This is a genomic window from Paraburkholderia sp. J69-1 (genome assembly GCF_905220255.1).
Lineage (GTDB): Bacteria > Pseudomonadota > Gammaproteobacteria > Burkholderiales > Burkholderiaceae > Paraburkholderia.
Window position 1 is genome coordinate 1 of the sequence record NZ_CAJMZG010000005.1, and the last position, 447610, is coordinate 447610.

General features: G+C 61.4%; 367 protein-coding genes, 1 tRNA gene and 13 pseudogenes. 192 read left to right on the forward strand and 189 right to left on the reverse strand.

Going from position 1 to position 447610, the window contains the following annotated elements:
* Positions 1-664, forward strand: a 664-nt coding sequence (locus tag U5A67_RS10285; RefSeq protein ID WP_321813889.1) for a hypothetical protein, incomplete at its 5' end; no start/stop codon positions are given.
* A gap of 41 nt (positions 665-705) precedes the next feature.
* On the opposite strand, the gene U5A67_RS10290 is transcribed toward U5A67_RS10285, so the two are convergent.
* Together U5A67_RS10290 and U5A67_RS10295 are read right to left on the reverse strand one after the other, a co-directional pair.
* Positions 706-1500: a hypothetical protein gene (locus U5A67_RS10290; protein ID WP_321813890.1), complete on the reverse strand. Its 795-nt coding sequence runs from the start codon at positions 1498-1500 to the stop codon at positions 706-708.
* 847 nt (positions 1501-2347) lie between these two features.
* A pseudogene (locus U5A67_RS10295) lies at positions 2348-2779 on the reverse strand (hypothetical protein); the annotation flags it as partial.
* 27 nt (positions 2780-2806) lie between these two features.
* Between U5A67_RS10295 and U5A67_RS40695 the strand changes: the two are divergent.
* The 3 genes and pseudogenes from U5A67_RS40695 to U5A67_RS10305 all read left to right on the forward strand — a co-directional run bounded on the left by U5A67_RS40695 (position 2807) and on the right by U5A67_RS10305 (position 4882).
* Complete coding sequence (locus U5A67_RS40695) at positions 2807-2908, forward strand: PAAR domain-containing protein (protein WP_415767816.1); 102 nt, start codon at positions 2807-2809, stop codon at positions 2906-2908.
* Positions 2881-4125: pseudogene (locus U5A67_RS10300) on the forward strand (RHS repeat domain-containing protein); the annotation flags it as partial. The gene U5A67_RS40695 and the pseudogene U5A67_RS10300, both read left to right, overlap by 28 nt.
* 493 nt (positions 4126-4618) lie before the next feature.
* The gene (locus tag U5A67_RS10305) at positions 4619-4882 is read left to right on the forward strand and encodes a hypothetical protein (protein ID WP_321813891.1); all 264 of its coding nucleotides are present in this window, start codon (positions 4619-4621) and stop codon (positions 4880-4882) included.
* 432 nt (positions 4883-5314) lie between these two features.
* Here U5A67_RS10305 and istB read toward each other — a convergent pair whose 3' ends face one another.
* Both istB and U5A67_RS10315 read right to left on the reverse strand, forming a co-directional pair.
* A complete protein-coding gene (gene istB, locus U5A67_RS10310) occupies positions 5315-6073 on the reverse strand; it encodes an IS21-like element helper ATPase IstB (protein ID WP_321813892.1) in 759 nt (252 codons plus the stop codon).
* Between the two features lie 9 nt (positions 6074-6082).
* Positions 6083-6343: pseudogene (locus U5A67_RS10315) on the reverse strand (IS21 family transposase); the annotation flags it as partial.
* Positions 6344-6522: 179 nt separating this feature from the next.
* Here U5A67_RS10315 and U5A67_RS10320 point away from each other — a divergent pair.
* The gene (locus tag U5A67_RS10320; protein ID WP_321813893.1) at positions 6523-6855 is read left to right on the forward strand and encodes a sigma factor-like helix-turn-helix DNA-binding protein; all 333 of its coding nucleotides are present in this window, start codon (positions 6523-6525) and stop codon (positions 6853-6855) included.
* Here the strand turns inward: U5A67_RS10320 and U5A67_RS10325 are convergent.
* Both U5A67_RS10325 and U5A67_RS10330 read right to left on the reverse strand, forming a co-directional pair.
* A pseudogene (locus U5A67_RS10325) lies at positions 6839-7330 on the reverse strand (IS3 family transposase); the annotation flags it as partial. The gene U5A67_RS10320 and the pseudogene U5A67_RS10325 sit on opposite strands and share 17 nt — an antisense overlap.
* A gap of 152 nt (positions 7331-7482) precedes the next feature.
* Entirely contained in the window at positions 7483-7902 is a 420-nt protein-coding gene (locus tag U5A67_RS10330; protein WP_321813894.1) for a hypothetical protein, read from the reverse strand.
* Between the two features lie 188 nt (positions 7903-8090).
* Between U5A67_RS10330 and U5A67_RS10335 the strand changes: the two genes are divergently transcribed.
* Positions 8091-8366 (forward strand): hypothetical protein, encoded by a 276-nt coding sequence (locus U5A67_RS10335; protein WP_321959689.1) that lies wholly within the window; start codon positions 8091-8093, stop codon positions 8364-8366.
* 881 nt (positions 8367-9247) lie between these two features.
* On the opposite strand, the gene U5A67_RS10340 is transcribed toward U5A67_RS10335, so the two are convergent.
* From U5A67_RS10340 to U5A67_RS10370, 7 genes are all read right to left on the reverse strand, one after another.
* Positions 9248-9514 (reverse strand): Txe/YoeB family addiction module toxin, encoded by a 267-nt coding sequence (locus U5A67_RS10340; protein ID WP_321813896.1) that lies wholly within the window; start codon positions 9512-9514, stop codon positions 9248-9250.
* Entirely contained in the window at positions 9511-9771 is a 261-nt protein-coding gene (locus U5A67_RS10345; RefSeq protein WP_321813897.1) for a type II toxin-antitoxin system prevent-host-death family antitoxin, read from the reverse strand. The genes U5A67_RS10340 and U5A67_RS10345 overlap by 4 nt, the downstream gene beginning before the upstream one ends.
* 982 nt (positions 9772-10753) lie before the next feature.
* Positions 10754-11467 carry an immunity 52 family protein gene (locus tag U5A67_RS10350; RefSeq protein WP_321813898.1) on the reverse strand — a complete coding sequence of 238 codons (714 nt, stop codon included), beginning with the start codon at positions 11465-11467 and terminating at the stop codon, positions 10754-10756.
* A 171-nt stretch (positions 11468-11638) separates the two neighbouring features.
* A complete protein-coding gene (locus U5A67_RS10355) occupies positions 11639-12103 on the reverse strand; it encodes a Tox-REase-5 domain-containing protein (RefSeq protein WP_321813899.1) in 465 nt (154 codons plus the stop codon).
* Complete coding sequence (locus tag U5A67_RS10360; protein WP_321813900.1) at positions 12103-12408, reverse strand: hypothetical protein; 306 nt, start codon at positions 12406-12408, stop codon at positions 12103-12105. The genes U5A67_RS10355 and U5A67_RS10360 overlap by 1 nt, the downstream gene beginning before the upstream one ends.
* Before the next feature lie 136 nt (positions 12409-12544).
* Complete coding sequence (locus tag U5A67_RS10365) at positions 12545-12922, reverse strand: DUF4123 domain-containing protein (protein ID WP_321813901.1); 378 nt, start codon at positions 12920-12922, stop codon at positions 12545-12547.
* A 133-nt stretch (positions 12923-13055) separates the two neighbouring features.
* A complete protein-coding gene (locus U5A67_RS10370; protein WP_321813902.1) occupies positions 13056-13763 on the reverse strand; it encodes a putative type VI secretion system effector in 708 nt (235 codons plus the stop codon).
* Positions 13764-13807: 44 nt separating this feature from the next.
* Here U5A67_RS10370 and U5A67_RS10375 point away from each other — a divergent pair, with 44 nt between their 5' ends.
* The gene (locus tag U5A67_RS10375; protein WP_321813903.1) at positions 13808-14053 is read left to right on the forward strand and encodes a hypothetical protein; all 246 of its coding nucleotides are present in this window, start codon (positions 13808-13810) and stop codon (positions 14051-14053) included.
* A gap of 240 nt (positions 14054-14293) precedes the next feature.
* On the opposite strand, the gene U5A67_RS10380 is transcribed toward U5A67_RS10375, so the two are convergent.
* From U5A67_RS10380 to U5A67_RS10395, 4 genes are read right to left on the reverse strand one after another with little or no spacing between them, the layout of a single operon-like run.
* Positions 14294-15049 carry a type VI secretion system Vgr family protein gene (locus U5A67_RS10380; protein ID WP_321813904.1) on the reverse strand — a complete coding sequence of 252 codons (756 nt, stop codon included), beginning with the start codon at positions 15047-15049 and terminating at the stop codon, positions 14294-14296.
* A 43-nt stretch (positions 15050-15092) separates the two neighbouring features.
* Entirely contained in the window at positions 15093-16106 is a 1014-nt protein-coding gene (locus U5A67_RS10385) for a hypothetical protein (RefSeq protein WP_321813905.1), read from the reverse strand.
* A gap of 22 nt (positions 16107-16128) precedes the next feature.
* Positions 16129-16464, reverse strand: coding sequence for a hypothetical protein (locus U5A67_RS10390; protein ID WP_321813906.1), 336 nt, complete (start codon positions 16462-16464; stop codon positions 16129-16131).
* 25 nt (positions 16465-16489) lie between these two features.
* On the reverse strand, positions 16490-17443 hold the full coding sequence (locus tag U5A67_RS10395) for a T6SS immunity protein Tli4 family protein (RefSeq protein WP_321813907.1): 954 nt from the start codon (positions 17441-17443) through the stop codon (positions 16490-16492).
* An 874-nt stretch (positions 17444-18317) separates the two neighbouring features.
* Between U5A67_RS10395 and U5A67_RS10400 the strand changes: the two genes are divergently transcribed.
* Positions 18318-19688, forward strand: coding sequence for a DKNYY domain-containing protein (locus U5A67_RS10400; protein ID WP_321813908.1), 1371 nt, complete (start codon positions 18318-18320; stop codon positions 19686-19688).
* Positions 19689-19880: 192 nt separating this feature from the next.
* Here U5A67_RS10400 and U5A67_RS10405 read toward each other — a convergent pair whose 3' ends face one another.
* The 3 genes from U5A67_RS10405 to U5A67_RS10415 all read right to left on the reverse strand — a co-directional run bounded on the left by U5A67_RS10405 (position 19881) and on the right by U5A67_RS10415 (position 23672).
* Complete coding sequence (locus U5A67_RS10405; protein WP_321959690.1) at positions 19881-20399, reverse strand: DUF3304 domain-containing protein; 519 nt, start codon at positions 20397-20399, stop codon at positions 19881-19883.
* Between the two features lie 107 nt (positions 20400-20506).
* Positions 20507-21031, reverse strand: a complete 525-nt coding sequence (locus U5A67_RS10410) for a DUF3304 domain-containing protein (protein WP_321813910.1) — start codon at positions 21029-21031, stop codon at positions 20507-20509.
* Between the two features lie 118 nt (positions 21032-21149).
* Entirely contained in the window at positions 21150-23672 is a 2523-nt protein-coding gene (locus tag U5A67_RS10415; protein WP_321813911.1) for a type VI secretion system Vgr family protein, read from the reverse strand.
* Positions 23673-24077: 405 nt separating this feature from the next.
* On the opposite strand from U5A67_RS10415, the pseudogene U5A67_RS10420 reads away from it, so the two are divergent.
* A pseudogene (locus tag U5A67_RS10420) lies at positions 24078-24412 on the forward strand (transposase); the annotation flags it as partial.
* A gap of 188 nt (positions 24413-24600) precedes the next feature.
* On the opposite strand, the gene U5A67_RS10425 reads toward U5A67_RS10420, so the two are convergent.
* The 6 genes from U5A67_RS10425 to U5A67_RS10450 form a co-directional block, all read right to left on the reverse strand.
* On the reverse strand, positions 24601-25230 hold the full coding sequence (locus U5A67_RS10425) for a hypothetical protein (protein ID WP_321813912.1): 630 nt from the start codon (positions 25228-25230) through the stop codon (positions 24601-24603).
* A gap of 279 nt (positions 25231-25509) precedes the next feature.
* Positions 25510-26598, reverse strand: a complete 1089-nt coding sequence (gene tssA, locus U5A67_RS10430; protein ID WP_321813913.1) for a type VI secretion system protein TssA — start codon at positions 26596-26598, stop codon at positions 25510-25512.
* Positions 26595-30485 (reverse strand): type VI secretion system protein, encoded by a 3891-nt coding sequence (locus U5A67_RS10435; RefSeq protein WP_321813914.1) that lies wholly within the window; start codon positions 30483-30485, stop codon positions 26595-26597. Before U5A67_RS10435 ends, tssA begins: the two co-directional genes overlap by 4 nt.
* Positions 30482-31618 carry a DotU family type IV/VI secretion system protein gene (locus tag U5A67_RS10440; RefSeq protein WP_321813915.1) on the reverse strand — a complete coding sequence of 379 codons (1137 nt, stop codon included), beginning with the start codon at positions 31616-31618 and terminating at the stop codon, positions 30482-30484. The genes U5A67_RS10435 and U5A67_RS10440 overlap by 4 nt, the downstream gene beginning before the upstream one ends.
* A complete protein-coding gene (gene tssK / locus U5A67_RS10445) occupies positions 31611-32972 on the reverse strand; it encodes a type VI secretion system baseplate subunit TssK (RefSeq protein ID WP_205981940.1) in 1362 nt (453 codons plus the stop codon). The genes U5A67_RS10440 and tssK overlap by 8 nt, the downstream gene beginning before the upstream one ends.
* A 39-nt stretch (positions 32973-33011) precedes the next feature.
* Entirely contained in the window at positions 33012-33476 is a 465-nt protein-coding gene (locus U5A67_RS10450) for a hypothetical protein (protein ID WP_321813916.1), read from the reverse strand.
* Between the two features lie 527 nt (positions 33477-34003).
* Between U5A67_RS10450 and tssB the strand changes: the two genes are divergently transcribed.
* The 19 genes from tssB to U5A67_RS10545 all read left to right on the forward strand — a co-directional run bounded on the left by tssB (position 34004) and on the right by U5A67_RS10545 (position 59783).
* Positions 34004-34597 carry a type VI secretion system contractile sheath small subunit gene (tssB, locus tag U5A67_RS10455; RefSeq protein WP_321813917.1) on the forward strand — a complete coding sequence of 198 codons (594 nt, stop codon included), beginning with the start codon at positions 34004-34006 and terminating at the stop codon, positions 34595-34597.
* A gap of 23 nt (positions 34598-34620) precedes the next feature.
* Entirely contained in the window at positions 34621-36099 is a 1479-nt protein-coding gene (gene tssC / locus U5A67_RS10460) for a type VI secretion system contractile sheath large subunit (RefSeq protein WP_321813918.1), read from the forward strand.
* A gap of 100 nt (positions 36100-36199) precedes the next feature.
* Entirely contained in the window at positions 36200-36697 is a 498-nt protein-coding gene (locus U5A67_RS10465) for an Hcp family type VI secretion system effector (protein ID WP_205981944.1), read from the forward strand.
* Between the two features lie 23 nt (positions 36698-36720).
* On the forward strand, positions 36721-37203 hold the full coding sequence (gene tssE / locus U5A67_RS10470; protein WP_321813919.1) for a type VI secretion system baseplate subunit TssE: 483 nt from the start codon (positions 36721-36723) through the stop codon (positions 37201-37203).
* On the forward strand, positions 37196-38992 hold the full coding sequence (tssF, locus tag U5A67_RS10475) for a type VI secretion system baseplate subunit TssF (protein WP_321813920.1): 1797 nt from the start codon (positions 37196-37198) through the stop codon (positions 38990-38992). The genes tssE and tssF overlap by 8 nt, the downstream gene beginning before the upstream one ends.
* A complete protein-coding gene (tssG, locus tag U5A67_RS10480; protein ID WP_321813921.1) occupies positions 38956-40113 on the forward strand; it encodes a type VI secretion system baseplate subunit TssG in 1158 nt (385 codons plus the stop codon). The genes tssF and tssG overlap by 37 nt, the downstream gene beginning before the upstream one ends.
* A 2-nt stretch (positions 40114-40115) precedes the next feature.
* Positions 40116-42707: a type VI secretion system ATPase TssH gene (tssH, locus tag U5A67_RS10485; RefSeq protein ID WP_321813922.1), complete on the forward strand. Its 2592-nt coding sequence runs from the start codon at positions 40116-40118 to the stop codon at positions 42705-42707.
* Positions 42708-42753: 46 nt separating this feature from the next.
* Entirely contained in the window at positions 42754-44751 is a 1998-nt protein-coding gene (locus tag U5A67_RS10490) for a type VI secretion system Vgr family protein (protein ID WP_321813923.1), read from the forward strand.
* Between the two features lie 9 nt (positions 44752-44760).
* A complete protein-coding gene (locus U5A67_RS10495; RefSeq protein ID WP_321813924.1) occupies positions 44761-45324 on the forward strand; it encodes a hypothetical protein in 564 nt (187 codons plus the stop codon).
* Between the two features lie 28 nt (positions 45325-45352).
* Positions 45353-45748: a DUF4280 domain-containing protein gene (locus tag U5A67_RS10500; RefSeq protein WP_321813925.1), complete on the forward strand. Its 396-nt coding sequence runs from the start codon at positions 45353-45355 to the stop codon at positions 45746-45748.
* A 140-nt stretch (positions 45749-45888) separates the two neighbouring features.
* Positions 45889-46143, forward strand: a complete 255-nt coding sequence (locus tag U5A67_RS10505; RefSeq protein WP_321813926.1) for a hypothetical protein — start codon at positions 45889-45891, stop codon at positions 46141-46143.
* Between the two features lie 174 nt (positions 46144-46317).
* Entirely contained in the window at positions 46318-47214 is an 897-nt protein-coding gene (locus U5A67_RS10510; protein ID WP_321813927.1) for a hypothetical protein, read from the forward strand.
* 799 nt (positions 47215-48013) lie between these two features.
* Complete coding sequence (locus U5A67_RS10515; protein WP_321813928.1) at positions 48014-49057, forward strand: type IV toxin-antitoxin system AbiEi family antitoxin; 1044 nt, start codon at positions 48014-48016, stop codon at positions 49055-49057.
* Entirely contained in the window at positions 49035-49919 is an 885-nt protein-coding gene (locus tag U5A67_RS10520; protein WP_321813929.1) for a nucleotidyl transferase AbiEii/AbiGii toxin family protein, read from the forward strand. Before U5A67_RS10515 ends, U5A67_RS10520 begins: the two co-directional genes overlap by 23 nt.
* Before the next feature lie 913 nt (positions 49920-50832).
* Positions 50833-52053, forward strand: coding sequence for an MFS transporter (locus U5A67_RS10525; RefSeq protein WP_321813930.1), 1221 nt, complete (start codon positions 50833-50835; stop codon positions 52051-52053).
* Between the two features lie 748 nt (positions 52054-52801).
* A complete protein-coding gene (locus U5A67_RS10530) occupies positions 52802-54439 on the forward strand; it encodes a tyrosinase family protein (RefSeq protein WP_321813931.1) in 1638 nt (545 codons plus the stop codon).
* 11 nt (positions 54440-54450) lie between these two features.
* Positions 54451-55248 carry a DUF2182 domain-containing protein gene (locus U5A67_RS10535; protein WP_321813932.1) on the forward strand — a complete coding sequence of 266 codons (798 nt, stop codon included), beginning with the start codon at positions 54451-54453 and terminating at the stop codon, positions 55246-55248.
* Entirely contained in the window at positions 55245-55745 is a 501-nt protein-coding gene (locus U5A67_RS10540) for a hypothetical protein (protein ID WP_321813933.1), read from the forward strand. Before U5A67_RS10535 ends, U5A67_RS10540 begins: the two co-directional genes overlap by 4 nt.
* A gap of 57 nt (positions 55746-55802) precedes the next feature.
* Positions 55803-59783 (forward strand): FAD-dependent oxidoreductase, encoded by a 3981-nt coding sequence (locus U5A67_RS10545; RefSeq protein WP_321813934.1) that lies wholly within the window; start codon positions 55803-55805, stop codon positions 59781-59783.
* 113 nt (positions 59784-59896) lie between these two features.
* On the opposite strand, the gene U5A67_RS10550 is transcribed toward U5A67_RS10545, so the two are convergent.
* The 4 genes from U5A67_RS10550 to U5A67_RS10565 form a co-directional block, all read right to left on the reverse strand.
* Positions 59897-60301, reverse strand: a complete 405-nt coding sequence (locus U5A67_RS10550; RefSeq protein ID WP_321813935.1) for a hypothetical protein — start codon at positions 60299-60301, stop codon at positions 59897-59899.
* A 200-nt stretch (positions 60302-60501) separates the two neighbouring features.
* Positions 60502-62124, reverse strand: a complete 1623-nt coding sequence (locus tag U5A67_RS10555; RefSeq protein WP_321813936.1) for an amidohydrolase — start codon at positions 62122-62124, stop codon at positions 60502-60504.
* A 13-nt stretch (positions 62125-62137) separates the two neighbouring features.
* Positions 62138-63712, reverse strand: coding sequence for a DUF3138 family protein (locus U5A67_RS10560; protein ID WP_321813937.1), 1575 nt, complete (start codon positions 63710-63712; stop codon positions 62138-62140).
* 101 nt (positions 63713-63813) lie between these two features.
* Complete coding sequence (locus tag U5A67_RS10565; RefSeq protein WP_415767806.1) at positions 63814-64950, reverse strand: polyamine ABC transporter substrate-binding protein; 1137 nt, start codon at positions 64948-64950, stop codon at positions 63814-63816.
* A 185-nt stretch (positions 64951-65135) separates the two neighbouring features.
* Here U5A67_RS10565 and U5A67_RS10570 point away from each other — a divergent pair, with 185 nt between their 5' ends.
* Entirely contained in the window at positions 65136-66065 is a 930-nt protein-coding gene (locus tag U5A67_RS10570) for a helix-turn-helix transcriptional regulator (protein WP_321959691.1), read from the forward strand.
* A 109-nt stretch (positions 66066-66174) separates the two neighbouring features.
* A complete protein-coding gene (locus tag U5A67_RS10575; protein ID WP_321813940.1) occupies positions 66175-66720 on the forward strand; it encodes a TIGR00645 family protein in 546 nt (181 codons plus the stop codon).
* A 10-nt stretch (positions 66721-66730) separates the two neighbouring features.
* On the opposite strand, the gene U5A67_RS10580 is transcribed toward U5A67_RS10575, so the two are convergent.
* From U5A67_RS10580 to U5A67_RS10595, 4 genes are all read right to left on the reverse strand, one after another.
* Entirely contained in the window at positions 66731-67201 is a 471-nt protein-coding gene (locus U5A67_RS10580; RefSeq protein ID WP_205981965.1) for a Fur family transcriptional regulator, read from the reverse strand.
* A gap of 136 nt (positions 67202-67337) precedes the next feature.
* Positions 67338-68414, reverse strand: a complete 1077-nt coding sequence (locus U5A67_RS10585) for a hemin-degrading factor (RefSeq protein WP_321813941.1) — start codon at positions 68412-68414, stop codon at positions 67338-67340.
* 31 nt (positions 68415-68445) lie between these two features.
* The gene (locus U5A67_RS10590; protein WP_321813942.1) at positions 68446-70788 is read right to left on the reverse strand and encodes a TonB-dependent hemoglobin/transferrin/lactoferrin family receptor; all 2343 of its coding nucleotides are present in this window, start codon (positions 70786-70788) and stop codon (positions 68446-68448) included.
* A gap of 251 nt (positions 70789-71039) precedes the next feature.
* Positions 71040-72062 (reverse strand): LysR substrate-binding domain-containing protein, encoded by a 1023-nt coding sequence (locus tag U5A67_RS10595; RefSeq protein WP_321813943.1) that lies wholly within the window; start codon positions 72060-72062, stop codon positions 71040-71042.
* Positions 72063-72171: 109 nt separating this feature from the next.
* On the opposite strand from U5A67_RS10595, the gene U5A67_RS10600 reads away from it, so the two are divergent.
* Positions 72172-73470, forward strand: coding sequence for a gallate dioxygenase (locus U5A67_RS10600; protein WP_321813944.1), 1299 nt, complete (start codon positions 72172-72174; stop codon positions 73468-73470).
* 176 nt (positions 73471-73646) lie between these two features.
* Here the strand turns inward: U5A67_RS10600 and U5A67_RS10605 are convergent, their stop codons facing one another.
* Positions 73647-75734, reverse strand: a complete 2088-nt coding sequence (locus tag U5A67_RS10605; RefSeq protein ID WP_321813945.1) for a putative bifunctional diguanylate cyclase/phosphodiesterase — start codon at positions 75732-75734, stop codon at positions 73647-73649.
* Between the two features lie 340 nt (positions 75735-76074).
* Between U5A67_RS10605 and U5A67_RS10610 the strand changes: the two genes are divergently transcribed.
* Together U5A67_RS10610 and U5A67_RS10615 are read left to right on the forward strand one after the other, a co-directional pair.
* A tRNA-Gln gene (locus U5A67_RS10610) sits at positions 76075-76152 on the forward strand.
* A gap of 360 nt (positions 76153-76512) precedes the next feature.
* On the forward strand, positions 76513-76743 hold the full coding sequence (locus tag U5A67_RS10615; protein WP_321813946.1) for a hypothetical protein: 231 nt from the start codon (positions 76513-76515) through the stop codon (positions 76741-76743).
* Here U5A67_RS10615 and U5A67_RS10620 read toward each other — a convergent pair.
* From U5A67_RS10620 to U5A67_RS10660, 9 genes are all read right to left on the reverse strand, one after another.
* A complete protein-coding gene (locus U5A67_RS10620) occupies positions 76740-77009 on the reverse strand; it encodes a hypothetical protein (protein ID WP_321813947.1) in 270 nt (89 codons plus the stop codon). The two genes, U5A67_RS10615 and U5A67_RS10620, sit on opposite strands and share 4 nt — an antisense overlap.
* A 26-nt stretch (positions 77010-77035) precedes the next feature.
* Positions 77036-77779, reverse strand: coding sequence for an outer membrane lipoprotein-sorting protein (locus tag U5A67_RS10625; RefSeq protein ID WP_321813948.1), 744 nt, complete (start codon positions 77777-77779; stop codon positions 77036-77038).
* Between the two features lie 41 nt (positions 77780-77820).
* Positions 77821-79071 carry an ABC transporter permease gene (locus tag U5A67_RS10630; RefSeq protein ID WP_321813949.1) on the reverse strand — a complete coding sequence of 417 codons (1251 nt, stop codon included), beginning with the start codon at positions 79069-79071 and terminating at the stop codon, positions 77821-77823.
* Positions 79071-79844, reverse strand: coding sequence for an ABC transporter ATP-binding protein (locus U5A67_RS10635; RefSeq protein ID WP_241023257.1), 774 nt, complete (start codon positions 79842-79844; stop codon positions 79071-79073). Before U5A67_RS10635 ends, U5A67_RS10630 begins: the two co-directional genes overlap by 1 nt.
* Positions 79841-81637 carry a 4'-phosphopantetheinyl transferase superfamily protein gene (locus tag U5A67_RS10640; protein ID WP_321813950.1) on the reverse strand — a complete coding sequence of 599 codons (1797 nt, stop codon included), beginning with the start codon at positions 81635-81637 and terminating at the stop codon, positions 79841-79843. The genes U5A67_RS10635 and U5A67_RS10640 overlap by 4 nt, the downstream gene beginning before the upstream one ends.
* Positions 81637-82866, reverse strand: coding sequence for a 3-oxoacyl-[acyl-carrier-protein] synthase III C-terminal domain-containing protein (locus U5A67_RS10645; protein WP_321813951.1), 1230 nt, complete (start codon positions 82864-82866; stop codon positions 81637-81639). The genes U5A67_RS10640 and U5A67_RS10645 overlap by 1 nt, the downstream gene beginning before the upstream one ends.
* The gene (locus U5A67_RS10650; RefSeq protein ID WP_321813952.1) at positions 82863-90629 is read right to left on the reverse strand and encodes an SDR family NAD(P)-dependent oxidoreductase; all 7767 of its coding nucleotides are present in this window, start codon (positions 90627-90629) and stop codon (positions 82863-82865) included. Before U5A67_RS10650 ends, U5A67_RS10645 begins: the two co-directional genes overlap by 4 nt.
* A gap of 9 nt (positions 90630-90638) precedes the next feature.
* The gene (locus U5A67_RS10655; protein ID WP_321813953.1) at positions 90639-91568 is read right to left on the reverse strand and encodes an AMP-binding protein; all 930 of its coding nucleotides are present in this window, start codon (positions 91566-91568) and stop codon (positions 90639-90641) included.
* A gap of 62 nt (positions 91569-91630) precedes the next feature.
* Positions 91631-92329 (reverse strand): hypothetical protein, encoded by a 699-nt coding sequence (locus U5A67_RS10660; RefSeq protein WP_321813954.1) that lies wholly within the window; start codon positions 92327-92329, stop codon positions 91631-91633.
* Between the two features lie 412 nt (positions 92330-92741).
* On the opposite strand from U5A67_RS10660, the gene U5A67_RS10665 reads away from it, so the two are divergent.
* From U5A67_RS10665 to U5A67_RS10680, 4 genes are all read left to right on the forward strand, one after another.
* A complete protein-coding gene (locus U5A67_RS10665; protein ID WP_321813955.1) occupies positions 92742-93731 on the forward strand; it encodes a helix-turn-helix domain-containing protein in 990 nt (329 codons plus the stop codon).
* Positions 93732-93783: 52 nt separating this feature from the next.
* Entirely contained in the window at positions 93784-95070 is a 1287-nt protein-coding gene (locus tag U5A67_RS10670; protein ID WP_321813956.1) for an autotransporter strand-loop-strand O-heptosyltransferase, read from the forward strand.
* Between the two features lie 192 nt (positions 95071-95262).
* Positions 95263-98952 carry an autotransporter domain-containing protein gene (locus U5A67_RS10675; protein WP_321813957.1) on the forward strand — a complete coding sequence of 1230 codons (3690 nt, stop codon included), beginning with the start codon at positions 95263-95265 and terminating at the stop codon, positions 98950-98952.
* 53 nt (positions 98953-99005) lie between these two features.
* Entirely contained in the window at positions 99006-100571 is a 1566-nt protein-coding gene (locus U5A67_RS10680; protein ID WP_321813958.1) for a hypothetical protein, read from the forward strand.
* A gap of 51 nt (positions 100572-100622) precedes the next feature.
* Here the strand turns inward: U5A67_RS10680 and U5A67_RS10685 are convergent, their stop codons facing one another.
* Entirely contained in the window at positions 100623-101741 is a 1119-nt protein-coding gene (locus U5A67_RS10685) for a helix-turn-helix domain-containing protein (protein WP_321813959.1), read from the reverse strand.
* 114 nt (positions 101742-101855) lie between these two features.
* Positions 101856-102131 carry a hypothetical protein gene (locus U5A67_RS10690; protein WP_205981981.1) on the reverse strand — a complete coding sequence of 92 codons (276 nt, stop codon included), beginning with the start codon at positions 102129-102131 and terminating at the stop codon, positions 101856-101858.
* A 945-nt stretch (positions 102132-103076) separates the two neighbouring features.
* Between U5A67_RS10690 and U5A67_RS10695 the strand changes: the two genes are divergently transcribed.
* Both U5A67_RS10695 and U5A67_RS10700 read left to right on the forward strand, forming a co-directional pair.
* On the forward strand, positions 103077-104096 hold the full coding sequence (locus U5A67_RS10695; protein ID WP_321814209.1) for an ABC transporter substrate-binding protein: 1020 nt from the start codon (positions 103077-103079) through the stop codon (positions 104094-104096).
* Positions 104097-104207: 111 nt separating this feature from the next.
* The gene (locus tag U5A67_RS10700) at positions 104208-105890 is read left to right on the forward strand and encodes a GMC family oxidoreductase (RefSeq protein ID WP_321813960.1); all 1683 of its coding nucleotides are present in this window, start codon (positions 104208-104210) and stop codon (positions 105888-105890) included.
* Between the two features lie 60 nt (positions 105891-105950).
* On the opposite strand, the gene U5A67_RS10705 is transcribed toward U5A67_RS10700, so the two are convergent.
* The 6 genes from U5A67_RS10705 to U5A67_RS10730 form a co-directional block, all read right to left on the reverse strand.
* Positions 105951-107381: an aldehyde dehydrogenase family protein gene (locus U5A67_RS10705; protein WP_321813961.1), complete on the reverse strand. Its 1431-nt coding sequence runs from the start codon at positions 107379-107381 to the stop codon at positions 105951-105953.
* 38 nt (positions 107382-107419) lie between these two features.
* Positions 107420-108229 carry an ABC transporter permease gene (locus U5A67_RS10710; protein ID WP_321813962.1) on the reverse strand — a complete coding sequence of 270 codons (810 nt, stop codon included), beginning with the start codon at positions 108227-108229 and terminating at the stop codon, positions 107420-107422.
* Entirely contained in the window at positions 108226-109095 is an 870-nt protein-coding gene (locus U5A67_RS10715; protein ID WP_321813963.1) for an ABC transporter permease, read from the reverse strand. Before U5A67_RS10715 ends, U5A67_RS10710 begins: the two co-directional genes overlap by 4 nt.
* A 44-nt stretch (positions 109096-109139) precedes the next feature.
* A complete protein-coding gene (locus tag U5A67_RS10720) occupies positions 109140-110474 on the reverse strand; it encodes an FAD-dependent oxidoreductase (protein ID WP_321813964.1) in 1335 nt (444 codons plus the stop codon).
* A 2-nt stretch (positions 110475-110476) separates the two neighbouring features.
* On the reverse strand, positions 110477-111187 hold the full coding sequence (locus U5A67_RS10725) for an HAD-IA family hydrolase (RefSeq protein WP_321813965.1): 711 nt from the start codon (positions 111185-111187) through the stop codon (positions 110477-110479).
* Between the two features lie 63 nt (positions 111188-111250).
* A complete protein-coding gene (locus tag U5A67_RS10730) occupies positions 111251-112327 on the reverse strand; it encodes an ABC transporter ATP-binding protein (RefSeq protein ID WP_321813966.1) in 1077 nt (358 codons plus the stop codon).
* 98 nt (positions 112328-112425) lie between these two features.
* Between U5A67_RS10730 and U5A67_RS10735 the strand changes: the two genes are divergently transcribed.
* From U5A67_RS10735 to U5A67_RS10750, 4 genes are all read left to right on the forward strand, one after another.
* On the forward strand, positions 112426-113385 hold the full coding sequence (locus U5A67_RS10735; protein WP_321813967.1) for a LysR family transcriptional regulator: 960 nt from the start codon (positions 112426-112428) through the stop codon (positions 113383-113385).
* 218 nt (positions 113386-113603) lie between these two features.
* Positions 113604-114059 carry a helix-turn-helix domain-containing protein gene (locus U5A67_RS10740; RefSeq protein ID WP_205981990.1) on the forward strand — a complete coding sequence of 152 codons (456 nt, stop codon included), beginning with the start codon at positions 113604-113606 and terminating at the stop codon, positions 114057-114059.
* On the forward strand, positions 114056-114754 hold the full coding sequence (locus U5A67_RS10745; protein WP_321813968.1) for an HAD-IA family hydrolase: 699 nt from the start codon (positions 114056-114058) through the stop codon (positions 114752-114754). Before U5A67_RS10740 ends, U5A67_RS10745 begins: the two co-directional genes overlap by 4 nt.
* Positions 114755-114774: 20 nt before the next feature.
* Positions 114775-115131 carry a cupin domain-containing protein gene (locus tag U5A67_RS10750; protein ID WP_321813969.1) on the forward strand — a complete coding sequence of 119 codons (357 nt, stop codon included), beginning with the start codon at positions 114775-114777 and terminating at the stop codon, positions 115129-115131.
* An 86-nt stretch (positions 115132-115217) separates the two neighbouring features.
* On the opposite strand, the gene U5A67_RS10755 is transcribed toward U5A67_RS10750, so the two are convergent.
* Both U5A67_RS10755 and U5A67_RS10760 read right to left on the reverse strand, forming a co-directional pair.
* Positions 115218-115712 carry an Lrp/AsnC family transcriptional regulator gene (locus U5A67_RS10755; RefSeq protein ID WP_205981993.1) on the reverse strand — a complete coding sequence of 165 codons (495 nt, stop codon included), beginning with the start codon at positions 115710-115712 and terminating at the stop codon, positions 115218-115220.
* Positions 115713-115745: 33 nt separating this feature from the next.
* Complete coding sequence (locus tag U5A67_RS10760) at positions 115746-116639, reverse strand: N-acetyltransferase (protein ID WP_321813970.1); 894 nt, start codon at positions 116637-116639, stop codon at positions 115746-115748.
* 347 nt (positions 116640-116986) lie between these two features.
* Here U5A67_RS10760 and U5A67_RS10765 point away from each other — a divergent pair, with 347 nt between their 5' ends.
* The 10 genes from U5A67_RS10765 to U5A67_RS10810 all read left to right on the forward strand — a co-directional run bounded on the left by U5A67_RS10765 (position 116987) and on the right by U5A67_RS10810 (position 132409).
* Entirely contained in the window at positions 116987-118282 is a 1296-nt protein-coding gene (locus tag U5A67_RS10765) for an FAD-binding oxidoreductase (RefSeq protein ID WP_321813971.1), read from the forward strand.
* A gap of 59 nt (positions 118283-118341) precedes the next feature.
* On the forward strand, positions 118342-119961 hold the full coding sequence (locus U5A67_RS10770; protein WP_321813972.1) for an ABC transporter substrate-binding protein: 1620 nt from the start codon (positions 118342-118344) through the stop codon (positions 119959-119961).
* An 85-nt stretch (positions 119962-120046) separates the two neighbouring features.
* Positions 120047-121003: an ABC transporter permease gene (locus tag U5A67_RS10775; protein WP_205981997.1), complete on the forward strand. Its 957-nt coding sequence runs from the start codon at positions 120047-120049 to the stop codon at positions 121001-121003.
* A gap of 36 nt (positions 121004-121039) precedes the next feature.
* Entirely contained in the window at positions 121040-122035 is a 996-nt protein-coding gene (locus U5A67_RS10780) for an ABC transporter permease (RefSeq protein ID WP_321813973.1), read from the forward strand.
* Complete coding sequence (locus tag U5A67_RS10785; RefSeq protein WP_321813974.1) at positions 122036-123739, forward strand: ABC transporter ATP-binding protein; 1704 nt, start codon at positions 122036-122038, stop codon at positions 123737-123739.
* Positions 123740-123802: 63 nt separating this feature from the next.
* The gene (locus tag U5A67_RS10790; protein ID WP_321813975.1) at positions 123803-125284 is read left to right on the forward strand and encodes an NAD-dependent succinate-semialdehyde dehydrogenase; all 1482 of its coding nucleotides are present in this window, start codon (positions 123803-123805) and stop codon (positions 125282-125284) included.
* A gap of 206 nt (positions 125285-125490) precedes the next feature.
* On the forward strand, positions 125491-128484 hold the full coding sequence (locus tag U5A67_RS10795) for an FAD-binding and (Fe-S)-binding domain-containing protein (RefSeq protein WP_321813976.1): 2994 nt from the start codon (positions 125491-125493) through the stop codon (positions 128482-128484).
* Between the two features lie 90 nt (positions 128485-128574).
* Positions 128575-129867, forward strand: a complete 1293-nt coding sequence (gene gabT / locus U5A67_RS10800) for a 4-aminobutyrate--2-oxoglutarate transaminase (protein WP_321813977.1) — start codon at positions 128575-128577, stop codon at positions 129865-129867.
* Positions 129868-129954: 87 nt separating this feature from the next.
* Positions 129955-130893, forward strand: a complete 939-nt coding sequence (locus U5A67_RS10805) for a glyoxylate/hydroxypyruvate reductase A (protein ID WP_321813978.1) — start codon at positions 129955-129957, stop codon at positions 130891-130893.
* A 352-nt stretch (positions 130894-131245) separates the two neighbouring features.
* Positions 131246-132409 carry a porin gene (locus U5A67_RS10810; protein WP_321813979.1) on the forward strand — a complete coding sequence of 388 codons (1164 nt, stop codon included), beginning with the start codon at positions 131246-131248 and terminating at the stop codon, positions 132407-132409.
* Positions 132410-132480: 71 nt separating this feature from the next.
* Here the strand turns inward: U5A67_RS10810 and U5A67_RS10815 are convergent, their stop codons facing one another.
* The 4 genes from U5A67_RS10815 to U5A67_RS10830 form a co-directional block, all read right to left on the reverse strand.
* Positions 132481-133320 carry an ABC transporter permease gene (locus tag U5A67_RS10815; RefSeq protein WP_321813980.1) on the reverse strand — a complete coding sequence of 280 codons (840 nt, stop codon included), beginning with the start codon at positions 133318-133320 and terminating at the stop codon, positions 132481-132483.
* Positions 133321-133333: 13 nt separating this feature from the next.
* Positions 133334-134605, reverse strand: a complete 1272-nt coding sequence (locus U5A67_RS10820; RefSeq protein ID WP_321814210.1) for an ABC transporter permease — start codon at positions 134603-134605, stop codon at positions 133334-133336.
* A 114-nt stretch (positions 134606-134719) separates the two neighbouring features.
* Entirely contained in the window at positions 134720-135745 is a 1026-nt protein-coding gene (locus U5A67_RS10825; RefSeq protein ID WP_321814211.1) for an ABC transporter substrate-binding protein, read from the reverse strand.
* A gap of 87 nt (positions 135746-135832) precedes the next feature.
* A complete protein-coding gene (locus U5A67_RS10830; RefSeq protein WP_321813981.1) occupies positions 135833-136924 on the reverse strand; it encodes an ABC transporter ATP-binding protein in 1092 nt (363 codons plus the stop codon).
* Positions 136925-137102: 178 nt separating this feature from the next.
* Between U5A67_RS10830 and U5A67_RS10835 the strand changes: the two genes are divergently transcribed.
* Entirely contained in the window at positions 137103-138647 is a 1545-nt protein-coding gene (locus U5A67_RS10835) for a PLP-dependent aminotransferase family protein (RefSeq protein ID WP_321813982.1), read from the forward strand.
* A 42-nt stretch (positions 138648-138689) separates the two neighbouring features.
* Here U5A67_RS10835 and U5A67_RS10840 read toward each other — a convergent pair whose 3' ends face one another.
* The 5 genes from U5A67_RS10840 to U5A67_RS10865 all read right to left on the reverse strand — a co-directional run bounded on the left by U5A67_RS10840 (position 138690) and on the right by U5A67_RS10865 (position 145773).
* Entirely contained in the window at positions 138690-139607 is a 918-nt protein-coding gene (locus U5A67_RS10840) for an ABC transporter permease (protein WP_321813983.1), read from the reverse strand.
* Positions 139604-140521: an ABC transporter ATP-binding protein gene (locus tag U5A67_RS10845; RefSeq protein WP_415767807.1), complete on the reverse strand. Its 918-nt coding sequence runs from the start codon at positions 140519-140521 to the stop codon at positions 139604-139606. Before U5A67_RS10845 ends, U5A67_RS10840 begins: the two co-directional genes overlap by 4 nt.
* Before the next feature lie 124 nt (positions 140522-140645).
* Positions 140646-141713, reverse strand: a complete 1068-nt coding sequence (locus U5A67_RS10850) for an ABC transporter substrate-binding protein (protein WP_321813985.1) — start codon at positions 141711-141713, stop codon at positions 140646-140648.
* Between the two features lie 46 nt (positions 141714-141759).
* Positions 141760-142659 (reverse strand): TauD/TfdA family dioxygenase, encoded by a 900-nt coding sequence (locus U5A67_RS10855; protein ID WP_321813986.1) that lies wholly within the window; start codon positions 142657-142659, stop codon positions 141760-141762.
* Between the two features lie 900 nt (positions 142660-143559).
* On the reverse strand, positions 143560-145773 hold the full coding sequence (locus U5A67_RS10865; RefSeq protein WP_321813987.1) for a TonB-dependent siderophore receptor: 2214 nt from the start codon (positions 145771-145773) through the stop codon (positions 143560-143562).
* 517 nt (positions 145774-146290) lie between these two features.
* On the opposite strand from U5A67_RS10865, the pseudogene U5A67_RS40700 reads away from it, so the two are divergent.
* Together U5A67_RS40700 and U5A67_RS10870 are read left to right on the forward strand one after the other, a co-directional pair.
* Positions 146291-146452 (forward strand): annotated as a pseudogene (locus U5A67_RS40700) (hypothetical protein); the annotation flags it as partial.
* 27 nt (positions 146453-146479) lie between these two features.
* Positions 146480-147238 carry a hypothetical protein gene (locus U5A67_RS10870; protein ID WP_321813988.1) on the forward strand — a complete coding sequence of 253 codons (759 nt, stop codon included), beginning with the start codon at positions 146480-146482 and terminating at the stop codon, positions 147236-147238.
* On the opposite strand, the pseudogene U5A67_RS10875 reads toward U5A67_RS10870, so the two are convergent.
* Positions 147235-147594, reverse strand: a pseudogene (locus tag U5A67_RS10875) (glycine betaine ABC transporter substrate-binding protein); the annotation flags it as partial. The gene U5A67_RS10870 and the pseudogene U5A67_RS10875 overlap by 4 nt on opposite strands.
* A gap of 4 nt (positions 147595-147598) precedes the next feature.
* On the opposite strand from U5A67_RS10875, the pseudogene U5A67_RS10880 reads away from it, so the two are divergent.
* A pseudogene (locus U5A67_RS10880) lies at positions 147599-148015 on the forward strand (LysR substrate-binding domain-containing protein); the annotation flags it as partial.
* Here U5A67_RS10880 and U5A67_RS10885 read toward each other — a convergent pair.
* From U5A67_RS10885 to U5A67_RS10900, 4 genes are all read right to left on the reverse strand, one after another.
* On the reverse strand, positions 147981-150383 hold the full coding sequence (locus U5A67_RS10885) for a TonB-dependent siderophore receptor (RefSeq protein ID WP_321813989.1): 2403 nt from the start codon (positions 150381-150383) through the stop codon (positions 147981-147983). The pseudogene U5A67_RS10880 and the gene U5A67_RS10885 sit on opposite strands and share 35 nt — an antisense overlap.
* Positions 150384-150496: 113 nt before the next feature.
* Positions 150497-151537 (reverse strand): FecR family protein, encoded by a 1041-nt coding sequence (locus tag U5A67_RS10890; protein WP_321813990.1) that lies wholly within the window; start codon positions 151535-151537, stop codon positions 150497-150499.
* 79 nt (positions 151538-151616) lie between these two features.
* Complete coding sequence (locus U5A67_RS10895) at positions 151617-152174, reverse strand: sigma-70 family RNA polymerase sigma factor (protein ID WP_321813991.1); 558 nt, start codon at positions 152172-152174, stop codon at positions 151617-151619.
* A gap of 219 nt (positions 152175-152393) precedes the next feature.
* Positions 152394-153227, reverse strand: coding sequence for an aldo/keto reductase (locus U5A67_RS10900; protein WP_321813992.1), 834 nt, complete (start codon positions 153225-153227; stop codon positions 152394-152396).
* Between the two features lie 139 nt (positions 153228-153366).
* Here U5A67_RS10900 and U5A67_RS10905 point away from each other — a divergent pair, with 139 nt between their 5' ends.
* Positions 153367-153984: a TetR/AcrR family transcriptional regulator gene (locus tag U5A67_RS10905; RefSeq protein ID WP_321813993.1), complete on the forward strand. Its 618-nt coding sequence runs from the start codon at positions 153367-153369 to the stop codon at positions 153982-153984.
* Between the two features lie 18 nt (positions 153985-154002).
* Here U5A67_RS10905 and U5A67_RS10910 read toward each other — a convergent pair whose 3' ends face one another.
* Entirely contained in the window at positions 154003-154734 is a 732-nt protein-coding gene (locus U5A67_RS10910) for an SDR family oxidoreductase (RefSeq protein WP_321813994.1), read from the reverse strand.
* 103 nt (positions 154735-154837) lie between these two features.
* Positions 154838-155740 (reverse strand): LysR family transcriptional regulator, encoded by a 903-nt coding sequence (locus U5A67_RS10915; RefSeq protein WP_321813995.1) that lies wholly within the window; start codon positions 155738-155740, stop codon positions 154838-154840.
* Between the two features lie 163 nt (positions 155741-155903).
* Here U5A67_RS10915 and U5A67_RS10920 point away from each other — a divergent pair, with 163 nt between their 5' ends.
* From U5A67_RS10920 to U5A67_RS10930, 3 genes are all read left to right on the forward strand, one after another.
* A complete protein-coding gene (locus tag U5A67_RS10920; RefSeq protein ID WP_321813996.1) occupies positions 155904-157403 on the forward strand; it encodes a UbiD family decarboxylase in 1500 nt (499 codons plus the stop codon).
* Between the two features lie 170 nt (positions 157404-157573).
* On the forward strand, positions 157574-159487 hold the full coding sequence (locus U5A67_RS10925; RefSeq protein WP_321813997.1) for an FUSC family protein: 1914 nt from the start codon (positions 157574-157576) through the stop codon (positions 159485-159487).
* Between the two features lie 600 nt (positions 159488-160087).
* Positions 160088-160369: a hypothetical protein gene (locus tag U5A67_RS10930; protein ID WP_205982026.1), complete on the forward strand. Its 282-nt coding sequence runs from the start codon at positions 160088-160090 to the stop codon at positions 160367-160369.
* Between the two features lie 205 nt (positions 160370-160574).
* On the opposite strand, the gene U5A67_RS10935 is transcribed toward U5A67_RS10930, so the two are convergent.
* From U5A67_RS10935 to U5A67_RS10940, 3 genes are all read right to left on the reverse strand, one after another.
* Positions 160575-161303 carry an OmpW/AlkL family protein gene (locus tag U5A67_RS10935; protein WP_321813998.1) on the reverse strand — a complete coding sequence of 243 codons (729 nt, stop codon included), beginning with the start codon at positions 161301-161303 and terminating at the stop codon, positions 160575-160577.
* Between the two features lie 214 nt (positions 161304-161517).
* Positions 161518-161823 carry a DUF2878 family protein gene (locus U5A67_RS40705; protein ID WP_415767808.1) on the reverse strand — a complete coding sequence of 102 codons (306 nt, stop codon included), beginning with the start codon at positions 161821-161823 and terminating at the stop codon, positions 161518-161520.
* Complete coding sequence (locus tag U5A67_RS10940) at positions 161706-162122, reverse strand: DUF2878 domain-containing protein (RefSeq protein WP_321813999.1); 417 nt, start codon at positions 162120-162122, stop codon at positions 161706-161708. The genes U5A67_RS40705 and U5A67_RS10940 overlap by 118 nt, the downstream gene beginning before the upstream one ends.
* A gap of 332 nt (positions 162123-162454) precedes the next feature.
* On the opposite strand from U5A67_RS10940, the gene U5A67_RS10945 reads away from it, so the two are divergent.
* The 5 genes from U5A67_RS10945 (at position 162455) to U5A67_RS10965 (ending at position 165781) form a co-directional block, all read left to right on the forward strand.
* A complete protein-coding gene (locus tag U5A67_RS10945; RefSeq protein WP_321814212.1) occupies positions 162455-162946 on the forward strand; it encodes a chalcone isomerase family protein in 492 nt (163 codons plus the stop codon).
* Between the two features lie 68 nt (positions 162947-163014).
* Positions 163015-163920 carry an alpha/beta hydrolase gene (locus tag U5A67_RS10950; protein ID WP_321814000.1) on the forward strand — a complete coding sequence of 302 codons (906 nt, stop codon included), beginning with the start codon at positions 163015-163017 and terminating at the stop codon, positions 163918-163920.
* Positions 163921-164028: 108 nt separating this feature from the next.
* Complete coding sequence (locus U5A67_RS10955; RefSeq protein ID WP_321814001.1) at positions 164029-164283, forward strand: hypothetical protein; 255 nt, start codon at positions 164029-164031, stop codon at positions 164281-164283.
* Between the two features lie 122 nt (positions 164284-164405).
* On the forward strand, positions 164406-165098 hold the full coding sequence (locus tag U5A67_RS10960) for a hypothetical protein (protein ID WP_321814002.1): 693 nt from the start codon (positions 164406-164408) through the stop codon (positions 165096-165098).
* 50 nt (positions 165099-165148) lie between these two features.
* The gene (locus tag U5A67_RS10965) at positions 165149-165781 is read left to right on the forward strand and encodes a hypothetical protein (RefSeq protein ID WP_321814003.1); all 633 of its coding nucleotides are present in this window, start codon (positions 165149-165151) and stop codon (positions 165779-165781) included.
* 140 nt (positions 165782-165921) lie between these two features.
* Here the strand turns inward: U5A67_RS10965 and U5A67_RS10970 are convergent, their stop codons facing one another.
* Positions 165922-166155, reverse strand: coding sequence for a pentapeptide MXKDX repeat protein (locus U5A67_RS10970; RefSeq protein WP_321814004.1), 234 nt, complete (start codon positions 166153-166155; stop codon positions 165922-165924).
* Positions 166156-166392: 237 nt separating this feature from the next.
* Here U5A67_RS10970 and U5A67_RS10975 point away from each other — a divergent pair, with 237 nt between their 5' ends.
* Positions 166393-167106 carry a DUF1223 domain-containing protein gene (locus U5A67_RS10975; RefSeq protein ID WP_321814005.1) on the forward strand — a complete coding sequence of 238 codons (714 nt, stop codon included), beginning with the start codon at positions 166393-166395 and terminating at the stop codon, positions 167104-167106.
* A 187-nt stretch (positions 167107-167293) separates the two neighbouring features.
* On the opposite strand, the gene U5A67_RS10980 is transcribed toward U5A67_RS10975, so the two are convergent.
* Positions 167294-168319 carry a pentapeptide repeat-containing protein gene (locus tag U5A67_RS10980; protein WP_321814006.1) on the reverse strand — a complete coding sequence of 342 codons (1026 nt, stop codon included), beginning with the start codon at positions 168317-168319 and terminating at the stop codon, positions 167294-167296.
* Positions 168320-168836: 517 nt separating this feature from the next.
* On the opposite strand from U5A67_RS10980, the gene U5A67_RS10985 reads away from it, so the two are divergent.
* On the forward strand, positions 168837-169439 hold the full coding sequence (locus U5A67_RS10985; RefSeq protein WP_205982044.1) for a UbiX family flavin prenyltransferase: 603 nt from the start codon (positions 168837-168839) through the stop codon (positions 169437-169439).
* 33 nt (positions 169440-169472) lie between these two features.
* Positions 169473-169961, forward strand: coding sequence for a pyridoxamine 5'-phosphate oxidase family protein (locus U5A67_RS10990; RefSeq protein ID WP_321814007.1), 489 nt, complete (start codon positions 169473-169475; stop codon positions 169959-169961).
* On the opposite strand, the gene U5A67_RS10995 is transcribed toward U5A67_RS10990, so the two are convergent.
* Entirely contained in the window at positions 169953-170774 is an 822-nt protein-coding gene (locus tag U5A67_RS10995) for an IclR family transcriptional regulator (RefSeq protein WP_321814008.1), read from the reverse strand. The two genes, U5A67_RS10990 and U5A67_RS10995, sit on opposite strands and share 9 nt — an antisense overlap.
* Before the next feature lie 172 nt (positions 170775-170946).
* Here U5A67_RS10995 and U5A67_RS11000 point away from each other — a divergent pair, with 172 nt between their 5' ends.
* From U5A67_RS11000 to U5A67_RS11010, 3 genes are read left to right on the forward strand one after another with little or no spacing between them, the layout of a single operon-like run.
* Positions 170947-172449 carry an MFS transporter gene (locus U5A67_RS11000; RefSeq protein ID WP_321959692.1) on the forward strand — a complete coding sequence of 501 codons (1503 nt, stop codon included), beginning with the start codon at positions 170947-170949 and terminating at the stop codon, positions 172447-172449.
* A 30-nt stretch (positions 172450-172479) separates the two neighbouring features.
* Entirely contained in the window at positions 172480-173679 is a 1200-nt protein-coding gene (locus U5A67_RS11005; protein WP_321814010.1) for an HlyD family secretion protein, read from the forward strand.
* A gap of 2 nt (positions 173680-173681) precedes the next feature.
* Positions 173682-175157 carry an efflux transporter outer membrane subunit gene (locus tag U5A67_RS11010; RefSeq protein ID WP_321814011.1) on the forward strand — a complete coding sequence of 492 codons (1476 nt, stop codon included), beginning with the start codon at positions 173682-173684 and terminating at the stop codon, positions 175155-175157.
* Between the two features lie 126 nt (positions 175158-175283).
* Here the strand turns inward: U5A67_RS11010 and U5A67_RS11015 are convergent, their stop codons facing one another.
* Positions 175284-176453 carry a porin gene (locus tag U5A67_RS11015; protein WP_205982050.1) on the reverse strand — a complete coding sequence of 390 codons (1170 nt, stop codon included), beginning with the start codon at positions 176451-176453 and terminating at the stop codon, positions 175284-175286.
* A 577-nt stretch (positions 176454-177030) separates the two neighbouring features.
* Here U5A67_RS11015 and U5A67_RS11020 point away from each other — a divergent pair.
* Positions 177031-178119: an FUSC family protein gene (locus U5A67_RS11020; protein WP_321814012.1), complete on the forward strand. Its 1089-nt coding sequence runs from the start codon at positions 177031-177033 to the stop codon at positions 178117-178119.
* Between the two features lie 15 nt (positions 178120-178134).
* Here the strand turns inward: U5A67_RS11020 and U5A67_RS11025 are convergent, their stop codons facing one another.
* The 8 genes from U5A67_RS11025 to U5A67_RS11060 all read right to left on the reverse strand — a co-directional run bounded on the left by U5A67_RS11025 (position 178135) and on the right by U5A67_RS11060 (position 185954).
* Positions 178135-178770, reverse strand: coding sequence for a glutathione S-transferase family protein (locus U5A67_RS11025; protein ID WP_321814013.1), 636 nt, complete (start codon positions 178768-178770; stop codon positions 178135-178137).
* Between the two features lie 8 nt (positions 178771-178778).
* On the reverse strand, positions 178779-179945 hold the full coding sequence (locus tag U5A67_RS11030; protein WP_321814014.1) for a Rieske 2Fe-2S domain-containing protein: 1167 nt from the start codon (positions 179943-179945) through the stop codon (positions 178779-178781).
* Positions 179938-180831, reverse strand: coding sequence for an aromatic ring-hydroxylating dioxygenase subunit alpha (locus U5A67_RS11035; RefSeq protein ID WP_321814015.1), 894 nt, complete (start codon positions 180829-180831; stop codon positions 179938-179940). Before U5A67_RS11035 ends, U5A67_RS11030 begins: the two co-directional genes overlap by 8 nt.
* Positions 180832-180860: 29 nt before the next feature.
* Positions 180861-181934, reverse strand: coding sequence for a BMP family ABC transporter substrate-binding protein (locus U5A67_RS11040; RefSeq protein ID WP_415767817.1), 1074 nt, complete (start codon positions 181932-181934; stop codon positions 180861-180863).
* A 113-nt stretch (positions 181935-182047) separates the two neighbouring features.
* Positions 182048-182860: an alpha/beta hydrolase gene (locus U5A67_RS11045; RefSeq protein ID WP_321814017.1), complete on the reverse strand. Its 813-nt coding sequence runs from the start codon at positions 182858-182860 to the stop codon at positions 182048-182050.
* The gene (locus U5A67_RS11050) at positions 182857-183843 is read right to left on the reverse strand and encodes an isopenicillin N synthase family dioxygenase (protein ID WP_321814018.1); all 987 of its coding nucleotides are present in this window, start codon (positions 183841-183843) and stop codon (positions 182857-182859) included. The genes U5A67_RS11045 and U5A67_RS11050 overlap by 4 nt, the downstream gene beginning before the upstream one ends.
* 156 nt (positions 183844-183999) lie before the next feature.
* Complete coding sequence (locus U5A67_RS11055; RefSeq protein ID WP_321814019.1) at positions 184000-184953, reverse strand: LysR family transcriptional regulator; 954 nt, start codon at positions 184951-184953, stop codon at positions 184000-184002.
* Between the two features lie 602 nt (positions 184954-185555).
* Complete coding sequence (locus U5A67_RS11060) at positions 185556-185954, reverse strand: GFA family protein (protein WP_321814020.1); 399 nt, start codon at positions 185952-185954, stop codon at positions 185556-185558.
* Between the two features lie 145 nt (positions 185955-186099).
* Between U5A67_RS11060 and U5A67_RS11065 the strand changes: the two genes are divergently transcribed.
* Entirely contained in the window at positions 186100-186939 is an 840-nt protein-coding gene (locus U5A67_RS11065; protein WP_321814021.1) for a PhzF family phenazine biosynthesis protein, read from the forward strand.
* Between the two features lie 37 nt (positions 186940-186976).
* Here the strand turns inward: U5A67_RS11065 and U5A67_RS11070 are convergent, their stop codons facing one another.
* Genes U5A67_RS11070 through U5A67_RS11090 form a run of 5 tightly spaced genes read right to left on the reverse strand, consistent with a single transcriptional unit; the run spans position 186977 to position 191571 of the window.
* Positions 186977-187642: a glutathione S-transferase family protein gene (locus U5A67_RS11070; RefSeq protein ID WP_321814022.1), complete on the reverse strand. Its 666-nt coding sequence runs from the start codon at positions 187640-187642 to the stop codon at positions 186977-186979.
* 45 nt (positions 187643-187687) lie between these two features.
* A complete protein-coding gene (locus U5A67_RS11075) occupies positions 187688-188614 on the reverse strand; it encodes an amidohydrolase family protein (protein ID WP_321814023.1) in 927 nt (308 codons plus the stop codon).
* Positions 188615-188629: 15 nt separating this feature from the next.
* Positions 188630-189463, reverse strand: coding sequence for a sugar phosphate isomerase/epimerase (locus U5A67_RS11080; RefSeq protein ID WP_321814024.1), 834 nt, complete (start codon positions 189461-189463; stop codon positions 188630-188632).
* On the reverse strand, positions 189460-190200 hold the full coding sequence (locus U5A67_RS11085) for an SDR family NAD(P)-dependent oxidoreductase (protein WP_321814025.1): 741 nt from the start codon (positions 190198-190200) through the stop codon (positions 189460-189462). Before U5A67_RS11085 ends, U5A67_RS11080 begins: the two co-directional genes overlap by 4 nt.
* A gap of 21 nt (positions 190201-190221) precedes the next feature.
* Entirely contained in the window at positions 190222-191571 is a 1350-nt protein-coding gene (locus tag U5A67_RS11090; RefSeq protein ID WP_415767809.1) for an MFS transporter, read from the reverse strand.
* A 172-nt stretch (positions 191572-191743) separates the two neighbouring features.
* On the opposite strand from U5A67_RS11090, the gene U5A67_RS11095 reads away from it, so the two are divergent.
* Positions 191744-192658, forward strand: a complete 915-nt coding sequence (locus U5A67_RS11095) for a LysR family transcriptional regulator (RefSeq protein ID WP_321814026.1) — start codon at positions 191744-191746, stop codon at positions 192656-192658.
* Positions 192659-192754: 96 nt separating this feature from the next.
* Positions 192755-193267 carry an SRPBCC domain-containing protein gene (locus U5A67_RS11100; RefSeq protein ID WP_415767810.1) on the forward strand — a complete coding sequence of 171 codons (513 nt, stop codon included), beginning with the start codon at positions 192755-192757 and terminating at the stop codon, positions 193265-193267.
* A 58-nt stretch (positions 193268-193325) separates the two neighbouring features.
* On the opposite strand, the gene U5A67_RS11105 is transcribed toward U5A67_RS11100, so the two are convergent.
* Positions 193326-196157 carry an EAL domain-containing protein gene (locus tag U5A67_RS11105; protein ID WP_321814027.1) on the reverse strand — a complete coding sequence of 944 codons (2832 nt, stop codon included), beginning with the start codon at positions 196155-196157 and terminating at the stop codon, positions 193326-193328.
* A gap of 15 nt (positions 196158-196172) precedes the next feature.
* On the opposite strand from U5A67_RS11105, the gene U5A67_RS11110 reads away from it, so the two are divergent.
* Entirely contained in the window at positions 196173-196442 is a 270-nt protein-coding gene (locus U5A67_RS11110; RefSeq protein WP_321814028.1) for a hypothetical protein, read from the forward strand.
* Here the strand turns inward: U5A67_RS11110 and U5A67_RS11115 are convergent.
* On the reverse strand, positions 196436-197797 hold the full coding sequence (locus U5A67_RS11115) for an MFS transporter (protein WP_321814029.1): 1362 nt from the start codon (positions 197795-197797) through the stop codon (positions 196436-196438). The two genes, U5A67_RS11110 and U5A67_RS11115, sit on opposite strands and share 7 nt — an antisense overlap.
* Before the next feature lie 89 nt (positions 197798-197886).
* On the reverse strand, positions 197887-198537 hold the full coding sequence (locus tag U5A67_RS11120; protein WP_321814030.1) for a 4-carboxy-4-hydroxy-2-oxoadipate aldolase/oxaloacetate decarboxylase: 651 nt from the start codon (positions 198535-198537) through the stop codon (positions 197887-197889).
* 90 nt (positions 198538-198627) lie between these two features.
* Between U5A67_RS11120 and U5A67_RS11125 the strand changes: the two genes are divergently transcribed.
* The 11 genes from U5A67_RS11125 to U5A67_RS11175 all read left to right on the forward strand — a co-directional run bounded on the left by U5A67_RS11125 (position 198628) and on the right by U5A67_RS11175 (position 209592).
* Positions 198628-199521 carry a LysR family transcriptional regulator gene (locus tag U5A67_RS11125; protein WP_321814031.1) on the forward strand — a complete coding sequence of 298 codons (894 nt, stop codon included), beginning with the start codon at positions 198628-198630 and terminating at the stop codon, positions 199519-199521.
* A 227-nt stretch (positions 199522-199748) separates the two neighbouring features.
* Positions 199749-200252 carry a MaoC family dehydratase gene (locus U5A67_RS11130; RefSeq protein WP_205982261.1) on the forward strand — a complete coding sequence of 168 codons (504 nt, stop codon included), beginning with the start codon at positions 199749-199751 and terminating at the stop codon, positions 200250-200252.
* 171 nt (positions 200253-200423) lie between these two features.
* Positions 200424-201770: an MFS transporter gene (locus U5A67_RS11135; protein ID WP_415767818.1), complete on the forward strand. Its 1347-nt coding sequence runs from the start codon at positions 200424-200426 to the stop codon at positions 201768-201770.
* Positions 201767-203185 (forward strand): MmgE/PrpD family protein, encoded by a 1419-nt coding sequence (locus U5A67_RS11140; protein ID WP_321814033.1) that lies wholly within the window; start codon positions 201767-201769, stop codon positions 203183-203185. Before U5A67_RS11135 ends, U5A67_RS11140 begins: the two co-directional genes overlap by 4 nt.
* Positions 203186-203254: 69 nt before the next feature.
* A complete protein-coding gene (locus tag U5A67_RS11145; RefSeq protein ID WP_321814034.1) occupies positions 203255-204439 on the forward strand; it encodes an acyl-CoA dehydrogenase family protein in 1185 nt (394 codons plus the stop codon).
* Positions 204436-205626, forward strand: a complete 1191-nt coding sequence (locus U5A67_RS11150) for a CoA transferase (protein WP_321814035.1) — start codon at positions 204436-204438, stop codon at positions 205624-205626. The genes U5A67_RS11145 and U5A67_RS11150 overlap by 4 nt, the downstream gene beginning before the upstream one ends.
* A gap of 71 nt (positions 205627-205697) precedes the next feature.
* Entirely contained in the window at positions 205698-206447 is a 750-nt protein-coding gene (locus U5A67_RS11155; RefSeq protein WP_321814215.1) for a GntR family transcriptional regulator, read from the forward strand.
* Positions 206448-206469: 22 nt separating this feature from the next.
* On the forward strand, positions 206470-207279 hold the full coding sequence (locus U5A67_RS11160) for a CoA ester lyase (RefSeq protein ID WP_321814036.1): 810 nt from the start codon (positions 206470-206472) through the stop codon (positions 207277-207279).
* Positions 207280-207334: 55 nt separating this feature from the next.
* Positions 207335-208084: an electron transfer flavoprotein subunit beta/FixA family protein gene (locus tag U5A67_RS11165; RefSeq protein ID WP_321814037.1), complete on the forward strand. Its 750-nt coding sequence runs from the start codon at positions 207335-207337 to the stop codon at positions 208082-208084.
* Positions 208085-208099: 15 nt separating this feature from the next.
* Entirely contained in the window at positions 208100-209032 is a 933-nt protein-coding gene (locus U5A67_RS11170) for an electron transfer flavoprotein subunit alpha/FixB family protein (protein ID WP_321814038.1), read from the forward strand.
* Positions 209029-209592, forward strand: a complete 564-nt coding sequence (locus tag U5A67_RS11175; protein ID WP_321814039.1) for a DUF2889 domain-containing protein — start codon at positions 209029-209031, stop codon at positions 209590-209592. Before U5A67_RS11170 ends, U5A67_RS11175 begins: the two co-directional genes overlap by 4 nt.
* Before the next feature lie 294 nt (positions 209593-209886).
* Here U5A67_RS11175 and U5A67_RS11180 read toward each other — a convergent pair.
* The 8 genes and pseudogenes from U5A67_RS11180 to yfcF form a co-directional block, all read right to left on the reverse strand.
* Positions 209887-210021: pseudogene (locus U5A67_RS11180) on the reverse strand (phosphotransferase-like protein); the annotation flags it as partial.
* A 121-nt stretch (positions 210022-210142) separates the two neighbouring features.
* A complete protein-coding gene (locus U5A67_RS11185) occupies positions 210143-210430 on the reverse strand; it encodes a PAAR domain-containing protein (RefSeq protein WP_321814040.1) in 288 nt (95 codons plus the stop codon).
* Between the two features lie 170 nt (positions 210431-210600).
* Positions 210601-210785, reverse strand: a pseudogene (locus U5A67_RS11190) (sel1 repeat family protein); the annotation flags it as partial.
* A 223-nt stretch (positions 210786-211008) separates the two neighbouring features.
* Positions 211009-212244: a sel1 repeat family protein gene (locus U5A67_RS11195; RefSeq protein WP_321814041.1), complete on the reverse strand. Its 1236-nt coding sequence runs from the start codon at positions 212242-212244 to the stop codon at positions 211009-211011.
* A 3-nt stretch (positions 212245-212247) separates the two neighbouring features.
* Positions 212248-212859 carry a phospholipase D-like domain-containing protein gene (locus U5A67_RS11200; RefSeq protein WP_321814042.1) on the reverse strand — a complete coding sequence of 204 codons (612 nt, stop codon included), beginning with the start codon at positions 212857-212859 and terminating at the stop codon, positions 212248-212250.
* 834 nt (positions 212860-213693) lie between these two features.
* Complete coding sequence (locus U5A67_RS11205; protein ID WP_321814043.1) at positions 213694-213972, reverse strand: cupin domain-containing protein; 279 nt, start codon at positions 213970-213972, stop codon at positions 213694-213696.
* A 129-nt stretch (positions 213973-214101) separates the two neighbouring features.
* Positions 214102-214305 (reverse strand): annotated as a pseudogene (locus tag U5A67_RS40710) (helix-turn-helix domain-containing protein); the annotation flags it as partial.
* A gap of 219 nt (positions 214306-214524) precedes the next feature.
* The gene (gene yfcF / locus U5A67_RS11210) at positions 214525-215178 is read right to left on the reverse strand and encodes a glutathione transferase (protein ID WP_321814044.1); all 654 of its coding nucleotides are present in this window, start codon (positions 215176-215178) and stop codon (positions 214525-214527) included.
* A 159-nt stretch (positions 215179-215337) separates the two neighbouring features.
* Between yfcF and U5A67_RS11215 the strand changes: the two genes are divergently transcribed.
* Both U5A67_RS11215 and U5A67_RS11220 read left to right on the forward strand, forming a co-directional pair.
* Positions 215338-216258: a LysR substrate-binding domain-containing protein gene (locus U5A67_RS11215; protein ID WP_321814045.1), complete on the forward strand. Its 921-nt coding sequence runs from the start codon at positions 215338-215340 to the stop codon at positions 216256-216258.
* Between the two features lie 145 nt (positions 216259-216403).
* On the forward strand, positions 216404-216772 hold the full coding sequence (locus U5A67_RS11220; protein ID WP_321814046.1) for a hypothetical protein: 369 nt from the start codon (positions 216404-216406) through the stop codon (positions 216770-216772).
* Positions 216773-217336: 564 nt separating this feature from the next.
* Here U5A67_RS11220 and U5A67_RS11225 read toward each other — a convergent pair.
* From U5A67_RS11225 to U5A67_RS11275, 11 genes are all read right to left on the reverse strand, one after another.
* Positions 217337-218449, reverse strand: a complete 1113-nt coding sequence (locus U5A67_RS11225) for a Gfo/Idh/MocA family oxidoreductase (protein ID WP_321814047.1) — start codon at positions 218447-218449, stop codon at positions 217337-217339.
* 26 nt (positions 218450-218475) lie between these two features.
* On the reverse strand, positions 218476-219588 hold the full coding sequence (locus U5A67_RS11230) for a porin (RefSeq protein ID WP_321814048.1): 1113 nt from the start codon (positions 219586-219588) through the stop codon (positions 218476-218478).
* Positions 219589-219658: 70 nt separating this feature from the next.
* Positions 219659-220453, reverse strand: a complete 795-nt coding sequence (locus tag U5A67_RS11235; RefSeq protein WP_321814049.1) for an SDR family oxidoreductase — start codon at positions 220451-220453, stop codon at positions 219659-219661.
* Positions 220450-221343 (reverse strand): aldose 1-epimerase, encoded by an 894-nt coding sequence (locus U5A67_RS11240; RefSeq protein ID WP_321814050.1) that lies wholly within the window; start codon positions 221341-221343, stop codon positions 220450-220452. Before U5A67_RS11240 ends, U5A67_RS11235 begins: the two co-directional genes overlap by 4 nt.
* A 2-nt stretch (positions 221344-221345) precedes the next feature.
* Positions 221346-222167 carry an HpcH/HpaI aldolase family protein gene (locus tag U5A67_RS11245; protein ID WP_321959693.1) on the reverse strand — a complete coding sequence of 274 codons (822 nt, stop codon included), beginning with the start codon at positions 222165-222167 and terminating at the stop codon, positions 221346-221348.
* 29 nt (positions 222168-222196) lie between these two features.
* Positions 222197-223939, reverse strand: coding sequence for an IlvD/Edd family dehydratase (locus U5A67_RS11250; RefSeq protein ID WP_321814052.1), 1743 nt, complete (start codon positions 223937-223939; stop codon positions 222197-222199).
* A 5-nt stretch (positions 223940-223944) separates the two neighbouring features.
* Positions 223945-224778 (reverse strand): sulfite exporter TauE/SafE family protein, encoded by an 834-nt coding sequence (locus tag U5A67_RS11255; protein ID WP_321814053.1) that lies wholly within the window; start codon positions 224776-224778, stop codon positions 223945-223947.
* Complete coding sequence (locus tag U5A67_RS11260; protein WP_321814054.1) at positions 224775-226814, reverse strand: alpha-glucosidase; 2040 nt, start codon at positions 226812-226814, stop codon at positions 224775-224777. Before U5A67_RS11260 ends, U5A67_RS11255 begins: the two co-directional genes overlap by 4 nt.
* Positions 226815-226865: 51 nt before the next feature.
* Entirely contained in the window at positions 226866-228614 is a 1749-nt protein-coding gene (locus tag U5A67_RS11265; protein WP_321814055.1) for a solute:sodium symporter family transporter, read from the reverse strand.
* Positions 228615-228766: 152 nt separating this feature from the next.
* Positions 228767-230260 carry an NAD-dependent succinate-semialdehyde dehydrogenase gene (locus U5A67_RS11270; protein WP_415767811.1) on the reverse strand — a complete coding sequence of 498 codons (1494 nt, stop codon included), beginning with the start codon at positions 230258-230260 and terminating at the stop codon, positions 228767-228769.
* Complete coding sequence (locus U5A67_RS11275; RefSeq protein ID WP_321814057.1) at positions 230257-231147, reverse strand: SMP-30/gluconolactonase/LRE family protein; 891 nt, start codon at positions 231145-231147, stop codon at positions 230257-230259. Before U5A67_RS11275 ends, U5A67_RS11270 begins: the two co-directional genes overlap by 4 nt.
* A gap of 179 nt (positions 231148-231326) precedes the next feature.
* Here U5A67_RS11275 and U5A67_RS11280 point away from each other — a divergent pair, with 179 nt between their 5' ends.
* On the forward strand, positions 231327-232397 hold the full coding sequence (locus U5A67_RS11280; protein ID WP_321814058.1) for a LacI family DNA-binding transcriptional regulator: 1071 nt from the start codon (positions 231327-231329) through the stop codon (positions 232395-232397).
* On the opposite strand, the gene U5A67_RS11285 is transcribed toward U5A67_RS11280, so the two are convergent.
* Complete coding sequence (locus U5A67_RS11285; RefSeq protein WP_321814059.1) at positions 232394-232639, reverse strand: hypothetical protein; 246 nt, start codon at positions 232637-232639, stop codon at positions 232394-232396. The two genes, U5A67_RS11280 and U5A67_RS11285, sit on opposite strands and share 4 nt — an antisense overlap.
* A gap of 268 nt (positions 232640-232907) precedes the next feature.
* Here U5A67_RS11285 and U5A67_RS11290 point away from each other — a divergent pair, with 268 nt between their 5' ends.
* The 5 genes from U5A67_RS11290 to U5A67_RS11310 all read left to right on the forward strand — a co-directional run bounded on the left by U5A67_RS11290 (position 232908) and on the right by U5A67_RS11310 (position 238311).
* Positions 232908-234023 (forward strand): alkene reductase, encoded by a 1116-nt coding sequence (locus tag U5A67_RS11290; RefSeq protein ID WP_321814060.1) that lies wholly within the window; start codon positions 232908-232910, stop codon positions 234021-234023.
* Between the two features lie 43 nt (positions 234024-234066).
* On the forward strand, positions 234067-235146 hold the full coding sequence (locus tag U5A67_RS11295; protein WP_321814061.1) for an alpha/beta hydrolase: 1080 nt from the start codon (positions 234067-234069) through the stop codon (positions 235144-235146).
* Between the two features lie 24 nt (positions 235147-235170).
* Positions 235171-235542, forward strand: coding sequence for a hypothetical protein (locus U5A67_RS11300; protein ID WP_321814062.1), 372 nt, complete (start codon positions 235171-235173; stop codon positions 235540-235542).
* Positions 235543-235613: 71 nt separating this feature from the next.
* Entirely contained in the window at positions 235614-236420 is an 807-nt protein-coding gene (locus U5A67_RS11305; protein WP_321959694.1) for a transporter substrate-binding domain-containing protein, read from the forward strand.
* 631 nt (positions 236421-237051) lie between these two features.
* Positions 237052-238311 (forward strand): hybrid sensor histidine kinase/response regulator, encoded by a 1260-nt coding sequence (locus U5A67_RS11310; protein WP_321814064.1) that lies wholly within the window; start codon positions 237052-237054, stop codon positions 238309-238311.
* Here the strand turns inward: U5A67_RS11310 and U5A67_RS11315 are convergent.
* Both U5A67_RS11315 and U5A67_RS11320 read right to left on the reverse strand, forming a co-directional pair.
* On the reverse strand, positions 238254-240875 hold the full coding sequence (locus U5A67_RS11315) for a response regulator (RefSeq protein ID WP_321814065.1): 2622 nt from the start codon (positions 240873-240875) through the stop codon (positions 238254-238256). The two genes, U5A67_RS11310 and U5A67_RS11315, sit on opposite strands and share 58 nt — an antisense overlap.
* Positions 240876-240900: 25 nt before the next feature.
* Entirely contained in the window at positions 240901-241734 is an 834-nt protein-coding gene (locus U5A67_RS11320; RefSeq protein ID WP_321814066.1) for a 3-oxoacyl-ACP synthase III family protein, read from the reverse strand.
* A 3116-nt stretch (positions 241735-244850) separates the two neighbouring features.
* Between U5A67_RS11320 and U5A67_RS11325 the strand changes: the two genes are divergently transcribed.
* From U5A67_RS11325 to U5A67_RS11335, 3 genes are read left to right on the forward strand one after another with little or no spacing between them, the layout of a single operon-like run.
* Positions 244851-245528: a ParA family protein gene (locus U5A67_RS11325; RefSeq protein ID WP_205982098.1), complete on the forward strand. Its 678-nt coding sequence runs from the start codon at positions 244851-244853 to the stop codon at positions 245526-245528.
* Between the two features lie 11 nt (positions 245529-245539).
* Positions 245540-246670, forward strand: a complete 1131-nt coding sequence (locus tag U5A67_RS11330; RefSeq protein WP_321814068.1) for a ParB/RepB/Spo0J family partition protein — start codon at positions 245540-245542, stop codon at positions 246668-246670.
* Positions 246667-247800 carry a hypothetical protein gene (locus U5A67_RS11335; protein WP_321814069.1) on the forward strand — a complete coding sequence of 378 codons (1134 nt, stop codon included), beginning with the start codon at positions 246667-246669 and terminating at the stop codon, positions 247798-247800. Before U5A67_RS11330 ends, U5A67_RS11335 begins: the two co-directional genes overlap by 4 nt.
* Positions 247801-247883: 83 nt before the next feature.
* On the opposite strand, the gene U5A67_RS11340 is transcribed toward U5A67_RS11335, so the two are convergent.
* Both U5A67_RS11340 and U5A67_RS11345 read right to left on the reverse strand, forming a co-directional pair.
* Positions 247884-249188: a replication initiation protein gene (locus U5A67_RS11340; RefSeq protein ID WP_321814070.1), complete on the reverse strand. Its 1305-nt coding sequence runs from the start codon at positions 249186-249188 to the stop codon at positions 247884-247886.
* 1065 nt (positions 249189-250253) lie between these two features.
* Entirely contained in the window at positions 250254-251054 is an 801-nt protein-coding gene (locus tag U5A67_RS11345) for a phosphodiesterase (RefSeq protein ID WP_321814071.1), read from the reverse strand.
* 250 nt (positions 251055-251304) lie between these two features.
* Between U5A67_RS11345 and U5A67_RS11350 the strand changes: the two genes are divergently transcribed.
* The gene (locus U5A67_RS11350) at positions 251305-251649 is read left to right on the forward strand and encodes a hypothetical protein (RefSeq protein WP_321814072.1); all 345 of its coding nucleotides are present in this window, start codon (positions 251305-251307) and stop codon (positions 251647-251649) included.
* Between the two features lie 109 nt (positions 251650-251758).
* Positions 251759-252043, forward strand: coding sequence for a hypothetical protein (locus U5A67_RS11355; RefSeq protein ID WP_321814073.1), 285 nt, complete (start codon positions 251759-251761; stop codon positions 252041-252043).
* 63 nt (positions 252044-252106) lie between these two features.
* Here the strand turns inward: U5A67_RS11355 and U5A67_RS11360 are convergent, their stop codons facing one another.
* The gene (locus U5A67_RS11360; RefSeq protein ID WP_321814074.1) at positions 252107-252679 is read right to left on the reverse strand and encodes a TetR/AcrR family transcriptional regulator; all 573 of its coding nucleotides are present in this window, start codon (positions 252677-252679) and stop codon (positions 252107-252109) included.
* 136 nt (positions 252680-252815) lie between these two features.
* Positions 252816-253307, reverse strand: coding sequence for a TetR-like C-terminal domain-containing protein (locus U5A67_RS11365; RefSeq protein WP_321814075.1), 492 nt, complete (start codon positions 253305-253307; stop codon positions 252816-252818).
* 279 nt (positions 253308-253586) lie between these two features.
* On the opposite strand from U5A67_RS11365, the gene U5A67_RS11370 reads away from it, so the two are divergent.
* Positions 253587-254801: an MFS transporter gene (locus U5A67_RS11370; protein ID WP_321814076.1), complete on the forward strand. Its 1215-nt coding sequence runs from the start codon at positions 253587-253589 to the stop codon at positions 254799-254801.
* Between the two features lie 16 nt (positions 254802-254817).
* On the opposite strand, the gene U5A67_RS11375 is transcribed toward U5A67_RS11370, so the two are convergent.
* Complete coding sequence (locus U5A67_RS11375) at positions 254818-255081, reverse strand: DUF1272 domain-containing protein (RefSeq protein ID WP_321814077.1); 264 nt, start codon at positions 255079-255081, stop codon at positions 254818-254820.
* Positions 255082-255117: 36 nt separating this feature from the next.
* On the reverse strand, positions 255118-255936 hold the full coding sequence (locus U5A67_RS11380) for an isocitrate lyase/phosphoenolpyruvate mutase family protein (RefSeq protein ID WP_321814078.1): 819 nt from the start codon (positions 255934-255936) through the stop codon (positions 255118-255120).
* A 305-nt stretch (positions 255937-256241) separates the two neighbouring features.
* Between U5A67_RS11380 and U5A67_RS11385 the strand changes: the two genes are divergently transcribed.
* A complete protein-coding gene (locus U5A67_RS11385) occupies positions 256242-256601 on the forward strand; it encodes a hypothetical protein (protein WP_321959695.1) in 360 nt (119 codons plus the stop codon).
* 54 nt (positions 256602-256655) lie between these two features.
* Here U5A67_RS11385 and U5A67_RS11390 read toward each other — a convergent pair whose 3' ends face one another.
* The 3 genes from U5A67_RS11390 to U5A67_RS11400 are packed head-to-tail and all read right to left on the reverse strand — an operon-like array spanning position 256656 to position 262455.
* On the reverse strand, positions 256656-258167 hold the full coding sequence (locus tag U5A67_RS11390; protein ID WP_321814080.1) for an efflux transporter outer membrane subunit: 1512 nt from the start codon (positions 258165-258167) through the stop codon (positions 256656-256658).
* Positions 258164-261343, reverse strand: a complete 3180-nt coding sequence (locus tag U5A67_RS11395) for a multidrug efflux RND transporter permease subunit (RefSeq protein ID WP_321814081.1) — start codon at positions 261341-261343, stop codon at positions 258164-258166. Before U5A67_RS11395 ends, U5A67_RS11390 begins: the two co-directional genes overlap by 4 nt.
* Entirely contained in the window at positions 261340-262455 is a 1116-nt protein-coding gene (locus U5A67_RS11400) for an efflux RND transporter periplasmic adaptor subunit (RefSeq protein WP_321814082.1), read from the reverse strand. Before U5A67_RS11400 ends, U5A67_RS11395 begins: the two co-directional genes overlap by 4 nt.
* 366 nt (positions 262456-262821) lie before the next feature.
* On the opposite strand from U5A67_RS11400, the gene U5A67_RS11405 reads away from it, so the two are divergent.
* Positions 262822-263421 (forward strand): TetR/AcrR family transcriptional regulator, encoded by a 600-nt coding sequence (locus U5A67_RS11405; protein ID WP_321814083.1) that lies wholly within the window; start codon positions 262822-262824, stop codon positions 263419-263421.
* Positions 263422-263479: 58 nt separating this feature from the next.
* Here the strand turns inward: U5A67_RS11405 and U5A67_RS11410 are convergent, their stop codons facing one another.
* On the reverse strand, positions 263480-264652 hold the full coding sequence (locus U5A67_RS11410; RefSeq protein ID WP_321814084.1) for an MFS transporter: 1173 nt from the start codon (positions 264650-264652) through the stop codon (positions 263480-263482).
* Positions 264653-264824: 172 nt separating this feature from the next.
* Here U5A67_RS11410 and U5A67_RS11415 point away from each other — a divergent pair, with 172 nt between their 5' ends.
* Entirely contained in the window at positions 264825-265313 is a 489-nt protein-coding gene (locus U5A67_RS11415) for a helix-turn-helix domain-containing protein (protein WP_321814085.1), read from the forward strand.
* Positions 265314-265320: 7 nt separating this feature from the next.
* Here U5A67_RS11415 and U5A67_RS11420 read toward each other — a convergent pair whose 3' ends face one another.
* The 6 genes from U5A67_RS11420 to U5A67_RS11445 form a co-directional block, all read right to left on the reverse strand.
* The gene (locus tag U5A67_RS11420) at positions 265321-266241 is read right to left on the reverse strand and encodes a LysR family transcriptional regulator (RefSeq protein WP_321814086.1); all 921 of its coding nucleotides are present in this window, start codon (positions 266239-266241) and stop codon (positions 265321-265323) included.
* 43 nt (positions 266242-266284) lie between these two features.
* The gene (locus tag U5A67_RS11425) at positions 266285-266809 is read right to left on the reverse strand and encodes a methylated-DNA--[protein]-cysteine S-methyltransferase (RefSeq protein ID WP_205982116.1); all 525 of its coding nucleotides are present in this window, start codon (positions 266807-266809) and stop codon (positions 266285-266287) included.
* Positions 266810-266858: 49 nt separating this feature from the next.
* Positions 266859-267401, reverse strand: coding sequence for a DNA-3-methyladenine glycosylase I (locus U5A67_RS11430; protein ID WP_321814216.1), 543 nt, complete (start codon positions 267399-267401; stop codon positions 266859-266861).
* A gap of 374 nt (positions 267402-267775) precedes the next feature.
* Positions 267776-268213 (reverse strand): DUF3331 domain-containing protein, encoded by a 438-nt coding sequence (locus tag U5A67_RS11435; RefSeq protein ID WP_321814087.1) that lies wholly within the window; start codon positions 268211-268213, stop codon positions 267776-267778.
* A gap of 351 nt (positions 268214-268564) precedes the next feature.
* A complete protein-coding gene (locus tag U5A67_RS11440) occupies positions 268565-269137 on the reverse strand; it encodes a cupin domain-containing protein (protein ID WP_321814088.1) in 573 nt (190 codons plus the stop codon).
* A gap of 262 nt (positions 269138-269399) precedes the next feature.
* The gene (locus U5A67_RS11445) at positions 269400-270269 is read right to left on the reverse strand and encodes a LysR family transcriptional regulator (protein ID WP_321814217.1); all 870 of its coding nucleotides are present in this window, start codon (positions 270267-270269) and stop codon (positions 269400-269402) included.
* A gap of 127 nt (positions 270270-270396) precedes the next feature.
* On the opposite strand from U5A67_RS11445, the gene U5A67_RS11450 reads away from it, so the two are divergent.
* A complete protein-coding gene (locus U5A67_RS11450) occupies positions 270397-271050 on the forward strand; it encodes an ureidoglycolate lyase (protein WP_321814089.1) in 654 nt (217 codons plus the stop codon).
* A gap of 30 nt (positions 271051-271080) precedes the next feature.
* On the opposite strand, the gene U5A67_RS11455 is transcribed toward U5A67_RS11450, so the two are convergent.
* Positions 271081-271404, reverse strand: coding sequence for a hypothetical protein (locus U5A67_RS11455; RefSeq protein ID WP_321814090.1), 324 nt, complete (start codon positions 271402-271404; stop codon positions 271081-271083).
* 553 nt (positions 271405-271957) lie between these two features.
* On the opposite strand from U5A67_RS11455, the gene U5A67_RS11460 reads away from it, so the two are divergent.
* The 7 genes from U5A67_RS11460 to U5A67_RS11490 all read left to right on the forward strand — a co-directional run bounded on the left by U5A67_RS11460 (position 271958) and on the right by U5A67_RS11490 (position 281455).
* Positions 271958-272791, forward strand: coding sequence for an ABC transporter substrate-binding protein (locus U5A67_RS11460; protein WP_321814091.1), 834 nt, complete (start codon positions 271958-271960; stop codon positions 272789-272791).
* A gap of 74 nt (positions 272792-272865) precedes the next feature.
* Positions 272866-273597: an amino acid ABC transporter permease gene (locus U5A67_RS11465; protein ID WP_321814092.1), complete on the forward strand. Its 732-nt coding sequence runs from the start codon at positions 272866-272868 to the stop codon at positions 273595-273597.
* On the forward strand, positions 273594-274280 hold the full coding sequence (locus tag U5A67_RS11470) for an amino acid ABC transporter permease (protein WP_321814093.1): 687 nt from the start codon (positions 273594-273596) through the stop codon (positions 274278-274280). Before U5A67_RS11465 ends, U5A67_RS11470 begins: the two co-directional genes overlap by 4 nt.
* Positions 274281-274495: 215 nt before the next feature.
* Positions 274496-275281 (forward strand): N-acyl amino acid synthase FeeM domain-containing protein, encoded by a 786-nt coding sequence (locus U5A67_RS11475; RefSeq protein ID WP_321814094.1) that lies wholly within the window; start codon positions 274496-274498, stop codon positions 275279-275281.
* Positions 275282-275432: 151 nt separating this feature from the next.
* Complete coding sequence (locus U5A67_RS11480; RefSeq protein ID WP_415767812.1) at positions 275433-278390, forward strand: putative bifunctional diguanylate cyclase/phosphodiesterase; 2958 nt, start codon at positions 275433-275435, stop codon at positions 278388-278390.
* Positions 278391-278573: 183 nt separating this feature from the next.
* On the forward strand, positions 278574-279704 hold the full coding sequence (locus U5A67_RS11485; RefSeq protein WP_415767813.1) for an extracellular solute-binding protein: 1131 nt from the start codon (positions 278574-278576) through the stop codon (positions 279702-279704).
* Positions 279701-281455: a diguanylate cyclase domain-containing protein gene (locus U5A67_RS11490; protein WP_321814097.1), complete on the forward strand. Its 1755-nt coding sequence runs from the start codon at positions 279701-279703 to the stop codon at positions 281453-281455. The genes U5A67_RS11485 and U5A67_RS11490 overlap by 4 nt, the downstream gene beginning before the upstream one ends.
* Positions 281456-281494: 39 nt before the next feature.
* Here U5A67_RS11490 and U5A67_RS11495 read toward each other — a convergent pair whose 3' ends face one another.
* A complete protein-coding gene (locus U5A67_RS11495; RefSeq protein ID WP_321814098.1) occupies positions 281495-282127 on the reverse strand; it encodes a LysE/ArgO family amino acid transporter in 633 nt (210 codons plus the stop codon).
* Positions 282128-282221: 94 nt separating this feature from the next.
* Here U5A67_RS11495 and U5A67_RS11500 point away from each other — a divergent pair, with 94 nt between their 5' ends.
* Complete coding sequence (locus U5A67_RS11500; RefSeq protein WP_205982129.1) at positions 282222-282686, forward strand: Lrp/AsnC family transcriptional regulator; 465 nt, start codon at positions 282222-282224, stop codon at positions 282684-282686.
* Between the two features lie 43 nt (positions 282687-282729).
* On the opposite strand, the gene U5A67_RS11505 is transcribed toward U5A67_RS11500, so the two are convergent.
* The gene (locus U5A67_RS11505; protein WP_321814099.1) at positions 282730-283218 is read right to left on the reverse strand and encodes a lysozyme inhibitor LprI family protein; all 489 of its coding nucleotides are present in this window, start codon (positions 283216-283218) and stop codon (positions 282730-282732) included.
* 85 nt (positions 283219-283303) lie between these two features.
* Between U5A67_RS11505 and U5A67_RS11510 the strand changes: the two genes are divergently transcribed.
* From U5A67_RS11510 to U5A67_RS11520, 3 genes are all read left to right on the forward strand, one after another.
* Positions 283304-283834 carry a hypothetical protein gene (locus tag U5A67_RS11510; protein ID WP_321814100.1) on the forward strand — a complete coding sequence of 177 codons (531 nt, stop codon included), beginning with the start codon at positions 283304-283306 and terminating at the stop codon, positions 283832-283834.
* A gap of 136 nt (positions 283835-283970) precedes the next feature.
* Positions 283971-284789: a hypothetical protein gene (locus tag U5A67_RS11515; RefSeq protein WP_321814101.1), complete on the forward strand. Its 819-nt coding sequence runs from the start codon at positions 283971-283973 to the stop codon at positions 284787-284789.
* A 116-nt stretch (positions 284790-284905) separates the two neighbouring features.
* The gene (locus tag U5A67_RS11520; protein WP_321814102.1) at positions 284906-285430 is read left to right on the forward strand and encodes a hypothetical protein; all 525 of its coding nucleotides are present in this window, start codon (positions 284906-284908) and stop codon (positions 285428-285430) included.
* A 33-nt stretch (positions 285431-285463) separates the two neighbouring features.
* On the opposite strand, the gene U5A67_RS11525 is transcribed toward U5A67_RS11520, so the two are convergent.
* The 3 genes from U5A67_RS11525 to U5A67_RS11535 form a co-directional block, all read right to left on the reverse strand.
* A complete protein-coding gene (locus tag U5A67_RS11525; protein WP_321814103.1) occupies positions 285464-286681 on the reverse strand; it encodes a glycosyltransferase family 87 protein in 1218 nt (405 codons plus the stop codon).
* A gap of 149 nt (positions 286682-286830) precedes the next feature.
* Positions 286831-287178, reverse strand: coding sequence for a hypothetical protein (locus U5A67_RS11530; RefSeq protein WP_321814104.1), 348 nt, complete (start codon positions 287176-287178; stop codon positions 286831-286833).
* A gap of 105 nt (positions 287179-287283) precedes the next feature.
* Positions 287284-288072 (reverse strand): substrate-binding domain-containing protein, encoded by a 789-nt coding sequence (locus U5A67_RS11535; RefSeq protein WP_321814105.1) that lies wholly within the window; start codon positions 288070-288072, stop codon positions 287284-287286.
* A 431-nt stretch (positions 288073-288503) separates the two neighbouring features.
* On the opposite strand from U5A67_RS11535, the gene U5A67_RS11540 reads away from it, so the two are divergent.
* Positions 288504-288794 (forward strand): hypothetical protein, encoded by a 291-nt coding sequence (locus U5A67_RS11540; RefSeq protein ID WP_321814106.1) that lies wholly within the window; start codon positions 288504-288506, stop codon positions 288792-288794.
* Positions 288795-289043: 249 nt separating this feature from the next.
* On the opposite strand, the gene U5A67_RS11545 is transcribed toward U5A67_RS11540, so the two are convergent.
* The 6 genes from U5A67_RS11545 to U5A67_RS11570 form a co-directional block, all read right to left on the reverse strand.
* A complete protein-coding gene (locus tag U5A67_RS11545) occupies positions 289044-290498 on the reverse strand; it encodes a DEAD/DEAH box helicase (RefSeq protein WP_321814107.1) in 1455 nt (484 codons plus the stop codon).
* 179 nt (positions 290499-290677) lie between these two features.
* The gene (locus U5A67_RS11550) at positions 290678-291064 is read right to left on the reverse strand and encodes an ATP-dependent protease (protein WP_321814108.1); all 387 of its coding nucleotides are present in this window, start codon (positions 291062-291064) and stop codon (positions 290678-290680) included.
* A gap of 29 nt (positions 291065-291093) precedes the next feature.
* Positions 291094-291930 (reverse strand): cytochrome c, encoded by an 837-nt coding sequence (locus U5A67_RS11555; protein ID WP_321814109.1) that lies wholly within the window; start codon positions 291928-291930, stop codon positions 291094-291096.
* Between the two features lie 88 nt (positions 291931-292018).
* Positions 292019-292948 (reverse strand): DMT family transporter, encoded by a 930-nt coding sequence (locus U5A67_RS11560; RefSeq protein WP_321814110.1) that lies wholly within the window; start codon positions 292946-292948, stop codon positions 292019-292021.
* Positions 292949-293045: 97 nt separating this feature from the next.
* The gene (locus U5A67_RS11565; protein WP_321814111.1) at positions 293046-293831 is read right to left on the reverse strand and encodes a helix-turn-helix transcriptional regulator; all 786 of its coding nucleotides are present in this window, start codon (positions 293829-293831) and stop codon (positions 293046-293048) included.
* Positions 293832-294039: 208 nt separating this feature from the next.
* Positions 294040-295179 carry a porin gene (locus U5A67_RS11570; RefSeq protein WP_205982143.1) on the reverse strand — a complete coding sequence of 380 codons (1140 nt, stop codon included), beginning with the start codon at positions 295177-295179 and terminating at the stop codon, positions 294040-294042.
* Between the two features lie 425 nt (positions 295180-295604).
* On the opposite strand from U5A67_RS11570, the gene U5A67_RS11575 reads away from it, so the two are divergent.
* Entirely contained in the window at positions 295605-297188 is a 1584-nt protein-coding gene (locus tag U5A67_RS11575) for a tetratricopeptide repeat-containing glycosyltransferase family protein (RefSeq protein WP_321814112.1), read from the forward strand.
* 37 nt (positions 297189-297225) lie between these two features.
* On the opposite strand, the gene U5A67_RS11580 is transcribed toward U5A67_RS11575, so the two are convergent.
* Positions 297226-297846 carry a LysE family translocator gene (locus tag U5A67_RS11580; protein WP_321814113.1) on the reverse strand — a complete coding sequence of 207 codons (621 nt, stop codon included), beginning with the start codon at positions 297844-297846 and terminating at the stop codon, positions 297226-297228.
* Between the two features lie 187 nt (positions 297847-298033).
* On the opposite strand from U5A67_RS11580, the gene U5A67_RS11585 reads away from it, so the two are divergent.
* Positions 298034-298918 carry a LysR family transcriptional regulator gene (locus U5A67_RS11585; protein WP_321814114.1) on the forward strand — a complete coding sequence of 295 codons (885 nt, stop codon included), beginning with the start codon at positions 298034-298036 and terminating at the stop codon, positions 298916-298918.
* 23 nt (positions 298919-298941) lie between these two features.
* On the opposite strand, the gene U5A67_RS11590 is transcribed toward U5A67_RS11585, so the two are convergent.
* The 10 genes from U5A67_RS11590 to U5A67_RS11635 all read right to left on the reverse strand — a co-directional run bounded on the left by U5A67_RS11590 (position 298942) and on the right by U5A67_RS11635 (position 309744).
* Positions 298942-300120, reverse strand: coding sequence for a porin (locus U5A67_RS11590; RefSeq protein WP_321814115.1), 1179 nt, complete (start codon positions 300118-300120; stop codon positions 298942-298944).
* Positions 300117-301433, reverse strand: coding sequence for a c-type cytochrome (locus U5A67_RS11595; RefSeq protein ID WP_321814116.1), 1317 nt, complete (start codon positions 301431-301433; stop codon positions 300117-300119). The genes U5A67_RS11590 and U5A67_RS11595 overlap by 4 nt, the downstream gene beginning before the upstream one ends.
* 60 nt (positions 301434-301493) lie before the next feature.
* On the reverse strand, positions 301494-303266 hold the full coding sequence (locus U5A67_RS11600) for a GMC family oxidoreductase (RefSeq protein WP_321814117.1): 1773 nt from the start codon (positions 303264-303266) through the stop codon (positions 301494-301496).
* 39 nt (positions 303267-303305) lie between these two features.
* Positions 303306-304013 carry a gluconate 2-dehydrogenase subunit 3 family protein gene (locus U5A67_RS11605; protein WP_321814118.1) on the reverse strand — a complete coding sequence of 236 codons (708 nt, stop codon included), beginning with the start codon at positions 304011-304013 and terminating at the stop codon, positions 303306-303308.
* Between the two features lie 186 nt (positions 304014-304199).
* On the reverse strand, positions 304200-305390 hold the full coding sequence (locus tag U5A67_RS11610; protein WP_321814119.1) for a porin: 1191 nt from the start codon (positions 305388-305390) through the stop codon (positions 304200-304202).
* Positions 305391-305498: 108 nt separating this feature from the next.
* A complete protein-coding gene (gene aroD / locus U5A67_RS11615) occupies positions 305499-306392 on the reverse strand; it encodes a type I 3-dehydroquinate dehydratase (protein WP_321814120.1) in 894 nt (297 codons plus the stop codon).
* A 217-nt stretch (positions 306393-306609) separates the two neighbouring features.
* Positions 306610-306900 carry a hypothetical protein gene (locus U5A67_RS11620; RefSeq protein ID WP_321814121.1) on the reverse strand — a complete coding sequence of 97 codons (291 nt, stop codon included), beginning with the start codon at positions 306898-306900 and terminating at the stop codon, positions 306610-306612.
* Between the two features lie 98 nt (positions 306901-306998).
* Positions 306999-307682, reverse strand: coding sequence for a response regulator transcription factor (locus U5A67_RS11625; RefSeq protein WP_321814122.1), 684 nt, complete (start codon positions 307680-307682; stop codon positions 306999-307001).
* A gap of 11 nt (positions 307683-307693) precedes the next feature.
* A complete protein-coding gene (locus U5A67_RS11630; protein WP_321814123.1) occupies positions 307694-309061 on the reverse strand; it encodes a HAMP domain-containing sensor histidine kinase in 1368 nt (455 codons plus the stop codon).
* Positions 309062-309066: 5 nt separating this feature from the next.
* Complete coding sequence (locus U5A67_RS11635) at positions 309067-309744, reverse strand: response regulator transcription factor (RefSeq protein WP_321814218.1); 678 nt, start codon at positions 309742-309744, stop codon at positions 309067-309069.
* Positions 309745-310284: 540 nt separating this feature from the next.
* On the opposite strand from U5A67_RS11635, the gene U5A67_RS11640 reads away from it, so the two are divergent.
* Complete coding sequence (locus U5A67_RS11640; RefSeq protein WP_321814124.1) at positions 310285-310893, forward strand: putative quinol monooxygenase; 609 nt, start codon at positions 310285-310287, stop codon at positions 310891-310893.
* A gap of 22 nt (positions 310894-310915) precedes the next feature.
* Here U5A67_RS11640 and U5A67_RS11645 read toward each other — a convergent pair whose 3' ends face one another.
* The gene (locus U5A67_RS11645; protein WP_321814219.1) at positions 310916-311500 is read right to left on the reverse strand and encodes a lipocalin family protein; all 585 of its coding nucleotides are present in this window, start codon (positions 311498-311500) and stop codon (positions 310916-310918) included.
* 252 nt (positions 311501-311752) lie between these two features.
* On the opposite strand from U5A67_RS11645, the gene U5A67_RS11650 reads away from it, so the two are divergent.
* Positions 311753-312394, forward strand: a complete 642-nt coding sequence (locus U5A67_RS11650; RefSeq protein ID WP_321814125.1) for an MAPEG family protein — start codon at positions 311753-311755, stop codon at positions 312392-312394.
* An 11-nt stretch (positions 312395-312405) separates the two neighbouring features.
* Here the strand turns inward: U5A67_RS11650 and U5A67_RS11655 are convergent, their stop codons facing one another.
* Complete coding sequence (locus U5A67_RS11655; protein ID WP_321814126.1) at positions 312406-313182, reverse strand: IclR family transcriptional regulator; 777 nt, start codon at positions 313180-313182, stop codon at positions 312406-312408.
* A 30-nt stretch (positions 313183-313212) separates the two neighbouring features.
* Positions 313213-314334 carry an FAD-dependent monooxygenase gene (locus U5A67_RS11660; RefSeq protein WP_321814127.1) on the reverse strand — a complete coding sequence of 374 codons (1122 nt, stop codon included), beginning with the start codon at positions 314332-314334 and terminating at the stop codon, positions 313213-313215.
* A 282-nt stretch (positions 314335-314616) separates the two neighbouring features.
* Here U5A67_RS11660 and U5A67_RS11665 point away from each other — a divergent pair, with 282 nt between their 5' ends.
* Both U5A67_RS11665 and U5A67_RS11670 read left to right on the forward strand, forming a co-directional pair.
* A complete protein-coding gene (locus U5A67_RS11665) occupies positions 314617-315942 on the forward strand; it encodes an aromatic ring-hydroxylating dioxygenase subunit alpha (protein WP_321814128.1) in 1326 nt (441 codons plus the stop codon).
* 21 nt (positions 315943-315963) lie between these two features.
* On the forward strand, positions 315964-316959 hold the full coding sequence (locus U5A67_RS11670) for a PDR/VanB family oxidoreductase (RefSeq protein ID WP_321814220.1): 996 nt from the start codon (positions 315964-315966) through the stop codon (positions 316957-316959).
* A gap of 17 nt (positions 316960-316976) precedes the next feature.
* Here U5A67_RS11670 and U5A67_RS11675 read toward each other — a convergent pair whose 3' ends face one another.
* On the reverse strand, positions 316977-317447 hold the full coding sequence (locus tag U5A67_RS11675) for a MaoC family dehydratase (RefSeq protein ID WP_205982161.1): 471 nt from the start codon (positions 317445-317447) through the stop codon (positions 316977-316979).
* Between the two features lie 69 nt (positions 317448-317516).
* On the reverse strand, positions 317517-318542 hold the full coding sequence (locus U5A67_RS11680; protein WP_321814129.1) for a carboxymuconolactone decarboxylase family protein: 1026 nt from the start codon (positions 318540-318542) through the stop codon (positions 317517-317519).
* A gap of 26 nt (positions 318543-318568) precedes the next feature.
* Here U5A67_RS11680 and U5A67_RS11685 point away from each other — a divergent pair, with 26 nt between their 5' ends.
* The 5 genes from U5A67_RS11685 (at position 318569) to U5A67_RS11705 (ending at position 326162) form a co-directional block, all read left to right on the forward strand.
* Positions 318569-319537, forward strand: a complete 969-nt coding sequence (locus U5A67_RS11685) for a glucose 1-dehydrogenase (RefSeq protein ID WP_321814130.1) — start codon at positions 318569-318571, stop codon at positions 319535-319537.
* Between the two features lie 74 nt (positions 319538-319611).
* Positions 319612-320889 carry a crotonyl-CoA carboxylase/reductase gene (gene ccrA, locus U5A67_RS11690; protein ID WP_321814131.1) on the forward strand — a complete coding sequence of 426 codons (1278 nt, stop codon included), beginning with the start codon at positions 319612-319614 and terminating at the stop codon, positions 320887-320889.
* A gap of 32 nt (positions 320890-320921) precedes the next feature.
* Positions 320922-324740, forward strand: coding sequence for a type I polyketide synthase (locus U5A67_RS11695; RefSeq protein WP_321814132.1), 3819 nt, complete (start codon positions 320922-320924; stop codon positions 324738-324740).
* An 18-nt stretch (positions 324741-324758) separates the two neighbouring features.
* Complete coding sequence (locus U5A67_RS11700) at positions 324759-325085, forward strand: acyl carrier protein (RefSeq protein WP_205982165.1); 327 nt, start codon at positions 324759-324761, stop codon at positions 325083-325085.
* Between the two features lie 84 nt (positions 325086-325169).
* The gene (locus tag U5A67_RS11705; RefSeq protein WP_415767814.1) at positions 325170-326162 is read left to right on the forward strand and encodes a beta-ketoacyl-ACP synthase III; all 993 of its coding nucleotides are present in this window, start codon (positions 325170-325172) and stop codon (positions 326160-326162) included.
* 34 nt (positions 326163-326196) lie between these two features.
* Here the strand turns inward: U5A67_RS11705 and U5A67_RS11710 are convergent, their stop codons facing one another.
* Positions 326197-326991 (reverse strand): EAL domain-containing protein, encoded by a 795-nt coding sequence (locus tag U5A67_RS11710; protein WP_321814133.1) that lies wholly within the window; start codon positions 326989-326991, stop codon positions 326197-326199.
* 682 nt (positions 326992-327673) lie between these two features.
* On the opposite strand from U5A67_RS11710, the gene U5A67_RS11715 reads away from it, so the two are divergent.
* Both U5A67_RS11715 and U5A67_RS11720 read left to right on the forward strand, forming a co-directional pair.
* Complete coding sequence (locus tag U5A67_RS11715) at positions 327674-329986, forward strand: CHASE2 domain-containing protein (RefSeq protein WP_321814134.1); 2313 nt, start codon at positions 327674-327676, stop codon at positions 329984-329986.
* Between the two features lie 39 nt (positions 329987-330025).
* Complete coding sequence (locus U5A67_RS11720; protein WP_321814135.1) at positions 330026-330727, forward strand: response regulator transcription factor; 702 nt, start codon at positions 330026-330028, stop codon at positions 330725-330727.
* Positions 330728-330871: 144 nt separating this feature from the next.
* Here U5A67_RS11720 and U5A67_RS11725 read toward each other — a convergent pair whose 3' ends face one another.
* Complete coding sequence (locus U5A67_RS11725; protein ID WP_205982170.1) at positions 330872-331603, reverse strand: response regulator transcription factor; 732 nt, start codon at positions 331601-331603, stop codon at positions 330872-330874.
* A gap of 852 nt (positions 331604-332455) precedes the next feature.
* On the opposite strand from U5A67_RS11725, the gene U5A67_RS11730 reads away from it, so the two are divergent.
* Both U5A67_RS11730 and U5A67_RS11735 read left to right on the forward strand, forming a co-directional pair.
* Positions 332456-335866: a YadA family autotransporter adhesin gene (locus tag U5A67_RS11730; protein ID WP_321814136.1), complete on the forward strand. Its 3411-nt coding sequence runs from the start codon at positions 332456-332458 to the stop codon at positions 335864-335866.
* Positions 335867-335982: 116 nt separating this feature from the next.
* Positions 335983-336786, forward strand: coding sequence for an OmpA family protein (locus U5A67_RS11735; RefSeq protein WP_321814137.1), 804 nt, complete (start codon positions 335983-335985; stop codon positions 336784-336786).
* Between the two features lie 69 nt (positions 336787-336855).
* Here the strand turns inward: U5A67_RS11735 and U5A67_RS11740 are convergent, their stop codons facing one another.
* A complete protein-coding gene (locus tag U5A67_RS11740) occupies positions 336856-338520 on the reverse strand; it encodes an FAD-dependent oxidoreductase (RefSeq protein ID WP_321814138.1) in 1665 nt (554 codons plus the stop codon).
* Positions 338521-338728: 208 nt separating this feature from the next.
* Between U5A67_RS11740 and U5A67_RS11745 the strand changes: the two genes are divergently transcribed.
* Positions 338729-339991 carry a leucine-rich repeat domain-containing protein gene (locus U5A67_RS11745; RefSeq protein WP_321814139.1) on the forward strand — a complete coding sequence of 421 codons (1263 nt, stop codon included), beginning with the start codon at positions 338729-338731 and terminating at the stop codon, positions 339989-339991.
* A 48-nt stretch (positions 339992-340039) separates the two neighbouring features.
* On the opposite strand, the gene U5A67_RS11750 is transcribed toward U5A67_RS11745, so the two are convergent.
* Positions 340040-341515: a serine hydrolase domain-containing protein gene (locus tag U5A67_RS11750; protein ID WP_321814140.1), complete on the reverse strand. Its 1476-nt coding sequence runs from the start codon at positions 341513-341515 to the stop codon at positions 340040-340042.
* 212 nt (positions 341516-341727) lie between these two features.
* Here U5A67_RS11750 and U5A67_RS11755 point away from each other — a divergent pair, with 212 nt between their 5' ends.
* The 13 genes from U5A67_RS11755 to U5A67_RS11815 all read left to right on the forward strand — a co-directional run bounded on the left by U5A67_RS11755 (position 341728) and on the right by U5A67_RS11815 (position 355677).
* A complete protein-coding gene (locus U5A67_RS11755) occupies positions 341728-342450 on the forward strand; it encodes an IclR family transcriptional regulator (RefSeq protein ID WP_321814141.1) in 723 nt (240 codons plus the stop codon).
* Positions 342447-344171, forward strand: a complete 1725-nt coding sequence (locus U5A67_RS11760; protein WP_321814142.1) for a hypothetical protein — start codon at positions 342447-342449, stop codon at positions 344169-344171. The genes U5A67_RS11755 and U5A67_RS11760 overlap by 4 nt, the downstream gene beginning before the upstream one ends.
* Positions 344172-344206: 35 nt before the next feature.
* Positions 344207-344914: a hypothetical protein gene (locus tag U5A67_RS11765; protein WP_321814143.1), complete on the forward strand. Its 708-nt coding sequence runs from the start codon at positions 344207-344209 to the stop codon at positions 344912-344914.
* Positions 344908-345873, forward strand: a complete 966-nt coding sequence (locus U5A67_RS11770; RefSeq protein ID WP_321814144.1) for a dipeptidase — start codon at positions 344908-344910, stop codon at positions 345871-345873. The genes U5A67_RS11765 and U5A67_RS11770 overlap by 7 nt, the downstream gene beginning before the upstream one ends.
* 50 nt (positions 345874-345923) lie before the next feature.
* Positions 345924-347042 (forward strand): extracellular solute-binding protein, encoded by a 1119-nt coding sequence (locus U5A67_RS11775; RefSeq protein ID WP_321814145.1) that lies wholly within the window; start codon positions 345924-345926, stop codon positions 347040-347042.
* A gap of 83 nt (positions 347043-347125) precedes the next feature.
* Positions 347126-348028, forward strand: coding sequence for an ABC transporter permease (locus U5A67_RS11780; protein ID WP_321814146.1), 903 nt, complete (start codon positions 347126-347128; stop codon positions 348026-348028).
* A gap of 4 nt (positions 348029-348032) precedes the next feature.
* Positions 348033-348842: an ABC transporter permease gene (locus U5A67_RS11785; RefSeq protein WP_205982182.1), complete on the forward strand. Its 810-nt coding sequence runs from the start codon at positions 348033-348035 to the stop codon at positions 348840-348842.
* Positions 348843-348875: 33 nt separating this feature from the next.
* On the forward strand, positions 348876-349940 hold the full coding sequence (locus U5A67_RS11790) for an ABC transporter ATP-binding protein (protein WP_205982183.1): 1065 nt from the start codon (positions 348876-348878) through the stop codon (positions 349938-349940).
* Between the two features lie 68 nt (positions 349941-350008).
* Positions 350009-351412, forward strand: a complete 1404-nt coding sequence (locus tag U5A67_RS11795; RefSeq protein ID WP_321814147.1) for an aspartate aminotransferase family protein — start codon at positions 350009-350011, stop codon at positions 351410-351412.
* Positions 351399-352868 carry an NAD-dependent succinate-semialdehyde dehydrogenase gene (locus U5A67_RS11800; RefSeq protein ID WP_321814148.1) on the forward strand — a complete coding sequence of 490 codons (1470 nt, stop codon included), beginning with the start codon at positions 351399-351401 and terminating at the stop codon, positions 352866-352868. Before U5A67_RS11795 ends, U5A67_RS11800 begins: the two co-directional genes overlap by 14 nt.
* A 35-nt stretch (positions 352869-352903) precedes the next feature.
* A complete protein-coding gene (locus U5A67_RS11805) occupies positions 352904-353926 on the forward strand; it encodes a histone deacetylase family protein (RefSeq protein ID WP_321814149.1) in 1023 nt (340 codons plus the stop codon).
* Between the two features lie 37 nt (positions 353927-353963).
* Positions 353964-355067, forward strand: a complete 1104-nt coding sequence (locus tag U5A67_RS11810; protein ID WP_205982187.1) for a porin — start codon at positions 353964-353966, stop codon at positions 355065-355067.
* Between the two features lie 295 nt (positions 355068-355362).
* Complete coding sequence (locus U5A67_RS11815) at positions 355363-355677, forward strand: helicase (protein ID WP_205982188.1); 315 nt, start codon at positions 355363-355365, stop codon at positions 355675-355677.
* 21 nt (positions 355678-355698) lie between these two features.
* Here U5A67_RS11815 and U5A67_RS11820 read toward each other — a convergent pair whose 3' ends face one another.
* Together U5A67_RS11820 and U5A67_RS11825 are read right to left on the reverse strand one after the other, a co-directional pair.
* On the reverse strand, positions 355699-356370 hold the full coding sequence (locus U5A67_RS11820; protein WP_321814150.1) for a hypothetical protein: 672 nt from the start codon (positions 356368-356370) through the stop codon (positions 355699-355701).
* Positions 356371-356572: 202 nt separating this feature from the next.
* Positions 356573-356935, reverse strand: coding sequence for a translation initiation factor Sui1 (locus tag U5A67_RS11825; RefSeq protein ID WP_321814151.1), 363 nt, complete (start codon positions 356933-356935; stop codon positions 356573-356575).
* Between the two features lie 349 nt (positions 356936-357284).
* On the opposite strand from U5A67_RS11825, the gene U5A67_RS11830 reads away from it, so the two are divergent.
* The 10 genes from U5A67_RS11830 (at position 357285) to U5A67_RS11875 (ending at position 369360) form a co-directional block, all read left to right on the forward strand.
* A complete protein-coding gene (locus tag U5A67_RS11830; protein ID WP_321814152.1) occupies positions 357285-358229 on the forward strand; it encodes a dihydrodipicolinate synthase family protein in 945 nt (314 codons plus the stop codon).
* Positions 358230-358578: 349 nt separating this feature from the next.
* Complete coding sequence (locus U5A67_RS11835; RefSeq protein ID WP_205982192.1) at positions 358579-359727, forward strand: branched-chain amino acid ABC transporter substrate-binding protein; 1149 nt, start codon at positions 358579-358581, stop codon at positions 359725-359727.
* A gap of 239 nt (positions 359728-359966) precedes the next feature.
* The gene (locus U5A67_RS11840; protein WP_415767815.1) at positions 359967-360935 is read left to right on the forward strand and encodes a 4-hydroxyproline epimerase; all 969 of its coding nucleotides are present in this window, start codon (positions 359967-359969) and stop codon (positions 360933-360935) included.
* Positions 360917-362107 carry an FAD-dependent oxidoreductase gene (locus tag U5A67_RS11845; RefSeq protein WP_321814153.1) on the forward strand — a complete coding sequence of 397 codons (1191 nt, stop codon included), beginning with the start codon at positions 360917-360919 and terminating at the stop codon, positions 362105-362107. Before U5A67_RS11840 ends, U5A67_RS11845 begins: the two co-directional genes overlap by 19 nt.
* On the forward strand, positions 362100-362366 hold the full coding sequence (locus U5A67_RS11850; RefSeq protein WP_321814154.1) for a (2Fe-2S)-binding protein: 267 nt from the start codon (positions 362100-362102) through the stop codon (positions 362364-362366). Before U5A67_RS11845 ends, U5A67_RS11850 begins: the two co-directional genes overlap by 8 nt.
* Positions 362363-363655, forward strand: a complete 1293-nt coding sequence (locus tag U5A67_RS11855) for an FAD/NAD(P)-binding oxidoreductase (RefSeq protein WP_321814155.1) — start codon at positions 362363-362365, stop codon at positions 363653-363655. Before U5A67_RS11850 ends, U5A67_RS11855 begins: the two co-directional genes overlap by 4 nt.
* Before the next feature lie 107 nt (positions 363656-363762).
* Positions 363763-364551 carry a helix-turn-helix transcriptional regulator gene (locus tag U5A67_RS11860; protein WP_241023283.1) on the forward strand — a complete coding sequence of 263 codons (789 nt, stop codon included), beginning with the start codon at positions 363763-363765 and terminating at the stop codon, positions 364549-364551.
* A 505-nt stretch (positions 364552-365056) separates the two neighbouring features.
* Entirely contained in the window at positions 365057-366694 is a 1638-nt protein-coding gene (locus U5A67_RS11865) for an APC family permease (RefSeq protein ID WP_321814156.1), read from the forward strand.
* 46 nt (positions 366695-366740) lie between these two features.
* Entirely contained in the window at positions 366741-368342 is a 1602-nt protein-coding gene (locus tag U5A67_RS11870) for an aldehyde dehydrogenase (NADP(+)) (protein ID WP_321814157.1), read from the forward strand.
* Positions 368335-369360, forward strand: coding sequence for an Ldh family oxidoreductase (locus U5A67_RS11875; protein ID WP_321814158.1), 1026 nt, complete (start codon positions 368335-368337; stop codon positions 369358-369360). Before U5A67_RS11870 ends, U5A67_RS11875 begins: the two co-directional genes overlap by 8 nt.
* Before the next feature lie 123 nt (positions 369361-369483).
* Here U5A67_RS11875 and U5A67_RS11880 read toward each other — a convergent pair whose 3' ends face one another.
* The 4 genes from U5A67_RS11880 to U5A67_RS11895 form a co-directional block, all read right to left on the reverse strand.
* Complete coding sequence (locus U5A67_RS11880; protein WP_321814159.1) at positions 369484-370926, reverse strand: amino acid permease; 1443 nt, start codon at positions 370924-370926, stop codon at positions 369484-369486.
* 105 nt (positions 370927-371031) lie between these two features.
* Positions 371032-372114, reverse strand: a complete 1083-nt coding sequence (locus tag U5A67_RS11885) for a porin (protein WP_321814160.1) — start codon at positions 372112-372114, stop codon at positions 371032-371034.
* Positions 372115-372175: 61 nt separating this feature from the next.
* Positions 372176-372571 carry a RidA family protein gene (locus U5A67_RS11890; RefSeq protein ID WP_321814161.1) on the reverse strand — a complete coding sequence of 132 codons (396 nt, stop codon included), beginning with the start codon at positions 372569-372571 and terminating at the stop codon, positions 372176-372178.
* Between the two features lie 42 nt (positions 372572-372613).
* A complete protein-coding gene (locus U5A67_RS11895; protein WP_321814162.1) occupies positions 372614-373813 on the reverse strand; it encodes an amino acid aminotransferase in 1200 nt (399 codons plus the stop codon).
* A 150-nt stretch (positions 373814-373963) separates the two neighbouring features.
* On the opposite strand from U5A67_RS11895, the gene U5A67_RS11900 reads away from it, so the two are divergent.
* From U5A67_RS11900 to U5A67_RS11935, 8 genes are all read left to right on the forward strand, one after another.
* Complete coding sequence (locus U5A67_RS11900; RefSeq protein WP_205982202.1) at positions 373964-374434, forward strand: Lrp/AsnC family transcriptional regulator; 471 nt, start codon at positions 373964-373966, stop codon at positions 374432-374434.
* A 104-nt stretch (positions 374435-374538) separates the two neighbouring features.
* Positions 374539-374721 (forward strand): helix-turn-helix domain-containing protein, encoded by a 183-nt coding sequence (locus U5A67_RS11905; protein WP_205982203.1) that lies wholly within the window; start codon positions 374539-374541, stop codon positions 374719-374721.
* A gap of 197 nt (positions 374722-374918) precedes the next feature.
* Positions 374919-375854, forward strand: coding sequence for a hypothetical protein (locus tag U5A67_RS11910; RefSeq protein WP_321814163.1), 936 nt, complete (start codon positions 374919-374921; stop codon positions 375852-375854).
* 39 nt (positions 375855-375893) lie between these two features.
* Positions 375894-376427 carry a hypothetical protein gene (locus U5A67_RS11915; protein ID WP_321814164.1) on the forward strand — a complete coding sequence of 178 codons (534 nt, stop codon included), beginning with the start codon at positions 375894-375896 and terminating at the stop codon, positions 376425-376427.
* 176 nt (positions 376428-376603) lie between these two features.
* On the forward strand, positions 376604-377038 hold the full coding sequence (locus tag U5A67_RS11920) for a hypothetical protein (RefSeq protein WP_321814165.1): 435 nt from the start codon (positions 376604-376606) through the stop codon (positions 377036-377038).
* 281 nt (positions 377039-377319) lie between these two features.
* Complete coding sequence (locus tag U5A67_RS11925; protein ID WP_321814166.1) at positions 377320-378333, forward strand: sugar phosphate isomerase/epimerase family protein; 1014 nt, start codon at positions 377320-377322, stop codon at positions 378331-378333.
* Between the two features lie 45 nt (positions 378334-378378).
* Positions 378379-378786 (forward strand): C-glycoside deglycosidase beta subunit domain-containing protein, encoded by a 408-nt coding sequence (locus U5A67_RS11930; protein ID WP_321814167.1) that lies wholly within the window; start codon positions 378379-378381, stop codon positions 378784-378786.
* A gap of 192 nt (positions 378787-378978) precedes the next feature.
* Positions 378979-380181 (forward strand): MFS transporter, encoded by a 1203-nt coding sequence (locus tag U5A67_RS11935; RefSeq protein ID WP_321814168.1) that lies wholly within the window; start codon positions 378979-378981, stop codon positions 380179-380181.
* Between the two features lie 84 nt (positions 380182-380265).
* Here U5A67_RS11935 and U5A67_RS11940 read toward each other — a convergent pair whose 3' ends face one another.
* Both U5A67_RS11940 and U5A67_RS11945 read right to left on the reverse strand, forming a co-directional pair.
* On the reverse strand, positions 380266-381228 hold the full coding sequence (locus U5A67_RS11940; RefSeq protein ID WP_321814169.1) for a LysR family transcriptional regulator: 963 nt from the start codon (positions 381226-381228) through the stop codon (positions 380266-380268).
* A 13-nt stretch (positions 381229-381241) separates the two neighbouring features.
* Entirely contained in the window at positions 381242-382168 is a 927-nt protein-coding gene (locus tag U5A67_RS11945) for a LysR family transcriptional regulator (RefSeq protein WP_321814170.1), read from the reverse strand.
* Between the two features lie 377 nt (positions 382169-382545).
* Between U5A67_RS11945 and U5A67_RS11950 the strand changes: the two genes are divergently transcribed.
* From U5A67_RS11950 to U5A67_RS11970, 5 genes are read left to right on the forward strand one after another with little or no spacing between them, the layout of a single operon-like run.
* Positions 382546-383601 (forward strand): porin, encoded by a 1056-nt coding sequence (locus U5A67_RS11950; protein ID WP_321814171.1) that lies wholly within the window; start codon positions 382546-382548, stop codon positions 383599-383601.
* 45 nt (positions 383602-383646) lie between these two features.
* Positions 383647-383940: a hypothetical protein gene (locus U5A67_RS11955; protein WP_321814172.1), complete on the forward strand. Its 294-nt coding sequence runs from the start codon at positions 383647-383649 to the stop codon at positions 383938-383940.
* A gap of 23 nt (positions 383941-383963) precedes the next feature.
* Positions 383964-385019, forward strand: coding sequence for a sugar phosphate isomerase/epimerase family protein (locus tag U5A67_RS11960; protein ID WP_321814173.1), 1056 nt, complete (start codon positions 383964-383966; stop codon positions 385017-385019).
* Positions 385020-385041: 22 nt separating this feature from the next.
* Positions 385042-386211, forward strand: coding sequence for a Gfo/Idh/MocA family oxidoreductase (locus U5A67_RS11965; protein WP_321814174.1), 1170 nt, complete (start codon positions 385042-385044; stop codon positions 386209-386211).
* Positions 386212-386257: 46 nt separating this feature from the next.
* The gene (locus U5A67_RS11970; RefSeq protein ID WP_321814175.1) at positions 386258-387946 is read left to right on the forward strand and encodes a GMC family oxidoreductase; all 1689 of its coding nucleotides are present in this window, start codon (positions 386258-386260) and stop codon (positions 387944-387946) included.
* 36 nt (positions 387947-387982) lie between these two features.
* Here the strand turns inward: U5A67_RS11970 and U5A67_RS11975 are convergent, their stop codons facing one another.
* Complete coding sequence (locus U5A67_RS11975) at positions 387983-388873, reverse strand: TetR/AcrR family transcriptional regulator (protein WP_321814176.1); 891 nt, start codon at positions 388871-388873, stop codon at positions 387983-387985.
* 76 nt (positions 388874-388949) lie between these two features.
* On the opposite strand from U5A67_RS11975, the gene U5A67_RS11980 reads away from it, so the two are divergent.
* The 3 genes from U5A67_RS11980 to U5A67_RS11990 all read left to right on the forward strand — a co-directional run bounded on the left by U5A67_RS11980 (position 388950) and on the right by U5A67_RS11990 (position 393151).
* Complete coding sequence (locus tag U5A67_RS11980) at positions 388950-390260, forward strand: MFS transporter (protein WP_321814177.1); 1311 nt, start codon at positions 388950-388952, stop codon at positions 390258-390260.
* A gap of 161 nt (positions 390261-390421) precedes the next feature.
* The gene (locus U5A67_RS11985) at positions 390422-391954 is read left to right on the forward strand and encodes a carboxylesterase/lipase family protein (protein ID WP_321814178.1); all 1533 of its coding nucleotides are present in this window, start codon (positions 390422-390424) and stop codon (positions 391952-391954) included.
* 111 nt (positions 391955-392065) lie between these two features.
* Entirely contained in the window at positions 392066-393151 is a 1086-nt protein-coding gene (locus U5A67_RS11990; protein ID WP_321814179.1) for a porin, read from the forward strand.
* A gap of 97 nt (positions 393152-393248) precedes the next feature.
* Here U5A67_RS11990 and U5A67_RS11995 read toward each other — a convergent pair whose 3' ends face one another.
* Both U5A67_RS11995 and U5A67_RS12000 read right to left on the reverse strand, forming a co-directional pair.
* Positions 393249-395261 (reverse strand): glycoside hydrolase family 3 protein, encoded by a 2013-nt coding sequence (locus tag U5A67_RS11995; protein ID WP_321814180.1) that lies wholly within the window; start codon positions 395259-395261, stop codon positions 393249-393251.
* A gap of 209 nt (positions 395262-395470) precedes the next feature.
* On the reverse strand, positions 395471-395674 hold the full coding sequence (locus tag U5A67_RS12000; protein ID WP_321814224.1) for a hypothetical protein: 204 nt from the start codon (positions 395672-395674) through the stop codon (positions 395471-395473).
* Here U5A67_RS12000 and U5A67_RS12005 point away from each other — a divergent pair.
* The 3 genes from U5A67_RS12005 to pbpC all read left to right on the forward strand — a co-directional run bounded on the left by U5A67_RS12005 (position 395645) and on the right by pbpC (position 405636).
* Entirely contained in the window at positions 395645-396577 is a 933-nt protein-coding gene (locus tag U5A67_RS12005; RefSeq protein ID WP_321814223.1) for a helix-turn-helix transcriptional regulator, read from the forward strand. The genes U5A67_RS12000 and U5A67_RS12005 overlap by 30 nt on opposite strands.
* A 506-nt stretch (positions 396578-397083) precedes the next feature.
* Positions 397084-403146 carry an alpha-2-macroglobulin gene (locus U5A67_RS12010; RefSeq protein ID WP_321814181.1) on the forward strand — a complete coding sequence of 2021 codons (6063 nt, stop codon included), beginning with the start codon at positions 397084-397086 and terminating at the stop codon, positions 403144-403146.
* Between the two features lie 87 nt (positions 403147-403233).
* Positions 403234-405636, forward strand: a complete 2403-nt coding sequence (gene pbpC, locus U5A67_RS12015; RefSeq protein WP_321814182.1) for a penicillin-binding protein 1C — start codon at positions 403234-403236, stop codon at positions 405634-405636.
* Positions 405637-405727: 91 nt separating this feature from the next.
* On the opposite strand, the gene U5A67_RS12020 is transcribed toward pbpC, so the two are convergent.
* Positions 405728-407587: a WG repeat-containing protein gene (locus U5A67_RS12020; RefSeq protein WP_321814183.1), complete on the reverse strand. Its 1860-nt coding sequence runs from the start codon at positions 407585-407587 to the stop codon at positions 405728-405730.
* Positions 407588-407750: 163 nt separating this feature from the next.
* On the opposite strand from U5A67_RS12020, the gene U5A67_RS12025 reads away from it, so the two are divergent.
* From U5A67_RS12025 to U5A67_RS12040, 4 genes and pseudogenes are all read left to right on the forward strand, one after another.
* Positions 407751-407906, forward strand: coding sequence for a hypothetical protein (locus tag U5A67_RS12025; RefSeq protein WP_321814184.1), 156 nt, complete (start codon positions 407751-407753; stop codon positions 407904-407906).
* A gap of 474 nt (positions 407907-408380) precedes the next feature.
* Positions 408381-411032 (forward strand): annotated as a pseudogene (locus tag U5A67_RS12030) (type VI secretion system Vgr family protein).
* Positions 411033-411034: 2 nt separating this feature from the next.
* Positions 411035-412480, forward strand: coding sequence for a hypothetical protein (locus tag U5A67_RS12035; RefSeq protein WP_321814185.1), 1446 nt, complete (start codon positions 411035-411037; stop codon positions 412478-412480).
* Positions 412477-413274 carry a hypothetical protein gene (locus U5A67_RS12040; protein WP_321814186.1) on the forward strand — a complete coding sequence of 266 codons (798 nt, stop codon included), beginning with the start codon at positions 412477-412479 and terminating at the stop codon, positions 413272-413274. Before U5A67_RS12035 ends, U5A67_RS12040 begins: the two co-directional genes overlap by 4 nt.
* A 142-nt stretch (positions 413275-413416) precedes the next feature.
* Here U5A67_RS12040 and U5A67_RS12045 read toward each other — a convergent pair whose 3' ends face one another.
* The 5 genes from U5A67_RS12045 to U5A67_RS12065 form a co-directional block, all read right to left on the reverse strand.
* Positions 413417-414055, reverse strand: coding sequence for a hypothetical protein (locus U5A67_RS12045; RefSeq protein WP_321959697.1), 639 nt, complete (start codon positions 414053-414055; stop codon positions 413417-413419).
* A gap of 312 nt (positions 414056-414367) precedes the next feature.
* Positions 414368-415714 carry a hypothetical protein gene (locus U5A67_RS12050; protein ID WP_321814188.1) on the reverse strand — a complete coding sequence of 449 codons (1347 nt, stop codon included), beginning with the start codon at positions 415712-415714 and terminating at the stop codon, positions 414368-414370.
* Positions 415711-422022 carry an AAA domain-containing protein gene (locus U5A67_RS12055; RefSeq protein WP_321814189.1) on the reverse strand — a complete coding sequence of 2104 codons (6312 nt, stop codon included), beginning with the start codon at positions 422020-422022 and terminating at the stop codon, positions 415711-415713. The genes U5A67_RS12050 and U5A67_RS12055 overlap by 4 nt, the downstream gene beginning before the upstream one ends.
* A gap of 17 nt (positions 422023-422039) precedes the next feature.
* Complete coding sequence (locus U5A67_RS12060) at positions 422040-422684, reverse strand: 4Fe-4S single cluster domain-containing protein (protein ID WP_321814190.1); 645 nt, start codon at positions 422682-422684, stop codon at positions 422040-422042.
* A gap of 3 nt (positions 422685-422687) precedes the next feature.
* The gene (locus U5A67_RS12065; RefSeq protein ID WP_321814191.1) at positions 422688-424511 is read right to left on the reverse strand and encodes an AAA family ATPase; all 1824 of its coding nucleotides are present in this window, start codon (positions 424509-424511) and stop codon (positions 422688-422690) included.
* Positions 424512-425180: 669 nt separating this feature from the next.
* Between U5A67_RS12065 and U5A67_RS12070 the strand changes: the two genes are divergently transcribed.
* From U5A67_RS12070 to U5A67_RS12105, 8 genes and pseudogenes are all read left to right on the forward strand, one after another.
* Positions 425181-425780 (forward strand): lysozyme inhibitor LprI family protein, encoded by a 600-nt coding sequence (locus U5A67_RS12070; RefSeq protein ID WP_321814192.1) that lies wholly within the window; start codon positions 425181-425183, stop codon positions 425778-425780.
* 40 nt (positions 425781-425820) lie between these two features.
* Positions 425821-426353, forward strand: a pseudogene (locus U5A67_RS12075) (SDR family oxidoreductase); the annotation flags it as partial.
* Positions 426354-426939: 586 nt separating this feature from the next.
* The gene (locus U5A67_RS12080) at positions 426940-428427 is read left to right on the forward strand and encodes a hypothetical protein (protein ID WP_321814193.1); all 1488 of its coding nucleotides are present in this window, start codon (positions 426940-426942) and stop codon (positions 428425-428427) included.
* A complete protein-coding gene (locus U5A67_RS12085; RefSeq protein ID WP_321814194.1) occupies positions 428424-429902 on the forward strand; it encodes a hypothetical protein in 1479 nt (492 codons plus the stop codon). The genes U5A67_RS12080 and U5A67_RS12085 overlap by 4 nt, the downstream gene beginning before the upstream one ends.
* Before the next feature lie 46 nt (positions 429903-429948).
* Positions 429949-430383, forward strand: a complete 435-nt coding sequence (locus tag U5A67_RS12090; RefSeq protein ID WP_321814195.1) for a hypothetical protein — start codon at positions 429949-429951, stop codon at positions 430381-430383.
* Between the two features lie 69 nt (positions 430384-430452).
* Positions 430453-434235 carry a tubulin-like doman-containing protein gene (locus U5A67_RS12095; protein ID WP_321814196.1) on the forward strand — a complete coding sequence of 1261 codons (3783 nt, stop codon included), beginning with the start codon at positions 430453-430455 and terminating at the stop codon, positions 434233-434235.
* 156 nt (positions 434236-434391) lie between these two features.
* Entirely contained in the window at positions 434392-435549 is a 1158-nt protein-coding gene (locus U5A67_RS12100) for a hypothetical protein (RefSeq protein ID WP_321814197.1), read from the forward strand.
* Between the two features lie 14 nt (positions 435550-435563).
* Positions 435564-436277, forward strand: a complete 714-nt coding sequence (locus U5A67_RS12105; protein WP_321959698.1) for a hypothetical protein — start codon at positions 435564-435566, stop codon at positions 436275-436277.
* 136 nt (positions 436278-436413) lie between these two features.
* Here the strand turns inward: U5A67_RS12105 and U5A67_RS12110 are convergent, their stop codons facing one another.
* Positions 436414-437040, reverse strand: a complete 627-nt coding sequence (locus U5A67_RS12110; protein WP_321814199.1) for a helix-turn-helix domain-containing protein — start codon at positions 437038-437040, stop codon at positions 436414-436416.
* A gap of 183 nt (positions 437041-437223) precedes the next feature.
* Here U5A67_RS12110 and U5A67_RS12115 point away from each other — a divergent pair, with 183 nt between their 5' ends.
* Positions 437224-437583, forward strand: a complete 360-nt coding sequence (locus tag U5A67_RS12115) for an H-NS histone family protein (RefSeq protein WP_321814200.1) — start codon at positions 437224-437226, stop codon at positions 437581-437583.
* A gap of 17 nt (positions 437584-437600) precedes the next feature.
* Here the strand turns inward: U5A67_RS12115 and U5A67_RS12120 are convergent, their stop codons facing one another.
* The 5 genes from U5A67_RS12120 to rpsU all read right to left on the reverse strand — a co-directional run bounded on the left by U5A67_RS12120 (position 437601) and on the right by rpsU (position 441145).
* Positions 437601-439265, reverse strand: coding sequence for an ABC-F family ATP-binding cassette domain-containing protein (locus U5A67_RS12120; RefSeq protein ID WP_321814201.1), 1665 nt, complete (start codon positions 439263-439265; stop codon positions 437601-437603).
* Positions 439266-439425: 160 nt separating this feature from the next.
* Complete coding sequence (locus U5A67_RS12125) at positions 439426-439758, reverse strand: hypothetical protein (protein ID WP_321814202.1); 333 nt, start codon at positions 439756-439758, stop codon at positions 439426-439428.
* A gap of 146 nt (positions 439759-439904) precedes the next feature.
* On the reverse strand, positions 439905-440129 hold the full coding sequence (locus U5A67_RS12130) for a hypothetical protein (protein ID WP_205982237.1): 225 nt from the start codon (positions 440127-440129) through the stop codon (positions 439905-439907).
* Positions 440130-440404: 275 nt separating this feature from the next.
* A complete protein-coding gene (locus U5A67_RS12135) occupies positions 440405-440608 on the reverse strand; it encodes a cold-shock protein (protein WP_065065051.1) in 204 nt (67 codons plus the stop codon).
* Positions 440609-440932: 324 nt separating this feature from the next.
* Positions 440933-441145: a 30S ribosomal protein S21 gene (gene rpsU / locus U5A67_RS12140; protein ID WP_205982238.1), complete on the reverse strand. Its 213-nt coding sequence runs from the start codon at positions 441143-441145 to the stop codon at positions 440933-440935.
* 315 nt (positions 441146-441460) lie between these two features.
* On the opposite strand from rpsU, the gene U5A67_RS12145 reads away from it, so the two are divergent.
* Positions 441461-441865, forward strand: coding sequence for a CBS domain-containing protein (locus U5A67_RS12145; protein WP_321814203.1), 405 nt, complete (start codon positions 441461-441463; stop codon positions 441863-441865).
* Between the two features lie 718 nt (positions 441866-442583).
* On the opposite strand, the gene U5A67_RS12150 is transcribed toward U5A67_RS12145, so the two are convergent.
* The gene (locus U5A67_RS12150; protein WP_321959699.1) at positions 442584-443684 is read right to left on the reverse strand and encodes a DUF3443 family protein; all 1101 of its coding nucleotides are present in this window, start codon (positions 443682-443684) and stop codon (positions 442584-442586) included.
* Here U5A67_RS12150 and U5A67_RS12155 point away from each other — a divergent pair.
* Positions 443665-444075 carry a hypothetical protein gene (locus U5A67_RS12155; protein ID WP_321814205.1) on the forward strand — a complete coding sequence of 137 codons (411 nt, stop codon included), beginning with the start codon at positions 443665-443667 and terminating at the stop codon, positions 444073-444075. The two genes, U5A67_RS12150 and U5A67_RS12155, sit on opposite strands and share 20 nt — an antisense overlap.
* Here U5A67_RS12155 and U5A67_RS12160 read toward each other — a convergent pair.
* Complete coding sequence (locus tag U5A67_RS12160; protein WP_321814206.1) at positions 444065-444625, reverse strand: DUF2844 domain-containing protein; 561 nt, start codon at positions 444623-444625, stop codon at positions 444065-444067. The two genes, U5A67_RS12155 and U5A67_RS12160, sit on opposite strands and share 11 nt — an antisense overlap.
* 452 nt (positions 444626-445077) lie before the next feature.
* Positions 445078-445566, reverse strand: a complete 489-nt coding sequence (locus U5A67_RS12165) for a GNAT family N-acetyltransferase (RefSeq protein ID WP_321814207.1) — start codon at positions 445564-445566, stop codon at positions 445078-445080.
* Positions 445567-446337: 771 nt separating this feature from the next.
* Here U5A67_RS12165 and U5A67_RS12170 point away from each other — a divergent pair.
* Positions 446338-447504: a porin gene (locus tag U5A67_RS12170; RefSeq protein ID WP_205982244.1), complete on the forward strand. Its 1167-nt coding sequence runs from the start codon at positions 446338-446340 to the stop codon at positions 447502-447504.
* Positions 447505-447610 lie beyond the last annotated feature (106 nt).

A 447610-nucleotide genomic window follows, 5' to 3' on the forward strand; every position in this document is an offset into this window, starting at 1 on the left:
CTCCCGTCGCGACAGTCAAACGAAAGCATGGAGCCCACATCTGCAGATGCGCGGCCGTTTTCCCCTATCTTTTGTGATGCTGGTCCTGGTGACCTTGTCCGGTATGTCATGCGGTCACGCACCAACATCTCAAGACATCGAATCGCCCGCTTCGTCGAAGTCGGCCTACGCCGCCCCGCGGGATCACGAGCAGGCGGGGCGTCGTCAGTTAAGAAATACGCCAGACGGCGAAGCAAGCGATGGGTTACTCGATTCGCTCGCAACTGACTATTTCGACACTGAAGCGCTTAACTACGCCAACGAACTGCGCTGGGACGCCGACCACCGGCCAGATCTGAAGCCGACTCCCGTGCAGAGTGCGGAAGTGGATATGGGACGGGCGCTCGCGCTGTCGTCGAACGACGACTACGACAGCGCGCTCACGGCAATCGACGCAGCGATCGACGCAGCGATCGACGCAGCGATCGACAGCTTCCAGAAAGCGCACGTCGAAATGTACTGGATCACGTACGCGTGGGCGCTGCGCTATCGCCTGACGATCGCGCTCGCGCTGGGGCGCATCGGCGACTACCGGGCAGATGGGGCTGCGCTCGAATCCGCGGCGATCGTCAATCCGGTCGTCGCACGCGCTACCAGCTCCGACGAACGCAGGGCAATAGAGTGACGAAACGGCACGACTCTCCCGGCCGGCGCAAGCGTTGACGGTCAAACCGGAGTCCGCAACCGCGAGTTGAGCAAACGCGCAAAAAAGTTTCGCCGGCGTGCTTGCTGGAGCGCATCCGCGTTGTCGAGTTCCAGACGTACCGCGCGATCACGCTCAACTTTCATCACCTCGCGAATGCCTACGCTATAGGGGACAAGAAAGCGTAACAGGAGGAATGGCGTCACCATGAAGGCAGCCACGACCACCCAAAGCAAAAGCTCTTTCCCCCGCGCACCAGCCACGGCGCCGACCACGCTTGTCGTCGCCATGCCAAGGCCCGCACCGAAGTTCGCCGCCAGTCCGGAACGCCCCACGCGCCGCTCGCCTTTTGTCTGCCGTCCAAAGCGCTTGACCTTTCCATTTTCAATCGCGAGCGTCGGACTTTTGAACGTCTGTTTGAAATCGTGCCAGTTGGTCTGTCGTTCAGTCTGGTAGCGAACACCATAAATCACGGCGAGAATCACGAAGTAAATGCCCGCGACAAGCACAGGCCCAGGCGCTGGAATCCACGACTCAAGCGCAGTTTGCGTCGTCATCAGGATAAAAAAAACAAAGAACAGCGCCAGGAGAGCCTGAACGGTTCCCTGATAGCAGGAATATCGCACTGTAAAAAATGCAGCCATGATGCTCAAGCCAAGCGCGGCAAACAGCACCGGCACAAGCACCCAGGTGAGGATCGGGAAACAGCCGGAAGTCAACCCTCCCGTCACAAGGCAGAGAAAGTACAGCAATAACGGCAAGCGGATCAATTCGCGTTCCATATGTCTTTTACCAATGATGTTTAGCAGCGAACTCATCCCAGGCGTCGCCAACTTGCTTGCCATACAGATGTGAAAAAACAATCTGGGCGCTAATACCCACGCCATACCCAATGGCAAGAACAGCAATAACGGGAAGCTCGACAGGCGCACCGACGATCATAACCGCCACCGCCGGTGCCACCGCACCTGCTGCCCAACCCGCCAGCCACCCGGCTGCGTTGGCAGGCTGGCTATGCGCCTCCAGACTTGCGAACTGATGCATATTGTCCGCATCAATGGCGTCCAGAATGGCTTGAGGTCCAAATGCGAGCAACCCGCCGACACCTACCCCGGTGATTTGACCGCCCATGGACTTTCCAAAACCGTCGAGGTTCAGTTTGTTACGAGCTTCGAGTGCGTCCAGCGTCGCCTGGCGATAGGCCGGTATTCGCATGACATTTTGTGCGCTACGCCCCTTGATGACGTAGCCTGCCGCTTTTTTGTTGACTGGGATCTCGACAACCCACTGCCCTTCAACACGAAGCAACTGAAGTGTTTTCCCAAATCGCTTCTGGAATGACTTGATGCCCTGATTGCCACCTTTGTTCGCCCAGGCTAAAAGCTTGGCGCGTACATCGTCGGGTAGTTCAAGCAATTCGGATGTCGAAGCCTTTTGAACTTGCGACATCACCGCCCCGGCTCCGGATGCGATTGTGGCGCTGACGTTCGATGGAGAATAAATGGCGTTCAGGATGTCGCCGCTCAGGCCTGGAACGCTCTGCGCCTCCTTGTACAATTTACCAAACTCTGTCTTGTTCAAACTTTTTTCGGCATCACGCAACGCGAGCCGAAGTTGCAGCAGAACATTCACTCGATCAGCGGGCGCCAGATCGCTGTCGTACTTTACCTTTGTCAGCCGTGTAGCGTGGTCGTATTCGAAGCGTGTCGTCAAACCTGCGGCATCGGTGGATGCAATCAATAGATCGAAGGGCCCGTAGCTGCGTTTGGTAGATCGCCCTAACTGGTCGATCCATTCAACCGGCAGACCTTCCTCGTTGTATCGCGAGCGTGAAATCGAGCCGTCCGCGTTCGTGACAGCGCGCAGCGAACCTCGAGGATTGTCGGCATCGGCTGTGTAGTCGAAAGACGTGACGTGACCGTCAGGCGCAGTTTGCTTGAGCACGCGTCCGAATACATCGACGTTGCGTTTGAAGCGAGCGCCTCCCGGCAAGCCGATCCCGGTAAGACGCAGGCGCTCATCGTAGTCAAGGCGCGTCTCGCGCTCGCCCTTAATGACGCGGAGCAGCTCGCCCCTCGCGCCGTATCGGTACGCCGTTAGATGGGCAGCAACTGCGGCCAGATCATGACGGGCTCCGGCAACGTCTTCTTTGGAGGCAAGCCGGTCGCGCGCGTCACCGACCTCGTCAAGTGCGATCTGGTGAAGACCAGCACGGCGAATTGCTGAGGCACATTTACGACGCAAATGGACTACGCCGACTGCGGATCACGCCACACCGCGAAACAGCCTACGCTTACGATGGAGTCGGTGCATTGACGCAAATTGGCGATCTTTCCATCGAACGTGACATGCTCGGGCGGGAAGTTTGCCGTCAATCTGGCGACTTCATCGCGAAGCAGCATTACGATGCGTTTGAGAGAATACAGCGTCAAATTGCTGGCCCCAGATCGGCGTTGGAAACGATGCAGGAGGCGCCAGCCTGCGCCTTTGCACAACTGACCCGCAATCTCTATCAGTTTGACGCTGCGGGTCAGCTTGAACGATGCGAAACTGAGGCTGATACATTCCTCTATCAGCGCGATGAGCGTGGTCAGGTTGTCAAAGTAGAAAGCCTGCTCCAGTCGCCCGAACACTTTGCGTATGACGCCGCAATGAACATATCGGCTCACGGTCAAAGTGGAGCTGTCGACACTCATTACTACCGTCGGGGAGGTCTTCCAGAGCGCATCGGCTACACACGCTATCAATACGACGCGCGCGGCCGTACAGTCGCGAAGACGGTTGAACTCCCGGGATTCCGGCCAAAAACATGGCAATACAAATGGGATGGCCTTAATCGCCTGGTAAAGGTCACAACGCCGGCACGCGGCGTCTGGATCTATCGCTACGACGCCCTTCACCGACGTATTTCGAAACAACAGTTGGGATGCAAAGAAGCAACCCGCTTTATGTGGGAAGGCTTCGCACTGGCGGAGCGGTGGATCGAAAAACACGACGGCACGACGACCCAAGCGGTAACCTGGCACATTGAGGCAAATAGTTTCAAGCCGTTGGCGCAGGAAACGGACAGCGGCATGTTCCCGCTCATTGCAGATCAGAATGGGTTGCCGAAAGCGATTTTCGGGACAGACGGAACCGCAGTCTGGAAACCGTCATACTCTCTCTGGGGCAGATTGCTTCGCTTCCGACCCACGTCATCTACCGGGTCCCTCACGACAGAGATAGACACCACATTACGCTTCCCCGGCCAATGGAGCGACGAAGAATCCGGGCTTAACTACAACGTCAATCGATACTATGACCCTGAGTCCGGGCAATATCTAAGCCCAGATCCCATAGCCCTGACAGGGGGCATTCGTACTCAGGGCTATGTGTGCGACCCTCTAAAATCAACGGACCCGTTGGGATTAGCTTCGTGTAGTTCCGATGAAAAGTATCTGGCAGGCTACACGGAGAGAGACATCCTGGCGACGCCTAAGGGCGAGCGCCCGGCTGCCAAGGATTACCTCGATCCTTCTTACGTCGAACAACATCTATCGCAATTCGATGACGGCGCAGCACGGTATATGACGAAGGCGAATCTTGACAAGTACGGAATTGCGCAAAGAGACGGAACGTCCTTTGTCATGACCAAGACTGAGGCTGACGCCTTACTCAACTCGACGCGAGGCAATCCAGCAGCGATGGAAGAGGCACTAGGTCTTCCTAAAGATTTTCTTTCCAGCAACCAGTTATATCGTATCGATATAGCCAATCCACGAGAATTGAATCTTCGGATACCGTCGGGCAATGAGGCGGGAGCAAACGAATTCTGGATTCCTGGCGGTAAGCTTCCGACAGGCAATCTTGAGGCGGTGATCGATGCCGGCGGGTTACCCGACACGCGCTATACTTCAACTCTTGTCGATTTTTGACGTCAGATTTATGGATTTCCGTATGAGATTCGAAGACAACTATTTTTCGCGTGAGCATCGCTACTCTTTAGGTCAGGAACTGGATTCTGGAAAATTCTATCTCTCGATCCCAGTTAGCAACCGACTCGTTGACTATGAGGAATATTACGAGATCACGGAATCACAAGCTGATGCCTTTACCCTCAATCCACAACTAGCTATCGAATTCGCTGATCAATGCAGGAATCGGCTCATGGATAATCGACTGCTTATTCAACCTGGTAAAGATCGAGGCATGCCTAGCTAAAAAAGGCTGCACCCTTGGTACGATTTCAGAAAGGGAGACGTTTTTCCCACCATGCGAACCACGTGGTGGTGGTGGCACTCCGCAACGTTTGTCACCGGCCAAGCACCTCGTCGGGCCCATTTGCCGTTAATGCCGTTGCTACCCCGAGAGCAGCCGTTCAGCAGGCAATGCAACGAACGTCTCTGAAGGGGCGCACACCGTCACTGACGGTCAACGGCTCTGAGATGTGCGAGGCTCAGTGCGTGGACATCCCGGAAGAGTGCCGAGCGGTAATCCAGGAACCAGCCGCCGTCAAGATCGAAAAGCTTCAGCAGGCCGGCTTCGTCACGATGCGTAATTCGCGGAAGCTGGACACGCGATTCGCGTGAAGGTGGACGGTTGTTTCGCGCGAAGCTGGGCAGTCGGAGCGCAGCGACGCGGGGTTTTCGATTTTTACTCTGACTGTGGATTGGCGGTCAAACTCTTTTTGCGTTTGCGCATCGATTCGCCACTGAGATTGATGCGGTAAGTGTTGTGCACGAGCCGATCGAGAATGGCGTCGGCGAGCGTCGGATCGCCAAGTGCGGCGTGCCAGTTCTCAACCGGAATCTGGCTTGTCACGAGCGTTGAACGATGCCCGTGACGGTCATCAAGTATCTCGAGCAGGTCGCGCCCGGCACCGTCGCTCATCGGTGCCATTGCGAAGTCGTCCATCAGCAGCACGTCTGTCTTTGCCCACTGCGCCAGCAGCCGCGCATATCGGCCGCTGGCGTGGGCGATGGCGAGGTCCTCATTAAGCCGTGGCATCTTCAGATACAGCGCCGAGAAGCCCTGACGACATGCCTGGTTGGCCAGCGCACAGGTCAGCCAGGTCTTGCCAAGGCCGGTGGCACCGATGATCACGGTGCTGTTGCGTTCGCGAATCCAGTTGCCGCTCAGCAGTTGCCCGATGAGGCTGCGGTCGAGTCCGCGAGCCGAGCGGTAGTCGATGTCCTCGGGCACGGCATCAGGGAACTTCAGTTTCGCGCGGCGCAGCCGCGCCGTAGTCTGTCGTGATTCGCGTACGCTGGATTCGCGCTCAACGAGCAGGCCGAGTCGTTCCTCGAAGCTCATCGCTTCGAGGTCGGCGAGTCCCTGCTGCTCGGTGAGCGCGGCGGCCATGCCGCTCAGGCGCAACTCGTGAAGCTTCTCGATGGTCGGATGTCTGAGCATACTTCTCCTTCAATGGTAGTAGTTTGGCCCGCGCACGTTGGCGTGCGTGAGAGGCAGGTCGGCCTGGGCAACTGGCGAAGGTTGCTGATCCAGACCGTTCTTCAGCGTCGATGCGATGAACTTGTAGCTCGGTGCTTTCAGATCGACGGCGCGACTGCAGGCGGCTTCGAGCCGCTCATTGCCATAGTCCTTGGCGAGACGTAGCACACCCAGGCATGTACGATAGGCCTGCTGCGGATGCTGGCGAGCGCCAAGCAGATGCGCGACTGCGTATTTCACACCAAGCTGGACAGCGATTTCGCGGCAAGCTGGACAGACATTTCACGCGAAGCTGGACACGGATTTCACGGCAAGCTGGACAGCGATTTCACACGAAGCTGGACAGTAACCTCGTGAGCTAGCGACGCGGGTCAACCGTGGCACGCTCGACGATTTCGTCGAGAGACCACATGGCATATCCAACGTTGACCATGCGTAAAATTCGTGAAGTGCTGCGCCTGCATTTCGACTGCGGGTTCAAGCAGCGGGAGATTGCCCGGGCGGTCGGCGCGTCGCCGACCACTGTCGGACAGTATGTGCGGCGCATGCAGCGTGCCGGCCTGAGCTGGCCGCAGGCGGCGACGTTGTCCGACGACGAACTCGAAACACAGCTCTACCCGCCGCCGCAGCAGGTAGAAGGACTGCGCCCCGAACCCGACTGGCCCAGAGGTGGCGCCGCTTCTTCGGACAGGGTCCCGAGATTTTTAAGTGGAACGTCCGGGGCGATCATGCTGCCGATTTGATCGCTGGCAGCGTCGCGAAGTATGCCTCATCGGGCGTCTGATCCGCCAGGCTCGAATGAGGACGTTTGCGGTTGTACAGCTCAATGTATTGGCCAATGGAGCGCCGGGCGTGGCTGACCTACTCGTAGGCTCTCAAATAAATCTCTTCGTACTTGATGCTGCGCCACACGCGCTCGACGAACACGTTGTCGCGCCAGGCGCCTTTGCCGTCCATCGACAGCTGGATGCCTCGGCCCAGCACCGCCTCGGTGAAGGCTCCCGCCGTGAACTGGCTACCCTGATCCGTGTTCACGATGTCGGGGTGCCCATAGCGGGCGTACGCTTCTTCCAGTGCGTCAACGGCATGCACGGCCTCCAGCGTGATCGCCACGCGGTGCGCGAGGATCTTGCGGCTGACCCAGTCCACCACCGCCGTCAGATACACAAAGCCGCGCGCCATCGGGATATAGGTCGTGTCGAGCGCCCAGGCCTGGTTGTCCTGGATGTCTACACTGGCGGCTGTGCGGAAAGTTCGCATGATGACTGGAACCCGGAATGTTGTTCTCGATCAGCCACACCGTTTCGATGATGGCGAACCGGCGTCTGTCGGCCAGGAACCGCATCTGCCGTGTTTGTGGCAATAGGAAATCAAGCTAGACGCGCAGGTTCATTCTCACCCAATATGTGTAGTTCGAATTCCCGCGCCTCGACCACAATACTTACGGATGAGGAAAACCCCAAGAGACTCCCCTCCAACTCATGCCTGAAAGTTTTTTCTTGTGTTGCTCCTGAATAAATAAAATTAATAGGATCACGCCAAACCATCTCGCCCTTTTCCCGCACATAAGGATTGACGATGAAACGAAAGTGCTCAACACCAAGGAAAACCAATAGACAATGCCCAACGAATCCGTCGGAATTTCTGCGCCAAAAAAATTGATCGAGGCTGCCGAATGCGGCGAGCCAATGATTTACATAAATCGTCGCATTCGAGCCATCAAATAAATGGGCACCGTATTGGCACTCTGATGCGCCAAGCATTGCCCAGCAGTCTTTTATGATCTTCATCTCGCACCTCACTTCTTGATAAAAACAACAGAACGCATCGTGCTATTCGGAATCGGCGAGCCATCTGTGCGCGCGAAACTGAGACCCTGGTACTCAGGCAGAAGAGTGCCTTGATATTGGATCTTCAATCCCAATTGGTCAAGCTGAGCGGCAGTCGGCATATTTGAAAAATATGGATTGGCACCGTTATGGGCGCAGACGTGGCTTCGACGTCGGTCTTAAGAGCGGCAGAGGTTGGCGATCTCCTCTACCTTTACCAGTGTGCCTACCGTGGCCTGTCGCGCTGGGGCGTCCACGCCGGGATCGCCACTGCGTCGTTCAGCGTGTTGGACGGTCAGCTGGCGTGCGCGCCCGCAGATGTTTTCATCGCGCAAGTCCTTGAAGCCGTCGAACAGGGCGTGGGGGCCGAAGGCCTCCCACGCTTTGCCGAATTTGCCAACGGCCTGGCAAGGTCCGAGGCGTGAACAGAGCAAGTGCTGGTTGCCGTTCGCCGAGTCTTTTCCGAACTGCACCGTAATTATGAAGGTCCGCAGTTGCGACGATCGGACGAAGAACCGGTCGCCCTGAGGCAACTGCTCTTGGTCGTTCCAACCAACAAGCATCGATTCAAATTCACATACCGAACAACTTCGCTAAAGACGCGGATATTGCACTGAGGCATAGCCCTGCTTTGCTCACGTGCCTGGAAAAATTCGAAGCGACGAATCTCTGCGCTCCATCGACGCTCACTCATCCTGCGGCCTCCCTCAGCGTTGCAGTTTCGAAAGTCCGATACAGTTTGCCGATCTACAGAATCTTCACCTCCTGTTTACCTGCCTTTGGATTGCAGCCGCAGCGCTACTTTGGGCGTCGGTGATTCGAGATGCCAAACAGGAGTAATAGGCCAAGCTCGAATCCCGATCAGGAATCTGCGAGAAGTTTCGTGAGCACGTTTGCCGCATCATCGTACTGAGATTGCGCTCGAAGTTTGATTGCGGATCGTTTTCTCAGCCGCGGTGCAGAACTCGTACGCGGTTCGGTCGTGTGGATCGCCTCACTGCACCTTGCGCGATTCTGCCGAGCCGCGAAGCATGTTGATCGCGGACCGCAAAGCGAGTGCAGCGGTCAATGTGGACATATCCGTTCCCAGTACTGGCCCAGCCGGTGTAGTTTCCGAGCAGCAGGGCCAAAAATCACCTACTACAGGATGCAGCTTGCAATGAAGGAAATCTTCATTCGTTCAGGTGTCGGAGCCGCCACAATCGCGGTGTCGCCTTTTCATTTTTTCGCACGACGCATTGCGTCGATGCTGTCGTCTCGGCCCGGAAAATAACGCGACATGGGGCGGCACCGGTTTGCCCGTCTATCAGTAGTGGTAGCGGCACGAAACGATATTGATTTGCGTACTCGCGACTTCGTAGACCAAGCGATTCGTTTCGTCAATGCGTCGCGACCAAAAACCCGTAAGGTTTTCCTTCAGAGACTCGGGTTTGCCGATGCCTTCGAATGGGGATCGCTGCATATCCTTGATAAGTTGATTGATGCGCCTCAACGTCTTTTTGTCCTGCCCCTTCCAGTAGACGTAATCGTCCCAAGCCTCGGCAGTCCACATGATGTTCAAAGCGTCGCTCATTCGCTGTCATCAACCAACTTGCGGGGCTTCACCTTGCCAGCGCGTGCCTGCGCGATAGAGCGTTCCAGATGGGCGACATTTGCAGGGGAGCGCAGGAGATGGACCGTTTCCATCAAGCTATCGTAATGATCCTGGGACATGACAACGGCATTGGGTGCGTCGCGGCGCGTAATGAGCGTTACGTCCACATCATCAACGACCTGGTCAATGACGCGCTTCAAATTGGCGCGAGCGTCGGTGAATGGGATGGTACGCATATGTCCTCCTTCATGGCTAACCTGTACCGATACAGGTACAACTGTAGCACACTGGCTCAACCTGTACAAATAGTTGTACATGTTTATTTGACCCTAATTGTAGATCGTTCTCATAACACGTCGCAAAACATCTGCCGGAGCTTTTTCGCGGACGGTCAGATAGGCCCGCACGTGCTCCATATGTGTGGACTAGAAGCTGCTGCACAGTCTCGATACATACCCTTGCTCAATGAAATTGCTGGCGAACGAACGTCGTCCAGAATGGGACGATGCACCGCGCATCCCCGGATCCTGGTAGAGCTTTGTGACGTGGGCCTGAAGGCTGTCACACGCAGAGTAATCAACCGTAAGCAGTCATTTATCAACGCCCTAGCATCAAGGACGTGACTCACAGATGCTACGTGTCCACGTGGACACATGACATTAGAGTCAATGCTGGTGATTGGCCGAAAACGCGCCGCTTCCGTATTAAAGGAAAGAACGTAAATGAGGCAAACCACATTCGTCTACAAGAACGCAGCAGGCAAATGGGTGCCCGGTTTTGCATCCCGGCAGTCGGCAATCGACGCTGCGCTCGACGCTGGACTGACTCAGTTTGAGACGGCGAGTGTCACGACGGAACCGCCCGCCTACTTCGTCCGCTTCTTGGCACCTGTAGCCCTGCAAAAAATGATTGATGGACTGCGCGACGGTGAGCAGAGTGGGCACGTAGTTGACAGTTGGACTTGCCCCTGCATGAACGGACTCGCGGTCACGCTTAGGTTCCATTGCCGAGCCGGCGCATGGTATGTTCATATGCGCCCCGTGCCGCGTCCTGATCGCCTTCGCGCTCATAGGCGGCAGCGAAGGATGAACAGAATGCCGGCTGCAATGACGTTGCGAAGGCGGCCTGTTGAGCACGAGTTTGGGACGTTCAGGCATTGGATGGGCTACACGCGCTTTCTGACCCGCCAGTTCGCCAATGATCAATCTGCGATACCAATCAAAGATCACTGTATCGCGGCAACAAGTCCTGATCGGCAAGGCGGATTTCGATATCGTTTGCAGTCTTGACGTGCTCGCGATTGCTCACGTCGAACACCTCATCCTTCACGCTGACGATAATCGTGCCTTGCTGCTGCCCATCGCGTATAACGGGCACCAAGGCATGAGCTTCGGGCACTTGTGCCGGTGTGAGGGCGCGCGGCAAATAGAGCATCCAGCCGACGCCGGGACGGTCGGGAAAAACCTTCTCGCGTGTGGAATACGCATAGGGGCCAACTTGCACCACCAAGCCCGGCCAGATCCTTAGCGCTCCGTCAACGAGATTGATGACACTCTCATAAGAACGTAAGCAATCAAAGCCATCTGCTCTGAAATCAAACTTTGATAGCCATTTCAAATCATAGGTTGCGCCGAACCCAGCGCCACCTTTCCCCTCCCTTCCATTCCATATATAGGTACGACTGGAGGACAAATCTGGTTCGCCAGACAGGGAATCAACAAGAAAATCAGACGGCCCAGCGTTGGTAAACGCAGTGGCATTCGGATCGCCCATTACAAACCATTGATTCATTTCTAATCCGACGCGTTCCAGCGACTGCGCAAATCGCCAAACGTCTTCGCATTGTTGATCGCGAGTCGGCATCGGAGAATTTTTCATTCGAAACGTAAGCTTCAATTCAATGTCGAGAATATCTTCATCTTGATTATTCATGATTCTCATTTTCCTATGCCGGCATTGGCATAAATTCAGTAGTTATTGGCAAACCCTTCCCGCCAAATTCTTCGGTAGCCCATGCATAAAAGTTTTCTTGCATCATATGCTAATATAAACTGGACGGCTGATAGGCAGAAATAACGTTGCTTTGCTCATTGTCATGATTCATTATTCCGTCATAAGCGAGCTTGGATTTTTCCCTGAATTGTTTGGACCCTTCCCATAAAAGAAAAAGAATTTCGGCTTGCCATTTTTATCGAAGAAAAGTTCGTATTTTGCCTTGGGTTCCTGCAACCGACATCTTGGCTCCACGAAGCCATCGAAGTCCTTATTGCTGAATTTCCACTCCATTTTTGGCGGAAAACCAGTTACAAAATGTTGGTACTGCGCTGAAAGATCGGACATTACATAAGGTACGGGGGCCATATTGCCTTTAGCCGCTAGGCACTTGCATTGCCGGTCGCGGGACCGGTCGCGAGCTGGCGCCCCCGATCCTGCATTAATATCTGCATCCGCATCCGCGCCACCGGTTGGACCGGCAATAAGTGGAGGCGGCACGGTCATGCCTTCAGGCATTGTCTGCGCGAGTGCGTTGCCTGCAGTTGCGAGTCCAGGCGGAAAGATACCGACCATCAGTGTTTCTCCTTCATGTCCCGTTGTTTCCTGTGCATGACCTGCAGCAATGTTTCGAATCGCTGCTTACCCGGAACGCCGGGTTCGTCGAGCCATGCTGCAACCGCAGGAATCTTGTAGAACCCCGGCGTGTTTGCTTCCACATAGAGAAAATCGACTATCGGACCGTCATGCGTAAAGCCCAATGCATTCGCCTGTGCATAGGCTTCGTTCAGCCTGTCCCGCAAAGTGGGGTCGCCAGCCAGTGCGTGGTATTGGCGCACGATATCGCGGCGCACTCCAGCTACATAGTTCTTGGTCTTCATGGACTTTTAGCAGCGCCCATTGCTCGTCAGTAAGTTCCATTTTCGTCGATAGTGAATCGATGTCCTTCGTGAAGGTAGTGCCATGCTTCGGCGATCCTGAACAGATCGCGCCCGTTCTTGTCGCGGCAGACTTCATTCAGTGCATGCAACACTCTGGGGTCCCAGAATCGCAACAGGGCAGATCGCCCGTTGAAGTTTTGATATTCAGATGCGATTGCAACTTTTCTGCGATTCGCTCGATATGCTCCGAAGCAATCAGCCATATCACACCAGGGCTGGCAAGTTCCAGATCGCCCAGATCGGCCAAATGGGTGGTCACCCTCTTCGGATCAACCAGCCAGGGCCCCGCATGCGCAAGCGCAACGTCTTCCGTGCCCGCAAACAGCGAAACCATCACGTTGTCTTCTGGAGCAAGTTGTTGGCCGGTATGCTGCTCGTACTGGACGCCGTCTACTAACGCCAGCACATGGCCAACGTAGTAACGGGTTCGGTACTTGCGAAGTCCTTCATTCACAGAAGCAGGAATCGTGAGTGCTCCAGGATAACCGCGCTATTGAAAGCGGCACCAACTTTCGCTGCCCTCGCCACAAGGGAATCGATACGGCAAGTTCCCCCAGGACCAGGATCGTCACACGGGTTCATCAGCTTCAATGGCGGAAAATCCATAGTCCGTAACCCGAGCCATCGTTCGGTCGCCGCTTGCCCTTCGATGTCCTCTTCAAGTTGATTCCCGGTGGATCATCCCAGCCGAAAGTCGCGAAAATCTGCTCCGACAGTGCGATGAACAAGCGATCCTTCCGATAACCTGAGACAGCAAAAAAGAGCAGAAATAACGCGGGAATCAACGCTGCAACGCCAAGATAGAAAAATTTCTGTGGCAGCGTCAGCAACAGGGCCTTCACAAAGAACAGATAAGCACTTACGGCTATCCAGGGCAGCAGGAAAGACAGGCACACCTTGAGTACCGTCTTCAGATAAGCCCGGCGGCCGCTCGTGCAATGCGGATAGACCGCGATCAGTCCATCCTCCACGCGCCGCACTGCGAAGCAGGTTACGCCGGCTCCAGACTGCTCGACCACGACTTCCACCTCATCGTTTTCACGGAAAGGGCATCGCCAGAGCCATCCTTCCACATGCACGCCGTCGATGTCGAATTCGACCTTGTCGACCTCCTCGGCGCTCTGACCGGCCGAAACCGCGAGGCCAACGGACAGCGCCGTCATACCTGACAGCCCAAGCGCCACGGTGCCAATCTCTGTCGCAATGCGCTGGTTCTCGGTGCGCATGAAATCGCGCGTGACCTTGGTTCGCCGCAGTTTGCTGATGCGCCCGCGCAAAATTCTGTTTCGTTCCATCTGATCTGGTTGTTCCTGTCTGTTCCTGTCAAATGGTCAACATCATGTCGACCCGTGCCGGACGGCGCACACGCGTACTGCGCACGGCTCGTCCGGCGGCCCGTTTCAGCAAGTCACTGTACCGCCGCAAGCGATGTCGAATATTCGGTGACCTGCAACTTGATGTCCTTGTCGGTGTAGCGTTGAACGTCGTGATCGACAAAAAATCCTTTTCGCGCCCGGTTCCGAACGCGCATCGCGCGCATCAGCTCTCGAGCGCGTTTGGTGTGAAATACCATATCAATCCCTGAACGACGAGCAGCCCAACTGTCGCTTCCCACCCCAACAGCATGCCGATGCCGCGCAATGCAGCGAAGGCCAGCGCGCGCTCGGTCGCCGCTTCGACGAGACCAACGATCGCCCAGGGCGGTCGTCTGGTACGCGTACGGCGCCGCGACATCGCGGTCCTCGCCGGGCACGACGGCGCCTTGCACGCGCGCCTCGGTGGGCCGCGCGGACAGGCTGCGATAGTCCCAGCTCGTGCGCGCGACCTAGCCGGTCCGCCAGCGCCGCTTGGGCATCAGGTGCGTGATCACTCCGGCCGGATCGCTTTCGCCGGTCTGGTGAAATGGAATTGCTTCGGGTGTCGAGGGCGTGAAGCCCTGATTCGCGTCACACAGCACGAGCGTATGGGCGCCGAAACTCGTCGATCCGGTATCTGACTTATGTTCGAACCAATAGAACAAGCCTTCTTCCGACCACAATCGGGCAAGAAAATCGAAGTCTGATTCGCCTGCCTGCACAGTCAGGCTGCGCTTCGCGTATATCGTTCGATCGGCAAGAGCCCAGCGCCACGCGGGCGCGACCACGCCGCGCGAATAGTAGCGAAAGATCTGTTCGCTGATATCGATGGCGCTGGCATTCTGATAGTGATAGCTATCGACGTGCTGGTGCAGCACCGACAACCACGGCTCGATCACGAACTGTTCGCGTGCAAGTCCGCCGTTATGCCCAGTGCGCTCTACAACGACGATATGACCATGTAACGGATGCCAGTTGTCATCCGCATCCGATTGCCGCCATTCGAGCAACACCGGCGCGCCAATAGTTGTCTCGACAGGCAGCGCGATATTCGTCGTCAGCGCGCTGACGTGCAGGCGAAAGCCGCCGTGATCGATCGACTCCCACCCTTCGACCTTCTCGGCCATCAGCACGTCGCTGCCGAGCGTCGTGTTGATGTGCAGAAACCGGTTGTTCTGGGTCCAGCCGCCTTGCAGCGCCTCGATGATGTCAGCGGTCGCGGTCATCGCTCTAGTGCTCCTGGGGTTTCAATGCGATCCATCAAGGCATTCAGCGCACAAACGTGTGCGGTGGCGGCACGCCCAGCCATTCGAAGATCAAGGTCCACGGCGCGGTGGCGTTCACGGGTACATGCAGCGCGGCGCCGCGGCGTTGAACGTCCGCTACGACGTCGATCGCAGTCTGGCGCTTGTCTTGGTCGAAGCGGCTGTAGTTCGACGCGGCATATGCGGCATAGGTAATAGCGCCTAGGCGGTTCGCGTCCGTCGTCGATTCGATTTCGGAGCGGATAACCGGAACTAGCAATTCACGGATAGCCGCGTCCGATTCCATCAGACACGCGTAGACGAATACTCCGAGCCTGCGCGCATCCGAATCGCGCAGCAAAGCGGGCATGCGTGCGACCAGCGCTTGAGGGCTGTCGCTGTGCAGCAGCGTGCGCAGGGCGATGGTGGCTGTGAGTCCGTTGGGCGATCCCAGCAGTACATCGGCCTGCGCCGAAGCCGGCCCTGCCTTTTCAAGAGCTGCTATCGCGGCGTCGCTGGTCGCGGCGGATTGCAGCAGTTGAGCCGCGTCACGCGCCCACTCCGGGTAGATCATGCGTACGGCACCAAACTGCTGCTCGCCTTGAGCTGTTGGCTCCCATTCGAATACGGCTGCTCCGCCTGCCGTGAACAGCGGATAGTAGTTCTCGGGCTGCTTTACGCGGACGCGATGTAGCAATGGCTTTGACCAGTCATAAGGCGTCGATGCCGGCAGCGACCCATCGGCGGCCTCGATAACGCGCCACGCGCCTTTCATCCGGACCATTGTCTGGCTGCCGGCAGGCTGGACCACTTTGCCGGTCTCGGCCTGAACGTACTCTCCCGGCACGTTCGACACGCCGCTGTCCGATGCTGGCTCGAACGCGGCAATAACCCAGCCGTCGCCCACAGTCGGGCCGTAATCAGCCAGTCGGAAGACTGCGGTGTCATGGACTGTTCGCATCTGCCGGGCGATGACGACCTCGACCCGATTGTCGATCGGTAATGCGTCAACGGAAACCGAAACTCTCCGTAAAAACAATTCGTATTATCGACACACAACGTCAACTAATGAAGCTGCGCGTGAAAGTGACGGTCCCGCTACCCAATGCACCAGAGCGTTGATTTGCCGGATCGTTCACAACCGCGTTGGCCACCCGCTGCAAGAACGGAAGCCGCGTCACAGGTGCATCGCCCGGATCAACTGTGGCTCGCTGCGGTGGGTCGGTGATTGCCGAATCTGCATGGATGCACCATCCACGCTGCCGAAGCGGACAAACCACTTTGGTTTTTGTATTGAAAACCACGCACCACACCATGAGCACGCCATTGACGCGATAGTGAGTTACCGGATACACAAGCGTACCGACCGTCGTGCCGGATGACGTTTTCGCCGGCATGGTTCGCGCAGGCTCTACTGGCGATTCACACCGCACCAGGGCGTAGCCGCAAACTGTTCAACAACGTGTCCCATGTCTGAAGCGCACCAGCCTCGTCAACTGGCGAAGTCGCCTGATCCGGCGTCGAGTCTGCGGCCGGCGCACCCAGCAGCAGTTGAATTGCAGTGTGCGGCTTGGCCAAAGTATGTTCATCACCCGGCGCGAGCAGATAGAATCGATAAGATGTGATTCCGCCTTCCTTCAGCTCGAAGAGCACTTCCTCGGCATCCATCCCCGCGACGACACGCTTCCCCTCTCGCAAGATACGATACTGAACCGGCGCACGATCCATCTGCGCTCGCAATTGGGGCAACGTCTTGCTAAGGGGCTCGTTCTGATCTGAGTCCACAGCATCACGCATCTGGATCACAAGAAGAGCGGGCCGTCCTGGCATCAGTGCGAAGACCTGACTTACTTCTTCCGTGTAACGCGAAGAGCCGGTGATGATTCCGCCATCGAAGCAGAAACCAGACTCGGCCGGCACCGACCAGTTATCACGCGTCTTGATCCGGCGGTACGTGTCGTTGTAGATATCCTCGACCCGCCCTAACGCGGGCGCACCAATCCGCCCCGACGTATGAAACAGATTCCCATTGTCGAAGAAGTAACCTTCAGTCTTGTAGTTGAGATCCGACGACGAAGCATCGAATTCACGGTAGACGAACACCTTCGAATCACGTCGGGGGGAAAATGCCTTCTCCAGCCACGCATGCCCTGTTTTCGAATTTGTTCCAGGGTTCACCCTCTCACTGGTGCGAAGTTTTTTATCGAGGTCATTCACCTGGCTTTGATAGTAGGAATCCGAAGAACTGTACTTCGTCTCCAGCTTCTCGCCGCGAAACGCGTAGCGCTGGTTCGAGATCTCACTCGTCGCTGGCCGGTCGAACACGAAGCGGCCGATACACCAAGGACGCGACTTGGACAGCAAGGGACTATTCATGGTTGCTTCCACGGAAAACACCATGGAACAGGCGCACGTACCTACAAGGAATACGATAAATTTTCCGAAACTTTTCAACATGAGGACTCCGGCACATCCTGCGCGATCTGCACAACGCTACAAAGCATTGCTCAACTTGTCCACAGGTGGTTGTAGATACACCGGTGATCGTAGACAGGACAGCCAGAGCAAAATCGATATCCCGGCCAATCCGCGACCGGTCTGCCATCCGTTGCGGTAGCAACACGTTATCCCCGATCGGGGTATCCAGCTTGAGGAGTCGATCCTGCTAGAGCAATTCACCTCGCACGCGCTCACGATGTTCAGCGTACTCACCCCCATCCCCTTTCTGAATTATGCGATATGAGTTTTTAAATTTCTTTACTTCAATCTTGAAAAGAGCGAGATAGAGTAATATATTATAAATATCTATTCAAGGCACTATGTCCCATAGAAATTCGACTCAAAATACATAGTCGGTAATATACCCTCAATCCGAGTTGTCGTTCGTGAAGCACCGGAAACCCCTCCCATGATCGACATCCGGCTAGACCGTCCCAAGGGTCTGTGCAATCAGTTTAAATTAAAACCAAATGTAGGAATCACCTGAAGCGACGTCAATTGAAATCCAAACAGCTATTTTTATTCGGCCTAAAAGGCTAGAGAATTCTGCGCTTACTGCGTTCCACAGGAATTCGAACCGACTGTCCGGCTATTAACGGGATATGAACTATTGATAGGAAATTCCTTCGGCCGTTTCGTGATCGCTGATGACCTCAACCTTTCGCTGGAAGAGGACTTCGTCGAAGCACCTGGAAACTGTACCAGCATCGACTCCAACACAGATTAGAAGAAAATGGTGAAAGGCGCATCCATGGACCAATCTCTCCGGATCTTTGCTTACGTGTCGAAGGCGTTAACACAGAGTCTGCTTTTTCTTGCCGGTTTCGCAATTGTGTGTTCCGCGCACGCGTACACAACGTCGACCTGTCAGGAGACATGGTACGGACCAGCCAAAGGCAAGGAGTTTACGGGCTCGATCCACTCATGGACGAAGGTGAAAGAGCAGCCTTGCAAGTCACAGTCCGTGAAAGTATTGAAATTTGCAGGGCAAACTCAGGACGACTATAGCGACATATCCGGCGCGACAGACGCAGAAGGGTTCGCGACAGTGAATGGCGGCGGATACCTTGTGCATTTCCGCAATGTGAGCCAAGGTCCTTATTGTGGCGGGGGCGATGTTCCCGGGTTCGATCCGGAATGCCTTCTGCCGCAGTGGTTGAGGCACTATGAAATACATCGAGAGCGCGATTATTACCAGATTACACCGGATCGAGAATTGAGTCTGATGGACAACGAAAAGCCGGGTTTATGCGGGGGCCGGTATGCAACAGACGGCCAACACGCTTACCTGATATCGCACGCGTTTGATGACGAATCGGGGAACTTCCCCTATACGCCCGTCCGGATCGAAAACGCTGACATCGCGACATTTAGGTGCTTCGTCCCCGAGGGAGATAGAGATAGCGTTGCATACGAATGGTCTCTCGACAAGAACCACATTTTCCTCTTCGGACGCGCCATCAAACAGATGTCTCCGGAATTCCCCGTCCATCTGTTCGTCGATCAGCTAGCGTCGATAGACCGCCTGGCGATCAATGGACAGCGAGTCTTCAGAATTGATTTTGATCGCGCGGAATTGATGTCTGGAATTGGTCCGAACATCCGAATCCTGTCGAAAGCGTTCGTCACCGATGGGAAAACCGTCTTTGATCGAAACTTCCGAAAATTAGATGGCGTCAGCGGAGATAAATTTCGCGTGGTGATGCCTGTTTGCCCTGTTCCCGGAAACCCGGAACTCGCTTGCGAGACGTACTCAAGACACGAAACGGATGCAACCATAGAGGTTACAGGCGGCGGGATTGGAGTGCAAAGTGGAACGATCGTACTTCCGGCAAATGACTCTCCAAGCAGAGTCGTTATAAACGGAGCAAACAGTGAAAACATCAACTACTTTATCGTTTCAAATTATCCGGGAGCCGTTTACCGTACTGCACCGTTTATGCTATTTAACGGCAAGCTGTACAATCTGTTGGCCCTCGCCAGCAAGGATATCAGCGACGGAGTATCAATTCACGGATCACTAAAAAGTGCGAAGTGTGGCTACGTCATCGATGATACTGGAGCGATAAACCTCCTAGATCTGAGGCGAGTTGCGCGGGAGAAGGTTCCTGACTTTTGCTGATACTTCGCTGGCTCGTCCAATGGCGAGCCATCAGTTTCTGAAAAGCTCTGTTGAATACAAGTACCGGATCCGCGGACGTGGAGAGTGAATATCAGCGCCAAATCGGTGCGCGTGAGGCGCGGTGGTTCGCCCCGCGATCAGCGGCATAGCTCGCCATCGCGTTGAGCATCCGTCGCCCTGTTATTCTGAAGCTCATTGTGCAATTGCTCCATCGCTGTACAACCGGTTCCATTCCTGATCGACATTTCCTTGAGCGATGTAGGGATCGTCGTCAGCGGGGCGTACGCCAGGGTCGTTCGCATCACCCTTCTGGCCATCGGCCACCATGATGCGGACGCGGTCACCCGGCAGGAAGACGGCCCATAGGTTACCCATTACCTCCCCATACTTTGGTATCCGGACGTTTTCTGCCTTGTACCAATTCGTTGTTTTATCCTCGCTCCGATACACCAGCCAACGCACTGTTATCTTTAGATCTGGCTGCCAGGCAGAAGGCACGTCACTACAGCACATATCCCCCCCACCGCCAGACGGCTTGCCATCTGCCTCGACTGGAAAGACGTTTGCCCCCCCGCCGGTCACTCCTGACCCTTCTGGACCTTCAATCGCCCATTGGTGAATGTAGAAAGGGGAATAGTTCAATGTCGAAGCGCCGACACTAAGCGTGTCGTAGCGCTTGGGCAGATTTAACAGGTCAAGCGATTGCGCCATCGGGCCGGGATGCTTGTCACAGGCGCCGAGGCCAAGTGCGGCAACGAATGCCACCACACGGATTGCATGTCGCGCTTGACACGAAATTCGGCCTATCAATCTGAGGCTCATTCTTTGCTTGCTCCGATCCGGTATAACCGGTTCCATTCCTGATCTGCTATGCCTTGAGCAATATACCGATCGCTATTTTCGGGACGTAATCCCGGGTCGTTTGCGCCACCTTTCTGGCCATCTGCCACCATGATGCGAACACGGTCGCCGGGCAGAAAAACTGCCCAGAGCCCTCCCATGTTCCCTCTATATTTTGGTATACGAACATTTTCCGCTTTGTACCAGTAACCAGGCGTTTTACCATCCTGCTTCTTGTCCACCAGCCAGCGCACCGTCAGCGTCAGGTCTGGTTGCCACGCAGACGGAATATCGCTGCAGCATGTTTGCGCTCCACCACCAGAAGGCTTGTTGTCCGCCTTTACCGGCATGACATTCGGACCGCCTCCCTGCACACCTGATCCTTCTGGACCCTCGATACTCCACTCGTGGATGTACCAGGGGGAATAGTTCAATGTCTGGGAACTTGCCCCGAGGGTGTCATAGTGCTTCGGCAGGTACGACAGGTCGAGCGGTTGCACCATCGGGCCGGGGTGCTTTTCGCACGCGCAAACGCCTGACAAGGCAGCGAAAGCAGCCAGATGGGTAGCAAGACGCTGGTATCGCGAGAGTCGATCGGTCATAACGAGCGCGCGCTGCGGATCAACGAAGCACCAAGGCGGACCCGCTGCGCGCCGCCTTAAGAATGCACTCGATACAGACCTTCTTCGGAGAAAGATCGACCATCTGGTCTTTCGGCCCTGGCAATTCGTGCGCCGCCGCATACGCTGTAAATTTTCCTGTGGTCCCGCTCATCACCCCACTCGCATCCAGGTTGAAGAAACTTCCGTTAACTTCGACGCGAAATTTGTGTGCGCGCAGCAGGATCTCTTCACTCTCCAGCAGGATCTGCTTCTGCGCACGGGGCACAATTGACTTCGTCATCGCATTCATTACGATATCGCCTGCGGCAGATACAAGGTGCATCGGTCCTGTCTGCGCGAAAAGGCGAAGCGTGTCACGCACCGTCGCGAAGAAGCCGCGTCCGCTCGCAATGCCGATATGACCTTCCGTTGTGATCGCGGCCTGCTGGGACGCGACATGAACGGTCGCGGGCGTCGTGATTTCGACACCCGACTTGCCATCGATCACCAGATGGGGCTGCGACAATTCCGGAAATGCGTCGCTGCTACTCGCGCCCGAGCCCTTGATCTGTTCGTTCTGCGCCGCAATCGTGCTGACGATGTCGGCCTGATGGCCATCAGCATCCTGCGCCTCGCTCTGCTGGGCAACCTTCGTCAGCGCGTCGTGCAGCTGCTGCGCCTTCGCGAGGCGATCGACCGTCTCGGACATATCTTTTGCGGCAGCGGCAGCACCGGAGCGCCCCTTCGTCGTCACCAGCATCCCGCTGTTCGCACGCAGGACGCCCCGTGAATTGGTCGCGAGTTCCCATCCGGTTCCACGCGCCTCAGCACGGCCAGCATTGCCGTCAATACGTGTGTCGTACCCGACGACGAGTCGCGACTCCTCATGGTCGCTCGATACCTGCGCCTGAAGTTTTCCTGGCGTGTCGTCAGGCACAAAATGGTTTGCCTGCGCCCCAGCCAGATCACGGGAACGCATTCCGGAGAGTGCCTGGTTATCCGGCAATTTCCACTGGACGAAGTTGGTGCCGTTTGCCACGCGCCCGGTGATCAATGGCCGGTCAGCCGATCCATTGAGAAACGACACGACGACTTCATCCCCGATCCGGGGTACATGGATCATCCCGAAGCCCTGACCCGCCCACGGGTGACTCACCCGGACCCAGCACGAACTGCTCTCGGTACGCTGCCCGATCCGATCCCAGTGGAACTGTACCTTCACGCGCCCGAGCTCGTCGGTGTAGACGGGTTGTCCCTGCGGCCCTACGACCGTCGCCGTCTGCATCTGCATGACTGGCTTCTGGTGTTCGAAGGGGCTGTGAAAAGGCACCGATTTACGTTGGGCCTCGATTTCAATCAGAAACAGCCCCTGGGATCCATCGAAGTGCGTAGTACCCGCAACTGACTGGCCCGAGAGCGCCACTTTGGCTTCTGCTAGCCGTGCTTTCAAACTATGTGGAAGATCCCCGTGATGTTCGGAACCCGGCAGGTTGTTTTCAATCAGCCATACAGTCTCAATGACCGCGAATTCATTGCGCTCGTCAGACTCCCGATCGTGTTCCGGGTGCCCTACAAGTTGAAACCATCGACCCGCATCGACATCGCGCAGACCGCCAGTCTCATAGAACCGCTTTGCGCGCGACTCCCATTCCTCCATCCGGAGTTTGTTAAGGTGATCCCCACGATCCTGCTCAAGATAGGTATAAGGACCCGTGTACTCGTAGATCTCCAACTCGTCTGGCAACTCATGCGACAGCGTCGGAATACTGGTGGCCTTGGGATTGGCAAGAGGCGAAGGGTTCTTGTAGTCGAATGTTCGGGTCGTGAGGGTCGCACTGTGAAGCGATCTCAGTCCGGACCAATGAACCAGCCCATCGACCTCGCTATTTGTGCTGTTGCGGGAAAATTGGACCGTTCGCGTATCGAGCGGCTCACAGGCGGCCAGACGATCCACGATCATCAGCGAATGGGATTTACCGTCGTCGGCCTGTTTCCAGATGCCGAACAGACCTTCCTCTTCCATCAACCGATGAACGAAGTTCCAGTCGTCTTCGTATTGCACGCAATATGATCGTGGCGGTAGCGGTTTGGATAGCGAGAAGCTGAATCGAGCTTGCGCCTGCGGATGTGCACTGAATACATCCGCCAGAATCTGGTCGACGGCCTTGTCCTGCCAGACTCGTTGGTCGCGACGAAATTTCAGGAAGTGCATCCACGACGCGAATTGGATCTGGTAGCTGCTGAGTCCACCTTCTGCACCCAGCCTGCGCACGGTGTAGACGTAACCGTTTCGTGGAAGATAAGATCGGTCTGCCTGTTGAATCCAAAGGGTGACGGATTGTCCGATCAGTTTCTTGAGCTTAAGGTCGCCGCGCGTTGTCAGGACATCAAGAGCGAAGTCAAAATGGCGGCCAATCCGCGAGCAGCCCGCTGCCCGTTGCGGTAGCAGTACATCGTCGCCGAGAGGCGTATCCAGTCTGAGGAGTCGATCCTGCTGAAGCAATCCACCCTGCATCGCGCTCACGATATCCAGCGCACTCATCCCCCATCCCCTTTCTGCTTTATGCGATATGAATTATTGAAGTTTGAAATTTTCTCTTCAAAATCAGTGTGACAGATTAATGTAATACTGAAGACGATTCAAGCAATTCAATCCAGTAGGAAAACACTTCCAATCCCATTCCGGTAAAACGTAATTCGCGCGCCGTTTATCCAATTACGATTTCGGAAAATATTTCCTTTAATCTTAACTCGCGGACAATTCCAGCCTTATGGCCAACTGGAACATGGAAGGTCGCAGCTCCGGGGAGAACATGATGTAACGAGTGGAACAACATCAACACCCGATACGATTCGCATAAGGAATTAATATACCGAGACTCACGTGAAATCACTCGGATGTGCTGAAGGGCGTCCGGCTGCTGTTGGCTGATTCGTCCAATTATGATTGCTCGATTGCGTGCGAGGCACACATACGAAGACAGTCGGTGCCGACAAGGCGTATGACACCCGCGACTTCGTGAACGATTGCCGCGCCCGCAACGTGACACCACATGTCGCGCGCAATGATGAGCGTTGGGGCGGCAGCGCAATCGAAGGTCGCACTTCGCGCATGCGGGCTACCGGATTAGCCAGATCATCCGCAAACGAATCGAAGAGCATTTCGGCTGGGGCAAAACGGTCGGTCGTATCCGGCAGTCGGTCTATCACGGCATCCGGCGCGTCGACCAGCACTTCAAGCTGACGATGGTTGCGAGCAATCTGAACCGCATGGCCCGAATGCCAGGTGGTGCAGCAAGGAGCAGCGCGATGAGCCGCCACGGCGTGAAGACTGCGCGCCAGAAGGGCTGCATGCGTGCGCATGCCCCGCGCAGATTTCGCGGCGAACCGGCAATTCAGCAGGAAATCGCACGCGCAAATGTCCTGAACATAGGTTCGATCATCATGATGGCGCGCTTTTCAAAAACCTGCTAAGGCTCGTTATGGATTTCCACGCTGAACTGAATACCTCCGGCTCCGACCACCCAGTTGACAATATTCACACTTGGCGCGAACGTCGGCCTTACCACGGCCTGAAGATCGATCAGGCGTGGATCGGCCGGTCCTAGCGAAATTGGAGTGCTGATGTTCGGCGGTGCTGGCGCATCGTACGGATAAGGCCCCACCGGACCCGCTACCGGAAATTTCGGAAGTTTGACAAAACGGTAATCCAAAGTGAGGTGCGAATATGCGTAGCTATGCATATCGATGGCTGCCGGGGCAACGGCATATTGAAGCGGCGATACCGTGACAACGTAGAGAACGCCATACCAATCGTCATAGTCCTGATAGGCCCGATCAATCTGATTGCAAAGCAGCAGCATGCGCTTGATATGCCCTTCGAACACCCGGTGTGCGTTATTGGCAGCAGTGGTCAATGGCGTCAGGTTCTCATCATCGATGCCGCTGCCGCCGAATTCGGCGTTGAGAAGATGTCCAGCCTTCCATCGCTTGACGCTGTTCGCATTGAGCAAGCCCATCAACGGCTGCAGGCTGGTCGCATTGGTTGGCGAACCTCGCCTTTGCCCGTCTCCAAGATCTGGGCCAAGTAAAGCCGTCATGGATGTACCTCCGGTACATATCACCTGCCCGGGCGGCATAGTGTGAGGGCACGGTCCGTATGTTCGTACCGGCGTATAAGCATGTGTGATCAGTTCTCTCCTGATGCTCTGCTTTCGGGTTCGCCCGCCCGCTGCCGGGTTCGCCGGGATTTTACGGGTTGCCATCAGCTCTTTTCTCGCGAATATGTGTAGGCTTACTGCTGTTTTTTGCGTAGCGGCTTTTAAAACTTTTCGCCTATCGTGCACGACGCAGATGGGCAGGCAGATGCGGCTCGCCGCTCAACCCTCCTGAGGCAGCAGCCCCAATGCGACACCCAGTGCACGTCCTCGGCCCTCTTCGGTCAGTTGACGCAATAGCTCAGGTAAAGGCATTGCCCCCCATTCGAGCGCACGCTGAATCATGTATGGAACGGGGCTATGCGGCTCATACTGCAGTAGAAATTCGCCGATGATCGCAAGCTGCTGATAAGCGAGTTCGCGTGACTGCAGGCGAGTCGCCATCTGTGGAATTCGCCCCTCCACCGTACCGGAGGTCGTCAGATCAGCCGCAGATGTGCTGTCGATAGCATTATTCGGGCGATTCATGTCCTGCCATCCTGGATGCATCTGCAACCACTCCATGATCTGATGTCGTGCACGACCTGATACGTCCACAAGCGCATGAAACGAAGGCGCATCGCATTCGAGACTCGACGTAAGCCACGCGTCAAAGCGAAGGGAAATCTCCAATGCCGTGTCGATCGCACGCAGCCGCACCTGCAGCGCCTCAGGCGAGGCCTTGCAGACGGCGGCGGTCATCGCGTCGGCCTCGCGTTTGGCTTCCTCGCGCCGCGCAGCAGGTACGTCTTTGCGTTCAGCAAGCGCGATCGCCGCACGTTGAGCGCTTTCGTACTGCGCGAGTGTGATCGCGCCAATGTCCCCGCCCTCACACAAGCCGATACGGCCCGCTAGCAAGCCGGGAAACTGCCCGGCGATCCACGCGATTGGCGCGGCCCGATATTCCCAGTCTCCGTCGCTGGGCAAAGGATGCAACGTGTCCCAATACCGCTCGCACAACGACGTTATCAAGCCGACGCCCGCAGGCAGCGCGTCCCATCCGCACTGACGCAGCCAAGCCTCGGCCAGCCATGCGGCCACCATCAGATCCTTGCTCTTGCGGGTCAACAGATCAACGCAACGTGCCTCCACGGCAGCCCAGTCCGCGATCTTGAGTTCAGTCTGCCACACGCCCTGCGGAAGGGACGGATCGTCCTCCCGCCGCGCGGCCTTGATCGCCTCGAGAGCCGGATCATGCAGCAACGACACGCCGCAAGGCTCGTCGCCCGGGATCGGCTGCAACAAGGTTTCGATATCGAAGAAGAAACTCATTCCTGCCCCGCTGCGAGATTGAATTGTCGCGCCGGGTAGCCCGTCATGCGCGTCGTCATCATCGCGCGTGGCTGCATGCCGGGCGCCGTATACGGCAGATCGGGAAAATCGAGTGGCGTCTTGCCGTTGGCGAGGAAGGTCACGCGCATATACATGCGCGCCGTCTGATTCGCGCCATGGCCGTCGTGCACCGGTACGCTCAACTGCATGCGCGACGCAGAACCGTCCGCGCCCGACACCCCGCCTGCATGCAGGCGCATCAGCCGCAGCAACGCCCAGCTGTCGCCCACGCTCCAGGTTGCCGCCCGCCCGTCAGTCGTCAAGGTCGGCTGCGCGCCGTCCTGCATCGGCTGCCAAGAAGAATTCTTCGCCCAGCGCAGCGTGAGCGCGGCAGGCGTGCCAGGCGACCAGCGCAACGGCGTAGCGTCCGTCGACGGATAACCCAGCGTCTGCGCACCGCTCGCAAGCGACCATTCGATCACCTGATCCGCGCCCGACTCTTCGCCGCGATCTACACGCCAGTCCACCGCGACCTGCAAACCCGTATAACGCCCATCCGGCCCACGCGCGACCAGCGCATCGAGCCACGGTTTCGCGTGCGCGAGCGTGTCGAGGAACTGCTGCGCGTCCATCGGCGCGCGCCCCGTGGAGACGGCCGCGCTCATGCCGCGTTGCGCATCGGCGAGACTGGCGTCGAGCATCGCCACGAATGCAGCCGTCTGGCGCAGATCGGCGGCGGGCGCATCGGCATCTGCGGAAAACGGGAAGCGGCCCGCCAAATTGCGCGCGAAGAACGTGCGCAACTGGTCATACGCCGTCATACCCGTGCCGATCTGCAGATGGAAGCAGCGCTCGCGTGCCGACGCCACCAGTCTCTCGCCCGCGCCCGAGACAATGTCCGCGCCATCGGGCACATCCACATGCGCAAGCATTGCACCACACGTGTTGAGGTCCATCTTGTCGAGCTGATTCGCGACAATGGCCGGCACCGCCACCAGCGCGCTCGCCGGGCTTTTAGCGCGGTATTGCGCGAGATCGGCGTACAGCGCTTTCCAGCGCGCGACGAGCCGCGCGTCGGCCGCGTCGAGCGGCGGATTCTGGCTCGCGAGCCAGTCGAGCGCGCCGGCCGCCGTGCCCGCTGCATCCGCGATCGCGCCTGACTGCGCGTTCAGATACGCACGCAACTCGTCGGGCGAAGCCGCGCCATAGGCCCGCGTCGCGCCGCCCGTGTTGCCGTTCCAGTCGGAGAAGTCGCCACGCACCGGGCGAAATGGCGCGAGCGTCTGCAGTTGCGCGTCGCCGCTTTTCAGCACGCCGATTGCGGCGTCGCTCACGCGCAGTGCCACGCTCTGCGCGAGATCCGGGCGGCCCAGCGAATCGAAGGCTTCGATCAGGTCGAGCGCGCTCTTGCGCAGCGCGTCGAAACCCGGCGCCTGGTTGCCGACCGTGAACGACACATCACGCGGCGCTCCGGACTGCGTCTGCGCCGAGAGCGCCATCACCATGCTGCGTACAGCGGCATTACCGGCCGCCGAAAGCAGCGCGCCGCGCCAGGTTTCGGGCGCCTGCGCAAGCGGCCCGGCAACATACTGGCGATACGCGGGCAGCACAGCGAGCGAACGCTGCAGCGCGGCGTTATCGACGTTGCGAATTTCCGCCGCACCGCCTGCCTCAGCCACGAAAGACTGTCCCAGCAACGTGCGCAGCGCGTCGCGCAGCGGCAGCAGATCGGCGGCCAGTTGCAGACCGTTCGCCGAATTCGAACTCAACACGCCAGGCAGGTTGCCGCTCGCGAGCCAGCGCGCCGCGAACGCGCTCTGCTCCTGCTGCTCGTGGCCGAGCACCGCCGCAACCGGGGCCGCGCCAATCAGGTTCAGTTGCTTCGCCGTATCGAACATGGCGCTCATGCCCGGCACCAGTTCCTGTCCGCGTGCGCCGGCCCAACCGTGATCGGCGGTATCGACCTGAGCCGCGAGCACGTCGATGTTCGCCGCTAGACCCGACAACACTTCGGGCGTGGGCGTCGCGCCCGGCGCCTTCATGTCGTTGAGCGTCGTCTGGATCTGTGCGGCGTTGGTCGTCAGCGCCGAATCCAGATAGATCTGATCGAACCAGCGGTCGAACGTGTCTTCGAAACACACGCTCGCGCGCTGACGCGCCGCCAGCGCAAGCGGCGCATCGAACGGCAGCTCGCCGCCTTCGCCGCCGGTCTCGCGCACGGCTTCGTCGAGCCCCGCGCGATCGGCCACATGCTCGGGCGAAAACTTTACGCCCACTGCCTCGTGCACGAGTTGCGCGAGCATGATCGCGTTGCCGGAGCCCGCATCGACGAGCGTGTTGTAACGCGCGACGAGCCGCTCGATCTGCGCCGTGTTCGTCACAAGCTGCGTGCCGGCGGCGTAGAGCGGCAGATCCTGCGGACGCCGTACGCCCGCCGATGCCGTATCGGCCGCCGTCGTGCAGCCAAGCTGACCGAGCCGCGCCACGAGCCGTTCGCGCAGCGGCGTGAAGACGAGGCCGCGCAACACGTGACGCTGGGCATCTTCGAGTCGGCGATGCATCGTGAAGTACGAGAGCGGCATGAAGGGCGTCGAGAGATGCCAGTGCGGCACGCGCACGAAGGTATCGGCGACACTCGCTAACGTGCGCGACGCCGCCGCATCGCCGTGATCCGATTCCCGCCACGCTGCGCGGGCGGTCGTGAGCGTGTCATACCCGTTGGCCAGCGCACGTGCATCGCCGCGCACCTGCCAACCCGCCACCGCCACGCCGATAAGCCAGCAGCAGCCCAGCACAAGCGCGCCCCAGGTGGCGAAACGATGGCGGCGCATGCGCAGCGCCAGCACGCGCGGAATCGCCTGCACGAGTCCCTGACCGGGCATCAGCACGTCATGCCAGAGGCACGCAGCGAACGCCGGCACGCCGCGCGTGACGCTGGGCGCGGATTGCGCCATATCGAGCGTGAAAACCGGCGCACTGTCCGCCTGCGGCACCGCGCCCACGCACCAGATGCCACGCAGCGACGGCGCAGTGCCGTCGGCGGCCCCGCGCAAGGCCGGTTCGATCCATTCGCGCAGCGGCTCGCGCAATGCGTTGAGCCGCTGCGGCAAGAGAAATTGATCGGGATCGAGCGCGCCATCGAGCGTGCCGAGTTCCGTAATCGTTGTGGCCAGCGCACGGCGCATCGCGACAAACGCATCGTCGATCCAGCTACGTTCGAAGCTGCGCTTCGGTCCATAGGGCGAGGCCCAGCCAAGCGCCGCGTCGATGCGCGCGCGCTTGAGGCGCTCGCCCAACGCTTCGAAACCCGGCAGCGCGTCGCACCCCGTCACGACGATATAAACCGGCAGCAACTGGCCAAACTGACGCTGCAGGGCGACCAGCGTGCGTGACGCGTCGAGCGCGGCATTGCTGTCGGCGTGCGGGTTGCCGCTTTCGTCGAGCAGCGCGTCATAGGGAATCGCCCAGAGTAGCGCATCGAGCGGACGCCCCGCTCGCGCGCGCAGCAGCGCACGGGCAAGACGCGCCCAGTTGCCGCGCTGGCGTTGCGCCGCCGCGCCAAGTGTGTTGCCGGGCTCGGTAATCAGAATGCCTTCGGCGTCGTGCCAGATACGCCCGAACCAGCCGGGCTCGCCGGAACCCGAGAGCCGCCAGCCGCGTGCCAGCGCATCGAGCGCAGCCGGCGAGCCGGTCGCGAGCACACGCGGAATCGAATAGATATCGCGCACGCCCATAGCCGCGTGTGCGGCCCGCATCGCCGCGCTGAAGGTTCGTAGCGGCTTGCGCTCGTCACGCGTGCGCCGCCAACGCAGGATCCCCGCCACCACGAGGCCGACAACCAGCAGCGCGATCAGCGCAAGCAATACGGCGATCAATGTCGTGGTCACGGTCGCGCTCCCGTGTCTGTGGCAAGCGCCTGCGGGCCTAACGGCGTTTCAACGGACACGCGCAACGGCATCACTGCGCCGCTGAATACCGTATTGAGCGGCTGTGCCGGATTTCCACCGGGCGAGATCGGAGAAACGGGCGTTGCCGTGCCTCGTGCTGCGCCGCTGCCATTACCGATATTGCCGCTGTTTCCATTGTTTCCGGCGGGCGGCGCAACGCCTGGCGCGACTGAGCCGGAAGCGCGGGAGTCCGTCGATTGCGCTTCCGCCACCGATACCCCCTCGAACTGCGCAAGCGCCACGCGCACGGGCGCAGTCTCATACCACCAGATCGCATGAGAGGCACCGAGCAGCGCCGCGCATCCGCCCAGCACCAGCAGCACAAACCGCGCACGGTCGGGAAACATCTGCGTGAGCATGCGTGGTTCGCGCGGCGGCAGCGCCGCTTCGTCAAGCGGCGTTGCAATGCGCGCGGGATCGGGATCGCGCTGCATCGCGAAACCGAACAGCGCATGACGAAGCTGATCGAGGCGCATCGCGCCCGTCTCGCCGCGCAGCTTGCCCTTGAAGCCGAGTTCGAGACACGCGAGATAGACATTCGCGAGATCGCGGCGGCCGGGATCGCGTTGGGCGAGCAGCGTCTCGATGGCGTCGGGCACGCGCTCGCCCGCGGAACGCGTTCCGAAGATGCGGGCTTCGAGCGGCTGCGCTTCCCACGCGCTCGCGCCGGGCCAGTCGGAGAACACCAGTAGTTCGTCGAGCAGCGCCACGAACGCGAACTGTGCGGCGGCGATGTCGGCTTCGCCCGCCGCGCCTGTCCATGCCATCGCATCGCGCGCGAGCTTGCGCGTCACAGTCTGGAGTTGCGTGGCCAGCAAATCAGCGATATCGCCGCCCTGCGCGCTGGCGGGCAGCGCATTCGCGATATCGGCCTGCGCATCGTCATGCATGGCTACGGCGTCATCTGCGCTTTCATTCGCTGCATCGAAGGCCGCAATTTCGTCGACATCAAGCTTCGCGACGGCGAACTGCGCCGCGATGCGCGAGCGCGCGGTCTGCGCCTGCATGAACGCGCCCACGAACGCGCGCGAAAGCGGCGAGCGCTGGATGTTGCTGTCGGCGGCTTCAGACAATCCCTGCTCCCGTTTCGGCGCCGTCGGCGGCTTCTTCGACGCGCATGAACAACTGCACAGCCCACGGCGCACGCCCCACTACTGCGCGCAATTCAATACATAAAGGCTGCGTGCGATCGAACCAGTCGTCGTCGAGCGAGACAGCGTAGAGCACGGTATCGTCGCCGGTCGCGTAGGCCGCGCGCTCCTCGCGCGCGAGACGGCGGCGCGCAAGTCCGCGCATGCGCTGGCGCGCGAGCGTGTGCACATACGGACGCGACGCCACGACCGCCTGATCGAGCCACAGATTGGCGTCGTGCTCGGTGGCGTCGCGCGGCATACGCAGACCGATCACGACTTCGCGTACCGTCGTGCCCGCGCCATCGAACGGCGGATCGGCCCAGAAGCTGCCGCCCTGTTCGCTGAACGCGCGCACCCGATAGCCCTGGCGTATCGTCGACAGCGCCTCGTCGATCCATTCGAGCAGCGGATCGAACGTCACCAGCAGATCCCGATAGTCGAACGGCGCGAACGCGGGCACGCCGCGCGCGGGCCGCAATGCGGCGAGTGCGCCACTCATGCCCGCGATCGTCCGATAGAGTTCGAGCGGATGGGCGATGTCCGACGCGGCCATCGCCTCGACTTCCGGCAAACGGCTCCAGATCGCCGCGAGTTGCCGCTCGATCTGCGCGACATCGTCGTGATCTTCGGCGCGTTGCGCGGCCTGCAAACGGCCCGCAAGGAACACGCACTTGTCGCGCGCGCGGCGCAGCATGCGCATCACACGCTGCCCGAGCAGCGAGCCCGCGAGGACGAACGGCCCCGGCGGCATATAGTCGGCGAGCACGACGCCGCCGCCCTGCTGCTTCACGCGCATGAGCGGCAGACGATCGACTTCGTGGCGGCCCAGATCAGTCATCAAATGCAGGCGCGGAAACCACGTCGTAATCGACGCAGGCTCGCCCTTCGACGACAGATCCGGCACATCGTCCGCCTCGCGCTGTGCGAAACGCGCGGCGCCCGCATCGAGCTTGCCACCGCGATACAGCGGCGGCACCGCCAGATAGATCGTCACGATTTCATCGGGCGCCTTGAACACCTCGCGCACGTCGATTTCCAGCACCGGGTCGTTGCGCGTGTGACGAATCGCGAGTCCGTCCGCGAGAATCGCCTCCAGCGCACTGATGCGCACCTTGCCCTGCGCGAGTCCGGCCGCTTCGTGGGCGATCGCCAGCACGCCCCAGTAATACGGACGGGCCGCACTCGCGAGTAAGGCGGCATGACCAGCCGCGTGCAGGGCCTGCATCTGGAAATGTTGCGGCAAAAGCGGCATGCCGTCGGACCAGCAAACCGCATCGGGAAACGTAGTGTGCATGTGGAGAATAGGCAGCGGGTGGTCGGCGGGCCAGGGCCGTCAATGCGCGGGCTGGACGCTCAGGTCCTGATCGCCGAGCACGAGCAGCGCGTTCGACGGTCCGGCGTCGAGCCGCACACGATGCGCGCCCGGCGTCTGGTAGCCGGCGAAGATCACGACGCCGGCTGCGCGTTTGCCGCCGAAAGCGAATGGCGCGGGCGCAATCTGCTGCCCCGGCACGACTTCATAGGAAATCACACTGAGATCTTTTGGATGATCGCGCAGCCATTGTTCGCGCTGATCGAACCATTTGGCCGACGGCAAGGCGAGCAAGGCATCGAGGAGCTGAGGGCTACGAACGAGTACAGCATCGACGGCGATCGGCGTATCGATGTTGGCTTCGCTCGTCACGGCGATGGCGAGCGTATCGACATCGACTTTCGGCAAGGCGCCGCATCCCGCCAGCCATGCGCAAAGCGCCAGAACGAGCGACCAGAAGGCGCTACGAACCCGGCTTGAATCCATGCGCAAGGAAAACGTGAAATTCACTCGGCGAACCCCATCGATGAGCGAAAAAATGCTTTCGGCCCTATGCCCGACCAGGCCGGGATCTTTGAATCGTTTGTATTTCTAATCGTTATGCATCGCACAGACACGCGTTTCGGTTCGTGCGCCGCGCGTAGTCTACAAGCGCCAATACGCCTCGCGCAATAGCGAATTTTTTATGTGCATTTGCAATAAAGCGTGTTTAAAAAATATGAAACGCTTTCAATTTATGCGCGGTAAATACTGTTTGAGTTTTTTTGTTTACTCGCCTAAATTCCTGTCCGTCTGTCTACCGCGTCCCGCTCAACCGCCCTCAATCAGTCAGCATAACGAAAGGCTTTGCGCGCGCCCCGGAGAATCGCGTCAAGAAAATGCAGCCTGAATAACGCAATCAGGCTACTGGATTCACGTGCGATGTGCTCTTTTTGATTTATTTGGCATGACAGAACGATTCGAATCCATTGCGTCCATTTACGCACCATAACGAAAGAGCCGCCGAGGTGACCATGTCAGACAGCACTCAACACTGGTTCGAACGCAACCGTCCGCCGCGTGTGCAGATCACGTACGACGTCGAAACCGGCAATGCAATCGAAAAGAAGGAACTGCCGCTCGTGGTTGGCGTAATGGCCGATCTTTCGGGCAACAAGACCTTGCCGAAAATGACGGAGCGCCGCTTCGTCGATATCGATCGTGACAATTTCAACGACGTCATGAAATCGATCTCGCCGCGTCTTGCGCTGCAGGTCGACAATACGCTAGCCACGGACGGCAGCAAGATGAACGTCGAGCTCAATTTCAAGAACATCGACGATTTCGATCCGGTCGCCCTCGTGCAGCAGATCGCACCGCTCAAGCAGCTGTACGACGCCCGCTTGCGCCTGCGCGACCTGCTCACCAAGCTCGACGGCAACGACGAACTCGACAAACTGCTGCAGGACGTCGTGCACAACACGCAGGGGCTCGCTGAGATCCGCGCCGCCCATCCGGGCGAAGCACCTGTGGCGCAATTGCCCTCGCCCGAGGCGAAGCCCGACGCCGCCCCCGGCGCGAATTCCGAGAGCAATCCGGAGCCGTCCGGCGACCAGCCGGCCGCCTGAGCCACCGTCCCAAGGAAAACATCATGTCCGATATCCAGGCTGCCGCTCCTGCGGCGCAGGCGGCACCGCTCACCCTGCTCGACCAGATCGTGCACGAAGGCCGCATGGCCCACGACGAAGAACAGCAGAAACACGCGCGCGAACTTCTGGCCGAGTTCGCGCTGCAGGTGCTCGACAAGGAAATGACGGTCAGCCGCGACACCGTCGCGGCGATCAACCATCAAATCAAGCTGATCGACGAGCTGATCAGCAAGCAGCTCAACAAGGTCTTGCATCACCCCGAGTTCCAGGCGCTCGAATCGTCGTGGCGCGGCCTGCATTATCTGGTGAAGAATTCGGAAACCAGCTCGCGCCTGAAGCTTCGCCTGCTCGACGCATCGAAAAAAGACCTGCAGAACGATCTGGAAAAAGCGGTCGATGTCGATACGAGCGCGCTCTTCAAGAAGATCTACGAAGAGGAATACGGCACGTTCGGCGGCCATCCGTTCAGCGTGCTGATCGGCGATTACTATTTCACGCGCCAGACGCCTGACATCAGCCTGCTCGAAAAGCTGGCGGCGGTGGCCGCAGCCGCGCACGCGCCGTTCATTTCGGCCGCGCACGCACAGTTGTTCGACATGGCCAGCTTCACGGAACTGGGCGTGCCGCGCGATCTCTCGAAGGTGTTCGAAACCATCGACATGGCACGCTGGCGTGAATTCCGCAAGAGCGAGGATTCGCGTTATGTAGCGCTCACGCTGCCGCATATCCTGATGCGCCGCCCCTATCATCCGATCAGCAATCCCGTCGAAGGCATGGACTTCGTCGAAGACGTGGACGGCACCGATCACGCGAGATACCTCTGGGGCAATGCGGCCTACGCTCTGGGCCAGCGCGTCACCAACGCGTTCGCGCAGCATAGCTGGTGCGCTGCGATTCGCGGCGTGGAAGGCGGCGGCGCAGTGGAGAAACTGCCCGACCACATCTTCCAGACCGCCGCGGGCGACAAGGCCATGAAGTGCCCGACCGAAGTGGCGATCACCGATCGCCGCGAAAAGGAACTGGACGCGCTCGGTTTCATCGCGCTCGTGCACAAGAAGAACGAAGGGCTTGCCGTGTTCTTCGGCGGCCAGACGGCGAACCGCCCGACCACCTACAATACGGCGGAGGCCAACGCCAACGCGCGCATTTCGGCCATGCTGCCGTACGTGCTCGCGGCTTCGCGTTTCGCGCACTACATCAAGGTGATCATGCGCGACAAGGTCGGCAGCTTCATGACGCGCGACAACGTGCGCGCGTACCTGAATACCTGGATCGCCGATTACGTGCTCGTGAACGATAACGCGCCGCAGGAAATCAAGGCGCAATATCCGCTGCGTGAAGCGCGCATCGACGTGACGGAAGTGCCGGGCAAACCCGGCGCGTATCGCGCGACGGTGTTCCTGCGCCCGCACTTCCAGCTCGAGGAACTGACCGCTTCGATCCGGCTCGTTGCGAGCCTGCCGCCGCCGGCTGCGGCGTAATCCGCGGGCGGCGCATCCGCCGCCTTGCGCACTCCCCATTGACGACGACGCGCGCCTCATACGGCGCGCGCGCTCACACACGCTTCAGGAGCCCTGAAACATGGATTCGATCATTCTCGATCTCGGCAGCGACATCAAAGGCGAAAGCACGATCGAAGGCTATACCGACAAGATCGAGCTGATGTCGTACAGCCACAATGTCGCGATGCAGGTCACCAACGACGTAAGCAACTCCGAGCGCACCTCGGGCAAGCCGCACGTCGGTGAATTCACCGTGACGAAGTTTATCGACGTGGCCACGCCCACGCTCAACGAATACTGCTGCGGCGGCAAGGCGATCGCCACGGCAACGGTCATCGTGGGCCGCAACGCGGCGGAGAGCGACGGCAAGATCATGCCGTTCATCACCTACACGCTGACCAACGTGATCATCAGCAACGTGAGCGTGTCGGGCGGCGCGGGAGGCAAGCCGGTCGAAACGCTCTCGCTGAATTTCACGAAAATCAAGTGGGAAATGACCACGCAGAAGGACGACGGCTCGAAGGAAGGCACCGCCGCCTCCACGTGGGACATGGCCGCCAACAAGCTCGCGAAGTAAGCGCGCAATAAGCACGCCACCCGATGCCGCCACTGCGCCTGCCCGCTTTTGTCGCGCCGATGCCGCTGTTCGAGCGTCTCGCCGACGATGCGCCGTTCGACGCGCACGAGCGCACGGACCCCATGGCGGCGCGCCTGCTCGACGCCCAGGGCCTGCGCGATTCGGTGCGCGCCGAACTGCTGCGTCTGCTCAACACGCGGCGCGGCCGCAGCAAGCCCGGCGCCGCAGACGTCCTGCACTACGGCCTGCCCGACTGGAGCGCGCTGAGCGCGGCGCGCGCGGGCGACCGCAGCACGCTCGAACGTGAAGTGGCGCAGGCCATCCGCGCGTTCGAGCCGCGCCTCGCCGCACCGCGCGTGACCATCGAGCCCGACGCCGACGCCCCCTGGCGCCTGTGTCTGCGCATCGGCGGGTTGCTGCGCGGGCATGACGGCGCGCAGCAACCCGCCCGCTTTATCGTGCGTTTCGACGCCGACAGCCACACGCCCGGAATCGTCGATGAATGACTCCATCGATCCGCTGCTGCTCGATTACTACCAGCGCGAATTGACGTATTTGCGGCGCGCGAGCGAAGGTTTCGCCGCGCGTTATCCCAAGATCGCGCGCCGGCTCGAACTCGGTCCGGGCGAATGCGCCGATCCGCACGTCGAACGCCTCATAGAGAGTTTCGCGGTCCTGACCGCGCGTATCCAGCGCACGCTCGACGACGAATACTCGACGCTCACCGACGGGCTGCTCGAACAGCTTTACCCCTATGCATCGCGGCCCGTGCCGTCGATGACTATCGTGCAGTTCGAACCGGATGCGACACAGGGCAGTCTCGCGAGCGGTTATGCCGTGCCGCGCGCGACGCCGCTCACGCATATCGATGCGAACGGTTACACGATCCACTGGCGCACGGCCATGGACGTCACGCTGTGGCCACTCGCCATCGCCGATGCACAAGTGCTCGACGCCGAGGAAAGCCAGGCGCTGACCGGCGACGCGCGGCTGCAATCCGCGCTGCGCCTGAGCGTGCGCTCAACCGGCGCGGTTGCGCCAGGCGCTCTGCCCATCGAGCGCCTGCGCGTGCGCCTGGCCGGCTCGCCCGTGAACGTCGCCGCGCTCTACGATCTGCTCGCGGCCCACACCGAGGCGCTGTGGCTGATGGACCCCGACGGCCGCATGCAGCGCCAACACGGCCGCCCGCAGCCGCTAGGTTTCGAAGAAGAACACGCGCTGCTGCCGCGCGAAGACGGTGCGCATCCGGCCTGCCGTCTGCTGGTCGAATATTTCGCCTTTCCCGAGAAATTCGCATTTTTCGATCTGCCGTTCGCCCCGCAAAAACTGGAGGGCAGCCAGAGCGGCGCGATCGATCTGCTGATCGGCTTCACGGTCGCGCCCGAGGGTCGGCTCACCGTGCAGGCGGAAGATTTCGCACTCGGCTGCGCGCCGGCGATCAATCTGTTCGCCCGCACCTCCGAGCCGGTGCGTCCCGACGCCACGCAACGCGAGCATCGCATCAGCCCAGACGCGCACCGCGAAGCGAGCACGGAAATCTACGCGGTGCGCGCGCTGCGCAGCGTAAACGGACGCGAAGTCGCGGAGGTGGCGCCCTGGTACGGCGCGCATCACGGCGACGCGTCGAGCGTCTACTGGCACGCGCGCCGCGTGAGCGGCCTGCACGCAAGCCGCCCGGGCAGCGACATGATGCTGACCTTCGTCGATACGCGTTTCGATCCATCCGATGCGCCCGCGCGCACGCTGACCGCCGATCTGCTCTGCACCAACCGCGAACTGGCTCAGGCGTTAGAGCCGGGCGCGCTGCTGTCGTTCGAAGTGCCGGGTCCGGTGGCCGCCGTGCGCATCGCCCATCGGCCCACGCGGCAGATTAATGCAACACTCGACGGCAGCTCGCGCTGGCGTTTGATCTCGCAGTTGATGCTCAACCATGTGTCGCTGGTCGAAGGCCCGCACGCCGTACAGACGCTGCGCGAGATGCTGGTGCTGCACAACCTCGGCGCGAGCGCGGCGGCGCAGCGGCAGATCGCGGGCATCCACGCGCTTGCGGGAGAGCCGGTGGTCGCTCATGTCGGGGAGGACCGTTGGCGCGGCTGGCGCAACGGGCTGGGCGTGCGGCTCGAACTGGGACGCGAAGGTTTCGTCGGAGCGAGTCCTGTGCTGTTTTCCGGCGTACTCGCCCACTTCTTCTCGCTCTACGCGAGCGTCAACCGTTTTGTCCAGACCGCGCTCGTGCGCGACGGCAAGGAGATCCATCTATGGCGGCCGATGACGGGCAGCCCGCTCGTACTCTAGCGCAGCAGCTTTACGCGCAGCCGCACGCGTTCGAGTTCGCACAGGCCATACGTCTGCTCGAACTGCTGAGCCCGGATGCGACGCCGCTCGGCACCGGGCTCGATCCGCGCCGCGAAGCGCTGATGCTCAGCGGCACGCTCTCGCCCGTGTTCCCGGCCAGTGCGATCGGACCGCTGCGCGCACGCGCGCCGCGCTCGCTGGCGCTCGACGACGATGCTCGCGAGCCTCATTGCTCGCCTGATGCCGATTCCCTGCCACAACTCCAGGTGAACGCGTTCGCGCTGGGCGGCCCGAACGGCCCGCTGCCGGGCGCCTGGCAGGAGTGGATACAGGACCGCCTGCGCCGCAAGGACACCTCGGCGCTCGCCTTCCTCGATCTGTTCCAGCACCGTCTGCTCGCCTTGCTCTATCGCGCCCAGCGCAAGTACCGCAGCGCCGATCCGTATCCGCTTCACTCGCAGCGCGCCGCCGATCCCGTGCTGCGCGCGATCACCGGACTCGCCTGGCATCGCGACGACGAAACGCCGACAGTCGAGGCTCAAACCGCTGATAACGACAGCGACTCTGGCAATCGCTCCGAGCGTGGCACCCTCCTGCGCGCTGTCCTTGCGCGCGCCGGCATGTTTGCCAACCAGCGCCGCTCGCTCGCGGGCTTCGACGCCATGCTGCGCCATCACTTCGATATCGATGCGCGCTCGACGCCGTTTGTCGGCGGCTGGCGCGCCCTGCCGGCTGCGAGCCGCACGACGGTCGGCCATGCGGGCCGCAACCGCACGCTGGGCGCGGGGGCGATTGTGGGCACGCGCGTGTGGGACGAACATCGCGGCATCCGCGTGACGATCGGGCCGCTTGCGCGCGCGCAGTATGAAGCGTTCCTGCCAGGCGGCGACTCGCACGGCGCATTCCAGGCGCTAGCCGATGCCTGGTTCGGCGCCGAGCTTTACGTGCACGTCGAATTGCGACTCGCTGCGGGACAACTCGCGACAGCCCACCTGTCACGCGCGGCGCCGCCGCGGCTCGGCTGGACCGCCTGGGCGGGTGCGGGAGACACCGCGCCTGCGCGACTCACGCGCCTTGCTCCCGCAGCGGCAGTGCGTTCCGCCAATGCAGCGCCGGGCTGACGATGGATCTCAAGACGCTGATGGCGCGCCTCGAGCGCGAGCCACGCGACGCACTCGAACGGGCAACGCACCACTGCCTGCGCGAGACGCATTTTATCGTCGAGATCGAGCACTGGCTCGCCGCGCTGCTGGAAACACCGAACGGCGAACTGGCCGCCGTACTGCCGCATTTCGGGCTTGAACGCACTGCGCCGATTGCCGAGCTGCACAGCGCACTCGCCCGCCAGCCGCGCGGCAATCAAGGCACGCCCACGCTCTCGCCCGATCTTCTGGTGTGGCTGCAAGACGCGCTCGTGCAAGCCAATGTGGTCCTGCAACGCCCGAATGTCAGTGCCGCCGTGCTGCTGATCGCCCTGCTCGATAATGAACACCTGCGCGCACGCACGACGCTAGGCGCGCCTTCGCTATTGCGTGTGGCCAGCGCATCGTTGCGCAGCAATCTCGCCGCATGGATACCGTCGAATGCTGCCAATGTGCCCGCCTCGCCCGCGAGCGCCGCTCCGTTGCCGGACACGTCCACAGGCGGAACTCCGCGCGCGCAGGAGTCGCCCGCCCGCTCCGTGCTCGATCAGTACACCATCGACCTGACCAGCGAAGCACGCGCGGGACGCATCGACCCGATTGTCGGACGCACCGCCGAAATCCGCCTGGCCGTCGATATCCTGCTGCGGCGGCGACAGAACAATCCGCTGCTGGTGGGCGCGCCAGGCGTGGGCAAGACGGCGATCGTCGAGGGTCTCGCGCTGCGCATCGCGGCGGGCGACGTGCCGCCACCGCTCGCGGGCGTCACGCTGCGCGTGCTCGATCTCGCGCTGCTGCAGGCGGGTGCGAGCGTCAAGGGCGAGTTCGAGCACCGCCTGCGCGCCGTGATCGACGAAGTACGACGCGCGCCCGCGCCGGTGATTCTCTTTATCGACGAAGCGCACACGATGATCGGCGCCGGCGGTGCGGAAGGCGGCAGCGACGCGGCAAACCTGCTCAAACCCGCGCTCGCACGCGGCGAATTGCGCACGATCGCCGCGACTACATGGCTCGAATACAAGAAGTATTTCGAACGCGATCCGGCGCTCGCACGGCGCTTCCAGCTCGTGCAGATCGAAGCGCCTGACGAAGCCACTGCCATCGGCATGCTGCGTGCGCTGGCGCCGCGCTTCGAGGCCCATCACGGCGTGACGCTGCTCGACGCTGCGATCGTCGATGCGGTGAAGCTCTCGCATCGATATATTTCGGATCGCCAACTACCTGACAAAGCGATCGCCGTGCTCGACACAGCCTGTGCACGCGTCGCGCTCGCGCAGCACGACGTCCCGGTGCAACTCGAAAGCGCGCGCCAGCGCGAGCGCGCATTGCGCGACGAGCTATTGCGTCTGCGGGCTGAAATGGTGCTGGGCGCGCACCACACGCAGCGTGTCGCCGCGCTCGAAGCGGAACACACGCGCAACGCGGCGCGGGTGCGCGAGCTGGAAACCCGCTGGCATGACGAAGCGGCTGCGGTGCGCGAGATTCTCGCGGTGCGCGCGCGGCTGGCCGCGCATGATTTGAACGAGTCACGTCGCCCAACGCCCCAACCCGCCGCCGATGAGAGCGCCGATGCGCTCGAAGATCTCGCCGCCGAACTCGCACGCCTCGAAAGCGGGCTCGACGCAATCCGCGACGACGATCCCATGGTACCGGTGTGCGTCGATTCGAAGACTGTGGCTGCGGTCATCGCCGGCTGGACCGGCATCCCGGTAGGCAAAATGCTCGCCGATGAAATGCACGCCGTTCGCACGCTGGAAACGCGGCTTGCGCAGCGCATCGTCGGGCAGGACGCGGCGCTCGAGCGCATAGCGCGACGCATACGCGCGTGGCGCGCGGGCCTGGCCGACCCGCAGCGCCCGGTTGGCGTGTTCCTGCTGGTCGGCCCGACTGGCGTGGGCAAAACCGAAACGGCCTATGCGCTCGCCGACGCGCTCTATGGCGGCGAGCGCAATCTCATCGTGATCGATCTCGCGGCCTATCAGGAAGCGCACACAGTTTCGCAGTTGCGCGGCGCACCGCCCGGTTATGTGGGGCACGCGGCGGGCGGCGTCCTGACCGAAGCCGTGCGGCGCCGACCGTACAGCGTCGTGCTGCTCGACGAAATCGAAAAAGCCCACACCGACGTGCTCGAAGCGTTCTACAACGTATTCGACAAAGGCGTGATGGAAGATGGCACGGGTCTTGTGGTCGATTTCCGCAATACCGTGATTCTGGCAACCAGCAACGTCGGCGCCGAATTGATGCTGAAGACGCCCGCCAGCGCGCTCGCCAGCGAAACTTTCAACCGCGAGTTGCGCGAAACGTTGCTGCACGCGTTTCGTCCGGCGTTTCTCGCACGCATGACCGCCGTACCCTACGTCGCGCTCGACGATTCGGCCGTGCGCATCATCATCGAAAAGAAGCTTGAGCAGTTGCGCGTACGTTATCGCGATGCAACCGGCAAGCAGTTTGCGTTCGATGCCGGAATCATCGACGCCGTGCTCGCGCGTTGCCGTGGCTCGGGCGCACGCGAAATCGACAATGTGCTGATGAACGAGCTTGTCGGCACGCTGGCCCAATGGGCGCTCGAATGACCTACGCACACTCGACGATCTCCTCAACACGCTCTCTTTCTTGCTCATGGACCGACCGACCCTGACCGACACCGATACGCGCATCGAACTGGGCGGCAGTGCCTTCACCGGCCTGTTCGCCGCACAGGCCACGGTGGACGAGTGCATCGGCGCGCCCGCAGAAATAAGCGTACGTGCGCTGGGCGCGATGCCGCCGCCCGCGCCTGGCGGCATGCCCGGTCAGCACGCGACGTTGAAGTTTGCGTGGGGCGAGAACGCGCGTCTTGTCGATGCAGTCTGCACGCGCGCCGCGCAACTGCCCTCCACTGTGGACGCGAGCCATTTTGCATTGACGCTGCGCTCGTGGCTCTGGCTGCTCACACTGGCGCAGAACAACCGCGTGTTCCAGAACAAGACAGCCTCGCAGATCATCGAGGCGGTGTTCGCAGGCCACAGCATGACGGACTACACGTTGTCGCTCACCGGCACGCCCATCGCGCGCGAATGGTGTGTGCAATACGGTGAAAGCGACTTCGCGTTTGTGAGTCGCCTGTGCGAAGAAGAGGGCTGGTTCTACTTTTTTCGCCATCAGGACGGCGTGCACACGCTCGTGATTGCCGATAACAACGACGCTTTTGCGACGCTGCCGGGCGCAGCCACACTGAGTTGCGCCCCGCTCGCGGGTCACGCTGGCAACTGGCGTGAAAGCGGCCAGATTCTCTATTGCGAAATCGTCGAACAAACCGCAGCCGGGACTTTTTCCCACGGCGATTACGCATGGCAAACGCCATCCGCACAACTGTATTCGCAGGCGCAGTCCGTGCAGAACGACCTTGCCGTGTACGAATATCCGGGCCGCTTCGCGACCAGCGACGATGCTTCGTCGCTCGCCAAACAACGCGTGGACGCCTTGCGCACGAGCACGCGCCTGCTCACCGGCGAAAGCGACTGCCGCGTACTCACGCCGGGCTATCGATTTACGTTGTCGGGCCATGAATCGTCGGACGCGAATATCGAATGGGTTGTGGCCAGCGTCGTGCATGAAGCCGACCACACTAGCTATCGCAACCGGTTTGAAGCCTTTCCAGCTTCGGTCAATTACCGCGCGCCACGCACCACGCGCCGCCCGTTCATGCCGACACAGACGGCCACTGTCGTCGGCAAAAGCGGCGAGGAACTGTGGACCGACCAGTACGGACGGGTAAAAGTGCAGTTCCATTGGGACCGCGAAGGCAAGCTCGACGAGCAGAGTTCATGCTGGATTCGCGTCGCGCAACCGTGGGCGAGCAAGGGCTTTGGCATGCAGTTCATGCCGCGCATCGGCGACGAAGTGGTTGTGAGCTTTATCGACGGCGACGCCGACCGGCCGCTGATCACCAGCAGCGTCTATAACGGTGCGAATCTGCCGCCCTATGCGCTGCCGGATAATCAGACGCAATCTGGCCTGAAAAGCAATAGCTCGCCGGGCGGCGCAGGTTTCAATGAGTTGCGTTTCGAGGACAAGAAAGATAGCGAAGAAGTCTTCTTGCAAGCGCAAAAAAATCTCAACGTCAATGTACTGAACGATGCGATCGCAACGATTGGACACGACGAAACCCGCACCGTGAAAAATGCGCGCAGCCATACGATCCAGGAAAGCGACGACACGCTCACGATCGAAAAGGGTAATCGCAGCATGACGGTGCAGACCGGCGGCGAAACCATCGACGTAAAAGGCACGCGCACGGTCAAAGCTGGCGGCGATGAAACACGCACGGTAGGCGGCGCGCTCAAGCAAACTGTGACGGGCGATATGACACTGACGATCGACGGCAATCTCACCATCAAGGTGGGCGGCTCGTTGTCCATTCAAAGCACCGGTTCATATGCGGCGAAAAGCGATGCGTCGATGACGCACCACGCCGCGACTTCACTGACTAACGAAGCCGGCACGGCACTCACCAACAAGTCGAGCGGCACCCTGTCGAACGAGGCACAAAGCCTGACGAACAAAGGCAGCGTCGAGCAGACCGTTGACGGCGGCGCGATGCTCACCGTCAAGGGCGGCATCGTCAAGCTCAATTGAGGACACGCGATGGAAAAACTCCAGCCGATTACCATTGAACGCGACGATGCACGCGTCGCGGGCACGACGCTTGGAGGCGCATTGCATGGCACCGTGCGCGTGGAGACAGAAGGCCATATCACGGCGATCATGCGTTACGAACGCGGAGTGCTGCACGGCGCAGCGACGTACTTCAATACGGAAGGCACGCCATCGGCGGAAGTTCATCACCACACGGGCAAGATGGAAGGAAAGGCACGCTTTTACTTTCCCGATGGCCGTCTTCAGCGCGAAGCACACTACGCCCAAGGTCAGTTGCACGGCACGTGCCGGACGTGGCTCGTGGACGGCACCCTGCTTGAAGAGGCTCACTATCGGCACGGCAAATTGCAGGGTCTGATGCAACGCTTTCATCCGAACGGGCAGCTTGCGCTGAGGCAGCCGTATGCGAGCGGAAAACCACTCGAACGCGCGGAGCGATATAGCGACGATGGCCGCGTGATTGGCGCAAACGGCAAACCGGTGTCGCGCTGGAAGCAATGGTGGGACGGCCAGGCTACGGGCACTGGCCAGCCATCGAATCGGACTGCTTGATGCAGGCGAAATTCAACGGGAGGAATTCATGAGTTGTCCGCAGGTTTGCTCGGGCGCGATGCTTCAATGCTCGTTCGGTGCGGCGCCTGGCGTGCTCAATGTCCTGCCAGTGAATCGCGTGATGGCAGGTGGCATGCCGGCAGCCACGATCATGGACAATGCGCCGATTCTGAACATCGCGCCCTTCGCGATGTGCATGAGTCCGTCAAATCCAGCGGTGATCGCGGCGACTGCCGCAGCGCTTGGGGTTTTAACGCCCATGCCATGCGTGCCCGCCACCTCCGCGCCATGGATTCCAGGCGGAGCGCCCACGGTTTTGATCGGCTCGATGCCCGCGCTCGATGCGAACGCTACGCTTGTCTGCATGTGGGCGGGCATGATCAAGGTCGTACAGCCGAGCCAGATGACCGTCCTCGTGCCCTAGCCCTTCGTGACGTCCGCACAATATTCCTTTGGAACTTCCATGCCACTGCTTCGTACATCACCGTTGAATCTGCTGCGTAACGGCAGCATTGCGACAACGCACGCGTGTGGGTAGCGTCCAGTGCGAGCAACCGGGTGGTCATGGCCAATACCTGGCTAATTCCCAACAGGCTCGATGGCAAGGTGGTGGTTTCGCCCATGGTCTGCACCGAAGTCAGTGACATGATCAGCCAACTGGCGCGTGAATACACGCCACCAGCATTGACCGCAATACCAGACTTCACCGGTACGCCGTCGGGCTATCGACCGACACCTTTAAGCGATGCAATCCTGATGATGCTGGCCATAGCACCCATTCTGGAGAAGCCGGCGGCCACGATATTGGCTGCGTCATGATCGACGGAACGGGAAACATCTTTGGTTGGGGACGCAACATGACGGTGGTGAGGCCGAGCCTTCACGGCGAAACGATGGCAACTCTTACCCACCTGTGGACCAACGGCGGCCCATTGCGAGAATCGCACGCGAATTTATTCCACGTTGAAATCTTGCTGCTTGGGAGATAAACGCATGGCACTTCTATTCAACCTACCTCGTACGGCAACCAGCAACAATTTTATCCAGAAAGGTCCGACATGCTGGTATTACGCGGCGAAAATGCTGGTGACCTTGCACAACCTGCGCAGCACTGCCGCCTTCGAGCAGCAATGGAAAGGGCTGCATGAGATGCGCAAGGTCATCAGTGAACTCAGTGCCGACTCGCAATTGGGAGGTGATCCCAGCGAAGACCTTGATTGGCTACGTGGCCGACTGGGCGCGACGTTGAGCCAGCATAGCCAGCTGATTACCAACGTAGAACGGGCCTACGCCATGCCCCCCGGAGTGTTCAGCGATCACGAGCGGCGCAAAAGCATCACTATCCTGGAGCGTGCGCTAGGCATCGATCTGGCCAAGGCCCGGCGTGAGCAACAGGCAATCATTCGAGCCCGCGATCATATGTCGGCAGCCAACAGCATGAGCCGCCATTATCTGCTGGACACCTTCATGCCCGGCGTCTTTGTCAGCGGCACACTTGCACTGGCCGACTGCACGCTGGCGAGCGTTGAAGCCAAGCTACGAGCCACTGGCCCCTTCTATGCGTCGGGCGATGTCTGGTCAAGCCGGGAAAACCGCAGAGTACGGAGTGGTCCGTCAACCATGATTCCTCTCGACAACCGTGTTGAGGTGTCCACTATGGCGGTGGACTCGGCGCATGCCGTGGTCGTGGCCGGTATTGTCGGCGACAATCTGTACTACAAGGACCCCAACAACTCTGCGGAGGTACGCTTTGCCAGTTTTGAAACCTTCAAAACCGGTTGGGGACGTTCTGGAAGCTGTGACTTCATTGATGTGCAGTGCCCCAACAGGGCCGTTGGTCAGATAGGGGGGTGCGTTCACACTGCGGCGCTTGTCCTGCATGATCGCTGAGCCGGGTCACTCCCACGCCAGCCGGAGCAACATCATGAAGACAGTCACCCTCGGGCTGGCTTCGCACGACGCCCTTAACGCACGCTCTGTCGCCGCGATGAACGGCGAAGCCGTGGGGCGAACACATCACATTTGACTCGCCGGAGCTGTTGTTCCAGACGGGGAGGGAAACGTTTATGGCGCCCCTGCGAACCGCTCTAACAGGTTTGGCAAATTTTGCCAAAATCGGGGCGAGTTGTGCCGGCGCGCCCTACTTTGATCACATACCGGGTTATGTGCGAAACGGCCGCCGTGCCAAGCTTCTACTATAGTGGGCAAGACTCCCCGGTCAGGTTTCAGGCGCAGTTCGATGGTTAGATCAGGCTGCGCGGGTGCCCCTCGATCGCCCTCCACGCGTTCCAACCCGTTTTAAAGGGCAAGACAATGAATGACGCCATAGCGTTGCATGGCATCGCGCCTGAAACTGCCGAGAGGCGAGCGTACCGATTCGTGCTTGAGACACAATTGTGCGCCCCCGAGTATTTGCCGGCGCCAACACAGGCGTAGACAGCCTCCACCGCCCGTCCCCGATGACGAAGACTGCGCGCGCCGCAGCAATTCATGGACGTCATCAGCCCTTCCCTGTACGCCAAGAATCAGATGTACGCTTAACACGTACCTTATTGATACAGCGTACAAAACATTTTCAAATTTCGACGTATCCCAGTCCAGAAGCTTCTTATCGCTACTTCTGTACGCCCATTGAATCATGTACGTTTTTGACATACACTCGCCTTAAAACGTACTGAAGGACTCCCTCATGGCAACTTCCGACCGCCTGTCCGCGTCCGATATGGCGGCGCTCAACCTCGCGTGCGAAGCCTTTTCGGAGGTCACGCAGCGTTTCAGTGCCGAGCCGTTGCCGGACACTGAAACGAAGGCGGGGTCAGCCGACCCGGTGATCCGCTTCTTCGTGCGAGACAAACAGTTCGACATGCCCGCCGTCATTTCCCGGGGAACGGAATCAAGCGGTTACCCCCACCTTTATCGGAGGCCCTCTCCCGACGGGCGGCCCGTCATCCTGGTCAAACACCACATTAACCGGGCCCTTGCCGAAAAGCTCATCGAGGCGGATATCCCCTTCCTCGATACCGCTGGAAACGTATTCCTCAACGAGCCCGAGGCGACGATCCTGATCACGGGTCGGGACCGGCCCAAAATCAGGCACACCGACACGACATCGCGCTCAACCACGCCGAAAGGCCTCCAGGTGTCCTTTGCGCTTGCTTCGCAGCCCGATCTCGTGGAGAAGCCCTACCGCACGATCGCTGAAGTTTCCGCCGTCGCATTGAACACCGTCAATCTCGCGGTCGACGACCTTATCGCGCGCAGGCTCGTGGCCATGCGAAAAGGCAAACGGACGATCCCTGACAGGAAGCAGTTCATCATCGACTGGGCAAAGCTTTACCCGACGGGCCTACGCACCAGGCTCGGCGCACGCCGCTTCAAGAGCGAACGTGAGCTCGCGTGGTGGCAAAGCGCGAATCTGTCCGAATTCAAGGCCCGGTTGGGCGGCGAGAGTGGCGCCGAAGTCCTCACCCACGAAAACAAGGCGGCATCGGTGACGATCTATGCGCACGGCGGCGCGAGCAACGGCCTGAAGCGCCATGCCCTGCTGCGCCCAGACCCGTCCGGCGACATCGAAATCCTCGATTCCTTCTGGCCTGAATATGCGGAACACCTCTGGGCAACGCCGCCTGGCGTCGTTCATCCCCTGCTGATTTTTGCGGACCTGAGCGCCTCGACCGACAGCCGAAACCACTACGTTGCCGAGAAGATCTATGAGCGATACCTCCATCGCTAGCATTCCGGCCGAACGGCCGATGCCACCGCTCACGATCGCGCTGCTGGCGGCGGTCAAGGCGGCCTGCGCTCAACTGGCGACACGATTCGTGCTGGCGGGCGCCACCGCGCGGGACATCCAGTTTGAACACCTCCACGGCGTGCGCGCGTTCACGGCCACACGCGACGTTGATGTGGCAGTGTGCGCGGTCAGTTGGGACTTCCATGAGCGGCTGATCGAGCACCTGCTTGCGAGCGGCCAGTTCACGCGCGATGCGAAGGCACAGCAGAAGCTGATCTTCAGGCGCACCGGCGACACCTTCGGCGTCCAGTTGGACCTCGTACCATTTGGACCGATTGAAGCCCCACCCGGTGCGATCGCATGGCCGCCCGACGGCGACTTCATCATGAACGTACTCGGGTTCCAAGAAGCGGTCGACACCGCGCAGCCGGTTAATATCGGCGAGGGCGTCGTGGTGCCGGTTGTCACCGTCCCTGCGTATGTCCTGCTGAAGCTGATGGCCTGGCAGGATCGCCGTGCGACCAAAAACACCGATGCGTCCGATCTGCTGTTCGTGCTACTGCGATACTCTCACGCGGGCAACACCAGGCGCGTCTTTGACGTGGCCCACGATCTGCTGGAATCCAACGATCACAATATCGAAATCGCGTGCGCCGGCATGCTCGCGCGCGAGGCGCGGGCCATCGCGCTGCCGGAAACGCTCGCTGCTGTACGCGCCATACTACAGACACCCAAAACCCTCGCGTTGTTGAAAGACGATCTGTTCGCGAGAGCCGCGCAATTTTTTATCGGCGCGGCAAACAGTGACCCGGACGCCCTGCTCGACGCCTTCGCATCGCAGTTTTGCGATCCCCGCCCGTGAATAGTCGGTGGCACTCAGCGAATGCACGACAATAAGGCAATCTGGGCGCCGCCGAGGCGAGTCACCGCATAAGCCAGGTCAGCCGACCTCATGGATTGCTCAAAATGTCGCATATGAGCTCGATCATTCGGGACATTTTGTCATTCCCAACAAAAATAGATGATTGCGTGTCGCAATGCGCCAACCAGTTCGGTTCGGTGCGGTTGAAACAGATGTCTCAAGCGGGAAACCGTACCGCCAGCGCTTTCAGACACGACAAGAAGGCAACGTGACCATTGATAATTGCCTTTCCGCTGCCCAAAGCAAGCCGCTTTTGCCACGATCGCAGCCGCTGAACTCAAATTGCTGCTGATCGCACCGCGAGGCAGCGCAAACCATGCCGACACCCGCGAAGAACGCGGGGTCTAGCGGGGATCGGTCAGTACAAGTCGATTGAGTTGGCTCGTGAAGTCGCCAATCAATGCAGGAATCGACTCACGAATGAATCGGGCAGCGCGTATTCTGCCGAAAACGATCGGAATTCGCCTCACTGCAATTTCAATAGGATTGCGAATTAACTTATCGCGAGTGGAACGCGTACTGCGATGCCCGGGGCTTCGTCAGCCTATGATGTCATGCCAGGCAACCGCGACACTCGGGATACGCTTTGCCTGCCCTAAAGCGTCCAGCATCCGCCAGGTATCGACCGTCCTAGCGCCGCTATAAAACCTAAGCGATTAAACCTTGCTACGACAGCCATAGTCTCATTGCGCATATCTGCTATGCGCCAAACGCAAGGGTCGCTACGAGGCATCGCCGCATAATTCCAGTCACAAGCCGTTCACGATCGGAGTTTTCTCCGACCATCGATATAGAACAAAGCAGGCGACAAGCCTGCACTGGAGATCAACCTATGCAGACGTGGTATAGCACCATGGCCCCCTCCCAGAAACGCACGTTCTGGGCTTGTTTTCTCGGATGGGTTCTCGACGCCATGGATGTGCAGTTTTTCGCGTTCGTGATTCCAACCTTGCTGACGGCGTGGCACATGAGCAAGGCCCAGGCGGGCGTGATCGGTACGTCCGCACTCGTCGCCTCGGCCATCGGCGGCGTGATTGCCGGTGTCCTGGCGGATCGCATCGGTCGCGTCCGGGTGCTCAAACTGGCCATTCTGTGGTTTTCGCTATTCACCGGCCTGTCGGCGTTCACGAATGGCTTTCATCAATTGCTTTTCACCCGGAGCCTGCAGGGGCTCGGATTCGGCGGCGAATGGGCCGCAGGCGCAATCCTGATCGGCGAAGTCGTCGACAAGCGCATTCGTGGCCGCGCAGTCGGATGCGTGCAAAGCGGCTGGCCAGTCGGTTATGCGCTTGCCGCGCTGATGTACTGGGGACTCTTCAGCGCGCTCCCCGAGCAATACGCATGGCGTATTCTGTTTCTCGTGGGCATCCTGCCGGGCCTGCTGGTCCTGTGGATGCGTCGCAATGTCGATGAATCTTCGGCATTCGAATCGGCCGCGGAATTTCGCGCACAAAGTGGTCTCTTCGATACGTTCGCGCAGGTTTTCGCCCCCAACGTCCTGCCACGCACCTTGCTCGCTTCAGCGATGGCGGCCGGAGCGCTCGGTGGGAACTACACGATCCTCACCTGGCTCGTAACGTATCTGCGGGAGACACAGAGCCTGACCGTCAATCTCACGACGATGTATCTCGCCGTGAACATCTTCGGTTCGTTCTGCGGTTATGTGGGCATGGCGTATTTGAGCGATGCCATCGGTCGTCGCTGGACCTTCTCGATATCAGCCGCCGGCGCGACGCTCACGGTTCTCGCGTACACACAGCTTCACCTGCCTCTGCCCGTATTGCTGGTACTGGGCTTTCCGGTCGGCCTGTTCCAGTCCGGCATTGTCTCCGGCATGGGCGCCTGCTTCACCGAGTTGTTTCCGGTGCAGATTCGCGCTTCTGCGGGCGGCTTCTCGTACAACTTCGGTCGCGGCATGGGTTCGCTTGTGCCGGCGGCAGTCGGTATCACCAGTGCGTCAGTCGGTCTGGCGAAGTCTATCGGCGTATGGGCAGCGGCGTCCTATGTCGTCGTCTTTGTCGTCGCCATCTTTTTGCCGGAAACGCGTAACAAGCAACTCGAGGGTCAAGCATAAACGCGCCATGCGCCTAAATTGCGGGCTCTTCGCACGCGTCGCGAACCGCAATAGATCTGGGCAAAAATCAGTCAACCTGATCGAGACTGAACTGGGCGCGCGGCTTTCTCGCCGCAGCGCCCACGATATCGCACAGATGATTCGCGATCCCGCCGTCGATCTCCTGACGACAAGTGAACGGCCACGCGCCACATTGGCACTGCCTACACTGCCGCTCGCCAACTGAGCGCTTCAATCCTCTTCCGCCTACGGTCGCCGCGAAACCATCGCGGCGACCCAGCAAGCATGACGTCGGAAACGATGCGGCAGGGCAACGTAAGCGAAAGCGCCCGCCGCCGCATTGAAATACGTCCGCTCGGTGACATTCTCCCTCACCTATCAACCTGGATAGGAACTCGACGCAGCCATCTGCGGGACGCCCGGCATCGGCTATATTTTCGTCATAAGAAACGCAAGAAAAGACTCAGAGACCCAAAGTTATCGTTCCGTCGGCAGATTCCAGAGATTCATCACGCAGGACTATCGGGGAAGTCCAGATCGCGCAGTTACTCTCCGAACCCCAGCTTTCCTGATGCCCAACGCATTGCAAATCGCGCTGCGCCCGACTCATGGCGTCATCGACTTGCAAGGCGACGTGCACCCTCGTCAAGCGATCAGTCGATCGCACGGGCGCGCGTCAGCCGTTGATTTCCACCTCGCAGTTGCATTGCTACAGCGCCTCAAAACGCTCTCAAGGAGATGCTTCAACATGGTCAGCTATGTTCGCAACGATGCCTGGAATGAAGGCGGCACGCTAAGCAATCCTGATCTTCTCTGGTATGCGAAGGGAGTCGGGAAGATGATGTCGCGCAGCCTCGACGACCCCGCCAGCTGGTGGTTCTTCGCCGCCATGCACGGCGAATACGTCAACACATCCAATCCGTGGTATCCGTCCCCGCCTTCGTTTCCTGGCTGGGGCTATATCTCCAGCCCGCCTCAGGTGCCCACGCAACCGCTGCCGCTCGCGGCCACCCAAGACAAATTTTGGAATCAATGCCAGCACGGCAGCTGGTACTTTCTGCCCTGGCATCGCGGCTATCTGATGGCACTTGAAGCCCAGTTGCGCGCCGACATCGTGAGCCTCGGCGGCCCGTCGAGCTGGGCGCTGCCTTACTGGAATTACTTCGGCGGCGAGCAAGGCGCCGACGCCGAAATGCCACCGGCTTTCGCGCAGCAGAAACTGCCCGACGGATCGGCCAATCCGCTTTTCGTGACGATGCGCTATGGTCCCGACGGTGACGGCGATATCTACGTTCCGACCGATCTCTGGGCCGAAAATCACGGCCCCGACGACAACTGGACGCGCGGCGAAGTCACGGCCGCCTGCATGAACAACACCGTCTACACCGGATCGAATCAGGCCACGCCGCTGCCGGGATACGGCGGCCCGGAAAGCGGGTTTTCCCATGATGGCGGCCCGCACGGGAATATGGAAAGCAATCCTCACGATCTGGTGCACGTGTATACGGGCGGCACGATCACCGATACCAACTACGGGCTGATGGCCGATCCCGGCACCGCCGCACTCGACCCCATCTTCTATCTGCACCACTGCAACATCGATCGCATGTGGGCTTCCTGGAATGAGGCCGGCAACACGAATCCCAGCTCGCCGGAATGGCTCAAAGGCCCGGTGCGCCAGTTCGTGATGCCGATGCCCAATAGCGAAAGCTGGGTTTATACCCCCGCTGACATGACCAGCCTTGCCGCGCTGGACTACTCGTATCAAGACCTGTCCGTTCCGGCCAAACCCGTCACGGCGCCGCTCCTGATGCGCCTGAATCGCCTCGGCGTAACCGTTGCGCCCGAAGCTCACGCCGCCCTGGCTGCGACGAGCCGCGCGCCGACGCACGCAAGCGCCGAATTGCTGGGCGCCAGCACGAGCGCAATCGACGTGCAAGGTACGGGTACGGCGGTGCCTGTCACCGTGCATCTGGACGCCGCCGTCGAAAAGCGCGTGACCCAGAGCCTCGCGGCGGCCTCGCTTTCTGCGCCGCCGGATCGCGTCTATCTGAAGCTCGAGAACGTGCGCGGCACGCTGGATTCGACCGTGCTATGCGTCTACGTCAATCTGCCAGCAGGCGCCGATACCCCGGATCAGTTGCGCGCGCACCATGTCGGCGATGTCGCGCTGTTCGGCCTGCGGCGCGCGAGCGCGCGAAACGGCGCACACGGTGGCAGCGGCCTGACCTTCGTGCTCGATATCACGCCCTCGCTGGATCAGCAGTATCTGGCCGGCACACTGTCGAATTCGAACCTCGAAGTGAGCCTGCTGCCCGACCGCAAGCTGCCGGAGAAGTCCACGATCGAAGTGGGCCGCGTGAGCGTCTATCGCCAGCCCAATTGACCGGGCGGCCCATGATCCACAACAGACACGCCTTCGCTCCCGTGCGATTCAGCGTCCTGGGCGCCAGCGTCGCGGCGTGGATCACGCTCGCAGTCCTGTCGTGGCGGTCCGCACAGGGCCTGCCTGACTTTCTGTGCAGCGTGACGCCCTTGCCGTGGCTGACGCCTGGCTGGTTCGTATCGGCCAGCCTCGGCTGGCTGTTGATGATCGTGGCCATGATGGCGCCGATGACCTTGCCCGCCATCGCCCATATTCAGGTGAGCGTGTTCGCGCAACGGCGCGGGCGCGCGATCCTGATCTTTCTGGTGGGCTTCACGGCGATCTGGCTGATTCCTGGCCTGGCGATCAGTGCGCTGGCGCAGGCGTTTGCCGCCATGACCGTGGGCGGGTACGGTCCGGCAGCGCTTGCCTTGCTGATCGCGGGCGTCTGGCAATGCTCGCCGTTACGGCAAGGCTTTCTCAACCGCTGCCATACGCACCGGCCGCTGGCCGCATTCGGGCTGCGCGCAGACGTGGATGCACTGCGCCTCGGGCTTGCGCATGGCTTGTGGTGCATCGGCACCTGCTGGGCGTGGATGCTGCTGACCGCCATGCTGCCGGCCTGGCATCTGCTGCTCATGCCGATCGTTGCCCTGCTGGCGTTCTGCGAGCGTCTCGATGCACCGAGGACGCCCGCGTGGCGAGTCAGAGGGCTGCGAGTGGCGGGTCAGTTGCTCCAGCGTGAAATCGCGCACGCGCGCAGGCATCGAGTCGTCGGCGAGACTGCGCCACACGCCGATCGGCCCATGCAGGAAGGAGCCTTGTCATGAGCGATCCAGGCGACACGGCAGGCTGGTCGCGCGCTCTGCGCGCCCTTGCAGCGAGCAAGGCGGCCATCGTCGTGCACTCCGCAGGCGTGGAAGTGCCAGTGCGCATCGACGACGATGCCGCCGCGCTGCTGGCCACCACCGACGCGGCGGCGAGCACGCACTTCTATCTGTTGCTGGAACAGGTGCGCGGCACGCTCGACGCCACAGTCCTGCAGGTCTACCTGCGCGATCCCGATCCCGCAACATCCGGCCAGCATGGCGCGCTATTCATGGGCAGCGTCGCGCTCTACGGATTGCGTCGTGCAACGTCGACAGCCCCCGATCGGGGCATGGTCTGCATTCTCGATATCGGTGCACACGAGAGCGCGCTGCGGCAGGCCATCGCGCGCGGCGCGACGCAATTCGAACTCTATGTACGTCCACATCCCGCGCTACAGACTGGCACGAGTATCGACATCGGCCGGATAGGAATTTGCATCGAACCCCGTCAGCCATGAATTTCGGCCAGGCGAACACAACGATCCCCTGAACATCCCGGAGAAGGAGCAGCCATCATGAGCTTTCTGCAATTCAATGCCGCGACCGTGACGCCGCCGCGCCAGGTCCAGCATCGCGGTTCGCTGGGCGCGGCATTTTCGCGCTGGATTCTGGCCAATCATGGCGCGCATTACCGCGCCGTGGTCGAGGCGCAGCGCAGCCGCGCCGCCACCCTGCGCGCCACGCGCGGCCCCGCTGCTCACCTGCTGGGCGCAACAACGCAGACGCCGCAGGTCGGGATCGTTGGTGCGGGCTTCGCTGGCATGTTCGCGGGCTTGATCCTGCAGTCGCTGGGTATCGAATTCGAAGTGTTCGAAGCCAGCGATCGCGTCGGCGGCCGCATTCATACGTGGTATTCGCGCGACTACCATGCGGACGACGTGCAACGCGCCGGCCTCTATGGCGAAGTGGGCGGCATGCGTCTGCCGCAATTCTCGGAGGACATGCTGCCGGTCCAGCAACTGGCGCTGGCGGTCAACGCCGTGCTGGCACGCAACGGCCTGCACGATCAGCAGGTTTTCTGGCGCAAGTTCTATTACAGTTCGCCCGAGCAGCGGCTGCGCTACAACAATATGGCCACGCCGACCACGCTGGCCCAATCCAGCCTAGATAGTTTCAATTTCGGCGTCGATCACGGCGGCGACGTGCCCGCGGTCTGGGTCACGCCAAAACATGACCACGGTGTTGATCCTTACCTGCCGATCAACATCGTGCTCGACAAGGTCAACGATCCCTTTCTGAAGGCGATCAACCGCTCCTTCGCCGAAGGTTTCGATCTGCTGATGCAGTTCGATCAGTATTCGATGTGGGATTACCTGACGACGCAATTCCGCCTCGGCGATCTGGGTGAATACTACGATCCGGCCATGGGCGCGAAGTCCGATCTGCTGCCCTGGTCCGTAGCCAATTATCTCGAGACCACCAATGTGGGCAGCGGCATGTATTCGGTTTCCTTCGTCGAAATGGTAATCGCTGTGTACGACTGGGGCGGCAGCAAGGACCCATACCGCCCGCAGGACCCCAACATCTACATGCTAACCGTCGATCAGGGCATGCAGCGCTTCCCCGACGCATGCCGCGCCGTGCTCGACCTGCAGGACGCCGTGACGATGGAGGAAGGCATCGCCGCGCAGATCCAGGTGGGTATGCTGCCCGCGCAGCCTGGCGGCCCGTATAGCTACAATCCGCCCAATCTCACGGACGATGCGCAACCGCCGCATGCATCGGCGCATTACGCTGAAACGACGGGTCACGACACTGGCATGCGCAATCCCGCCAGGGTGCGCGTTCATTTGCGCCATGAAGTGACCGCGCTGCGCCACGACCCGGATCTGAACGACGGCCAGGGCGGCATGAAAGTCACGGTGCGCAACGCCGACGACGGCACGCAAACCGAACGCTCGTATCCGTATGTCGTGACGACCCTGCCCAATGGCGCATACCTCAACGGGCAACCGGAACTGAACCTGCTGGAAGGGATTTCCTTCGACAAAGCGCAGGCGATCCGCGAATGCAATTACATGGCATCGTTCAAGGCCTTTCTGACCTTCAAACGCCAGTTCTGGACCGAATTCGGCGAACGTCAGCAACGCACGCAAGGCTACGGCGCGGCCGCGACCGACCGCGCCAACCGGCAGATCATCTATCCGTCTTACGGTTATGCAGCGGATCAAGGCGTGCTGCAGGTCTATTGCTGGGCGCTGGACGCACGCAAGCTCGGCGCGCTCGACGACAAGGAGCGTATCGAAGAATGTCTGAAAGGCATCCAGTATCTCTATCCGGATGTCGACGTTTACGCCTGTTTTGCCGGCTATAACGACGGCGTCACGACCAAAACCTGGTTCTGGGACGAACACGCGGGCGGTGGCGCGTTTGCCCTGTTCAAACCCGGCCAGTTCAATGAGCTCTATCCTTCGCTGCTGATGCCGGAATTCGACGGCCGCCTGAATTTCGCCGGCGAATGTTGCTCGGTTCACCACGGCTGGATCGTCGGCGCGCTGGATTCAGCTTATAACGCCGTACTGAATATTCTTCAGCATGCCGGCGCGATCGACAAAATCAAACAGATGCAGCGGACGTGGGGTTCGTTCGAGGTGCCCGATGTCGAGGGTGACCCGGCCAGCGCCACCGTCATGACCTACGCTTACGCATACAACGAAGTCGATCGCAATGCCGCATCGAACCCGGCGCAAGGCACGCCGAGCATCTATGGCGACCAGCAATACGTTTTCAACGGTCAGGTGCCTGCATTCGTGGCGAACTACGACACGGTGCCCCAATCGATGAAAGCAACGGCGGTGGACAAGCAGGTGCTGGCGATGCTCAATGCCGCGTGGGACGACAATGTCGCCTGGCGCGCGAAGCAGCCGCCGAAGTCCGTGAATACGGAAAGCGCCGTACAGATGCTGGAAGACATCTATTACGGCAACAATTTCCAGACCATTCCCGCGCCGAAATTCTGGCTGAAAGACGACGATGAATTTGCACGCCAGCAATTGGCGGGTTTCATGCCCAATCTGCTCGAAAAAGTCTCGGCTGCCGATCTCGACCGGCTGATTTCGGACTCAGGAATCGTGGACGCCGCCGCACTGCAACGCCACGGAGCGGTCCAATACGTGGCCAATTACCGGCGTTATCTCGAGGCCTGCACGGTGATCCCGGTCGGCTTCTATCTTGCGAAACCGATCGTTTTCTTCACCGTGAACGACCGCAAGGAGCTGATGCCTGTCGGCATTCAACTCGATGTGCACGGCGAACTGTTCACGCCCGATATGAGCAACGCGGACAACGCGTGGCTGCTGGCGAAGATGCAGACCAACTGTGCGGGACAGTCACTGCATGACGTGGGCTTTCATCAATTGCTGACACACCAGATCTGCGCGATGGTGTCGATTGCGCTGTTCTCGGATGAAGTCTTCAATCCCGACACCGCGCCCCAGTCCGCCGAGCCATTTCAGCAACATCCGGTATTCAAGCTGTTGCGCCCGCACGTCGTCAAAACGGTGGAGTTCCAGCAGACCATCTACAACCGCGGCTACAACCCATATGCCGAAGGATTCCCCGCCACGCGCACCGCGAATGGCGCGCCGGGCGTCTACAACATCGGCTATATCTACGATCTGATTTTCTCGTGCGGGCGGATCGGCAATTATCAGTTGCAGGACAAGATGTATTACGACGACGACCGCTTCCGCTTTCTCGATCTGGCGCTGCCTGCCGATATCAAGCGCCGTGGCGTCGAAGACACGCCGTTCTCCTATGCCTATGTCCATGATGCGGGATGCTGGTACGAAGCCATTGCGCGCTTCGTCGAGCGCTTCGTTTCGATCCAGTATCCGGGCGGCGATCAGGCCATTGCAGCGGATATCCAGTTGCAGCGCTTCTTCGACAAACTGATTCCGGCGTTCAATCACGTCGACGGCAAGCCGGTCGCGCATCGCTTCCCGGCGGAGGTCAAAGCCGCTGCCGTATTGCAGGACGTGCTCACGCTGTTCATCTGGCAGTTCTCGGTGCAGCACACGGTCGTCAACGACGGCGCGTATAACCACGCCGCGTTCGTTCCGAATGCTTCGACGCTGATGTATCCACTGCCTTCGCATAAGTCGTCATCGCAGTGGACGCCGGCCGACGTGCTCGCCTGCCTGCCTTCGCAGACGCTCACGTATCCGGCCATCGGCAATATGACGTTCATGGATGTGCAGATCAACGCATCCGTGACGGGTCAAGGGCCCTACCCCGAAACCGCGCTGGGACGTGGCGTGCTGGAGCCTTCGATCGATGTTCTTCAGGATAGCTACGGTTTCGTTGAGCCGCAGTTGCGGGAGGCGGTATTCAGTCATTACCAGGACGTCGTGAAGGTGGGCGAAGCGATCGCTGCGCGGCAGGCACGCGATACGGCGACGTATCTGGCGGCGCATCAGGGTGCATCGGCCATCCCCGCCACGGTGCTGTTTGACCTCATCACGCCAGCCAACGTGATGGATACGATCCAGACCTGACTGGAAAGCAGACGCCGTTCGCTGGCCGCCGGTTGCGGGGCCAGCGAACGGGCGAACGTACGTGCAGGAACGCACGCACTGAGCAACGCGCAGGGGCGATTGCGATGCCGTTCCTACCAGGCGCAAACCCGCGCCGTGTCGTTCACCCAGCACGCGCCATCGCGTCTCAGGAGACCGAGTTCCGAGTGTGCATGGGTCGCGCCAGGTTCTTCATTCCAGTAGCCATGCGCGCCGTCATCGTCCATCAGCACATAGGCGAAATACTTCGACGGATGCTTATCTGAAACGCCAATCGTGAACGTACCGCCTTTCTCAATCTTAACTTCGCAAGGTCCGTCGAGATAAGTCTTGTTGTTCACTTCAAGGAGACACCGCCCGGTTTTGGCATAAGCCGAGGCCGGCGCTGCGATAAACGCGCATGCAAGCAGAATCAACGACGTCGTTTTCACGTTATTTTGATCTCTCAGATTAGGCGGGAATGAAGATATACCATAACGCCGCTGCGAGACTTCAAGCATTGAATTCAATCGATCATTGCGGGCTACCAAATAAGTGCAGCCTGCGTGCCAAAGCGCTGCCAAAGCGCCGAACGTTTCGTGATGTTGACCGTCGCTTCCGGCGACGTACGCGTGAGCTCGCCGTAGACCTCGCGTAGGGTTGCAGATGAGAGTGCACCCATTCGCCCGCGCGTAGCACACGCCGAATAGCCTTCACACCCTCAATCAAGCGCCCCATACACCGCCTCCCCCTCAAACACCGTCAGTTGGTTTTCCACCGCACCGGTTTCATGCGCTTCGCACGCTCGCAGATCGCGCTCAAGCACTGCGAACGACGCCGCGCGCCCCGGCGCGAGCATCCCAGCGCATTCGTCCATGCGTAGGCTGTACGCCGAATTATGCGTATAGGCACGCAACATCGTCGCGAGATCGACGCATTGCTCCGGCAGAAAAGGCGTCGCCTGCGCATCGCCAGTGCGGGCGCGGCGCATGGCGTGCTCGATTGCCACGAGCGGGTTCTGCGTCGAGACCGGCCAGTCCGAGCCGCCTGACACCATCGCGCCCGCGCCCACCAGATCGCCGAACGCGTACTGGCGCGCCATGCGTTCCGTCCCGAGCAAACGCTCGTAGAGCGAAGCGAGATCCGGCGCCACATCGGCCCACAAAGCCTGGATCGACGCAATCGCGCCGGTCTGCGCAAATCGCGGCGCATCGGCGGGATCGATCATCTGCACATGCGCGAGTTGCGCGCGGCGATCGCGTCGTCCGCGTTCGCGGTTCAGCGCCTCCAGTACATCGAGCGCCATTCGCACAGCGCGATCGCCAATCGTATGAAAATGCAGATCGAAGCCTGCTGCATCTGCGGCAAATGCCGCTTCGCGCAATTGCTGCGGATTCCAGTGCGCTTCGCCGTTATGGGCGGCGTCGCGATAAGGGTCGAGCAGCGCGGCGGTGCGGCTCTCGATCACGCCATCGATAAAGATCTTCGCCGTATGCAGGCGCAAGCGGCCGCCGTCGTGCGCGACGCGCCACGCGCTGAGTTTTTCGATTTGCGGGGCAATCGGCATGTTCGGTGAAACCAGCAGCCCCAGGCTCACGTTCGCTTTCAACACACCTGAATCGCGCGCACGTGCGTAAGCATCGACAAGCCGTTGCCCCACCATCGCCTCAAACCATCCCGCGATGCCGAAGCGATGCGCCTGCGCGAGCGCCTTGTCGAGCGCGCGCGCGGACTCTTCCGCGCCCATCTGCGGCAGATGTCGAAAAAGGCCGTATAGCGCGGCTTCGTGCACGACGCCGGTAGGTTCGCCGTGCACATCGCGCTCGTAGATGCCGCCTTCCGGGTCCGGCGTCCCTGCACCTACGCCGAGCACTTCCAGCGCGCAACTATTCAGACATCCTGAATGCACATCATGACCGATCAGCAGAAGCGGCCGGTCGTCGACCATCGTATCGAGCGTGTGGCGGTTCAGTTGCGCGCCCATCGATTCGAGCGAGACGTTGCCCGCCATCACCCAGGAACGCTGCGGATGCGCCGCTGCGCAAGCGCGCACGCTTTCGACGATCGATTCGACGCTGTGCGCGTCGCCGAGATCGGCATCGCATGTCAACTGGAAGCCTTCGACCGGATGCGCATGCGAATCCGTAAAAGCCGGCACGATCATGCGTCCGCGCAGATCATGGTGATCGCCGCCACGCAGTTCGCGCGGCAGGTCCGCGTGCGCGCCGATCCACGCCACGCGAGCGTCGCGCAGCACGAGACAATCGGCGTAATGCGGCGTGGCGCCGCCCGTGTAGACGCTGCCGTTGTAGAACGTGGCGTCGCTGAAATTTGTTTCTGCCATGATTGAACCGCTATCAGAAGGTGTAAATGAATTGCCCGGCGACGATATCGTTCGAGCGCGAATACGTACCGTCGTGCGTGAGGAATACCGGATGATTCGCGGCGTCGTGACGGTATTCGAACTTCACGGTGATCTGTTGCGTGGGGAAGAACAGCAGGTCGGCGGTGAGGTCGTAGTGCTGTACGCCGCGGCATTCCGTGCCGTTGCGCGACGACGCCGCAAAGCAGGCCGGATCGATGCCAAAGCCGCTCGTTGCATTCACCGAAGGATTGCTGCCGCTCAGACCGTAGAGAATGTTCGGCGCGCCGCCGCCATTGGCCGTATTGTTCAGATAATCGAAGCGCAGCGTCGCGCCCATATGACCGAACCACGCGCTCGTCCACTTCTGATGCCCCTGCAACGAGAAGCCGTACCAGCGCGCCGTGCCGCCGTCCCACGCGCCCTTCTGCTGCTCACCGTAGTCGACTTGTGCGTTGAACTGCGTCTTGTCGCGGATATACGTGAGATCGCTTTCGATGTAACGCATCATGCCGAATGGCGACGACGCATTGCACTGATAGCCATAGCCGCCTGGATTTGAGCATGGCGAGTACAGCGTGCTGCGTCCGTACATGGCCGCAATGCCGATATCGAGCGCAGTAGAAAGCGCATTGTCGAAGCGAGCCGAAATCGACGGTACCCAGTTGCTGCGCGAGGTATTGTTCGGGCCATCGACCACGGCGGATGCCGTACGTAACTGCTCGTTGGCGATATAAACCTGCCAGAAGTGCGTGAAGGTCGCGTTATTGCCTTTCAAACCCATGCCGACCATGCCCGCCGGCTCGCTGAAGTCGTACAGCAGATTGTGCGTGAGCGTGAGCATCTGGTTCGACGGCAACGGCTCATAGCCAATCGGGCTTTGCAGCAGACCCGCTGTGAACGTCGTGAGCGAGTTGAGCGGCACCGTCACGTCGGCTTGCGAAAGAATATTGTTGCCGACATAGCCGCGCCCGCTGCTCAGCGTCGAGCCCACGCCGCGATTGGGCTGGATCACGATCTCTGCCACCGGTGCGAGCGGACCTACGCCGAAGGTCTTTTTGATGTCGAGATAGACATCGCCAATCTGGCTTTCGTAATAGTCGTAGACGCCCGGATCATGATTGAGGAACTGGAAGCCGCCCGTGCCTTGCGCACGGTTGTACAGATAGAGCGGATCGATATAGCCCGTCACGCTCAGGCCCGCGAGCGGCCCGGTGGTCGCCGCGTCTTCAAACGCATCGGTCTTTAACGTGAGGCTGTTGAGCTGCTCGCGCATTGCACGCGCGTCTTCTTCGGAGAGGGTGCTTGTGCTGGCGATTGTGTTTGTCCCAGCGCTTGCATTCGTGCTTGCGGCCAGCACAATCTGCGCGCCGGTCGCGGCTTTCGCATGCTGCTCCGCTTTGAGCGTCTTGACCTGCTGCTCCAGTTCGGCAATCTGCGTACGCAGCGAATCGAGCTGTACGTCGATATCGCGCTCGCCGGTTTTACTACGGGTCTTGCCATCGTCGCTGGCATGCGCGCTTGCGGCAAACACCAATACGCACAGCGAAACGGAGGTCTTTATTTTCATGTGAAGGTCGTCGTATGGACGAATCAAGCCACGCCACAGCGCCTCGCGGCGTGGCCACGCATTACCAAGAATTCACTGGAATGACCAGAAACGGAGCAGCGTCAGTTGGCTTTATATTGCTGCCATAAGCGCGTGACGAGACGCGTCACCTCGGCAGGTACGGGCTTGACCGTAAAAAGCTTTTTGAACTGGTCGGGCTGCGGAAACACCGCCGGGTCGGCCAGCACATCGGCGGCCAGCAGCTTCGACGCGCCCGGGACCGCCGACGGATACGACGTGTCGTTGGTCAGGTTCGCGCTTTCCTCGGTGGAAATCGCAAAGTTGATCCACTTGAGCGCGACTTCGGGATGCGGAGCGTCTTTCGGCACCGCCATCACATCGAACCAGATCGGGCTGCCTTCCTTCGGCAGGATGTAACGGATGTGGAACGAGCGATGACCGTCGAGCGCCGCGCGCCGCGCCGTGTTCACATCGCCCGACCAGCCCAGCGCGATGCAGATATCGCCACCCGCAAGATCGCCGATATAGCTGCCCGTGCTGAACTGCGCGACATAAGGCCGGATGGTTTTGAGCAGCGCGAGCGCATCCTGGTAGTCCTGTGGATTTGTGGTATTCGGATTGCGCTTCATATAGAGCAGCACCGTGCCGAACACATCGCGCGGCGAGTCGATCATCGAAATGCCGCAGCTTTTGAGCTTTTCGGCGTTCTTCGGATCGAACAGCAGATCGAGGCTGTCCAGTTTCACGTCCTTGCCGAGCGCGGCCTGCACGCGCTCCACATTGATGCCGAGACCATCGGTGCCCCACGTCCACGGTATGCCGTAGCGGTTGCCCGGATCATCGGCCTGCAGTAGCGCCATCAGCTTCGGATCGAGCAGGCTGTAGTTCGGCAGCTTCGACTTGTCGAGCGGCTGGTAGATGCCCGCCTGCAATTGCTTGGCCCAGAACGCGTCGGACGGGACGACGACGTCGTAGCCCGCGCTGCCCGAAAGCAGCTTCGCCTGCAGCGTTTCGTTGCTGTCGAATTCCTGATAGACGACCTTCACGCCGGTCGCTTTCTCGAAGTTCGCAACCGTGGCCTTGCCGATCGAATTGCCCCAATTGTAGACGTTGACGCTCGGCTGATCGGCCTGCGCCAGGTTCGATGCGCATGCCAGCGCCACCGCTGCTGCCAGTGTGCCCAGTGCCGCTACGCGGCTGAAATAGCGGCTTGCTGTGTGCCGCGTTCTGCCTGTCACCCCTTCCATCGTCACTCCCCCGAATCGATTGTGTGAAGTACGGGGATAGTCTAGGCAGCGCTATTTCTGGCGTCTGTCCTGCCTGGGGGGGACAAGGACGACGCGAAAGGCGCGCCGGCAAGGGCTTTCCGGTGTAGGCAGCCGTTTTTTTTTGTGCTATTTCATTTGTCTCGAAGGCTGCGCGATTGCGGCCACGAGTCCATTTCAACGCCGCGCGCACGACGCGCCGCCTGTGCACCATGCCCGCCCATCACGCCTCCACTGCCGATCCGGCCCCTTCGATTCCGCTTGGGCAACTCGCGCTGATCGCCGAAGCGATCGGCCCGGTTGCTGACGCTATCGGTACGCCGCACTTTCTGCGCGAGCTGTACCAGTGCGTCGTGCGATTCGCCGACTGTGATGCGCTGCATCTGCAGTGCACGCATGGTACCGGCGAACAGCGTCGCGTCGAATGGATCGGCAGTCATGGACTCGATATCGAACGGCTCGAGCGCACGATGCAACTCTATTTCGGCCAGTTCGCGCATTGCGATCCCACCTACGCGCGTTCGAGCGGCAGCGACGACGTGGAAGTGATTCAAGTTTCGGCACAAGGCATTGAGGATGCCGAACTACGTCGACTGGTGTACGACGCAGGCGACATTCACGACGAGTGCATGGTGCTGCGCCCCGCGCACGGCGCCACCTACTCGCTCTCGATCTGCCGCTCACGGCGTCTGCCGCCGTTTTCGCTCAAGGAACTCAGCCTCGTCAAACATCTCGGGCAGATCGTCTTGCCGATCGCAGCGGCGCATGCCCGGCTTGCCGGCGTGGCGCACGATACAGGCCATGGCGGCGATGGCGAAGGCGACGTTGCATGCGATGCACGGCGCGCTGTCGATCCGCTCGCGGCCTGCATCACGCAGCGGCGCGTCGAGTTGTCCGCACGCGAGGCGGCCGTTTGTTCGGCGTTCGTGCAAGGCATGACGGCGGAAGCAGCCGCGCGTGCGCTTGGCGTCAAGCCGTCGACGGTCGAGACTTACGCAAAGCGCGCGTTCACCAAACTGGGCGTGGGCTCGCGCCGCGAACTGCTTTCGCTCGTGCATGGTGAAGCGCGCATGGCGCTTGCTACCTAACTCACAGCCGACAGCCGCCGCGCACCGCGCTGATGCGCTTGCGCCCGGTCGCGCACGCTTGTTTGCCGCCGTTTAGATCAACGTCGTGTATATGGAACAAGGGAAAGCCATGCGTCCAACGGAGAAAACGGAAGGACACGCTTCGAATCTCGCCGAAAGACTGGTCGAGCACGGCATCTTCGCGAGCCGGTGGGTACTCGCGCCCATCTACGTCGGCCTGGCGCTGGGATTGATCATGTTGCTGGTCAAGTTCTGCCAGGAGTTCTGGCACATGGCCACGGGTTTGCTGGGCAGCAGCGTGGAAGACGTGATTCTGGGCGTGCTGTCGCTCATCGACCTTTCGCTGATGGCCAATCTTCTGCTGATGATCATTTTTGGCGGCTATCAGAACTTCGTCTCCAGGCTCGAACTGGGCGGCCACGAAGACACGCCGGAATGGATCAGCCACGTGGGTTTCTCAGATATCAAACTGAAACTCATGGCGTCGATTGTGGCGATTTCGGCAATCGAAGTTCTGCGTGGCTATCTGTCGATCGAAAAGGTGGGACTTTCAACCATCATATGGGGAATCGCCGTGCATATGACCTTCGTGCTGTCCGCCGTTCTGCTGGCGGGAATGGACTGGATAACGGCGAAAACCCGCGCAATCAGTTAAGCCTGCCGCGTCACTCACAATCCGCGCAGACGATACTGATATTGATCGGTTGCTCCGACGATCCGAACATGGAAACCTGCGTGGCGGATTTCATCAGATCGACAAATTGCGGGCTTTCGAATTTTGTTCGACGTCCGCATTTCCGGCACGAGACCACGTGCATTTTTTCAGGCTGACGCGGGCATTGCAGGAAGAACGTCGCTCTTGCGCCCACATCGCCCGGCGTCCATTGACGGGACACAATCCGTACCCGTTCGAAATCCACCAGATTCCGGTAGATCGAAGCCTGGCTCAGGCCAATCCCTTTTCGATTCGCGAAAGTATAGATTTCATCGGCCTTGACGCCCTGTTTCATTTCGAATAACGAAACAAGAACGGCAATTCGCGTAGGCGTCGCGCGAATGCCAATCTCATTCATGTGCCTGACAACAAAGTCACGCCAGGCTGCGTCCTTAGGGCTATGCGGTTCAACTTTTTTCATATGGTAATGACCGGGAAAATCGCATCTTCGACACGATGAACAGACATCGTGCAAGTCACAACTTCCCCGGTTTCTCAAACTCAGACTGATGGTCCAGAAAGCGCTTGCATCACACCATTCTCAGCATGCCGCGATATCAGGCGGTGGCGAGTTCGTCGTGCACCCGCAGCGCCTGCGCCAGTTCGCGCCATTCGGCCAACTCGGGCTTGCCGGGTTTGCGCGCGCCAAACAGCATCGCGATGTTTTCACCTTGCGCATCGAACAGTTCGACCGATGTGACAATGCCGTCGACCGTGGGCTTGCGCACGAGCCACGCGCTCGCAACCAGATCGGCACGCAGATGCAGGTTGAAACGCTCGTCCAACACGTTGACCCACGGTCCCATGGTGCGAATGTTCGTCACTTCGCCCGTGTGAATCTGGATCATGCCGGCATTGCCGACAAACACCATGATGGGCACCTGAGCACGCGCGGCGTCGACCAGCAGCGTCTCGATCACGTTGTCGGCCAGGCGCGTCACATAACGCGGTTCGGCCAGACGCAGCGATTGCGTCCGCGTGAGCCCGAACTTGCGCAGCAGCGGGAAGAAGTCGTGCGTATCCTTCATCTCGTGCCAGGCGGCATGAAAGCCCGTGACGTCGATATCCGCATCCTCGCGCACCGGCTGCGCAGGCGCTGCCGGCTTCAGTGCCAGCACCGCCGATTGCCCGGGATCGCGCCACTCCGCCTGCAGTTCGTCAAACGCCGCGTGGTGGCTATGGTCGCGCAGAAAGACCTTGAAAACCGCCTCGCCTTGCGCGTCGTAGAACTGGAAGCTCTTCATTTCGCCGTTGGCAGACACATCGCGCACGGCGAATGCGAACGCCCAACTGCGATGAAACACGCGCAGATCGATGTCCGCGCCAAGCACGAGACCCACGTGCCCTTCTGCGCTCACTTGTTCGAATACGCCATCCTTCTCGTGCACGGCCGCCTCGTTGCGCGTGAGCGTCATCACGGCGCCAAGACGCGGCATTTGCGCGATCAGGCCCATGAAATCAGGCTTCAAGCGCACGACATTGACGCCGACAAAAGCGGCCACGGCCTGCGCTTCGCTCACCTGCATCGCCGCGGCGGCTTCACGCTGCCGCAGCTTTTGCGTGCTCTTGCGCGCGATATACTCGTCGCGCCATTGCGCAACGGCCTGGGGATCGGAAAAATCGACTGGATTCATTGTTTTCCTTTGTGGGTGTTGGAAACGTATTTCAGAAGTCGACTTTCATGCCGACATTGAAATTGCGTCCCGGTGCGGTATAGGCATTGAGGGTCGCGTAGCTCGAGCTACCCGAGAGATCGCGCACATCGCTCCAGCGCCAGTATTTGCGGTTGAACAGGTTGTTGATGCCGGCTGTCACGCTCACGTGCTGCGTGATCTTGTAGCCCGCATGCAGATCGACGATCGTGTACGAAGGCGTCGAGAAATATTTGGTTGACGAAGTATTCACGTCGCTCGTATTGCGGCGCGAGTTGTAGGTCACGTCGGCGCCCACGAACCAGCGATCGTCGCCACGGTATTTGATGCCCAGCACCGCAGCAAGCGGCGGAATCGACATGATTCCGCTGGTCGTGCCGTCCGTGTTCTGTTCGGTGCCGTCGGTATAGGCCACGCCGCCCTTGATTTCCAGCCTTTCGCCCGCGAACCAGTCGAATTTCGCTTCGACGCCCTTGATCGTGGCGTTGCTGAAGTTGATGTACTGATACTTCTCGGGATCGGTGGCCGAAGTCAGGCTGCCGCCCACGACTTCCGAATCGATAAAGTTCTTGTAGCGGCCATAGAATGCCGACGCGCTATACGACACGCGATTCGTGCCGAACGCGAGCTTGCCGCGCATACCGGCTTCGAATGAATTGCTGGTTTCCGGCTTCAGGTTGGGATTGCCGACCTGCTCGTAATACGTGTGATACATCGAGGCCGCAACACCGCCGCCATAGTAACTATTGACCTGATTGGCCGAAGGCGCGCGGAAGCCCCGTGCGTACTGCACGTACGGCACCATCGCCGGGCTGATTTCATAGAGGAATGCCAGGCGTGGCGACAATGCGTTGCCGCTGGAGTTGGAAAGCGGCTGTGTCGATGCGCTCGCGGCCGACGTATACGTGCTGTCCGCGTCGGGCGTCATATGGTAATAGTCGAAACGCAGACCCGGCACGAAGGTCAGCTTGTTCCAGCTGATGCTGTCCTGCATATAAGCGCCCAGATTGAGCGTTTGCGTCTTCGGGAAGTTCTCCAGATAACCCGACGTCGCATCGGCGGTATTGCCGTTGGAATCGGTATTGAACTGCGAAACGCTCACATCCAGACCGTAGACCAGCTTGTGCGAAAACGGGCCGGTTTTAAACGAGCTTTCCGCCACGGTATTGCCGCCGACAATGCTCTCGCCGTAGTGGTTGTAGCGCGTCACGTCGCTCGTCGTTTCGCCGATCAACAACGATTGATCGGTCGCCGCATTGCGGTAGAAAACCGAACTCTTGACGTGCTGGACATAGCGATTGGTTTCGTCGTCGTGATCCCATTCGAGTTTCACGCGATTGCTGGTCACGTCGTTGGTCGTGTTGTACGACGTGGTATTGGCCGTGTAATTGCCGATTTCGTACAGGCTGTCGACCGAGCTGGTGTTGTTCAGCGTTTCGGCGGTCAGCTTGAGCTTGTCGGTGCTGGACAATCTGAAAACGAGCTTTGCCAGCGCGGAGCGGTTGTTGTAGGTTGCCGGGTCGGCTTCGTCACGGCTTGCGCCCGTGCCACCGGTGCTGCCGTGATTGTCCAGTTCGTGCCCGTGACGGCCCGACAGCATCAGCATGCCCTGCACCGCGCCGTTCGCGGTGCTGAATGCCGTCGTGGCCACGCCGCCCCAGCTACGGTCGCTCGAGTCATAGTCCGAGCGCACCGAGAAGTAGGTGTTTTTGCCGTAGATACCGAGCAGATCGGCAGGATCTTTGGTCACGAAATTGACCGCGCCGGTCAGGCCATCGCTGCCGTAAAGCACCGATGCCGGTCCGCGCAGCACTTCGACGCGCTCGTACAGATCGGTATTCAGATAATCGCCGCGACCCGCCGCGCCCGAACCGAACGAAAAGGTCTGCGGCAGCGGAATGCCGTCTTCGAGCAACAGCACCTGATTGCCTTCGAGACCGCGAATATTGATGCCGTCGTTACCGGCGCGGCCCGTCGAGCTGCCGATACCGCTCGGGCGATACGCCTGGCGATTCACGGCCACGCCGGGTTCGTATTTCAACGCATCCTTGATGTCCCTGGCGTTGTCCTCTTCCATGTCGTCGGAGGTGATGACGGACACCGTTGCCGCGGATTTGGTGGGATCGGTCGTGCCGATGCGGCTTGCCGTTACCGACACCACGTTCAACTGGTTCTCGACGCGCGACGCCGCGCTGGCCGCGCTTTTAGCCGCGGGAACCGTGCTCGCCGCAACACCGGAAGCCGCCGCGGCCGACGTAGCCGACTGCACCGACGATTGTGCCCATGCGCCCTGCGAACCGCACAACTCGGCGAACGCAAGCGGAATCAGGATTGCCAGAATTCTTCGTTGAAACACGTCTTCCCCTATCAGTACGCGCGTCGACCCCACGAAGGGCGACAGATTTGTTAAGGGGGCTGAATATACATGAGAAGCATTCTCATTTACAGTTTTTTGAAATTACGATTTGTTGCCATATAGCTTTCAGGCGGCAAGGCGCCGCGAAGCCAGATTCTGCTGTTTCGGAGTATTTATTTCAGATTCCTTACGCCGATTGCGCGTAAGCGGTGTAAGCGACGCAGGCGGCGCAGGCGGCGTAAGCGGATTCGCTAACGGGCCGGTATGGGGGCAACCGCGCGCCGCAGTTGTTCGGCGAAGGCTTCGACTGCGCCGGAGAACGGCCCGGCGCTGCGCCGCAGGATGCCGATCTGTTCGACGTCGCGCGGCACCGGCACATCCAGCGCCGCCAGTCGCCCAGCGTCCAGATCGCCCTGCACCACTCGCTGCGGCACGATCCAGACCGCCAGCGAATTCATCACCACGCCGCGCGCGACCGAAGCCGATTGCGTCTCCACGCAACCCGCTGGCACGGGCAACCCGCTGGACTCGAAAAACGCTTCGATGTGATGGCGCGGCGCGGTGTGCTCGCCCGCGATCACGAGCGGATACGCCAGCGCCTCGTCCAGCGTGAGCGCCGCGCCCGCGAGCGGATGCCCCGTGCGCGCGACCATCGCCAGCGACTCGGTATAAAGATATTCGAACGAAATGCCGGGCATATTCGATGGCTCGGCCATGCGCCCCACCATCAGATCAAGCGCGCCGGACTTGAGCGCGCCGAGCAAACCCGCGTTCGACTCCACGCGCACTTTGATGCCCACGCCGGGCAACACGGTCTGCATCGATACGATCGCGGCGGGTAGCACGGCCGCCTTCACGGTCGGCAGCGCGCCCACCCGCACCGCCGCCGCATGCGTGGCGTTTTCGCGCGTGAGCGCAGCCGCCGAAGCGTCCACCGCGCGCCGCACGTCCAGCGCGTAACGCAGGAAATGCTCGCCTTCGGCCGTGAGCGTGGCGCCGTTGCGGCCGCGCTCGACCAGCCGCCGCCCCGCCCATTGCTCCAGTTCGCTCAAGGTTTTCGAAAGCGCTGGCTGGCTCAGATGCAGACGCTGCGCCGCCAGCGCCATCGTCGGCGCCTGGGCGATCGCGACGATGCAGTTCAGGTGGCGCAAGCGCAACCGCGCCAGCACATGCGAGCGCGCGCTGCTTTCGTGCGGGCTTTCGTCTGCACTTTCGGCCGGGCTTGCGTTGAGATCGGCGGCCGCTTTTTCGGTGTGGAGCGGAGTCTTTTTCATAACCTAACGTTATTGAATCACTACTCAAAAGTCAATTTACTTAACCGTCGATTAAGTCAAAAATCCCCATCCAGAGAAATCCCAGATACCCCCAACAAGGAGGAGACGCATGGCCACGCTCGTCGGCGGCATCGCCGTTTCGCATACGCCCACCATCGGATTCGCGCTCGACGCTCACAAACAGGACGACCCCGCGTGGGCGCCCATCTTCGCCACTTTCGAGCCGGTCAAGAACTGGTTGCGCGAGCAACGACCCGACGTCATCGTCTACGTCTACAACGACCACGTCACGTCGTTTTTCTTCGATCATTACTCGGCGTTCGCGCTCGGTATCGGCGAACAGTACGCGGTTGCCGATGAAGGCGGCGGCGCGCGCGATCTGCCCGCTATCGGCGGCGATCCTCGCTTCGCGCAGCATCTGGGCATGAGCCTCATGGCCGACGAATTCGACATGGCGTTCTTCCAGGACAAGCCGCTCGATCACGGCTTTTTCTCGCCGATGTCGGCCCTGCTCGATCACGACGCCGAAGGCTGGCCCGTGCGCGTCGTGCCGCTGCAGGTGGGCGTGCTGCAATTCCCGATTCCCAGTGCGCGCCGCTGCTATCGGCTTGGCCAGGCGCTGCGCCGCGCAATAGAAAGTTATCCTGACGATCTGCGCGTGGTCGTGATGGCAACCGGCGGCCTGTCGCATCAGGTGCATGGCGAACGCGCGGGCTTCAACAACGTCGATTGGGATCGCCAGTTCATGGACGCGATCACCAACGACCCCGAAGCGCTCGCGCAGATGACGCACGCCGAACTGGCCGAACTCGGCGGCTTGGAAGGCGCGGAAGTCATCATGTGGCTGATCATGCGCGGCGCGCTCGCAGGCAACGTCAAGAAGGTGCATAGCGGCTACTATCTGCCGTCGATGACGGGCATCGGCACTCTTGTGCTCGAAAACACCGCCACGCCGCTGCCGGGCGCGGCGCAAGCGCGTCACCGCGCGCATATGGCGCAGCAACTCGAAGGCGCAGCGCGGCTCACCGGCACGTATCCGTTCGATCTGGCATCGAGCGTCAAGGCGTACCGGCTCAACAAGTATCTGCACGCAATGATCGACGCGGAGCATCGCCGCGCGTTTCTCGATGATCCCGAGCGCTCGTTCGAAGCGGCCAACCTGAGCGATGAGGAAAAAGATCTCATCCGCCGACGCGACTGGCGCGGCCTGATTCACTACGGCGTGATCTTTTTCATGCTGGAGAAACTGGGCGCGGTCGTGGGCGTGTCGAACCTTCACATCTACGCGGCCATGCGTGGAGAGTCGCTCGATGCCTTCCTGCAAACGCGCAACACCAAGGTGCTCTATTCCGTCACGAGCAACACCAGCGAGGCGACGGGCTGGAGCGGCAACGACCCCGCAAAATAAGGCTTGGTAGCGGCGCTCCACACAGCGCCGCTATGCCGATGCACGTGTTTGCGGCTCGCCGCGCCGCAGACGCACAAAGCCAGCCTGCAGCCCGCACAGCTTGCCAGGCACGATGCCCTCTATCTGCAGGGCGTATTCCACCGTTCAATCTCCAACTGAACGAACTGCTCACCCCACTAGTTCCTGAGTGCTGGCGAAGCCGTCATGGCGCGCCGGAAATCGTCGCCCGCGAGCGGCGATCCGCACAGAAAGCCCTGCATCTGATCGCAGTCGAGCGCGAGCAGCTTGAGCGACTGCGCGACAGTCTCGACGCCCTCGGCGACCACCTCGATACCGAGCACGCGCGCGAGCGCCATCACCGCCGACAGCAGCGCTGAACTGCGCGACGACGTATCGTCGAGGCCGCTAATGAAGGCGCGATCGATCTTGATCTGATCAACACGAAAATCCTGCAAATGCCCCAGGCTCGACAGCGCCGTACCGAAATCGTCCAGCGCCACCGCATAGCCGCGGTCGCGCAGTGCCTGCACGATCTCGCGTGTGCGATCGACGTCCTGCATCGCGGTGGCCTCGCTGATCTCGAACATCAGCCGCTCCGGCGGAACGCCCGCCGCCGTCACCACGCCGTCGATACGCTCGACGATACGCGGCAGATTGAACTGCATCGTCGAGAGATTGATCGCGATGGACATCGGCCCGAGCCCTTCGCGTTCCCATTCGACCAGATGCGTGCAGATCCGGCTCAGCACCCAGTCGCCGATGGCGATCATCAGGCCCGCACGTTCGGCGATCGGAATGAATTCGAGCGGCGGCACGTTGCCCAGCACTGGATGGGTCCAGCGCAGCAGCGCTTCGGCGCCGGTCATGGCGCGGCCGTCGACGGTGTATTTCGGCTGGAACACGAGGTCGAACTGCGCGTTGGCCAGCGCCACGTGCAGATCGCGCTGGATATGCAGCGAGCGCAGCGTGGAGCGGCTCATGCTGTCTTCGAAGCGGCGAAACGTGTTGCGGCCGCTGCGTTTGGCGGCGTACATCGCGCAATCTGCGTGGCTCAGCAAGGTGTCGAGCGACACGGCCTCGTCGTGCGCGAGCGCAATGCCGATACTCGCGCCAATGCGCACCGGCAATGCCTCCGCCAGCACGAACTCATTGGCGAGGCTGGCGAGAATGCGCCGCGCGATGGTGTCGGCGGTGTCGCCCATATCGCCGCCGGGCGCGCCGGATGCGCCCGCCGCCACGACCACGAATTCGTCGCCGCCAAGCCGCGCCACCAGATCGTCCTGACGCGCACAATCCTCAATGCGCTTCGCCGCCTGGCGCAGCAGATCGTCGCCAATCCTGTGCCCCAGCGTATCGTTGATCACCTTGAAGCCGTCGAGGTCGATGAACAGCACGGCAAGCGGCTCGCCGGCGCGGGCGCTGCGTTGCGCGAGTTCCTTCGCGCGCGTCATCAGATAAGCGCGATTAGGTAGATCGGTGAGCGCGTCGTGGGTGCCGAGATGACGGATCGTGTTCGCCGCGCGATCCAGCGAAACGGACAGGCGATTCGCCTGCGTGCCGAAAATCCATAAGGTGCCGATCAGCACGACCGTCGAAGCCACGCCGACAATCAGTGCGAGCGCATTCGCATCGACCTTGTGCGCGCTCAGGCAGCGGCTGCCCTCGGCGAAGGTGGCGGCGCTCATGCCCGTGTAGTGCATGCCGCTGATGGCGAACGCCATCAACGCAGCGGCGGCCAGACGTTTCCAGACGATGTTTTCGCGGCGCGAGTCGCGCAGATGAAAAGCGAGCCACAGCGCGGCAATGGAAGCGCCAATCGCCACGGCCACCGATAGCGTCACGCGCGTGGCGTCGTAATTGATGGACGGCGACATGCGCATGGCGATCATGCCGGTGTAGTGCATGGCCGCCACGCCCAGCCCCATGACGGTTCCCGCCGCCGGCAGCCGGCGCGCCGAGAGACAGCCCCGGCTCACGGTGGCGAGCGCGACCAATGCGGCGAGTACCGCCAGCGCCAGCGAAGCCGTCGTCATGTCGAGGTCGTAACCCACCGCAATCGGCAAGGTCAGCGCAATCATGCCGATAAAGTGCATCGACCAGATGCCGATGCCCATTGCGCTGGCGCTGCCCGCGAGCCAGACGTGGCGCCAGCGGCTGCTGGTCACTGCACTGAGCATGGCGGCGCCTTCGAGTGCCGTAAACGAAGCAAGGAAGGCGACCAGCACCGACAGACACGTCAACAGCGGGTTATAGACACCGTTCATTCGTGGCCCTTTGCGCGCTTATTGCTTTTGCGCGTCATTATGATCAAGTCTCTTTTCCGAACCTGCTAGCCAGCGCGCGTTATCGCAGCCGACGGCAAGCACGCGCCGCGTCTCTCCGCGCGGCGTGGATTCTTTATTGCTTCGGACGCATCGATGCGTAACGACTACCGTTATAACGGTCGATGCGGACAGATCTGAAGGGCATACAAAGGCGGTTTCTCTTTCACGGCGTTACAGGGCCGCCGAACCGGCACGTTACGGGTGCTCGCCTGGCGATAGCGAAATCGTGCGTTTTTTATTTGCATATTTCCGATACTCTGTTATTATTTCGCCCCTACGTAGGGGAGTCGCCAAGCTGGCCTAAGGCACCGGATTTTGATTCCGGCATTCGAAGGTTCGAATCCTTCTTCCCCTGCCACTTCTTTTTTGTCTGCGCTTCTTTATCTGCGTTCAGGCATTCATCAGCGATACGATCGAGTTCGTTGCGTACGACGTGCATGCCACCGTCGCGAATGTCACTCAGCTGATCGGCGCTATCCAGCAGTAAATTCCGTATATCCGTGTCGAATGTGCCGCCTAGCGCGATTGAGCGCAGGTAACGCGCGTCGTTGTGCGCGCTGGCGATATCGTCCAGCATCAAATCCGCAGCGGCAACGAGGCGAATATCCTCATACAGCCTACGCGATGATCCCGCGTAAATCGTGCGACTCCCGAAACGCTGCGCAAACCGTCTGAACGCTGCGCTACGCAGCCCCCATAAGCTGCCGTGCAGCACGAAATGCACGGACGGAATCTGCGCAAGCCGCTCCATATCGGCAAGTCGCGACATATCGTTTTCGTTCGCCAGTCTCTCGAGACCCGACATCACGAGCACGGCGTCGCGCCCGCGCCCCAACGCGTCCCGCACCCGCTCGCGCTGCGCGCACGCGAAGTGGCCGCGCCACGGCTCGCGCGACTCGTGCAGCTTGCGCGGATCATTCGCCGCACGCTCCTGCTCCGCGCCATCTAGACGATATGATTGGCAATCCATACGATCTGCAGAATGAGTTTTCGATCGTCGAGATCGAGTGCGTCGTCTTCGCAGATCGCCAGTTGCTCGAGCGACAACGACAGGCTGTGAAAATTGGGCGTAGACGGCGAGACGATCGGCCAGTTGCGCATTAAAAACGTGAGTGGAATGACGCTGCGCCGTTCGCACCAGCGCTCGAACAGCGCAGCGCACAACTGCTCGAGTTCCGCTGCCAGGCGCATATGCCGCCTCATGTACTCGTCCATGAACGGCTCCTTCGGGCAGCGGGCGATCAGCGCATGAACAGATTCAGATCGAAAACATAATCCGGCAGCGACGAAATCTGCGGATTGCTCAGATTCAGATACGTGATGTCGCCGTTCATGAGCGTGCTGTGAAAGGTGATTTTTGAAATAAACGGGCGCACCTGGCCATCTACCCTCACCTGGTTTTGGTAGTCCATCGTCGACGACTTGAACTTCTTGCCCGATACCGTGTAGTACTCGGCCATGACGCCCAGCAGGCGCTTTTTCGACACCCAGTACTTGATGCGGTCGTACGTGGTCTTGTCGCTTTTCGCCTTGAGGTCGAAGACATAGCAGTCTTCGCCATCGACGGCTTCATCGGCCAGTTGCGTGGCTTCGTAGTCTTCCGCGTAATTGGTCGACGCAATATCGCCATACGCCGCATCGCCCAACAGTTTCTGCCGTTGCGAAATCGGCACCGGTTTCGACAAGCCAGGTTTGTAGAACCACATGCTCGAACTCAGCATCAACAGTTTCTGACCGCGATACTTCGGCGGCGCGAGCGACAAACCCGACACATCGAAGCCGCGCGCCTTGATTTCGTACGACATGTTGTCGAGCACTTCATTGTTTTCCATCGACTGCACGTTCACCTGCCACGACACGCCCGCGACGTTGCCTCGTGCCTCATCGGCGGCCTTGAGGATTTCGTGCGGCGTAAGCGACGCGTGCACCGCGGCCGCCATCACGAGACCGGCCAAAAGCCCGGCGACACGGAAGATGCGCTTCATGATCGTTCTCCTCGTTAAAACGACTCCACATGACGCGTGGCTCACGCATAACCCAGCGCGCTCACGATCACCATGCGCGCGGCCTTGCGCGCCGGCATCAGCGAGGCCACCAACGAGAGCGCCAATAACGCCAGCACGCTGTAAATCCAGTAGTGCGGTACGAAATAGATCTGCAGCGGCACTTCGCGGCTGATCTGCGGTGGCACCCACGTGGGTTGCAATGCCGCGACGGCCCATAGCACGCCGAGATTCAGCAAGGCGCCGAGCAGCGCGCCGAACACGCCCAGCATCAGGCTCTCCAGTGCAAACAGCCCGACGATCCCGCGCCGCCGCACGCCCAGCGCGCGCAGCGTGCCGATTTCGCGCGTGCGCTCCATGATCGCCATCGTCACGGTGTTGACGATGCTCATCACGACAATCGTGAAAACGATCAGGAAGGTGATGAGAAAAATCACGTCGAACATTTTCTTCACCTTCGTATAGAACGGCGAAAGCTCGTTCCACGTCTTCACATCGACCGCGAGACCCGCGGCCTCGAACTCGCGCGCAAGTTCCGACTGCATGGCGACGGTCTGCGCGTCGTCGCGCAACAGGATGGTGAGACGGTCGACGTTGGTGGTGTCGTAGAGGCTCTGGGCGAACTTGAGTGGCACGGCCGCAAAGGAGTTTTCCAGCGCTTCATCAGGCGCGTCGATCAATTGCACGATCTGCGCATCGAGCGCGTTGATCTGGCCGGAAACCGTCGGCGACATCGCCACTGCGCCGGAACCCAGCTTCAGGTTCAACTGCTGCGCCAGGCCATGCGTAATGCCGATGCCGTAATCCAGTCGATCGGACAGCGGTTGACCGTCATAGAGTTTCGCGCGCCCCATAATGCCTACCGCGTGACTCGCAATGGCTTGAATATCGCCGGGCACGCGTCCTGGCGCGAAGAAGATCGTCGATACCTTGCCATTGCTCAGTAGTCCGGATATCTGCAACTGTGGCGTGACGACCAGCACTTCGGGATGACGCGCAAGAATCTCGCGCATCTTCCTTACATCGGATTCCGAAAGCAGATAGCGCGTGGGCTCCAGCTTGCCGTGCAACAGAAAGCCTTGCTTGAACACCGTGAGATGGCCGTTCGCTTCGGCGTAGATATAGCTGTCCTTGAGGCTCTGGAAAATATATTGCGTAAAACCGCCCAGGGTGTTCACCGCCAGAAAACCCATGCCGATCGCAAGGATCGTGAACAGCGAGCGGCGGCCGTTGCGCCACAGATTGCGCAGCGCGAGCTTGAGCCAGGTCGTCATCACACTCTCCCGGTCATCGAATAGTTGAGCGTGCCGTAATGGCGGCTTTGAACCTGCGGCGTATGGCTGCAGTCCTCGATCAACGCGCCGTCGCGCATCATGATGCGGCGATCGACGCGTTCGAGCAGGCGCTCGTCGTGGGTGGAGAAGACGAATGTCGTGCCTTCGCGCGCGCTGATACTGCGCATCAGATCGATGATTCGGTGCGCATTATGCGAGTCGAGATTCGCGGTGGGTTCGTCGGCCACCACGAGGCGCGGGTTCGCAATCAACGCCCGCGCAATCGCCACCCGCTGCTGCTGGCCGCCAGAGAGTTTCGATGGCCGATGGGCGGCGAACTCGGCCAGCCCCACATCGGCCAGCCGTTTTTCGGCGGCTTCCACGCACGCGCGCGAAGCGCGGCGGCCCACCTGTAGCGGCAGCATCACGTTTTCCAGCGCGGAAAGCACCGGCAGCAAATTGAAGCCCTGAAAGACGAAGCCGATCTTGCGATTGCGCGCCTGACTGCGGGCGTCGTCGCTGAGCATGGCGGCGTCCTGCCCTTCGAACAGGACCATGCCCGAGCTAGGCGTGTCGAGCAGGCCGATCAGATTGCACAGCGTCGACTTGCCCGAGCCCGAGGGCCCCCAGGCGGCGACGAATTCGCCGGGCTGAATCGAGACATCGACGCCCTTGAGCGCGGTGATCTGCGACTCGCCAAGCTGATAGCGCTTGACGACCTGACGCATTTCCACCAGCGGTTCGCTGGCGTGAGTCATGGCGAGTACAGTCATGTGAGGCTCCTTGTGTCATCGCCGCTCTGGCGGCAAACGGCGACGATCATCGCGTTGACTGACCAGGTGCTGACCTGCGCCTCGCGCCCGCTGCCGGCATCGCGCATCCGCAGCGTGCCGCCCGCTTCGAGCACCACCGCTTCGAAGCGATGCGGCCCGGACGCCACGCCCGTACCCAGACATTTGCCGAGCGCTTCTTTCGCGCACCATAGCCGCGTGATCCAGACATCGCGCTGCGTCAACCCGTCCAGCAAGGCACGTTCGGAAGCCGTCGCCATCGCGCGCACAAAGCCGTCGTCGCGGCGCGCAACCGGTTCGATATCGACACCAATGGGTTCGCCCTGAACGATCGCCACGGCTTCGCCGCCGCTATGCGCGATGGAAAGCGAAGGCGCGACCGGCTCAGGCCAGTGCGTGACGAGCGGCTTTCCGCGCGCATCGTTGCCAATGGCGAACGCCGCCGGATGCAGCGCGCCGCTGCTGCTGCCCGCCACCTGCGCGCGCCAGGCACGCAACGCGTCCTTTGCCGCAATACGTCCGAGCAGCCAGGTCTTTTGCCGTCCCGGTTCCGCGTGCTGGCCCGCCTGCTGCGGAAGGCGGCTGAACACGGCCATTTCATTCGCTGTCAGGTAATGACGGGCGAGCAGTTCCACATCGAAGCCCGCAAGACACGCTTTCGTCACTCGCCGCGCGACGGCATCGGCATCAGCCGCGCCTGGCGGTAATTCAAGGTCGTCGCTGAGCAGATAGCGCGCCGGTTCGCGACGGAACGCCACGAGTTTGCGATCCCACTGGAAACGCCACGAGCGCCATTCCTTGACGCGCAACCAGACTCCGCCCTGGCCGTCCTCGATCTCCACGTCGGCGGCCAGCATCTTGCCCGTGCCGCTCGTCACCTTGATGCGCATAGGCACACACGTGCCGGGCGCGGGCGTCGGGCGATAGAACTCCATCTTGCCGAGGCCGATCGGAAACACGACGCCGCCCTGCTGCGAAGTCCACACCGCCATCGCCTGCCCGACGGCATCGAGCAATGCGGGGTCGGTCAGCAATTGCGGCTGCGTAGTCGAACGAAGCAGATTCGCTGGCGAATTCACCAGTAGATCGGCATGAACACCGTGTTCGCCCACGCTCATCTCACCGGTCAGACGCTGGAATAGCGGACCATGAAATAACTCGCGCTCTTCGTAAATACGTCCCGCAGATAGCTTCGTATTGGCGCGCGGCATGTCGAACTGCATGCCCAGATCGAGCTGATAGCGCGAACTGAACAGCACCGTCGAACTGATCGACGGCTTCGTTTCGCCGCTCGCATAGACTTCCACGTCGATGCGGCAGATCGCACGCGCGGGATCGACGCTGCGAATCCGCCCTTCCACGCGCAGCGCCAGCGCATCAGTATCGGCCAGCGCGATCCAGCGCGCGGCGCATACCTGTTCGAAGCCGATCAGGCCGTAGCCAGGCGCGAGACACGCGGCGGCCTCGGCCATGATCTCCAGGCTCACCGTCATCGGCACCACGGGGAAACAGGCCGAAAGCGGTTTGACGTCGTTCGCATGCACGAAATGATGATCGGCGAGATACAGGTCTTCATCGAGCGAAAGCCGATGCTCGACCGTCACCGCAACGCCCGGCTCGTAGCGCGCCACATCGCCGACAAAAGGCAGCACGCGCGCCCGTGCCTGCGTCTGTTTCTGCGTGCTCGCGATGGTTTCATCGTCGGCGAACTCCGCAGCCGCGCGTACTTCGTGTAGACGTGCAACGATCGGCATGCCGTGGTGGTGGTTATGCATCAGACTTTCTCCATCACGAGGCCCGTCACCGTCATGCCGGGTCCGAAGCCCAGTGAAACCACGCGGGTGCCCGGCGTGATCGCCTTCTCTTCGACAATGCGCTTGAGAATGTAGGGAATCGTTGCCGAGGTCATATTGCCGTTATCGCGGAACACTTCCTTGCTGATGCCGACGTAGTCGTCGCGCAGGCCTAGTTCGTCCTGCACATGCTCGACGATGCGGGGCCCGCCCGGATGAATCGCAAACACAATGCTGTGCTTTTCGCGCTCGAAATCGATGCCGACGCTTTGCAGCAGCGAGGTCACGAAACGCCGTACATGCTGCTTGATCACGATGGGCACGCGGATCGTCAGCGTCATCTGGAACTGATGCGGGGCCGGTATTTCGGTCATTTCATCGGCGGAATCGGGCAGCAAATGTTCGTCGAAAGCCAGCACGCGCAAGCCGCGCAGACCGTGCGAGCGCACGTATTCATCCGAACACACCGAGTATTTGATAAAGCCGTCGCCGAACAAGGTCATGGCGACGATGTTCTGCGCGCTGCCGTCTTCGAGGTTGTGATGCGCCGAGAGCAATTCCGTATGCACGATATCGACGCGCTGCTTGGGCGGCGTCACGCCGAAATGCGACGACGAAAGAAAACCGTGCGCCATGCGGATCGCCGGAAACGCGCCATAACAGCCCATGTGATAGCTGTGCGTGACAGTGGTGTCGAACCATTCCTTGTGCGCCACCATGCGCTCCACAGGGCTCGGCGAAAGATAACCGGTGCTGGTCACATGGATCATGTCGTCGGGCGCATCGGCAATGCCGTCGTACATTTCGGCGAGGCAATCGCCCACGACCTTGGCATAACTCTCATGACGCTCGCGGATATTCGCGCCTTTCGGGTCTTTCAGATCGGGCGAATGCAGACGCAAATGACGGTGCTCGGGCGCAGGGTCGGCCAGCACGAGTTCGCCATCGACAAAGCGGATATCGCGCAGGCGCGGAAAGAACACGAGCTGACGACGGCGGATCTGGTCGGGCGTCACAGCGTAGCGCGAGAATTTCTCCCTGAAATCACGCACGGTCTGGCGGATATGGTCGCGCGCCTGGATATCGTGCATGCGGCAAAAGCCCATGGCGAGCGCATAAGAACTCACTTCCAGCGTAATGCGCTGCGCGACCGGCTTGGCGACCTGGGCGGGCCAGAAGTTCGCGAGAACGGGCTTGGCGAAAGTATTCATTTGAGCGTGCTCCCCTGATGAGTCTGGCGATGATCGTGACGTTCCTGACCGAGCCGCAGCGAGGCAATCTGCTGGATGCTCGACGAAATGACGAGTTCGGGCGTGCCGCTCGCGCCGCGCTCCAGTGCGGCCATGAAGTGCCGGCGTCCCTGCTCGACGGGAATCGGCCGTATCGAGCGGGACGCGTAGAGACGGCGCAATGTGTCGCTCACCATGCCCGCGTCCCACGGCCCCCAGTTGATCGAGAGCGCGTGCACCTGCGGCCACAGATGGCACAGGCGGTCGGCGAGCTTGTTGAGCACTTCATTGGCCGCGCTGTAATCCGACTGGCCCACATTGCCGAAGCGCCCCGTCACGGAAGAGAAAAACACGATGAACTTCAGGTGTTCCGGGCGCAGCCGCCGTTCGAGCACGAGTGCGGGCGTGACCTTCGTGTCGAACACCGTGTCGAAGGCTTCGAGCGGTTTGTCGGCGATCAGCTTGTCGCTGATCACGCCCGCGCCGTGCAGTACGCCGTCGATTCGCCCATAGCGCGCGTAGAGATGATCGATAAGCTGTTCGAATGATTTTTCGTCGCGCACGTCCAAGCTGTGATATTCGATGGTGGCGCCCGCCGCGCGCATCGCCGCGAGATTCGCGCGTATCTCTCGGTTGCGCAGAATACGGGTGTAAACACGGTCTATTTCCGCTGGCGTGACCTTGTCGTTACTTGCCCGCAACGCGCGGATCAGCGCCTGCTTGAGCGCGCGAGGATCGTCGATATTCGCGGTCGTGGCGTCTTCGGTGGCGGGCAGCGGGCTGCGCCCCACCAGAATGAGCTTCGGACGATAGCGTTCGGCCAGCGCGCGGGTCACGTCCGCCGTGATGCCGCATGCGCCGCCCGTGACCAGCACGACCGCATCGGCTTCGAGCGTGAGCCGCGAGAGGTCCTGTCGCGCCACGCCGTTATGGCGCAGATCGAGCAGCCAGCGGCCTTGCTGCGTATACCCCACTTCCACGCCGGGCCGGCCGCTGCGAATCTCGTCGACCACCTGCGAGGCCTGAGTGGCGACATCGAGTGCGGGATCGACATCCACGCATTTGACTTTCACGTCCGACCATTCGCGCGCCGCCGATTTCGCCACGCCCAGCACGCCCGCGCGCCCGGCTTCGAAGGCCCGCGATCGGCTCAGACCGAACTGGCCGTCGAACGCCGTCACGTTGACGATCCACGCGCCGTCGTTCGCGCGCGCCTTCAGGTCCGGCTCGAAGGCCTTGAGCAGCAGGAACAGCGCGCGGGCATCGTGGCGATCTTCATAGGACGGATCGGCAGTTGCGCCCATGACATTGATGAGCGCGACCGGCGGTGCAGTGCATTCGTTGATCACCAGATCGCGCAATGGCTTCACGCTCTCCAGCGATGACAAATCCACTTCGTAATGCTTATCATCTATTACACGCGTATGCGCGCCTGGCGCGAGACGGTGCACACTCGCGCCGTATCCGCCAAGCGCTGTCGCGAAGGCGTCGGCCAGCGGCCCGGCGCCCACGATCAGCACGTCCGCGTGGGCGAACGGATTGCCGAACTCGCCATCTCCGTCGAGTCCGGCCGCCACGGCCTGCACCGCATAGCATTGCACCGGATCGACGTGCGCGAGTTCGCCATCGGGCTCCACCGCTTCATTGAACGAAGTCGGTGGAGCCGAGGCTTTTTTTGGCGCGTGCCCTCCCGCGATCACGCTCGCGCTTTCTTCAGGCGCGTGCGTAGTGACCGCCGCCGTGCCCGTCATGCTCGCGTACCACGCGACGATCTCGTTGAGCGATTTCAGGCCGGAAAGCGCTTCGATCACAGCTTCCTCGTCGCGATCGCCGAGCAGGTTGAACTTCGTCGTCAGGTTGCTGAAGATCTCCACGCGCTTGATCGAGTCGATGCCGAGGTCAGCTTCCATATGCGCGTCGGGGTCGAGCATATCGAGCGGATAGCCCGTGCGTTCGGACACGGCTTGCAACAGGTGTGCCCTGAAAGCTTCCGTCGATGCAGGATTGGCGGCACCGGCAACACCAGGCAAGACGGCGATCACATCCGGGGCTTCGATCAGCGCGCTGGACGCGGCTGGCGCTACGCGCTGAGGTGCAGGTGTAGGTGCTGGCGTTAGCGCGGGCGAGGTCGCCGCCATCACCACCGCCGTGATCTGCTGCGGCAGAACCGGCGTGGGCGGCGCGGCGTCGAGTGTCGTCGATACGGCCGCGGGTTGCGGCGTCGCGACGGCGACCGCCACCGAGGCAGTCAACGGCGCATTTGCAGGCGCCGCGACCATCGGCGTGGCGACCATGGGCACCGCATACGGGGAAGCCGGCGGCAACGAATCGGCAATCGCTACGCGTTGGCGCGGCGTCGCCACGAGTTGCGCCTGAAAGTCGAGGAAATGCCGCAGGCTGCGTTGCTGCTCGAATTGGAGTTCGAGCAGCCGGCTTACGCCGAACTGGATCTGCGCGAACTCGGTCTCCGAGCAGCGCTCGGTGACGGGCGGCGCGGTGCGCGCCATGCCGGCAGTCACTTCGCCGGGTAGATTCTCCATTTTCATCGTGGTTCTCCTGTCGCTGAGGGTGGAGGTCGAAACAGGCAGCGCGGGCATCGCGGCTGGCACTGAAGGGACGATGGCCGGCGCCGGATCGGCAGCGGCAGGCGTTGCTAGTGGCGGAGGTGCAAGCGGCGCGGCCATGCTCGCCGCTGCCCCAGCCGGCGGTTCGGCCGATGGCGCTTGTACCGGCGCGGGCGCACTGACGTTGATCGACATGGCCGGGCGCCGCGTAGCAACGCGCGGCTGCGGAGCATGCCAGGGCTTCGCGCGCGCCGCGTTCACGCGCCAGATCAGCGGCCCCGGCGCATCGCGTTTCACGGCATCGGCGAACACGTCATCGACGCTCAGGTCTTTCAGGCCGCGATGCGCAAACCACGCATCGAGCCGCACCAGCAGGCCGAGCGTCTGCGCCTGCGCGAGCAGTTGCGCCAGTTGCAGCCCGCCGGGACGGCCAGGCGCGTCGAGGCCGAGCGTGGCATGCTTGCGCTCGCCCAGAATGCGATCGACCAGCCCGCCCAGCACGAGACCCGGCCCGCACTCGATAAACACGCGCACACCCGCTTGATAGAGCGCTTCGATTTCATCGGCGAAACGCACGGGTTCGGCGATATGGCGCGCAAGCAGCGCACGCACCGCCTCGCCGGTTGGCGGATAAGGCTCGCCGGTCGTGTTGCTGTACACCGGCACGCGCGGCGCGTTGAATTCGATGTCCGCCAGGGCGGCCGCGAGCGCATCGCGCGGGCCCGCCATGATGTCGCAATGGAACGCGGCGCTCACCGGCAGCTTTTTCACGCGCATACCGGCATCGGAAAATGTGCTTATTGCGACGTCGATGGCGTCGACGGTGCCGGAAACAATGGTCTGATCCGGCGCATTGACATTCGCAATGCTCACAGCGAGCGCATGTTCGGCGATCATCTGCGCAACGCGCGCGCCATCGGCTTCGAGCGCGGCCATCGCGCCCGTGGGCGCATTCGCGGACAGCTTGCCGCGCAGCTTCGACAGGCGGATCAGCGCTTCGAACGGCAGCGCACCGGCGGCACACAGCGCAACGTACTCGCCATAGCTGTGTCCCGCGACGTGGTCGGGATGCAGGCCGAAACGCGTCAGCACATCGAACGCCGCCATGCCCGTCATGCCCAGCGCGGGCTGCGCGATTGCCGTGTCGTTGAGCGCTTCCTGCTGCGCGTCGCGCTCGGCGTCGCTGAATACGGGCACCGGAAAGATGTGCGAGGCAATGCGCCGCGATGGCGTTTCGTTCGCCTCCGCCAGCGCGGGCGCTTCGTCGAACCAGTGCTGCAATTCCGGCATCGCCGTCACGAGGTCGCGCAGCATATTCACGCGCTGCGAACCTTGCCCCGGGAACAGAAAACACACGCCGCCGGGCGCTTCCTTGCGCTCGCTATAGAAGAGCGAAGGCGGCGCGCTGATATCCGCATGATCGGGCAGCAGTTCGAGCGCGCGCCGCAGCTTCTGGCGCAACTCCGCCACAGAAGCGGCCAGCACCACCAGCCGGCAGGCGTGCGAGCCGTTCACGCGCTTGACCGCCGCTTGCTCGCGATAAAGCGACCACGCCAGTTGCGCCAGATCGAGCGACTGGCTGCGCTCGAGCGCGAGCATCATCTGGCTGACGGCTTGCTCGATCACGGCGCGCGTCGGCCCGGCAAAGGCGAAAATTTCCACATCGCGCGGATTGAGATCGAGCGCATCCGATGCGCGGAAACTGCCTGTATATTCGGCCAGCACCGTATGAAAGTTGGTCCCGCCAAAGCCGAACGCACTCACGCCGCAGTAACGCGTTTGCGCAGGCTGGCGACGCAGCCAAGGACGCGTCTGCGTATTCACATAGAACGGCGAGGTGGCGAAATCGATGCCGCTCGCGGGCTTTTCCACGCCGATGGTCGGCGGCAGGACGCGATGGCGCAGCGCGAGCGCCGCCTTGATGAGCCCCGCCATCCCCGCCGCCACTTTCGTATGGCCAATCATCGACTTGACCGAACCGACCGCGCATTCCTGGGTGCCCATCGCCGCTTCGCCAAACGCCAGGTTCAGCGCGGCGATCTCCGATTTGTCGCCAAGCGCGGTGCCCGTGCCGTGCGCCTCGATCAAGGTCACGGCGGCGGGGTCGACACCCGCTTCCGCGTAGGCTCGCTTGAGCGCCTGCACCTGCGCGGGCGGATGCGGCGCGGTCAGGCTGCGATTGCGCCCATCGCTCGAACTGCCCATGCCCTTGATCACCGCATAGATGCGGTCGCCGTCGCGCTCCGCATCGGCGACACGCTTGAGCACGACTGCGCCCACGCCTTCGCTGATGGCGATACCGTCGGCGCTATCGTCGAACGGACGCGAGCGACCGCGCGGCGAAAGCGCGTAGGTCTGCGCGAAACACATGAAACCCAGCGGGCCGTTCGTGCCGTCGACGCCGCCCACCAGCGCGACATCGGCGTCATGACTGCGCAACTGTCGAATGCCCGCATCGAGCGCGGCGAGCGACGACGCGCAGGCGGCATCGACGGTGAAATTCGCGCCGCCCAGATCGAGCCGGTTCGCCACGCGCCCCGCAATCACATTGCCGAGGATGCCGGGGAATGTGTCCTCGGTCCATTTGGGCAGCACATCCTCGTAAATCTCCTTGAGAAGCTGCTCGCGCGCTTCGTCGGAAAGACCAGGCACGTTGCGCAGATAATGCGGCAGCAGCGCGCGGAAATTGAAAATCGTGCCGAGATCGTTCATGCCGCCCACGGCGAAGATCGTCGCGGTGCGCTCGCGCGGAAAGCCGCGCCGCTCGAAACCCGCGTCTTCGAGCGCAAGACGCGAGACTTCGAGCGCGAGCAGTTGCACCGGCTCGATCGATGCGACGCTCGCGGGCGCAATGCCGTAGCGCTGCGGATCGAAGGCAATATCGTCGAGAAAACCGCCCCATTTCGAATAGATCTTATCCGGCGTGCCGCGCTTCGGATCGAACAGATCGGCCACGCGCCAGCGATCGTCGCTCACTTCGCGGATCGCATCGACGCCGCGCAGAATGTTCTGCCAGTACTCGCGCATGCTCTGCGCGCCGGGAAACAGACAGGCCATGCCCACAATCGCGATATCTTCGCGACGCGTGCGGCCCGGCAGCGAGACCGGCCGCGCACGCTTGCGCAGCAGCGCCTCGCTGCCCGCCGAAACGTTCTCGTGCAACTCCGCTACGCTGCACGTGCTCGTGCGCAGCCGCGCCACTTCGCCGAGCATATAGATGCCTTCGTTGCGCTGCGTGGTTTCATTGACTTCGACATAACCGTCTTCGCCGCGCGCGAGTTCCGCTTCGCTGCGATGCGCGATGCCTTTCGCCGCAATGCGCAGCCGCCCGATATTCATCATTTCGAGCTTCATCAGCGTGTCTTCGTCGGAGCTGGACGCGAGAATGAGATCACGGCGCACCTTGTCGAATTCGTCGCAAAACGGCGTTTGCGCGCAACGCGTATACACGCCGACGCCCGACTGCAGCAACGCCGTCTTCTCGCACGCCACGGCCTGACGCTGAAACTCTTCGACGATCGCGCCCTGCGCGACGATTTCGTGCGTAAACAGATACGCGGTACCCATCAACACGCCGATCTTCATGCCACGCGCGACCAGCGGTGCGGCTACGGCGCTGACCATCGCCGCCGAAAGCGCATCGTGCACGCCGCCCGCGAACAGCACCTGAATGGATTCGGGATACTTAATATCTGCGTTCAAAAGGATCTCGACCGCCGATTCCCACAGGATAAAGCTGGTTCGCGGGCCGGTATGACCACCGCACTCGCTGCCTTCGAACACGAAACGGCGCGCGCCATCGGCGAGAAAACCGCGCAATAAGCCCGGCGACGGCACATGCAGATAGGTTACCGTGCCCGCTTCGTCCAGCTCGCGCGCCTGGCTCGGGCGGCCGCCTGCAATGATCGCAAAAGGCGGCTTGAACTCGCGCACGACTTCGAGTTGCGCCTGGCGCATCTCCAGCGGCAAAAAGCCCAGAATGCCGACACCCCAGGGCCGCGCACCGATGTGCTCCGCCGTGCGTTCGAGCACCGCTCGCACCTGCTTGCCGCGCAGCACCGCGAGCGCGAGAAACGGCAGCGCGCCGCCTTCCGCCACCGCAGCCGCGAACGCGCCGACATCGCTCACGCGCGTCATCGGCCCCTGCGCAATGGGGTAACGCGTGCCGTGCCGTTGCGCAAGCGCCGAGTCCGGCGCGAGCGGCACCTGCGCGGCCGCCTGTTCTATCGCTGATGTCGCGTGTTCGCGCAATGCCGTAATCATGCGGCCCACCGTGCCGTAACGCTCGGCGAAAACCGGCGCGAAAGCAATGTCCTGACCGAGCGCGATCAGTTGATCGTCGCCCAGCATGCGCGAAGCGAGCGACGCCTGCCAGCTTTCGCCTTTGGCGACGCTCACTTCGAGTTCGCGTAACTGGGCACGCCCCGAACGCGCGAAGAAGCGATAGAGCGTCTCGCCGCTGCCGATCAGCACCGTCTCGCTGCCGTCGAGCTTCGACCACTGCATGCGCTGCGCAGGCGTGTGAAACGGCCCTTCATCGGCCAGCCAGAGCGGCTCGCCCATCACCACGCCGGCGGCGCCCGCAAGCGCCGCGGCGGCCACCGTATGCCGGCCGATGCCGCCTTGAATCCACCACGGCATCTCCAACTGGCCGCTGAATTCCTGCAGTAGCATGAACGACGCATGCGCGCTAACACGTCCGCCCGCCTCGTGACCTTTGACGATCACGCCGTCGAAACCCGCGTCCTGCGCCACTTTTGCGCCCTGCAAATTCTGTACTTCCAGCATGACGACGGCGGCCAGTTCGCGCGTGCTGTGAACGATGCGCGCCGCGGCGTCTGCGTCCAGTCCGCCGAGCACGAGCAGCGGCACTGGCTGCGCATCGCCGAGTAGTGCCGACAAAGCTATGCACCCGCCCGATGCATCCGTGGCCGCGTTTATGCCTGCGCTTATGCCTCCATTGATCCCCGCATCCCATCGTACGCCCCACGACGCCGATGGCGCGACGCTACTCTTCAGGCGCGCAAGCGCGGTCTCGACAGCCGCGCGCGTCTGCCCAATACCCAGATCGAGTACGCCCGTCGCGCCCGCACGGCAAGCTGCGATAGCGATTTCCGGCGTGAGCCAGCAGGACGGCGTGAGCGCCATTACCTCGATCGATTTTTGTCGGGATGTTCTCATCGAAGTCACCTATCCGCGAAAGTTGACGTGCATCACCGTGATATGCTCGCGCTCGATGAGCTGGCGCATGCGCTCGAAATCCATCCGCTCGCGTGGCGGCACGATCACCAGCCGCGCACCTTGCGTAAGCGGCCATAACGATTGCCAGATGGCTTCGTCGGGTGCGTGTTCGGCGCCTTGCAGCAGGGAGTCGCCTTGCCCGATGGGCGCTTTCGCCTGCATCGATTCCAGACGGTCCAGCACGTCGCTGTGCTGCTGGAACACAACGGTCGGCGCATCGCCTTCGGCGCCGCGGCAGACCGCGCACACCGGCGATACGCCGTCGGTCATGCAATCGTTTGGCCAATACGCGTGGCAACCGTCCGCATCGTCGTCGCAACACACGACCGTGGCGCCGGTTTCCGCCAGGCACGCCAGATAGGCGCGTTGAGCGATGACCATTTTGGCCCCTGCGGCGCGCAGCGTTGCGCCCAGTTGCAAACCGTCGCGGCCGGGATCGAGCATCAGGCACACCCCGCCCGCCTTGAGCACGGCAAGAATCGCGCGCACCATCGCCAGCGACTCGGGCATGAGTACCGCACAGACTTCGCGCGGCGCCAACCCCTGCTCTTGCAGAATGACGGCGAGGCTGTCGGCCTGACTGTCGAGTTCGCCGTAGGTCAATTCGTCGTCGCCGAATTTCACGGCGCGCGCGCCCGGATTGAGTTGCGCGCGAACTTCGAAACGACGATGGATCGGCTCGGGAACGACCTGCGAAAGCGCAGGTGCATGACGCGCTGCGTAGGCCATAGCTTCGTCATTCTCAACGGGATGCCGAATTATTTCTTCGAACATCGTCCAGTCGAGCGCGGTGTGCGGCGCGCGGCACACCAGCGCATCGCCGTCCATCACAACATGATGCTCCGTGAGCCATCGGCCCACGTCTGGTCTCTCGTTCATGGTCGTTCCCCTTACGTGTGACGGTGCCGCGCCTGTTTTACGTGCCTGCTGGCGTCCCGCCGTCAAATCGCGTCGATCTGCCCCACTGGTCCAACGCTTCCCTCAAGCTCCGGCCCACTCATCTTGCCGACGCGACGCCGGTATGCGCTCTTGTGTTTGCGCATGTTGTCGGTCAACTCGGAGATCACCTCGGTCGCGGCAAACACAATCTGATTGAAACTGAATCCCGCACTAATCATTTCGCGGTAAAACGACTTTGCGAGAATGCGCGCCATCTGGTTGGGCGATTGCGCCGATTCCGCCACGATTTCGCCGATGGTCTTCTGGGTGCTGCGCGTTAGCGCCAGTTGCGCGAAACGCGACTTCAGAATGTGCTGCATCTGGATCACCTGGATCGAACGCGTGATGACCAGCGACAGCAGGCCGAACAGTTGCAGATCGTCGGCGCCAAAGCAGCGTGCAGGCTGCCGTTGATGTGCGCGAATCACGCCGATCACCTTGCCCTGCATTTCGATCGCGGAAAACATGCGCGGATTCTCGCCATCGACACTCGCTTCCAGCACATCGCCGAACCCCGTACCGGGCCGCAACCCCATCTCTTGCACCTGCGCTTCGCTCAGCATCACGATGGCACAGGCCGCATCGAGCACTTCACCGGCCTTGAAGGCCAGTTCGTTGAGACAGTCTTCGATACTGCCCGCGTATTCGATCTGGTTAAAGGTATCGCGCATTCTCGTGATGACAATCTGGCTCTCGTTCATCGCTCAGCCATCCTTATTAATTTACGGTCATCCTCAACTACGTTCGCCACCCTGTTCTACCCGTCGCCCGATTCGATGCGTGTTTGTGTCGAACCGGTTTAATGGATGTTATTGGATAAATTCCTTCGTATCCGCCATATTCCCTAAAGTTTCAGACACGATTTCCGCATTGCACATCGAACGTTCCAAACATCCCAGTAGCCAGCGCGTTTTACCGTTTTGTTTCATGAATGCAGCATTTTTAGCGCGAATGCTTCATGGCCTGTCGATCGCTCGAATGGGCCTGAAACGACGCTGCCCGATTCCGCCAAAAAAACCTCCCTTTCCGACGAATTACGCCCTGCGAAAAACGTGGCCAGTATGATGCAACGCAGCGGATAACTAGATTCGCCAGTCTGAACGGGAGACCGCGATGAGCCTGAGAGACTACGGCAAGACGGGGAATGAAGGCCCAACGGATGCGAATGCCGTGTCCGGCGCCTGCACAACGAGTCGCATCGCGATCCTCATTCTGGAAGCGTGTCCGCTCAGCGAAGCGGCATCGGTTGCGGAAACCTGGCAACTGGTCAACGACGCGCTTTCGTGGACCGATGAAGCTGCGCATCGCTACGACGTGTATGTGCTGTCGACCGAAAAAGACAACGTCGCCTGCGCGTCGTCGATCCGGCTGCTCGCGGAGAACATCGGCGAACACGATCCCCGCCTGTTCAAAGCGATTTTCGTGGGCGGCGGGCACTCGACGTTCGAGCCCGAAGTGATCGACTGGCTGCTGCAGGCCGGTTCCGAAGTGGAACTGATCGCCATATCGAGCGACGTCGAACACCTGCTGAATCAACTCCGGCCCTGCGCCGAACCGGCAGCGAACCGGAGCAACGTGAGAAACCCACGCATGGTGCCCGCGATTGAGCGCGTGCTGGCGATGGCGGAACGCGACTTCGGCACGTTGGTGCGAATTCGCACCGAGATGCTGCGTGCGAAGCTGCCGTCGCCGCGCGGCGGCAGCAGAACGCCGAACATGCGCGGCACGCTCGCACTGAGCGAGCGCATCGAAGCCTCGCTGCTATGGATCAAAAGCAATCACGCGGGCTCGGTGTCGATTTCCGAACTGGCGCGGCGCGCCTCCATGAGCGAACGCAATTTCCTGCGGCGCTTCAAGGCCGAAGTCGGCCAGACGCCACGCGAATATCTCGCGCGTGTGCGGCTGGAAAATGCACAGTTGCTACTGGTGCAAACCGATCTTCCGGTCGACAAGATCGCGCGGCGCTGCGGTCTGTTCAACGGCGATCATCTGCGCCGCTATTTTCTGAAGTATCTCTCCGTTTCGCCGCTGGAATATCGCTCGCTGGCGCGCGAGCGGCCCATGGCCAGCGCTTCGACCGAAGTGCTCAATAGCGGCATTTGATACACACAGCCGGGAAGACCTTGAAACAAGTCCAATCAAAACGGGAATAATAATGAATAGTCCTTATCAACTTGAAGCGCTTGACCAGCACGCTTTCTCAAGCCGCGAAGTCAAGATTCCCGCGCCCCCGCTCAAGGCCGCAGCGCCCTTTCCGCCACCTGCAGCGCAGCCAACGCAGCACACCGCCAACGGCATACGCTTCGACTTCAATCTGGGTTGCCGTATCACGCTGCCAGCCGGCGACTGGCGCGTGAAGCTGACCGATCTCGACACCGGCAATGTGCTTTACGAAACTCACATCGGCGCCGGTACGGTCGCGAGCGCGAAGAAGTATTACGTGCGCTTTGGCGTGGAAATTCACGACCGCTCGCGAACGCACGCACAGCCCGTTCTGAGTCACCACTACGATGCTGCGAGTCAGCCTGTACTGATCCAGTTTCCCGTTGGCACGCTCGGCGATATCGTCGGCTGGTTTCCGTATGCCGTGAAATTTCAACGCCAGCATCATTGCCGACTGACTTGCGCGATGTCGGCGAAATTGATTCCGCTTTTCGAGGACGCCTATCCCGAGATCGAATTCATCGATCCCAGTGCCGTTCGACCGGAGCGCTATTACGCGACGTACAGCATTGGCCTGTTTTTCGACGATCAGGCTAACGACTGGCAGCCCTGCGACTTCCGGCAAACCGGCCTGCACCGAACAGCGGCGTTCATCCTGGGCGTCGATCCGGCGGAAGCGCCTCCGCTGCTTGCGCTCGACGATGAACGACGCCCGATGGACGACCGTTATGTCTGCATCGCGACGCAGAGCACGACGCAGTGCAAGTACTGGAATAACCCGGAAGGCTGGCGCGAGATCGTCGCGTTTCTGAAGGCGCGTGGTTATCGCGTGATCTGCATCGACCAAAAGGCCGTGCACGGCCACGGCATCGTCTGGAATCACATTCCGCACGGTGCCGAAGACGAGACCGGCGAACGCCCAATCACGGAACGCGCACGCTGGCTCAGGCATGCGGAATTCTTCGTGGGATTGTCGAGCGGCCTGTCGTGGCTCGCATGGGCCGCGGGTACGCCAGTCGTGCTGATCAGCGGTTTTTCCAACGTCGGCAATGAGTTCTCCACGCCTGCACGCGTGATCAACTATCACGCGTGCAATAGCTGCTGGAACGACCCGCGCGTACGCTTCGACCACGCCGACTTTCTTTGGTGCCCACGGCACGCGGGCACGCCGCGTCAGTTCGAGTGCACACGGCTCATCACCGCTACGCAGGTGAAGCAGGCCATCCAGCGTCTGCCGGTATTCGCTGCGCAGACGGAAACGTCACCCGCCTCCGAATAGAAACCATAGATGTCGCTTCATTCCATTTTTTTTCATACATCCATTATTTTGGCATGCATATCAATCAGGAAAAACAAGCTGTAAAGGTGTTTCAAAAAGCGCCGCTGGGCCGCGGCAAAGGGGTATTCAAAGACCCGGCGACATCACTCCATTTAAAGACTTATCCGTGCGGGATCACGCAGGGAGACCACCATGAAATCGATCACTTATCGCCGTAGATTCTGCGTGCACCTGTTCGGGCGGCGCACGCGGCGTATTTCGCGGCTGACCGCGCTGCTGCTTTCGAGCGTCATGGCGAACGGCTGGTCGCCGGGCGTCAGCGCGCAATACGTCGTCAGCGCGGGGCAAACCACATCGGGCGTGATAGTGCCCGCAGGCGTCGATCAAACCCAGTGGGTATTCAGCGGCGGAACGGCCATTGCCACCGTGGTCAACAGCGCAGGCACACAGGTGGTCTCGGGCGGCACGGCCATCGGCACGCTGGTCAGCGACGGCGGCACGCAAACGGTGGTCGACAGCGGCACGGCGAGCAGCACCACGATACTGACCGGCCTGCAGTACATCGCCGATGGCGGCACTGCCACCGATACCGTCGTCAACGGCCTGAGCGCCGTGCCGGTGGCAGCGCAGATCGCCGGTTTCACGCTTGCGGCCATCGCCGGGGCCGGGCCGTTCACGATATCAGCGACGCCTTCCGCGCCCGATGGCGTGACGATCGTGGTGAGTTCGGGCGGCACCGTGCAGAGCGCGACGCTGGACTCTGCGCTGCAGTTCGTCGATAGCGGCGGGACGGCAACGAGCAACATCATCATTGCGGGCGTGCAACTCGTCAACAGCGGCGGCACCGCGCTCGACACTGTGCTGCTTGGCGGCGTGCAACTCGTGAACGGCAGCGGCAGCACGGCTACCAGCAACTTGCTTGTGGGCAGTGTGCAGGTGGTGGGCAATGGCGGCTCCACCATGAACAATGTGCTTGTGGGCAGCGTGCAGGCGCTCGAACTGGGGGGATCGGCCACAAGCAATTCGCTCACGGGAAGCTATCAGTTAATCGGCTACGACAGCATTGCCACGAGTAACACGCTCGAGCTGAGCGCCCAGGATATCGGCTACGGCGGCAATGCGGTCGATACCACGCTTGATCGCAGCGTGCAGACGGTGGGCTCGGGCGGCACGGCGACCAGCACCAGCGTCGATTACGCCAGCGTCCAGTACGTGCTCGGCGGCCATGCGCTGGACACCGAGGTCAATAGCAGCGGCACGCAGATGATCGCACACGGCGGAATCGCGAGCAGCAATAACATCAACGACGGCGGCACGCAGTATGTCGCGAGCGCGGGCAGCGCGGTCGACACGGTGGTTTCCAGCGGTGGCTATCAGTACGTGGTGGGCGGCACGGCGACCGGCAATGTCGTCGATGGCGGCACACAGAGCATTGCGAGCGGCGGCGTCGCCACGAGCAATCGTATCGAAGACGGCGGCGCGCAATACGTCGCCAGCGCTGGCAGTGCGTTCGACACGGTCGTTTCCAGCGGTGGCTATCAATACGTGGTGGGCGGTTCCGCCACCGGCAACAGCATCGAAGACGGCGGCACGCAATACGTCGCCAGCGCCGGCACCGCCCGCTATACGACCGTCAACAGCGGCGGCAAGGAATATGTGCTCGGTGGCCTCGCGAGCAGCAGCACGCTGCTATCGGGTGGCATGCAGTACGTGGCAAGCGGCGGCGTGGCTGACGTCACGATGGTCGGCAACGGTGCAACGCAATACGTGGCGATGTCCGGCACCGCCAATGCTTCGCTGCTCTCGGGCGGCACGCAGATCGTCGGCGCGGGCGGCGTAGCAACCAGCACGAGCGTCAACAGCGGCGGGCTGCAATATGTCGCATCCGCAGGCGTCGCCAGCGCCACGCTGATCAACAGTGGCGGCGCGCAGAACGTCGTCAGCGGCGGCACCGCCATCGGCACGACGGTCAATACAGGCGGCGTCCAATACCTGACGAATGGCGCCGTCGTGACCGACACGACGCTCGATGGCGGCACCCAAAGCGTCAATGCAGGCAGTCTCGCCAACACGACGACGGTCAATACCGGCGGCTTGCAGGCCGTCAATAGCGGCGCGCTCACAAGCGGCACCGTCATCAACAATGGCGGCTCGCAGATCGTGATGGGCGGCGGCGTCACAAGCAGTTCCGTGGTCAACAGCGGCGGAAGGCAAAACGTGCTGGGAACCGTTGTGAGCGCAACGGTAAATAGCGGCGGCACGCTGATGATCGGCCAGGGCGGCACATCCGGTAGGCTCGCAGGCGACACGCAAGATAACGGCACACTCGTGTTCGATCTGGCGGGCACCTATACCTACGGCGGCACGCTCACGGGCAGCGGCACGCTCGTGAATGCCCATAGCGGCACCGTCGTGCTGAACGGCGCGAGTTCGGCCTATAGCGGCACCACGCGGGTGCTCGCGGGTACGCTTGAAGTGGGCGACAGCACCCATAGTTCGGCGACGCTCGGCGGCGATGTCGTGGTCGGCGAGGCGGGCACCTTGCGCGGGCACGGCACGATCGGCGGCAACGTGGTCAACGACGGCGTCGTGAGCCCCGGCGGTTCGATCGGCACGACGACGATCGCCGGCAACTATCAGCAATCGTCTGGCGCCACGTTGCAGGTGGAAATCAGCCCGACTTCGGCATCGCAACTCGATGTCATGGGCAACGCCACCCTCGCCGGCACGCTCGCAATCGTCTATGACGCAGGCAGCAGCGTCGCGTCGAGCACCTATGCGCCTGGCACGGTGACGCTGCTCAAGGCGGCGTCGATTACCGGCACGTTTGCGGGCGAGCCGGCCGCCATCGTCGAAAGCGGCGCGAATCTGAGCTATGTGGTGCCGAGCGTCGCCTACAAGGCGAACGAAGTCGATCTCATCCTCACGCCTGTCGACACGAGTATTTACACGGCGATGGGCTCCGCGATCTCGCAGGTCGCGCAGGCCACCAATGCCGCCATTCTCGATCGTGCCAGCCGCCTGTGCCGCACGAGCAACGCCAGCGACTGCATCGCGGGCACCGATCACGTGTGGATCAAGGCCATCGGCGATTACGCGCGCACCGACAATAACGGCGGTATTTCCGGCTATTCCGCGCGCCAGTATGGCTTTATCGCGGGCTACGACCATCGCATCGGTCGCTACGACGTAGGCGGTACGCTGGCCTACAGCCACGTCGATGTGAGCGAAGCGCAAACGCCCGACACCGGCACGGCGGACAGCCTGCGCTGGTCCGCGTATGGCGGCATGTGGACCGGCCCGGTCAATCTGGCCGCGACAGTGGGCCTGGGCTACGACTTCATCGACCAGAAACGGCCGTTCGACACCGCAACGGGCACGGCAACCGGCAGCCACAACGGCCTCGAAGCGACAGCCGCCGCGCAGGCGAGCATGCCGCTGCCCTCGCTCGGCGGCTTCGTGCTGATTCCGCGCGCCGGACTGCGCTTCGCGTATTTCCACGGCGATGCCTTCAGCGAATCGGGCGCGGGCGCACAGAACCTGATCGTCGGCACCGACAACATCCAGAGCGTGCAACCATACGCGCAACTTGCGTTGCGCTACGCCTTCGGCAGCACAGAGATGCCCTCGCATCTGGAAGCGTATGTGGGCTACGCACGCGAAGTGGGCACGACGAATCGCGCCGTATCGGTAAGCGCGCAGGACGGCACGCTGTTTACCGCGAGCGGCGTGCCGTTGCCGCGCAACCTCGTGACGGCGGGCGTCTCGCTGAATATGCGGATGACGCGCTCGCTATGGGTGTCGGCGGCTTTCGACACCCTGCTTCACACCTCGAACGCGTCGATCAAGGCCGGCAGCATCAAGGTGGACTACCGGTTCTGAAGCGCTGTTCGTACCGATTCTGGAGATCGCTTGAAGATGCCTGGGAGACCGTAATGACTGTACCGTTCCTCATTGCTTCGGGGCTCGCGCTTGGCGTGAGTCTCGCCGCGCCCGGCGTGGCGCTGGCCGATGCTGCCGATACCGCCGATCCGCCCGCTGCATCGGCGGCCGCCGCGCCGGACATGCCCCCACCGCGTGCGCAAGCACGCGAATCGCGCTACGACAGCGACAATCCCGACGACGATAAGGTTGCGCGCACATCGACCTTGCCGCCCGATCTTGCGGACGCCCACAGCGAGGCGCCGCCCATCGACGGCGAACCAATCGCGCTCACGCTTGCGCCGCTCCCCGAAGACGTGGTCGCGGCGGATGCAGCCAGCACCGTGCTACCGAAACCCGTCGCGCTGGTGAGCGGCACGGACCTACCCGCGCCCACGACAACCAGCGCAGCAAATATAGCAGTCAGCGCCCCGTCAAACTCACTCGACGAACCAACGCTCAGCTCGCCGCTCGCGCAGGAACTGATTTCGGGTTTCTATTCCCGTATCAACGTGCTGGGTTACGGCGTTGTGCAAGACCCGGTCAATTCGACGCTGAATCCGAATAACGCGCTCGCGGTGCATCGCTACGAAACGCAATTACTCCTACGCCCGGACTTCAACCTGACTTTCCGGCAGCTGGAGCTGGGCATCAAACCGCGTTTCGAAGCGGACTGGAGCCGTGTGCAAAACGGCGTCCAGGGCGGTACGGACATCACGACCGCCACCGCCTATATCAACGAATGGATTGCCCGTTACCACGTGACCGATCAATTGCTCGTGAGCTATGGCCGCGAAAATCTGCAATGGGGCCCGTCGCAACTGCTTTCGCCGTCCAATCCGTTCAACCAGAATAACGGCAAGAACAATCCGGCCATCGAGCAACCGGGCTTGGACTACGGGCGAATGGTCGTCATCCCGAATTCGTCATTCACCGGTTCGTTCATCGCGAATACCGGCTCGGGCCGTCTCAACGAAAGCGGCGACGCAAGCGGGCCATTCCACAAGGCGTATGCCGGTAAATTCGACTACACGGGCGAGAAAGCCTACGCCTCGCTGATCGTTTCCAAACGCGATACCACGCCCTGGAGAATCGGCTATTTCGGCGGCTGGAACATCTCCGATGCACTGCTGCTCTACAGCGAAGGCAGCGCCGCGCTCTCCACCAATGCCGCGCTCCCGCATCCCGATTACGATCTGCTGGCAGGCGCCACATACACGCTGCTCAACGGCGCCATGATTACAGGCGAATACTTCCACCATAACGCGGGCTGCACGCAAAACGACGTCGCCCAATGCGTGTCGCCGCTGGCGCTCGATCCGACCAATCCGTATCCGCGCCGCGATTATCTGCTGCTCCAGTACGTGGATACGAAACTCGTGCGCAACGTTGGCCTCACCGTGCGGCTGATTCAGGATCTCAACGATCATTCGACCCAATTGCTTTCCGATGTCGAATATGAAGTGGGACAAAACTGGCTGCTGTATTTCGTGCCTTCCGTAACGTTCGGGCCGAGCCGCAGCGAATTCGGCAGTCTCGTACGCTATTCGATTTTTGCAGGGGTGTCGTTCACCTTCTAGGTTTCGCCGACGGGCGTGAGACACCCGTCGGCGCATCTGGCCGCATCGATATCAGACCAACGGTTCGAGGCCGGGCGACCTAAGCGGCTCTGCAACGCGGGCGGCCGCCGCTGGCGGCGCTGGTGACACCGTTGGCGCTTGCATCGCCTGCGCACCAAGCAACGCGATCGGTGCGCCCGCCATCCGCCGGGCATCGGCGCGATAGGCAGTGGCCGTGGTGGAGAGATGCTTGCGCAGCAACTTCGACAGCCGCCCGCCGCAACCAATGCCACAACGCTCCGCGATCTTGTCCACGGAGAGATTGGTTTCGACCAGCAACCGGCAACACATATCGAGCCGCGCATACATCAGATAGTCGGAAGGCGTCACGCCGATTTCAATCTTGAAGCGCCTGAGGAAATTACGCTCGCTCATGGCCGCCACGCGCGCCGCCTCGCGCATGACCACCTGCGTATTCGCATTCGCCAGCAGCCAGCGCGCCGAAGCCTGAATGCGCTCGCTGACGAAGTGCTCGGCGTTCTTGCGCACGATGGCTGTAAATTGCGTCTCGGCTGGCGGCGCTACGGCCACGGCGATCTGGTTGACGATATCCGCGTCCAGATCCGCCTGAATGACATCGAGCGCCATCCGCAGCGGTCCGACGAAATTCGCGTAAGCGCCCGCATCGGCAGAACGGGACACGCCATGATGCGGCGCTTCGCCTGGCGCGCGCGCGTGACGCGCAGGCGATCCGCCGGACGCATCGAGCAGCAGGCGTCCCTCGGCAATCGGCAGAGTCACCCGGCAACGCGGCACCGCCTGACGCAACCAGCCGACCAGGCGTCCATCGCTGAGCGCATGATGCGCACCGGCGCCGCCCATGATAAAAAGCGCATCGAAGCCTTCGCCCTGATGACAGGCATCGATACTCTCGGTCCAGACCAGCATCGTCGATGAACTCGCGATCATCCCGCCGGCGACCGAAAGCAGCCTCAAATGATAGATCGCGCTGTCGCTGCGCGATGACCGCGACAAGGCATTGGCCAGTTGAAACGCCCGCGCGACGGTAATGGCCTCCTGTTGCGCAAAGCCGTTGAACAATGTGATGCCGATCTGTCTGACCGTGCGGGCGTTGCGTGGTCCGCTGGCCCGATTGGGCACCACGCCCAATCCATTGGAAAGGTGCTCCATCTGATTTCCCCTGTTGTGCCGGCCACTGGCGCGCGATGCGCAGCCAGGCCGAAATACCACTCGCGTTGTCCTGCCGCGCAGGCAAACCGGCGAGACGTGGCATGCCGCCCAGGCTCAGTTGCGCGGCGGTCGTTCGGCGTGCGCAATCGCATCTTCGATCAGGCGGCAATCGTCGGCGCCCAGCATTTCGCCGTGCGCGCGAACCAGATCGTCGAGCGACCTTGAAAGCCGCTTCATATAGATGGGTGACGGCGTGGCGAGCGGCCACACCGACATCAGATAGGCGAGCGGTATCACGAGCCTGCTCTCGCACCACCGCTCGAACAGGGTGACGCAGCAGGCCTCTATTCTCGCTGCGGGGTCGGGCTGCGCCTGGCGTTCTCTGATCATGGTAGTCCCCTCATACCTCAAACTCCGCTTCAAGGATCGACGAGCGGCCTGCTTCGCGAGCGCGTCGGCGAGACGCACGGCGATGCCCTACACAGGCACTCGACCAGCACTGCACGAGGAACTTGAAAAACCGCTTCCGATTTCCCCCGCCTCCCTTTAGGCGCAAGCTTTTTTTTGATCAGCTTTTTGTCTGATGTTTGTGATAGTGTTACGTTGTCCGAATGTTTATTTTTATTTGTTCGCTGGCCGATATTGCGTCGTTTTCTTATTCGATTTGCATATGCAACAAACTTGGAATTGCGAAGCTAAAGCAAAGCCAAATGAGTGAAAGCCGCATCGAATCCGGCGTTTGCGCGAACACCCTGCCAGCGTTGGAAGAGGTCGCGACAATGCACCAAAAAATACCCATGCAGATTCGAAAGCTTCATCCCATTTTATGCACTGCTGCGCCGCAGCATAGTGGGGAATAGCGCATCCGGTGTGAGTATTGTCGGAAAAATATGTATTCTTGGCGGAAGGAAACCAGGCCAGATTTACCGATGCGCTTTATGCCTCTTTTACGCCAGGGTTATGCCTGCTTGTGGGGCAATGCAATGCACGAATATCGACCGTTTTCGCCATGATGGATCACTTGATGGTGTAAGCGTGTAGCGCACACGCGCACCGGTCGATCGCTGAACACGTTTGCACTACCCCGCCTTCATTGCCCGCGCGCCACCACGCCTCGCCGCCCTCCGCGCCATTACATCAAGTCATAGCGACTCCAACAATTTCGGCGTTGTAGCGTCAAAATTGGCTCACTATAGTCGAATCAGCCTCATGTCCGAATCCGCCGGAAAACCGTGCTGCCGAAGCGGCGCGCCTTGCCGGGCAAGCTTTCCCCTTCAACAACGTAGAGGAAGAGTCGTGATCAAACTGCAGAGCTGGCGCCCGGTCGCCATAACAATGACGTCGATGGCCGCCCTGGTGGCCGCAGCGAGCGCCCCCGCCCAGGCCGCCGGCAAGATAACTTTCGTGTCGCAAGGCGGTGCGTATCAGGAAGCGCAGACGAAAGCGATCCTCGACCCGGCAGCAAAGCAGCTTGGCATCACCATCGCGCAGGACAGCATCCCGGACGCCTGGCCGCAGGTGAAAGCGCAAGGCGCGACCGGCAAGCCGATCTGGGACGTGATCGACACGCCCACTTCGAACTGTCTGCGCGGCGGCCGCGAAGGGCTGATCGAGAAGCTCGATTTTTCGAAGATGCCGAACGCCGCATCGATCCCGGAGAAATACCGCACACCGTATTCAGTCGCCTACGAGTTCTATTCCACGGTCATCGGCTACAACAAGAAGACGCTGAAGAAAGTCCCGCAAAACTGGGCCGATTTCTGGAACGTCAAGGGTTTCCCCGGCACGCGCGCGCTGCGCAACGATCCGCAGACCGTGCTCGAAGCCGCCCTGCTCGCCGATGGCGTGCCGCGCGACAAGCTCTACCCGCTCGACGTCGATCGGGCCTTCAAGAAGCTCGCGCAGATCAAGCCGGATATCGCGGTCTGGTGGACGTCGGGCGGCCAGTCAGCGCAGTTGCTGCACGACGGCGAAGTCGATATGGAAATGATCTGGAACGGCCGCGCGAGCGCCGTGCGCAAGGACAACCCGGACATCGCCTTCACCTATAACGACGGCATCCTGCAAAACACGCAGTTGTGCATCCTGAAGAACGCGCCGAATCTGCAGAACGCCGTGCGTTTCGTCGATGTCGCGGTGTCGCCGGATCTGCAGGCGAATCTGCCGACCTATATCGATTACGGCCCGGGCAACCCGGCCGCGTACAAGACCGGCAAGATCTCCGCGGCGCGCGCCGCCGAATTGCCGAGCGCACCGGAAAACGCCGCAAAACAGGCGCTGATGTCCGAAGAATGGTGGGCCTCCGACGCCGGCATCCAGGCCAAGGCGCGCTGGCTGAAGTTCATGCAGCAATAAACGCCAGCCAATACACCGTGCAACAGCGCCCCCGCCAGCAAGCGTCACGCTGTTGCACGGCTGTCTCATTTGCCCTCCTGAACCGGCCTCTCTTACTGCGTTCGACTCCCTGTGTTCGACTACCTGATTCTCGGCGGCGGTTCGGCCGGCTGCGTGCTTGCCGCGCGGCTGTCCGAGGACGCCCGCAACACGGTCTGTCTCGTCGAGGCCGGCCGCAATCTCACCCACGCTACGCTGCCGCCCGACATCCGCAGCCGCTATCCGGGCCGCGCCTATCTCGACACGCGCAATCTATGGCAAACGCTGCAGGCTCGCATGAGCGCCCCTGCCGCGCCGCGCCGCTATGAACAGGCGCGGCTACTCGGCGGCGGCTCCGCGATCAATGCGCTGATGGCCAATCGCGGCGCGCCCGCCGATTACGACGAATGGGAAACGCTCGGCGCGAGCGGCTGGAACTGGGCGAGTTGCCTGCCATATTTTCTGAAGCTCGAACACGATGTCGACTTCGACGGGCCGCTGCACGGCAAAAGCGGCCCGCTGCGCGTCACGCGCGCGCCGCGCGAGCGGCTTTCGCCGTTCGTGCGCGGGGTGATCGACGCGCTGGGCCGCCGTGGCTACCCGCTGCGCGCCGACCAGAACGGCGCATGGGAAGATGGCACCTTCGTCGGCACGCTCGGCGTTAGCGCCAATGGCGAGCGGATTCCCACCTCGGTCTGCTATCTCGACGATTCCGTGCGCGCGCGCCGCAACCTGAGCATCGTGACCGAAGCCCAGGCCGAGCGCGTGCTGTTCGAAGGCCGGCGCGTGAGCGGCGCGGAACTCGCGTACCACGACGGCACGCGCGACACGATCAGCGCGGCACGCGTGATCGTCAGCGCGGGCGCGATCCACAGTCCGGCCTTGCTGATGCGCAGCGGCATCGGCCCAGCGGCCGACCTGGCGGCGCACGGCATTGCCGTCGTCGCCGCGCGTGACGGCGTGGGCCGCAATCTGATGGAGCATCCCTCGATTGCCGTCTCGGCGTTCCTGCCGCACGAGGCGCGCACACCCTTTCCCGACGAGCATCACGAGCAGGCGATCGTCCGCTATTCGTCGGGGCTGGCGGGCACGCCGGGCGGCGACATGCACGGCGCGATCCTGTCGCGCTCGGGCTGGCATTCGGTTGGTTACCGGCTCGGCACGATGTTCTTCTGGGTCAACAAATCGTATTCGCGCGGGCGCGTGACGCTCGCCTGTGCGCACGCCCAGGTGGAGCCGAGCGTCGAGTTCTCGATGCTTTCTGATCCGCGCGATCTCGAACGCCTGAAAGGCGCGGTGCGCTTCGGCGCACACACGCTTGCCGACCCGACTCTAGCGGCCACGCTCGGCCCGCGCTTTCCGTCGAGCTATTCGCCGCGCGTGGCCTCGGTCGCGCGCCCCGGCAGCTGGAACGCGCTGCAGCGCGGCATGCTCAGCGGGCTGCTCGATGTCGCCGGGCCGTTGCGGCCGGCGCTGATCGAACGCGTGATCACCCAGGGCGTGACGCTCGACACACTGCTCGCCGACGATGCGGCGCTGAGCGGATTCGTCACGCAATCGGTGGGCGGCACCTGGCATCCTTCGGGTACGTGCAAGATGGGTGCGCATAGCGACCCGCTCGCGGTGACCGGGACCAACGGCGCGGTTCACGATGTCGATGGCCTGAGCGTGTGCGACGCGTCCGTGATGCCGTCGATTCCCTGCGCGAACACGAACGTGCCGACGATCATGATCGCCGAGCGGATCGCCGACATGCTGAAGCAAGCAAAGACCTGAATACAGGTCGAAACGCGCGCGCCTGACCGGAGCACCCCGCCCTCGCCAAGCGCGCGCGTTTCACTCGCCGTAGCCCACCACGCCCTTCACTTCCAGAAACGATTCGATACCCCATTCGCCATACTCGCGGCCGTTGCCCGACTGCTTGTAACCGCCGAACGGCGCGCCCGCATCCCACGCCGGATAGTTCAGATACACGCTGCCCGCGCGCAGGCGGTACGCCACTCGGCGCCCGCGCTCCACATCCGCCGACTGCACATACGCGGCCAGCCCATACGGGCTGTCGTTGGCGATCGCAATCGCGTCTTCGTCGTCGCGATACGGAATGATCGTCAGGACCGGCCCGAAGATCTCCTCGCGGGCGATCCGCATGTCCGGAGTGACATCGGCGAACACGGTCGGCTGCACGTAGTAGCCCAGTTCGAGCCCGACCGGCCGTCCCACGCCGCCCGCCACGAGCGTCGCACCTTCGGCAATGCCCGCGCCGATCAGTTCCTGCACGCGGCCGAACTGCACCTCGCTGACCACCGGCCCCAGCGTCGTGCCGGGCGCATCGGCCGGGCCGACGCGATGCGCCAGCGCCGCGCGTCGCGCGATCTCGACCGCTTGCGCGTGACGCGCGGCGGGCACCAGCATGCGCGTGGGCGCATTGCACGATTGCCCGCTGTTGCCGAAACAGGCGTACACGCCCTTCGTCACGGCATCCTCGAAATCGACATCGTCGAGCAGCAGATTCGCCGACTTGCCGCCCAGTTCCTGATGCACACGCTTGACCGTGGGCGCGGCGAGTTGCGCGATCTGGATGCCGGCGCGCGTCGAGCCCGTGAACGACACCATGTCGATGTCAGGATGCGCCGCCAGCGGCGCGCCCACCGAAGGTCCGTCGCCCTGCACGAGATTGAACACGCCAGGCGGCACGCCCGCGGAATCGAGCACTTCGGCGAACAGCACCGCGTTCAGCGGCGAGATCTCGCTTGGCTTGAGCACCATCGTGCAACCCGCGACCAGCGCGGGCGCTACCTTGCAGACGATCTGGTTGATCGGCCAGTTCCAGGGCGTAATCAGCGCGACGACGCCAACTGGTTCGTAACGCACGCGCGTGCTGCCCTTGTTGCGCTCCCAGACGAAGTGCTCGCAGGTCTTCAGCAGTTCTTCCAGATGGCGGCGGCCGATACCGGCCTGCCATTCGTGCGCAAGCGCCTGCGGCGCGCCGATCTCGCGCGAGATGGCCGCGGCGATGTCGTCGTAGCGCACCAGGTACATGTCCAGAATGCGGCGCACGAGGGCGACGCGTTCGGCCGGGGTGGTCTGCGCAAACGATTCGAAGGCGCGTTTAGCCGCACCCACCGCCCGATCGACATCGCGCGCGTCACCGATGGCGACTTCGGCGAAGGGCTGTTCGGTGCAAGGATCGATGACCGGCAGGCGCGCGTTGCCAGCGGGCGCAACCCACGCGCCATCGATATAGAACTTCAGGGCATGCTCTGTCATGGGGGATTCCAGTCACGGGAAAGAGGCTCGGCCCAGACTCAGGCGCGCGCCGGCTGCACATTACCCTGGCCGCTGCGCCGGCTGACCACCACGAGCAGTACGAGCGCAAGCGTCAGCGCAGTCAGCATCGTGCTGATCGCGGCGATGGTCGGATCGATTTCGTCGCGCAGCGTGACGAACATCCGGCGCGTGAGCGTCTGGTTGTCGCCGCCGGAAACGAACAGCGCCACTACCGTTTCGTCGAGCGCTTGAATGAACACGAACACCGCGCCCGAGATCACACTCGAACGGATCTGCGGCAGCGTCACCGTCAGAAAGCTGCGCAGCCTGTTCATACCGAGGCTGCGCGCCGCCATTTCCTGGGCGTGATCGAACGAGCGCAGATCGGTGCCGACCGAAATCAGCACGTAGGGCAGCCCAAGCATCGCATCGGCGACAATCAGCCCGCCCAGCGTATTCACATAGCCAAACTTCGAATAGACGAAGAACACGCCCACCGCGACGATGATGATCGGCACGATCATCGGCAGCATCAGCACGGTCTTGAGCGGGCGGATCAGCGGATGCTCGCCGTGCTCGATGGCGTAGGCCGCCGCCACGCCGACCGGCGTGGCGATACAGGCCGCGGACAGCGAAGCAATCAGCGTGATGCGCGCCGCCGCCAGCCATTCGGGATTGCCGAAGAACGACTCGTACCAGCGCAGCGACAACGCGGGCGGCGGGAAAGTCATGAAGCGCGTATCCGAGAACGACAGCGGCACGACGATCAGCACCGGAATCATCAGGAACGCGAGAATCAGCACCACCAGCGCGATCAGCGCGCCGCGCACGAACGGGTTCGGTCTCATTTCGCCCCCAGGGTCTTGTCGAGCGGAATCACGCGGCTAGCCAGATAGAAGATCGCGAATACGCACAGCAGCAGCACCACGCACACGGAACTCGCCGCGCCCCAGCTGTTGTAGATTTCGACGTTGCGGCTGACCACCATCGACACCATGATCGATTTGCCGCCGCCCATCAGTTCAGGCGTGATGTAGAAGCCCAGGCACAGCACGAACACGAGCGTCACGCCCGCGACCACGCCGCCCAGCGAAAGCGGCAGGAACACGCGCAGGAACGCCTGCATCGGCGTCGCGCCGAGACTCGCGGCGGCCTGCGAGAGATTGGTCGGGATTTTCTGCATCGCCGAATAGAGCGGCAGCACCATGAACGGCAGCAGGATATGCACCATCGCCACGATCGTTCCGAACTCGTTGTAGGCAAGCTGGACCGGGCGATCGACCAGGCCCGAAGCCAGCAGCAGCTTGTTCACGACGCCGGTGCGCTGCAGCAGCACGAGCCAGGCATAGGTGCGCACCAGCACGCTGGTCCAGAACGGCAGGATCACCATGCCAAGAATCAGCGCGGTGATTCTTGGCCGCACGGAAGCCGCGAGAAACGCCACCGGATAGCCAAGCAGGAGCGTCGCGCCGGTCACGATCAGGCTCAGCTTGAAGGTGAGCAGGAAGGTGTCGAGATAAGTGCCGCTGAACACGCGATAGTAGTTCGCGAGCGCGAAGCCGCCGTCCTGCCGCACCGACTGCCACGACAGCCAGGCCAGCGGCACGACCAGCAGGACCACGATCACGGCCAGCGCGGGCGCCATCAGCAGCAGCATCGTGCGGTTTTCGCGGCGTTGATGGTGCCGCGCGGCGGCGGTCTCGTCGGGTTGCATCGGTGCGGTTCCGGCCTCTGAAACAAGTGCTCTGGCAGTAGTCATCATGCCCCCATGGCATCGAGGAACTGATACCACGCGGCCACGATTCTGACACCTGGCGCGCGCAGCGAGTGAAACGGCACGGGGCGCAGCCCGTTCTGCGCGAGCAGCGCAAGATCGGGCGTGTCGCCAAGAGCCAGCGCGGCAGCATGCTTGCCGATCAGGCTCGCCATGGCCACGCCCGCGCCGTTATAGCCGACGCAGAACACCGTCGCGTCGTCCGCGCGGCCCACATGCGGCAGCGCATTGAAAGTCATGCCGACATAGCCGGACCAACGGAACTCGACGCGAATATCGGCAAGATCCGGGAACAGCCCGACCATGGCCCGGCGCAGCGCCTCGAAACCGGTGTCCTGCCCTTCCTTGCCGAAAGCATCGCGCCCGCCGAACAGCATGCGGCCGTCCGCGCGGCGGAACCACTTCATCATGCGGCGCGTTTCGGTGTAGCTGCGCCGCTGCGTCATCAGCTTCGCGTCCAGCGCGGCGGGCAGGCGTTCAGTCGCGATCATCGCGCTGCGAAACGGCACCAGCTCGCGGCGCATGGCATCGGTTGCGGGCGTGAGGTCCGAATAGGCGTTTGTCGCGACGATCACCTGGCGCGCGCGCACGTTCGCACCGGGCGTGCGCAAGGTGACTCCATCAACGCCCGGCGTGCGATCGATTGCGAGCACGGGCGTGGAGGTGTGGATCGGCACGCCGCGTGACGCGACCACACGCGCAATGCCCAGCACGTATTCGAGCGGCAGGATCGTCCCGGCGTCGGCGCTGAGCACGCCGCCGACAAAACCGGTCGAGCCGGTTTCGGCGCTGACTTCGTCGCGCGACAGCACCGTCATCGAGCGGTCGCCCAGTTGCGCGCGCACCCATTCGGCTTCCGCGACAATCGACGCGAGCGCACGCGCGGTATGCGCGCAGCGCAGGCTGCCGGTGCGTTCGAACTGCGCGCGCGCAATCCCGCATTCGTCGACCAGCGCCTCGACCGTACGCACGCCCTCGTGCGCGAGACGGTGCATGCGCCTCGCCACGTCGACCCCATGCGTGCTCGCGATCGCCGAAAACGACGGGCGAAACTTCGACGACACCACGCCGCCATTGCGCCCGCTCGCGCCCCACCCGACCGGATTCGCGTCGAGCACCGCGCACGACACGCCGCGCTGCTGCAACGCGTAGGCGGCGCACAGGCCGGAGTAGCCGGCGCCGATCACGGCGATCTCGACCTGCAGATCGCGCGTGAGCGGCCCCGCGCCAACCGGCGCGTCCAGCGAGGCGGCCTGGCCAGCCAGATGTCGCCAAAGCGATTCCGGCTGCGGCGAGGTCGAAACCGGCGGCGCGAGCATCGTCAGGCCGCGCAGAGTTCGGCTTCGACGGCGTCGGCGAGTGCCGCGAGCGTCGGGAAGCAGAAAGTCGGCGTCGTCACTTTTTCGGGCACCGGCGTGCCGCCGAAACCCACCTGGCCGCGTCGGCGCTCGATCCAGCAGGTCGAATAGCCCAGCTCCGTCGCGATGCCGATGTCGTGATACTGGCTTTGCGCCGTGTGCAGGATTTCGCCGAACTTGTAGCCGAACGCCGCCTGACGACCACGGTTATAGGCAAAGAATTGCGGATCGGGCTTCGCTACGCCGGTTTCGTCGCAGCAGACCGTATCGTCGAACGGGTCGCCCAGCGTGTGTGCGTACGCGGAAAGCGCAACGCGGTCGGCGTTCGTCATCGCAACCAGCCGGAAGTGCTTGCGCAGCCGCTTGAGCGCCGCCACCGAATCCTCGAATGCCGGCCAGTCGAGCACGTCGCGCTGGAAGGCGGCGGCCGTGGTCTCATCAGCGGGCAGGTCGAGTTCGGCGGCCAGCGACAGCCACACATTGGCCATCTCGTGGCTGGAGCGGCCATAGAATTTCGCGCGGCCGCGCAGATAGGGCTCGAAAATCTGCTCGTCGGTCAGATCCTTAGCGGCCGGACCGCCGAGGCGGCGAACCGAGGTCAACACGCCTTGTTCGAAGTTGATCAGCGTGCCGACGACGTCGAACGTCAGCACCTTGAAATCGGTGAGCTTCATGGAGGGGTCCTTGATTGCGTTACGGTTGGCTGGAAAGACGGCATGCGCGGCACCCGCGCGCGCTCACGCGGGTACGACGATCGTGTCGCGCGGACTAAGTGCAACGGAAACGGGGGAACCGGGCGCCGGAATGCGATGCCGCGCATCGTGATTGCCCGGCTGGCGCAGGCTGAGCGCGGTGCCGTCCGCGAGCTTCGCGAACACGCGCAGGCTCTCGCCCTGATACAGCACTTCGGTCACGCGGGCCGACAGGCGATTGGCGTCGGGCGGCGCATCGCCGCTGTCGATCACCAGCTTTTCGGTCTGCACCGCGAGCAGCAGCTTGTCGCCGTTCGGCAGCGGTTCGGCGGATCGCAGCACGGCGTCGCCCAGCCGCACCGCGTCGTCGCCCGCGCGCGTGACAGGCAGCAAGGTCGCCTCGCCGATAAAGCTCGCCACGAACGCATTGCAGGGCCGGTCGTACAAACGCTCGGGCGTATCGATCTGCACCAGCTTGCCGTTCTTCAGTACTGCCACGCGATCGCTCATGGTCAGCGCCTCGCGCTGGTCGTGCGTCACATAGACGATCGTCGCGCCAAGCCGGCGATGCAAGCGGCGCAGTTCGATCTGCATCGTCTCGCGCAATTGCTTGTCGAGCGCGGACAGCGGTTCGTCCATCAGGATCAGTTGCGGTTCGAACACCATCGCGCGAGCCAGCGCGACTCGCTGGCGCTGGCCGCCCGAAAGCTCGCTGATACGCCGGCTTTCGTAGCCGCGCAACTCGACCATCGAAAGCGCATCGGCCACCTTGCGGGCCCAGCCCGATTTCGGCTCGCGGCGGGCGCGCAGCGGGAACGCCACGTTCTCGCCCACCGTCATGTGCGGAAACAACGCGTAGTTCTGGAACACGATACCGATTTCGCGCTTGTGCGGCGGCGCAAATGTAATGTCACGCTCGCCAACCCAGACACTGCCGCTGGACGGCTGCACGAAACCGCCGAGAATCCCGAGCAGCGTGGTCTTGCCCGAACCCGACGGGCCGAGCAGCGAAACGAATTCCCCTTGCGCGACCTCGAGCGACACATCGTCGAGCGCAACGACCTGGCCATAACGTTTGACCGCCGATCGAATCGATACGCCTGCCTTTACTCGTGCGTCCATCGTCGCGCTCCGCCTTTCAGTCAGTGTTGAACCAAGAATAGGCGGCGATTTTTTTGACGGCAATTCCCGAATTGTTGGATCAGGCATAACATCAGGTCATGCCAAACCTTCGCCGAAAACTCCCGAGCGCCAACGCGCTGTTCGTCTTCGAGGCCGCCGCGCGCTGCGGTAACTTCACGCGCGCCGCGCAGGAGCTTTATGTCAGCCAGCCCGCCGTAAGCCGCATGCTGGCGCGCATGGAAGACCATATTGGCGTGCGCCTGTTCGAGCGCGTGCATGGCGGCATCGAATTGACCGAGAACGGCCGCATTCTGTACCGCAAAATTTCAGAGGGACTGAACGGTATCGAGGAAGCGATTCTAGAGATCGAGGCCCGCGCCACGGGCGTCGAGCCGGTCACGCTCTCGGTTTCCACCGCCTTCACCACGCACTGGCTGATGCCGCGCATGAGCCGTCTGAACGAGGCGTTTCCTTCGGTCGATCTGCGCTTTCAGCTGATTTCGGGTCGGATCGGCGGACCGCTCGGCGATGTCGATCTGGGCATGCGTTTTCTGCACGAAGCGGAGATGGGGGAAAACAGCATCAGGGTTATGCCTGAGGTGCTGCTGCCGGTGTGCAATCAACGCTATCAGGAACTCGCGCTGGGCGAGGACTGGCTGGCGCACGGCGACACCGTCATCGTCATGGACGACGAAGAGCGCGGCTGGCACGCACGCTTTGCTGCATTCGCGAACGAGACGCGGCGCGCGGCTGGCGTGCTGAGCTTCAACGATTACGCAATCGTCGTGCAGGCCGCGCTGCTCGGCCAGGGTCTCGCGCTCGGCTGGGTCAACGTCGTCATGCACTGGCTCGCGCAGCGGGCGCTGGTGCCCGCCGTGGACGAACTGCTGGTGACGAACCGTCTGTGCTGTCTGTCCTGGGCGCCGGGACGCCCGCTCAGGCCGATCGTCGCCGAAGTGCGCGACTGGCTGCTTGCGGAGATGCGCGCCGATCTGGCCGCGGTCGATAGCGCGTATCCGTCGCTCGGGCTAGCGGCGGCGCTCTCTTCTGGCGAATGAATCGACGATTCACAGAGGGCGAATAACGGTCCGTGTTATTCGCAGCGCTATTCGCCACATTCTTCGCCGCGTTATTCCCTGGCCTACGCACAAGCCATCCAACATCCCCGCATTTTCTACGGAGCCACCCTCCGTGATCGCGATTTGATACTGCCTGACGCGGGCAAATGAGTTTTTTCGGTGGCCGGAGCAATCGTAAGCTCTCCACTATGAAATTCATGTCCGACCTTGCCCACGCAACGAACGCAGCCGCAGTCCACGCGCCTTGCGCGCCCAGTGGCGGCATCCGTGCTCTGAACGGGCTGCGCACGCGTGCGGGCGTCGAACTCGCGATCGCGCAGATTCACGCGAGCCCCGCCAGCGATCTGAGCGTCGCGGCGCTGGCCGCGCGCGCCTGCCTGAGCATGTGGCGCTTCACCGTTCTCTTCAAAGGACTGACCGGCGAATCGCCGCATCGCTATGTGACGCGAGTTCGGGTCGGGCATGCGCAAAACCTGCTGCGCCAGGGCTGCACGCCCGTGGATGCAGCGCAGGCGTCGGGCTTCTACGATCAGAGTCATCTGTCGCGCAGCATGAAAGCGAGCTGCGGCATGAGCCCTAAACAGTTTCAGCAACAGCAAACCGGCGACACGTCGGCTCTCTTCTCTTCCCTTTCATCCGCGAGCACCCCATGAGTCTGAAACGCTTCAAAGTCTTGACGTTCGACGTCGTCGGTACCCTGATCGATTTCGAGCGCGGCATGCTGAACTACCTGCACAAGGTAGCGGGCGACGCCAAAGTCTCGGACGAAGATTTCCTTGGCGCCTATCGCCAAGCGCGCAAGCGTGCCGATACGATCTGGTATCCCGACGATCTCGAACTGTGCTGGAAGCTAATCGCGCCGCGCCTGGGTCTGCCCGACAGCGACGAAGTCGCCAAAGGCTTTCGTGATTCGGTCTCCGAATGGCCTGCGTTCCCGGACTCCGTGGAAGCGCTCAAGCGCCTGCGCAAGCACTTCAAACTGGTGACGATGACCAATGCGCAGACATGGGCGCTCGCGCATTTCTCGAAGACCCTGGGCGAGCCGTTCGATATGCTGCTCGCCTGCGACGACGCGCTGTGCGAAAAGCCGGATGCGCGTTATTTCGCCTACGCCCGCGGCCGTTTCGAACAGGCCTGGGGTTTGCGTCAGGAAGACAATCTGCACGTTGCGCAGAGCCAGTATCACGACATCGGCATCGCACGGGAACTTGGCATTACGAGTTGCTGGATCGAGCGCCGTCATGGCATGCCCAGCTCCGGCGGCACGATCGAGTCCGCTCACACGGTTCCCGACTACCACTTCCACACGCTCGCGCAACTCGCCGACGCCGTGGAAGCCGGTCATTAAGCGCAACGACCGGACAAATCATGCCGATCACCATTCTTACGCAAAGCGCGCAATGCCAGGACCTCAAGCCTTCGGGCCCAGTAGGAGCACCGATCACCGAACCGGTCTGCGTGACGCAGACGCTGGAAGTGCCGCTCGAAGGGTCGGGCGGCAATCGCTCGGGGCTGTGGGAAGTGTCAGCGGGACGCTTCGCGCGTCACTTGGCCAATGCCGAAGTCATGCACATTCTCTCTGGCGAATGCACGTTCACGCCAACCGGTGGCGAAGCGCAGTCCATTAAGGCCGGCGACACGCTGTTTTTCCCGGCCAATACCACGGGCGTCTGGGATATCAAGACGCCGCTGCGCAAGGTCTATGTGGTAATGGCCGCCGCCTGAAATTGATTCGGATGCCGTACCATTAATCGAACGATGCGCTCTCGCCACGAAAGCGCATCGTCTATTAAAAACTCAGAGGAAAGCGGTCAAACCTTGCCGCCAAACACTTTCTCGATCGGATAATGCGTCTTGATGAAAGGCGATTTGATCACGATATAGCTGAAGTATTTCTCGATCCCCACATTGCGCTCCAGCAGCCCTTCCATCAGTTCCTGATAATGGTTGACGCCGCGCGCCACGACCTTCAGCAGATAATCGTAGCCGCCGCTCACCAGATGGCATTCGATCACTTCGTCCAGTTCCTTCACCGCTTTTTCGAAGCGGATGAAATCCTCGCGATGATGGTCGGATAAAGTCACTTCCGTGAACACCGTCAGGATGTCACCGATCTTCTCCATGCAAATCTGCGCGCTGTAGCCGCTAATGAAGCCTGCCTGCTCCAGACGCTTGACGCGGTTCAGGCACGGACTCGCCGAGAGCCCAACCGCTTCGGCGAGATCCACATTGGTCATCCGTCCATTCTTTTGAAGCTGGCTCAGAATCCGCAGATCCAGTCGATCCAGCTGCATATTTGTACTCATACTGCGCTTCCCCAATGTTCCGATACGGATCGTCTAACCCAGAGCCTGAGCAGCAACGGCAAAGGTGTGCAGGTCGGCGGCGCCAGGCGTAGCGTCGCCGAGTGTCATTTTGGGGACACGATTCACGCAGGTCAACCCAAGGCTTTCGAACCACGCACCGATCGGCACCGCATATTGTTCGACCGCGTCCAGACGCAGGAACTTGCCGGCAGCCATGCCGCAGAGATGGGCGATCAAGGCCTGAGCCAGTTGCGGCTCGGACGCCACCACCGGGCCAATCAAGGTACCGCGCCCGAAGCGGCGCAGAAATGCGAAGCCCAGCATGCCGTCTTCCGAGGCTTCGCTATCCAGCACGATGGCCTGTACGTGCTGATCGAGCCACGCGGCGATCAGCCGGTCGCGCCGCATGCCGTTGGCGCGGGCGTCGAGTTCGCATAACGCGGCTTCGTCCGCGCGGCTTGCCGGGCGCAGACGCGTGCCCGCCGGAATGGCGATCAGCGGCGCCGAACGCGGGCGGCCCTGATACTGCAGCACCGCGCCGCTCTCGCGAAAGCCAAAGCGTTCGACCGCCTGCCGCCAGTGGCCAAACGCATGCACTGTGACGCTGCGCGTTCCCGCACGTTCGATGAGATCGCGCAGCAGCACGGCTTCGGCTTCGCCCGCGCGGTGCGCCGCATCCGAAACCAGCAGGCTGATCGAAGCCGCGTGCTCGTCCCACACGAAAATCTGCCCGAGTGAAGAGATCTGGCCGTCGCACATCACGACCCGGCCCGTACCGAGCGCACTCAGCGACTGCCAGTCGCTCAGCCGATGCGGCCAACCCGCTTCTTCGGAAAAGCGCTGCGCGGCGGGCAAGTCCGCCTCGCACAGATCGCGCAGCGAAAAGCGCGCCGCGTCTACCCGCTCATGTCTGTTTGAATCGTTCATGAAGGTCGAATGGTTTTATCAGCCCCATGATCGCCCGCCGGAATTTGCGCGCGATAGGAAAAACGCCACATGTTTTTCACGCGAAAACAACGTCCATCAGCACAAACCTCAATAGCATCCCCGCGTATTTTTTTGCGCCGTTGCTCAATCAAACAGCATCCAGCATGTCATTTCCGCTGCACGGCAAACAATGCTGTCGAGCCCCCCATAAACCGTAGTTCCCGCTGTGTGAACCGGCCAATACGATGCGAAGCCTCCGTTTTGGCGTGATTCAATTTCATCACTGTTCTTCACCCGGGCGGTCATTACCGCCTCACCCTGGTTGAACCTGGAGATCGCATCTGTCGATGAAACTCGATTCGTATTGGAAGGAAGGTGTCGAGGTAACGGAGCACACCACCGCGCCGCTGCCGTCCAGCGCAGACGTGGTGGTGATCGGAGCCGGATTTTGCGGGCTCTCCGCGGCGCTGACGCTGGCTCACGCCGGCGCGCGCGTGGTGGTGCTCGAAGCCAACGATACCGTGGTCGCCGAAGCCTCCGGCCGCAACGGCGGCCATGTGAACAACGGTCTCGCGGTCGATTACGCGGCGCTGGCCGCGCAAATCGGTGCTGAAAAAGCGCGCTCGTTCTATCAGCTTTACGACGCCGCCGTCGATACCGTCGAGCGCATCGTGCGCGAAGAAGCGATCGACTGCGATTTCATACGTCACGGCAAGCTCAAACTGGCCTCGCGACCGGCGCACTACGACGCGCTCGCGCGCAGCTACGAACGCCTGATCACCGACGGCGTAGACACCGACATCGAGCTGCTCGATCGCCATACCGTGCGCGCCGAAGTGGACAGCGACAGCTACCACGGCGGTCTGCTTTATAAAAAGAGCGCCCAGATGCATATGGGCCGCTTCGGCAAGGGTCTCGCCGAAGCCGCACAACGCGCGGGTGCGCAGATTCATACGCGCACGGCCGCCCTGCGTCTGGAGCGCATCGCGAACACGGCGCACGGCTATCGCGTGCAGACCGCGCGCGGCACCGTGCAGGCCGGCAAGGTGCTGCTCGCCACCGGCGCGACGCGCCACGGCAACTACGGCAGCTTCGGCTGGATTCGCCGCCGCGTGGTGCCGATCGGCAGCTTTATCGTAGCGAGCGCACCGCTGGGCGAGGCCCGCGCACGCGCGTTGCTGCGTGAGCGCCGCACCTATGTCACGACCTCGAATCTGCATCACTACTTCCGCGTGTCGCCCGATCATCGGCTGATCTTCGGCGGCCGCGCGCGTTTCGCGGTGTCCAATCCGCAGTCGGATGCCACCAGCGGAAAGATCCTGCGCGAAGGCCTGCTGGCCACTTTCCCGCAACTCGCCGACGTGCCGCTCACGCATTGCTGGGGTGGCATCGTCGATATGACGCAGGACCGCCTGCCCCATGCGGGCGAGCGCGACGGCCTCTTCTATGCGCTGGGTTTCAGCGGCCACGGCACGCAGATGTCCACGCATACGGGCCGCTGCATCGCCCGCACGATGCTCGGCGAGCGCGCGGCCAATCCGTGGTCAGGGCGCGACTGGCCAGCGGTGCCGGGCCATTTCGGGCCGCCGTGGTTCCTGCCTTTGATCGGCCTCTACTACAAGATGAAAGACGCCATTGCCTGACGACCCGCGCAAGCGCATTCCGTTTTCAACCATGATTTTGCCTCCAGGAACGTGTAGCCATGTCTGAAAGTAAAAAACTCGAAACTCTCGTTGGCGCACCGGAATCGGATCGTCTGATCGGCGCTCTCCAACACGGCGCAACCCGTCGCGACGTGCTGCGCATGCTCGCGGCAGGCGGCATGCAACTCGCGATGGCCGGCACGCTCGCCGGCGTGGCAGGCACTGCGTATGCACAGACGCCGCGCAAAGGCGGCAAGATTCGCGTCGCGGGTGACAACGGCTCGGCGAACGACACACTGGACCCGGCCAAACAGTCGAACAAGACCGACTATTGCCGCGGCACGATGCTCTACAACAATCTGGTCGAACTCGACGCCACGCTCGCGCCGCGCCCGGCACTGGCCGAATCGTTCACCACCACCGATGCGCGCGTCTGGGTGTTCACGCTGCGCAAGGGCGTGACCTTCCACGACGGCAAGGCGCTCTCGCCCGCCGACGTGGTGTTCTCGATCATGCGCCACAAAGACCCGGCCGTCGCCTCGAAAGCAAAGACGCTGGTCGACCAGATCGACAGCGTGAAGGCCAGCGGTCCGAACGAAGTCACGGTGACGCTCTCCGCGCCCAATGCGGATCTGCCGGTGATTCTCGGCACGTTCTATTTCCATATCGTCAAGGACGGCACGAACGATTTTTCGAAAGGCATCGGCACGGGTCCGTTCAAGCTGCAAACCTTCCAGCCGGGCGTACGTTCGATCATGGTTCGCAATCCGAACTACTGGAAACCGGGCCTGCCCTATCTCGACGAAATCGAATTCGTGGGGATCGGCGACGAAAGCGCGCGCGTCAATGCGCTGCTCTCCGGCGACATGGATCTGGTCGCGTCGATCAACCCGCGCTCGGTGGCGCGCGTGAAAGGTTCGTCGAATGCCAGCGTGTTCGTCACGCAGTCGGGCCAGTACACCGATCTGATCATGCATCGCGACAGCGGTCCCGGCGCCAACCCGAACTTCGTGCAAGCCATGAAGCTGCTGCTCGACCGTAACCTGATGAAGCAGTCGATCGCGCTCGGTTATGCGGTCACCGGAAACGATCAGCCGATCGATCCGACCAACCGCTTCTACACGCCGGGCCTGCCGCAAACGCAGATGGATCTGGACAAAGCGAAGTTCTACCTCGCCAAGGCCAATCTGGGCAACACGCCGATTCCCGTGGTCGCCTCGCCCGCCGCGATGTATTCGGTCGACATGGCGCTGATCCTGCAACAGACGGCGCGCAAGGTCGGCCTGAATCTGGACGTCAAGCGCATGCCCGCCGACGGCTTTTGGTCGAACTACTGGCTGAGCGCGCCGGTGGGTTTCGGCACGGTCAATCCGCGCCCGAACGCCGACACGCTGTTCACGCAGTTCTTCAAGTCGGATGCGCCCTGGAACGAGTCGCGCTGGAAGAATCCGAAGTTCGACCAATTGCTGCTCACGGCGCGCGCCGAAATGGACGTGGCCAAACGCAAGCAAATTTACGCCGATATGCAGACGATGATCCGCAGCGACTCCGGCATCGGCATTCCGCTGTTCCTCGCGACCATCGACGGTCACAGCAAGAAACTGCAAGGCCTTTCGCCGATTCCGCTGGGCGGCATGATGGGGTATTCGTTCGGCGAGCACGTATGGCTGTCGGCCTGATCGCGCATCGAGGCAAACAGCGAAGCAAAAAGCGCCGTGCATCGCAGGGATGCGCGGCGAGCGGTCCATTTGAGGGGTGTCCGACATGAACACTGTGATTGTTCGCCTGCTGGCGCGCCGCGTGGGCGCTGCCGTTCTATCGCTACTCGCGATCTCCGCCATCGTGTTCGCGATTACCGCGGTATTGCCCGGCGACGCCGCCCAATCGCAGCTAGGCCAGGACGCCACGCCCGAAGCCGTGGCGGCGTTGCGCGCGCAGATGGGTCTCGACGTGCCAGCGCCCGTGCGCTACTGGCACTGGCTCACCGGTATGCTCACGGGCCACGCGGGCGAATCGATGCTCACGCATCTGAGCGTGTCGAGCCTCGTTGGCGATCGCCTGTCGCATTCGCTCCTGCTCGCGGGCATCACCACGCTGGTTTCCGTGCCGATCGCGCTGGCGCTCGGCATTCTGTGCGCCGTGCTGCGCGGGCGCGCGTTCGACCGCACGGTTAGCGTCGGCGTGCTGGCGGTGGTTTCGGTGCCGGAATTCCTGGTCGCCTCGCTCGCCGTGCTGCTGTTCGCAGTCAAGCTGCAATGGCTGCCCGCGCTCGCCTATCTCGACGATGGCGCGCCGTTCGGCCGCGTGCTGCGCGCGCTCGCCATGCCGGTGATGTGCCTGTGCTGCGTGATCGTCGCGCAGATGGTGCGCATGACGCGCGCCGCGCTGATCGACCAGTTGAAGGCGCCGTACATCGAAATGGTGCGACTCAAGGGCGCGACGTCGTTCCGCATGGTGATGTTCCATGCGCTGCCCAACGCGATCGGCCCGATCGCCAATGCGGTGGCGCTGAGCCTTTCGTATCTGCTGGGCGGCGTGATCATCATCGAGACGGTCTTCAACTACCCGGGCATCGCCAAGCTGATGGTCGATAGCGTCAGCCAGCGCGACATGCCGGTCGTGCAGGCCTGCGCGATGATTTTCTGCTTCGCCTATCTCGTGCTCGTCACGCTCGCGGACGTCTGCGGGATTCTCGGCAATCCGCGCCTGCGCCATCGCTAACGCGTCATCACCCTTTCGCTTGTGGAGTTCAAGAAGATGACCCAATCGACCTCTGAGGGCAAACTCGCGCCACCTGCGGCCGACGCCGTGGCCGACCTGAGTGCGCACCCGCGCTTCATTCACCTGCGCCGCACGCTGGGCGGCCTGGGCGTGCCCGGCTGGATCGGTCTCGCGATCGTGCTGGTGTGGATCGCCGCCGCCATCGCCGGGCCGCTGGCCGGTGACGGCAGCAGCACGTCGCCCGACAACGTGCAGATTTTCGCGAGCGCGAGCGCCCAGCATCCGCTCGGCACCGACTACCTCGGCCGCGACATGCTCGACCGCGTGATGATGGGCGCGCGCTATACCGTGGGACTCGCGCTGATCGCAACGCTGCTGGCCAGCGGCATTGGCACTGCGCTGGCGTTGCTGGCGATTGTCGGCGGTCCGAAGCTCGACGCCGCCATGAGCCGAACGCTCGATACGCTCACGGCGATTCCGAGCAAGATGTTCGCGCTCATCATGGTGGCGGCGTTCGGCTCCTCCACCGTCATGCTGACCGCGACGGCGGCGATCATCTATCTGCCCGGCGCCTACCGCATCGCCCGCTCGCTCGCCATCAACATCCACGCGATGGATTACATCGCAGTCGCCCGCACACGCGGCGAAGGCACGGCCTACATCATGCTGCAGGAAATCCTGCCCAACATCCTGAGCCCGATGCTCGCCGATCTGGGGCTGCGTTTCGTCTACGTCGTGCTGCTGCTCGCGAGCCTGAGCTTCCTGGGTCTCGGCATCCAGCCGCCCGACGCCGACTGGGGCTCGCTCGTGCGCGAAAACCTCGACGGTCTCGCCGAAGGCGCGCTCGCCGTGATCGCGCCTGCGCTGGCCATCGCCAGCCTGACGATCGCCGTGAATCTGGTGATCGACAACCTGCCGGGCGGCGCGCGCAAGGCGAGCCGCGATGCCCGCCGTCAGGCCCGGTTCAACGAAAAATTCAACGCTACGCGTCGCGCGCAGATCGCGAGCGCAGCCGACGAGGAGGCACGCTAAATGGGCGCGGCAATTCATGTCAAAGACCTGACCATCATGGCGGGCGAATCGGTGCTGGTGGATCGTCTCGCCTTCGATATCGCGCCGGGCCAAGTGCTCGCGCTAATTGGCGAATCCGGCTCCGGCAAGACCACGACAGCGCTCGCCCTGATGGGCTATGCGCGCGACGGCTGCGCGATTGCGCCGGACAGTTTCGTCGATGTCGGCGGGCGTAACGTCGTCGCGCTCGATGCCGCCGCGCAGCGCGCGCTGCGCGGTCGCGTGGTCACGTATATCGCGCAGAGTGCGTCGGCGTCGTTCAATCCTTCGCGCACGATCATGGATCAGGTGGTCGAACCGGCCCGCATTCACGGCACGATGCCGCGCGCGGAAGCCGAAAAGCGCGCCGTCGAACTGTTCCGCGAACTCGCCTTGCCGAACCCGGAAACCATCGGCGCGCGTTATCCGCATCAGGTGTCGGGCGGACAGTTGCAACGGCTGATGGCCGCGATGGCGCTGATCACCGACCCCGATCTCGTGATCCTCGACGAACCCACCACGGCGCTCGACGTGACCACTCAGGTCGAAGTGCTGCGCGCCTTCCGCCGCGTGGTGCAGCAGCGCAAGACCAGCGCCGTGTATGTCAGCCACGATCTGGCCGTGGTCGCGCAGGTCGCCGATCACATCCTCGTGCTGCGCCACGGCAAGATGCGCGAGTACGGCGAGTCGGACCAGATCCTGCACGCGCCCGAAGACGACTACACGCGCAGTCTGCTGGCCGCCGCGCGCCCGAAGGAGCGTCACGCGGCTACGCCGGATGACGACACTCGCGTTCAGACGGCTGCGCGCGCCGACGCCCCGCTGCTGCACGCGGACCCCAACGGCACGCGCATGCCCCCGCAACCTTTGCTGCAGATCGACGCGCTGTGTGCGGGCTACGGTCCGCTCGACGCGCAGGGCCGCCCGCAAAACCGCATCCTCGATAAAGTCGATCTCAAGCTCTATCGTGGTCAAGCCATTGGCGTGATCGGCGAATCGGGTTCGGGCAAGACCACGCTCGCGCGCGCCGTGGCCGGTCTGATCGCACCGTTCGAAGGGCGCATTGCGTTTGACGGCAAGCCTATGTCGCCGCAACTCGACAAGCGCAGTCGCGACGAGCTTCGCCGCATCCAGATCGTGTTCCAGATCGCCGACACCGCGCTGAACCCCGCGCATAGCATCGAGCGCATTCTTGCCAGGCCGCTGCAGTTCTATCACGGCCTGCAGGGCAAGCCTCTGCGCACGCGCATCGCGCAACTGCTCGACATGGTGCGCCTGCCCCGCACGCTGATGGAGCGTGCGCCGGCCGCGCTCTCGGGCGGCCAGAAGCAGCGTGTCAACCTCGCCCGCGCGCTGGCCGCCGAGCCTGATCTGCTGCTGTGCGACGAAGTCACGTCGGCGCTCGACACCGTGGTGGGCGCGGCCGTGCTCGATCTGATGGCCGATCTGCGCAAGGATCTGGGCGTGTCGTATCTCTTCATCAGCCATGACCTGCATACGGTGCGTGCGATCTGCGATGAAATCGTCGTCATGCAGCACGGCCGCAAGGTCACCCAGGTCGCGCGCGAAGACTACGAGCGTGGCCCGCATCATCCGTACTACGAACTGCTTTCGCGCTCCGTGCCCGAACTGCGACGCGGCTGGATCGACGAAGTCCAGTTGCCGAAAACCGAAATCGCCGCGTGACTGCTAAAGCGCATCGACACGCGACTGAAACCCCTCACTCTTCACGAGATCAAGGAAAGCACCATGTCTCTGAGCATCAGCAACGACTCCCTGCTGCCGGGCCGCAACTATATCGATGGCGCGTGGGTGAACGCCATCGACGGCACCACCTTCCCGGTCAGCGATCCGGCCACCGACGCCGTGTTCACGCAAGTGCCCAACAGCGGCGCTGAAGACGCAAAACGCGCCGTCGATGCCGCACAGAAAGCGTTCGCGTCCTGGCGCAAGGTGCCGGCAAAGCAGCGCGCCGCCATCATCAAGCGCTGGAACGATCTGATCGTCGCGCATACCGAAGACCTCGGCAAGCTGATCTCGCGCGAACAGGGCAAGCCGCTCGCCGAAGGCAAGGGTGAAGTGCTGTACGCCGCCAGCTACGTCGAATGGTTCGCCGAAGAAGCCACCCGCACGAACGGCGAGATCATTCCGGCGCCAGTGCCGGGCCGACGCATGTATGCGCTCCGCGAACCGGTGGGCGTGATCGCCGCCGTCACGCCGTGGAATTTCCCGGCCGCGATGATCGCGCGCAAGATCGCCCCGGCGCTGGCCGCCGGCTGCACGGTCGTGTGCAAGCCCGCCGAAGACACGCCGCTCACGTCGCTCGCGCTGGTCAAGCTCGCCGAAGAAGCCGGCGTGCCCGCGGGCGTGCTGAACATCGTCACCGCCTCGCGCGAGAACACACCCGCCGTGGTCGACGTCTGGCTCGACGATGCGCGCGTGCGCAAGATTACCTTCACGGGATCAACGCCGGTGGGCAAGCATCTCGCGCGCCGCAGCGCCGACACGCTCAAGAAGCTCTCGCTCGAACTGGGCGGCAACGCACCGTTTATCGTGTTCGACGATGCCGATCTCGACGCCGCCGTCGAAGGCCTGATGATCTCGAAGTTCCGCAACGGCGGGCAGACCTGCGTGTGCCCGAACCGCGTCTACGTGCAGGCGGGCGTGCATGACGCCTTCGTCGAAAAGCTGGCCGCGCGGGTCGGCGCACTGGTGGTCGGTCCGGCCACCAGCGCGAGCTCGCAGATCGGCCCGATGATCAATGCACGCGCGGTCGAAAAGATCGAGCGTCACGTGCGCAATGCCGTGGAAAACGGTGCAAAAGTGGTAGTGGGCGGAACGCGCGTGCAGTCGGAACAGTGCACCTCGGCGAACTATTTCGCGCCGACCGTCCTGACCCACGCCACGCCTTCGATGGATTGCTCGTGCGAGGAAACCTTCGGCCCGGTCGTGCCGATCACGCGCTTCGAAACCGAAGCCGATGTAATCGCCCAGGCCAATGCCACGCCGTTCGGTCTCGCCGCCTACTTCTACTCGACCGACGTGCGCCGCATCTGGCGTCTCGCGGACGCGCTGGAAAGCGGCATCGTCGGCGTCAACGAAGGCGCGCTCGCCGCCGAAGCCGCTCCGTTCGGCGGCGTGAAGGATTCCGGTTACGGCCGCGAAGGCTCGACGCACGGCCTCGAGGAATACATGCACATCAAGTACGTCTGCCAGGGCCAGCTGGACTGAACCTGCACACGACGGGCGGTCAGATCCAGCGCTGTGCATTCTGCTGTTTCGACCGCCCATTTCGATATGTGGTGCTGTGGCCAGGGGCGTTTTCAATTATTTGTGCACGGGCTGCATTTCTATACTGCTTCACGTGCTGCTTCAGTTGCAGCAACGCTGCTTCGTAGTGGAAAACGCCGCACTGGCCACCCATCGCATACCGCTCCATGACACGACTCAAAACCGCCGGCGCGCCGGATCTCAACCAGATGCTGATGCTGCGTCAGCAACTCGAAACGCAGACCACGGCAGAGATCCGCTTCGATCCGGCCACACGCGCGATGTATGCGTCGGAGGCGTCGAACTACCGCCAGCCGCCGATCGGCGTCGTGATTCCGCGCACCATCGACGACTTCAAAACCATCGTCGAACTGTGCGCGAAACTCGGCGTGGCGATCCTGCCGCGCGGCGCGGGCACGTCGATGTGCGGCCAGGCCGTCAACGCCGCCATCTGTATCGATCATTCGAAGTATCTGCACGCGATCGAAGCCATCGATGCCGCAAGCGGTCACGCTATCGTGCAACCGGGCGTGATCTGCGATCAGCTGAAAAAAGCCGCGGCCACGCACGGTCTGACTTTTGGCCCCGATCCCGCCACGCATAGCCGCTGCACGCTGGGCGGCATGATCGGCAACAACTCGTGCGGCGCGCATTCGGTGATGGCGGGCAAGACCGTCGAGAACATCGAACGCCTCGACGTGCTGACGGCAACCGGCGCACGCTTCTGGGTCGGCCCAACCGACGCCGCCGCTTACGCCGACCATCTCGCCGCAGGCGGCGAGCGCGCACGCATCGTCAAGGGTCTGCGCGAACTGGCCGAACGCTATGCGGACGATATCCGCGCCGGTTTTCCGAAGCTCAAGCGCCGCGTTTCGGGTTACAACCTCGATCAACTGCTGCCGGAGAACGGCTTCAATATCGCGCGTGCGCTGGTCGGCAGCGAAGGCACGCTGGCCACCACGATGCGTGCGCAGGTCACGCTGGTCGAAGGTCGGCCTGAGCGCGTGCTGGTCGTACTCGGCTTCGAGACGATTTTCGACGCGGCCGATAGCGTGCCGCATCTGCTGCCGCTGGGCGCGATTGCGATGGAAGGGCTGGACCAGGGCATCGTCGGCGGCCTCAAGGCTTTGGGGCTCAAGCTCGACGACATCGCCGAACTGCCGGCGGGCGACGCCTGGCTGCTGGTCGAATTCGGCGCGAGCACGCGCGAAGCCGCTATCGCACAGGCGCGCGCGATGGCCGAGGCCGCGCAGCAATTTCCGCAACGCCCGAGCGTGCGTTTCGTCGAAGACGCGGCCTTGATGAACCGGCTGTGGACGATACGCGAAACTGGCGCATCCGCGACTTCACTGTCGCGCGATCCTTCAGCGCCCGACCCGGTGGTCGGCTGGGAAGACGCCGCCGTCGAGCCCGCGCTGCTCGGTGCGTATCTGCGCGAATTCACCGCGCTGGTGGCACGCTACGGCTACAAGACCAATCTGTACGGCCATTTCGGCGATGGCTGCATTCATTCGCGCATTACCTTCGATCTGCGCTCGGCCACTGGCGTTCGCGACTGGCGCGCGTTTCTCGATGAAGCCGCGCGCCTCGTGGTCAAGTACCAGGGCTCGCTCTCCGGCGAACACGGCGACGGTCAGGCCAAGGGCGAATTCCTGCACCTGATGTACACGCCGCGCCTCATGCAGGCGTTCCGCGAATTCAAGGCGCTGTGGGACCCGCAAGGGCTGATGAACCCCGGCAAGCTGATCGACGCCATGCCGGTGGACGAAAACCTGCGTATGGGTCCGCAGTACCGCCAGGGCAACGTGAAAGGCATGTTCACGTATCCGATGGCCGCGCGCTCGGTCAACGATGACCAGCCCGCCGATGCGCACGCAGAACGCGGCTACGGACGCGAAACCGAACGCTGTATCGGCATGGGCAAGTGCCGCTCGATGGACGGCGGGACGATGTGCCCGAGTTTCAAGGCCACGCGCGAGGAGCGCAATTCCACGCGTGGCCGCGCCCGCCTCTTCTTCGAGATGCTCAACGGCGAGGTTATCGACGAAACGTCCAACGCCGAAGCCGTCAAGGAATCGATGGATCTGTGTCTGTCGTGCAAGGGCTGCAAGAACGATTGCCCCACGCACGTGGATATCCCGAAGTACCGCGCGGAGTTTCTGCACCGCTATTACAAGACGCGCCGCCGTCCGCTGATGGAGGCGGCGGTGGGCCGCATCGGCGCGTGGCTGCCGGTTGCCACGCGCGTGAGCGGGCTCTTTAACGGTGCAATGCGCCAGCCGTTCGTCAGGAACGCATCGCAGCGCTTTGGTCTCGCGCCGGGCGCCGCGTTTCCGCCTGTCGCGCGGCAGGCCTTTCGCGACACGCCAGCGGCGAAAAAGCTGATCGCGCCGTGGCCGCGCCAGTTTGGCGCGCAGGATGTGGTGATCTGGACCGACACGTTCAACAACGGCTTCTCGCCCGCCGTGCTCGACGCCGCCTTGCGCGTGGTCGAAGCCGCAGGCGGCACGCCGCGCCTCACGCCGCGTCATGTCTGCTGCGGGCGTCCGCTCTACGACGTCGGCCTGCTCGACGCGGCGAAGAAGAACCTGCTCGACATCGTCGAGATGATGCGCGCGCCGGTTGCCGCAGGCGTGCCCGTGCTGATTCTCGAACCTAGCTGCCTTTCCGTGTTCCGCGACGAAATGCTGGCCTTGATCGGCCACGATGCCGAAGCCGGTCAACTCGCGCGCGATCTGTCCGCCGCGTGCATCACCGTGGCGGAATATGCGCAGAAACGCGGGCTAAAACTGCCCAAAGACTTGCCCGGCGAGCGCCAGGGCGCGGAGCCTGTGCATGTCCACACGCACTGCCATCAGCGTGCATGCGGCGGCGCGGGGGCGGAGAAAAGCCTCGGCGCGAAAGTGCTCGATACCGGTTGTTGCGGTATGGCCGGCGCGTTCGGCTATCACCACAAGACCGCGGAAGTGGCGAAAGCCGTCGGCGAAAAGGAACTGGTGCCGAAGCTCGCGGCGCTCCCCGCCAACGCCATCGTGGTCGCCGACGGTTTCAGTTGTCGCACGCAAATCGGCAAGCTCACCGGCCGCACGGCGCAGCATCTCGCGCAAGCGATCGCCAAAGCGAACCCTCCCGTGCGTAGCGGTCCGGACGATCCCGCGTAGCGGGCAGCAGCCAGCCCGTGCGACATGACTCATTCACCTTTGCTCAACACCGCCTGAATGCGGTAACGCACCCTCAAGAGAGAACCTGACATGACCCGCGACAACCCAACCCTCATCGAACATCGCCAGCATCACGTGCCGCGCGGCGTCGTCACCGCTCATCCGCTGTTCGTCGACAAGGCGCAAGGCGCGGAACTATGGGACGTCGAAGGCCGCCGCTTTATCGATTTCGTCGGCGGGATTGGCGTCCAGAACATCGGCCATAGTCATCCGCGCGTGATCGAAGCCGTGCAGAAGCAGATGGCGAAAGTCACGCACGCCGCCTTCCAGGTGGTGGGCTACGAGGTCTACACGCAACTGGCCGAACGCCTGAACACGCTTGTGGGCAACGGCGAACACTACAAGTCGTTCTTTTCGACCACCGGCGCGGAAGCCGTCGAAAACGCGATCAAGGTCGCGCGCGCCTGGCGCAAGGTGCCGGGCGTGATCGCCTTCCGTGGCGGCTTTCACGGCCGTACGCTGCTGGGCTCGACGTTGACGGGCATGAGCGCGCCGTACAAGCAGAATTTCGGTCCGATGGCGGGCGAGGTCTATCACACGCCCTATCCCGACGCGTACCGCAACTTCAGCGCCGCCGATGCGATTCGCTCGCTCGAAGACCTGTTCGCCACGCAGATCGCGCCGGACCGCGTCGCCGCGATCATTCTGGAGCCGGTGCAAGGCGACGGCGGTTTCCTCCCGGCGGGCAAGGAATTCATGCAGGCGCTGCGCGAACTGACGACGCGCCACGGCATCGTGCTGATCTGCGATGAAATTCAGGCAGGCTTCGGGCGCACCGGCGAGATGTTCGGCTTCCAGCACTTCGGCATCCAGCCCGATGTCATCACGGTTGCCAAGAGCCTCGCGGGCGGCCTGCCGATTTCCGGTATCGTCGGCCGTGCGGAGATCATGGACGCGCCGCTGCCCGGCGGCCTGGGCGGCACTTATGGCGGCAACCCGCTGGGCTGCGCGGCGGCGCTCGCGGTGCTCGACGTGTTCGAAGAAGAACAGCTGCTGGCGAAGGGCCGCGCACTCGGCACGAAGATGCACTCGGGTCTTGACCAGATCGCGCGCGACCACGCGGCGATCGGCACGGTGCGCGGCCTCGGCCCGATGGCGGCGCTGGAATTCGTGCGCGGCGGCGATCCGTTCCAGCCAGACGCCGATTTCGCTCAGGCCGTCATCGATCAATGCCGTGAGGACGGCCTGCTCGTGATTAAATGCGGCGTGCACCGCAACACGGTGCGTCTGCTGGCGCCGTTGACCGTGAGCGACGCGATCCTCGACGAAGCACTGACGATCCTGCGCAACTCGGTAACGAAGGTATCGGCCAAGACGCGCTAAAGTCCACCAAGGCCACGCTTGGGTTCGGGAGCGCGTTCAAGAATGCATTCGCGGCCGAACCCACGCGCATTTCATTTGGACCTATCCATGCTAATGGTCGTCAAATCGGGTGGACCGGAAGCGCTGCCGCAATGGCGGTCGCTCTACCGCGAACTGTTGCCCGAACTGGAAATCGTCGGTTGGGACGATCCGGCGCTCGATCCCGCGAAAGTCGAATACGTCATGGTCTGGGAACCGACGCCCGGACGCCTCGCCCAGTTTCCCGCCCTGCGCGTGATCCTGAGCAGCGCCGCGGGCGTGGACCACATTACCCGCGATCCTTCCGTGCCCGCGCATTTGCCGATCGTGCGGATGGTGACGCCCGAAACCGGCGAGCGCATGGCTGACTTCGTCACCGCCTGCGCCTATGCCATCGCGCGCGACTTTCCGCTGCTGCGCGAAGCGCAAATGGCGCGGCGCTGGGACGAAGGCCTCGTTGGCCGTCGCGCGAGCGAAACCACCGTGGCGATTCTCGGGCTGGGCAATCTGGGCGTGGCGTGCGCCCAGCGGCTTGCCATCAATGGCTTTCGCGTCAAAGGCTGGGCGCGCACGCCCAAGCAGATCGCGCAGTGCGAGAGCTTTGCCGGCGACGACGGGCTGCACGCCTGCGTTGCGGGCGCGGATATAGTTGTCAATCTGCTTCCCGATACGCCCGCCACGCGCGGTCTGATCGACAGCGGTTTTCTGGCTGCGCTGCCGCGCGGTGCATCGCTGATCAACGTGGGCCGCGCGCCGCAAGTCGATCTGCAGGCCGTGGTGACGAGCCTCGATGCCGGGCATCTGCACAGCGCGTTTCTCGACGTATTCGATACCGAACCGCTCGCGCCGAATGATCCGCTGTGGCAACACCCCAGACTGTGGGTGAGTTCGCATATTGCTTCGGCGGTGTCGCGCGAAAGCAAAGCCCGGCAAGTCGTCAAAACGATTCTCGCCGACCGCGCGGGACAGGCTCTGGAACACGTGTACACCGCCGATTTCGGTTATTGATCGCCTGAGTAGCACCTCGAATCCCCTCAATCCCCAGCGGGCAACTGCCGGGGATTTTTATTTATTCGTATTCCAAACTTTCTTACATCGCGAATAAACCGTGGTGCGCCCCGCCCTCTTATGGCGAAAACGGCAGCATATGCCGAATCGCGGCTTGAAAGCACAGTAATCGCGTGTCTGGCGATTTTATACAGAACGAATCCGCAGTTTTAGCGTGCTCCAATTGAGCCTCTGAATCGAATCGCCCCGACGAGGCGATGGCAGTCTGCGATGGCGTTACTTGCTTCAAATGACTGGCCAATCAATCTGGACTACGAATTTCCAACCACACTCTACAGCTTGGAGTACACAAATGAAGAAGACCGCCCGAAACACGTTAGGCGCCGGTGTATCCGTCGCACTTTTTGCAGGTGCCAGCCTCGCTCACGCGCAGAACAGCGTGACTCTGTACGGCGTTGCCGACACCGGTATTGCGTACGTCAACCACGCAAGCGGCAGCAAGAATGCCGTGACGATGTCCAGCGGCAACCTGAGCGGCAGCCGTTGGGGCCTCAAAGGTTCGGAGGATCTGGGCGGCGGTCTGAAATCCGTGTTCCAGCTGGAAAGCGGTTTCAATATCAATACCGGCGCAGCGGGCCAGGGTTCGCGCCTGTTCGGCCGTCGTGCCTTTGTGGGTTTGAGCAGCGCGGACTGGGGCACGCTCACGGCGGGTCGTCAGTATGAAGCGTCGGTCGACATGATTCAGGCCATCACCGGCGACAACTACTTCAGCACGATGTTTACGACGCCGGGCGATATCGACAACAACGATAACGACATGCGCGTCAACAATTCGATCAAGTACCTCAGCCCGAACTGGAAGGGTCTGCAGGTCGAAGTCGTCTACGGTTTCAGTGGTCTCGCGGGCCAGACCGGCCAGGGCTACACCTACTCGGGCGGCGTGTCGTATGCGAACGGCCCGCTGAATCTGGCGGCCATGTATATGCGTTTGACCAACGAACCGTCTTCGGGCGTCAAGCGATCGACGTGGGCCAGCAGTGCGGATTCGCTATTCGTCAGCCCGATCAACCAGGGTTACCAGAGCGCGAAGTCGATGGGCGTGGCGGAAGCGGCCGCGCAATACGCACTGGGTTCGCTGCTGATCGGCGCGTCGTATAGCAACGTGCAATACCAGAGCGATGCGGCTTCGAGTTTTTCGGGCGAGCAGCACTACAACGTCGGCAAGACGTTTCTCGCGTATCGCTTTACGCCGGCGTTTCTTGGCGGGATTGGCTATGAGTTCGTGAAGGCTTCGGGCGATACGTCCGCGACCTATAACGAAATCAGTATCGGCGCGGACTATAACCTGTCGAAGCTCACCGATGTCTATGCGCTCGCCGCTTATCAGCATGCCAGCGGCACGCAGCGCAAGGCCGACGGCACGCTACAGGCTGCGGTCGCCTCGATCGGATCGTACGGACGTAGCGGCACAAGCAGCCAGTCGATGGTGATTGTCGGCATTCGCCACAAGTTCTGATGTAATTGAAGATCGATGCCTGCCTGTACGTTTTCAGGCAGGCATCGATTTCGCCGCTTGTTTAATGGCCGTTATGCCTTGACGGCACGCGCGGCATTGCGTCCGCGCAGCCATTCGAGCGCGAGCAGCAGGCAGGTGGAAAACACAATCAGGATGGTCGCCAGCGCGGCAATGGTCGGGCTGATGTTTTCGCGGATGCCGGTGAACATCTGGCGCGGCAGCGTCGTTTGATCGGCGCCTGCGAGGAACAGCGTGACCACCACTTCGTCGAACGATGTTGCGAAGGCGAACAGCGCGCCGGAAATCACGCCCGGCGCGATCACGGGCAGCGTGATGCGGAAGAACGTCGTGACCGGATTCGCGCCCAGCGACGAGCTCGCGCGCACGAGGTTGTGATTGAAGCCCGCGAGCGTGGCTGACACCGTCGTCACCACAAACGGCACACCCAGCGAAGCGTGCGCGAGAATCAGGCCGATATACGTGTTGGCCAGCCCGAGCGGCGCGAAGAACAGATACATGCCCACGCCCACCACCACCACGGGCACGATCATCGGTGAAATGAGGATCGCCATCAGCAGCGACTTGCCGCGGAAGTCGGCCTTGTTCAGCCCGATGGCCGCCAACGTGCCGAGCACGGTTGCCACCACCGTCGCCAGCGGCCCGACGATAAAGCTGTTCTTCGCCGCCATGCGCCATTCGTCGGACATGACGAGATTTTCGTACCAACGCAGCGACCAACCCGGGATCGGATAAACGAGGAACGTGCTCGACGAAAACGACAGCGGCACTATCGCCAGCACGGGCAGGATCAGATACAGCAGCGTGAGCACGGCGAGGCCGCGCAGCGTGAAATACCAGACGCGTTCGATGCCCGAGGTATGCGGCGCAAAAAGCGGTTTCGCGAATTTCATGTCGTTGCCCCCGTTAGCCGAGGCTCAGGTTCGTGCGCGTGAAACGCACGTAGACGAAATACAGCACGGTCGTGGCTGCAAGCAGAAGCGCGCCGAGCGAGCACGCCATGCCCCAGTTGATCGACACGTTCGTGAAGTAGGCCACGTAGTAGCTCACCATCTGGTCGGCCGGGCCGCCGAGCAGCGCGGGCGTGATGTAGTAGCCGATCGAAAGGATGAACACCAGCAGCACGCCCGCGCCGATGCCCGGATAGGTCTGCGGCACATACACGCGCCAGAAGGCCGCGAACGGATGGCTGCCGAGCGACACGGCGGCGCGCTGGTACGTCGGCGGAATCGACTTCATCACGCTGTAGAGCGGGAGCACCATGAACGGCAGCAGAATGTGCGTCATCGAGATATAGACGCCCACGCGGTTGAACAGTAGTGCGAGCGGCGCAGAGATGATGCCGGTGCCAAGCAGCGCCTTGTTCACGAGCCCCTCGCTTTGCAGGATCACGATCCACGCGGCCACGCGCACAAGAATCGAAGTCCAGAACGGAATCAGCACGAGGATCATCACGAGATTCGCGCGGCGCTCGGACAACGTGGAGATCCAGTAAGCAAGCGGATAGCCGAGCGCGAGCGCGAACAGAGTGACGAACACGCTGATCACAAAAGTGCGGCCGAATACGGAAAGGTAGATCTGCTGCTCGGGGTCGGCGGGCACGATGCTGCCGAACGCGTCCTGCTTGTGGTCGAGCGAGGCGAGCAGATAGAACGGCGAATAACGGCCGCTGTTCTTCGCGATGGCCTGCCAGTACGTCACGTCGTTCCAGCGGTCGTCGAGTTCGACGATCTTGGCGTGCGTCTGCGCGGGCGTGAGCGGTTTGCCATCGTCGTCGGCGAGCGGCATGGCGCGGGCGGTCTTCGCCACCAGCGAACGATAGCCGGCGATTTCCACGTTCAGGCGGCGGGCCAGCGCGCCCATGGCGTCGCCGTCCTGCACGGCTTGCAAATCCTGCGCGAGTGCGACATAGGCTGCATCGGGCGGCGTGCTCTTGCGGTCCCAGCCATGCAGCGCCGCAACCGTGTGCGGCAGCGCGGTGGCCACTTCGGGATTCTGCACGGCACGCGTGAGCAGCGCCGCAATCGGCACGACGAAAATCAGCAACAGAAAAATCGCCAGCGGCGCGACCAGCAGCAGCGCCATCGTGCGCTTCTTCGCCTGCGCGAGACGCAGTTCGCGCTTGAGGCGCGCGCTCGATTCGCTGGCGTCATCGGCTACATGGGTTGCGCTTGTCATCGTTGTCACATCAGGTCTCCTGCACTGCCGCCGTTGTGCGGCACGCGCCGCACAACGGGTACGTCAACGGTTCACGCGTCGATCATGCTTTGATCGACGCTTTGATCCACACGCTTACTTCGCTGCCCACGAAGCGAAACGCTGCTCCAGTTCGTCGCCGTGGTCGGTCCAGAACGTGAGGTTCTGCTGCACCGCGTTCTTGCCGTTGGCGGGCGAATTCGGCAGGTTGGCCAGCGTCTTCGCGTCGAGCGCCTTGATCGCGTTTTCGTTCACCGGACCGTAGGCGATGTGCTTCGCGTATTCCTGCTGCGGCTTCGGCGAGAGCGTGTAGGCGATGTACTTGAGTGCCGCGTCCTTGTTCGGCGTGCCCTTCGGAATTGCCCAGTAGTCCAGATCGTAAATGCTGCCGTTCCACACTACCTTGAGATTCTTGCCTTCGCGCTGCGCGGCGTCGATACGGCCGTTGAACGCCGTGGACATCACCACGTCGCCGGCGACGAGGAACTGCGGCGGCTGCGCGCCCGCTTCCCACCACTGGATATTCGGCTTGAGTTCGTCGAGCTTCTTGAACGCGCGGTCCTGACCCGCCTTCGTCGAGAGCACCTTGTAGACGTCCTGCGGCGCCACGCCGTCGGCCATCAGCGCGAATTCGAGGTTGTACTGCGCGCCCTTGCGCATGCCGCGCTTGCCCGGGAATTTCTTGGTGTCCCAGAAGTCGGCCCAGCTCGCGGGCGCGGTCTTGAGCTTGTCGGCGTTATAGGCCAGCGCCGTGGACCACACGAAGAAGCCCGCGCCGCACGGCTGCTGCGCCGCCTTCATGAAGTCGCTCTTGTTGCCGAGCTTCGACCAGTCGAGCTTCTCGTACAGGCCTTCGTCGCAGCCGCGCGCGATATCGCCAGTTTCGACTTCGACCACGTCCCAGTTGACGTGCTTCGCTTCGACCATCGCCTTAACCTTGGCCTGCTCGCCGTTGTATTCGACGGTGGTGATCTTCGTGCCCGACTGCGCCTGGTACGGCTCGTTGAAGGCCGCCTTCTGCGCGTTGCCATTCGCGCCGCCAAAGTTCACGACCGTGAGTTCCGCCGCGTGCGCCGCGCCGAACGAGAGTGCGAGCGTGGCCGCGACCGCCGCAACGCGCATGTTGCCGATCTTCTTCATGGTGAGTCCCTTCTCCTTGGTGGTTTGTCTTGCCGGGCCTTCAGCACGAATGGCGTGGCCCGGTCGTCTTCACGCGAACACGCGCAGATGTTCGGGCGCAAACTCGAGCGCGACCGGTTGGCCGGGCGCAAAACCAGCGAGCGCCGCGGTGCCGAGCGGCACCTTCACGAAGCACTCGTCCTGCTGGGGCAGACCGCAGCGCATGCGCACGTGGTCGCCGTAATAGATCAGACTGCGCGCCTCGCCCGCAATCGAGTTGGCGCTGTTCACCGCGCCCTGTGCGGCAAGCTTCATGCGCTCGGGGCGAATACACGCGATGGCGTCGGCGCCCGCCTGGGCGCCCCCGACGTTGCGGCCTTTGAGGCGCGTGCCGTCGGCCAGATGGATTTCGCAGAACTCGCCTTCGACCGCGGCGATCTTGCCGCGCAGGCGATTACTGTCGCCGATAAAGTTCGCGACGAACTCATTGCACGGCGATTCATACAGACGGTCCACGCTGTCGATCTGCTGCACGATGCCCTTGTCGAACACCGCCACGCGGTCCGACATCGTCAGCGCTTCACCCTGATCGTGCGTGACGTAGACGAACGTAACGCCCAGCTTCTCGTGCAGCGATTTCAGTTCGTACTGCATATGTTCGCGCAGCTGTTTATCGAGCGCGCCCAGCGGTTCGTCCATCAGCACGAGTTTTGGCTGGAACACCAGCGCGCGCGCCAGCGCAATACGTTGCTGCTGGCCGCCCGAAAGCTGCGCGGGATAGCGCTTCGCGAAGCTTTCCATGCGCACCATCTTGAGCGCATCGTTGACGCGTGCAGCGCGCTCGCCGGCCGGCACCTTGCGCACGCCCAGCGGATAGCCCACGTTCTGCTCGACCGTCATATGCGGGAACAGCGCGTAGTTCTGGAACACCATGCCGATATCGCGCTTGTGCGGCGGTACGTTGTTGAGCAGTTTGCCTTCGAGGCGGATCTCGCCGCCGGTGGGGAATTCGAAACCCGCCAGCATCATCAGACAAGTGGTCTTACCCGAGCCGGACGGTCCGAGCAGCGTCAGGAACTCGCCCTGATAGATGTCCAGATCGAGTTGCTTCACCACCAGGGTTTCGCCGTCATAAGTCTTGCGCACACCGCGAAAGCTGACGATCACGTCCGATTGCTTCATCGCCCAGTCTCCTGTCCTTGTTCCCGTATTGCCGCGCGCTGTCGATCCGGCGCGATTAAATAAATGCTGTCGCAGGTGTGAAGCGAACCTGACGTGCGGATTACTATAGTCGGTTCCGGTTCCATTCAATGGAGCCATTTCATTATTCTTGATAGAACCACTTTGGCGGGGCGACGCGATGGTAATTTTGTCCGACTGGCTGGCCGCGCAGCTCGATAAAAGCGGCGTGGAGCCGGTCTATCGCCAGTTGCTGCGCCTGATGCAGCAAGCCATTCTGACCGGTAAACTAGTGCCCGGCACCAAGCTGCCCAGTTCGCGCACGCTCGCAGGCGATCTTGGCATCGCGCGCAATACGGTCGTGCACGTCTACGACCAGTTGAGCGCCGAAGGCTATGTGCTTTCGACCACCGGCAGCGGCACCTATGTTGCCGACACACGGCCCGACACGGCCGCCGTCGGCCCACGCTCCGTGACGCGCGCGGAGGAAGACGGCGAGGGGCCCGCCGGCTCGGGCGACGAACCCGCCACTCAAGAAGCCAAAGCCGCCTGCCCGCGCGGCGACATGTCCGTGCGCGGCCAGCGTCTGATCGACCAGGCGGGCGTGTCGGCGAAGCAATGGGGCGCCTTCATGCCCGGCGTGCCGGATGTCGCCGAGTTTCCCGCGCGCACCTGGAGCCGCCTGCAATCGCGCCTGTGGAAGTCCGTGAGCCACGACCTGCTCACCTACGCGCCGGGCGGCGGCTATCGTCCGCTGCGGCGCGCCTTGTCGGACTATCTGCGGGTGGCGCGCTCGGTGCGCTGCACGCCCGATCAGATCATCATCACGACCGGCATTCATCAGTCGATCGACCTGGCCGTGCGCCTGCTCGCCGATCACGGCGACCGCGCGTGGGTGGAAGAACCGTGCTATTGGGGCGCGCGCAGCGTTTTGCAGGCTTCGGGCATCGAACTCTCGCCAATTCCGGTGGACGCCGAAGGCCTCAATCCCGGCGACGCCGATCTACGCCATCCGCCGCGTATAGCGCTTGTCACGCCTTCGCACCAGTATCCGCTCGGGATGGTGATGAGTCTGGCGCGGCGGCGCACCTTGCTCGAATACGCGCGCCAGCACAAGGTCTGGATCATCGAGGACGATTACGACAGCGAATTCCGCTATGGCAGCCGCCCGCTTGCATCGCTGCAAGGGCTCGACGAATCGGATCGCGTGATCTATGTGGGGAGCCTGGGCAAGATGCTGTTTCCGGGCTTGCGGATCGGCTATATGGTGGTGCCGGAACGGCTGGCCGCCACCTTCCGCACCGCCGTGGCGGAGTTGTATCGCGAAGGTCAGTTGATGCAGCAGGCCGTGCTGGCCGAGTTCATCATGGACGGCTATCTGACCTCGCACGTGCGCCGCATGCGCACGCTGTACGGCGAGCGGCGCCAATTGCTGATCGACGCGGTCACGCGGCATTTCGGCGATGCGTTGCCGGTGATGGGCGACGAAGCCGGGCTGCATTTCGTGCTCGGCCTGCCCGAACATTGCGACGACCGCCAGATCACGGCCGCCGCCTACGACGCCGGTGTGATCGTGCGGCCGCTCGCTTCGTACTACCTGGGAAAGCAGCAGCGCAAAGGTCTGCTGACCGGCTACGCGTGCGTGCCGCACGAAAACATCGAGCCGGCTTTTTCTACGCTTGCGCGGGTGATCGAAGCGCACGCTTTTGGCAAGCGTGCGGCTTAACGAGCCACGAAAGGAGCGCCATCGAGCGCATCGGCAATGGGATTACTGTTGCACGCCCCAACGCTTCACGGTCAAACGTTCGAGCATATCGAACACCAGATGCTCCACCAGCAACCCGATGATGATCACCGCCGCGAGCCCCGCAAAAACGCGGTCGGTGTAAAGCTCGTTGCGATTCTGGAAGATGTACCAGCCGAGGCCGCCCTGCCCCGCGCTCGCGCCGAACACTAGTTCCGCGGCGATCAGCGTGCGCCATGCAAAAGCCCAGCCCACCCGCAGCCCCGCGATAATCGACGGCAGCGCCGCCGGCACGAGAATGAGCGCGACATGACGCAGGCCCGTGAGCCCATAGTTGCGCCCCGCCATTCTGAGCGTAGCCGGCACGCCGAGAAAACCCGTGTACATGTTCAGCGCAAGCGGCCAAAGCACGGCATGCACGAGCACGAACAGCAGACTGCCGGTGCCCAGCCCGAACCAAAGCAAGGCGATCGGCAACAGTGCAATCGACGGCAAGGGATTGAACATCGCGGTCAGCATGGAAAGCAGATCGCGGCCAATGCGTGTGGACACGGCGAGTGCAGTCAACGCGAACGCCAGCACCACGCCAATCGCATAACCGCGCAGCAGCACGGACAGCGAAATCGCCGTCTTTTCGAGCAGTTCGCCGCTCAAAATGCCTTGTACGAAGGCCTCGAATGTAGCGCCGAAGGTGGGCACCAGTAAATCGTTGTTCACGAAGCGCGCCGTGATCTCCCACGCGGCAATCAACAGCAGCGCGATAAAACTGCGGCGCAGCCAGCTTGCATCGGCCAGTCTGCGTACAAGCGGCATCGTGATGGAATCGCCGCCTGGCGGCACCGGTTGCAGGGCGACTTCGTATTCGGCGCGCACGGGCGGCAAGGCACGACGCTTCGCGCTACTAATCGACGAAATAGCCGATGAATTAACAGGCGTACTCATGCGTTTGCCTCCACGTCCGTTCCGGTCTCAAACAGCAGATGATGAATGCGAGCGACGCTTGCGCGAAAGGCGTCGTCGTCGGTGCTGGCGTGCGACCAGGCGTGGCTGTTGAGTTCCGCGCGCACGCGGCCCGGATGCGGCGAGAGCAGCAGAATGCGATTGCCCACCACCAGCGCTTCCTCGATCGAATGCGTGACGAACAGCAGCGTGAAGCGCTCGCCTTCCCACAAGCGCAGCAGTTCCTCCTGCATCTTGCGGCGCGTCAGCGCGTCGAGTGCCGCGAACGGTTCGTCCATCAGCAGCACGCGCGGCTGCATGGCTAGCGCGCGCGCAATCGCCACGCGCTGCTTCATGCCGCCCGAAAGCGTGTGCGGATAGGCATCGGCGAAAGCAGCCAAACCCACTTTATCGAGGTAATGCAAGGCACGCGCTTTCGCTTCGCTGCGCGAGAGCTTGCGCGCAACCCGCAGCGGAAACGCAATGTTCTCCACCACGGTTTTCCACGGCGGCAACTGGTCGAATTCCTGAAACACCAAGACGCGATCGGGACCGGGTCCACGCACGGTCTGACCGTCGAGCGTGATGGCGCCAGCCACCGGCTCGATAAAGCCGCCAATCGCCTTGAGCAAAGTGGATTTGCCGCAACCGGAAGGCCCGAGCAGCACGAAGCGGTCGCCGCCATAGACGTCGAAACTCACTTCATGCGTCGCCCGTACGATGCGCTCGCGATTGCGATATTCGAGGCTGACGCCGTCGATAGCGAGCAGACGTTCGCCCGGCGCCGCTTCTGCATCTGCATCGTCTTTCAGCGGCGCACTCGGCTGACGTTCGAGGCTTGCGGATTGCCCGCCCGTCCCCAGGGCACGGCGCGCCAGCGGCGCGTAGGCTAAAGATTGGGTCGTATTGGCATTCACGATTGGAAATCCAGCAGAGAAAACGTCAACATACGGGCAGCCGCCGTGCATCCCAACCAATGAATTCCCATATTCATTACACGGCGGCGTATAAACAGCGATTACGCCGTTCCAGCAGGCAGATTCAGCTACCGCCCGCCGTCGCCGGATCATCGAAGAAATAATCGCGCCACGATTTGGGCTCGTTGCGAATCGCGCCCGTGCGATACATCGATTGCGCGAGACTCAGCGTATTCTGCGGCGCCGTCTTGAACTGCACCTGCGGATCGCGCAGGATCTTCAGCAGCAGATTGCGATCGATCTTCGAATCGTTCACGCGGATATAAATATCGGCCGCTTTCGCGGGATCGTTGGAAATCAGTTGCGCCGCGTCGGCGAGCGCGGCAACGAAAGCGTGGTACGTCTTGGGATTGGCGTTGCGAAACTTCTCCGTCGTGTAGAGCACGGTCGCCGAACTCGGGCCGCCCAGCACATCATAGGAATTCAGCACGATATGCGCTTTCGGATTGGCAGCCAGTTCCTGCTGCTGGAACGGCGGATTGCCGAAGTGCGCCGTAATCACGCTGCTATTGGCGATCAGCGCGGCGGCAGCATCGGGATGCGGAATGGCCTGCGTGAATTTGTCCAGGCGGTCGAACTGCTTGTCGCCCCATTGTTTCGCCGATGCATATTGCAGCACGCGCGACTGCACGGAAACGCCCACGGCCGGCACCGCAATGCGATCCTTTGCCGTGAAGTCGGCGATTGATTTCACGTTTGGATCGGTGCTCACGAGGTAATACGGCAGGTTGCCGAGCGAAGCTACGCCCTTGACGTTCTGGCGCCCGTACGTGCGGTCCCAGACGGTCAGCAGCGGCCCGACGCCCGCGCCCGCAATATCCACCGCGCCCGAAAGCAGCGCATCGTTGACCGCCGCGCCGCCCGAGAGCCGCACCCAGTCCACCTTGATATCGAGCCCGGCCTTTCGGCCTTCCTGCTCGACAAAATGCTGATCTCGCGCGACATTGAGCATCAGATAAACCACGCCGAACTGCTCGGCGACACGGATCGTACCTTCGGCCTGCGCCGGTTGCGTGACGGCCAGCGTGGTCACGGCCAGCACGGCGCAAAGGGAAGGTGCAGCGGCGCGGCGCAATGGCTGTATGGCGCGGGCGAGCGCGCTACGAAGCGCAGGCGGAAACGAAAGCGGCATGGATGAGCCCTGTCATTGTTGCGTAGTTGTCGTATCGGAAGTGCGCTCAGAACGGCGCATCGCCTTCGATCGTCGTGCGATAGAGTTTGCGGCGCAGATGGTCAGGCGTGCCCGCCGCCAGATGCATCAACGAGCGGTTGTCCCAGAACACCATGTCGTGTTCGCGCCAGACGTGCCGATAAAGAAAGTCCTCGCGCACGCTATGCGCAAACAGTTCCTCCAGCAGCGCGCGGCTTTCGTCCTCGGGCAAACCGACGATACGCGTCGTGAAATGCTCGCTGACGAACAGCGCCTTGCGCCCCGTTTCAGGATGCGTACGTACCACCGGATGCACGACCGGCTTGACCTGCGCAATCTGCCCGGCAGAAAGATTCGGTCGCCACGGGCTGCGCGCCTGCAACTCGGCATAGCGTGCGAGATAGGTGTGCTCGGCGCTGCGGCCTTCGACGGCGCGGCGTAGAAGATCGGGCAACGCGTCCCACGCGAGATGCATGTTGGCGAACAGCGTATCTCCGCCTTCCGCCGGGAGTTCCTGCGCGTGCAGCATCGAACCGAGGCTCGGCTTTTCCTTGTACGAGAGGTCCGAGTGCCAGAAGTGCCCCGCATCGCCCAGTCCCACGGGTTTGCCGTTCTCGACGATATTCGAGACGATCAGCACTTCGGGATGTCCGGGCAGCGCGAACTGATGCAGCACGTGAATCTGCAGCGGGCCAAAGCGCCGCGAGAAGGCGATCTGCTGCTCGGGCGTGATGCGCTGGTCGCGAAAGACCAGCACGTGATGATCGAGGTGAGCGCGATGCAGGCGCGCGAAATCAGCTGCGCCCAGCGGCTGCGCGAGATCGAGGCCGATGACTTCCGCACCGAGCGGCGCGTCCAGCGCGCGAATGTCGAAGTGCTGCTGCGCGTCCTGAGCACGGGGTTCAGCCAGAGAAACGGAGGTAGTCACGCTGATTGCCTTGAGAGTTCCAAAGCACTCAATCTACGTGCGAGCGCAGTGGCTGACAACGAAGCAAATCCGATACGTTTATCCAATAGCGTGATAAAGACGCTGCTAATGCAGACGCCGCATGGGAACGGTTTTCTGCTGCAATCGGCATAGGGGGCAGCCAACTGGCTGCGCCCCTGCCACACCACCCGGCATGCGGGTCCGCACCGGGCGGTTCGGGGAGTTGAGGTTATGAGAGTGCTTCAGGTTCTCTCTCGTCAGCGCCGCCATCAGCAGCGATGACCCTGTGTCCCCGGATTCATGGCGCGGGCAACAAGCTTCGTCGCTCACGGGCATAGACGCAGCTTCACCGCGTGTGCCTCCCGCTCGCCCCGCTTGCACGGGCATCTGACGCATTACCTGCCGCATCGACATGACGCTGGACACTCCTTCCCGTTTGGCCCTTCGTCACCAGCTTCGGTCTCATCGACCTGTCCTGTGACTACTACGGCCTCTGCTGACTTCTCGCTCCGGCTCGACGCCGTCGCCCTTTCAGGCATGAGGCGAGATCTCCCCAGGTAAGAACGCACTCCTTCATCGCACAACCGCCGCATCTACGCTACTTCGACTTGGTCACAAGAGCTTCGCGGTTCATCGCCCGCTCGCCCTGCTCCATAGCGCCTCATATGCGGTTCTTGTTCATCGGCTCGCGATTTACGCTCCACGCTTCCTCTCCACACTCGGTCGCCCTCATGCAGTTGCGCTTCACTTCATTCGCTATGACCAGCTTATGGCGGGACTTGCGCCCGCAGGAGTGCGCCCATGCTGGGCGCACGATGCAAAAAGGCCCTGCATTTGCAGGGCCTCTTTACGCTAAAGCTCGCGCTCAAACTCAAGCTCGGGCGCTCGCGCCATTCAGACTCAGAAGTCCGTCGTCACCGAGAACCATGCCGTGCGCGGTTCAGCCTGCGTTAGATAACCGCCGAGCGCCGACGACCAGTACGAGCGATTCGCCACGTTCGTCACCATCACGTTGAAGCTGGTGTCGTGCCGGAGAATCTGCGTCTTGTAACGCGCACCCACGTCAAAGCGCGTCCACGAAGGGACTTTCTGCGTGTTCGCCGTATCGAGATATTGCGAGCTGGTCCAGATCGCGCGACCCATCAGTGTGAGACCGTTCAGTTGCGGGACGTCGTATTCGAGGTTCGCGTTGACCGTCCAGGTCGGCACGCCAATCGGACGATTACCGTCTTCCGTGCCGCCACTCGTATCGAGCAATTGCGCGTTGATATACGACGCGCCGCCAATCAGGCGCAGGCCCTTGACCGGCTCGCCGTACATCGAGAACTCCACGCCACGGTGACGTTGAATACCATCCGCGCCATATATGTTCGTCACGCTGTTGGTGTAGGCCACCTGCTGCTTGATCTGATAGACCGCGAGCGCTGCGCCATAGTGATTCGCGTCGTACTTGATGCCCGCTTCGTACTGCTTCGCCTTGAACGGTGCGATCGCCTGACCGACGTTCGCCGAGCCGCTCGGCGCGGTGCCGCCTTCCACGAGGCTTTCCGCGCGGTTCGCGTAGATCGACAGATTCGGCTGAAGCTTGTAGACGATGCCGAGAATCGGCGTGGTCGCCGACTGGTTATACGCCGCGCTGTTGTCTTCGACTTCCGTGCCGTAAGCGTAGGAGTTCTCGACGATATTCTGATGGCGCGCGCCCAGCGTGAACAAAAGGCGATCGTGGAAGAAGCCGAGCGTGTCCGACACCACGAAACTGCGCATCAGGATCGAGGTCGTCAGACCAGGATCGGCGAAGTTCCCGCCGCTGTAGCTGGCCGAAGGAAATGCCACCGCCGACGTGTTGTACAGGCTCGTCGCGAAGTAGCCGCTCATGTCATAAGCGGCGTATTCGGCGATGCGATTGATCTGCCATCCCGCATTGACCTGGTTCGAGACCGGGCCGAGATTGAACTTGCCGCGCACGCCGACCTGCGCCGAAACCGCATTTTCTTTGAGCGCGTCGCCCATGCGATAGGCCTGCGCCGAACCAGCGTCATAGGTGATCGTCGAGTATTCGCCGAGTTCGGTCGTATGGCGCGAGCCAACGCCTGCATACGCCGTCCAGTTCGGCGCGATATCGTATTCGCCGCGCAGCATGCCCACCGTGTCTTCCTGCTTGGAATACGTCCACGGCTGCGCGTAGTTGTAGCTCGCCGAAGGCGTCGTGGGCATCTCGTCGCCCGTCACGAATACGCCTGCACGGCCGCCAGTAATGTTGTTCTTCTGATAAAGAAAATCTGCGTACAGACGCAGTTTGTCGCCACGATAGTCGAGCGAAATCGCCGTCTGCTGCGAGTGGCTATCCTGATTCTGCACCGCCGTGCTGCCGCCCACCACGGTCTGGTTCACGCGAATACCGAACTGGTCGTTCGCGCCAAAACGGCGGCCCACATCGACATGCGTGCCGAGTTCGCCCGAGGCACTGCCTTCCACCGTCACGCGCGTGAGCGGCTTGTCGTCGGCGACCTTGGTCTGCACGTTGATCGTGCCGCCCACGCCCGAACCGCCCGGCGACGCGCCGTTCACGAACGCGCTGGCACCCTTGAAGATATCGACGCGTTCGATCGCGCCGGTATCGACCATCTGGCGCGGCGTCAGCCCGTAGAAGCCATCCAGGCCGATGTCGTCCGAATAGACCTGGAAACCGCGAATGATGAAGGTCTGGGAGAAGTTGCCGTAGCCCAGCGCAGTACGCACGGCCGGATCGTTGGCCACGACATCGGCGATGGTCTGCGCCTGCTGGTCCTGAATCAGTTTCGACGTGTAGCTCGTGACCGAGAACGGCACGTCGAGCATCTTCTGCTTGCCAAGCACGCCGATCGACGCACCGCTCGCCACCTGCCCGCCTGCGTATGCCGGCGCGAGATCGCTGGGCGACGTGTCACGGGCCGCCTTCACGCTCACGGTGGGCAGCACCGACGACTGCGCGCCGGACGCGGTGCTGGCGTCGCTCCCGGCACTTCCGGCATCGGCGGCAAAGGCCTGCACGGACAGGCTCGCCAGAGCAAAGGCCGCAGCGGCAAGCGGTGCCAGGCGAAACGCCTGCGCGGGTGAGTGTGTGGTTCGGTTCATCTGTTGGTATCCGCAGCGTGGTGGCGGGTCTTGTGACCCAATGTGCATCAAAGGCCGCGATGATATCCGTAAATGCGAATGATTCCCTTTACCATTCAATATATTTTTAGAGAAAAACGTAACGTGCAGTAAGGATTGGGGCGGGCTGCGATGGCTACGCAAAGATGAAGCGTGGCTCAGCGCCTTGCGTAGCGGGATGTCAAGCTATTCGTTAGCTACCGATTTTTGTAAACAGCCGTAAAAATCGATGTAAGACGCACGTGTGAGTGTTGTGTAATGGTCACAACAAAGGCTCTAGCGGCGACTCTTTTCTTTCATTTTCATTTCTTGTTTCCAACCAGGTCGTTGGATAGATTTTTCGCCTCTACCCTCGTTCTGGCATCGCTATTTTTACGATTCATTTCAATTTATTAATAAACAATTCGTAACGAAAACAGCGATGTATTGAATAGCGTTACCCCATATAGCGCGTGCCACAATGACCCAAACTCATTCGATGCAAGTTTCAGGAAAAGGAATGCAGGAAGAAAGTGGCATTGATGGATATTCCGTTGTTCTTATCCCTTCGAGCGCCAAATCCATCATTGGCAGACGCGCGCGCGAGAAGCGCCTGGCGTTGAATCAAACGCCCACCGAAACGGCGCGTTTGCTGGGCGTCACGCCTCAAACACTCAGGCGTTGGGAGAATGGCGGCATATCAGACAGAATGTGGCAATACAAACTCAATGCCTGGGCGGACGTTTTAAAATCCTCATGCGGATATCTTCTGGAAAACGTCGAAACGGTAATCGAAAAGGAAACGCGTAAAAGCCCGCGTTACGCCGCCGAGCGCGCACCCGATAGTTTCGTACTCACGCCTTTACAGCGCATCCAGATTGGCGAGCATGCCGCCGCGCGCCGGCGTTGCCTTGGCTTGTCTTTCGCGCAGATTGCCGCTTCGCTCGCGACACCGTGGCAAACCGTACAGAACTGGGAAGCGGGCAAGATGCCGCGCTTCGCGAACGCGTCGTCTTTTTCTGCGTGGGAAAAAGCGCTTGCCGTACCCGATGGCTGGTTATTGCATTGCCTGCAAACGCCTAATGCACCGCCTCAAAACACCACGACCGAAGTTCAGCTTTGCGCGGACGATTTTAGCGACGCCGTGCGCAAGATGGGCATCGTTCTCGCGAAGCCGGCCTTCGACCCGTTCTGGCAATCCACGCCGCTCGACACGAAGCAAAGCCGGAGCGCTTCCCTATTCGCCAGCCGCTTCGGTCACGCGCCAGACACGCTCGCTGACCTGAGCGTAGCCGCCGCCAGTTTCCAGATTTCGCCGCGTCGCGCGGTGCAACTGGTCGATGTGATGTGCGTGCGGGCCCGGCGTTATGTTTTCCTTATGTCGACAAGCGCCGATCGCGATCCCGTTGCAACGCGTTTCACGGTTTATGCCGAAGGCGGTATCTCGGCCAATGCCGCGCGCAGCTAACGCGGTCGGAGTGCCGCGTTGACGGCGTGCAGGGCGTCGCTGCCGCTCGCCGTCGTCACACCTGCGAGCCAGTGCGCGAGCAGATCGTTGTGTGCCTTGAGTGCATCGCGCGAAGCCGTGTTCACGTCCTGCCCGTTACTAAGCACATTCGTCATGATCTGGTTTTCCAGATCGACATTGAATGTCATCTGACGAAAGAGTTTCGCGAGATTCGCGCACTGATTGTCAAAGCCCGCGCGCGTTACTGTATTGACCGTTGCAGCGCCATAATTGGGCTCGAAATACGCATCGCCGCCTGCGAGATAGGTAAGCTGAAAACGCGTATTCATCTTATGCGGCTCCCACGCGAGAAACACAGCCGCCGATCTTGCTGCGCTGCCGCTGCTGCATGTCCAGCCGACCGAACCGGCCCGATGGTTATCGTGGGCCGAATGGTTCGCGGCGCACGAATTATCCGCGCCTGTCGACGAACAGGGCATGACGTTCAACAGTTACGCGCTGGTCATCAATATGGCGCTGATGGGCCAGGGCGTGGCGCTCGGCTGGACGCCGCTGATCGATGTGCTGATAGCGGACGGCCAGCTCGTGTGCCTGATCGACGAGCCCGTTGTCACCGAACGTGGCTATTTTCTCGTGCGCCCGCCGGTGCGCCTCGAAGCGCCCACAGTTCCGGTCTTTCGCCGCTGGTTGTTTGCCGAAAGCGGCACCGCCGCGACACTGTCCATCGAAAGCGCCTGGCGTCTCAATAACGCCACGTCAGATTCACGCTGCCATTGAGCCGCGCTGCGTAAATTCCAGTGTCGTATTCCATCGTCGCCCAGTGTTTCTTGTTGAGCGCATTATTCAACGTGCCGGTAATGGTGAAGTGTTTATTCACGTCGAAGCGCGCCATGAAATCGACATCCGCATACGCGCCCTGGGTGGCCGTGCCCACGCCCTCTTCCACATAGCTCGTCGCGCTTTGCCAGCGAATGCTGCTGCCGATCGTCAGCTTGTGATCGAAATAGGGAACGCGATACGTCGTGGTCAGATGCACCGATTTGCGCGGCACGAATAATTGCGCCGATTGCCCGTTGTCGCCAGTCACGCGCAGAATCGTCGCGCCAGCACTAACGTTCCAGTCATGTGTGATCTGCCCGGCAATGTCGGCTTCGATGCCTTGCGAGGTGGCGCTTTCTGGATTGTAGTAATACTGATCGGTAGAAAGATTCACGCCGCCGTAAGTGGCGATATTGGTCTGGCGCACACGAAACACGCTGAGCGCCACATTCAGGCGGTTGTCGAGAAACGCGCCTTTGATACCCGCTTCCAGATTATTGCCGCGCGCCGGTCCCAGCAGTTGATTGCCGAGATTCAACTCATATTGCGGATTGAAGATCTTCGTGTAGCTCGCATAGGCCGTGATGTTGCGCGTCAGATCATAGGTCAGGCCGATATAAGGCGCGGTGCCGACCGATTGCTGGTTGTATCCGGTGCCGTTCGAATCGCCGCTACTCGAAGCCTGCGTGTAGTTGATACCCAGCAGCAGATGCGCACGGTCCGTCAAGGTCCAGCGCGACGATGCGTAGAGCGAGCGCCGCACGTCCAGATAGTGCACATGCGAAGTCGCTTCGCCGAATGACGGCTTGGCGTAAGTGCCCGCAAGCAGATCGGCGTAGCTAACGGGCACGCCGTCGCCATCGCCTTCCGCCGATGGATTCGTGAATTCCGATCGCGAGAAGTTCGCACCGAAAACAATATCGTGCGTGCGCCCGAACAGATCGAGCTTCCCGGTCACGCTCGTATCCAGCACCAGTTGCCGATTCGACGATTGATACCAGGACGTATAGGAATTCACGCCGGAGCCATCCGGTTCGAGCGTCCCATACGGATAAAAAATATTCGCGTAACTATAAATATCGTTGTAATTGACCGTCGTTTTCCAGTTCCAGCGCTCGCCAAGCTGTTGCGAAACTTCCGCAAAAGCGCGCTGTTCTTCGGTATTGAAGAAGGCCCAAACGGGCGCCATGCTGGCGCCGATGTTGTAGCTCAACTGCTTGCCCGTCGAATCGAAAAAGGGCAAACCGCCCCAGCCCGCTCCCTCCTGGCGATTGTGTTCGTAGCTGAAGCCCACCGTCGCCAGCGTGCTGGGTGTTAGATTGGCTTCGACGATGCCGTAGACGATATCCTTGCTCGGCTTGAGGCGGTCGGTATATGAATCGCCATCCTGATGCACGGCCACAAGCCGCCCCGCCACCGTTCCCGCTTTATTCAGCGGCCCCGAAATATCGACATCGACGCGTTTGGTGTTCCATGAACCAAACGACACGTTGCCCGAAGCCTGAAAATCATAGGTCGGACGCTTGCGAATAAAATTGACCGTCGCCGATGGATTGCCTGTTTCCGCATTCAGTCCGTCCGCCCCGCGCAGCACTTCGACGCGGTCGTATAAGGCCATGTCGATATCGCCGTATTGCGAGGTGTAAATCAGCGGCGTGCCCACACCGTCGAACTGGAAATTCGTGATATTGAAACCGCGCGATGTGTAGTCGGTCGCGAACGATTCGTACTGATCGACCGTCACGCCCGTGACGTGTTTCAACGCGTCGTTCACACTATTGAGCTGGAAATCGTCCATTTCCTGACGCGTCAGCACGGAAACCGATTGCGGCGTTTCCTTGGGCGAAAGCGCAATCTTGCTGCCCGCCGTGGTCGACTGAATTGTGTAGGACTGCGTCTTTTCCGTGGGCGGCTGCACGTCGCCGCTGCTGGCCGTCACGCTCACTGTCGGCAAGGTCGCATCCGCCTGCGTGGCGGGCGCGGCCGGTGCGGGCGCAATCGTCACCGTGCCGCCTGCGAAATCGGCGGCAAGACCGCTGCCTTGCAGCAGACGATCGAGCGCCTGTGCCGCTGTCATGCGCCCGGCCACAGCCGGAGCCGTTTTGGCCGCAACCAGCGAAGGCTTCACGAGCAATTGCAGATTGGCCTGGCGCGCAAATTCATTGAGCGCGCTACCCAGCGGTTGAGCCGCAATCGAATAACTTCTGGACGCGCCGGGCACGACGGCCGACGAAGTTTGCGCCAGGGCGCTGGGCGCTTCGAACGTCATGACGGCACAAATGACGGCGGCCGTCATGGTGGCCAGCGAAAGGCGAGGATGCAGCATTGACGACATCTCCAACAAGTAACGAATCAAGAACCATTACCGATGAAGACGCAGCACCGCCGCTAACCCTGACATCGTTCGTTAAAAAAATTTGGAAAGCGTATTCGGGCGCATTAAGCCGCGTGCACGATTTCGATCAGATCGCCGCGCGCACGCAAACGCACCGGCAAAACACGCGGCAATGCGTGTGCGAAGCGGTTCAACTGATGGACATCGAAGCTGCCGGTGAGACGCATCGCCGCCACCGCTGGATCGTCGACGACGATATTCGTCGGGCCGTAGCGCGCGAATTCCTGCAGCGCGCGCAACAGCGTCGTGTTGTCGAAACTCACGCGGCCCTCGCGCCAACCGGCGACTTCTCCCGGCGAAATAGGGGCGATCTGCTCGAGCACGCCGGTTTCGTCGGTGGCCACGCTTTGCCCCGCCGTCAGTTCAACCATGCGCGGCGCGGACGCCACGCGCACGCGTCCTTCTTCGACTTCGACGCGCACGTTGCCGTGTACCAGACCGGTTTCCGTGCAACGCACGGAGAAGCGCGTGCCCACCACCGTCACGGTCACGGCGCGCGCCAGCACATCGAAACGGCAATCGGGATTGGATTGCACAGTGAACATCGCCTGCCCGCGTACCAGGCGCACTTCACGTCGATGGCGGTATAGCCGCACTTCGGCGTGCGTATCGGTGTCCAGTTCCATCGTGCTGCCGTCGGGTAGCCCTACAGTCTGGAGTTCGCCACGGCGCGTCTCGTAGACCGCGCTGAACGTGGGCATCTTCTGCCAGTAATTCCAGCCGATCAAACCTGCGCCCGCAGCGGCGAATGCCGTCCCAGCCACCGCGAAGCGCGGCATGAATGCACGACGCGCGGGCGAGGCCAGAGCAGCGGTTCGCGCGCGCTTAGGCTTCGCATCGTGCTGGACTTCGGCGCGCAGGCGCGCAACCTCGCGCTGCGGCATCTCATCGAGCGCTTGCCAGATATCCGCGAGTTGTTCGAATGCGCGCCGGTGCGCCGCGCTGTGCGCGAGCCATGTCTGCAACGCTGCTTCGTCTCGCGCATTCAGGCCGCTCTGGCGACGCACGAGCCACGCGGCGGCCTGCTCTTCCACGGCGGGATCGGTCGTCGTGGAGACTTCGGATTCGGGTTGAGGTCGTTCCATCGTCATATCGTCAGCGCGTATACCCATGAAGACGCGCGACAGGGCAAAAACCTGACATCGGGGAAACTTGCATTGTGGTTTATTCGGCGCTGCCGGTGTGCGCTTCTGCTTGCGCTTCGGTCCGCGTTTGAGTCTGCTGATCAGTCGCGCCGTCGAACGCCGTTAGCCCCTGCTTGCAGGCGAGCAGGCCGCGAATGACGTGCTTTTCGACCATATTGCGCGAGATGCCCATGCGAGCGGCCACGTCGTTATGGCTCAGGCCGTCGAACTTGTGCAGCACGAAGGCCTCGCGGCAACGCGGCGGCAGCGCGTCGATCGCGGCCACGAGCGCACGCGTGCGCTGCGACGATTCCCACACGTGCTCGGGCTGGCTCGACACGTGCGCGGCGGGCTCGTCGATATCGTCGAGTTCTTCGACGACCGATTGAGCGCGGACTGTAGCACGCCGGTGCGTATCGATGACGAGATTGCGCGCGGTACGGTAAAGCAAGCCGCGCGGATCGAGAATGGTCGCGCCGGAATCGCGTAGCGAGAGGACGCGAACGTAGCTTTCCTGGGCGATATCCGACGCCGTATCGCGGTCTTTCACCAGCCGGCCAAGGAAGTGCAACAGTTCGCGGTAGTAGCGTTCGACCACTGAATCAGTATGAAAGCGTCCTGACCAGCCCGTCCGGCGGATGCCGCGCTAGCCGGAGGATAGGTTGTAAATAACAATCATTATCGTTTAAGGCGGCATTAGCTGGCAAGCGGAATGATGCGGGCGGCATCGCTCCGCTATGGCATGTTCGAGAGAAAACTGTGCATGTGCAAAGTTTTCTCGATAACCCATTGAATTTTATGGATTTGCAATCTCAAATTAATGGCCAAAGATATCGGCGTCGAGAATTTCGGCGTCGGTACGCTTGAGCGCGTTGATGGCGGCCATTTCCTCATCGGTTAGACGGAAATCGAAAATGTCGAGGTTCTGCGCCTGACGTTGCGGGTCCGCCGACTTCGGCACCGCCACGAAGCCGCGTTGCGTCTGCCAGCGCAGCACGATCTGCGCGGGCGTGCGGCCGTAGCGCTGCGCAACCGAAACAATCGCGTCTTCCACCAGCAACTCGCCGCCGCGACCTATCGGGCTCCAGGTTTCGGTGACAATGCCGCGCTCGGCGTGAATCGCGACGATATCGTCGCGCGTGTGCCAGGGATCGAGCTGGATCTGGTTGACGTGCGGCACGAAGCCCGCGTCGAACAGGCGTTGCAGATGCGCGGGCTTGAAATTCGACGTGCCGATCGCACGCACCTTGCCCGCCTCCATCACTCGCACGAGCCCTTCGAAAGCCTCCACATAGCGGTCCTGATCAGGGTTCGGCCAGTGCACCAGCAGCAGATCGAGGTAATCGAGCCCGAGACGTTTGAGGCTGGCTTCGCACGCTTCGCCTACACCGTCCACGCCATGCCATTGCCGGTTGAACTTGCTGGTGACGAACACGTCTTCACGCGCGATACCCGAACGGCGGATGCCCTCGCCCACACCAGCCTCGTTACCGTAATTCTCCGCCGTATCGACCAGCCGGTAGCCAATCTCCAACGCACTGGCAACGGCCTGCGCCGCCGCGGCGGCGTCGAGCGGCCAAGTGCCGAGGCCGAGCTGCGGCATCGCCACGCCATTGGCCAGTTTGATAAGCGGTGCGGGATTGATTGTCATGAAAAGATCCTCGAAACATCTTTGGTAAAATTTGCGCTGGCTGCACGTTCTGCTTGCAGTCAGCGCCACTTGGACTGTCTTCGGATACCTGCTGGTATCCACATACCGAAACCGGTGTACCCACGCGAAGGAAGCCAACATGCCCCGCATGACCCGCGAAGAAAGCCAGGCGCAGACGCGCACGAAGCTTATCGGCGTTGCGCAGACGCTTTTCACACGCGACGGCTACGCGGCCACGTCGCTCGAACGCATCGCCGACGAAGCCGGTTTCAGCAAAGGCGCCGTCTATTCGAATTTCGACGGCAAGGAAAGCCTGTTCCTGGAAGTGCTCGATGCGTACGGCAAGGACAGTCTCGCGTCGATCCTTGCGGCCACCCAGAACGCAGAATCGATCGACGAAGCAATCGACGCGCTCGCACGCTGGTCGGACAAGCAATCGCGCACCGGCAACTGGCCCGCGCTGATTGTCGAATACGCGCGCCACGCCAAACCCACAAGCGCTTTTCGCAAAGCCCAGGAAAGAGTGTTGCGACTCCAATGGCGTGCGCTTGGCGAACGCCTGCTCGCGCTCGCGCCGGCGCGGGCCGATGCGCTCGCGCCCGAGACCGTGGGCGCGCTCGTATTCGAGTTGACTCATGCGCCCGCCATGAGTTTCGTCACGAAGCCGACTTCCGGCGATCTGCTGCGCGTCGCACTGCAAGGTGTCTTCGGCGCAAGTAGCGCGCCCGCCTCGACACGCGGGCGCACAAAGCGCTGATACCAGCCTGGCATGGATTCAGGAAACGAGCGTCACGCCACCGTCGACGGCAATCGTCTGCCCCGTGACGAAACCGTTGCTCATAAGAAATACATAAGCCGAGGCCACTTCTTCCACTTTAGCCGTGCGGCCAAGCGGAATCAGCGCATTGAACCGCTGCTCGATCGCATCGACATCGCCTGCTGGCAAACCCCGCCAGAGGGGCGTGCGCGTCCACGTGGGCGCGACGGCGTTCACCCGCGCACGCGGCGCGAGTTCGACGGCAAGCCCGGCCACCAGCGTACGAATCGCATCGTTGCCGACAATGGCGCCCGACGCGCTATGCGCGCGCCCGCCCGAACCCGCCGTGAAAACGAGACTTCCGCCTGCTCGCACGAGCGGCGCGGCATGCCGCGCGAGCTGCAGATTGGCGAAAAACTTCTCTTCCACCGCATTGCGAATGGTGTCGAGCGGCGCTTCGAGAAAGCCGCCGCCCATCGCGCCGCCCGCCATCGAAACAAGATGATCGATCGGACCGATCTGCGCGAAAAACGGCTCCAGCGACGCTTCGTCTGCGATATCGAGTGCGAGTGCGCTCACGGAATGGTCGGTCGTAGCGAGTTCGGCAAGCGCGGCTTCACGCCGCTGCGCACAGCGGCCCGTAATCACGACCTGCGCGCCCGCGTCGCGCGCCATGCGGGCGACTTCGAAGCCAAAGCCCGATGTACCGCCGACGATCACCACGCGCCGGCCCTTGAGTTCTTCTGACATTGTTTCGCTCCAGAGACTTCTTGCTGCATTCAGATTCCGTTTGGTATCTGAATACTACAACGAATTCCGAAACGACATCGGTGGCCTCAAACGCGTTGCGGCATCATTTGAGCACGCTAATCGCCAGAAAACGCTTGAGCGCGGGCGTTTCCTTTTCCTCGTGCCAGACGAGCCAGAGCTCCGCACGCGCGGGCCGCCCCGCCAGCGGACGCACGACGATTTCCGGCCCGGCAAGCTGCGCAAAATTCTGCGGCACGATGCCATAGCCCAGCCCCGCGGCCACCAGACCCAGAATGCTGCCCACATCGGCAACACGCCACTTTTGCTCCAGCGTCACGCCCGCGTTCGCGGCCAGATTCGCGACGACATTCATGATGCCCACGTGTTCAGGATCGGGAAAACCGATCATGGGCTCCGCCACCAGCCGCGCCACCGGAATCTTTTCGAGCGAGGCGAGCGCATGCCCGGTCGGCAGGATCACTACCAGCTCCTGGGTCGAATGGACGCGATGCTTGAGCGGCAACCCTCCGGGCACCGGCGCGCGCACCAGCGCCACGTCGATCTCGCCCGCCACCAGCGCCTTGCATAGCTCACCCAAGCTGTCGTCGCGCAACGTCAGTTCGACGTGGGGATGCTGCTCGCGCATGGCGCGCAATTGCAGCGGAAAACTGCGCTCGAACATCGCCGAAGGCACATAGCCGACCGAAAGCCGCCCCATCTCGCCGCGCGCGGTACGCCGCACCGAATCGATCGCCTGGCCATGCAGCGCGAGGAGTTTTTGCGCCTCGGCCCGAAATGCCTCGCCCGCCGTGGTGAGGTCGATGCCGCGTTTGCGGCGATTGAAGAGGCGCACGCCCAGCGCCTCTTCGAGCCCTTTGATCTGCTGGCTGAGCGCGGGCTGCGCCACGCCGAGTTGATCGGCGGCACGCGCCATATGCAGGGTTTCGCACACGGCCAGGAACACCTGGAGGCGGCGCAGGGAAGCGGAAGTGAGCAAGGAATCCATAAGCTCAAGCTTATCAATATCGCCGGTCCATGTATATCGATCTTTTGCCACGCAAATTGCATACTTTTTCTCACGCAGCGACGCCGCCTCATCGCCAGCAGACCAACAGTCAAGCAGCTTGACGCGGCGTCCGATTCCCCTTGCCAACCTGGAGATTCCGACCATGAGCGAACCGATTCTCACCGCCGCCGACGTAACCGATCTGCGTTCCGCCATCGCCCTGCTCAAGCAGCACGAAGGCGAATATGTGGAAACCAGCGAACCTGTCGATCCCGAAGCGGAACTGTCGGGCGTCTATCGTTACGTAGGAGCGGGCGGCACCACCGCGCGCCCCACGAAGAAAGGCGGCCCGGCGATGGTGTTCAACACCGTGAAGGGCTTCCCGGCGTTCCGGGTGGCGATTGGCATGCTCGGCTCGCGCCAGCGCGTCGCACGGCTGCTGGGCGCCGCGCCCGAAAAACTCGGCTTTCTGCTGAAGGATTCGGTGCAACGCCCGATCGACCCGGTGGTCGTCGATGCCGCGCGCGCCCAGTGCCAGGAAGTCGTGCATCGCGCCGACGATCCCAGCTTCGATCTGCGCACGCTGCTGCCCGCGCCCACCAATACGCCCGAAGATGCGGGCCCGTATCTGACGATGGGTCTGTGCTATGCGGCCGACCCGGAAACCGGCGAACACGACGTAACGATCCACCGTCTGTGCGTGCAAAGCAAGGACGAGTTGACGATGTGGCTCACGCCGGGCCGCCATATCGACGCCTTCCGCATGAAGGCCGAAGCCGCAGGCAAGCCGCTGCCGATCTCGATCAGCATCGGCGTCGATCCGGCGATCTACGTGGCCGCCTGTTTCGAGCCGCCGACCACGCCTTTGGGTTTCGACGAACTGAAGATCGCCGGCGCCTTGCGCGGCCGCCCGGTCGAACTCTCGAAGTGTCTGACGATCGATGCGCGCGCCATCGCCCACGCTGAGATCGTGATTGAAGGCGAATTGCTGCCGAACGTGCGCATTCGCGAAGACCAGAACACCGACACGCGCAAGGCCATGCCCGAATTCCCCGGCTATACCGGCGAAGCGAAGGACGCACTGCCGGTCATCAAGGTGAAGGCCGTCACGCACCGCCTGAACCCGATCCTGCAGACCACCATGGGCCCCGGCGAAGAGCACGTCAACATGGCGGGCATTCCCACCGAAGCCAGCATTCTGCAGATGGTCGAACGCGCCATGCCGGGCAAGCTGCTCAATGTGTTCGCGCACACCTCGGGCGGCGGCAAGCTGCTGGCGGTCATGCAATTCAAGAAGAGCGCGCCGGTCGACGAAGGGCGTCACCGCCAGGCGGCACTGCTCGCGTTCGCGGCGTTCCCGGAACTCAAGCACGTGATGCTCGTCGATGAAGACGTCGACATCTTCGATACCGACGATGTGCTCTGGGCCATGCAGACGCGTTATCAGGGGGACGTGAGCACGATCTTCATTCCGGGCGTGCGCTGCCATCCGCTCGATCCGTCGCAGACGCCCGCGTACAGCCCGAGCATTCTCGAAGTGGGCAACTCGTGCAAAACGATCTTCGACTGCACCGTGCCATTCAAGCTCAAGCACGAATTCGAGCGCTCGAAGTTCCTCGACGTCGATGTGAACCGCTTCCTGCCGGGTTTCAACGCGCGCTAAGCCGCCGCACCAGGCTTCTCCCTGTCGTATCCTGACCATCGCCGCCGCCTTTGTACCCAAGCGGCGGCGCGACCGGATGCGACGATCCGATCGAACGACGCATCGAACAGCGGCTGCTGTATCGAGCCGCTATCATCGTGTCCGGCGCACGACTGAACAAGGTCGATCCTATGAATACTCCCTCGCCGTCTGGCATCGCCGCCCTGCTTCGCCAGCCGTTTGCCGTTTTTCGCGCGCTCTGCGCGCTTGCCTCCCTGCTCGCCTCGCCTGCCGCGAAGCGACGCTTCCCCTTCGCCGTGCGCGCCGGTCTGTGCTGCGGCATCCCCGTGATGATCGGCTGGTTCGCCGGCGACATCCAGGCGGGCCTGCTCGCCACCATCGGCTCCTTTACCGCGCTGTACGGCAGCGATCGTCCCTATCGCAATCGCGCGCTGCATCTCGCCGTCATTGCGGTGGCGCTGGCCGCGGTGGTGTCGCTGGGCATCTGCGTGGCGCCTCACAAGGCGTTGGCGGTGTTCGTCGTCGCGCTGATCGCCGCGCTGGCGACCTTCGTCTCCAATTCGCTGCGCATCGGTCCGCCCGGCGCGTATATGTTCGCGCTGGCCTGCGCGAGCGGCACCGGCATGGCCGCGAGCGGCGCCGATCCCGTGCGCAGCGGCCTTTACGTGCTGTGCGGCGGGATCGTTTCGTGGCTCGCGCATATGGCGGGCGCGCTGATCAATCGCCGCGGCCCCGAACGCGCGGCCACAGCCACCGCCGCCGATGCGGTCGCCGCCTTCGCCGAAGCGAGCGGCGCGCCGCAACGCATCGCGGCACGCCACCGAGCTGCACGCGCGCTCGACGATGCGTGGACCACGCTCGTGACCTGGCAGTCTCCGCACAGCACGCAGGCGGGCCGCGACCCGGTGCTCGATGCTTTGCGACGCCAGGCGCGCCGCCTGCACACGATCTTCTCGCAACTGCTCACCGATTCCGCCGTGCACGATCAGCAGCAAGCCCATCGCGATGAATTCGTCCGGCTCGCGAGCGAAGCGCGTTACCTGGGCGGCGAAGCGCGTCACGCGGCGCAACCCTTCGCGCCCGCCGGCGCGTTGAGCGATCCGCGCCATCATCGCAGCGCGTGGGCCGAGTTGAAGGACCATATCGTGCCGTGGTCCAACCCGCTGCTGCTCGCGGGGCGCGTGGGCGTCGCCACGCTGATCGCGGGCGGCATCGGCGTGGCGCTCGGGCTCGATCGCGCCTATTGGGGCATGGCGGCCGTGGTCGTCGTGCTCAATCAGGCGTATGGCTGGCCGGGCACGTTTCGGCGCGCGTGTTATCGCGTGCTTGGCACGCTCGCCGGACTGGGGCTGGCGTGGGCGGTGCTCGCGTTGCATCCGCAGGGTTTGTGGATCGCCGCAGCGGTGGGTCTGCTGCAATTCGCCATCGAGATCTGGGTGGTGCTGCAATACGCCATCGCGGCCATCTTCATCACCTCGAATGCGCTGACGATCGCTGCAGGCGGACACGGTTTTCCCGCCATCACGCATCTATTCAGCGCGCGTGCGCTCGATACGGCGATCGGCTGTGCGGTCGCGCTGGCCGTGTTCCTCTTCACGGTGCGCCGCTCGGCGCATCATCAGCTTCGCAGCGAAATGACGCGCACGCTGGCCGCCGCGCAGCGCGTGTTGCGCTGCCTCTCGCACGGCGATGCCGCCACGCCCGATGCCATCGAAGCGCGGCGCGATCTGCAACATCAGACCATCACGCTGCAACAGGTGTTCGAAGCCGATGGCCCCGCCCTGCAACGGCAACCGCAACTCGCACGCACCTTGGGCCGCACGGCCGCCGCCACGCAGCGGCTCGTGTATCGCTTGATGAATGCATGCTGGGAACTGGAAGCCGCTCGCGAACACGATGGCATTGAGCCGCGGCCCGCCACTACCGCTACGGGTTTCGCCGACTGCGTGCTCGTGCAGGAGTGGCTCGAAGTCGTGAAAATCAACGTTAGCGGTCATGCAGCGCAGCCCTGGCCGGATCGCTATCCGGTGTTCCTCAACGAAGAAATCGTCGAATTGAGCAGCGCGGCGCGCGAAACGACGTAATCGTTGCTGCGGCATGGCGTGGCAATGCATGCCATGCCGCAAATCTTATCGGCGCGAGGGAAAACCAGCATGCGCCTGGTCGCTATACCGTAGGGCAGGCGCGCTTGTGGATCAATGGCCCAGCTCTACACAGCTTCTGCGTCATCCACATGAACGGCCGTGGGACGCGACGCTTCAGCAGACCGGATCATTACTAAATATTCAGCTCTACAAAAAATGATGCGGTTTCAACGCACTCTAGCTCTGCGCGCCGCGCTGCTTATCGCGTGACGAATTGAATGAGATTGAGGCGAATGAAAAAGCCGATGCAATTCGAATCAAAAACTCGACGAAAACGTTTGGCAGTTCTTGCACGCGCACGCCCCTATCCATACGAATAGGATGCAAAGTCCCCTCCATGGAAGTACTTTAGCTACGCGTCTGGATCAAGACGTGTCGTCAGGATAATTCAACATCGATGTTCTATAGCTATCCTGATGTTATGAATTCTCCTGAAATGCTTCTTTAGATATTCGAAAAATAATGAAGGTGTCCCCGCCTGATTCGGCTGCGACAGAGACGGGGAAATTTCAATGCAGCCACACGCAAAGGTGAAAAATAATGTCGACGTCATTGGTTGGCGGCTGGTCTGCTTTTAACTTCGAAATCACGTCTTCCGCACGAGAAGTGTTTCAGGAAGCGATCGGGCATCTGGTGGGCGTGAGCTATACGCCGTTTGCTTTCGCGACTCAGGTGGTGGCAGGGACGAACTATTCTTTCCTCTCGCAAGCCAAAACCGTCGTGCCGGAAGCCGGGCTGCGCGTGGTGCGCGTGCACATCTATCAACCGCTTCCGGGCAAGGGCGAACCGCATGTGACGCAGATCATCGCGATCGAGCCGTAATCGCCAGATCGAGTCTGTGACTTGATCCTGGATCGCAAAGATCATTCAGCGCGTGAAATAGCCGTACGATCTCTCGCTGCGTGATTCGTGTAGATCAGTCAATGCAACACACACGCTGCCCAGGCAGCGCGAGTGTTGCATTGTCCGTTTACGTTTTAGATTAAAAGGCATCACGACGCGCATTGAAAACGCCGCTAAATCAGGCTTAGAAGTGGTAGCCCACGGAGAGGTAGGTGATCAACGGGTCGACATGGATCTTCGAACGGCTGGTCACTGTGCCAACACTCGAGTGCGTTGTCAGTGTGGCGCGCGTCGAGAGCCACATGTACGAGACCGAAGCATTCAAAGACCAGTGTTCGTTGATGTTGTAGACGAGACCCGCATTAATCACTGGAGCAAATGAGCTACTAAGCTTCGCGGTCGTTGGGCCTTCGAGCGCCGACTGGTAGGTGGATGAGTAGAGGAAAGTGCCACTGGACATCGCTCCGCTCAGCTTCACACCGCTATACCAGACGTACGCGCCGCCCGCGCCTACATACGGCCGGAAACGACTCTTCGCATTAAAGAAATAATATTTCGCGAGTAGCGTCGGGCTCCATTCATACGCCTTGCCCAATTGGCCGATCCCCGACAGCGTACCGGTGCCCGTCAACTTCATGCGCGGCGGAATGCCAAATACACCCTCGACGGCAATGTGATCGGTGAAAAAGTACGTCGCTGTCAGGCCGAGGGTATCCGCGTCGCTTACATCCGCACTCGACCCGCTTGCCGTCGATGTTGTACCCAGTGCGCTGATGGAAAACGGCTGACTCGAAACCTGGGGTGCGAGATGAAACCACCCGACGTTTGCGACGAAATCGCCCGCGCTCTGCGCGAAAGTCGACGTACTTGAAATAAGCGCAGCGGTGGCTGCAAAGATGTGGCGCTTCAACATATGTCTCTCTTCTTTTGTAGTTAGTGCGCTGGCGATTTTATGCGCTAAGTTTTTCATGCAAAAGAAGTTCATCTGGTGGAGACACTCTGGAAATTTGAAAGGAATTTGACCGGGCTATACGCGAAATGCGCCAGTGATCGAGAGTCAGCTCGAGCTGGAATCGAAGCGCATCGAGCGGTTGCCGGCCGCAACCGCTCACTCGATAAGCCGCGTTCTACTGCTGGCGATCCAATGGGCTGGCCGGACCCGACATACCGTCCCAGCGCTCTGCCAGCCAAAGCGAGGCAGGCAATATGACCGACCACCCCAGCGCCAGCGCACAGAACGCGGCCATGGGTTGTGCGAAGTGCACAGCGCCCAGCGCCGCCCCCGCACGAAACGACAGCGGGCCGCCTGCAGCGCCTAGCAAGGCGGCGAGCCAGCGGCGCCTAGCAAGGCGGCGAGCCAGCGGCGCTCGCGCAGCCAGATAAAGACGATGTTCAGTTGCACGGCGAATAACATCCACAGTGCGGCTATCCATAAAGGCGCATGTACGAGGATCGACGGGCGGGCAGGATACACGAGCCAGCCCGTGCTGGCCAGCAGGCTATCCCACATCCATCCAGCCAACGTCACTACGACAACGACCCTGGCCTCGCTCCACGGGCGCGTCGCACGCAGCAGGTGCCAACCCGCGATTGCTGCGGCGCAGATCAGCCCCGGTAAAGCATTGGCGCGCGCGCCAGCCAACACGGTCACGAACCATGCGCCCTGGCACACCACGAAATACCAGATGGCAAGTCCCGTCGATGACCGGTTCTGCGACGGCAATGGTGGCATCGGCAAAGCCTCCTCTTCAAACGCACGTGCATGGCGTACAGCACTGACGAACACATCAAGCCTACCTCTGTTTGTCCAGCAGAATGGCCGCGCTCAAACGGCCTCGGCATCTGGCTGAATTTGTCTGCATCCATCTGTGCGTGTCGCACGTAAATAGCGAACACCCCTGCCTGGCCAAGAGGAGATGAGCCGCCATGTTCCCCGGAACCCGTTCAGCATTCGCAGCGGCACGAATCACCACGATGGACGGCGCGATATTTGCTGCTCGTACCGTTGCCGTCCACCGCGCAGGCACCCTGCGACTCCTATTCGCCCGGGCGGCCTTCGCCGCAATGATTGCCTGCATTACCGCCGCCGCGAGCGCGGGCTGTCGCGAAGATGTGCCGCAGGCGCATCTGATCGGGCAAGGTCCGTTCTGCATCTTCGGCTTTTGTCTTTATGACGCGCAACTCTGGGCGGCGCACCCGCCGCAGGCATTCGACGAGCCCTTCGCGCTGCTTTTGACCTATCGTCGGACGATAACAGCGCAAAGGCTGGTCGACGCGGGAATGGGCGAGATCGAGCGTCTCGCGCCGTCACCTTTGCCCGCGGCCACACTCGTCGGGTGGCGCAAGGAGATGGCACGCGCCTTCAAGAATGTCGCGCCAGGCGACGAGTTATGTGGCGTCTTCCTGCCTGGTCGCGGCGCACGCTTCTACGCCAATGGCCTGCTCACCACTGAAGTGGACGATCCGTCCTTTGCGCAGGCGTTCTTTCGCATCTGGCTCGACCCCGACACGCGCGCTGTCCGCTTGCGGAAAAACCTTCTGGGCCTGAGCCAATAGGGCGCATGCCATGGTCCTTACGGTCCACTTCAACAACTTCCAACAGCTTCACGCGAGGGGTTGCAGGTATGAAGATTTGTCTCGCGAGTCTGACTGCCTGTGCAGCCGTCGCCGCATCGTCGGTCATGTGGGCCGCCCTTCATCCGGTCGTGCTACTCAACGCCATGGTGCCGCGTGCCGACTACAACAGGTTTATCGGCATGCCGTACGGACAAGACGCGCGTCAGCGCATCGACGTCTACCAACCCCGTGCGGATCGACCAGGGTCAATTCAAAACGCCCATCGCGCAATCGTTGTGTTTTTCTATGGCGGTAGCTGGCAAGGCGGCAACCGCAAGGATTACCGCTTCGTCGGCGAAGCCCTTGCATCGCGGGGTTTTGTGGTGGCGATTCCCGATTACCGGGTCTATCCGCAGGTCGTGTTTCCCGGCTTTATGCACGACGCCGCCGAGGCTGTCCGCTGGGCAAGCGATCACGCCGCGATGTACGGCGCCGATCCCGCGCGAATTTTCTTGATGGGGCATTCCGCCGGTGCGCAAATCGCCCTGCTTCTGGCCACCGACCGGTCGTGGCTCGCGCAAGCAGGTGTTTCACCCCACGCTTTAGCGGGGGCAATCGGGCTGGCTGGCCCCTATGATTTCCTGCCACTGACCGACCCAACGCTCATGCGCGTTTTCCCGCTCACAGTGCGCGCCGCCAGTCAGCCGATCCGTTTCATCGAGGGCGGCGAGCCGCCTGTCTTTCTCGCCGCTGGCTTACGAGACACCTCGGTCGATCCCGTGAATACCGCGCGTATGGCCAAAAAACTGCGCGAACAGGGTGACCTAGTGGAAGTGCACGAATATGCGACGCTATCGCACGAAATGACGATAGGCATGCTCGCCGCGCCCTTGCGGGCACTCGCGCCTGTTATCCCAATCGCACCGATACTCGACGACATCACCGCATTTATTCACCGTCATCCGTATCGATAGTGGCTCAATTCGCGCCGGCACTTAAAAAACATGCATCCGGCAAACCGTCTCTAACGTAACTCCGGTATTGCGCCGCCATTCAGGTGGAGCCTCACTAGGAGCCAGTCGATGAAAACGCTGATGACGATGGTTGCAGCCCTCGTAGCCATGACGTGCGGCTTACTTCCTCATGCCGGACACGCCGCAGGCAACGCCCATAGTGCAGCAACGGCAGGCATGACCTGGCACGGCGACCCGATATCCGGTCCAACGAGCCCGCTACCCCAAACGCAGCAAGCCCAGCTTGAAGCGAAAAATCAGACAACTGGCATGCCTGCCGATCCGTCGACGATGCAAACGGCACCGGCCAAAAACGGTCAATAAACGCCCGCGATGCTCGCATCCAATTTAGTTCGGATTACGTATAAACGTTTGCCATCCCGCTGAGGTCTTTATCGCCCCGCGTCGGGAAACAGCGTTGCGATGGCCTTGTCAGGAGACAGTTCATGAAACGTTCTATTGGCATCGCGATTGCTGTGGCAACGCTCGCCTCGCTCAGTGCCTGTGGCGGCGGTAATGACGTGACGGCGACGCGAGTGGTCCAACACCCGGAAAATCAGGCGATATGGTCCGCGCTTGGTGGAGATTCGGCGGCTCCGGCAGCCGTGTCTGGCATCGTCAGCGCCGCGGCCACCGGGCTTCTGGCCGATCCTGTCGAGGCCCCTTACTTCGCGGCGGTCTCCGGCAACACCACTCACAGCAGTGCTGCCCATGACACGCCCGCCAGACTCGAAGCCTGTCTGACGTTGCAGTTCGAATCGCTGCTCGGCGGCCCTTACACCTATCCCGGCCCGGTCAAGGTTGCCGGCGATACCGACACCCAACCCGAGATGTGCCAGGACATGACGACCGCTCATAACGATGTCGGCGCGCCTGGCTGCGTATTCGATCAGTTCATGGTGGATCTGGTGGCAACGCTGCAAAGCAAACTTCCAGCAGCGGACTTTGCCGCATTGACCTCGACGACCAATGGAACGTACGCGCTCACCGAGAAAAATTCGGCCGGCATCCCGGTGGGCACCCAATTCCAGTACAGCGCGGTGCCGATCTTGTTCAACCTGCGTAGCACCATCATCAATGCGACGCCAGGCGGCCCGGTCTATCTGTCTCCGACGGTTGCAACGTCATGTTCCAGCTAGGCACTGCGCGCACGAAGCGCCTCATTACCGGGATCGCTGCAGCGACTTGCATGAGCGTCGCTGCCATTGGCTGGATGCACACGTCACAGGGTCGCGAGGTTCTGGCGAAGCTGGGTATCGCATGTCCGGTCAATAGCATCGATCCTCATTTTGTGCTCGCGATTCAGCAGACTGCCATCTCGCGTGAACGAGGTGCAATTGTGGCGCCCGAGCGACCGGCATTTGGATTGCTGCTTGACCGCAGTACTGAGGCCCAAGTAGCCGACAAGATGGCCCACGAAAACGTCCGTTGCGATGAACTTTCACGTGGGCTGCGCTACCTGCGATGCCGTGGCGTGCCTGCGCAACTCCTCGGCACGAACGGGCCGCCCGTGAGCGAAATATGGTTTAGCTTTGGACCGGCGCACACACTGATGGCGATCAATCTGTACCGCCGTGACATGACCGAAACCGAGGCTCGGCAGAGCTGGAATATCGCCGTGGAAAACCTCAGGCATGCACTCGGATTTCCAACATCGACGTCTGGCGACACAACCCTGACGTCGTTGATGGAAAAACCCGTTGCGGTCGCGCGGGTGAACTATGCCTATTCGGACTACGTGGCGACAGTGACTGCGTCTCACATGCCCTACGGCGGGCTGGCAGTGCGTGAGCAATACATGTCGGCCAGGACGGCAGAATAAAACCCACACTGAATTCTGCGGTTCCTGTTCCTCCGTGAGGAAGCGACGGACGCTATGCCCGCTCCGTCGCTTTCGCCCTCTTTCGCTCCACTGGTGGATGGCAGCTTGCCCGCCCTCAGCGCTCGCCTCGTATGCGCTGGCTATTGCGACATCGAGCCAGACGCCGCGTGATCCATACCCATCGCATCGTGCTTCTTCATCTTGCTGCTTTTCTTCATCGAATCGTGCGACATGCTCTTCTTGCTCATCGTGTCGTGCGACATGGCATCCTTGCCCATCGTGTCGTTGGACATCGTGCCGCTTGCCTGCGCAAACGCTGCCGATGCGCCCATTGCCAGTGCCGCTGCGAGTACGGTCGTGATGATGCGCTTCATTGCTGATCTCCTTGGTGGGTGAAACGGGCATCCGTGCTAGCCCTGATGAACCGATGAACCCAATCGCCGCCCGAGTAGTGATTGGTCGACATGACGATCGGATAAACCTAGTTCGCTGTGGCGAGCGCAAGGGTTACAGTGTTTTGAAATTTTTTTCGGCGTAACGCGGGGCATTGGGTGTAACCGTTTCAGTCGGGCGAGCGAATTAGCTATACCGACGTTTTCTGGAGTCACTCCATGCTGGCCCGCTTTCTCATTGCGCTCTGTGCTGCAAACGTCCTCGTATCGCCGGCGTTCGCCGCCGCTCCGCGGCCGGTTGTCGTCGAGCTGTTCACATCGCAGGGCTGTTCATCGTGTCCGCCCGCCGATCTCTTTCTATCGGATCTGAGCAACACGCGCCCGGACGTTCTGCCGCTGGCCTTCCATGTCACTTACTGGAATCAGCTCGGCTGGAAAGACCCCTTTTCTTTCGGCGATGCGGATGCACGTCAGGCCCGGTACGCGCAACATTTTCGTGACTTTGAATACACGCCGGAAATGGTCATCGATGGCAAGGTCGAGGTCGTGGGCTCGAATCGCGTCGCGGCCAGTTCGGCCATTGATCAGGCAACGCGCAACGTCGAATCAGCCGCTGCAGTGAACGCAAAGCGTGCAGGCGGACGCGTGTCGGTAACCATCGGAGCGGGCAACGGACGTGCGCGTGTCGTGCTGGTGGGTTATGACACGCGACGCGTCACCCCGGTCGGACGCGGAGAAAATGCCGGGCGCACGCTCACCGAGTCAAACATCGTCCGTGAATTCACATCGATTGGCCAGTGGACAGGCGCGGCGCAAACGTTGAACGCGACCAGTGTCGCGGGTGAGCATCTGGCCGTGCTGCTCGAAGCGAGCGACGGTGCGATTGTAGGCGCCACGCGTGTGGCGGATGTGCCCGATGCGCCCTCCAGATAGACGTTCGTTCGCTTAGAGAGCCGATCGCTCGGTGCAGAACCTGCTGCGACAGGATGCGCTCCAGCGGAGCGTTGCCCGTCATCAACGTATAGCCCGCGCCGAACGACAACCGGTTAGCAGTCGAGACGGTTAGACAGTAAACTTGCCGTACGTGGCCGCCGTACTTGCGACGGGCCGCCCGTCGGAATCAGCCCTGATCGGCAGAGTTGTAACTCCAGATCACAAGCCCCCAGTTAGTCGACTTGATGTCGGGAAACGTCTCCCCCGCCTTAAAATAGCGCCGCCCCTGTTCGCTCCCGAGTGCCGGGCTAACCCACCATCCGCTCTGCGGTACCACGTCGCCGGGCTTGCCCTTCAATTTCAACGAGGCGACCGGCTGGGCGGGCGCGCTCGAACCGAGCACAACGGGACACCATTCGACGGCATGCTGGTTCCCCGTACTGCACGCGGCTACTGCTCGGCGGGCCTCCGGCGTATCGTCGAACCGCGTCCGGTATGTCGTCTCACCCTGCAGCACATCACCGAATGTCCCGCCGAGAAAGCGCACCCCCGTCAAATCCGCGCCCCTGAAGTCGACTCCGCTCAAATCGCAATTCTCGAAGGTGGCATCGATCAGCCGGGCGCCATCGAACCGGGTTGCCCTCAGTTGGCACTCGACAAAACGGGCCGCCACGAAGTCACAGCGCACCATCGTGTTCCATCTCCAGTCGCTCCGCTCGGTCAGCACACCCGAAAAATTGCACGCTGCTATTTCCGACGAATTCAGGCTTCCGTCGGACAGCGTTGCACCGGAAAAATCGACGTTGTTCAGCTTGGCATAATCGATGAACGATTTTCGGAACCGCGCGTGGCGAAAATCGGTGCCGTCTCCGTAGACTGGAAGCATCTGTGCCAGATAGAACTCGCATCCCCTGAAAGATGCGCCATCAAGGATTGCGTACTGAAACCCGACCTCATCGAACTGCGTTGCGTCGAACACCCCAAAACCGAGATGGCTGCCGGCCAGTTCCAGGGTTTTGAGCTTTCCGCCTCGCAGCTCCGCGCCGCGTAGGTCGAGCGTCGGTGATCCATTCACAGGATGGGTCAGGGAGTCGCACAAGGGCACCCATGCGTCGTCAGGCGACGCGTCTTTGATCGCGTCGAGCATGTTCTTATACTTCCCGGCCCTCCATCGATCGCGCAATTCCCACACGTCGGCGTCGTTCATCTGCATGCGATTTCTCCGAACATATCTGTGATTACCTCGGCAGCTCACGCGCCCTCAATTTCCCTCTGATCATCACCACTTCGTACACTGGCGTTCAGGGAGCGTACGAGCGTTCCGTTGGAACGGCTGCACCGATCCTCTAACCGCCGTTTCTCATCTCAGTTATCGGCTCGCTTTTCTCCGCCGACCTGTATGAGCGTAATCCGCGCATTCTCCACCTGATTTGACCACCAGTTCCCCCTACCGAGCGCGGTCGCGTCGGCGACTATAAGCAAGGAACCTCCCGGCGATCCTACCGGGCAGCAAACACGAAAAAACCTCCGCTCCCTCCCCAACAACACCCCCACCCACCAGCTCAATCCCTGCCAATACATAAGATAAAACTTATCAAAATTACACGTTCAAGTGTATCGATCTTCTTCAACCCGACGCGCATACTCTCCATATCGTCGAACGCCTTCCCGCCTCGCTTGCGGACCGGAACGCGCTGCGCACATTCAACCGCACACTGGAGTCACACATCATGCAAAAGCCACGAGTCGTAGTCGGAATCAGCGGCGCCACGGGATTCATGTACGGCGTCAAGGTGCTGCAGCTTCTGCGCGAACTGGGCGCGGAATCGCACCTCGTCATGTCGAAGGCAGCTGGCCTCACGCGCGAACACGAAACCACGCTTGCGCGCCAGGACGTAATCGATATGGCCGATGTGTTCTATCCCACCGGCGCCGTCGGCGCGGCGATTTCGAGCGGTTCGTTCCGCACCGCCGGCATGATCGTCGCGCCCTGCTCGATGAACACTCTCGCCTGCATTGCGAACGGCGTGACCGAAAATCTCGTCACGCGCGCCGCCGACGTCACGCTCAAGGAGCGTCGCCGTCTCGTGCTGATGGTGCGCGAAACACCGCTGCATCTGGGGCAGATCCGCAATATGGCGGCCGTGACGGAATATGGCGCGATCGTATTTCCGCCGGTGCCGGCGCTCTACGCGGGCCCGCAGACTGTCGACGCCATCATCACCCACAGCGCGGCGCGCGCGGTCGGCATGCTCGGCTTCGAATCGCAGGCGCAGCCGCGTTGGGGCGAGACGGTGGCGGCGCTGTCGGCTGAAGAAGAATTGCAGTGGTAATCGGCGCTTTCAAGCGCATCGGGAATTGAATCCATGAACACCTTGCCCGCCGATATCGCCGATTTCCTGCACACGCATCACGTGCTCTCGCTCGCCGTCTGCAGCCAGGACGTGCCGTGGGCGGCCAACGCCTTCTTCGCCTTCGACAAGGCCACGGCGAGCCTCGCGATCCTCGGTCATCTGGAGACGCAGCACGCGCGCATGCTGCTGGCGAATTGCCATGTGGCCGGCACGATCGCGGGCCAGCCGTCCACGCTCAGCGAGATCACCGGCATGCAGTTTTACGGCCTCGCACGCGTGGTCGATGACGAAGCCGAACGGCGCACGGGCCTGAAGCTCTACCACACGCGCTTTCCGTTTGCGACCGGCATGCCCGCACCGCTCTGGCGCATTCATCTGCTGCGCCTGAAGCTCACCGACAACCGCACGACCTTCGGCAGCAAGACCACGTGGGAGCGCCACAGCAAGACCACGTGGGAGCGCCACACGGAGAACGCCGGCGCCACTTCTGTCTCAGGCTGACGCGCCCGAGATACGCCGCGTCAGCAGTCGCGCACTGTCCGCCAGCGCAAGCGCGATCGCCGCGCACTCAGAAGCAAATCGCGCTGATGGCAACGTCACCACGATCGAGTACGGCTTGCCGCCCATTTCCAGCGCGATAGCCAGCGCCGAAATCCCGTCGAACGGTTCGTCCTCTTCGATCGCGTAGCCGTCGAGACGCGCCTGCGCGAGTTCTGCGTCCAGCGCCCCACGATCGACGCTCGGATTCGATCCCCCGCACGCACACGCGGCGGCGATCTGCGCTTCACGCGCGCTGTCGGCCAAGATCGCGAGCATCGCCTTGCCGGGCGCGCTGGTGAACAGATCGACTTCGAGCACTTTCGGCAGCACGACGCGCAGCGGGCGCGGCGAACTGAGCGTTTCGAGCACAATCACGCGGCCGTCGGCGAGCGTGGTGAGCACGACCGATTCGTCGAGTTCGGCGAGCAGGCGGCTCATTTCGCTGCGGAACGCTTCGACCGGATCGGCGTCGAGACCGCGCGCGAGCACGCCCATTGTCGGGCCGAGGCAGAAGCCGCCCGAAGCCGCGGGCGCGACCATGCCTTCGTCTTCGAGCGCGCCGACGATGCGCTGCACCGTCGAGCGCGGCAACGCCACGCGCGCGGCGATGGCGCCCAGGCTCAGGCCGTTGTGGCCTTGTTCGGCCAGCACGCGCAGCACGCCCACGGCGCGCCGGATGACCTGAATGCCCGAGCGCGCGTCGTCGCCGCGCTCATCGTGGGATGCGTTCGCGGGATCTGCGGGAGGGACTACCGCTGCGTTTTTCTTGACCATGTTTCCACCGGGGTGTCAGCGCACCCAGTAACCATATTGTGATACATTGCACCGCATTGCGGTTATATGCATTATCAACGCGAGGCGTTGCAGCGCCAACGCGTGTTGTTAGAAGGAAATGATTTTGGACAAAAAACCCTTGATTGGGCTTGGCGGCGTCATCGTGGCAGCAATGTCCGCCGAATTCAATGATCAGGTGGGCTCGGCAGCGATGATCGATGTGCGCGGTGCGCTCGGCATCGGCCACGATCCGGGGATCTGGATCGAGAGCCTGTACCTCTCGGGCATGGTGATCGGCATGGCGCTTTCGCCGTGCTGGTCGGCGGCGGTCTCGCTCAAGCGCATGGTGCTGTTCGCCATCGCTCTGAACTGCGTGGCAACCGCCCTACTGCCACTCGCGCCCAACGAAACCTGCTTCTTCGCGCTGCGCGCCGTAGAAGGTTTCGCCCACGGCCTCACCATCCCGTTGCTGATGACGACGGCGCTCAAGTACCTCACGCCAAACATCCGCCTTTGGGGGCTCGCGTGCTACGCGCTCACGGCGACGTTCTTTCCGAACCTGAGCGCGGCGGTTTCCGCGTTGTGGACGGACGTGGTCGGCTGGCAGTTCGTGTTCTTCGAGGCAATTCCGCTGTGCACGATCGCCGCGCTGTGCGTGTGGTACGGCATGCCGCAAGACCCGCCGCATTACGAGCGCCTGCGCCACTATGACTGGCCCGGGACGCTGCTCGCGGTGGTGGGATTGTGTGCGCTCACAACGATGCTCCAGCACGGCAGCCGCCTTGACTGGTTCCAGTCGAAGTTCATCTGCACGCTCGCGCTCATCAGTGTAATTGCGCTGCCGCTGCTAATCGTCAACGAGTGCCGCCAGACGATTCCGCTGTTCCGCCCACAGCTGCTCAAGCGCCGCAACTTCGCCTATGGCGTGTTCACGCTCTTTTGCTTCGTGATGGTGGCGATGTCGAGTTCGACCGTACCGTCCGAATATCTCGCCGATGTGCAGGGCTTTCGCCCGCTGCAGATCTGGACCGTGATGGCGTTGGTGGCCGCGCTGCAACTGGTCTTCCTGCCACTTGCCGTCAAGCTGCTCGACACCGAATGGATCGACGCACGCTGGGTCAATGGCATGGGCCTGATCTGCCTGATTGCTGCGTGCATCGGTTCGAGCCAGCTAGATTCCACCTGGAGCCGCGAACAGTTCTATCTGTGGCAGGCAGTGTCCGGCTTCGGCCAGGCGTGCGTGGTGCTTTCGCTGCTGATGATGGCGACCAACGCGCTCGCGCCGCAGGACGGCCCGATCGCCTCGTCGCTGGTCAACATGCCGCGCGGTTTGAGCGAGGTGATCGGCGCCTGCCTGCTTGAGTTGATGGCGCGTTTTCGCGGCCAGTTGCATGACACGCGTCTGCTGGAAAGCGCGGGCACGCACCGCTTTTCGACCTTGCAGGCCGCAGGCGGACTGGATGCGCAGCATCTGCCGCCGCTGCTCGCCGATGGTGCGCAACGCAGCGCGGGCAGTCTCGCGAGCTTTGCACACGCCATCGACGTTCAACGCGCCGTGATGGTCATCAGCGACGACTATCTGCTGCTCGCGGGTGTGGCCACGATCATCTTCGTGGTGCTGCTGGTGTTGCCGCAACGCACGTGGCCACCGCGCATCGCGCTTCAGAAAAAGTAACGAAAGAATCAAACGGCATCGGATTTACCCATGAACAACATGACCCAACCTCCCGCAGCCGCGGCCAAGCCCGCCGCCCCCCTGGACACGCCGCCGAAGAAAAGCCGCGTGCCGCTCGTGATCGGCATCGCCGTCGTGGCGCTCTTTGCCGGTGTGGCCGGCTGGAAGATCTACGCGCCCAGCGCCGACGTCTGGACCGACGATGCGCGCATCACCGCGCACTACACCACGATCGCGCCGCGCGTGGCGGGCCAGATCGCCAGCGTGAACGTCGAGGATAACCAGACCGTGCATGCGGGCCAGTTGCTCGCGACGCTGGACGACCGCGACTATCGCACCGCCGTGGAGCGCGCGCAGTCCCAACTCGATCGCGACCGGGCGCAGGTGGATGACGCGTCGGCGTCGGTGGCACGTCAGCCCGATGTGATCGCGCAGAACAGCGCGCAGGTCCAGCAGATCGAGGCGCGACTCGCGCTCGCGCAGTCCAACGCCACGCGTTACCGCAATCTCGCAGCCTTCGGCTCTGGCTCGAAACAGGACACCGAAGCCGCCGATGCCACTTTGCGCGAACAGACCGCGCAACTCGCGCAGGCACGCGCTGCCGTGAGCGCGGCGCAGCATCAACTGGATCTGCTCAAAGCGCAGCACGAGGCGGCCATCGACACCGTACATGCCGACGAAGCCGCGCTCGCACAGGCGCAGTTGAACCTCAGCTACACGCGCATCGTCGCGCCAATGGACGGCGTAGTGGGCGAACGCGCCGTCGAGCCCGGCAATTACGTGAGTCCGGGCGCCGCGCTGATGGCGCTCGTGCCCGCGAAGGGCATGTATGTGGAAGCGCAGTATCGCGAAGTGGCGCTCAAGCATATGCAGCCAGGCCAGCATGTACGCGTGCATGTGGATGCCTACGATATCGACCTGAATGGCGTGGTGGACAGCGTGCCGCCTTCGACGGGCGCGGAATTCGCACCGATCGCCCCCGATAACGCCACCGGCAACTTCACGAAGATCGTGCAGCGCCTGCCGGTGAAGATCGTGTTCGCGCCGGATCAGCCGAAGGCCGCGCTGCTGCGCCTGGGGATGTCGGTAGAGACGACGGTGGAAACGGATTACGCCAACGTAGTGGGCACGGTGCATGACACCTATCATGCCGACTCACACGCCGATTCGCACGATGCCAATGGCGAACAGATGACTTCGCGCGCCTCGCATCCCACGGACGGAGCGTGAACATGGCTATTCGCAATCCTAAGTATAAGCGACATCAAGCCGCTACGGTTGCGCGCACGCTGGGCACGCTCAGTGTGGTCGGCGCGCTGCTGGCGGGCTGCACGGTTGGGCCGCGCTTCGAGCGCCCGAACCCGCCCACGCCGTCGGTCTGGCACGTCACGCCGGGCGATGGCACGAGCGACGTGACCACCGCCGCCATCGACGAAACCTGGTGGACGCATTTCCAGGACCCCGAACTCGACAGCCTCGTGCAGCGTCTCGTGCGCCAGAATCTCGATCTGGCCAGCGCAAGCGAGCGCGTGATCGAAGCGCAGGCGGCGCGCAAGGTGACGGCTTCGGCGGGCATGCCTAATGTGGGCGCATCTGCTTCGCAGTCGCACGAGCGCATCAGTGCGACGGGCACGTCGACCCTGGTGACGCATCCGGCGGGCGCGCCGCTCGAATACAACGACTGGAGCGGTGGGCTTTCCGCGTCGTGGGAACTCGATCTGTTCGGCCGCGTGCGCCGCGCCGTCGAAGCCGCGGACGCCGGCAGCGCCGCCGCCGACGAAGCGCGCCGCGGCGTGGCGCTGGACGCGCTAGCCGAACTCGCCGACAACTATATGACACTGCGCGGCGCCCAGGCGCGCGAGGCCATCGTGCAGCACAATCTGGACACCGCCACGCACTCGCTCGCGCTGGTTGAAAACCAGTACGCTAACGGCATCGGCAATACGCTCGACGTGGCCCGCGCCAAAGCCACGCGCGAATCGATCGCCGCGCTCCTGCCCGATCTCCAGACCACCGAGCAGCAGAGCATCAACGCAATCAGCTTGTTGCTCGCGCAACCACCGCGCGCGCTGCAAGGCGAGCTTGCGCCGGTGAAGGATATGCCGCTACTACCCCCGAGCGTGCCCGCAGGACTGCCATCCGCGCTGTTGCGCCGACGCCCCGATATCCGCGAAGCCGAAGCGCGCCTGCATCAGGCAACGGCGCAAACCGGCGTGGCAGTGGCCTCGTTCTATCCCGATGTGAGTCTCACGGGCAGCGTCGGCACCGAAGGCCTGAGCTTCGGCAATCTGTTCGCGCTGCCCAGCCGCGCGTTTTCAATCGGGCCGTCCGTCGACATTCCGATCTTCGAAGGCGGCCGTCTCCACGGCATGCTCAAGCTGCGCCGCGCCCAGCAGCGCGAAGCCGCGATTGCGTATCAGAAGACCGTATTGCAGGCCTGGCGCGACGTGGATAACGCGATGACCGCCTATGGCAACACCCAGCGCCGTCGCAACGACCTCGCGCAGGCGGTCGATCACGATCGCACGGCGCTCGCCGCTGCCACGCAGCGTTATCAGCAAGGTAGTTCGAGTTATCTGGAAGTGGATAGCGCGCAGAGTGCGCTGCTCACGGGCGAAGACCATCTGGTCCAGGCCGATATGGCGCTGCGCCAGCAGCTTGTTGCGCTCTATAAGGCGCTGGGTGGCGGCTGGTCCGTCGTGGGTTAACGCCGCATGATAGCTTTCACAGTTTCACACCCCCAGGTGTGATGGCCGAGGCACATGCCTCGTTGGATGGCCCTGGCGCTGGAACCCGCCAGGGCCTTTTTTTGCCTGAAGCCTTGCGTTACGCCATCAGAAGCGATGCATGATGCCGACGCGATACACCATCTGGTTCACGCCCGACGACGCCCCTGCCGAAGCATCGACGATCTGCGCTTCGTCGAAGTCCGTGCCCGTGTGCGCACTGACGACATGCTGCCATGCGCCCTGAACATAGAGCGAAGTGCGCTTGCTCAGATCGTAGTCGAGCATCATGCTGATCTGGTGCCACTTGGGCACGTAGCTGCCCGCCGTCGACGAAAGGTGCGCCATCGTGAAGGTGTAGGTCGATCCCAGCCAGAGCGTCGGCGTGAAGAAGTACTGCGCGTTCACTTCGAAGTTGTCGAACTTCCACGAGTTCCAGCTTGCGCCGTTTGCGAGGCTGGTGTTTTCGAGCCACACGTTGCTGGTCGGATCATAGACATCGACATGCGACCACGCGGCGGCCACCGCCACCTTCGGGAAGCGATAGCTCGCGGAAAGGCCGATGGTCTGCTGCGAAGCGCCGTCGAACAGATCGCCGGAGGTGATCGCGCCGCTCGTCGTCAAGCCCGGGTTGTTCATCTTCAGGTACGAAGCCGCCGCCGCGAAGTTGCCGTTCTGATAGTTCAGCGTCGCGCCCCACATACGATTGTTGGCGAAGCCGCCCGCCTCGTTGCTGAAGCCGTACATGGCTTCGCCGGTGAGGCCGCGATACGTCGGCGTGACGTATTTGATCGCGTTGTTGACGCGGAAATCCCAGTCCGCGTTATCGCTGTCGAACGGGTGCGTGGCGATATCGCCGGCCCAGTTGCCGGCTGCGGTCAGGCTCGCGAAGCCGTAATCGTCGACGCTCGTGTCGTACTGGCGGCCCAGCGTGATCGTGCCGTAGCGGTCCGACGACAGGCCCACATATGCCTGGCGTCCGAACATGCTGGAGTCCTGGCCAAGCTTGCCGGTGTTGATATTGAAGCCGTTTTCCAGTTTGAAGATCGCCTTGTAGCCGCCACCCAGATCTTCGCTGCCCTTGAGGCCCCAACGGCTGCCCGCCGTGTCGCCGCTGGCCATCGTCCACGCCGAATGGCCACCGGCATTGCTGGTGAAATTCAGGCCTTCATCGATCAAGCCATACAGCGTGACGCTGCTTTGCGCGTGTGCGGCGACGGAGAGGAGGAAAAGCGGCGTCATGGCCGCTACCGACATTGCGGTCTTTTTGATCTTCATCGATACCCTTCAGATACGTTCTGGATTAATTAGAGCGTTTCACCGCTGCGCCGTCGTCGCGGCCTTGCACGGTTCTGCCGGCCGTTCACGCCGAAGCAGAGAGGGCAGTCTAGGTTTAATCAAAAGTCGCTAGAAATCAGGGGCTGAAATTCTCAATTCAAGAAATCGAAACTGACGCGCTCGCAGCGGCGCAGCGCGCGTGTATGGGCGCGTATGGGCATTTCGCGTTGTTTTTCCGGCGATGAGCGGCATGCCGACTGTTGGCGATTCGCCGAAGGCGTCCTTGACCGCAGGACGGTGATATGCATACCCAGCGTGCATCGGGCGCGCAGTCGGCAGCCGCCTCGCGCGAATTTTGGCCGGTTATCATGCGCCAATCCGCTGAACCGGCGGCTTCGCATCGCTACCCTTCGATCGAGCCGCCGCAGCGGGCCACTGTCCGTCCTGCCGGCTGTCGTGGGAAATCCCCGCGAGACCGCGTAACGGGACCGGGCGCTCTCTTAACGCCGGCCATCCTGGCGGCACACCGGTTTGCAGTCACAAGCTGCATCGCCGGTAACACCGGAGATCATCGAACATGATTGCCGTGTATGCGCGCGTACGCGAATGGGCGCGAACCAGCGACCCGGAATTCTCGCGTCTTCATATGGCGACGCGCTCGACGCTCGCTTCCCTGTTGACGGCAACCTTGTGCATGACGTGGCTGATGGTGCGTGATTCGGCCATCACACTGGCCGCGCTCGCCACCTTGTTCGCGATGATCGCGCCGCTTTTCCTGCGGGAGCGGCGCATGTCGGACTGGCTGGTGTCGCTGGCGCTGCTGTTTGTCTGCACTTGCGCGTGCTTTACGCTTTCCGCGCTTACCGCGTCCCATCCCTTCCTGAGCGGCGCGTTGTTATTGTCGATGGTGTTCCTCGGCATGCTCTGCCATGCGCTGGGACCGCGCGCCACCGGTTGCGCCCTGCTCGCGCTCGTGGCGTTTTATCTGGGGCTTTATCTTCATCCTGCGCCGCATGCGCTCGATGCGATGCTTGCGCTCTCTCTGCTCACGCTGCCCGTGATTGTCTGCGTCGGGCGCGTGTTATTGCCGCCGAAGGGCGCAGCACAACCCCTATCGGCACCGGTTTCGATGCGCGCCCTTCTGCAAACCGATCTCGCGATGCTTGCGCGGCATCGCCATCATCTTGCGTGGCGGCCTGCCGCGCTGGCTACGATCGCGGCGCTATTGGCGCTGCTGGCCGGCGACGAAATGTCCACCGAGCGTTCGATGTGGGCGGTCATCAGCACGTTCGTCGTGTTCCTCGGCACGCATTCGCGCGAAGGCACGCTAGCGCGCGTCGGCAAGCGGCTGGTGGGCACGATGCTGGGCGCGGCCGCCAGCGTGCTGCTGGTGTCGCTCTTCAAAGGCACGCCGGGCATGCTGGTGGCGCTGATGGTCCTGTCCGTGTTCGGCTGGGCCTACTTCATCCTGCACGCCTACGCGCGCGGCGTTTTCTTTATCACGCTGCTCGTGGGTCTGGTGTATGGCGAGCTTGGGTTCGCCATCGTCGCGCTCGCGGTTCTGCGCATCGAGGAAGTGGTGCTCGGTTGCCTGATTGCCTTTGCACTGGCCGCCGTGCTGATGCCTTCCTCCGCGACGCGGCGCGATACGGCGTTGCTGACCTGAAGCGCTCACCTCGAATCACGAATACGCCGCATAAACGCCTGCCATCGTCACAAAGCCTTGCAGACGTTTGATGCGCGCGCACCATGTAGCCAGCGACGGATAGTCGATCGTATCGATCTGCGCTTCGTCGAGCAACGCGACCGGCACAAAGCAGGCGATATCGGCGATAGTCGGCATGCGGGTGGCGCACAGGAACGGCGTGCCCATCGCCTCGTTGAACCAGCAGGTTTCGTCGAGCAGACGCAGCAAGGGCCGCGCTTCGCGATCCGCCGCCGGCAACGGCGCGCCGATGTCGTGCAGCACCTGCTCGCGGCGCGCGAACACGCTTTGCGAAAGCGACGTCGCCACGCCCAGCCAGCGCTGCACTTGTGCGCTGACGCGAGCGTCGTTCGCAGACAGCCATGTGCCGCCTGCGTCATAGCGCTGGGCGAGCCACACGAGGATCGCGTGCGCATCGGCGAGCGTGGTCGTGTCGTCCTGCAACACGGGCAGCGCGCCGAGCGGGCTGAGTTCGCGAAACGCCGGCGTATCGTGCTGGCGCGACGGATAACGCTCGACGCGTATGCGTTCGGCTTCCAGCCCGAGCAGGCCCATCAGCAGGCGCGCCTTGTAGCTGTCGCCGCATAGTTCGTCATCGTAGAGTTTGAGCATGGGCGGCCTCACAGGTCGAGCGTCAGCGTGGGCGTGCGTGCGCGCGAAACGCACACCAGCATGCAGTCGTTGGCGGCGCGTTCGCGATTGTCGAGCCATGCGTCGCGATGCAGCGGCTCGCCGTCGAGCACGGGCGTCAGGCAGGTGCCGCAAACGCCTTGCTCGCAGGATGTCGGCACATCGACGCCCTGTGCGCGCAGCGCGTCGAGCAGGCTCGTGTGCGCGGGCACCTCGACGCTGCCGCCGCTACGGGCGAGATGCACGGTGAAGGCGCGCTCTTCGTCGTCGCCGGGCTGTGTTGTCTGCGGCGTGCTTTGCACAGGCGTGCGCGGCGCGATATCCATGCGCACGAGAGGCTGTGCGATCGGCGTGATGCGCGCCGATGCAGGCGCTTCGGCAAATCTGAATACGGCCTCACTTTCCGCCGATTTTTCAGCCACCGCCGCTGCCATCGCTTCTAGCGCATCGCGCAGCGCGTTGAGCCGCGTCTGATGCGCGCGTTGAAGCGCCAGCCGTTGCGCCGCGTCGAAATCGCCGGGCACAATGCCGTGCACGCGCGTCTTGCCCGACTGCACAGGCTGCAGCACGAAGATCGCCGACGCTGCCGCGCCGTCGAGCGATTCGACCGTCAAGGTCTCGCACGCGCCTTCGAAGGCTGCGCATTCGGCGGCATCGGCGTTCGGCAATACGTAGGCCAGCAACGCGCACTGCACGCTGGCGCGATCGGCGTCGATGGTCGTGCTGCGCAGCGGCGCGAATGCGTTTGCCGTCACGCCTTCGAATGAATCGATTTCCGGCAACGCCGGTGTTTCGCCGTGCGCAGTCCGGCAAGTCCACACGAAGCCGTGGCGCTCGATCGCCGGCCAGGTGCTCACGCGAATCGGCGGCGCGCTCGCCTGCGGATGCGCGGGCACCATGCGGCACGCGCCCTCGCCGCTTGCGAACTGCCAGCCGTGATACTGGCATTGCAGCGTATCGCCGCGATGATGGCCGAGCGACAAACGCACGCCGCGATGCGGGCAACGGTCTTCCCAGACATTGACGCGCCCATCGTCGGCACGCCAGACCACGAGCCCGACGCCTGCCAGTTCGGTGCGATGAATCGCCGCGTTATCGAGCGCGCCCGCCGCACACAGCGCATACCAGCGCAACGGCTCCTGCTTCGCCTCATTCATGTTGCGCTCCTTGTGTCGATGTCGTTCCATAGATCACGCCGCGCGCGCGCAGCCAGCGCCGGTACGCCACCGACATCGCATCGGCCAGCACCGGATGCTCGCTGCCCGCTTCGAGCGGCAGACGTTTGGGCACCTGGTTCACGAGAATCTTGATGTCCTGCGCGAAGATGGTTTGCTGAAAGCCGCGCAATTCTTCGTCGCGGCTCGCATCGTCGAGATAGCTCATGACCGTGTGCGCGACACACCACGCTTCATCGAGCGGCTGCACGAACAGCGCGATCACATCGAAGCGCGACGGCTGTGGCGGACAGGTCTTGTAGAGCACGGCGATAAAAGGCCGCGCCACACGATACACGTACTGCACGTCGAGCCCCGCATCCGCCGTCATCGCCGCGCGTGGCTGATAGAAACGGCAATCGCGCGCGTAGAGTTCATCGTTTACTTCGTCGTGCTCGATGCGATACGGCGCGACTTCGGTATGCGGTTCGACGCCCAGATAACCCGTGTGCACGAACGGAAAATGCCCCATGTCGAGAAAATTCTCGACCGCGCGCAGCCCGCTCACATGCACGCGAAACGCGCCTGCGTGCAGCAGACGGCGATCCGGTTCGGCCGTTTCGGGAATCTCCACAATCGCCGCACGCGGCTCGCCCAGGCACGCCCACAGCACGCCATGCTGCGCATGAGCGCGACAGCGCGCGCCGGTATCGCGGCGCGTAACACTCGCTGCGCGCACGATACCATCACGCGGGTCGACATCCAGATCGAAATCCAGATCCACACCGAGCAGGCGTGTGCGCCCCGCACGCGCGCCGTCGAGCGCCGCCACGGGATGCCAGTCGTTCCAGACCTGCACGTCGCGCGACGCGTCTTCATTCGTCTGCATCTGTCACTCTCCTCGTTGCGCGCGCAACTTCATTGCGCGAGGCTGCCCTGCACGCCATCGACAAACCAGTCGAGCCGATTGGCGTCATTCGCCGAAAGCGTCATGCCCGCCGCCACACGCGTCTGCCCCTTCTGATCCTTGATCGGCCCCGCGAACGGATCGAGCGTCCCCGCGACCAGCGCCGCGCGACGTTGCGCCAGCGCGCGCATTGCTTCAGGCGGCACGGCCTGCGTGTTGACGTGCACGAGATCGGTGATGCCTTCTTTCACGCCCCAATACACGGGCTGATTCGTCCACGTGCCCTGGCGCACCGCTTCGATCGCCTTCACGTAGTACTTGCTCCAGTCATACGCCACCGAGCCTAGATGCGCGTGCGGCCCCCACTGACTCATATCCGAATCCCAGCCGAACGCGTGCACATGATGCGCTTCGGCCACGCTCATCGTTGCGGTGGAGTCGGTATTCTGCATCAGCACGTCGGCGTTCAGGCCGATCAACGTTTCCGCGGCCTGGCGCTCCTTGCCCGGATCGAACCAGCTGCTGACCCACACGACTTTCACGACCGTCTGCGGCGCGACCGAACGCGCGCCGAGCGCAAACGCGTCGATATTGCGGATCACTTCCGGGATCGGCACCGAACCGACAAAGCCCAGCACATGCGTCTTCGACGTATAGCCCGCGACCACGCCCGCCAGATACGCAGACTCGTAGACCTTGCCGTTGAAGTTGCCGAAATTGCGCGCGCTCTTGTAGCCCGAGCAATGCAGGAACACGGTGTCCGGGTAATCGCGCGAGACCTTCATCATCGCATCCATATAGCCGAACGACGTGCCGATCACCACCTTGTCGCCCTTTGCGGCGCGGTCGCGGAACACGCGTTCGGCATCGGCGTTTTCGGGCACATTCTCGATTCGCTTGAGCTTCATCTCGTCGCCCAGCACCTTCTGCGCGGCGCTAATGCCGCGTTCGTGCGCGTACGTCCAGCCCGCGTCACCGGGATTGCCGAGATAGACGATGGAGACGTCAAGCGGCGCGGTGGCTGCGGTCTGGGCGGTTTGTGTGGCGTGTGCGTCGATCGCGCCCGCCAGCGCGACAGCAACCATCGACGCAATCGAGGCACGTCGAACGAGGCGGGCAAACGTAGGCATTGCGCTAAAACGGGATGCGGCGGAAATAGCGGGCGTCTTCATGTGAGCGTTCCATTCAGGGCGCGAGGTTAGAGACCGGATCGTGCAGCAGAGAATTTGTCATGCGTGATGCCCAGCCCGTCGAGCGCTTCGCAGACGATCTGCGCGAGTGCTTCAGGCTGGGCCAGCTGCGGAACGTGCCCGCAGTCGATCGAGCGCACCAGCGCGCCGGGCACGAGCGCCTGCATGCGCCGCTGCAAGGGCAACAGCACCGAACGGTCGCGCCGCGCCTCCACATAGATGCGCGGCACGCTGCCAAAACGCGCCGCGCTCAAGGTGGCGACGAGCGCGCGACCGCCTTCGGCCTGCGGCGTCAGCAGACTGGCGGCGCGGCGGGCGGCATCGGGCGGGCAATCGTGCAGGAAGATGTCGAGCGCGGCCTCGGCGGGCACGCTCGAAACGCGGGCATCGTCGCTCCAGACGAGATACGGCGCGATGCCGCTCGCGTTCTCGACCTCCGCGCGCGCGGCTTCAACGAGATCGCCGTAGCCCATGCCGGAAGGCAGCATCATGCCGGCCACGTAGACAATGGCCGCCACGCGCACGGGCATGATTTCCGCGACCTGCGACGCGATCACGCCCGCACCGCTATGCGCGACGATCACGCACGGGCCGTCGAACGCATCGAGTTGCGCGCGAACGGCATCGACATACGTGTCGAGCGTGATATCGCCAGGCGCCGCGGCGTGTGCAGCGTCGTGTGCAAGATCGGCGCCGTTGCCGGGCAGATTGATGGCGTGCGGATGCCAGCCGCGCGCACGCATCGGCGCGAGCCACGCGTCCCACGCCCACGCGCCCTGCCACGCGCCGTGGATCAGCAGCATGCCGGCCGCGCGCGTCATCGGTAGGTCCTCCGGTAGCAGGCCTGCAGATGATCGCCAACGGTAATCGGCGCGTACTTGCCCGCCTCGCCCGGCGTCGCCGTGATGCAGGTGACGAGATAGTCCGGGCGACCGGTGAAGAAAAACGGCATCGAGTAGCGCTCCTGCCCCGAGACATTGACGACGCGATGCAGCGTCGAGCGGTAGCGGTCGTTGGTCCAGCGCGCGATCAGATCGCCGAGGTTGACGACGAACGTGCCCGGCAGCGACGGCACGTGAATCCAGGTCTCGCCGTCTTCGACTTGCAGGCCGCCGTGCCCGTCCTGCCAGAGCAGCGTGAGGCAGCCGAAATCGGTATGCGCGCCGCAGCCTTTCTGGCCCGGCAACGCACCGGCCGGTTGCGGCGGATAGTGCAACAGACGCAGCGTGGCCATGGCGTCGGCGCAAAAGCCGTCGAAATAGTCTTCGGCAAGATCGAGCGCCAGCGCAAGGCCCCGCGTGAGACGCTTCGAAAGCGCGTAGAGCGCATCGAAATACGCCTGCATCGCCGGGCGAAACGCCTCCGAATGCGTGGGCCACTGGTTCGGCCCGCAATTGAAGGTGCGGGCGAGCACAAGCGGATGATCGGCGGCAAGTTCGTTGCCGATATAAAAGCCTTCTTTCAGGTCCGGCGGCGTGCCCGCTTCCAGCACCTGAGCGCGCAGCGGCTCGTAGCCGCGATTGCATGGCGAAAGCGCCTTGTCGATGCGGCGTTTCTCGGCATCGCCGAGCGCGAAGAAGTGTTCGGACTCGCGGCGCGCAGCCTCGATCAGCGTTGGCGGCACGCCATGATTCGCGATGTAGAAGAAGCCTTTGTCGGCACAGGCCGCGTGCAGCGCCGCGCCAACGCGCGCGCGATCTTCAGCGTGCACCGAAAACAGCCCGCCGATGTCGATGACGGGCAGCGTGGCCGTGGGGACATCGAGCGCATCGAAGGACGCGAGGTTGGGCAAGCTGGCTGACATGCGCATTCCTTGCAGACGGATTTCAGGCAAGTCTAGCGGCGCCGGGGTGCTCAAAAAAGCACAGAAAAGCGCGCATAGTGATGCCGTTTCGGCATCGGCCAGCGCGTGCGTAGATTGCGGCTGGAAACAGCCGCGTGTGTGAACGACTTCAAGACGTTAAACGACGGGCTCGTCTTGCTCGCGTTGTGCGATCGCTTCGGCGAGCAGGCGCACGAATGCGTCAAGCGCCGGCGTCATGGTGCGGCCGGCGCGCGCGTAGGCGCCGAGTTCGGAGACCAGCGGACGCGGCGAGCGCAGCGGAATGTGCAGCAGCAAGCCATCGGCGAAATCGTTTTCGAGGCCCAGGCGTGTCTGGAAACCAACGCCGTGCCCGCGCGCCGCGAGGCGCCGCATCAACTCGATCGAATCGCTTTCGAGCACGGTGTCGAGCGGCTTGGCGTAGCGGCGGATCAGCGGCTCGAGCAGGCCGCCGATCGACAGCCGCGCGTTGCCGAGCAGCAACGGAAAGCGCGCGCATTGCGCGAACGTCACGCTCGATTCGGCGGCAAGCGCGTGACCCGGCGCGACGATCGCGCCCAACTGGAAGCGCCCGACGGCGAGTTGCTGCAGGTCGCCCGTGTGCGGCAGCGAGAACGCCAGGCCTAGATCGGCATCGCCATCGAGAATCATGCGCCGGATGGCCGCCGAACCAGCCGTGTGCACGTGAAAGCGGATGCCCGGATAGCGCGTGAGCATGCGCTCCACCACGTCGGGCAGCAGACTGGTGTTCAGACCTTCGACGGTCACGACCGAGATTTCGCCGCGCCGGATGCCGCGCAAGGCGTCCATCTCGCTGTCGAAGCGGCGCGCGTCCTGCAGCACGGTAATGACGTGACGCGCGAACGCTTCGCCGGCGGCAGTGAGCGCAAGGCCGCCCGGCAAGCGCTCGAACAGCGGCGTGCCGACTTCGGCCTCGAGTTTCAGCAACTGGCGATTGACCGCGGAAGAAGCGACATGGAGTTGCCGCGCGGCTTCGCGAATCGAACGATGGCGGCGGATGGCGTCGAAGTAGCGCAGCGAGCGCGCGTGAATATGCGAGGCGAGTGCGTCGGGATGGGCGGGCTTGCGCATAGGCTGAGCGAGGGTTGGTCGTGGGTCGCAGGTCACTTTAGGGAGCAATCAGCATAACCGACCAGAAACACGGATACCGTGCGCCTTGCGAAGTTTCTTTACTCCGACAAATGCAAAAATGACTGATTAATAAATTAAAAACATATGAGCATTGTCTGAATATTAAATCTTGTTTTAATTATTTTACTCGCTATACTTTACTTCCAAATAAAGCTCAATTTAATTCCGTGCCGCAATCGTCGAGAATACTGACGATCAGGTCAAATATGGAGCGAACAAACGACATGTCACTGCGCCCGGGGAGGCCCCTCAATCCGACCGACAGGTGAAACTTATGTTTGCCTTCGTGATCATGGTGGCCGTTGCCGCTTTCGTCCCGTATGTGGCCACGCCGGCCATTCAACACGCTGTTAGCCCCGGCACAGCGACTCATCAAAGTCAGGACAGTCCTGTTCCGCCTGTACAGAGTACGGTTGCGATAGCGCCGGCAGTCGACGTTAGTTCAACGACGCCGGATCAATAGATATCCGCTTCGCTCGCTTCCGGTTTATTGATACGACGATTTTAATTTCTAAATGCCCTCCCGGTTCGCCGGGAGTGGGTTAGGTGCGGCCCTGTGGAAAATGCCCGCCTGGCGCCGGAATTTCAACCCAATAATACTTGCCTTCTTCCCAAACCGACCACATTGGCGCCGAGTAGGAAGGATCGCAGATTGCCCCAACCGCGATCCCAATCAATGCGGGATTTTTCCACGCGCGTGCATAAACGGTCGATCCGCAGACAGGGCAGAAAAACGTTTCGAATATTCCGCCGGTGGGCGTTGGCCGCTCATAGCGCGTTGCGGTGCCGGTGATCTCGACGGACTCGCTCGGGTAATAGGCCAATACGCCAAACGGCGATCCGGTACGCCGCTGGCAAGCGCTGCAATGGCAAGCGATAACCGTTGTGCTCGCACCTGTTAGAGCAGCAGAGAGTTGACCGCATTGGCATTTGGCGTTCATTGGAGCCTCCGTGTGGATTCATAGTGTAAGGCAGGGCATTTGTGAGGATGCCTATTGCGCGCGATCGAGACATCGCGACACGGTACGACTAAGGTATTCTCCTGACCATTGTGAAGTATTAAAACAACAGCCAAAAGGAGCCAATATGAACGTCCTCAAAATCGCTGCATTCTCCGATGGCGATACAGGTGGCAACCCAGCCGGAGTCGTTATTGCCGATCAACTCCCACCAGACGATGAAATGCAGCAGATCGCGGCCGAAGTTGGCTTCTCGGAGACGGCCTTTGCCGCGCGCGCCGATAACGATAACGGTTGGCGCGTTCGCTACTTCTCGCCCGCCGCCGAAGTGCCGTTCTGCGGACACGCAACAATTGCCCTCGGCGCAGCGCTGGCGCTCAAACAGGGCGATGGCGTATTTCCACTCGTGCTCAATCGCACCGCCATTACCGTCGAAGCATGGCGCAGCGGCGAACTGGTTTCGGCGGCGCTGCAATCGCCACCCACGCGCAGCGCGCCGGTGCCCGCTGCGCTGCTCGCCGAAGCGCTCGATCTGTTCGGCTTTACGCAAGAGAATCTCGATCACAGAATCGCGCCCGCACTGATTCACGGTGGCGCCGATCATCTGTTGCTAATGCTCGACAGCCGCCAAACCCTCGCAGAGATGCAATACGATTTCGATACCGGGCGCGCTCTGATGATCCGCGAAGGATGGGCGACGATTCTGCTAGCCCACGCCGAAACACCGCAGCGCTTCAACACGCGTAATCCGTTTGCCTTCGGCGGCGTCTACGAAGATCCCGCCACCGGCGCGGCAACGGCTGCGTTCGCGGGCTATCTGCGCGATATTCAGTGGCCGCATGAAGGAGGCATCGAAATCGTTCAGGGCGAGGATATGGGTATGCGCTCGCTTCTGCGCGCCAGAATTACGCCGGAAGCGGGCAGTTCGATCCGCGTTTCGGGCACGGCGCGAATGATGCGTTCCTGAAATCCGCGGAGTTTTTCCACAGAAAACCGGCGCAGTTTCACGCGCCGGATTCACCGCGATTGAAAAGCGCCAGTTGCGCCGCAAAGGCGCGTCGATACGCAGGCCGCGCCTCGCCGCGCGCAACATAAGCGGCGAGATCTGGAAATTCATCGAGCAAACCTGAAGCCTTCAATCTCAGCAATACCGACACCATCAACAGATCGCCCGCGCTGAACGCGCCATCGAGCCAATCCGCAGTACCCAGCCGATCGGCAAGATCGCTTAAGCGCTCGCGAATGCGATCTTCGACAAGCGGCAAACGCTCCGCATACCAGCTTCTATCGCGCTCCTGAAAGCGGATCGTCTGCAGATCGAGAACACGCGGCTCGACCGTATTGAGCGCGGCGAACATCCAGGTAATCGCGCGTGCCCTGGCCTGCGGATCGTCGGGCAGCAAGCCGGAATGCGAGGCGGCGATGTGGTACACAATCGCGCCCGACTCGAACAAGGCGAGCGTACCTTCCTCATAAGTCGGAATCTGCCCGAAAGGATGCAGCGCGCGATGCGCGGGCTCTTTCATCGCACTGAACGAGACCAGACGAACCTCGTACGTCTGACCGGTTTCTTCCAGCGCCCAGCGCACCCGCATGTCCCGCGCCAGTCCCTTGCCGCGATCCGGCGAGCGTTCGAACACGGTAATCACGGGATGCAGTGGAGCGGTCATGCTGCGTTCTCCTTTGCCTGATGGCGCGCCAACGCGGGTATTCAATCAAACGGACGGACCATCGATAGTGCAGTGTAAGGCGTTCGAACTGTCTTTGCGCAACGCACGATCAACGTTCGCATTGGACGTACCCGCGCGCAGCGGCGTATCGAAACCAAACAGCCGTCGCGGCGTGTCCCATTGAATCTGGCGCCTGACGACCGGGTCGGGCACGATAGCCTCGAACAGCGTCAGCAGCGGGCCATAATCGAGCCGCTCGGGCGCGCGCAGAAATGGCCAGTCTGAACCCCACATGCACTGCTCGGGCCCGAATGCGCGCAGCAGTGCATGGGCATACGGCCAGGTGTCCTCATAAGGATGCGAGCCGCGCGAATACTTCTGCCAGCCCGAGAGTTTCACACTCGCCCGGCCAGTATCCGCCAGCCGCAGCAGTGAGTCGAAACCCGCTTGGCCGATACCATCCGCGCTATGCGGGCGACCGCAATGATCGACCACCATCTGCGCCGGCTGATTCGCGAGCCACGGTCCCAGCGCGCTCATCTGGTCGCCCTCCACCTGCACCTGCGCAATCATGCCGAGATCCGCGAGCAAGGCCCAAAGCGGTCCCGCGTTGCGCACTGCGTCAAGCCCCTCCATCGCGGCATTGAGCGCCACGCCCACTACACCGGCGCGCTGCATTGCGGCCAGTTCGCCACGCGCGATAGTGTGGTCGACCACCGCCACGCCGCGAAAGCGCCCTTCCCACGATTCGATGGTGTCGAGCATGCAGCGATTGTCGGTGCGATAGCCGCTCGTCGGGCCAACCAGCAACGCGTGGCGCACGCCATAAGCATCCATCACGCGCACGAACTGGTCCGGCGTACCGACTTCCTGCTGCGCCGGCCGATAAACCGTGTCCTCGCGATACGGAAAGCGCAGGGGATCGAACACGTGACAATGGCAGTCGATCTTGTCGTCGTCGAATACGGACATGGGTTGTTTTCCTCTTCAAACACTTGCAGCAACGCTTGCGCGATCCACCACGCGTCGCGCGCTGCGATAAGCCAGTTCAATCCGCGCTTGCGGATGCAATGACGGCATTGGCATTTCGACGCTCAGCGGCAACGTTCGCGGTAACGCCCGTAACAGAGCGTCGAGCGGCAACGCGCCGTCGCCGGGCGCAAGGCGTGCGGTGCGGGCCTCGCGTATCGCTTCCTCGTCGTTGGCGGGCAGGCTTGCGGGCGCGTCGCAAAGCTGCGCGAACCCAAGCATCTCGGGCGGCATGGCTGCAACGTCGTCGAGCGTACCGCCCGCGCGAGACAGATGCAGGGCGTCGATTAGCACCGCAAGATTGGGTTGAGCCGCTCGCTCGATCGCAGCGCGTGCCTGCGCGAGCGTACCAACATGCCGCCAGCGCATGAATTCCAGATCGATTCGCAGCCCGAATGGTTTTGCCAATTGCGCAAGCGCGGCGAGTTTCTCCGCAAGACGTGCTTCGTCAGGGTCATCGCCCGATACGCTCACACAGCATGCGCCCAGCGACGCCGCCGTTTCGAACAACGGCAGCAAGGAAGCCGGATCGAGTTCGGGCACAACCGGTACGAATTCGACATCGAAAACACCAACGCCCTCGCCGCTCAGCACATCGCGCAACTCGCGTTGCGCCGCACTGCCGGCGATGATCGGATAAGACACGCCGCCAGGCGCGGCCGGATAGAGCCGCAGCCCCACGCCACTGAAACCGGCGCGAGCCGCAAGACACACCCATTGCGTGGGCGCATGGTCGAGCACCGTCAAATGTGCGGCGGCGAGCGGGCGGGCGAGCGGTTCTGCCGGTTTCAATACGTGGCCCTCCCGCCCGTGAGGTCGAAGGTGAAGCCAGTGGTAAAACTGCATGCGGGGCTGACCACCCAGCTCACCATGCGGCCTACTTCTTCGATCTGCAGGAAACGGCCCATCGGAATCTTTGCCTTGCTCGCGACGATATGCTCGTCCGACATTTCGCGAAACAGTTCCGTTTCGACCATGGCCGGCGCGATGCAGTTGATCAGCACGTTGTCGTGAGCCAGTTCTTTGGCCGCCGATTTAGTAAATGCGATCACGCCCGCCTTCGCTGCCGAATACGCCGAAATGAATTGCACGCCTTCTTTACCCGCGATCGACGCGACATTGAGAATGCGTCCGCCGCCGCGCTTGCGCATATGCGGCACTGCCACGCGGCAGGTATAAAACACGCTGTTCAGATCGACGGCCAGCACCTGATGCCAGGCGTCGAGCGGATATTCCCAGCTCGGCGCCACCGGCCCGTTGATACCCGCGTTGTTGACGAGAATATCCACACACCCCAGCGCTGCAACCGTCGATTCGAAGGCTCGCTCAACCGATTCGTATGACGAAACATCGACGGATTCCAGATGATCGGGCGTAAAACCCAGACGCTTTGCATCGCAACCCGCGGTATCGAGATCCCAGACTACGACGCGTGCGCCATCCGCCTTGAGCTGGCGCGCGATGCCCAGCCCGATGCCGCGCGCGGCGCCCGTGACGATAGCGACCTGGCCGTCGAGAGTGTGACTCATGGCTAACATTTCCTTTGAAGTTCAAGTGCGGGAATTCGCGAGTGGATCGAGAACAATCCGTTTGATGTCCCCGACCACAAAGAGGTACGAGAGCGCGCCCATCAGCGTGACGGCCGAAATGAATGCGAGTGCGTAGACAAACGATCCTGTTGCGTTGACGATCAAACCGATCACCAGCGGCGTGACAATGCCAGCGGCATTCGCGAACAGATTGAAAATGCCGCCGCTCAGGCCGAGCAGACCCTTTGGCGCGATATCGGAAACAATCATCCAGGCGAGCGCCGACATGCCCTGCGCAAAGTACGCCACGCAAAGAATGGCGATGACCGCGGCCGTCGAATCGACGTAATTCGCCGTTGCGATCGTCGCCGCCAGCAGCAGCCCGGAGATCACCGGCAGCTTGCGCGCCCAGTTCAGCGAAACGCCACGGCGCAGCATGGCGTCGGAGACCCAGCCGCCGGACAGCGTGCCCACCGAAGCCGCAATAAACGGCAGCACGGCGACGATGCCCACCTTTAGCCACGGCATATGCCGCTCGGTGGCGAGATAGGTCGGAAACCACGTGAGGAAAAACACATTGGTCGAGTTGCAGGCGAACTGGCCAATGCAGATGCCGAACATGCTGCGGTGGCGCAGCAATGCGCCCACATCCGACCAGCGAAAGCGTGTCACTTCCTGGCTGCCGTCGATCACGCCACCGCCGCTCGCGATATGGTCGAGTTCCGCACGATTGGCCCGTTTCGACTGATGCGGCTCGTGAAAGCGCATCAGCCACACCGCGCCGAACGCCACCCCGACCGCGCCAACCATGCCAAACAGCGCACGCCAGCCGTAGCGTTGTTCGAGCCAGAACAGCAGCGGGCTCAGGAACGCAAGGCCCACATATTCGGCGAAGGTGTAGACGCCCGTGGCCCGCGCGCGCTCGCTTTGCGGAAACCAGATCGCCACGACGCGGCTATTGGTGGGAAAGCACGGCGCTTCAGCCGCGCCGATCAAAAGACGCATGATGATCAGCGAGACGAATCCCGTTGCAAGTCCCTGCAAGCCGGTGAAAAACGACCACAGGGTCAGCGCGAAAAAATACGTCCAGCGCGTGCCGATTCGATCAAGTAACAGGCCGCCGGGAATCTGCGAAGCGGTATAGGTCCACGAAAACGCGGAGAAAATCACGCCCATCAGCGCGGGCGTCAGCCCCAGATCGTGACTCATCGCGGGAGCGGCAATGCCGGCTACGCTGCGATCGAGGTAATTGATCATCGTGCCGATCGAGAGCAGCGCGAGAATGCCGAATCGCGTGCGGGTACGCGCGGCGCTCATCGTCGCCGGATCGGCACAGGCGCCGAGCGCCCTGGATGTCTGGACTGGGTTCATCGCGTCTCCATCATTGATTTTTGCCACGCCGCCGGGTTCTTGAAGCCCGTTTCTGGTCGGTGCGGTCCTTGATGGAGATACTAGGGAAGTGCCGCACGGCTGTCGTATGCCGAGTTTCAGCTATCCTATAACTTTTGGTTAATGGCCCGCCGCGCGGGCCTCAGGAACGGCAATGCGCTTCAAACTCCGGCAAATGGAAGTGTTTCGTGCGGTGATGCTGACGGGGTCGATCAACGCCGCCGCCAAAATGCTCTACGTGTCCCAGCCCGCCGTGAGCAAGCTGGTCTCGCACACCGAAACCACGCTGGGACTGCGCCTGTTCGAACGCACCAAAGGCCGCCTGATTCCCACGGCGGAAGCGCAGGCGCTGTTTCGTGAAGTCGAGCAGGTTTATCAGTCCGCGCTGCGCGTGGATGAATTCGCGCGCGCGCTGGCGCTCGGTCCATCCAGTCTGTTGCGCGTGGCGTGCAGCCCGTCGCTCGCAACCACGATCGTTGCCCCCGCAATCGTCGAGCTGAAACGCAGATTGCCGGGTCTGCGGGTCGACTGGCACACGACCCTCATGGCGGAAATGCCGATGGAGGTCTTGAGCAAGACGGTCGACCTGGCAGTGACTTCGATGCCGATTGAGCACGAACATCTGGAAGTCGTACCGTTCATGCGCGGACGCATGGTGTGCGCGCTGCCGTCCGGGCATGCGCTGGCGTCGCAGGAACGCATTGCGCTGGCCGATCTCCAGTCCGAACCGATGATCCTGTTTCGCCGCGATATTCCCTTCGGCACCGTGATCGTGCGCGCCTGCCAGCATGCGGACGTCGATCTCACTTCGGTTGTGGACGTCACGCACGCCGATCAGGCGCTCGCACTTGTGCGCGGCGGTCTGGGCCTTGCGATCGTCGATGAATTCGCCGCGCAAGGTGCCGCTTGCGCCGTGCGGCCGCTGGTCGAGAATCTGGAAATGACGGCGACCTTCGTTTATTCGAAGTTCTCGGCGCCGCCGCAAAGCGCGACGCTCCTCATGGAAGCGATTTACGGGCGTGCCGTGCAGCTTGGGCGGCAGCAAGGACATGGTCCTGATATCACGTAAATCGATAATAGGAATCACAAGATGTCATTGGCGTTATTTCAGACGGACGTGCATCATCCCCTCATCAATCGCCCATTCTGGAGTATCGCAATGAAGATGAACGCAATCATTTGGCCCGAAGATTACACGCCCGGTTTCACAGATAATTACTGCTCTAACGAAGTAATCGTGGCCGGTCTGAGTGCGGCCGATGTCTGGCCACTGCTGAGCACGCCGTCGCACTGGCCAACCTATTACGCCAATTCGGCGAACATCCGCTTCCACGACGGCAAAGGGCCGGAACTGCAGGATGGCGCGCGCTTCTACTTCGAAACCTTTGGCTTTCCGGTCGAGTCGCAATGCACGGAATTCGTCGCGCCCGCGAACGGCGAGCCGGGCCGCGTTGCATGGCACGGCTGGGCGGGCGAAGGCGACACGCGTCTGGACGTCATCCACGCCTGGCTGGTTGAAGATCTCGACGGTGGCCGCGTGCGCATCCTTACGCAAGAAAGCCAGAAGGGCAAGCCGGCCGTTGATCTGCGCAATGCCAAACCGAATCCCATGATCAACGGTCATCAGGACTGGCTCGACGGCCTCGTTGCGGCAGCCCGCGCGCGCAAGCAAGGCTGATCGATATCGTTGCGTACGCAACAGGCTGGTTGGGCTGGCTCAAGCTGAGCCCCCAGCATTAAACCGCCCAATCCGGCAGCGACGCTTTGATATCGGATAGAGCAACGGGGCGCGCAAACAGGAAACCTTGAAGCTCGGTGCATCCCTCATGCACGAGTATGTCGCGTTGCTGTTCGGTCTCGACGCCTTCCGCGATAACCGCAATATTCAAGTCCTTACAGAGCCCGACGATCGAACGGACAATTGCCCGCGATTTCCGGCTCTCTTCCACGTCCTTCACGAAGCTGCGGTCGATCTTGATACTCGTGAACGAAAAGTCCCGAAGCAGGCTGAGCGACGAATAGCCGGTACCGAAATCGTCCATTGCAATCCCAATGCCGAGTGCGCGAAGCGAATTCAGCACCGAGCGCAAGGTCTCGGACGATTCGAGCAATGCGGTTTCCGTGATTTCGATTTCGAGTTGCGACGCCGGCAGACCCGACTCGCGAATAACCTGCGCCATGGTATCGACGAAATCGATACGCGTGACCTGCGCGGCCGAAACGTTGACGTGAAGTCTTAATGGCATCGGCAATTGCGCCGCGTCGAGACACGCCTGACGAAGTACCCAGGCGCCCAGCTCTGGCATCAAACCACGCTCTTCTGCAAGCGGAATGAATTTCGACGGCGGGATATTGCCGTGTCGCGGATGCGGCCAGCGCAGCAGCGCTTCGCAAGCAGTCGGCATACCGGAGATGCCGTCGACGATCAACTGATAGTGAATCCGCAGATCTTCCGCGCTCATCGCACGCCGAAGCTCGAATTCGAGTTCGTTGCGCTGGCTGGCCGCATCATGCATATCGCCTTCAAAAACGCGGAAGCAGTTGCGCCCGGCCGCCTTGGCCGCATAAAGCGCAAGGTCCGCGCGCTCCAGCGCTTTATCGGCGACGTCCACACCCCGAGGCAGCTCGACGATACCGATGCTGACACCAATGGATGCTTCGCCCCGGCTCAGCGCGAACGGCTTCGAGAGCATCTCGATACATCGCATGGCCAGCGCCCTGGCATCGTCGACGCCTCTGGGCGTGTTGAGAATAATGGTGAACTCATCGCCGCCGAGGCGCGCCAGTTGATCGCCCTCACGCACGCTCGCGGCAAGACGTTGCGCGACCGCACGCAATAATTCGTCGCCGGAATGATGCCCAAACGTGTCGTTGACCGACTTGAAGCGGTCGAGATCGAGATACAGCAGACAAAACGGCTGACTGCGCCGCAGATCGGCAAGCCGATGCTGCAGTTTCGCGTGGAACGCAAAGCGGTTCGGCAGGTCGGTCAATGGATCGTGTAGCGCCAGATGACGAACCTGCTTCTCGGCGGCGTGCCGCAGCGTGACATCTTCGAGCGTCGATACCCAGCCGCCGTGGGACAACTGCCGGGTCGTCACGGAGATCACGCGATTCGCCAGATTGACTTCGGTTGCGGTATCCGGCGTGGAGCTTGCCGCAATCACGCGGCGAAACTGTGTCATGAGCGCTGCGCGGTTCGCGGACTGTCCTCGCAATTGCTTGCCAATGCGCCACAGCAACGCACTGAGGCTCGCGCCCGCCGCTGGCGCTTCGTACATATCGAACAGCAACGAGAACTGCCGGTTCGCGATGACAAGGCGCTCCTGCTGGTCGAACAGACACAGGCCCTGACGCATATTGTCGAGCGCGAGATCGAGGTTGCGCCGGGTCGCTTCCAAAGTAAGTGCCGACTCCTGTTGCTCGGTGCGATCCCGCGTGATCTTCGCGTAGCCGAACAACTCGCCCGCATCGTCGTAGATGGGCTGGATCACCACATGCGCCCAGAACTTGCCGCCGTCCTTGCGCAGACGCCAGCCCTCAGCTTCGAATTTGCCCGTCTCGCGCGCCTGCCGCAGTCCGCTTTCGGGTGAGCCACGCATGCGCGCTTCCTCGGTGTAGAACAGCGAGAAGTGCCGCCCGACGATCTCTTCGGCGCTATAACCCTTGGCCCGTTGCGCGCCGGCATTCCAGTTCGAAACGCAGCCCCGGGTATCGAGCATATAAATCGCGTAGTCGGTGACGCCTTCGACCAGCATGCGAAAACGTCGCTCATGATCGAGCGACTGCTGCTGTATGCGGCGCGCTTCGGTCCGGTCCTGCGTCAGCACCGCGTACCCAAACAGCTCGTTGCCCGCGTGATAGATCGGCTCGATAACCACATGCGACCAGACGCTCACGCCGTCTTTACGCACGCGCCATCCATCGCCCTCGAAGCGCCCTTCGCGCATTGCGGCGCGCAGTTCGCGCTCGGGCCTACCGCTCGCCTGATCGTCGGCGGTATAGAGCGAGCCATAATGCCTGCCGACCACATCGTCTTGGCAATAGCCGCCGGACATCTGTGCGCTCGCGCTCCAGTGTGAGATCAGACCATCGGCATCGAGCATCAACATTGCGTGCTCCGCCCCGCTTACTGGAGACCGGCTCACGTCTTCGCCTTCGGCGGGCATGGTGTCGAAGGCCGCAATATCGGTGCAATCGCGCGTGATCTTGGCGAAGCCGAACAATTCGCCTTGCGGGTCGCGCAGCGCATCGATTACGACATGGGCCCGAAACGCCGTGCCATTCTTGCGCAGGCGCCAGCCATAGGCTTCGTATCGCCCTTTCGTTCGCGCCACGTGCAGGTTGCGCGCGGGAATCTGATTCAGGCGATCTTCGCGGCTATAGAAACAGGAAAAGTGCCGCCCCAGTATTTCCTCTTCCCGATAGCCTTTCTTCTGCTCGGCGCCCGAATTCCACGTGGCGACGAAGCCGTCAATGTCCAGCATATAGATCGCATAGCGCGTGATGCTCTGAACGAGAAGCTCATACACGTCATTGTGCGGCTGTACGCGCGAAAGGCTATTCATGGTCGATGAAGTTCGATGAAACGACGTTTGCTGGGGCATTCGCATACGTCGTTGACCGACCGCCGAAGCCTGCGTAACCGGAATTACGGCATCAGCTTCCATGACTTGAGAGCAGCAGGCATTGTTTTCGAAGAATTACTGAAATCGTATCGAAAGCCATGCCCTGGCGCTGTGCAGCTTCACGAGGCGCGCCGGATGGTCCGTAAATCCGACCAGCAGTTTAACGGGAACGATGGAAACACGTTCGGCTACCCAGCGGATGTTCAACGCAGTTCGGATCATTGACGATGGGACGCACGCGTGTCCAGGGGTTCCGTGATCGTCAGCAAAATGACAAACGTCACTGCCGAAATCACCGACATGAAGCCAAACACGTAATCCCATCCGAAATGATCGAGCAGCAATCCGGCGATGAATGGCGTCGCCGCGCCGCCAAGCTGCCCGCCCATATTGACGATCGCGTTCGCTAGCGGAAACTTTGCTTTCGCGACAAACGACGTCGGGTAGACCATATATGCGGAAAAGCCGACACTCAACGCCACCCCCGCCAAGAAGATAACGAAACCGTATAAAACTGGCGATGTGGGCGACTGGATCAGCACGACCATCATGACCGCAGTGGCGATCGCGGAGAACATCATGCCCGGCTTGCGACGCCTGCCAAGCACGCGATCCGAAAGCCAGCCGCCGAGGATGTTGCCGACTACCGCGCCCACCCACGGCGCCGCCGCCACAAAGCCGGTTCCGGCCACACTGAACTTCTTCACGTTGAGCAGATACGTGGGTATCCATGCCAGCATCACGCTGGAAATGCCGAGCTGGCAGCAATAGCCGAGCGCGCAGCCGTAGATGTTCCATGAAGTCAGCACTGTGCGCGTGGTTTCCAGCGGCTTCTCGCTGCGCACGCGCGTCAACCGGTCGAGCCACGGCATGGCTTTCGTGCGCTCGATGTGCATGGCGCTGCCCGCCTTCGGGCTCGCCGTGTCGATCAGTTCGCGCTCCGCCTGATTGACCGCGCGGCTATCGGCCGGCTTATCAGCCACCATGAGATACCAGATGATCGAGAACAGTAAGCCCGGCACCGCGAAGACGACAAAGATCGCCTGCCATCCCCAAACCGAAATCACCGCAGCGCCAAGAATCGGTGTGATGACCGGACCGAATTTCACGGCCGATAGAAACAATCCCGAAGCGGTGCCCTTTTCTTTCGCGGGAAACCAGTTGTTGATCGTCGCGGCAATGCCAAGCGGCAGCGGCCCTTCGGCGAAGCCAAGCGCGAGGCGGCAGAGTTTGAGCGTCAGCAGCGAACCGGCCATCCCCGTGAGCGCCGTGGCGATCGACGTCAGGATCATCGAAATGGGCAGCGCACGCCGTACGCCAAAGCGCGAAATAATGAGCGCCGAGGGCACTTGCGCAAGCGCATAGGCGATCAGAAACACGCTGACGAGCGCGCCGGCTTCGGCGTTCGTCATCGTGAATTCCTTGCGCAGGAATGGCAGCGCGATGCCGAGATTGGCGCGATCGGCGGCGGCTACCGTGTAAATCAGAAAGAAAAGCGTAGCGACGACCCAGCGATAACGCGTAGGGCGCGCCGACGCTGCAAGCGCATTTGCCACAGACAACGCGGTGTCCTTTTCCATGTGTCTCACTCCATGTTTTTCTATCGTGATGCGCCCTGGTCGCACCGAATCGTGACCGAATTGCGTCCGAGTCGCGACCGAATCGCGCCTCAGGTCAGACCGAAACTGCGCAGCGTCACGTCGAGCCCCATCAATTCAACCGTCGTGGCGCCCTCGCGGATCTTCTCGCGGAACGCCTGTTCCTTCGCCTCGCGCTCCCGGCTGACCTGGACGACGCGTTCGACATCATGCTGCGGCACCACCACCACGCCGTCGATGTCGCCAACCACGATATCGCCCGGATGAATCCGCACATCCCCAATCGTGACCGGCACGTTAAGCTTGCCCGGCTGGTTTTTGCCCGTGCCCTTGATCGACAAACCGCGCGCGAACACCGGAAAACCCTGCTCGATGATCGTGCCGGCATCGCGCACCGCGCCGTGAATAACCAGCCCCGCCAACCCTCTTTGCAGCGCGAGTTCGGTGAAGACATCGCCCCACGGGCCGGCTTCGAGAAAGCCCTTTGCGTCGACCACGAGCACGTCGCCCGGTTTCACCTTCAGCATGGCGTAATGGAGCATCAGGTTGTCGCCGGGGCGCGTATCCACCGTGACGGCCGGACCGGCGACGCACATGGACGGATGAATCGGTTTGATGCCGCTATCGAGCGCGCCGTAAGCGCCCTGGGCTTCGTAAATCGTCGCGCTGCCGAGCACACGCAGGGCGGCAATGGCTTCGACCGATGTCTCTTGACTGCTCATGTTAGTTCTTTGAAATTTGATCGTGCGGCTAGTTTTAGATAAAGTCTGAGCGATATCAAACATCGTTTTTTGAGCTTTAGTTCAATAAAAATGAATCTTAGGCAAGTTCGCTATTTTTGCGCCGTGGTCGAGGCCGGCAGTGCGGCCGACGCCGCCGACGCGCTCTACGTGGCGCCTACGGCCATCAGCATGCAGTTAGCGCAGCTTGAGGCACATCTCGGCGGAGCATTGTTCGATCGCTCGCGCCGGCCGATGGAACTCACTTCGCTCGGCAAATACTTCTATCCGCGTGCAAAGGAACTGCTATCGCATTTCGGGCGGCTCGACGACGAGGCGCGCGGCATTGCCTCGGGACAACGCGGCTGGCTTGGCATCGGCTTCGTGCGTTCGGTGGCGTTTTCGGTGTTGCCGGCTGCGGTGCGGCGCTTTCGCGAGCGATGCCCGGACGTGCATCTCGATCTGGTCGAAGCGCTTTCCGAATATCAGCCCGAGCGCCTGCGGCAAGGTCGCATCGACCTAGGCATCGCACGATTTATCGGCCCGTTCGATACCAGCCCGGATCTCGAGTACACGGTGATGCTCGACGAGCCTTTCGTAGCCGTCATCCCAATCGACGATCCGTTGGCGAAACAGCGGTCAGTGACGGCAGCCGAGCTATCGCGGCTGCCCTTTATCCATTATCCGAAAGACCCGCGCAGTCAATTCGGGCAGCAGATGCTGGCAGCACTAAAGGCCGCAGGGGGCAGCCCGAATGTGGCGCACGAAGCCATCGAGATTCATACGGCGCTGGCGCTCGTGGGTGCGGGCCTAGGCGTGACGCTGGTCGGCCGCTCTACGTCGAAAAACAACCGGCGCGACGTGCGCTTTATTCCTGTCAAGGATCTCGATCTGCGCACGAAGCTCGTGATGATCACACGCACTCGCGACGATAACCCGCTGATCGCCACGTTCCGCAATTCTCTGGCAGCCACCCAGACGGGATAAAGGTCGCTATCGGCTATCGGCGTTCTACTTTCACGCGTCTGCGTGGACTGCCAATGCCGCGTAGAAATAGCGACTTTGTCCTATAGCGTCGATACAAATTCCGCCCGCACCCGTTCCTCGAATCGCCAGGGTAAACCGTAGAAACCTCCTGCTTGACACCCCAACTCACTGCGCCCGATACTTTGTCCGTACAAAGTGACATTTGAGACAGGAGCAGACAGACCATGATGCAGTCGGAGAAAGTGGGGACGCAGCGCTACCGTGCCAGCTACGGCCGTTATCTCGAGGATTTCACGGTGGGCGACATCTACGAACATCGCCCGGGCCGCACCATTACCGATGCGGACAATATCCAGTTTTCGCTGCTGACGATGAATCCGCATCCGATGCACTGCGATGCGAATCACGCGTCGAAGAGCGAATTCGGCAAACTGCTCGTGAGCAGCGGCCTCACCGTGGCAATCGTGCTCGGCATGTCAGTCAACGACGTGAGCGGCAAAGCCATCGCCAATCTCGGATGGAAGGAAATTCGCCTCACAGGCCCGGTATTTGCGGGTGATACGCTTTATGCGGAGTCCGAAGTTCTTGAAGTGCGCGAATCGAAATCGCGGCCCACGCAAGGCATCGTGACCGTTCACACGCGCGCATTCAATCAGGACGGCAAGCCCGTTCTCGACTACATTCGTTCGGCGCTGATCGCCAAACGCGGCCACGGCACCAACGAGGCCTGAGCACCTGCAGGACAAGCACACGGAACGCCGCTGCGTTCCGCTGTTTTGCCGTCACGCCGATAAACCGCCACATCATCCACAGAGCGGCCGGCGCGACGGTTCACTGCCACAGGACTGGAGACAACTGTGAGTCACAACGTTAGCTCGGGCGCCAGGCTAGACCGGCTGCCGATGTCGCGGTTTCACTGGAAGATTCTCGGGCTCATCAGCGCGGGCGCGTGCCTCGACGCCTTCGACGTCTATCTCGCCGGCGGCGTGTCCGCGGCGATGCTCAAGACGGGCTTTTCCACGCTGCAGCTCAACGCGCTGTTCGTCTCGTGCGGCTTTTTCGGGATGGTGATCGGCGCGGGCCTCTCGGGTTATCTCGGTGACCGCTTCGGCCGGCGCTCGTCGTATCAATTCAATCTCGCGCTGTTCGGCTTGATGTCATTCGCCGCTGCATTTGCGCCGAGTATTCACTGGCTGATCGGCGCGCGGTTTCTCATGGGCATCGGGCTCGGTGCGGAACTCGTGGTGGCGGCCGGAACGCTGTGCGAATTCATTCCACCAGCGTATCGCGGCCGCTGGATTTCGCTGCTGGGCCTGATTGTCAACTCGGGGCTCGTCATGGCGACCAGCGTGGGCTATGTGGTGATTCCGCATTTGGGCTGGCGCTGGATGTTCGGCATCGCGGGCATCGGCGCAGTGGTCGTGTGGGCGCTGCGTCACCGCATGCCGGAGTCGCCGCGCTGGCTCGAATCGGTCGGCCGCACCGCCGAAGCCGAGGAAACCGTGCGCGCCATCGAGCAGGAAGTCGAGCAACTCAAGGGCCCGCTGCCGCAGGTCACGCGTTCGCAGAATCTCGAAGTGCCGCGCGCCCCGCTTTCGGCGCTGTTCCGCCGCGGCATGATCGGCCGCACGTTGACGGCCGCCCTCACCGCCGTGGCCGTGAACGTGGCCGTGTACGGTTTCGTCGCGTGGCTGCCGACCTTCTTCGTGCACGAAGGTCGCGACATCGTCACCTCGCTCGGTTTCACCACGCTGATGTCGCTGGGCGCGCCGCTCGGCGCCGTGCTCGGCTACCTCACCGCCGATCGCCTCGGCCGCGCCAAGGGCGTGGTGTTCTTCAGCTTGGTCACGATCGTGCTCGGCTTCGTCTATCCGCAAATGACGGCCAACGCGGCCATCGCCGTGGTCGGCCTCACGCTGGTCAGCTGCATCTACGCCATCGTCACACTCGGTCTGTTCGGCTATGTACCCGAACTGTTTCCCACGGCGCTGCGCCTGCGCGGCACCGGCGTGGCGGGCGTGTGCGGACGGATCGCGTCGATGCTGACTTCGTACGCCGCCGTCATCCTGTTTGCGCAACTCGGCCTGTTCGGTGTGCTCGGCATGGTGGCCGGCGTGCTGGCGCTGCTCGTGATCGCCGTGCTGAAACTCGGCGTCGATGCTAACCAGTTCTCGCTCGAAGCCGTCTCGCCCGACGAAGACCCCAGCGCCGACCCGTTATCGCTCAACCATCAGGGAGCCACCCGATGAACGCTCGCAACGACATCGAGCAGCACGCACAACACGCGCAAACCATCGCGCAGCAACTGGCCGCCTTCACGACCTCGCTCGACATCGATGACGTGCCCGCCGCCGTACGCGAACGCGCGAAGCATCTGATGCTCGACAGCATCGGCCTCGCCTGCGCCACGATCGACTTGCCTTACGCCACGTCGACGCTCGCCGCGATGCAGGAACTCGGCGACGGCAGCGCCACCGTGTTCGGCCACGCGCCAAAGCTCGCGCTGCGCGACGCCATGCTGCTCAACGGCCTGTTGATTCATAGCCTCGATTTCGACGATACCCATGCACGCGGCGTGATTCATTCGACCGCCAGCGCGCTGCCCGTCGCGTTCAATCTGGCCGAGCGCGAAAACGCAAGCGGCGCCGCTCTGCTCGCGGCCTATCTCTGCGCCATGGAAGTGTCGACGCGTGTGGGCGCCGCCGCGAAAAGCGGCTTCCACAACACGGGCTTCCATCCGACCGGGCTCGTGGCGACGTTCGGCTGTGCGCTGGGCGCGGCGCGTCTGCTCGGCTTGTCGCAGAAACAGGCGCAGCACGCCCAGGGCATTGCGTTGTCGATGGCCTCGGGCAGCCTGGAGTTTCTGGAGGACGGCGCATGGACCAAGCGTCTGCATCCCGGTTGGGCCGCGGTCGCGGGCACCACGGCGGCGACGCTCGCGAAGCACGGTTATATCGGCCCGGGTGCGCCGTACGAAGGCCGCTTCGGTCTGTACTCGCTCTACATGAAAACGCCGCTGGGCGCCGACGATCTCTCGCTCGCTACGGCGGGCCTCGGCGAGACGTGGGAAATCGACGGTGTCGCGCTCAAGCCGATTCCGGCCTGCCATTTCACGCATGCCTCTTCGGATGCGGCCATCGCCCTGCATCGCGCGCACGGACTGGCGGCCAGCGAGATCGAGCGCGTGGTGGTGCGCGTGCCCGGCCCGACCATTCCTATCATCTGCGAGCCGGTGGAAAACAAGCAGAAGCCGTCGAACAGCTACGACGCGCAGTTCAGCATTCCGTACATCGTCGCGACCGGTCTGCTGCACGGCCGCTTCACGCTCGACGATCTCGACCCCGCCGCGCTCGCCGACGAAGCCGTGCGCGCCCTCGCCGCCCGCGTCACACACGAAGTCGATCCCGAGACCACTTTCCCGCAGCATTACACGGGCGAAGTGACGATCCACACGCGTGACGGGCGCACGCTCACGCACCGCGAAGCCGTGAATCGTGGCAGCGCCGACCGGCCGCTCAGCAACTACGACATCGTCGCGAAGTTCTACGACAACGCGCAGCGCAAGGTGTCACACGACGCGGCGACGCGCATCTGCGAAGCGGTGCTCTCGCTTGAGCGCCTGAGCGCTCGCGAACTTGCTCAGGTGCTGGGCGCGGCCCGCTGAATCGACACTGAATCCAATACCCGCACGCACACGTTGCGCGCACAACGAAACGACTGACCAGGAGTGACGATGGCTACGATCGACGCCGATCATCAACGGGACGCCGGCGACTACGCCGAGAACGAAACGCTGATTCTCGACATGCTGGACCGCTTTCTCAAGACGGAAGTGAAACCTTATGTGCACGACCTCGACGCGAAGGACGAATACCCGCACGAGATCGTCGAAAAGATGAAGGAGATGGGCCTGTTCGGCTGTCTCATCGGCACCGAATATGGCGGCCTCGGGCTGTCCACGTCCACCTACGCGAAGATCGTCGATCGTATTTCGGCGGTGTGGATGTCGGTGAGCGGCATCATCAATTCGCATCTGATCATGGCGATGACGATCCAGCGCAACGGCACGGAGGCGCAAAAGCGCGAGTTCCTGCCGCGCATGGCGACGGGCGAACTGCGCGGCGGCATTGGCCTGACCGAGCCGGATTGCGGCACCGACCTGCAGGCGATCCGCACGGTGGCGAAGCGCGACGGCGACCACTACATCGTGAACGGCAGCAAGACGTGGATCACCAACAGCAAGTACGGCAACCTGCTCGCGCTGCTGGTCAAGACCGACCCGGATGCGCAGCCGCGCCACAAGGGCATGAGTCTGCTGATCGTCGAAAAAGGTCCGGGCTTCGAGGTGAGCCGCCAGTTGGAAAAGCTCGGCTACAAAGGCATCGACACTTGCGAGCTCAACTTCACGAACTTCCGCGTGCCGGTTTCGCGCGTGATCGGCGGCGAAGAAGGCCTTGGCCTGAAGCAGATTCTGAGCGGGCTCGAACTGGGCCGCATCAACGTGGCGGCGCGCGGCGTGGGCGTAGCGCAGGCGGCGCTCGACGAAGCCGTGGCGTATTCGCAGCAGCGTAAGACCTTCGGCAAGCCGATCTGCGAGCACCAGGCCATCGCACTCAAGCTCGGCGAAATGGCAACACGCGTGGAAGCCGCGCGCCTGCTCACCGATTCCGCTGCGCGTGCTTACGACAAGGGCCTGCGCTGCGACATGGAAGCCGGCATGGCGAAGTATTTCGCCACCGAGGCAGCGGTGGAAAACAGCATGGAAGCCATGCGCATTCACGGTGCGTACGGTTATTCGAAGGAATACAACGTCGAGCGGCTGTATCGCGATGCGCCGCTTCTGACCATCGGCGAAGGCACCAACGAGATGCAACGCCTGATCATCGCGAAGATGCTGATTGCGAGGAACCCTGCATGAGCCTGCCCCTTTCCGGCGTACGCATCGTCGCCATCGAACAATACGGCGCGGGCCCGTTCGCCACGCAACATCTGGCCGATCTCGGCGCGGAAGTCATCAAGATCGAGAATTTCCGCGAAGGCGGCGATGTGGGCCGCGCGGTCGGGCCGCACTTCTTCGGCGAAGGCGACAGCCACTTTTTCGAGGCTTTCAACCGCAACAAGAGCAGCCTCACGCTCGATCTGAAAAAGCCCGAAGGACGCGAGGTGCTGCACGATCTCGTGCGCACCGCCGACGCGGTGTTCAACAACCTGCGCGGTGACCTGCCCGTGAAGCTCGGCCTCACCTACGAGCAGTTGAAAGAAGCCAATCCGGCCATCGTCTGCGCGCATCTTTCAGCGTATGGACGCACCGGCAGCCGCGCGTCGTGGCCTGGCTACGATTATCTGATGCAGGCGGAAGCTGGCTATCTCTCGGTAACGGGCGAACCCGACGCGCCGCCCGCGCGCTTCGGCCTGTCGATCATCGACCTGATGACGGGCACCACCGCCGCCATGGCGCTGCTCGCGGGTCTCGTGCAGGCGCGCGCGACGGGCGTGGGCCGCGACCTCGACACGAGTCTGTTCGATGTCGCGCTGCATAACCTCGCCTACGTGGGCACGTGGTATCTGAACGGCGGCACGGTGACGGGGCGCGACCGCCGCTCGGCGCATCCTTCGCTCACGCCAAGCCAGTTGTACAAGACGAAGGACGGCTGGATCTTCCTCATGTGCAACAAGGAAAAGTTCTGGGGCGTGCTGGCCGAGACGCTCGATCGTCCTTCGTGGATCACCGACGAGCGCTTCTGCAACTTCAAGGCGCGGCTCGCGAACCGCGATCTGGTCGAGCAGGAACTCGACGCGGCGCTTTCACGCGCGACCACGGTCGAATGGCTCGAACGCCTGGGCGGTCGCGTGCCCGCCGCGCCGGTCTACGATATCCAGCAGGCGCTCGACAGTCCGTTCGTGGCCGAGCGCCAGAACGTGGTCGAAGCGGAGCATCCTCGCTTTGGCAAAATTCGCGGCGTGGCGGCGCCGGTGCGCGTGGACGAGCCGCTGCCGGCGCGGGCCGCGCCCGAACTGGGTCAGGACAACGCCAGACTCTTCGCCGAACTCGGTTACGATGCTGAACGAGTCGCCGCCCTGCGCGAGAGCGGTGTCGTGCAATGACCTTGCAGGCAACGCACGACGCGGCGCGACAGGCGACTCTGTTTGTCAATCTCTCTTCGTGCGTGCAAAAGATGGTTAATGTGCTCGGTCAGCAGCCACGCTATATGCAGTTGGCGCAGACGCTCATCAACGAAATACAGGGTGGGCGCTTTCCTGTGGGTTCCACCATTCCCACCGAATTCGAACTGTGCGAGCAGTTCGGCGCGAGTCGCTCGACCGTGCGCGAAGCGGTCAAGCAACTCGTGCAACTCGGCATGGTGGTGCGTCAGGCGGGCGTGGGAACCACGGTCAAGGCCACGAGCGCGGAAGGCGGCTATCGGCAGGTCATGCAGCAACTGAACGACCTGCACCGTTATACCGCCGACACCGCGCTGCATCTGCTCGAGCAGGAGACCGTCGAGATCGACGATCCTGCGCTGCGCACGATGCTCGAAGCCAAATCCGGCGAAACCTGGCTGCGCCTGAAAGGCGTGCGCCGTTCGCCGGAAAACATCGATCCGATCTGCTACACCGAGGTGTATATCCAGCCTGCGTTCCGTTCGCTGACGGGCGTCGAGGACGCCCCGCATACGCCGATCTACGCGCTGATCGAGCGTCAGTTCGGCGAGCAGATCGCGCAGGTGCAGCAAGAAATCAAGGCGGTGGCGCTGCCCGCCGACGTCGCGCGCTTGGTCAATGCCAAGCCGCGTACGCCGGCGCTGTGGCTGTCGCGCCGCTATTTGAACCGGCGCGGCGAGATCGTCGAGGTGGCGATCAGCATTCACCCTGCCGAGCGCTTCAGCTACTCCGAAACCTTCCAGCGAGGTTGGGCCGGCGTCTGAAGCCTTTTCGAAAGGAATCTTCATGATCGCACGCAGTTATCTGTTCGTTCCCGGCGACCGGCCGGAACGCTTCTTCAAGGCGCTGGCAACCGAGGCAAGCCAAGTCGTCATCGATCTGGAGGACGCCGTCGCGCCCGACGCCAAGACCGGCGCGCGCGATCAGCTCGCGTCGTGGCTGCGCACCGGCATGGCCGACACCGAACGCGAGCGCGTGATGGTACGCGTCAACGCGTTCGGCACGCCATGGCATGCGGCCGACGTCGCGATGCTCAACGCCGCCAACCTGCGCCGCGTAATGGTGCCGAAAGCCGAAAACCCGAGCCAGCTCGCCGATATTGCCGCGCGCTGCGGCCGCAACGTGGAGCTGGTCGCGCTGGTGGAAAGCGTCGCAGGCGTAGTGGCGCTGCGGCAGATCGCGCATGCCAGCGGCGTAGTGCGGCTGGCCTTCGGCTCGTTCGATTACAGCGTCGATGCGGGCACGGAAAGCAGCGGGCGCGCGCTCGATTACGTGCGCTCGCAGTTCGTCATCGAGTCGCGTTTTGCGGGGCTGCCCGCGCCCGTCGACGGCGTCACGCTCTCGACCGACGACCCGGCAATCATCGCGGCCGACACGCTCGATGCGCGTCAGTTCGGCTTCGGCGGCAAGCTCTGCATTCACCCGAAGCAGGTCGACGCGGTCAATCGCGGCTTCGCGCCCAGCGACGCCGAGCGTGCGTGGGCCAAACGCGTGCTGGCCGCTCTTGCCGACAATCCGCGCGGCGCGATTTCGGTGGATGGCAAGCTGGTCGACAAACCCATCGTCGATCGCGCGAGACGCATTCAAGCCGCGTAATTCGGGCTGCGTAATTCAGACCGCCTGAGCGCGGCCTTATGGAGAACATGCAAGTATGAAGATTCTGGTGCCAGTGAAACGCGTGGTCGATTACAACGTGAAGGTTCGAGTGAAATCGGACGGCACGGGGGTGGATATCGCCAATGTAAAGATGTCGATGAATCCGTTCGACGAAATCGCGGTTGAAGAAGCAGTGCGCTTGAAGGAAGCGGGCGTGGCAACCGAGGTGATTGCAGTGTCGTGCGGTGTTTCGCAGGCGCAGGAAACGTTGCGCACGGCGCTGGCCATTGGCGCGGATCGGGCGATTCTGGTGGAGTCCAGTGAGGATCTTCAACCTCTGGCTGTGGCGAAGCTGTTGAAGGCTTTGGTCGATAAAGAGCAGCCCTCGCTGGTGATTCTCGGCAAGCAGGCAATCGACGACGATTCCAATCAGACCGGGCAGATGCTGGCCGCCCTGGCCGGTTTTCCGCAAGCGACCTTCGCCTCGAAGGTCGCGATTGCCGACGGCCGTGCCACGGTCGCGCGTGATGTCGATGGCGGAGCGCAAACGCTTTCGCTCAGGTTGCCCGCTGTGGTCACGACCGATCTTCGCCTGAACGAACCGCGCTACGTCACGCTGCCGAACATCATGAAGGCGAAGAAGAAGCCTCTGGAGACGATCAAGCCCGCGGATCTCGGAGTGGATGTCACGCCGCGTCTGACGACGCTCAAGCTCGCCGAGCCGCCCCGGCGCAGCGCGGGCGTGAAAGTCGCCGATGTGAAGACGCTGGTCGAGAAGCTGAAGACCGAAGCCAAGGTACTGTAAAAGGATCTGTAAAAAATGACGATTCTGGTTATTGCCGAACACGATAATGCCGCGCTCAAGCCGGCAACGTTGAACACGCTTGCCGCGGCGCAACAGCTTGGCGGCGACGTGCATGTGCTGGTCGCAGGCCACAACGCGCAAGCGGCCGCCGATGCGGCCGCGAAGATCGCGGGCGTAGCGAAGGTGCTGCTGGCCAACGCGCCACAGCTCGAACAAGGTCTCGCGGAAAACGTCGAAGCGACGGTTTTGAACATCGCGAAGAACTACTCGCACATCCTCGCGCCTTCCACGGCAGCGGGTAAAAACGTTGCGCCGCGCATTGCCGCGAGGCTCGACGTTGCGCAGATCAGCGATATCACGGCGGTCAATTCCGCCGATACGTTCGAGCGCCCGATCTACGCCGGCAACGCGATTGCAACCGTGCAGTCTCAAGATCCGGTCAAGGTCATCACCGTGCGCGCCACGGGCTTTGACCCGGTCGCAGCGGTGGGCGGCAGCGCAGCGGTGGAAAAGATCGAAGCAGCGGCTGACTCGGGCCTCTCGCAGTTCGTGAGCCGTGAAGTCACGAAGCTCGATCGCCCGGAACTCACGAGCGCGAAGATCATCGTTTCCGGCGGCCGTGGCCTCGGCAGCGGCGAAAACTACACGAAGGTTCTGGAACCGCTCGCCGACAAACTCGGCGCTGCACTGGGCGCGTCGCGCGCGGCAGTCGATGCCGGTTACGTGCCGAACGACTTCCAAGTTGGCCAGACCGGCAAGATCGTCGCGCCGCAACTGTATGTGGCAGTCGGCATCTCGGGCGCGATCCAGCATCTGGCCGGCATGAAGGATTCGAAGGTCATCGTCGCAATCAATAGGGATGACGAAGCACCAATCTTCAGCGTCGCCGATTACGGTCTTGTGGGCGATCTGTTCACGAACGTACCGGAACTCGTGAGCGCGCTGTGAGCGCCGCCGAATCCCGCGCGCAGGCTGAAGCGCAAGACGACGCACGCACCCTGCTCCACACCCGCAACATCGTGCTGCAAGGCTATCGGCGCGCGGACGGTCTTTACGATATCGAAGGCCGTTTGCGCGACACCAAGTCGTACGATCGCGAATCGCACGGCGTCAACGTGAAAGCGGGCGAGCCCATCCACGACATGCTGTTGTGCATGACGGTGGGGAGCGATCTGGTGATTCGCGAAGTGCGCGTGGAATCGTTCGTGGTCCCGTACGCGGGCTACTGCGACGTGGCCGGACAGGACTATCGCCAGCTGCACGGCCTGACGATCGCAGCCGGTTTCATGCGCGACGTGCGGCGTCTGGTGGGCGGCACGCGGGGTTGCACGCATTTGACGGAGCTGATCGGCGCGGTGGCCACGGCCGCGTTCCAGACGATGAGCATCGATCTCAACGCCAGCCACGCGCAGCGGCCGTTCCAGATCGACGGCTGCTACGCGCTCAAGGCCGACGGCGCGATCGTCAAGGCGTTTCATCCCACGTGGTACGCAGGCAAATCGGACTGACGCGCGCACGCCGCTGTCAATCGAGCGCGTCGACGCGCGAAAGCACACCGCCTAGCGTAGAACAAAATAAAACTGACACAGTTGCGACAATGAATCTGTCACAACGCGCCGGGCACGCGCCCGCTCCCGTTTCATGTCGTGGCGCAGACGTGCGTCCATGGCAAACACGTCGACGCTGCCTATGAACTTCCGGTATCGACCCTGAAGCGACCTTCGACTTTCTACTAAGCGGACGTTCGCGGTGAACTTTACGCGGAGCCTTCGTGCCTACCAGGGGACGGCAGTTACATCAATTCACGACGACTGCGCATGCATCACAGCTTGCGCACACCCCTCAGGTGTAGCTTCGCCGGTATCGACTGTCACGTTGTAAGTCATTCCGGTATGCACCTTGTTGTATTGCCATCTAGCTAATCCGACAAGCCGATCACCGCGTTCCCGACCACTCTATTGCGACGTTTCGCTGCGCCATTCACAACGTCTTGAATATGTGATCGCGCGCCATCACGTTCGCAACGGAAGAGACCATCGCTATTGACTAGCGCCGTAGTTACACGTCGATAGACATTCCCTGTTGTGTGGCGACAAGCTTCGGAGGCGGGGCACAATTACAGATACACAAATCATCGCTTAGTGCTGTCCGGCGTCCGCCGGGTCCTGGCATTGAGAGGCGCGGGCCATCGCACTGAATCTTGCCTGTAGAATTGCACGCCGGACACATCACGTCGTCGCCTTCATGTGCGACTTGCCGACCGCTAAATGACAGGGTCGTCGGCTGTGCCCGAACCTTTCCTGATACTGTCGTGTGATCGCCGTCAAGGATTAGATATCGCTTCACAGTCTGCCCCCTATAATCGAAACGTCTCGCTTCATCGATGTACGCCACGTGTGCCATACGAATGCTGCTCGGCCTACGATTTCCTCCTCGAGAACGTCGATAGCGGCAGGCCAGTGGCCTGATCGAGTTGCTTCGCCTCTGCGAGCTGATCGATGAGTTCGTCGGACGGTTGCCTTGTAGTGCCCGTAAGCCGCTGCGATGCGATAGAAGCGTGCAAAATCGTTAAAGTCTTTCGGTCCATCCTTCGTTTGCAGAAACCTTCCATACTGGAACAAGGCATCGACCTTCGGATCGAGAGCGGGCAGATGATCCGACTCGTACAAGTGAACGCGAGTTTGGCGCGAACAGCGCTCATGTCGGGTAGCGAGGGTGCCACTGTATTTTCTTCGGACGTGCAGGCACAGGCACAGGCAAGCAGAGCGAGTGAGTGAGGCAAGCAAGGATATTTTCGTCAAAAGGTCGCCACCCTGAATCAAATATCGCTTCACCCTCTTTCGAGAGGATCGCAAAGTCTCATGCTTGCTCAATGTACGCTACCAGCTCCCACGCAACCTTAGCAGTCCTCTGGCGCCTCCCCACTATGCGATCCAGAAACGCAAGCTGGCGCGCCTCGCGGACGTTGAGGGAAGGCAGAGTGTTGCCCTTGAGGAATCGTTGCTTCGAATCTCCCGTCTGTCCAACCTCAAGCTTCGCTTGCCAGACACCATCTTCTGGACAGGCTTCGCGAGGGTACCAAGCGGAACACGTGCCCCGATGTTTGAGGATTCGTCAGCCTGCGATGTCTTGTCCGTAAATCCAGATAGGGGCAGGCCCGTAGCCGGATCGAGCTGCTTCGCTTTTGCCAATCCATCAATGAGTTCGTCGGACGGTTTTTGCGGCGGTATCGCAGCATCCTGATGTTTCTGCCATTCGAACGTGCCATCCCACGCCGGTAGCTTTGCAGGCGGTAGCGGCACGATCTCGTCGATGTCAGGAACCTTTGGATTTAGCCCATCGTTCGCGCGGAGGAACTCCTGAATCGCGCGGTATCGTGCCGAACGCTCCGGGTCGTCGTTCAATCTAAGATAGTACAAACTGTCAGATGGAGGTGGAGCCTTAAACCCATTACTCAAATATGAGGCAGAGGTAAGATCGCCCGCCTCTACGCCTTTTTGAAACACCTTAAGAGCATCGGAGTAATCCGACTGATTCTGCAAAAAAATCCCCAACATATTTGCGGCATCGCCATAACCCTGATCAGCGGCGCACTGACGCATCTGTCGAGCGATATCGGGAGCCTTATCGTGTGGTGCAAGCTGTTCAGCGACATAGGCCTGTGCTTCGGGACTTCCTAGGTCAGCCGCCTTGCGGAAATAACGTAACGCCATTTCCTCGTCCTGCTTCAGGCCATAGCCTGTTTCGAGGTAGTGGCCGATGTCATAGTACCCACCGGGAATCTCCTCCCTGACCAGTTGTGCAGCAAGCGCAATTGCTTCTTTCGGCCCGTCGGGAGAGTTTGCAAGCCCCTGAGAAATCAGCACCTGCGCATTGTGATTGGCCTTGTAGTGCCCATAAGCCGCTGCTATACGGTAGTAACGTGCAATGTCATTGAAGTCCTTCGGGCCATCCTTCTTTTGCAGATATCGTCCATACTGGAACAAAGCATCCGCCTTCGGATCAAGAGCGGGCAGATGATCGGACTCATGGATGCAGGTGAACGCGAGATTGGCGCGAACAGCGCTCATGTCGGGTAGCGAGGATGCCACGGTGTTTTCCTTGGACGTGCAGGCACATACGAGCAGGGCGAGAGCAACGAGCGAATATGTTTTCTTCATTAGTCAGTCCGAGTAACTACGGACATTGGACGTGCGCGTAAAGCCGACGAGCGAGGCATAGGGCTGTTGCGTGCCTCCCTGCTGCCGGACCGTGTTCTGCTTGACGATGTCTGTCCACGAATCAATTGCATCCCCTGGCTTATCCTGGGTGCCTATATTGTTCGTATGGAGACTCCACAACTGGTGACGCAGCGTCTTCGTCACCTGACTGTTCTCGTGACAGATATTCAGTTCGCTATCGGCTTCCATGCTTCGCGTGTTGATATTCGCAGAACCCAAGGTCATGAATGCGTCATCGATTGTCATCAACTTTGCGTGCACGTAGACTGGGACCCACTTGCCCGCAGGAGAGTCCGGTGCGACGAGCGTACAGATCTGTACTTTCAATCCAGGGTAGTCCCGATTCATGGGCTCTTGCGGTGCACTTTTCATCTGCGATTCTATCTGAGACCTTTGCTGCTTCAGTTGCGCAACCTTCTGCTGCGCATCCGCAACACGCTGTTGGGTCGCAGCCGAATCAACCATACCTTGCATCTGTAGCGCGCCGAGCAGATTGTTATTGGCATCCTGCTGGTGGTACGCGACATCCACTAACTGCTTCTTCAGTTTATGCATTTAACATATTCAATCCGTATTCCAACGTGCTATCACAATCCCTTCGGACGCCAAGAGCCTTTAGCGCCGGCAATTATGTCCGTAACGACGATCCTGTTCGCGTCGAGCACGTGACGCTCGACACCAGTTGGTTTGCCGTGGGGTCAGTCCACTCTCATGCTTCCGAAGTGCATGGCAGCGCAATAAATCGGGACCCTCAGGGTGCAGGATGAGCATGCTGGAGGCGCGCGCGGGCCTCCGCGGCGCGGATCAACGTCTAAACGTTGCCATTCGGTCTGGGCAAGACTGCGGGCGGAAACGACAATACCTTGTCCAGATTAGGAAGTTTCAGTCGACCGCCGTACCCTTCGACCGTCAACATCCGTTAAGCGATCGCGAACCTGCCTCGGAACAGTTGGTTTCGTGCTCGGATGCGCACCAGTCGTAGACCGCATTAAAAGCGTCACCGTTGCGGCATGAAATTTGTCACAACGCGGCTGACGGCCGGCATGTGCTGACGGGTTCCTGTTTGGAAGCGGCCGCGGCACGTCGTTCGCTAACGTCCGCGAACTTCCGGTGCCGACCCGTTGCCGTCATTCGCGTGGCGATTTGTAAATGACCGCTTTGAGGTTCTTTACCGCCGCTCGTGTGTGCGAAAGGTGATCAGCGTTGTTCGACCTTGAGGCCACGTGCCGTCAGGCTACGCTGAACTTGTGTCAAGATTTTCAATACTCGGTCGCGGCTGTCGTGAATATGTGCGGTGACGACGACCGTCAGTGACTCAGGCGATTGAAGTGCGATGCTGGAAGGCGGATACCGGTGATGAATGTGAGCAGGTCTGCATCCATTCACGGATTAACGGAGACGGACTTGCGCGCGCCTGTGCAGTTTCGGATCTTCATTGCTTGGCGTTCCAATCCACAACAGTGTTGCCTCGGTTTGAGCGGTGTTCTGCAAGATGTGTGGTGTTTTTGTCTTATATTGGATGAAATCATCTGCACCCAGATGAAACTTCTCACCATCCAGGGTGAGTGTAATTTCTCCTTCCAGAACGTAAATCAGTTGTTCAGCCGATGTCGCTACCCGATCGACACAGCGCTCTCCTGACGGTGTCCGGATCAAAACTGCTTCCATCTGACAGTTTCCATCAGTTCCCGTTAAATGCGAGAAGCAGCTTGCGGATTCTGGATTGCCGAGAAATGCTCGCGATACAGCATGCGAAATTGAAAGAGCATTGACCGACTGGGTAAAGAAATAATCTAACGTAACGCCGCAGGCAGTCGCTATGTTGTTAAGCGATGACAGCGATGGCGAGGCATGTCCACGTTCGACTTGGGATATGTATCCCTTCGAGAGTCCTGAAGCAGTTGCCAGGTCTTGAATAGTCTTGTTAAGACGCTTACGGAGGGTTCGAATCTTGCACCCGAGGCGAACGTTGTCAGGTGCTGTGGGTCTTTTCTTGGGCATGATTGGGAAGGGGATTCATCCGACATGGATAGGTCACGCCGGGTTGCCCGATTCTCCGTCGACTCGATCGCGAGCTTTCCATTTGAGCGCTATTTAGTTACGGTCAGCCGATGGCTCGCTATGACGCTTAGGAGCAGGTCGCGCGCCCAAAGGGTGGGCACTCAGTGAGCGTTCGTCCAGGTCTAGAAACAATTGTCCATGGCCCGGACATTGGCGGATTTATAGCGGGGGACGTTTTAGAGCGACCCAGCGCTGAACAGACGGTCTCTGCCATTGTTGCGTCGCATATTCGACTAGTCTTTCTGGTACAGAGTCACCGTTCAGAACAAGCCGGTTTAGCATGAGGGCAAGATCAACGTCCGCGATACACCATTCGCCAAACAGGTTTGGTGAATGCCCATCAAGCAGCGCTGAAGCAGCTGAAAACAATTTTCCTGCAGCCATACTGGCTGCTTCCGATAAGGATGCAGTGTGCGCGCCGTAGAACACCACGTTGGTGGAGCGTTCCTGACGAATAGGCATAAGGTCGCTTCTCAGCCAAGCCTGAATTTGACGTGCCCGGGCACGTCCGATCGCATCCTTTGGATACAACGGCGAACCTGAAAACACTTCCTCAATGTACTCAGTTATTGCCGATGATTCCGACAGGGAGAAATCGTTGTGAACCAGCGTAGGCACGCGCTGAGTTAGTGAACGTGCAGCGAAATCGACCTCGCGATTCCCATTGTTGTCCAGATCGATGGTTACAAGTTCAAATGGCAAGCCCTTTTCGTGAAGAGCGACGAAAACCGACATTGCGTATGGACTTGTGAATTGGGCGTCGGCATAGAGGCGAAGATTCAATGCTGGCAAATTAGACTCGTGGTAACTCATGTATTGAAACCGATTGTGCGGTAACGACTGGGACATTGACGTCGCGTCTGACTGCTATCGCAGGACGAGAAATCAAACCAATGCGAGGGCTGGTAAGCCATATTGTGGAGGTCAGGCACTCTGATAAGCTAGCTCACAGTTCAACAGCGAGGTGTGAATTTGAAACACATCCCCAAAGCGCGGCCACCGCTTGCCAATCTGGAAACTGTCTGTCTGGTAGCCCACGCGGGATCTTTCAGTGCGGCTGCGGCCGCTACTGGCATTACACATGGCGCGATTAGTCGTCGGGTTGCTGCTGTCGAAAACTGGCTCGGGGTCCCGATTTTCGAGCGACACGGGCGCGGGGTCATGCTTACCATGGATGGACAGCGCTTCGTAGGACAGGTAGAGCATGCTTTCGATATCATCGACGGCGCTGCCGATCAATGGCGTACGCGCACAGGCGCAAGATTGGTGCGATTGAGTGTCGGCTCGTCATTCGCTCAGCTCGCGCTCTTTGACCGACTCGCCAGCCTCGAAGCGAGCCCATCTCCGCTCAAGATCCAACTTGATGTCAGCGCGCGTAATGCCGACATTGCCGGTGGCGAGGCGGATGTAGCGATCCGTTATGGTCGCGGACATTGGCCAGGGCTTCTCGCTGAATTGCTCCTACCGGAAACCCTCTGCCCGGTGGCTCACCCGAATATCGCTGCAAAATTGAAAGGGGATGCCCCCGAGCGGATGCTGGCTTACCCACTTTTGCATGACTCGGACCTGACGGGATGGCGCGCCTGGTTTGAGGATAGTGGCATTTCACTCAAGGGACGCGCGCACGATCGCCGATTCGAAGATTACACGCTGGTACTGTCCGCAGCCGAATCAGGGTTGGGAATCGCGTTGGCCCGCCTGCCCCTGGCGACAGCCTGGCTCAAACAGAGCAAGCTCGTTCTGTTGGGCCGGCGTGTGGTCGCCAGCCCCCTGGCCAATTACATGGTCACGGCGAAACAGGAACGACGGCCAGAGGTACTTGATTTGATTCAACGCTTGAGAGACAGCATTGGAGGAGGCGTGCAACAGTTACAGCGCAGTCGCCGGACGTGATGCCCGGACGCTGCTTTCCATCATCCTGAGGCACTTTTGTCTCTCCACACGTTTGTCGGACCAATCTCTTCGACCGTCTGCGACCCACAGGAGACATTCGACGTTGCCAGGAGCGGCCATTCAAGCACGCAGCGACACCGATCGCATGAAAGCGACGACAGGTCCGAACTATTGGAAGACTATCGGCGCATCGCTTTCGATGCTAACTTTTGCCAATCCGACGCTGGTCGAAGGTGGCTACCCCGCAACACTTTGCCCAGTTTTGATCAAACACTCAGACTGCGACGGTCAATGGACACCAGAGGAGGCGTCTCTTCTCCTGCGTGAGTTCGATCTGATCCAGACCGCGTTTTCCAATGCTCCACCGATGGCATTCAATGTCGATTGGAAAAAGCGCGTGGCGAAGGAGACCGGCATAGACCCAGATAGTTTTCCCGAACGACCGATTTTTTATGCGAATTCACTAGCGTTTCGAGCGATTCATGGAACACACACGTTGTCGGCACACGAATGATAAGTTGCGTCTTGCTTTGGACTGCCTTAAATACAAGGAGCCGTATCTGGTATGTCGCTCGCAGCACTGAAACGTTTTTGACCAGGTACATTCGGTTGAATTTTTCAGCGTCAGGCATTGCGCCGCGAGCAACCTGCCAGTTTGTATACCTTATCTTGAGTTTGACGTTGGTCTCCAAAAAGTAGATTCTCAGCGATATCTGACCCGAATTGTCAACGAACAGCCTAACGATGTCGAGTGACCGAAAATGGCCGGCTAGCGCCTGACGCATCGCCCGAGACCCGTCATTCACGGCGGCATGCACACGGCGAGACTGCCGCGAACCGCGGACCTGTCGCTAACCGGTGTTAGCGATATAGCTGCGTTTTCAACGAAACTGCGCTCGCGCCGATCGAGCTGCGGGAATTCCGGTAGCCGCTACTGCGATGCGAAGTGAATGATTTAATGCGGATTGAGCCGAAGTGCCGCTTTTATTGCGTCCTACGCCTGGGGCCCGGCGCCATGCGTGCGCGGAGCCTCCCAACAGTGGCTGCCGCGCCTCGACCTTTGAAAATCCGCTTCAGCTTAACGAAGCGACACACCCTCAATCTCGATCACCCGCTTCTCGCGGATCGACTTCTCGGCGGCCAGACCAATCACCACCGCCTTCAACCCATCCTCCACCGTCACCTTGACCGGCGTGCCTTCGCGCACCGCCTGCTGGAATCCCAAGTGTTCGAAGTAAGTCGAGCCATGATGCGCGCCCAGGCTCAGCAGCTTTTCATCGACTTCAACGGTACGACGCACAGGCCCTTTAGGATCGCGCGGGCTCACCACCACCTCGGCCTGGCGCTCGCCGCGTCCGGGCCAATGCTTGCCCGCGCCCGGCACGAAACACTCCACCTTGCCCTTGTCGCCCACCGCCGAAAACTCTTCCTGCCATTCCGCGCCATCCGCGAACATGCACAGATCGAGCGAGGCCCGCTTGCCGCTTTTGAATTCGACGATCACATACGCGTTGTCGATCATATCGGGCACCTGGCCGTCGTAACGCTCGTCGCGATGATTGACATCGGCCGCGCCCGAAGCGAATACGCGCACCGCTTCATCGTCCACGATCAAGCGCATCAGATCGAAAAAGTGGCAGCACTTTTCAACCAGCGTGCCGCCGGTGCGTGCCGAGAATCGATTCCAGTCGCCCACCTTCGAAAGGAAAGGATGCCGATGCTCGCGAATCGAAAACATCTTCAGCGCGCCAATGCGATCGGCGGCAATCTCGTCGATCATCGCGGTAAGCGGCGGCATGTATCGATACTCCATCCCCACCCATAGCGGCGCCTTGTGCGCCTGGGCGGCTTCCGCCAGTTGCCGGCAGTCTTCGATCGTGGTGCAAAGCGGCTTTTCGATCAGCGTGGGATACGCCGTCGCCGCGCTGAACACATCTTCGAGAACCGCGCGATGCGTGTCGTTCGGAGTGGCAACGACCAGCACATCGCACGTCCGGCTTGCGAGCAGATCGCGATGATCCGCAAACACGCTCACTTCGCGCCCCAAGGTCTTGATGGCCGATGCCACCGATTCCGTGTGAGGATCGGCGATGGCTGTGACAAGCGCATCCGGCAACAGCGCGATATTGCGAATGTGCTCTTGTCCCATCATGCCGGCACCGATAATGCCGTATCTCAAAGGCTCAGTCATGGAATCTCCTTAAGGCGAAGGTGGCGTTAGAAGGAAGTACGCAGGCCCACGGTGACGGCCCACGGGTCGAAGCCCGGCGTCACAGTGGAGTAAGCGGAATTGAGTAGCGCGAAGCCCTGATTCGAATGGCTGTTATTCGTAATCATCGAGGCATAGCCATAAAGCTGGGTGCGTTTCGAGAGGAAATACACATAGCCCGCGTTATAGGCCATCGCCCGCGCATTGGCGTTTTCGATTCGGCGCGCGACGCCCAGTTCGATATCGCCCGGCCCGGCCGGAATTTTCGCGTTGACGAGAAACGCCGATGCAAACCAGTTGGCCGCGTCGGTGCGTTTCGAATAGATGTAATTAGCGCCGATGAAATTGCCGCTATAGGCATAGGTCGCGGCGAACACCTGCGTGAGTTGCGAAGACGGCGTGAGCGTGGTCGTATTGGCGTAATACTGATAGCGGTTCACACCATAGCCGAGCATCATGCCGAAACGCTGGTACATCACATTCATGCCGATATTGCGGCCATCGGCGGTCTGACCGGATGCATTCTGCGCACCGAACGAATAGCCAATTTCGCCGGAAAGGCCATTGAAATTGGGCGTGCGATAGCGCACGGCGTTGGGATAAAAGCCGCCGGTGCCCGATTTCCCCAGCGTCGTCGTATGTTCCAGCGACATGATGGCCGCGGGGTTCGACAAGCCGTAAGTCGCTACGTCCGATGCGAGAAACACCCAGTAGATCGGCAGGTACATCAAGCCCGCATCGACGCTACCGTATTTCGTGCTCGACAGCCCGACTGACGCACCACGATTGAACAAGGTCGTGCCGCCGCCCACACCCGTATAGGTGTTGAAGCCTGTTTCGAGCTGGAAGTTCGCGCGATAGCCGCCGCCCAGATCCTCGCTGCCGCGGAAGCCAAAGCGCGAGGCCTGCAGATTGCCGCTTGCCGCCATCGCCGTCGGACTCACGGTGTCGTTGAACTTGCCGTATTGAACGGCCGAATCGACGATACCGTAGATCGTGACCGTCGATTGCGCCCAACCTGCCGTATTGCCCGCGGCCACCAGCGCCGCGAGTGCCGTTCCGTTTCGCAGGCACGCACGTGCCCACGCGCCCGTTGCCGGGCGCCTCTTCGCGTAAAACATCAGAAAGTCTCCAAGTTTGCTTTGGTTCTAATAGTTCTTCTAATGATGCACGCGAGCGTTAACCGCTCGTCTAACCAACCACTGACACCTGCGCCAGCCCGGCATCGACGAGCAGATTTTGGCCCGTGATGGCCGCTGCCTGAGGACTGGCGAGAAACAACACTGAATCGGCAATATGTTTAGGCTCGACGCGAAACTTCAGGCATTGCAGATCGATAAACTGCTGATCGGACGCCGCATCGCGCCACAATGCGGTCTGACGCGGTGTGACCACGGCGCCCGGCAGCACGGCATTCACGCGGATGCCGCCATCGCCCAGTTCGCGCGCGAGCGTGCGCGTAATGCCCGAAATAGCCGCTTTGGACGCCGTATAGCCGATCAGATTGGGACGCCCGCGCAGCCACGAAATCGAACCCAGATTGATAATCGAACCGCTGCCCATCGCGCGCATGCCAGGCGCGACGCGTTGCGTCGCGAAGACGTGGTGCGTGAGATTCACGGAGATCATCTCGTTCCACATGTCGACGGAAAGATCGTCGAGTGCGTGGCGCGTATCGCGGCCGGCGTTGTTCACGAGCGTATGGATCGCGCCGAGCGCCTGCGCGGCGTTGTCGAGCACCGCGCGATAGGCGTCGATGTCGCGCACGTCGCAGCGCCCGAACCACGGTTTGAAGCGGCCTTCTGCCGTCGCGCCAAGGCGCTCGCACAATGCGTGGCCTGCGGTTTCGTCGAGATCGCAGAACGCCACTTTTGCGCCCTGTTGCCAGAAGGCCTCGACAATCGCTTCGCCGATGCCCGACGCGCCACCCGATACGAACACCACTTGTCCGGCAAGCGCCGGATAGATTGCCTGGGTCGAATTCATTTTGATGTCCTTTCCAATTCTTTCGTAAGCGCCTGCACGGTGAAGCTGACGCGTGCCTCCAGCGCCGCGTTCGGCGCGAGCACATGCATCGGCGGATCATTGCCGTTTAGCGCGTTGTTCGCGTGACTCACGGGTTCAAACGCGAAGAACGGCTGCCCTGCGGGCCTGAAAAATACGACGCACGGCAGTGCATCGTTCGCGTCGATCGCAATCCGGTGATGTGGCGTTTCAATGTGCGCCGCGCCGCTCCAGCCCGTGAAGCAGTTATCCACCACCGTGCTGTCCAATGCGCCGAATCCGGGCGGATCGACACGCGCGCAAGGCAGGGAATCGCCGTCATTCGCCAGCATCGATTTCCATTCGGTGTGCAGGCGCGTCTCGCCCGCCGCGGTGTCGAGCGGAAAGAACGGATGCCAGCCCACACCGCAAGGCGTAGCGATTTTGTCGGTATTGGTGATGCGCATGCCGAGCGTCAAGGTATCGCCTTCGATCGCCAGGGTTTGCTGCGCAACGAACGCGAACGGCCAGCGTTCGTTGGGCGCATGCTCGATCTGCATCGCGATCGAGCGGCCGTCCTGCGCGATCACCCGCCATGCCTGCTGAAACCCGACACCGTGAATCGCATGCGCCATATCGGCGAGATTCTTCACGAGCGTGTACTGCGAATCGCCAAAAGCAAACGCGCCAAACGCAATGCGATTCGAAAACGGCACGAGCGGATAGCACGCCGTCTTGCGTACGTTGCGCGCGTCCAGTTCGGCAGCGGGCGTCGGCCGCAGGACATCGCGGCCGTGCCAGCGCGCATCGACAATCGCGCCGCCCAGCGCCGGCGCCACTCGCACCTGCCAGGCGTCGTTGCCAAACGCGAACAATTCGGTCGTGCCGGTCATGATCAGTACGGGCCACCCGCGTTGGCGTTGGCTTCGACCTGATCGAGTTCGGCGATGAACGCGTTGGCCTGGCGCATCATCATGCCCATGTCCGACGCAATCGCCACGTAGTCGTAGCCCATTTCCATGAACTCGCGCACCATCGCAGGCGTCGGCCCGACGATGCCGATCGGCATGCCGATGGCGTTCGCGCGGCGCGCGCAATCCGCAATCATTTCGCGCACGCCCGCATCGGCGAGATTGCCGATCTTGCCCATCGCGGCCGACAGATCGCCGGGGCCCACGAACAACGCGTCGACGCCCGGCACGGCGGCGATCGCTTCGAGTTGCGCCACGGCTTCAGGCGTTTCCAGTTGCACGATGCACATGGTCGCCTCGTTGGCGCGCGCGCCGAATTCGCTCCACGTGCCGTAACGACTGGCGCGATGCATCGCCGCGAAGCCGCGCGTGCCCAGCGGCGGAAACTTCGCCGATGCCACCGCCGCGCGCGCTTCTTCCGGGCTCTGTACATACGGGAACATCAGCGTGGGCGCGCCCATGTCAAGCGCGCGCTTGGCCAGCGTCGCGTCGTTGCGGGCAAGACGCACGATGGGCGCAGCGCCACCGCAATCGACGGCTTGCAGCATATGCAGCACGTCGGTGAATTCGAGCGGCGCGTGTTCCATGTCGATCAACAGCCAGTCGAAACCGGCGTGACCGAATGCTTCCGCAGGTGCCGCCGAGCCAGCCATCAGCCAGGTGCCGAGCGGCTTCTTGCGCATCGCCGAGCCGTCCTTGTGCGTGAGCGCGTGGCGGAAGGCGTGGTGCAGCGGATCTTTTTTCATTCTGTTGACCATGTTCTGATGTCCTGTGTCTAGAAGATCGCCGGTTCGACCGGTTCTTCGAAGCCTGTCAAGAAGTCGAAGTCGCAGCCTTTATCGGCCTGCGAAACCTGTTCGACGTAGAGACGGATATAGCCGCGCTTGCTCGGCAGCGGCGGCGCGCGCCACGCTTCGCGGCGTTGTGCGAGTTCTTCGTCGGAGAGCAGCACGTCGAGCTTGCCCGCTTCCACGTCGAGCTCGATCATGTCGCCGGTGCGGATCAGCGCGAGCGGGCCGCCAGCAGCCGCTTCGGGCGAGACGTGCAGCACGCAGGTGCCGTAATGCGTGCCGCTCATGCGCGCATCGGAAATACGCACCATGTCGCGCACGCCGGCCGCCAGCAGCTTTTTCGGAATCGGCAGATTGCCCCACTCCGGCATGCCGGGCGCGCCAATCGGACCACCGCCGCGCAGCACGAGCACCGTATCGGCATCGACATCCAGGTCGGGCGCGTGAATGGTCGCGTTCATCTCGGCAACCGAATCGAATACCAGCGCGCGGCCGCGATGCTTCATGAGATGCGGGCTGGCCGCGCTCGGCTTGATGACCGCGCCATTCGGCGCGAGATTTCCGCGCAGCACGCCCAGCGCGCCGCGCGTGCTGACGGGATCGGTCAGCGGGCGAATCGCATCTTCGCCCTGCGGACGCATGCCCGCTTCGAAGCGCGCGATGTTCTCGCCGAGCGTTTCGCCCGTGACGGTCATGCTGTCGAGCGTCAGATACTCCTTCACGCCGCTCAGTAAGGCGGGCACGCCGCCCGCGTAATAGAAGTCTTCCATCAGGCGCTTGCCCGAGGGGAACACATCGGCGAGCACCGGCACGTTCTTGCCGATCCGCGCGATATCGTCGAGCGTCAATGGCACATTGCCGCGACCCGCAATCGCGATCGTGTGGATCGCCGCGTTGGTCGAACCGCCCAGCGCCATATACGTGACAACGCCGTTTTCAACCGACTGGCGATTGAAGAAGCGGCTCGGCTTCAGGTCTTCCCACACCATGCCGACGATGCGTTCGCCGCTGGTCGAACACATACGCGTATGCGACGAATCCATTGCCGGAATGCTGGTCGCGCCGGGCAGCGTGAAGCCCATGGCTTCGACGATCGACGTCATCGTGCTGGCCGTGCCCATGGTGTTGCAGGTGCCGGGCGCGCGCGTCATGCGCGCTTCGAGCGAAATCCACTCGGGCTGCTCGATATTGCCCGCGACGTATTCGTCCCAGAACTTCTTGGTATGCGTGCCTGCGCCCACGGCCTGGCCGCGATGACGGTCACTGAGCATCGGCCCGGCGGGCACGAAGATGCAGGGCAGATCCGCCGACAGCGCGCCCATCAGCAAGCCCGGCGTGGTCTTGTCGCAACCGCCCATCAGCACCGCGCCGTCAATCGGCAGCGAGCGCAGCAGTTCCTCCGTTTCCATCGCGAGGAAATTGCGGTAGATCATCGTCGTCGGCTTGACCATGACTTCGCCCAGCGACATCGCCGGCAGTTCGAAGGGCATGCCGCCAGCCTGCAGGATGCCGCGTTTCACGGCTTCCGCGCGTTCGCGCAGATGAGCGTGACACGGCGAGAGATCGCTCCACGTATTGATGATGCCGATCACCGGACGCGACATGAATTCTTCACGACGCAGACCCATTTGCTGCAGGCGCTGCCGATGCGCGAAGGAGCGCATGTCGTCCGGGGCCAGCCAGCGCTGGCTGCGCAGTTCGCTGAGTTGCTTGAGCTTCTTTTGCACGATATTCACGCCGTAAAAATACGATGTTGATGAGAGGCCACGCTGACCTTGCCGTGCGCCCTGGCGCTTGCGTTGGTGCTTGCGCTGGTAATGGCCGGCGCGACCAGGCTCATGCCCGCGATGGCCAGCAGCACGAACACGACGCGTCGTACTGCCGTCGGCGACCAGTTGGGCGGATAGCGGCGCGCGAGCCACGTCACTGTGAGGACGACGGGCAATGCCTCGGCGCTGAGCGCGAGCGACGCCGCATCGAAACGTCCTTGCGCCAGCACGATGATCAGGCGCAGCACGGCGTTGACCGCGAACAGCAGGACCAGCGTGTCGCGCACGACTACGCGGTCGAGCGGCTGGCGATACAGATGGAACACCATCGGCGGACCGGCGCTGGCGAACACGCCGCCCATCACGCCCGAAATGCAGCCATAGAAGGCGAACGTGCCCGGCGAGGCCAACTGCGCACGCGGCTTCGTCTGCACCACCAGCAGCAGGCTGCAAGCGAGGATCGCGAGGCCCAGCGCAAAGCGCACGACGCCGATGGCGTTATCGGAAAGCCAGGCCAACAGGCACGCGCCGATCGCCACGCCCACCAGACTGCTGCCATACGACGGCGCCAGCAGGCGGCGCGGCAAGGCGGGCATGGTACGCACGAGCAAGGCCGCATTCGCGAGCACCATCACCGTGACGACGTTCGCCGCAACCGGCAACGGCGCGAGGTGAAACACCGCGACGAGGCCCAGCAGCACGAGCCCGAACGCAAAACCCGTGAGGCTTTGCGTGAAGGTCGCGGTCGCCACGCACGCAGCGAACAGCAGGTGATGCAGGAATGCGCCCGAACTCACTGCTCGGCTCCCGCAAGTGTGCGCAGGTCGAGCAATTGCTGCTCGCGCGCCGCGCCCTGACGAACGAACACCGGCGGCTCGCCGATTGGCGCCGCAATCTCCACGTGCAGGCCGCCTTCGTACCGCACGCCGCTCCAGAGATGAATCCAGACATCGCCTTTGGGCAGATACACGCGCCATTGCGAAGCGCCTGCCGCATGAACCGGCGCTACCAGCAGATCGCGGCCATAAAGATAGTGATCCTGAATAGCGTAGGTTTCTGCGTCGTCTTCGTAGTGCAGGAACAGCGGACGTTGCAGCGGCAAACCCCGCGCGCCCGCTTCATCGACGAGACCTTCCACATACTGCTTGAGCCCGGCGAACACGCGCGTCATGCGCGCGAAATGCGCGAGCACCGCCGGGTCCTGCCAGAACTGGAAGTTGTCGTCCGGGCGATTACCTTCGTGCGTGCGCATCATCGGCGTGAAGGCGGCCATTTCGGCCCAGCGCTGGAACAGTTCCGGCGTGCGCGTATTGCCGAACAGGCTCGTGTAGCCGCCAATATCGCTGTGGTGATACGCATTGCCCAGCAAGCCGGAAGACAGCGCCCCGCAGATCACCGTTTGCAGCCCGTCATGGCGCGTGAAATCGACGGACTGATCGCCCGCCCACAGCAGCGGGCAATGCGCCTGCACGCCCGTATAGCCCGCGCGCATGAAGAACACGGCGTCGCCCGTGCGGCCAGCGCGTTCGATTGCCTGAGCGTTCACCTGCGCCCAGAGCGTGGGCCACGCGTTGTGCATCAGCTTCGCGTCGATACCGTTGGCGAGCGTCACGTCCGTAGGCAGATACTCGCCGAAGTCGGCCATCCAGCCGTCGAGGCCCTTGTTCAGCATCTCGTCGCGAATCACGCGGTCTTCGAACCAGCGCGCCGCGTCGGGATTCGTGAAATCGACCACGCCGCAATCGAATTCGCCGAAATCAACCAGATAGTCGCTGCCGTCCGCGCGCGTCGCCAGATAACCCGCCTGCTTCGCTTCGACGTACAGCGCGCCGTCATTGCACAGATACGGGTTGACGTAGCCGAGAAAGCGCACGCCTTGCGCATTGAGTTGCTTCACCCATTGCGCGTGATCCGGGTAGCGCGCGTCGTTCCAGTGCCAGTCCCAGAACAGGCGTTTGCCAAACGAGGTCTGGCGGATACCCACCCAATCTTCGCACCAGAGACCGCTGACCTTGAGGCCGGCCGCGCGGCTTTGTTCCATGATGGTTTGCGCATGCTCGCGGCCGTTTTTCAGGCCGAGAATCGCGCCGTCCAGCACCCACGCGGGCAAAGCGGGCTGACGCCCGAAACGCTGCGAAATACGCTCGACCAGCGTGACGAAGTCATCGGCGAGCATGAATTCGATTTGCTCGGGAATCGCCCAGAATTGCAGTTCGTGGCGCTCGTCGTGGCGGAAGTCGAAATCCGCGTAAGCCGTCGTCTGCGCATGCAGGCAGTACTTCTGCGAGGAGACGAAGGTAGGCTGCGGATAGTTGGTGTTGAAGTAATCGCCGCCCGACTTCGAGCTCGTGTCGGCCTGCCAAGTCAGATGCGTGCTCTTGTCGCGTCCGACGCCGGGCTCCGACGTCCACAGCGGGAAGTTGCGGCCGCGCAGATCGAAATACGACATCTGCTCGCCGCAGCCCCACACGTGTTCGCCGCGTTGCGCGGGCACGCGCCACCACACGCGGTTGATCGCGCCGTTCGCCGCCGAAATGGCGAAAGTCACGCCATGCGCGGATTGGCTCGCGATAAACGTCAGTTCGGGCGCGCTGTGCGCGTCGCGCGCCAGTTCGATGCGCGCGCTGCCGTCCTGAAGCTGCGTAAGGCGTGCGTCGCGCAGCGCGACGCGCTCTTCGACGTAATCGCTGATGTCGAAGTTGCCGCGATACATGTCGATCGTTTCGACACCGTGCCCAACGAACACCGCCGGTGCTTCCGGTGCGTGTTCGAAGAGCGTGCGGCCAGCCGCGCTGAAAACGAGCTTGCCGCCCGCATCTGTGTGCCAGTTCATCAGCTTTACCTTGCTATTGCGTTTGTATTGCGTTGAGTTGTTGCTGTTCGATCAATGTCCGTTCGACTCGCGCGGCGACTGGCTCCATGCAAGTTCGCGACCGCCAGCCGATGCGCGGCGTCGAAACCACGCGATCAGTCCGAACGCGACGCACCACGTCACCACCATCAGGATCTGGTACTGGAGCGTCACGCCGCCTTGCCGCGCGACGCCAATCGGCGAGAGCGTCAGGTAGATGCTCACGAGCATCGCGATCAGGAACACGCTCATCGTGCTGGCATGGCGCCACGGCGTCAGATCGCCGGTCTGACGCAATTGCGGCTCGTAGGCCTTGGCGCGCTGGTGACGCATGCCCAGCACGACCATCAGCGTGACTTCGCAGACGAACAGAATGCCCATCACGTGGATGAAGTTGATGCCGAGCAGTTTGTCCACCTGGAACACGAGAATGCCGAGCGTGTAGACGATCACGTGCAGCAGCAACACCATCTTGGCCGGGAAGGCACCGATCTTCTTGCTGAAGAAACCCACCAGCACGACCGCGATGATCGGAATGTTGTAGAAGCCCGTGAAGCGGCGCATCACCGTGTAGATGCCATCCGGTGCGTACATCAGCAGCGGCGCGACCAGCAGCGACACCACCGCGATCACCACGCTCGCCGTCTTGCCCACGCGGATCAGCTTTTCATCGCTGGCCTGCGGACGCCACACGCGATAGAAGTCGAAAGCGATCAGCGTGGCCGTGCTGTTGATAACGGCGTTGAAGTGGCTCATCACGGTGCCGAACAGCACGGCGATGAAAAAGCCCTTGGCCCACCAGGGCAGCACGTCGGAGACCAGCGTGGGATAGGCGAGGTCCGGGCGGCCGAGCGGATGCGAGGCGTACAGATGAAACGCGACTACGCCGGGCAGCATCATGATCAGCGGTACCAGCAGCTTCATGAGGCCCGAAAGCAGCACGCCCTTTTGCCCTTCGGCAAGACTCTTCGCCGCGAAGGTGCGCTGCACGATGGCCTGATTCGTACACCAGTAGAACAGGTTCGCGAAGATCATCCCGGTAAACAAGGTGCCAAACGGCACGGAGTCGTGCGGGCCGCCAATGGCGGACAGCTTTTCGGGCGCCTGCGTGGCGATCGTATGCACGCCCGCCAGGAAATTGCCGTGACCGAGCGCGAACAGGCCGAGCACCGGCACCATCAAACCGGCGACCAGCAGGCCGACGCCGTTGATCGTGTCGGACACCGCCACCGCGCGCAGGCCGCCGAAAATCGCATACAGCGCGCCGATAATCCCCGACATCCACACGAGAATCGTAATGGTGCTCGCGTACGACGTGCCCAGCAGCGCCTGCACGCCGAACACCTGGTTGAAGGTAATCGCGCCCAGATACAGGCCCGACGGATTCGCCACCAGCATGTAGCCGATCACAAAGAACGCGCTGACGACGCGGCGCGTCGTGGAATCGAAGCGCTCTTCGAGAAACTGCGGCAGCGTCGAGAAACCGCCGCGGAGGTAGCGCGGCAGGAAGAACATCGCGAGCGCGACCGTGGCGATGGCCGCCGTGCATTCCCACGCCATCGCCGACATATTGTGTGCGTAGGCGTCGCCGTTCAGGCCGACCATCTGCTCGGCCGAGAGATTGGTCAGCATCATCGAGCCGGCGATAAACCAGCCCGTGAGGCCGCCGCTGGCCATGAAATAGCCACGTGCACCGTGATCCTTCGCGCGGCGCGTGAACAGATACGACACGAAGCCGACGAGCGCGGTGAAAAACGCAAAGCTCAGTATGGTGAAAGTCATTGTCTCCTCGTCTCTTTGAGGTTGTCTCCGTTTCGTGCGGAGGACCGGCGGCGCGATGTCGCTGCCTGAATCGGCGCGGCTTTTTTCGCAGCGCTACGATTTTTGTGCGATCGTCGATGCCTGCCGGTGTCGTGCGCTATTCGTCTGAAGACTTATGCCACCTGCATGCACAAGTATTTCATCTCCAGATACTCGTCGATACCGTACTTCGAGCCTTCGCGGCCCAGACCCGACTGCTTGACGCCGCCAAATGGCGCTTCGGCGGTCGAAATCAGACCGGTATTGATGCCGACCATGCCGAACTCCAGCGCTTCCGCCACGCGCCAGACGCGCGCCATGTCCTTCGTGTAGAAGTAGCTGGCGAGGCCGTATTCAGTGTCGTTGGCGAGTGCGATCACGTCTTTTTCATCGGTGAAACGCATCACCGGCGCGACCGGTCCGAAAATCTCTTCGCGCGCGATGCGCATCGCAGGCGTGACGTTAGTCAGCACCGTCGGCGTGTAGTGGCGGGCCACGCCGTCGCCGTTCAGCGCAACGGCTTCGCCGCCGCACAGCACGTTCGCGCCTTGCTCGCGCGCATCCACCACCAGTTCGCTGACCTTGTTCAAGGCGCGGGCGTCGATCAGCGGGCCGATTTGCGTCGACGGCTCGCGTCCGTCGCCACAGCGCAGTGCCTGCACGCGTTCCGCCAGCTTGCCGACGAAAGCGTCATAGATGCCAGCCTGCACGTAAAAGCGGTTGGCGCACACGCAGGTTTGTCCCGCGTTGCGGTACTTCGAGATCAGTGCGCCTTCGATTGCGGCGTCCAGATCGGCATCGTCAAAGACGATGAACGGCGCGTTGCCGCCGAGTTCGAGCGACATCTTCTGGATATTGCGCGCGCCCTGTTCCATCAGACGCGCACCGATACCGGTCGAGCCCGTGAACGACAGTTTGCGCACCACGGGGTTGCCGGTCAGTTCCTCGGCGATCGGCTGCGGGTCGCCGGTGACGACGTTGAACACGCCCGCCGGAATGCCCGCGCGTTCGGCCAGCGCCGCGAGTGCGAGCGCCGAAAACGGCGTCTGCGAAGCCGGTTTGAGCACCATTGTGCAACCGGCTGCGAGCGCCGGGCCGGCCTTGCGCGTGATCATCGCGGCCGGGAAATTCCACGGCGTGATGGCCGCGCAAACGCCCACCGGCTGACGGATCGTGACCAGGCGGCGATCGTTCGCGGGCGTAGCGATCACGTCGCCATCGACACGCCGCGCTTCTTCGGCGAACCATTCGACGAAGCTGGCCGCGAAGGCGATTTCGCCTTTTGCCTCGGCGAGCGGCTTGCCCTGTTCGGCGGTCATCAGCAGCGCGAGATCGTCCTGATGTTCGAGCATCAGGTCGTGCCACTTGCGCAGCAGCGTCGCGCGCGCCTTAGCCGTCAGCGCGCTCCACTGCGGCAGCGCGGCTTGCGCGGCGGCAATCGCTTCGCGCGTTTCCAGCGCCGTCATCGACGGCACGCGACCGATCAGCGCGCCGGTGGCGGGATCGGTCACGTCGAAGGTGCGGCTGTCGTGCGCCGCGCGCCATTCGCCGCCGATCAGGCAGCGGTTGCGCAGCAGTGTGGGGTCTTTCAGATCAGGCATGTCAGGGTCCGTCGAGAGTGAAGTCATGCGGATTCGCGCCAGCGCGGTTCGGGAAGGCCAGGCACATCGGTTCGCATCGCAAAGAGGCCGCCGGCAAGCGGCTGGCGCTGCAGTTCGTCGGCGCTGCGGCCCGCGCGCGCCGTCGTGATGTAGAGCGTGCGCAGATCGTCGCCGCCGAACGCGCACATGGTCGGACAGCTCACCGGCACGGGATAGACGGCATCGACCGTGCCGTCGGGCGCGAAGCGCACCACCCGCGAGCCTTCGTAGAAAGCGCTCCAGTAGTAGCCCTCGGCGTCGATGGCGGCGCCGTCCGGGCGGCCGCGATCTTCTGCGCTCGGCTCGATGCGCGCCCACACTTCGGACGCGCCGCTCTGGCCGGTCGCGGCGTCATAGGCGCGGCGGTAGATCAAGAAATTGGGGGTATCGGAGTGATAGAGCCATTGGCCGTCGGGGCTGAACGCCAGCCCGTTCGACGTCAGCAGGCCGCTGCTCAGGGATTCGAGGCGGCCATCGGCGTATCGATAAAGATGCGCGTTGCCGCCCGCCTTCGGCTCGTCGATCGTGCCTGCGAAGAAGCGCCCGGCGGCGTCGCAACGGCCATCGTTGAAGCGGCTCGTGCGCACGTCTTCGGGATTGGCGGCCAGTCGAGCCAGCGGGCGCGCCGCGGCGTCCAGCGTCCAGACGCCGGAGCGCAGCCCCGCGATGAAACCGCCGCCTTCGCGTAGGGAGAAGCAGCCAATATGCTCGGGCAGCGCGAACACCTGATCGACGCCGGTTGCGGGGTCGAAACGATGCAGCGCGGGCTGGAGGATATCGACCCAGTACAGCACGCGTTCGCGTTCGTCCCAGCGAGGGCATTCGCCTAGCTGGGCACGGGCATCCAGAACGCAGTGGAAATCGGAAGATGACATAGTCACAGAAGCGGTTCAGGTGGCGCGACGAAAAATCGCAGCGCTGCGAAATAATAGCGCTATTATTTTGAAAGGCAATACCAGGGTTAGTGCGGAGAGGATGACTCGTTGCGCTGCGGCCCTTACAATGAAGATTCCCGCGCCCGTTTGGCGCATGCCTTTCTGACCGCTTGCAGCCTATGTCCCAGACAGCCAGGGCACCGCGCTCGCGCCGCAGCACCAACCGCGTCACGATGGACGACGTAGCCGCGCGCGCCCGAGTCTCGGCCAGCTCAGTTTCACTGTTTTTGCGCAATCCCGAAGCGGTTTCCCCGCGCATCGCGCCGCGTATCAAACAGGCGATCGACGTGCTCGGCTATGTGCCGAATCTGCTGGCCGGCAGCCTGGCGGCGGCGCGCACGCGGGCCATCGGCGTAGTGGTGCCGTCGCTCGGCAATGCGTTTTTTGCGGCGACGGTCGCGGCCATGCAAAAGGAGTTCGATCGCCACGGCTACCAGTTGCTGCTGGGCGCGACCGACTATCTGCCCGGCCGCGAAGCCGACATCGTGCGCACGTTTCTTTCGTGGTCGCCTACGGCGCTGGTCGTGACCGGCTGTCGTCACGACGACGAAACGCGCACGCTGCTGCGTTCGGCGCGCGCTCCGGTGGCGGAAATGTGGGATCTCGGCGAGCAGCCGTTTGACTTGCAGGTTGGGTTTTCGCACCACGCGGCGGGCGAAGCGATGGCGCGGCATATGGTGGAAATCGGCGCGCGCCATGTGGCGTTCATCGGCGCGCGCATGGACAGCGACGTGCGGGCACGGCAGCGTTGCGAGGGATTTTCGCGCACGATGCTCGACGCCGGTATTCAGGTGCAGGTGAAGGACGTGGCGGGCGACGCGTCGCCCAAGGCCGGGTCACACGCGCTGGCCGAGATGCTGGAAAGCACGCCGGAAATCGACGCCATCGCGTGTTCGAACGACGTTATCGCGCTGGGCGTGCTGTTCGAGGCGCAACGGCGCGGCATGGTGGTACCGCATCATTTGCGCGTGGCCGGTTTCGGCGATCTGCCGTTCAGCGAGGAATGCGTTCCGCCCCTCACGACGATTCAGCCGCGCGCTACTGAAATTGGTCTGCGTATTGCGCAGGAACTCATCGAGCGTGCGGAACAGCCCGCTGAAGAGATCGCGCCGAGAATCGTCGATGTGGGTTTCGAACTGGTCGTGCGGGCCAGCACGCTGGCCGCGCCGGATCAGGACTTGCCTGTCTAGGAAGCGTAGTCGGAGGCGCTTTGCGGTGCGGTTTGCACCGTCGGGCGCGCTTCGCGCGCAAATTCGCGGCGGCACGCCTGGCGATTCTTCGCGCCGCCCGTCGCGAACGACGCAGAATCGCATTGCTGCACTTTCAGATGGGCCAGTTGCTGGCCGCTGTTATCGGCCGTGGTCAGCGTGGACGCATGGGCAGCGCCGCATAGCACCGCAGTCGCTAGGACTGCCAGTTTCAGGAATTTCATGCCTTGATACTCCGCACTCGTGAAATGCGCGGAATGCGCTTCATCGATCAGGCTTGAAGTCTATGCCGCCAGCACGCCGGTTTAAATGCGATGCGCTGAAATAGAGAGTTGCAGGGAATTCACATTAGCCGCGCCGCACGCTACTTGACGCTCCATCGCCTGCCCTATTTTCAAATTTTTCCGAAAAATCTTTCAACATCCGGCCCCGTTCTCAGGTCGCGGTGCCTGCTCGACAATCACCCGCTGATAAACCTTCGAGCAGGCCATCATGACTTCCCGTACCGTTTTCTCGCCGATCACACTCGGCCGTCACGCACTCGCCCATCGCATCGTCATGGCGCCCATGACGCGCGCGCGCAGCACGCAGCCAGGCGATATCCCCAACGCCACCAACGCGGCCTACTACGCGCAGCGCGCGAGCGCCGCGCTGATCGTCACCGAGGCATCGCAGATTTCGCCGCAAGGCAAAGGCTATTCGTTCACGCCGGGCATTTACAGCGCCGAGCAGGTCGCCGGCTGGCGTCTCGTCACCGACGCCGTGCACGCGCAAGGCGGCACGATCTTTTTGCAGCTCTGGCACGTGGGCCGCATGTCGCATCCCGATTTCCACAACGGCGCGTTGCCAGTCGCGCCGTCCGCCATTCCGTTCGAAGGGCAGATCTGGAAAGTCGATTCGGCGACCGGTCAGGGCGCGATGGTCGATTGCCCGACGCCGCGCGCGCTGACGACCGCCGAAGTGCGCCAGATCGTCGAAGATTTCCGCCTGGCAGCGCGTCGCGCACGCGAGGCCGGCTTCGACGGCGTGGAAATTCACGGTGCGAATGGTTACCTGATCGATCAGTTCCTGCGCACGACGTCGAACCAGCGCGACGACGAATACGGCGGCTCGCGCGACAACCGCCTGCGTTTCCTGCGTGAAGTGGTGAATGCGATCGCCGATGAAATCGGCGCGGAGCGCACCGCGATTCGTCTTGCGCCGTTCCTCACTGCGCGCGGCATGGCCTGCCCCGATATCCTGCCGACGATCCTTGAGGCCGCAACCTTCCTGCAGTCGCGCGGCATTGCGTATCTGCATCTGGTCGAAGCCGATTGGGACGATGCGCCGGTATTCACGGAAGCGTTCCGCCGCGAGATTCGCGAGCGCTTTGCGCGCCCCATCATCGTCGCGGGGCAATACGATCTCGCGCGCGCCAACGCGATCATCGCGCAAGGTTATGCCGACCTCGTGGCGTTCGGCCGTCCCTTTGTCGCCAATCCCGATCTGCCGGCGCGGCTCGCGAACGGCTGGCCGCTGGCCGATCTCGATCCGGCCACGCTGTTCGGCGGCGACGAGCGCGGCTATACCGACTATCCCGCTTACGACGAAGCCACGCTCGACGCCTAAGCCGCGCGCGCCCGCTTTTCAACGCCTTGCAACAGGACTCAACGTGCTCCGTAAATACGTGCCGCTCGCGCTGACGGCTGCTTTCGCACTTTCCGCACTATCGGCAACGGGCAATAACGCCTTCGCCGAAAACAACCCCGCCGCCAGCGCGGCTGCCGTCACCCAGGACGGCGCGGTTTATGGCGCCGAGCTTCAAGGCTTCGACTATCCCTGGCCGGTCAAGACCTTCACGTTCGAATCGCAACGCCAGACCTTGAACATGGCCTACATGGACGTGCCACCCGCGACCGGCCACGCGAACGGCCGCACCGCCGTGCTGCTGCATGGCAAGAACTATTGCTCCGCCACTTGGGCACCGACCATCAAGGTGCTCAGCGCGGCGGGCTATCGCGTGATTGCCGTCGATCAGATTGGCTTCTGCAAATCGAGCAAGCCCGAGCGTTATCAGTTCACGTTCCAGCAACTCGCGCTCAATACGCACGCCCTGCTCGAATCGCTTGGAATCGACCATGCGATCATGATCGGTCATTCGACGGGCGGCATGCTGGCGATCCGCTATGCGCTAACCTGGCCGGAGCAAACCCAGCAACTCGTGCTGGTCGATCCCATCGGTCTGGAAGACTGGCGCGCCAAAGGCGTGCCGCCCGTTTCCGTCGATCAATGGTACGAGCGCGAACTGCATACATCGGCTGCGCGCATTCGCAACTACGAGAAAAACACCTATTTTGCAGGACAATGGCGCGATGCTTACGAGCCTTCGGTACAGATGCTCGCGGGCATGTATCGCGGTCCCGATCGTGCGCGCGTGGCATGGGATTCGGCGCTGCTCTACGACATGATTCTCACGCAGCCGGTTTTCTACGAGCTTTCGCAGCTTCATCCGCCCACGTTGCTGATGATCGGCGATAAGGATTCGACGGCCATCGGCAAGGAATTCGCGCCTGCTGCGTTGCGGCCGACGCTCGGCAATTACCCGCTGCTCGCGCATCAGGCCGCCAGTGTCATTCCGCACGTTCAACTGATGGAGTTTCCTGAAGCCGGCCACGCGCCACAAATGCAGATTCCCGATCAGTTTCACGCTGCCTTGCTGCGCGGGCTCAATAGCGCAAACACGGCAAACTGATTGCGACCACACTTGACTACCGAAATGAAATTTGCTTTTTTTGCCATCGCTGCGGCGCTCTGTGTCAATGCCGCTCATGCGGCGCAAGTCGAAGCGCCAGCGTCCGCTGCCGTGTACGCGGTCGTCCATGTCGATATCGAACCGCCCAGAGTCAAGGAAGCCTTGCCCGCGTTGCACGCTTTCGAAGCGCAGGCGAGACACGATCCCGCCGTCGCGAGTATCGACGTGCTTCAGCAAAGCGGCGCGGAAAACCACTTCACGCTCGTTGAAGTGCTGCATTCTCAAGCGGATTATGATGCGTTCGTGTCACGCGACTATGTGCGAGCGCTGCGCGATACGCTCCAGCCGCTACTCGGCGGGCCATTCGACGAACGTCTGCATCACGTCATGCAATAAGGCTTTGAACAGATCACTTCGGACACGCCATGACGGCATTTAAAACACGTCTCTCCCGCACGAGGCTTGCGATGCTCGGCTTCGCCTGCATCGTCGGGCATGCCTGCGCGCAAACGCCCGCGACAGCGGCGGCAAACGAAGCCAATGCCTGCACCACCGCGGCTTCCGTGCTGGCGCCGGGCGGCACCTTGCGCGCCTCGATCAACATCGGCAATCCGGTTCTTGCTGCAATCGATGCGAATAGTGGCGAGCCCGCAGGCGTGTCCGTCGATCTGGCCGCCGAACTCGCCAGACGCCTGCACGCGAAGCTGCAACTCGTCGTGGCGAATGCGGCTGCGGCTTCGCTCGATAACGTCCTGAATGACCATGCCGATATCGGCTTTTTCGCCATCGATCCCCGGCGCGGCGCGGCAGTGCGCTTCACCGCGCCCTATGTGCTGATCGAAGGCGCGTATGCGGTGCGTGACGATTCGCCCATCGCGCGAAACGAAGACGTCGATCGACCCGGCGTAAGCGTGGCTGTCAGCAAAGGCAGCGCTTACGATCTCTATCTGTCGCGCACCTTGCAGCACGCGACTATCGTGCGCATTTCGCCCTCGGCGGCGGTAGTCGATGCGTTCGAAAAGCAGCATCTGGATGTGCTGGCGGGCGTCAAGCCGCAACTCGTGCAATACGCGTCACATGCAAGCGGTTTGCATGTGCTCGACGACCGCTTTATGGTGATCCGCCAGGCGATGGGCGTGCCGAAATCGAAGGGCGATGCAGCCGCGCAGTGCGTCGCGCAATTCGTCGAGGCCATGCGCGACTCGGGCTTCGTTGCGGCTGCGCTGGAGCGGCATCATATTGATGGCGCGAGTGTCGCGCGCGCAGGCAACTGAAACCGCAAACAAAGTCCATCGCCCTTATAAAGCAAGCCGGATTTCCGCGCCGTACACGGATTGAATCGCGTTTTCGCCCGGCGCAATCGCCTCGAATTGATGGCGAATCTTCGTGACGTGACTGTCGATGGTGCGATCTTCGAGAATCCGGCCATCGGGTTACAGCCGGTCCATCAGGACATCGCGCGAAAACACGCGCCCTGGCATCGACGACGATTGTGCAGATGCGACAGTTTTCACCGTTTCCACATTCACCGTCTGGACCTTTTTCTAGGCGCTTTTTTGATCATACGAACATGCCGCCAACGCGCAGGTCGGCAGCAGAATGCCCGCACGCTGACGCGCGATAAGCCGGATTGGCATAGTGATGACCTCAATGCCAAGAGCGTGGTCCACGCCCGATCGCGGCATTATGCAAATCAAATTAACGAGAAATCAAGAACGCACACGGGGTAACGCAGGCACCGCTGAAGGCTGGCCAGGCTATCATTTCAGTCAGTATTGGCTCGCCCGCGTACACGATTCGCGGCGCATAGCATCACGTTCACGGCGTTAGCGCCGCTCCGCGCGCAATACGGCGGCGTTCGTGATGCGAGCCGCAACAGATCAACGCTTATCGATCGGGACCACGATGCCCCAGCCATCCGCTGCGCCGCTTTCCATTCTTTTCGTCGACGACGACGAACTGTCGCGAGTTCACTTCGAACGGGCGATCGATGGCACGTGGCCGGTACATCTGGCGCGCAACGCCGACGAAGCGATGTCGATCCTCGCGCGGCATCACGCCGAGATCGCCGTGCTGGTCACCGACTTCCGCATGCCCACCGACGACGGCGCGAGCCTGCTGGGCGAAGCGGCGCGGCGCTATCCGCATATCGTCGGCGTGATTGTTACGGCGTATGCGGACAAGGACATGCTGCTGCAAACCGTGAATTCGGGAAACGTGTTCCGCGTGCTGGAAAAGCCGCTGCGCGTGAGCGCGATTCGCGGCGTCCTGCGCGAAGCGTTTTCGCGTTTTAGCGAGCGCGAGGCGCATCAGCAACGCCTGCTCGCCATGAACGAGACGATTGCGTTTCTCGCGCACGAATTGAACACGCCGCTTGCAACCATTGCGCTGTTCGCGGGGAATATGCAGAACACGGTCCAGGATGCTGATGCGCCGTCGAATCCCGCCGATCTCGCGCAGGCCGCGGCTTCGATGCTGAATAACGCCCAATATTGCATGGCGCTGATCTCATCGTTCTGGGACACGCTCAATCAAAGCGCGACCAACACAGCGCTCACGCCGGAAGCCGGACGCGAAACCACCGCGACGCAACTGGTTGCGGCCCTACTCGATAGCTGGCCGTTTACGGCCTCGCAGCGCGACTGGATCAGCGTGGATCTGCAGTCCGACTTCGTCGTACATTCGATGCCCAATTGCGTGGTGCTGGTGCTGTCCTCGTTGCTGACGAATGCGCTGCGCGCGCTTGTCGATTGTGCCGCGCCAGCGCTGCGCATCGAGATCGTGGGCGGCGCGGCGCCCGAAATCCGCATGCACGACAACGGCGCGGGCATCCCGCCGGAGATTCAGGCGCGCCTGCTGCATGATCCCGTAACCACGCACGCCGAGAACGGCGGCCACGGCATGGGCATGATCTTCTGCAACCGCGTGATGCGCTCCCTGAAAGGCAGCCTGAAGATCGAATCGACGTGGGGCCAGGGCACGACGGTCACGCTGTGTTTCGGCAAGCACGAGAAAAACCCGGCCATGGCCGGGCTCGATGAAGCGGCCGCCGCTGTGCGTGCGATCGATGCGGCTTTGCCTGAATCGCTTCAGCCGCCTACGTCGACTCAATCGTCCGCGAATGTGCGGCGTGCTTCGCCGAATCCCGTTACCAGCACGAAATAACTTTGCAGCGCATCGGCTGAGCGCGTGCCCAGGCCGGTCAGATCGTCGAGCCAGCCGGGCTCCGCCGGTAAGCGGCCCGCTTGCAGTTCGGGATAGATGCGCCGTGCAAACGCATGCAGCGCCTTCGCGCCGATATTCCCGCTCACGCCAAGCAGAATATGCATCGCGTGATGCATCGTCTGGCTATCCTGGGCGCGCGCGTGCTTGCCGATTTCGTCGAGCAGCGCGCGAATCTGGCCGATGCCTTTCAGGAAGCTCGGGTCGAGCAGACCCAGTGACGCGAGTTCTTCCAGTTGCACGGTGTCGAGCAAATCTTCATCGGCCACTTCCACTTCGCTCGCGGCGGCAAGCGATGTCGAAGACGCTTTTGCGAGTCGAGGCGGCGACAATACCTTCGCTTCGCGCAGGACATTGCCTCTCTCACGCCCTTTGCTGCCGCGCGCGTGCGCGAATTGCCGCGACAGGCTCGCGTACAACGCTCCGACCCGCACCGGCTTGACCATCACTTCGTTCATGCCCGCCGCAAGACACGCGCGCAAGGCATCGACATCGGACTGCCCGGTCAAGGCGACGATCGGCAGCTTCGCATACGCGCTGCCGCTCGCGCGAATCAGGCGCGCCGATTCGATGCCGCCCATACCGGGCATGTTCAGGTCGATGACAACGGCATCGGCGTTGATGCCGCTTTTGAGCAGATCGAGCACTTGCTGGCCGTTTTCGGCTTCGAGCACTTCGGCGCCGCAGCGCTCCAGATAGCTCTTGGCGATCAGGCGGCTGTAGGTGTCGTCGTCGGCGAGCACGATCAGGCGGCCCGCGAAGCCGTCGAAACGCGCGCGCTTGCTATTGCGCGCACCGCTTTCCATGATCGCCTGCAGCGACGTGATCAACTCCATCGCACTGCTCGACTTGCTGATCATCTCGTCCATGCCCGCATTGCGCGCCAGCGTGCCCGCGACGCCCGGCGGCTCGACCGAGTAACCGACGATAGGCACGTTCGAGATCGTCTGATTGCCGCCCGAGCGTATCGCCTCCGTGGCCGAATAGCCGTCGAGGCCCGGCATATTGATATCCATGAGCACGACGTCGACCATCTCGCCTTCCTGCAGCATGGCGATCGCTGCCTCGCCGCTTTCGGCTTCGCTCACCAGCGCGTGCACGCCCGCGAACGCGAGCGCGGCACGGGCGCGCTGGCTGGCGTCGTCGTCCACGATCAGAACGCGTTTGCCGGTGAAGAATTCCGCGGCACGGGCGAGCACCTGCTGGCGTTGATCGGCGATCTTCGTCTCGGAGATCGGCGGAAAGGCCAGCGTGAACTGCGTGAATTTATCGACTTCCGACTGGCAGGTAATCGTGCCGTCGAACGAGCGCATCGCGCGTTGGCAATACGCGAGACCGAGCCCCGTGCCGGCTGAATTGCCATGGGTGCGAAACGGCGCGAACAGGTCTGCCATGGTCTCGGGTGAAATGCCGGGGCCGTTGTCGTGCACGGTCACGATGTTCAGGTCCACCGTGATCGTCAGCTTCGCCGACTGGCGCGTGCCCATATGATGCAAGGCGTTGCGAATCAGATTGAACAGCGTGAAAAGGTAGACGGTTTCATCGACGCCAAAAACGAAGTCTTCGATCACGACCAGCGAGACGCGGCCGCGCTCCTTCGCATCGCTGAAGCCGTATTCGTCGAGCGCCTTGCGCGTGGTCGCGGCGGCGCTGAGATAGGTCAGGCTGTCGGCGCGCAACGGCTTGGCGCTGACTTCGTCGAGCGTCATGGCGATGATGCGCAGCCCACGATCGATGGCGATCTGCCCATGCTCGAGGTGCTGCGAAAGCGATGCGAGCGTGCCGGGCGCCTGAGCGCGTGCGTCGCGCGACGACGTGCCGATTGCCGAAAGACCGTCGTCGATACGATCGAGTACATAGCGCAACTGGCTCAGCGGATTGCGCATTTCGTGCGCGATCGTTCCGGCGAGCGCGCGCAGCGCCTCGCTTTTCGCTTGCGCCGTAATGCCCTTCATATTGCTATGGCTGAAGGTAATGCCCGCGCAAATGCCGAACGCAAAAACCGGCAGATAAATATAGAGCAGCAAATGCGGATCGACCTGCAGCGCCGCTGGATCGATCAGCGCAATACTGGCAATGGCAAGCCCCAGCCCGATCGCCAGATTCATGGTCAAGGCGATATACGACGGGAATATCGCAATCAGAAAGAAAACCATGCCCAGTTCGGCCATCGACCACAGCATCGAAAAATGGCCGGCCAGCAGGTAGTACGTAAAAAAGAACGGCAGCGTATAGGCCACCGTTCCAAAGTAATACCACGGCAGGAAACGCTTCAGCGAAGTGGGCCAGAAACGCCGCAACAGCAATAGCAGACACGAAAGCGAGCCTGCGAAGCGCATCAATGCGCTTTCATTCGGCTGCGGATCGATGATCGTCCACCAGAACCAGTACAGCGGATGGCCAAGCGTGCCGATCACACCGACTGCGAGCACGCTGTAGTCCGACACATGGTAAGCGTCATGAATACGACGCTTCACAAAGCGGACGCCCCCTGCAATGGCTTTCATCTCACTCTCTTTTTGTTTTGCTGCTTCAGAAGCGGAAGCTGCTCACGTTGAACGACATGCCAGCACTGCCGACCCAGCACGCGACGCGGTCGCCGCGCTTGAGTCTGCCGCTGTCTTTCGCCATCGCCAGCGCAGCAGGAATCGATGCAGATACAAGATTACCGGTCTCCGGGTAGATGTGATAGATCTTGTCCTCGATCCCGGCTTTCACACCATAACCCTGCCACGCGGCCTTTGAAGACGCGTGCGTGAAAACCACATCGATTTCGGATTTCGGCACGGAAAGCTTGCCAAACACTTCCGTAATTTCTTCCGAGTTTTTGTGCAGCTCGTGACCATACGATGTGAAGCGCATATCGCCATTGCGGCCAACCCGTTCGGTGGGATGGCAATAACCTTCATAACCGTGGATTGGAATCGTGCACAGATCGGCAGCGGCCGGTTTGCCGCGAAAAACGAACTCAAAGTTCTCCGGGTCTTTCGGCACGACCAGCGTTGCCGTGGCCGCCTCGCCGATGGTGAACGATGGTAGCGTGTATTCGATCTGCGCGTGATTCTTCAAGGAAAAATTCGAAGGATAAAGCGGCCCGCCAGTCAGCATGTTGAATTCCGCATTCACAATCAACGCATTGCGATACTGGCCGGATTTAAACAGGCTATCGACCAATGACATCGCACGTGTCCAGCTCATGCACGCGTCCACGACATCGAAGCATTCCGCGTGAGTGAAACCCAGAGCGCTTGCCATCATGTGGCTATTGCCCGGCTCCAGAAAACCGCGTCCGATACCGACGAAAATAAAAAGCTCGATATGTTCGGGGCGCAGATAGCTTTCCGAAAGCGCTTTACGAATGGCCATTGCAACATGATCGATAGGCGACTCGTGACTCTCACACCAGCGACGGCTAACGAGGCCGCTGCGATCGAGCAGTGTTTTGATGGTCCTGAGACTGCGATCGATTTCGCCATCGAATCCAACCGAGTGCGAACGGATCATTTCAACAACTTCTTCGTTCGTGACGACCTTCGAAGGCAAGCTAACAGCTACGTTCTTGATAAGCATGTAGATCCCGTGAAAAAGCGTGATTGATGAGAAAAACGGCGTGCGCGCTTTCGCTTTGAATTACGGCCTTTCGGCCTGGCAGAAAATGCGCACAGATCGTGTATCACGATTTTCTTGATACTCAGCGGGGTCAAAATTTTGAGGGGCCAGGTGGGGGGCGGCGGGTGCGGGTTGGAGGATGAGTTGGGTTGCGTGAATTCGGTAGAAATTCAAAGACTACGATTTACGTAATGAATCATACAAACCATGCGTTCGTATGATTTGGGCTCGAATTTAGGCGGGTTTGGGTGGATTTTGTAACGATCGTTAGGGTCGAAACGTGAAACACTCTGGCACCTTTATGAAAATATCCTTTATTAACAGTGGCTTATGAGGAAAGTTTATTTTTAGCGGTTGTTTCACGGCTGGATGGTTCGCGCTCGGTCAATCAGGCTGTTTGACCGGGATTTCAAGGCCACCTATGGCGCAGACGTCGATGTAGGCGCTGCTTGTGCCATCTACGTGGCTGGGTCCGTGGCGTCGGGATCGGAAGTGTGTTCGCCGCTGCCCTACCCGGCTGCGAAGTGTCCGTAGTTGCTAAGCGGTGCGGTTCTAAATCGGTTTGGTTTGATTCGGTTTGTGTTGGGTTGTTTTGTTTTTGGCAGGCAGTTCTTGCGAACGTCAAGCCTGGTGCTGTGAGCCAAAGTATTGGCGCCGATTGGCGCGAGTGTGGGAGCAGGTATGCATCGGCAGTTAGTTGCATAGGTGCAGGTATGCATCGCTGATATCGGGACGCGATCAATGCTACGTCGTCTTTTCTGAGCCAGTGCGGGGCTACGATGCAGGGGTGCAGGACACGTCAGCGGCAGGCGCCTTACCCTGCAGCTTTACCGATCGGCAACGTTTTGACGGCAGGCTCGCTGCGGAATGTCCGCAGAGCGTTCCGGCGTAGGTGAAGCCAGCTCTACGGCATCGAACAGTCACCGGTTCTGTATTGCACAACGATCACTCCGCATCAAAGGCGACAGCGCTCAATCTGGGCGCGCTCGGCGGCTTCAGACGGACGATGAAAGTCGATTCTCTACGGCGCGCGGGTGAACTCCGCGTGAGTAGTATGGCTTCGGGGTCAGAGGACTATCGTTGTGGCCCTCTCGCAAGTTGGGCGCTGTGGTATTCGCCAATCCACTAAGCGCATCACACACTTTGCACGTGCAAAGTTTTCCAGCGGCCTTTATCGCGCTCGCTGCGCGAGCCGTTGAGTTGTGCGTCGGAGGTCATGCACGCGAGCCGTTGCGTTGCTCGTCACGATTAAGGTGCCTTTGAGTGTCTCTCTCGTGGATCAGAAGGATCAGAATCTTCGTTCCGCCTCAACGACGCGACGCCGCTGATGAGGGGGCAACTGAGCTCGCGACAGATATTGTCCGGCAACCAAGATCCGAGTGTTTCATCTCGCTCCGGACCGACGAGGGCGACGCCAATCGATCAAACTGTGCACGTGCAAAGTTTTCCCCGCGGTGCTAGGCCGGATCGAAGGCCACTGAAGCCGATAGCGCCTATCGGCACCCATACATCCTCGCCGATAAAAGCTCACGCGACGTCTCAAGCACTGATGCCTGTGCGTGAAACCAGAGTCTAGGCCGCTGCGCTTATCAAACTCGCAGAAACCGCTAACGGGCCAAGATCAAGCGACAAGCCGTCGGTGCAGTCGAACAGGCTCTGAGGCGAGGCGCCGGCAGATTAAAAGCCTTGCGCCGATGATCCCCGTGCGCGACCGATCCAAAACTCGAAATGGCAGGCTCGCGGGCATCGAACTGTGCACGTGCAAAGTTTCGACGTGGCATCCAGCCAAGGCCCGCCGGCTTATTGTTGAGAAAGAATATCAACGCAGGACGGATATCGCCGCGCAACCATGTCTAACGGCAACATCCAGGAGCTACGATCAGAACCGGCCTCGATCACATGCATGAAGTGCTGAAGCCGCCTCGGATTGTCACGCACAGCGGAAGGTCGAGCGGGCCGACAAGCCAGAAAGTGCAGTCAGCGAAACACCAGCGCTGGTCGCACGTTGAAAACGTACTTAGCGGCGCGACAAGCGTATAGGCAAACTGGCGAAGACTTTATCGGCGTGGGTCGCGCGTAGGGCGACGGTAGGTGGTCTCGCCGGCCGACGCTTCCGCGTCCAACCTCGTCAGTAACATCGCGTACGGAGTCGCGCAATCTCCCATCGCTAGCCTCGAGACTGCTTCGGCACGATGCGAAGCACGGCTCATCTCTATTCAGCGCGCCGCCGACGCACACCGCAACGGTCAGACACTCGTGCTTACGCATCCGAAATGACGCTCGGCAAATGGTGATGCGCTTCCGCGTCAAGGCAACTCTATCCAGCCAGTCGGTCGAATCGGCGCAACCCAGAAGCGGACTAGTTCAGGCTCAGCCAGTCGATCACGGCCACAAAAGCACTGCGCCTTAAAAACTGTGCACGTGCAAAGTTGACTACCTAGCACACTGGCACACCAGAAAAGCCCCCGTCGCCCTGCCACAACTCTCAGGCGAGTGAGCCTTCATCGCAAGCACGTTAGATCACCTTCCAATCAAAGCTCTCCGCTTACTCACCGACCATAACCAATCGCCCCTTCCCATCAAAGCCATCCCCCACGCCCCGACATCCCAACCCGATTGACATATCTCGCCAACAGACCCGCATCATCGATAACCTGCCGTCGCATCGCCCAAAACTGTGCACGTGCAAAGTTCCCCCCGCAGATAATCTCGAAAAACCTTGAATCAATTCGCAATTCCCAAATGTTCTGCTAGGATTCGAAAATTATCTGCAGCATCGTTATCGAATCGTCCTGAAACTTTGCACGTGCAAAGTTTTTCGGTTCTCGAACTGTGCACGTGCAAAGTTTTTACTGACTATTTAGGGGCTGCTTATGGCGTCGAAAAAGAATCCCAACCCGGCCGTTATCGTCCTGGTGACGAATCAAAAGGGAGGAAGCGGCAAGACCACCACAGCGATGAGTCTTGCAGCAGCGTTCCATGACGCCGGCAAACGCGTCCTGCTGGTCGACTACGATCCGCAGAACACGCTGCTAGGTTGGTATGGACAAGCCGATGAGGCGAATCCTATTGAGGTTCCGTACCTTAATCTCGCGCAGCCCGGCATCGATATCAGCGATGAGCTGGAGCGCCGGCAGTTCGATTTCGACTACATCGTCATCGATGGCCGCCCGACGCTGGAAATCAGCATGAGCGCGCTCCTGCTTCTCAGCGACCTGGTACTGGTTCCGCTGCAGGCGTCGCTCGCGGATCTTCACTCCACCCAAGGCATCGTCAAGGAAATTCGCGTCGCCCAGGACGAACGTCCCGACCTGAAATTCTCGCTTCTGCTCACGATGGTTTCCAACAAGCGTCTGCAGTTGCAGTTCACGAAGGACGCGATCAAGGAACTCGGCTATCCGCTGTGCAAGACCATGATCGCCAGACGCGAGCTGCACACCCATGCCTACGCGTTGGGGCAGACCATTTTTGCCAGCAAATCGGTGGGCTATCGCGCGGCAGCCGATGAAGCGCGCAAGCTCGCAGTCGAAGTCGAACGGCTCACGGCATAAAGGAGACGGTTATGGGTTCGAACAAACTCAAGCAGGCTTTCGGGCGTCAACGCACCGTCGAGACCGTCAGCGAGCAGACGTCTGGTCTGTCACAGCTTCGGGAAACGCCGTCGAAATTCGATCACGCGCGACGCGCTCTGGCTCATGCGTCGATCGCCCCCGTCGTCGCGCCCGTTGCAGCGTCCGCCGTCGAACCGCAGCTTCAGGTTCTGACTGGCGATCTCAGCACGGCAAGCAGCGAATATCGGCAATGGTGCGAAGCGAATGCCTATCGTCCGGGCACGAACATCGAGATTCCTGTTGGAAAACTCAAGTCGTCGCGCTACAACGCGCGGCACTTCTATCTTTCCACACAACTTCAGGAATTAATCGCAAACATTGCGGAACATAAGCAACAACAGCCGATTCACGTCACTCCCGACTACGACAATCCCGGCTACTACTTTGTCACCGATGGCGGTCGTCGCTGGCGTGCGCTGGAGGCGCTGAAAAGCCCGCACGTGATCGCACTGGTCGTCGATGTGCCGCTCGGCGTACAAAGCTACAAGTTGTCGTACGACCTCAACGTCACGAAGCAGGATCAGACGCCGTTCGACGACGCGATCAAGTGGAAAGGCATGCTGGCCGATGGCACGTTCAAAAGTGCGCGCGAGCTAGGAGAAGTGCTGGGGATCGCCGAAGGGCAGATTTCCAAGACGCTGTCGCTCGCAGATCTTCCCGAAGATCTGCTCGAACTCATGGTCGCGATCCCCGCTGAAGAGATGGGCCTGCGCAAGGCCTATGAGGTGGGCCGCTACTGGGCCGTCAGCGGTAACGACGAAGCCGCCACCGCCAAGCTGATCGAGCACATCGCCAATGGCGACTACGCCATCAAGCGCGTGCAGGCGGCGATCGCCGGTCTCAAGGCCGCGTCGGCGGGCGGCAAGGCCAATTCGCGCCCGGTCTTCAATCGCCGCGTGGACTTCCGTCTGCCGAGCGGCGAGAGCGTCGGTAGCCTAAAGACCTATGGCGAAGATCGTCTGGATCTGCGCGTTTCCGGGCTGCCGATCGACGTTCGCGACCGGCTGCAGGAAGCCATCCAGCAGGCGCTGCAGCGATTCGTCACGTCGAAGCCGGGCAGCGACGAGCCGGACGCGCAATGACGGCTACCCTCGGCATTTCATCGGGCACGCGGCGGCTCGCGCTGGGTCTCGCCGCCGTCGCGACCAGCGCGTCCATCGCCATCACGTGGATGGCCGGCCGCGAGCGCGGCGGCACCGAGGCCGAACAGCTGATCTGGGTGACCGTTGGACTGTCGCTGCTGCTCGGCGCTCATTTGATCCCGGCCATGACGCACGGCGCGCGCCACGGAATCCGCATCGTCGCGTACGGATTGTGGGCTGCGGCCATGGTGTCGACGGGCTACACGCACGGCACGTTCTTCCTGGCGGCGCAGCAGCATGCCGGCGACGTCCGGGCGGGGCAGGTGACGGTGCCAGGCGCCGCGCCCGCGGACCTGACCACGAGCAAGGCGATCTCGGCGCTGTTGCGTCAGCAGGCGCGCGTCGAAGGGTCGCTGAACCAGTCGACGCTGGCGAAGTGCCATGACGATTGCCGCGCGCTGGACGTGCGACGCCGAACGCTGCGCAGTCAGCTCGATTCGATCAAGGGGCAACTGGATCAGGCGCGGCGCGTCGAGCGAGACAACGACCGCACGGCCGCGGAGCGTGCCCACGCGATTGCGCGTCAGGACTCACAACGCGGCGACCCTGTATCGACGAAATTGTCGCTCTGGCTGGGCGTGCCGGCGACGACGATCGACCTCGCGATGGCGATCTTCTTCGGGTGGCTTCTCGAAAGCATCGCATGCTTTTCCTGGTACGTCGCCTTGTCGCGGCCCAGACAGGAGCAGGCCCAGGCGGAACAACCCGAGCTGCCGAAAGAGGCGTTTCACCTTGCAGCAGACAGTCCCGCACCGAAGCCGCTGGCGATGATCTACAACATGTCCCAGCCGGCAGCGAACGATTCCGAGCCATTGAATAACACGGCTCAAACCCGCATCCCGCATGTAGAGACTGCGCCATCGGCAATGAGCAACAGCACGCTCATGCGTAGCGACGAGGAAGAGGAAAGGGTGCTACGCGACGCGCTCGAATCCGGCGCTGCGACCAACTCGATTTCGGAGATTGTGCGACTGCTGGGATGCAGCGAGGGCAGAGCGTTGACCTTGCGTCGGCAGATTGCCGCGACCAGCCCGCAACTCTTGCTGGCGACACATCGGGCGGTCGGGTAGCGGGCGTGAACGGCGGCCTGGGAGGTCTGTGATACGAACCGGCAGCAAACGACGCCTTGCGCGCCGTCTACCTGCCGCTCCGCTTACTTCGCGCCAGACGCGGCGTTCGTCAGCAGGAAGTTCAGGAGATCGCGGTCCGTCGGCTTGCCCCAGACCTGCTCGGCGAGCCAGTTGAAGAACGCCGCCTCCGCGGCTTTCTTCGGCTTCTTGCCAGCCGACAGCTTCAACGGCGTCGCGGGCTGTTGCTCGTTGTAGCGCGAAACATAGGCGGTCTGCTCATCCGCATCGAGCTCATTGAAATAGCCCTTCGCTTCGCCAGCCCGGAACGCCTGCAGTTTCGCGAGCAACTGGTCTTCGGCCTGCTCCTGGCGCGATTCCGTTGCGACGACCTTGCGCGACGCGCTGCCTTTGGGCTCCTCAATCTGCCATCCGCCCAGCAATGCCTTGCGGAAATACGCGCCGACGTTCTCCACGGGCTGAGCGTTCTTCTTGCTCAAGCGTTGCTCCGTGTAGTTCAGGGCCTTCTGGATGGCTTCCGCGCCGTGCTCGGCAAGCAGCTTGCGCGCCTCGGTCAGCGGAATATCCAGCTTCGTGATCGCGCCGAGCAGATCGAGATCGTCTTCCTGCAACAACTCTGGCTTCACCTTGCCGCTGATCGTGAACTGGACTTCAGCGATGGTGCGGCCCACCTTGAATTCCTGCAGTTCGACCTCGTGATCGGCAATGCGGTTGATCTCTTCGAGCGCCGGCAACAGCACGCGGCTCTTGAACGTCTTGTACTGCGCGTAGGAACCGCGCTTCCAGTCCATGCCTAACAGCAAGTCGCGCAAAGTATCGACGCTCAGGCGTGGCGTACGGCCCACGCCTTCATACCGGACGACGTTTTCCCACAAGGTCAGCGAATGGCCACGCTTGAACTCGCGAGCGATACGCATATCGATGCTCGCGTAGATCCGCGGATTCATCAGGATCTCGCGGATGTTCTCGGAAAACTGGTATTTCAGGATGGACCCGGACAACTTCGCGCCGGCCACCAGGCCGCTGGCGTTCCATTCCGGCTTGCCCGACAGGTGATCCCAGTTGACGACGAAGCCGACCAGCGAGTTGATCGTCGCCTTCACGTAGTCACGGTTCTTCGTGTTCAGGCCGACGTCGGAAATCAGATCGCCGACCGTGTATTCGAACCATACGCGTTCACCTTCCTTGTTCTGTTCGATCGCGTTCTTGATCAGGGCGTTGAACATCTTCGCCTGCTGCAACGAAATCGGTCCCGCCTGGGGCGCGATGTGTACAGCAGGTACAGCCTTCCGGAAAGGCTCCGGTAACTCGGGGATCTGGAAGAGGGCGATCTGAGTCGGGTCGGTTTTTGTCTCGTTCTTCTTCGGCACAGTAGCTTCAGGTCGGAAGGGCAATTCGGGGTAACAATACACTGTACCGCGTTCACCTTCAACCCTGCGGAAATTACCTCGCGAAGTGCCGTTCTGACTGAACCATACGCGTTCACCTGAAGATTTTCATGGTACGTCTTTATAGAAAAGACTTATAAAACAATAACTTATAAGTTAGCAAGCGCTCACTCATATAGCGATTCTGAACCATAGGCATTCACCCTAAGTGAGTTCCGCGTGCCTGAAAATCGCGGATTTGGCTGTCACCAGAACCATAGGCGTTCACCTGAAGCCGATTTGCACGATCTATTGGCAGAAACAGGTGTCTGGGAACCATAGCCGTTGACCAATCATGCGAAAAGCCGGGCAAACGAACCATAGGCTTTCACCTCAAGAACCATGGCCGTTATCCTTTGACCTTTCGTATGCTGCCCTACGCGTGGCGGGGTGTTATAAATTAGCCTATAAAAATCAATAATATGCTGGCGTTATTGAAGGTAACACCCTGGTTTTTTGCCAGAGAGGGGAGAACCATAGCTTTGCACCCATAGCGCGAAGATTGGAGCAGAACGGGGTCGATCGGGCACGCGAAACAGACCGTTTTGCAGGCCCCGAAAGCCCCGCGAACCATAGCTGTTGGCCTTTGACCCATGTGCGTTGACGTATCGAACCATAGGCATTCGCCATGGAAACCATGTTCGTTAACCTATAGAACCATGCGCTTGCACCCAACGAACCATCCGCGTTGACCTTTTCCCTCTGAAAGCCAAGCCAGGTAAGGGATCTGGATGCGTAAACTATTAAAGGGTGTAAACGTGTTAACTGAAAACACGTAAACGGCCCGTCGTTGGCAGAGAAAACGTAAACATCTGAAAACCATAGACGTTCACCTCAAGCGCATTTCGGCTACTGAACCATAGGGATTGACCTATCCAGTCCCGCAGCGTTGTCCGCAGACCATGCGCATTCACCCTTGTTACGCCATCGACTGCGACCGGTTTCGAAGCGCGAAAGTGAACGTCGATGGGTCCATCGACGAATGCAGATTGTCGCCGGAATCGACGCTCAGGCGAACGGCAATGGTCCTTCGAACTGGCCGATGTAGCACAGATGAGATACCGCGCTATCCCACGCATCACTCCAGTGATGAAGCATGAACGCCGGTGGTTCCAGCAATGAAGCCGCCTCTACACCCCCGTGAAGGCGCAGCGCGATCTGCGTCGTGGTTCTGGGACAAGTCACGATGGGAACCGCTCCAAAGCGCGTATGCATCGACCGGTGCACGTGTCCGGCAATGATCCTGCCAGCGTGAGCGTGTTTCGCGGGGAGAACGCCTAACGCTTCCGGCGGCCGCAGGCCGTAGAGATTGAGATAAGGTATCCCGGTCGTGAACGGAGGGTGATGCATGGCGATAACCGCCGGTCTCCCTGTGCAGGCCACAAGCTCACGCTCCAGCCAGAGCAGCGTAGCCTCAGAGAGTTCGCCGTGGTGAAGTCCCGAAACCGTGGTATTCAGCGCCAGGACTCGCACCTGATCGACGTCGGTACCGAAGTTCAGCTCGCCTTCACGTGACGGCCAGGGCTGGTCGCCGAATGCACTCCGCAGATGCGCCCGATCGTCATGATTGCCCGGCATGACCGCGTATAGCTGCTTCAGCGGCACGAGTAGTTCGCGCAGCATGGCATATTCCTCGGGAACGCCCTCGTCAGTCAGGTCGCCGGTGATCAGCACGAGTTGCGGCGCAGGGTTCAGGCGATTGAGCGTTTCGACGGCCTCCGCGAACATCGCATTCGAGTCGACGCAATCCTGATACAGCCGCCCGCGCGGGCGGACGTGTATATCGGAAACCTGCGCGATCACAATCATGGAACGCCTTTTGTCGATTAATCGGCATTAATCGGCCAAAAATGGACTCGCGCCGAACGGCCATCCCACGAGCCGATTAAAGCTCCCGCTGAGCCAGACCGATAACTGTTTTGTAGAGCCACACTGGCGACATACCAGCAACGCAACGACGACCCGAAGGCCCAAGAAGGCGGATACCGCGCGCCTCAAACCTTCGTCATGGACAGAACAATCAAATAAGCAAAATCAGACCGCAGGGGAGAGGTCAGGCATGAAAGTCCACGCAAGTGCGCTCACATTGCTGAGCTGGCTGGCGCAACGCGAAAGCGCGTCGGTCAGTGAAATCGTCGCGTCGGGGTTGATGAATTCGCGTGAAGCTTCGGACGTGATTCGCTATGCCATCCGCCACGGTGCGGCCGTTCGGGTGACGGCCGGCGCGCGAGGTCTGGCTCGCTATCGATCGACCGGCGCCGCTTTGCCGGAACCGCGCGCCGGCATTGCGGCGCCTTGCTTCCAGGGCTTGCTGAGCGCTTGGGGCATCGCGCAGGAGCCGCCGCAGCTTCCGGTGCTGAACGCGCGGGTGTACCAGATCGCCGATATCGCGCAGGAAGGCTAGCCAGGGCGCAGGGGCCGCCCACTATCGATTGCCAGCGACACCGTGCTTGCGCATGCGCAAAATACTGTATAAATTAACAGTATGTGCATGCATCCAGTATGGAGGTCACATGGAATCGCTTATCCGCATTGTGAATGCCGAGGATCGCGAGAATCTGGACTGGCTGATGGCGAACGTGGGCGCGGAGCGCGTGCGGGCGGCTATGAAGCGTTTGTCCGAGGGCGGGCGTCGGCCGTTTGTCTCCGCGCTGTGCCGGTATCTGGGCGCGTGGCCGCCCGTCCAGCGCCGCGCAATCGAAGGCGAGTCCACGCACACTTCCGTGGGCGACCTGCACCTTCTGCGCATTCGGCAGTTGCTCGCGCGTAGCAAAGCCGCCAAGCCTGGCGCGGGTTGATCGGCTGCTCGTGCGACTCGCCCGGAATGCAGCCCGATGCACCGTTGACCGGGCGCCGGAATCTCACGACTTTCTGGCGGGGAAGAGGGCGATCAACTCGGCCGAAACGGAGTTCAGAATCTGGCGTGAAAGCTTGGGATCGGAGACCGCGCGCGAGAGGCCTAGCGCACCCACATAGGCGCTGTAAATCAGCATGGCCTTCGCGCGCAGGTTGCCTTCGGTGCCTTCAGGCATCTGGCTTTCGAGCAGCGCGAGACTGCCTTCCAGACGTTCGGTATAGACCTCGCGCGCGCCATCCGTGCTGCGCGCGGCATCGTTGACCAGCGCCGAAATTGGGCAGCCGCCGGTGACGTTATCGCGATGCTCTTCCGAGAGATACGTCTGGATGCTCTTCTTCAACGTGGGTTGCGCGGTCAGAACCGACGCTTCCATTTCCTCGCAAGCGGCCGCGATCGCCTCGACCACTAGATCGTCGCGCGAGGCAAAGTGCTTGTAAAAGCCGCCGACGGTCATGCCGGCTTCCTTCATGATGTCGGCGACGCTGATGCCTTCCAGACCGAGTTCGCGAAAGCGGCGTGCTGCAACATCGACAATACGCTGATGCGATTCCGCTTTTTCTGCTTGGGAAGATCCCATGTTTCCCTCCTGGGCAATGATCGCTGAGGATAGCCATGATAATCCACATGACTATGCTCCGCAGGGGCCATCGTCCAGTCTAGGCGCGCGATTATGTTCCCTGGAAAAATGGGCAATTCAGCGCATTGGCTTTTGCTCAGGCCTTCTGGGTACGGCTTTTTCGGCAATTACGGTCACGCACAAACGTATCGAGCAACGCGCCGGCGCAGTGGCGCGCGAAGCCGGGATCGAGCGGCAGATTGTCGAACAGCATCCGGTACATGACGGGCGCAATGACTTGATCGAGCACGTCATGCATCGCCGGAATGGCTTCGCCGCGGGCCAGCGCGCGATCGAATATCACCTGTACCTGCGCCCGCACGATATCTGCGCATTGGCATGCTGGTCCGCTGCCGTCGGCCTCCATGGCGGCGAGCACGTCGCGGATCATTGCGCGGCCCGGCGACGAAGTCATCTCTTCCTGATACGTCTGCGCCCACGATTCCAGGTCACTTCTGAGCGAGCCTGTGTCGGCCGGCACGCTATCGGGGTAAAAGCGTTCGACGGCGACATCGGCAAGCAGCGATTGCAGATCGCCCCAGCGTCGATAGATTGTCGATGGCGTGACGTCGGCGCGCTGGGCGATCATCGCGACCGTGATCTCGTCGCGCGATAGCTCCGTCAAAAGCGTCTTCACCGCGTTGTGCACGGACTCCTGCACTCGTGCGCTGCGCCCGCCGGGCCGCAAGCCTTCACGTACCACCATTGCTTTGACTCCTGCCTGTTCTCTGCTTGTTGCCGCGATCGCCGACGCGAAATGCGCCGATCGTCCGGCAGTATGCCACTAAAGCTAAAAAGTTGCATTAAGGATCGGCTTCAGTCAGAATCCACTAAAGCAATTTTGTTGCGTTAACAGCCGGAGAGACCCATGTCAGCAGAACAGATAACGACCCTTGCGACGCCCAGCGCTTCGCGCAAATGGGGCGCACTTTCGATTTACGCGCTCACCGTCGCGACGTTCTTCGGCGCGTCCAGCGCGCCTACGCCGCTTTATCGGCTCTATCAGGATGCGTTTGGCTTCTCGCCGGCGATGCTCACGCTGGTCTTTGCCAGCTACGCATTCAGCCTGCTGGTCGCATTGCTTACGACGGGTTCGTTGTCGGATCACATCGGCAGGCGGCCCGTGATTGTGGGCAGCGTCCTGCTGGAGATCGTTGCGATGCTGGTGTTCGTCGAATCGCACAACGCCTCCATGCTGATCGCGGCGCGCGTCGTGCAGGGCTTCGCAACCGGCGCGGCAACCAGTGCATTGGGCGCGGCCATTCTCGATGAAAGCCGCACGCTCGGGCCCTTGGTGAATGCACTCGCTTCGCTTGGCGGCATGGGCGCGGGTGCATTGGGGGCGAGCATGCTGGTCGCGTATGCGCCGTGGCCCATGCAATCGATCTTTATCGCGCTGATTGCGATGCTCTTGATCGAGGCCGCGTTCGCCATTGCTCTGCCCAAAACGATAAGCCGCGTGCCGGGCGCCATTGCAGCACTGATTCCTCGCGTGAACATTCCGCGCGCCGCCCGTGGTGCCATGTTGCGCGTCGCGCCTGTCGATATCGCCGTATGGGCTTTAGGCGGTTTTTATCTGTCGCTGGGGCCGACGCTGGCCCGCGCGGTGATCGGTACAGCAGATGCAACGATAGGTGGCTGGGTTGTATTTGCGTTGACCATGGGCGGATTTGCCGCCATTCTGGCGCTGCGCAAACTCGATACCGTGTACGTGTTGCGATTCGGTGCCTCGGCGCTGGTGGTGGGATTGCTTATCACGCTGGCGGGCGTCCACGCTGAAAGCGCAGGCGTCTTTTTTACGGGCACGGCCATCGCCGGAACGGGTTTTGGCGCTGCATTTCAAGGGGCATTGCGTTCCGTCATGCCGCTTGCGGAGTCACACGAACGTGCCGGGCTAATGGCCGCGTTCTATATCCTGAGCTACCTGGCATTCAGCATTCCGGCGATTCTCGCAGGGACGCTGGCGCATGTGATTGGCTTGCGCGCAACCACGGATGCCTACGGCCTCGTGTTGGTCGTGCTTTCCTCGATGACGCTTGTTGCCAGCAGCGCGGGGCGAAGTGCCAGGCCCAAGCTGCAATGATGTTCAGGCAGCGTGTTCAGTCCACGCTGTCTTCGCTAACCTTAGCGCTGCAGTTCTCCCTGAAAACACGTTCGGTCGAGGCCGGAAACTTTGCGAGCTTATCCGCCGGCCTGCGAGGGCGCGTCACCAGTTCTCCGCCACAATTCGGGCAGATGCCGTTCAGGACCTGATCGGTGCAATGGCTGCAAAACGTGCATTCGAATGAGCAGATGCGCGCATCCGTCGAATCAGGCGGCAGGTCTTTATTGCAGCATTCGCATCCGGGGCGAAGTTGGAGCATGATCCGTTTTCCTTTGAAAGCGTTGTTATGCGCGATTCAAACTGACTGCGCGGTGCGCCCGGCGAACAGGGCTTGAATCTCAGCATACGGCAAGGCCTTGTCATAGAGTCGATCCGAACGGCCGTTCTGTAGAAATTCCTGCATCCATGTTTTCGCCGTTTGCAGTACGATCTGCGAAATCGCACCACCGGCGCTCAGCCTGCGAACCCCGAGTTGTCCGAGCGTTGCTGCATCGGGAAGGCCTGGCACGGCCATCACGTTCAGCGGCACGGTAATCGCGCTGACGATTGCAGCGATATCGGCGGGCTTGGCGAGCGCGGGGAGGAACAGGCCGTCGGCACCCGCAGCCGCGTAGAGATCGCCGCGCGCGATTGCCTCGTCCGCTTGTCTGAGCTTGTCGACGAGGTTGGCGAGAAACACGTCGCTACGCGCATTGATGAATAGATCGGCACCAGCCTTTGAAACGGCTTCCCGAATAGCGCGAATTTTTTCGGCCAGCAGTGAAGGCGCGTCGCGACCGTCCTCGATATTGATGCCCGCAATGCCCAGCTCGACCAGTTGCATGACGTGATGCGCCACCGTTTGCGGATCGTCGGAATAGCCATTCTCGATGTCGACGGACAAAGGCACATTCAATACGCGAACGATGCGCCGCACGCTGGCAACGACTTCGTTGAACGGCAAAACGCGGCCGTCCTGATACCCCAGTGCCCACGCAAAGCCCGCGCTGGTGGTGGCGATCGCGTGGGCGCCTTGCGCTTCGGCAAGACGTGCGCTTCCCGCGTCCCAGACGTTGGGTAACCGAAGCGGCGTCGAGTTATCGTGAAGCTGGCGGAACTGGTCTGCAATAGACATGATGCCTTCCTGATTTCAATGATCTACCGGGAAAATAACCGTCAGAAAATCTGTTACGGTCACTAAGTTTCTTCAAGCAACTATACGAAGTGACGCCGCTTCGAGCTACTGTCGAAACCGGATAACTGCTCCCCATAAAATGGGGAGCTTATACATTCACAGACGTTCTTTCGCCCGTAAAATAGGGAGTATGTTCATAATCTAGTGCTTTCCCTGGTGGCGACGTTATTCGTCTTCGATCGTGTGCATCTTCTGCGCTGGCGGTGTATTGTGAGACTCAGGCAGGCCACTTATAGAGGTCAACCATGCGCAGGAACGCCACGCTTTTGAGCGCAATACTGTCATTCATGCAGGATGACGAAAAACCAACGCAGTGCTGCAAGGATATTGAAACCGGAGTGGGCAAGCAGGGAAATCATAGCTGGCCGGAAATCAGGTTGCATCTAGCACTACTCAAAGATATGGGTCTCGTGACCGAATGCACGACAGCCGCAGAATATCGGCTTACCAGTGCGGGATACGATGTGGTGGAAAGCTCGAATCCCATCGAACAAATGCGTGCATGGACAAAAATAGGTAGTAGTCCAAATACACCAATGGAACCGTCATTCTCGACATCGCGTCATCCGCTGCCGCCGGCCATCCGGAGCCAGCGCTTCACTTGAGTTGAGTTCATTTTCCCTGTTCCGAAGGCGCGAGCCTTCAGAACAGGCAAGTCATCAACCCTTCGGCACGGCTTTCTGCGCGGCCTGTTGCGCGACAGGTTGCGTGACCGGTTGCGGCGCATCCCATCCGCCGCCGAGCGAGCGGAACGTTCTCACTGCTGCGCGCGCGGCATCGGCTTTGGTTGCATCGAGGTCATCGCGTGCGAGCAGCAATTGCCGGTCTGCATCGAGCACGTCGGTCAGTGTGATCGAGCCGGCCCGATAAGCCTTTTCCGAAAGATCGCGCGCCCTGGTCAGCGCCGTCACTTCCTGCTCGACTTCCTGAGCGCGAATTTCCGACTGCGACAGCGCCATCAAGGCATTTTCAACATCTTCGGTTGCTTTGAGCGCGGCCTCCTTGTACTGCGCCAGCGCTTCGGCATTGGCGCCGCGCGCCTGTTTGACTTCGGCGTCCACCTTGCCGAAATCGAACAGCCGCCACTGCAACGCACCCGTGCCGATCGGCTCAAAAGATCTGGCGCTGAACAGATGATTGGTCGAAATGCTGTCGAAACCCAATGCGCCCGAAAGAGAAATCTTCGGATAGTATTCGGCGATGGCAACGCCAATGCTTTCGTTGGTGGCCGCCAGATGTCGTTCGGCCGCGATGATATCCGGGCGCCGCCGCAGCACATCGACCGGTTGATCGCCTGTGCCGATGGCAGGCACTTCAGGAATGATGGCGGCGTTCGTATTGAGCTCCGCCGCATAGGTGCCAGGCTGCGCGCCCATCAGCACATCGAGGCGGTTCAATTGCGCCTCGAGTGCGATGTGCAGAGCGGGCAGACTCGCGCGTGCCTGACGCAGCAACGCTTCTGCCTGAGCGACCTCGCGCTCGTCGGCCGCGCCCGCCTGCTTGCGCGCCTGCACGAGATTGAGCAGATGCGCATCCGTATCGATCTGATCCTGCGTGACGGCCACTTGCGCCTGGAGGCCGCGCACCTGCAGATAAGCGTCGGCGGCATCGGCGGCCACCGTGATGCGGGTCCCGAGTTGTGCAGCTTGCGCCGCCTGTTCTTCGTCGCGGGCGGCGGCGTGGGCGCGCCGCAGGCCGCCTGCGAGATCGATTTCCCAGCTTGCCGTCGCGCCCACCACATACTGCTTCTGGTCGCGGCTGTAGTTGGGGAACGCGCTGGCGAGCGTGCCGAGCGGGCTCGTCGTGCTCTGGTGCTCTGCCGTGGCCGAACCACCGGCATCGACGGTCGGCAGCAACTGCGCGCCTGCGGCTTGGGCCGCCGCGCGTGCCTGACTCACCCGTGCGATAGCCGCCTGCAGATCGAGATTCTGATCGAGCGCGCGCTGGACGACTTTTTCCAGCATCGGATCGTTGAATCCGGTCCACCACTTGTCGAGCCTGGGCGCGGGCAGCGTCGTCTGCCGGTTGGCGACCGCCCCGGTGTTATGAAACGGCGCCATGTCGGTCTGGGGCGCTACGTAGTTTGGGCCCACCGCGCAGCCCACGAGGGCTGCGCTTACGATCAGACTGCCGATTATCGCCTTCGAGGTTTTAGCGAGGAAGTGACTCATTTGGCTTCTCCACTGCTGAGTTTGCGCGGCAATGCACGCGCATTCCTGATACCGAGCTTACGCACAAACGCATAGAACGCCGGTGTGAACGCAAGGCCGAAGATCGTGACGCCGAGCATGCCGAAGAAAACCGTGGTGCCCAGCGACTGACGCATTTCCGAGCCCGCACCGCTTGCAATGGCCAACGGCGCGACCCCGGCGATAAACGCCAGCGAGGTCATCAGAATTGGACGCAAACGCACGTGGGCAGCATGCGTGGCCGCATCTTCCGCGCCGACGCCGTCTTCGTCCTGTCTTTGTTTGGCGAACTCCACGATCAGAATTGCGTTCTTCGCAGCCAGTCCCACCAGCACCACGAAGCCGATCTGCGCCAGGATGTCGATAGGCATGCCGCGCATATTCAGCCCAACCGCTGCAGCAAGCAGGCACATCGGCACGATCAGTACAATGGCCAGCGGCGTTTTCCAGCTTTCGTACTGGGCCGCGAGCACGAGGAACACGAACAGTGCCGATGCCGCGAAGATCACCAGCGGCGACATTTTCTGTTCTTCTTGCTGATGAGCGAGGTCGGTCCATTCGAACGAGACACCATTCGGCAGAACCTGGTTTGCCAGTTGCTCCATGCGCTTCATTGCGTCGCCCGACGAAACTCCAGGTGCGGCCGCGCCCATGATTTCCGCAGCTGGGTACAGGTTGTAGCGCGGCACACGATAGGGCGTGGTGTTGTCCTTGAAGGTCGCCACCGTACCAATCGGCACCATTTCGCCTGACGCATTGCGCACCTTCAGTCTTCCAAGATCATCCGGAGTCCTTCTGAATTCTTCGTCACCCTGCACACGAACCTGATAGGTGCGGCCTAGATAATTGAAGTCATTGACATATTGCGAGCCGAGATAAAGCTCCATCGTCGAGAATACATCGGTTGGCGTGAGTCCGACCTTTTCGGCCTTCAGTCGATCGACATCCGCATAGACAGATGGTGCGCCAGCGTTGTAGAGCGTGAACACACCACCGAAGGCCTTGTCCTTGTTCGCCGCGCCAACCAATGCATTGGCCGCCTGAGCGAGCGCCTGCGGACCGACTCCGGCGCGATCCTCCAGCATCATCTTGAAGCCGCCCGCTGCGCCCAACCCCTGAACCGGCGGCGGATTCACCACGATCACCACCGCGTCCTTCACACCCGCCAGGCGTTGACGCAGCGTCACCAGCATCGTCGCGGCATTGACGCCCGGGACGTGCTCGCCATATAGCGACGGCAGGCCGGTAAAGATCGTGCCGACATTCGGCGCAATCGTGCCGGTCGTCACATCGAAGCCCGTCACCGGCGACGTGTGATCGATGCCCTTCGTTTTCAGCGCGATATCGTTCACTTCGCGCACCACCTTGTCCGTGCGTTCGAGGCTGGAACCCGGCGGCAGCAGCACGATAATGGCCTGATAACCAATGTCCTGTTCGGGGATAAAGCCCGTTGGCATTCTGGCCATCTGGATGCCGGTTGCCGCGATCAGGCCGGCATAGACGATAAGCATGACCGTCGTGGCGCGAACGAAGCGCCCCGTGAGTTTGCCGTAGCGATCGGAGAGCCATTCGAACGATGAATTGAAGCGGCCGAAAACTGCATGATGCATGCGGCCGAGCGCGGTCGTTGCGGGTTCGTGCGCGCGTTCCATGTTGTGCGGCTTGAGCAGCACTGCGCACAGCGCCGGGCTCAGCGTGAGCGAGACGAAGCACGAGATGACCGTGGAGGCCGCGATGGTGATGGCAAACTGCTTGAAAAACAGGCCCGAAATCCCGGACATCAACGCAGCCGGACCGAACACCGCGCATAGCGTGAGTGCAATCGCAATGAGTGCGGTGGAAACTTCGTTCATGGTTTGATGCGCGGCTTCGCGCGGCGTCATGCCCAGCGCCATATTCCGCTCGACGTTTTCCACCACGACGATCGCATCGTCCACCACGATACCCACCGCGAGCACGATGCCAAACAGCGAGAGATTATTGATCGACGCGCCAAAGAGCGAGAGGATCGTGAAAGTGCCCAGCAACGAAACCGGAATGGCCACCACGGGAATAATCGTGGCGCGCCAGTTCTGCAGGAATAGATACACCACGCCGACCACCAGCAGAATCGCAATGACAATCGTCTTGATCACTTCCTCGATCGACTGGCCGACAAATGTGGTCGGGTCGTAGATCTTCATGTAATCGACGCCCGGCGGGAACTGTTTTTTCAACTCGGCCATCTTGCTCCAGACGGCGTTTTCCACCTGCACCACGTTGGCGTCCGGCGTGGCGACCACGAACCACGGTGCAGCTGCGGCGCGGTCGGCGTAGGCTTTCGAGCCGTAGTCGACCGAACCGAGTTCCACGCGACCGATATCGCGAACTCGCGTGACGCGGCCGTCGGCATCGGACTTGACGACGACATCGCCGAACTGTTCGGGCGTAGTCAGGCGGCCTAACGCTTCGACGTTGATCTGGTAAGCGCCATTGCTTGAAATCGGCGGCTGGTTGAGCACACCGGCTGAAACCGGGGCATTCTGCGCACGCAGCGCGTTCAGCACATCGCTGGCGCTGATGCTGTAGGCGGCGGCTTTATCCGGGTCGATCCAGATACGCATGGCGTATTGACGCTCGCCGAACAACTGGAAATCCGACACGCCCGGCAATCGCGCGATCTGGTCGCGGATCTTGAGCATGTAATTGGACAGGTATTCGGGGCTGCGCGAACCATCCGGGGAATAGACGTGTACGCCCAGCAGCAGCGCCTCGATTGTCTTTTTCACCTGAACGCCCTGCAATTGCACGGGTTCCGGCAAGCGCGACAAGGTATCTTCAACACGATTGCGCGTGAGCATCAGCGCAACATTCGCATCGGTGCCCACCTTGAAGATGACCGTGATCTTGAGCTGGCCGTTGCCGGTCGACTGGCTCGAAATGTAATCCATATTCTCGACGCCGTTGATGGCCTGTTCGAGCGGTGTGGCCACCGTGCGTGCGATCGTGTCCGCCGAAGCGCCGGGATAGGACGTGGTGATCTGGATGGTTGTCGGGACGATGTTGGGATACTGGGCAACCGGCAACGAGTACATTGTCATCAGCCCGACCAGAACAGCAAAGATATTCAGCACTGCTGCGAAACGCGGGTGCTCAATAAAGAAGTGCGTCAGTTTCATGATTTGGCTCCGCCGTCGTCTTGCGACGACGTGAACTCAATGGTGCCCGCATGCGGCGAGACTTTCGCGCCCGGCCTCACTTTGGGCAGGCCGTCGATAATCACCTTGTCGGCCGGCACGAGGCCCGCACGAATGACACGCAAGCCGCCGCGCAAGTCGCCTATCTCAACCTTCTTCGGTGTGGCGACATCGTCCGGGCCAACGACAAAGACCATGTGATCGGTTTGATCGGCAAGCACGGCCGCATCGGGGACGAGTAGCGCCGGTTGCGGCGCAGATGTGGCGAGCCGCACGCGCGCAAAGCCGCCGGGCGTAAGTGAAAGATCGGTGTTCGGAATCGTTGCGCGCGCATGGATTGTGCCGCTCGACCGGTCGAGCGCATTGTCGATGAAGTTGAGCGTGCCCTGGCGCGTGAAGCCGGTCGCGCCGGTTGGCGAGATATTGACCGTGTCCGCGAGCGGCCCTTGCGGGTGGGTGCGCGACTGCTGGAATGCCGCGTAATCGTTCTCGCTCATATCGAAGTCGAGATAGACCGGATCGAGCGACACGATGGTCGCAAGCAACGTAGTGGGGCTGCTGCCCGCGCGGCTACCCGAAACGAGATTGCCCGCCGAAACGAGGTGCGTGCCCATGCGGCCAGTGAACGGCGCCTTGATCGCGCAGCGGTCGAGATCGAACTTCGCGTCGCGCACGAGGGCATTCGCGTTATCGACTGCCGCCTGCGCCGCGTGTTGTTCGGCAACGCGCTGATCGACGTTTTCGACCGTGCCGGCTTCTGCGCGCTGCAATTCCTGCGCACGCGCCAACTCGCGCGTGGCCAGTGCGAGGCGCGCATTGGCGGATTCCCGTTGCGCGGTCGCTTCGCTGAGCTTGATCTGGTACGGCTCGGGATCGACTTCGAAAAGCAGGTCGCCTTTGTGGACGATATCGCCGTCCTTGAAGTTGATTTGCGTAAGCGTGCCGCCAACCTGCGCGCGAATCTCAACGCGATTTACCGCAGAGAATTGCCCGAGAAAGCCAAGCCGCGTTTCGATATCGTGCTGCAGCGGCGCGCTGATGGCGACGGGCGGCGGCGGCGGTGCTGCGGCCGCTGCCGAATGTGAGCCACGCATGTGCCACGCCGTAGCGGCCACAGCAACAAGGACCGCCACGGCGATGGCTTTGCCTACCCAACGCGGGGAGCGGGAATGGGCCGGACTATCGGGTACGACAACCCGTTCCTCGGCCTGATCAATACGCTGATTCATAGTAATCCTGATTAGTTAAACGCGCTGGACAACGTGTGGACCACTACCGGCCTTCGCCCAAATCCGCGTTAGATGATCAACCTTAACTATCTGCGATCAAGATAGTGAGTATAATCCAGAATGTCAAGGCTCCTGAGCCTGCGGCAAGATCGGCAGACGGGCGACTATGTTCTGAAACATCGGGGAAAGCAGATATGAAATGACGCTGCCAGTGCAGCGGGGAGTAACGGTATGAAGAAGTCGAAATCGGAGACGGCGGCTACGCGCAAACGCATCGTCGAGGCCGCCGCGCAGGTATTCAGCAACAATGGAATTCATGCGAGCGGCGTGGCGGAAATCATGTCCGCGGCGGGCCTGACGCATGGCGGGTTTTATCGGCATTTCGCCTCCAAGGAGGATCTGGTTGCGGAGGCCTGCGCGGCCGGCATGGCATCGACGCTCGACGCGATCGACGCTTCGTTTGAACATGGAGAACAGGCGTTCATCGAACATTTCGAGGCCTTTTTGATGGATCAAAACCGTGCAGCCTGTCTGGGCGAATGTCCGTTGATTGCAATGGGCAGCGAGCTTGCCCGCGCGGACAGCGAAACGCGCCGCGCCGCAACGCGTGGCTATCGCGCGCTGATCGACACCCTGTCTGCAAACGGTGCAGCAGACGAAGGCGCGGCCATGTTCGTGTTCTCTGCGATTCTGGGTGCCGTCACGGTTTCGCGAATCGTCGATGATCGCGAGTTGTCGGCGCGTATTCTTGCGCAAGCGAAGGCGCGCATTGCGGCGTTATTGTCGAATTCCAATGCGCCTGACAATCGGGCCTTACCGGTGGACGGCTAGATCGCTTTGTCCCGGCGCTTCGACCTGATCGGCTGGCAGCGCCGGGACGAATCGACGGTTACGCCGCGACCGCATTGGTGGTTTTCGCCACCGAGGCAATGCGCCGGCTCGCCAGTTCGGAAACAAACAGCGCCACGACAACCGAGATGCTCGACAAAAAACCCAGTTGATGGCCGCCGACGAGCGGGATTGCGGCCGCGCCCACTGCACCGGCAATCGACACGCCGATATACGTGCCCGACGTGTTCAGGCCCACCAGCACAGCGGTCATCGACGGATTCAGGCTGGCAAGTCGGAACTGCTGCGGCACGAGAAAGCCCCACGAACAGGCACCCCAGACGATCACGGCGAGCGCGGCGCTCCATAGATGGGCGCTGGACCACGGCATCGTGAAGAGCACGGCGGCCACTGCCGCGAGCATCAGAATGAGCACCTTGCGCGAACCGACCTTGTCGAGAATGCGGCCGGTCAAAAGATTCGATGCCGTTCCTGCGAGGCCGTAGAGCACCAGAAGCGCGCCGAGCACCATCGGGCTATGGCCCGTGGCGCGGTCGAACACAAGCGGGAAATAGCTGAAGATCGTGAAGGTGCCGATCTGTGCGAGCACGGTTGCGGTGAGCGTCAGGCCCACGCGTGAATCGGCCAGCGGCGCGAGACGTTTCGACAGTGAGATCGCCGGTGCAAGCGGCACCTCCGGCATGAAGGCCCAGATCCCGGCAAAGGCCGCCAGGCCCAGCGCCGCGACAAAGACCAGCGTCCAGTGCCAACTCGCAAGACCGCCGATTACTGCGCCCAGCGGCGAGCCCAACGCAGTCGAACTGGTCAGCCCCGCCACGATGATCGACAGCGCGTAACCGCGCCGTTCGGGCGGCACCAGCATCGTGCCGGTGCCGCTCGCCGTCGGTGAAAACATGGCGGCGCCGAGCCCCGCGAGCGCTCGCGTAGCCAGCGCGATGCCGATATTCGGCGCCACGATGGTGGCCAGGTTGGCGACGACGAACAGGCCGATGCCACCCATCAGCATGCGCTTGCGCGCAACGTTGGCGGCCAGCGCGGCGATGGTTGGCCCGAGTAGCGCATAGCTCAGCGCATACACTGTAATCAGTTGGCCGGCGGCACCAATGCTCACATGAAAGTCGCAGGCGATTTCGGGCAGGATGCCTGCGAAAACGAAGCTGTCGGTGCCCAGTGCAAACATGCCCAGCGCAAGGGTCAGAAGGCGGCGATCCATGACGGTTCCTCAGTAGCACAGCGTTGTTAAGTTGCGTGGCGAAACTATAGGGAACGCAGTTTCATCACGCTACTATCTGCGCCGGGTAACTGTTCCCCAGAAAATGGGGAAGTTGCGTCACGAAACTTGAGGTAGTATCGGCTTCACCATGTACCGAAAACGCCTTGATGGAATGAACTGTTCGATAGCCCGCGCGCTCGACGAGGTTGGCGAGTGGTGGACCTTATTGATTGTTCGCGAATGCACGCAGGGGAGCACGCGCTTCGACGAGTTTCAGGGGGCGCTGGGTATCGCGCGCAATGTGCTCGCCGCGCGGCTTGAACGCATGATCGAACTGGGGATTCTCGAACGCTTCCCGCTGGCGGCGCGCGCAAATACATTCGGGTACCGGCTGACTACGAAAGGTGCCGATCTCTATCCCGTGCTGGTCGCACTCATGCAATGGGGCGATAAATGGCTGGCCGTCGATGGACGTGCGCCCATCGCGCTTGTCGAGGAGGCGAGCGGCGAACCCGTCGATATGATGGGCGTAACAGGGGCGCATGGACGCGCGCTGCGCTTTCAGGATGTGCGTTTCGCGCCGGGGCCGGGCGCCACCGGCGCGACGCATGCGGCGATAGAAACCCGCAATGTGCGGGTTCTTGGCGATGCGGACGATTGAACGCCAATCAGCTTTTCTGTTGCTTGCCGAAACCCGATAGCGATTGGCGCAGCTTCGGCGCAGCGAAATCGATAAAGTTGCGCAGCTTCAGTGCCATAAGATTTCTGGAAACGTGAACCAGATGAATCGGCACAGGTTCCACTTCGAACTGCGGAAGCAGGATCTCTAGCTGCCCGGCTTTGAGCGCTTCATCGGCATCGTGTTCGAAGACCAGCGTGATGCCCACGCCGTCCACCGCCGCGCTAACGGCCGCATCGGGGGCGGTCACTTCCAGTCGCGCCTTGACTTCGAGCGTCAGCAGTTTGCCGGTCGATGGCAGCCGAAAGCGCCAAGGCGAAAGATAAGGGCTGTTGAAAACCACACACGCAGATTTCGGCAATTCCGCCGGGTCATGCGGTGCCGCGTGCCTGCCCAGGAAAGCGGGGCTCGCACACAGAATGGGCCGCAGCGAACCGACTCGCGTGGCGATCATATTGCTGTCGGCCAGTTCGCCGATCCGCACAGCCAGATCCGCATGGGCATCGATCAGGTCGATATTGCGATCGGACAGCAGCAGGCGCACGGTGATGTCGGGATATTGCGCAAGGAATTGATTGATCACCGGTAGCACGTGCAGGCGCCCGAGTTGCACCGGCGCGGTCACCACCAGTTCCCCGCGCGCGGAAGTGAATTCGCCAGTGGCTTCGTGCTCCTGCTCGCGAACCATATCGAGAATGCGGCGCGCGGCGGCAACATAGGCTGCGCCGGCATCGGTCAGCGTGATCTTTCGCGTGGTGCGGATCAACAGGCGCGTGCCGAGCATCTCTTCGAGATCGGCAACCTTGCGCGTGAGCGTGGTCACGGGAATCTTCAACTCGCGCGCGGCGGCGGAGAGGCTGCCCGCATCCACCGCGCCCAGCAGCATTTCCATCGCTTCGAGTCGGTCCACGGTGTTTGCCCGGAGGGAATGAGTTGCGGGTTATTGTATGAGATCAGAACAGCGCTTTCTGCGGTTTGCCGCGCCAGGCCGCATCTTCGATCAGCAACAGCCTTTCTTTCGCGGCAAGTCCGCCTGCGAAGCCCGTCAATTCGCCCGACGAACCGATAACGCGATGGCAGGGCGCAATGATGGAAACCGGATTGCGTCCATTCGCGGCACCTACCGCGCGCACGGCACGTGGGTTGCCGATCCGCGTTGCGATCTGCGCATAGGTGCGGGTCTCGCCGTAAGGAATCTCGAGCAAGGCATTCCAGACCTGCTTCTGAAAATCCGAACCGATAAAATCGATACGGACATCGAAGGTGTTTCGCTTGCCAATGAAATATTCGCTTAGCTGGCGCTCCACTTCCAGCAGCGTGGGATCGTCATTCGCTTCCTGCAAGCTGCCTAGCCGCACGCGCCCTGGGCGCTCTTTTTCCCACAGGATGGCCACCAGCGCGCACTCGCGCGACACCAGCGTGAGTTTGCCTACCGGGGATGGCATGAACTTGTACAGAAAAGCTGTCTCGTGCTGCATGCTTGCCTCTTTGGCTGGAGCGTTCGTGCGTCAAGAGCCGGGTGCTATGTCACCTCGTCCACACGCCGGAACTGCCACGCCGATGACTATCGATCAAGTGTATATCCACGATGCCGGCCGCTTCCATGAGCGCAAACATCGTGGTAGGGCCCACGAATTTGAAGCCGCGTTTGCGCAGTGCCTTGCTCAACGCAATGGATTCTTCGGATGTGGTGGGAATATCCGCCATAGTACGCGGTACGGGCGTGGCGGCGGGCTTGAATGACCAGATGAATTCGACCAGGCCGCCATCCTTGCGTAATTCGATAACTGCCTGGGCATTGTTGATGGCGGCATCGATTTTTGCCCGATTGCGGATGATGCCGGTATCCGCAAGCAGGCGTTCGATATCGTGCGCGCCAAACTTCGCAACGAGGTCGGGATCGAAATGGCTGAATGCCTTGCGCAGAGCTTCGCGCTTTTGCAGAACGATCAACCAGGACAGCCCCGATTGAAATGCTTCCAGACTGATACGCTCGAATAGCCCGCGCTCGTCGAGAACCGGCATGCCCCATTCCGAATCGTAATACGCGCGCAGCAAGAGATTGTTCACGGCCCAAGGCGGCCGTTTCAATCCATCGTCGCAGACGATCGCCTGGCCGTTCGCCGATGCGTCGACGATGGCTTGGCTCAATGCCTTTTCTTTCAAGATCGCGTCTCCAGGCCGATAGGGTTGTGCTGTGCGGGCTTTAGTCCCCGGAGGATTTTAACCGTCGCCGCGGTTCAGGCTATCGAAGTCCGGAATCGTGGATTATGCATATCATTCAGGTTTTTTGCTGCGATGTGCAGCGCTCGGCCTGTCCTGGAGCAGGACGGTCGGGATTGATTCGACCAGATGCGGGCTGGCGGCAAACCTGATGCCGATATGGTGAAGCGGGTCTTGGCGAGCGCCTGAATACACTTACAGCGAAGCGGAGTACGCCATGATCACTGCTGCGATTCGTCATCCACGTGACTGACTGCGGACGCAAGTATCAATTGCCCTTCGTTGAACGGCACGCCGTATCGGCCGGCTGTCGGCCTATACACAGCATCGCCTGGCTGAATCGTCAGACCCGTGGCCGCGCATTGTGCGCGCCGGCGCGAGTGACACATGCGCCAGATCTGTTCGCCGTAGCAGCCCGTGCGCGGATCGCTCCAGCGAACCGCAATCGTGCGGACCGTCGGATGGTCAATGACAACGGCGGGGAAGCCTGGCGCGCTGCCAGGCGCTTTGTCGTTGTCGACGCGGTCATTCGCGTGGCGCGTATTCGTGCGGCCGCGATGTGACTTACTCACTTCGGGCTTCGCAATGGCGGGCTCGTGCGGGAACAGAAGATCCAGCAGGGCATGTTCGAAGAGTTGTTGCTCAGTCGTCTGGTACATGGCTGTCCTTGTACGGGCCGCAGCCAGAGCATCCGGGCGTGTCTGCGGCGAGTGCCAGCAATGATAAGGGCAGCCTTGCGGCGGATAAATCCTGCGATCCTAAATTCACTATTCGGATCTTCCCGACAATGACGATGTTGGGGGGCTTTCGAATAGGCTAGCGGGAAGCCGAGGTGTGAAAGGCGATCCCGATCGAGTACGACGGATGCGCGCAATAAACATCGAAATGCGAAGTAATTTATGAAAGCCTCAGCCGGGTAAATTCGTATCGACTCAATGTCTTTTAAAGCTCATTGAGTCGTATGACCACGCTTCGCGTGGCGTTCAACGCACCACGCGTTACCCCCGTGCCTAAAAAAGCCGTGGCGTGCCGACCCAGACGAGTACCGCTTCGTCGTCGCGCGAATTGGTCCAGCTATGCGGCACGGTCGATTCGTAGTGCGCGCTGTCGCCCGCGCCGAGCACGAAAGACTTGCCTTCCAGCGTGATCGTCACTTCGCCACTGAGCACGTGGACGAATTCCTCGCCCGCGTGCGTGGTGACTTCGCTCGCCCGCTTGCCCGGCGGCATGCGCACGAGAATGGCTTCGAGCTGGCGCCCACCCGACTGGTTCGAAAGGCGCGCGAACAGGTTGGTGGAATCTGCGAAGGAAAAATACTGCAGATCCTTGTGACGCCGCACGCAACCTTCCTCGGTAGGCGTATCGACGAAATAGCTGACCGGCACGCCCAGCGCCTTGGCGATGCTCACGAGCGAGGTGATCGACGGGCTGGCGTGGTCGCGTTCGACCTGCGAGAGAAAGGGCTTGGAAAGCTGGGAGACAGTCGCGACGTCGTCGAGCGTGCGGCCCTGGCGCTGACGCAGCGAGCGGATCTTGCTGCCGACGGAGACGACGTTTTGAGTTTCGACGGTTTTCGATGCCATGGTGAAGCCGGGTCGCTTGTATTGGAAGCGCAGCAACCTTTTGCTGCGCAACACTTGGGTCTCGGTGGCCGGATTATCGGTTCTGTTATACGGCTACCTGATAATAACATCGCCAATATGATTGCGGATTCGATATTTTCAGTTTTGCATCGCAGGACACGACGCATTCGAATTGCGCAGAATCGATAAATAAGGCGATGCATAAAGACCGCTGTAATGGCGATTATATTTCTTGCTATTGCGCTCGCCATACCTCTTCGGGTCATAACCGCGCCGAAGCGCTTGCGACATCGAGAAACGCCTGCACGATTCCGCGCTTGCGCTGGGTATGCAGGCAGGCAAGCGAATCGATATTGCAGCCGCGCAATTCCTCGACCGGAATCGCAATGGATCGCTCGGCATCTGGGATTTCGCGTTCCAGCACGAAGCCAATCCCCAGACCTTGCCGCACGGCTTCGAGCACACCTTCGCGACTGCCCAGCTTCATGGCTGTCGGCGGCGACACCTTTGCTTGGCGCAAGGCATCGTCGACGAGGCGCTGTGTGTTGGAACCCGCCTCGCGGCGGATCAGCGGATACGCCGCGAGATCGGCGAGAGACACGCTGCTCGCCGTCGCGAGCGGATGGCCCTGGGGCACGAGCACGCGCATGTCCTGGCGCGCGACCGGAACCAGGGCCACGCGGGGATCGCTTTTCGCATTGCCGATCACGGCGGCGTCGACGCGATACGCCAGCAGATCGTCCCAGACCTCGCGCTGGCTCCCGAACGACACCGATATCTCGATGCCTGGATAGTGAGCGCGAAACGCCGCGACCACCTGCAGAACGACCTGCGGCCCGTCGGCGGCGAGTTTGAGGCTACCGTGGCGGAACATCGTCGCGCGGCTGACCATGTCTTCGATCTGCTCTTCGGTCGCGAACATCTGCCGGGTCAGTTCGAACAGCGGTCGAGCGGCATCGGTGAGCGTCACGCCCTCGTTCGTGCGGATAAACAGCGCCTGCTTGCAGTCGTCTTCGAGATTGCGGATCTGCGTCGTGATGGCCGGCTGCGTCAGGCCCAGCAGGCTCGCGGCCTTCGTGAAGCTACCTTCGCGCGCGACCGCATCGAACGCCCGAAGCTGGAAATAACGCATCGCCACCTTGAACCTCAAGACATAAATATGAATGCCGAAATATAGCATTCGTATTAATTTGACCGCCGATGGGGCGGGATTCTAAGCTTGGCGGCATGACGCTTCGAAATTATTCGTGAGACAAAAGATGAGCCAGGCAATCGACTACCTCAATCCGAACCTGCCGCGAGGGCTGCGACGCGTGGTAATGCCCGTAATCGATGCAACGCCGGAATCGTTAGGGGGCTACGGCAAGCTGGTGGACGATCCCCAGGCGTGTCAGGTCGAAATCGTGCAATGGCCGGCGACAGGTTCGCGGCTGATCGACCCGGGAACGGGCGATGAAGCGGGCACGACCGAAGGTGTTTTCGTCAGCGAATGGCGCGGCGACATCCTCTATGGCCGCAACGAAGCCGTGGGCGGGCATTACGTTCTGGCATACGCCAGGGAACCCGAGCATGCGCGCGAAGAGAGCGGGGACTTGCAGCAGCGCATTTTGCTTTGGCATGCTAATTATCATCCCGATGGCGGTCAGCTATTCTTTCCGCTCGATCATCAGCCGTTTTATGTGCCGCTGGCGCTACCGGGCGACGACATCACGCCGGAGAGGTTCGTCTGCTTTCGCTTCGACGGGAAAAAAGGCCTCTATATTCATCCGAATATCTGGCACGAAGGCGTATTCACGCTGGAAGGAACCCAGCGATTCTTCGACAAACAAGGCGCGGTTCACGCACGCGTGTCGGTTGAATTTGCGGCGGAGTTTGGCTGTCTGCTGGAGGCGCCGATAGCGCGCGACGCCTGACAGCAGCGAAGCAAACGATGTACGCGGGCTTTAACGTCGCCGCTGCAAAAGCTCATGCGCGGCGTAGACGACAGCAATCACGCCCAGCAGCACGGCAGTCACGGCGAATGACTGGCTTGCCTGCGTTGCCGATGTCGATGTCATCGCATAGCACCATATGCCTGCGCCAGTTACCGAGAAAATCAGGCCGAGTGCGAACAACCAAAGCGGTGTCGCACTTCGCGCATTGAGTTTATGTGAGAGTTTCATGGCCATTACCCCGTACGTACTGTCTACCCTGCCATGGTTAGCGTACGCGGCGGGGCCATCATCGACAAGTACACCAAAATTCTTTTTGTCGATGAATGGAGGCATTTCACTCGCGCCGCTGACACGGCGAGGGCATAGCGTCGATCTGAAGTCGACCGTTGCCGATGCAAACACTGTGCGCGGCGAACCAAAGAAGTCGGGCCGTAGCAAGCGACCCCGACCCGTACTGGAGATGGCCTGTGCCAGGCACGCCGCGCCGCGCCACGCCGCCCGGCATCCCTCCACGCCGAGCGATGGCACACTACCATCGCAGGCGGGCGCTGGAAGAAAGCTATCTGCAGGCGCGGGCCGAGATGCCCGAGGAGTTCGCGCCTTCGCCCGAAACCCGCTTGATCTCTGTTCGCGCTCGCGCTGAGTTGAGCGGGTGGGAGCATATTGAGGAGATTGTCGGGCACCTCGATGTCGTCAGGTCGAAGGCGGCGTATCGGGCTATAACGCATCCGCAAGACACGACGAATCGCACCCAAAGTCAAATCATTCTGCGGACTTTCGACCTGACAAAAACTTCGTTCACGTGGCCCACCTGCACCTTTAGAGTGCGTGCTGTGCGACCGGGCGGCCAGAGCCCGACGACGCAACACACAACAAAGGAAATACGATGAAGACAAAGATCAGGGGCGCAGTGCTTCCCGCACTGCTGACGGCGCTGCTGGCCGTGGCATCGAACGCGGCGCACGCCGACCGTCTCGACGACATCAAGAAGGCCGGTGTGCTGCGGGTGGCCGCGTTCGACAGCAATCCGCCGTTCGGTTTCGTCGATGCCAGCGATAACCGTATCGTCGGGCTCGACGTGGACTACGCGCAGGCCGTGGCCAAGCGCCTGGGCGTGAAGCTCGAAGTGCAGCCGACCAACCCGGCGAACCGCATTGCGTTCCTCAAGTCGGGCAAGGTCGATCTCGTGTTCGCCAACTTCACGATCACGGACGAGCGCAAGAAGGAAGTCGATTTCAGCACGCCGTATTTCGCCTCGGGCACGCAGTTCATCGCGAAGAAAGGCACGCTGAAGTCGCCGGATCAACTCAATAGCCTGCGCATTGGCGCCGATAAAGGCACGACGAACGAACAACAGGTCCGCGCGAAATATCCCAATGCCACCATCGTCGCTTATGACGACACGCCGTTCGCGTTCGCCGCGCTGCGCACGGGCAACGTGCAGGCCATCACGCAGGACGGCCCGAAGCTGGTGGCCTTGCTCGCGCGCGTGCCGGACAAGACGAACTACGAGATCGCGCCGTTCACCATCTCCAACGACTATGAAGGCGTGGGTGTGCCCAAGGGCGAAACCCGCCTGCTCGACGCGGTGAATTCCACACTCACGAATCTCGAAGCCGACGGCCAGGCCGCCCAGATCTACGACAAATGGTTCGGCCCGAAGAGCGCCGCGCCGCTGCCGCGTCTGTTCAAGATCGGCGATCCGCAGAAGAATAGTTGATTCGCCGTCTCGCCATCCGGTCCCGGGCTTCGCTTGATAGCGGCCCGGGCTTTGTGCTTTTCGCGTCCTGATTCATGCATACCTGGCTTGAACCCAAGTACTTCGCGTGGCTCGAACAGGGCCTCGTCGTTACCGTCTTGCTGTCTGTCTGCGCGGGCGTGTGCGCAACATTTTGCGGCTTTGTCCTGGCCATCGCGCGTACCGCAGCGAACGCGGCGATGGCGCGTGCCGCTGCGCTTTATGTGTTCGTATTCCGCAATTCGCCGCTGCTGGTGCAATTGCTGTTCTGGTATTTCGGCGCGGCCGCGTTATTGCCTGCGGAGTGGATGACGTGGCTCAACGCGGCTCACGTCGTCACTTTGGGACCGCTCACTCTGCGCTGGCCGAGCTTCGAACTGCTCGCGGGCTGGCTCGGGCTCACTTGCTATACGACGGCGTTTATCGGCGAGGAATTTCGTGCGGGCCTGCGAGGCGTGAGCGGCGCGCAGGCACAGGCTGCGGCGGCACTCGGCATGCACCGCTATACAGCACTGCGTTATGTGATCCTGCCGCAGGCGTTGCGCATCGCGACGTCGCCGCTCGCCGGCCAGTATATGAACCTCGTGAAGAATTCATCGCTGGCCATGGCGATTGGCGTTGCCGAACTCTCGTATATGTCGCGCCAGGTGGATACCGAAACGTTCAAGACGTTTCAGGCTTTCGGTATTGCGACGGTGTTTTACGTGCTGACGATTGCCGTGATCGAAGTGGCGCTCGTGATCTGGCAGCGCACCGGCACGCGCGCCCTGTCGCGAGGTCGCGCATGACGAACATCGACTGGCTGGCGACGCTGCGTTATCTGCTGCTCGGTTCGTTTCCGGCCGGACCGCCCGGCGGCGTTGCACTGACGCTCGCGCTTTCATTGACATCGGCCGTGCTGGCGGCGCTGATCGGTCTGGCCGGCGGCGTGGCGCTGGCGATGACGCGCGGCGTCGCCCATCTCGCGCTCACGGCGGTCGTGGCATTTTTTCGCGCCATTCCTGTGCTGATGCTGATTTTCTGGACCTTCTTCCTGATGCCGGTTTTACTGCACGTCGATGTGCCGGGTCTGGCGACCGTGGTTTGCGCGCTCGCGCTGATCGGCGGCGCTTATCTTTCGCATTCGGTCTACGCGGGCATCGTGTCGATCGGCAAAGGGCAGCGCGATGCGGCGCTTTCGCTGGGGCTGACGCAGTGGCAGGCGCTCAGGGAAGTGGTCCTGCCGCAAGCTGTGCGCGTGATGATGCCGTCGTTCGTCAATCAGTGGGTGTCGCTGATCAAGGACACGTCGCTTGCGTATATCGTCGGCGTGCCGGAATTTACTTTTCTCGCGAACCAGTTGAATAACCGTTTGATGGTTTATCCCGCGCAGATCTTTTTATTGGTTGCGCTGGTTTATCTGCTGTTGTGCGGCGGGCTTCAGTGGCTTGCCCATCGTCTGCTGGTTAAAGGCGTGCCTGCCGGGCGTTGAGGCGGATTTTCGCGCGCATCAACTCACTCCCTTACTTACCCCGGCCCATAAAAATGGGCCTTTCTTCGCGCTATCTCCCGCTGCCGGCACTGCCTTCATCTGGCTTTGCCGATATCACCGCGTTTGCGTTCGTGAGACTCTTGATCGTCGCGCGAGAAACCGATTGGTGTTCCTCGCGCGACGTACCTTTTACTCATTAACCTACGGGGTTAGAAATGGATCGCATCGATTCCGAAGTTTTGAAGAAGAATGCCGGTTTTATGCCGCTCGAGGACGACCTTAAGCCGGTTGCCGTAAAGAAAACCGAGGCGCTGCCGTTTACGATAAAGGTGGTAAGCAGTCCGGTGGAGCTGGAACAAGCCGTCGAAATGCGGCGCACTGCCTATGGACGTCACTTGCCGGAGTTCGCCGAAACCCTGGGCGTGGAGCCGCTGGACGAAGCGCCCGGCACGGTCGTGCTGCTTGCTCAGTCGCGCCTCGATGGCGGCCCGCTCGGCACCATGCGGGTGCAGACCAATGCCTTCGGTCCGCTGGCGCTCGAGCAGTCGGTGAGCCTGCCTGACTGGCTGGCCGGCACGCGCATGGCGGAGGCCACGCGGCTGGGCGTGGCGCGCGGGGTGATCGGCCGGATGGTGAAAGTTGCGCTGTGCAAGGCGTATTACCAGTACTGCGTGCAGCACGGCATCGACTGGATGATGATCACGGCGCGTTCGCCGCTCGATCGCGAGTACGAAGCGATGCTGTTCGAGGATGTGTTCGGCGAGAACGCATTCCTGCCGATGTCGCATGTCGGCGGGATGCCGCATCGGGTGATGGCGAAGCCGGTTGCGCGGGTTCGTCAGCGCTGGGCGCAGGTCGGCCATGCGTTCTATGGCTTTTTCTTCGAAACCGATCACCCCGATATCGATGTCAGCACCGCATCCATGCTGGCAGAAGAGGGGCAACAAGCGGTGAGCTCAGGTAGCGAGTCCGCGCGTTTGTGGTCGTTGAGCGAAGCTTAAGGTAGTCGAATCGTCCGCGTGTAGCGTGGCGGAAATGCAGCAGAAAAGCAGCAGAAACGCGGCCGGCGGCCACAGCACAGTCGTGCTTTTGCCGCCGGCCATCGTAGCATTGCAATGAAATCGAAAATGAAATCATTGGAAAGGGCGGCAGATGACAGGGGATAAATGGGCGTTTCGGGACAGGCTGACCGGCTGGGCTTTCCAGCGGTTCTCCATGTACGTCGCGCCATTTGTGATTGCGCTTGGCAGCATCACGGTCCTGTTGTGGGCGCCTCGCCAGTTCGATACGTCGGGGACGATCGCGCTGGGCATGGCGGTGCTGGCCGATCCGTCCGCCTCCCTGTCGCCCGCCGCCGCGGCGAGCCGCCTGCAGGACGGCGTGTCCACCCAGCGGTTTAGCACCCATCTTGCGGAAACGCCGTTCTGGTTTCTGTTCGACGTGCCCGTGTTCGCCAACGGCGCAACCACGTTTATCGATTTACCGTCGCGTCATGCGCAAACGCTTGCGTGCTGGCTGACAGGGCCAGGCTTTGCGCCGCTGGGCTCCGGCGACCGGCTGGGCACGAGCGGCGCGATGCGCTTCGACAAGGCGGGCTTCGCGCTGCGCATCGACCGCCGCCTGCCGCATGCGCCCATTCTTTGCCGCGGCACGTTTTCCGGCCCGGCGTACATCACCGCATCGGCATCGAGCCGCGACAAGCTCGAAGTCACCACGCTCGATTTCCAGCAGGCTGCCTCGCTGATCACCGGCGGTCTGCTGACGCTGGCGATTTTCGTATTCGTCACGGCCATCATCAATCGCGAATGGACCTATGTGATTTTTGCCGCGTGGCTGGTCGGCAATCTGCGTTTGAGCGCCAACGCGCTGGGTTTCGATACCGAGTGGCTGGGCCGGCTGATCGCGCCGGAGCACATCGCGCTGTTGCGGCAATTCACCTTCGCGGCCTACTACGTCCTCACCACGACGCTGTTCGTGGAACTGTTCCGCCGTGAGCTGAAATCCATCGGTCTGCGCTGGACGCTGCAGGCTGTGCGCTATGTCGGCTACGTGCTGATGGCCGCCGCATTTGCGCTTGATTACGCGCATTTCGTTCCCGTGTTGTGGGTGAGCGCGAGCTTCTGCATCCTGGTGCTCAGCTACTTTCTCGTGCAACTGGTCATCAAGGCGCGTTCGCGCACGGTGCTCTGGTATGTCGCGTCGATGGCGATCGTGCTGTTCGCGACGCTCTCGCAGGTGCTCGCCGCCGCACTCGGCTGGAAAGCGCTGGCGGGCGGACTGAGCCCGGTCGTGACCGCGTTGTCGTCGAGCATGCTGTGCGCGTTCGCCATCGCCGAACGCGTGCGCGAGGAGCGCGAGCGCCGCCGGCAAATGCAGGTCGAACTGCGCAACACCTACGACCTTACGCCGATCGGCCTCTTCACGCTGGATGGCGAGCGTCGTTTCGTGCGCGCCAATCCCGCCTTGCACACGATGCTCGGCTTGCCGCGCGAGCGTTACCAGACGCATCGATGGGCCGACTATTTCGCACCCGGCGCCGAGCTTGCGCTTTCCGGCTTGCTGGAACGCGAAGACTCGGCCTCGATCGAGATCGACGGCGCGGCGGGCACAACGACGGGCAACATCACCGGCGAGCGGCGCTATTCGCTGCGCGCGATCCGCGCGAACGGCTTCGTGGAGGGTTCGCTTGAAGACGTGACGGACCGCTCGAAAGCCGTCGAGCGGCTGCACTTTCTGGCCGGACACGATTCGCTCACGGGCCTGCTGAACCGTCGCGGCATCGAGCACGCCATCGCGCGCTGCTGCGAGGAATCGGGTGCCTGGTCGCTCGCGTATCTGGATCTCGACCGCTTCAAGCAGTTCAACGATCTGTTCGGCCACGGCACCGGCGACGAAATTCTGCGCCAGGTGGCCGCCGGTCTCGTCGAGCATTTCGGCGCGCAGGTGCCCATCGGCCGCATGGGCGGCGACGAATTCGTCTGCGTGCTGGAGAACACGAGTATCGACGACGCCATCGCGCGTTGCCGCGCTTTCGTGCAGGCGCTCAATGCCGCCCCCATTCACATCGATACGCGCGCGTTCCAGGTCAGAGGATCGATTGGCCTCGTCGAATGTTCACCGGGCGTGCGGGCGCTCGACGCGCTCGCGCATGCTGACCGCGCCTGCCGCGCGGCGAAGCGCGGCGGTCACGGGCGGCTCGTGGCCTTGCGCAAGGGCGCGCCGGCCTTCGAGGAGCGCGCGGTCGAAATCAGCCTGATCGAAACCTTGGGGCAGAGCCGCCTGCCGGACGGCCTGTTTCTCGTTATGCAGCCGATCATGTCAATGCGCACCCCCGCTCAGGCGCTGGATTTCGAAGTCCTGTTGCGCATGCGCCTGCCCGATGGTTCGGTGGCGACCGCCGCGAAGCTGATCGCGGCGGCCGAAGAGTCCGGCATGATCACGGCAATCGACCGCTGGGTGCTCACGACTACGCTCGAATGGCTGCGCGAGCACCAGGCGTCGTTGTCGCGAACGCGCTTTGTGTGCGTGAACCTGAGCGGTGGTTCGCTCAACGACGAACAGTTCCTCGACGAATTGTCCGATCTGTTCGGCCGCTACCCCGACGTCGTCCACTATCTGTGCATCGAAATCACCGAAAGCGTCGCGCTGCACGATCTCGAACACACCGAACGCTTCATCGCGCGCGTGCATCATATGGGCGCCAAGATCGCAATTGATGATTTCGGTGCGGGGCAGACTTCGCTGCGCTATCTGAAGAAACTGTCGGCGGACGCACTCAAGATCGACGGCGAATTCGTGCGGACGATGTGCAACCATCCCGCCGACATCGCCATCGTCGAAGCCATCATTACGCTCGCGCGCAATCTTGGCATGCGCAGCATCGCGGAGTGGGTCGAGGACGTCGAGACTTTGCGGGCGCTCGACGAACTGGGTGTGGACTACGTGCAGGGCTACGCAATTGCGAAGCCGCAGGAAGCCGCGCAGATGCTCGCGGCCACATCGGCGGCGGGTTTTGTCAGCAATGCAGAGGTTGCGCGCTATCTGGAAGGGCAGCAGGCGCTCAACGGTGGCGCGAGCGGGCAGTTGTTCGAGCGGGAAGGCGCAGTCTGAGCCGCTTGAACAGACGAACGGAAGAGGAAATTGGCGATTTCTTTCTTCGATAAACTATACGGGGGCGGCGCGCAGCGCGCCATTAAGCAGCAAATCGGGGGCGGGCGAAGCTGGATCTTCGCTCTGTCAAACATGGGGCCGCGTCACGCGCCACCCAGAAAAGGCATCGAATAAGTTCGCGACATGTGGCGACGCTGGTTTACCGTCGTTAGCAGGCTTTTCTCCGCAACAGGCCAACGCCGTCGCACGGGTCGATGGGCGACGCCTGTCGCTTTCGTGCTGCTTGGATTCTGCTTTCTCTGGACCGGCACGATTGCGGATTCCAATACGCAGCGCCAGCAGGTGCTGCGGGTGCTCGCGTGGCCTGGCTACGCCGACGACGACTGGGTGCAGGCCTTCGAAAAACGTTTTCACGCCAAGGTCGAAGTCACGTTTGTCGATTCCGACGAAGCCCTGTGGGCGCGCATGCACAGCGCCGCGCCGCCGCCATTCGACGTGCTGGCGGCCAATACCGCGGAAATCGAGCGCTATGCGCGCGCCGGCATGCTCGCGCCGCTCGATCTTGCACGCATTCCGAATCGCCGCTGGCAGCAGCCGTATTTCCGGCGTCTCACCGATATTCGCGGCCTCGTGCACGACGGTCACGCCTACGCGATTCCCTTCACCTATTCGTCGATGGGGCTGATTTACGACCGCAGGCAGGTGCCGGTCGCGCCGCACTCGATGCGCGTGATGTGGGACCCGCAATACCGCGGCAAGGTGCTCGATTTCAACAGCGCGCAGCACAATTTCTCATTTGCGGCGCTCGCGCTGGGTTACGCCGATCCGTTCCATCTCGCGCCGGAGCAGATGCGCACCGTCGCGCGCGAACTCGTGGGCCTGCGGCGCAATCTGCTCACGTATTACACGCTGCCCGAAGAGGCCACCGAGCTGTTCGTGCAGCATCGCGCTGCGCTGATGTTCGGCAACTACGGCACGCAGCAGATCGAGCAACTGCGCAAGGCAGGCGCCGATGTGGGCTACGTGATTCCCGACGAAGGCGTGCTCGCGTGGCTCGATTGCTGGGCGATCACGCGCAATGCGGGCAATCCGTCGCTTGCTTACGAATGGCTCGACGCCATGCAGGAACCGGCAATCGGCAAGCAGTTGACGCAGCGCCAGGGGCTCGCGAACACCATGACGGTGGTGCCCGGCGAAGCGTCGCGCAGCGGGCCGAATCTGGTCTGGCTGCAGTCCGTCGAGAGCATCGACCAGCGCGAGGCGCTGTGGCAGCGCATCGAATCGGGTGACCAGCTGGAGACCTTTGCGCCATGATCAAGCTCGGGCTGTCTTCCAGACTCTCTTTCCTGCTGGTGTTCATCGGCGTGCTGGCTTCGGGCGCGATGGGCTATTCCACCTATCAGGCCAACCGCGCCATGCTGATGGGCGAGGCCGAGCACAGCCTGCTGACCTCGACGCAACTGCTCGGCCGGCGCTTCACGGCGGCGCTGGGCGACGCCGCCGCCGATGCGCTGGTGCTCGCGACGCTGCCTTCGTCGCTGCAGGTGGCGCGCGGCGATACGAGTGGCCCCGGCAACCTGCGTTTGCGCCAGGTGTTTCTGAGCTTCATGCAGCACCATCCCGAGTATTTGCAGATCCGCCTGATTTCCCGCGCGGATTACGGTCTGGAGCGCATCCGCGTGGATCGCGGCGCGCAGGGCGTGGTGCTCGTGCCCGAGAGCGAACTACAGGAAAAAGCGCATCTGCCTTATGTGTTCGATACGCTCGAACAGAACGCGGGACACGTCTATCTTTCGCCGATCGGCCTCGAAGGCAGCGCCGGATCGAACCCTGACCAGCCGGTCGTGACAATCGGCACGCCTATCGCCGATGCGGGCGGCAACAACGTCGGCGTGCTGGTGATCGACGTCGATCTGTCTCAGGTGTTCGAGCGCATCGAGCGCGATATGCCGGCCGATTACGCGGTCTACATGGCCAACGAGTGGGGCGATTTCCTGATTCACCCCGACCCGTCGCAGACCTTCGGTTTCGCGCGCGGCCGCCGCGTGCTGATGCAGACGAGCTTTCCCGCCACCGCGCCGCTCTTTAGTGGCGGCGATGCCAGCGTGACCTTCAACGGCTTTGCCCACGCGCAACATCCGCCCGCCGAAGTGTTCGCATTCGTGCGCCTGCCGTATGGTCTCGTGGACGGCAACCGCTTCGTCACGCTCGGGCTCGCGCGCCCGCTCAGCGACGTGCTGGCGCCCGCCAACGCGCTCGGTTCGCAGATCGTCCGTCTCGTGCTGATTTCGAGCGCTGTCGCCATCGTGCTGGCGGTGCTGTTCGGACGCGCGATGTCGCGCCCGCTGCGCACGCTCGCGCATGCGGTCACGCATATATTCGATGAAGACGCCGTCGATCGTCTGCCGGTCGGGCGCACCGATGAAATCGGCGTGCTGGCGCGCTGTTTCGACCGCATGCGCATCGAGATCCGCTTCCAGGTTCATGCGCTGCATGCACGCCAGGAGGAACTCACGCATCTTGCCGGGCACGACACGCTCACCGGCCTGCCGAACCGCATGCGCTTCATGGAGCAACTCGAACTGTCGATACGCCGGGCCGCGCAGCACCATGAACCGTTCGCGGTCCTGTTTGTCGACCTGAACGGCTTCAAGCAGATCAACGATCAGCACGGGCACTCGGCGGGCGACGCGGCGCTCGTGACGGTCGCGCAGCGCCTGCGCGCGGCCTTGCGCGAAACCGACATCGTGGCCCGCTTCGGGGGCGACGAATTCGTGATTCTCGCCTGCGACGTTCGCTCGTCCGAAGCCATCGCGGTGACGGCCGCGCGTGTGCAGGCGGCCATGGATACGGCCGTGCCGCTGGGCTCGCAGTGGGTGAACGTGGGCGTGAGTATCGGCGTCAGCGAATTTCCGGCCGACGGCAATCATGCCGACGAGCTGCTGGCGAAAGCCGACGCCGCCATGTACGCGGCGAAGAGCTCGGCGGCGTCGCATTATGTGCGCTATCGGGATCTCGCACATGCGTCCGAGGGCGCGGGCGTGCATCGGACTGACCAGAGCTGAACCGGCGCTTCTGTGCGACTAACGCGCGAGCCATCGCGTTTAGACGATCAGCCGGCCTAGCTGCCACAAACCGAGGCCGGCCAGCAGCGCCGCCGAACAGAGGTTGATGGCGCGCTGCCAGGCCGCGTCGAAACAGTGGCGCAGCCGCCCCACGCCGATGGACAGAATCAGCCACCAGAGCGCCGATCCTGCCAGCACGCCGGCCACCATGACCCACGGCGCGGTCACGGGCGCGCGGCCCGCCAGCGCGCCGAATACCGCCATGAACGAGAGGATGGTGGTTGGGTTCGAGAGTGTCAGCACGAAGGTGCCTGCCACATAACGCAGCAACGTGCTCGATTGCGGATGTGCGCCGCTGCTGCGCACGGCGGGCTTCGTGGCGATGCGCCACGCCAGCCACAAGAGGAATACGCCCCCGAACAGGCCCAGCCAGAACTTCAGGCGTAAGAGCCAGGCGATCAGACTGCTGACGCCATAAGCGCCGATGGCGCCGTAGACGGCATCGGCAAACGCGGCGCCTAGTCCCGTGGCGAGTCCCGCAAGACGGCCATGATCGAGTGTGCGCTGGATGGCCAGCAGGCCGATTTGCCCGACCGGCGCGGCGATCGACAAACCGATCAGCAGCGACTGGCCGAAAAGCACGGGGAGAGTGGTGGGTAGCAAGGTGTCCATGTCGAGTATTCTCCGATTGGACCGGCCGCTTGCACAGAATAAAACCTAAAGCGAAAATCGATTTCGTTTTCGATTTTTCAGGCCGAAGCCCGTTATGACCGAATCGCTTCAACTCGATACCAAAGCCTGGGCGCTGCTGATGGCGCTGCAGGAAGACGGACGCGCGCCACTGAAGACGCTCGCGCTGGCGGCGGGGCTGTCCGTGCCGGCGACGGTCGAACGGCTCAAGCGTCTGAAGGATGCCGGGGTGATACGCTCGGTGAGCGCGGAACTGGACCCCGCGCAGGCCGGTTATCCGGTGCGGGCCATCGTCGGCGTGACGGTGCAGCAGCCGGGCAAAAAGGCGTTTCTCGATAAACTGCGCCGCGCGCCCGAGGTGCTGGAGTGCCATCACGTGGCCGGCGCCGATTCGTACATCGTGACCGTGGTGTCGAGCAGTCTCGAACACCTGGAGCGGTTTCTCGGCTCCATCAACGGCTACGGCGAAACGCGGACGTCGATCGTCTTTTCCACGCCGATTCCGCGTCGCGCTCTGGTAGCGCCGGGGGCGGCGCGTTGAAGCGAAAGAGCGCCCCCGGTTAATCAGACGGCCCAGCCACCCGTTACTGCGCCAGGCGGGATTCGAGTTCCGTCGCGCGCGCTTCGGTTTGCTGCAGTTCGCAGTCGGGCAGCACCGTTTCGCCGCTGCCGCCCTTGCATTGCTGGTCGCGATTCTTCAACCACGCGAGTTCGTCCGCTTTCAGGGCTTTACGCTTCGCGTGATCGCCGCCGTATTGTTTCGCGAGTTTTCCATAGACCTTATTCAAGCGCGTGTCCTGGACGGCCAGTTCCTTTTCGGTGCAAAGATCGAGCTGGACCGAATTGCTGCCCGCGCGAACCTTGCAGGCGGCATATTCAGGGGTCGTGTCGGCAAAGCTATATTGCGATAGGAAAAGGCAGGCGCCCGACAGCAAAATCAGCTTTTTCATTGAGTGAGTTTCCCTGGAGTAGTGGTCGAGAAAAGAGGCGTCGTATTTTACTGTGAATATGATGATTAACGGCGGGTCGTAAGGCGAAGTAATCTCGGAATGATTAAATAATGCGCAATGCATTATTATTCTATGCGAGTTATGCATATGTAGGTCACTAATCCGTAATCCATTATTCATCTATGATGATCGCATCAAAGGATTAAAAATGACCGAAGAAGATTTGAAGCACCGTCAACAGATCACCCTCGATTCAGCGTCCAAAGTGCTGCGCGCAGGCGCCTGGCTCATCAGGAATGGGTATGGGCGCATGTCGCTATTGCCGTATATGGCCGCGAGCGGTTGCTACTGGCGCTGCGAATTCCATCCGCCGCAGCATCCCAGCCAGGCCTTTTTTCGGTACTCCAGCGGCAGCGCAGCGCTTTATCTCGAAAGCCATGGCGGTGAAACGGTTCATGCTGAAATCAGCCCTCGCGAGTTAGCGCTGAAAATCATGGAAAGCGTGGCGGAGATCCAGAAGGACGCGTGCTGCGGCGAAGCCACTCAGGCAATGTTCGACTGGCTGACCGAACTGGACGCTGCGCTCGATGCTGGATTGTTCCCTTCGGCATTCGATGATTACAGCGGCGATGACTCGCGATGGGACCTGATTGACCTGATACGCGGTAACGGAAACACGATGCGACCGCAACCGGGTTATGTCACACCGGGATCGGACCGTGGTGTCGACGACGAATAAGTCGCGTCAAGCCTGTGAAGATAGGCGGCGGCATGTTAAATAGAGGGCAATTCAATCACGGCTCTTTCGCCGGCTTTCTACCTGGGCACACGGCCATATGCCGGCCCGGTCATTTGTTATCGTCAAGAAGTTATTCATGAGAAAAATTGGAATTGCAGCAGTTCTGTCGTTCATTTCATTAGCCTTACCGGCAGCTTGTTTCGCCGATGCGGCCACGAAGCCGGCAACACACGTCATTTCGTCGATCGATCTGGCCAAACCGTTTGGAACGCATTCGCCCTGGCAATTTATCGCGTCGCAGGCAGCGGGCGGGCTGCAATCCGGCGGCATTCGGGATACGGACCCCGGTACGGTCTTTCCGTGCATCACGGCGGACAATGCCCGCACGTGTTTGCCCGATACCCGCGGCGCACTGCGCGAAAGCGATAGCGATAGCACGGATGGTTTCGCCGAGCCGCATTTCCTTCTCGATGCGCGCGTCGTTCATGCTTCGACCGCCTCGACGGATCGCGCGCTGCTTGTGCTGAAACTCGGCAGCATCCAGGCCGACGATGGCGATCAGCGCAGAGGCACGCAGGTCTACGCTTACGATCGCGCGCGCGATAGCTTCGCCGTGGTCTATGCGCATCGCAACGGCAATAACAATAATCAAGAAGTGCGTTTTATCGCCGATGGCCGTCTGCAGGGCGACATTATTTCCGTGGAGCCGACGCAGGACGCGCCGTTCGGTTATTGGGTTTCCGTCAACAGTATTGGGGCGGCGGGCAGCTATAAGGAAGTGCTGCGCTATCGCAGCGCCACCGCTTATGGCGACGGCAATCCGCTGGCGGTCATCGACGCGGAAATGCCCAATATCCAGCGGCGCATGGGTTTGTGGAAGCCGGGTATGCCGCTTCCGGCCCCGCACGACTGCACGGCGCCACACCTCGTCAAATCCGTGCTTTGGTGCGGTTGAGCGGGACGCGATCAAGCCACGAAACGCGCGAATAAGAATCGGCGCCAGCTTTAGTTTCTGGGCGCAAATGGCACCGGCATACACAACATCATCAAAGTGCGTTAAGGCGAATCGGCATGCAAACAGACAAGCGCCAACCGGAAGCCACTTCCGCGAGAGTGATCGCCGGATACCTGATCAGCGTGACGTTTGGCGCGCTTGCATTCGTGTTCTCGCTCATGCTGCGCGGCGCCGGTCAATTCGAAAGTGCGACCGCTAACCCGCTTGATGTGAAGGCGGCACACTTTTCCATCATGTTTGTGCTGCTGTTTGGCTTGTCGTGGATGTTTGCGCTGGGAATCAGCGCGCTTCCCTGTGTCGGCATCGCCTGTATTGCGCGAACGTTCAGCATCCGCAATCGGTTCTTTTATCTGCTGGCGGGCTTGGCGATCGGCGTGCTGGCGGTTCTGGCGTTTGTCGAAATAAGCAATTCGTTTACCTGGTACACCGACTCGCCCGACGAGAAAGCCACCACGTGTTGGCAGGGGCTACGCAGCGTAGGGCGGATTTTTGTGCCGACGGGCGCGTTCGCCGGCCTATTGTTCTGGTGGATCGCCGGTCGCTTTTACCGCTCGACCGGAGGGAAACCGCCTGTCACCTGAAGCACGCGCGATAGCGCCTCAACCCGGCAATCATCAAACGCCGCGAGCACCGATCCGGCTGCGCCTCACCAGGATCACCATCAGTGCCAGAAACACGATCAGCACTGGCGGCCCCATTACGAGAAACACCAGCGGCGCGAGCCATGCCGCGACCAGCACCGGCACGTCGCCTGGCAGCCAGCCGTGGCGACGGCCATCGACTATCAGGAACAAAATGGGCAGCGCGAGCCACACGAGGTCGTAGCCCAGCATGTAGGGCTGCGCAAGAATGGTCGCCATGCCAATCGCGGCGGCGCGCAATTCCGGCCGCGCCTTGATGAGGCAAAGGTAGCAGACGAACAGCACGGCCGGCACGGCAAACGTGGCCTGGAGCGCATAGGATATCGACGGACTCAGGCCCAGGCTGCGTGCACATCCGAATACCGAGGCAATGCCTCCCGGCCAGGTGGGCGAGTGCTCGACGATAAAGTGCCCGAACTGGGACAAGCCGAGCAAAAATTTGCCGAAGGTCGCGAATCCGAACAGGATGCCTGCGAGCGCGCAAAGCGAGCCAACGGTGATCGCGGCCGCAATCGCCGCGCGCCATTGACGGCTTAAAAGCAGCGCAAATGGAAACACAATGCCGAATTGCGGCTTGATGGCCAGTAGCCCGATACATATCCCGGCAAGCCACTGCCGCCGGTCGAGCAGCGCGAGGCCGAGCGCTGCAAGGCCTAGCGTAAAGAAAGAATTTTGCCCCGAGATCACGACGATCCAGACACTCGGAAAGGCGAGTGCCGGCAGCCAGAAAACCCAGTTCAATCGCTGCATCACGATGCGTGAGCACGCGAATCCCACGAACGCTACGCCGGTAATGAAAAAAGCCAGATACGCGAGAGAAAAAGGCAATAGCGATAGTGGCCAGACGAAGAGCAGGAATACGGGCGGATACACCCATGGGCTGCTGAAACCAGTGGGTGTGCGATGGAGCAGCGAGAGCGCCATATGTTCGATTAGCGACGCGTCGTAGGCGCTCAGTGCACTGCTGTGCATGGCGATGTAAGACGCACTCCAGAACACCGAAAAATCATAGCCAAATGCCGCGGCTGGCAAATGCGAGACATAGGCCGCCCACAGCCGCAAACCCAGATAGGTCAAATCCAGGGCGAGGAGAATCGATGCGTACAGGACAATCCGTTGCCGGGTGAACCAGTACGGCTCGTTCAATTGCACGGCTTCGATCGTATGCCTGGCTGATTTGGGTATCGGCATGCTGATCCTGCGGGTTCGTTGGATTATCGAGTTCGCGAATGCATGCGGCGATCTCACTGATTCCGGCCATCAGTTTAAAGCGTATCCTGCTGCGTCGCCCTTCGGCGACGCTGGCCCAAACTGCGCGACGACAAAACGAATCGCGGGATTTAAACGCCGGTACTGCGCTGAAGGTGCGCTTCGCCTTCAGCGATCAAATCGGCACCTATTTCCAGCACCTCGGCAAGCCGGAAAAGAAGCTGATCGCGCCACTCGTCGTCGTCGTCGGACGGCGAGGGCTTCGCGAGGCTTTCGATCAGAGAGTTTGCCGTTTCGAGAAAGGGGAGCGCGCGTTTGTAGCTGAGGACCGCGGCGTGCGCGTCATCGCTGGCTTGCTGCGGCTGTGCCTGCAATGCGGCAGCCAGTTGATCGACGCACGCCTGTCCTTGCGAGCCGAGTTGCTGCAGGCGTTGCTGGAGATTGGCATTCTGCTCGCGCAGTCCGGTTTCGTTGAGCATCGGGTGTTCCGCAGGTTTCGTATTCAAGTGCGATATTCTGGACCAACTCGCGGTGAGCCGCCATGGCGATGAGGCTCGCTTCGGCGGCTAAAGTCATGGCGCCGATCAACGCGCCGGCACAGAATCAAGCCCCGTGCTTTTCACATCGCTTTGAGCAGCGGGCGCGGCCAGATAGTCGAGCAGCGCCCTGGCTTCCTGTGGGTGCTGCGCACCGGTGGGAATGCCAGCCGCGAATCGCGTGACCGACTGGACGGACTCGGGAATCTTGCCGACAAAGCTGGCGCCTTTCACCGGCAGCAATTCGCTGACCTGCTGAAAGCCAATTTCATAGTCGCCATTTGCCACAACCGAAGCCACAGGAATGCGCGGAACCATTTTCGCTTTCGGCTTCACTTCATTCTCGATACCCAGTCGCGTGAACAGATCGCGTTCGATATACACACCGCTCGCGCTGTCCGAGTAAGCGATCGACTTCGCGGCGAGCAGCGTTTGCTTGAGAGCTTCCACAGTGGCGATGTCGGGTTTGGCTGCGCCGTCGCGCACCACCATACCGATGCGCGAATCGGCGAGTTCCACGCGGGAGTCCGCGCGAACCTTGCCTTCGCGGATCAGATCGTCGAGCGCATAGCCGACCATGATGACGACATCGGCGGGTTCGCCCCGCGCGAGGCGCTGTGGAATCGCTTCAGGCGATTTGCCCATCGAAGGCCCGAGCATGGTGTCGAGCGTATCGCCCGTCGCGGCTTCGAATTTGGGGCCGAGCAGCTTGTAGGCAGCCGTGAAGCCGCCGGACGTCATGACGTGAAGTTCCTCGGCGTGGGCCTGGGCGGCAAGCGCGGCGCCAGCGGCGAGCGTGAGCGCAATCAGCTTGAGCTTGAGCGATTTGGTGGACATATCGATGAGTGTGCAAACGTCTTGGGAACCCGGAGTATCGATCAATTCGTGGGCGATTTTGGCGTTTAAGAAAATAGATCGGCGTAAACCACTAGCGACGCGATGATGTGATGCGGCTGCTACCTCATAATGAATAGTTACGTTGTGCGAAGTAATTTTTCTTGAGGGAAACAGTAAGCAACACGATTCCGAGCTCATTCGATCTGTGCAGGCAACGCGACTGCAGCGACAGGGAAGCTCTAGCGTTTGCGGGCGAGCGCGTGGTCGCAACACGCGCCCCACAACGACACATAAGGCCCTTATTTTTCGTGACCACCAGGCACGAAAGCATTTCTATGTCATCGTAAAGGACCGCTTCATGTGCTACCTTAGTCGCTCAGAGCCAGCAGGACCTTTCAGTCGCACTTCAGTCGATCACCAGAAGGATGCCCATGGAATTCAACAATGGCGCTGTACTTGAAGCTCTCCAACTTGCCTTGCATCGACAAATACCGTGGCATAAACGGCCGGCTATTTTCACCTCGCTTCGCTCTCAGGGTTTGATCCAGACGATCGACCAGATACCCCCGCCCAGCACGAAATTCCTCCCCACGCTACAGATCGCCGTTCTGACTGACAAAGGGCAAAAGGAAATGCGGCGGATCGAGGCGTCGAAGCACGTTTCAGGCTGGCTCGACGACGATTACTTCGCCACGTTCCTCGCGCAGGTGGCGTTTAATTGATGGGGTCTCGCGGCGTTTTTGCCCGCTCTTTTGCACTAAGCCCGGCGGCGTGCACGCACTGTAATTCGGCCCACGCCACCGCAGGCGCTGCCACCCACGCACAGGTGCTGTTGCCCGCGACACCGCAGAATGAGGTCGATTATCGGGCTACAAGGAAGCGTGGCGCGAATTACTCAATTAAACGAAGTATTTTCACTTTGACTGCGTGACGCATTCACAGGGAGCGCAGCGTGTCCCCGTGAATCAGCGTTAGCGTTTGCCGCGACCGCCACCAGCAGGCTTGCCGCCCGGCTTGCGCGGACCTGCAGCGGGCTTGCCCGCAGGTTTCCCGGCGGGTTTGCCGCGTGGCTTTTGCGTGCTGAATGGGTTGAAACCGCCCAGGCTGGGTTCTGGAACGGTTGCCCCTGCGTGCTTTGCCGCAGGCTTGTTTTTGCCTGCGCCATGCTGCGCCGCTGGCTTTTTGCCCGGCATCGGCTTCGCGGCCGGCGCGCCTTGCGGCACCTTCGGTTTCTTCGGCTTTTTGGGTTTCTTGATGATTTCGCCCGTGGCGCTGGTTTGCGGCACACGATGTTCGGCCTCGAAACCCGGCTCTTCCTCGCGGCGCAGCGTTTGCCGGATCAGCGCTTCGATCGCGGCAAGCAGCGGCGCTTCATCGGCGCAAACAAGGGACACCGCCACGCCGCTGGCGCCCGCGCGGCCGGTACGGCCGATACGATGCACATAGTCCTGCGCCACGATCGGCAGATCGACGTTGATGACGAGCGGCAGATCGTCGATATCGAGCCCACGCGCTGCGACGTCGGTGGCAACCAGCATCTGGATTTCGCGCGCCTTGAAGCGCTCCAGCGCTCGCAGACGCGCGGGTTGCGGTTTGTCGCCGTGAATGGTGTCGACGGCATAGCCTGCATCGTCCAGCACGGTCGCCAGATAATCGACGCCGCTGCGCGTCTTGACGAACACCAGCGCGTGCTCCCATTTGTTTTCAGCGACGAGGTGCATGAAGAGATCGGGCTTGTTCTTCTTGTCGACCGTCACCACCCACTGCTTGATCTTGCTGGCGGTGGCATTGGGCGCGCTGACGCTGATATCGACCGGATTGCGCAGAATGCCCGCCGCCATTGTGCGGATATCGTCGGTGAACGTGGCCGAGAACAGCAGCGTCTGGCGTTGCACGGGAACAGCCTCAAAAACGGCATTGAGTTCGCGCGCAAAGCCCAGATCGAGCATGCGGTCGGCTTCGTCCAGCACCAGCGTTTGCACCTGATCGAACTGCACGGCGTTCTGGCGATTGAGGTCGAGCAGACGGCCGGGCGTGGCAACCAGCACATCCACGCCTTTGCGCAACTTCATCATCTGCGGATTGATGCTCACGCCGCCATAAGCGGCCAGAAAGCGCAGATCGAGGCCTTTGCCGTATTCGATAAAGCTTTGCAGCACCTGTTCGGCCAGTTCGCGCGTGGGCACCAGCACGAGCACGCGCGCGCGGTTGCTGGATACCGCCGGGCCGTGTTGCACCAGCCGTTGCAGCAGCGGCAGCGCGAAACCGGCTGTTTTGCCGGTGCCGGTCTGCGCCGCGGCCATCACGTCCTTGCCGCCGAGCACAGCCGGAATCGCCTTGGCCTGCACCGGCGTAGGTGTCTGGTAATTGAGGTTCTGCAGATTACGCAGCAAAGGCTCGATCAGGCCGAGCGAGGCAAAAGACATGAGTGTGTTCCGGGGCAAAACCGCTATTTTAGCGGTTGCTGCGTGAATTGCGCCGCAGCGGCCAACTGTACAGCGGGAACCTCCGTTTTATTGTCATTGTCGCTTATGTAAACATTCCTGCTCATTCAGGAAAGCGAACATTTGATGCGATCGCGAAACCCCCTCTGGGCAAGCCTCGATCAGAGATCTCCGCGTACTTCACCCGTGCCTAGTGAGTTGCGCTGCCGGTTGACTTCGGCCCAAAGCTCGTCGCTGTCGTCGTCGCGCAGCACGATGATCCAGTCGAGTTGATCGTCGTTCACCTCGAAGTACTCGCGCATTTCCTTGCGCAGCGCTGCGATGAACTGCGCGTATTCCGGCGTTGCCTGGGCCTGCGCATGTAGGGCGTCGTAGGCGGCATCGTCTACGTCGTCGCCGCCGTGTTCTTCGATGTAGTCCGAAATCCATTGGTCGCGTTCGCGGTCGTAGTCGGCCTCGGCGCGCAGCGATTGCACGGCAGTGTAGATGTCCAGTTGGGCAAACGCAGCAATTGCCGCTGTGGTTGCCGCGTCGAATGTCGTGGTCATTGCGTATCTCTGAGTGTTGGTTGGCGGTCTTATTGGCCAACCTTTCTGTGTGCCACATACGCCAGATAAGCGACGATCAGATCGATCTCGCGATCGCTCAACTGATCGGGCGGGAAAGCGGGCATTGCGCGGCCGGGCCAGTCGCGAACCGATGCCGGATTGCGAATGTAGCGGTGCAAGGCCGCGGGCTGGAAGTAGTCGACCGGATTCATCGGCACGTTGAGGTCGGGGCCGGTGTCGGCGCTTCCCGCGTGATTGAGTCGGTGACAGGTGAGGCATTGGGTGATGAACAGGCTCTGGCCCGCGCGGACCGGATCGGTTGCGGGCAGCGCCGGATCGACGGCGAGCACCGGCCAGCGCGAAGAGGGCGACGGTTGCGTAGCAAGACGCGCGACCTGGTAGGGCCACTGCTCGCTGCGCACCGAGGCGGCTTCCTTGCCGATCCAGACCAGATAGAACGGTCCCGCGCTGACGGGTTTGCCCCGCAGCTTCGGCCATGGATGAGCCGGGTCCTCGATCGCAAGCCATGCGACGGCTGTTGCGCCATTGCGGTTGAGCACGAGATCCATCGGCAATTGCGCGGCGAAGCCGTCGGTGGCGCGTGCCTCGAGTACGCTGTCCGTGGGTATCGCGGCACCGTCGAGCAGATCGGCGAGCGGCACAGCGCGGTACGTCGTGGGCGTACCGTAGGCGACATCGCGTGGCACGTGAATCTCCGCGGCATCCGTACGCGCCAATAACGCTTGCTGGCTGAACGATTGAGTCTTGCCGCCGATCAGCAGTTCGATTGCGGGCTGCGCGGCGGCACACTGCGCGATCGCGCCCAGCGTAAGCAGCAAAGCCGCGAACAACACGCGTCTTGACATGGATCCTCTGTGAATTGTCGTTGCCGGCGTGATCGGCGTGAACATCTCCGAATCGGTCAATTCGTTCGGGAGCGGTGAGCGGATTATGTCAGTTGTGGCGAATCGCCGGTAGCGCGCGTGCCGTCTGTGCAGTGCGCCGCTTAGACAGAAGATAGAGTCCAATGCCGATCAGGCATCCGCCAATGAGTTCATGCGGATGAGGCAATTGGCCTGTCAAGCAAAATGTAATGATCGCGGCGAACAGCGGGCAGAGGAAGAGAAAGCCGCTAGTCTGTACCGATCCGCCCACGCGTAACGCGGCAAACCATAGGCCCATGGCTGCTGTCGACGCGGGAATGCAGAGCCACGCGAATGCGCCCCAGTGCGCTGCGGTGGCGGGAAGCGAAAAGGGCTGCCCGGCGCCCACCGCGAGCAGTGCAAGCAGGATGGCGCCAATGAGCATTTGCCAGAAAGTCAGCACCCACGCCGACAAGGCCAGATTGAATTTCTTGTTGAGCACCGTCGAACCGGCCCAGCAGGCGGAGGCGAGGGCGACCAGCCATTCGCCGTGTCTAGGCGAGGCATGGTGATTGCCAGCGATGTCAATGCAGATAACGACCCCGATAAACGCCACGATCAAACCAGACAATGCACTTGCCGATATCGCTTCGCGAAGCCAAATGCGGGCGAGGATAACGACCAGAAGTGGATTGCTGGCCATCAGGATTGCGGTCGTCGAAGGCGTGGTCGATTCAAGACCGAGATTCAGGAATGCCATCACGCCAGTTGTTTGCAGCGACCCGATGATGGCGAGTTTCGCCCACGGCAAGTCACACAAACCGAGCTTCTGCTGGCGCATGCTGCTGTACATGAAAGGCAGCAGCGATAGCGACGCCACCAGGAAACGCAGCGCCGCAGTCCACAATGGCGCGACATCGGCGAGCACGATTTTGGTACTCACGAACGACGAGCCTTGCAGGAAAGTCGATGCCAGAATCAGACCCAACCAGGTCCGCGATGCAGAGTGTTCTTGCGACATGCCGTGTCTGTAAATCGTTATTGGACAGACCGGTGATTGTCGATAAGGCGCCGCTCGCGCGCTCCACACGGTGCGCCTTAATTTGTCGAGAATCGGACTATCGTGCCTGGTAGTCGCTCGGGAGCTTGCCCGTCACGCGCTTGAACATGACGGTGAAGGCGCTTTGCGTGCCATAACCGAGGCTGGCCGCTACGTCGACGATACGCTCGCCGGCAATGAGGCGCGGTACCGCGCCGACGATCCGCAATTGTTGCCGCCACATTGTGAACGACATGCCAATCTCGCTCAGGAACAGGCGCGATAGCGTTCTGGACGTAGCGCCGACGCGTTCAGCCCACCCGGCCAGCGTGCTCGCGTCACCGGGATCGTGAATCAGCGATTCGCAGAGTTTGACGAGACGTCTGTCCTGCCCGGTCGGCAGATGAAGCCCGTGTTCAGACGATGCCCTCATCTCGTCCAGAGCGAGCGCGAAAAGGCGCGCCTCGAAGCTGCCATCGGCATATTCCAGACTAAAGGAGGCGGCCCGTAAAAGCAGTTCTCGCAGCAGCGGCGATACGGCGATACCGGTCGGGCGATCGGTGAAATCCGCCGCAAACGCATCGATGTTGACGTACAGTGAGCGCAAAGAGACGTCCGTCGCGGCGGACATGGCGTGTTCGGCTCCGGAGGGCATCCAGACGCCGCGCATTGGCGGTAACAACCAGTAGCTGTCCCGTGTGCGTAGATGCATGACCCCTGAACTGGCGTAAATCAACTGGCCGCGAGGGTGCTGGTGCCACTGCACTGAATACCCGGCAGGATAGTCTTTCGCCATCGATACGACGGGCTTCGATGCCTGCTCCCATCGGTCGAGGTCGAAGATATGGGGCGGCTTGCTGCTCATGGGTTACGAAGCGTGATGCCGCAAATTCAAGGACTGTCGATGATCTCCGCATTGACGCCCCATGTCCAGATCTCGCAGGTGCTGCAGGCGCTCAGCCCGCTGCGATAACGGCGTGCTTTGGCGATTTCATGGCAGGAGAGCGCCGCATAAGCGGCGCTCTCACCGCGCGTATTCCGCCAGTTACATCGACGAAACACGTTTCGCATCGTTAGAAGCGATGGCGGATACCCACGGTCGCGACGGCCTGCGAGTTCGAATCCGATGCCGACACGCCCATGATGTCCGCGTGGATCTTGCCCTGACCGTCTACAACGCGCTGATATGCGGCTTCTGCGTACACGTCGGTGCGCTTGGACAGCGCGTAGTCACCCTGCAGCGTGAACTGATGGAACTTCGGGCTCACGCCTTCGAGGCTCGCGTCCGTGTACGTATAAGCGGCCGAGAACGTAACCGCCGGCGTGAACGCATAACGGCCATTGATTTCGTAGTTGCTGAAGCGCGCGCTGTTGCCGCCGAGCGAGGTCGTCGTGCTCGAACCCGAATTCGACGAGTTGATCGCCGTGAGGTTGCTCAGTTGCGTCTGCGTGAACACGAAGCCAACGTTGGCTGCGCCGAACGCGTAGTTCAGGCCCGCGCCATAGGTGCGCTGACGCGAAGCGGTGAAGGTCGAGTCGTCGCTGACCGCGCCGCTGCTGTTGATCGTCGAACCCGAGTTGTTGGTCTGCAGGTAGCTTGCTGCTGCCTTAAGACCGCCGAACGAGTAGGTTGCGCCGAAGCTGTACGCGCGGTTGTTCGAGAAGCCGCCCGCTGCATTCGAGAAACCATACAGCGCGTTGAACTTGAGGCCGCCGTAGTTCACGCTCTGGTACTTGAGCGAGTTGCTCACGCGGAACGAGTTGTTGAGGTTGTCGTTATCGTACGGGTGCGAAGCCAGCGTGCCGCCGTATTGCGTGCCGTTCAGCGCGAGCGGGCCGAGATTGTCGACCACGCTGTCGTACTGGCGGCCCAGCGTCACGGTGCCGCCCTGATCGCTCGACAGACCGACGAATGCCTGACGGCCGAACATGCGGCTACCTTGCTTGGCTGCGCCGTTCGAAATGCTGAAACCGCTTTCCAGCACGAAGATCGTCTTCAGGCCGCCGCCCAGATCTTCGCTGCCGCGCAGGCCCCAACGGCTGCCGTTGAGAGCGCCGCTCGACTGCTGCACGTTCGAGCTGCCAGCCTGGTTGCTCGTGTACAGCACGCCTGCGTCGATCAGGCCGTAGAGCGTGACCGTGCTCTGTGCGTGTGCGGCGCTGGCGAAAGAGGCAGCAGCAACTGCGAGGGCGGTAAGGGTGTGCTTTTTCATCGTTACTCCGTGGATATTGTTATTCGCTCTTTGGGAGCGAGCGCGGAGCATAACGTGTTATCTGGCGCCAGCTCATTTCGAATGTGGCTAGCGAACCACGATTCTTAACGTAGATTGCTTTCCCTGTTCTTGTTTATTACCGACCGCGCCATCCCGATGGAAATATGCTGTAAAACAAGGATGTTTGCTCGATCATGCTGAGTCGTGAATCGTGCTGTTTCGTGCGCTTCGGAAGTAATTCAAGGAAATATTTGAAATCGGCAATTTCCTATTATTTCGGTTTGTTAATAACGCGATGAAATGGGTCCTATTCGAGGGAACTAAACGTAGTCTTCATTCCTTATTATGATTTCCATTCGCGGGCGCGTGATTCGCGCGCCCGCGCAAACTTTCTGACCTTCTGGGGCCGCATGCCCCGCGCTCCCATGACCGACGCGTTTGTTCCGCTGCTCGTGCAAGCACAGCAGCACTTCACCGCAGGCCGCATCGATGCCGCGGAACAAGGTTTGCAATCGATCCTGCAAGCGAATCCCGATCACACCGGCGCGCTGGAAGCCATGTCGTTCGTCTGGGCGGCGCGCGAGGATTACGTGCGCGCGTCCGAATTTGCCTGCCGGGCGGCGCAGCCTGACACCACGACCGCTGCGCAATTGCAGCAGGCCGCGCGCATCTGCCAGCTTGCGCAACGGCACGCCGACGCCGTCGCGCTCTACGACCGTCTGCTCGTGCTGGTGCCCGATCACGCGCATTCGCTGCATGGCGCGGCGATGTCGCTCGTGCAACTGGAGCAGGGCGAGGCTGCGCTCGCGTATCTCATGCGTCTGACGCGCCGCTATCCGGACGCCGAGCAGGTGCATTACAACCTCGGCACGTTGCTGGGCGCGCTCGGGCGTTACGACGACGAACTCAACGCGTATCGGCGGGCGATCGAACTCAAGCCGGATTTTGTCGCCGCTTATGTGAATTTGGGCGTCGCGTTGCGCGACCTGCATCGTTTCGACGACGCGCTGCGTCAGTTCAAAAAGGCCTTGTCGATCGACGTGAACGACGCAGGCGCGCGCACGAATCGCGCGCAGACCAATCTGCTGCTGGGCGAATTCGAACACGGCTGGCGCGAATACGAATGGCGCTGGCGCGACGGCGCCATGAGCCACGGTTTCCCCGACGCGACGCTATGGACGGGACAGCCGCTCGACGGCAAGACCGTGCTGGTGCACGCGGAACAGGGATTCGGCGATACCTTGCAGTTCGTGCGCTTCATTTCCCGCCTGGCCGCGATGGGGGCGAACGTGATCGTGCGCGTGCAGGAACCGCTGGTGGCGTTGTTGCAGGGCATCGCAGGGGCGGCGAGTGTCGTTGGCCCGCAAGCGCCGCTACCGGCATTCGATTATCACTTGCCGATGCTGAGCCTGCCGAACGTGCTCAAGCTGCGCGAGCCGGATTTCGCGAATTCTGCGCCGTATCTGCAAGCAGATGAATCGAAATTTGATTCGTTATCCGATATAACTGGCGAGGCGCGGAAACTGCGCGTCGGCGTGGTCTGGTCGGGCAGGCCAACGCACCCGAACGATCGCAACCGTTCGATGCCGCTTGCCGAACTCGCGCCGCTTTTCGAAGCCGATGCGTGTTTCGTGTCGCTACAGAAGGACCCGCGCGAGAGCGATCGTGCAAGCGTGAATGCGCTGGTGCAGTGCGGTCGCCTGATCGACACCGGCCCGCGACTGACGACCTTCGCGGCGACTGCCGCGCTTATCAATCAGCTCGACCTGGTGATTACGGTCGATACGGCGGTCGCGCATCTGGCAGGCGCGCTCGGCAAGCCTGTGTGGATTGCGCTGCCGTTCACGCCGGACTGGCGCTGGCAATTGAAACGCGACGACAGCCCGTGGTATGCCGCGACGCGGCTGTTTCGCCAGACACGTCGCGCAGAGTGGAGCGATGTCGTGACAGGCTTGCGTACCGCGCTTGATGCTGGTATTGCCGCGCGCCAGGCCTCTTCCCAGCGATAAACGCCCGCATCTCCGGCATCATCGTCTCTTTGCGCGCTCACTTCGCCCCGACAACCGTCAGCATCAACGATAGGCCCAGCGAAATGAGCGCGGTTCCAATGACGCGATCGACAATGCGCTGTTTCTCCAGCATCGCCTTGCGCAGTACCGCGGACGAGAAGAAGATCGCAACCAGGCTGAACCAGGCCAGATGCGCGAAAGACATAAAAACGCCATAGGCGAGATCGACGCCGAACGGGCTGCCGGGTTTGACCACCTGAGTATACGAACTGACGACGAAGAGCATCGTTTTCGGATTGAGCGCATTGGTCAGAAACCCATGGCGAAACGCGGACCACAAGCTCAACTGCCCGCCGCTCGAAAGATCGAGCGTCACGCGGGATTTGTTCGTCAGCGATTGATAGCCGATATAGATCAGATAGCCTGCGCCAAAGAATTTCATGGCCAGAAAGAGCACGGGGGAGTGCGAGATCACCACGGCAATACCGAACACCGTGTAGAACACATGCACTTGTACGCCGAACGCCACACCAACAGCAGACACGAGCCCCGAGCGTCTGCCGTACGCATAACTGTTGCGCGTGACCATGGCGAAATCCGGGCCGGGACTGATGACCGCCAGAATCGTGATGAATGCGACCGCAAGTATTTCGTTCATTCAGGTTCTCTTTCAAGGGGTGAAGGCAGCGATCAGATTTGTGTGCGATAAACTGACACAAACGCCTTGCTTGGCGTCGGGCTCGTCATGCTGACTTATTGATGAGATTCGCCGCAATTTTCAGCGATTGTTTAGGCGAGGAAAATCGATTTATAGTGTCGCCATTGCGTCAGTTTTTCTCACAGATATGAAACTCCCGCCGCTCACAGCTTTCAAGGTGTTCAATGCCGCAGCACAAACGGAGAGCTTCGTTCAGGCCGCGGAGCAATTGCATGTGACGCACGGCGCAGTCAGCCGCCAGATCAAGCTGCTCGAAGAATCGCTCGGCGTGCAGTTGTTCGAGCGCCGCAACCGCGCGGTGTATCTCACGTCCGCAGGAAGGACGTTGCAGGCAACAACGCAGTCGGTATTCGAGCAGCTAGAGGGCACCGTCTACCGTATCCGGCAGCAGCGCGATCAGAACGTGATCGTGCTTTCGTGCGAGCCGACCATCGCGATGAAATGGCTGATTCCGCGGCTTCCGGCGTTCCAGCATGGCAATCCAGACATCCAGTTGCATCTTTCGGCGGCGGGCGGACCGGTCGATTTCCAGAAATCAGGCGTCGACGTCGCGCTGCGTCGTAACGACTTCAACTGGGATCAGGACGTGCATGCAGTAAAGATCATCGACGAGTGGATCGGCCCGGTTTGTCGGGCCGATAGTGCCGATCTGGGGAGCGGAAATCCCGTGTTGCTTCACACCCGATCGCGGCCGCTGGCGTGGACGCATTGGGAAAAGCTTGGCGGCAGAGCGGTGAAGAAATGCCGGCGAATGGATTACGAGCACTTCTACCTTTGCATCCAGGCTGCGCAGGCCGGTCTTGGCGTGGCGCTAGCTTCGTTTTTCATGGTGCAGGAAGAGTTGGCTACGCGTCAGTTGATGGCACCCGAAGGGTTTATCAAAGACGGTTCCGCCTATTATCTGCTTTCGCCTGATCCGATAATCGCGGATTCAGCCCGCGCCCGGCTGGCGCAATGGATTCTGCAGGAAATGCGGGCGAGTGCAGCGTTGATCGGCGAGAGCGCTTCTTGAACGACGCGCCGCCACGTTTTTGCTCAGAACGATATGGCGAGGCCGAACATCGCAACGAATTGATTGTTCGTTGAAGACGGCGTCGTATTTTGTGAATCGCCGACGATAGGCAGGGCGTCGATGATATCGCCCGCGCCTTTTGCGCCGAGCGTCTGGCCGGATGCATGCTGATACGCCTGCAAGGTGTAAAGCGTCGTGCGCTTCGACAGGTGATACAACTCGCGTAACGATACTTGTTGATAGCGGGCCGCGTCGTGAATGCCATTCGCGGTCGATGCGCGCGTGTAGCTGTATCCGCCAGAAATTTCAAACGGCGTCGTGATCCGATAACTCGCCAGCGCGCCATAGGTATTGAATACGGCGGTATCGGTGAATAGCGAATGGCCACCCGGGCGATACAGCACGTTCGAATAATTCACGCCGAGCAGAAGATTGCCGATGGTGTAGGTAGCGAGCGCCGCCACATGTTGCACGGTTCGCGCAGAAAGATAGCCGCTGTTCAACGCCGAGTGCGGAAACGTTGCGCTTGCTGCAGGATCGAAGCCGCCGCTGTATTCCGTATTGTTCATGCGCAGATAGCCCGCGCCGATAGCAAGCGGGCCGCTATCGAACCGAAGCGCCGCACTGAACAGACTGCCGCTCTTCATGCTGCCCGCAACGCCGCCGAAGCCATATTGCACGCTGCCACGCAAGCCGGCAATGGTCGGCGACGTGTACGTGACGGAACTGTTGGAGCGGATGTCGGTATCGAATCCATCGATATCGCCGGGATGCGCGCCGGTTGCGCCTGTGAGATACGTGACGGGTCCAAGCGTTCCGGCCAGCAGATAGTAGGGCGTGTATTGCCGCCCTAACGTTAGCGTGCCCGCCTGCGTGTCCTGCAGCCCGACAAACGCATACCGGTTGAAGGCCAGTCCAGCCGATTGCTGGGCACCCGTGCCGGGATCGAAGCCTTCCTGAAGATCGAATATCGCGCTGAGTCCCGAGCCTAATGGCTCGGCCCCTTTGAAGCCAAACTTCGACGCATACAGATTGCCATTGCGCATGTACTCATTCGACTTGCCGTTCTGATTGTTCGTATAGACAAGCGCTTCGTCCACGTTGCCGTAAAGCGTCACGCTGCCCTGCGCCAATGCGGGCTCCGATGCGCAAGCGGCCAGGCACACAACCGACCGCAGCGCGATTGCGTGCTTGGAAATCATGGTGCATGCGTTCCGGCGAAGGATTGGGCTTTAAGGCTGGAGCGCAGCGAGCCAACCTGCGAGGTGTCTACGGCGGTGGCGGCGTTGCCCCAGCTATTGCGGATGAAGGTTGCAATCGCGGCAACATCGGCATCGGACAGCTTCCAGGCGAACGCGGGCATCTGCGCGCTGGTCGGGTTGCTCGCCGTGGCCGCGCCCCGGCCGCCCACGAGTATCGTGCGCAGCACGTTATTGGCGCCGGTTGCGCGCACGCCGGGATTGTTCGCGAGCGACGGCACCATCGCGTCTACGCCGTCGCCATTGCTCTTGTGGCAGGCGATGCAGTTGGCGCGATACAACTCGCTGCCCAGATTCATCGCCGGATCACTGGCTGCGACCGGCTGCGGGGCGCTCAGGCCCGAACCCGGCAGACTCTTGAGGTAGAGGCCAATCGCTTTCAGATCGGCCGTACTCAGATACTGGGTGGAATTCGAAACGGCTTCGCCCATCGATCCCGCTGCCACGCTGAACCGGTTGCCGCCGGTCTTCAGATAGGCGATGAAATCGTCGTCGCTCCAACTGCCGATGCCCGTATAGCGATTGCCGGTGATTTCCGGTGCGTGCCAGCCTTCCAGGTCGTAGCCCTGCAGATAATCGGTGTCGCCGCCCAGCGCATTCTTGCCGCTATGGCAGGCGGTGCAATGCCCGAGGCCGTCGACCAGATACATGCCGCGATTCCATTCTACCGATTGCGAGGGATTCGGATGAAACGGCGTGGGATTGAAGAACAGCAGATTCCAGCCAAACATCATCAGCCGGATATTGAATGGAAACGGCAATTGATTGTCGGGCGGCGCTTCCGCTACCGCAGGAACGGTCTTTAGATACGCGAGAATATCGAGCAGATCGCGATCGCTCACGCGCGCGTAGAGGTTATAGGGCATTGCCGGATAAAGCAGCTTGCCGTGCGGCGCGACGCCGTTCTTTACCGCGTCGAGGAATTGCGCGTCGGTCCAGTTGCCGATGCCGTATTGCGGATCGGGCGTGATATTGCTGGAGACAATGACGCCGAACGGCGTATTCAGTCCGAGACCGCCCGCAAACGGCTTGCCGCCCTGCGCGGTATGGCAGGCGATACAGTCGCCGGCGCGCGCGAGATACATGCCGCGCTTCACGGGATCGGTGGCGGCGCTGCTGTTTTCATCGCCGTAATGAAGGACGTGTTGCAGCAGGTCGGAATTGGCGGGCTGGGCGTTGCGCTGCGAACTGCGCCACGCCACCAGAGCGCCGAGTACGATCAGCGCCAACACGACTAGCGCAATCAGAATCGTCATGACGCGTCGCCCGCGTTTTGCGCCACGCGGCGAGGAAGAGTCAGGAGTGCGCGCCATGGCTTACACCTGCACCAGCGCGCCCGGCGCTTTCAGGTAGTGGTCGCGAATGGCCTGCGCCGCGTGCAAGGTGAGTGCCGCAACCGTTCCCGTGGGGTTATAGCCGCCATTGTTGGCGAATGCCGATGCGCCACAAACAAAGGTATTCGGCACATCCCAGCTTTGCAGGTATTTGTTGATCGCGCTGGTCGTCGGATCGGCGCCCATGCATGCGCCGCCCGTCGTGTGGGAGGAGAGATTCGTCATCGGCGTATAAGGTTGCGCCGTGGGCTCGGAGCGCTCGATGGTCTCCGCATTCATGGCACGGGCGATTTCCTCCGATTTATCGGCCATGAATTTCGCCGAGCGTTTGTCGTTCTCATTCCAGTCGAACGTGACGCGCAGAAGCGGCTGACCGTGACGGTCGCGGTAAGTCGGATCGAGGTCGAGAAACACATCGCGATGGGGATAGCTATTGCCCATCACATAGATCGAGTTGAAGTTCTGATAAGCCTTGCGATAGGCCTGCTTCCACGCCGAGCCCCACGTAGGCGTACCCTTGGGCACGCCCGACGACATGCCGATCGGTCGGCCGTTGGTCGAGTGGATCAGTGCCACGCCGCCGCCGATGAAGTCGTAACTCGAATGGTCGAAGTTATCGCCGTTGAAATCGTCGATAGCCTGCGCGAGCGCGCCCGCGCCAATGAAGGGATTGAGGTTTTGATCCTTGAGCCAGATCGATGCGCCCGAAATCGTCTGATAGGCGTAATTGCGGCCCACCACGCCCTGGCCGGCATCGCGGTCATACGGCTTGCCGATGCCGGAAAGCAGCATTAGCCGCACGTTGTCGAACTGATAGGCGGACAGCACCACAATATCGGCGGGTTGCTCCCATTGCTGCCCGTCGTTATCGATGAATGTCACGCCTGTGGCCATCTTTTTGTCGGGCGTGAGATTGACGCGCAATACTTCGGCATTGGGAATGACGCTAAAGTTTTTACGCGCCATCAGCGCGGGCACGACACAGGCTTGCGGGCTGCTTTTCGACCAGTTGCCGCAACCGAAGAATTCGCAATAGCCGCAATACGTACACGGCGCCATTTTCACGCCGAGTGTATTTGTGTAGGCGCCCGACGTATTTCCGGCAGGAACTGGGAACGGGTGATAGCCCAGATCGCGCGCCGCTTTATCGAACAGCAAGGCGGCCTGGGTGCGGGCGAGCGGAGGCAGCGGATAGTCGCGATTGCGCGGGCCTTCGAATACATTGCCGCCGTCGATTTTCTGACCCTGCACGTTGCCGGCCTTGCCCGATGTGCCGGCGATACGCTCGAACTTGTCGTAGAAAGGTTCGAGTTCGTCATACGTAACGCCCCAGTCCTGTACCTGCAATCCATCGACAAAACGGTTTTTGCCGTATTTTTCGACGGTATTCGTATAGGTGACGAAATCGGTCGGCAGAAAGCGCCAAGTCATGCCGTTCCAGTGCGTGCCCGCGCCGCCCACGCCCCAGCCGAACTGATAGGTGTTCAGATCGCGCAAGGGCAGCGCTTCCTGGTCGGGCCGGTTGCGGAACGTCATCGTCTCCACGCTGAGCGGTTGCAGCAATTCGCGCCGGCGCGCGTAGCGTAATTCGTCGGTGTCGATCGTGGTGGGGAAATCCGTGCTGGTGTCGCGCCAGTTGCCGCGTTCGATGGCGACGACATTCAGGCCGGCTTGGGTGAGTTCGTTCGCCATCAGCGAGCCGGCCCATCCCAGACCGACGATGACGGCATCCGCCTTGGGCCGCTTCTGTGCCATGCTGGATGCTCCTTGTTATCGTTCGAGAAGATGCGTGAATCAGGTCTGCTTGCGGATGAAGCTCACGGGCTGAATGCCGAGCGGTTGGCCAGGCTTGTCGAGATAGTCGCGGAAGTCATATTGCGCGCCCGGAAAGCCCACCATTTTCCAGCCGGCCATGTCCTTGTTGCCGCCGTAGATGGGATCGGAGAAATAGCCTTCGCGTACGTTCCAGAGCACCAGCGAGAAGAACTGCTTTGCGTCTACGCCAGCCATCGCGAGGGTGCCCGCCTCCCATTCGCGGATCATGGCGTCCTGAACGTCGGGCGCGAGATCGACAAAGCGTTTGCCGCCGGGCTGCGCTTTTACGGCGTTATCGAATGCGGCGAGGCCGGCGCGCCAGCGAGCCGCCGGACCGCGATCGAACTGCGGACCGGCTTGCGGAAGGCCCTGTTTGAGCGGGCCGTCGAGATAGAGATAGGTGCCTTTGCCGTAAGGCCCGGCGAGTTGCGCGTCGATGAACACGGCGCAGCCGGCTTCCCGGCCGCCGATGCTCAGGCTGTCTGCGGGAATGAGCCGATCCGCAATGGCTCCGACCAGCGCAGCTTCGTCCGCAGTGAAGAATTTCCAGCCATTGGCGATGACCGGTTCTGGCGGGGGAGACGGCTCGCCGGTCCATGGCATGCCGCCCCAGATAACCTTGGCTTTCGCGATTGCAAGGCCGCCCACGAGCAGGACGAACGACACCAGGAAGCCACGTCTTCGCATGGTGAACCTCTGACGAATAAGCCTAGAACGCGTGCTCCAGTATGGGCGGCCGGAATCGGGGCACCATGAATAGCCGGGCCGTCTGCGTAGCGGTGGGGCACGCTGCGTTATCCGATTCACGATAGGTGCGAATGCGTTCGTGCGCAAGCAATGTATTCACCAGGCTGGCGGCTGCGGTGCGCGACTTTAAAAAGCCATATCGATGCCGAGCATGCCGACGAACTGGTTATGAGTCGACGACGCCGTGAGATTTTGCGAATCGCCCACCGCAGGCGCGGCATTCACGATCTCGCCTGAACTGTCCAGCGTCTGGCCGCTCGCGTGCTGCCAAGCTTCCACTACGTAGAGCCCCGTGCGCTTCGAGAGTCGATAACCCTGTTTCATCGATATCTGCGTATAGCGCGCGGCATTCGTTATGCCATTGCTTCGCGATGCCAGCGTGTACGATACACCTGCCGCCAGATCGACAGCCGGCTCGATCTGCCATCGGGCATACGTACCATAAGTGTCGAACGTAGCCGTATCTACGAATAGCGAACGCGAACCCGGGAGATAGCGCACATTGGAATACATCAGACCAAGTCGCACCGAACCGAAATCGTAATTGCCGGCGAGCGCAGCATTGCGCATCGAGCGCGCCGTGAGATAGCCCTGATTCACTACCGAATCGTTAAACGAACCGCTGGAGGACGAATCGAACGCTGCGCTCGTGCTGCTCGTGAACGCGTTGTCCATTTGCAGATAACCCGCTGCGAGTGAGAATGGTCCATGCGAATAGCGCAATGCGAGGCTAATCGTCTGACCACGCCCCGGATTGCCGGCAATGCCACCGAAGGCATACATACCTGCCGCCTGCAGACCGCGCCATTCCGGCGACACATACATGGCGGCGGAATTCGCGCGCACTGTCGTGTCCATGCCATCGATATCACCTGGATGCGCGCCCCCAGCACCGGTCAGAAAGCTAACCGATGAAAGCGGCCCGAGAAAGAGGAACCAGGGCGTATACTGGCGTCCGAGCGTGGCGCTGCCGAAATGGCTATTGGCCAACCCGACATAGGCTTGCCGATTGAATATCGAGCCGCTCGAGGCAGCGTCGCCGTTGTTCAAATCGAAGCCCGATTCGAGCACGAAAATCGCTTTGGTGTCGCCGCCTAGAATTTCACTACCCTTCAGGCCGAATTTTGAAGCGTACAAATTGCCTTGCCGGAGATAGAGATTCGAGTGGCCTTTCTGATTGCTGACATACGTGATTGCGTCGTCGGCCACGCCATAAAACGTAATACTGCTTTGGGCATAGGCGGGAAGGGCCGCAGTGGCTGCAGCCGTAACCAGCGCCTTGACGGTGCCGCTGAGAAAATTGCTTTCGTGCTTCATACAAAAAAGCGCGCGCCGCTCAGGTGTGCGGCGCGCGCGTTTGGTGTCCCGGTGTGAGTAGTCGGCGCGCGGCGGCGATTGAAGTCGCCGCCGGGGCGGTCATTGGCCTTACTTGCCGCTGACTGCGCCGTCGATCGTGTCGAGCACCTGACGCAGTGCTTTGGCATCGACCTGGCCCGGCGCGGACGCTTCGCCGATCATGCCGAAGGTCAGATCGGAGCCGAATACCTGGCCGGAGAAACGCGACACCGCACCCAGCCCGCCCATCGACATCGTCAGCAGCGGCTTGCGCGAATAGTGGTCGCGAATCTGTTCGGTGGCGTCGAGCAGTTTGAGCACGTCGGCGGCGTTATGCGGCATGACTGCGATCTTCAGGATGTCCGCGCCCATTTTGTCCTGCTCGCGCAGGCGGGCAACGATTTCCGCGGTGGCGGGCGTTTTCTTGAAGTCGTGGCTCGACATCACAACCTTGATACCGGCCGTATGCGCGGCAGCGACGACTTCGCGCACCACCGCCGGATCACGGAACATTTCAACATCGAGGATATCGATAAAGTGTGCCTTGATCAGCGCGAGATACAGGTCGCCGTATGCCTTATCGGAGATATCCTTTGACCCGCCTTCGGATTTTGTGCGGAAGGTCAGGATCAGCGGCTTGCCGTTGGCTGCGGCTGCAACCTGTTTGCCCAGTTCGGCCACCTGGGCCGCATCGGTATCGAAATTCAGATAATCGATGCGATATTCGATGATATCGACGTCCGGGTTGCTGCCGATTGCACGCGCCTGCGCCAATACGTCCGCTGCCGTCGAACCTGTGGTCGGCACGATGATCTTCGGTGCGCCTTGCCCAATGACCACATGACGGATGGTAATAGGTTCAGCGTGCCGTTGCGTGACTGCTGCCGCCGGCGCGCTGGTCGCAGCCGTTGCGGGCGCAACCATTGCGAGCCCTTGAATGCTCAGCAACATCGAAATCGAAATAACCGTCTTGCGCATATTCATTGCTTGAAACTCCAGTTCATCTATTCGGGTATTGATCCGACTCGTCGCCAATATCCGCTGCATGCAAGTCGAGGTCCAATCTGGTTGGACTGGCCGCGATCAGGCGATCGGCATCCTAGCAGGGGCGCTGACGAATCAATGTCACGAAAAATGAAGGATTCTTTAGGTGGCTGCGCGACGGTGATCGAAGCGGCGTAATCAGGCTGGCGCGTTATGGTTATCGGTGCGCGCCGAGACAATCGCGCTTGTAGTCGACGGCAAGGTTTTTCTCTGCGGTATTCAGATCGGCCGGATAGATCCAGTTATCCGAACCCGGCTGATAACCGCGGACTTCAAGCTCGCCCAACTCTCTCATCAGGTCGGCGTGCGTGACTTCTCCGGCAGTTTTCTTGAAGGGATAGGAAGCACATTGCTGACGCGAAAGGCCGGTCGCGGCGCTGGCATTGAAGCTCAATGTGAGAACGGCGATGGCCGTCACGAAGGGAAGCAGGCTCGATCTGATGTTCATGGTCTGGATAGTGGTGCGATGTGCAGTGCGTTATGCAGTGCGCTGAACTTGAGCACATAGACTATCCGATCAGGTCTCTCTAGCAGCCTCTCCAAAAGTTAAAGATAATTTAGGATCTCAGCCCGATATCCGACGCGCGGAACCACGGTCACGCTCACGGGCGCGCTCGCGCTCGCGCTGGAAAAACGGTCGCGCAAACGCGAAACGAGTCGATGCAGCGAAGTGGGGTCGACCTCAACCTCGCCAAATACATAGTCGACTAACTCGCTATGGCGGACGGTTTCCCCCGGATTGCGCAGCAGGCGATCCATGAGCAGATATTCGCTGCGTCGTAGCAACAGCGTGCTGCCGTCGCTGCACAGCAAGCTACGCTTTGAAGGTGAGAGCAATTTCTTGCGCGTCGCTCCGCCTTGCGCGTCGGCTTTTGTTATTTCGTTTTCAGAGCGCGTGATCGCGAAGAGCCTCGCATGAAGCTCGGCGTAATCATACGGATCGGCGAGACAGATATCCGCGCCGGATTCAAGCAATTTGATACGCGTTTGCGTTGTTGCTCGTGCCTCAATGATGACGAGTACGGTGTGCGCTGGTCGCGCAGCAAACACGCGTGCCACGGGCTCCGCATCCCCATTCGTCAATGCGATAATCGCGTCGATATATTCGTTGCGCGCGAGCCAGAGCGCGTCTTCAAGAACATCGAGCGCTACGACGCTATGATTCGATTCTTCGAGTGCTTTAGCCAGGTAAAGGCGTCGGCGCTCACTTCCCACACAAAGGATACGCATGCACGGAGTCCTCAGTCTCGCTTGAACTGCGCCCAGCAATCCAGCCGGACGCAAAGCCCTGGATGCGCGTCCGAAAGAGTCAGACTGAAATCGTGCAATCGAACCACCGCTTGCACAATCGAAAGACCCAATCCCGAACCCGGAACCACGCTGGTCAGATCGCTTCGATAAAAACGTTGAAATACCGCGCTACGTTCGGCATCGGGAATGCCCGGCCCGGAATCGGAAACCACGATGGTCGGGCCATCATGTCCCTCGTCGGCGCTCAGCAGAACACAGCCGCCTTCGGGCGTGAACTTGATCGCATTGTCGAGAAGATTGGCGAGGACCTCGAACAGCAGCGGGTAATCGCCGCGAATGGTCGACCGCGCGCGCAGATCGATGCGAAACGTCAGCCCATTGGCGGCTGCCACAGGCTGATAAAGATCCGCCGCCTTACGGCACAAGGCGTCGACGTTGACATCGCTGAAGCCTTTTTTCCGCTTGATCGATTCGATCTCGGAGATGCGCATGATCGCGGCGAATCGCTGGAGAACGTCTTCCGTCTCTTCCCTGGCCTGCTCGAGCAGGGGCGCGTGCGCTTGTGACAACTGTCCGGCAGGGATACGGGCAAGCAGCGAGCGGATGTGAATCACGGGCGTGCGCAGATCGTGCGCAATCCCATCGCAGGCGCCTTTCACTTCGTGCATGAGTCGGGACATTTCGTCCAGCATGTGATTCACCATGATGGAAAGCCAGGCAATTTCATCGCGGCCCGCCTGTGGCAAGCGCGCCTCGAAATCGCCCAAGGCAATCTGTTGCACCACACGACGAACATCCCTGACACGACGCAACTGGGAACTCGAAACCAGAATGCCGATCGCCAGACCGCCAAGCACCACGATAGCCGCGCTCCAGACGAGTCCGCCCAGCATATAGGCGCGCAATCGGGCCATTTCGTCGACGTCGCGCGATACCACGAGAATGTCGCCATTCTCGAGTTTCATCGCCTTCGTGCGCAGATATTCGGGGTGCACGGCAGTTTGTCCGGCAAGAACGGGCTTGCTCCAGATACCGTCGCCATCGGGCCGCACGTTTTCTGGGTAAGAGAGGATGTCGCCGGTGATGCGCCGATGATCCCCCGTGAAAAGACCATAAAAATTAATCGGGCGGCGCATTTCGCTGCGAATATGCGCCGCGATCTGCATGGGCACCTTATTCACGGGCAGCGCGGAAAAATACGCAAATTGCCAGGCGATGTTGTAGTCCGCCTGGGTCGCCGTATAGGAGGCCGAGTTCCAGTAGTTCAGATACACCACGCCCGACATCGACCCTGCGAAAACGAAACCGTAAATCAATAGCAGGCGAAAGATCGCACTGCGCCATAGGCTCATCTTCATACGACTCATCCCAGCATATAGCCCGATCCGCGGACCGTCTTGATCAGCGGCTGAAGGCCTGGCCGGTCGATTTTCTTGCGCAGGATGCCGATGTAGACCTCGATCAGGTTGGTACCCGGATCGAAGTGCATGTCCCACACCGATTGAAAAATCATGGTCCGCGTAACGACTTGCCCCGAGTTGCGCGCCAGATATTCGAGCAATCTGAATTCAATAGGAGGCAAATTGACTTCGACTTTGGCGCGTTTCACCGTGCGCGCAATCAGGTCTATCTCAAGGTCTTCAACGTTGAGCGTCGTGACAACCTGCTGCTGAAGTTTCCCTCTTCTGCGCAACAACACCTGGATTCGCGCGCGCATTTCAGTCGCGGAAAACGGCTTCGCAATGTAATCGTCGCCACCCGCGAGCAGGCCAGTGACACGTTCATCGACATCGCTGAGTGCGCTGATCATCAGCACGGGGGTCTCGACGCCAACGCTGCGAATCGTTTTCACAATCGTCAGGCCGTCGATTCCTGGCAGCACGCGATCAAGCGTTATCGCGTCGAACTCCGGGCTCAGCGCGCGTGCGATGCCTTCCGCGCCCGTGCGAACCCATTCGACTTCAAATCCGGCGCTGGAGAGTTCTTCCGTGATATCTCTGCCGACAATGGGATCGTCTTCAATTGTGAGAATCTTGCTCATTATCCATCGTGATAAAAATAGGCGACGATCACCGTCAACGTCTGCGGCCAGTATCGCAAAGGCGCAACTCGCAAGAATGAAGGATTCTTTAGGTTGGCGACGCGGCGAGTGCACGTGCGCGCCGATTTTGCGCGAGCAAGGCGAGGTCGTTTCAGGTGCACGACGCGGCCTGTTTATGGCGTTATCAATGCTCATGCCTTTTGCTGAAGGCAAAAGTGTTCGCAGTATTCATGCTGGCGGCTCTTGTTAATCGTGGCGTTTTGCCGCAGCGCTATTTCCAGGTGGCATGCTTCGAAGGCCATCGAAAACGGTGCGCTTTTTAAAATTTTATTCATCTGAACATTGCGGTAGTTCTGGCACTATTACGCGCATCTTTATTCAATCAACCCTGAACCCATGCGCGCTCCAGCCTTCCCGAAGATCCGCAATGTCACCCTCGAACTCGCGCTGCTTGCGGGTTTGTCGATCGCAGCAGGCTCGGCCTGCGCCGCCACGCCCGCAGCGGCGCCAAGCTCGATTCCTTACGCGAATCTCTCGACCTTGCACGTCAAGGCTGCGCAATTGCAGCCGTTTCTTCAGGCACTGCGCCATAACGCGGCGAACGCGCGCAAGGAAGCGGGCAATCTGTCTTTCACAGTCTTTCAATCGGAGAGCGCGCCGACCACGCTCTATGTGCTGGAGCAATGGAAAGATCAGGCTGCCTATGAGACGCATATGACGCAGCCGGCACTGCTGGAAATGCATAAGGCCGCGCAGGCCGATCTGGAAGGCGGCATCAGCCATATGCGGATTGTGCCGGCGACTGCTGATGCCGGCATTCAACCGAAACAGATCGATCACGCCAATCTCACCAGCAACCTACTGGTTTTCCTGTCGGTCAAGGCCTCTGAATCTTCAAAGTTCCATGCCGATGTGGCGAAGGTCACGCCGATCTTTCGCGCGGCGCCTGGCAATATCGCTTTTGACGTGTACCAGAACGTAGGCGACAGCAATGAAATGGTTCAGCTTGAACGTTGGACAACGGACGCAACGCATCAAGAGAATCTGAAGCGTCCTGTCATTCAGACTATTCGCGCGGGTTATGCGGTGACGCTTGCGAAGCCCATGCTGGACGGCCGCGTGCTGCTGAAAGACGTGACCAGCGAGTGAAAGCACCGGTGCACCGGCTCGTTCAATGTCCGCCTGAATTGAACTGCCCAATCTGCCCCGGGACTTGCGGCACGCGTTGAAATCTCGACGTGTCGTAGCCCATCGCGTCGAGTCGCGCCAGCAGGGCGCGATAGTCTTCCTCGCTAATCTGCGGTTGCCGGGCAAAAATCCAGCCGAGGTTTTTGCCCGGATAGCCGAGAATCGTATAGCGATAATCCGGGTCCACGTACAAGGTAATTTGCGTCACGTGGATGGGCCAGAAAAGGCGCACGCTCCACTCGCCGCCGTTGCTGCCGGGTTTGACGGTATCGAGAAACTGATAGCGCTTCTCGGGTCCGTCGAAACCGCCTTTGCGTCCGATAAACACATCGTCGATACGACCGTCACTGCGCAAGGTCCATTCGGCGCGGCTTGCCACGAAGCCGCGCTCCGCGAAATAAGGAATATTCGCGATCACGTACCAGCGGCCCATGTAACGCGGCAAATTCACCGGCACGCTTTGCAGCGGCAAGTCGGCGTGCGGATTCGGGTTGGGCGGACCACTCGTGCAACCGGACATGGCAATTGCGCTCGCGGCGCACAACATCAAAAAAGCACGGCGGAGCATTTCGCTCAATGGCGGCACACGATGCCCCTGCCAGGCATTCGAGAGCAATACGCGCGCCTGAGCTGCTCCAGCCAGCATGGCCGCGACGAGGAAAATAGGGGGCATCGTGGGGCGCTCCGGTTGATGATCTCATCGATACATACGGATGCCGCAAAGTGGCGGATGCATCGGAGAGTGTATGAATCGCTTGAATGGCTGTCATGCCCGCCCGGCTCGTAGAATGCGATATGGCACGCGAAAACAGGACACTCCATGAGCGACCCCATGCACGACTCGTTAGATTTTCGCCGGCAGCGCAAAAGCGGCATTGCCGCTATCGCGCTTGCGGCGCTTTTCGCTGTGGGACTCTGGCTTGGCATCGACCATCTGATGTCACCGTTGGCGGGCATGGAAAGCCTCGCTGCACGAATGCTATTGACGCTCAAATGCTGTTGTATGGCCGTGCTGTTCTGCCTCGTAACTGGCGTGGAAGCGGTCGCGCACGAACGCCTGACTTCACCGGCATTCGATCCGCTGGCTCGCTTCGAGACCCGGAGGCTGCGCGTCAACCAGCGCTATCTGCAGAACACGGTCGAACAGATCATCGTGTTCTGCGTGGCGCTATTCGGGCTGGCGGCTTATTGTGCGGATGGTGCCCAGATGCGCGCCGTGGTTGCCACGACGGTGGTGTGGATCGTCGCGCGAGGCGCCTTCTGGCTCGGCTACCATCGCAGCGCGGCGATGCGCGGGCTGGGCGCGCCGGGCATGGCGCTCAGCATGATCGTGCTGCTTTACGTGGCGAGCCGGTTTGGCCATGAGATTGCGGGGACGGTGGGCGCGATCGCGCCCGGTGCCGCGTTCGTGCTGATCGAAGCCGTGTTGTTCTGGGGCACGCGTCCACAATCAGACGCGTAATCGGCTGCGACTCAGAACATCGAACCCGAAAGCGCGTGCGCGGCAGCCTTCACGCTGTTTTCGACCCGCGTGCGCAAAGTCGTATCGGATGAGAACGCCGTGTTGGGCCCGGCCACGCTCAGCGCTGCCAGCACCGTGCCGCGCGTGTCGCGCACGGCAACCGCACAGGAATCGATCCCCGCTTCGAGCCCGGAAAAGCTCCACGCGCAGCCATGCGCGCGCACGGTTTCGAGCGTGTTAACCAGCGCATTCCAGTCGGGCAGTGCTTCATTTCCCGTCTGGCCAGCGTAGAGCGCGCGCAGCGCTTCGTTATGCAGGGGCGCGAGCATGGCAAGCCCCGGCGTCGCGCGATGCGCGGGAATGCGGCTGCCCACGCGGATGCGCGTCACGAGCGGCGTATCGGGCGTTTCGCAGAGCAGATAGACGATCTCCGCGCCTTCCAGCACGGCGAGAAACGCCGAAAGCCCCGTTTCTTCCACCAGCCCCGGCAGGATCTGGCGCGCGCGCGCCGTGAGATCCGACGCGCCGAGCGCGCTCGCAGCCAGCGTCAAAAACGGCAGGCCAAGCCGATGCGAGCCGCCCGCCGGATGTTCCTCGATCAGATCCGCAGCCTTGAGCGACTCGATGAGCCGCATCACCGTCACCCGATTCACGCCGATCTGCCGCGCAACGTCGCTGAGGTTGGCCGTCGAGCCGCCCTCGGCGATGTAGCGCAGCAGGCGAAACGCCCGCTCGACCGGAGAACTGGCCGCATCGGCGGACGGGGGTGAAGACGTATCGGTATTCATCTGATCCTGTTCAAAGGGGTGGCGGCCGGCTCAGTTCAGCGGCACCGTCCACGCGTCGTAACCGTAGACCCAGTCGGCGTTGCCGCCGGTCTTGAGCCAGTTGTTGCCGCGCGAGCCGATCTGCACGCGCGCCGTGCGCTCCTGGCGAGCCCGCGCGTAGCGCGCGAGCGCGTCGTCGAGTTCGCCCGGCGCCACGTGCGTGAGCGCGCGCGCGAGCACCACGGCGTCCTCGATCGCCATGCCCGCGCCTTGCGCCATGAACGGCATCATCGGATGGCAGGCGTCGCCGAGCAGCGTCATGCGCGCGCCGCTCCACTGCGGCAGCGGATCGCGAATATACAACGCCGAGGCCAGCACTGTGTCACATGCGTCGAGCAGCGCGCGCGCTTCGGGGTGGAACGCGGCATAGGCGCGGCGCAGGGCGTCCGGGTCGCCGGGCATCGTCCACGATTCGTGGGTCCAGTCGCTTTGCGCCGTGGTGGCGAAAACGAACACGTCGCGGCCGCGGTTGAGCGGGAAGGTGACGATCTGCAGGTCGTCGCTCGGTCCCCACCACTTCACGAACGCGCCCGTGTCGATGCTGCTCAGGCGCTCGGCGGGCACCACGGCGCGATAGGACACGATGCCCGTGAACTGCGGATGCTCCGCGCCGAACAGGTGGCGGCGCACGCCCGAATGAATGCCATCCGCGCCGATCACGAGGTCGAATGCGTGCGAGCTGCCATCCGCGAGCGTGATGGTGGCGGCGTCGGCGTCCTGCGCGAACGAGACCGTGCGCTGGCCGAGTTGCAGCACGCCCGGGGCGAGCGCGGTTTCGAGCGCGCTCATCACGTCGGCGCGATGCATCGTCAATTGCGGTGCGCCGTACTGGCGTTGCGCTTCGTCCGACATGGCGAGGCGCGAGGTTTCCTCGCCCGTGTCCCACATGCGGCTGATGCGCGCGTTGGGCCGCGCGGCCGTCTCGCGCAGCTGCTCGCCCACGCCCAGCCCGTCGAGCGCGCGCACGGCGTTCGGCGTGAGATTGATGTCGGCGCCCACGCGCCCGAAGCGCTCCGCCTGCTCGAACACCGTCACCTGATGTCCCGCGCGGTGCAGGGCGATCGCCGCCGCCAATCCGCCAATTCCGCCGCCCACCACTCCAATTTTCAGCATGTCTGTCTCGTCCGTCGGGTGTTGATATGTTCAAAAATGAACAGATAGAACATAAATGAACCATCATTCTGCGACGGGAGATTTTTGACATCAAGCAAAAACTGCATCCGTCGACAAGGCGCAACGTCAACCACGGGGCGCGACCACGTTTGGGACGATCGGCGACTTTTTTGGATTTTGAGGAAGTTGTGGGCCGGGGGGGCGTCGCGAAAAATGTGTTCATCGACGGCCATGCGGCCAATTCGCATGACGCCGCGTTTCCAACCAGCGAGGACACAAGACATGCTGAGCCCCGAAAAGAACCGATTGCTGACCGAGGTGGGACCGGGCACGCCGATGGGCGACTACCTGCGCAGCTACTGGCATCCGATTGCCGGCGTGGCGGAATTCGACGACAAGGCGGTGCGTCCGATTCGTCTCTTTGGCGAGGACCTCGTGCTGTTCAAGGACCTGAGCGGCACATTCGGGCTGGTGCAGCGGCGCTGTCCGCATCGCAATGCCGATCTCGCTTTTGGCTTCGTCGAACAGTGCGGGCTGCGTTGCGCGTATCACGGCTGGGAATTCGATGCGAGCGGGCAGTGCACGCATCAGCCGTTCGAGGAAATCGTCGATGTCGATGCGCGCCTGCGCCAGAAAACGAAGATCACCGCCTACGAGGTGCGCGCGAAGGCGGGCATGATCTGGGCATATATGGGCGCCGCGCCCGCGCCCGAATTGTCCGACTGGGAGCCGTTCAACTACGCGAACGGCTTCGCCCAGGTGGTGATGGCCGAGATTCCGTGCAACTGGTTCCAGTGCCAGGAAAACTCGATCGACCCGATCCATTTCGAGTGGACGCACAACAACTGGACCTCGCGCCAGCAGGACAGCCACGCCGAACACGTGCCCACGCATCTGCGCACGCAATACGAAGAGTTCGAGCATGGCTTCGTCTACAAGCGTCTGCGCGCACACGAAAACGAAGAGAACCCGATGTGGACCACGGGCCGCGTCACGCTCTGGCCGAATGGTTTCTATCTCGGGCATCACTTCGAATGGCGCGTGCCGATCGACGATGAAAACACGCTGAGCATTCTCTGGGTGCTCAACAAGGTGCCGAAGGAGCGCGAGCCCTACGTGCAGCAGCATATTCCCGCGTGGTACGGGCCGCTGCGCGACGAGCAGGGCGAGTGGATCACCACGCACGTGGCGAATCAGGATTTCGCCGCGTGGGTGGGACAGGGCACGATTACGGACCGCACCAAGGAAACGCTGGGCGCGAGCGATCGGGGCATCGTGATGCTGCGTCGACGCTTTTTCGAAGAGCTCGAAGCGGTGGCGGCGGGCAAGGCGCCGAAGGGGCTGATAACGGACCCGCAAGCGAACCGGAATGTGTATCTGCCGTCGGCGTGCCGCGACGAGATGATCAATGGGTTGACGCTGGAGGCGCTGGCCGCGCATCCGCTGCTGGGCGCGTATCTGCGCGACTTTATCGGCCAGTACGGCCAGCCGGAGGCGGTGCGCGAAGCGTATGAAGCCGCCATCGGCCAGAAGGTTCAGCGTGCGCGATTTTTCTCCGTGCATGGCGGGCGCGCGGCGCAAGACGATGCGAACAGCGAAGCGGCTTGAATGGGACGCACGGGGCACATGATGAATGACGCTATTCACGGCGCTGGCGCGAAAGCGCACTTGCAGCCGCACTTGCAGGCGCGCGTGCGCACGCTGCGCCATGAGGCGCAGCGCATTACGAGCATCGAACTGGTGCCCATCGAAGGCGAAGTCTTTCCGCCTTTCACGCCCGGCGCGCATCTCGATCTGCATTTGCCCAACGGCCTGACGCGCAGCTATTCGCTCGTGAACGCGCCGGAGGATCGCAACCGCTACGTGATTGGCGTCTTGCACGACGAAAAGAGTCGTGGCGGCTCGCGCTGGTTGCACGAGCAACTTCATTGCGGCGCGACGCTGCCGGTCAGCGCGCCGCGCAACAACTTCGCGCTCGACGAAGCGGCGGCATCGACCTTGCTGGTGGCGGGCGGTATCGGCGTGACGCCTATGTTGTGCATGTATCGCAAGCTGCGCGAGCGAGGGCGTGCGGTGCAGTTCGTGTATTGCGCGCGCAGCCGTGCTCAGGCCGCGTTTCTCGACGAACTGGCCGCGCTGGGCGGCGACGTGCTGCTGCATTTCGACGATGAGCACGACGGCCGGCCTTTCGATCTGGCGGCTTGCCTCGCGCGTCAGCCCAGGGACGTGCACGCGTATTGCTGCGGCCCAAGTGCGATGCTCGACGCGTTCCAGCGCGCGTGCGGGCAGGCGGGCATCGCGAACGTGCATATCGAGCGCTTCGCGGCGGCCGCGCCCGTCGAGAATGCGCAAAGCAGCGGATACACCGTGGAACTCGCGCGCAGCGGCCGGACGCTTTTTGTGCCGGCCGGCGAGGCCTTGCTCGACGTGCTGCTCGACGCCGATGTCGACGTCGAATATAGCTGTCGCGAAGGGCTGTGCGGCGCGTGTCAGACGCGCGTGTTAGGCGGCTGCGTGGATCACCGCGACAGCGTGCTCACGCAGTCCGAACGCGCCGCGAACGACGCGATGATGATCTGCGTGTCGGGGGCGCAGAACGGGACGCTGGTGCTGGATCTGGCGTGAGCTTCGCGAGGCGCGAACTAGACCACTGCGCCTTCCAGTTTCGCGGCCTCCTTTCTACGCTCCGCTGCGCAGGTTGGCATGACCACGGCCGTGCCTTCCACGACGACGAGGCCGTTCGCTTCGCAGCGCGTTTCCAGCACGACGCGCCGGCGGCCCGCAATGATCTCTTTGACCGTCACGATCGCGCACACGGTTTCCCCCAGTTTGACGGGACGCCGGAACTGCAGGTCCTGCGAGAGATAAATCGAACCGGGGCCTGGCAGGCGCGATGCAATCGCTGCTGAAATCACCGCAGCGGAGAGCATTCCATGCGCGATGCGCCCGCCGAAACGCGTTTGCTTCGCGTACTCCTCGTCGAGGTGTACAGGGTTCTGATCGCCCGAGGCGCTCGCGAACAGAAAGACGTCACGCTCGGACAGCGTTTTCGTGAAGCGGGCGCTCATGCCGGGCATCAGGTCTTCGAGGTCGTATCCACCAGCATCGTTCATCGTCAATTCCTCGGTTATTCGTACTGCGTAGTATTGAATGATCAAGCGATTGAAACAACGTTCGTAGCGTTAGATCGATTGCAATGCGGATTCTTCGTCCTCGTGTTCGGCAACGTCCGGGGCGGACGCAGGAAACAAGGGATCGGCGATGTGCAGCGCCGATTGCACCGCGAGTGCGCCCGCATGAGGCAGCGCCTGCAGGATCGCGCTCACGATCTCCTGCCGCGAAGCACCCAGCGCGAGCGCTTCCTGAACGTGTGCGGCGAGCGTCTCCGTGTCGGCGCTTCGCGAGAGGCAGGTCAGGCAGGCGATGTCGGTGAGATGCCGCGTCTTCGCGTGTGCAATGGATTCGAACGGCGAGGCGCTCATCTCCAGTTCTTTTAAGCAGCGTTCGATATCGGGTGAAATAGTCGCCGCGCTCGCAACGCTATCAGCCGATTGCGTTTTCGCGCTATCGAATACGTCGAGCGCCACGCGCGTCAACGGCAATACGATTGGCCAGCCGATGTAACCCGTGAGTTGAATCAGCACTTCGGTCAATTCCTCACGGCTCCAGCCAAGCTGCAGGCAGTCTTTCAAAAGGTGCCGCACTGTCGCCGGTTGATTGCCCTGCGCCATCACGATCGCAAGCGTTGCCAGCTGGCGTTCTTTCTGTGTCAGCGCCTGCGATGGTGCGTGGCCGGATACCAGCAAACGCGCAATCGACGATGCGTCGCGCAGATGGCGATACGTATCGTGTCCAACGGCGAGCCCGCGCTCGTGCAGCAGCATCAACACAAGCCGCACGCCGGCCATCGCCACCGGTGCGCCTGACCACGCGAGCGTATGCATGGCGGTTTCAAGCAGCGCTTCCGGCGTCCAGCCGGTATTCAACATGCCGCCCGCGTGATATTTGAGCGCGGATTCGGCATTGCCCATCGAAGTCAGGACTGCGACGGTAATCAGTTCGCGATATTTGAGTGACAGTCCGGGGCGCGCGATGATATCCGCATAAGCGCCTTCCACAAGTAATTTTTTGAAATCTGGATCGAGTTTGTCCAGTGCGGCGCTAAGGCTGTTGAAGCCTTCATCTCCAATCGCGCGGATCGTGGACATACCCAGTTCATGTTTCGATATTCGTTGTGCATGCATATAAATTCAATTCGAATGAACGCGGAAAGGAAAGACGCTCTGCATCATATTCGCGCGGGTGTTTGGCAATTCTGAACTTTTGTGAAGTTCGACCGGCTCGCGTTTCTTGCCGCCTAGAATCGTTTCCGAATCGCGCTGCTGATCATTGCCGCCGATGCCGTATGGATGGTCTGTCACATCAACGTAACCGGGAGAACGCATTGCTGAAGCTTCAACAAAAGGTCGCCCTCGTAACGGGTGGTAGTTCGGGTATCGGTCGGACCACGGCGTTGCTGTTTGCCAGAGAAGGTGCAAAGGTTGCGATTGCGTCGCGTCGCAAAGAGGAAGGCTTGGCCGTGGTCGAAGAAATTGGCCGCGCAGGCGGCGAAGCCATCTTCGTCAAAACCGACGTGTCGAAAGCCGAAGAGTGCGCCAATGCAGTCGAGCAGACCGTGCGCGCTTTCGGCAAGCTGGATATCGCTTTCAATAATGCAGGCGTCGAGCAATTCGGCAAGCCGGTTGCGCAAACCGATGAGGCAAGCTGGGATTTCGTCATGGATATCAACCTCAAGGGGATATTCCTTGCGATGAAATATGAAATTCCCGAGATGCTGAAAGCGGGCGGCGGCGCGATCGTCAATATGTCTTCCACTTACGGTCTTGTGGCTTCCGCATTCGGCGGCTGCGCTTATCACGCCTCGAAGGCGGGCATCATCGGCCTGACCAAAGCGGCCGCGCTCGAATATGCGAAGCAGAATATTCGTGTCAACGCGATCTGCCCGGCGTTCGTCGCGACGGCGATGGTCGAAAAGTTTCTCGATGAAACGCAGATGACCGACCAGATCAAGGCGTTTCATCCCGTGGGCCGTCTGGGTACGGAAGAGGAAATTGCACAGGGCGTGCTGTTTCTCGCCAGCAGCGCCGCGTCTTTCATGACCGGCACCGCCTTGTCGGTGGACGGCGGCATGATCGCGGCCTGATTCACGCGACATTCTCACCAGGTTCGTAGCGCGAGCGCTATGCCTCTCGAAGCAGATCAATTATGGATATCGATATGGATACCGAAGTATTTGATGTCGTCGTGCAAACCCATAGCGGGCAGCCCGAGTTGTTCGAGATCGGCCGTCCGGTGCCGCTGGGCGTCGTGCCCAGAAAAATGCATGCGTGGACGATTCGCCGCGAGAACCACGGCGAACCGCAAGGCGCGTTCACGAAGGAAGTCGTGCCGGTGCCGTCGATCGGCGCCAACGAGGTGCTGATCCTCGTGATGGCTGCGGGCGTCAATTACAACGGTGTGTGGGCGGCGTTGGGCCAGCCGTTTTCGGTGCTCGATCTGCATGACGATCCGTATCACATCACCGGTTCGGATGCCGCCGGCATCGTGTGGGCCGTGGGCGCGAATGTGCGCAAGTGGAAGGTGGGCGACGAGGTGGTCGCACATTGCTCGCAGGTCGATGGCGAAGACGAGGAGTGCAACGGCGGCGATCCCATGCTGTCGCCTTCGCAGCGCATCTGGGGTTACGAAACCACGCATGGTTCGTTCGCGCAATTTGCGCGCGTGCAGGCCACGCAATTGATGCCGCGCCCGAAGCATCTGACATGGGCGGCGAGCGCCTGCTACACGCTCACGCTCGCGACGGCGTTTCGCATGCTGTTCGGCCACAAGCCGCACGCCTTGTCGCCGGGCCAGTCGGTGCTCGTGTGGGGAGCGGCCGGCGGGCTCGGCACGATGGCGATCCAGCTTGCGGCGCTCGCGGGCGCGCGCCCCGTTGCGGTGGTCTCCGACGATTCGAAAGCCGACTTCGTCAAAAGCCTGGGCGCAGTCGGCGTGATCAATCGCTCGCATTTTTCGTGCTGGGGCGCACCGCCGCCGGTCGATGAAACGGCCGCTTATACGGCCTACATCGACAGCGTCAAAAAGTTCGGCAAGGCGATCTGGGAAGCGCTCGGCGAGAAGCGCGATGTCGATATGGTCTTCGAACATCCGGGGCGCAATACCTTTGCGCCGTCCTGTTATGTGGTGAAGCGCGGCGGCATGGTGGTGTTCTGCGCGGCGACGAGCGGCTACGACCTGACCTGCGATGCGCGCTATGTGTGGATGCGCCAGAAACGCATTCAGGGCAGCCATTTCGCGAGCCTCAAGGAAGCCGCGCAGGCGAACCGGCTGGTGATGAGCGGCAAGATCGATCCTTGTCTTTCGGAAGTGTTTCCGTGGAACCGTCTGCCCGAAGCACACGCGAAGATTCGCGCCAACCAGCATCTGCCGGGCAACATGGCCGTGCTGGTGCAGGCAAGCAGCAGCGACGATCTCGACGCGGCGCGTCACCACTAGACATGCAGAACTCTTCCAGCAGCGAGACCGCAATGGACCAGTCCAGCGTACCCTCCAGACGGGTCGCCATTATCGGCATGGCGTGCCGCTTTCCGGGCGGCGCCTCGTGCGCAGCCAGTTATTGGGACTTTCTCAATTCCGGGCGCAGCGCGATTCGCGAAACGCCGCGCGAGCGCTTCGATATCGACGCATTCTATTCGCCGGACCCGGACGAGCCGGGCACGACTTATTCGCGCGTCGCCGGTTATGTCGACGATCCCTTTTTCTTCGATCACACGTTTTTCCGCACCTCGGCGGCCGAAGCGGTGGAAATGGACCCGCAACAGCGCTGGATGCTGGAACTCGCGTGGTCTGCGCTCGAGAACGCGGGGCTTGCGCCGGGCCAGTTGCGCGGCAAGAACGTCGGCGTTTTCATGACGACCGGCGAGGCCGATTATGGCCGCCGCACCGTCTGGTCGGGCGATCCCGCCGGTATCACGACTTATTCGAAGCTCGGCAATCTGCGGGCGATGGCGCCGGGGCGCGTGGCGCATGTGCTGGGCTTGAGCGGGCCGGCGATCTATGTCGATACGACCTGCTCCTCGTCGCTCGTGGCCATTCATCTGGCGTCGCAAAGTCTGCTGGCGGGCGACTGCGATGTGGCGATCGCGGGCGGCGTGAACCTGATTCTCGGGCCCGAGGAAACCATCGGCGTCGCGCGGCTTCAGGCCATGTCGCCGTCGGGACAATGTCGCCCGTTCGACGCGCAGGCCGATGGCTATATTCGCGGCGAGGGCGGTGGTGCGATCGTCATGAAGCGGCTGGAGGATGCGCTGGCGCATGGCGAGCGCATCGACGCGGTGCTGGTCGGTTCCGCGCTCAATAGCGATGGTGCGAGCAACGGCCTCACCGCGCCCAACGGCGCGGCCCAGGAAGCGGTGATCCGTCGTGCGCTGGCCCGCGCGGGCGTGGCCGCGCAAACGATTGCGTATGTGGAGGCGCATGGCACAGGCACATCGCTTGGCGACCCCATCGAATTATCCGCACTCCGAAATGTCTATGCGCGCGATGTCGAGCGCGACAAGCCGATCCTCGTGGGTTCCGTGAAATCCCAGGTGGGTCATCTGGAGGGTGCCGCAGGCATGGCCGGTTTCATCAAGGCGATGCTGATTTTGCGTCATCGCCATGTGCCTGCGCAGGTGAACTTCACGACGCCGAATCCGCGCTTTCACTGGGAAGGCGCGCAACTGGAGGTCGCGCGCAAACGTACGGCGCTCGCCGAAGGCGCGACGCTGGTTGGGGTGAGCGGATTCGGCATCACGGGCACCAATGTGCATATGATTCTGGCGGCGCCTGATCCGGTGAATACAGCGGATAGCGCGGCAAATGTCGCGCGCGAGCGCGTGCTGACACTGTCGGCGCGCTCGCCGCAGGCACGCCAGCGACTCGCATCGGCATGGCGCGCCTGGCTTGCGAATACGTCCACGCCGTTGCGCGACGCTTGCCATACGGCGAGTGTGAGGCGCGATCATTTCGATCATCGCGTGGCGCTGGTCGGCACGACAAAAGACGATTTCATCGCGGGTCTCGACGCTTTTCTCGCGGCGAATCCCACCGGCCAATGGCACGCAGGCGAGCAGGCGCGCAAGCCGCGCCTGGCGTTTCTCGTGCCCGGGCAGGGCGCGTGGCAGCCCGGTGTGGGCGGCGATCTCTACAACGGCAATGGGTTTTTCCGCAAGCATGTGGACGCGTGCCTGCGCCACCTCGACGCCGAGACGGCGCGCGCCGTGCTCGATGCGATCCTTGGCCGCGATGCCGCTTCGGTACGCCATCATCCGGGCCAGCTCGCGCACTTCAGCGTTTGCTATGCGCTCGCGCGCACGTGGATGGATCTGGGCGTGCAGCCCGATCTGCTGATCGGGCATTCGCTCGGCGAGCATGTGGCGGCCGTGATCGGCGGCGTGATGTCGCTTGCGCATGGCATCAAGGCGGTCGAAGCACGTGGGCGCTTGTTCGATAGCGCGACGCCTGCTGGCGCGATGCTCGCCGTCGCGGCCAGCGCCGATGAACTGCGCGCACAGTTCGCGTTCGGCACGGACCTGTTCGTGGCAGGCATCAACGCGCCGGAGCAGACCGTCGTGAGCGGCACGCAGGCAGCGGTGGCGAAGGTGCAGGACGCGATGGTGGCGGCAGGCAAGCGCGTCTCGTTGCTCAAGACCTATGGAACGCCCGGCCATTCGCCGATGCTGCGTTCGATGCGCGAAGCCTTCCAGCAGGCGCTCGAATCCTTGACGTTCAAGCCGTGCGCCATCCCGATCGTCTCCACGCTGACGGGCGCGCTGGCGACCGGATCGATTGCCACTGTCGAACATTGGCTCGATCTGGTCGAGCAACCCGTGCGCTTTCACGAGGCCTTGCGCGCGGCGTGTGACGGCAAGACGCTCTTTATCGAAGTCGGCCCTGGCGCGGCGCTCGCGAGGCTCGCCCGCGCGAGTTCGGGCGGCGACTGGCAGTGTGCGATTTCATCGCTGGCAGACGGCCCGGAAGGCGACGAAGAAAGCGAAAACACCGGCTTTGCCCATGCCTGCGCGCATTTGTACGGCGCGGGTCAGACGATCGCGTGGAGCAAGCTTTACGGCAAGGCGCCACAACCTGCCGAAGCGCCAGGTTATTGCTTCGACGAAGTGCGATTCGAATTGCCGTTCCCGGATGTTGCGCGCCGCGTCGTGCAGCACTCGAATCCAATCGCGGCGAATAGCGATATGACGCAAGAGCCGCAGGCTGTAATTGCCGAAGCGAACACCGAAGCCTTGCTCGCTACACTGCGCACGATTGCCGCATCGGTAGCCGCGGATGGCGTGAACCTGACCGATGCGGATTCACTCGTCAGTCAGGGACTCGATTCGCTTGCGTTGACGGAATTGCGTGTGCGTCTGCATCAGCGCTTCGGCAAGATGCCGCCCATGTCGATGCTCGCGCGCGGCGCGTCGCTGGATTCATTGGCGGCGTGGTACGGCGCATCACGCGATGCAAGCGCGAACGAAGTGAAGAAAGTGCCTGAAACAATCGATGATCGCGCACTCGTCGTGACCTTGCGCGAGGGCCGTGGTCCGCTTGTTGCGCTCGTGCATCCGGTTGGCGGCGATGTGCTTTGCTACGAGGAACTGGCCGCCGCGTGGCCGGGCGACCCAACGATTATTGCGTTCCGGCATCCTTTTGCGGACCAGGATCGCCAACCTGCGTATCTCTCGATCGGACAACTCGCGGCGCGCTATCGGGCAGCGTTGCTCGCCAGTCACGGCAAGCAGCCCGATCTGCTCGGCGGCTGGTCGTTCGGCGGCATTGTCGCGCACGAAATGGCGGCGCAATGGGAGGCGCAGGGCAATGTCGCGCCGCCGCTGCTGATCGTCGATAGCCCGCTATTCGAAGGTGTTTTCGCAACGCGGCTGCGCCAGTTGGCAAGCGACTTCGAGACGCTGGACGACGCCCAGCTCATCGATCAATGGCTGGCCGATGAGCGCTTCGACGCCATGCTCGACCACGACTTTCATCTCGCCGAGGCGCGACGCCGCGCGCATCCGGCCACTTTTGCCCATCTCGCACGATTGCATGCGGCGAGTGCGGCGGCGCTGGCGCGTCATCGTCCGCGCCAGGTGGAGGCGCGCATCGAATACGCGCTTGCCGCGCGCAACGAGAGCGGCGCATCGGCCACCCACGCGGCGCAGCATTTGCGCGCGCTCACGCGCGGCGGCATCACCGTGAGCGTATTCGACGACGACCACAACTCGATCGTGCGCGAACCGGCAGTACGACGGCTCGCTGCTTTGCTGCGCTATGACGACGTTGCGCACGCAACATCTTTCTCCATCTGATCTCAAGGAACCGAACTCATGAGCGACCAACTTCACGCCGCAACCGCCAACGCGTCCAGGGTGACCGCGCAGTCGATCCTCGCCTGGATTCAGGAGTGGACCGAGGCGAACCAGCTTCAGGTGCCGACCGACCTCGACCAGACTTTCGCCGATGCCGGATTCGATTCGATGCATTCGGTCGAACTGGCGTTCTTCCTCGAAGAGCGCCTGAAGATCAAGATCGACGATACCGTGCTGTTCGACTATCCGACCTTTGCTTCGCTCGCCGATCATCTGGTTTCGCGCGTCCAGCCGGCCGCAGCCGACGAAGCCGAATCGGACGAAGCCGCTGCCGGAAGCTGGTAAGCGCGTCTGCGCCGGCGCCGGCGCGTCCTGGCTGGTCGCCCGGCGCAGCATCGATCATCATCGACTTTAATCGGAGTACTGAGGATGGCGGAAATCAACCGCGCTGGCATCTGGATGTCGCGCGTGGTGGGCTGCGGTTCGGCGCTGCCCGAGCGGCGCATGACGAATCTCGAGATCGCGCGCATGGTCGACACGACAGACGAGTGGATCACGCAACGCACGGGCATCAAGGAGCGGCGCATCGCAGCGCGCGGCGAGCTGACCTCCGATCTGGCGATTGGCGCAGCGAACGCGGCGCTCAGGCATGCCGGCATGCGTGGCGCCGATATCGACCTGATCGTCCTCGCGACCTGCACGCCCGATCGCACCATGCCATCCACGGCGGTGCGCGTGCAGGCCGCCATCGGTATGGGGGGCGGCGCGGCGTTCGATGTGCAGGCGGTGTGTTCGGGCTTCGTATTCGCGCTTTCGGTGGCCGACAACATGATCCGTCTGGGGCAGGCGCGCACGGCGCTCGTGATCGGTGCGGAAACCATGTCGCGGGTGGTCGACTGGCACGATCGCAATAGCTGCGTGCTGTTCGGCGACGGCGCGGGCGCGGTGATTCTGCGCGCCGAGCGTCATGCCGAAGGCACGCCGCGCGGCATTCTTTCCACGCACCTGCATTCGGACGGGCGGCATCAGGACAAGATCCACACGGACGGCGGCGTGTCGTCCACCCAGACCGCCGGCACGATGCATCTGGCCGGCCGCGAGGTGTTTCTGCATGCCGTGGTGAATCTCGCCGAGGCCTCGCAGGAAGCGCTCGCCGCGAATGGTTTGAGCCAGAGCGATCTCGATTGGGTCGTGCCGCATCAGGCAAACCAGCGCATCGTGCAGACCTTGAGCGACAAGCTGCATTTGCCGATGGAGAAAGTCGTGCTCACCGTCGATCATCACGGCAACACGTCGGCGGCGTCGATTCCGCTGGCGCTCAGCGAAGCCGTTGCCGATGGGCGCATCAAGGAAAACGATCTGGTGCTCACGCCGACCATGGGGTCCGGCTTCACCTGGGGCGCCGCGTTGATTCGCTGGTAGACAGGCGTCGGCATTCGCACGCGGCGGCGCGTGATTACGGGCTGCCGCGCATTGCCTGGGCGCTCGCAGAAGGACGCCCGTAACGCGCAATCAATTCGTTCACGCGGGTTTCGTCCTGCGGTTTGTCGATATAAAACCCCTGCACGTCGACGTCGCGCAGCGATTGGGCCCAGGCAAACTGCTCCTGCGTTTCGACACCGGCGAGCACGATCTGCTTTCCGTGGCCGTGCGCGAATTTGACGAGCATTTCGATCACGCGCGTGGCTTCGTTATCGGCGGGTACGTTCGCAAGATACGAACGGTCGAACTTGACGATATCGGCGGGCAGTTGTTGAAGCAGGGTCAATGAGTTATAGCCGCCGCCCAGATCGTCGAGCGCGACCCGCGTGCCGATAGCCTGAACCGCGCGAATGGCTTCCGCCAGGCCGTCCAGGCAATCCGGTTGAACCGCGCCCGTCAATTCGATATCGAGCCGCCCCGGCATGACCTCGCGTGCCGCGAAAATCGACTGGATGCGTTGCGGCAGATCGGCGCTCGCCAGCTCCGTTGCGCCAAGATTGATGGCCAGCGAGAGATCGCCGTGGCCGGAGCGTTGCCAGCGCTGCAGCGTGTCGGCGGCGCGCTCGATCAGCATGTCGGTAAAGCGGCGGGCCAGAATCGAATCTTCCACCAGGCTGATAAAACGCGCCGGGGCGAGAATGCCGTCATCGGGATGTCGCCATCGCATCAGGTATTCGAACCCCGAAAGCCGCTTCTCGTGCAGGCGCAGTATCGGCTGGGCGACGAAGAAAAACTCGCCGCGTGCGAGTCCAAGCTCGGCGTCGCTCAACAGGGATCGCGGCGGGCGTGGGCGTGTTTCGGGCGGCTCTTGCGCGCTGCCGGAAGGCGCCGTTTCAACGGCGGCCCGAATGGGGCGCCAGAACGAACTCAACCGTTGTTTGACCTGGACTCGCATAGACGGATGGCTGGCGTGGACTACGTCAACTCTTTCTTTTGCTGTGGGGAGTGTGGTGATGCGTAACGGGTATTGACCGCGGAGGCTAACACATCGGGCCTGTTGACAAAAGCGTTTTGCCTGAGTTGCGTGCGCAACGAATTGTCAATTGGGCGTTTTTATTATTGCGTATTTCCCGAATCTTTTTGCAGATTAAAATCGTTTTCAGGGAAATTTAATAACGCTGACTTAAAGGAAATTTCTGGAAATGTGTTTGGTTGTGCGCGCAAACGTATGAAGAATAGACAATTTGTTTCATTTTGTGACAAATGCTGACGCACGCTTAACTATTTGGATAATTCAGGCTCCCGCCACTGTCGTGCATTTGCGCGAGGCAATCCGCAGTCAAAGAGTCGAGATTTACCGGTGTCAGAATTTTGCTGCATTCGCCCATCAGGCGTTTCGCGGAACCCCGTCAGCGCATCGCGCGACTTCAGCGGTTTTTCGTTGCTCACACCCTGACATGAAAGGCCGGTTCTTCTTCGGTTCCCGTAACCGCTTTCGCGATGACTCAGGCTTGGCCGCGCGGGCCCAACCGGATCTATCCCGCGAATGGCCCGGACTCGTCCTCGCGCTGATCGTGGCGTGTTTTGCGCTTTCGTGTACGCACGCACTCCATCGCGCCGACCTCGCATTCCTCGATATTGCCTCGCGTTCCCTGCATCAGGTTGCGCCGCGACGCATTCTGGTCGTCGCCATCGACGATCAGACCGTGTCCGCGCTCGGCCGCTTGCCGCTTGCGCCCAGCGTGCACGCGCGTCTGCTCGACCGGCTGACCGATGACGGCGTTGCGGCCGTGGGCCTCGTGCCGTGGGGACGCGCCATAGGCAGCGCGTCCACGGCCGAGTTGCTGCCGCTCGTGGATGCCGTGCGGCGCAACGGCAAGGTGGTGATTCCGCTGCCCGCGCCTCACACCGACGGCGACAAACTCCTCGTGCGTGCAAGCTATGCGCGCGCTTTTACCGGTGCGCGTCAGGATAGCGACGGGATTTATCGCAGCGTGCAGCTCTGGTCTGGCGTGCAGCAGGCCGAGGGGCACATTGCCGCGCTCGTGCTGCGTGCTGCGGATGAAACCATGCCGATATGCAGTCGGGACGATAAGGCGAGTGAGCGCGCCGGGGGCCGAGGATGCGTGCGCTATGTGCCATTGGGCGCGGAGCCGTCGTTCGATAGCGTGTCGTATCTCGACGTGCTGCAAGGGCGCATTCCCGCCAGTTTTCTGCGCGGGCGGATCGTCCTGATCGGCGTGACGGCCAGCGGTTACGCCGAACGGCTTCCCACACCGCTGGTCGATGGCGCATCCCTGAGCGGCATCGAGTTCGTTGCGGAGGCAACCAATGCGCTGGCGACTTCCACGCTGGTCAGGCCCAGCCAATTCTGGCAGCAATTGCTATTCGATCTCGGCGTCGTGCCGCTCGTCTGCATCGCGCTTTATCTGCTGGGGCCGCGCTGGAGCTTGTGCGTTTCCGTCGCGCTGGCCTGCATGAATGCGCTTGTCGCCTTGCTGGCGATGCGGCTGGGGCACATGTTTCTCGCCCCGGCAGTGGGGTTCGTGACTTGCCTGATCGCGTGGCCGTTATGGGCGTGGCGGCGTCAGGAGGCGCTGCTGAGCTATCTGTCGCGCGAGACCGCGAGATCGCTGCGCGAATCCACGGCGCCGTCGGGATCGACGCGTATCCGGCGCTTCGTCGATCCGATCCAGCATCGCCTGGAGGTCGTGACGTCGCTGGTCGAACGCGTGCATCGTTATCGCGAGCTGGTGGCGGACTGGGTCGACACGCTGCCCGAGGCCACGCTCGTGGCCGATTATGCGGGCACCGTGCTGCTGGCTAACGCGCAGGTGATTGCATTGTCCATGCGCCCGGACGGCAACGGCGCGACATCCTCGCCGACGGGCCGTCAGGCCGCCGATGTGCTGTTCGAGATCACGTCATCGCATCGTGCCGTCGATTTCGTCGAGCAGGCGCTATCGCTGCTCGAAATGCAATACGCGGGCCGAACCCTGCCGGTGAGCGCCACAAGTCTGCTTTCGCAAGGCATCGAGATTACGAGTGCGCGCGACGGGCGGTCGTTGCTGCTCAAATGCGCGATGATACGCCCGGGTGCGGAACGCGGCAGCGCGCTGATTTTCTATGTCACCGATCTGTCTTCGATCCGCCGCGCGGAACGGCAGCGGGATATGGCGTTGCGTTTTATGTCACACGACATGCGTTCGCCGCAAGCCGCCTTGCTCGCGCTCGTCGAGCAGATGCGGCAAGACCCGCCGCGTCTGACGCAGCGGCAGTTTGTCGAACTCGTCGAGCACTATGCGACCACGGCGCTGAGTCTGTCCGACGATTTTCTGTTTCTCGCGCGCGCCGAATCGGTGGCGCCGAATTTGAGCCGGGTGGACCCGGCGTTGGCCTTGGGCGATGCCGTCGACGACTTCTGGCCGCAGGCCAGCGCCAAATCGATCGATGTGAATCTGATCGCGGAACCCGGCGTCAATACGATTGCCGATCCCCAGCTTTTGCGGCGCGCGTTCGGCAATCTGATCGGCAATGCCATCAAGTACAGCCCGCCTTCATCGGCGATTCGCGTGCGCTTATCGGTGACGCGCAATCATTTCAAGGTCTCGGTGGTCGATCAGGGACCGGGCATTGCAGAACCCGATATGCGGCGCTTATTTCTTGAATTCGGCCAGCTCGAAAGCTCGCGGTCCTGGTCCGGTCATGGCCTGGGGCTTGCGTTCGTCAAATCGGTGGTCGATGCATTGGGCGGGCGGGTTTTTGTGCGTTCGGCCGTGGGGCGGGGGACGGTATTTACGGTTCGCCTGCCGAGGCTCGGATAGATTTTCTATGACCGGAACCGGATGTCTGGAATTAAAAGCATGCATATTCTGATTGTCGAAGACGACCCCGTTCAGGCTCAGGCCGTAGCGGGCGTATTGTCGCGGCATAGCTTCAGCGTGAGTGTCGTGAACGACGGCGAAGCGGCGATCCGCTTTTTGCAGGCCGAGACGGTCGATGCCGTCGTGCTCGACTGGCATTTGCCAGGCATGAGCGGCATCGAGGTCCTGAAATGGATACGCGAAGGTATTGGCGAGAAATATGGCGTTCTGTTTCTGACCAGCCGGGTTCAGGAACTCGATGTGGTGCACGCGCTGGAAGCTGGCGCCGACGATTACATCGCCAAGCCTTTCCGTTCCGATGAACTGGTCGCGCGCGTTCATGCGCTGGTGCGCCGCCTGGTGCGCAATGCGGGCGACAAGGCCATCAGGGCCGGCGAATACGTGCTGGATGCACAGGCCAGAACGATTACGCTTCGTGATGCCGATATCGTGTTGACCACCAAGGAATTTCAGCTCGTTGCGACGCTGTTCAATAACCTCGGGAAAATCCTGTCACGCGAGTTGCTTGCACTGACTGCGTGGGGGCGCGAACTCGGCGCCGAATCGCGATCGCTCGACACCCATATCTACCGCATCCGGCGCAAACTGAAACTGCATCCGGAGAACGGATTGCGGCTGACTTCGGTCTATACGGCGGGATATCGTCTGGAACCGGTCGCGCAATCTGTTTCGGATGCCTGATTGATTGCCGGTGCGCTACGAAGAAAGAAAAAGCGGCCGGCGCTCGATGTGCCGGCCGTAAATGACGCAGCGACGGGGTTCGCTACGCCAGGAGAACGTGCTTCAAAGAAACTGACTACCTATGCGCCGCGATGAAGCGCGCGGCTAGAGACATTCGCCCACGATAACCTTGCCCGCAGCGAAACCCGGTTCGGCCGCGACCATTTCGTCGAGCCGGTATCCAACGGTGTAAACCGAGGACAGACGCAGACGGTTTTCCGGGCGTAATTTCAACTTCTGGCGAATGCGATAGACATGCGTATCCAGCGAACGCGAATCCATTTCACGGCCCCAGGCGGTCTTCGCCAGCATGTCGCGCGACATGATCTTGCCGAGGTTATTGAACAGCGCGGCCGCCACGTCATATTCCTTCGGCGTGAAGTCGATCGGTTTGCCATGTAGCGACACGGTTCGGCCTTGCCGGTCCAGCACATATTCACCGGCCTTGAGCAGGCTTTGCGGCGTACTGTTGCGCGCGGCCCGGCGCGTTAGCGCCTTCATGCGCGCCGCCAGTTCGTCCGGCCGGAACGGCTTGGTGAGATAGTCGTCCGCGCCCGCGTCGAGCGCGCTGACGACATCGCATTCCTCCACGCGGCTCGTCAGCAGCAGCACACCATACGTCCCGCCTACGCCGTCCCTGATCCAGTGCAACACGTCGATTCCCGACATTTTCGGCAGATGCCAGTCGAGCACGACCGCGTCGATAGGCTGGACGCGCAATGCCCGGATCGCGCTTTCGCCATCCCGCGCGAAGTGCACGTGATAGCCGAGCCGCGACAGGACGCCTGCCACGCCTTCCGCCTGAACGGGATCGTCCTCGACAACCAGAATGTGCACTGAGTCATCTCCTTTACGCGACGCCAAACACACGGGACAGGATCTTATTGGCGGGGAGAAGAATCGTTTGTGAACAATTGTGAACTTCGATGTGATATTGCATGAAGAAAATGCGGATTGATGTATTTGCCGCATTGCATGGTGATGCTTTCAGTTTCGGATAAGCCTTTTCCACAGCCACTTCGACGTTGGTTTTCAGCGCTTTTCAGAATCAACGGAGCGATTTCAAAAACTTTCCAGATATTTGTGATTTCCTGACGACAGTACGTCGTTGCACAGTTGGGAGGAATACGCTATCTGCAGGCGAATAGCGCATTTCAGGCCGCGTAAACAAGGCAGTTTCGCTTTCCCTTCTTGCGTATTCAATACGCATCGCAAGTGAATCCAGTCACGCTGAATCCTTCCAAAAAGTGACAAAAGTTCAGTTTTCCTTTCGTGGCGAAGCCAATATTATTCGTCGATGAAAGATCTCGTAGGAATTGGAAACAAGCTCGTCGCCCGGTTTAATCATTCCAGACGCAAATTACGCCGACGACGATTTCACGCGCCTCAAGCGCCGACGTCATAAGAATTTCCACACCGCACGCTCTCGGTAGGTTGACCAATACGAACGAACAGCGCGCACGAATCAATCGATGCGCGGCAGAGCGTTCATTGCGGATTTCATTGAATAGTAATCCGAATCAGTTTTTTCTAAATCAATCAGAAGCCGACAACCCGGAGTGGGCCCTCATGGCTGGCAAATTCAAGAATAAATTGCATTTAAATCGCAAAGGGAACGCTGACTCGCTGAAGCTGCGTCCGATTGTTTCTGTTCTCAGTCTTGTTCTCGCGAGCCTGCCGGTAGCGGCGATGGCGCAGTCAAGCGGTTCTGCCGTCGTGAGCGGCGTCACGGGCTCTGGCTGCGCGACGAGTACGGCTGCCGTCGATGGAACCGCCGTCGGCTGCGACGCCAATGCAACCGGTCAGGGTGGTACCGCGCTGGGCTATTTCACTTCCGCTGGTATCAACGATACGGCGGTCGGTGAACATGCGACCGCCTCCGGTGGCGCCAGCACGGCAATCGGCGGCGGATCGATTACAACCGGGATTCGTTCGACTGCAGTGGGCGCGAGTTCCACCGCATCGTCGGCGAATTCGACTGCATTGGGTTGGGACGCGATCGCAACCGGAGACCACGCGACGGCCTTGAGCTCGCAGTCTTCCGCGGCAGGCTCCTACTCGATCGTGATCGGCAACCAGGCGGTTTCGACATCGACCGCGGATGCCGGCACGGCCATCGGCTCCGGCGCGTCGGTTAGCGGTGCCTCGGCGGTCGCTATCGGCGTCAACAGCGGTGCGTCCGGCACCGGCGCGGTCGCGATCGGCTGGGGCGGTACGTCAGGTGTGCCGGGTTCCGGCACGCAGGCGAGCGGCAACAACGCCGTGGCGCTCGGCGCCAACGATGTAGCCAGCGGGGCGAACGCGCAGGCTTACGGCGTCAGCTCGACGGCGAGCGCGGATAGCGCGATCGCCATGGGTAACGGCGCCGTGGCGTCGGCGCAATACGGCATCGCGATGGGCAATGCAGCGCAGGCCACAGGCGTCTCCACGACCGCGCTCGGCGCGGGTGCTCAGGCCACCGCGCTCAATGCGACGTCGCTCGGTATCAATTCGATCGCTACGGGCACCGGCAGCACGGCGCTGGGCGGCACCGCCACGGCGAGCGGCACGCTGGCGTCGGCGTTCGGCTACGGCGCGGTTGCGGCTGCGGCAGGCGCGACCGCGATGGGCCCGTCGGCGCAGGCACTCGCATCGATGACGGTGGCATTCGGCGATAACGCCATCGTGGTCGCCGCCGCCGGAACCGGCTCGATCGCCGGTGGACACGATTCGCAGGTGACGAGCGGCACGGGCGCGATCGCGCTGGGCGAAGGTCAGACGGCCAGCGGCAATGGCGCCGTGGCGATCGGCGATCCGAACACCGCAACGGGCGACGGCGCGGTGGCGGTTGGCGCGAATAACACCGCGACCGGGCAGGGCGCGGTGGCCATCGGCAATAGCGCGGTCGCGAACGGTATCGGTGCGGTCGCGCTCGGCAATGCGTCGCAGGCCAATGCGGCGGGCGGCGTGGCGATCGGCAATGGCGCGGTGGTGCAGAGCGCGGCGACCAATGGCATCGCGCTTGGTACGAACGCGGTGGCTACGAATGCATCGGATGTCGCGCTGGGTTCGAACTCGACGACGGCTGCACCGCATACGGGCACGTTCGATCTCACGGGCGGCACGGCAGCGGCTACTGCGCCGACTTCGGTTGTATCGGTCGGCGCGGCGGGCTCGGAGCGTCAGATTCAAAACGTGGCGGCGGGCGTGGTTTCAGCCACCTCGACCGATGCGATCAACGGCTCGCAGTTGTACTCGGTGGCGAGCGCATCGAACGCAACGGGTTCGACGGTTGCGGCGGCGCTTGGCGGCGGCTCGACCTACACCGCGGGCAGCGGCGTTTCGGCGCCTAGTTACACGATTCAGGGCTCGACGTACAACAATGTCGGCGATGCATTCGACGGCGTCGATACCAGCCTGACCAACATCGAAAACGAAATCGGCAGCGTGGTCAACGGCGGCGGCATCAAGTACTTCCACGCAAACTCGACGCTCGCGGACAGCCAGGCCACCGGCACCGATAGCGTGGCGATTGGACCGCTCGCCGTGTCGACGGGTGCAAGCAGCCTCGCGGCAGGCAATGGCGCGCAGGCCAGCGCTGACAACGCGACGAGCCTCGGTGCGCAGACGACGGTATCGGTTGCAGACGGCGTCGCGCTCGGCGCGGGTTCCGTCTCCGATCGCGCCGTGCTCTCGGGCATCGGTTCGATCACGGCGGGCAGCGCCGCGATTCCGTACAACACCTCGGATCGCACCTTGCTCGGCGCGGTCTCGGTGGGCGATGCGGCGACCAGTACCTATCGCCAGATCACCAACGTGGCGGACGGCACGCAGGCGCAGGACGCCGTCACGGTGCGCCAGTTGAGCGGCGCGCTGCAGGCGTTCGCGACCACCACCACGATGTACTTCCACGCCAACTCCACGGCGGCGGATTCGCTCGCCGTGGGCGATCAGTCGGTGGCGGTCGGCCCGACCACCGTGGTCAATGGCGACAGCGGCGTGGGGATCGGCAACGGTGCGATCGTCGATTCGACCGCGCCTGGCGGCATCGCCATCGGCGAGAAGTCGGAGTCGGCGCAGGCCGATGCGCTGGCGCTGGGCAGCGGCGCGACCGCCGGCGGCGCGCAGTCGATTGCGCAAGGCGCGAACGCGCTGGCGACCAGTGCGGCCGGCATCGCGCTCGGTTCGGGCGCGCAAAGCACGGCGCTCAACGCGGTGGCGATCGGCGCAGGCGCGCAGTCGACCTATGCGAACAGCGTGGCGATTGGCGCGGGCTCGGTCACGACGGTCGGCGCGCTCAGCAGCTACATCGGCTATGGCCTGAGTTCGCCGGGCTCGTCGGTGGGTGAAGTGAACGTGGGCAACCGCCAGATCACGGGCGTTGCAGCGGGCGTGGCGGCAACGGATGCGGTCAACGTGAGCCAGTTGCAGGCCGTCAACGAGGAATTGCAGACACTCATCAGCAATCAGGCCGGGAATCAGACATCCAATCAGACCTCGAACAGCGGCACGTTCCCGTCGAACACCAGCAGCACGGCGAACACGGCGGCGGCGACCGGTTCGAATTCGTCGGCGGGCGGTTCGGGCGCGGTGGCGTCGGGGGCGAACAGCACGGCGGTCGGCACGTCTTCGACTGCATCGGGCGTCAGCTCGACGGTGATCGGCTCGGGCGCGACGTCGACGGGGACCAACTCGGTCGCGATCGGCGCGGGCAGTACGGACGATGGCCGCTCGAATGTCGTGTCGATGGGCAGCGCCGATACGCCGCGCCAGGTGACGAACGTGGCCGCCGGCACCGCGCCCACCGATGCGGTCAACGTGCAGCAGCTCAACAGCGCGGTCTCGCAGGCCAACAACTACACCGACGGCCAGATCCAGCAACTGCGTCACGACGCCGACGCAGGCACGGCCGCGGCGATGGCGGTCGCGGGACTGCCGCAGCCATCGGGTCCGGGCAAGAGCATGGTCGCGATTGCGGGCAGTTACTACCACGGGCAGTCGGGGCAGGCGATCGGCATTTCGACGATCTCGGAGAACAACCACTGGATCTACAAGGCCGCGGTGACGACCAATACGCGCAGCTATTACGGCGCGGTGGTCGGTGCCGGCTATCAGTGGTAAGGCGATCCGTCTGACTTTCAACCGGCCTTGTCGTGGCGCGCGGCGCGCGAGTCGTTGCGACTCGCTACGGCAAGCCGGTTTTCCATCATGAGTGGTATAGGGCCATGAAACTGACCATGAAAAAAACGTCGATTGCCGTTTCGTTCGTCGCTGTGATGACGAGCGTTGTTCTGCAAGGCTGCGCGTCGCCGTACAATCCGCCGCGCTTTCCCGATCAGCAGTCCGCGTCGCCCGCGGGCGGCACCTTTGTCAACGTGGAGAATCTGCGCAATATCGGTGTCGGGCTGAACAAGGATCAGGTGCGCGATCTGATCGGACCGCCGCATTTCAACGAATGGTTCGTCGGCAATCACGTCTGGAATTATCTGTTCGATTTCCGGCGCGGCGGCGAGATCGTGTCGTGCCAGTATCAGGTGCAGTTCGATCGCCATATGCAGGTGAGCGGCACGTTCTGGCGCGATCCGTCATGCGCGGCATTGATGCAGGCCGCGGCTACCGGGCCGGTTGCGCCCGCGACAGCGCAGCAGAAGGGCGCGACCGTCGATGAATTCTCGCTGCAAACCGATGCGTTGTTCGCGTTCGGCAAATCGGATATCGCGGCGCTTCAACCCGAAGGACGCCAGGCGCTCGATGGCGCCGTCGCGCGCATCGAACATCATGAGGCGGTGAGCGAAGTGACGGTGGTGGGGCACACGGATCGTATCGGCTCCGATGCGATCAACCAGCGTCTGTCGCTCGCGCGTGCGAATACGGTGCGCGATTATCTGGTTGCGCATGGCATCGACGCACACGTGATCCATACCGAGGGCGTGGGCGCGAGCCAGCCGGTCACGCATTGCCCAGCGGGCGAGAGCGGCGCGATGATTGCATGCCTCAAGCCGGACCGACGCGTGACGATCGGCGTATCGGCACAACGTTAATACGCTTTGGGAAACTAACTATTGTGAAGGCTGGCGATTGTGTTTTGCCGCGTCAGCAGCAAGCCGGGCCTAAGGCTGCGGCTCCTGCAGATACTTGTGCACGAACGCAATCGCCATACTCCCTTCGCCGACTGCCGAGGCGACGCGTTTGATCGGACTCAATCGCACATCGCCGCACGCGAACAGGCCCGGCACACTCGTTTCGAGCAGGAAGGGATCGCGCCTGTGCAACCAGCGTCCGGCCTTGACGACGTCATCGCCGGTCAGAACATAGCCGCGCTCGTTACGTGCAATCGCATCGGGCAGCCACGAGGTTTCGGCATCGGCGCCGATAAAAACAAACAGGCCGCCGCAATCGTGCCGGCTGACACTCCCGCTCGCTTTATCGACGATATCGATGGCGCTCAGATGCATCTCGCCAACCGCGCCCACCACTTCCGCCTGCAAGCGCACCGCCACATTCGACTTCCTGGCGAGTTGCTCGACCAGATAGCGCGACATGCCTTTTTCCAGCGCGTCGCCGCGAACGATCAGCGTGACCCGGCGTGCGTGATTCGAAAAATACAGCGCGGCCTGCCCGGCCGAATTGCCGCCGCCGATCAGATACACATCGAGTCCATGCGTGGCGCCGGCTTCGCCGCGCGAGGCGCCGTAATAGATGCCTTTGCCGATGAAGCGGGCGAAGCCGTCGATGGCAAGACGTCGCCACGTCACGCCCGTTGCGAGAATCAAGGTGCGGGTACGGATGACGTCGCCGCCGTCCAAATGCACATGGCGCGAATCGGCGGCTGCATCGACGTCGATGCGCGCCACGGCGCGCGTCACCAGAATCTCCGCGCCGAGGCGTTTCGCCTGGAGCAACGCGCGATTCGCAAGCTCATCGCCCGAGACGCCGTTCGGAAATCCGAGGTAGTTTTCGATGCGCGACGAGGTGCCGGCCTGTCCGCCCGGCGCTTCGCGTTCGACCACGATGGTTCGCAAGCCTTCGGACGCGCCATACACGGCCGCCGCGAGGCCAGCCGGGCCGCCGCCGATGATGGTCGCGTCGTATTCGGCGAGCCGGGCCTGGGTCTGCAGGCCCAACCGTTCGGCGAGTTCGCGGATGGCCGGTCGATTGAGCAGGGTTCCATCGGCCAGACGCAGTGCCGGGCATTCGTGTTCCGACGGGCAAGGGCCGGGCCAGCGTCCCTGCAGTTCCGGCGCATCGGGCGCCAGCCAGTCGCAACTGATCTGATTGCGTTCGAGGAACTGGCGCAAGCCCGTGCAGTCCGGGTCCCACCGCGCGCCCACGAGCGTCACGCGCGGTTTGGGCGGCTCGGCGGAAAGGCCTTGCAGCCCGCCGATGCGTTCCCGGGCGAGCGCGCCCATTTTCTCCGCGACTTCCGGCGACCCGGCGGCCAGCGCGTAATAGTGCTGCGCATCCAACCGCATGACGCGCGACGCTTGCGCAGCCCGATAGGCGCCCGGGAAAGGCGAACTCAGGGCCAGCGGCACCTCGCCGAAAATGGTGCCGGGCAAACGCCATCCGAGCGTGCGCTCGACGCCGTCGAACATCTTCACGACTTCCATCTTGCCGCTCAGAACGGCATAGAGCGCGCGTTCCGCGCCTTCGTGGACGGCGAATTCGCCGGCACACAAATGCAGATCGGCCGATGTATTCGCCAGATGTTCGAGTGCGGCGTCGCCCAGCGTGGAGAAAAGCGGAACGGCGCGGATATCGTCAATGGTCAGCATGATTCGTTATCCCAGGCAGGGCGGAAGATCACAGCGGATTCAAAGCGCAATAACAGCAGAATCACGGCGGAGAAAGCGCACATCGGCCAGATCGGCAACTTGCCTGGTCGAATCCAGTATAGGTTGAGCATCCGGTTTCGCGTGACCAGATGAGCGCCGCCTCGCGCTTCGTGTATAAAGGGGCAACCCAGTACAAACGGAGCCGCCCGTGGCCGCAACCCCGCCCGATAACACCCAGCCAGCCGCTGAAGGCGAGCGCACGCCCATTTCGCGCCGCCGCGGATTCAGGTTTCTATGCGCCGGCATCGGCCTGCTGGTCGTCATTCTGCTGATGGTATTCAAGCCGTTCAGGGAAAGGCTCGACGACCGTGCGCTGGACAAGCTGGGGTTCTTCACGGGCGTCTGCAGCGACGGCGGCGCCACGGGCGCGCCCGAGCCAGGATGCCTGGCATTGCGGGCCAAGCCTGGCATGACGACGTCCCAGCTGGCCGCCGCGATTACGCACCTCGATACGCTCCATCAAACACTCGAATTGAGCCTGGCGGATAGTGCGGTCGACAACATCGATTCGCTGAAAGATCTGGACGATGTGGAATCGCTCGATCTCACCGGCACTCAGGTCTGGCACATTGATGCGCTGCAAGGCATGCGTTCGCTGAAAACGCTCGTGCTGCACCGTACGCAGATTCAGAATATCGCTGCGCTAAAGGATCTGACCGGTTTGCAATCGCTCAATCTCTGGGAGACCGGGGTTTCGAATCTCGATGCACTGAAGGATCTGGGCGATCTGCGGCAACTCGATCTGCGCGATACGCAAGTGCGCGATCTGGATGTATTGGCGAAGCTGCCGCATCTGGAAACGCTCAAACTGGGTGGCGCGAGAAACGTCAAGAGCGTCAAGCCGCTCGAACAATTGACCGCGCTGAAAACGCTCGATCTCAACGAAACGCAGGTCGAGCGCCTCGATCCCCTGAAGAATCTGCATGATCTTCAGGCGCTTTATCTGGCGAACACGCCCGTGCGCGATATCGATGTGTTGACGAATATGCCCAACCTGACAACGCTCGTGCTCGATGGCTCGAAAGTCGCGAATATCGACGCAATGCAGGGCTTGCTCAAGCTCGACACGCTGGTGCTCTCGCGCACGCAGGTCACGGATATTGGCGCGCTGAAGGGTTTGACCCGCCTGCAAAGACTCAACCTCTCGGACACCAGCGTCGATAACGTCGAGCCATTGGGCAATCTGAAGAACCTGAAAACGCTCAATCTCTTTCGCACCGACGTTCAGGATATCGACGCGCTGCAAGGGCTCAAGGGTTTGCAGGAACTCTATCTGGCGAATACGCCGGTCAAGAATGTCGACGTGCTCAAAGGCCTGACCGGGCTGAGGGAACTGGTTCTTTACGGCACGAGAGTGAGCAATGTCGACGATCTTAAGGCGGCGTTGCCGAATGCGCGGATTGTCTGGTGAGCGCGCGGCGCGCGGATGCAAACGCCGCGAATACCACGCCTGACTTTGTCAGCCCGCGTGTTGCGCGGGTAACGTGGAGCCCGGCCAGAGCGCCGGCTTACCGTCGAGACGATCGGCGACATAATGGCCTATCGCTTCTGCGGGCGATCCGTCGATCCTGCCTCCCGCGTTCGCCAGGACGACAATCGCTCGCCCGCTTTGCCGGTTGAACGCGGCGTAGCTCGTGAAGCCGCCCGTGCCGCCGGTATGCCAATGGGTATGTTCATCACGCCGATAAAGCCAGCCGAGACAGATCCGCCCCACCTCGCGGATCTCCTCGCGCGGCTTCTGTGCATTTTCCAGCGCTGTGCTCAATGAGGGCCGATCGCTTTGCGATTTACTTCGCTGTCCTTCAGGATTGCAAAAGGCTTCTAGATAACTCAGCAGATCCGTGACCGACGCTCGCAGGCCGCCCGCACCCGCGATTGCGCCCAGATGCCAGGGCATCGTCGCCATCCCGTTCGCCCGATGGCCTTGCATGAAGCGCGTCTGCTGTTCTTCGCCCAGCGCGATAGCGGTATCGGTCAGGCCTAAAGGGCTGAGAATGCGTTCGTCGAGCAATGCGAAAAACGGCTGGCTTGCGCGGTGCGCGAGTGCGTAGCCCAGCAGACCTGCGCCGAGGTTGCTGTAATTGAAGGCCGGTTTGTCCGGCTTCGTCAAACCGTGAGAATCGATAAAGGCGAGTAACTTCTGCGCGTCGTAATCCGCATAAGGATCTTCGGGATTGGCCGGGTGCATATTCGTCGGCAGGCGGGGCAAGCCCGAATGATGCGTCGAAAGATCGACCAGTGAGATCTCCTGCGATGCTGGCGTAGTCGCTGCCTGAAGCGGCAGCAATCGACGAACGGGTTCGTCCAGTTCGACTTCGCCTTGCGCGGCCATCTGCGCGAGCAGCAATCCCGTGAACGTCTTGGAAATAGAGCCGATTTCGAAAATCGAATCGATCTTCGCGGCGCCAAACGTGGCAATCGAGCGCACGCCGTTCTGCGAAATACCGACCGCGATGCCACCGCGACTTTCGGGCGCGAGCCAGCCAGTCGTCACGATATCGCCGAAGTCGTGAGCGAGTTGTGCGCTCACTTCGCTGGCCGGGATGGGAGGCAAGGCGGGCAAAACGCGGCGCGTTGGCGGCGGCGGTATTGGCGTGGCCTGTTCCTGGCGCTCGAATTCGAGCGGGAAGTTTTTGAACTGGAACCAGCGCCCCGTCAACCTGTTGTTGTCCGCGGACAGCGTGCCCGTCCATTTGCCGCCCGCGGCGGGCACATCGAAGCTGAAGGCGTCATTGTCGAACGACACGTTGGCACATGCGAGGCCGGCTGCGCGCTGATCGATGCTGTCGAGTGAAACCGCCAGTTGCCCGAGCGGGTCGGTTGAAATGAAAAGTTGAATCCGAAGCGAATCGCCTTCCGCGCCAAGATGGCCGAGCCAGATTCCGTCGAGGCGATGGTTGCGCGTGTTCCCGGGAGTTGGTTGAGCCATTTGCATGAACGCATTCCTCGTTTGAGTTCCGGTCAGTGAACGGGTACTGCGGCCATCGCGACTCGCGCCGCTGCAATCGTCTTACGCATTGTGCCCAGTTCCCTTACGCGCTGGTAAACCCGCAAATCGAAACCTTTGACACACTTTTTTTTGATCTATAGCATGTATTTTATAGAAGACAGCGTCTTCTAATAGAAGACAAAAAGGAGGAAGCAGGTATGGCAGTGCGTGCGTTGTCGTCAGTGCTGAAGTCCCTGGACGTGCTCGATGCGGTTGCCGCCGCTGCGCGTCCCATGACCTTGTCCGAGATTGCGCGTGTGGTGGGCGAAGCACGCGGCGCGACCCTGCAGCGGCTCGTCACGCTCGCGGAAGGCGGCCTCGTCGAGCAGACCGAAGCGGGTGGCTATCGTCTCACGCTGCGCATGGTGCGCTACGCGAACGCGGCGATGGAGCAGGCCAACCTGGGCGCGCGCGTGGCCGATGTGCTTCAGGACCTCGTTTCCGACAGCAACGAAACGGCGTCGCTCGCGGTGCTCGACGGTCCCGAGGCCGTGATCGTGCGACGCGTGGAATCGCGCGGCGTGTTGCGTGCCGATCTGCGCGTGGGTTCGCATCTGAATCTGGAGTTGACGGCGATGGGCCGCATCCTCGCGACCTACGCGTCGCCCGCGCAGCGCGAACGCTGGCGCGAAGCCGGCACGGCGCTGCCCGACGACGCCATGATGGCAAAGATCCGCGCCGATGGCTACGCCATCAATGGCATGACCGGCCCGCGCAGCGTGTCGGCGGTAGCGGCGCCCGTGTTCGACGAGCGCGGCGATTGTGTGGCGACGGTCGCGCTTTCCGGCCCGACCGCCGGTTTCGAAATGGACGATTGCGCCGCGCTCGTCAAGGCGGCTGCGCAGAACATCAATGCACGTTTGAAAGGAGACGCTCAATGAGCCTCGTGCTCGATCCGCCCGCGCCGACCGGGCTGCAAGACCTCGTCAGGCAGATGCGCGCGCCCGCTGAACTGATGTTGCCGGAGCGGCTCGCCGCCATCCAGCCGTCGCGCGTGAGCGCATCGCGCTCGCTGATGACACGCGCGTTGCGCGAACGCTGGTCGATCGTCTGCACGCGCTTCGACATCGACGCGCGCGGCAACGGCGTGGCGCGCTATCGCATCGACATCGGTAGCTGGCGCTTCACCTTCCCGGTGTTTTCGAAGGAGCCTTCGGCGCAGGGCCGCACCGGCCGCATCATCGGCCGTTCGTGGGACATGATGGGAGCGCTTGTCGAAGGCGATATGAGCGACGCGGCGCTCGCCGAAACGCAGCAGGAAATGCCGAAGCTCTACGAAGGGCGCGCCACGCCCGGCACGCTGATCTGGTGCCGTTCGAATCGCAGCGGGCGCTTTTTCGATCACGCGCTGCAGGCGCTGGCGGCGGGACGTCAGCCCGACGTCGCCGAACTCGCGCAGACCTGTTACCTCATGCGCAACACCGGGCTGGACGGCAACGGCACCTTCGGCACGCGTTCGTTTCTCTCGCTGGAAGCCGATCATCCGCTGCGTGCGTCGCTGTCCGCGCAGATGTTGTGTGCCTACATGATGCGCGTGTTCGCGCAGGATCTGCTCGGCCATCTCGCGCGTGCGGCTTCGTCGAGCGCCGTCGAACTCGCTGCGCCGTTGCGCCGTTTTCTTGGCGTAGGCAATGGCTCGGCGCTCGGCCTCATGTTGTTCGTGAATAATCATCCGCGGCTGATCGACCGCTGGTTGTGGGTCCGCGAAGAAGCGCTGGCGCGTGCACGCGTGCTCAAGCCGGACGCCGCGCAGATCGAAACGCTGCTGCGCCTGATCGACAAGGCGATTGTATTCCGCCGCGAAGATCGCGCCGCGTACGAACAGGTCGCGTCGAGCGATGTGGTGGCGGATGCGCTCGTCACGATACGCGCCGATGTGCAGTCGTTGCTCGATCGCGCACGTGCCAACGCGCCGATCGGCGCTGCGCCGTTTGCCGCGCTGTGCGCGTCGCTGGCGGGCCGTGTGCATCAGGAAGGGCTGGAAACGCTGCATTCACTGCTGATCGAACTCGTGCCGGACGAAGCGGACGCACTGGCGCAAACGCTCGTTATCGACGAGGAGCTGAAGCTTGAGCCGGCCATGCGCGCGGGCCGTCTGCGCGAGATCCTGCGTCACGACTATGCCTGGGCTTTCGCAATGGATCTCGACGACGAAGCGGCGCGCTACGTCTGGTACAAGTCGGTGACGGCGGAAGAACCCCGTCGCGGCCCGCGCGAGGAAGTAGGCGATGCGATCAATCTGGCGCTCGATTTGCCGCGTCAGGTCGTGCGCCTGGACGCGGAACTCGCCCGCTTCGATGCGTCGGCCAGCACGGCTTCGTTTCTCGCGCAGCGGCCGTGGCATCGCGCCATCGTCACGCGTGTGCAGGCGCTGCACGGCACGCATTTCCATTCGCCTCACGCCGACATCATGAGCGAAGGCTTCGTGCCCGCGCATATCACGCGTTTGCTGAACGTGGGCGTGCACGGAATCGACAAGACGCGCGACTTCCTCAACCGCAATCTGCGCGGAGTGCTGTTTCACGGTGCGCCGACGCCCGAAGACCTCCAGTCCGGTGACGCCGATCCGCACTGGTTCTATCCCGCCGAACCTGCCCTGTGAGCGACACTGTGAGCGACCCTGTTAGTAGCGAACCGATGCAAACCGATCTCATCACCGTCAGCCTGCGCGAGAGCCGCATGGTGCTCGAACGTCTCATGCAGGTGACGCGCGTGGACGAAGGCCTCGTGCCCGCGCTGCGCGACTGCGCATTGTATTCCACGGCACTTTGCGAAGACGGTTTTATTCATTTGACAAAACATTTAGGACAGCTTTCGAACAATCAGGCGGCGGGTGTCTCGATCGATGTGACGGATGAGGGCGCGACACGGGTGCGTTGCGCAGGCCAGCATGCGTGGCCGGTCGCGCTCACCCTCGTCGATCTCGCTGTCGACGCTGTGCGGGCAGGGCGCGAGGCCCGCTTCGTCGTCGAAGACGCCAGCGAAGCCGACGAATTGCGCGTAGCGATGGCGCTTGCCCAGCCGTATGGTCTCGAGGCCACGCTGGAGGTGAAAGACAACGCACGGCACGTAACGTTTCGCGCGGCGTCGACGCCAGCCGAAAGCACGCTCGCGCGCATCGTGCGCAAAGGCCTGAGCGTCGAGCGCGCGTATTGGTGGGCGCTCTTTCATCGCGCCAACGACGCGCTCGCACCGGACTCGTACGAGTCGCGCCGTCATGCAGGTCCGATCATCGTCGATGAGCAGGGCCGCGTGATCGGCCGTACCGACGAAGACGAAACCGATCTCTCCATGCTCTACACCGGGGCCCCGTCCACTCAGGAAAACAAGGAAATTTCATGCTGATCGATGCCCTGCAATGCGGCCATTTCACGCGCGAAGTGTTTGAAGATCTGCGCGCCAGCGGCTATACCTGCGTCACGCCCACGCTCGGCTTCTGGGAAGGCACGCTCGAATCGATGGACGCGATTGGACGCTGGCGCGATTTCGAGCGCGAATGCGCGGACCTCGTCGTGATCGCACGCAAGAGCGCCGATATCCGTCGCGCCGATGAAGAGGGCAAGCTCGCCGTTGTGCTCGGCTATCAGAACAGCAATCTGTTCGAAGACCGTCTCGCGTATATCGAACTGTTCGCGGATATGGGTGTGCGCGTCGTGCAGCTTACCTATAACAACCAGAACGAGCTGGGCGGCAGTTGTTACGAAGCGCAGGACAGCGGGCTGGCGCGCTTCGGCCGCGAAGTGGTGCGCGAGATGAACCGTGTGGGCATGGTGATCGATTGCTCCCATGTGGGCGATCGCACGACGCTCGACGCCATCGAATGGTCGGAAAAACCGGTGGCCGTCACGCACGCCAACGCGCGTGCCGTCTTCGATCACAAGCGCAACAAGAGCGATGCGGTGCTGCGTGCGCTGGTGGAAAACGGCGGCGTGATCGGCTGCGTGGCCTATCGCAACATCACGCCGCAGGATGCCTGCACGACGGTGGATGCGTGGTGCCAGATGGTGGCGCGCACGGTCGAACTCACCTCGATCGACAGCGTAGGGATCGGCACCGACTACAGCCACAACACGGGCCAGCCGGATCTCGACTGGATGCGCAAGGGCCGCTGGACGCGCTCGGTGCAATACGGTGCGGGATCGGCGGCGAATCCAGGTAAGACACCGAAGCCCGACTGGCTTAAGAGCGCGGGCGAACTGAACAAGGTGCACGAGGGCTTGCGCCGCGTTGGGTTCAACGCGGAGGAAGTGCACAAGCTCACGGCCGGCAACTGGCTGCGTCTCTATCAGGCCGTATTCGGCTGAACGCATCACGCTCCACATTTCAACCCGGGTTCCAGCCAGGAGGTCCCAGCATGAAGAGCGACGACGATTACGCGATCGACCCAACCGATCGAATCGATCCGACGATTTCCACCGCTTCAACCGTTTCGCGGCGCGGCTTTCTGCGCGCCGCCGCCGCGGGCACGGCGCTCGTGGCCGCGCCGTGGGTGCGCCGCGCGGCCGCCGCCGACGACAACATGCTCTACGTGAACACGTGGGGCGGCAACTGGGAAGCGGCTGCGCGCCAGTACCTGTTCGATCCGTTCACGAAGGACACCGGCGTGCAGATCCGCACGGTCTCGCCGATTTCCTTTGCCAAGCTCGCCGCGCAGGTGCGCAACGGCACGTATCAATTCGATGTGACGACGCTGGGCGTCACCGACACAGCGCGCGCCAACGCGGCGCAACTGATCGAACCGGCGCATGGGCATCTGGACGAGCACGCGCTGTGGTCGGGCGCGATCTACGAAAACGGCCTCGCCACGCACGCGTTCGCGAACCAGATTGCGTATCAGAAGGACGCGTTCGGCAGCAGTGGGATTCGCAACTGGAGCGACTTCTGGAATCTCAAGCAGTATCCGGGCGCGCGCAGTCTGCAACGCTACCCCACGCGCGTGCTGGCCTACGCGCTGCTCGCCGACGGCGTGCCGCCCGAGCATCTGTTTCCCTACGATCTCGACCGTGCCTTCCGCGCGCTCGACCGTCTCAAGCCCGCGATTCGCGTGTGGTGGACCGAAGGCCCGCAATCGCAGCAGTTGCTGCGTGACGGCGAAGTGAAGGCCATCGCAATCTGGAACGACTACGCGAAGACCGTCAAGGACACTTCGAAGACGCCGATCGAAATCGTCTGGAATCAGGCCGTGATCGACAAGGGCTGCTGGGTGGTGGCGAAGGGCACGCCGCGCGCGAAGAACGCGTGGCGTCTCGTGCAGCATATCGCCAGCAATCCTGCGGGGCTTGCGCGGTTCAATGCGGTCGACGGCTCCGGCCCGCTCAATCCCAAGGCATTCGATTACATGGACGCCGCGACGAAGCAGAACGCCCCGACGCTGCCCGAGCATTTGCAGCAGGCTGTTGTGCTCGACGGCGTGAAGCTGCTGCCGCAACTCGACCAGATTGCGTCGCGTTTCGACCGCTGGATGACGCTTTGACGCTACGCGTGTGGCGTGTTGCCGTTCCTTGCGCACGCGGCAATTGATGGTTGCGTGCGCAATCTTATTTCTGGAGTTCAACCTTGGCTGAATCGACCCTTTCGAGCATGCCGATCGTCGACGAAGCGGCGCAGGCCACCGGCGCGCCCGCGCAGCGCGAGCACGTGGACCGCCGGCCCAATCCGTGGCTGCTGTACGTGCCCGCGCTGGTGTTCCTCGCTGTGTTTTTCGTCGTACCGCTCGGCTACGTGATCTTTATGAGCGTGAGCGAGCCGACCTTCGGCTTCGGCAATTTCGTCGATCTGCTGGGCTCCGCGCATTTTCGCAGCGTGCTCGTGCACACCTTTCTCAGCTCGGCGTTCGTGGCGCTGTGTGCGCTCGTCTGCGCGTATCCGCTGGCCTATGTGGCCGCGACCGGATCGGCGTTCGTCTCGCGCCTGATGCTCACCGTGTTGGCGCTCAGTTTCTGGACCAGCTTTCTCGTCAAGACGTACGCATGGATGGTGATTCTGGGCGTGAGCGGGCCGCTTTCGGCGCTGCTCGAAACGCTCGGCTGGCGGCCCGCGCCGCACATGCTGTTCACCTCGTTCAGTTCGACACTCGCCATGACCCATGCGCTCGTGCCGTTCATGGCGATGGCGCTCTACGCGGTCATGAAGCGCATCGACGCGCGCCTCATGCGTGCCGCCGAAAGTCTGGGCGCACAGCCGTGGCGCGCGTTTCGCGAAGTCTGGCTGCCGCTGAGCGCGCCGGGCATCGTCAACGGCTGCACGCTGGTGTTCATCACCTCGCTGGGCTTTTACGTGATGCCCACGCTGCTCGGCAGTCCGCACGACCAGATGATTTCGGGTGTGGTGGGCGACCAGATCGAACAGGTGCTGGATTTCGGCATGGCGTCGGCGATGTCGATCGTTCTGCTCGTTCTCACCCTGGCTGTGTTCGCGCTGTATCACCGTTTCGTCGGCCTCGACCGGCTCTGGAAATGACGTCATGAAAAAGCCCGTGCAGATTCTCGCCTGCTTCATCGCGCTCGTGCTTATCGCGCCGCTCGCGATTGTCGTGCCGATGTCGTTCAGTTCGGCGGCTTCGCTCGAATTCCCGCCGCCCGGCTGGTCGGCGGCCAGCTACGCGCGCTTCTTCGCTTCGCCCGACTGGATGGGCTCGCTGTGGCATAGCGTGTTTATCGCTTCGTGCGCGACGCTGATCGCCCTGGCGCTGGCGATTCCCGCTTCGTTTGCGCTCGTGCGTCACACATTCTTCGGGCGCGGCGCATTCAACCTGCTGCTCATGATGCCGATGATCGTGCCGCAGATCGTCATGGCGCTCGGCTATTACACGTATTTCGGCCGCCTGCGCATGAGCCAGAGTTTTGCGGCCCTGATCGTTGCGCATGCCTGTCTCGCGCTGCCCGTCGCGACGCTGATCCTGACCGCCGCCATCAAATCCTTCGACCGCAATCTCGAACGCGCAGCGATGAATCTGGGCGCGCGGCCGCTGCGCACGTTCTTTCTCGTGACGCTGCCCGTGCTGCGTCCGGCCGTCATGGTCGCTGCGCTGTTCTCGTTCATCCAGTCCTTCGACGAAGCCGTGATCGCCGTGTTTCTCGCAGGCCCGGACACCGGCACGCTGCCGCGCCAGATGTTCAACAGTTTCCGTATGGAAGCCGATCCGGTGATTTCCGCTGCGTCGTCGTTTCTGCTCGCGCTCGTCTGCGCCGCGATTTTCGCGCCGCTCGCGGTGCGTCTCGTGCGCCGGCGCCTGACTGTCGCACCGGTCGCGCCTGGCGCCGTACGTTCCTGATCAGCCGTTTGCCCATTATTCGTTGAGGTTCCCATGCAAGCCCGCTCCCTCACGCTCGACCAGGTCAGCAAGACCTACGACGGCCAGCATCGCGCCGTCGATCGCGTATCGCTCGACATCCAGCCCGGCGAGTTCGTGTCCTTTCTCGGCCCGTCGGGCTCGGGCAAGACCACGACGCTGATGATGATCGCCGGCTTCGAACACGCCAGTTCCGGCGCGATCCGCATTGCCGGTCGCGCGATCGACAATGTGCCCGCCTACGCGCGCAATATCGGCATGGTGTTTCAGAACTATGCGCTGTTTCCGCACCTGAGCGTGGCCGATAACGTGGCGTTCCCGCTGCGCATGCGCGGCGTTGCCCGGGCCGAAAAGCAACGTCGCGTGAAGACGGCGCTGGAGATGGTCGGGCTGGGCGGCTACGCGGCGCGTCACCCGGCGGCGCTCTCGGGCGGCCAGCAGCAGCGCGTGGCGCTGGCGCGCGCACTCGTGTTCGAGCCGGATGTGGTGCTGCTCGACGAACCGCTCGGCGCGCTCGACAAGGCGATGCGCGAGCATATGCAGATCGAGCTCAAGCGCATTCATCGCGATCTGGGCGTGACGATGATCTACGTGACCCACGACCAGACCGAAGCGATGACGATGTCCGATCGCATCGCGGTGTTCAACGCGGGCCGCATCGAGCAGATCGGCACGCCCGACGAGGTGTATTTCGAACCGGCGACGCGTTTTGTCGCTTCGTTCGTCGGCGACAGCAATCTGTTCGAAGGCCGCGCGCTCGGCGAGGGACGCTTCGCGCTGCCAGGCGGCGACTTCACCGGTCGCAAGCGCTTCGAGGCAACGCCGGGCGCGAAAGTGGACGTGCTGCTGCGCCCCGAAATGATCCATTGCGGCGAAGCCGTCACGCGTAATCAATGCGACGTGCAGCGCCAGTTACTGATCGACACGATGGTCAATTACGGCGACAGCGTGCTGCTGAGCGGCCGTTGCGACGACATCGCCCTGCGTGTGCGTGTGCGCGGCCCGGAAGCGCGCGAGCTTGCGCCCGGTGCGCGCTGTGCCGTGGGCTGGAAGTCGTCGGATCTGCATGTGGTGGTGTGAGGTCGAGCGCGCGAGCGCCCCGCATCGAACCCCTCTCCCTGTATTAGCGAACAAAAAAGGATTTGCCCATGAACGCCCCTCACGAAGTCATTGCGCCGAGCGCACTGCAACGCAGCGACGCCGCGCACCTGCTGCATCCCTATACGAATCTGAGCCTGCATGAAGCGGTCGGCGCGCACGTTATCACTGGCGGCGATGGCATCCATGTGATCGACGAACACGGCAAGCGCTATATCGAAGGGCTCGCCGGGCTGTTCTGCGCGGGCCTGGGCTTTAGCGAGGAACGTCTTGTCGAAGCCGCCGTACGCCAGATGCGCGCGATGCCGTTCTATCATGCGTTTGCGCACAAATCGACGGCGCCTGCCATCGAACTTGCCGAAAAGCTGCTCGCGCTCGCGCCTGTGCCCATGGCGAAAGCCTTTTTCGCCAACTCCGGTTCCGAAGCCAACGACACCGCCGTGAAGCTGATCTGGTATTACAACAACGCAATCGGCCGCCAGCAAAAGAAGAAGATCATTTCGCGCCTGCGTGCGTATCACGGCGTTACGGTGGCGTCGGCGAGTCTCACGGGGCTGCCGCTCAATCATCGCGATTTCGATCTGCCGATTCAGGGCGTGCTGCATACGATGTGCCCGCATTACTATCGCAACGGCTTGCCCGGCGAAAGCGAAGAAGCCTTCGCCAGCCGCTGCGCCGACGAACTCGAAGCGCTGATCCTGCGCGAAGGCCCGGACACCGTAGCGGCCTTTTTCGCGGAGCCGGTGATGGTCTCGGGCGGCGTGATCGTGCCGCCGAAAACCTACTTCGAAAAAGTACAGGCCGTGCTGCGCAAGTACGACATTCTCTTCGTCGCCGATGAAGTGATCTGCGGTTTCGGCCGCACCGGCAACTGGTTCGGCTCGCAGACCTTCGGCATCGAACCGGACATGATCAGCGTGGCCAAGCAACTTTCGGCCGCCTATATGCCGATTTCGGCGCTGCTCATCAACGAGAAGATCGAACGCGTACTCGTTGCGCAGAGCGCGAAGCTCGGCTCGTTTTCGCACGGCTTCACTTACGGCGGGCATCCGGTTGCCGCCGCCGTGGCGCTGGAGGCGCTGAAGATCTACGAGGAACGCGATATCGTCGGTCACGTGCGACGCGTGGCGCCGCGCTTCGCGCAGGGCATCGCGCGGCTTGGCGCGCATCCGCTGATCGGCGAAGCGCGTGTGAGCGGCCTCGTCGCGGGCCTGGAATTCGTGCGCGACAAAACTACGCGCGAGAACTTCGCACCGGAGGCGGGCGTGGCCGCGTTTGCGGGCCAGCGTGCGCGCGAGCATGGCGTGATTACGCGCGCGCTCGGCGATACGCTGAGCCTGTGCCCCGCGATGATCATCGACGAAACGCAGATCGACGATCTGGTCGAGCGGATCGAACGCGCGCTCGACGACGCGCTGGTCTATGCACGCGAGCGCGGCCATGTCGACTTCTGAACGCGTCGCCTGCACGACACCCTACGCCACGCTCGGGCTGTTGATCGACGGCCGCTGGCAGACACACGCGCGCGCAGGCGAAGCGGTGTTCGATCCCGCGACGGAGCGCGAGATCGGCTGGCTACCGCACGCCGACGATGCCGATATAAGCGCCGCGCTCGCGGCCGCACAACGCGCCTTCGTGCACTGGAGCGTGACATCGGCCTACGAGCGTGCGCGCGTGCTGCGGCGCTTTGCCGAGCGCGTGCTGGAAACGGCAGCGGCGATCGCCACCGGCATCGTGAGCGATCAGGGCAAGCCATTCGAGGAAGCGCTGGCAGAAGTGCGCTTCGCAGCCGATCACATTGTCTGGCATGCGGAAGAATGCCGCCGCATTTACGGGCGCGAGATTCCCTCGCGCGACGTGCGTGTGCAGCAGCGCGTCGTGCGCGAACCGGTGGGCGTGTGTGTGGCTTTTACGCCGTGGAATTTTCCCTTCAGCCAGGCCGTGCGCAAGGTGTGTGCGGCGCTTGGCGCGGGTTGTACGCTCGTGCTCAAGGGGCCGGAGGCGTCCCCTTCGGCCGTCGTGGCGCTGGGCCGCGCGCTGCAGGAAGCGGGCTTGCCCGATGGCTGTCTGAATCTCCTGTGGGGCAAGCCGTCGGCGTTGTCCGAGCGGCTGATTGCCGACGATATCGTGCGTAAGGTCTCGTTCACCGGTTCGGTCGAAGTCGGCAAACAACTGGCCGCGCTGGCCGGCCGCTACATGAAGCGCACGACGATGGAACTGGGCGGTCATGCTCCCGTGCTTGTCTTCGCCGATGCCGATATCGACGCCTGCGCACGCGCGCTCGCCGTGCAGAAACTGCGCAATGCGGGGCAGGTCTGCATTTCGCCCACGCGCTTTTACATCGAGCGGCCGGCCTACGAGCGGTTTGTCGGAGCTTTCACGGAGGCGATGCGCGCCACGCGTGTGGGCGCGGGCGACGAACCCGGCGTGCAGATGGGGCCGCTGTGTCACGCCCGCCGCGTGCAGGCGATGCAAGACCTGGTCGACGACGCCATCGCTCACGGCGCCACGCTCGCGACGGGCGGCTCGCGTTTGCGGGAACGCGGGTACTTTTACGCGCCCACGGTGCTGTGCGGCGAACTCGGCGCGACGCGCGTAATGCGCGAAGAACCCTTCGGGCCGCTCGCCGCGGTGGTGCCGTTCGACAGTTTCGACGGCGCGATCGATGCGGCGAATGCGTTGCCTTTCGGGCTGGCTTCGTATGTATTTACGCGTTCGGCGGCGCAGGCGCATCATGCGGCGCGAAGGCTGAAAGCGGGCATGGTCAGCGTGAATCACTTCGGCCTGGCGTTGCCGGAAACGCCGTTTGGCGGGCTGCACGATAGCGGCTACGGCAGCGAAGGTGGCAGCGAAACCTTCGACGGTTATCTGGCGACACGCTTCATCACGCAGTTCGATCCCTTGCCGTAATTTTTTTGCGCACCATATTTAGGCATCCAAAATTAATGAAAGCCTTCTATTCAGACCGGCAGATGCGGCATCGGCCCACGCGTTCGTTTTATCGCGGGCGCTTTACGGCGGCACACGAAAATCCCGAACGCGTCGCGTGTTTGCAACGTGCGCTGGAGCGCGCGGGGTGCGTGACGAGCGAGCCGAAAGACGCCGGACTCGCGCCGATACTTGCTGTGCACGACAGTGGCTACGTCGAGTTCGTGCGCGACGCCTGGATGCGCTGGCGTGTCGATGGCGCACACGGCGAAGTGATTCCCAACGTGTTCCCGCCGTCGCGCGAAAGCGTGGGCGATCGCGCGGGACTGCCGGTACTCGCGCAGGCTGGCGTTTATATGGGCGATCTGAGTTGCCCGATCGGCGAGGGCACGTTCGAGGGCGCGTACTGGTCGGCGCAAGCCGCGGTGTCGGCGGCGGATGCGGTGCTGGCCGGCGAAGCGCTTGCGCTCGCGGTATGCCGTCCGCCCGGCCATCACGCGCAACGCGATCGCGCATCGGGCTATTGCTTCTTCAATAACGCGGCGATTGCCGCGACGCGCTTGCGCGAGCGTTTCGAGCGCGTAGCGATCGTCGACTTCGACATGCATCACGGCGATGGCACGCAGGCGATTTTCTATACGCGCGCCGATGTGCTTACCGCATCGACGCATGCCGATCCGCGCGACACGTTCCCGTTCTATAGCGGTGCGGCCGATGAAGGCGGCGCAGGCGCGGGCCTGGGCGCGAATTTCAACATCCCGTTGCCCGCCGGCGCCGACGACGACACGTTCGTCGCCGCCGTGGCCGCGCTATTCGAGCGTGCGAGCACATTCGGCGCGCAGGCTCTGGTGATCGCGGCAGGCTGGGACGCGCACGGCGACGATCCCCTTTCTCCCTTCGACATCACCAGCGCTGCCTATACGCGGATCGCGCGACTCATGCGGGCGCAGTCGCTGCCCACGGTGATCGTGCAGGAGGGCGGCTATCACCACGGCGCGATCGAGGACGCGCTGCTCGGGTTTCTCGGCGGCCTCGCCTGAGGCGCACACACTTTTTACAACAGCAAAGGGGTTCGCAATGAAAGGCAAAATAGCGCTCGCCGCGGTCGCGGCGTCGATGGCGGGGCTCGCCCATGCGCAAAGCACGGTGACCTTGTACGGCATCCTCGATGAAGGGATGACCGTCGTCAACAACGAAGGCGGCGCGCATAACGTGCGCATGGAAAGCGGGGTTTATCGCGGCAGCCGCTGGGGCCTCGACGGATCGGAAGATCTGGGCGGCGGCATGAAGGCCGTCTTCAAGCTCGAAAACGGCTTTAGCCTCGACAACGGTTCGCTCGGGCAGGGCGGCCTAATGTTCGGACGTCAAGCGTATGTGGGCCTGAGTTCACCCTATGGCACGCTCACGTTCGGGCGCCAGTACGACGCGACCACCGATTTCGCGTGGGACTACAACGTGGCCGCGATCGCATCGGGCTACGGCTTTCACCAGGGCGATCTCGACCGCACGCTCGGCGACCGGCTCGACAACTCGGTGAAATACCGCTCGCCGGATTTTCATGGTTTGTCGGCCATTGCGATGTACGCGTTCAGCAATACCGCGGGCGAATTCCACAAGGGCAGTGCGTGGAGCAGCGGCGTGTTTTACGACCATGGGCCCTTCACGGCGGCCGTGACGTACACCTATCTCGCGGGCACGACTTTCGATCCGTATGCGGCGATGGGCTTGCGCAGTTTTATGGGCCGCACCGTCGTCACGCGTGAGGGCGATGTCGTGACGCCGGTGCAGGAATCGTTCGAACTCGATTCGCTGGGGACACTCGGGGTTGGCGCGAGCTATGCGATCGGCGACGTTTCGCTGATCGCGAACATGACGAATACGCGCCTCAAGTATCAGGGCGATGCGACGGTGATGCAGGTCTACGAGGGCGGCGTGACGTGGCAGGCGACGCCTGCGCTGCTGACGGCGCTCGCGTATCAGCACACGCGGTTCGAGGGCCATAAATGGCATCAGGTGAGCCTGGGTGCGTATTACAGCCTGTCCAAGCGTACGCAGATTTATGCGTCGGTCGATTATCTGAAGGCGTCGTCGGGCGTGGACCCCGTGACGGCTTACGACTTTGCCCCGTCGCAGGTGAGCTGGCAGGGGAATGCGCGCGTAGGCGTGCTGCACAACTTCTGATGCGTGACGCGGGCGATAGAATACCCACTGCGTGCATATCGATAATGCGACTAACGGTCTAGCGTCTCTGCATCCACGCCGAGCGAATCTTCGATTCGCGCAGAGTTGGCCGTGCGGCTGGAAAAAAGCTAACAGATGGAAAACACCGCGAGGCGCAAAATCGCGCCTCGCGGTGTTTTTATTGAGCGGCGCATCAGTGGCGCCTTTAACGGCGGACTAAGCTTGCCGTTGAGATGCGCGAGACTGCGAGAAAACCCACTGCTAGAATGGCCGCCTTTTTCGCAGGGAGAGACCCATGAGCTGGTTTATCTATGAAGTGCCTGAGTACAACGAAGACGCCGCGCGCATCGAGCCGTTTACCGAGTTGCGCAGCCGCGTCACGAAACTCAGTGGCCCGGCGATGGCCGACGAGCTGGAAAGCGTGCGCGCAAACGCGGCGAGCTCCGCAGCCACGCCCACGCGCCGTCTGTTGACGGCCGACAATCCGCACGTATTTCCCATTCCTTACGCCGATTCCATGATCCTGGTGGGATTCATTTTCGAACTGGAGCGGGAAGGGCAGCAACTCGTGGTGTCGCCGGTGGAAATGCCCTGGTTGAAGGACGCATAAAACCCCGCGTCAACGAAGACCTTACTGGCTATTGTCTTCGCAATCCTTCCAGTACCGCAGCGGGTCCAGATGATGCGGATAATTCGTGTCGAGCCACATCGACAGTTTGTTCCAGTCCGGATGATTGGTACCCGTTTTAGCGGACCAGGTCGACGAACGTTCGAGAATCCGGTTGCTTTCGCGATCGCGGACGATCAGGCTGCCCAGCCCCGTCGTGCTGTTCGCCTGCGCCTCGACGAGGTAGCGGGGCAGCACGCGGAGTTCGGCGTCTTCGGCCCAGCCATACAGCGCGCGGATCACGCCGGCGGAGTCGCGTAGCTGGATCGGACCGCTCGGCGGACGCACCGCTGCCCATCCTTCCGGGAATTCGGCCACCACCGAATGGTTTTCTTCCCGAACCCATCTCACGCGCCACGCCCGCACCATGGCTTCGCGCATCGCCGATACCGACGGGTAACTCGCGGGCAATTCAATCGCTTTCGGCAGCGTGACGAGGTTGTCTTTCCAGAGCGTGGATTCGTCGTCGGCGCGTTTTGCTTCAAGCTTCGTTTCCTTGAACGGATTCGACTCCTTGAACGGATTCACTTCAAATGGGTTTTCCGGTCGGCTCGACGTTTTCGTGACGCTCGCGGGAAGTCCCTCGAAAAGCCGTTCGGCATCGAGACGAGTGAGTTTGGGTTTGCCTTTCTTCATGTGTTTCTCTTCAGCATGATGGCGTCGCGGTACCGCTGTACTGGGGTACGCCACGCGCCGCTTTTCATGCGGATAAATAGTGAATGTGCCGATCCGGCATGACCAGAGCGTGCTGGCCGTGGCCGATGCGGATGCGCGATATCCGGCCCTGGCCGCCAGTGAGTCTTTGACGGAGCAGGGTACTCGCCGTCAATCCAGTCCGTTATCCTCCGGCCCGCTTCGCGCTATGACCGGCCTTCTTGAGTTCTTCGACGATGCGCTCGCAATGGTCGCCCTGGACTTCGATCGTGCCGTCCTTGACGGTGCCGCCCGAGCCGCAGGCCGTACGCAACTGTTTGCCTAAAACGGCCAATGCCATTGGATCGAGCGTGAGTCCTTTCACGATGGTCACGCTCTTGCCGCCCCGGCCTTTGGTTTCGCGCGATACCCGCGCGACGCCGTCACCTGCTGGTTTCGTTCCGGCGATCGTTTTGCAGATGCATTCCGCAACGGGACGCCTGCATTCGGGACACATCCGCCCGCTTTCCGTGGAATAAACGAGGCCGCCCTTCGAACTGCTTTTCATGTGTTTTGGCTGAGGGAATTCAAGGCTGACGACCGGTCATTTTAACAGGTGGCGCGCCTGCGTCCTGCCCGCCGCGAAGGGCGAGCCAGCCTGCACCGAAATGGCGCGGCCGGAGCGCTATGCGGAAATCGTCATCGCAGCCGGGCTACGGGAACAAGACGGCCAGGCGCCGGTTGCCTACGATTATCGGCATGAACACGATCGATGCAACCGGCCTGACCGATGCACGGCGCACGACGCACGGCGCGCTCGCAGCGATGGCGTGTTCTGCACGGATATAGCCCAAAGCGAACCCAACAAGCAAACCCGATAAGCGGCTTCACACTCATTCAGGACCCAAAGGAACATCATGAGCAACAACATCTTCACGGGTACGATTCCGGCCCTCATGACCCCGTGCACGGCAGAGCGCACGCCGGATTTCGACGCACTCGTCGCCAAGGGGCGCGAGCTGATCGATATCGGCATGTCGGCGGTGGTTTACTGCGGTTCGATGGGCGACTGGCCGCTGCTGACCGAAGCGCAACGTCAGGAAGGCGTCGCGCGTCTGGTGGCGGCCGGCATTCCGACTATCGTCGGCACGGGCGCCGTCAACTCGAAGGAAGCGGTTTCTCATGCTGCGCACGCCGCGAAAGTGGGCGCCAGCGGCCTGATGGTGATTCCGCGCGTGCTGTCGCGCGGTGCGTCGGCTGCGGCGCAGAAGGCGCACTTCGCCGCGATTCTCGAAGCGGCTCCGGCGCTGCCCGCCGTGATCTACAACAGCCCGTACTATGGCTTCGCCACGCGCGCCGATCTGTTCTTCGAACTGCGCGCCAAGTACCCGAACCTGATCGGCTTCAAGGAGTTTGGCGGTGCGGCGGATATGCGTTACGCCGCCGAGCACATCACCAGCCAGGACGACAGCGTCACGCTGATGGCGGGCGTCGACACCCAGGTGTTCCATGGCTTCGTCAACTGCGGCGCCACGGGCGCGATCACCGGCATCGGCAATGCGCTGCCGCGCGAAGTGCTGCAACTGGTCGACCTGTGCCGCAAGGCCGCGAAGGGCGATGTCACGGCGCGTCGTCAGGCGCGTGAGCTGGAAGCGGCGCTGGCCGTGCTGTCGTCGTTCGACGAAGGAACCGATCTGGTGCTGTACTACAAGTATCTGATGGTCCTGAATGGCGATAAGGAATATACGCTGCACTTCAATGAAACCGATGTGCTGAGCGAAGCGCAACGCCGTTATGCGCAAACGCAGTATGAGTTGTTCCGTAGCTGGTACGCGGGCTGGTCGAAGGAAGTGAATGCCTGAGGCTTGAACGCCTGCATTGCCCAGGCAATGCAGCAACGCCGCAATGAAGTATGAGAAAGCGCCCTTTCGACAGGGCGCTTTTTTTGTTTATCGACGCTATTAAAAAAACGCTGAACAGGCAGTGAACAAGCAGTGAGTTTCGCGAGAGGAAAGCACAGCGTTGCGCGTGCCAGGCACTATGCCGATTTCTGCATTTTCACTGTCGATTTTCCTCAAGACTCCTCGATTTTTGGAATCTTATATTGCTTCAGCCAACCACCGGTCAAGCCGGAAAACGAGAGGCAAGTGCCCACCACACCAGCAAGGTTGCGGGTACCGGGGTTATCCACTATCGAGGAGCAAGAGAACAATGCAATTCCAACGGACGGTCATCTCCACTGCGTTAGTCACGGGCCTTCTGGCCGGCGCAACCTGCTCCTATGCCGCGGCACCGGTCGACATCAAGATCGGTTTTGCAGCGCCCCTCACTGGCGGCCAGGCGCATTACGGTGCGGATTTCCGCAGCGGCGTGCAGCTGGCGATCGAAGATATGAATGGCACGAATCCGGTTATCGGCGGCAAGCCCGTGCATTTTGTGCTGGACGCGCAGGACGATCAGGCCGATCCCCGCACCGGCACGACGGTCGCGCAAAAGCTCGTGGACGACGGCGTGGTGGCCGTGATCGGCCACTACAACTCGGGCACCAGCATTCCGGCCGCGCCGATTTACGCCAAAGCCGGCACGCCTGAAATCGCCATGGCGACGTCGCCCACTTATACGCGTCTGGGTTTGCCCACCACCTTCCGTTTGCTGACTTCGGATACGCAGCTTGGCAGCGTGCTCGGCGATTTCGCCGTGAAGGGCCTTAAATTCAAGCGTATTGCGATCGTCGACGATCGTACGGCTTATGGACAAGGTGTCGCGGAAGAGTTCGCCAAGGCGGCGAAGGCCGCGGGCGCCACCATCGTCGACGAGGAATACACGAGCGACAAGGCCGTGGATTTCCGCGCGATTCTCACCAAGATCAAGTCCGTGAATCCCGATGCGGTCTTCTACGGCGGCGCCGATACCCAGGCCGCGCCGATGCTCAAACAGATGCGTTCGCTGGCGATCAAATCGGTGCTGATCGGCCCCGACATGCTGCAGTCCGATAACCTCATCAAGGTCGCGGGCGAGGCTTCGGAAGGCACGCTTGCGGCATCGGAAGGCAGCCCGCTTGCGCAGATGCCGGGCGGCAAGGCGTTTGGCGAGCGTTACGCGAAGCGCTTCAACCAGCCGGTCGAACTCTACGCGCCTTATGCCTACGACGGCACGATGGCCGTATTCAACGCGATGAAGAAAGCCGATTCCACCGATCCGCACGTCTTTCTCACCGCGTTGAAAGCGACGAACATGAAGGGCGTCACGACCAGCGAACTCGCCTACGATCAATATGGCGATCTGAAGTATGGCGGCGTGACGGTGTACAAGGTCGTGAACGGTTCGTGGAAGCCGCTGCAGACGGTGGGCACGAAGTAATTGGTTTGAATCGCGGCGGTGCATAGACGCACCGCCGCGCACGCGCTTCCTTCTTCAGATGTTTCCATCGGCGCCCGCCGTGAATTCCCCATACTTTTCGATTCCCCACTCGCACACTGCAGGGCGTGTAGCGGGCACTTCGCCCGTTGCTGCGCCGTTCGTGCGCTATGCTGAAATCGTCATCGCGGTGGGCCCGTTCGAACAAGACGGCTTGACGGCCGATGCCTAGGATTGTCGACATGAACTCCATTACCGTTATCGACTCCCATACCGGCGGCGAGCCCACGCGGCTCGTCGTTGAAGGCGGCCCCGATCTGGGCCGCGGCCCGCTCGCCGAGCGGCTTGAAATCTTCCGCCGCGATTTCGATCATGTGCGCGCCGGTGTGGTCAACGAACCGCGCGGCTCGGATGTGATGGTCGGCGCGTTGCTGTGCGAGCCGCATGATCCCAGCTGTTCGGCAGGCGTGATTTTCTTCAATAACGTCGGCTTTCTGGGGATGTGCGGACACGGCACGATCGGGTTGATCGTTTCGCTTGCGCATATGGGCCGCATTCAGGCGGGCGTGCATCGGATCGAAACGCCGGTTGGCGTGGTCGAAGCCGAATTGCACGCCGATGGCAGCGTCACCGTGCATAACGTGCCCGCGTATCGCTATCGCACGGAAGTGCCGCTCGATGTTCCCGGCCTCGGTCGCTTGCACGGCGATATCGCATGGGGCGGCAACTGGTTTTTCCTCGTCGCCGATCACGGTCAAAAGCTCGAATTCGCCAACGTCGAAACGCTGACCGACGTGTCGTGGTCGATTCGCGCCGCGCTCGAAGCCAATGGCATCACCGGCGAAGGCGGCGCGCATATCGACCACATCGAACTGTTCGCCGATTCCACCACGCCGGGCCTCGACAGCCGCAACTTCGTGCTGTGCCCCGGCAAGGCCTATGACCGCTCGCCGTGCGGCACCGGCACGAGCGCGAAGATCGCTTGCCTGGCGGCGGACGCGCATCTCGCTGCGGGCGCGACGTGGCGGCAGGAAAGCATCATCGGCAGCGTGTTCGAAGCGAGCTACGCGCCGTATGTCGATGCGAGCGATGCAGGCAATACAGCGCGCAACTACGTGCGCCCGAGCATTCGCGGCACGGCTCACGTGAGCGCCGAAGCGAAGCTGATTTTCGCCGCCGACGATCCTTTCGCATGGGGCATCCGCGCGTGAGCAAGCCGTTGTATTCGAGCCCGGATGTGATCGTGGTGGGCGCGGGCATCGTCGGCGCCGCCTGCGCGCACGAACTGGCGCAGCAGGGCGCGGACGTGCTGGTGCTCGATCGCGCAGGCGTGGGCGGCGGCGTGACGGCGGCGGGCATGGGCCACCTCGTTCTGATGGACGATTCGCCGGCCGAGTTTGCCTTGTCGGCGTGGTCGCGCGATCTGTGGCTCGAACTGGCGCCGCGCCTGAGCGAGCGTGAGGCGTTCGTGCGTTGCGGCACGCTCTGGGTCGCCGTCGACGACGAAGAATACGAACTCGCGCAAACGCGCCAGCAGGCGCTTGCGCAGGCCGGCGTGGCGTGTTCGCTGCTGGATGCCCAGCAGGTACGCGAAGCCGAGCCCGAACTGCGCGAGGGCTTGCGCGGAGGCATGATGCTCCCCGACGACGCGGTGGTCTACGCGCCTGCCGCCGCAGCATGGTTGCTCGCGCAACCAGTCAAGGGCCGCGTGACCTGCAGGCTCGATACGCAGGTTGCGCGCGTGACCCGCGAAGGCGTGGCGCTCGCGAACGGCGAGACGCTCGCGGCAGGTGCCGTGTTGCTGGCCAACGGGCTTCAGTCGGTGGAGTTGCTGCCGGGTTTGCCGATGCAGGCCAAGAAAGGTCATCTGCTGATTACCGATCGCTATCCCGGCACGATCCGCCATCAGATACTCGAACTCGGCTATATCAAGAGCGCGCATAACGCGAGCGGCACGTCGGTTGCGTTCAACGTGCAGCCGCGTCCGACCGGACAGATTCTGATCGGCTCGTCGCGGCAGTTCGACAGTGTCGATCCCGCCATCGAACCGGAGATTCTTGCGCGCATGCTGCGCCGCGCCGCCGAGTATCTGCCCGCCTTGCCAACGCTCAACGCCATTCGCGCGTGGACGGGCTTTCGGCCTGCCACCAGCGACGGCCTGCCGTTGATCGGCCCGGGCGCGCAATTTGCGAACGATACGTGCCACCGCTCGACCTGGCTCGCAACGGGGCACGAAGGTCTGGGCGTGACGACCGCATTGGCGACCGGCAAGCTCATCGCTGCGCAAATGCTGAACTCAGGCGATGGGTTGCCGATCGACCCGGCGCCGTACCAGCCCGCGCGCTTCGAAACGATGGATGTGAGGGGAGTGAGCCATGGCTGATCTGTTGACCCTCGACATCGATGGACGCAGCGTGCGGGTCGCGCACGGCAGTTCGGTCATCGCGGCGATCGCGCAGGCGAGCGGCACGGCGGATATTGTCACGCGCGAGTCGGTGAGCGGCGCGCCGCGCGGCCCGCTGTGCGGCATGGGCGTGTGTCAGGAATGCCGCGTGACGATCGACGGCGTGCGCCATCGGCTGGCATGTCAGACGCTTTGCGCCGAAGGAATGAACATCAGGACAGCAAGGTCCGAATCATGAATTTCGATATCCTGATTATTGGTTCGGGGCCTGCGGGTTTGCACGCCGCGAGCGTAGCGGCACAGGCGGGCGCGAAAGTCGGCATCGTCGACGACAATGCGTTGCCCGGCGGCCAGATCTGGCGGCAGGGCCCGCAGTATGCGCCCAAAGGGCGCGCACGCGAGGCAATCGAAGCGATTGCGCAAGCGGCGAATGTTACGCGTCTGGGCGGCACGCGCGTCGTGCAGGCGCTGCGCCCCCATGAACTGCTCGTGGAAGATGCTTCGCGTGGCTATGCGATCGGCTACCGCAAGCTGATTGTCGCGAGCGGCGCGCGCGAACGCTTTCTGCCGTACCCCGGCTGGACCTTGCCCGGCGTAACGGGGGCGGGCGGTTTGCAGGCGCTGATCAAGGGCGGCATGCCCGTGCGCGGCGAGCGCATCGTGATTGCCGGTACGGGCCCGCTGTTGTGGGCGGCTGCCGTGACCGCGCGCGAACAGGGCGCACAGGTGGCGGCCATCGTCGAGCAGGCGCCGGCGCATGCGGTGCGCGGATTCGCGGCGTCGCTCGTGCATACGCCTGCGAAGCTCGTGCAGGCCGCGCGCATGCGGTTCGATCTGCGCGCGACGCCGTATCTGTGCGGCGCACACGTGAGCGCGGCGGAGGGCGACGGTAAACTCACCCGGGTGACGGTGCAGCAAGGGCACAAGCAGACGCAGATCGATTGCGACCGGCTCGCGTGTGCCTTCGGGCTGGTGCCGAATACCACGTTGGGTACGGCGCTCGGCTGCGATATCGACGAAAAGCAAGGCGTACTCTCGATTGCAGTCGACGAGTTGCAGGCCACTTCGCAAGCCGATATCTACGCAGCAGGCGAATGCACGGGCGTGGGCGGCATGGAATTGTCCGCTGTCGAAGGGCTCATTGCAGCGTACGCGGCGCTTGGCAACGTCGCGCAGGCGCGTGCGCATTTTGCCGAGCGTCAGCGTTACCGCAACTTCGCTGCGCGTATGCACGGGGCCTTCGCGCTCGATCCGCAATTGCGCGGCCTTGCCACGCCGGACACGGTGCTATGCCGTTGCGAAGACGTTCGTTTCGCCGATGCCGCGCAACATCGCACGTGGCGCGATGCCAAATTGCACACGCGCTGCGGCATGGGGCCGTGCCAGGGCAAGATCTGCGGCGAAGCGGCGGCGTTTTGCCTGGGCTGGTCGCGCAATGGCCTGCGCCCGCCGTTCTCGCCCGCACGTATCGGCACGCTGATGGCGGTGCAAACCAGCGTGCAAACAAACGTGCAGGCGCAAGCTTGAAACGGCTGAACGGGCGATGCGAAAGCGTCGCCCGTATTTCTTTGCAGGTGTGCAAGCGGCGGCGACGAAGGCATAATCGAGCCGATCCCGACTCGCCACGCATTGCCATGCACGACCTGCTCACGCCCGCTGCCAGCGGACACTCGACGCCGCCGCAGACGCTCGCCCAGATGGTGGCGCATTTCTCGCTGCTCGAACCGCTGTTCGACGCGATGCCCGACGTGGTCTTCTTCGTGAAGGATCACGAAGCGCGCTATGTGATCGTCAATGCAACACTGGCGGCGCGCTGCGGTTATAAGGATCGTCGTGCGCTGCTGGGAAAAACCGCTGCCGAGGCGTTTCCTTCGCGTTTCGGCCGTATTTACACCGAACAGGACGAAGCGGTCGTGCGCGACAACAGCCGCCTGATCGATCAGCTCGAACTGCATCTCTATCCGGGCCGGCAGCCTGGCTGGTGCCTGACTTCCAAGGTGCCGCTGCAGGACGCGCAGGGGCGTGTGCTGGGCGTGGCCGGTATCTCGCGCGATCTGCGCGCGGCGGAAGGCACGCATCCGGCGTATCAGCGTGTGGCTATCGCAGCGAAATACATTCAGGACAATTACGCGCAGCCGCTGAAGCTTTCGAATCTCGCGGCGCTCATCGATATGTCGGTGGCGCAGGTCGAGCGCTATTTCCATAAGGTTTTTCATCTCACGCCGCGCCAGATGCTGCTGAAAACGCGGCTCGATGCAGCATCGGAACTGCTTGCAAGCGATTCGAGCATTACCGATATCGCTACACGTTGCGGCTACAACGATCACAGCGCATTCACGCGCCAATTCAAGGCGACGGTGGGTATTACGCCGAGTCAATATCGCGCGTTGCTGCATCCGCAAGCGGCGCCATCCGATCAATAACGCATTCAAAAACGATTGTGCGGCCCTGCAAAATCCGCGCGCACTTTTCTAAGTGTTCTCACCGATAGCGCTTGCGCGCGTGATTTGTTTGCATGAGTCGATAACGGCGATTGTGCCGAATTCGTCACGCTGAGGTGCGAAAGCCCTCAAGCCGAAGAGAATATGGATAGCGATACTTCTTCGCATCGTTGCTGATCTGGCGCGATGTATTCAACGAAGGAGCCTGGCACTGTGAGCCGTAACGTTATCCCATCGGGCAGCGTGTTTTCCGCCCTTAGATATCTGCATTCCGCCGCGCGTTACACTCGCGCGCCGTGGCGGCAAGTCCCCATCTTTCTGTGATCTGACGTCAGGCAGCGCGCTCGCCGCCCTGCGTGTTCACACGTGCGCAATTGCGCGTCATTCATAGCACGTCAAAGCGCATACCTCGTTCACGTTCTGCTTCTGCATGTCGATGCAGCAGGCAAACGCTCAAGCGCTAATTCCCAAATCAGGAGACTCGACTATGTCCAGTCAAGGCAATTTATCCCGTCCGCTGCCGGTTGGCGACGGCACATCGGCTGCCGCATATGAACAGGCCGGAGAAGGCCGCTTCAAGAAACAACTGTCACTGACGGACCTCACGTTTATCGGCCTGGGCGCGATTTTCGGATCGGGCTGGCTGTTCGCCGCGAGCCATGTTTCGGCCATCGCCGGACCGGCTGGCATCGTCTCCTGGCTGATTGGTGGCTTCGCGGTGCTGCTGCTCGGCGTCGTCTATTGCGAACTGGGCGCGGCCTTGCCGCGTGCGGGCGGCGTGGTGCGATATCCCGTGTATTCGCATGGTCCCTTGCTCGGCTATCTGATGGGCTTTGTCACGCTGATTGCGTTTTCCAGCCTGATTGCGATTGAAGTGGTTGCCGCGCGCCAATACGCGGCTGCCTGGTTTCCGATGCTGAGCCAACCGGGTTCGGGCAATCCGACGATGGTGGGATGGTGCGTTCAACTCGCCTTGCTCGCCCTGTTTTTCCGGCTCAATTATTCGAGCGTAAAAACCTTTGCGCGTGCGAATAACCTCATCAGCATTTTTAAATTCATCGTGCCGCTTTCGGTGATCGGCGTGCTGTTCACGTTTTTCAAACCCGCGAATCTGCACGTGCAAGGCTTTGCGCCGTTCGGTCTTTCGGGCATTGAAATGGCGGTGTCGGCGGGCGGCATCATCTTCGCGTATCTGGGTCTCACGCCGATCATTTCCGTGGCGAGCGAAGTGCGCAATCCGCAACGCACGATTCCCATTGCGCTGATTCTTTCCGTGCTGCTTTCCACGCTGATTTACGTGCTGCTGCAACTGGCGTTTATCGGCAGCATTCCGACCGATATCCTCAAGAGCGGCTGGGACGGTGTTAGCAAGGCGTTTTCGCTGCCGTATCGCGACATCGCGCTGGCGCTCGGCGTGGGCTGGCTCGCTTATATGGTGGTGGCCGACGCGGCGATTTCGCCGAGCGGTTGCGGCAACATCTACATGAACGCCACGCCGCGCGTGGTGTATGCGTGGGCAAAGACGGGTACGTTTTTCCGCGTGTTTACGCGTGTCGATGCGGCTTCGGGGATTCCGCGCCCGGGTCTGTGGCTCACATTCGCGCTGGCCGTATTCTGGACGCTGCCGTTTCCTTCGTGGGAAGCGCTGATCAACGTGGTGTCGGCGGCGCTCGTGCTCAGCTATGCCGTCGCGCCGATCTCCGTCGCCGCGTTGCGCCGCAATGCGCCCGATATGGCGCGTCCGTTTCGCGTGGGGCGTTTTGGCATCGTCGGTCCGGTGTCGTTCGTGATCGCCGCGCTGATCGTCTACTGGTCGGGCTGGAGCACGGTGTCGTGGCTGCTGGGTCTGCAGATCGTCATGTTCGTGATCTATCTTGCAGCAGGGCGTTTCGTGCCGACGCGCGATCTGAGTCTCGCGGAACAGGTGCGTTCGTCGCTGTGGCTGATTGCGTTTTACGCCGTGATGATCGTGCTGTCGTGGCAGGGCAGTTTTGGCGGTGTCGGCACGCTGGCGCATCCGTTCGACACCATCGCCGTGGCGATCGCGAGCCTCGTTATTTACTACTGGGGCGCCAATACGGGCGTACCGGCCAGCAAGCTGCGCCTCGACGATGACGACCAGTAACGCCGCGCATCGCGACATCGCATTCAATTCTTTTGCAGGAAGCACTATGACTATTACCGGCCAGTCGTTGATCGGCGCAGCAAGCGTGAGTGGAATCGACGGCTTTTTTCAAGGCGTAAACGCACGCACGGGCGAAGCGCTCGAACCGCAATTCGGCAGCGCGAATGCCAATGATCTGGAGCGCGCCTGCGCTCTGGCAGAGGCAGCATTCGATCGCTATCGCGAGACTTCGCTCGAAGCGCGCGCTGCCTTTCTGGAAACGATAGGACAACAGATCGAATCGATTGGCGATGCGCTGATCGAACGCTGCATGGCCGAAACCGGCCTGCCGCGCGCGCGCCTCGAAGGCGAGCGCGCCCGCACGATCGGCCAGCTCAAGCTGTTTACCAATCTGCTGCGCCAGGGCGATTACGTCGATGCACGTATCGATCCCGCGCAACCGGAGCGCAAGCCGATGCCGCGCGTGGACCTGCGTCTGCGCAATATTGCGCTTGGGCCGGTGGCGGTGTTCGGCGCATCGAATTTCCCGCTGGCTTTTTCGGTGGCCGGCGGCGATACGGCGTCGGCGCTTGCGGCAGGATGTCCCGTGGTGGTGAAAGCGCATGGCGCGCATCCGGGCACGTCGGAACTCGTCGGGCGCGCGATCCAGCGTGCCGTGGCGCAATGCGGTTTGCCCGAAGGCGTGTTTTCGCTGCTGTTCGATGGCGGCATTGCAATCGGGCAGGCACTGGTTGCGGATCGGCGGATCAAGGCAGTGGGCTTCACGGGCTCGCGCGCGGCGGGCGTGGCGCTGATGAAGATCGCCAACGCGCGCGCCGAACCGGTTCCGGTCTATGCCGAAATGAGCGCGATCAATCCCGTCGTGTTGCTGCCGCAGGCGCTGGCGGCGCGCGGCGAGCAGATCGGCAAGCAATTCGCCGCGTCGCTCACGCTGGGCGCGGGGCAGTTCTGCACGAATCCGGGTCTGCTGCTGGCGGTGCAAGGCGACGCGCTGCGCGCGTTCGAACAGGCCGCGAGCGCAGCGCTGGTCGACACCGCCGCGCAGACCATGCTCACGCCCGGCATCCACGCAAACTATTGCCGTGGCGTGCAGCGTCTGGACGCCGCACCGCAGGTCGAAAAACTGGCGAGCGGCGCGACGGGCGGACCGTATGACGCTCAGGCCGCGCTGTTCGCAACGTCCGCGCAAAACTTCCTTGCGAACGCGGCGCTGCACGAAGAGGTCTTCGGTCCGGCATCGCTGATCGTGCGTTGCGCGGATCTGAACGAACTGCACGAAGTCCTCAAGTCGATCGAAGGTCAGTTGACCATTGCCGTGCATCTGGACACGGCGCACGCCGCCGATCGCGATGCCTGCGCCACGCTGATTCCCACGCTCGAACGCAAGGCCGGGCGCATTCTGGCGAATGGCTTTGGCACGGGCGTGGAAGTCGGGCATGCGATGGTGCATGGCGGCCCGTTCCCGGCGACGTCGGATGCGCGCACGACATCGGTGGGCAGTCGCGCCATCGAGCGTTTCCTGCGCCCGGTGTCGTATCAGGACTGGCCGGACGCACTGTTGCCGGGCGCGCTGCGTGACGACAATCCGCAGCATCTGGCGCGACGCGTGGACGGCGCGCTAGAGAGCGAGGCCAGGCGGCATGGCTGAACCTGCTGAGGACGTCGCGCTCTCGCTGAGCGAACTCTTCGACCTGGCGCGCAAGGCGCTCGTGCTGCATGGCGTGTCGGCGGCGCACGCGGAAGCGATCGCGCGCGTCATCAAGCAGGGGCAGCGCGACGAATGCCATTCGCACGGTCTGTATCGATTGCTCGGTTGCGTGCGTTCGGTGCGCTCCGGCAAGGTCGATCCGCGTGCCGAGCCGACTGTGCGCGATGTCTCGCCAGGCGTGCTGGCCGTGGATGCGCACTACGGTTTTTCGCTGCTGGCGTTCGAAACGGGGCTGCCCAGGCTCGCCGAAAAAGCGCGCACGCAAGGCATCGCGGCGATGGCGATCAATCGCTGCTTCCATTTTTCGGCGCTCTGGCCCGAGGTGGAAACGATTGCGGCGCAAGGTCTCGTGGGTCTCGCGATGAATCCCAGTCATAGCTGGGTCGCGCCTGCAGGCGGCACGCGCGGTGTGTTCGGCACCAACCCGATCGCGTTCGCGTGGCCGCGCGCGCAAGGTCATCCGTTCGTATTCGATTTCGCCACCAGCGCGATTGCGCGCGGCGATATCGAATTGCATGCGCGCGAAGGCAAGCCGATTCCGCCGCACTGGGCCATCGACCGCGACGGCCAGCCCACCACGGATGCGCGCGCCGCGCTGGACGGCGCGATGCAGACCTTCGGCGGCCACAAGGGCTCTGCGCTGGCGGCGATGGTGGAATTGCTCGCGGGCGCGCTGATCGGCGATCTCACCAGCATGGAGTCGCAGGCCTTCGACGATGGCGCGGGCGCGAGCCCCTGTCACGGCGAACTGGTGATCGCCATCGACCCGCAGCGCTTTCTGGGCAGCGACCATGCCGCTGGCCAGGCGCGCGCCGAACGTCTGTTCGAAGCGATCGTCGATCAAGGTGCAAGACTGCCTTCGCAGCGCCGTTTCGAAGCGCGCGAGCGCAGCGAACGCGATGGCGTGCGGGTGCCGCGCGCGCTGTATGACGACGTGATGGCTCTTTTTAGCCAGTAAACGGAACGTCGCCCGGCGTTCCTTTCTGTAGTTCTGCGCTTCCCTTCATGCACGCGCCGGTCACGGCGCGTGCAGTTCATGCGCAATAGCGGACGATGTCCATGTCCGCCATCTATTCGCGCACTATTCGGTCGCCGCTTCGCCAACGTTGCCCACCTGCGCCGCGCCCCGATAAAACACGAAATACACGAGGCTCAGCAAGGCAAGAAAGGGCACGCCGAAAATCATCGTCATACGGAATTCTGGCGTGAATAGCGTGGTGAGCGCCGCGCCGATCGTCAGCGCTGCGCCCAGCAGCGTGAGCACCGGAAAGCCGCGCATGCGGAACGACGGCAGCGCGCGGCCCGAACGCTTCCAGTGACGGCGGAAGAACAGATGCGTGACGAAGATCATCGCCCAGGTGAAGAGCGCGCCGAACATCGAAATCGCCATCATGATCGTGAACGACGCGTCGGGATACAGCACGCTCAGCACCGTCGCGATGGCGATGCCCGCGCAGGACAGCAGCAGCGCCGCCACCGGCACGCCGCGCGCGCTGAGTTCGCCGAGGCGGCGCGGCGCGTGGCCGGCGCGTGCGAGGCTGAACATCATGCGCGTGGTGATATAGAGCTGGCTGTTCATCGCCGAAAGCGCCGCGATCAGCACCACGAAGTTGATCACGCCCGCGGCGCCCGGCACGTGCACGGCTTCCATCACCTTGACGAAGGGGCTCTGGTCTTTGCCCGCTGCGGTCCACGGCACGATCGCGAGCATCAGCGCGAGCGTCACGATATAGAACAGCACGAGACGGCCCACGGTCAGACGGAACGCCTGGGTGACGGCGCGCTGCGGATCTTCGGCTTCGCCGGCGGCCACCGCGATCATTTCGATACTCAGGTAGCTGAAGATCGCCACGATCACCGCAACCCACGTGCCCCACAGGCCTTTCGGGAAGAAGCCGCCATCGGCCGTGTAGTGCGCGAAGCTCGCCGGCCCGGTGACCTGGCCGTCATGCGTGCCCGCCACCAGTTGCGGATTGAAAAACACCACATACACGCCCAGCACGATAAAGCCGATGATGGCGCACACCTTCACCACCGAAAACACGTATTCCACCGAGCCGAACAGGTTCACGCTGCGCGCGTTGACGAGCACGAGCACGCTGGAGAACGCGAGAATCCAGACCCAGCCTGGCATCGCCGGCAACCAGTATTTCATGTAGAGCGCGATGGCCGTGACTTCGGTGCCGACCGCCAGCACGATGCAGGCCCAGTAGCTGTAGCGCACGAGAAAGCCCATCCACGGGCTGACGTAGTGCTCGGCATAGGCGCCGAACGAACCCGAGGTGGGATGGGCCACCGTCATCTCGGCGAGGCAGCCCATCAGCAACAGCGAGATGAGTGCGCCGATCGCGTAGCTGAGCAGCACGCTCGGCCCCGCGAAACTGATGGCGAAGCCGCTGCCGAGAAAGAGGCCGGTGCCGATTGCGCCGCCGATGGCGATCATCGAAAGCTGGGAAGCGCGCAGCGTGCGGCGCAAGCCGTGCTCGCGCTGGACGATCTTCTGAAACGGGTCTTGCGTGGTCATCTAAAGACGCTCCCTGCGTGTCTGAAACAAACGAAATCGTGAGCGGCACGGCGGCTGTCATGCAGCGCCGCGCCGCATTTTACGCATGCCCTGCGCGATGGATGATTAGAACATGTGACGCAGGCCGACCGCTGCGCCCAACTGGTTATTGCTGCCCGGCAACTCGGTGACGGCGCCGCCCGAGACCTTGTTGTAATCGACGCTCGCGTACACCTGGGTCGATTTCGACAGCGCATATTCCGATTCCAGCACGCCGGTGTAGCGCTTGCCGCTGTTGCCGGCGATGCCATTCACGTCGCGGATCGTGTCGTAGTAGAACGCACCGGTGACGCTCACCGCCGGCGAGACCTGCCACGCCACGCCCGTGAAGCCGATGGTGTCCTTGCGCGGATTTTCGGAGAACGAGCCGTATTGCACGGTGCGGCTGCTGTCGTTGAGGAACTCGCTGTCGACCACGCCGGTGGCATCGTTGCCGCCGATATAGCCGAGGAACACCGTGGCCGGGCCGATTGCATAACGGGCCGCCGCGCCCCACATCTGCTGCGAGCGCGCGTTGGCGTCGCGCACGTTCTGGTAGGCCGCGCCCACCATCAGCGCGCCGCGCGTGTAGGCGGTGCGCACGCCCCAGTACGAATCCGCGCTCATGTCGCCGGCCTGGCCGCCGAAGCCGTAGCTCGCGCCCACGGCGAGGCCGTCGAAGTTGCCGCTGTAGCTGACCACGTTGCTCGCGCGCGCCTGGGTCAGGAAGTACGGCCACATGTTGGCGCTGTAATTGGCGACCGTGAGCGGATCGAGATCGCCGAACAGGTTGAAGCCTTCGGTCGCCTGGCGGCCGAGCTTGATGGTGCCCAGCCGCGATTCGAGCCCGACGTACGCATAGCGGCCGAACAGCAGGCTCGAATCGGTCTTGCCGTTTTGTGGCTCGAAGCCGTTTTCGAGCTGGAAGATCGCCTTCAGGCCGCCGCCGAGATCTTCGGTGCCCTTGAAGCCGAAGCGGCTATTGGTGATCGCGCCGTTGGTGAGCTGCAGGCTGCTGTCGTTGTTCGCGTTGGCGTGCGTGGTGTATCGCAGGCTTTGATCGACGATGCCGTAGAGCGTCACCGAACTCTGCGCCTGTGCGCTCCCCGAGGCCGCGAGCGTGGCGGCGCTCAGTACGCCAGGGACTACTAACTTGATGAAAGTCTTCAACTGGGAACTCCGGTGGGTGGTCGTTTAGTTTTTGTAGAACAAGCGCTGCGTGGTGCGATTTCTAGCGCGTGTGTGTCGCCGCAGACGGCAGCCCGACATAGGCCACCAGTTCGATCAGCATGGCCGGATGTGCGAAGCCCTTGACGGCGACGCTGGTGCGATTGGGCCACGGCGCGCTGAAAAAGCGGCGGTATTCGGCGTCGATGGATTGCATGTCGGCGGCGTCGGCCATATAGATCAGCACCTGGGCGACGTCGCTCAATTGCGCGCCCGCGGCCTTCACGGCCTGTTCCAGATTGGCGAGCGTGAGACGCGTCTGCGCGACGATGTCCTCGCCGGCAATGGCGCCGCTGGCGTCCATCGGGCCGTGCGCGGTGAACATCAGGCCGCCGGCACGCGTGGCCCACGAAAACGGCTGGCCGGGATTGGGCAAGCCGGTCTCGATCGTATCGGACATGGGTTCTCCTCCTTGTGTTTTTTGGGTGGCGCTCGGTGCACGTTATTGCGGTGCGAGCACGCTGGCCATCGCTTCGGCCACGTAGTCGAGATTGCCGGCGTTCAGACCGGCGACGCACAAGCGCCCCGAGCGCAGCAGATAGACGCCGAACCGCTCGCGCAACGCATCCACTTCGTGCGCGCGCAGGCCGGTGTAACTGAACATGCCGCGCTGTTCGACGAGGTAGTCGAAGGCGCGGCCCGGCAGCGCATCGCGCAGGCGGTCGCGCAGGCCCGTGCGCATCGACTTGATACGCGCACGCATGGCCGCCACTTCGGCGTCCCATTGCGCGTAAAGCTGCGCATCGCCCAGCACCTGGGCGACGAGTTGCGCGCCGAACAGCGGCGGGCTCGAATAGGCGCGGCGCACGCCCGCCTGCATCTGCGTGAGCACGTGGGTGGCTTCCTGCTCGCTCGAACAGACGACCGAGAGCCCGCCGCAACGCTCGCCATAGAGCGAAAAATTCTTCGAGAACGAATTGCTGACGAGAAAGGCCACGCCCGCATCGCTCATGGCGCGGATCGCCCAGGCATCGTCGTCGAGGCCGTCGCCGAAGCCTTGGTACGCCATGTCGATGAACGGAATCAGGCCGCGCGCCTGCATGCAGGCGATCACGGCGCGCCATTGTTCGCGCGTGAGATCGAGGCCGGTGGGGTTGTGGCAACACGGTTGCAGTAGCACGAAACTGCGCGCCGGCAGCGTTTCGAGCGTGGCGAGCATGGCGTCGAAACGGATGCCGTTGCTGGCCGCGTCGTAATACGGATAGCTGTGCACCTCGATCTGCGCGCCCGCGAACAGGACGCGGTGATTGTCCCAGCTCGGATCGCTGATCCAGATCGCGCTATCGGGGAAATAGCGCTTGATGAACTCCGCGCCCAGACGCAGCGCGCCCGAACCGCCAAGCGTCTGCAAGGTCGCGACGCGGCGCTCGCGCACGGCCGCGCAGGCCTCGCCGAACACCACGCGCTGCACGGCCTCGCGAAACGGCGCCGAGCCTTCCATCGGCAAGTAGGTGTGGGGGGCGCGCTGCGCAGCGATGCGCGCGGCGGCGTTGCGCACGCTTTCCAGCACCGGAATGGCGCCGTTTTCGTCGTAGAACAGGCCGATGCTCAGATTGACCTTGCGCGCTTGCGGGTCGCGCTGGAAGTCCTGGAACAAGGACAGGATCGGGTCGCCGGGGTAGGCGTTGACGTGGTGAAACATGCTCGAGTCCTTGTGGTTTTCGTCGAATTATTGCGAGCATGTTATAGAGGAAGAAATAAAATATGCTTCGTTTATCGTGCGTCTTTTGCTTGTGGCGTGGTAGAGTCTGCGAATATTTCAACAATTATTGAATGAGTCTGCTGACCACCTATGGATCGTACAGACATGCGCATTTTGCGCGTTTTGGAGAAGGATGGCCGCATCAGCAATCAGGATCTCGCGGACGCGGTGAAGCTCTCGCCTTCGGCCTGTTTGCGGCGCGTGAAGATCCTGGAGGAGCGGGGCGTCATCGTCGGCTATCGGTCGGTGATTGCGCCCAAGGCGATCGGCGTGGGTTTCGAGGCGCTGGTGCAGGTGTCGATGCGGCCGGAGGAGGACGACTGGCACGCGCGCTTTTCGGAGGCAATTCAGGCGTGGCCCGAAGTGGTGTCGGCGCAGATCGTCACGGGCACGTCCAATTACGTGCTGCGCGTGCGCGCGCGCGACCTCGATCACTATTCCGATTTCGTGATCCACCGCCTGCATCGAGCGCCCGGCGTCATGGCGATCAACTCGAATATCGTGCTGGCGACGGTGAAGGATGGCGGATCGGTGCTGGATCTTGCAGTGCTGCCGGGTTGAGCGGCTGGTGTGCTGCGGTTTCGATCAGTGTGTCGCGTGTTTTCTGCTGTTATGACAAAATGTCCCGCCTTATAGAGGGCCAATGAGACATTTTGCGAAAATCCATGAAGACTGCAGACCTTTCTTACGCACTGGCACGCCTTGGCTGGACCCAGGTGACGTTCGCGGAATACGCCGGATACGACCGCCGCACAGTCGGACGATGGATGAACGGCGAGTCGCCTGTGCCCTTGCTGGTCGAAAAGCATATCGACCTGTTGCTGGCGATTCGTGACAGGATGCCTTGAGCTGCGCGGCAAAAAACTGAGTGATCGAGCGGGCTCGCGCTCGAAAAAGAATGGCGCTATTCGATTCAAAATAAATAATCTTGATTCACGGCGAATAGTTTTCGCAAAGGGAGCGCCATTCAATTCAAACAGCGCTTCCGCTTGAAGGTCGCCGGTATACACTTCCCCAATTGATAACCAGAACGCAGGGGAATGAATTGATTGCAGTTCCGGTGTGGTCGAACGCGCAGTTCACGATTATCCTGCTTTCGGTTCTATCGACTTTTGTACTCATCGTCGGCGGCCTGCTGCTCGCGGTGATTCTGCCATTGCGTCGCTGGGTAGGGCTAAGGCCTAAACTGCGCATCGGCCTGCTGGTATCGTCGCCATTGCTGTTGCTGGCCTCGCTGCCCACACTGGTGATGGCCATGGCAGCGTTCGGTGCGTGGCGCTCGGTCACCGCGCCGGAATCGGAGCGTCATATTACGCTGGAGCACGATCAGACAATCGACGGATTTACGTTGCCCGCCGGTACGCATCTGGATCTGATCGAGGCTTATGAAATCGATTCATTCAAGCACGCCCGTTTCCCGCATCCAGTCAACATGCTCGACGTGACAGCGACCGGAATGAATTCGGTCTTGCCTTATTCAGTTGCATTCACGGGTACGGGCGAACAGACGATTGCGGGCTGGACCTGCAATGCAACGGGCGAAATCGAATTCAGCCGAAGCACCGACAAGAATTTCGATCTGGACATGAAATCGCCTTTTCACTTTAGCGGTTGCACGCTCGGGCACGGCAACAGGATTGCGGGCCGTCTTCTGCTGCCTGCGAACGCCACGATCGCTGAAGGTACGCTGCACGCGGAGTTTTTCAACGTCAAAGTGGCCGATCCCTTGCCGATTGGGCCGGGCGGTGCGCTGTTGAAAACCAATTGTCTGGTGATCGACCGCAACAGCCGCATGCCCCAGGATATGAATACCGGGCTGCTGGTGAATCCGCTCAAGTGGAAAAACAAGACCTGGCCCGCCGGAACCGAAGTGATGTGGGATGCACCGAAGCTTGGCGTGTCCGCAAAAGTCACTGCCTGGTCGTTCTTCGAGCATTCGGCCAGTCTGGATTCAAACGATTCGTTTTCATGCCTTGGTTAAGGCGTGTTTCCACGGCGAATCGCGCACAGGAATGACGATATGAATCTGAAGAGCGGCCCGGGCCGCGTGCTTGCGATCCTTCCTTTAGGTGCGGTCATTGCGTGGGGTCTGCAAAGCGGCTTTGTCGTGGTCGCGAATCGCCTGGGCGTGCTCACGTGGATTCACTACGATTCTCCCGTCACGCGCCGTTTCTATGCGGGCAGAACGTGGATCGACCGGGCGGTGACAAACGAATTCACTTTAGCGTGGAAGCTGCTTTATCTGCTGGCGATCGTGGCGGCATTTTTTATCTGCCGGGCCCTGTACTACGGGAATAGTCGGGCTGCTTTCACGCAACGTGCACGCTGGATCATGCTCGGTTGGATGGTGGTGATCGGCGTGCTGATCGGTGAAATCCAGTTGCTATACCGCTGGATCGATTCGCCGTTCATCCGCTATGTGCGGGGTTGGAGCGATGAGTGGCTGGGCGTCGCGTGGCTGCTGTCGGCGACATGGTCATGCGGACTCTGGAGTTACGTAATGCGCCGGCGTGGTGTGCCAAAGGAAGATGAATTCACTGCGCGTGGGTTTTAAGGCCGGCAAATCGGCAAGTCGGCAAAAAAGGGGCGGGTGCAGGCCATCCGCTAATTCTTTCCTGTGAAACGGGCCGTAACGCGACGGGATTTTCCAAGGCTGGATTTGAGTGAGTACCGGGGCTTATCGTACGAGCGCTCGACGAGCTTCAGTGCTTTGCCAAGGAGAATTCAGCCATGAAGAAAATACAGATCGTTATCGCCGCTATTGCCGCTTCGGCTGCCGTCTCGCTGCAAGTTCGCGCCGACGAACCGGCTCCGCCGATGCCGGACCATCACGCACCCATGTTCGCCGGCGATATGGGGCCGGTTCCTCCGTTCCATGGCCCGGATTTCGACGTCATCAACGATCTCGAGCAATTGCGCCGGCTGTATAGCCTGTCTGGGCGTCCGGGCGACATCGTGGCGGTCTATCACGAGGTGCTGGACAAGTCGCACAATCCTGCGGTGCGCCGCTTCGCCTATGACGCCCTGGCCCGCGAACAGTTGAAGCCGGCGGACCCCGCAGCGGCCATCGCAACGATCCACGCCAGCCTCGAAGAGGATCTCGATCGCGCCAACAAGCCGCCGCGCGCCGAAGGTGGGCAAAAGCCGGGCGCGCCGCATCCCTGAGGTGCGGGAACCGGGGTGGAAAGTCGACGAATGGCGCGCCAGAAGTCCTCACTGAACCTTACGGAAGGTTTCTGTCCGCAACAGTTCAGAAAGGATTGGCGCGCAGCTTTCCATGCTGGCACTTATTGCAGAGCCGCACGGCCGTCGCCTCGCGCGGCAAGCGATCGCGTCCCCAAAACCGATCACAAAATTCAATAGTTCACGCGCGAAAATTATCATTTTTCAATGCCGTGCCGATGACTAAATAATCCGTCACCAGCTCACACAATGACGGAGACAGCATGTCATCACCCGCACAGATCAAGCGCGGCATCAGCCTTTACAGCTATCAGGAAGAGTTTTTCCTGCGCAAGCTCGACCTCGAAGGCTGCCTCGCCGAAGCGGCGAAAATCGGCGCTCATGGAATCGAGATCGTCAGCGAACAGATGATTCCGCGTGCACCGCACGCCGCCGACGCGTTCTACGCGCAATGGCACGAGTGGATGGCGCAATACGGCCTCACGCCCGTGTGTCACGATCTCTTTCTCGACACGAAACGCTATCCCGATCGCCGCTTGAGCGATGACGAATGCGTGGCATCGATCGAAGCCGATCTGCGCCATGCGCATCGTCTGGGCTGCCGTTTCGTGCGCGTGCTCGTGAGCGTCTCGCCGCATATTCTCGCCCGCTGCGTGAGCGCCGCCGAACGCTACGACGTGAAAATGCTGCTGGAAGTGCACTCGCCGCTGCATTTCGATCATCCGTGGATCATGCGTCACGCGGAATCGATGGAGCGTCTGGGCACGCAGCACATCGGCTTCATGCCCGATATGGGGATCTTCGTCAAGCGTTACCCGCTTGTCATGCGCGACCGCTTCGTGCGGATGGGTGCGCGCGCAACGATCGCCGATTTTATCTGCGCCGCTTACGACGATCGCATTCTCTCCGAATACCTCGTGCAGGATGTGCGCCAGATGGGCGGCACGCCGGTTGAACTCGCCATGGCCGAAACCGTGCGCCACACGATCTGGTCGAACCCGAAGCGCCTGCTCGAATTCATGCCGCGCATTCATCATATTCACGCGAAGTTCTACGAGATGACGGCCGAGTGCATCGAGCCTAGCATTCCCTATGACGAAATCCTTCCGGTGCTGATCGAGGGCGGCTACAACGGCTATCTGTCGAGCGAATACGAAGGCAATCGTCACGTGCAGGACGCGTTCGACGTGGACAGCATCGAACAGGTGCGCAGGCAGCACCGCATGTTCGAAACGCTGCTCGATCTGCACGCTGCAGTAGCTGCGGTCGCGGCTTAAACCGTTTTGGCCGGCTTGGGCATTCAGGTAAGGAGACAACTCACTATGTTCGACAAATACATCATCTGCGAAAACAGCTTGCGTCCGCGCGCTGGAAACGATGCCGCAGCGGGTTTTTCGCTGGAATTACGTTTGCCGTATTACCGCGCACTCGGTCTTTCAATGGTGGAAAAAATCGCGCTGACGATCGACGGCGAAACCGTGCCGGTCGAGCGCATGACGCTGAACGTCGAGGACGGCGCGTTCGCCGTCGCCGATCTCGGCAAGGTGGACGACGCGCGCTGGGGTTTCGGCGAAGTCGCGCGTCTTGATGTGGAGGGCGTGACGCTCAAGGCGACGACCGAGGGCGGCCACGACGTCCAGGTCGAACAGCATCTGCGTATCAGCTATCTGCCGTTCACGCTCGTCGGCAAGGATCGCAAATTCCTTGCGCTGGAGGCGGCACTGGCGTGATTTGGCGCGACATGCAAAGCTGGTAGCATTCGCGCGCATGCGATCGTAAGCGCAAGCGGGAACAGGATGGTGAGCGGGCAAGGGTGCGAAGAACACCCGCCCGTCCGGTCGATTTGAATCGATCATGAAAAGAGTCATGAAAAGACTCATGAGAAAAGTCAGGGGCCGCCAGGCGGCCTCAAGGAGACACGTATGACGAACAGAACTGCTGGCGCGGCGCAAGGCCTCGTGCTGAGCGTGGCATCGACGATGTCGGTAATGGGCGCCGTGGTCATGGCCCCGTTGCTGCCGAGCCTTCACGCCCAATTCGCCACCACACCCGGCGTCGATTTCCTCGTGCCGATGGCGCTTACCGCGCCTTCGTTGTGTGTGGCTTTGCTTGCGCCCGTGATTGGCGTAGCGGCCGACCGCATCGGCCGTCGCCGCGCGTATCTCTTCGCGCTGCTGCTGTACGTGCTCTTTGGCACCGCGCCGCTTTATCTCCAGACCTTGCCGCAGATTCTCGCCAGCCGCGTGGGCGTGGGTTTCGCCGAAGCCGTCATCATGGTCTGCAGCACGACGCTGCTGGGCGATTATTTCACCGGTCCGGAACGCGTGAAATGGCTTTCGGCGCAATCCGGTATTGCGTCGGTATCGGGTATCGCTTTCATCATGCTTGGCGGCGTGCTCGGGCGCGACAACTGGCGCATACCGTTCGCCATGTACGCACTGAGCCTCGTGCTGTTTGCCTTCACGCTGCTGCTGACCTGGGAACCCGCACCGCGCGCACGCGAGGCCGCGCAGGCGCAGCGCTTTCCCTGGGGCAACCTGTTGAGCAACGGCGTGCTGACGGTGATCGGTTCGCTGCTGTTCTATCTGATTCCCGTGCAGATGGGCGCGGTGCTGGCTGGGCACGGCGTCACTTCGCCCGCCACCATCGGCATTCTGATTTCGATCGCCAGCATTCTGATTCCGATTGGCGCGTTTCTGTTTCGCCGCGCGGCGTTGCGGATTCGTCTCGATGCGATCGTGTGTCTGCCGTTTCTGCTGATGGGCGCGGGTCTCATCGCACTTGGCCGCACCGGTGACGCGACGATGGACGTGATCGCCGCTTCGGTCCATCAACTCGGCGGTGGTTTCGTCTTGCCAGTGTTGCTGACGATGGCGCTGCAACGTCTGCCGTTCGAATTGCGCGGACGCGGCACCGGCATCTGGATGTGCGCGTTCTTTCTCGGTCAGTTCATTAGCGCGCCCGTAGCGATTGGGGCGATGAAAGCGGCGGGTAGCATCGGTATGTCGCTGGGCTGGCTGGGCGCAATGAGTCTTGCCGTGTGCGCGGTGCTCGTGGTGGCTGCTGTGCCGCGCGCGCGCCGCGAAGGCTGGGGCGTATTGCCGAACACGACGCCTGGTCAATAACGATTCGCCGATACGAAAACGCCATGCCGCTTATGCCGGCATGGCGTTTTGTTTTGTGCGGTACATAGCGTGAGAATCGTGATTTCAGGCGCTGACGTCCGGCGCGATTTCACTCGCGCAATCGAGCAGCACGTCGCGAAACCACGCATACGCCGGGTCGTTCTCACGCGTCTGCTGCCATTGCACGACTTCGGTGAGCGGCGGCAAGGCGATCGGGCAATCGATCACGCGCAATTCCGGTTCACGCGCCGCGAAACGCGCGGCAACAAAAGACGGCAGTGTCGCGATCAATGGCGTGCCTACGATGGCGAAGGGAATCGCCAGCAGATGTTCGGTGCGCACGGCGCGCTCGCGTTGCGCACGAAGAATCAAGGCATCGTCGGATTCGGGCGTCATGACGCTGCCGTCCAGCAAGGTCGGCACGATATGCGGCAGCGCGTAGAAAGCGGCTTCGTCGAGCGGCTTTTGCTTCGCGCGCGTGCCGGACACAGCGCGATTGCCGCGCCACGCCAGACATCGATACGGCGCGCTCAGCAACTGCCGGCGCGGATGATCCGCCGACGTGAACATCCCCGGCAGCACCACGAAATCCAGTCCTTGCCGCTCCAGCGCTTCGACGGCCGGTGCGCGTGCTTCGCGAAACGCGCTGAATGTGCGCACATTGAGGCTGATGCCCGGGGCTTCTTTTGCGAGGCGCGCGCTCACGAGCGGGAGCAGAAACCCCGCCACGATCTCCGAGCAGGCAATCGCAAACCGCCGCTCGGCGCGCGACGGATCGAATCCCGGTTTCGCCGATGTCAGCACGCGCGCGCGTTCGAGCCATGCCTGCACGGCCGGTTTCAATTCAAGCGCGACGGGGCTCAGGACCAGTTTGCGGCCCGCCTGAATCAGCAGCGGATCGCCAAAATGCTCGCGCAGACGCGCCAGCATCGCGCTGATGGCGGGTTGCCCTACGTTGAGACGGTCGGCCACGCGCGTGACGCTGGGGTCGTCGAGCAGCGCGTCCAGCACCACGAGCAGATTCAGATCGATCGAGCGATAGCGCACGGCGAATGCTCCATTAAAAGTTGCGCGCGCAATCAACGATTACGCGTGCGAGCCATTCGACTGCGGGGTCGCCCGCGTGTGCGGCGCTGACCTGCAGTGTTTCCCATACGTCGATAGCCGCGAACGGCGTGGGCACGACGCGCAGCGGCATCGAGCGGGCCGAGGCCTGCGCGAGCCGTGCGGGCACCGTGCCGATCCGCTCGGTGCCCACCACGAATTCCGGCACGAGCAGGAAATTCGGCACGATGACTTCGACCTTGCGCGCGACGCCTGCGCGATCGAGGCGACGTCCTTCGACGGTATTGGCCGCCGAATCCATAAACGTGGCGATCACGTGCGGCAGCGCCGAATAGAGTTTCGTGCTGAGCCGCTCGTCCACCTGTGGATTATCGTCCGCGACGATACAGGTAAAGGTCTCGTGAAAGAGATCGACCGAAGGTTGATCGGCGGACGTGAATTCCTTGGGCGCAATCGCCAGATGCGCGCCGCGCCGCTCCAGTTCGTCGCCCATCAGATTGCGCGAACGCGGCAGCAGGCTGATCAGCGGCCGCATGGACAGCGACACTCCCGGCGCTTCCTGCATCAGCCGCGCAATCACGCGCGGCATGAACACCTGCGCCACATAGTCCGAGCAGAGCACGACGAATTCCTGCTGCGCTTGTTCGGGCACGAAGGCGTGATTGGCATTGGCAATCACATCGGCGCGTTGCAGCAGCGTGCGTAGAACCGGCTGCAATTCGTAGCCGAGCGTGGTGGGTGTCATCTGCCGGTTGCGCCATTCGAGCAGCACATCGTCGAAATGCTCGCGCAGACGCCCGAGCGCCGAGCTGACCGCCGACTGTTTCAGGCCAATGCGCAGCGCCGCGCGCGAGACGCTGCGCTCGGTGAGCAGGGCGTCGAGTACGACGAGCAGATTCAGATCGAGACCTTTGAGGCGCATGGGCGGTGGTTGTGCGGACGTAAAAGCGCTTGGGCCACGACGGCGCGCACGCGCGATGAGAGGGATTGTCCGAAACAATAGTTTGCTTGCGCTGCTAGTGATTTCCCCAGGCACGCAGAGCCCGGGCACGCACAAAAAGCCCGTATTCCAGCGCCTCGCAACGATGTCGCCAGTCATCATGAAAATCAATACATGGCAGGCGATATTTTTCATTTTTCGGCATGCCAGCGCCCGGAAATAATCCGTTCCACGCGCCGCAGACAGCGCGAACAAAAAAGACGTTACGCAAAAAACAAAGCCGCAGAAACGGTCAGGAGACGACAACGATGAATTGCCAATGCGACGGGCGCGCGCGCCCACGCCCACGCCGATGGAGCATGCTGTGCCGTGTGGGCATCCCGCTCGGGCTGTGTCTGGGCGGCAACGCCGCGAGCGCACAGCAGGTCACGCTGTACGGCACGATGGACACGGGCCTAACCTACATTTCGAACAGCGGCGGCAGCAAGCTCATCGAAATGCAGCCGAACATTATGTGGAAAAGCGCCTTCGGCATGCGCGGCAGCGAGGATCTCGGCGGTGGCACCAAGGCGTTCTTCGACGTCAGCAAGACATTCAACACGTCCACCGGCGCGGATTATGGTTTCGGCCCTTCGATGGGCCTGAGCGACGACCGCTGGGGCACGCTCACGATGGGGCAGCTTAACGACTTCATGTTTCTTTCGCTGACCGTGCAGCGCTGGGGGCCCGAACTCTATTCGATGCCGCCGTACAACACCTCGGCCGGACCGTTCACGTCGCTCGGCCTGACCTCCGGCTCGACCGACTTCAACGGCACGGCGGGCTGGTACGTGTTCAACAACGCCGTGAGCTACCGCTCGCCGACGATCGACGGTCTCACCGTCGGCGCGATGTATGCGTTCGGCAATGTGGCCGGTCATGTCGGGCGTGGCGATACGCAGAGTTATGGCGTCGATTACAGCATCGGGCCTGTGCAACTGGACGCCGCCTACACGCTCTCGCGTTCCACCGATATGGTCGAGAACGGCGCCGCACTGCGCAATTGGGGCTTTGGCGGGCGGCTTGCGGTGGGCGGCGCATGGCTCGACGCGCTCTATACGAACACGCGCAATACCAGCCTTGGCACCGGCGTGCAGGTGGTCAGCGCAGGCGGGCAGTTCCCGGTGACGCGCAATACGGTGATGTCGCTGAACTATCACTACGACTGGGCGAATGCAGCGGCGGACAGCTATCACGCGCATCAGATTTCGGCGGGACTGTTCTACGGTTTTTCGCGGCGCACCGATGTCTATGCCACGGTGACGTTTCAACGCGCGAGCGGTAATGGCGCTACCGCGATGGTCGATTACACGATGGCGCGCTCGTCCACGGCTTCGCAAACCGTGGCGCGTATCGGCATCACGCATCGCTTTTGAAGCGACGTCCTGCACCGCTCAATTAAACGCCAACAGGGGAACATCATGACCACACGCATTCTGCTCGCGCTGCTGCTGATCGTCGCGACGATGGGCCGCGCGAGCGCAGCCGAGGAAGTCAAGCGCGTCTGCCGCAACGTCTGGAAACACGACCACTACGAAGAAAAGTGTCACACGGTCCGGCGCGCGCCGCCGCCCGCGCCACGCATCGACGCACCGCCGCCGCCGCCCAATTCGAAGAAAGACGGCCCGCAAAGTGGCCCGCTCAAGCATCCCCGTCAACCGAAAGAGCCGAAAGACGTGCAGCCCGTGAGCGTGAAGCGCCCGGCGTCGATTTGAATTCATCAGGAGAAACGCACTTTATGAAAACGATAGCGGGTCCCGCCATTTTTCTCGCACAGTTCGCCAGCGACGAAGCGCCGTTCAATTCGCTCGCGGCGATCGCACGCTGGGCGGCTGGTCTTGGCTATCGGGGCGTGCAGATTCCGACCTGGGACGCACGCCTGATCGACCTGTCGCTTGCCGCGCGCAGCCAGACCTATGCGGACGAAGTTCGCGGCACGCTGGATGAGCACGGCATGGCTGTGACCGAGTTGTCCACGCATCTGCAGGGGCAGCTTGTTGCTGTGCATCCGGCCTATGACGCCGCGTTCGACGGATTTTGTCCGCCCCCGCTGCGCGGCAATCCGCAGGCGCGCCAGCAGTGGGCGGTCGAACAATTGATGCTGGCCGCGCAGGCGAGTCGCCGTTTAGGACTGCGTGCACACGCAACGTTTTCGGGTGCGCTGGCGTGGCCGTTTCTGTATCCGTGGCCGCAGCGCCCGGCCGGGCTCGTGGAGATGGCGTTCGAGGAGCTAGCGCGCCGCTGGCTGCCGATTCTCGACGCATTCGACGAAGCCGGCGTGGATGTGTGTTTCGAAATCCACCCCGGCGAAGATCTGCACGATGGCGCGAGTTTCGAGCGCTTTCTCGATGCGCTTGGCGGCCACGCGCGCGCCAACATTCTGTATGACCCGAGCCATCTGCATCTTCAACAGATGGATTACCTCGCGTTTGTCGATCTCTATCACGAGCGCATCAAGGCCGTGCATATCAAGGACGCCGAATTCCGTCCCGATGGACGCAGCGGCGTGTATGGCGGCTATGGATCGTGGCTGGAACGCGCGGGGCGCTTCCGCTCGCTGGGCGACGGCCAGATCGATTTTCGCGCGATTTTTTCGAAGCTCGCGCAGTACGACTTCGAAGGCTGGGCGGTGCTCGAATGGGAATGCGCGCTCAAGGATGCGTCAGTGGGCGCGCGCGAAGGAGCGCGCTTTATCGCCGATCACATTATCGAAGTCACTGCGCGCGCATTCGACGACTTCGCGACGTCGGGCGTGGACGAAGTGGCCAACCGGCGGCTGCTCGGTCTCGCGTAAGTTCATGTACTCAGGATAGCGAATGATGAAAGACCGTATACGGATCGGCATGGTGGGCGGCGGCGACGGGGCGTTTATCGGCGCGGTTCATCGCATGGCGGCACGGCTCGACGGCGAATATCAACTGGTGGCCGGCGCCTTTTCCGCCGATGCAGAACGCTCGCGGGCCTCGGGCGCCGCGTTGGGTATCGAGCCTGCACGCGCCTATGCGGACTGGCAAGCGATGCTCTCAGCCGAAGCGAAGCGCGCCGATGGCATCGAAGCCGTCGTCATCGTCACGCCCAATCATCTGCATGCGCGGGTCGCGCGCGATTGCCTGGCGGCCGGCGTGCATGTGCTTTGCGACAAACCGCTGGCGACGACGCTGGACGAAGCCAGCGAACTCGCGCGTCTCGCCCGTGCATCGGCATGTTTGTTCGGCGTGACGTACACATATAGCGGTTACCCGCTCGTGCGCCACGCGCGCGCGCTGGTGGCGGCGGGCGAGATTGGCGAGGTCCGCTCGGTGCAGGTGCGCTACGCCCAGGACTGGCTGAGCGAGGCGATCGAGACATCGGGCAACAAGCAGGCGGCGTGGCGCAGCGACCCGGCGCTCGCGGGCGAGGGCGGTGCAATCGCCGATATCGGCACGCACGCATATCACCTTGCGCGCTACGTGAGTGCGCTGGACGCGCAAGCTTTGCTGGCGGATCTCACGAACGCTGTGCCGGGCCGCCGCGTCGACGACAACGCTCACGTGCTGCTGCGTTACGCCAGCGGCGCACGCGGCATGCTGTGGGCGAGCCAGACATCGCCTGGTAATGCCAACAATCTGGAACTGGCGATATACGGATCGCGCGGCGGCTTGAGCTGGCGCCAGGAAACGCCCGATGAACTCTGGTTCGCGCCGCTAGGCGACAGCGTGCGCGTGATCCGGCGCGGCGATAAAAACCTCAGTCCTGCGGCCGTGAAAGCTACGCGCGTGCCGATGGGACATCCCGAAGGCTATCTGGAAGCGTTCGCGAATCTATACGCCGATTTTGCGGCGGCCATTCGTGCATATCGCGCAGGCGAGCGTGGCGCAAATGGTGCGAATGGCGTGCGAGCCAGCACGTTTCCTACCATCGAAGACGGCCTGGATGGCATGCGCTTCGTTCACACGGCACTGGCTTCGTCGCGAGAAGGCGGCGTATGGCTGCCGTTGCGCCCCTGACGTGCGCGGCGACGAATTCACGAATATCGATTAGCAGGAGTGTTTGATGAGCAATCTGGACGATACGTTTGACTATGTGATTGTGGGAGCGGGTTCGTCGGGCAGCGTGCTTGCCGACCGGCTCACGCGCGATGGCAAGAGCCGCGTGCTGCTGCTCGAAGCGGGCGGTGACAATGAATCCGAGCTGGTGCGCATGCCACGCGCCTTCATGAAAATGTGGGGAAATCCCCAGTATTTCTGGCAGTTTCCCGTGAAGGCGCAAAAGGATCGCCCGGCCAATGAAACGTGGGTCTATGGCCGGGGTCTGGGCGGATCGAGTTCGACCAACGGCACGTGGTATCTGCGCGGGATGCCCGCGGATTACGACGCCTGGCGCGACATGGGGCTGCACGAATGGTCGTGGCGCGAAGTCGAGCGCTGCTTCAATGAAATGGAAAGCTATCGCTATCGCCATGCGCATCGTTCGCGCGGGCGTAACGGACCGCTGCAGGTGACGGAACTGCCGTTTCGCTCTCCCGTGATTCGTGCGGCGCGCGAGGCGGGCAGGCAGATGGGCTTGCCCGTGCTCGACGACATCAATACGCCGGACACGCAGGGGATCGGCTATACGCAGGCCACGGTGGATCGACGCGGCCGCCGTGCTTCGGCATATCGCGCGTTTCTCAAACCGGCGATGCGCCGAAGCAATCTCACGGTAATGACCGGTGCGCTCGTGGAGCGCATCGTATTTGAAGGCACGCGTGCAGCGGGCGTGCGTTATCGCGTGAACGGCGAAACGCGCGTCGCACGCGCGCGGCACGAAGTCCTTCTGTGCGCGGGCGTGCTGCAAAGCCCCAAGCTCCTGCAACTCTCAGGCGTGGGGCCCGCCGATGTGCTGGCGAAAGCGGGCGTGGCGGTGGTTAAAGATTTACCCGCAGTGGGCTGCCATCTCGCCGATCATGCGATGTTCTCCATCTCGTTTCGCATGCGCAACGATGCGGGTTTCAATCGCGAATTCCACGGCTGGCGCCTCATGCGTCACGTGCTTCAGTACTACACGACGCGCACCGGTCTGATGGCCTATACGTCGCCAGAATTGACAGCGCTGGTGTCGATGCGTTCCGCGCCGAATTGGCCCGACGTACAGTTTGGTGTGGGACCGTTCTCGATGCGTTCCAGCGAGGAAATCAAGGCCGATCCGGGGCGCGGCGCGCTCGAAGATCAACCGGGCCTCACGCTCAACGGCTATTATCTGCGGCCGAAGAGTCGCGGCAGCGTCGCGATCCAGTCGGCCGACGTTACGCAGCCGGTTCTCGTCGATGCAAACTGGTGGGGCGACCCTGAAGATCGCAAGCTGCTTGTTGACATGCTGCGACTCATGCGCGAGTTTGCGGCGCAGCCTGCTCTTGCGCCTTATATCGTTCGCGAGGTGGTGCCAGGCGCGCAACATCAAAGCGACGATGAAATCTTCGAGGCACTCAAGTGGCTTGTGAGTCCAGGCGTTCACGCCACGGGTACGTGCCGGATGGGTTTGCCCGCCGATTCCGTGCTCGACTCGCGGCTGCGCGTGCATGGACTAAGCGGCTTGCGTGTGGTGGATTGTTCGTCCATGCCCACGCTGCCGTCGGGCAATACGAACGGGCCCGCCATGATGCTGGGTTATCGGGCGGCGGAACTGATTCTTGAGGACCGTGACCGGCAGCGAGAAGGGGCGGCCGGTACAACGAATCTTCGCGCTGATGCGTTGATGCAATAGATGCAATTGGTTCAGCGCGGGTTCAGCGCGTGCGCGTTACTTCGCGACAAAGCGCATGATCATCTCGATCACGAATTCGCGCCGTGCGTCGATAGCCGCGGGCGATTCCATATCGTTTTCGAACAGCAGCGAAAAGGTATGGCGGTTCGAGACAGGATAAAAACAGAGCGCCGCGATCGACATACGCAAATCGACGGGATTGATGCCGGGGCGAAACAGCCCCGCTTTGACTCCGTCGTCGTAAATGCCGCGCACGCGGTCCTTCACGGACAGATTCATGCGGCGGATAAAGTCGCTCTGCGCGAAAACCTCTCCATTGCGTGCGTTTTCATTCATGATCAGGCGCACGAACATCGCATTGCGCTGGTGATAATCGAAGCTGAAGCCCACGAGTTTGCGTAAAGCTTCGTCGGGCTTCAGTTCGTCGAGCTGCAATTGCGCTTCGCTGCGCGCCTGCGACTGGAAGGCGCGTTCGAGCACCGCCAGATAGAGCGCTTCCTTGCTGTCGAAGTGGTAGTAAATCATCCGCTTGCTCGCGCGCGTGAGCCGGGCAATCTCATCCACGCGCGCGCCGCTCAGTCCCTTCTCCGCAAACTCCACCGTGGCCACTTCCAGGATGTCGGCAAGCGACTGCGCCGCATCGTAAGGGCGCGTTTCCGGTTTGGACGCTCTGGCCTTTATAGCCTGCGCTGCCTGTGTTGCCTGTGTTGCCTGTGTTGCCGGGTGGACTTCAGGCGTTGCGGGTGATGTCTTGGTGCGTGGCTTCATCAGTTCTGACAAATGGATCGAAGAAGGCGATGGGCCCCATTGTACAAGGGCACGATCGGGTCGACTGGTTTGGTCCATTGGGTTAATAAACGGGACAGGACGCAGGAAAATCGCTGAGCGTAAACCCTCAATAGAAAGTAAACGTACTAGATAGTACATTTCGTTGAACCCAATCAGGACATCATGGAGACAGCACGTGGACCATCATCGGGATAAGCGCCGGAACGCGGATGCAGTGGGACGAACACCAGGGGTCGCGGCCTTTTCAAGCTGGCTGGGCAGCGCGCTCGAATACTACGACTTCTTTATCTACGGCACGGCGGCGGCGCTGGTTTTCGGCAAGCTGTTCTTTCCGGTCGCCGACCCGAAAGTATCGGCCGTCGCGGCGTTCGCGACCTTCGGCGTCGGCTATATCGCGCGGCCCGTCGGGGCGTTCTTCATGGGCCATATCGGCGACCGCTTCGGCCGCAAGCAGATCCTTATGCTGACGCTGCTCATGATGGGCGTGTCGACTTTCCTGATCGGGGTGCTGCCGACTTACGCACAGGCCGGCATCGTCGCGCCCGTCCTGCTCGTGTGCCTGCGACTGTTGCAGGGACTTTCGGCGTCGGGCGAGCAGGCCGGCGCCGCGTCGCTCACGCTCGAACATGCGCCCGCCGACCGCCGTGGTTTCGTAAGCAGCTTCGCCTTGAGCGGCGCATCGATGGGCTTCGTGCTGGCCACGCTCGTGTTTCTGCCGATCGCCGCATTGCCCGACGAGCAGCTTTACGCCTGGGGCTGGCGCATTCCGTTTCTGCTGAGCGTGGTGGTCATCGGCGTGGGTTTGTGGGTGCGCCGTGGCTTGCCGGAAACACCGGTGTTCACCGAGGAAACAAGCCATGGCGGAACCGCCGGTGCGCCGGTGGCCGAACTCTTCCGAACCCAGGGCACCGACGTGTTTCGCCTCGTGCTGGCCGCGCTCTATTCGGTGACGGCGAGCATTTTCAGCATCTTCGTGCTCTCGTATGCGGTCAACACGATGCACGTACCGCGCACCCGCATGCTGACGCTGCTCGTGGCGATCAATGTCGTCAGCCTCGCGCTCGTACCCATGTGGGGTTGGCTCTCCGATCGCATCGGCCGGCGGCCGGTGTTCATCACGGGCGCGGTAGGCGGTGCGATCTTTATCTGGCCCACCTTATGGGCGATTTCGCGCGCCGATGTGACGCTGATCTGCGTATTCGGCTTTATCGTGCTCAGCGTGTTCTATAGCGCGTCGAACGCTGTGTGGCCTTCGTTTTCAGGTGAAATGTTTGCGACGCGCGTGCGGCTTTCGGGGGTGGCGATTGGCTCGCAGATTGGTATCACGCTTGGCGGCGCAGCGCCCGCGCTCAGCGCTGCGTTGCTGAAGGACGGCCCGGACGGCTGGATGCCCGTGGCGACACTCGTAAGCGTCGCGGGCCTGATTGCCGCTGCCGCTGCATGGAGTGCGCGCGAAACCTTCGACATTCCGCTCGATAGGCTGGGAGAAAGCCGCCGCACGCAGGTGCATTCCGCGCCGACCTGACCGACTCAGCGCGCTTAGTCGCGCCGCGTTACAAATACCCCTTTCCCAGCGGCACACAACCATTGCAGTACGTGAGATGCGCTTCCTGAACCGGACCAGCGCAGGCTTCTGGCCGCCTTTTAAATCTATTGAAACGAGGACATTGCCAATTGACTCTCTCCATGCCTCACTCCATGTGTACGCAATCGAACGGCGCGTATCCCATTACGGTCGATGGCGGCACGATTGCGGGAATCGTCGATAAGGATCGCTCGCTGATCGAATATCGCGCCGTTCCTTTTGCTGCGCCGCCCGTAGGCGAGTTGCGCTGGCGCTCTCCGCAACCGGTCGTGCCGTGGGACGGTGTACGTGTGTGCGATCGCTTTGCGCCGATGTGCGCGCAGCCCGAACGCCCTGCGCGCTCGGTCTTCCTCGAATACGCAGGCGAGCAGCCAACCAGCGAGGATTGCCTGTATCTCAACGTGTTCGTGCCGCTTGACCGGCCCGCAGAAAAATTGCCCGTGATGGTCTGGATTCACGGCGGTGCGTTTCAGGTCGGCTCGAGCACGAATGCCACCTTCGTGCGCGGCGATCTTACGCAGCATGGCGTGATCCTCGTCACGATCAACTACCGCGTGAATGCCTTTGGCTTTCTCTCACATCCAGAATTGACCGCCGAATCGGAGCATAAGGCCTCGGGCAATTACGGACTGATGGATCAGATCGCGGCTCTCGCTTGGGTACGCAGGAATATCGCGGCTTTCGGCGGCGACGCAGACGCGGTGACGGTTTTTGGTCAGTCGGCAGGAGGCGCGAGTATTGCGAATCTGATGGCGTCGCCGCTGGCGAAAGATCTGTTTCATCGGGCGATTATTCAAAGCGTCGCCTTCATGCCAATGATGCCGCTTGCGCAGGCCGAGCAGCAGGGCGTCGACTTCATGAAGCGCGCGGGCGCCGCGTCGATTGCCGAATTGCGCGCCCGGCCCGCCAGTCAGATCGTCGGACTTGCGAAGGCGACGTTGCCGTTGATCTGGCCTTCGGTCGACGGACACGTGATGCCTGAATCCGCCGAAGCATCTTTCGCGGCCCAACGCCAGATGCGCATGCCGGTGCTGACTGGCTGGACGCGTGACGAAGGCACGGTGTTTCCCGCCTACGAGGAAGCGGGCGCATTGCGCGAGGCGTTGCGTGCACGCTTTGGTTCGCGGCTGGCCGAAGCGTTGCACCATTACCCCGCCGACGACGCTACGCAGGCGCGCGATTCCGCAAAGCGCATCAATGGCGATGCGCTCGCGGGTGCGGGCGTATGGAAGGCCGCGTGCGCGCACGCGCAGGGCGGCAATCCGGTTTGGCTCTATCACTTCGAACACGAGCAGCCGTTCCGCGCCGGTCAGGCCTATGCGGAGAGCGACCCGGCAGCGGCGCTCGGGGTCTTTCACAGCGCCGATTATCCCTATGTATTCGGAACGCTGAACGAACTCACGCGGGCGTGGACACCGGCTGATGATGTGGTGCGCGATGTGATGCAGCGCTACTGGGTCAGTTTCGCACGAAGCGGCCATCCGCATGTCGATGGCCTGCCCGCATGGCCGTGTTTCGATGCGGATGGGGATGCCACGATGCGCCTTGGCGCTGCACCCCATATGGACTCGATCCCGCGCCTCGATGCACTACGTTTTCTCGGCGCAGAAAACATGGTCGGCAATTTCCTCTAAATGCTGCAAAAGCTGGAGGTGCAGATGCACCTCCAGCCAGAAGTCCAATCAATCGACAATCTTTGACTTAGGATTGCGAATAAAAATTAAAGAATTAATGGAGATCGAATCGTGGACAAAAATCAACTCTTCAGGCTGGCTACGGCAGGTGTGCTGGTATCGTCCGGATGTCATGCCGCATTCGCACAATCGTCGATACAGATGTTCGGCATTATCGATTCTGGATTGACCTATGTGACGGATGTTGGCGGTCATTCGAAAGTCGCGGCGACGGACGGCATTCAGCGCAACAATTTCTGGGGCATTCAAGGAGCGGAAGATCTGGGCGGCGGCACACAGGCGATTTTCCGGCTGGAGAATTATTTCGCGCTGAATACAGGCGCAATTGCGGGCAGCGCGTTCTTCACCGATACCTATGTGGGTTTGCGCGACAAACGCCTCGGACAATTGAGTTTTGGTCGGCAATATGACTTCGGCTCGAATCTTGTGCGTTATATCGCCTGTCTCGAGTGCGGCGTGTATAGCGTGCAGAACGCGGATCTCGATCGCGCTGCCGGCGATCATCTGAGCAACACGATCCAGTACAAGAGCCCAAATTTTGCGGGCTTTACGTTTGGCGCAATGTATGGATTCGGCCAGAACGCGACAGGGTCAAGCAATCTCGGCCGCTCGTACAGTCTGCTCGCGCAGTACGAAAATGGTCCGTTCAGCGGCGCGCTGATCACCACCAACATTAACGGCTCTCCGGTGTCGATCGCAACGATTGGCGCTGTGGAATTTCTGGGCGTGGACACTACGAAAACGTCCACGATCTATGCTGATCAACGCCGCATTTTTGGCGCGGGCGCTTCGTATCGATTCGGCGCGTTGACTGCAATGGCGATGTACACCAACACGCACTTCACCTTGCAGTCCCAGCATGCAACGGACCAGGTCGTGCGGGCGGGCGTGACGTGGCTCGCGAGGCCAGACGTGCTGTTTTCGGTGATGGAAACCTTCGATCGCCTCGACGACGATCGCTGGTATTCCTCGTATGCGAGCGCGACGTATCTGCTTTCGAAGCGCACGCGCGTTTATACAGACCTTGCTTTCCAGAAAGCCAGCGGGCAGGGCGCTGTGGCTTCGATCTATCAGATTGGTCGCTCGTCGACGACTTCGCAGGGACTGGTTCGTATCGGCATGGTGCACACGTTTTGAGTGGCGGCGCTGGCGACGGCGGTGCCGTCCGTCGCCAGCGCCTGTCGAAAGCCCGTTCCCGTGCACTGCGCGGGAACGGGCGAACGTAACACGGTGATCAGTACGACAACCCGTACCCGAACGCGAACAGAGGATGCTGCGTATCGTGAGGGACATCCTCGCGTTGCGCGAGGACTTCATCCATCGACGAAGGCAATTCGAATGGCAAATGCCCTTCGGGTTTCGCCTTGCCGGTTAGTACATCGAACAATGCCGTATCGCTAATGCCGAAGTTAGCGAGAATGGCGGTTGCCTTGTCCTGCACGTTCGTGAGAATCGCCGGTCGATCCATATACACGCTGACGATGGACTTCGGCGCCAGCGCGGCCTGTTTGATGGCTTCGTAATCGGCGCTGCCGTCCTTGAACGCGAGACTGCCTTCGTGTTGCATTGAGCCGAACAGATAGGTCGGATGCAGCGTTTCATAAGGCGTACTTATGCGGACAATCGCCACATCGGCGTCCTGCGGATTACTGACCACCGTGTAGCCGTATTGCTGCGCGATAGTCGAATCGATTCCGTATAACCAGACCTTTTTTCCGGCTGCGCTCATCGGCAGATAATTGCCCGTGTTTTGCAGCAGCACCACCGAGCGGCGTTGTGCATCGAGTGCCTGCGCCTGGAAGGAAGCATTGCCCACGATCGAGCTGGCGGCGTCTGCATCCACGTAAGGATGATCGAACAGTCCTTGCTGGAACTTCTGCAGTAGCACGCGATAAGCCGATTCGCTCAAACGGCTTTCGCTAAGCAAGCCTTCTTTGACGGCCTCGATGAGAAATGACGGATCGCCTTCGCCGCCGAACTGGTCGATGCCGGCATTCGTCGCTCTCACGAAACGTTGCAGCCGCGTGGCGGTTTCCATGCCCCAGGGCGTCCCGAATCCGACGAACGAAGGCGCACCGGATGAAACCCCATTGAGGCAGTTCGAATCGCAATCCGAGGCGATGCCCCAGTCCGAGACGATCACACCCTGAAAGCTATATTTGCCGCGCAGCATATCGGTCAGCAACGGTTTGTCGAAGGCGCCGCCCACCTGTTCGAGCGTGATGCCGTCGATTGTCACCGCCGAATCCGGTTCGGAATAAGTTGGCATGACCGAGCCGACCTGAGCCGCGAAGGCGCCTTCGAACGGTTTCAGGTGATACGCAAAGTTATTGCCGGGATAGGTTGCATAGCGTCCATAATAATTGTGGCTGTCGTAGCCGTCCTTTTGCGCGCCATAACCGGCCCAATGCTTGACCACCGCAATCACGCTGCGATCGTTGATGCCGGTCGCGCCGCCCTGAAAGCCTTCGATATAGGCCTGCACCTGGGCTTTGGCGAGATCGGCGTCCTCGCCGAAGGTGCCGTTGATACGCGCCCAGCGCGGCTCTGTCGCCAGATCGGCCTGCGGGGACAGCGCTTCGGTGATACCCACCGCGCGATACTCCTGGCGGACGATATCGCCGAATGTGCGTGTCAGCTTCGCATCGCCGATGGCGGCAAAGCCTAGCGTTTCAGGCCATTGGGAGAAGCCGCCGCCGCCCGCGCTGGCCCCGAGTACATACTGGAAATGACTGCGCGGGTCCGAACTGATCGAGACCGGAATTGCCAGCCGCGACTGTTCGGCCAGCGTCTGGATCTGGTTGTATTGTTGCGCCATGGTGTGTGCGTCGGCGCTCATCCGCGTGATGAAGGTGTTGATCGCCAGATCGTTGATCTGCGTTTTCAGGTCGGCGAGATCGTAGGCGGAGCCGGTGCCGGCGCCGGTCGTGTCGTCGAGCACCGGGGCCGTGCCGTGCAGCATCAAGCCGGCCTTTTCGGCTATCGTCAGGCGGTTCGTCAAATCCCGCGCTCGCGTTTCGGCGGGCAATCGCCAGTCTTCATAGGGATCGATCTGGCCATTGCGATTCATGTCCTTGAACTGGAAGCCCTCGGATTTGATGAGCGGTAAGGTGGTGTAGCCGAGATCGCGCTGGGTAACGGTCGAATCAAGATGGTTGCCCCCGCAAGCATACAGGCCGCCAATCAGTGCCGAAGCGATAGTGACCGGTACAGGCAGGCGCAGTACGGGTCGTGAAGCGATACGCATTGTTTCCTCCATATATCGAGCGAAATACGCTCGTTTTATTGTTGCGAGAAGCAGGAGGAATGCTAGCGTCAGCCGCCGAGGCGGGTTTGACCGCAGGGTGCAGGATTTGACCGCGTGGAGCAGAAGATGTAACGCAATGTAAGGCGTCATGGCAAGACCCTATGGTGCAGGCCAGCACGCGCAAGCATGATCGGCAATTCAGGGACTATTCACTGTGATCGATGCGATCGATGTCTGTGCAACCTTTGTCGGGCGCCGCACTGCGCTCCCGTACCGTATCGAATCGCCTTGCCGCCGATGTACTGGATGCGGTAGTCGCCGCCGGCGTCGAGCCTGATCTGTTTGCGCAACGCACCGGTATTTCGGCGCGCGATCTCACGGATATCGATGGCCGTATCGATGGCGTCAGACATGCACGATTCGTCGAATTCATGTGTTCGCTGTCACCGTCGATAGAGTGGCTGGTCGAGCGGCGCTGTGCGCTCTATCCACATTTTCCCGCGCTCGGCAATCTGTGTTTCAACGCGCGGACATTGCGTGATGCCATCGACGCTTTCATGCGATTCAGGCCGATCGTCGGCGAATTCGATTTTCTATTTTTCAGGGAAACCGCGGACTGGGTGCAGATCGAATATGTGGCCGAGTTCATGCCGCAACATTGCCTGCAGGCGCTCGCCAATTTTCAGGTGCTGGCAACGCTGATTCGCGCATACGATATGGGCGGCGCCACGCTGTTTCACGTGTCTCTGACCGGTCGCGCGCCTCGCAACGCGCGGCTGCTTGCCGATTTTTTCGGTGCGTCAATTCAATTCGAAGCGAGTGCGAATTGCATGCGCTTCGCGGCTTCGTTGCTCGATCAACCTTTTTCGCATTACAACGCGCCGCTCGCGCCGCATCTGCTCCAGCAGGCTCAGCAGAAATTGCGGCAATCGCAGCGCGGGCATCGTTTTTCCGCGAGTGTAGAGCAACTCATTACCGCGCTCGTGACCGACCCAGATTACGACATGCCCGGCACAGCCTCATTGCTGGCGAGAGTGTGCGAACGGCTAGAGACGTCGCGCTGGACGCTGCACAGGCGTTTAAGAATCGAAGGATTGAATTTCGGCGATCTGGAGGCGCGCGTCAAACTTGATCAGGCCTGTCGTCTGCTAAGCGAGACCCAGCGCAGCCTTTCGGAGATCAGCGAAATGCTGGGCTTTTCTTCGCAGAGCGCCTTCACACGGTTCTTTCGCAGCCGGCATCAAATGGCGCCTCAGGCTTTTCGGCAGCACCAGCAATGGAATGCCGTGTCGTCCTGCGAGAGCTGGCGAGCCTGAGTTGTTGTGTGATTCCAGCGGCAATAGCGATGTTTGTGTGCTGTATATTGCACGACTTTTCGTCAAGGTGCGGTAATGAAAGCAATAACTCTGCGCGCCACCTCAGGATTTAAAGTGTCGTAAAATTCCGATGAAAAGTTAGAATGGCGATTTGTTGCAAATCAAGATGATGTGCACTTTTATTCGTATTGAATATCTGCGCGATGTGAATCATCCGCAATCTCCCATTTTGCATAATATTATTGTCGTTCGATCAAGAAAGCTTGATTAACTGCCATGTCACTGTGTCGTTGATGTGAAAAGATGCACGTGGCTTTCGCGTCTTCGGTAGAACAGGCCACTTATGCAATGAATCGCATAAGCGGTCGCATATCGCCATATACAACAGAGCGCGCTTGGATCGACGTGGAATGATTCACGTTCGATATCTGGAGCGACGATTCAATAGCAGTAAAAGTCAATGAAACGGGGATAAGAATTCGCGCTTGCCCCCGAAAAAGGTAAGCATGGATATCCTGCGATTGCTCTTCGTACTGCCCCTGCGTGTGCTGCGTGGCCTGTTCCATCTGATCGTGAAAATATTGCGGCCGGTGTTTGGCAGCGTCTCATGGTCGGCGCCGGGCTGGGCGATTAGCGCGAGCGCGGCGGTTCGCGAGCGCCCCCGATACTTTGCGATTCGTGCGTTTGGTGCCGTTGCGTTGGTCATTGCGGCCTGGGGCGCGTGGCACTGGTATGTACATCGCCCAAAGCCCGCTGAGCCTCAGCGCATTACGTTCCAGGCCCGGGTACCGGGGGTGACGGATTACGTTTCAGCGGATGGCACGCCGAAGATCACAGTTCATCCGCTCGAAGTGGTCTTTTCCGGTTCGGCCGCGCCGATCGAACTAGTGGGCAAGACCGTTACCAAAGGCATCGCCATGAAACCCGCTCTGAAGGGCGAGTGGAGCTGGACGGACGATCACACGCTGCATTTCGTGCCAGCTGCCGACTGGCCGGTAGGCGGTCATATCGAACTCGATTTCGATGTGCGCCAAGCGTTTGCTCCGCACGTACTCATGGCTGACGATCATCTGGCTTTCGATCTCGCGCCGTTCGTCGCCAAAGCTGGTAATGCGGAGTTCTATCAGGACCCGCAGAACGCCACGGCAAAGAAGACCATCATGCCGGTGAGTTTCAATTACCCGGTTGATACCGCACAATTCGAAAAGCGCATCTCGCTCGCATTGGCGGGCAGCGACGGCAAATTCAATACGCCGCTCAAATTCACGGTGACTTACGACGCCTACAAGCTGAATGCGTGGGTTCACTCGCAGCCGCTTGATCTGCCGCGTGACGACGGCGCGGTGAAGCTGACCGTGGATAGCGGCGCACGAAGCTCGCGTGGCGGCGCGGGCATCAAAGACCCGCTGACGTCGGTTGTGCGCGTACCGGGTCTGTATAGCCTTGCGGTAAATAGCGTGAGCCCGACCCTGGTCGATAACGACCGGTATGAGCCGGAGCAGGTGCTCGTCACCGAAATCAGCGGGGCGGTGCGCGGCACAGATCTCAATGGCCTGATCAAGGCGTGGGTGTTGCCCAAACGCAGGAAAGGCGTCGACCAGAAAGACGACGACCCGCCGTATGAGTGGAACGCAGAGGATGTCAGCGAAAATGTCTTGCAGCATTCGCAGGCGCTGCCGCTCGAACTCGTGCCCACCGAAAACGACTACGCGGCACTGCAGAGTTTCAAATTTCACGCAGAACCGGGACAACGTGTCTACGTGCGCATCGCTCCCGGGCTGAAATCGTTTGGCGGCTATATGCTCGGCCAGTCTTCGGTGCAGACCTTTACCGTGCCCGACTATCCGAAGCTCCTGCACTTCATGGCCGATGGCTCGCTGCTTTCCTTGAGTGGCAGCAAGCGTATCTCGGTGGTGTCGCGCAATCTGCCGGGTATGCAACTGGAGATCGGCCGCGTATTGCCGGATCAATTGCAGCATCTGGTGAGTTTCAATCAAGGCAGCTATACGCATCCTGACCTTGGCTATAGCTTCAGTGAGGACCACATCGTCGAGCGCTTCGAGCAGAAGCGGGTGTTTCCGAAGGCGGGGCCCGGTCAGGCGCATTACGAGGGTATCGATCTTGGCCAGTATCTGACGAGCGGCAAGCGCGGCGTGTTCCTGCTGCATCTGTCTGCTTATGACCCGGTCGCCGAAAAGAAGAAGGCCGAAAAGGCCGCACAAGCCGCGGATCAAGGCTCGGTCAATGGCAACAGCGATGGCGGCTCCAGCGACGATAACAGCACGGATAACAGCAGCGATAACAGCGGCGACGAGGCATCGCCCACCGACACCCGCATGATCGTCATCACAGATCTGGGCATGCTGGTCAAGCGTGCGCTTGACGGCAGCCAGGACGTGTTCGTGCAGTCGATCCGCACCGGCCAGCCGGTTGGCGGCGCGACGGTGTCGGTCCTCGCGCTCAATGGCCAGACGCTGTACACGCAGGACACCACGGCAGACGGCGTTGTGCATTTCCCCACCTTCAAGGGTCTCGACCACGACAAGCGGCCGATGCTGTACGTCGTGAAAAAGGCCGACGACCTGTCGTTCCTGCCGGTGGGCGGCCAGGATCGTCAGCTCGACTTTTCGCGTTTCGATGTGGGCGGCGAGCGCAATCCGGTCAGCGAAGGCCAGTTGTCGGCGTATCTGTTTTCGGATCGCGGCATTTACCGGCCCGGCGATCTTTTTCATATCGGAGTGATCGTGCGCGCGTCGAACTGGGCACATAGCCCGTCCGGAGTGCCGCTGCAGGCGGAAATCGTCGATCCGCGTGGCATGACGGTCAAACGCATGCCGCTTGCCGTCGATAACTCGGGCTTTAGCGAGCTGTCGTACACGCCGTCGGAAACCGCACCCACGGGCACGTGGGCGGTGAATCTCTACATCGTGAAGAACGGCAAGACGGATGAGCCGATCGGCTCGACGACCGTGCAGGTGAAGGAGTTTCTGCCGGACCGCATGAAAGTGCAGGCAAGGCTCTCGCAGCAGGTGGCCGAAGGCTGGGTCAAGCCCGATCAGCTCAAGGGCGTAGTGGACGCGCAGAATCTGTTCGGCACGCCGGCGGCGAACCGGCGCGTCGAGGCGTCCTTGACGCTGCGACCGGTCTGGCCGCAATTCCGTAGTTGGCAGGACTATCACTTCTTCGACGTGCGGCGCGCCAAAGAGGGCTACACGACCAACCTGCAGGACGGCAAGACCGACGACAAGGGCCATGCCGAATTCGATCTCGACCTCAAAAAATATGCGGACGCCACCTATCAGCTCTATTTCCTGAGCAAGGCGTACGAGGCCGAGGGCGGCCGCAATGTGGCCGCCAATGCGCAGACGCTGGTTTCCAGCGACGACTGGCTGGTGGGCTATAAATCGGTTGACGATCTCGACTACGTCAAGCGTGGCAGTCCGCGCGCCGTGCGTCTGGTCGCGATCAATCCGCAGGCGAAAGCCATCGAACTGAAAGACCTGAAGGCGCAACTGGTGGAGCGACGCTATGTGTCGGTGCTGACCAAACAGGATTCAGGTGTCTACAAGTACGATTCGCGCCTGAAGGAAGTGCCGGTGAGCGAAAACCCGCTGACGATTCCGGCCGCCGGTCTGGACTTCAAACTGCCGACTGACAAGCCGGGTAACTATGCGTTGATCATTCGGAGTGCAGATAACGCCGAAGTCAATCGGGTCGAGTATTCCGTCGCGGGCGATGCCAACGTGTCCCGTTCACTCGACCGCAATGCCGAATTACAGATCAACCTGAGCAAGCACGATTACGCCCAGGGCGAACCGGTCGAAATCGCAATTCGCGCGCCGTACGCGGGCAGCGGCCTGATCACCATCGAGCGCGACAAGGTCTACGCACACGCATGGTTCCATGCCGATACCACCAGTTCGGTCCAGCACATCACCGTGCCGCCGGATTTCGAGGGCAACGGCTATATCAACGTGCAGTACGTGCGTGATCCGTCGTCGGACGAAGTGTTCATGAGCCCGCTGAGTTATGGCGTCGTGCCGTTCTCGGTCAATATGGATGCGCGCCGCAATCGCCTGACGCTTGACGCGCCGCCGCTGGTCAAGCCGGGGCAGACGGTCACGTTCAAGCTGCATGCGGGACACCCGACCAAAGCCGTCGTGTTCGCGGTGGACGAAGGCATCTTGCAGGTCGGCCGCTACAAGCTGGGCGATCCGCTCAAGTTCTTCTTCCGCAAGCGCATGCTGGAAGTGGGCACGTCGCAGATTCTCGATCTGATCTTGCCCGACTTCGAAAAGCTCATGGCCATGGCGGCGCCCGGCGGCGATGCGGACGACGCCATCGGCAGCCAACTCAACCCGTTCAGGCGCAAGCGCGACAAGCCCGTGGTGTATTGGTCTGGCATTGTCGATGTGGACGGCGAGAAGGACGTGAGCTACACCGTGCCAGATTATTTCAACGGCAAGCTGCGGGTCATGGCGGTGTCGGTATCGCCCGACTTGGTGGGCACGGTCGAGTCGGCCACCACGGTGCGCGGCGACTTCGTGCTGTCGCCGAATGTGCCGACGACGCTCGCGCCCGGCGACGAAGCCGAAGTCAGCGTGGGCGTCGCCAACAATCTCACCGGTGTCGGCGACAAACCGGTGCCGGTGACCGTGGCGCTCAAGACCGGGCCGCAGCTTCAGGTGCTCGGCAATGCGGCGCAGAGTCTGAGTCTCGCGTCCATGCATGAAGGCGTCGCAATTTTCCGCGTCAAGGCAACGCAGACGCTTGGCTCGGGCAATCTGACCTTTAGCGCGAGTTACGGCGCGAAGTCTGCGGCGCAGAGTCTCGATCTTTCGGTGCGGCCAGCCGCTGCGTATCGGGCCCAGGTCGATATCGCGCGAGTCGATCCAAACAGCAAGGCGGACGTGTCCGGCCTGCGCAAGATGTACGACGCGTACGCTTCGCGCGACGCGAGTATTTCGACCTTGCCGCTGGTGCTCTCGCAAGGCTTGACGTCCTGGCTCGTGAACGTGCAGAACTACTGCAGCGAGCAGATCGTCAGTGCGACCATGCCGCGCCTGATCGCATCGAAATGGCCGACGGTGCCTGCGCTGACCCGCGCGCTGCAGCCAGCCAATGCGATTAATGGCGGCACGCCGCAGACCAGCGACCAGGCGCTGGCACAAACGCTCGATGTGCTGCGTTCGCGGCAGAACAGCCAGGGCGGTTTCGGCCTGTGGTCGGCCACGCCAGATGCCGAGCCTTTTGTTTCGGCCTATACGATGCATTTCCTGCTGGAAGCGCGCGAGCGCGGTGTAGCGGTGCCGGGCGACATGCTGGTCGCGGGCAATCAGTATCTGCACAAGCTCGCCAGCGACGACAGCCTGGATTCGCTAGATTTGCTGCGTCAGCGTGCCTATGCTGTCTATCTGCTGACGCGTCAGGGTAACGTGACGACCAACGATCTGGCCGCGGTGCAAAAGCGCCTCCAGGAAGCGTTCCCGAACGACTGGAGGAACGATCTGGCGGCGGCGTGGCTGGCGGCCTCGTACGAACTGCTCAAGCAGGACAAGGAGGCCAGCAAGCTGATCGCCGGGCCGCAGCGCGAACTCGAGGGCAAGGCGGATGTGTCGAAGTTCGCCTACGGCTACTACACCGATCCGCTCACGCGCGACGCGAGCACGCTCTATTTGTTGTCGAAGTACTTCCCCGACAGGGCCAAGGCGCTTTCGCCGCAGGTCATGGAGAACATCGCCGGGCCGCTGGCGCGCAACGAGTTCAACACGCTATCGGCGGCCATGACGGTGCTCGCGCTCGATGCCTATGCGAGCGTCAATGCCGCCGGGCTGGATAAACTCGCCATCGACGAAGTACGCGCAGACGGCACGCTCAAGGCGATTTCGAGCTTGCAGGCAAACGTCTTGCAGGCCGGTAGCTGGAGCGCGGGCGCAACCCGGCTGCGCTTCATCAACGGCAGCGGCATGCCGGCGTGGCGTGTGACCAGTCAGGCCGGTTACGACCGCGGCGCACCAGACAAGGCGATTAAGGACGGGCTCGAAATCGTGCGCGACTACACCGATGCCAATGGCAAACCGCTCGACAGCATCAAACCTGGGCAGGAGATCGAAGTCCACGTGAAGATCCGTGCGACCGAAGACGATGAAGTCGATAACGTGGCGATCGTCGATTTGCTGCCGGGCGGCTTCGACCCGGTGATCGAGCCGCCGCCCGCGCCCGCGCCGCAGGACGACAGCAATAGCGCTCAAGCTGATCAAGGCGATCAAGGCGGCGATACAGGCAACAACGGCAACGCCGACGCCGATGGTTCGCAACCCGCACCGTGGCGCTCGCCGATCGGCCTCGCGAGTTCGACGTGGCAACCCGAGTACGCCGATATCCGCGAAGACCGCATCGTGATCTACGGCACGGCGACGAAGGACGTCAAGGAATTCGTCTATCGCATCAAGGCCAGCAATGCCGGCAAGTTCACCGTGCCGCCGGCATTCGGTGAGTCGATGTACGATCGCCGGATTCAGGCGCGCTCGCCAGGCGGCGCCGTGCTCACGGTCGTGCGTCAACCCTGAACCGTGCTGCCACACGTCCGAAGCGAAAGCTGACGACGTGTGGCAGCCGCGCTGAAGTCATTCCTGTTTTCCTTGAATTTCCCCATTGTGTCTTTGCTTCGTTCCTCGTTGCGTGCTTGCGGCCGCTGGATTGATCGCTGGCAGAACTGGCTGGTTGCTGTGCTGCTTGTCGCGGGCGTGCTGCTGGGTTGCCGTTTGTGGCCGCATCCTTCGTTGCAGGGCTGGAAGCCCAGTTCCACCGCGGTCTACGACGATCGCGGCCGTTTGCTGCGCCTGACGCTGGCAAGCGATGACCGTTTTCGCCTGTGGGTGCCGCTCAAGGACATGTCGCCGCAACTGGTGGATGGTGTGCTGCTGCATGAGGACCGCTGGTTCCGCTGGCATCCCGGCTTCAATCTGTATGGTCTCGCGCGCGGGGCGTGGGTCACCTACGTGCGGCACGGCAACCGCCAGGGTGGCTCGACCGTCACCATGCAACTGGCGCGTTCGCTCTGGCAACTCAACACGCGCACGCCCTGGGGCAAACTCGGGCAGGTGGGACGTGCGATCCAGCTCGAACTGTTCTACTCGAAAGCGCAGATTCTCGAGGCCTATTTGAACGATGCGCCATATGGGCGCAATGTCGAAGGCGCGGGGGCCGCGAGCATCGCGTACTTCAACAAACCGGTAGGCGATTTGAGCTTGCCGGAGGCCTTGACGCTTGCGGTGATTCCGCAGGACCCCGCCCGTCGTCTGCCGAGCGTGCCGACGCAGGCGGCCGACGGCGGCGCGCAAGTGATCAACCGGCAACTCGCGACATCGCGCAATCGTCTTTACGCCCGCTGGCTGAAGGAGCATCCGCAGGACGCGGCGCTCAAGCCGCTGTTCGATCTGCCGCTGAATATGCGGCCGTTGTCGCGTTTGCCGTTCGAAGCGCCGCACGCGGTGGACCAGGTGCTGGCGTCTCGCCGCATGGACGGCGACGACCGCGAATCGCGTGTGCGGACTACGCTCGATATGGATCTGCAGCATATTCTCGAACGGCAGATCACACGTTACGTGGCGCGCAATAACGGCATCGGGATTCGCAATGCGTCGGCGATGCTGGTCGACATGCGCGATATGGGCATCAAGGCACTGGTCGGCTCGGCGGACTTCTTCAACCGCTCGATCCAGGGGCAGGTCAACGGCACGCAGGCGCGGCGCTCGCCGGGTTCGGCGCTCAAGCCGTTTATTTACGCATTGGGATTCGATCAGGGCGTGCTGCATCCGCAGACCGTGTTGCGCGATGTGCCGACTTCGTTCGGCCCGTACACGCCGGAGAATTTCGACGGCCATTTTCTCGGACCGATCACGGCCACCGACGCACTGAACCGCAGCCGCAACATTCCGGCCGTGTGGGTGGCCTCGCAATTGCATCAGCCCGATCTGTATCAGTTCCTGCAGCAGGCGGGAATTGGCCACATGGCGAGCGAGCAGCACTACGGGCTTGCACTGGTGCTCGGCGGCGGCGAAGTGACGATGCAGGAACTGGCCGGCCTTTACGCGATGCTGGCCAATCGCGGCGAACTGAAGCCCTTGCGACTGCGCGCCGGCGATCCTCAGGTGGCCGGCACGCGCATGCTCAGCGACGAGGCGAGCTTCATGGTCATGGACATGCTGCGCCAGCATTTGCGGCCTGACGAGACCACCGGGGCGCAACCGTCACATCTGCCTGTCTACTGGAAAACCGGCACGTCATGGGCGTTTCGCGACGCGTGGACTGCGGGCATCTTCGGCCCCTATGTGCTGGTGGTCTGGGTGGGTAATTTCGATAGCACCGGCAATCCGGCGTTCGTCGGCGTGGATGCCGCTGCGCCGCTGTTTTTCCAGATCGTCGATGGTCTGGAGGCGGAGCGGCCGCAACTGGCTGAACCGTTTCGCCCCAGGCCGGCCAATATCAAACGCGTGCAGATCTGTCTGGCGAGCGGCGATCTGCCCAACCAGTGGTGCCAGCAACGTGGCTGGACCTGGTTCATTCCGGGCAAATCGCCGATACGGGTGAGCAACGTGCATCGTCCGGTGGTGATCGACGATGCGACGGGGCTGCCTGCCTGTCCGCCTTATACGGGCAAGCATGTGCATAAGGAAGTGTTCGAATACTGGTCTTCCGATCTGCAGCAGGTGTTTGCGCAAGCGGGTATCCCGCGCCGCAAGCCGCCGCAAAATCCTCAGTGCCGCGATGCGGGCACACCCGATGGCGCGCCGCCGCAGATCACCTCACCGGTGCGCGGCAGTACGTATGCGATGCGCCTGAAACAGATCGGTCAGCAGCGCATCGCGTTTAGCGCCATCACCGACGCCGACGCGCACACGCTGTACTGGTTCGTCAACGACGCCTATGTGGGCCGCAGCGACCCCGGCGCAGCGCTGTACTGGCAGCCGCGCACGGCGGGCAGCTACACCGTGCGGGCAATCGACGATCATGGGCGTGTCGATCAACGCATGCTGGCAGTGAGTTTGCTGGAGTGAGGGCCGCTGGCTTCGAGGAGATAGTTCTGACATCTGACCTCGCCGCCGGGAAATCATGGCTCCCAGATTTCTTCAATGGGAATCAGTGTGTTCAGCATGATTGACTCTCCACTCGGCCATCGGCATAAAGCCACTCGAATGTGCCGTTATCGGCACGCAGCGCATTGACCGGCTCTCCCGCACTCCAGTGCGTCTGGATGATGTAGGCAGCCAGCCAGGGCGTGTCTACTTCAAGGCCGATCCATGCATAAACGGGCGCGTGCAGCAATTTCCCGTCGAGCGAGAGCACCCCGGCAACATGATCGCCAATCGCATACTGTGCTCCGCGAGCAGGCGCGCAAGCGAGCCACGCCGTCTGAGTGGACCAATGCATACCCACTACTACGGTGTAGTGGTTAGCCGCCACGACCTCACGTCGTTCGAGTAAATCGTAGATGCCCTGAAGCGCAGCATCTTTGTCGTGCTCGTGCGTGACGCTCACGTAACGGTTGCGCAGGACGTGAGGCATCTGCGCTTCATTCGAAAGCCAGTCGGTTGGCGCGATACCGGCATAGTCGAATGGCACGAGTACTTTGCCTGTTCCGTCGAATAAACCGCACCGCCCGGCGGCGTCCTGCGCGCCAATCAGGCTTTCTGCTGGATCGCGCAAGCAATCGGCCGTTGCGTGCATGCTCATCAAGGCAATAGCCGCATATCGCACTGGAATCACCGTTTCGCCGTGCGGACTCACAAGCCCGACATCATCGCCAAGGCCAACGAGAAATGCCTCCATTTCCGGCTGCCAATCTGCCGATGTCCATTGTGGCTCGACACGCCACTGGCCCTTTGCATCGATAAGCCCCCAACGTTCATCAAGGGCGGCCAGCGCGAGCTCGCCGGCAGTGAAATCATCGACATCGTCGAAACACGGATCGATCAGCCATGCGCCATTGATGTCGAGAAAGCCGAGTTTGTCATCGACTCGCGCGATCACACGCCCCTTTTCCGGCAAGTCAAGCCAATCAAAGCGAGGCTCGATCTGCCAGGTGCCGTCGCGGCGCAACAGCCCGTCTTTTCCGTCGAGCGTCACGCTGGCGAATCCATCATCGGAGAAGTCGGTTACGGCGTCTAGTTGTGGTTCCAGCGTGATACGAGGCGTGTTGTCGATGACGTCCAGCAGGCCAAAATACGTACCGTCGTGGACCCACGTTTGCATGTGCGGGCGAGAAGCCGCCGCAGAAAACTCCGTCCAGGTTGGGCAAATGATTTCGCGCGTCGTCACGTCGTCGTCGAAGCACACGCCCCATCGACCGCCCGATTCGAACAGCCAGAGATCGCCCGCAAGGAAATGACGCCGTTGCGGCGGAACATAGTCCTCCCACGCCATATGGCTTGGCGGAGATTCAACCTTGAAATAGGGATGCTCGATGCCACTGAGACCGAAGCAGCGCGCCCAGTCGAGCCATTTATTCGGCTCGCCGATTTCGAGCGCTTCAATTGCGTCTTGCGCGTTATCGCGATCAATCGAACGTGCGACTTGGTACCAGACGACATCGCAGGTTTTTGCGCATTGCTCGATAAAACCGCTGGGCGAATCTTCTTCCAGCCAGGAGAGTTCGTCGAGATTGGCCGAAAACCAGACGTCTCCTGTGTAGCGCCCGACGCATTCAGTCAGATAGCACACGAGCGAGCGCAATTGCGTGGCCAGAATGGGAATCTGTCTCAACGTACGGTTACGCGCCGCGAAGTGGGCGAAGTGATCCAGGCGCTGTAAGGCAGCACGCGCATCGCTTGCCAGATTCCTCGTGCCGCGATCGCCAAACACACGCTGAAAGGTGATTCCTTCGGCATGCTGGCCACTCGCGAGCAGCATCTTCCAGAGCGTGGGAAACAGATTGTTTGCGGCTGCAAGCTGATAGCCGTCGTCGACGTCGAGATTGTCGGTCAGGTAAAGCCAGGAGCGATTGCCCATTGCTGAGAGTCTCTACTGATTTGATACGATCCGGCTCTGCAAAAAATAAAAGCCACTATCGTAGACAGGTTGTCGTGCGAAAATTCAACGAGTCCGACAGTGTGAAATGACTTTCAATCGACAACAAGATGTTTTGTGCAACACGTCCTTTAGGATATGTAGCATGGGACAAAAATACGAACATCTGGGTGCTGAAGAGCGCGGTGTGATCTTCGCCATGAAGCTGGAGAATCGTAGCGCGCGAGAGATTGCCCGTGTTGCGACGCTCGCCGGGCACGATCAGCCGGCAACACGCGTCGCACTTGCACTGGCCTCTTAAGGCGCACCATGCAGTGGCTGCAAACGTGCGCGCGACCACTCGCACCTTGAGAATCTTGCGATAGCCGCGCCCGGTTAGCGCAACCGTCATTCCAGAGTAGAGATAACCACATCAGCGGAATCCGACAAAAATTTCATCGGCAAGTGCAAACCCCGATCCTCCGACCTTAGTCCCGGGCTGCATGGTCTAGATCATTGCAGCAGAGCTTTCAACGAGTGTCCGTCTCTTCACCCACCACGCTTAAGTCGCATCATAAATTTGCTGTACTCCGACGCAAGCAATATCTCCAAGACGGATGCAATTGGCATTATTACGGAATTAATTTCTTAATAATTTAAATTTTACATTTCTTTCGGAAGAAGGTTCACTCAAAGAAAATTTAAACACTCCTCTATTCCAAGCATTCCGTAAATAATTGAATATATAATGCGCCCGGCAGAAGCCAAGAATTTATGCCAATTAAGGTAAATCTGCATGGATTCCACCACGCTCTACAATGCGTTGAACCAGCGCAACGTTCAGTATAACCGCCTTATCAGGCTCGATTCGCCGCTTGGGACCGATTGGTTGCTGCCTCTTCATGTTAAGGGGATGGCTCGACTCGGTTGCGATTACGAATACGTTGTTGATGCGGCCTCAACGCGCGGCGACCAGATTGAATTGAATGCGCTGATCGGCAAAACGGTCACATTGTGGATCCAGCAGATGGACGGCTCATATATGCCGCTCCATGGATACGTGCATCAATTCAGTCGTCTTGGTGCAGACGGCCCACTCACCTACTATCAGATCCGGTTTTCCTCATGGTTGTACTTTCTGCGCCTGCGCCGGGATATGCGCGATTGGCAGGAACAAAACGGCCAGCAGATCCTGATGGACGTTTTCAACGAGCATCCGCAGGCGAAGGGGGCGTTCCGGTTTGATTTGCGTCGATAAATGCCGTCGTATTCGAATCGCGTGCAATGGGAATATGACCTGAATTTCGTCCATCGCAGCATGGAGGAAGTCGGCATATTCCCATATTTCGAGCACTCAGACGATGGCCGCTCTCACACTATGGTCGTGATGGACGACTCCTGGTGCCTGCCACAACTCAAGCAGCCTATGGTTCAATTTGGGCGAATGAGCATCGGCGACGAACTGGATGGTTTTACCCAGTGGAAGGAGCAGTTGCAGATCGAGAGCGCACAACTGACGTCGCGTTCGTTCGACTACAAGCGGCCTGATCTGCCGCGTGAAGTTCAGGGCGACACCGTTCCCCAGAATGGATTGCCGACCGACGGCGAAATCTACGAATATCCCGGCGCGTATGCCTGGTCGAACCAGAGCGGCGGGGAGCAACGCGGCCGCATCCGGCTCGAAGAGCGAATGTCGAGGATGAAGCGCTTTCACGGTGCAGGGGCGCTACGCTGCGCTATGCCCGGGCGGCGGTTTGAACTGCACGGACATCCGGTCCACGACGAAGGCAATCAATCGGACAGGGAGTTCGTGTTGATTGAGGTGAACTGGCTCATCCGCAACAACCTGCCTGGTATGGACGGTGTGCAGGATTTTCCTGAGGGTTTAACGACATCCATCGAAGAGGCAAAGGCAGGTGAAACGGTGCGCCATGCTGACGGAAGTAAAGGCCTCTTCCACGTGACCGTCGAAGCGGTGCCGCGCAACGTGCCGTTCCGCAGTCCATTCGAGCACAGGAAGCCGGTGATGCAGTTGCAGAATGCCATCGTCTCAGTGCCGGGTGGTGCGGAGGTCTACACGGATACGTTGAACCGTGCAAAGGTATGGTTCCCCTGGAACCGTCGCAATGGCCAGGACGAGCGCGCTTCGTGTTGGGTGCGCACGGCGTTTCCAGATGCCGGGTCCAACCGTGGAGGGGTGCAGCCGCTGCGCAAGGGCGACGAGGTTCTGGTGGGTTTCATGGACGGCGACTGCGACCGGCCGGTGATTATCTCCCGGTTGTATGGCGGAGCGACGCAGCCAGTGTGGCATTCGAACGGCCTGCTCTCCGGTTATCGTTCGCGCGAGTATGGCGGTATGGGCTACAACCAGCTCGTGATGGACGACTCGACGCAGCAGAACCGCGTTCAGTTGTATTCGAGCAGCTATCAGTCGCACCTGCATCTGGGTTACCTGATTCAACACACTGACAACACACGTGGCGAATTTCTTGGCAGCGGCTTCGACCTTAAATCGGAGTCGTACGGTGCGATTCGCGCGGGTCAGGGTTTGCTCGTGTCAACCCATCCTGCAAGTGTTACCCAGCCGCTCAGTGTCACTGCTGCAACTGAACAATTGGCGAGCGCTGAAAGCGTGATCGAACTGGCATCGCAAGCAAGCTCTGCCAGTCAGGCGGAAAGTTTGCAGGATGGCCAGGATGCGCTCAAGAAGTTCGCCGACGCGACCCTTCATAGTGTGAGCGGCAGCGGTTCTGGCAGCGGCGGAAACACAGGCGGTGGCGGGACCGGTAACGCGAACGGATTTTCGACTCCGATCATGCTGATTGCGAGTCCTGCCGGCGCAGGCCTGTCCACACAAGATTCGGCACACGTTACCGCATCCCAGCAGGTCAACATCGTCAGCGGCAAGAGCACGCATGTGGCATCGGGCAAGTCGCTCCTTGCTGGCGCGATGCAATCGATAAGCCTCTTTGCCCAAAATGCCGGGATCAAGTTGTTTGCTGCCAAGGGCAAGGTCTCAGTGCAGGCGCAGAACGACAGTATCGACTTAATCGCCCAGAATACGGTGAATATCTTGTCAGCCACGGAGTCCATCGAGGGCCTAGCGAAGCAGGAAATTCTGCTGACGGCAGGTGGTGCATATATTCGCATCAAGGACGGAAATATTGAAATTCATGCCCCAGGCGACATTGACATCAAAGGCGCGTCGCATTCGTTCAGCGGGCCTACAAGCCTGACGAAAACGTACAACATGGAAGGCAAAAAGGCAGACATGCGGATTCGCTACGTTGATGCCGACGGAAAGGTGCCGGGAGGCGAACCCATCAAGCTCACCAGTGAAGACGGCACGGTACATAGGCTCACCCTCGATAGCGAAGGTAAGGCGGAACTTCAAAATATAGATTTCGGCCAGTTCGTGTCCAACCAGGTCAAACGATTTGAGGAATAAAAATGGCTGGTAAGCCGCTCGCCCAACACACCGTCTGCATCGATTTGCCGGGGGATCCGGTTGATTGCTCGGCTAACACGGATGTCACGGTGCTGCTGAGGAAGCATCGGGATGTGCTATTTGATGTCAAACTTGGCAACAACGCGACCTACACCGTCACGTCTACGCACTCTGATCGACGGGTTGGACGCTTCTACGACCGTAAGCGCAAGATGAATGTCGTCAAGACGACTTTCACGGACGGTGAGCAATGCCACATCTGGGTGGGTAGAAACTTTGAAGGAAGCCTTGTACTTAAGCAAGGGGACAAGGAGTTGGGGCGATACCCGATTAGCAAAATGGACTGCACGAACGGATGCACGGAGGATCCGAAGGATAAGCCTGCGCCGTTGTTGATCGTCATGCACGATGACAAGGCATTTGCGCGTAGCCTGCAGAAGCTCAGTGACATTCATACTGTTTCGCAGAGTGCATCAGCACCGATAGCGCAAGAGTCTCAAACTGCAGCAGCACCAGTCACGTTATCAGACGCGAAAGCGACATCACCCGTATCGCGTAACGTCTTGCCAACAGTACATGCGATTAAGATAAAACAGACTCAAGGACCAACCGTTCCCTCCGAATTGCGAACTTATTTTTCAGAGGGCGGCGAAAGCTTCGATTGGGATCCGTTGCATACGATTTCGAGAAATTTCCTATTTGCGCAAATTGGCGCTGCCGGGGGATACTTCTTTGATGCGTTCGGCAAGGACGCTCCCCTACAAGGGTTCTGGAATCGAAAATTCATCATTCGAAAAATGTCTACTGGGGAGTTCGTCATGTTTTTCCGGACAACCAGCAAGGAAAAAGACATTCTAGGATTTCTGCTGACGGCTTATCGTGGACGGCCGAATGACGTAAGAATAATGACTTTAGCTGGTGGAGTAGGATCACTATCGTCGGCTACACGTGCTGCATGGACGGCGGCCAACGCCTCGATCAATGTAAAAACGATGACTGGCAAGGCAATGGGGCTCGCCATTATCATGGACACTATGTCCTGGTGGCATGATTATGAAACGGTAAAACCGGACGGCAGCAAAGGTAAGGATTTTGCCGATTTGCTCGCGACGATTGGTGTCGATACGGCTCAAATGTGGATCGCCACATATGCCACCACGACGATCATAGCAGCAATCATTGCTTCTACAGCGGTGCTAGCTACTGGCGCCGCAACGACACCGGTCTGGGTAATAGCTCTGGGCTCTCTCGCGATTATCTGGTTTGTAAATACCATCGTCGCGGCGCCGTTCAACCAAAAGGACAAGGATGATAAAACAATCGGTGATCACCTTGCTGCCGACATTCGCTCAGTAGGTACGTATCTGGAAAAGACTTTGGCTAGTGACTATCCGGAAACCTATTCACAGTCCACATGGCACATTGACCCTTTGGACGCGACGCCATGAAGCTAGTGAACGAGACAATTTCCTCCGTGCAGCGTAACCGAGCCACAAAAACGCGCATCGATGCACACCCACTCGCGGCCAATCTCGGCGCATTCATCGGCCTGCTTCCGTTGGTAGGTTACTGGATCTCCTTTAAAGCCTTTAAATCATCAACGCTCCCATGGAAAATCGCGCTAGCCTCGGAATTCATTTGCCCAACTATCATTTACGTGCAATACATCCTGAATCGGCGGGCTCGGCGGTTGTTCTGTGAAGGCATTGCTGCAATTGCGGGGCTGGTGCCGACATGGCTGGCGATCGGTTCGTATTGGCTGTTCTACCTGGGCTTCGCGCCGATGCCATTTGCGCCTCGGGTCATTGCTCTTTCCATATGCCTCGCCATCACTCTCATAGTGATCATCGTTGTACTACAGAATTATCGACGCGCCACCACTCGACTGAATCTTGTACAACGGATGGATATCATGGAACCAGACACGATTGTGTACCCGGATACGTTAGATGCAGGAATCCCGATGTTCGAACGCTCGTTGAGCCGCTTGCCGACACCGCCGCTTTGGCTCTTCTCAACAGTTGGTTCAATCGGCACGGCATATGCAATGGTGTCAGGACGCGTGTTCGAGACTTCCGGTGGGCCGCATATCTTGTTTATTATGCTGTCTGTTGTTAGCTTTCCGGTTTCATGTGCTTATATCGGCCATTTCTTCGTAAGGCTAGGATATTTTCACATCTATCTACCGTTGAAGTTAGAGCGTGATACCGGGAAGAAAGTCATTCTCGGACCATGGACATAGTATGTCGTATGAATGTGAGCGGCGGCTCTCGCCGATTCGCGTTTCTCTTTGATAATCCGCGACGAACTATAAGAAAGCCCCCTTCAAGAGGGGGCGAAGCGCGTTAAGCGGAGTTGCGGTCCCTATGACCACGTACTCATTCTCAGGTCACGACTGTTTCCCCGCGGCATCGGCGTCGAGTCATCCGGTACAGTCGGCCCCGAAGGCGCAAGCGAAATGACGCGAGCAGTCGTTGCGAATTGCTCCACGAGATTCTTTCTGCGTAGTACGGTGACACACCAGTATTGCCCCGCGTGACGCGGTCGGCGAAATTCGTGCCGCGGTCGTACTCGACTTCGGTCAGGTAGTTGCCGAATGGCTCGATCACATGCGTCACGCTATGCGCGTAGTAGAGAGACTGGATATAGCCGGCCGGGTTTTTCGGCGTCGCGCCGAAGCGAATTTTCACGTAGCTGCCGGCGCGAATACGCTCATAGCCAGCCAAGCGCAGCGTCCCGCTTTCGAAGATCTTGTTGTCCTGGTTGAGCGCAATCAGCAGGTTGCGGCGATCGTCAATCCAACTCAGGAAAGACCCCTGGTTCTGCCAGCGCTCGTTACCGGCGGTCGTCTCGTTGATGCTGCCCATCTGCGTCGCCACTTCCATCTTGCGCCGCCCATACAGCGCGGGATTGACGTTCTGATAGTTCTGAATGTAGTAAGGCACCGTGCCCTGCTGGGTCTCGTACGCAGCGTACATGCGCGTGAGATCATCGTAGTTCATGCTGAACCGCGGCGCGTCCACCCTCTGCGTTCGATTCGCAAACCGACGAGATGGGCGAGTGACGCTTCATGGCCGACCCACGTGGCAGCTGACTCATTCAAGCAATTTCGACACCTCAGTTGTCATGCCGAGATGCCGCTAGCAGTTTGCCTCAGCTCTGTAGAGATTGGCTAAGTCTCTACGCTAACCGCAAGCCAATTGATGGATTTCGCATAAATTGGCGGCGGGCTTTACTACTGACTTGCTTCCCCGTAATCCTTAAGCCTGGCTCTTGCCCGAACCTCGCGGTCGCCGGAGCAATCCGAGTCGCTACGACGAGGATTTCCTCTGTGGTTAGAGACCGCCATGCGTGTTTCGCGGATTCACATTAGCCTGTTCTTGTGCACTATCTTCAACGATTTTCAACGGCACCTGTCCCACGCCCATGGCGCGTTCAACCAGTAGATTGTCGCCATGCTCTGCGAGGAGCGCTTGAAGTTTGCCGAAGTCTCCACACCAGATAGTCTCGACATCTTTGTCTCGCGTCGAATCCCGATTTGCAGTCAGCGCAACTGCGCGGACCTGTAGCCGGCTAGCCTGCGCCTGTCCGCCAACTTCGACTCCGTAGCCCGGTAGTGAGGGCTTCTTGACGACAACGCGCCCCTCGTTGGCCCAAGCGGTTGACATGCCTTCGTGGACTTCATAGCCTAGTCGCGACAGGCCCAGAAGAATGGCCGCCCGGCGAGCCTGGGCGCCTTCACGTTGTTGCTCTGCGACGATTGCATTCTTGCAGTCTCCGAGAAGCGCTGAGACTGCTTCGATAGACTCGAGGTCGTCACTGCGCCGGACCCTCGCGAGGATCGCCTTCGCTTCATCGCTATCGTGCGTGCGGAGTTCCGCAGCCAGTTCTTGAATTTCCTCGAGCGCAGCGAGGCGTTTGCGCGAGCGCGAGACCGCATCGGACAGGTCCAGAATCAAGCTATCCAATAGGAGATTGCGTCGGCCCTCGACGGATTCCGATTCGATGACGCCTAGGCGCGACGTGAATGCTGTCGTTTCCTCGGCCGTAAGGAATACGTGAGCTTCCGCGATCTGCCTGTCGACCCTAGCCAATTGAGGCGGGACGACCGTCTGCGCGGCTTTCCAGCTCTCAACGCTTTGCACCTTTTGGTCGCCCTGCAAGCAGCTTGCGAGTTGCCGCTGTGCTTCACTGACTTCACGAGGTCCTTCAGTGGGGATCAGCGCAAATGCGCGTGCGAGGAGGGCGTCTGTATTGGCAAACTCTCCGCCGCTTGCGATTTGCTCCAACTGCGACTCCAACTCCGCTGGTACGTCCACATTTTTTGACTTCAGCGAGTGAAGAAGCGTGTTTGCACTGTCCCGACCTTGCCGTCGACGCTTCTGCGCCTGCTCAGCCTTTTCGACCGCGAGCATTCGCCGACGCTCAAGGTCGGTGTGAAGGAACGTGATTTCCTCCGGTACACGCTTTTGCAGGTCTAGAAATGCTTCGGTGGCAATGAGTGCCGCGAGCGCTTGCCGACGCGCGTGCGTCGCATCGATTTCAGATTGAGCAAGTTCTCCAACGCGCTTGCCAGCTGTGGTCCACGCCGAAATTGCCTGATCAAGACGCTGCAGATGGCCTTCGCATATCGCGAGAATTTCCTCGCGAGTCACGATTCGCACGACTTTGGGGCCGCTCATGCTGTGACCTCCATGGCCAGTGCAGACGCCACTGCCGCCTTGAGGCGGGCTCGTTCACCTTCCGGGTCGTGATACCAGGATTGCGACGATACGCGATGAAGTGTGGGAATCGCGCGGCTCAGAACCGATGGGCGCCAGATTTCTCGTGCCCGGGCATGGCGCAGCAGCGGGTGGCGCGGCGCATCGCATTCGATGCCGATGGCGTATAGCCCGGTCTCCGGATTCGCAATGGCGAAGTCCAGTCCGAAGGCGTCACCTTCCTGAGCAGGTACAGGGGAGAGGCCAAGGCTGCGGAGAAACGCCAGTACATCACCTGCGAACCCGTCGGGTGCGCCATTCTGCTGGATTTTGGTGTGCGCCCGTTCGCTCGTCATGCGCCCGAGCAATGCACGCCCGGTCTGCAGTTCGCCATTCGACATGGCGCGTGCATATTCCATATAACCTTGAAGGTAGTCGCGCGGAATAGCTGGCTTACGTTGGGTGTTCAGCATGTCGGAGATGTCGCGAATCGGCATGGATGTCACGAGGACCACCTTCTTGCGTGCCCGGGTGACGGCCACGTTCAGACGGCGCTCGCCGCCTTTTTGGCCGAGTACGCCAAAGGCGCGACGGAATGCGCCTTGTCCGTTTCGACCGAATGTTGTCGAGAAGACAATGACATCGCGCTCATCACCCTGAACGTTCTCAACGTTCTTGACGAAGACGGACATGTCCTCGCCGCTGTCCACACGGTCGCTTTCTTCGCGGTATGCGGTGCGGAATGCCTCGTCGTTCTCGGCTCGCAGCTCAAGACGCTCCTCGATGAGGTCGGCCTGCTTGCGGTTGAACGTCACGACGCCGATAGACGGGCGCTCTGCATATGGCAATTGCCAGACTTCGGCAAGGTAATCGACGACACGGTCCGCTTCATCTGAGTTCGTTTGCTGCTCGTAGAGGCCATTGACCTGAATGAGCTCAATCGGCTTGACCTCGCGAACGGTCGCATCCGGGTGACGAACTGGCACGCTGAGATTGTTCTCATAGAACGCGGAATTCGAGTAGCCGATGAGCTCACGATAGGCGGAGCGATAGTGGATTTGCAGCGTCGAGGCCGGCAACGCCGTCCGCGCCAGTTGCAGAAGGTCAGGGCAGTCCTTGATTTCGCGGCGATTCCACGTGTCTTCGAAAAGCTCGCGCTCTTCTTCCGTAGCGTCTTCGTCGGGCTGATCGCCCTCGTAGACCTCCGCCTCATCGCTGTCCGTTCTCCCCGAGAAGAACGCCGTGGGAGGCATCTGCTTTTCGTCGCCGCTGACGACGGACAGGGTGCCCCGGAACAGCGTCGGGATTGCGTATTCGACGGGCATCTGCGACGCCTCGTCGTAGACGACCGAGTCGAACAGATTGGACTTCAGCGGCAGGACACGGCTCGCAACATCGGGATTCATCAGCCACACCGGGCGCAAAGCCATGAGACCGAGACCGGCGCCCATCTCAATGAATTCCCGCAAACGCCGTGAGCGCCGGCCAGTCAGGCGCGTCACGTCGTCCCAGTCTCTCTGCGCGCCGAGCCGGCTACGTTCAATGCCGTTGCGAAGGACTTCGCGATTGAGCCGGCGCATTTCTTCGTCGGCGGCTGCGAGCGCAGCAATCTTCGCCGAGGTTTCCGTCTGGTCAAGCAACAGTTCCGGCGTTTCCTGCTCCATTCGCCGCTTCCAGCCCAGGCGCGCTTCGCGGTTGATCATCCGACGGACTTCCCAGTCGAGATCCTCAGGCGGAACACCGGCGAGCGTCGTCTCGTGAGTCCGCATCACGGCAAAGACATCGAGTGCTTCAGGCGTTACGTGCTTCGAGCGTGTCCTGAATTGTTGGTAGGCGGCGAGCGTCGGCAGCGCATCGTGGATGCGATTGAGCGGGGCCTGGTAGCTGATGTTCTCCGCGATGGCGCGCCGGCAAGCATCGGCGAGTTCGCCAGAAATCCACTCGTCAAGTAGCTGGAGTGCTTGCAGACTGTGCTGGCGCGCATGGTGGCGCACGAACGCCGTTTCAAAACCGTCGAGCAACTGCTCCACCGGTGCGCGGTCGCCAGTGAGCACCGCCGAATCGAACTCGTCGCCGCGCGGGGCAATGGCGAGGTGTTGCGCAAGCTCCCGAACTTCTTCCAGCTGGCGAAGGCGCGTCAAACATTCATCGGCCAGAGCGGGGCCGCACGTCGGATCGACCGCGTCCAGGTGCAGGGCGCGGCTGATGGCATCCAGCGCCAGGCGTTTCGGTCGCCAGTTGAGTTCAAGGCGGGCCGCAGCTAGTAGCTTGACCAGTGTTTCGTCTGTGGCCGGAGCGCCGCAACCAGCCGCGAACTTCATCAGCTTGCCGCGACGGATATAGGTGGCGGGGTTCAGGCGACTGAAAAAGGTCGGTGCTTTCGTGGCCAGTGTGGCGCGCGATTCGATTTCACGCAGTTCAGCTTCCGGTGCACGAGCGAGGGCCGGAGAAAGCTGGCTATCGAAGGCCGTCCCGTCAACCGCCAGAAGCGCGCGATGCAGCTCTTTGAGGCCGGCGTAATGACGATGACCATCCGCGTTGGCATCGTCTGCCGGACGGAAAAGTGGCAGCCATTTGGCCAGGCGTTTGCGTTGTGTCTCGTCGAGGGCGACGAGGCGACTGGCATTCGCATCGAGCCACGCGCGATACGGCGCGGGGTCATCGACGTCAAAGCGGGCCGGATGCGCTGCCAGCGTTTCGATGCGCAGGCGCTCCGCTTCACAGAACGCAGCGAAGATAGCGGTGAATTCGTCGATTGTCGCGCGATCGGTCGCGAACGACTGCAACTGGGCCAGCGCGCTGCCCTCGAATTTCGCGGGGAGCCAGTAGCGGGCGAGTGGCGCGCATTGCTCTTCGAGCGTGGTAAGCGCGGAGATATCGAGTGCTGAGAGCTTTGTGCGCAACTGAGGCACGCTGACTGGCCGCTCGCCCGCCTCCAGCTTGATCAGTTCGCCAAGAAGAATGCGATAGCTCAGCCCTGTCGACTCATCGACCCGGTGGATAGCCTCGTGCTGGCGATCCAGTTCTCCCTCCAGCGTCTCGATCCGAGCCGCCATACGCTCGCGTTGACGCACCCAGCCGTTGTCGAAATTCGAGCCCCGGAAAATTGCGTCGAGTTGCTCGCGCACCGCGCGGATCGTCGGTTCGCGATCCTTGTTGACGTCGTTGACCATGACGATCCGGTCGCCAAGGCCTTCGGCGACAAGACGCTTATGCACGACCTCCAGCGCCGCATGCTTCTGGCAGACGATCAGCAGGCTTTTTCCACGTCCGATCGCATCGGAGACCATGTTGACAATGGTCTGTGATTTGCCGGTTCCGGGCGGCCCTTCAACCAGCAGACCTGGGCCCTGCCGCGCCTGCAAAACAGCGGATTCTTGCGATGGGTCGCTTGCAACGGTCAGGAAGCGCTCGAGTTCCGTGTCTGCCGCTTCGGATTGCTCGTAGGTCGATTTGTCTTTCAGACGAAGCATCGACTCAAGTGCGGTCCCCGATGGCGACAGCACTTTCAACTGGCGCAAATCTTCACCAATGGCCTGTCCGATGAACGTGACGTGGAAAAGCACGCCCGAGCAGGCGAGACGCATCTCGCCCACAGGCACTTCCACACTGGGCGTAGGCAGAGCGCTGACCTGGCGACGCTCCGCGTTGGCGAGCATGCCGAACGCGTCCATAACATCAGTAGCCTTGAGCGCGGAGCGGCCCAGTACATCATCGGCTACCGCACGCCAGGCTTTGATTGCATCGCGCCCCAGCAGTCCTTCAAGGGCGGGGTTCAGGCGGACTTCTTCCCGCTCTCCATCGAAGGCGAGTGCCACCTGACCGCGCGTGCCCAGCTCCAGCAGCAGTTTGACAGGCCACAGCAACACCGGCGCAATGCGCGGTCGCGTGTTGCTCCGCGTGTCCTTGTAGACGAGAAACGGGAAGCCGAGATAGAGGCCGTCGATACCCGTGTCTCGTTTGTAGAGGGAGGTCTGACGGTAAAGCGCGTTGAGCCGGCCTTCGAGCGTGACATTGGCGCCGAAGATTGCCGGGTCGATGGACACTGCCTGCACGTTGCGCTGTACCAGGTGCTCTATGAGCGCCGTGCTCGAATGGCGTTCGCCATGCAGCTCATGGACGTCAACGCGACCGGTCGTCTTGCCGATCGTCATGCGCACTAGCGGGCCGCGCATGACCGCGGTTGCCACCTTCTTCTCGAAGAAGTCGAGAATCTGGGAAACATACTGCTGCTTCTGGGGCTCAAGCCATTGCTCCGCCGGCACCGACAGCAGGACGATGGCTTCGTGCAGCGCCAGTCGTCGCTCCAGCCGGAACTGCTCAGCCCATTCGTCGATGGTCTGATTGCCGGTGCGCGAGAAACCCTCGATACGCTCGTCAATTTTGCGGAAAAGCTCGACGCGCGACAGGGCCAACTCGGCTCGGGCTGCTTCGCGGTCGAAGGCAAGAATCTGTTCACTCTGCGCGAGATTCGACGCCTGGTCGAGAATCGCTTCGACAGAACGGAATTGACTGATCGCGGCGCTCAGAAGAACGATGAGGTCTTCTTCGCTGATAACACGCCGTTCCGCCAGCGAAAGCAGTCCCGGGTGAGTCGAGTCCGGGAAGAGCAGGCGCTTTTCCTCCCACTGTGCCGACAGACGTGCACGGGACGTCGACAGCATGCTGACACGGGCTGTGTCTTCGTCGAGTTCGATACTGTGATTGTGGGCACGTTGCCGGACTTCCTCGGCACGTGCACGCAGACGGGAGAGCCACGTTTCCGTCTCCAGCCGGTCAAGGAAGGTCGGTACCGAACCGGTAATCAGATCGTAGCCTTCGAGCGGGTTCTGCAACAACCAACCCGGCGTGACGATTTCGCCCCGGATGATCAGCGGCATCTCGGGATTGAGCAGCTTCAGCGCAATCATGAGGCGGCATTCTTCGTCCGCCTCTTCGAGTCGCGCGGCCTGCCGGAGCCCGGCGAGCGTTTTGGCACTGACGCCTGCCTCTTCGGCCCAGGTGACGAGTGCGCCACGGCTTAGATGCTCACGTGCTTCTTCCCAATTCTCCCGTTCGGCGGCGGCAAGCGCGAAGACAGTCGGCTTATGGTATTGCTTCGTGCCGAGGGCAATGCTCGCACCTTCAGGCGTGTCGGATTCCGACGTCGCCGCTGAAGGGGCATCAACCTGTTCTCCGTTGAGCCATGCTTTGACCTGCGCCCATTGCCAGCGCTGGTGACGATCGCGTGCCAACAGGCCACGTAACAGCAGATGCAGTGATGGGTCGAGGTCGTCCGGCAGGCTGACGCCGTTGGACAGGACATGAATCAGGAACGCGTGAGGGTTGATGCCTTCAAAGCAGCGACCTTCAGTCAACTGCTCGAGCAGAATCATCCCGAGACTCCACCAGTCGGAGGCGGCTGCAACGCCTCCAGCAATGGCTTCGGGAGCCATGTATCGCGTGGTCTCGAGCGGCGAGACGATATCGAGGTCGAACTCGGAAAGACGGGCGGAGCCGAAGCCGCTGATTACAAGGTCGAGCGGGTCACGGCTGCGAACGAGCAGGGTGCCGGGCCGCAGGTCGCGATGGCGCAGGCCGGCCTCCGAGAACGAATGCAGAGCTTGCCCCAGTTCGTCGACCACATGGCGAATCGTCGCCAGGTCGCGCACGGCGATGCCCACGTCCGCAAGTGTTCCGCCACTGAGCTCTTCGGCGACTTCGTACGCGCGTCCATCCCAGCGGCCCGTCGCGATGATTTCCGGCACGTGCTCGCGGGGCAGGCGTTTGACCACGTCGTAGACAGACGGGTCCGGCTCCGCGCCCTGACGGTAGAGCGTCAAGACAGCCTGGCGGTTGGTATCGCAATGCTGGGCGATGTAGCGCTCGCGAACGCCGTCCGTACTCGAAATCTGGCGCATCAAACGCCAGCCTTCGATCTGCGTCTCAGCGGCTGGCGGTGTCGGTTCCACGATATGCGGGGTCGAAGTGCCTTCCGATACCTCAGCCTGACCGCCCGTCGTCTGGGCTGCCGGATCTGCGCCGCACTCCAGGCACATCAGATCCCCGTCGCTCATCGGGTGGCCGTTTGTGCATTGGACCTGACTATGTGGCGGCTGCGCGTGCCCGGCTGCCGCTTCGTTCATGCTGATAGCCGACTCGGCGGTCAAAACTTCCTGCGGTCTCGAGCCGCTTTGGCGAAAGGGCTCGCTGGACAAGTCCCAGTCGCACTTGGCATCGGCGAAGGTGCCTTCGCAATAGAGTTCCTGAGGGGGGCGCTCGGTCTTGCACTTCGGGCAAAAACGCATCATTGCTGACATTTCCTGTCTTATCTGATTCTCGCCTTGTCGGCGCTGATCCGGACTTCGTGTCCCTGATCAATCAATAGGTCTCTCAAACGCTGAAAGTCATTCCGGTTCGGTATCCCCGCGAACCAGACGCTTCCGTCTTCGTCAAACATGACGTCCAGTGACTTGTCGCTTTCGACAAGCCCCCGCTCGTAGACGCCAAATCGGGCTCGTCCAGCGTCTGTCAGTAGGTGAAGACGCTGGTTGTCGCTTCCGCGCAGTGGCCGCGTGTGCGGTGTCTGTATCTCAAACGGATCAGTGATGAGTGCATCGACCAATCCGTCCATTTCAGTGAGCTTGTCCGTCAGCGCTTCGAACGGGTGCCCGCTATATACGAGTACGTCTCCGCGCCATCGACTTCTCAGCGCCGACAGCAGGGCGGATAGCGCGTCGGGTTGCTCGAACGGCTCGCCGCCGGAAATGGTGACACCCTCGGAATGAGGCAGCCAGTTCTCAAGCTGCTCCATCACCGCCTGGACGGTAGTCTCGCCGCCCGTGTTTGCCCACGTGTCCGCAGAGATACAGCCCGGGCAGCGAATACTGCAACCCTGGAACCAGATCCCGATGCGCTTCCCCGGTCCGAGGCTCGTGACGGGGAAATGCAGGCGCGAAATCCGGATATTCATGGGTTACATCTTTTCCAGATGGAACACGCCAGTATCAATGCCGGTGATAGCAAAGCGGTCGCCCGGCTTTGCATCATGGTCGAAAAGGCCGCGTGCCAGCGGATTGATGAGCCGAGCCTCAATCTGGTTTCGGATCCCGCGCCCGCCGTTGGACAAATCAGCCAGGCATTGACGTCGCAGAGCGTCCAGCGATTCACCCTTCAACTCGACCGCTACCTCCTGGGTGTGAATGTCGTCTAGGACGGCACGTACCATCTGCTCGAAGATCTCGTGCGCAATGTCTTCCCGGATGAAATCGAAGACGATGACGTTCTCGCCGATGCGGTTCAGTATTTCCGGGCGGTTCAGCACGAGTTTGAAGTGCCGCTGAATTTCACCGAGCACCTTCTCCTGGACCTCATCGAAGTCCTCGCCGGGCAGCACGTTCGGCACGCGAGCGCCGAACTCATCCTGACGATAGATGCCAAGGTTGGACGTGAAGATGATCAGCGCTTCGGAGAAGTAGACGCGGTCGCCGCGCCCCGACGTCAGCACACCGTCGTCCAGGATCTGGAGGAACTTGTCGAGAATGCGTGGATGCGCTTTCTCGATTTCGTCGAACAGCACGACACTGAAGGGCCGTTCGCGGATGGCGTTGGTGAGTTCGCCGCCGACGTCGTAGCCAACGTAACCCGGCGGCGCGCCAATGAGGCGCTGGTCAGCGTGCTCGGCGCTGAATTCCGACATATCAAAGCGGATGTATGCGCTTTCGTCGCCAAACAGCAAGCTCGTAATCGTTTTTGCCAGCTCGGTCTTGCCGACCCCGGTGGGACCTGCGAGGAAGGCGACGCCGCGCGGGCGGTTGCCCTTGCGCTGTGAGCCCACCCCCGTCATTGCGCGCTTGACGAGATCCAGCATGTGCGTGACCGCGTGCGACTGGCCTTTGACGCGCTGGCGGACAGTTGCCTCTGCGTTGCGTATCTTTTCGCGGTCAATCTGCAGCCAGGGGTCTTCGGTTACGCCAACCTTGTATCGCCGGACTGCGTCGGCGATTTTGTCCACGGTGACACCTTCGACCCGTGCAAGTGTCGCAATGGCGTTCATGTCTGCGAGGAGAAGGCTTTCGCAGCCATCTACGAAAGCCTTGTTGGCTTCCGCGAGCATCTCCGGCGAAGCTTGCGGCGCACCCGGAACGCCGCGCAGGAGCGCGGAAGACAGGGAGCTTCGCGCGATGCTGTCGGGTTTCGAAACCGGGATGTGACGGATGCGCGGATTCTCGATGAGCATCCAGTCCGGAAGGTCTCCCTCTTTATCGACGACCCATACAACCGTGTTGAAGAATGGCCGACGGTGCTGGCCAGCGGGGCGAGGAGCGACGGTGTGCGCCAGCACGAGCGCACGCGTAAAAAGGTTGTGCTCGGCGGCGGTCAGCGATTCCGTCCGAACCGCCAGTCGCGAGGCGAAATCCACCACAAGCGCGACAGGTTCGCCGGGTAGCGTGGCGAGGCGCTCGAGACAGGCCGTCAGTGCATCCAGACCGCCAGGCGCGGCCCCTTCGACCGCCGTGAGGCCAAGGCGTCGCAGGGTATCGTCTGCCGACTCAGTTGGCGGCACATGGCTGTCAGGGACAGTGAAGCCGGCTACAGGGTTCCACACAACGACCTGCTGATATCCCTCTACGCGCAGGTTTAAGCTCAACATGCCGACAAGCGGCTGTGCTGTTACCACGTCTGGCGCGATTTCACACGCTTGCAGGTCTCGGACATTTCCCGAGAGAACGAACTGGCTTTTTAAAGGGAGAAATCGCAACAAATCCCGTAACCAACGGGGCTTTACATAGGCGGACATGGCTGCAGCAATCGCGTGAGCAGAAAGCAAAACGTTACCATAAGCCCAAGTAGTGAAAATGCGTTTTGAATGAGTTTGCGCATTTTCGGTAAGGTAAATCGGCACGAAGGTGCTGCCACGGTTCAAACTCGCGGGAAAACGATTGCTGCTCGCTCAAGCACTGGCTAGCGGTGGTGTGCCTTGAATAGCGGGGCCTGGAAGTTTTTAATATGGAGTAGCGAGTCGGTTTATTCTTTTGGTGCGTCGTTCATGGGCTACTGCCAGCACAAAGCGCCATCATGGGCAGAGGTGTAGATGATTCGCAAAATAAACCGGGCCCAACGCGCCTCAAGCGCGTAATTCCGAGGTGGTTTAACGAGCGCCCAACTCCGCCTGCGCCATCTTTGTAGGGGGAGCGCGGTGGTAGAGTTTGGGGAGAAGATGAAGCGGAGGCCGAATGGAGGCTTATACTTCTCGCAAACGCAGCAGCCACGGGGGTGGCGGTAGGCTGCCAATCAAAAATATTAGCCAAGAAATATGAGTTTGCGTCCTCAAAATCAATGCCATAGCTGCGCCTATACTTGGTATCCGCGAGGTAAGCATTTGTCCTTGCGTTGCCCGAGCTGCGGGAGCCGTAATACCGGGGTAGTGCAGCGGCCTGTCGAGTCGTCGTCCGGTTGTGGGTCCTTCTTGATTGGCGTCGTTGTCGTCGTTGCCGGGATCATCTGGGTTGGAAGCAAGATTTTTAGCTCGTCGCCTTCATCGGCGTCCGATCAAGTGGTTGCGAGCGCAACGGAAGTCAGCGCATCTGCGGTGGACCAAACTCCCATAGCAGCTTCCTCAAGCGTTGCTGCTGATACATCAGTGCCGACGGAGGTTGCCGCTTCTGACGTGGGTAGCGACGTCGCCTCCTCACCAGCCAGCACGACGGTCGCTGCAAGTACTGATGCGTCGGCCCCTGCCACGAGCCCGGCAGGCCTGCCGCGAACATTTCAGACGAGCTTCGACTGCTCAAAAGCATCAGCAGACGATGAAACTGCAATATGCAGTGACGCTGGATTGGCAGCGATGGATCGGCAACTGGACGAGCTCTATCATTCAACGCTTCAGACCATATCCAATCCCAAAGCCCTCGAACAGAGCGAATCTGATTGGTTGGCCACGAGACAGATGTGTAACAAAGATCTCGATTGCCTGCGCCACGCATATGGCGCACGTATCGGGCAATTCTTAGGCTCTCTAGGTTCAAAACCGCTGCTCGCATCTGATGCCGCGACTGTTCAACAGTAGCTGGTTCGGGTGAGGCCGCGTCGCTAACGTTAGTCATTGCGATGTGCTCGTCAGTAATGCTGGCATTGCGGGCCCTACAGGCGGTGTCGAAGATATGATCCCGAACAATGGGTGCGCACAATATCGACTAATCTCGACAGTCAGTTCTATTTTCTCAGGCGCGCGGTGCCGGTGCTCAAGGCGTCGTCGGATTGCGCGAGCATCGTCGCTGTTTCTTCGGTGGTGGGGCGGCTTGGCTATGCGTTTAGAACGCCTTATGCATCGACAAAATGGGCGATTGTGGGGCTCGTGAAATCGCTGGCGGTCGAACTTGGGCCGGGCAACATGCGAGTGAACGCGATTTTGCCCGGCGTGGTGGAAGGGGAGAGAATGAATCGCGTAATCTCTGCGCGCGCTGATGCGCTGGGTCTGCCATTCGCAACAATGCGCGAGGAGTATCTGAAGAAGATATCGCTGCGACGTATGGTGACCATCGACGATATCGCGGCGACCGCGTTGTTTCTCACCTCGCCAGCGGGCCGCAATATTACCGGCCAGGCGATTAGCGTGGGTGGCAATGTGGAGTATTTGTGAGTGGGGCGTTCGGAAAGTTGGCTGAGTGATGCGTTTCTAAATTTATTCAATTAAAACAATAATATAGGCGAAATCGAGGGGTGGCCTTTGCTCACAATCGTGCGACGGGCGGCCGTTGCAGATTTTTTCATGCACCAGACATGCAATTTCCTTGAACGGCTCCAGTCATACGCTGTCAGCCGTTCAATATTTTCACCCCGCATTAGCCATGCGCAGATCCTTTGCGATGTCTCCGCAAGTAAGAATGCTCATTTGATTGTAGGCGCTAACGTTTGCGCGTTCGTAAACAGGAAAAATAAAGCCATTCTTCTTCGCACTCAAGTAATTTGCAATCGTGCCGATATCCGGTTTCGTAAAGCCCATTAAACGAGATGTCATCGACAAGACGGAAATGGCCGCTAGCACTTTAGTGCAGGTTGGTTCGTCGATTTTGTAATTGGCATGAATAAATTGCGCGAATCCGATGATATGATTCGTTGAAATTGAGATCGGTGATTCTCGTAAGCCGACTCGCTATGCCGGATAGATCGCACAGCTTGAAACCGTTTGCAGGTTTCGGCGGTCACGCAGCGAATGAGAGCAAAGAATGAAAGAGAAGGACGGGGAATGGCTGCTGCCATCGGGGGTATGGGAGCAGTCCGATGATGCGTTTGTGTTGACGAGGACGGCGCTTGGCCGTCCTGTATCTACGCTGCTCGCGAGCGGCGACGTGGCCGCGCTGCTTGGCGCGACGGCGGACGATTCCGGGCCGCCGCGCCATTTTCCGCCTGAATTTTCTCATTCGCCGATAACGGGAAAACCGTTGCGCGCGCAAGCACAAAGCGTTGTTCCCGGCTGGGCACCGCCATCGGGTAACGACCTGGTGGACGCATCGAGTCAGTCGGAAGCTCGCGGCTTGCGCCGGACCTCGCACCGTTTGCTGTTGAAGGACGCCAAGTCGCGCGTGCCTGAAAACAATGCCGACGAGAGCATGGAAATGCCGCCGCCAGGCGACTATCAGTTCTTCTCCGTCTCAGTTGGAACATCGGCCGCAATACTGATTGCGTTCGATCCTGTCAAAGGTTCCTTGTACACCTGGTTGCCGGCCTCACGCCGATGGCAATCCATGGAGAGCGTCAGCGGTGGCCTCGTGGAAGTCTGCGAGTTGCCCCATCACGCCTGGCGTGCCGAAATGGCCAGGTCTGAGGGCCAACTCTCGCAGGTGATGTACGTACCGACGGACGCTGGATTGGCGCGCATTACGCTCGACGTAGCCTCAATGACGTATGAAGTCGCGCACATCGGCGGCGCGCGGGCGGTGGGGGCGCCGATCGCCTTCGATAATCGCATCTGGGTTCCGGTTATCTCGGCTACGGGTGAGATCGGCTTCATTGGCGTCGATCCGCGTGAGGGTGGACACATCGAGGTCAAGCTGGATGCAAGTTCGAGTAGCGCATGCGACGTTTCACAGATCGGCTTGCCGGTTTCCTATAACCGCGTCGCGGTCTGGGGATGCAGGAGCGGCCAGTTGCGTCTTCAAAAGCTTGCGGACAACAGCGTGAGCGTAAGTTTCGAGCCATGGCCCGCGCACGTGGTGCCGCATCTGGATTACGGCAGCCCCTATCTTTCTCGCAGTGGCGAGCTATGGCAAGTCTGTTTCGACACGTCCGCCGACCGTTATGTCTGGGTGCGTATCGACCGCGTTCAGGCGACGCCGATGGAGGCCACCACGCTGCGCCTGTGTTCCGGCAAGCTGAATTTCCGCATTACGTCGAAAACGTCTTCGCCGCCGTGGGAAGAGCCGGAGCACAGCAACGATACGGCCTCGAGCGACTTCATCGTGCCGTTGCTCGAGTCGTCGATTGGCGAAGCCGTAATTGGCCTGCGGCTCATGAGTGCGTCCGGCATTGCCGATGCCCTCGAGTCGAAGGAGCGCGTTCAATACACGTTGTGCTTCGAGGACACCGATCACGACGTGGCGTTTGCGCTTGCGTCAGTTCAGGAGCCGTGGCGTATCCGCCTGTTCATTCACAACAACGTGCTGTGGGCCTACCACGCGCAGGCACGCCAGATTGAAGGATGGAGACTCGCATGAAAAGCTGGCTTCGCATCGCCATGGGCGCCATGGCGATGAGTGCGTTCGGCTGCGCATCTGCCGCCGGTGTCCAGCAGGCATTTCTGGTGCAGAACTCCGGCTGGATGGAGCCCTTCTACACGGACCCTGCATCGCAGTTCAAGCCGCTCGTTACAGCCGTTGCAAATGCCGTCACAGCAGCCGATGAGCCAGCCTTTCTACTGGCATTCAGCCAGAGCAGCGGCGATAACGTTTCGCCGCGCGTGCTCAAGGCGGGCACTGGCGCGGCGAGTTTCGCCGCAGCGCTGTCGACGCTCGACATCGCGCGAAAGTCCGCAGGCGGAGCATTGGCTGACACCGATTTCAAAGAGGCTGTCGTCAAGACCATTACTGGCCCGTTCCATTCGGCTCCGGGCATTGTCTGGATCTTCACGAACAACAGGAACAGTCCCGGTAACGACCAGGCGACGGCGGCGCGCAACCTCGATTTTTACAAGCTGCTGCACCTCGAACCATCGATTTCGAAGACGCTGGTGTTCCCCCTGCGTATGTCGGTCAAGGGCAAGCTATATCAGGCGCAGGGCATGATGGTTTATGCGCTCGCCTACGGCGAACCAGCCGCCCGCGAGCTTGACGGGATCCTGAAAGCGGGGCGCCTGTCGCAAGTCCTGACGCGCCCGCCTGCCCGCCTGAAGCCACTCGATATGGACGCGGTGCGTATCGTGCCGGAATCGGTGGCGAATACGCCGGACGTCCATCCGAGCCTTGGTTCGGATCAGCGCAGTCTGGTGCTGGACGTGGATGCGGGCAAGGTCGTGCCGACCATCGACATGCGCGCGTCATTGCAGAATCTGTTTTATCCGTACGTCATCAAGCACGCTACGGTGGCTGCGACGCTGACGCAGGGCGGCCGCACCGTGCCGGTCGATGTCAGTCCTGCGGCAGTCGATGATCTGCTGCCCGGAGAGCGCAAGGCGGTTCAGGTCCATCTGACGTTGCCGGTCGAGCAGGTGCCGTCTTCATGGTCGCCGCAGGCGCTTGCGGCGATGGGAAAACAGGTTCTCATGCCGATGAGCGTGAACCTCGAACTCGACGACCAGCAACTCGCACTTTCGGACGACTTCAAGGCGCAGCTCACCCATGATTTCCCAGGCGATCCGATCTCCGACATCTTCGCGGCGCCTTCCAGCGTGCGCAGCTCCGTGGCGACGGTTCCGGTCGTTTTGCGTATCCAGTATCCGTTGCTGCCGCTGATCGTGGCGATCTGCAGCGTGCTGGCGCTCGTTGGGGGGCTGGCGGCGCTCGCGCTGCTGTCCGGCCGGAGCCGGCGTTATCCGCTGGTTGTCAACGATACCCATCGACACGTCGTACTCAAGCCGTTTGCCAGCGTGCAGATTCGCGACGAAAACGGCACGCCGGTCGGAACCGTCAGACGGGGCCTGGGGCGCCCCAGGGTGACACAGGTCGCTGACGGTCACACGTTATCGCTTCGATAACACCTCGTATTTCAAATTACACACTCAACTGCACGTAGAGACCAATATGGCGCAAGAACAGAAAGACCAGAGCGGCTTCGCACTGCCCGCACCGCAAACCCAGAGCGCGCCCGCTGCCAGCGGCACTGTGTCGGGCAGCAGCGTGACGCAAACGGAGATCGTCACCTCGACCACGACCAACGTGAATGTCGACACGTCCTCGCGCGATCTGCTGATCGGCGGTGCCATTCTGCTGGTGCTGTTCATCGCCTTCTTCTTCCTGCGTGGAGCCTACGCTAATACGCTCGTCGCGAAACGTATTCCGCCGAACAAGGCGAATGCTGCAGGCTGGTGGCTCTTCGTGTTCCTAGCCAGCCTGTCGACCGGTGTCGTACTGTCGGCGGTGAACCCGGCGCGCTTTCTTGCGCCGCTCATCGTCGGGCCTCTGGGGCTAGTCGCGCTCGTCGCCATCCTGCTGATGATCCTGTCGGGTCGCAAGTAAGCCGGCGCGTCTTCACACCATTGCAACACGCGCTTTACGGACAGCTTCAAATCGGGGAATTGCGACACCATGTCTGACACCATCAATCAAACTATCGGCGCCGACGCAGGCAAGCAGGAACAGACTATCGAACTGCGTCCGACGCTGTTCATTGGTCTGGGCGGCACAGGCATGGAAGTGCTGATGCGCGTGCGCCGGCGGATCCTCAACACGTTGTGGGGCGGCGCGGGACAACGCACGCGTGTGGACAGCCTGACCGATTTCCCGGTCGCGCAATTTATCCAGTTCGATCTCGACACGGGCTCGATTGTCGAGCTCAATCGCGCCCAGGCCGACGATCTTCAGTTTCCGCTCGTCAAGTTCTCCGACGACGAGAAGATCGTCGAGACCTTCGATATGGACAAGTACAGCCGCGACGATGATGCGCTGGAAAAATATCCTCACGTCAAAGAGTGGTTGTCGCTGACGCCAAAAAAGATCCGCGAGCTGGGTATTGATCCGGCGAAAGGCGCGGGTCAGATTCGCGCCGTTTCGCGCCTCTATCTGTTCGACAAATACACGAAGCTGCGCGACAAGATCCGTCTTAAACTGCGCACGCTCAAAGCCGGTCTTTCGCACGAGCGTCAGCTCGCGGAACTCGGTTTGCGCATGGAAACCAGCAAGTTTCGCGTGGTGGTGGTGGCATCGGTTGCTGGTGGAACGGGTTCCGGCGCGTTCCTCGATGTGGGTTTGCTCTCGCGCTGGCTCGCGAAAACGGAAGTTGGTCACGCCGACGTCGAATTGATGCTGTTTCTGCCGACGGGCTATGCCGACAAGAACAAGGATCGCACGGCGGCAAATGGCTACGCCGCGTTGATGGAGCTCGAGTCGGCGATGATGGGCAACAAAGGCTATGTGGGCCGCTGGGATGCCTACGATCAGCCGGAGCTGCCGCGCGAGCCGTATGGCGAGGTGTATCTCATCGATTCGGGCAACCTCGCGCAACAGAATACGAAGGACATCAACGATGTCTATCACATGGTTGCAGACGCGCTGTTTGAGGATTTCGCCTCGGGCGATTTTGCGCGGCGCAAACGCTCGGTCGCGGTGAATCAGGCACAGCACAAGAATTTTCTGCACGATGCGCTGGTGCCGCGCAACCGCTTCGCGGACATGCGCCTGTCTTATTCGAAGCGCTTTTCGGCGTTCGGCCATGCCACGCTCGACACGCGTCAGGAAGCGCGCCGCGACGAGCTTGCCCATCGCTGGGCCGGCGCGATGCTGCAGGCATTCTTCGGTGTCGGTAGCGGCGATCTTGGCGCCAATCGCGCGACGGACAAGCAGCGCGACGAGTTCCTCGCGGCACACGTCGCGCTGCGCCCGATGCCGTTCAGCGAATTTCCGGAGTTCTCCGACAAGAGCATCGAGTTGCAACGCTCGAGCGGCGAATTCACCGACTTCGCGATTACGAGCGATTTGTTGCAGGACAAGAACGGCTTGCTTCTGGCAGGCATCGAACAGCGTGTCAACGCGCAGATCAACGCTATTCGAAGCGGTTTTCAGCGGGCCGAATGGCCCACGCATCTGCGTGAGGCGATGAAGCAGCTTGAACGCGACGCCGTGCGCGACCAGGACTCGACTGCAGATACGACTGAGGATCGTGTCAGCAAGCGCCGCCGTGAAATCTTCGAGCGCATCAAGAAGACGGTCAGCGATCAGCTGTACGCTTACCTCGACAACAAGGAATTTGGCGGCCTCGAATACGTGCTTTCGCTGGTCGAGCAGATCAAGGACCGCCTGGAGGCGCAGGGCACGGGCCTGATCGCTGCGCTGGAGTTGAACGCGGAGCGTTACCGCGAAATCAAGGAAGCGGTGCGCAGCCGCGAATACGAGCGTCTGCTCGACAATCTTGCGCAAACGCGTTCGGGCCTGTTCGGTCTGGGCGGCGGCGACAAGCAGGCAAACACGGTGCTGGATCACTTGCGCATCGAAATGGCCAACGCGCTCAAGTTCCACCTGCGCGCCAAAGCGGCCAGCGAAGCCGCACAACTGATGCAGGATGTGTCTGCCTGGCTCGGCCGCAAAACGGGTATCGACGCGCAGGGGCGTGCGGTTTGGAGTGGTCAGGTCGGCGAATTCCAGTCTGGGCGCGATCAGGTGCTCGGCATGCTCAGGGATTTGCAGAGCGCCAATGCGATTCTGCAGCAGGATCTGACCAAGCAGCACAGCACCCTGATCGTGGTGCCGGCCACATTGCGCGATGTGCCGATGCCCGCCGCGCCGCAATTGCGTGAATGGGCTGACGACGCGTTCAAGGATATCGGCGGCTCCAAGGTCTTGTTCCCGATGCTCGCCGACGCCGAGCAGCGCAGTGAAATTCTTCTCAAGATCAAGCGTATGGCCGAGCGCCAGCTCAGCGTGCTGGGCGCGGCCGACACGGGCAGCGAAGTGGTCGATCCGTTGCTCGATGCCTTGGATCAGATGTCGCCCGGACAGCGGGGCGAATACTTCCGCAAGCTGCTGGCTTGTGCGATGCCCTGGATCGACGCCAATCTGGGCGGAGATTTCATGCTCAATGCGGACCAGTACAAATGCTTTATCGGCGTGAATGGTGCCGATGAATTCCGCCGCAAGTTCGGTGCGGAAATCGATGCGAGCGTACCGACTCATGCAGGCATCACGCCCGCGCAGATTTCGATTGTCGAGACCGGCTTGCCGGGTCGCGCGGTCTGTTACAGCGAACTCTCCGGCGTACCGATGACGGTGCTGCGCGGGCTCGAAGGCTGGCGCACGAGTTATCGAAAGGAATCCGAAAAGAGCCCGACGCACGCGCATATCGACTCGACGCAATTCAGCCATCCGATGGCACCGAGTACCGACGAAATCAGTCGTCTGGCCGAGGACTTCAAACAGTATCTCCTCGCCATCATGCTCGGTACGCTCACACGCGCGACGCAACGCGTGACGCCGCCGGGGCAGTATCAGTTCGCCGTGGCGCGGGGCGACGTGCGCCGCATTGGCAACGAGCGGGCAATTCGCCAGAACGGCCTGCCGGTGACGTATCGTGCGGGCATCGTCAACCGCGTGCAGGAAGCGCTCGCCGATCTCGATGCATTGCAGACAAGTGCGCTTGCCGCGCTGTGCTGCTACTACGAAACGGCGGTGTACACGCCCAAGCTGGTATCCGATTCGACAGGCGCGGAGCAGGTGCGCAAAGGTTTCGCCAGCGCCATTGCCGGCGAAGCGAAGCGGGATCTGCGTGATAGCGCCCGTCGCAAGGGGGTGAGCGAGGCGGAGCTCGACCGCCATGAGCGACGGCTGCTCGATGATCTGCCGTCGTGGGCCTCGGTGATCGGCGACTCGGACGCGGATGCCTATGACTGGGAAGTGCGCGAACCGAACGAAGATCAGGTACCGCGTCTGAAGTTTGCGTTGCGCCCGGAGCGTCTCGTGCCTGGTGGGTTCAACGACCTGTTGCAGCAGCAGGCGGCCGCGCCCGTGGCTGCGATAGCACCTTCGCCGTATTTGCCGATGGCGGCGCCGGCTCCGGCTCCGGTTGCCCCGCCGCCAGTTTTTGCACCCCCACCGCTGGTGGCTACGCCGCCGGGACTGCCGCCCGCGCCCGGCGCGTTGCCGCCCGTTGCGCATCAGTATCTGCTCGGCATCAATGGCCAACAGTTTGGACCGTATAACGCCCAGCAGGTCGTGCAGTTCGTGCAAGCCGGACAAATCGCGCTGCCGGCTACCAAGGTCTGGCGCTCGGGGCTTGCAGAGTGGGTCGAATTGGCCACTTTTGCCGAGTTGATGGGGGCGTCGCAGCCGCAAATGATGCCGCCGCCCTTGATGCCGGGTGCGCCCCCTTTGCCGCTGTGAAGGCGTGAAGAACAGCGCCGGGCTTGCTGCCCGGCATGCGATTAGCAGGAAAACGCCGTGAAAAACTGTATTCAATGCGATAAACGTTTGTTCGGGACAGTTGCGTTCTGTCCGTTTTGCGGGACCACGACCGGTGAAGTGCCGGTCGAGCTCGCTGTGGCTCAAGCCGTCGTCTCAGCTCAGGTCGAGGAGCCTGTACCGGCACGAGAAAAAGGCGCCGCGGCAGTCGCGCCCGAGCCCGATCAGGAACGCGCGCAACCGCAACAGCCTCAACAGCGAAAGGCGAACGGGCGCGCCGAAAAGACGCCGTCGCGCGATGCAGAGAAAGCGCCTGCGGTAACCGTGAAGCAGGAGCGTCAGGCGAGGGCGAAAGCAGCGCCGCAGAAAGAAGCGCCTCAGCCCGTGCAGAAGGGCCAGGCGAAGCGGCCGCGCAAGTGGCTGCGCAATATCGCACTCGGTGCGGGTGCAATCGTCGTCGTGCTGATGTTGATTGGACGAGGTGCGAGCAAGCACGAGGCCGCCTGCAACCAGCAAATCGATGCGGGCACAAAGCTTTTGCAGAGCGGAGATCTCGCGGGCGCGGCGCAGCAGGGCAAACTGGCCGCAGCCAGTTGCACCGGCAATCTCGAAGCGAAGGCGACGGCCTTTCAGACGCTCGTGACCAACGCAGAGTCGGCGGCGGCGTCCGTACACGCGCAGTGCTCGCGTGCCTATAACGCGGTGATGTCGCGGTTGCACGACGGCCGCCTGAGCGCGGCGGTCAGTGGTCTGAACCAGTTGCCGCTGGCCTGTGCAGGCACGCCGGACGCGAACCAGCTCAAGGATCAGGTCGAACAGGCGAGTACTGCAGCCGATACCGCCGAGCAGCAGGCCCGCACCGCGATTGCTGCAGGCAATACAGAAGCAGCCACGGAAGCGCTCAACGAACTCGCGCGTCTAGATCGTTTCCGGCAAGTATTGCCGTCGCTGCGCGCACAGGCCGCTGCGATTGCGACCACCGTTCCGGCCGTTACATCGACGGATCAAGCCGCGCCGGCTTCTGCTGCGCAAGCGCCCATTTTGCAGGCGCCCGTGGCTCAGGCTGTGCATCCCTCGACGGTTCCCTCATCCGGGGCGAGTGGCGAAGCCCTTGCCGCGCAGCAATTCATTCGCGATGCGCAAACGGCGTTGGCACAAGGTCGCTTCGATGCGGCCAAAACCTATCTGGATACTGCACGGCGCCTGAATCCGGACAATCCGCGCATCGATGCACTGGCGCGTGTGGTACGCGATCGTGAGCGTCAGGTGCTCGAAGACGACACAACAATCAAATGAACGGGGTATTGAACATGTTCGAGAAGTCCTGCAAACGGTTGGTGGTCCCGGCCGTCATCACCTGCCTGCTAGCCGGTTGCGCCGTGCCGCCGCAAAACGGTGCAACACCGGGCGACGCCGCTGCGACGAGTACAGATCCGTGTTCGGTCGGTACATCGGCGGCGGCGGGGGCGGCGGTCGGTGCCTTGATCGGCGCATTGGCTGGCGGCACCAAGGGGGCGTTGATCGGCGCGGCTGCGGGCGGTGTGCTGGTCGGTGCGGGCTGCTATGCCGTGAATGTGCGATCGCGGCAGGTGCGTACCGCGGCTGAAGTCGATCACGATTACATCGCGCGACGCGGCACGTTGCCGCCGCAACCGCAGGTCGTTGCCTATAACGTCCAGGTTAATAACCGCGCTGTGCGCGGCAAACCGTTTACGGTCACTACCGAAGCGGAACTCGTTAATGGCCGCAATCAGCAGATCAACGATGTAAAAGAGCAGATTGTGCTGCTCGATCCGAAGGGCGAACCGTTCAAGAACGGCACCAAGCCACTCGAAACGCAGAATGCATCCGCCGGCAAGTTTGAGAACTCGTTTGAGTTGACGCTGCCGCAGGGCGTTTCGCAAGGCGTTTATGCCATGAAGACCAACCTTTACGTCAATGGGCGCCTGGCTGCTACACGCGATCTGCGCACGCAGGTGGTGCTGGACGATCAAGGCCAGGTGACGCTGGTTGCTGCAATGTGAGTGCGCAATCGGGAGCAGGGCATCGCTCCCGGTTGCAGATCCAGATGAGCGGCACGCCGCTGCTATCGATATCGGGCGTTTCTGACGGGCATTCGCGGGAGCGCCGCCTGCCCGCTATAGCCCATAAAAATCAAACTCAGCGCACCGGCGGCGCAGCGGCCAGCAGGCTGCGCAAGAACATCATGATCATGCGTCCAATGGGCGCTTCGGCGAGCAGCGTTCGCTGCAATGCGAGTCCTTGCGAGAGCCCCATGAAGGACGCGGCCAGCACAGTGGGCGATTCTGGCGGGACCTTTTTCATTCTGGCGAAAATCTGCGTGATGCACCAGGCAAGGCCATCGCGGTGAGCGTTGAGCAGTTCCTCCGAGGCCGCGGCAAACACGGGGCTGCGCTGGCCTTGAAGCTTGAACTCCACGCCTAGCACCGACCACTCGGGTTCAGCGTCAAGCGTCTGCGCCCAGATCTCCAGCGCGTTCAATATGTCTTCCGCCGAGGCCGATGGGTCACTGAGCGCCCGCGCAATGTCGGTGACTTGCGTCGTTGAGCGCTCTCGCATCAATTCCACGAACAGCTCTTCTTTGCTGGCGAAATTCGAATAGAAAGCACCCTGCGTATAACCGGCCTCGGACGCAATGTCCCTGAGCGATGTTGCGCCGAACCCTCGCTCGACGAATAAGCGCTTCGCCGCAGCAAGCAAATGGGTTCGAGTCTGCAATTGACTGGCTTCGCGGCTCAGCCGCGGTGGGGAGGACGCCGCTTTCATGGCCGCAAGGATATCAGTTGATATTTAAATTTCAAATGGATATTATTACATTCGCATATCAATTGATACGTCAATGTAAGGGTTGCGTCCCTGTGAGGCAGGGCGCGGATATCGGCAAAAGACTGGGTGTGTGATGCAGGGTGTGCAATGCACTAACCAGGCCATGAATTACGGAAAGCGAGCATGAATAGCAAGGTGAGCGTGTTGAAGCAGCAACTCGTGCGACTCGATGAGCGAATTTCAGTTGCCTGGCAACAGGAGCAGAAAGCCGCGATCGAGCACATCCGCCAGGTGATGAACTTCTTCAATCTCGTGCCGAACCAGTTGCGTGTCGACCGGCGCGGCCGCTATAACACCCGACCGCTTCAGATGAAGTATCAGGACCCCGTCACAGGCGCGACATGGACCGGCCGCGGACGCGCGCCGTCGTGGATACGGAACAAAAGCTATAACGACTTTCTTGTCCCTCAGCCCGATGGCGTTGGGACAGATGCGAGAGGGCGCTCGAATCGATCGAACGCCTCTGACGAAATTCTGCGCTGAATCGCAGACGCCGTCCTTTACGCCGCGTCAGCCTGCTCGCGCATACGACGGGCTTCGTCGCGCAGGAATTGCTGGTAATCATCCAGATCGCCATCGAAGGGTTCGACGCCACCCTTGGTGACCAGCCAGAACTCGTCGCAGACCGCGCGCAGCAGCGCCCGGTCGTGACTGACCAGCATCACCGTGCCCTCGAATTCATTGAGCGCCATGGCGAGCGCTTCGCGCGTAGCGAGGTCGAGGTGGTTGGTCGGCTCGTCGAGCAGCAGCAGGTTGGGGCGCTGCCACACGATCATGCACAGCACGAGGCGAGCCTTTTCGCCGCCGCTCATCGTGTGAACGGCCTGGTGCACCGTGTCGCCGCTGAAATTGAAGGTGCCGAGGAAGGTGCGCAGCGATTGTTCCGTGCCGCTCTGACCCGGCGCGCGCATGCTCGGCGGCGTGTCCCTGGCAAGGCGGATCATATGCTCCATCGGCGTGTCTTGCGGGCGCAGGACGTCGAGTTCCTGCTGCGCGAAATAGCCGATGTTCAGGCCCTTGCCCTCGCTGATTTCGCCGGCAATCGGCTTCAGCGCGTGCGCGACCGTTTTCACCAGCGTCGACTTGCCCTGGCCGTTGGCACCGAGAATGCCGATGCGCTGCCCGGCCAGCACGGAGCGATTGATGCCCCGCACGATAACCGTAGGCGGCGTGCCCGGCTCTGCGTCTTCCGGCGCGGGATAACCGAAACTCGCGTCGAGCATCGACAACAGCGGGTTCGGGACGTTGAGCGGCTCCTTGAACTCGAAGTTGAACTCGGCTTCCGCAAGCACCGGTGCGATTTTCTCCATGCGTTCGAGTGCTTTGACGCGGCTCTGCGCCTGCTTTGCCTTCGAGGCCTTGGCCTTGAAACGGTCGATGAACTTCTGCAGATGCGCGATCTTGTCCGCCTGCCTGGCGAGCGCGGCCTGCTGCAACTCCAGCTGCTCGGCACGCATGTCTTCGAACTTGCTGTAGTTGCCGCCGTAGCGCACGAGCTTGGCGTTGTCGACGTGCACCGTCACCTGCGTGACCGCGTCGAGGAATTCGCGGTCGTGGCTGATCACCACGAGCGTACCCTGATAGCGTTTGAGCCAGGCCTCCAGCCAGACCAGTGCATCGAGGTCCAGGTGGTTGGTCGGTTCGTCGAGCAGCAGCAAGTCGGACGGGCACATCAGCGCGCGCGCCAGTTGCAGTCGCATGCGCCAGCCGCCGGAGAAACTGCTGACCGGCTGGTCAAGCTGCGCGGCCGTAAAGCCGAGCCCCTGAATCAGCGCCTGGGCGCGTGCGGACGCGTCGTGCGCGCCGGCGTCGTGCAGGGCCATGTACGCGTGCGCCATGCGCATGCCGTCGTCGCTGGCCTCGGCGGCGGCGACTTCGGCCTGGGCGGCCAGCAGGACGGTGTCACCCTCGACCACGAAGTCCGTCGCGCCTTGCTCGGTTTCCGGCATATCCTGCGCGACCTGGCCCATTTTCCAGGCAGCCGGGATCGAGAACTCGCCGCTGTCTTCGTGCAGCGTGCCGTTGAGAAGCGCGAAGAATGACGATTTGCCGGCGCCATTGCGGCCGACCAGGCCGATCTTTTCGCCAGGGGTAAAGGTGACGGAGGCGCTGTCGAGCACGACCTTGACGCCGCGGCGCAGCGTGACATTACGGACGGAAATCATAAGAAGCTACTTCGGAGAGGAATGGCATGATAGCCGACCGGGCGCGCGGGGCGGTCTCTTTTCTGAGCCCCCTGCGCTTGACGGCCGTTTTGGCCGCGTTTATTGGTCGTGCTTATTGGCCATGATTATCGGCTACACGGCAGGCCTCACCGAAAGCGCTTCAGTCGGCAGCTAGATACCCAGGCGTTTCCGGAAGGTACTGGGTTTCGCTCTGTTCCGCTTCGATGAAAGCGGTGAAATCGGCTGCCTGCAGCGCCGCGGTATCGGCACTCGCGAGCGGACGTTTTCGCATGGCCTGGCTCAGGATATAAGGCGCGTGCTGATAGAAGAGTTCGAGTTGCCGCGCATCCGATGCGCGAGGCTCGAGGCCAAAAACTTCCTCGAGCGCCCGGCGTGCGAGATGAAAACGCTGAAGTCCGCGAATGACGCGGACCTGAAACACCACCCCATCACTGTTGTGAGGGATTGCAGCCCAAATCAGCGCGCTGCCCATGACGAGTCCCCATTCGGCGACAAACCTGATTTAAAGTTCGTTGCTTGATGATGGCCCGCGAAAAATCCGTTTCAAAAATACGATGATCTGACTTTGGTATTTTCACCACACATGGCGAGTGAGTCTGAAGTCAAGCGGAAATCGCGTTATCCGCGCGTATCGACCCAGTTGCGCGCCCAGCGTGTCGAGTGCTGCAGCGCCTGTTCTTCCGTTGCGAAGTAGTCGAGCGAATAGAACTGATAGCAACCGTCGGCGTGCGCACTATTGGTGCGTTCGAGCATCAGGTTGGATGAAAAGCACCCGTCGGCCAAACGATGCGCGGACGGTGTAACGGCGTAGCCGTTGTATTGGTGAATTTGATTGGTTTGCATTTTAATTTTATTAGTATCCGAATGCGCGTGTGTCGTGCGATACGAGCACAGGCGAGCTGATTCAAAGCCACTGCGAGCCGAATCTGGAGTAGTCGGAAAACAAAAAGGCGTAAGAGCCGAAGGGGAGAATGAGGTGCAACGAGGCGTATGGCGTCGGGCCGAGCTGCTCGATACAGGGCAGCCGAGGGCGATCGCGCCAACTTTGGGAGACTTATGCTCCGCGAGGGTGTCGCTGCAACCCGGCGTCCGTTGTCGGAAGCCGGGTCCTTCAAACTTTACAGCGGCTTGATGTTAGCCGCTTGCAGACCCTTCGGGCCTTGCTTCGTTTCGAAGCTCACTTTCTGGTTTTCAGCGAGCGTCTTGAAGCCGTCGGTCTTGATTTCCGAGAAATGAGCGAACAGGTCGTCGCCACCCTTGTCCGGGGTGATGAAGCCAAAGCCCTTGCTGTCGTTGAACCACTTAACGGTACCGGTTTCCATGGAAAATCCTTGAGGTAAAAAAATACGAAAGTTCGCTCAATAAAGAGAACGTGTGAAGCGACAAGGAGGGAGGTGACCACGAATACCGCTGAGGAGCGAGCAATTGATGAACAGCAATCGAACTTCTTGACCTTCGAACGACACACTAACCGCATGAGCGTATCAGCGTCAAGAATTATCTTGTAACTGTTCCGCCGAGCGTTCGTTCGAGTCAATGAGCGATGCGGCCCCGATTGCCCGCGCGCCTCATCGGGCGCGGCACGTGTGCAACCCTGCTTGCGCGATGGGCGGCCGCTTTATCAGGGCCGCGCTCCATCGCTTCGATCAGTAGCGCTTTTTCGGCGGCATCGACCGCTTGGCCAGCTTGCGCACGCGTGCGACCGCAGCCGCCTTCTTGCGCTTGCGTTCGGTCGTAGGCTTTTCATAGGCCGTGCGGGAACGCAGTTCCTGAATCAGGCCAGTGCGCTCGATTGCGCGACGGAAGCGGCGCAGTGCGACGTCCACGGGTTCGTCGGGTTTCAGAATTACGGTAGTCAACTCATTCCTTTGTTGAGATCCGGCAGCAGGGAAAAGGGCGATGTGGATGCCATTTTCCTTGACTGGCAGCGATCAGGCGGATCGTGGTGAGCAGCAGAGACGCTGGTGCTTGCACCTCGCAGCGCCGCAAGTGTAGCAATTGTTGCTGCTTTCGCGTGGAGTAATCGACCGGATGTAGCGTTGGGCGCGGGTGCGAGGCCGTAAAATAGGTCCAAAACCTCGATCGCATGGATCGCGCCAGCACCGCGTTTCGGTGCCCGACGTCGGCGGTTGGTTCAATTTATAGCGGATAAACAGCAGCGGAGAAGACGGGCAATGAAAATGGCAGACCTCATGACCACGCGCCTGGTCACGGTGGGTTTCGACGACACGCTTGAAACCGTCAAGGAGATCTTTGAGCAGACCGGGTTCCATCACCTGCTGGTGGTCGAGGACAGAAAGCTGCAAGGTGTGGTGTCCGATCGAGACCTCCTGCGTGCGTTGAGCCCCTTCATCGACAGCGTGGTGGAGACGAAGCGGGATCTGGGGACACTGACGAGGCGCGTTCATCAGATCATGAGCCGAAAGCCGTTGACACTCGGTGCGGACGCCGGGGTAGAAGAAGCGATCCAGTTATTTCTCGAGAATTCGATTTCGTGTATCCCCATCGTGAACGCTGAATTCGTTCCGATTGGCATTGTCAGCTGGCGGGATATTCTGCGGTCTTATCCGCGACAGTAAGTAGTCGACGGCCGCCTCGTTCGTTCGGAAACAAGGGCGCACACGCGAGGCGTTTGATGATGCTAAGGTTAAACGTGTCGCGTCGGCAAACCGAAACGCGGTCGTAGTCGACGACGTCCAGTCAACCGGCGAAGGAGAGACTATGAGGAAGCTTGTGACGCTCGCGATCCTGGTCGCAGTAGCCAGTTCATTGAGTGGGTGTTTCTGGGGCCCGCCGCCTGGTGGAGGACCCGGCGGCCCTGGCGGACCCGGAGGCGGCCAGGGTGGCCCCGGTGATGGTCCCGGCCCTCACGGGGCAATCGTCGTGCCGCATGCAGATCGGGCGGCCTGACCGCAACACCGGACCCGACAAGGTGCCAGGCGCAGAGGCGTTCAGTGCAGCGAACGCCGATTCTGCGTAGAAATGAACTCAGCGTGTGAGTCGCCTGTCACTTTGAGCTGCACCTCGCCAATACCCATCGCGCGTTCGATGAGAAGCCTGTCGCCCGCGGCGCCACCGCGCAGGCCTGCGGGTCGCGAGCATTCCCGGACAGGACGAACTGACTTTTCAAAGGCAAAAAGCGTATTAAATCCTTTAACCAGCGGGGCTTCTCATAGTCGGGCATGGCGTCGTTTAAAGCATGTCCATTAAATTCGCCCATAAAACCGGCTAATCACGGGCAGTAAGGCTGCCGGGGCGCGACGTCCCGCACCCTGGCACCCCAGGCGCCATCCATCGTTATGCGCCGTTCGATCCGAAAGCAGCGGATGCATCGCCGGCACCCGACGAACTTTCATTCGTGATCACCACATAGCGGCCATAAAAGAACGGCATGCCGAAATCCAGGCCGTCCTCGACGAGACCGTACACGCCGATATCGTTAAACGCATAGACGCCGCTGCTGCTCAGCAGCGTATTCACATTGCCAACCTTGAACGTGCCGGTATAGGAGCCGCTGGAACTGCTGGCGCCGCTGTTGGGCGCGAACGTCACGGATTCGGTCTGCACCGACGACGGACAGTAATAGCCGCTATAGGTGCCCGTGCACTGCGTCAGCGAGCTGTCCTGGAAGTACAGGAAGTTTGTGCCGGAGTCGATGAAGCTGTACTGGTTGGCGGTGCCGCCGTAGGTTGCGGTGAACTCGAAGTTCGCGTCGAGCGCAATCGTGCTCAGCGACGTCAGGGTATTGTCCGACTGCGTGCCGACGCCGAGATAGAGCGTTCCGGTCGCGCTCGCCTGGCCGCTGTCCGACACACTCGGCATCGAAAGGACGATGCCGTTATTGTCGTTGGTGAGCATGCTGACTGGATTGGTCACCTGCTGGGTCAAAGGTACGGCGCTCTCCGTCGAGCAACCCGAGCCGCTCGAACAGGCGTAGTAGAGCGGCAGCGCGGTGCTCGCACACGATTGCCCGCAGTCGCGGATCTGCCCTTGCACGCCCAGAATGCCGTACGCGCCCAACTGGCTGACGGTGCCCATGTTTGTACCGGCGCTTGCGCATGACGACGGTGCCGAGCCGGCCGCCGAATCGGCGATCACCTCGATCGGAACGCTCGACGCCGTCTCGCTGCCCAGTTCTACATCAGCCAGACGCACCGAGCCCCAGGTATAGCCGCTGACGAACTGGCTGCATTCATCGATGTAATATCCCGACGACAATTGCTCGCGGCTCATGCCGGCCAGCGTCGTCGAACTCAGCTTCGACGCCAGCACGCGCAGGCCGGTGGAACCGGTATCCAGCAGCACGTGATCGATCGTGTCGCAGGTACTGGTGCCGGGCGCGCAGACGGTCACCGTGACGAAGGGCAGGTTCGGGTAGTTGCTGAGGCTTTTCTCCACCGTCACCGTCATTGAGTTGCTCACGCTCGCGGATGCCGTCGTCCCCGTCGAGGTCGATGAGCTTGACGAACTCGATGAACTCGACGAGTCGCTCGAACTGGAGGAACTGCTTGAGCCGTCCGACGAACCGCCACCGCCGCAGGCCGCCAGTGCAAGCACCAGACCACACGCTGCGATCCGGGCGACAGTGCGACGCGGCGCCAGTACGAACGCGCGTTGGAACGAGGCGCGGCTGGCAGGGAAAGGACTCGCCAGGAGCGCGATAGCGCAGGCGAATACCGCGAGGAAAGACATTGTCGTCATGACTGGACTATGGCGAGAAAAACGAAAGCGGAAGAGGACACCAGCCGCGCAAACGCTGCACGTTACCGATGCGTCAGTTACTGGATGACCGACGTGCTGAGGTCGGTCGGCAACAGTGACGGCAGCCAGGCGCGGCCGTGGAAGTGCCGTTGATGGCCTTGCACCTGCACGACGAAATCATCGGTGCTGATATTCACGCCACCGTTGCGCTGCCGGTTGGTCTGGCTTTGCAGCGCGGCCACGTATTCGGAGAAGATCGTGCTCCCCATGAAGGAGCGCAGATCGGGAATGAAGGGGCCGTCCCACGCCAGCGCGAACACCGTGCCGTCGACATTCAGGTATTCGCGTTCGGTCACGCCGTTGTCGAGCGTCGATTCGCGTACCGTGTACGTGGTGGAGGTGCTGGTGGACGAGGTCGAAGACGTGCTGCTCGTGGCCTTCAGCGCGACGGCTTCAGAGGTCCGGACGCTGGTCATCGGGAGCGTCGGCTGACCGCCGAGGGCGGCATGGGCGCCGGCGCAGAACACGCTGCCCAATACCAGCACGGCGATCCGTGCCGCGGCCCGCGTGGTCGCGGACGTATGAGGGACGGCGGGCATGACGGCTGACACAGCCGCCGCACAACGCAAGCGATTCACGGGAATCTCTCCTGACAAACGGGAAACGGGATGATAAATACGGTATTTTTGTTCGTGTGCTCATCGCTGAGGCGAATGCCGGCTTTCGATGGGCACGACGGCTATTTTTCGCGCGATATTCGAATTGTCGATGTCAACAATGACGATTCAATGTTGCATGCAGCCGGAAATCCGGCCGCGGCGGCGCAATATTAATTGAGCATGCAACGAATCAATCGCGCGATTCTACACAAGAAGAATCATTCATTCAGCCCCAGAAAACCTGGCTTATCGCTGATGATCGGATATTCCGTCTACCCAAAGGTCTTCAGCGTCTGGAATATGATGGGAAGCGCATCCAGATAAAAGGATCGGGGATTCTTCCGCCGCGAAATCGATCGATATAGCGGTATTTATCGAGTCGTTCCTTACTTTGTCTTTCCTGTTGGCCTGCGGGCCGTCGCGCGTTATGCCTAATCAGTCAGGAAGCGATGCATGACGTAGGCGTCGACATAGCCCAATTTTGGGTGGCGGAAAACGCTTGGCAGTGTTCCCACAATCGAAAAACCCAGTTTCTGCCAGAGAGCGACCGCAGCCGTATTGGTGCTGACCACAAAGTTGAATTGCATCGCCTCATAACCGGCCTTGCGGGCCTCCTGCAGGCAGTGCAATCCCAATTGCTGACCAATGCCTTTGCCGCTGTGACCAGGCGAGACCATGAACGACGCGTTGGCGACGTGGTTGCCCAGGTCGCGCGTGTTGGGAATCAGCTTATAGAAACCGACGATCTGGCCATCCTCCTGCGCTACGTAAGAGACAACGCCGGGTCCGAACCAGTAGGTAAAAGCGTCCTCGTGCGATGTATCGGGGGCAAACACATAGGTGTCCCCGTTGCTGATCACTTGCTGGAAAATCGGCCAGATGGCTTCAAAATCAGATTCGACTGCCGGGCGGATATTCATACAGGGCGTGGTTCCTTTATTTCGAGTCTGCCGAGGGGCTTAAAACGGTCGTGCGCAACCTTGCTGGCGCAGGATCGTCCCGGCCAGCGGGCCGCATCACGCGCGGCTGGATCGAGTCTAGCACCCTCAAAATGGCCGGTTGACTGCCTCAAAAACGACGGGCGCCGCCACGCGCGGTCTGCCTGTTCGTCGACGCCCCATTTCAATCGCGGTACGAGCCGATCGACTGTCTTTGTCCGACTGCGCAGATCTTGCTGACGCCCTCTCTTGGTGTTTTCTCCTATAGCGAAAATTTCGCCAAAATGTCCTTGCATCAAACGAGATTTACTTCTATCAAACAAATTTTGACGCCGAATTTTGTTCCTGATATCGTTTCTTTACGTGGGAAGGGGGCAGGTCACCACGCACGCAGAAGCGATGTTTTTCTACGTGATCGACGGTGAAATGCCGCTGGAACTGGAAGGCAGGGCGAATGTGCCGGGAGTAGAAGATCCGGCTCATGATCAGTCCACGGTGCGGTAACAACGTAGGTAAACAAGCGGTCGTCATTCAGCTAATGACGCGGCTGTTCCAGTTGGGAGACACAGGTAGCGACGCGTGGCGCTTGCCTGCATAAAATTGTAAGGATGGCGAAGTGAATAAGTTGCATCGGCTGCGCTCGTCAATACGACGCTGGCCATTGCGACTTGAGGCGACGTGCACTCTGTGCGCCGTCATCTGCATTAAAAAAACCATTTCAATCAAATAATTACATCAGGCAGTGGAACACAGATGAAGAACAACAACATCAAACTCAGCGTTATCGCTGTGGCTGCTTTCGCAGCATCCTCGGCAGCCATGGCGCAGTCGTCGGTCACTTTGTACGGCATGCTCGACGCAGGTATCGGCTATACCTCGAACGTCGGCGGTCACAGCAAGGTGAGCCAGGACGGCGGTGCGGCAGGCTCGAACAAGTGGGGCCTCAAAGGACAGGAAGATCTCGGCGGCGGCCTCAAGGCAGTCTTCAAGCTCGAAAATGGTTTTAACATCGGCACCGGCAAAATTAACGGCCAAGGTCCTATTGGCTCCACGCGTTCGCTGTTCAACCGTCAGGCTTACGTAGGCCTCGCATCGGACGAATACGGTACGGTGCGTCTGGGTCGCCAGATCGATGCTGTGACGGAAATGATTCAAGGCCTCACGGGCGACGGCATTTCGGCAGCGGCATTCTCGACCCCGGGCGACGTCGACAACAACGACAACACGACGAACCAGAACAACGCCGTCAAATACATTTCGCCGGTTTTCCACGGCTTGCAGGTTGAAGGCGCGTACTCGTTCGGTGGCGTTGCCGGCGCAATGGGCTCGGGCCAATCGTGGTCGGTGGCAGCGGATTACGTTCAAGGCGGGTTGACCGCGGCTGGCGGCTACTTCCGTGCCGTGAATCAAGGCGAGAGCGGCTGGGAAAACGCAACGGCACAGCCGTCGTTCGGCGGCGCGCTGGGCTATCCTAGCTCGGGCTACTACGGTGGCAATGCGTTCAAGAGCGCGGGCATTGCTCAAGTCGCGGGTCAATACCAGTTCGGTCCGTACACGGCTGGCCTGCGTTACTCGAACGCACAGTACGAGGGTTTCAACGGTCAACCGTCGATTCACTTCAACGTGTTCGCGGGTCTTCTGCAGTATCAGGTCACCCCGGCGCTTTCACTGGCGACCGAATACACGTACGTCTACGGTTCGGCGGCCACGCCTGATCAATCGACCCAGGGCCGCACGATGGCCTCGATCAACCAGGTGTCGCTGGGCGCTACGTATGCGCTGTCGAAGAGCACCTCGGTCTATGTGATGGGTGCCTATGTTCACGCGTTGGGCGCTCAGGCTTCGGTTGCTGACTTTGGTAACACCGCATCGGGTGGCAACCAGATTCAAGCCAATATCGGCATGTATCACGCCTTCTAATCTAATCGCTGGTGCAGGTTGCCGGAGTCATGGCTGCATGACTCCGGCACAGATGCCCTCCGCGATTGAACCTCGACTGTCCTGACTGGCATCGACCCGGAATAAC

Coding starts and splice junctions, on each gene's coding strand:
- U5A67_RS10290 (WP_321813890.1), bottom strand. CDS start 1,500: ATGAGTTCGCTGCTAAACATCATTGGTAAAAGACATATGGAACGCGAA.
- U5A67_RS40695 (WP_415767816.1), top strand. CDS start 2,807: ATGACGGGCTCCGGCAACGTCTTCTTTGGAGGCAAGCCGGTCGCGCGC.
- U5A67_RS10305 (WP_321813891.1), top strand. CDS start 4,619: ATGAGATTCGAAGACAACTATTTTTCGCGTGAGCATCGCTACTCTTTA.
- istB (WP_321813892.1), bottom strand. CDS start 6,073: ATGCTCAGACATCCGACCATCGAGAAGCTTCACGAGTTGCGCCTGAGC.
- U5A67_RS10320 (WP_321813893.1), top strand. CDS start 6,523: ATGGCATATCCAACGTTGACCATGCGTAAAATTCGTGAAGTGCTGCGC.
- U5A67_RS10330 (WP_321813894.1), bottom strand. CDS start 7,902: ATGAAGATCATAAAAGACTGCTGGGCAATGCTTGGCGCATCAGAGTGC.
- U5A67_RS10335 (WP_321959689.1), top strand. CDS start 8,091: ATGGGCGCAGACGTGGCTTCGACGTCGGTCTTAAGAGCGGCAGAGGTT.
- U5A67_RS10340 (WP_321813896.1), bottom strand. CDS start 9,514: ATGAGCGACGCTTTGAACATCATGTGGACTGCCGAGGCTTGGGACGAT.
- U5A67_RS10345 (WP_321813897.1), bottom strand. CDS start 9,771: ATGCGTACCATCCCATTCACCGACGCTCGCGCCAATTTGAAGCGCGTC.
- U5A67_RS10350 (WP_321813898.1), bottom strand. CDS start 11,467: ATGAATAATCAAGATGAAGATATTCTCGACATTGAATTGAAGCTTACG.
- U5A67_RS10355 (WP_321813899.1), bottom strand. CDS start 12,103: ATGGTCGGTATCTTTCCGCCTGGACTCGCAACTGCAGGCAACGCACTC.
- U5A67_RS10360 (WP_321813900.1), bottom strand. CDS start 12,408: ATGAAGACCAAGAACTATGTAGCTGGAGTGCGCCGCGATATCGTGCGC.
- U5A67_RS10370 (WP_321813902.1), bottom strand. CDS start 13,763: ATGGAACGAAACAGAATTTTGCGCGGGCGCATCAGCAAACTGCGGCGA.
- U5A67_RS10375 (WP_321813903.1), top strand. CDS start 13,808: ATGTCGACCCGTGCCGGACGGCGCACACGCGTACTGCGCACGGCTCGT.
- U5A67_RS10380 (WP_321813904.1), bottom strand. CDS start 15,049: ATGACCGCGACCGCTGACATCATCGAGGCGCTGCAAGGCGGCTGGACC.
- U5A67_RS10390 (WP_321813906.1), bottom strand. CDS start 16,464: ATGCCGGCGAAAACGTCATCCGGCACGACGGTCGGTACGCTTGTGTAT.
- U5A67_RS10395 (WP_321813907.1), bottom strand. CDS start 17,443: ATGAATAGTCCCTTGCTGTCCAAGTCGCGTCCTTGGTGTATCGGCCGC.
- U5A67_RS10400 (WP_321813908.1), top strand. CDS start 18,318: ATGGACCAATCTCTCCGGATCTTTGCTTACGTGTCGAAGGCGTTAACA.
- U5A67_RS10405 (WP_321959690.1), bottom strand. CDS start 20,399: ATGGCGCAATCGCTTGACCTGTTAAATCTGCCCAAGCGCTACGACACG.
- U5A67_RS10410 (WP_321813910.1), bottom strand. CDS start 21,031: ATGGTGCAACCGCTCGACCTGTCGTACCTGCCGAAGCACTATGACACC.
- U5A67_RS10415 (WP_321813911.1), bottom strand. CDS start 23,672: ATGAGTGCGCTGGATATCGTGAGCGCGATGCAGGGTGGATTGCTTCAG.
- U5A67_RS10425 (WP_321813912.1), bottom strand. CDS start 25,230: ATGACGGCTTTACTTGGCCCAGATCTTGGAGACGGGCAAAGGCGAGGT.
- tssA (WP_321813913.1), bottom strand. CDS start 26,598: ATGAGTTTCTTCTTCGATATCGAAACCTTGTTGCAGCCGATCCCGGGC.
- tssK (WP_205981940.1), bottom strand. CDS start 32,972: ATGCACACTACGTTTCCCGATGCGGTTTGCTGGTCCGACGGCATGCCG.
- U5A67_RS10450 (WP_321813916.1), bottom strand. CDS start 33,476: ATGGATTCAAGCCGGGTTCGTAGCGCCTTCTGGTCGCTCGTTCTGGCG.
- tssB (WP_321813917.1), top strand. CDS start 34,004: ATGTCAGACAGCACTCAACACTGGTTCGAACGCAACCGTCCGCCGCGT.
- tssC (WP_321813918.1), top strand. CDS start 34,621: ATGTCCGATATCCAGGCTGCCGCTCCTGCGGCGCAGGCGGCACCGCTC.
- U5A67_RS10465 (WP_205981944.1), top strand. CDS start 36,200: ATGGATTCGATCATTCTCGATCTCGGCAGCGACATCAAAGGCGAAAGC.
- tssE (WP_321813919.1), top strand. CDS start 36,721: ATGCCGCCACTGCGCCTGCCCGCTTTTGTCGCGCCGATGCCGCTGTTC.
- tssF (WP_321813920.1), top strand. CDS start 37,196: ATGAATGACTCCATCGATCCGCTGCTGCTCGATTACTACCAGCGCGAA.
- tssG (WP_321813921.1), top strand. CDS start 38,956: ATGGCGGCCGATGACGGGCAGCCCGCTCGTACTCTAGCGCAGCAGCTT.
- tssH (WP_321813922.1), top strand. CDS start 40,116: ATGGATCTCAAGACGCTGATGGCGCGCCTCGAGCGCGAGCCACGCGAC.
- U5A67_RS10490 (WP_321813923.1), top strand. CDS start 42,754: ATGGACCGACCGACCCTGACCGACACCGATACGCGCATCGAACTGGGC.
- U5A67_RS10495 (WP_321813924.1), top strand. CDS start 44,761: ATGGAAAAACTCCAGCCGATTACCATTGAACGCGACGATGCACGCGTC.
- U5A67_RS10500 (WP_321813925.1), top strand. CDS start 45,353: ATGAGTTGTCCGCAGGTTTGCTCGGGCGCGATGCTTCAATGCTCGTTC.
- U5A67_RS10505 (WP_321813926.1), top strand. CDS start 45,889: ATGGCCAATACCTGGCTAATTCCCAACAGGCTCGATGGCAAGGTGGTG.
- U5A67_RS10510 (WP_321813927.1), top strand. CDS start 46,318: ATGGCACTTCTATTCAACCTACCTCGTACGGCAACCAGCAACAATTTT.
- U5A67_RS10515 (WP_321813928.1), top strand. CDS start 48,014: ATGGCAACTTCCGACCGCCTGTCCGCGTCCGATATGGCGGCGCTCAAC.
- U5A67_RS10520 (WP_321813929.1), top strand. CDS start 49,035: ATGAGCGATACCTCCATCGCTAGCATTCCGGCCGAACGGCCGATGCCA.
- U5A67_RS10525 (WP_321813930.1), top strand. CDS start 50,833: ATGGCCCCCTCCCAGAAACGCACGTTCTGGGCTTGTTTTCTCGGATGG.
- U5A67_RS10530 (WP_321813931.1), top strand. CDS start 52,802: ATGGTCAGCTATGTTCGCAACGATGCCTGGAATGAAGGCGGCACGCTA.
- U5A67_RS10535 (WP_321813932.1), top strand. CDS start 54,451: ATGATCCACAACAGACACGCCTTCGCTCCCGTGCGATTCAGCGTCCTG.
- U5A67_RS10540 (WP_321813933.1), top strand. CDS start 55,245: ATGAGCGATCCAGGCGACACGGCAGGCTGGTCGCGCGCTCTGCGCGCC.
- U5A67_RS10545 (WP_321813934.1), top strand. CDS start 55,803: ATGAGCTTTCTGCAATTCAATGCCGCGACCGTGACGCCGCCGCGCCAG.
- U5A67_RS10550 (WP_321813935.1), bottom strand. CDS start 60,301: ATGCTTGAAGTCTCGCAGCGGCGTTATGGTATATCTTCATTCCCGCCT.
- U5A67_RS10555 (WP_321813936.1), bottom strand. CDS start 62,124: ATGGCAGAAACAAATTTCAGCGACGCCACGTTCTACAACGGCAGCGTC.
- U5A67_RS10560 (WP_321813937.1), bottom strand. CDS start 63,712: ATGAAAATAAAGACCTCCGTTTCGCTGTGCGTATTGGTGTTTGCCGCA.
- U5A67_RS10575 (WP_321813940.1), top strand. CDS start 66,175: ATGCGTCCAACGGAGAAAACGGAAGGACACGCTTCGAATCTCGCCGAA.
- U5A67_RS10580 (WP_205981965.1), bottom strand. CDS start 67,201: ATGAAAAAAGTTGAACCGCATAGCCCTAAGGACGCAGCCTGGCGTGAC.
- U5A67_RS10585 (WP_321813941.1), bottom strand. CDS start 68,414: ATGAATCCAGTCGATTTTTCCGATCCCCAGGCCGTTGCGCAATGGCGC.
- U5A67_RS10595 (WP_321813943.1), bottom strand. CDS start 72,062: ATGAAAAAGACTCCGCTCCACACCGAAAAAGCGGCCGCCGATCTCAAC.
- U5A67_RS10600 (WP_321813944.1), top strand. CDS start 72,172: ATGGCCACGCTCGTCGGCGGCATCGCCGTTTCGCATACGCCCACCATC.
- U5A67_RS10605 (WP_321813945.1), bottom strand. CDS start 75,734: ATGAACGGTGTCTATAACCCGCTGTTGACGTGTCTGTCGGTGCTGGTC.
- U5A67_RS10615 (WP_321813946.1), top strand. CDS start 76,513: ATGCACGGACGGAATCTGCGCAAGCCGCTCCATATCGGCAAGTCGCGA.
- U5A67_RS10620 (WP_321813947.1), bottom strand. CDS start 77,009: ATGGACGAGTACATGAGGCGGCATATGCGCCTGGCAGCGGAACTCGAG.
- U5A67_RS10625 (WP_321813948.1), bottom strand. CDS start 77,779: ATGAAGCGCATCTTCCGTGTCGCCGGGCTTTTGGCCGGTCTCGTGATG.
- U5A67_RS10630 (WP_321813949.1), bottom strand. CDS start 79,071: ATGACGACCTGGCTCAAGCTCGCGCTGCGCAATCTGTGGCGCAACGGC.
- U5A67_RS10635 (WP_241023257.1), bottom strand. CDS start 79,844: ATGACTGTACTCGCCATGACTCACGCCAGCGAACCGCTGGTGGAAATG.
- U5A67_RS10640 (WP_321813950.1), bottom strand. CDS start 81,637: ATGCATAACCACCACCACGGCATGCCGATCGTTGCACGTCTACACGAA.
- U5A67_RS10645 (WP_321813951.1), bottom strand. CDS start 82,866: ATGAATACTTTCGCCAAGCCCGTTCTCGCGAACTTCTGGCCCGCCCAG.
- U5A67_RS10650 (WP_321813952.1), bottom strand. CDS start 90,629: ATGAGAACATCCCGACAAAAATCGATCGAGGTAATGGCGCTCACGCCG.
- U5A67_RS10655 (WP_321813953.1), bottom strand. CDS start 91,568: ATGAACGAGAGACCAGACGTGGGCCGATGGCTCACGGAGCATCATGTT.
- U5A67_RS10660 (WP_321813954.1), bottom strand. CDS start 92,329: ATGAACGAGAGCCAGATTGTCATCACGAGAATGCGCGATACCTTTAAC.
- U5A67_RS10665 (WP_321813955.1), top strand. CDS start 92,742: ATGAGCCTGAGAGACTACGGCAAGACGGGGAATGAAGGCCCAACGGAT.
- U5A67_RS10670 (WP_321813956.1), top strand. CDS start 93,784: ATGAATAGTCCTTATCAACTTGAAGCGCTTGACCAGCACGCTTTCTCA.
- U5A67_RS10675 (WP_321813957.1), top strand. CDS start 95,263: ATGAAATCGATCACTTATCGCCGTAGATTCTGCGTGCACCTGTTCGGG.
- U5A67_RS10680 (WP_321813958.1), top strand. CDS start 99,006: ATGACTGTACCGTTCCTCATTGCTTCGGGGCTCGCGCTTGGCGTGAGT.
- U5A67_RS10685 (WP_321813959.1), bottom strand. CDS start 101,741: ATGGAGCACCTTTCCAATGGATTGGGCGTGGTGCCCAATCGGGCCAGC.
- U5A67_RS10690 (WP_205981981.1), bottom strand. CDS start 102,131: ATGATCAGAGAACGCCAGGCGCAGCCCGACCCCGCAGCGAGAATAGAG.
- U5A67_RS10695 (WP_321814209.1), top strand. CDS start 103,077: ATGACGTCGATGGCCGCCCTGGTGGCCGCAGCGAGCGCCCCCGCCCAG.
- U5A67_RS10705 (WP_321813961.1), bottom strand. CDS start 107,381: ATGACAGAGCATGCCCTGAAGTTCTATATCGATGGCGCGTGGGTTGCG.
- U5A67_RS10710 (WP_321813962.1), bottom strand. CDS start 108,229: ATGAGACCGAACCCGTTCGTGCGCGGCGCGCTGATCGCGCTGGTGGTG.
- U5A67_RS10715 (WP_321813963.1), bottom strand. CDS start 109,095: ATGCAACCCGACGAGACCGCCGCCGCGCGGCACCATCAACGCCGCGAA.
- U5A67_RS10720 (WP_321813964.1), bottom strand. CDS start 110,474: ATGCTCGCGCCGCCGGTTTCGACCTCGCCGCAGCCGGAATCGCTTTGG.
- U5A67_RS10725 (WP_321813965.1), bottom strand. CDS start 111,187: ATGAAGCTCACCGATTTCAAGGTGCTGACGTTCGACGTCGTCGGCACG.
- U5A67_RS10730 (WP_321813966.1), bottom strand. CDS start 112,327: ATGGACGCACGAGTAAAGGCAGGCGTATCGATTCGATCGGCGGTCAAA.
- U5A67_RS10735 (WP_321813967.1), top strand. CDS start 112,426: ATGCCAAACCTTCGCCGAAAACTCCCGAGCGCCAACGCGCTGTTCGTC.
- U5A67_RS10740 (WP_205981990.1), top strand. CDS start 113,604: ATGTCCGACCTTGCCCACGCAACGAACGCAGCCGCAGTCCACGCGCCT.
- U5A67_RS10745 (WP_321813968.1), top strand. CDS start 114,056: ATGAGTCTGAAACGCTTCAAAGTCTTGACGTTCGACGTCGTCGGTACC.
- U5A67_RS10750 (WP_321813969.1), top strand. CDS start 114,775: ATGCCGATCACCATTCTTACGCAAAGCGCGCAATGCCAGGACCTCAAG.
- U5A67_RS10755 (WP_205981993.1), bottom strand. CDS start 115,712: ATGAGTACAAATATGCAGCTGGATCGACTGGATCTGCGGATTCTGAGC.
- U5A67_RS10760 (WP_321813970.1), bottom strand. CDS start 116,639: ATGAACGATTCAAACAGACATGAGCGGGTAGACGCGGCGCGCTTTTCG.
- U5A67_RS10765 (WP_321813971.1), top strand. CDS start 116,987: ATGAAACTCGATTCGTATTGGAAGGAAGGTGTCGAGGTAACGGAGCAC.
- U5A67_RS10770 (WP_321813972.1), top strand. CDS start 118,342: ATGTCTGAAAGTAAAAAACTCGAAACTCTCGTTGGCGCACCGGAATCG.
- U5A67_RS10775 (WP_205981997.1), top strand. CDS start 120,047: ATGAACACTGTGATTGTTCGCCTGCTGGCGCGCCGCGTGGGCGCTGCC.
- U5A67_RS10780 (WP_321813973.1), top strand. CDS start 121,040: ATGACCCAATCGACCTCTGAGGGCAAACTCGCGCCACCTGCGGCCGAC.
- U5A67_RS10785 (WP_321813974.1), top strand. CDS start 122,036: ATGGGCGCGGCAATTCATGTCAAAGACCTGACCATCATGGCGGGCGAA.
- U5A67_RS10790 (WP_321813975.1), top strand. CDS start 123,803: ATGTCTCTGAGCATCAGCAACGACTCCCTGCTGCCGGGCCGCAACTAT.
- U5A67_RS10795 (WP_321813976.1), top strand. CDS start 125,491: ATGACACGACTCAAAACCGCCGGCGCGCCGGATCTCAACCAGATGCTG.
- gabT (WP_321813977.1), top strand. CDS start 128,575: ATGACCCGCGACAACCCAACCCTCATCGAACATCGCCAGCATCACGTG.
- U5A67_RS10805 (WP_321813978.1), top strand. CDS start 129,955: ATGCTAATGGTCGTCAAATCGGGTGGACCGGAAGCGCTGCCGCAATGG.
- U5A67_RS10810 (WP_321813979.1), top strand. CDS start 131,246: ATGAAGAAGACCGCCCGAAACACGTTAGGCGCCGGTGTATCCGTCGCA.
- U5A67_RS10815 (WP_321813980.1), bottom strand. CDS start 133,320: ATGAAATTCGCGAAACCGCTTTTTGCGCCGCATACCTCGGGCATCGAA.
- U5A67_RS10820 (WP_321814210.1), bottom strand. CDS start 134,605: ATGACAAGCGCAACCCATGTAGCCGATGACGCCAGCGAATCGAGCGCG.
- U5A67_RS10825 (WP_321814211.1), bottom strand. CDS start 135,745: ATGCGCGTTGCGGCGGTCGCGGCCACGCTCGCACTCTCGTTCGGCGCG.
- U5A67_RS10830 (WP_321813981.1), bottom strand. CDS start 136,924: ATGAAGCAATCGGACGTGATCGTCAGCTTTCGCGGTGTGCGCAAGACT.
- U5A67_RS10835 (WP_321813982.1), top strand. CDS start 137,103: ATGGTAATTTTGTCCGACTGGCTGGCCGCGCAGCTCGATAAAAGCGGC.
- U5A67_RS10840 (WP_321813983.1), bottom strand. CDS start 139,607: ATGAGTACGCCTGTTAATTCATCGGCTATTTCGTCGATTAGTAGCGCG.
- U5A67_RS10850 (WP_321813985.1), bottom strand. CDS start 141,713: ATGCCGCTTTCGTTTCCGCCTGCGCTTCGTAGCGCGCTCGCCCGCGCC.
- U5A67_RS10865 (WP_321813987.1), bottom strand. CDS start 145,773: ATGAACCGAACCACACACTCACCCGCGCAGGCGTTTCGCCTGGCACCG.
- U5A67_RS10870 (WP_321813988.1), top strand. CDS start 146,480: ATGTGGCAATACAAACTCAATGCCTGGGCGGACGTTTTAAAATCCTCA.
- U5A67_RS10885 (WP_321813989.1), bottom strand. CDS start 150,383: ATGCTGCATCCTCGCCTTTCGCTGGCCACCATGACGGCCGCCGTCATT.
- U5A67_RS10890 (WP_321813990.1), bottom strand. CDS start 151,537: ATGGAACGACCTCAACCCGAATCCGAAGTCTCCACGACGACCGATCCC.
- U5A67_RS10900 (WP_321813992.1), bottom strand. CDS start 153,227: ATGACAATCAATCCCGCACCGCTTATCAAACTGGCCAATGGCGTGGCG.
- U5A67_RS10905 (WP_321813993.1), top strand. CDS start 153,367: ATGCCCCGCATGACCCGCGAAGAAAGCCAGGCGCAGACGCGCACGAAG.
- U5A67_RS10910 (WP_321813994.1), bottom strand. CDS start 154,734: ATGTCAGAAGAACTCAAGGGCCGGCGCGTGGTGATCGTCGGCGGTACA.
- U5A67_RS10915 (WP_321813995.1), bottom strand. CDS start 155,740: ATGGATTCCTTGCTCACTTCCGCTTCCCTGCGCCGCCTCCAGGTGTTC.
- U5A67_RS10920 (WP_321813996.1), top strand. CDS start 155,904: ATGAGCGAACCGATTCTCACCGCCGCCGACGTAACCGATCTGCGTTCC.
- U5A67_RS10925 (WP_321813997.1), top strand. CDS start 157,574: ATGAATACTCCCTCGCCGTCTGGCATCGCCGCCCTGCTTCGCCAGCCG.
- U5A67_RS10930 (WP_205982026.1), top strand. CDS start 160,088: ATGTCGACGTCATTGGTTGGCGGCTGGTCTGCTTTTAACTTCGAAATC.
- U5A67_RS10935 (WP_321813998.1), bottom strand. CDS start 161,303: ATGTTGAAGCGCCACATCTTTGCAGCCACCGCTGCGCTTATTTCAAGT.
- U5A67_RS40705 (WP_415767808.1), bottom strand. CDS start 161,823: ATGGATAGCCGCACTGTGGATGTTATTCGCCGTGCAACTGAACATCGT.
- U5A67_RS10940 (WP_321813999.1), bottom strand. CDS start 162,122: ATGCCACCATTGCCGTCGCAGAACCGGTCATCGACGGGACTTGCCATC.
- U5A67_RS10945 (WP_321814212.1), top strand. CDS start 162,455: ATGATTGCCTGCATTACCGCCGCCGCGAGCGCGGGCTGTCGCGAAGAT.
- U5A67_RS10950 (WP_321814000.1), top strand. CDS start 163,015: ATGAAGATTTGTCTCGCGAGTCTGACTGCCTGTGCAGCCGTCGCCGCA.
- U5A67_RS10955 (WP_321814001.1), top strand. CDS start 164,029: ATGAAAACGCTGATGACGATGGTTGCAGCCCTCGTAGCCATGACGTGC.
- U5A67_RS10960 (WP_321814002.1), top strand. CDS start 164,406: ATGAAACGTTCTATTGGCATCGCGATTGCTGTGGCAACGCTCGCCTCG.
- U5A67_RS10965 (WP_321814003.1), top strand. CDS start 165,149: ATGAGCGTCGCTGCCATTGGCTGGATGCACACGTCACAGGGTCGCGAG.
- U5A67_RS10970 (WP_321814004.1), bottom strand. CDS start 166,155: ATGAAGCGCATCATCACGACCGTACTCGCAGCGGCACTGGCAATGGGC.
- U5A67_RS10975 (WP_321814005.1), top strand. CDS start 166,393: ATGCTGGCCCGCTTTCTCATTGCGCTCTGTGCTGCAAACGTCCTCGTA.
- U5A67_RS10980 (WP_321814006.1), bottom strand. CDS start 168,319: ATGCAGATGAACGACGCCGACGTGTGGGAATTGCGCGATCGATGGAGG.
- U5A67_RS10985 (WP_205982044.1), top strand. CDS start 168,837: ATGCAAAAGCCACGAGTCGTAGTCGGAATCAGCGGCGCCACGGGATTC.
- U5A67_RS10990 (WP_321814007.1), top strand. CDS start 169,473: ATGAACACCTTGCCCGCCGATATCGCCGATTTCCTGCACACGCATCAC.
- U5A67_RS10995 (WP_321814008.1), bottom strand. CDS start 170,774: ATGGTCAAGAAAAACGCAGCGGTAGTCCCTCCCGCAGATCCCGCGAAC.
- U5A67_RS11000 (WP_321959692.1), top strand. CDS start 170,947: ATGTCCGCCGAATTCAATGATCAGGTGGGCTCGGCAGCGATGATCGAT.
- U5A67_RS11005 (WP_321814010.1), top strand. CDS start 172,480: ATGAACAACATGACCCAACCTCCCGCAGCCGCGGCCAAGCCCGCCGCC.
- U5A67_RS11010 (WP_321814011.1), top strand. CDS start 173,682: ATGGCTATTCGCAATCCTAAGTATAAGCGACATCAAGCCGCTACGGTT.
- U5A67_RS11015 (WP_205982050.1), bottom strand. CDS start 176,453: ATGAAGATCAAAAAGACCGCAATGTCGGTAGCGGCCATGACGCCGCTT.
- U5A67_RS11020 (WP_321814012.1), top strand. CDS start 177,031: ATGATTGCCGTGTATGCGCGCGTACGCGAATGGGCGCGAACCAGCGAC.
- U5A67_RS11025 (WP_321814013.1), bottom strand. CDS start 178,770: ATGCTCAAACTCTACGATGACGAACTATGCGGCGACAGCTACAAGGCG.
- U5A67_RS11030 (WP_321814014.1), bottom strand. CDS start 179,945: ATGAATGAGGCGAAGCAGGAGCCGTTGCGCTGGTATGCGCTGTGTGCG.
- U5A67_RS11035 (WP_321814015.1), bottom strand. CDS start 180,831: ATGCAGACGAATGAAGACGCGTCGCGCGACGTGCAGGTCTGGAACGAC.
- U5A67_RS11040 (WP_415767817.1), bottom strand. CDS start 181,934: ATGGTTGCTGTCGCGCTGGCGGGCGCGATCGACGCACACGCCACACAA.
- U5A67_RS11045 (WP_321814017.1), bottom strand. CDS start 182,860: ATGACGCGCGCGGCCGGCATGCTGCTGATCCACGGCGCGTGGCAGGGC.
- U5A67_RS11050 (WP_321814018.1), bottom strand. CDS start 183,843: ATGTCAGCCAGCTTGCCCAACCTCGCGTCCTTCGATGCGCTCGATGTC.
- U5A67_RS11055 (WP_321814019.1), bottom strand. CDS start 184,953: ATGCGCAAGCCCGCCCATCCCGACGCACTCGCCTCGCATATTCACGCG.
- U5A67_RS11060 (WP_321814020.1), bottom strand. CDS start 185,954: ATGAACGCCAAATGCCAATGCGGTCAACTCTCTGCTGCTCTAACAGGT.
- U5A67_RS11065 (WP_321814021.1), top strand. CDS start 186,100: ATGAACGTCCTCAAAATCGCTGCATTCTCCGATGGCGATACAGGTGGC.
- U5A67_RS11070 (WP_321814022.1), bottom strand. CDS start 187,642: ATGACCGCTCCACTGCATCCCGTGATTACCGTGTTCGAACGCTCGCCG.
- U5A67_RS11075 (WP_321814023.1), bottom strand. CDS start 188,614: ATGTCCGTATTCGACGACGACAAGATCGACTGCCATTGTCACGTGTTC.
- U5A67_RS11085 (WP_321814025.1), bottom strand. CDS start 190,200: ATGAGTCACACTCTCGACGGCCAGGTCGCTATCGTCACGGGCGCCGCG.
- U5A67_RS11090 (WP_415767809.1), bottom strand. CDS start 191,571: ATGAACCCAGTCCAGACATCCAGGGCGCTCGGCGCCTGTGCCGATCCG.
- U5A67_RS11095 (WP_321814026.1), top strand. CDS start 191,744: ATGCGCTTCAAACTCCGGCAAATGGAAGTGTTTCGTGCGGTGATGCTG.
- U5A67_RS11100 (WP_415767810.1), top strand. CDS start 192,755: ATGAACGCAATCATTTGGCCCGAAGATTACACGCCCGGTTTCACAGAT.
- U5A67_RS11105 (WP_321814027.1), bottom strand. CDS start 196,157: ATGAATAGCCTTTCGCGCGTACAGCCGCACAATGACGTGTATGAGCTT.
- U5A67_RS11110 (WP_321814028.1), top strand. CDS start 196,173: ATGAAACGACGTTTGCTGGGGCATTCGCATACGTCGTTGACCGACCGC.
- U5A67_RS11115 (WP_321814029.1), bottom strand. CDS start 197,797: ATGGAAAAGGACACCGCGTTGTCTGTGGCAAATGCGCTTGCAGCGTCG.
- U5A67_RS11120 (WP_321814030.1), bottom strand. CDS start 198,537: ATGAGCAGTCAAGAGACATCGGTCGAAGCCATTGCCGCCCTGCGTGTG.
- U5A67_RS11125 (WP_321814031.1), top strand. CDS start 198,628: ATGAATCTTAGGCAAGTTCGCTATTTTTGCGCCGTGGTCGAGGCCGGC.
- U5A67_RS11130 (WP_205982261.1), top strand. CDS start 199,749: ATGCAGTCGGAGAAAGTGGGGACGCAGCGCTACCGTGCCAGCTACGGC.
- U5A67_RS11135 (WP_415767818.1), top strand. CDS start 200,424: ATGTCGCGGTTTCACTGGAAGATTCTCGGGCTCATCAGCGCGGGCGCG.
- U5A67_RS11140 (WP_321814033.1), top strand. CDS start 201,767: ATGAACGCTCGCAACGACATCGAGCAGCACGCACAACACGCGCAAACC.
- U5A67_RS11145 (WP_321814034.1), top strand. CDS start 203,255: ATGGCTACGATCGACGCCGATCATCAACGGGACGCCGGCGACTACGCC.
- U5A67_RS11150 (WP_321814035.1), top strand. CDS start 204,436: ATGAGCCTGCCCCTTTCCGGCGTACGCATCGTCGCCATCGAACAATAC.
- U5A67_RS11155 (WP_321814215.1), top strand. CDS start 205,698: ATGGTTAATGTGCTCGGTCAGCAGCCACGCTATATGCAGTTGGCGCAG.
- U5A67_RS11160 (WP_321814036.1), top strand. CDS start 206,470: ATGATCGCACGCAGTTATCTGTTCGTTCCCGGCGACCGGCCGGAACGC.
- U5A67_RS11165 (WP_321814037.1), top strand. CDS start 207,335: ATGAAGATTCTGGTGCCAGTGAAACGCGTGGTCGATTACAACGTGAAG.
- U5A67_RS11170 (WP_321814038.1), top strand. CDS start 208,100: ATGACGATTCTGGTTATTGCCGAACACGATAATGCCGCGCTCAAGCCG.
- U5A67_RS11195 (WP_321814041.1), bottom strand. CDS start 212,244: ATGAAGAAAACATATTCGCTCGTTGCTCTCGCCCTGCTCGTATGTGCC.
- U5A67_RS11200 (WP_321814042.1), bottom strand. CDS start 212,859: ATGCATAAACTGAAGAAGCAGTTAGTGGATGTCGCGTACCACCAGCAG.
- U5A67_RS11205 (WP_321814043.1), bottom strand. CDS start 213,972: ATGGAAGCAGTTTTGATCCGGACACCGTCAGGAGAGCGCTGTGTCGAT.
- yfcF (WP_321814044.1), bottom strand. CDS start 215,178: ATGAGTTACCACGAGTCTAATTTGCCAGCATTGAATCTTCGCCTCTAT.
- U5A67_RS11220 (WP_321814046.1), top strand. CDS start 216,404: ATGAAAGCGACGACAGGTCCGAACTATTGGAAGACTATCGGCGCATCG.
- U5A67_RS11225 (WP_321814047.1), bottom strand. CDS start 218,449: ATGACTGAGCCTTTGAGATACGGCATTATCGGTGCCGGCATGATGGGA.
- U5A67_RS11230 (WP_321814048.1), bottom strand. CDS start 219,588: ATGTTTTACGCGAAGAGGCGCCCGGCAACGGGCGCGTGGGCACGTGCG.
- U5A67_RS11235 (WP_321814049.1), bottom strand. CDS start 220,453: ATGAATTCGACCCAGGCAATCTATCCGGCGCTTGCCGGACAAGTGGTG.
- U5A67_RS11240 (WP_321814050.1), bottom strand. CDS start 221,343: ATGACCGGCACGACCGAATTGTTCGCGTTTGGCAACGACGCCTGGCAG.
- U5A67_RS11245 (WP_321959693.1), bottom strand. CDS start 222,167: ATGAAAAAAGATCCGCTGCACCACGCCTTCCGCCACGCGCTCACGCAC.
- U5A67_RS11260 (WP_321814054.1), bottom strand. CDS start 226,814: ATGAACTGGCACACAGATGCGGGCGGCAAGCTCGTTTTCAGCGCGGCT.
- U5A67_RS11265 (WP_321814055.1), bottom strand. CDS start 228,614: ATGACTTTCACCATACTGAGCTTTGCGTTTTTCACCGCGCTCGTCGGC.
- U5A67_RS11270 (WP_415767811.1), bottom strand. CDS start 230,260: ATGACTTCACTCTCGACGGACCCTGACATGCCTGATCTGAAAGACCCC.
- U5A67_RS11275 (WP_321814057.1), bottom strand. CDS start 231,147: ATGTCATCTTCCGATTTCCACTGCGTTCTGGATGCCCGTGCCCAGCTA.
- U5A67_RS11280 (WP_321814058.1), top strand. CDS start 231,327: ATGTCCCAGACAGCCAGGGCACCGCGCTCGCGCCGCAGCACCAACCGC.
- U5A67_RS11285 (WP_321814059.1), bottom strand. CDS start 232,639: ATGAAATTCCTGAAACTGGCAGTCCTAGCGACTGCGGTGCTATGCGGC.
- U5A67_RS11290 (WP_321814060.1), top strand. CDS start 232,908: ATGACTTCCCGTACCGTTTTCTCGCCGATCACACTCGGCCGTCACGCA.
- U5A67_RS11300 (WP_321814062.1), top strand. CDS start 235,171: ATGAAATTTGCTTTTTTTGCCATCGCTGCGGCGCTCTGTGTCAATGCC.
- U5A67_RS11305 (WP_321959694.1), top strand. CDS start 235,614: ATGCTCGGCTTCGCCTGCATCGTCGGGCATGCCTGCGCGCAAACGCCC.
- U5A67_RS11310 (WP_321814064.1), top strand. CDS start 237,052: ATGCCCCAGCCATCCGCTGCGCCGCTTTCCATTCTTTTCGTCGACGAC.
- U5A67_RS11315 (WP_321814065.1), bottom strand. CDS start 240,875: ATGAAAGCCATTGCAGGGGGCGTCCGCTTTGTGAAGCGTCGTATTCAT.
- U5A67_RS11320 (WP_321814066.1), bottom strand. CDS start 241,734: ATGGCCATTCGTAAAGCGCTTTCGGAAAGCTATCTGCGCCCCGAACAT.
- U5A67_RS11325 (WP_205982098.1), top strand. CDS start 244,851: ATGGCGTCGAAAAAGAATCCCAACCCGGCCGTTATCGTCCTGGTGACG.
- U5A67_RS11330 (WP_321814068.1), top strand. CDS start 245,540: ATGGGTTCGAACAAACTCAAGCAGGCTTTCGGGCGTCAACGCACCGTC.
- U5A67_RS11335 (WP_321814069.1), top strand. CDS start 246,667: ATGACGGCTACCCTCGGCATTTCATCGGGCACGCGGCGGCTCGCGCTG.
- U5A67_RS11345 (WP_321814071.1), bottom strand. CDS start 251,054: ATGATTGTGATCGCGCAGGTTTCCGATATACACGTCCGCCCGCGCGGG.
- U5A67_RS11350 (WP_321814072.1), top strand. CDS start 251,305: ATGAAAGTCCACGCAAGTGCGCTCACATTGCTGAGCTGGCTGGCGCAA.
- U5A67_RS11355 (WP_321814073.1), top strand. CDS start 251,759: ATGGAATCGCTTATCCGCATTGTGAATGCCGAGGATCGCGAGAATCTG.
- U5A67_RS11360 (WP_321814074.1), bottom strand. CDS start 252,679: ATGGGATCTTCCCAAGCAGAAAAAGCGGAATCGCATCAGCGTATTGTC.
- U5A67_RS11365 (WP_321814075.1), bottom strand. CDS start 253,307: ATGATCGCCCAGCGCGCCGACGTCACGCCATCGACAATCTATCGACGC.
- U5A67_RS11370 (WP_321814076.1), top strand. CDS start 253,587: ATGTCAGCAGAACAGATAACGACCCTTGCGACGCCCAGCGCTTCGCGC.
- U5A67_RS11375 (WP_321814077.1), bottom strand. CDS start 255,081: ATGCTCCAACTTCGCCCCGGATGCGAATGCTGCAATAAAGACCTGCCG.
- U5A67_RS11380 (WP_321814078.1), bottom strand. CDS start 255,936: ATGTCTATTGCAGACCAGTTCCGCCAGCTTCACGATAACTCGACGCCG.
- U5A67_RS11385 (WP_321959695.1), top strand. CDS start 256,242: ATGCGCAGGAACGCCACGCTTTTGAGCGCAATACTGTCATTCATGCAG.
- U5A67_RS11390 (WP_321814080.1), bottom strand. CDS start 258,167: ATGAGTCACTTCCTCGCTAAAACCTCGAAGGCGATAATCGGCAGTCTG.
- U5A67_RS11395 (WP_321814081.1), bottom strand. CDS start 261,343: ATGAAACTGACGCACTTCTTTATTGAGCACCCGCGTTTCGCAGCAGTG.
- U5A67_RS11400 (WP_321814082.1), bottom strand. CDS start 262,455: ATGCGTGGCTCACATTCGGCAGCGGCCGCAGCACCGCCGCCGCCGCCC.
- U5A67_RS11405 (WP_321814083.1), top strand. CDS start 262,822: ATGAAGAAGTCGAAATCGGAGACGGCGGCTACGCGCAAACGCATCGTC.
- U5A67_RS11410 (WP_321814084.1), bottom strand. CDS start 264,652: ATGGATCGCCGCCTTCTGACCCTTGCGCTGGGCATGTTTGCACTGGGC.
- U5A67_RS11415 (WP_321814085.1), top strand. CDS start 264,825: ATGAACTGTTCGATAGCCCGCGCGCTCGACGAGGTTGGCGAGTGGTGG.
- U5A67_RS11425 (WP_205982116.1), bottom strand. CDS start 266,809: ATGCAGCACGAGACAGCTTTTCTGTACAAGTTCATGCCATCCCCGGTA.
- U5A67_RS11435 (WP_321814087.1), bottom strand. CDS start 268,213: ATGTACCAGACGACTGAGCAACAACTCTTCGAACATGCCCTGCTGGAT.
- U5A67_RS11440 (WP_321814088.1), bottom strand. CDS start 269,137: ATGGCATCGAAAACCGTCGAAACTCAAAACGTCGTCTCCGTCGGCAGC.
- U5A67_RS11445 (WP_321814217.1), bottom strand. CDS start 270,269: ATGCGTTATTTCCAGCTTCGGGCGTTCGATGCGGTCGCGCGCGAAGGT.
- U5A67_RS11450 (WP_321814089.1), top strand. CDS start 270,397: ATGAGCCAGGCAATCGACTACCTCAATCCGAACCTGCCGCGAGGGCTG.
- U5A67_RS11455 (WP_321814090.1), bottom strand. CDS start 271,404: ATGCCTCCATTCATCGACAAAAAGAATTTTGGTGTACTTGTCGATGAT.
- U5A67_RS11460 (WP_321814091.1), top strand. CDS start 271,958: ATGAAGACAAAGATCAGGGGCGCAGTGCTTCCCGCACTGCTGACGGCG.
- U5A67_RS11465 (WP_321814092.1), top strand. CDS start 272,866: ATGCATACCTGGCTTGAACCCAAGTACTTCGCGTGGCTCGAACAGGGC.
- U5A67_RS11470 (WP_321814093.1), top strand. CDS start 273,594: ATGACGAACATCGACTGGCTGGCGACGCTGCGTTATCTGCTGCTCGGT.
- U5A67_RS11475 (WP_321814094.1), top strand. CDS start 274,496: ATGGATCGCATCGATTCCGAAGTTTTGAAGAAGAATGCCGGTTTTATG.
- U5A67_RS11480 (WP_415767812.1), top strand. CDS start 275,433: ATGACAGGGGATAAATGGGCGTTTCGGGACAGGCTGACCGGCTGGGCT.
- U5A67_RS11485 (WP_415767813.1), top strand. CDS start 278,574: ATGTGGCGACGCTGGTTTACCGTCGTTAGCAGGCTTTTCTCCGCAACA.
- U5A67_RS11490 (WP_321814097.1), top strand. CDS start 279,701: ATGATCAAGCTCGGGCTGTCTTCCAGACTCTCTTTCCTGCTGGTGTTC.
- U5A67_RS11495 (WP_321814098.1), bottom strand. CDS start 282,127: ATGGACACCTTGCTACCCACCACTCTCCCCGTGCTTTTCGGCCAGTCG.
- U5A67_RS11500 (WP_205982129.1), top strand. CDS start 282,222: ATGACCGAATCGCTTCAACTCGATACCAAAGCCTGGGCGCTGCTGATG.
- U5A67_RS11505 (WP_321814099.1), bottom strand. CDS start 283,218: ATGCATTGCGCATTATTTAATCATTCCGAGATTACTTCGCCTTACGAC.
- U5A67_RS11510 (WP_321814100.1), top strand. CDS start 283,304: ATGACCGAAGAAGATTTGAAGCACCGTCAACAGATCACCCTCGATTCA.
- U5A67_RS11515 (WP_321814101.1), top strand. CDS start 283,971: ATGAGAAAAATTGGAATTGCAGCAGTTCTGTCGTTCATTTCATTAGCC.
- U5A67_RS11520 (WP_321814102.1), top strand. CDS start 284,906: ATGCAAACAGACAAGCGCCAACCGGAAGCCACTTCCGCGAGAGTGATC.
- U5A67_RS11525 (WP_321814103.1), bottom strand. CDS start 286,681: ATGCCGATACCCAAATCAGCCAGGCATACGATCGAAGCCGTGCAATTG.
- U5A67_RS11530 (WP_321814104.1), bottom strand. CDS start 287,178: ATGCTCAACGAAACCGGACTGCGCGAGCAGAATGCCAATCTCCAGCAA.
- U5A67_RS11535 (WP_321814105.1), bottom strand. CDS start 288,072: ATGTCCACCAAATCGCTCAAGCTCAAGCTGATTGCGCTCACGCTCGCC.
- U5A67_RS11540 (WP_321814106.1), top strand. CDS start 288,504: ATGGAATTCAACAATGGCGCTGTACTTGAAGCTCTCCAACTTGCCTTG.
- U5A67_RS11545 (WP_321814107.1), bottom strand. CDS start 290,498: ATGTCTTTTGCCTCGCTCGGCCTGATCGAGCCTTTGCTGCGTAATCTG.
- U5A67_RS11550 (WP_321814108.1), bottom strand. CDS start 291,064: ATGACCACGACATTCGACGCGGCAACCACAGCGGCAATTGCTGCGTTT.
- U5A67_RS11555 (WP_321814109.1), bottom strand. CDS start 291,930: ATGTCAAGACGCGTGTTGTTCGCGGCTTTGCTGCTTACGCTGGGCGCG.
- U5A67_RS11560 (WP_321814110.1), bottom strand. CDS start 292,948: ATGTCGCAAGAACACTCTGCATCGCGGACCTGGTTGGGTCTGATTCTG.
- U5A67_RS11565 (WP_321814111.1), bottom strand. CDS start 293,831: ATGAGCAGCAAGCCGCCCCATATCTTCGACCTCGACCGATGGGAGCAG.
- U5A67_RS11570 (WP_205982143.1), bottom strand. CDS start 295,179: ATGAAAAAGCACACCCTTACCGCCCTCGCAGTTGCTGCTGCCTCTTTC.
- U5A67_RS11575 (WP_321814112.1), top strand. CDS start 295,605: ATGACCGACGCGTTTGTTCCGCTGCTCGTGCAAGCACAGCAGCACTTC.
- U5A67_RS11580 (WP_321814113.1), bottom strand. CDS start 297,846: ATGAACGAAATACTTGCGGTCGCATTCATCACGATTCTGGCGGTCATC.
- U5A67_RS11585 (WP_321814114.1), top strand. CDS start 298,034: ATGAAACTCCCGCCGCTCACAGCTTTCAAGGTGTTCAATGCCGCAGCA.
- U5A67_RS11590 (WP_321814115.1), bottom strand. CDS start 300,120: ATGATTTCCAAGCACGCAATCGCGCTGCGGTCGGTTGTGTGCCTGGCC.
- U5A67_RS11595 (WP_321814116.1), bottom strand. CDS start 301,433: ATGACGATTCTGATTGCGCTAGTCGTGTTGGCGCTGATCGTACTCGGC.
- U5A67_RS11600 (WP_321814117.1), bottom strand. CDS start 303,266: ATGGCACAGAAGCGGCCCAAGGCGGATGCCGTCATCGTCGGTCTGGGA.
- U5A67_RS11605 (WP_321814118.1), bottom strand. CDS start 304,013: ATGCGAAGACGTGGCTTCCTGGTGTCGTTCGTCCTGCTCGTGGGCGGC.
- U5A67_RS11610 (WP_321814119.1), bottom strand. CDS start 305,390: ATGAAGCACGAAAGCAATTTTCTCAGCGGCACCGTCAAGGCGCTGGTT.
- aroD (WP_321814120.1), bottom strand. CDS start 306,392: ATGAATATGCGCAAGACGGTTATTTCGATTTCGATGTTGCTGAGCATT.
- U5A67_RS11620 (WP_321814121.1), bottom strand. CDS start 306,900: ATGAACATCAGATCGAGCCTGCTTCCCTTCGTGACGGCCATCGCCGTT.
- U5A67_RS11625 (WP_321814122.1), bottom strand. CDS start 307,682: ATGCGTATCCTTTGTGTGGGAAGTGAGCGCCGACGCCTTTACCTGGCT.
- U5A67_RS11630 (WP_321814123.1), bottom strand. CDS start 309,061: ATGAAGATGAGCCTATGGCGCAGTGCGATCTTTCGCCTGCTATTGATT.
- U5A67_RS11635 (WP_321814218.1), bottom strand. CDS start 309,744: ATGAGCAAGATTCTCACAATTGAAGACGATCCCATTGTCGGCAGAGAT.
- U5A67_RS11645 (WP_321814219.1), bottom strand. CDS start 311,500: ATGCTCCGCCGTGCTTTTTTGATGTTGTGCGCCGCGAGCGCAATTGCC.
- U5A67_RS11650 (WP_321814125.1), top strand. CDS start 311,753: ATGAGCGACCCCATGCACGACTCGTTAGATTTTCGCCGGCAGCGCAAA.
- U5A67_RS11655 (WP_321814126.1), bottom strand. CDS start 313,182: ATGAATACCGATACGTCTTCACCCCCGTCCGCCGATGCGGCCAGTTCT.
- U5A67_RS11660 (WP_321814127.1), bottom strand. CDS start 314,334: ATGCTGAAAATTGGAGTGGTGGGCGGCGGAATTGGCGGATTGGCGGCG.
- U5A67_RS11665 (WP_321814128.1), top strand. CDS start 314,617: ATGCTGAGCCCCGAAAAGAACCGATTGCTGACCGAGGTGGGACCGGGC.
- U5A67_RS11670 (WP_321814220.1), top strand. CDS start 315,964: ATGAATGACGCTATTCACGGCGCTGGCGCGAAAGCGCACTTGCAGCCG.
- U5A67_RS11675 (WP_205982161.1), bottom strand. CDS start 317,447: ATGAACGATGCTGGTGGATACGACCTCGAAGACCTGATGCCCGGCATG.
- U5A67_RS11680 (WP_321814129.1), bottom strand. CDS start 318,542: ATGTCCACGATCCGCGCGATTGGAGATGAAGGCTTCAACAGCCTTAGC.
- ccrA (WP_321814131.1), top strand. CDS start 319,612: ATGGATACCGAAGTATTTGATGTCGTCGTGCAAACCCATAGCGGGCAG.
- U5A67_RS11695 (WP_321814132.1), top strand. CDS start 320,922: ATGGACCAGTCCAGCGTACCCTCCAGACGGGTCGCCATTATCGGCATG.
- U5A67_RS11700 (WP_205982165.1), top strand. CDS start 324,759: ATGAGCGACCAACTTCACGCCGCAACCGCCAACGCGTCCAGGGTGACC.
- U5A67_RS11705 (WP_415767814.1), top strand. CDS start 325,170: ATGGCGGAAATCAACCGCGCTGGCATCTGGATGTCGCGCGTGGTGGGC.
- U5A67_RS11720 (WP_321814135.1), top strand. CDS start 330,026: ATGCATATTCTGATTGTCGAAGACGACCCCGTTCAGGCTCAGGCCGTA.
- U5A67_RS11730 (WP_321814136.1), top strand. CDS start 332,456: ATGGCGCAGTCAAGCGGTTCTGCCGTCGTGAGCGGCGTCACGGGCTCT.
- U5A67_RS11735 (WP_321814137.1), top strand. CDS start 335,983: ATGAAAAAAACGTCGATTGCCGTTTCGTTCGTCGCTGTGATGACGAGC.
- U5A67_RS11740 (WP_321814138.1), bottom strand. CDS start 338,520: ATGCTGACCATTGACGATATCCGCGCCGTTCCGCTTTTCTCCACGCTG.
- U5A67_RS11750 (WP_321814140.1), bottom strand. CDS start 341,515: ATGCAAATGGCTCAACCAACTCCCGGGAACACGCGCAACCATCGCCTC.
- U5A67_RS11755 (WP_321814141.1), top strand. CDS start 341,728: ATGGCAGTGCGTGCGTTGTCGTCAGTGCTGAAGTCCCTGGACGTGCTC.
- U5A67_RS11760 (WP_321814142.1), top strand. CDS start 342,447: ATGAGCCTCGTGCTCGATCCGCCCGCGCCGACCGGGCTGCAAGACCTC.
- U5A67_RS11765 (WP_321814143.1), top strand. CDS start 344,207: ATGCAAACCGATCTCATCACCGTCAGCCTGCGCGAGAGCCGCATGGTG.
- U5A67_RS11770 (WP_321814144.1), top strand. CDS start 344,908: ATGCTGATCGATGCCCTGCAATGCGGCCATTTCACGCGCGAAGTGTTT.
- U5A67_RS11775 (WP_321814145.1), top strand. CDS start 345,924: ATGAAGAGCGACGACGATTACGCGATCGACCCAACCGATCGAATCGAT.
- U5A67_RS11785 (WP_205982182.1), top strand. CDS start 348,033: ATGAAAAAGCCCGTGCAGATTCTCGCCTGCTTCATCGCGCTCGTGCTT.
- U5A67_RS11790 (WP_205982183.1), top strand. CDS start 348,876: ATGCAAGCCCGCTCCCTCACGCTCGACCAGGTCAGCAAGACCTACGAC.
- U5A67_RS11795 (WP_321814147.1), top strand. CDS start 350,009: ATGAACGCCCCTCACGAAGTCATTGCGCCGAGCGCACTGCAACGCAGC.
- U5A67_RS11800 (WP_321814148.1), top strand. CDS start 351,399: ATGTCGACTTCTGAACGCGTCGCCTGCACGACACCCTACGCCACGCTC.
- U5A67_RS11805 (WP_321814149.1), top strand. CDS start 352,904: ATGAAAGCCTTCTATTCAGACCGGCAGATGCGGCATCGGCCCACGCGT.
- U5A67_RS11810 (WP_205982187.1), top strand. CDS start 353,964: ATGAAAGGCAAAATAGCGCTCGCCGCGGTCGCGGCGTCGATGGCGGGG.
- U5A67_RS11815 (WP_205982188.1), top strand. CDS start 355,363: ATGAGCTGGTTTATCTATGAAGTGCCTGAGTACAACGAAGACGCCGCG.
- U5A67_RS11820 (WP_321814150.1), bottom strand. CDS start 356,370: ATGAAGAAAGGCAAACCCAAACTCACTCGTCTCGATGCCGAACGGCTT.
- U5A67_RS11825 (WP_321814151.1), bottom strand. CDS start 356,935: ATGAAAAGCAGTTCGAAGGGCGGCCTCGTTTATTCCACGGAAAGCGGG.
- U5A67_RS11830 (WP_321814152.1), top strand. CDS start 357,285: ATGAGCAACAACATCTTCACGGGTACGATTCCGGCCCTCATGACCCCG.
- U5A67_RS11835 (WP_205982192.1), top strand. CDS start 358,579: ATGCAATTCCAACGGACGGTCATCTCCACTGCGTTAGTCACGGGCCTT.
- U5A67_RS11840 (WP_415767815.1), top strand. CDS start 359,967: ATGAACTCCATTACCGTTATCGACTCCCATACCGGCGGCGAGCCCACG.
- U5A67_RS11845 (WP_321814153.1), top strand. CDS start 360,917: ATGGGGCATCCGCGCGTGAGCAAGCCGTTGTATTCGAGCCCGGATGTG.
- U5A67_RS11850 (WP_321814154.1), top strand. CDS start 362,100: ATGGCTGATCTGTTGACCCTCGACATCGATGGACGCAGCGTGCGGGTC.
- U5A67_RS11855 (WP_321814155.1), top strand. CDS start 362,363: ATGAATTTCGATATCCTGATTATTGGTTCGGGGCCTGCGGGTTTGCAC.
- U5A67_RS11860 (WP_241023283.1), top strand. CDS start 363,763: ATGCACGACCTGCTCACGCCCGCTGCCAGCGGACACTCGACGCCGCCG.
- U5A67_RS11865 (WP_321814156.1), top strand. CDS start 365,057: ATGTCCAGTCAAGGCAATTTATCCCGTCCGCTGCCGGTTGGCGACGGC.
- U5A67_RS11870 (WP_321814157.1), top strand. CDS start 366,741: ATGACTATTACCGGCCAGTCGTTGATCGGCGCAGCAAGCGTGAGTGGA.
- U5A67_RS11875 (WP_321814158.1), top strand. CDS start 368,335: ATGGCTGAACCTGCTGAGGACGTCGCGCTCTCGCTGAGCGAACTCTTC.
- U5A67_RS11880 (WP_321814159.1), bottom strand. CDS start 370,926: ATGACCACGCAAGACCCGTTTCAGAAGATCGTCCAGCGCGAGCACGGC.
- U5A67_RS11890 (WP_321814161.1), bottom strand. CDS start 372,571: ATGTCCGATACGATCGAGACCGGCTTGCCCAATCCCGGCCAGCCGTTT.
- U5A67_RS11895 (WP_321814162.1), bottom strand. CDS start 373,813: ATGTTTCACCACGTCAACGCCTACCCCGGCGACCCGATCCTGTCCTTG.
- U5A67_RS11900 (WP_205982202.1), top strand. CDS start 373,964: ATGGATCGTACAGACATGCGCATTTTGCGCGTTTTGGAGAAGGATGGC.
- U5A67_RS11905 (WP_205982203.1), top strand. CDS start 374,539: ATGAAGACTGCAGACCTTTCTTACGCACTGGCACGCCTTGGCTGGACC.
- U5A67_RS11915 (WP_321814164.1), top strand. CDS start 375,894: ATGAATCTGAAGAGCGGCCCGGGCCGCGTGCTTGCGATCCTTCCTTTA.
- U5A67_RS11920 (WP_321814165.1), top strand. CDS start 376,604: ATGAAGAAAATACAGATCGTTATCGCCGCTATTGCCGCTTCGGCTGCC.
- U5A67_RS11925 (WP_321814166.1), top strand. CDS start 377,320: ATGTCATCACCCGCACAGATCAAGCGCGGCATCAGCCTTTACAGCTAT.
- U5A67_RS11930 (WP_321814167.1), top strand. CDS start 378,379: ATGTTCGACAAATACATCATCTGCGAAAACAGCTTGCGTCCGCGCGCT.
- U5A67_RS11935 (WP_321814168.1), top strand. CDS start 378,979: ATGACGAACAGAACTGCTGGCGCGGCGCAAGGCCTCGTGCTGAGCGTG.
- U5A67_RS11945 (WP_321814170.1), bottom strand. CDS start 382,168: ATGCGCCTCAAAGGTCTCGATCTGAATCTGCTCGTCGTACTCGACGCC.
- U5A67_RS11950 (WP_321814171.1), top strand. CDS start 382,546: ATGCTGTGCCGTGTGGGCATCCCGCTCGGGCTGTGTCTGGGCGGCAAC.
- U5A67_RS11955 (WP_321814172.1), top strand. CDS start 383,647: ATGACCACACGCATTCTGCTCGCGCTGCTGCTGATCGTCGCGACGATG.
- U5A67_RS11960 (WP_321814173.1), top strand. CDS start 383,964: ATGAAAACGATAGCGGGTCCCGCCATTTTTCTCGCACAGTTCGCCAGC.
- U5A67_RS11965 (WP_321814174.1), top strand. CDS start 385,042: ATGATGAAAGACCGTATACGGATCGGCATGGTGGGCGGCGGCGACGGG.
- U5A67_RS11970 (WP_321814175.1), top strand. CDS start 386,258: ATGAGCAATCTGGACGATACGTTTGACTATGTGATTGTGGGAGCGGGT.
- U5A67_RS11975 (WP_321814176.1), bottom strand. CDS start 388,873: ATGTACTATCTAGTACGTTTACTTTCTATTGAGGGTTTACGCTCAGCG.
- U5A67_RS11985 (WP_321814178.1), top strand. CDS start 390,422: ATGCCTCACTCCATGTGTACGCAATCGAACGGCGCGTATCCCATTACG.
- U5A67_RS11995 (WP_321814180.1), bottom strand. CDS start 395,261: ATGCGTATCGCTTCACGACCCGTACTGCGCCTGCCTGTACCGGTCACT.
- U5A67_RS12000 (WP_321814224.1), bottom strand. CDS start 395,674: ATGTCTGACGCCATCGATACGGCCATCGATATCCGTGAGATCGCGCGC.
- U5A67_RS12010 (WP_321814181.1), top strand. CDS start 397,084: ATGGATATCCTGCGATTGCTCTTCGTACTGCCCCTGCGTGTGCTGCGT.
- U5A67_RS12020 (WP_321814183.1), bottom strand. CDS start 407,587: ATGGGCAATCGCTCCTGGCTTTACCTGACCGACAATCTCGACGTCGAC.
- U5A67_RS12025 (WP_321814184.1), top strand. CDS start 407,751: ATGGGACAAAAATACGAACATCTGGGTGCTGAAGAGCGCGGTGTGATC.
- U5A67_RS12035 (WP_321814185.1), top strand. CDS start 411,035: ATGGCTGGTAAGCCGCTCGCCCAACACACCGTCTGCATCGATTTGCCG.
- U5A67_RS12040 (WP_321814186.1), top strand. CDS start 412,477: ATGAAGCTAGTGAACGAGACAATTTCCTCCGTGCAGCGTAACCGAGCC.
- U5A67_RS12050 (WP_321814188.1), bottom strand. CDS start 415,714: ATGAGCGGCCCCAAAGTCGTGCGAATCGTGACTCGCGAGGAAATTCTC.
- U5A67_RS12055 (WP_321814189.1), bottom strand. CDS start 422,022: ATGATGCGTTTTTGCCCGAAGTGCAAGACCGAGCGCCCCCCTCAGGAA.
- U5A67_RS12060 (WP_321814190.1), bottom strand. CDS start 422,684: ATGAATATCCGGATTTCGCGCCTGCATTTCCCCGTCACGAGCCTCGGA.
- U5A67_RS12065 (WP_321814191.1), bottom strand. CDS start 424,511: ATGTCCGCCTATGTAAAGCCCCGTTGGTTACGGGATTTGTTGCGATTT.
- U5A67_RS12080 (WP_321814193.1), top strand. CDS start 426,940: ATGAAAGAGAAGGACGGGGAATGGCTGCTGCCATCGGGGGTATGGGAG.
- U5A67_RS12085 (WP_321814194.1), top strand. CDS start 428,424: ATGAAAAGCTGGCTTCGCATCGCCATGGGCGCCATGGCGATGAGTGCG.
- U5A67_RS12090 (WP_321814195.1), top strand. CDS start 429,949: ATGGCGCAAGAACAGAAAGACCAGAGCGGCTTCGCACTGCCCGCACCG.
- U5A67_RS12095 (WP_321814196.1), top strand. CDS start 430,453: ATGTCTGACACCATCAATCAAACTATCGGCGCCGACGCAGGCAAGCAG.
- U5A67_RS12105 (WP_321959698.1), top strand. CDS start 435,564: ATGTTCGAGAAGTCCTGCAAACGGTTGGTGGTCCCGGCCGTCATCACC.
- U5A67_RS12110 (WP_321814199.1), bottom strand. CDS start 437,040: ATGAAAGCGGCGTCCTCCCCACCGCGGCTGAGCCGCGAAGCCAGTCAA.
- U5A67_RS12115 (WP_321814200.1), top strand. CDS start 437,224: ATGAATAGCAAGGTGAGCGTGTTGAAGCAGCAACTCGTGCGACTCGAT.
- U5A67_RS12120 (WP_321814201.1), bottom strand. CDS start 439,265: ATGATTTCCGTCCGTAATGTCACGCTGCGCCGCGGCGTCAAGGTCGTG.
- U5A67_RS12125 (WP_321814202.1), bottom strand. CDS start 439,758: ATGGGCAGCGCGCTGATTTGGGCTGCAATCCCTCACAACAGTGATGGG.
- U5A67_RS12130 (WP_205982237.1), bottom strand. CDS start 440,129: ATGCAAACCAATCAAATTCACCAATACAACGGCTACGCCGTTACACCG.
- U5A67_RS12135 (WP_065065051.1), bottom strand. CDS start 440,608: ATGGAAACCGGTACCGTTAAGTGGTTCAACGACAGCAAGGGCTTTGGC.
- U5A67_RS12145 (WP_321814203.1), top strand. CDS start 441,461: ATGAAAATGGCAGACCTCATGACCACGCGCCTGGTCACGGTGGGTTTC.
- U5A67_RS12165 (WP_321814207.1), bottom strand. CDS start 445,566: ATGAATATCCGCCCGGCAGTCGAATCTGATTTTGAAGCCATCTGGCCG.
- U5A67_RS12170 (WP_205982244.1), top strand. CDS start 446,338: ATGAAGAACAACAACATCAAACTCAGCGTTATCGCTGTGGCTGCTTTC.